362 protein-coding genes and 5 pseudogenes (1 of these 367 running past the window's edge) are annotated in these 411,777 nt (G+C 68.3%); 203 read left to right on the top strand and 164 right to left on the bottom strand.

The window, feature by feature from the left end; all coding sequences use genetic code 11:
* The 4 genes and pseudogenes from AB3347_RS11445 to AB3347_RS11430 form a co-directional block, all read left to right on the top strand.
* A pseudogene (locus AB3347_RS11445) lies at positions 1-357 on the top strand (type VI secretion system ATPase TssH); the annotation flags it as partial.
* Positions 358-371: 14 nt separating this feature from the next.
* On the top strand, positions 372-2,192 hold the full coding sequence (locus AB3347_RS11440) for a long-chain fatty acid--CoA ligase (RefSeq protein WP_369091915.1): 1,821 nt from the start codon (positions 372-374) through the stop codon (positions 2,190-2,192).
* A gap of 60 nt (positions 2,193-2,252) precedes the next feature.
* A complete protein-coding gene (locus tag AB3347_RS11435) occupies positions 2,253-3,356 on the top strand; it encodes a universal stress protein (protein WP_369091929.1) in 1,104 nt (367 codons plus the stop codon).
* Positions 3,357-3,486: 130 nt separating this feature from the next.
* Positions 3,487-3,650, top strand: a pseudogene (locus tag AB3347_RS11430) (hemolysin D); the annotation flags it as partial.
* An 87-nt stretch (positions 3,651-3,737) separates the two neighbouring features.
* Here the strand turns inward: AB3347_RS11430 and AB3347_RS11425 are convergent.
* Positions 3,738-3,905: a hypothetical protein gene (locus AB3347_RS11425; protein WP_369091931.1), complete on the bottom strand. Its 168-nt coding sequence runs from the start codon at positions 3,903-3,905 to the stop codon at positions 3,738-3,740.
* Between the two features lie 201 nt (positions 3,906-4,106).
* Here AB3347_RS11425 and AB3347_RS11420 point away from each other — a divergent pair, with 201 nt between their 5' ends.
* The gene (locus AB3347_RS11420; RefSeq protein WP_369091914.1) at positions 4,107-6,788 is read left to right on the top strand and encodes a GNAT family N-acetyltransferase; all 2,682 of its coding nucleotides are present in this window, start codon (positions 4,107-4,109) and stop codon (positions 6,786-6,788) included.
* 13 nt (positions 6,789-6,801) lie between these two features.
* Here AB3347_RS11420 and AB3347_RS11415 read toward each other — a convergent pair whose 3' ends face one another.
* Both AB3347_RS11415 and AB3347_RS11410 read right to left on the bottom strand, forming a co-directional pair.
* Complete coding sequence (locus tag AB3347_RS11415; RefSeq protein ID WP_369091913.1) at positions 6,802-8,583, bottom strand: PHA/PHB synthase family protein; 1,782 nt, start codon at positions 8,581-8,583, stop codon at positions 6,802-6,804.
* A gap of 3 nt (positions 8,584-8,586) precedes the next feature.
* Positions 8,587-9,438 (bottom strand): universal stress protein, encoded by an 852-nt coding sequence (locus AB3347_RS11410; protein WP_369091912.1) that lies wholly within the window; start codon positions 9,436-9,438, stop codon positions 8,587-8,589.
* A 538-nt stretch (positions 9,439-9,976) separates the two neighbouring features.
* Between AB3347_RS11410 and AB3347_RS11405 the strand changes: the two genes are divergently transcribed.
* Positions 9,977-10,558 carry a hypothetical protein gene (locus tag AB3347_RS11405; RefSeq protein ID WP_369091911.1) on the top strand — a complete coding sequence of 194 codons (582 nt, stop codon included), beginning with the start codon at positions 9,977-9,979 and terminating at the stop codon, positions 10,556-10,558.
* 15 nt (positions 10,559-10,573) lie between these two features.
* Here AB3347_RS11405 and AB3347_RS11400 read toward each other — a convergent pair whose 3' ends face one another.
* Entirely contained in the window at positions 10,574-15,145 is a 4,572-nt protein-coding gene (locus AB3347_RS11400; RefSeq protein WP_369091910.1) for an AAA domain-containing protein, read from the bottom strand.
* Positions 15,146-15,425: 280 nt separating this feature from the next.
* Between AB3347_RS11400 and AB3347_RS11395 the strand changes: the two genes are divergently transcribed.
* From AB3347_RS11395 to ubiG, 3 genes are read left to right on the top strand one after another with little or no spacing between them, the layout of a single operon-like run.
* On the top strand, positions 15,426-15,803 hold the full coding sequence (locus tag AB3347_RS11395) for a thiol-disulfide oxidoreductase DCC family protein (RefSeq protein ID WP_369091909.1): 378 nt from the start codon (positions 15,426-15,428) through the stop codon (positions 15,801-15,803).
* Complete coding sequence (locus AB3347_RS11390; RefSeq protein ID WP_369091908.1) at positions 15,800-16,828, top strand: NAD(P)/FAD-dependent oxidoreductase; 1,029 nt, start codon at positions 15,800-15,802, stop codon at positions 16,826-16,828. Before AB3347_RS11395 ends, AB3347_RS11390 begins: the two co-directional genes overlap by 4 nt.
* Entirely contained in the window at positions 16,825-17,565 is a 741-nt protein-coding gene (gene ubiG / locus AB3347_RS11385) for a bifunctional 2-polyprenyl-6-hydroxyphenol methylase/3-demethylubiquinol 3-O-methyltransferase UbiG (protein WP_369091907.1), read from the top strand. Before AB3347_RS11390 ends, ubiG begins: the two co-directional genes overlap by 4 nt.
* 3 nt (positions 17,566-17,568) lie before the next feature.
* On the opposite strand, the gene ftsZ is transcribed toward ubiG, so the two are convergent.
* The 3 genes from ftsZ to AB3347_RS11370 form a co-directional block, all read right to left on the bottom strand.
* Positions 17,569-18,672, bottom strand: a complete 1,104-nt coding sequence (gene ftsZ / locus AB3347_RS11380) for a cell division protein FtsZ (protein WP_369091906.1) — start codon at positions 18,670-18,672, stop codon at positions 17,569-17,571.
* A gap of 269 nt (positions 18,673-18,941) precedes the next feature.
* Positions 18,942-20,624 carry an AMP-binding protein gene (locus AB3347_RS11375; protein WP_369091905.1) on the bottom strand — a complete coding sequence of 561 codons (1,683 nt, stop codon included), beginning with the start codon at positions 20,622-20,624 and terminating at the stop codon, positions 18,942-18,944.
* Positions 20,625-20,740: 116 nt separating this feature from the next.
* Positions 20,741-21,424 (bottom strand): Crp/Fnr family transcriptional regulator, encoded by a 684-nt coding sequence (locus tag AB3347_RS11370; RefSeq protein WP_369091904.1) that lies wholly within the window; start codon positions 21,422-21,424, stop codon positions 20,741-20,743.
* A 148-nt stretch (positions 21,425-21,572) separates the two neighbouring features.
* Here AB3347_RS11370 and AB3347_RS11365 point away from each other — a divergent pair, with 148 nt between their 5' ends.
* Positions 21,573-22,439, top strand: a complete 867-nt coding sequence (locus tag AB3347_RS11365; protein ID WP_369091903.1) for an ADP-polyphosphate phosphotransferase — start codon at positions 21,573-21,575, stop codon at positions 22,437-22,439.
* Positions 22,440-22,586: 147 nt separating this feature from the next.
* Entirely contained in the window at positions 22,587-23,873 is a 1,287-nt protein-coding gene (locus AB3347_RS11360) for a hemolysin family protein (RefSeq protein WP_369091928.1), read from the top strand.
* Positions 23,874-23,903: 30 nt separating this feature from the next.
* Here the strand turns inward: AB3347_RS11360 and AB3347_RS11355 are convergent, their stop codons facing one another.
* From AB3347_RS11355 to AB3347_RS11320, 8 genes are all read right to left on the bottom strand, one after another.
* Positions 23,904-24,392, bottom strand: coding sequence for a hypothetical protein (locus AB3347_RS11355; protein ID WP_369091902.1), 489 nt, complete (start codon positions 24,390-24,392; stop codon positions 23,904-23,906).
* Positions 24,389-25,537: a hypothetical protein gene (locus tag AB3347_RS11350; RefSeq protein WP_369091901.1), complete on the bottom strand. Its 1,149-nt coding sequence runs from the start codon at positions 25,535-25,537 to the stop codon at positions 24,389-24,391. Before AB3347_RS11350 ends, AB3347_RS11355 begins: the two co-directional genes overlap by 4 nt.
* An 80-nt stretch (positions 25,538-25,617) precedes the next feature.
* On the bottom strand, positions 25,618-26,547 hold the full coding sequence (locus AB3347_RS11345) for an electron transfer flavoprotein subunit alpha/FixB family protein (RefSeq protein ID WP_369091900.1): 930 nt from the start codon (positions 26,545-26,547) through the stop codon (positions 25,618-25,620).
* An 11-nt stretch (positions 26,548-26,558) separates the two neighbouring features.
* Positions 26,559-27,308: an electron transfer flavoprotein subunit beta/FixA family protein gene (locus AB3347_RS11340; RefSeq protein ID WP_369091899.1), complete on the bottom strand. Its 750-nt coding sequence runs from the start codon at positions 27,306-27,308 to the stop codon at positions 26,559-26,561.
* 17 nt (positions 27,309-27,325) lie between these two features.
* On the bottom strand, positions 27,326-27,970 hold the full coding sequence (maiA, locus tag AB3347_RS11335) for a maleylacetoacetate isomerase (RefSeq protein WP_369091898.1): 645 nt from the start codon (positions 27,968-27,970) through the stop codon (positions 27,326-27,328).
* Positions 27,971-27,980: 10 nt separating this feature from the next.
* Complete coding sequence (locus AB3347_RS11330) at positions 27,981-28,691, bottom strand: fumarylacetoacetate hydrolase family protein (RefSeq protein WP_369091896.1); 711 nt, start codon at positions 28,689-28,691, stop codon at positions 27,981-27,983.
* Positions 28,692-28,715: 24 nt separating this feature from the next.
* Complete coding sequence (gtdA, locus tag AB3347_RS11325; RefSeq protein WP_369091895.1) at positions 28,716-29,780, bottom strand: gentisate 1,2-dioxygenase; 1,065 nt, start codon at positions 29,778-29,780, stop codon at positions 28,716-28,718.
* A 30-nt stretch (positions 29,781-29,810) separates the two neighbouring features.
* Complete coding sequence (locus tag AB3347_RS11320; RefSeq protein ID WP_369091894.1) at positions 29,811-31,031, bottom strand: 3-hydroxybenzoate 6-monooxygenase; 1,221 nt, start codon at positions 31,029-31,031, stop codon at positions 29,811-29,813.
* 110 nt (positions 31,032-31,141) lie between these two features.
* Here AB3347_RS11320 and AB3347_RS11315 point away from each other — a divergent pair, with 110 nt between their 5' ends.
* Positions 31,142-32,053 (top strand): LysR family transcriptional regulator, encoded by a 912-nt coding sequence (locus tag AB3347_RS11315; protein WP_369091893.1) that lies wholly within the window; start codon positions 31,142-31,144, stop codon positions 32,051-32,053.
* 101 nt (positions 32,054-32,154) lie between these two features.
* On the opposite strand, the gene AB3347_RS11310 is transcribed toward AB3347_RS11315, so the two are convergent.
* On the bottom strand, positions 32,155-33,048 hold the full coding sequence (locus AB3347_RS11310; protein ID WP_369091892.1) for a LysR family transcriptional regulator: 894 nt from the start codon (positions 33,046-33,048) through the stop codon (positions 32,155-32,157).
* Positions 33,049-33,078: 30 nt separating this feature from the next.
* The gene (locus AB3347_RS11305) at positions 33,079-34,290 is read right to left on the bottom strand and encodes a flavin reductase (RefSeq protein ID WP_369091891.1); all 1,212 of its coding nucleotides are present in this window, start codon (positions 34,288-34,290) and stop codon (positions 33,079-33,081) included.
* Between the two features lie 258 nt (positions 34,291-34,548).
* On the opposite strand from AB3347_RS11305, the gene AB3347_RS11300 reads away from it, so the two are divergent.
* The 15 genes from AB3347_RS11300 (at position 34,549) to AB3347_RS11230 (ending at position 49,626) form a co-directional block, all read left to right on the top strand.
* The gene (locus AB3347_RS11300; RefSeq protein ID WP_369091890.1) at positions 34,549-35,475 is read left to right on the top strand and encodes an SDR family NAD(P)-dependent oxidoreductase; all 927 of its coding nucleotides are present in this window, start codon (positions 34,549-34,551) and stop codon (positions 35,473-35,475) included.
* A 28-nt stretch (positions 35,476-35,503) separates the two neighbouring features.
* On the top strand, positions 35,504-36,694 hold the full coding sequence (locus AB3347_RS11295; RefSeq protein ID WP_369091889.1) for a Rieske 2Fe-2S domain-containing protein: 1,191 nt from the start codon (positions 35,504-35,506) through the stop codon (positions 36,692-36,694).
* A gap of 9 nt (positions 36,695-36,703) precedes the next feature.
* Positions 36,704-37,876 carry an acyl-CoA dehydrogenase family protein gene (locus AB3347_RS11290; RefSeq protein ID WP_369091888.1) on the top strand — a complete coding sequence of 391 codons (1,173 nt, stop codon included), beginning with the start codon at positions 36,704-36,706 and terminating at the stop codon, positions 37,874-37,876.
* Positions 37,877-37,887: 11 nt separating this feature from the next.
* The gene (locus tag AB3347_RS11285; protein WP_369091887.1) at positions 37,888-39,024 is read left to right on the top strand and encodes a CaiB/BaiF CoA transferase family protein; all 1,137 of its coding nucleotides are present in this window, start codon (positions 37,888-37,890) and stop codon (positions 39,022-39,024) included.
* A 41-nt stretch (positions 39,025-39,065) separates the two neighbouring features.
* Positions 39,066-39,866, top strand: a complete 801-nt coding sequence (mhpD, locus tag AB3347_RS11280) for a 2-keto-4-pentenoate hydratase (RefSeq protein WP_369091886.1) — start codon at positions 39,066-39,068, stop codon at positions 39,864-39,866.
* 30 nt (positions 39,867-39,896) lie between these two features.
* Entirely contained in the window at positions 39,897-40,853 is a 957-nt protein-coding gene (locus AB3347_RS11275) for an acetaldehyde dehydrogenase (acetylating) (RefSeq protein ID WP_369091885.1), read from the top strand.
* A gap of 32 nt (positions 40,854-40,885) precedes the next feature.
* On the top strand, positions 40,886-41,926 hold the full coding sequence (dmpG, locus tag AB3347_RS11270; protein ID WP_369091884.1) for a 4-hydroxy-2-oxovalerate aldolase: 1,041 nt from the start codon (positions 40,886-40,888) through the stop codon (positions 41,924-41,926).
* Between the two features lie 332 nt (positions 41,927-42,258).
* On the top strand, positions 42,259-43,401 hold the full coding sequence (locus AB3347_RS11265) for a porin (protein ID WP_369091883.1): 1,143 nt from the start codon (positions 42,259-42,261) through the stop codon (positions 43,399-43,401).
* A gap of 64 nt (positions 43,402-43,465) precedes the next feature.
* Positions 43,466-43,972 (top strand): hypothetical protein, encoded by a 507-nt coding sequence (locus AB3347_RS11260; RefSeq protein WP_369091882.1) that lies wholly within the window; start codon positions 43,466-43,468, stop codon positions 43,970-43,972.
* Positions 43,972-44,157 (top strand): hypothetical protein, encoded by a 186-nt coding sequence (locus AB3347_RS11255; RefSeq protein ID WP_369091881.1) that lies wholly within the window; start codon positions 43,972-43,974, stop codon positions 44,155-44,157. The genes AB3347_RS11260 and AB3347_RS11255 overlap by 1 nt, the downstream gene beginning before the upstream one ends.
* Before the next feature lie 36 nt (positions 44,158-44,193).
* Entirely contained in the window at positions 44,194-45,720 is a 1,527-nt protein-coding gene (locus AB3347_RS11250) for an MmgE/PrpD family protein (protein ID WP_369091880.1), read from the top strand.
* Between the two features lie 117 nt (positions 45,721-45,837).
* The gene (locus AB3347_RS11245; protein WP_369091879.1) at positions 45,838-46,929 is read left to right on the top strand and encodes a DctP family TRAP transporter solute-binding subunit; all 1,092 of its coding nucleotides are present in this window, start codon (positions 45,838-45,840) and stop codon (positions 46,927-46,929) included.
* A gap of 123 nt (positions 46,930-47,052) precedes the next feature.
* Entirely contained in the window at positions 47,053-47,451 is a 399-nt protein-coding gene (locus AB3347_RS11240; RefSeq protein ID WP_369091878.1) for a hypothetical protein, read from the top strand.
* A 130-nt stretch (positions 47,452-47,581) separates the two neighbouring features.
* Entirely contained in the window at positions 47,582-48,142 is a 561-nt protein-coding gene (locus tag AB3347_RS11235; protein WP_369091877.1) for a DoxX family protein, read from the top strand.
* A 77-nt stretch (positions 48,143-48,219) separates the two neighbouring features.
* Positions 48,220-49,626 (top strand): MFS transporter, encoded by a 1,407-nt coding sequence (locus tag AB3347_RS11230; RefSeq protein WP_369091876.1) that lies wholly within the window; start codon positions 48,220-48,222, stop codon positions 49,624-49,626.
* 340 nt (positions 49,627-49,966) lie between these two features.
* Here the strand turns inward: AB3347_RS11230 and AB3347_RS11225 are convergent, their stop codons facing one another.
* From AB3347_RS11225 to AB3347_RS11210, 4 genes are read right to left on the bottom strand one after another with little or no spacing between them, the layout of a single operon-like run.
* The gene (locus AB3347_RS11225; RefSeq protein ID WP_369091875.1) at positions 49,967-50,944 is read right to left on the bottom strand and encodes a 2Fe-2S iron-sulfur cluster-binding protein; all 978 of its coding nucleotides are present in this window, start codon (positions 50,942-50,944) and stop codon (positions 49,967-49,969) included.
* 3 nt (positions 50,945-50,947) lie between these two features.
* A complete protein-coding gene (locus AB3347_RS11220) occupies positions 50,948-51,811 on the bottom strand; it encodes a fumarylacetoacetate hydrolase family protein (RefSeq protein WP_369091874.1) in 864 nt (287 codons plus the stop codon).
* Between the two features lie 24 nt (positions 51,812-51,835).
* Positions 51,836-52,843 (bottom strand): cupin domain-containing protein, encoded by a 1,008-nt coding sequence (locus AB3347_RS11215; protein ID WP_369091873.1) that lies wholly within the window; start codon positions 52,841-52,843, stop codon positions 51,836-51,838.
* Between the two features lie 10 nt (positions 52,844-52,853).
* Positions 52,854-53,840 (bottom strand): ABC transporter substrate-binding protein, encoded by a 987-nt coding sequence (locus AB3347_RS11210; RefSeq protein WP_369091872.1) that lies wholly within the window; start codon positions 53,838-53,840, stop codon positions 52,854-52,856.
* A gap of 242 nt (positions 53,841-54,082) precedes the next feature.
* Here AB3347_RS11210 and AB3347_RS11205 point away from each other — a divergent pair, with 242 nt between their 5' ends.
* The 6 genes from AB3347_RS11205 (at position 54,083) to AB3347_RS11180 (ending at position 60,075) form a co-directional block, all read left to right on the top strand.
* Positions 54,083-54,781, top strand: coding sequence for a TetR/AcrR family transcriptional regulator (locus tag AB3347_RS11205; protein WP_369091871.1), 699 nt, complete (start codon positions 54,083-54,085; stop codon positions 54,779-54,781).
* A 191-nt stretch (positions 54,782-54,972) separates the two neighbouring features.
* Positions 54,973-55,827 (top strand): alpha/beta fold hydrolase, encoded by an 855-nt coding sequence (locus AB3347_RS11200; protein ID WP_369091870.1) that lies wholly within the window; start codon positions 54,973-54,975, stop codon positions 55,825-55,827.
* A gap of 84 nt (positions 55,828-55,911) precedes the next feature.
* Complete coding sequence (locus tag AB3347_RS11195) at positions 55,912-56,805, top strand: VOC family protein (protein ID WP_369091869.1); 894 nt, start codon at positions 55,912-55,914, stop codon at positions 56,803-56,805.
* A 55-nt stretch (positions 56,806-56,860) separates the two neighbouring features.
* Complete coding sequence (locus tag AB3347_RS11190; protein ID WP_369091868.1) at positions 56,861-58,033, top strand: hydroxylase; 1,173 nt, start codon at positions 56,861-56,863, stop codon at positions 58,031-58,033.
* Positions 58,033-58,935: a carboxylating nicotinate-nucleotide diphosphorylase gene (gene nadC, locus AB3347_RS11185; RefSeq protein ID WP_369091867.1), complete on the top strand. Its 903-nt coding sequence runs from the start codon at positions 58,033-58,035 to the stop codon at positions 58,933-58,935. Before AB3347_RS11190 ends, nadC (AB3347_RS11185) begins: the two co-directional genes overlap by 1 nt.
* A gap of 6 nt (positions 58,936-58,941) precedes the next feature.
* Positions 58,942-60,075: an MFS transporter gene (locus AB3347_RS11180; RefSeq protein ID WP_369091866.1), complete on the top strand. Its 1,134-nt coding sequence runs from the start codon at positions 58,942-58,944 to the stop codon at positions 60,073-60,075.
* A 36-nt stretch (positions 60,076-60,111) separates the two neighbouring features.
* Here the strand turns inward: AB3347_RS11180 and AB3347_RS11175 are convergent, their stop codons facing one another.
* Both AB3347_RS11175 and AB3347_RS11170 read right to left on the bottom strand, forming a co-directional pair.
* The gene (locus tag AB3347_RS11175) at positions 60,112-60,312 is read right to left on the bottom strand and encodes a hypothetical protein (protein WP_369091865.1); all 201 of its coding nucleotides are present in this window, start codon (positions 60,310-60,312) and stop codon (positions 60,112-60,114) included.
* Positions 60,313-60,343: 31 nt separating this feature from the next.
* Entirely contained in the window at positions 60,344-60,778 is a 435-nt protein-coding gene (locus AB3347_RS11170) for a hypothetical protein (RefSeq protein ID WP_369091864.1), read from the bottom strand.
* Between the two features lie 150 nt (positions 60,779-60,928).
* Between AB3347_RS11170 and AB3347_RS11165 the strand changes: the two genes are divergently transcribed.
* From AB3347_RS11165 to AB3347_RS11145, 5 genes are all read left to right on the top strand, one after another.
* Positions 60,929-61,951, top strand: coding sequence for a zinc-dependent alcohol dehydrogenase family protein (locus AB3347_RS11165; RefSeq protein ID WP_369091927.1), 1,023 nt, complete (start codon positions 60,929-60,931; stop codon positions 61,949-61,951).
* 188 nt (positions 61,952-62,139) lie between these two features.
* The gene (locus AB3347_RS11160; RefSeq protein ID WP_369091863.1) at positions 62,140-62,577 is read left to right on the top strand and encodes a universal stress protein; all 438 of its coding nucleotides are present in this window, start codon (positions 62,140-62,142) and stop codon (positions 62,575-62,577) included.
* Positions 62,578-62,596: 19 nt separating this feature from the next.
* Positions 62,597-63,091: a universal stress protein gene (locus tag AB3347_RS11155; protein ID WP_369091862.1), complete on the top strand. Its 495-nt coding sequence runs from the start codon at positions 62,597-62,599 to the stop codon at positions 63,089-63,091.
* A gap of 32 nt (positions 63,092-63,123) precedes the next feature.
* On the top strand, positions 63,124-64,365 hold the full coding sequence (locus AB3347_RS11150; RefSeq protein WP_369091861.1) for a GGDEF domain-containing protein: 1,242 nt from the start codon (positions 63,124-63,126) through the stop codon (positions 64,363-64,365).
* Positions 64,362-66,950: a cation-translocating P-type ATPase gene (locus tag AB3347_RS11145; protein ID WP_369091860.1), complete on the top strand. Its 2,589-nt coding sequence runs from the start codon at positions 64,362-64,364 to the stop codon at positions 66,948-66,950. The genes AB3347_RS11150 and AB3347_RS11145 overlap by 4 nt, the downstream gene beginning before the upstream one ends.
* Position 66,951: 1 nt before the next feature.
* Here the strand turns inward: AB3347_RS11145 and AB3347_RS11140 are convergent, their stop codons facing one another.
* Both AB3347_RS11140 and AB3347_RS11135 read right to left on the bottom strand, forming a co-directional pair.
* Positions 66,952-67,542, bottom strand: a complete 591-nt coding sequence (locus AB3347_RS11140) for an NAD(P)H-dependent oxidoreductase (RefSeq protein WP_369091859.1) — start codon at positions 67,540-67,542, stop codon at positions 66,952-66,954.
* Positions 67,539-67,736: a hypothetical protein gene (locus AB3347_RS11135; protein WP_369091858.1), complete on the bottom strand. Its 198-nt coding sequence runs from the start codon at positions 67,734-67,736 to the stop codon at positions 67,539-67,541. The genes AB3347_RS11140 and AB3347_RS11135 overlap by 4 nt, the downstream gene beginning before the upstream one ends.
* Positions 67,737-67,962: 226 nt before the next feature.
* On the opposite strand from AB3347_RS11135, the gene AB3347_RS11130 reads away from it, so the two are divergent.
* The 8 genes and pseudogenes from AB3347_RS11130 to AB3347_RS11095 all read left to right on the top strand — a co-directional run bounded on the left by AB3347_RS11130 (position 67,963) and on the right by AB3347_RS11095 (position 76,053).
* A complete protein-coding gene (locus AB3347_RS11130; RefSeq protein WP_369091857.1) occupies positions 67,963-68,403 on the top strand; it encodes a hypothetical protein in 441 nt (146 codons plus the stop codon).
* Between the two features lie 40 nt (positions 68,404-68,443).
* Complete coding sequence (locus tag AB3347_RS11125; RefSeq protein WP_369091856.1) at positions 68,444-69,280, top strand: universal stress protein; 837 nt, start codon at positions 68,444-68,446, stop codon at positions 69,278-69,280.
* A gap of 56 nt (positions 69,281-69,336) precedes the next feature.
* Positions 69,337-70,392 carry an NAD(P)-dependent alcohol dehydrogenase gene (locus AB3347_RS11120; RefSeq protein WP_369091855.1) on the top strand — a complete coding sequence of 352 codons (1,056 nt, stop codon included), beginning with the start codon at positions 69,337-69,339 and terminating at the stop codon, positions 70,390-70,392.
* Positions 70,393-70,502: 110 nt separating this feature from the next.
* The gene (locus tag AB3347_RS11115; RefSeq protein ID WP_369091854.1) at positions 70,503-71,591 is read left to right on the top strand and encodes an HlyD family secretion protein; all 1,089 of its coding nucleotides are present in this window, start codon (positions 70,503-70,505) and stop codon (positions 71,589-71,591) included.
* The gene (gene rbbA / locus AB3347_RS11110) at positions 71,588-74,323 is read left to right on the top strand and encodes a ribosome-associated ATPase/putative transporter RbbA (protein ID WP_369091853.1); all 2,736 of its coding nucleotides are present in this window, start codon (positions 71,588-71,590) and stop codon (positions 74,321-74,323) included. The genes AB3347_RS11115 and rbbA overlap by 4 nt, the downstream gene beginning before the upstream one ends.
* A gap of 1 nt (position 74,324) precedes the next feature.
* A complete protein-coding gene (locus tag AB3347_RS11105) occupies positions 74,325-75,446 on the top strand; it encodes an ABC transporter permease (protein WP_369091852.1) in 1,122 nt (373 codons plus the stop codon).
* A 75-nt stretch (positions 75,447-75,521) separates the two neighbouring features.
* Positions 75,522-75,812, top strand: a pseudogene (locus tag AB3347_RS11100) (DUF308 domain-containing protein); the annotation flags it as partial.
* A gap of 16 nt (positions 75,813-75,828) precedes the next feature.
* Positions 75,829-76,053, top strand: coding sequence for a hypothetical protein (locus AB3347_RS11095; protein WP_369091930.1), 225 nt, complete (start codon positions 75,829-75,831; stop codon positions 76,051-76,053).
* A 15-nt stretch (positions 76,054-76,068) separates the two neighbouring features.
* Here AB3347_RS11095 and mgtA read toward each other — a convergent pair whose 3' ends face one another.
* A complete protein-coding gene (gene mgtA / locus AB3347_RS11090; protein ID WP_369091851.1) occupies positions 76,069-78,684 on the bottom strand; it encodes a magnesium-translocating P-type ATPase in 2,616 nt (871 codons plus the stop codon).
* A gap of 42 nt (positions 78,685-78,726) precedes the next feature.
* Complete coding sequence (locus tag AB3347_RS11085) at positions 78,727-79,566, bottom strand: universal stress protein (protein ID WP_369091850.1); 840 nt, start codon at positions 79,564-79,566, stop codon at positions 78,727-78,729.
* A 145-nt stretch (positions 79,567-79,711) separates the two neighbouring features.
* Between AB3347_RS11085 and AB3347_RS11080 the strand changes: the two genes are divergently transcribed.
* From AB3347_RS11080 to AB3347_RS11035, 10 genes are all read left to right on the top strand, one after another.
* Entirely contained in the window at positions 79,712-80,665 is a 954-nt protein-coding gene (locus AB3347_RS11080) for a hypothetical protein (RefSeq protein WP_369091849.1), read from the top strand.
* Between the two features lie 50 nt (positions 80,666-80,715).
* On the top strand, positions 80,716-81,366 hold the full coding sequence (locus AB3347_RS11075) for a thermostable hemolysin (RefSeq protein ID WP_369091848.1): 651 nt from the start codon (positions 80,716-80,718) through the stop codon (positions 81,364-81,366).
* Complete coding sequence (locus AB3347_RS11070; protein WP_369091847.1) at positions 81,326-82,783, top strand: AMP-binding protein; 1,458 nt, start codon at positions 81,326-81,328, stop codon at positions 82,781-82,783. The genes AB3347_RS11075 and AB3347_RS11070 overlap by 41 nt, the downstream gene beginning before the upstream one ends.
* Positions 82,780-83,454 (top strand): TenA family transcriptional regulator, encoded by a 675-nt coding sequence (locus AB3347_RS11065; protein ID WP_369091846.1) that lies wholly within the window; start codon positions 82,780-82,782, stop codon positions 83,452-83,454. Before AB3347_RS11070 ends, AB3347_RS11065 begins: the two co-directional genes overlap by 4 nt.
* 1 nt (position 83,455) lies before the next feature.
* Positions 83,456-84,256, top strand: a complete 801-nt coding sequence (locus AB3347_RS11060) for an SDR family oxidoreductase (protein WP_369091845.1) — start codon at positions 83,456-83,458, stop codon at positions 84,254-84,256.
* Between the two features lie 27 nt (positions 84,257-84,283).
* Positions 84,284-84,931, top strand: a complete 648-nt coding sequence (locus AB3347_RS11055; protein ID WP_369091844.1) for a hypothetical protein — start codon at positions 84,284-84,286, stop codon at positions 84,929-84,931.
* Between the two features lie 25 nt (positions 84,932-84,956).
* Positions 84,957-85,622 carry a response regulator gene (locus tag AB3347_RS11050; RefSeq protein ID WP_369091843.1) on the top strand — a complete coding sequence of 222 codons (666 nt, stop codon included), beginning with the start codon at positions 84,957-84,959 and terminating at the stop codon, positions 85,620-85,622.
* On the top strand, positions 85,619-87,025 hold the full coding sequence (locus tag AB3347_RS11045) for an ATP-binding protein (protein ID WP_369091842.1): 1,407 nt from the start codon (positions 85,619-85,621) through the stop codon (positions 87,023-87,025). The genes AB3347_RS11050 and AB3347_RS11045 overlap by 4 nt, the downstream gene beginning before the upstream one ends.
* A gap of 119 nt (positions 87,026-87,144) precedes the next feature.
* Complete coding sequence (locus tag AB3347_RS11040) at positions 87,145-88,680, top strand: family 43 glycosylhydrolase (RefSeq protein ID WP_369091841.1); 1,536 nt, start codon at positions 87,145-87,147, stop codon at positions 88,678-88,680.
* Between the two features lie 34 nt (positions 88,681-88,714).
* The gene (locus tag AB3347_RS11035) at positions 88,715-90,004 is read left to right on the top strand and encodes a glycoside hydrolase family 28 protein (RefSeq protein ID WP_369091840.1); all 1,290 of its coding nucleotides are present in this window, start codon (positions 88,715-88,717) and stop codon (positions 90,002-90,004) included.
* Here AB3347_RS11035 and AB3347_RS11030 read toward each other — a convergent pair.
* The 3 genes from AB3347_RS11030 to AB3347_RS11020 form a co-directional block, all read right to left on the bottom strand.
* On the bottom strand, positions 90,001-90,666 hold the full coding sequence (locus AB3347_RS11030; protein WP_369091839.1) for a hypothetical protein: 666 nt from the start codon (positions 90,664-90,666) through the stop codon (positions 90,001-90,003). The two genes, AB3347_RS11035 and AB3347_RS11030, sit on opposite strands and share 4 nt — an antisense overlap.
* A 74-nt stretch (positions 90,667-90,740) precedes the next feature.
* Positions 90,741-91,253, bottom strand: coding sequence for an alpha/beta fold hydrolase (locus AB3347_RS11025; RefSeq protein WP_369091838.1), 513 nt, complete (start codon positions 91,251-91,253; stop codon positions 90,741-90,743).
* A gap of 12 nt (positions 91,254-91,265) precedes the next feature.
* Entirely contained in the window at positions 91,266-91,466 is a 201-nt protein-coding gene (locus AB3347_RS11020) for a hypothetical protein (protein WP_369091837.1), read from the bottom strand.
* A 169-nt stretch (positions 91,467-91,635) separates the two neighbouring features.
* Here AB3347_RS11020 and AB3347_RS11015 point away from each other — a divergent pair, with 169 nt between their 5' ends.
* The 3 genes from AB3347_RS11015 (at position 91,636) to AB3347_RS11005 (ending at position 93,855) form a co-directional block, all read left to right on the top strand.
* Complete coding sequence (locus AB3347_RS11015) at positions 91,636-92,286, top strand: SGNH/GDSL hydrolase family protein (protein WP_369091836.1); 651 nt, start codon at positions 91,636-91,638, stop codon at positions 92,284-92,286.
* Between the two features lie 94 nt (positions 92,287-92,380).
* Positions 92,381-92,794 (top strand): hypothetical protein, encoded by a 414-nt coding sequence (locus tag AB3347_RS11010; protein ID WP_369091835.1) that lies wholly within the window; start codon positions 92,381-92,383, stop codon positions 92,792-92,794.
* Positions 92,794-93,855, top strand: coding sequence for a helix-turn-helix transcriptional regulator (locus AB3347_RS11005; protein ID WP_369091834.1), 1,062 nt, complete (start codon positions 92,794-92,796; stop codon positions 93,853-93,855). Before AB3347_RS11010 ends, AB3347_RS11005 begins: the two co-directional genes overlap by 1 nt.
* A gap of 39 nt (positions 93,856-93,894) precedes the next feature.
* Here the strand turns inward: AB3347_RS11005 and AB3347_RS11000 are convergent, their stop codons facing one another.
* A complete protein-coding gene (locus AB3347_RS11000) occupies positions 93,895-95,520 on the bottom strand; it encodes an ATP-binding domain-containing protein (RefSeq protein ID WP_369091833.1) in 1,626 nt (541 codons plus the stop codon).
* A gap of 264 nt (positions 95,521-95,784) precedes the next feature.
* On the opposite strand from AB3347_RS11000, the gene AB3347_RS10995 reads away from it, so the two are divergent.
* The 8 genes from AB3347_RS10995 (at position 95,785) to AB3347_RS10960 (ending at position 105,105) form a co-directional block, all read left to right on the top strand.
* Positions 95,785-96,621, top strand: coding sequence for a GTPase (locus AB3347_RS10995; protein WP_369091832.1), 837 nt, complete (start codon positions 95,785-95,787; stop codon positions 96,619-96,621).
* 9 nt (positions 96,622-96,630) lie between these two features.
* A complete protein-coding gene (locus AB3347_RS10990; protein WP_369091831.1) occupies positions 96,631-97,215 on the top strand; it encodes a hypothetical protein in 585 nt (194 codons plus the stop codon).
* Positions 97,212-99,065 carry a dynamin family protein gene (locus AB3347_RS10985; RefSeq protein WP_369091830.1) on the top strand — a complete coding sequence of 618 codons (1,854 nt, stop codon included), beginning with the start codon at positions 97,212-97,214 and terminating at the stop codon, positions 99,063-99,065. Before AB3347_RS10990 ends, AB3347_RS10985 begins: the two co-directional genes overlap by 4 nt.
* A complete protein-coding gene (locus AB3347_RS10980) occupies positions 99,062-100,717 on the top strand; it encodes a GTPase (protein WP_369091829.1) in 1,656 nt (551 codons plus the stop codon). Before AB3347_RS10985 ends, AB3347_RS10980 begins: the two co-directional genes overlap by 4 nt.
* Positions 100,714-100,980 (top strand): YkgJ family cysteine cluster protein, encoded by a 267-nt coding sequence (locus tag AB3347_RS10975; RefSeq protein WP_369091828.1) that lies wholly within the window; start codon positions 100,714-100,716, stop codon positions 100,978-100,980. The genes AB3347_RS10980 and AB3347_RS10975 overlap by 4 nt, the downstream gene beginning before the upstream one ends.
* Before the next feature lie 167 nt (positions 100,981-101,147).
* Positions 101,148-102,443, top strand: a complete 1,296-nt coding sequence (locus AB3347_RS10970) for a benzoate/H(+) symporter BenE family transporter (RefSeq protein ID WP_369091827.1) — start codon at positions 101,148-101,150, stop codon at positions 102,441-102,443.
* Positions 102,444-102,475: 32 nt separating this feature from the next.
* Positions 102,476-103,843 carry an MFS transporter gene (locus AB3347_RS10965; protein WP_369091826.1) on the top strand — a complete coding sequence of 456 codons (1,368 nt, stop codon included), beginning with the start codon at positions 102,476-102,478 and terminating at the stop codon, positions 103,841-103,843.
* Between the two features lie 152 nt (positions 103,844-103,995).
* Positions 103,996-105,105 (top strand): porin, encoded by a 1,110-nt coding sequence (locus AB3347_RS10960; protein ID WP_369091825.1) that lies wholly within the window; start codon positions 103,996-103,998, stop codon positions 105,103-105,105.
* A 6-nt stretch (positions 105,106-105,111) separates the two neighbouring features.
* Here the strand turns inward: AB3347_RS10960 and AB3347_RS10955 are convergent, their stop codons facing one another.
* The 9 genes from AB3347_RS10955 to AB3347_RS10915 all read right to left on the bottom strand — a co-directional run bounded on the left by AB3347_RS10955 (position 105,112) and on the right by AB3347_RS10915 (position 112,775).
* Positions 105,112-105,741: a DUF1294 domain-containing protein gene (locus tag AB3347_RS10955; protein WP_369091824.1), complete on the bottom strand. Its 630-nt coding sequence runs from the start codon at positions 105,739-105,741 to the stop codon at positions 105,112-105,114.
* A gap of 92 nt (positions 105,742-105,833) precedes the next feature.
* Positions 105,834-106,613: a 3-oxoadipate enol-lactonase gene (gene pcaD, locus AB3347_RS10950; protein ID WP_369091823.1), complete on the bottom strand. Its 780-nt coding sequence runs from the start codon at positions 106,611-106,613 to the stop codon at positions 105,834-105,836.
* Between the two features lie 9 nt (positions 106,614-106,622).
* Positions 106,623-107,405, bottom strand: a complete 783-nt coding sequence (locus tag AB3347_RS10945; protein ID WP_369091926.1) for a 1,6-dihydroxycyclohexa-2,4-diene-1-carboxylate dehydrogenase — start codon at positions 107,403-107,405, stop codon at positions 106,623-106,625.
* Positions 107,405-108,442 (bottom strand): benzoate 1,2-dioxygenase electron transfer component BenC, encoded by a 1,038-nt coding sequence (benC, locus tag AB3347_RS10940; protein ID WP_369091822.1) that lies wholly within the window; start codon positions 108,440-108,442, stop codon positions 107,405-107,407. Before benC ends, AB3347_RS10945 begins: the two co-directional genes overlap by 1 nt.
* A 44-nt stretch (positions 108,443-108,486) precedes the next feature.
* On the bottom strand, positions 108,487-108,978 hold the full coding sequence (benB, locus tag AB3347_RS10935) for a benzoate 1,2-dioxygenase small subunit (RefSeq protein WP_369091925.1): 492 nt from the start codon (positions 108,976-108,978) through the stop codon (positions 108,487-108,489).
* Between the two features lie 8 nt (positions 108,979-108,986).
* The gene (gene benA, locus AB3347_RS10930; protein WP_369091821.1) at positions 108,987-110,357 is read right to left on the bottom strand and encodes a benzoate 1,2-dioxygenase large subunit; all 1,371 of its coding nucleotides are present in this window, start codon (positions 110,355-110,357) and stop codon (positions 108,987-108,989) included.
* A 10-nt stretch (positions 110,358-110,367) separates the two neighbouring features.
* Positions 110,368-111,288 carry a catechol 1,2-dioxygenase gene (catA, locus tag AB3347_RS10925; RefSeq protein ID WP_369091820.1) on the bottom strand — a complete coding sequence of 307 codons (921 nt, stop codon included), beginning with the start codon at positions 111,286-111,288 and terminating at the stop codon, positions 110,368-110,370.
* Positions 111,289-111,320: 32 nt separating this feature from the next.
* On the bottom strand, positions 111,321-111,611 hold the full coding sequence (catC, locus tag AB3347_RS10920) for a muconolactone Delta-isomerase (protein ID WP_369091819.1): 291 nt from the start codon (positions 111,609-111,611) through the stop codon (positions 111,321-111,323).
* Between the two features lie 54 nt (positions 111,612-111,665).
* Entirely contained in the window at positions 111,666-112,775 is a 1,110-nt protein-coding gene (locus AB3347_RS10915) for a muconate/chloromuconate family cycloisomerase (protein WP_369091818.1), read from the bottom strand.
* A gap of 102 nt (positions 112,776-112,877) precedes the next feature.
* Here AB3347_RS10915 and AB3347_RS10910 point away from each other — a divergent pair, with 102 nt between their 5' ends.
* Positions 112,878-113,792 carry a LysR family transcriptional regulator gene (locus AB3347_RS10910; RefSeq protein ID WP_369091924.1) on the top strand — a complete coding sequence of 305 codons (915 nt, stop codon included), beginning with the start codon at positions 112,878-112,880 and terminating at the stop codon, positions 113,790-113,792.
* Positions 113,793-113,813: 21 nt separating this feature from the next.
* Here AB3347_RS10910 and AB3347_RS10905 read toward each other — a convergent pair whose 3' ends face one another.
* Entirely contained in the window at positions 113,814-114,638 is an 825-nt protein-coding gene (locus tag AB3347_RS10905; RefSeq protein WP_369091817.1) for an IclR family transcriptional regulator C-terminal domain-containing protein, read from the bottom strand.
* A 182-nt stretch (positions 114,639-114,820) separates the two neighbouring features.
* Here AB3347_RS10905 and AB3347_RS10900 point away from each other — a divergent pair, with 182 nt between their 5' ends.
* From AB3347_RS10900 to AB3347_RS10840, 13 genes and pseudogenes are all read left to right on the top strand, one after another.
* A complete protein-coding gene (locus AB3347_RS10900) occupies positions 114,821-115,486 on the top strand; it encodes a 3-oxoacid CoA-transferase subunit A (RefSeq protein WP_369091816.1) in 666 nt (221 codons plus the stop codon).
* A complete protein-coding gene (locus AB3347_RS10895; protein ID WP_369091815.1) occupies positions 115,483-116,163 on the top strand; it encodes a CoA transferase subunit B in 681 nt (226 codons plus the stop codon). The genes AB3347_RS10900 and AB3347_RS10895 overlap by 4 nt, the downstream gene beginning before the upstream one ends.
* The gene (gene pcaF, locus AB3347_RS10890) at positions 116,160-117,362 is read left to right on the top strand and encodes a 3-oxoadipyl-CoA thiolase (RefSeq protein WP_369091814.1); all 1,203 of its coding nucleotides are present in this window, start codon (positions 116,160-116,162) and stop codon (positions 117,360-117,362) included. Before AB3347_RS10895 ends, pcaF begins: the two co-directional genes overlap by 4 nt.
* A gap of 384 nt (positions 117,363-117,746) precedes the next feature.
* Complete coding sequence (locus tag AB3347_RS10885) at positions 117,747-117,944, top strand: hypothetical protein (protein ID WP_369091813.1); 198 nt, start codon at positions 117,747-117,749, stop codon at positions 117,942-117,944.
* 297 nt (positions 117,945-118,241) lie between these two features.
* On the top strand, positions 118,242-119,798 hold the full coding sequence (locus tag AB3347_RS10880) for a TonB-dependent receptor plug domain-containing protein (RefSeq protein WP_369091812.1): 1,557 nt from the start codon (positions 118,242-118,244) through the stop codon (positions 119,796-119,798).
* A gap of 11 nt (positions 119,799-119,809) precedes the next feature.
* Positions 119,810-120,904 (top strand): aldose epimerase family protein, encoded by a 1,095-nt coding sequence (locus AB3347_RS10875; protein WP_369091811.1) that lies wholly within the window; start codon positions 119,810-119,812, stop codon positions 120,902-120,904.
* A 4-nt stretch (positions 120,905-120,908) separates the two neighbouring features.
* A complete protein-coding gene (locus tag AB3347_RS10870) occupies positions 120,909-121,796 on the top strand; it encodes an SMP-30/gluconolactonase/LRE family protein (protein WP_369091810.1) in 888 nt (295 codons plus the stop codon).
* Positions 121,797-121,949: 153 nt separating this feature from the next.
* Positions 121,950-123,692 (top strand): IlvD/Edd family dehydratase, encoded by a 1,743-nt coding sequence (locus AB3347_RS10865; RefSeq protein WP_369091809.1) that lies wholly within the window; start codon positions 121,950-121,952, stop codon positions 123,690-123,692.
* Positions 123,693-123,838: 146 nt separating this feature from the next.
* Positions 123,839-124,831 (top strand): AraD1 family protein, encoded by a 993-nt coding sequence (gene araD1 / locus AB3347_RS10860; RefSeq protein ID WP_369091808.1) that lies wholly within the window; start codon positions 123,839-123,841, stop codon positions 124,829-124,831.
* Between the two features lie 65 nt (positions 124,832-124,896).
* The gene (locus tag AB3347_RS10855; RefSeq protein ID WP_369091807.1) at positions 124,897-125,664 is read left to right on the top strand and encodes an SDR family NAD(P)-dependent oxidoreductase; all 768 of its coding nucleotides are present in this window, start codon (positions 124,897-124,899) and stop codon (positions 125,662-125,664) included.
* Between the two features lie 165 nt (positions 125,665-125,829).
* Positions 125,830-127,377, top strand: coding sequence for an alpha-N-arabinofuranosidase (locus tag AB3347_RS10850; protein WP_369091806.1), 1,548 nt, complete (start codon positions 125,830-125,832; stop codon positions 127,375-127,377).
* Positions 127,378-127,519: 142 nt separating this feature from the next.
* On the top strand, positions 127,520-128,482 hold the full coding sequence (locus tag AB3347_RS10845; RefSeq protein WP_369091805.1) for an arabinan endo-1,5-alpha-L-arabinosidase: 963 nt from the start codon (positions 127,520-127,522) through the stop codon (positions 128,480-128,482).
* 62 nt (positions 128,483-128,544) lie between these two features.
* Positions 128,545-130,893, top strand: a pseudogene (locus AB3347_RS10840) (beta-L-arabinofuranosidase domain-containing protein); the annotation flags it as partial.
* Positions 130,894-130,918: 25 nt separating this feature from the next.
* Here the strand turns inward: AB3347_RS10840 and AB3347_RS10835 are convergent.
* Both AB3347_RS10835 and AB3347_RS10830 read right to left on the bottom strand, forming a co-directional pair.
* The gene (locus AB3347_RS10835; RefSeq protein ID WP_369091923.1) at positions 130,919-131,005 is read right to left on the bottom strand and encodes a hypothetical protein; all 87 of its coding nucleotides are present in this window, start codon (positions 131,003-131,005) and stop codon (positions 130,919-130,921) included.
* Positions 131,006-131,093: 88 nt separating this feature from the next.
* Entirely contained in the window at positions 131,094-131,324 is a 231-nt protein-coding gene (locus AB3347_RS10830) for a hypothetical protein (RefSeq protein WP_369091804.1), read from the bottom strand.
* Between the two features lie 146 nt (positions 131,325-131,470).
* Here AB3347_RS10830 and AB3347_RS10825 point away from each other — a divergent pair, with 146 nt between their 5' ends.
* The 7 genes from AB3347_RS10825 to AB3347_RS10795 all read left to right on the top strand — a co-directional run bounded on the left by AB3347_RS10825 (position 131,471) and on the right by AB3347_RS10795 (position 138,562).
* Entirely contained in the window at positions 131,471-132,433 is a 963-nt protein-coding gene (locus tag AB3347_RS10825) for an ABC transporter substrate-binding protein (protein ID WP_369091803.1), read from the top strand.
* Between the two features lie 7 nt (positions 132,434-132,440).
* On the top strand, positions 132,441-133,973 hold the full coding sequence (locus AB3347_RS10820; protein WP_369091802.1) for a sugar ABC transporter ATP-binding protein: 1,533 nt from the start codon (positions 132,441-132,443) through the stop codon (positions 133,971-133,973).
* The gene (locus AB3347_RS10815; protein ID WP_369091801.1) at positions 133,970-135,034 is read left to right on the top strand and encodes an ABC transporter permease; all 1,065 of its coding nucleotides are present in this window, start codon (positions 133,970-133,972) and stop codon (positions 135,032-135,034) included. The genes AB3347_RS10820 and AB3347_RS10815 overlap by 4 nt, the downstream gene beginning before the upstream one ends.
* Positions 135,031-136,008 carry a galactofuranose ABC transporter, permease protein YjfF gene (gene yjfF, locus AB3347_RS10810; RefSeq protein ID WP_369091800.1) on the top strand — a complete coding sequence of 326 codons (978 nt, stop codon included), beginning with the start codon at positions 135,031-135,033 and terminating at the stop codon, positions 136,006-136,008. The genes AB3347_RS10815 and yjfF overlap by 4 nt, the downstream gene beginning before the upstream one ends.
* A gap of 29 nt (positions 136,009-136,037) precedes the next feature.
* The gene (locus tag AB3347_RS10805; protein WP_369091799.1) at positions 136,038-136,988 is read left to right on the top strand and encodes a glycoside hydrolase family 43 protein; all 951 of its coding nucleotides are present in this window, start codon (positions 136,038-136,040) and stop codon (positions 136,986-136,988) included.
* Between the two features lie 55 nt (positions 136,989-137,043).
* Entirely contained in the window at positions 137,044-137,985 is a 942-nt protein-coding gene (locus AB3347_RS10800) for a LysR family transcriptional regulator (protein WP_369091798.1), read from the top strand.
* Positions 137,986-138,058: 73 nt separating this feature from the next.
* Entirely contained in the window at positions 138,059-138,562 is a 504-nt protein-coding gene (locus tag AB3347_RS10795; protein WP_369091797.1) for a DUF1003 domain-containing protein, read from the top strand.
* 38 nt (positions 138,563-138,600) lie between these two features.
* Here the strand turns inward: AB3347_RS10795 and AB3347_RS10790 are convergent, their stop codons facing one another.
* Entirely contained in the window at positions 138,601-138,996 is a 396-nt protein-coding gene (locus AB3347_RS10790) for a hypothetical protein (RefSeq protein ID WP_369091796.1), read from the bottom strand.
* Between the two features lie 258 nt (positions 138,997-139,254).
* Between AB3347_RS10790 and AB3347_RS10785 the strand changes: the two genes are divergently transcribed.
* The 3 genes from AB3347_RS10785 to AB3347_RS10775 all read left to right on the top strand — a co-directional run bounded on the left by AB3347_RS10785 (position 139,255) and on the right by AB3347_RS10775 (position 142,251).
* Positions 139,255-140,157: a LysR family transcriptional regulator gene (locus AB3347_RS10785; protein ID WP_369091795.1), complete on the top strand. Its 903-nt coding sequence runs from the start codon at positions 139,255-139,257 to the stop codon at positions 140,155-140,157.
* Positions 140,158-140,274: 117 nt separating this feature from the next.
* Positions 140,275-141,060: a dioxygenase gene (locus AB3347_RS10780; RefSeq protein ID WP_369091794.1), complete on the top strand. Its 786-nt coding sequence runs from the start codon at positions 140,275-140,277 to the stop codon at positions 141,058-141,060.
* A gap of 102 nt (positions 141,061-141,162) precedes the next feature.
* Positions 141,163-142,251 (top strand): FUSC family protein, encoded by a 1,089-nt coding sequence (locus AB3347_RS10775; protein WP_369091793.1) that lies wholly within the window; start codon positions 141,163-141,165, stop codon positions 142,249-142,251.
* Positions 142,252-142,260: 9 nt separating this feature from the next.
* Here AB3347_RS10775 and AB3347_RS10770 read toward each other — a convergent pair whose 3' ends face one another.
* Complete coding sequence (locus tag AB3347_RS10770; protein ID WP_369091792.1) at positions 142,261-143,148, bottom strand: LysR family transcriptional regulator; 888 nt, start codon at positions 143,146-143,148, stop codon at positions 142,261-142,263.
* 123 nt (positions 143,149-143,271) lie between these two features.
* Here AB3347_RS10770 and AB3347_RS10765 point away from each other — a divergent pair, with 123 nt between their 5' ends.
* The 8 genes from AB3347_RS10765 (at position 143,272) to AB3347_RS10730 (ending at position 153,106) form a co-directional block, all read left to right on the top strand.
* Positions 143,272-143,907 (top strand): trimeric intracellular cation channel family protein, encoded by a 636-nt coding sequence (locus tag AB3347_RS10765; protein WP_369091922.1) that lies wholly within the window; start codon positions 143,272-143,274, stop codon positions 143,905-143,907.
* Between the two features lie 2 nt (positions 143,908-143,909).
* Complete coding sequence (locus AB3347_RS10760) at positions 143,910-145,637, top strand: peptidoglycan D,D-transpeptidase FtsI family protein (protein ID WP_369091791.1); 1,728 nt, start codon at positions 143,910-143,912, stop codon at positions 145,635-145,637.
* Positions 145,638-145,685: 48 nt separating this feature from the next.
* Positions 145,686-146,381, top strand: a complete 696-nt coding sequence (locus AB3347_RS10755; protein WP_369091790.1) for a TetR family transcriptional regulator — start codon at positions 145,686-145,688, stop codon at positions 146,379-146,381.
* Positions 146,382-146,446: 65 nt separating this feature from the next.
* On the top strand, positions 146,447-146,650 hold the full coding sequence (locus AB3347_RS10750; protein ID WP_369091789.1) for a hypothetical protein: 204 nt from the start codon (positions 146,447-146,449) through the stop codon (positions 146,648-146,650).
* Positions 146,651-146,692: 42 nt separating this feature from the next.
* Positions 146,693-147,103, top strand: a complete 411-nt coding sequence (rnk, locus tag AB3347_RS10745) for a nucleoside diphosphate kinase regulator (RefSeq protein WP_369091788.1) — start codon at positions 146,693-146,695, stop codon at positions 147,101-147,103.
* 167 nt (positions 147,104-147,270) lie between these two features.
* Positions 147,271-149,475, top strand: coding sequence for an OsmC domain/YcaO domain-containing protein (locus AB3347_RS10740; protein WP_369091787.1), 2,205 nt, complete (start codon positions 147,271-147,273; stop codon positions 149,473-149,475).
* A gap of 72 nt (positions 149,476-149,547) precedes the next feature.
* On the top strand, positions 149,548-150,765 hold the full coding sequence (locus AB3347_RS10735) for a YeeE/YedE family protein (protein WP_369091786.1): 1,218 nt from the start codon (positions 149,548-149,550) through the stop codon (positions 150,763-150,765).
* 103 nt (positions 150,766-150,868) lie between these two features.
* On the top strand, positions 150,869-153,106 hold the full coding sequence (locus AB3347_RS10730; RefSeq protein ID WP_369091785.1) for an NADP-dependent malic enzyme: 2,238 nt from the start codon (positions 150,869-150,871) through the stop codon (positions 153,104-153,106).
* 47 nt (positions 153,107-153,153) lie between these two features.
* On the opposite strand, the gene AB3347_RS10725 is transcribed toward AB3347_RS10730, so the two are convergent.
* Positions 153,154-154,014, bottom strand: a complete 861-nt coding sequence (locus tag AB3347_RS10725) for an alpha/beta fold hydrolase (protein ID WP_369091784.1) — start codon at positions 154,012-154,014, stop codon at positions 153,154-153,156.
* A 137-nt stretch (positions 154,015-154,151) separates the two neighbouring features.
* Between AB3347_RS10725 and AB3347_RS10720 the strand changes: the two genes are divergently transcribed.
* The 4 genes from AB3347_RS10720 to AB3347_RS10705 all read left to right on the top strand — a co-directional run bounded on the left by AB3347_RS10720 (position 154,152) and on the right by AB3347_RS10705 (position 157,970).
* Positions 154,152-154,973: a LysR substrate-binding domain-containing protein gene (locus tag AB3347_RS10720; protein WP_369091921.1), complete on the top strand. Its 822-nt coding sequence runs from the start codon at positions 154,152-154,154 to the stop codon at positions 154,971-154,973.
* Positions 154,974-155,100: 127 nt separating this feature from the next.
* Positions 155,101-155,247 carry a hypothetical protein gene (locus AB3347_RS10715; protein WP_369091783.1) on the top strand — a complete coding sequence of 49 codons (147 nt, stop codon included), beginning with the start codon at positions 155,101-155,103 and terminating at the stop codon, positions 155,245-155,247.
* A gap of 183 nt (positions 155,248-155,430) precedes the next feature.
* Entirely contained in the window at positions 155,431-157,047 is a 1,617-nt protein-coding gene (locus AB3347_RS10710; protein WP_369091782.1) for a phytoene desaturase family protein, read from the top strand.
* 44 nt (positions 157,048-157,091) lie between these two features.
* Positions 157,092-157,970, top strand: coding sequence for an SMP-30/gluconolactonase/LRE family protein (locus AB3347_RS10705; RefSeq protein WP_369091781.1), 879 nt, complete (start codon positions 157,092-157,094; stop codon positions 157,968-157,970).
* A gap of 14 nt (positions 157,971-157,984) precedes the next feature.
* Here AB3347_RS10705 and AB3347_RS10700 read toward each other — a convergent pair whose 3' ends face one another.
* The 4 genes from AB3347_RS10700 to AB3347_RS10685 form a co-directional block, all read right to left on the bottom strand.
* On the bottom strand, positions 157,985-159,187 hold the full coding sequence (locus tag AB3347_RS10700; RefSeq protein ID WP_369091780.1) for a family 1 glycosylhydrolase: 1,203 nt from the start codon (positions 159,185-159,187) through the stop codon (positions 157,985-157,987).
* Between the two features lie 161 nt (positions 159,188-159,348).
* Positions 159,349-160,344, bottom strand: a complete 996-nt coding sequence (locus tag AB3347_RS10695) for an aldo/keto reductase (RefSeq protein ID WP_369091779.1) — start codon at positions 160,342-160,344, stop codon at positions 159,349-159,351.
* The gene (gene galK / locus AB3347_RS10690) at positions 160,341-161,504 is read right to left on the bottom strand and encodes a galactokinase (RefSeq protein WP_369091778.1); all 1,164 of its coding nucleotides are present in this window, start codon (positions 161,502-161,504) and stop codon (positions 160,341-160,343) included. The genes AB3347_RS10695 and galK overlap by 4 nt, the downstream gene beginning before the upstream one ends.
* 7 nt (positions 161,505-161,511) lie before the next feature.
* Entirely contained in the window at positions 161,512-162,585 is a 1,074-nt protein-coding gene (locus tag AB3347_RS10685; RefSeq protein WP_369091777.1) for a UDP-glucose--hexose-1-phosphate uridylyltransferase, read from the bottom strand.
* A 246-nt stretch (positions 162,586-162,831) separates the two neighbouring features.
* Between AB3347_RS10685 and AB3347_RS10680 the strand changes: the two genes are divergently transcribed.
* The 7 genes from AB3347_RS10680 (at position 162,832) to AB3347_RS10650 (ending at position 172,915) form a co-directional block, all read left to right on the top strand.
* Positions 162,832-165,186: a glycoside hydrolase family 2 TIM barrel-domain containing protein gene (locus tag AB3347_RS10680; RefSeq protein WP_369091776.1), complete on the top strand. Its 2,355-nt coding sequence runs from the start codon at positions 162,832-162,834 to the stop codon at positions 165,184-165,186.
* Positions 165,187-165,345: 159 nt separating this feature from the next.
* Entirely contained in the window at positions 165,346-167,580 is a 2,235-nt protein-coding gene (locus AB3347_RS10675; protein ID WP_369091775.1) for a carbohydrate-binding protein, read from the top strand.
* Between the two features lie 43 nt (positions 167,581-167,623).
* Positions 167,624-168,148, top strand: coding sequence for a PEP-CTERM sorting domain-containing protein (locus AB3347_RS10670; RefSeq protein ID WP_369091774.1), 525 nt, complete (start codon positions 167,624-167,626; stop codon positions 168,146-168,148).
* The gene (locus AB3347_RS10665; protein WP_369091773.1) at positions 168,148-169,527 is read left to right on the top strand and encodes an acetylxylan esterase; all 1,380 of its coding nucleotides are present in this window, start codon (positions 168,148-168,150) and stop codon (positions 169,525-169,527) included. Before AB3347_RS10670 ends, AB3347_RS10665 begins: the two co-directional genes overlap by 1 nt.
* Before the next feature lie 27 nt (positions 169,528-169,554).
* The gene (locus tag AB3347_RS10660) at positions 169,555-169,890 is read left to right on the top strand and encodes a hypothetical protein (RefSeq protein ID WP_369091772.1); all 336 of its coding nucleotides are present in this window, start codon (positions 169,555-169,557) and stop codon (positions 169,888-169,890) included.
* 110 nt (positions 169,891-170,000) lie between these two features.
* Positions 170,001-171,446 (top strand): NAD-dependent succinate-semialdehyde dehydrogenase, encoded by a 1,446-nt coding sequence (locus AB3347_RS10655; RefSeq protein WP_369091771.1) that lies wholly within the window; start codon positions 170,001-170,003, stop codon positions 171,444-171,446.
* 140 nt (positions 171,447-171,586) lie between these two features.
* Entirely contained in the window at positions 171,587-172,915 is a 1,329-nt protein-coding gene (locus AB3347_RS10650; RefSeq protein WP_369091770.1) for an MFS transporter, read from the top strand.
* Positions 172,916-172,927: 12 nt separating this feature from the next.
* Here the strand turns inward: AB3347_RS10650 and AB3347_RS10645 are convergent, their stop codons facing one another.
* Both AB3347_RS10645 and AB3347_RS10640 read right to left on the bottom strand, forming a co-directional pair.
* Positions 172,928-173,623: a trimeric intracellular cation channel family protein gene (locus tag AB3347_RS10645; RefSeq protein ID WP_369091769.1), complete on the bottom strand. Its 696-nt coding sequence runs from the start codon at positions 173,621-173,623 to the stop codon at positions 172,928-172,930.
* A gap of 112 nt (positions 173,624-173,735) precedes the next feature.
* Positions 173,736-174,857: an alpha/beta fold hydrolase gene (locus AB3347_RS10640; protein ID WP_369091768.1), complete on the bottom strand. Its 1,122-nt coding sequence runs from the start codon at positions 174,855-174,857 to the stop codon at positions 173,736-173,738.
* 151 nt (positions 174,858-175,008) lie between these two features.
* Between AB3347_RS10640 and AB3347_RS10635 the strand changes: the two are divergent.
* A pseudogene (locus AB3347_RS10635) lies at positions 175,009-175,368 on the top strand (DUF2784 domain-containing protein); the annotation flags it as partial.
* A gap of 51 nt (positions 175,369-175,419) precedes the next feature.
* On the opposite strand, the gene zwf reads toward AB3347_RS10635, so the two are convergent.
* On the bottom strand, positions 175,420-176,886 hold the full coding sequence (gene zwf, locus AB3347_RS10630) for a glucose-6-phosphate dehydrogenase (RefSeq protein WP_369091767.1): 1,467 nt from the start codon (positions 176,884-176,886) through the stop codon (positions 175,420-175,422).
* A gap of 480 nt (positions 176,887-177,366) precedes the next feature.
* Entirely contained in the window at positions 177,367-178,275 is a 909-nt protein-coding gene (locus tag AB3347_RS10625; RefSeq protein WP_369091766.1) for an alpha/beta fold hydrolase, read from the bottom strand.
* 197 nt (positions 178,276-178,472) lie between these two features.
* Here AB3347_RS10625 and AB3347_RS10620 point away from each other — a divergent pair, with 197 nt between their 5' ends.
* Complete coding sequence (locus AB3347_RS10620) at positions 178,473-180,977, top strand: TonB-dependent receptor plug domain-containing protein (RefSeq protein ID WP_369091765.1); 2,505 nt, start codon at positions 178,473-178,475, stop codon at positions 180,975-180,977.
* Between the two features lie 48 nt (positions 180,978-181,025).
* On the opposite strand, the gene AB3347_RS10615 is transcribed toward AB3347_RS10620, so the two are convergent.
* The 3 genes from AB3347_RS10615 to AB3347_RS10605 are packed head-to-tail and all read right to left on the bottom strand — an operon-like array spanning position 181,026 to position 183,718.
* On the bottom strand, positions 181,026-181,838 hold the full coding sequence (locus AB3347_RS10615; protein ID WP_369091764.1) for a hypothetical protein: 813 nt from the start codon (positions 181,836-181,838) through the stop codon (positions 181,026-181,028).
* A gap of 3 nt (positions 181,839-181,841) precedes the next feature.
* On the bottom strand, positions 181,842-182,558 hold the full coding sequence (locus AB3347_RS10610; protein WP_369091763.1) for a hypothetical protein: 717 nt from the start codon (positions 182,556-182,558) through the stop codon (positions 181,842-181,844).
* Complete coding sequence (locus AB3347_RS10605) at positions 182,558-183,718, bottom strand: exo-alpha-sialidase (RefSeq protein WP_369091762.1); 1,161 nt, start codon at positions 183,716-183,718, stop codon at positions 182,558-182,560. The genes AB3347_RS10610 and AB3347_RS10605 overlap by 1 nt, the downstream gene beginning before the upstream one ends.
* Positions 183,719-184,047: 329 nt before the next feature.
* Here AB3347_RS10605 and AB3347_RS10600 point away from each other — a divergent pair, with 329 nt between their 5' ends.
* Positions 184,048-185,151 carry a sensor histidine kinase gene (locus AB3347_RS10600; RefSeq protein WP_369091761.1) on the top strand — a complete coding sequence of 368 codons (1,104 nt, stop codon included), beginning with the start codon at positions 184,048-184,050 and terminating at the stop codon, positions 185,149-185,151.
* The gene (locus AB3347_RS10595; protein ID WP_369091760.1) at positions 185,148-185,945 is read left to right on the top strand and encodes a LytR/AlgR family response regulator transcription factor; all 798 of its coding nucleotides are present in this window, start codon (positions 185,148-185,150) and stop codon (positions 185,943-185,945) included. Before AB3347_RS10600 ends, AB3347_RS10595 begins: the two co-directional genes overlap by 4 nt.
* Before the next feature lie 10 nt (positions 185,946-185,955).
* On the opposite strand, the gene AB3347_RS10590 is transcribed toward AB3347_RS10595, so the two are convergent.
* On the bottom strand, positions 185,956-186,519 hold the full coding sequence (locus AB3347_RS10590) for a hypothetical protein (RefSeq protein WP_369091759.1): 564 nt from the start codon (positions 186,517-186,519) through the stop codon (positions 185,956-185,958).
* 127 nt (positions 186,520-186,646) lie between these two features.
* A complete protein-coding gene (locus tag AB3347_RS10585; protein ID WP_369091758.1) occupies positions 186,647-187,204 on the bottom strand; it encodes a cysteine hydrolase family protein in 558 nt (185 codons plus the stop codon).
* A 102-nt stretch (positions 187,205-187,306) separates the two neighbouring features.
* Here AB3347_RS10585 and AB3347_RS10580 point away from each other — a divergent pair, with 102 nt between their 5' ends.
* From AB3347_RS10580 to AB3347_RS10565, 4 genes are all read left to right on the top strand, one after another.
* Positions 187,307-188,107 carry a ferritin-like domain-containing protein gene (locus AB3347_RS10580; protein WP_369091757.1) on the top strand — a complete coding sequence of 267 codons (801 nt, stop codon included), beginning with the start codon at positions 187,307-187,309 and terminating at the stop codon, positions 188,105-188,107.
* 8 nt (positions 188,108-188,115) lie between these two features.
* Positions 188,116-190,500 carry a DNA polymerase II gene (locus AB3347_RS10575; protein ID WP_369091756.1) on the top strand — a complete coding sequence of 795 codons (2,385 nt, stop codon included), beginning with the start codon at positions 188,116-188,118 and terminating at the stop codon, positions 190,498-190,500.
* Between the two features lie 233 nt (positions 190,501-190,733).
* Positions 190,734-191,330, top strand: a complete 597-nt coding sequence (locus AB3347_RS10570; RefSeq protein WP_369091755.1) for a PEP-CTERM sorting domain-containing protein — start codon at positions 190,734-190,736, stop codon at positions 191,328-191,330.
* Positions 191,331-191,359: 29 nt separating this feature from the next.
* Complete coding sequence (locus AB3347_RS10565) at positions 191,360-194,914, top strand: pectinesterase family protein (RefSeq protein ID WP_369091754.1); 3,555 nt, start codon at positions 191,360-191,362, stop codon at positions 194,912-194,914.
* Between the two features lie 18 nt (positions 194,915-194,932).
* On the opposite strand, the gene AB3347_RS10560 is transcribed toward AB3347_RS10565, so the two are convergent.
* From AB3347_RS10560 to AB3347_RS10545, 4 genes are all read right to left on the bottom strand, one after another.
* Positions 194,933-196,027 (bottom strand): S41 family peptidase, encoded by a 1,095-nt coding sequence (locus AB3347_RS10560; RefSeq protein WP_369091753.1) that lies wholly within the window; start codon positions 196,025-196,027, stop codon positions 194,933-194,935.
* A 340-nt stretch (positions 196,028-196,367) separates the two neighbouring features.
* On the bottom strand, positions 196,368-197,870 hold the full coding sequence (locus AB3347_RS10555; RefSeq protein ID WP_369091752.1) for a tripartite tricarboxylate transporter permease: 1,503 nt from the start codon (positions 197,868-197,870) through the stop codon (positions 196,368-196,370).
* A gap of 3 nt (positions 197,871-197,873) precedes the next feature.
* Positions 197,874-198,350, bottom strand: coding sequence for a tripartite tricarboxylate transporter TctB family protein (locus tag AB3347_RS10550; RefSeq protein WP_369091751.1), 477 nt, complete (start codon positions 198,348-198,350; stop codon positions 197,874-197,876).
* A gap of 90 nt (positions 198,351-198,440) precedes the next feature.
* Positions 198,441-199,418: a tripartite tricarboxylate transporter substrate binding protein BugD gene (locus tag AB3347_RS10545; RefSeq protein ID WP_369091750.1), complete on the bottom strand. Its 978-nt coding sequence runs from the start codon at positions 199,416-199,418 to the stop codon at positions 198,441-198,443.
* Positions 199,419-199,782: 364 nt separating this feature from the next.
* Between AB3347_RS10545 and AB3347_RS10540 the strand changes: the two genes are divergently transcribed.
* Positions 199,783-205,509, top strand: a complete 5,727-nt coding sequence (locus AB3347_RS10540) for an MG2 domain-containing protein (RefSeq protein WP_369091748.1) — start codon at positions 199,783-199,785, stop codon at positions 205,507-205,509.
* Entirely contained in the window at positions 205,509-207,584 is a 2,076-nt protein-coding gene (pbpC, locus tag AB3347_RS10535; protein ID WP_369091747.1) for a penicillin-binding protein 1C, read from the top strand. Before AB3347_RS10540 ends, pbpC begins: the two co-directional genes overlap by 1 nt.
* Here the strand turns inward: pbpC and AB3347_RS10530 are convergent.
* The 6 genes from AB3347_RS10530 to AB3347_RS10505 all read right to left on the bottom strand — a co-directional run bounded on the left by AB3347_RS10530 (position 207,581) and on the right by AB3347_RS10505 (position 214,068).
* Complete coding sequence (locus AB3347_RS10530) at positions 207,581-209,899, bottom strand: xanthine dehydrogenase family protein molybdopterin-binding subunit (protein WP_369091746.1); 2,319 nt, start codon at positions 209,897-209,899, stop codon at positions 207,581-207,583. The two genes, pbpC and AB3347_RS10530, sit on opposite strands and share 4 nt — an antisense overlap.
* Complete coding sequence (locus AB3347_RS10525) at positions 209,896-210,951, bottom strand: xanthine dehydrogenase family protein subunit M (protein ID WP_369091745.1); 1,056 nt, start codon at positions 210,949-210,951, stop codon at positions 209,896-209,898. Before AB3347_RS10525 ends, AB3347_RS10530 begins: the two co-directional genes overlap by 4 nt.
* Complete coding sequence (locus AB3347_RS10520; protein WP_369091744.1) at positions 210,948-211,472, bottom strand: (2Fe-2S)-binding protein; 525 nt, start codon at positions 211,470-211,472, stop codon at positions 210,948-210,950. Before AB3347_RS10520 ends, AB3347_RS10525 begins: the two co-directional genes overlap by 4 nt.
* A gap of 97 nt (positions 211,473-211,569) precedes the next feature.
* Positions 211,570-212,364, bottom strand: coding sequence for a DUF2145 domain-containing protein (locus AB3347_RS10515; RefSeq protein WP_369091743.1), 795 nt, complete (start codon positions 212,362-212,364; stop codon positions 211,570-211,572).
* On the bottom strand, positions 212,361-212,771 hold the full coding sequence (locus AB3347_RS10510; RefSeq protein ID WP_369091742.1) for a hypothetical protein: 411 nt from the start codon (positions 212,769-212,771) through the stop codon (positions 212,361-212,363). The genes AB3347_RS10515 and AB3347_RS10510 overlap by 4 nt, the downstream gene beginning before the upstream one ends.
* Before the next feature lie 124 nt (positions 212,772-212,895).
* A complete protein-coding gene (locus tag AB3347_RS10505; RefSeq protein WP_369091741.1) occupies positions 212,896-214,068 on the bottom strand; it encodes a GGDEF domain-containing protein in 1,173 nt (390 codons plus the stop codon).
* A gap of 180 nt (positions 214,069-214,248) precedes the next feature.
* Between AB3347_RS10505 and AB3347_RS10500 the strand changes: the two genes are divergently transcribed.
* Both AB3347_RS10500 and AB3347_RS10495 read left to right on the top strand, forming a co-directional pair.
* Complete coding sequence (locus tag AB3347_RS10500; RefSeq protein ID WP_369091740.1) at positions 214,249-214,809, top strand: hypothetical protein; 561 nt, start codon at positions 214,249-214,251, stop codon at positions 214,807-214,809.
* Entirely contained in the window at positions 214,806-215,420 is a 615-nt protein-coding gene (locus AB3347_RS10495) for an ATP-binding cassette domain-containing protein (protein WP_369091739.1), read from the top strand. Before AB3347_RS10500 ends, AB3347_RS10495 begins: the two co-directional genes overlap by 4 nt.
* Before the next feature lie 9 nt (positions 215,421-215,429).
* On the opposite strand, the gene purU is transcribed toward AB3347_RS10495, so the two are convergent.
* The 4 genes from purU to AB3347_RS10475 form a co-directional block, all read right to left on the bottom strand.
* Positions 215,430-216,326: a formyltetrahydrofolate deformylase gene (gene purU / locus AB3347_RS10490; protein ID WP_369091738.1), complete on the bottom strand. Its 897-nt coding sequence runs from the start codon at positions 216,324-216,326 to the stop codon at positions 215,430-215,432.
* A 198-nt stretch (positions 216,327-216,524) separates the two neighbouring features.
* Positions 216,525-216,884: a response regulator gene (locus tag AB3347_RS10485; protein ID WP_369091737.1), complete on the bottom strand. Its 360-nt coding sequence runs from the start codon at positions 216,882-216,884 to the stop codon at positions 216,525-216,527.
* 282 nt (positions 216,885-217,166) lie between these two features.
* Positions 217,167-217,919: a LytR/AlgR family response regulator transcription factor gene (locus tag AB3347_RS10480; protein WP_369091736.1), complete on the bottom strand. Its 753-nt coding sequence runs from the start codon at positions 217,917-217,919 to the stop codon at positions 217,167-217,169.
* Positions 217,916-219,130 (bottom strand): sensor histidine kinase, encoded by a 1,215-nt coding sequence (locus tag AB3347_RS10475; protein WP_369091735.1) that lies wholly within the window; start codon positions 219,128-219,130, stop codon positions 217,916-217,918. The genes AB3347_RS10480 and AB3347_RS10475 overlap by 4 nt, the downstream gene beginning before the upstream one ends.
* Positions 219,131-219,287: 157 nt before the next feature.
* Here AB3347_RS10475 and AB3347_RS10470 point away from each other — a divergent pair, with 157 nt between their 5' ends.
* Complete coding sequence (locus tag AB3347_RS10470; RefSeq protein WP_369091734.1) at positions 219,288-219,830, top strand: GNAT family N-acetyltransferase; 543 nt, start codon at positions 219,288-219,290, stop codon at positions 219,828-219,830.
* Here the strand turns inward: AB3347_RS10470 and AB3347_RS10465 are convergent.
* The 3 genes from AB3347_RS10465 to AB3347_RS10455 all read right to left on the bottom strand — a co-directional run bounded on the left by AB3347_RS10465 (position 219,796) and on the right by AB3347_RS10455 (position 222,890).
* A complete protein-coding gene (locus AB3347_RS10465; RefSeq protein WP_369091733.1) occupies positions 219,796-220,263 on the bottom strand; it encodes a hypothetical protein in 468 nt (155 codons plus the stop codon). The genes AB3347_RS10470 and AB3347_RS10465 overlap by 35 nt on opposite strands.
* Positions 220,264-220,329: 66 nt before the next feature.
* Positions 220,330-222,237: a putative bifunctional diguanylate cyclase/phosphodiesterase gene (locus AB3347_RS10460; protein ID WP_369091732.1), complete on the bottom strand. Its 1,908-nt coding sequence runs from the start codon at positions 222,235-222,237 to the stop codon at positions 220,330-220,332.
* Between the two features lie 131 nt (positions 222,238-222,368).
* A complete protein-coding gene (locus AB3347_RS10455; protein WP_369091731.1) occupies positions 222,369-222,890 on the bottom strand; it encodes an ankyrin repeat domain-containing protein in 522 nt (173 codons plus the stop codon).
* A 261-nt stretch (positions 222,891-223,151) separates the two neighbouring features.
* Here AB3347_RS10455 and AB3347_RS10450 point away from each other — a divergent pair, with 261 nt between their 5' ends.
* The 3 genes from AB3347_RS10450 to AB3347_RS10440 all read left to right on the top strand — a co-directional run bounded on the left by AB3347_RS10450 (position 223,152) and on the right by AB3347_RS10440 (position 225,362).
* Positions 223,152-223,853, top strand: a complete 702-nt coding sequence (locus AB3347_RS10450) for a pirin family protein (RefSeq protein WP_369091730.1) — start codon at positions 223,152-223,154, stop codon at positions 223,851-223,853.
* A 66-nt stretch (positions 223,854-223,919) separates the two neighbouring features.
* The gene (locus AB3347_RS10445) at positions 223,920-224,303 is read left to right on the top strand and encodes an OsmC family protein (protein WP_369091729.1); all 384 of its coding nucleotides are present in this window, start codon (positions 223,920-223,922) and stop codon (positions 224,301-224,303) included.
* Positions 224,304-224,411: 108 nt separating this feature from the next.
* Positions 224,412-225,362 carry a class I SAM-dependent methyltransferase gene (locus AB3347_RS10440; protein ID WP_369091728.1) on the top strand — a complete coding sequence of 317 codons (951 nt, stop codon included), beginning with the start codon at positions 224,412-224,414 and terminating at the stop codon, positions 225,360-225,362.
* 8 nt (positions 225,363-225,370) lie between these two features.
* Here AB3347_RS10440 and AB3347_RS10435 read toward each other — a convergent pair whose 3' ends face one another.
* Entirely contained in the window at positions 225,371-226,309 is a 939-nt protein-coding gene (locus tag AB3347_RS10435; protein ID WP_369091727.1) for a LysR substrate-binding domain-containing protein, read from the bottom strand.
* Between the two features lie 179 nt (positions 226,310-226,488).
* Here AB3347_RS10435 and AB3347_RS10430 point away from each other — a divergent pair, with 179 nt between their 5' ends.
* On the top strand, positions 226,489-227,091 hold the full coding sequence (locus tag AB3347_RS10430) for a DedA family protein (protein ID WP_369091726.1): 603 nt from the start codon (positions 226,489-226,491) through the stop codon (positions 227,089-227,091).
* 99 nt (positions 227,092-227,190) lie between these two features.
* Positions 227,191-228,285 carry a hypothetical protein gene (locus tag AB3347_RS10425; RefSeq protein ID WP_369091725.1) on the top strand — a complete coding sequence of 365 codons (1,095 nt, stop codon included), beginning with the start codon at positions 227,191-227,193 and terminating at the stop codon, positions 228,283-228,285.
* A 21-nt stretch (positions 228,286-228,306) separates the two neighbouring features.
* Here the strand turns inward: AB3347_RS10425 and AB3347_RS10420 are convergent, their stop codons facing one another.
* The 5 genes from AB3347_RS10420 to AB3347_RS10400 all read right to left on the bottom strand — a co-directional run bounded on the left by AB3347_RS10420 (position 228,307) and on the right by AB3347_RS10400 (position 239,940).
* Positions 228,307-231,606 (bottom strand): response regulator, encoded by a 3,300-nt coding sequence (locus tag AB3347_RS10420; RefSeq protein ID WP_369091724.1) that lies wholly within the window; start codon positions 231,604-231,606, stop codon positions 228,307-228,309.
* A gap of 90 nt (positions 231,607-231,696) precedes the next feature.
* Positions 231,697-232,644 carry a diguanylate cyclase gene (locus tag AB3347_RS10415; protein ID WP_369091723.1) on the bottom strand — a complete coding sequence of 316 codons (948 nt, stop codon included), beginning with the start codon at positions 232,642-232,644 and terminating at the stop codon, positions 231,697-231,699.
* Positions 232,641-236,201 carry a response regulator gene (locus AB3347_RS10410; RefSeq protein WP_369091722.1) on the bottom strand — a complete coding sequence of 1,187 codons (3,561 nt, stop codon included), beginning with the start codon at positions 236,199-236,201 and terminating at the stop codon, positions 232,641-232,643. The genes AB3347_RS10415 and AB3347_RS10410 overlap by 4 nt, the downstream gene beginning before the upstream one ends.
* A complete protein-coding gene (locus AB3347_RS10405) occupies positions 236,198-237,613 on the bottom strand; it encodes an oxygenase MpaB family protein (protein WP_369091721.1) in 1,416 nt (471 codons plus the stop codon). The genes AB3347_RS10410 and AB3347_RS10405 overlap by 4 nt, the downstream gene beginning before the upstream one ends.
* A 59-nt stretch (positions 237,614-237,672) precedes the next feature.
* Positions 237,673-239,940, bottom strand: a complete 2,268-nt coding sequence (locus AB3347_RS10400) for a TonB-dependent receptor (RefSeq protein ID WP_369091720.1) — start codon at positions 239,938-239,940, stop codon at positions 237,673-237,675.
* 305 nt (positions 239,941-240,245) lie between these two features.
* On the opposite strand from AB3347_RS10400, the gene AB3347_RS10395 reads away from it, so the two are divergent.
* A complete protein-coding gene (locus AB3347_RS10395; protein ID WP_369091719.1) occupies positions 240,246-242,060 on the top strand; it encodes a family 43 glycosylhydrolase in 1,815 nt (604 codons plus the stop codon).
* Here the strand turns inward: AB3347_RS10395 and AB3347_RS10390 are convergent.
* Positions 241,983-243,008: a DMT family transporter gene (locus AB3347_RS10390; protein ID WP_369091718.1), complete on the bottom strand. Its 1,026-nt coding sequence runs from the start codon at positions 243,006-243,008 to the stop codon at positions 241,983-241,985. The genes AB3347_RS10395 and AB3347_RS10390 overlap by 78 nt on opposite strands.
* A gap of 133 nt (positions 243,009-243,141) precedes the next feature.
* Between AB3347_RS10390 and AB3347_RS10385 the strand changes: the two genes are divergently transcribed.
* The 7 genes from AB3347_RS10385 (at position 243,142) to AB3347_RS10355 (ending at position 252,338) form a co-directional block, all read left to right on the top strand.
* Complete coding sequence (locus tag AB3347_RS10385; RefSeq protein WP_369091717.1) at positions 243,142-244,437, top strand: extracellular solute-binding protein; 1,296 nt, start codon at positions 243,142-243,144, stop codon at positions 244,435-244,437.
* A gap of 10 nt (positions 244,438-244,447) precedes the next feature.
* Positions 244,448-245,332, top strand: a complete 885-nt coding sequence (locus AB3347_RS10380) for a carbohydrate ABC transporter permease (protein ID WP_369091716.1) — start codon at positions 244,448-244,450, stop codon at positions 245,330-245,332.
* Positions 245,329-246,174 carry a carbohydrate ABC transporter permease gene (locus AB3347_RS10375; protein ID WP_369091715.1) on the top strand — a complete coding sequence of 282 codons (846 nt, stop codon included), beginning with the start codon at positions 245,329-245,331 and terminating at the stop codon, positions 246,172-246,174. Before AB3347_RS10380 ends, AB3347_RS10375 begins: the two co-directional genes overlap by 4 nt.
* Before the next feature lie 33 nt (positions 246,175-246,207).
* A complete protein-coding gene (locus AB3347_RS10370; RefSeq protein ID WP_369091714.1) occupies positions 246,208-247,311 on the top strand; it encodes an ABC transporter ATP-binding protein in 1,104 nt (367 codons plus the stop codon).
* Between the two features lie 11 nt (positions 247,312-247,322).
* A complete protein-coding gene (locus AB3347_RS10365) occupies positions 247,323-248,363 on the top strand; it encodes a LacI family DNA-binding transcriptional regulator (protein ID WP_369091713.1) in 1,041 nt (346 codons plus the stop codon).
* A gap of 144 nt (positions 248,364-248,507) precedes the next feature.
* The gene (locus tag AB3347_RS10360; protein ID WP_369091712.1) at positions 248,508-251,348 is read left to right on the top strand and encodes a TonB-dependent receptor; all 2,841 of its coding nucleotides are present in this window, start codon (positions 248,508-248,510) and stop codon (positions 251,346-251,348) included.
* Between the two features lie 24 nt (positions 251,349-251,372).
* Positions 251,373-252,338: a glycoside hydrolase family 43 protein gene (locus AB3347_RS10355; protein ID WP_369091711.1), complete on the top strand. Its 966-nt coding sequence runs from the start codon at positions 251,373-251,375 to the stop codon at positions 252,336-252,338.
* A gap of 6 nt (positions 252,339-252,344) precedes the next feature.
* Here AB3347_RS10355 and AB3347_RS10350 read toward each other — a convergent pair whose 3' ends face one another.
* On the bottom strand, positions 252,345-253,295 hold the full coding sequence (locus tag AB3347_RS10350; protein WP_369091710.1) for an NAD(P)-dependent oxidoreductase: 951 nt from the start codon (positions 253,293-253,295) through the stop codon (positions 252,345-252,347).
* Positions 253,296-253,450: 155 nt separating this feature from the next.
* On the opposite strand from AB3347_RS10350, the gene AB3347_RS10345 reads away from it, so the two are divergent.
* Positions 253,451-253,627 (top strand): hypothetical protein, encoded by a 177-nt coding sequence (locus AB3347_RS10345; RefSeq protein WP_369091709.1) that lies wholly within the window; start codon positions 253,451-253,453, stop codon positions 253,625-253,627.
* Positions 253,628-253,630: 3 nt separating this feature from the next.
* Here AB3347_RS10345 and AB3347_RS10340 read toward each other — a convergent pair whose 3' ends face one another.
* The 3 genes from AB3347_RS10340 to AB3347_RS10330 form a co-directional block, all read right to left on the bottom strand.
* A complete protein-coding gene (locus AB3347_RS10340; protein ID WP_369091708.1) occupies positions 253,631-256,069 on the bottom strand; it encodes an EAL domain-containing protein in 2,439 nt (812 codons plus the stop codon).
* A 139-nt stretch (positions 256,070-256,208) separates the two neighbouring features.
* Complete coding sequence (gene kefC, locus AB3347_RS10335) at positions 256,209-258,008, bottom strand: glutathione-regulated potassium-efflux system protein KefC (RefSeq protein ID WP_369091707.1); 1,800 nt, start codon at positions 258,006-258,008, stop codon at positions 256,209-256,211.
* Entirely contained in the window at positions 257,998-258,576 is a 579-nt protein-coding gene (locus tag AB3347_RS10330) for an NAD(P)H-dependent oxidoreductase (protein ID WP_369091706.1), read from the bottom strand. Before AB3347_RS10330 ends, kefC begins: the two co-directional genes overlap by 11 nt.
* Positions 258,577-258,800: 224 nt before the next feature.
* On the opposite strand from AB3347_RS10330, the gene AB3347_RS10325 reads away from it, so the two are divergent.
* The gene (locus AB3347_RS10325) at positions 258,801-261,992 is read left to right on the top strand and encodes a PAS domain S-box protein (RefSeq protein WP_369091705.1); all 3,192 of its coding nucleotides are present in this window, start codon (positions 258,801-258,803) and stop codon (positions 261,990-261,992) included.
* An 88-nt stretch (positions 261,993-262,080) separates the two neighbouring features.
* Here the strand turns inward: AB3347_RS10325 and AB3347_RS10320 are convergent, their stop codons facing one another.
* A complete protein-coding gene (locus AB3347_RS10320) occupies positions 262,081-262,647 on the bottom strand; it encodes a hypothetical protein (RefSeq protein ID WP_369091704.1) in 567 nt (188 codons plus the stop codon).
* A 165-nt stretch (positions 262,648-262,812) separates the two neighbouring features.
* On the opposite strand from AB3347_RS10320, the gene AB3347_RS10315 reads away from it, so the two are divergent.
* Positions 262,813-263,238, top strand: a complete 426-nt coding sequence (locus tag AB3347_RS10315) for a hypothetical protein (protein WP_369091703.1) — start codon at positions 262,813-262,815, stop codon at positions 263,236-263,238.
* Between the two features lie 45 nt (positions 263,239-263,283).
* Here the strand turns inward: AB3347_RS10315 and AB3347_RS10310 are convergent, their stop codons facing one another.
* From AB3347_RS10310 to AB3347_RS10300, 3 genes are read right to left on the bottom strand one after another with little or no spacing between them, the layout of a single operon-like run.
* Positions 263,284-264,252 (bottom strand): alpha/beta fold hydrolase, encoded by a 969-nt coding sequence (locus AB3347_RS10310; RefSeq protein WP_369091702.1) that lies wholly within the window; start codon positions 264,250-264,252, stop codon positions 263,284-263,286.
* Positions 264,249-265,058: an SDR family NAD(P)-dependent oxidoreductase gene (locus AB3347_RS10305; RefSeq protein ID WP_369091701.1), complete on the bottom strand. Its 810-nt coding sequence runs from the start codon at positions 265,056-265,058 to the stop codon at positions 264,249-264,251. The genes AB3347_RS10310 and AB3347_RS10305 overlap by 4 nt, the downstream gene beginning before the upstream one ends.
* Positions 265,055-266,557 carry a flavin-containing monooxygenase gene (locus AB3347_RS10300; protein ID WP_369091700.1) on the bottom strand — a complete coding sequence of 501 codons (1,503 nt, stop codon included), beginning with the start codon at positions 266,555-266,557 and terminating at the stop codon, positions 265,055-265,057. Before AB3347_RS10300 ends, AB3347_RS10305 begins: the two co-directional genes overlap by 4 nt.
* 81 nt (positions 266,558-266,638) lie before the next feature.
* Here AB3347_RS10300 and AB3347_RS10295 point away from each other — a divergent pair, with 81 nt between their 5' ends.
* Positions 266,639-267,274: a TetR/AcrR family transcriptional regulator gene (locus AB3347_RS10295; RefSeq protein WP_369091699.1), complete on the top strand. Its 636-nt coding sequence runs from the start codon at positions 266,639-266,641 to the stop codon at positions 267,272-267,274.
* Between the two features lie 23 nt (positions 267,275-267,297).
* On the opposite strand, the gene AB3347_RS10290 is transcribed toward AB3347_RS10295, so the two are convergent.
* The 7 genes from AB3347_RS10290 to AB3347_RS10260 form a co-directional block, all read right to left on the bottom strand.
* Positions 267,298-268,056, bottom strand: coding sequence for a DUF4214 domain-containing protein (locus AB3347_RS10290; RefSeq protein WP_369091698.1), 759 nt, complete (start codon positions 268,054-268,056; stop codon positions 267,298-267,300).
* Positions 268,057-268,217: 161 nt separating this feature from the next.
* Positions 268,218-268,721: an outer membrane beta-barrel protein gene (locus AB3347_RS10285; protein WP_369091697.1), complete on the bottom strand. Its 504-nt coding sequence runs from the start codon at positions 268,719-268,721 to the stop codon at positions 268,218-268,220.
* Positions 268,722-268,756: 35 nt separating this feature from the next.
* Positions 268,757-269,278, bottom strand: a complete 522-nt coding sequence (locus AB3347_RS10280; protein ID WP_369091696.1) for an outer membrane beta-barrel protein — start codon at positions 269,276-269,278, stop codon at positions 268,757-268,759.
* Between the two features lie 258 nt (positions 269,279-269,536).
* Entirely contained in the window at positions 269,537-270,958 is a 1,422-nt protein-coding gene (gene lpdA, locus AB3347_RS10275) for a dihydrolipoyl dehydrogenase (RefSeq protein WP_369091695.1), read from the bottom strand.
* Positions 270,959-270,971: 13 nt separating this feature from the next.
* Positions 270,972-272,318, bottom strand: a complete 1,347-nt coding sequence (locus tag AB3347_RS10270; RefSeq protein ID WP_369091694.1) for a dihydrolipoamide acetyltransferase family protein — start codon at positions 272,316-272,318, stop codon at positions 270,972-270,974.
* A 1-nt stretch (position 272,319) separates the two neighbouring features.
* Positions 272,320-273,381 (bottom strand): alpha-ketoacid dehydrogenase subunit beta, encoded by a 1,062-nt coding sequence (locus tag AB3347_RS10265; protein WP_369091920.1) that lies wholly within the window; start codon positions 273,379-273,381, stop codon positions 272,320-272,322.
* A 2-nt stretch (positions 273,382-273,383) separates the two neighbouring features.
* Entirely contained in the window at positions 273,384-274,616 is a 1,233-nt protein-coding gene (locus AB3347_RS10260; protein WP_369091693.1) for a 3-methyl-2-oxobutanoate dehydrogenase (2-methylpropanoyl-transferring) subunit alpha, read from the bottom strand.
* A gap of 256 nt (positions 274,617-274,872) precedes the next feature.
* Here AB3347_RS10260 and AB3347_RS10255 point away from each other — a divergent pair, with 256 nt between their 5' ends.
* A complete protein-coding gene (locus AB3347_RS10255; RefSeq protein WP_369091692.1) occupies positions 274,873-276,456 on the top strand; it encodes an EAL domain-containing protein in 1,584 nt (527 codons plus the stop codon).
* Between the two features lie 70 nt (positions 276,457-276,526).
* Here AB3347_RS10255 and AB3347_RS10250 read toward each other — a convergent pair whose 3' ends face one another.
* The 12 genes from AB3347_RS10250 to hmgA all read right to left on the bottom strand — a co-directional run bounded on the left by AB3347_RS10250 (position 276,527) and on the right by hmgA (position 290,670).
* Positions 276,527-278,431, bottom strand: a complete 1,905-nt coding sequence (locus tag AB3347_RS10250; protein WP_369091691.1) for a CocE/NonD family hydrolase — start codon at positions 278,429-278,431, stop codon at positions 276,527-276,529.
* Positions 278,432-278,564: 133 nt separating this feature from the next.
* Complete coding sequence (locus AB3347_RS10245) at positions 278,565-279,953, bottom strand: amino acid permease (protein ID WP_369091690.1); 1,389 nt, start codon at positions 279,951-279,953, stop codon at positions 278,565-278,567.
* Positions 279,954-280,280: 327 nt separating this feature from the next.
* Positions 280,281-280,646: a hypothetical protein gene (locus AB3347_RS10240; RefSeq protein ID WP_369091689.1), complete on the bottom strand. Its 366-nt coding sequence runs from the start codon at positions 280,644-280,646 to the stop codon at positions 280,281-280,283.
* Positions 280,647-280,757: 111 nt separating this feature from the next.
* Positions 280,758-281,912 carry a DUF3616 domain-containing protein gene (locus tag AB3347_RS10235; RefSeq protein ID WP_369091688.1) on the bottom strand — a complete coding sequence of 385 codons (1,155 nt, stop codon included), beginning with the start codon at positions 281,910-281,912 and terminating at the stop codon, positions 280,758-280,760.
* Positions 281,913-281,990: 78 nt separating this feature from the next.
* Positions 281,991-282,980 carry a DMT family transporter gene (locus tag AB3347_RS10230; RefSeq protein ID WP_369091687.1) on the bottom strand — a complete coding sequence of 330 codons (990 nt, stop codon included), beginning with the start codon at positions 282,978-282,980 and terminating at the stop codon, positions 281,991-281,993.
* Between the two features lie 142 nt (positions 282,981-283,122).
* Entirely contained in the window at positions 283,123-283,326 is a 204-nt protein-coding gene (locus tag AB3347_RS10225) for a hypothetical protein (protein ID WP_369091686.1), read from the bottom strand.
* Positions 283,327-283,337: 11 nt separating this feature from the next.
* Positions 283,338-283,748, bottom strand: coding sequence for a secondary thiamine-phosphate synthase enzyme YjbQ (locus AB3347_RS10220; protein ID WP_369091685.1), 411 nt, complete (start codon positions 283,746-283,748; stop codon positions 283,338-283,340).
* Between the two features lie 40 nt (positions 283,749-283,788).
* Positions 283,789-286,086 (bottom strand): putative bifunctional diguanylate cyclase/phosphodiesterase, encoded by a 2,298-nt coding sequence (locus AB3347_RS10215; RefSeq protein ID WP_369091684.1) that lies wholly within the window; start codon positions 286,084-286,086, stop codon positions 283,789-283,791.
* 138 nt (positions 286,087-286,224) lie between these two features.
* Complete coding sequence (locus AB3347_RS10210) at positions 286,225-286,926, bottom strand: MBL fold metallo-hydrolase (protein ID WP_369091683.1); 702 nt, start codon at positions 286,924-286,926, stop codon at positions 286,225-286,227.
* Positions 286,927-287,000: 74 nt separating this feature from the next.
* Positions 287,001-287,807 (bottom strand): redoxin family protein, encoded by an 807-nt coding sequence (locus tag AB3347_RS10205; protein WP_369091682.1) that lies wholly within the window; start codon positions 287,805-287,807, stop codon positions 287,001-287,003.
* A gap of 83 nt (positions 287,808-287,890) precedes the next feature.
* Positions 287,891-289,219 carry a hemolysin family protein gene (locus AB3347_RS10200; protein WP_369091681.1) on the bottom strand — a complete coding sequence of 443 codons (1,329 nt, stop codon included), beginning with the start codon at positions 289,217-289,219 and terminating at the stop codon, positions 287,891-287,893.
* 146 nt (positions 289,220-289,365) lie between these two features.
* Complete coding sequence (hmgA, locus tag AB3347_RS10195) at positions 289,366-290,670, bottom strand: homogentisate 1,2-dioxygenase (RefSeq protein ID WP_369091680.1); 1,305 nt, start codon at positions 290,668-290,670, stop codon at positions 289,366-289,368.
* A 161-nt stretch (positions 290,671-290,831) separates the two neighbouring features.
* Between hmgA and AB3347_RS10190 the strand changes: the two genes are divergently transcribed.
* The 4 genes from AB3347_RS10190 to AB3347_RS10175 all read left to right on the top strand — a co-directional run bounded on the left by AB3347_RS10190 (position 290,832) and on the right by AB3347_RS10175 (position 294,119).
* Entirely contained in the window at positions 290,832-291,737 is a 906-nt protein-coding gene (locus tag AB3347_RS10190; RefSeq protein ID WP_369091679.1) for a LysR family transcriptional regulator, read from the top strand.
* 73 nt (positions 291,738-291,810) lie between these two features.
* Positions 291,811-292,899 carry a 4-hydroxyphenylpyruvate dioxygenase gene (gene hppD, locus AB3347_RS10185; RefSeq protein WP_369091678.1) on the top strand — a complete coding sequence of 363 codons (1,089 nt, stop codon included), beginning with the start codon at positions 291,811-291,813 and terminating at the stop codon, positions 292,897-292,899.
* A gap of 115 nt (positions 292,900-293,014) precedes the next feature.
* Complete coding sequence (locus AB3347_RS10180) at positions 293,015-293,362, top strand: CidA/LrgA family protein (RefSeq protein ID WP_369091677.1); 348 nt, start codon at positions 293,015-293,017, stop codon at positions 293,360-293,362.
* Entirely contained in the window at positions 293,355-294,119 is a 765-nt protein-coding gene (locus tag AB3347_RS10175) for an LrgB family protein (protein WP_369091676.1), read from the top strand. The genes AB3347_RS10180 and AB3347_RS10175 overlap by 8 nt, the downstream gene beginning before the upstream one ends.
* Before the next feature lie 117 nt (positions 294,120-294,236).
* On the opposite strand, the gene AB3347_RS10170 is transcribed toward AB3347_RS10175, so the two are convergent.
* On the bottom strand, positions 294,237-294,833 hold the full coding sequence (locus AB3347_RS10170) for a hemerythrin domain-containing protein (RefSeq protein ID WP_369091675.1): 597 nt from the start codon (positions 294,831-294,833) through the stop codon (positions 294,237-294,239).
* A gap of 349 nt (positions 294,834-295,182) precedes the next feature.
* Here AB3347_RS10170 and AB3347_RS10165 point away from each other — a divergent pair, with 349 nt between their 5' ends.
* Both AB3347_RS10165 and AB3347_RS10160 read left to right on the top strand, forming a co-directional pair.
* Complete coding sequence (locus AB3347_RS10165) at positions 295,183-296,205, top strand: manganese catalase family protein (RefSeq protein ID WP_369091674.1); 1,023 nt, start codon at positions 295,183-295,185, stop codon at positions 296,203-296,205.
* A 66-nt stretch (positions 296,206-296,271) separates the two neighbouring features.
* Positions 296,272-297,195 (top strand): ZIP family metal transporter, encoded by a 924-nt coding sequence (locus AB3347_RS10160; protein WP_369091673.1) that lies wholly within the window; start codon positions 296,272-296,274, stop codon positions 297,193-297,195.
* A 2-nt stretch (positions 297,196-297,197) separates the two neighbouring features.
* Here the strand turns inward: AB3347_RS10160 and AB3347_RS10155 are convergent, their stop codons facing one another.
* Positions 297,198-297,734, bottom strand: a complete 537-nt coding sequence (locus AB3347_RS10155) for a dienelactone hydrolase family protein (protein ID WP_369091672.1) — start codon at positions 297,732-297,734, stop codon at positions 297,198-297,200.
* Between the two features lie 125 nt (positions 297,735-297,859).
* On the opposite strand from AB3347_RS10155, the gene AB3347_RS10150 reads away from it, so the two are divergent.
* Entirely contained in the window at positions 297,860-298,456 is a 597-nt protein-coding gene (locus tag AB3347_RS10150; RefSeq protein ID WP_369091671.1) for a TetR/AcrR family transcriptional regulator, read from the top strand.
* Between the two features lie 187 nt (positions 298,457-298,643).
* On the opposite strand, the gene AB3347_RS10145 is transcribed toward AB3347_RS10150, so the two are convergent.
* The gene (locus AB3347_RS10145; protein WP_369091670.1) at positions 298,644-299,987 is read right to left on the bottom strand and encodes an MFS transporter; all 1,344 of its coding nucleotides are present in this window, start codon (positions 299,985-299,987) and stop codon (positions 298,644-298,646) included.
* A gap of 186 nt (positions 299,988-300,173) precedes the next feature.
* Here AB3347_RS10145 and cyoA point away from each other — a divergent pair, with 186 nt between their 5' ends.
* From cyoA to AB3347_RS10100, 9 genes are read left to right on the top strand one after another with little or no spacing between them, the layout of a single operon-like run.
* Positions 300,174-301,211 (top strand): ubiquinol oxidase subunit II, encoded by a 1,038-nt coding sequence (gene cyoA, locus AB3347_RS10140; RefSeq protein ID WP_369091669.1) that lies wholly within the window; start codon positions 300,174-300,176, stop codon positions 301,209-301,211.
* A 2-nt stretch (positions 301,212-301,213) separates the two neighbouring features.
* Entirely contained in the window at positions 301,214-303,217 is a 2,004-nt protein-coding gene (gene cyoB, locus AB3347_RS10135) for a cytochrome o ubiquinol oxidase subunit I (RefSeq protein ID WP_369091668.1), read from the top strand.
* Positions 303,218-303,223: 6 nt separating this feature from the next.
* Positions 303,224-303,859 (top strand): cytochrome o ubiquinol oxidase subunit III, encoded by a 636-nt coding sequence (cyoC, locus tag AB3347_RS10130; protein WP_369091667.1) that lies wholly within the window; start codon positions 303,224-303,226, stop codon positions 303,857-303,859.
* Positions 303,856-304,257 (top strand): cytochrome o ubiquinol oxidase subunit IV, encoded by a 402-nt coding sequence (cyoD, locus tag AB3347_RS10125; protein WP_369091666.1) that lies wholly within the window; start codon positions 303,856-303,858, stop codon positions 304,255-304,257. Before cyoC ends, cyoD begins: the two co-directional genes overlap by 4 nt.
* A gap of 3 nt (positions 304,258-304,260) precedes the next feature.
* Entirely contained in the window at positions 304,261-305,097 is an 837-nt protein-coding gene (locus tag AB3347_RS10120; RefSeq protein ID WP_369091665.1) for an SURF1 family protein, read from the top strand.
* A gap of 15 nt (positions 305,098-305,112) precedes the next feature.
* Positions 305,113-306,465 (top strand): ATP-binding protein, encoded by a 1,353-nt coding sequence (locus AB3347_RS10115; protein ID WP_369091664.1) that lies wholly within the window; start codon positions 305,113-305,115, stop codon positions 306,463-306,465.
* Positions 306,449-306,991 carry a response regulator transcription factor gene (locus AB3347_RS10110; protein ID WP_369091663.1) on the top strand — a complete coding sequence of 181 codons (543 nt, stop codon included), beginning with the start codon at positions 306,449-306,451 and terminating at the stop codon, positions 306,989-306,991. The genes AB3347_RS10115 and AB3347_RS10110 overlap by 17 nt, the downstream gene beginning before the upstream one ends.
* A 9-nt stretch (positions 306,992-307,000) precedes the next feature.
* Positions 307,001-307,417 carry a cytochrome c family protein gene (locus tag AB3347_RS10105; RefSeq protein ID WP_369091662.1) on the top strand — a complete coding sequence of 139 codons (417 nt, stop codon included), beginning with the start codon at positions 307,001-307,003 and terminating at the stop codon, positions 307,415-307,417.
* Positions 307,414-308,070, top strand: coding sequence for an MOSC domain-containing protein (locus AB3347_RS10100; protein ID WP_369091661.1), 657 nt, complete (start codon positions 307,414-307,416; stop codon positions 308,068-308,070). The genes AB3347_RS10105 and AB3347_RS10100 overlap by 4 nt, the downstream gene beginning before the upstream one ends.
* A 17-nt stretch (positions 308,071-308,087) precedes the next feature.
* Here the strand turns inward: AB3347_RS10100 and AB3347_RS10095 are convergent, their stop codons facing one another.
* Positions 308,088-308,483, bottom strand: coding sequence for a hypothetical protein (locus tag AB3347_RS10095; RefSeq protein WP_369091660.1), 396 nt, complete (start codon positions 308,481-308,483; stop codon positions 308,088-308,090).
* A gap of 108 nt (positions 308,484-308,591) precedes the next feature.
* Positions 308,592-309,353: a ZIP family metal transporter gene (locus AB3347_RS10090; protein ID WP_369091659.1), complete on the bottom strand. Its 762-nt coding sequence runs from the start codon at positions 309,351-309,353 to the stop codon at positions 308,592-308,594.
* 100 nt (positions 309,354-309,453) lie between these two features.
* On the opposite strand from AB3347_RS10090, the gene AB3347_RS10085 reads away from it, so the two are divergent.
* The 4 genes from AB3347_RS10085 (at position 309,454) to AB3347_RS10070 (ending at position 313,731) form a co-directional block, all read left to right on the top strand.
* Complete coding sequence (locus AB3347_RS10085; RefSeq protein WP_369091658.1) at positions 309,454-309,891, top strand: acetyltransferase; 438 nt, start codon at positions 309,454-309,456, stop codon at positions 309,889-309,891.
* Between the two features lie 285 nt (positions 309,892-310,176).
* Complete coding sequence (locus tag AB3347_RS10080; protein WP_369091657.1) at positions 310,177-311,280, top strand: hypothetical protein; 1,104 nt, start codon at positions 310,177-310,179, stop codon at positions 311,278-311,280.
* Complete coding sequence (locus tag AB3347_RS10075; protein ID WP_369091656.1) at positions 311,273-312,523, top strand: cation:proton antiporter; 1,251 nt, start codon at positions 311,273-311,275, stop codon at positions 312,521-312,523. The genes AB3347_RS10080 and AB3347_RS10075 overlap by 8 nt, the downstream gene beginning before the upstream one ends.
* Entirely contained in the window at positions 312,520-313,731 is a 1,212-nt protein-coding gene (locus AB3347_RS10070) for a YbdK family carboxylate-amine ligase (RefSeq protein WP_369091655.1), read from the top strand. Before AB3347_RS10075 ends, AB3347_RS10070 begins: the two co-directional genes overlap by 4 nt.
* 61 nt (positions 313,732-313,792) lie before the next feature.
* On the opposite strand, the gene AB3347_RS10065 is transcribed toward AB3347_RS10070, so the two are convergent.
* On the bottom strand, positions 313,793-314,299 hold the full coding sequence (locus AB3347_RS10065) for a MarR family winged helix-turn-helix transcriptional regulator (protein WP_369091654.1): 507 nt from the start codon (positions 314,297-314,299) through the stop codon (positions 313,793-313,795).
* A gap of 103 nt (positions 314,300-314,402) precedes the next feature.
* Here AB3347_RS10065 and AB3347_RS10060 point away from each other — a divergent pair, with 103 nt between their 5' ends.
* Positions 314,403-317,216 carry an EAL domain-containing protein gene (locus tag AB3347_RS10060; RefSeq protein ID WP_369091653.1) on the top strand — a complete coding sequence of 938 codons (2,814 nt, stop codon included), beginning with the start codon at positions 314,403-314,405 and terminating at the stop codon, positions 317,214-317,216.
* 157 nt (positions 317,217-317,373) lie between these two features.
* Positions 317,374-319,896: a penicillin-binding protein 1A gene (locus AB3347_RS10055; protein ID WP_369091652.1), complete on the top strand. Its 2,523-nt coding sequence runs from the start codon at positions 317,374-317,376 to the stop codon at positions 319,894-319,896.
* On the opposite strand, the gene AB3347_RS10050 is transcribed toward AB3347_RS10055, so the two are convergent.
* The 3 genes from AB3347_RS10050 to AB3347_RS10040 all read right to left on the bottom strand — a co-directional run bounded on the left by AB3347_RS10050 (position 319,889) and on the right by AB3347_RS10040 (position 322,997).
* Positions 319,889-320,455 carry a M23 family metallopeptidase gene (locus AB3347_RS10050; RefSeq protein ID WP_369091651.1) on the bottom strand — a complete coding sequence of 189 codons (567 nt, stop codon included), beginning with the start codon at positions 320,453-320,455 and terminating at the stop codon, positions 319,889-319,891. The two genes, AB3347_RS10055 and AB3347_RS10050, sit on opposite strands and share 8 nt — an antisense overlap.
* 123 nt (positions 320,456-320,578) lie before the next feature.
* A complete protein-coding gene (locus AB3347_RS10045; protein ID WP_369091650.1) occupies positions 320,579-322,444 on the bottom strand; it encodes an ATP-binding protein in 1,866 nt (621 codons plus the stop codon).
* Positions 322,445-322,526: 82 nt separating this feature from the next.
* Positions 322,527-322,997 (bottom strand): hypothetical protein, encoded by a 471-nt coding sequence (locus AB3347_RS10040; RefSeq protein ID WP_369091649.1) that lies wholly within the window; start codon positions 322,995-322,997, stop codon positions 322,527-322,529.
* 134 nt (positions 322,998-323,131) lie between these two features.
* On the opposite strand from AB3347_RS10040, the gene AB3347_RS10035 reads away from it, so the two are divergent.
* Together AB3347_RS10035 and AB3347_RS10030 are read left to right on the top strand one after the other, a co-directional pair.
* Positions 323,132-324,274: a S8 family serine peptidase gene (locus AB3347_RS10035; protein ID WP_369091648.1), complete on the top strand. Its 1,143-nt coding sequence runs from the start codon at positions 323,132-323,134 to the stop codon at positions 324,272-324,274.
* Positions 324,275-324,370: 96 nt separating this feature from the next.
* Positions 324,371-324,922: a hypothetical protein gene (locus AB3347_RS10030; RefSeq protein WP_369091647.1), complete on the top strand. Its 552-nt coding sequence runs from the start codon at positions 324,371-324,373 to the stop codon at positions 324,920-324,922.
* A gap of 7 nt (positions 324,923-324,929) precedes the next feature.
* On the opposite strand, the gene AB3347_RS10025 is transcribed toward AB3347_RS10030, so the two are convergent.
* From AB3347_RS10025 to AB3347_RS10015, 3 genes are all read right to left on the bottom strand, one after another.
* Positions 324,930-325,061 (bottom strand): hypothetical protein, encoded by a 132-nt coding sequence (locus AB3347_RS10025; RefSeq protein ID WP_369091646.1) that lies wholly within the window; start codon positions 325,059-325,061, stop codon positions 324,930-324,932.
* A 23-nt stretch (positions 325,062-325,084) separates the two neighbouring features.
* Entirely contained in the window at positions 325,085-326,245 is a 1,161-nt protein-coding gene (locus AB3347_RS10020) for a mechanosensitive ion channel family protein (RefSeq protein ID WP_369091645.1), read from the bottom strand.
* Positions 326,246-326,524: 279 nt separating this feature from the next.
* The gene (locus tag AB3347_RS10015; protein WP_369091644.1) at positions 326,525-326,704 is read right to left on the bottom strand and encodes a DUF3606 domain-containing protein; all 180 of its coding nucleotides are present in this window, start codon (positions 326,702-326,704) and stop codon (positions 326,525-326,527) included.
* A gap of 183 nt (positions 326,705-326,887) precedes the next feature.
* Here AB3347_RS10015 and AB3347_RS10010 point away from each other — a divergent pair, with 183 nt between their 5' ends.
* From AB3347_RS10010 to AB3347_RS10000, 3 genes are all read left to right on the top strand, one after another.
* Positions 326,888-327,211, top strand: a complete 324-nt coding sequence (locus AB3347_RS10010) for a thioredoxin family protein (protein WP_369091643.1) — start codon at positions 326,888-326,890, stop codon at positions 327,209-327,211.
* Complete coding sequence (locus AB3347_RS10005) at positions 327,208-328,527, top strand: MFS transporter (protein WP_369091642.1); 1,320 nt, start codon at positions 327,208-327,210, stop codon at positions 328,525-328,527. Before AB3347_RS10010 ends, AB3347_RS10005 begins: the two co-directional genes overlap by 4 nt.
* Before the next feature lie 85 nt (positions 328,528-328,612).
* Positions 328,613-329,914 carry an aspartyl/asparaginyl beta-hydroxylase domain-containing protein gene (locus AB3347_RS10000; RefSeq protein WP_369091641.1) on the top strand — a complete coding sequence of 434 codons (1,302 nt, stop codon included), beginning with the start codon at positions 328,613-328,615 and terminating at the stop codon, positions 329,912-329,914.
* Here AB3347_RS10000 and AB3347_RS09995 read toward each other — a convergent pair whose 3' ends face one another.
* Both AB3347_RS09995 and AB3347_RS09990 read right to left on the bottom strand, forming a co-directional pair.
* A complete protein-coding gene (locus AB3347_RS09995) occupies positions 329,915-330,727 on the bottom strand; it encodes a YdiY family protein (RefSeq protein WP_369091640.1) in 813 nt (270 codons plus the stop codon).
* Positions 330,728-330,850: 123 nt separating this feature from the next.
* Positions 330,851-332,143 carry an NCS2 family permease gene (locus tag AB3347_RS09990; protein ID WP_369091639.1) on the bottom strand — a complete coding sequence of 431 codons (1,293 nt, stop codon included), beginning with the start codon at positions 332,141-332,143 and terminating at the stop codon, positions 330,851-330,853.
* A gap of 228 nt (positions 332,144-332,371) precedes the next feature.
* Here AB3347_RS09990 and AB3347_RS09985 point away from each other — a divergent pair, with 228 nt between their 5' ends.
* Positions 332,372-333,601, top strand: coding sequence for a hypothetical protein (locus tag AB3347_RS09985; RefSeq protein WP_369091638.1), 1,230 nt, complete (start codon positions 332,372-332,374; stop codon positions 333,599-333,601).
* A gap of 487 nt (positions 333,602-334,088) precedes the next feature.
* Positions 334,089-335,270, top strand: a complete 1,182-nt coding sequence (locus AB3347_RS09980; protein WP_369091637.1) for a glycosyltransferase — start codon at positions 334,089-334,091, stop codon at positions 335,268-335,270.
* Between the two features lie 375 nt (positions 335,271-335,645).
* On the opposite strand, the gene AB3347_RS09975 is transcribed toward AB3347_RS09980, so the two are convergent.
* Positions 335,646-336,020, bottom strand: a complete 375-nt coding sequence (locus tag AB3347_RS09975) for a KGG domain-containing protein (RefSeq protein WP_369091636.1) — start codon at positions 336,018-336,020, stop codon at positions 335,646-335,648.
* A gap of 437 nt (positions 336,021-336,457) precedes the next feature.
* Between AB3347_RS09975 and AB3347_RS09970 the strand changes: the two genes are divergently transcribed.
* Positions 336,458-336,883: an NUDIX hydrolase gene (locus AB3347_RS09970; RefSeq protein ID WP_369091635.1), complete on the top strand. Its 426-nt coding sequence runs from the start codon at positions 336,458-336,460 to the stop codon at positions 336,881-336,883.
* A 10-nt stretch (positions 336,884-336,893) separates the two neighbouring features.
* Here AB3347_RS09970 and AB3347_RS09965 read toward each other — a convergent pair whose 3' ends face one another.
* A complete protein-coding gene (locus tag AB3347_RS09965; protein WP_369091634.1) occupies positions 336,894-339,215 on the bottom strand; it encodes an ATP-binding protein in 2,322 nt (773 codons plus the stop codon).
* Between the two features lie 198 nt (positions 339,216-339,413).
* Here AB3347_RS09965 and AB3347_RS09960 point away from each other — a divergent pair, with 198 nt between their 5' ends.
* Positions 339,414-340,259, top strand: coding sequence for a phytanoyl-CoA dioxygenase family protein (locus AB3347_RS09960; protein WP_369091633.1), 846 nt, complete (start codon positions 339,414-339,416; stop codon positions 340,257-340,259).
* 60 nt (positions 340,260-340,319) lie between these two features.
* Here the strand turns inward: AB3347_RS09960 and AB3347_RS09955 are convergent, their stop codons facing one another.
* The 4 genes from AB3347_RS09955 to AB3347_RS09940 all read right to left on the bottom strand — a co-directional run bounded on the left by AB3347_RS09955 (position 340,320) and on the right by AB3347_RS09940 (position 341,583).
* The gene (locus AB3347_RS09955; protein WP_369091632.1) at positions 340,320-340,592 is read right to left on the bottom strand and encodes a hypothetical protein; all 273 of its coding nucleotides are present in this window, start codon (positions 340,590-340,592) and stop codon (positions 340,320-340,322) included.
* 66 nt (positions 340,593-340,658) lie between these two features.
* Positions 340,659-340,928, bottom strand: a complete 270-nt coding sequence (locus AB3347_RS09950; protein ID WP_369091631.1) for a DUF5985 family protein — start codon at positions 340,926-340,928, stop codon at positions 340,659-340,661.
* A gap of 4 nt (positions 340,929-340,932) precedes the next feature.
* A complete protein-coding gene (locus AB3347_RS09945; protein WP_369091630.1) occupies positions 340,933-341,190 on the bottom strand; it encodes a DUF5985 family protein in 258 nt (85 codons plus the stop codon).
* Positions 341,191-341,583: a hypothetical protein gene (locus AB3347_RS09940; RefSeq protein ID WP_369091629.1), complete on the bottom strand. Its 393-nt coding sequence runs from the start codon at positions 341,581-341,583 to the stop codon at positions 341,191-341,193.
* A gap of 162 nt (positions 341,584-341,745) precedes the next feature.
* On the opposite strand from AB3347_RS09940, the gene AB3347_RS09935 reads away from it, so the two are divergent.
* The 5 genes from AB3347_RS09935 to AB3347_RS09915 all read left to right on the top strand — a co-directional run bounded on the left by AB3347_RS09935 (position 341,746) and on the right by AB3347_RS09915 (position 345,413).
* Positions 341,746-342,552, top strand: a complete 807-nt coding sequence (locus AB3347_RS09935) for a DNA/RNA non-specific endonuclease (protein ID WP_369091628.1) — start codon at positions 341,746-341,748, stop codon at positions 342,550-342,552.
* 10 nt (positions 342,553-342,562) lie between these two features.
* Positions 342,563-342,820, top strand: coding sequence for a hypothetical protein (locus tag AB3347_RS09930; RefSeq protein WP_369091627.1), 258 nt, complete (start codon positions 342,563-342,565; stop codon positions 342,818-342,820).
* Between the two features lie 149 nt (positions 342,821-342,969).
* The gene (locus tag AB3347_RS09925) at positions 342,970-343,107 is read left to right on the top strand and encodes a hypothetical protein (RefSeq protein ID WP_369091626.1); all 138 of its coding nucleotides are present in this window, start codon (positions 342,970-342,972) and stop codon (positions 343,105-343,107) included.
* Between the two features lie 31 nt (positions 343,108-343,138).
* Entirely contained in the window at positions 343,139-343,534 is a 396-nt protein-coding gene (locus AB3347_RS09920) for a YsnF/AvaK domain-containing protein (protein ID WP_369091919.1), read from the top strand.
* Between the two features lie 259 nt (positions 343,535-343,793).
* The gene (locus AB3347_RS09915) at positions 343,794-345,413 is read left to right on the top strand and encodes a hypothetical protein (protein WP_369091625.1); all 1,620 of its coding nucleotides are present in this window, start codon (positions 343,794-343,796) and stop codon (positions 345,411-345,413) included.
* A gap of 72 nt (positions 345,414-345,485) precedes the next feature.
* On the opposite strand, the gene AB3347_RS09910 is transcribed toward AB3347_RS09915, so the two are convergent.
* From AB3347_RS09910 to AB3347_RS09900, 3 genes are all read right to left on the bottom strand, one after another.
* The gene (locus AB3347_RS09910) at positions 345,486-348,413 is read right to left on the bottom strand and encodes a M16 family metallopeptidase (RefSeq protein ID WP_369091624.1); all 2,928 of its coding nucleotides are present in this window, start codon (positions 348,411-348,413) and stop codon (positions 345,486-345,488) included.
* Between the two features lie 100 nt (positions 348,414-348,513).
* Positions 348,514-349,518 (bottom strand): diguanylate cyclase, encoded by a 1,005-nt coding sequence (locus AB3347_RS09905; protein WP_369091623.1) that lies wholly within the window; start codon positions 349,516-349,518, stop codon positions 348,514-348,516.
* A gap of 170 nt (positions 349,519-349,688) precedes the next feature.
* Complete coding sequence (locus AB3347_RS09900) at positions 349,689-350,636, bottom strand: sensor histidine kinase (protein ID WP_369091622.1); 948 nt, start codon at positions 350,634-350,636, stop codon at positions 349,689-349,691.
* 176 nt (positions 350,637-350,812) lie between these two features.
* On the opposite strand from AB3347_RS09900, the gene queE reads away from it, so the two are divergent.
* The 9 genes from queE (at position 350,813) to AB3347_RS09855 (ending at position 358,578) form a co-directional block, all read left to right on the top strand.
* Entirely contained in the window at positions 350,813-351,448 is a 636-nt protein-coding gene (gene queE / locus AB3347_RS09895; RefSeq protein WP_369091621.1) for a 7-carboxy-7-deazaguanine synthase, read from the top strand.
* A gap of 47 nt (positions 351,449-351,495) precedes the next feature.
* Positions 351,496-351,942: a 6-carboxytetrahydropterin synthase QueD gene (gene queD, locus AB3347_RS09890; protein WP_369091620.1), complete on the top strand. Its 447-nt coding sequence runs from the start codon at positions 351,496-351,498 to the stop codon at positions 351,940-351,942.
* Between the two features lie 5 nt (positions 351,943-351,947).
* Complete coding sequence (gene tadA, locus AB3347_RS09885) at positions 351,948-352,421, top strand: tRNA adenosine(34) deaminase TadA (protein ID WP_369091619.1); 474 nt, start codon at positions 351,948-351,950, stop codon at positions 352,419-352,421.
* 143 nt (positions 352,422-352,564) lie between these two features.
* Positions 352,565-353,491, top strand: a complete 927-nt coding sequence (locus AB3347_RS09880; RefSeq protein WP_369091618.1) for an alpha/beta fold hydrolase — start codon at positions 352,565-352,567, stop codon at positions 353,489-353,491.
* Between the two features lie 10 nt (positions 353,492-353,501).
* Entirely contained in the window at positions 353,502-354,431 is a 930-nt protein-coding gene (gene ldcA / locus AB3347_RS09875) for a muramoyltetrapeptide carboxypeptidase (protein ID WP_369091617.1), read from the top strand.
* A 167-nt stretch (positions 354,432-354,598) separates the two neighbouring features.
* The gene (locus AB3347_RS09870) at positions 354,599-356,200 is read left to right on the top strand and encodes an ABC-F family ATPase (RefSeq protein ID WP_369091616.1); all 1,602 of its coding nucleotides are present in this window, start codon (positions 354,599-354,601) and stop codon (positions 356,198-356,200) included.
* A gap of 16 nt (positions 356,201-356,216) precedes the next feature.
* On the top strand, positions 356,217-357,365 hold the full coding sequence (gene nadA / locus AB3347_RS09865) for a quinolinate synthase NadA (RefSeq protein ID WP_369091615.1): 1,149 nt from the start codon (positions 356,217-356,219) through the stop codon (positions 357,363-357,365).
* Complete coding sequence (gene nadC / locus AB3347_RS09860) at positions 357,362-358,258, top strand: carboxylating nicotinate-nucleotide diphosphorylase (RefSeq protein ID WP_369091614.1); 897 nt, start codon at positions 357,362-357,364, stop codon at positions 358,256-358,258. Before nadA ends, nadC (AB3347_RS09860) begins: the two co-directional genes overlap by 4 nt.
* On the top strand, positions 358,255-358,578 hold the full coding sequence (locus AB3347_RS09855; protein WP_369091613.1) for a hypothetical protein: 324 nt from the start codon (positions 358,255-358,257) through the stop codon (positions 358,576-358,578). The genes nadC (AB3347_RS09860) and AB3347_RS09855 overlap by 4 nt, the downstream gene beginning before the upstream one ends.
* Before the next feature lie 80 nt (positions 358,579-358,658).
* On the opposite strand, the gene AB3347_RS09850 is transcribed toward AB3347_RS09855, so the two are convergent.
* The 4 genes from AB3347_RS09850 to nadB all read right to left on the bottom strand — a co-directional run bounded on the left by AB3347_RS09850 (position 358,659) and on the right by nadB (position 363,275).
* Positions 358,659-359,717 carry an alpha/beta fold hydrolase gene (locus AB3347_RS09850; RefSeq protein WP_369091612.1) on the bottom strand — a complete coding sequence of 353 codons (1,059 nt, stop codon included), beginning with the start codon at positions 359,715-359,717 and terminating at the stop codon, positions 358,659-358,661.
* Entirely contained in the window at positions 359,714-360,607 is an 894-nt protein-coding gene (locus tag AB3347_RS09845) for an NAD-dependent protein deacetylase (RefSeq protein ID WP_369091611.1), read from the bottom strand. Before AB3347_RS09845 ends, AB3347_RS09850 begins: the two co-directional genes overlap by 4 nt.
* Before the next feature lie 96 nt (positions 360,608-360,703).
* Positions 360,704-361,603, bottom strand: coding sequence for a DMT family transporter (locus AB3347_RS09840; protein ID WP_369091610.1), 900 nt, complete (start codon positions 361,601-361,603; stop codon positions 360,704-360,706).
* 43 nt (positions 361,604-361,646) lie between these two features.
* The gene (gene nadB / locus AB3347_RS09835) at positions 361,647-363,275 is read right to left on the bottom strand and encodes an L-aspartate oxidase (RefSeq protein WP_369091609.1); all 1,629 of its coding nucleotides are present in this window, start codon (positions 363,273-363,275) and stop codon (positions 361,647-361,649) included.
* Positions 363,276-363,435: 160 nt separating this feature from the next.
* On the opposite strand from nadB, the gene AB3347_RS09830 reads away from it, so the two are divergent.
* Positions 363,436-363,948 (top strand): pyridoxamine 5'-phosphate oxidase family protein, encoded by a 513-nt coding sequence (locus AB3347_RS09830; protein WP_369091608.1) that lies wholly within the window; start codon positions 363,436-363,438, stop codon positions 363,946-363,948.
* 4 nt (positions 363,949-363,952) lie between these two features.
* Here AB3347_RS09830 and AB3347_RS09825 read toward each other — a convergent pair whose 3' ends face one another.
* Positions 363,953-364,315 (bottom strand): hypothetical protein, encoded by a 363-nt coding sequence (locus tag AB3347_RS09825; RefSeq protein ID WP_369091607.1) that lies wholly within the window; start codon positions 364,313-364,315, stop codon positions 363,953-363,955.
* A 110-nt stretch (positions 364,316-364,425) separates the two neighbouring features.
* On the bottom strand, positions 364,426-364,869 hold the full coding sequence (locus AB3347_RS09820) for a DUF411 domain-containing protein (protein WP_369091606.1): 444 nt from the start codon (positions 364,867-364,869) through the stop codon (positions 364,426-364,428).
* A gap of 122 nt (positions 364,870-364,991) precedes the next feature.
* Here AB3347_RS09820 and AB3347_RS09815 point away from each other — a divergent pair, with 122 nt between their 5' ends.
* Positions 364,992-366,164 (top strand): tyrosine-type recombinase/integrase, encoded by a 1,173-nt coding sequence (locus AB3347_RS09815; RefSeq protein WP_369091605.1) that lies wholly within the window; start codon positions 364,992-364,994, stop codon positions 366,162-366,164.
* 22 nt (positions 366,165-366,186) lie between these two features.
* Here AB3347_RS09815 and AB3347_RS09810 read toward each other — a convergent pair whose 3' ends face one another.
* Both AB3347_RS09810 and AB3347_RS09805 read right to left on the bottom strand, forming a co-directional pair.
* Complete coding sequence (locus tag AB3347_RS09810) at positions 366,187-366,465, bottom strand: hypothetical protein (protein ID WP_369091604.1); 279 nt, start codon at positions 366,463-366,465, stop codon at positions 366,187-366,189.
* 94 nt (positions 366,466-366,559) lie between these two features.
* Positions 366,560-368,098 carry a hypothetical protein gene (locus AB3347_RS09805; RefSeq protein WP_369091603.1) on the bottom strand — a complete coding sequence of 513 codons (1,539 nt, stop codon included), beginning with the start codon at positions 368,096-368,098 and terminating at the stop codon, positions 366,560-366,562.
* A gap of 304 nt (positions 368,099-368,402) precedes the next feature.
* Between AB3347_RS09805 and AB3347_RS09800 the strand changes: the two genes are divergently transcribed.
* From AB3347_RS09800 to AB3347_RS09780, 5 genes are all read left to right on the top strand, one after another.
* Positions 368,403-368,855, top strand: a complete 453-nt coding sequence (locus AB3347_RS09800) for a hypothetical protein (protein ID WP_369091602.1) — start codon at positions 368,403-368,405, stop codon at positions 368,853-368,855.
* Between the two features lie 535 nt (positions 368,856-369,390).
* Entirely contained in the window at positions 369,391-372,102 is a 2,712-nt protein-coding gene (locus AB3347_RS09795) for a TonB-dependent receptor (protein ID WP_369091601.1), read from the top strand.
* A gap of 70 nt (positions 372,103-372,172) precedes the next feature.
* Positions 372,173-372,865: a PepSY domain-containing protein gene (locus AB3347_RS09790; RefSeq protein ID WP_369091600.1), complete on the top strand. Its 693-nt coding sequence runs from the start codon at positions 372,173-372,175 to the stop codon at positions 372,863-372,865.
* Positions 372,862-374,661 (top strand): NADH:ubiquinone reductase (Na(+)-transporting) subunit F, encoded by a 1,800-nt coding sequence (locus tag AB3347_RS09785; protein ID WP_369091599.1) that lies wholly within the window; start codon positions 372,862-372,864, stop codon positions 374,659-374,661. The genes AB3347_RS09790 and AB3347_RS09785 overlap by 4 nt, the downstream gene beginning before the upstream one ends.
* Positions 374,662-374,768: 107 nt before the next feature.
* Positions 374,769-375,119 (top strand): hypothetical protein, encoded by a 351-nt coding sequence (locus AB3347_RS09780; RefSeq protein WP_369091598.1) that lies wholly within the window; start codon positions 374,769-374,771, stop codon positions 375,117-375,119.
* A 109-nt stretch (positions 375,120-375,228) separates the two neighbouring features.
* Here AB3347_RS09780 and AB3347_RS09775 read toward each other — a convergent pair whose 3' ends face one another.
* From AB3347_RS09775 to AB3347_RS09740, 8 genes are all read right to left on the bottom strand, one after another.
* Positions 375,229-375,672: a nuclear transport factor 2 family protein gene (locus AB3347_RS09775; RefSeq protein WP_369091597.1), complete on the bottom strand. Its 444-nt coding sequence runs from the start codon at positions 375,670-375,672 to the stop codon at positions 375,229-375,231.
* 25 nt (positions 375,673-375,697) lie between these two features.
* On the bottom strand, positions 375,698-376,633 hold the full coding sequence (locus tag AB3347_RS09770; protein WP_369091596.1) for a copper resistance D family protein: 936 nt from the start codon (positions 376,631-376,633) through the stop codon (positions 375,698-375,700).
* Positions 376,634-376,999 (bottom strand): copper homeostasis periplasmic binding protein CopC, encoded by a 366-nt coding sequence (copC, locus tag AB3347_RS09765; protein ID WP_369091595.1) that lies wholly within the window; start codon positions 376,997-376,999, stop codon positions 376,634-376,636.
* 84 nt (positions 377,000-377,083) lie between these two features.
* Positions 377,084-377,455 (bottom strand): copper-binding protein, encoded by a 372-nt coding sequence (locus AB3347_RS09760; protein ID WP_369091594.1) that lies wholly within the window; start codon positions 377,453-377,455, stop codon positions 377,084-377,086.
* Positions 377,456-377,539: 84 nt separating this feature from the next.
* Positions 377,540-378,931 (bottom strand): multicopper oxidase family protein, encoded by a 1,392-nt coding sequence (locus tag AB3347_RS09755; protein ID WP_369091593.1) that lies wholly within the window; start codon positions 378,929-378,931, stop codon positions 377,540-377,542.
* 15 nt (positions 378,932-378,946) lie between these two features.
* A complete protein-coding gene (locus AB3347_RS09750; protein WP_369091592.1) occupies positions 378,947-380,362 on the bottom strand; it encodes a TolC family protein in 1,416 nt (471 codons plus the stop codon).
* 14 nt (positions 380,363-380,376) lie between these two features.
* Complete coding sequence (locus AB3347_RS09745; protein WP_369091591.1) at positions 380,377-380,748, bottom strand: hypothetical protein; 372 nt, start codon at positions 380,746-380,748, stop codon at positions 380,377-380,379.
* A gap of 106 nt (positions 380,749-380,854) precedes the next feature.
* The gene (locus AB3347_RS09740) at positions 380,855-381,271 is read right to left on the bottom strand and encodes a hypothetical protein (RefSeq protein WP_369091590.1); all 417 of its coding nucleotides are present in this window, start codon (positions 381,269-381,271) and stop codon (positions 380,855-380,857) included.
* Positions 381,272-381,667: 396 nt separating this feature from the next.
* Between AB3347_RS09740 and fdx the strand changes: the two genes are divergently transcribed.
* Together fdx and AB3347_RS09730 are read left to right on the top strand one after the other, a co-directional pair.
* Positions 381,668-382,006 carry an ISC system 2Fe-2S type ferredoxin gene (gene fdx / locus AB3347_RS09735; RefSeq protein ID WP_369091589.1) on the top strand — a complete coding sequence of 113 codons (339 nt, stop codon included), beginning with the start codon at positions 381,668-381,670 and terminating at the stop codon, positions 382,004-382,006.
* A 63-nt stretch (positions 382,007-382,069) separates the two neighbouring features.
* The gene (locus AB3347_RS09730) at positions 382,070-384,283 is read left to right on the top strand and encodes a copper-translocating P-type ATPase (protein WP_369091588.1); all 2,214 of its coding nucleotides are present in this window, start codon (positions 382,070-382,072) and stop codon (positions 384,281-384,283) included.
* Between the two features lie 32 nt (positions 384,284-384,315).
* On the opposite strand, the gene AB3347_RS09725 is transcribed toward AB3347_RS09730, so the two are convergent.
* On the bottom strand, positions 384,316-385,080 hold the full coding sequence (locus tag AB3347_RS09725) for a ZIP family metal transporter (protein ID WP_369091587.1): 765 nt from the start codon (positions 385,078-385,080) through the stop codon (positions 384,316-384,318).
* Positions 385,081-385,688: 608 nt separating this feature from the next.
* Between AB3347_RS09725 and AB3347_RS09720 the strand changes: the two genes are divergently transcribed.
* Entirely contained in the window at positions 385,689-386,582 is an 894-nt protein-coding gene (locus tag AB3347_RS09720; protein WP_369091586.1) for a hypothetical protein, read from the top strand.
* Positions 386,583-386,989: 407 nt separating this feature from the next.
* On the opposite strand, the gene AB3347_RS09715 is transcribed toward AB3347_RS09720, so the two are convergent.
* The 9 genes from AB3347_RS09715 to AB3347_RS09675 form a co-directional block, all read right to left on the bottom strand.
* Positions 386,990-387,490 (bottom strand): hypothetical protein, encoded by a 501-nt coding sequence (locus AB3347_RS09715; RefSeq protein WP_369091585.1) that lies wholly within the window; start codon positions 387,488-387,490, stop codon positions 386,990-386,992.
* Positions 387,491-387,546: 56 nt separating this feature from the next.
* A complete protein-coding gene (locus AB3347_RS09710) occupies positions 387,547-388,167 on the bottom strand; it encodes a transmembrane anchor protein (protein WP_369091584.1) in 621 nt (206 codons plus the stop codon).
* 13 nt (positions 388,168-388,180) lie between these two features.
* Positions 388,181-388,852, bottom strand: coding sequence for a HupE/UreJ family protein (locus AB3347_RS09705; protein WP_369091918.1), 672 nt, complete (start codon positions 388,850-388,852; stop codon positions 388,181-388,183).
* A 490-nt stretch (positions 388,853-389,342) separates the two neighbouring features.
* Positions 389,343-390,686, bottom strand: a complete 1,344-nt coding sequence (locus AB3347_RS09700) for an MFS transporter (protein ID WP_369091583.1) — start codon at positions 390,684-390,686, stop codon at positions 389,343-389,345.
* 98 nt (positions 390,687-390,784) lie between these two features.
* The gene (locus AB3347_RS09695) at positions 390,785-391,144 is read right to left on the bottom strand and encodes a hypothetical protein (RefSeq protein ID WP_369091582.1); all 360 of its coding nucleotides are present in this window, start codon (positions 391,142-391,144) and stop codon (positions 390,785-390,787) included.
* Positions 391,145-391,229: 85 nt separating this feature from the next.
* Entirely contained in the window at positions 391,230-394,466 is a 3,237-nt protein-coding gene (locus AB3347_RS09690) for a CusA/CzcA family heavy metal efflux RND transporter (protein ID WP_369091581.1), read from the bottom strand.
* On the bottom strand, positions 394,466-395,635 hold the full coding sequence (locus AB3347_RS09685) for an efflux RND transporter periplasmic adaptor subunit (protein WP_369091580.1): 1,170 nt from the start codon (positions 395,633-395,635) through the stop codon (positions 394,466-394,468). The genes AB3347_RS09690 and AB3347_RS09685 overlap by 1 nt, the downstream gene beginning before the upstream one ends.
* Positions 395,632-396,960: a TolC family protein gene (locus AB3347_RS09680; protein ID WP_369091579.1), complete on the bottom strand. Its 1,329-nt coding sequence runs from the start codon at positions 396,958-396,960 to the stop codon at positions 395,632-395,634. The genes AB3347_RS09685 and AB3347_RS09680 overlap by 4 nt, the downstream gene beginning before the upstream one ends.
* 85 nt (positions 396,961-397,045) lie before the next feature.
* Complete coding sequence (locus tag AB3347_RS09675; protein ID WP_369091578.1) at positions 397,046-397,426, bottom strand: hypothetical protein; 381 nt, start codon at positions 397,424-397,426, stop codon at positions 397,046-397,048.
* A gap of 72 nt (positions 397,427-397,498) precedes the next feature.
* Between AB3347_RS09675 and AB3347_RS09670 the strand changes: the two genes are divergently transcribed.
* On the top strand, positions 397,499-397,753 hold the full coding sequence (locus AB3347_RS09670) for a metal-sensing transcriptional repressor (RefSeq protein WP_369091577.1): 255 nt from the start codon (positions 397,499-397,501) through the stop codon (positions 397,751-397,753).
* Positions 397,754-397,822: 69 nt separating this feature from the next.
* Here AB3347_RS09670 and AB3347_RS09665 read toward each other — a convergent pair whose 3' ends face one another.
* Positions 397,823-398,866, bottom strand: a complete 1,044-nt coding sequence (locus AB3347_RS09665; RefSeq protein ID WP_369091576.1) for a DNA-binding protein — start codon at positions 398,864-398,866, stop codon at positions 397,823-397,825.
* A 191-nt stretch (positions 398,867-399,057) separates the two neighbouring features.
* Between AB3347_RS09665 and AB3347_RS09660 the strand changes: the two genes are divergently transcribed.
* A complete protein-coding gene (locus AB3347_RS09660) occupies positions 399,058-400,020 on the top strand; it encodes a DUF4238 domain-containing protein (RefSeq protein WP_369091575.1) in 963 nt (320 codons plus the stop codon).
* Between the two features lie 10 nt (positions 400,021-400,030).
* Positions 400,031-400,951 carry a site-specific integrase gene (locus AB3347_RS09655; protein ID WP_369091574.1) on the top strand — a complete coding sequence of 307 codons (921 nt, stop codon included), beginning with the start codon at positions 400,031-400,033 and terminating at the stop codon, positions 400,949-400,951.
* Positions 400,952-400,970: 19 nt separating this feature from the next.
* Here the strand turns inward: AB3347_RS09655 and AB3347_RS09650 are convergent, their stop codons facing one another.
* From AB3347_RS09650 to AB3347_RS09635, 4 genes are read right to left on the bottom strand one after another with little or no spacing between them, the layout of a single operon-like run.
* A complete protein-coding gene (locus AB3347_RS09650) occupies positions 400,971-402,386 on the bottom strand; it encodes a hypothetical protein (protein WP_369091573.1) in 1,416 nt (471 codons plus the stop codon).
* Between the two features lie 58 nt (positions 402,387-402,444).
* The gene (locus tag AB3347_RS09645; protein ID WP_369091572.1) at positions 402,445-403,440 is read right to left on the bottom strand and encodes an ATP-binding protein; all 996 of its coding nucleotides are present in this window, start codon (positions 403,438-403,440) and stop codon (positions 402,445-402,447) included.
* A 2-nt stretch (positions 403,441-403,442) separates the two neighbouring features.
* Entirely contained in the window at positions 403,443-405,416 is a 1,974-nt protein-coding gene (locus tag AB3347_RS09640) for a hypothetical protein (protein WP_369091571.1), read from the bottom strand.
* A gap of 4 nt (positions 405,417-405,420) precedes the next feature.
* Positions 405,421-405,834 carry a hypothetical protein gene (locus AB3347_RS09635; RefSeq protein WP_369091570.1) on the bottom strand — a complete coding sequence of 138 codons (414 nt, stop codon included), beginning with the start codon at positions 405,832-405,834 and terminating at the stop codon, positions 405,421-405,423.
* A 1,392-nt stretch (positions 405,835-407,226) separates the two neighbouring features.
* Here AB3347_RS09635 and AB3347_RS09630 point away from each other — a divergent pair.
* From AB3347_RS09630 to AB3347_RS09615, 4 genes are all read left to right on the top strand, one after another.
* Positions 407,227-408,219, top strand: coding sequence for a tyrosine-type recombinase/integrase (locus AB3347_RS09630; RefSeq protein WP_369091569.1), 993 nt, complete (start codon positions 407,227-407,229; stop codon positions 408,217-408,219).
* 257 nt (positions 408,220-408,476) lie between these two features.
* Positions 408,477-409,334: a flagellin gene (locus AB3347_RS09625; RefSeq protein ID WP_369091568.1), complete on the top strand. Its 858-nt coding sequence runs from the start codon at positions 408,477-408,479 to the stop codon at positions 409,332-409,334.
* 189 nt (positions 409,335-409,523) lie between these two features.
* The gene (locus AB3347_RS09620; RefSeq protein ID WP_369091567.1) at positions 409,524-411,410 is read left to right on the top strand and encodes an AI-2E family transporter; all 1,887 of its coding nucleotides are present in this window, start codon (positions 409,524-409,526) and stop codon (positions 411,408-411,410) included.
* A gap of 137 nt (positions 411,411-411,547) precedes the next feature.
* Positions 411,548-411,777, top strand: partial view of a chemotaxis protein gene (locus AB3347_RS09615; protein ID WP_369091566.1) — the start only. 730 nt of this gene lie beyond the right edge of the window; the window shows 230 of its 960 coding nt (coding positions 1-230); its start codon is at positions 411,548-411,550; its stop codon lies beyond the right edge, outside the window.

Raw genomic sequence — 411,777 nt, 5'->3', positions numbered from 1 at the left:
CACTTCCGCCCCGAGTTCATCAACCGGATCGACGAGATCGTGGTATTCCATGCGCTCGACGAGAAGAACATCGGCGCGATCGCCAAGATCCAGCTGCACAACCTGGAGCAACGCCTGGCCAAGATGGGCATGACGCTCGATATCGACGACGAAGCGCTGCAGAAGATCGCGGAAGCGGGCTACGACCCGGTGTACGGCGCCCGTCCGCTCAAGCGCGCGATCCAGCAGCAGATCGAAAACCCGCTGTCGAAGGCGATCCTGGCCGGCAAGTTCGGGCCGAAAGACACCATCCCGGTGCGGGTGCGCGGCGACGCCCTTGTCTTCGGGGCGGCCCCGGACGAGGCGCTTTCCACTTGAACAGGAGACCACACTTGACCGCTTTTGACGGTGCAGCGCACGGGCCGGGGGCGCTACAGGATTGCCATACCCTGGATGGACTGTTTTCCTGGCGGGCCGCCCAGAGTCCGGACGCCCCGGCCTATCTTGCCTACGATCCTGCATCCGCCAGCTGGAACTCGTTCAGCTGGCAGGACATGGCGCAGCGGGTCACGCGCGTGGCGGCGGCGCTGGCCTCACTCGACCTGCCGCGTGGAGCGCGTGTCGCCATCCTGCTGCCGAACGGGATCGAGGCAGTCAGCGTCGACCAGGCGGCGCTGGCCCTCGGCTGCGTGCCCGTTCCGATGCATGCGCTCGACAATCCAGCAAGCATCGCCTACATCCTGGCGGATAGCGATGCCGCGGTCTTGGTAACGCAGAACGCAGCCCAATGGGAAGCGATCGCCAGTCTCGGCACGTCGTTTCCCGGCCTGCGCAAGGTGCTCGTCGTCGAGGCGGTGGCAGCGGATGGTCCGGGCCTGGGCCCCTGCGGATTCGCCGGCTGGATTGCGGCGGCGGCGCCGCGCGCGCCGGGCGCGGTGCACGGCGCCGACGACCTTGCCGCCCTGGTGTACACATCGGGCACGACAGGCAGGCCGAAAGGCGTCATGCTCACCCATCGCAACGTATTGGAGAACGTGAAGGCGGTACTGCGGCGGGTGGCGCCCGAGCCGGGCGAGCTGTTCCTGTCCTTCCTGCCGCTGTCGCACACCTTCGAACGCACTGCCGGATACTACTTGCCCATCGCAGCAGGATGCATGGTCGCGTTCGCGCGTTCGCCGGCACTGCTGGCCGAGGACATGGCGCGCCTGCGGCCGACGATCCTGGTGTCGGTCCCGCGCATCTACGAACGGGCGCACCTGGCCATCGCCAACCAGCTGGCCGGCCAGCCCTTGAAGCGCCGGCTTTTCGCACTCGCCCAGGCTACCGGCTGGCGCCGCTTCTGCCGGCGCCAGGGCTTGCCGGTGCCGCCCGGAGCACCCGCTTGGCTGGACACGCTGAGCTGGCCTCTGCTCGAGCGGCTCGTGGCGGGCCCCGTGCGGCAGCGATTCGGCGGACGCCTGCGTGTCGCGGTCAGCGGCGGCGCGGCCCTGCCGGCATCGGTCGCGCAGAGCTTCATTGGCCTTGGACTGCCCATCCTGCAAGGCTATGGGATGACGGAGACCTCGCCGGTCGTCGCCGTCAATGCCCTGGATGACAACGATCCCGCCACCATCGGCCGGGTGCTGGACGGCGTCGAGGTCAGGATCGGCGAGTCGCGCGAACTGCAGGTGCGCGGACCGAACGTGATGCGGGGGTACTGGAAGCGGGATGCCGACACGGCGGCTGCTTTCGTGGACGGCTGGCTGCGCACCGGCGACCAGGCCGAGATCGTCGGCGGGCGGGTGCGTATCCTGGGCCGGATCAAGGAAATCATCGTCACCTCTACCGGCGAAAAGATCGCGCCTGCCGATCTGGAACAGGCAATCGCCGCCGATTCCCTGTTCGAACAGGTCTGGGTATTCGGCGAGAGCCGGCCCTACCTGGGCTGCGTGGTCGTCTTGAATGCGCAACGGCGCGCCGCGCTCGCCCGCGCGCGCGGGCTCGATCCGGACCGCGAGGCGGACGCCGCTTCACCCGCGCTGGTCGAAGCGCTGCTGGCGCGGATCGCGGAGCTGGTGACATCGTTTCCCTACTATGCCAGGCCGCGTGCCCTCATCGTCAGCCCGGCGCCGTGGACGCCGGAGAACACCCTGCTGACCCCAACCCTGAAGCTCAAGCGCCACAATCTCGCGCACCGTTTCGAGGCCGAGATCGCGGCCTTGTATGCGCGCTGAGCCACCGCGGCCGGATCGCCTGCCACCTGCGGGTTTTTTGCAGCAGATGGCGTGTTTTTGATGTGGGTCATACAAATTATTGACCAATCGCTACACACTGGCGTCGAACAAATTTATCCGCAGCAATCCGGCGTGTACCGGCAGGCGCAGCGCGACCACAGCCGGTCGCGGGCGCCGCCGATGCGGGATTGCGCGGCGATGTCATCCGCCGGCAGCGGCCGGCCTTTCAAGGAGAACCACATGTACCAGCGCATCCTGCTCCCGACCGATGGCTCGGAAGCCTCCCTGCACGCGATCCGGGCCGGGGCCGAATTTGCCCGCACCATGGGCGCCGAGGTGGTCGTGATGACGGCGACCCCGGAATTCAGCGCCTTTACTGCGACGAACGAGGCGATCGAGCAAAGCCGCCAGGAATACGAAGCAGCCGCGCGCGCGCGGGCGCAGCGCCTGCTGGACGATGGCGCGGCCGTCGTGCGCGATGCCCACGTGACTTGCCATGCGGTGCAGGCAATGGCGGACAACCCCTACGAAGCCATCATCGCGACGGCGCGCGAACAGAAATGCGACCTGATCGTCATGGCATCGCACGGCCGCAAGGGCATCGCCGGCCTGCTGCTCGGCAGCGAAACGCAGAAGGTGCTGGCCCGCAGCACGATCCCGGTCATGGTGCACCGCGCATTGTCCCGGCAGGAGCCGGGAGCGCCTATCGGCTACAAGCGCATCCTGGTGCCGACCGACGGTTCGGCCATCTCTGCCCAGGTGTTGCCGGCGGCGATCGAATTCGCCCGGGCCTGCCAGGCCGAGATCGTGGCATTGGCGGTCGCCGTTCCGGAACCCATCCTGCCGTCGATCGAAGGCGCCATGGTGGTCGACCCGGGCCGGCAGTTCGAGGCGCTGCAGGAGGAGGCCCGGACTCTGGCTGCCGCGGTCGCGGAAAAAGCGGTCGCGGCCGGGGTTCGGTGCACCCCGCTCGTGCGGCTCGCACAGTATCCGGCCGAGAGCATCGTCGATACCACGCGCGAGCAGGCTTGCGACTTGATCTTCATGGGCTCGCATGGGCGCCGTGGCATCGGCCTGTTGCTGGCGGGGAGCGTGACCCAGGCGGTGCTGGCGGCGGCGCCGGTTCCGGTCATGGTCTTGCGCCCGCGCGCAGCCGCCGCCTGAAGGGCAAGCAAAGGGCAATGCAGACAGCGTGGCCGGCGCAACTGCCCAGTTGGCCATGCGGCGCAGCGACGAAGTGGCGGCCGGGGCCGCGGTCCTGCAGCGCCTGGCCGAGCTGGAGGCGGCCGGGCGGCGCCTGCAGCTGGATGCGGCGCCGGACTTCATCGTTCCGGCGACCGTGAGTGACGTGGCGAGCGTGGCCAAGTTCACCCCAAAATCGGTCGAGACCGCAGCGAACGCCAGAAGCTGATGTTCCGGGTCAAGGCGCGGGTCGACCGCCGGGTGCTCGAACGGTATGCGGCCCATGTCAAGGCGGGCGAGCACGCACCGCCCGGCAGCGCTTGCCCGCATTGCCGAGGCAGGCGAGACCTGCCTGCGCGCTTCTCAGGCCGCGATGCCGCGCCGCGCCGCCAGGCGCCGGACCTGGCATGCAGGCATCGGGCGACGCTGCCGCTGCAGCGCCGACACGGCCAGTACCAGGTCGGCCGACTGCCGGTGCAGCACGGCGCACAGTGCATGGACGTCAGGGCTGGCGAAGCGGCGGCGTATCATCGCGATTCCTTCGAAACATATTGATGGCTATCAGTTTCCGCGCTTGAAGAAAAAATTGGTATGACCTGCATCAAAAACTGCAGAGTCTCGACGGGAAACGCTTTTAGCAGGTTTTTGTTTCGCAGTTTTGATCTCAGTCAAACAAATTGCGCTCTAGTCCGGTACCCTTGGCGGCTCGACAATGTGTCTATGGGAGAGCGCATGAGCGTGCGGCATCTGGAGCATTTTTTCTCGGCACGTTCCGTTGCCGTGATCGGCGCATCGATACGTGCCGGCAGCGTCGGCGCGACCGTGCTGTCGAATCTTGTGAATGCGGGCTTCCACGGGGAGGTCTGGCCAGTCAACCCCAAGTACCAGGTGCTGGCCGGCTTGCCGGTCTATGCCGACGTGGAAGCATTGCCCGCCGGTCCGGAGCTCGCCGTGGTCTGCACGCCGGCGGCGACGGTGCCCGGCATCGTCGCTCGTCTGGGGAAGGCGGGCTGCAGGGCAGTGGTGGTGCTGAGCGCGGGGCTCGACGGAACCGGAGCCGATGGGCGTAGCCTGCGCCAGGCCATGCTCGACGCGGCGCGTCCCTTCCTGTTGCGCATCCTCGGCCCCAACTGCGTCGGACTGCTGGTCCCGGGAATCGGGCTGAACGCCAGCTTCGCGCCGGTCGCGGCACTGCCGGGGCGGCTTGCTTTCGTCGCCCAGTCCGGCGCCCTGGTGACGGCGGTGCTGGACTGGGCGCGGACGCGCCGTATCGGCTTCTCCAGCTTCGTGTCGCTCGGTGACGGCAGCGACGTCGATTTCGGCGATCTGCTCGACTACTTCGCCGGCGATCCGAACACCGACGCCATCCTGCTGTATGCCGAAAGCGTGCGCCAGGCGCGCAAGTTCATGTCCGCGGCGCGCAGTGCAGCACGCGCCAAGCCGACCGTGATCGTCAAGGCGGGGCGCGTGGCGGAGGCGGCCAATGCCGCCTTCAGTCATACCGGTGCGCTGGCGGGCTCCGACCTGGTCTACGATGCTGCGCTGCGGCGTGCCGGCATGCTGCGGGTCGACACCACCGCGGAGCTGTTCGACGCCGTCGCCATCCTGGCCCAGCCCCACCGTCCCGCCGGCGGCCGACTGGCGATTCTTACCAACGGCGGCGGTCCGGGCGTGATGGCGACCGACGCCCTGGTCCGCGGCGGCGGCGTGCTCGCACGGCTGGCCCCGGCCACCATCGACGGCCTGTCGCAAGTGCTGCCTCCTACCTGGTCGCACGGTAATCCGGTCGACATCATCGGCGACGCCCCGGCAGAGCGTTACCGTGTCGCCTTGCAGGCCGTGCTGGACGATCCGGAAGCCGACGCGGTGCTGTTCATCCATGCCCCGACCGCGATCGTCCCCAGTGCCGATATCGCGCGTGCGCTCCTGCCGCTGATGCGCGCCAGCCGGCTGCCGGTGCTGTGCTGCTGGCTGGGCGGAGACAGCGTGGCCCAGGCGCGTTCGCTGTGCCTCGACGCCGGCATGCCGGTGTTCGACACGCCCGAGGAGGCGGTGCGCGGCTTCCAGCAAATGGTCGACCACGGCCGCAACCAGAGGATGCTCGCCCAGGTGCCATCGTCCTGCGCGCCCTTCGCGCCGGAGCGGGACGTGGCGCGAACGCTGGTCGCGGGCTTGCTCGCGCGCGGCGTGACGGCGGTCGGCGAGGCCGACGCCAAGCGCATCCTGTCGGCCTACGGGATCGACGTGGTACGTACCGAAACGGCTGGCGGCGCGGATGAGGCGCTGGCGGCGGCGCGTGCGATCGGCTATCCGGTGGCATTGAAGATCCTGTCGCCCGACATCCCTCACAAGAGCGACGTGGGCGGCGTGGTGCTTGACCTGCCCGACGAGGCGGCGCTCGGGCGCGCGCTGGCCGAGATGGCGGCGCGGGTGGGGGCGCAGCGTCCGCAGGCGCGGCTGGCCGGCTTCACCGTACAGGCGATGGCGCGCCGCCCCCTTGCCCATGAACTGATCGTCGGCGTCGCCACCGATCCGGTCTTCGGCCCGGTGGTGCTGTTCGGCCAGGGCGGTGTTGCGGTCGAGGTCACTGCCGACCAGGCTGTCGCCTTGCCGCCGCTGAACCGGGTACTGGCCGCCGACCTGGTCGGACGTACCCGCGTGGCGCGCCTGCTCGCAGGTTTCCGTGACCGCCCGCGCGCCGACCTCGACGCCCTGTACGACGTCCTGGTGCGCGTGGGCCAGATGATCGTCGATTTGCCGGAGCTGGCCGAGCTCGACATCAACCCCCTGCTGCTCGACGCCGGCGGCGCGATCGCACTCGATGCCCGCATGCGCCTGGCGCCGCTTGCGCCGGGAGCGGATCCGCTCGCAAGGATGGCGATCCTGCCATACCCCGACTGGCTGGAGGTCCAGGTCGACAGCGCGCTCGGGCCCCTGACGCTGCGGCCGGTCCGTCCCGAAGACGCGCCTGCGCACCAGGCCTTCTTCCAGTCGCTCAGTCCCGAGGACATTCATTTCCGCATGTTCGGCATGATGCGCGAGCTGGCGCCGAACCAGCTGGCCCGTTTGACGCAAATCGACTATGCGCGGGAAATGGCCTTGATCGCCACGCGCGGCCAGGGCCGCGGCTCGGAGACCCTCGGTGTGGCGCGCGTGATCGCCGACCCCGACAATATCGAGGGCGAGTTCGCGGTGGTGGTGCGTTCCGACCTCAAGGGACGGGGCCTGGGGCGGATCCTGATGCAAGGGCTGATCGACTATTGCCGGCAGCGGGGGCTGGTGCGCCTGCGCGGCGCGGCATTGGGGGAAAACGCGCGCATGCACGCCCTGGCGCGGGCCTGCGGATTCGGGCTGCAGAGCGGTCCGGATGGCACCGTCGAGATGACGCTCGAACTCGCGCCGGAGCCGCGCTGACGGCCCGCCGAGGTCACGGCGCCAGGACGTAGCTGCCGGGCGCCGGCCCCAGGCCTGCGAGCGGTGCAGGCGGCTCTACCCATGGTCCGGCGTGCGCCGTCAGCCAGGACTCCCATGCGGGCCACCAGCTGCCTTCGCAGGCCGGGGCGCCTTGCTCCCAGCGATCGGGATCGACGTAGGCGGCGTCATGGGCATGGGTGACGATCTGGTAGCTGCGGTGCGCAGTGCCGGGCGGCGAGATGACGCCGGCATTATGCCCGCCGGATGTCAGCAGGAAGCTGACCTCGGTATCGGTCAGTCCGACGATCTTGTACACCGAGCGCCACGGGGCGACATGATCGGTGCGTGTACCGACGGCGAATACCGGCAGCTGGATATCGGTCAGCGATACCGGCCGGCCGTCGACGTGGTAGCGCATGCTGGCCAGGCTGTTGTCGAGGAAGAGCTTGCGCAAGTATTCCGAGTGCATGCGATACGGCATGCGGGTCGCGTCTGCGTTCCAGGAAGCCAGGTCGTTGTCCTTGTCGGGCAAGTCGAGCAGGTAATGGCGCAGGCGCCGCGACCAGATCAGGTCATTCGAGCGCAGCAGCTGGAATGCCCCAGCCATCTGGCGGGTGTCGAGGTAGCCCTGCTGCCACATGGCCGCCTCCAGGAACCTCACCTCGCTGTCGTCGATGAACAGGGATAGTTCGCCGGGCTCGGTAAAGTCGACCTGGGCCGCAAGCAGGGTCATGCTCGCCAGGCGGGTATCGCGATCGCGCGCCATGGCAGCCGCGGCAATTGCCAGCAGGGTGCCCCCGAGGCAGTAGCCGCACGCATTCACCTGCGTTGCCCCGGTCTGGGCCACGATCGCATCGATGGATGCCATGACGCCGAGGCGCCGATAGTCTTCGAGCGACAGGTCGCGGTCGCCGCCATCCGGATTCTTCCAGGAGATCATGTAAACGGTATGGCCGCGTTCCACCAGGTAGCGCACCAGCGAATTGTGCGGCGACAGGTCGAGGATGTAGTACTTCATGATCCAGGCGGGAACGAACAGGATGGGCGCCGCATGCACCGTCGGGGTGACCGGATCGTAGCGCAGCAATTCGACCAGGCGGTTGGCCATCACCACCTTGCCGGACGTGACAGCGACGTCCCGGCCCGGCGCATAGGCCAGCGGGGGCCGGCTTCCGTCCAGCACCTTGCGCACATCCTGCGCGGCCCGTAGCGCACCGTTGACCAGGTTACGCCCGCCGCTGGCGATGGTGGCCTGCTGCACCACCGGGTTGGTGATGACGAAATTCGACGGGGCCACCGCGTCCAGCAGCTGGCGCGCAACGAAAGTGACGACGTCGGTGTGATGAGGCGCAACGCCCGGTACGCCGCAGGTGGCGCGCTGCCACCATTGCTGGGCCAGCAGGAAACCCTGGCTCGTCATGTTCCATGGCCAGGCCTGCCATGCCGGATCGGCAAAGCGCTTGTCCTGGGCCAGTGGCGCAACCGGTTCCTTGCCGCAGCCGCCGACCGCGGCGGCGCCATACTGCAGCCACTGCGCGGTGCCGGCGCCGGCCAGCAGGCTGAGTTCGGCCAGCTTGTCGGGCGACAGCATGAGGTGGCTGGCCCAGTCCTGCCAGGCCAGCGCCAGTGCGGCAGGCGAGACATGGCCGGTCAGCCGGCCGAGCCATGCGTTCAGCACCAGGTCCGCCGCCGCGTAGCCATCGCTCCACGCCGGCGGCGCCCGGCGCCCCCCTTGCCAGGTGCTGCCCTCGCGCCGCAGTTCGCTCGCGGGGATGCCGTGTTCCGCCGTTCCCATGGCTCAGTGCGCGAGCAGGAGCGGAACCGGGGCGCGTTCGAGCAGTTCGCGCGTGACCCCGCCCAGCACCCATTCGCGATAGCGGCTGTGTCCAAAGGCGCCAGTGACGATGAGGCCGGCGCCGCTGTCGGCGGCCAGCGCCATCAGCGCCGCGCCGGCGGTCGACGCGCTGCGCAGGCACACCACCTCGACGCGCACGCCCTGGCGGGCCAGGTAGAGCGCCATGTCGGCGCCTGGTTCTTCGCCATGCAGTTCGGAGAGCTGGTCGGGATTGACCAGCGCCAGCTTGACGTTCCCGGCGCGCTGCAGCAGCGGCAACGCCGCGCCGATGGCGCGCAGGGCCTGCATGCTGCCGTCCCAGCCGACGACGGCCACATCGGGAATGGGGGATTTGTCGTACTGCGCCGGCACCACAAGTACCGGCCTGGCGCCGCGCAGGGCGAGAAATTCGGGCAGGTGGCGCACCCGTGGCGCCAGGCCGTGCTCCGCGGGGCCGTCCCGTTCCTGGCTCAACACCACCAGGTCGGCGTAGCGCGACTGCAGCAGCAGGGCATAGCGCGCTTCGTCGTCCGCCACGCGCGCCTCGATGGATTGCACACCGAGGTTTGCGGCCTCGCTCCGGAACGCATCCAGGCGGGCCCGGGCGGCATCGCGCAGGCGCTGGAAATCGGATTCCGGATCGGGCACCGGCACGCCGGCGGTTCCGGCCAGCAACACAAAGGCCGGCCAACTGATGCCGGTCGGGGCGCTGCCCACGAGATGGGCGCCGAAATCGTTCGACAGGCGTGCTGCGGCATGCAGGCGGCTTGCCTGGTCGGGGCTGCCATCGATATGGACGACGATCGTTCTATACATGTGGAATCCTTTCAGGAAGCACGGATGAGGGACGGCGTACGCTGCGCTTAACTCTAGCGCCGTGCTTGATGGAAGTCCGGATTGAATTTGATCAAGATCAAAAAAGTCGAAACTTTAGGCATTGTCATCGGTGGCTATCGAGGACGCCGATGGCGATGCATAGGAATGGCCGGGTGCGACGGCGCCGCGGTGGAAGGTGCACGAGGACGCAAGGCGTCTTGGCGACAAAAACGTAACTAACCCACTCGAGAGCCTTGCCAACCAAATTCCGCTGGCGCTAACGACTACGACCCGGCCAACTATCGGCACACAAGGCCGGCAGGAGAGAAGCGGAGCGCGTCGCCCGCGAAGACAATGGCGCGGACGATAAGGCGCCGGACCCGGAAGCGCTCGCAGTGATCGGATACGCCGGCGGAGAAAAAGCGGCGATGGGCCGGATGCCAGGGGAATTTGCTAAGATGTCGCGCTCGACGTATCGACAAGCGTCTCACTGACGAGCACGCTTTTTATGGCCCTTTCCTGACGCGCTGCAGCAGCAATGATCCCATTTACCTTCAACGACATCGAAGTAGGCGTGCGCCTGTTCGAGGCCCTGGCGCGCCAGGCAAGTTCCCTGCGCGGCATGCCAATCACCTACGGCGACCTGCTCACGCTGGCGCGTTCCCTGCACCCGAAGGACGAGGTGCTCGGCCGCGCGGTTCCGGTGGGCATCGGTCCCAAGCTGCAATTCGTGGAAGCGTTCTGCACCCAGCATGGCTATCCCAACCTGAGCAGCCTGGCGGTGAACCGGGAGACCCTGCGGCCGCGCCCCGGCTACCAGGGCGACTGGGAAGCCGACAGGCGCGCCGTCGCCGGCGCCGACTGGGGCGCGGCCGAGGCGCAATTGAAGGATTACGTGGCGACGATGCGCGCCAGGGTGCCGGCGCGCTTCAAGCCGCGCAAGGAAAGGCCGGCGGACGTGGCCTGGTACGCGTATTTCTGTTCGCACCGGGCGGCCTGCGACAAGCTCACGCCCGAGGACAAGCAGGAAATCATCAACCAGCTGATGGCCGGACTCGATCCCGAGACGGCGCTCGGGCGCGTGCTGGCCGCGAAGCAGGACTTCGGCAGCCCGTCCTGAGACGGCGCATCGACGTCAGGGCGCTGTCGTATCTGCCGTGTCGGCAGCCACCGCATCCTCCAGCAGGTTGCGCGCCGCCTCGTCCGATCCCGCCGCGGCTTCCCGTCCCCATTCCCGGTACTCGACCAGGGACGGAATGCGCGCCAGCGCCCCGAGCGGCTCGATCCCCATGCTCGCCAGTTGCGCCAGCAGCTCGGCCAGCACGGTCTCGCGCCTGAGCGACCAGGTGGAAGCGAAACAGCGCCAGAACACCCAGCCGGCGCGTTCCAGCACGCGTTGGCGGCCCATGTCTGCCGCCCACCGATCCGGTCCGTGGAATTCGTCGCCATCGAGCTCGATCGCCAGGCGGCGGTCGTCGGCGCCCTCGACCACCATGTCGATGCGGTAGCCCGCGGCCGGCACCTGCGGGATCACGCGGTAGCCGCGCTCGAACAGCGCCGTGTATACCTCGCGTTCGAAACCGGATTCGCACAGGGCGATCAGGCTGCCGGCTTCGTCGTTGGCCTCGACGGGGCGGGCGAAATGCTCCACCAGCGAGCGTCGCAGGTCGAGCGTGGACAGTTCTTCCAGCCGCACCGAGCGCACCAGGTACATGCGGTCGCGCGCGCGCGAGGCGGCAACGTTGAAGCGCTGGTCGTACTGCAGGCCGGACAGCGCATGGTGATTCCGGCTGTCGGCCACCATGCTCAGGAACACGATATCGCGTTCGCTGCCCTGGAAGATGCGGGCGTCGCCGCAGGCGAAATTGCGGCGCGCCAGTTCCGCCGCATCGCAGCGCGAGCGCACCAGCTTGTCGATCCATTGGGCCTGCTCCGGGCCGAGCAGGGACACCACGCCGAGCGTGCGCTCGCGCATGGCCGGATCGGCCAGGATGGCCTCGATTTCAGCCGCGATGAACTCGGCTTCGGGCGGATTCTGCGACTTGGGCGTGCGGTAGCCGTTGGCGACGAAGACGTCGACCAGCGGCGGATCGAGCCGCTCGGAGGCCTTCGGGATGCGCAGCGGCTGGATGAAGTCCTTGTAGAACACCCGGTTGCTGTAGGCGATGATCGGCTGCACGCAGCGGAAGTGCTCGCGCAGCATGACCCTGGATGCCGCGAACACCGAAGAGGCAATGTCGTACAGCGACATGTCGGCGGTGAGCACGGCTTCGAAGGGCTGGCCGGCCAGGAAGCGGCGGCGCAGGTCGACGATCTTGGCGGCCGAGACGAATCCCGCCTCGGGCGAGACCTGCTTGTCGTCGCCCACCACCAGGATCTGCTTGCCGCGCAGGACCGCGGGCAAGGCCCACAGGTCGGACTGGCTGGCCTCGTCGACGATCACCAGGTCGAAGGCGCCCAGGGTCGCCGGCAGGGTTTCGGATACGCGGGCATGGCTCATGATCCAGCACGGCACGGCGCCCTGTGCGTCGACCATCGCGGACTGGGCGTCGCGCCGGTAGCGCGCCGCGTTGACGCCGGTGCCCTTGCCGATCTTGCGCATGGCGATCCGGTAGGTCTCGAGCGCCGACAGGACGTTCTGGCCGGCGTTGCGCCGGGTCGCGAGCCAGGCCGATTTCGAGACCAGGGTTTCGTACAGCCGGGCCAGACCTTGTTCGAGCGCGCGCCGGCGCGCGGCCAGTTCCTGCATCTCGTCGCGGTCGTCGATGCTGTCGAGGTGGGTCTTCAGGCGCGCCCAGGTCCAGGCATCGCGCCAGCGCACCGGGAACACCGCATCGTCGCCGGCATCCGTCATCGGCAGCGAGCGCACGCGCGTGGCCAGCCGGGTCGCACCGCGGCCTGCGATCTGGTCCGCCAGTTGGCGCACGCCGGCGAAGATGGGCGACAAGGCTTCGACGCGGCGGATCTCGGCGACGATCCCGGCATAGTCGGCCGCGATCCGCTCGGCCGGCAACGGCGCCTGGCCAAGCGTCTGTTCGACGAAGGCGCGCAGCCGGTCCGACACCGGGCCGGTGGCGCCGGCCAGCTGTTCGCGCAGTCCGGCCAGTTGCGCGGTGGCCGCCGACAGGTCCGCGCGGGTGAGGTGGCGGCGCAGCTGCTCGCCGACCCCGGCCAGGTCGGCCTGCCGTCCCAGCAGCGCATCGATCGGCACCCTGGCGAAGACCGGTTCGGCCAGGCCGGGTAGCGCGCGGTCATGGCCGGTCGCCAGGGCGTGCGCCCGGCGCGCGGCGAGGGCGATCTGTTCGGTTGCGCGCAGTTGCGCGACGTCCGGCTGCAGCTGGGGCAGCGAGAGCAGGTCGGCGAAGGCATTCCAGCGCACCACGAAAGACAGCAGCCGCGTGTGCAGGGCGGCGTAGCGCTGCACGTGCGCCCAGTCCGCGCTGGAGGCCGGCGCCAGCCCGGCAATGCGGATGGCGCCGACATGCGGCTTGATGTCGCCGACGCCGAAGGCCAGCAGGCCGAAGGGCCTGCCGGTTTCCGCCGCGCGGGCGATGGCTTCGAGCGCCTTCGGATGCTCGAGTGCCTCGCGCGGCGCGCCGACCGGCCTTTGCATGAACTCGGCCCGGGCCTGGAGCAGGGCATCCATTTCCGAGAACAGCGCTTCCAGCGACGCACGTTCGGTGGCGAAGTCGGCGCGCCGGCATTTCTCGCGCAGGCTGAACACCCAGTCATGCCCGAAATCCTCGAGCTCGCGCAGCGCGGAGGACGCCAGGTCGAGCGCCGCCAGCAGCCGGCGCGCATGTCCGAACACCTCCGGCGTCGACGCGCGCAGGGGCAGCAGCGCGCCGGCCGCCTCGTCGCGCTCGATGCCGCGCACCGCCTGCAGCACCCCGTGCAGACGCCCGATCTCGGCAGGCTGCGGCAGGGCGCTGGAAGCCGGGACGGCGGCATCGCAGTAGGCAAGGTCGTCCCCGAGCCGGCGCCGGGCGTCGCGCAACTGCATGGCCGCCTCGTCGCCGAACGGCGGAGCATGGTCGGGCGCCAGCGACAGCTGGTCGTCGAACCAGCCGTACAGTTGCCGGCCGTGGATCACCAGCTCGGCCATCTTCTGGGCCCGCATCGGCACCCCGTCGACATCGACGTCGCTCAGGTGGGCGCGCGCGATGTCGTCGATGCGCGTGTCGATCCGCGCCATCTCCTCGTGCGCGCGGTCGAGCGCCGCGCGGCAGGTGGCGATGGCCTCGTCTTCCAGCTGCGGATTCAGGTGGGTGAGGGTGTGGATGATCGCTTCGATCGAGGCCTGGAACTGGCGCATGCCTTCCTTGTCGCCGGACAGCAGCGCGACGCTCAGCGGCCGGATCGATGCCGGGATTTTCTCCTGCAAGACCTTGAGGGCCGGCTCGCCTTTCGAGGTGACCAGGATCCGTTTGCCCAGCGCCAGGTAGTGGCTGATGATGTTGGCGATCGTATGGGTCTTGCCGGTGCCGGGCGGTCCCTGCACCGCCACGCCGGGCGAGCGCGCCAGTTGCTGGACGATGGTCTCCTGCTCGCGGTTGTAGGGCAGCGGGAAATACAGTTCGCGCGCTTCGCCGCGGCCGCTGGCGCGGCCGGACAGGCCACGGAAGGCAATCGGGTCGTGCTCGATCACGGCTTGGCCAGGGGGCGTGACGATGCCGAGCGGGCCTGCCGGAATGGGGTCGCCGGCGCCGACGCGCTCTTTCAGGCGCGCGATGTCGTCGATCAGGAAGTGGCTGGCGCGCGGACGGGTGAACAGCACCCACTGGTTCGTCACCACCAGCTCGTCCCCTGGCGGCGGCGGACTGGCGGCGGCACGGTCATGGCGCGCCGATGCGGCGAGATTGCCGGCGGCCAGGCGCAGGATCGGTTCCACCGTAGTCGGGTCGAAGGGCGAGACCTCGAGGTCGGGACGCTCGCGCAACAGGCGCCGGGCGGCGCGTTCGACGTCGCCGATGCCGGGGACGGCGCAGGCGGCGAAGGCGTCGAATTCCAGGCGCGGCTCGGCCTGGCGCGGACGCACGCCGATGGCATGGCTGCTGCCGTCGATCTCCAGTTCCACCGCCTGGGTGATCAAGGGGTAGTGGAAGTCGGCGCTCAGCGGCGCACCGTGTTGATCGGCGCCCGCGATGCGCCAGGACGACACGCCCATGCCCCAGACCAGCTCGGTCGGGCGAACCGCCTCTTCGGACTCCAGCCGGGTTTTCAGTGCGAACAGGTCGGCATACAGGCCGATGACCTGGCGGCGCGGCCGCTCGCGCGCGGCCCACTCCGTCCATTGCTGCGTATAGACCTCCAGCAGGCGGCCGACGCGGGCACGCCGTTGCGCATCGCGCCGCTCGGCATCTTCCCCGGCGACGACGCCGGCGTCCTGGTTGCGGGCGCCGGCCAGTGCGGCCTCCTTCAGGGCCGGCGGCCGGCCCGCCGGGTCGTCGCCGATCGTCAGGAAGGGCGCCAGCTCGGGCTCCGGGAGCGCGGGCGCGGACGTCGCCTCCAGGCGATGCACCCGCAGCCAGAGGGGCTCGCCGTCGGTGTCGACGTTGAAGTCGACCCAGGGCAGCGCCTCGAGGTCGGCGTAGGTCTTCTTGAATTCGCCAGCCTTGGACAGGGTGAAAGCTGCAGGGTCGATGTCTTTGGCTTGCTCGACCAGATAGTCGAGCAGCCCGCTCATGAGCTGGGCAGGGGATTGCATGGTGATGTGAGGCTTGGACGTGGGCTAGGGTGGTGGTAAGGCCTTGCGAAGGCATCGTCGGCGCAGCTACGTGCCGGGTAAACCGTGCATCGTCGCATCCGGATACTGCCGAGTATCTGGCGAGTATCGCTATATTAAACGCTCTGCGCATCGGCCGCGGTTTCGCTGTGCCGGTGCGGATGGCGCTCGAATCGTCGATGACCCGCTTATCATGGGTCATGAACCGATAAAATCGTGGGCTTGAACCGCGATAGGGCGCATTCGTTGTATGATGCGGGTCATGCAAGCTAATAATCCACCCCCTGCGACCCTGTACTACGATGGCGGCTGTCCGGTGTGCGCCCGCGAAGTGGCGCTGTACCGGCGCCAGGCCGGGGCCGAGCATCTGGTGTGGGTCGACGTCGCGCGCTGCGCGCCCGAGGCGCTTGGCCCGGGACTGAGCCGCGAGGCGGCGATGGCGCGCCTGCACCTGCGCCGCCCCGACGGCAGCCTGGCGAGCGGCGCGGCCGCCTTCACGCTGCTCTGGCGCGCCTTGCCGCGCTGGGCCTGGCTTGGGCGCCTGCTCGGCTCCCGGCTGGCGCTTCCCCTGCTGGAGGCGGCCTACCGCCTGTTCCTTGCCATCAGGCCGCTCTGGCGTGGGCGGAGCGCAGTGCGATGAGCGGCAACTGCTTGCGGGTGGCGGTGATCGGCGCCGGCATGGCCGGCGCCACGTGCGCGCGCGCCCTGGCCGATGCCGGACACGCGGTCGAGGTGTTCGACAAGTCGCGTGGGGCCGGCGGGCGCATGTCCGCCAGGCGCGTTCCCTGGGGCGCCGGCGAGGAACTGCGCCTGGATCATGGGGCGCCCGGCTTCGGCGCCGAGGGGCCGGATTTTCTGGCATTCCTCGAACAGGCGCGGCAGGCCGGCCTGCTGGCGCGCTGGACGCCGCGCCTGGCCAGCGGCTGCGGAGCCGAGCCGGGCGGCGCCATGTGGGTGCCGACGCCGGACATGCCGGCGCTGTGCCGCTGGCTGCTGTCCGGGCTGCCGCTGCGCACCCTGGCCACGGTCGATCGGGTGCGCCGCAGCAGGGCAGGATGGAGCCTGGAAAGCGCGGGGGCGACGCTTGCCGACGGTTTCGACGCCGTGGCCGTCGCGATCCCGCCGCAACAGGCGGCGGCGCTGCTGCTGCCGCATCGCGCCGACTGGGCGCGGCGGGCCCAGGGGACAGCGATGCTGCCGGCCTGGGTGCTGATGGGAGTGACGGAGCTGCCTGCCGCGCCCTGCGCATGGGATGTGCTGCAGCCGGTGTCCGGTCCCCTGTCGCTGGTGCTGCGCAACGACGCCAGGCCCGGACGCACCCTGCTGCCCGGACTGGCGCAATGGGTGGTGCACGCGGTGGCGAGCTGGAGCCGCGCGCACTTGGAGACGCCGCCGGCCGAGGTGCAGGCGGCCCTGCAGGCGGCGCTGGCCGATTGCGTGGGCGCCGAGCTGGCGTGGCGCCACGCGGCGGTGCATCGCTGGCTCTATGCCGCACCGGCGCTGGCGCCGGCGCTGAACCGGCGCCCCGCAGGCGGCGAGTGCGCCTGGTGGGATGTGCGTACCGGGCTTGGCGTGTGTGGCGACACCCTGGGCGGTGGCGGGGTCGAAGGCGCCTGGCGCTCCGGCACGGCCCTGGCCGGCATGCTGGCGGGAGGCATGGCGTGAGCGTCATCCCCGAGGAGATCGCGCGCTTCGACCGGCTGGGCGCCACCTGGTGGGATCCGCGCGGTCCGATGCGGCCGCTGCACGTGACCAATGCGCTGCGCCTGGACTACCTGCTCGATTGCATTGCGGCGCACTTCGGGCGGGAGCGCGGCGCGCTGGATGGGCTGCGCATCCTCGACGTCGGTTGCGGCGGCGGGCTGCTGTCCGAACCGCTGGCGCGGCGCGGTGCACGGGTGGTGGGAGTCGACGCTTCTGCCGGCAACCTGGCGGCGGCACGTGGGCACGCCGAGGTCGCCGGCGTGGCGCTGGACTACCGCCTGGGAGCGCCGGAGGCCGTGCTGCGGCCCGGCGAATCCTTCGACGTCGTGCTGGCGCTCGAGGTGGCCGAGCATGTCGCCGATCCCGACGCCTTCATCGGCGCGCTGGCGCACCGGGTGGCGGCGGGCGGCCTGTTGCTGGCGTCGACGATCGACCGCAGTTGGAAAAGCTACCTGTTTGCGATCGTGGGCGCGGAATACCTGTTGCGGGTGCTGCCGCGCGGCACCCACCAATGGCGCCGCTTCGTGCGGCCGGCCGAGCTGTCGGCCGCCGCCGCTCGAGCCGGGCTGGCGCTGGCCGACCTGCGCGGCATGCGCTACCTGCCGCTGTGGCACCGGGCGGCATGGTGCCGCGACACCCGCGTGAACTACCTGGCGACCTTCGCCCGCGCGGCCGGCGCATCCATGCTGCGCCGCTGAACCTTAGCCGGCCGATTGGCGCGGCGCCGGCGCCGTGCGCGCTTCCTGCTGCACCGCCGCCGGCCGCACCACCGTCGGAACCCCGCCCTGGCGCAGAACAGGGTGCGTTTGCGCCGCCGCGCGCGTCCCCGGGGTGCGCCGTCCCACCGCGAAGTCGCTGGGCCGGTTCAGGCCCGTGGCCACCACCGTGACCCGCATGGCGTCGCCCAGGCTGTCGTCGAACACCGCGCCGAACTTGATGATGGCCTCGTCGCTGGTCTGCGCGCAGATGGTGTTCATCACCAGCTTGGTTTCGCGCAGCCGCAGGGTTTCCTCGGAGGCGGCGATGTTGACCAGCACGCCGCGCGCGGCGCGCAGGTTGGAGCCGTCGAGCAGCGGGCAGGCGATCGCTTCTTCGGCCGCCTTGACGGCGCGATCCTCGCCGCTGTGCTGGGCCGAGCCCATCATGGCCATGCCGGTCTGGCGCATCACCGTGCGCACGTCCTCGAAATCGACGTTGACCATGCCGGGCACGGTGATGATTTCGGCGATGCCGGTGACCGCCTTGCTCAGCACCTCGTCGGCGGCGGCAAACGCGCTTTTCTGGCTGATGTCGTCGCCCAGGACTTCCTCGAGACGGCTGTTGAGGACGATCACCAGCGAATCCACGCAGCGCGCCAGGGTGGCGATGCCTTCTTCGGCCACGCGCATGCGCCGCGGTCCTTCGAAGTCGAAGGGTTTGGACACCACGCCGACGGTGAGGATGCCGAGCTCGCGCGCCACTTCGGCGACCACCGGGGCGGCGCCGGTGCCGGTGCCGCCGCCCATGCCGGCGGTGAGGAAGACCATGTCGGCGCCCTTGAGCGCCTCGGCGATGACGGCGCGCTCGCGCACCGCGCTTTCGCGGCCGACGATCGGGTCGCTGCCGGCGCCGAGCCCGCCCTCGCCGAGCTGGATGCGTTTTTCGACCCTGGTATTGGACAGCGCCTGGGCGTCGGTATTGGCGCAGATGAATTCGAAGGAGGCCAGGCCGGACGACGCCATGTGGCTGACGGCGTTGCCGCCGGCGCCACCCACGCCGATCACCTTGATGACCGTCTCAGGTTGGGGGAAATTTGATTCGGACAAGAAACACTCCGTATGAAAGGATAAAGCCGGCATGCCGCGCCATGGCTGCGCCATGCGCCGCGGCGGGCGCCGTCGACTGCAGAGCCCATAAGACTACTGGCAAAGGGCGCGCACGCGAAAGTTCGAAAACGTTTCAAACGCAAGCATTTGTAATAACGCGTGCAAGTCGAAAAAAAGCATGGCTGCGTATGCACGTCAGCCATGTATCCAGGAGAAAGAGTAAGTTCCCAGTAGAAATTGAAGTATCCCGGGAGAAGCGGTTTGCGGCCTCAGGCGTCCCGGCCCAGCCCCAGGTCGGTGCTGATCTGCTCGCGCAGCACGAACTTCTGGATCTTGCCGGTCACCGTCATCGGAAAGGCCTCCATGAAGCGCACGTAGCGGGGAATCTTGTAGTGGGCGATCTGGCCGCGGCAGAAGGCCTGGATGTCCTCGGCGCTGGCCTCCTGGCCGGGGCGCAGGATGATGCAGGCGCACAGCTCCTCGCCGTACTTCGGGTCGGGCACGCCGATGCACTGGACGTCCTGGACCTTCGGATGGCGGTACAGGAACTCTTCGATCTCGCGCGGATAGATGTTCTCGCCGCCGCGGATCACCATGTCCTTGCAGCGCCCGACGATCGAGGCGAAGCCCTGCTCGTCGATCACCGCCAGGTCGCCGGTATGCAGCCAGCGGGCGCTATCGATGGTGGCCCGGGTCTTCTCTTCGTCGTCCCAGTAGCCGAGCATGACCGAATAGCCGCGCGTCAGCAATTCGCCCTTCACCCCGCGCGGGACGATCGCGCCGTTGGCGTCCACCACCTTGCACTCGATGTGGGGATGGACGCGGCCGATGGTGGTCACGCGCAGCGTCACCGGGTCGTCCACCGAACTCTGGAACGACACCGGCGAGGTCTCGGTCATGCCGTAGGCGATCGTGATCTCCGCCATGTGCATGGTTTGCATCACCCGGTTCATCACCTCGGCCGGGCAGGGCGAGCCGGCCATGATCCCGGTGCGCAGCGTGGACAGGTCGTAGCGCGCGAAGCCGGGGTGTTCGAGCAGGGCGATGAACATGGTGGGCACGCCGTGCAGGCCGGTGCAGCGCTCGGCCTGCACGGTGTCCAGCACGGCTTCGGGGTCGAAGCCGGCGCTCGGGAACACCATGGTGGCGCCATGCGTCACGCAGGCCATGTTCCCGAGCACCATGCCGAAGCAGTGGTACAGCGGCACCGGAATGCACAGGCGGTCGGCGCTCGTCAGGCGCATCGCCTCGCCCACGAAGAAGCCGTTGTTCAGGATGTTGTGGTGGCTCAGCGTCGCCCCTTTGGGCGCGCCGGTGGTGCCCGAGGTGAACTGGATGTTCACCGGATCGTCGAACTGCACCGCGTCCGCTACCTGCTGCAGGCGCGCCAGCGCCTCGGAGCCGGGCGGCGCCAGCAGCAGGTCGAAGTTCAGCATCCCGGGCGTGGGCTCGGGGCCGAGGCGGATCACGTGGCGCAGGTGGGGCAGGTCCTCGTCGCGCAGCGTCGTGGCGCCGCCGGCCAGTGCGGGCACGACGTCGTGCACCATCGCGAGGTAGTCGCTGGTCTTGAAGCCGGGGGCCAGGATCAGGGCGCTGCACTGGACCTTCTCCAGCGCATAGGCGAGTTCGGAGCGGCGGTAAGCCGGGTTGATGTTGACCATCACCAGCCCGGCGCGCGCGGTGGCGAACTGCACCAGCACCCATTCCGCGCAGTTCGGCGCCCAGATCCCGACCCGCTGGCCCGGCGCCAGTCCCAGCGCCAGCAGGTTGGCGGCCACCCGCGAGACCCGCTCGTCGAATTCGGCGTAGGTCCAGCGGATGTCCTGGAAGGGCACGACCAGCGCCTCGCGCTCGCCGTGGCGGGCTGCGATGTCCGCCAGGTGGGCGCCGATCGATGCGCCGATCAAGGGCGTATTGCTGGGCCCATGAACATAGCTCCATTGCTGCTGCATAGTTGTCTCCTGATTGTAGGTGCTTGCTCGCGCTAGGGTAGCCGCCCTTGCGCGCGCTGACTGTTCACGCAACAACAATTGCCTTAAAGATCGACATTCCAGGCAGACGGCGGGCCTCAGCGGAAGGCGGAGGCGCGCAGGGCGGCCAGGTCGCGGATCTCGATGCTGCCATAGCGCGCTTCGACGATGCCGTCCTGTTCGAGGTGGCGCAGGGCGCGGTTGACGATGCCGCGCGAGACCCCGGCCAGGAAAGCGAGCTCTTCCTGCGAGAGCTGGAGCGTCATGGTGGTGCCGGGATACAGCACCGGATTGAACAGCTCGGCCAGGCACAGGGCCACGTGGCGCTCCGGCGCATACGAGCGCAGGTGCTCGCAGCGGATCACGAACTGCGCCAGCCGGGTATTCAGCTGGCCGATCAGGTAGTGGTTGAACGCGATGCTGTCGGCCAGCAGCCAGTGGAAGGTATCGGCGGGCACCTGGGCCACCCGGCATTCGCGCAGCGCCACCACGTCGTAGGGGCGGCGCTCATGCTTGAACACCGAGCCCTCGCCGAACCAGCCGCCGCGCGGGATGCCGATCAGGGTGGTCGGCTTGCCGTCGGGGCCCACGTTGGAGACCTTGACCAGGCCTTCGACCACGCCGTACCAGTAATTGGAGCGCTGCCCGTTCCTGCAGATGGCTTCGCCGGGGCCGGCGCCCGTCTCGGAGGCGTCCCGGAGCACCCGCTCCAGTTGTTCCGGGGTCAACAGCTGCCCCCAGGCGGACGATGCGATGAAATTCCTGATTGTTTCAGTTGCCATGGCGAGTGCCAGCCTTGCTACACAAAGCAACATTTTATCGTCGTTTGCCGTCCACCGGCGTCGTGCGCGCCAGGCGGCGTCGCCAGGCCGGCGGCTGGGTTATCATCGGCGGAAAGCGCGCAGTCCGGCAGGTTCAGGGAGGAAGCCGATGAACATCGATGCACAGCGATTCTGCGTCAGCGGAGAGCACCGGATCCGCCTGGACGCCATGCCCACCGAAGTGGACCCGGTGTACCGGTCGAAGCAGCACTACCGCGAGATCCTCGCCAGGCACGTTGCCCGGCTCAGCGCCCGGCAGCAGGTCCTGTTTGCGTCGAACAGCCATGCGATACTGCTGATCTTCCAGGCCATGGATGCGGCGGGAAAGGACGGCGCCATCCGGCACGTGATGTCGGGCGTGAATCCGCAGGGCTGCCAGGTGCACAGCTACCAGCATCCGGCCCCGCGCGAACTGCAGCACGATTTCCTCTGGCGCACCACGGTCGACCTGCCCGAGCGCGGGCGCATCGGCATCTTCAACCGCTCCTATTACGAAGAGGTGCTGATCGCCCGCGTGCATCCGGAGATCCTGCGCAGCGAAGGCGTGCCGGCCGTCGCCGATGAGGAGGCCGTCTGGCGCGAGCGCTACCGCTCGATCCGCAACCTGGAGCGGCACCTGGACGCCAACGGCACCCGGATCATCAAGTTTTTCCTGCACATCTCGCCGGAAGAACAACGCAAGCGCCTGCTCAAGCGGATCGACGACCCGAAAAAGAACTGGAAATTCAGCCTGGCCGACGTCCAGGAGCGCGCATTCTGGCCGGCCTACATGGCGGCCTACGAGGAATGCATCAACCGGACCAGCACCGTTGCCGCGCCCTGGCACGTGGTGCCCGCCGACGACAAGAAGAACGCCAGGCTGATCGTTTCCAAGATCGTGCTCGATGCGCTGCGCGAGCTCAAGCTGCGCTATCCGCGCGCCGACGCCGCCCAGCGCGAGGCTTTGCAGGCGATCCGCCGGCGCCTGCGCGGGTGAGGGCGCGCCGGCGCGGGGCCTGCCCGTCCGGCGCTTGGCCCGGCCGCGTTGCCACAAATAATTGTCAAACGTATACTGGGGGCCGTGGCGGCGTTTCGCCGTATTCCAATCGGGTGTCTCGTGAGCTTGTTCCAACATATTGTCTTGATGCTTCTCCTGGTGCTGGCCGCAGGCTTCCTGTCGCTCACGGAGATCGCCTTTGCAGGGGCGCGCAAGATCAAGCTCAAGCTGCTGGCGGAGGCCGGCGACGAGCGCGCCATGCAGGTGATGGCGCTGCAGATGCAATCGGCGGAATTCTTCGCCGCGTCGCAGATCGGCCTGAATGCGATCGCCATCCTCGGCGGTATCCTGGGCGAGGGCGCGCTGCGGCCCTTTTTCATCGGCTGGGTCTCGACCGTGTATGCCGGCCCGGCGCTCGAGAACATCGGCTTCGCCCTGTCCTTCCTGTTCGTGACCTGCCTGTTCATCCTGTTCGCGGACCTGATGCCGAAACGGCTTGCGATGATCGCGCCCGAACGGATCGCCGTCGCGATCATTCGCCCGGTGCTGCTGTACATCCGGATCTGCAAACCCTTTTCATGGGCGCTCAACCTGATCGCCAACCTGCTGTTCCGCATCTTCAAGATCGACACCACGCGCGAGGACAGCATCACCTTCGACGAGATTTCCGCCGCCGTGGAGGCCGGCGCCCAGGCCGGCGTGCTGCAGAAGCAGGAACAGCATTTCATCGAGAACGTGTTCGAACTGGAGTCGCGCTCGGTGGCCTCGGCCATGACCAACCGCGACAACGTGGTGTATTTCACCCTGACCGAGAACGAGGCGAGCATCCGCGAGAAGGTGGCCGGGCATTCGAAGTTTCCGGTCTGCGACGGCAGCATCGACCGGGTGATCGGCTACGTGGATACGCGCGACATCCTGGTGCGGCTCCTGAACAAGCAGTCGGTGCTCCAGCTGAACGAATCGAGCGTGCGCACCGTCCTGATCATTCCCGACACGCTGACCCTGTCCGAACTGCTCGACAAGTTCCGCGCCACCAAGGAGACCTTCGCGGTGGTGATCAACGAATATGCCCTGGTGATGGGCGTGATCACCCTGAGCGACATCATGCTGACCGTCATGGGAAGCTGGGGCAGTCCGCTCGAGCAGGACGAGCAGATCATGCAGCGCGAAGACGGCTCCTGGCTGATCGACGGCAGCACCCCGGTCGGCGACGTCAAGCGCACCGTCGGGCTCGAGAGCCTGCCGGACGAGGAAAACTACGCCACCGCCGCCGGCTTCATGATGTACATGCTGCGCAAGGTGCCCAAGCGGACCGACAGCGTCGAGTACCAGGGCGTCAAGTTCGAGGTGCTCGACGTCGACCACTATCGGATCGACCAGATCCTGGTCCGGATCCTGCCGCCGCCCCATGGCGAGCAGGGGCCGGTCGACTAGGGCGGGCCGGCGGCGTCCCGGCGCAGCGGATCAAGTAGATTCGCGGAGCAGGCGCGGTCCCCACAGGAAGCGCGGCAGCGACAGGCGCAGCTCGTCGTCGGTCTGGTCGGGCACGGCGCGCAGGTCGAGCACCCATTCGCGCAGCACCGCGCCCGCCACGACCTCGAGATACACCTCGTCGTCGCTGAAGCTGCGCGGCGGATAGCCGCTGCGGCGCCGGGGACCGCGGGTGGCGCGCAGCATGCCGCTGAACCAGCTCGCCGCCAGCGGTCCTTGCGGCCGTCCCAACAGCTGCGCAAGCGTGTCCACCTCCGGCGAGCTGAGCCCGGTCAGGTACAGTTGCCGCCCGGCGCCGCAGTCCGCGACCGTCCAGGTGGCGCGGTAGCCGTTCGAGCAGCCCGGCCATCCGCGCAAGCGCAGCCGCGTGGGCAGCGAGGACAGGAAGGCATTCAGGGGAAAGGCGTACAGTGAGTACACAACGCCGTCGAGGTGCAGGTCTTCGGCGAAATCGTAGCTCATGCGGCGCTCGCTGCGGCCGCGTCGAGCACCCGTCCCGCGTCGCGGTCCTGCTCGAGGGCGTAGGCGATGTCCGCGTCGCCCGGGCGCAGCCCCTGACGCAGCAGGAAGGCCAGCATCTCGGCGCGCTGGTCGACCAGGTCGGACTCGTCCGAATACAGTTCGTAGGGGCGCGACACCAGCGCGCTGCGGACGGCGCGGCTGGCCACGGCCTGCAGGTCGGCGCCGGCGGCCAGCAGCATCTCGACGGTGGCCTGGTCGAGCGAGCCGACGGCGGCGACCAAGGCTGCGCCATCGTCGGCATGCACGTCCGCGCCATGCGCCAGCAGCCAGGCCAGCGCCGCGGTCGCCATGCTGCCGGCTGCCGCCGCCAGGGCAGGCGCGCCGTCGGCGCGCAGGTCTGCTTCCTGCGCCAGCAGGAAGTCGAGCATCCCGGTATTGTCGACGGCGGCGGCCGCCGGCAGCGCCGCCGACAGCATCTCGGCGCGCGCCAGGCCGCCGGCCAGCAACTGAAGCAGGATGCCCTGATAATCGGCATTGCTGCGTTCCGGCGTCAGGTGACCGGACTCGGGCAGGAAGTATCCGTGCACGCCGCGCGCAGGCGTCAGGATCGCCGCATGGGCGTCGGCGCACGGATCGGCGCCATGCCCCAGCGCCAGCGCCACGCCCTCCGAGTCGGCGTGACGGCAGGCCATTTCGAGGTAGCGGTTCCAGAACGCGGCGCGCCAGTGCTCGGCGCGGGTGCCGTCGTGCCCGAAGGTTTCGCGCAGGCCCGCCAGGCGGCCGGCGACGAAGGCGCCGAGCCAGGGATCCTGGGTGGCCAGCGGCAGGGCCGGGCCGTTGTCGCTGACGGCGGCGGCGACCGCTTCGGGCCAGGCGACCTCGAGTTCGTCGATTTCTTCCTTCAGCAGGCCGACGGCGAGACGAAAGTCGACATCGAAGGCGGAGCCGCAGGCCAGCACGGCCGCCAGCTTCAGCGCGGGTGCAAGCCGGGCCGCGCCGAGGAAGGACAGCATGGCGTCCTGGTAGCGCGGGGCGTTGTGCCAGGGCGCCATCTGGCTTTGTTCGAGCAATGCGTGCCATTGGCCGCGGATGTCGTCGAGGGTGTCGCAGCGTTCGAGCGGGAGGTACCAGCGCAGGTCGGACATGGTGTTCGGGTGATGAAGGAGGACGGCCTGCATCATACACAGGCGCGGCGACAGGGAGTGTCGCAGCGCCTGCGGCCGGACTAGCCGAGGGCGTCCCTCAGCTGCGGCACGAGCTCGAACAGGTCGCCCACCAGGCCGTAGTCGGCCACCGAGAAGATCGGCGCTTCCGGGTCCTTGTTGATGGCGACGATGGTCTTCGAGTCCTTCATGCCGGCCAGGTGCTGGATCGCGCCCGAGATGCCGACCGCGATGTACAGGGTCGGGGCGACGATCTTGCCGGTCTGGCCGACCTGCCAGTCGTTCGGCACGAAGCCGGCGTCCACCGCTGCGCGCGAAGCGCCCATGGCGGCTTTCAATTTGTCGGCCAGCGGCTCGAGCAGCTTGAAGTTCTCGGCCGAGCCGATGCCGCGGCCACCCGAGACGATGATCCTGGCGGCGGTCAGTTCCGGACGGCTTGAGGTGGCCAGTTCGCGGCCGACGAAGGCCGACTTGCCGAAGTCGCCCACGGCGGCGATCTGCTCGACGCTTGCCGAGCCGCCGGTGGCGGCCGAGTCGAAGGCGGTGCCGCGCACGGTGATGACCTTGACCGGGTCGCTCGACTGCACGGTGGCGATGGCGTTACCGGCGTAGATCGGACGCTCGAAGCTGTCCGGCGAGTCGACCTTGGTGATCTCCGAGATCTGGGCCACGTCCAGCCTGGCGGCCACGCGCGGCAGGATGTTCTTGCCGTAGGCGGTGGCCGGCGCCAGGATGTGCGAGTAGCCGCCGGCGATGGCCAGCACCTGCTCGGCGACGTTCTCCGCCAGGGCATCCAGAAAGTGCGGCGCGTCGGCGACCAGCACCTTGGCGACGCCTGCGATCTGCGCGGCGGCTTCGGCGGCGGCGCCGCAGCCCGATCCTGCGACCAGGATGTGGACCTCGCCACGACACTGGACGGCAGCAGTGACAGTGTGGTGGGTAGCGCCCTTGAGGGAGCCGTTGTCGTGTTCAGCAATGACGAGTGCGACCATGTTGTTCTCCTCTAAATGACCTTGGCCTCGAGGCGCAGCTTCTGCACCAGGGTGGCCACGTCCGGCAGCTTGACGCCGGCCGAGCGCCTGGCCGGCTCGGTGACTTTCAGGGTCTTCAGGCGCGGGCTCACGTCGACGCCCAGGTCTTCCGGCTTGATGGTGGCCAAAGGCTTCTTCTTGGCCTTCATGATGTTCGGCAGCGTCACGTAGCGCGGCTCGTTCAGGCGCAGGTCGGTGGTGACGATGGCCGGCAGGTTCAGGGCCACGGTTTCCAGGCCGCCGTCGACTTCACGGGTCACGGTCACTTTACCGTCTTCCAGCACCACTTTCGAGGCGAAGGTGGCTTGCGGCCAGCCCAGCAGCGCGGCCAGCATCTGGCCGGTCTGGTTCGCATCGTCGTCGATCGCCTGCTTGCCCAGGATGATCAGCTGCGGCTGCTCCTTGTCGGCCAGCGCCTTCATGATCTTGGCCACGGCCAGCGGCTCGGTCTCGACGCTGGTCTCCACCAGGATGCCGCGGTCGGCGCCGTTCGCCATGCCGGTACGCAGGGTTTCCCGGCACTGGGGCACGCCCACCGACACCGCGACCACCTCCAGCACCTTGCCGGCTTCCTTCAATCGCACGGCTTCTTCCAGCGCGATCTCGTCGAACGGGTTCATCGACATCTTGACGTTGGCGACGTCCACGCCGCTGCCATCGGATTTGACGCGGACCTTGACGTTGTAGTCGACCACGCGTTTGACGGGTACCAGGACTTTCATGTGTCTCTCCTCGTGTGTCACTGCGCGTCGGCCTGCGCTTCGGGGCGGGCCCGGGCGAAGGCGTCCAGCGCCTCGCAGCGCGCGGCGATCGCGCCGATGGTGGGGTAGGGCGACAGGTCGCACTCGAAGCGGCGCGCGTTGTAGAGCTGGGGCAGCAGGCAGCAGTCGGCCATGGTCGGCGTGTCGCCGTGGCAGAACAGCCCGGTGTCCGGGCTGCGCGCCAGTTCGCGCTCCAGCGCCGCCAGGCCCAGCGCCACCCAGTGGCGGTACCACGCATTCCTGCGCTCTTCCGGCAGGCCCAGTTCGCCGCCGAGGTATTTCAGCACGCGCAGGTTGTTGAGCGGGTGGATGTCGCAGGCAATGCTCTGCGACAGGGCACGCACCCGTGCGCGGCCTGCCGGGTCGCCCGGCAGCAGGGCTGCTCCCGGACGGGTCTCGTCGAGGTATTCGATGATCGCCAGCGATTGCGCCAGTACCAGGCCATCATCCTCGAGCACCGGCAGCAGGTGCTGGGGATTCAATGCGTCGAAGGCGGGGGCGAACTGCTCGCCGCCGTTCTTCGACAGGTGTACGTGCAGGTGCTCGGCCTCCACGCCTTTCAGGTTCATCGCGATGCGCACCCGGTAGGACGCGGAACTGCGGAAGAAGGTATGCAGCTTCATGGCGCGGGGCTCACACGACGTCGACCGTGATCGGGCTCAGGCCGTCGATGCTGCCGACCATGCGCTGGCCGGGACGCACCGCGCCCACGCCTTCCGGCGTGCCGGTCATGATCAGGTCGCCGGGACGCAGTTCGAACAGGGTCGAGAGCTGGGCGATGGTCTCGCTCACGTTCCAGATCAGCTTGGACAGGTCGCTGCTCTGCACGGTCTTGCCGTCGACCGTGAGGACGATGGCGCCGGCGTCGACCGGGCCGGACTCGGAAAAGCGCGTGATCGGGCCGATCGGCGCCGAGTAGTCGAAGGCCTTGCCGATCTCCCAGGGACGGCCCTGTTCGCGCATGCGCATCTGCAGGTCGCGCCGGGTCATGTCCAGGCCAACGGCATAGCCGAAAATGTGGGCATGCGCATCCTCGACGGCGATGTCGCGGCCGCCCTTGCCGATCGCCACCACCAGCTCGATCTCATAGTGGTAGTTCTCGGTGCGCGGCGGGTAGGGCAGGGCCACCGTGGCGCCGGCCGCCACCGGCACGACCGATTCGGCGTCGTTCGGCTTGCAGAAGAAGAAAGGCGGCTCGCGGTCGGGATCGAAGCCCATCTCGCGCGCATGCGCCGCGTAGTTGCGGCCGACGCAGTAGATGCGGCGCACCGGGAAGGCGGCATCCAGGCTGTTGATGGGCAGGCCGACGATGGCCTGGGCGGGGAAGGTGAAGTTGTCGTTCATGGTATGCGGGTCCGTGTTGGTGGTTTATGCGGGCAGGAATTCTTCGCGCAACTGGCCGATCGCCTCGAGCACCGGGCGGTCCGAGAAGCTGAACAGCACCGTGTCCTCGGGCGCTTCCAGCGCCAGGGTGGCCCAGGACGGCACCACGAAGGTGTCGCGCGGCGCGAAATCGAAGCGGCGCCCGCCGATGACGGCGCTGCCGCGGCCTTCGACCACGCTATAGACGGTGCCGTCGGTGCTGCGGTGGGGCAGGCCGGCAAAGCCCGCCGGCAGCAGCTGCATGCAGGCGCCGATGGTCGGCATCGGGGCGCCGCCGGTGAGCGGGTTCAGGTAGCGCAGCTTGACCCCGACCCAGGCGTCGATCTCCTCCTGGCGCCGCAGGGTCTCGAGCGCCTCGCGCGAGCGTTCGTACGGGTAGTTGAAGATCGGCGAGCTGGCGCCGCTGTGCAGTTGGCGCACCGGCGCCATGTTGTGGCCGTAGGCGGCGAAGCTGCGTCCCTGCGGACGGGCGATCGGCTGGCTGGCGCTGTCGCTGTTCTCGGCAAAGCCGCTATTGAAGAAACGGATGGTCGGGATGTCCAGGCCGTCGAGCCAGACCACCGGCTCGCTGACGCCGTCGATGCCGGGGTTGCCGTGGTCGTGCCAGGCCCAGGCCGGGGTCAGGATGAAGTCGCCCGGCTGCATCATGGTGCGCTCGCCGTCGACGGCGGTGTAGGCGCCCTTGCCGTGGACGATGAAGCGCAGGGCCGACTGGGTGTGGCGGTGGGCCGGGGCGATCTCGCCCGGCAGGATCAGCTGCAGGCCGGCGTACAGCGAGCGGGTGATCGAGGCGCTGCCCTTCAGGGACGGGTTCTCCAGGATCAGCACGCGGCGCACGGCTTCCTCGGCCGAGATCACTTCGCCGGCGCGGGTCAGGTGCGGCAGCACCTCTTCGTAGCGCCACAGTGCGGCCTCGTAGTCGGGCGTGGGCTGGCGCGGCACCAGCGTGTGCAGCGATTCCCACAGCGGGGACAGGTGCAGGGCCTGCATGTCCTGGTAGAGTGCGCGGCGCGCCGCCGTCAGCTCGTGCTGGGCCAGGTCGATGTTCATGTCGTGTTCTCCTCGGTTTGTCGTCAGGCGTCAGGCGTCGGGCGCCAGGCAGTTCTCGGCGTTCCAGTCGTACAGCCAGGCCAGGGCGTCGTAGAAACCGGCGGCGCTGCGGCCTTTCCACAGGTCGTTGCGCACCAGGCGCTCGACGCCGGACGCGTGGTACAGGCGGCCCATCTCGCGCACCGACAGCACCACGCGCGCGCTGCGGGTGATGCGCGAGCGCTGGTAAAGGGCAAAGGCGGCCTCCATGTCGTAGTCGCAGCGGCGCACCGCCGCGGCCAGGGTGACGGCGTCTTCGAGCGCCATGCAGGCGCCCTGGGCCAGGTACTGCATCATCGGATGGGCGGCGTCGCCCAGCAGGGTGATGCGGCCACGGGTCCAGTTGTCGACCGGGTCGCGGTCGGCGGTGCTCCAGCGGCGCCAGCTCGAGGGCAGGTGCAGCAGGCGGCGCGGCAGTTCGGCGACGCCGCCGAAGTAGGACAGCACTTCTTCCTTGCTGCCGTCGCTGACGCCCCAGCTTTCCTGCTCGCGGCTGTGGAAGGTGACCACCAGGTTGTATTGCTCGCCGCCGCGCAGCGGGTAGTGCACCAGGTGGCAATTGGGGCCGGCCCAGACCACCGGGGCGTTCATGCGCAGCTCCTCCGGCATGTCGGCCACCGGCACCACGGCGCGGTACACCACGTGGCCCGAGACCCGCACGCCGTCGCCCACCACCGCTTCGCGCGCGACCGACTTCACGCCGTCGCAGCCGATCAGGTAGCCGGCCTGGAAGCGGCGGCCGTCGGCGGCCAGTACGCTCACGCCCGTGGCGTCCTGCTCGATCGCCTCGATGCGGCAGCTGGTCACCACCTCGATGTTCGGGATGCCGCGCGCCTGCTCGAGGATCGCGGTGTGGATGTCGGCGCGGTGGATCACCGCGTAGGGGTTCCTGAAGCGCGCGCGGAACGCCGGGCCGACGTCGAAGCTGGCGACGGTGCTGCAATCGACCGCGTCCATCATCACCAGGCGCTCGGTGAACACGGCGTGCGCGCGCACCCGCTCGCCGGCGCCGAGCGCATCGAGGGCGGCGAAGGCGTTCGGGCCGAGCTGCAGGCCGGCGCCGATCTCGCCCAGTTCGGCGGCCTGTTCCAGCACCGTGACCCGCAGGCCCAGTTGCGACAGCGCCAGCGCGGCGGCAATGCCGCCGATGCCGGCGCCGGCGACGATGACGGAGGGCAGGCTGGTGGGCGGCTTGGTCCCGCTCTGGTTCATGGTGGTCTCCTGTTGTTGTGTGAACGGCGTCCAGTGTGCCGCCGGATCTCTATTTGGAAAACCGATGAGATGCGATTAACATAATCAGGAATTCAAATAATGGAGACGGAATGGGCTTCGACCTCGAGCTGCTGGCGATCTTCGACGAGATCTACAAGACCGGCAACGTGACCCGCGCGGCCGCCAACCTCGGGCTGCCGCAGTCGACGGTGAGCCTGGGCCTGGGCAAGCTGCGCGGCCACTTCAACGACCGGCTGTTCAGCCGCACTGCGCGCGGCATGGTGCCGACGCCGCGCGCCCAGAACGCGATCGCCGACGTGCGCAGCGCGATGCAGGCGCTGCAGCACGCGCTGGCCGACCAGCCGGCCTTCGACCCGGCCGCCAGCACGCGCGAATTCCGCATCTGCATGACCGACATCAGCGAGGTCGTGCTGCTGCCGCGCCTGCTGAACCACCTGCGCGAGGTCGGCCCGGGCATCCGCCTGCAGATCGCCAAGATTTCGCCCGACAGCCCGGCCGAGCTGGCCGACGGCAGCGTCGACCTGGCGGTCGGCTTCATGCCGCACCTCGAGGCGGGCTTTTACCAGCAGGTGCTGTTCGACCAGCATTTCGTGTGCCTGGCGGCGGCCGCGCACCCGCGCATCAAGGAGGCGCTGAGCCGCGACGCGCTGCGCGAGGAAGCGCACGTGCGGGTGCTCACCTCCGGCACCGGCCACGCGATCGTCGACAAGGTGCTGGCGGAGGAGGGCATCGAACGCAGGATCGCGCTCAAGCTCCCCAGCTTCCTGGGCGTGGCGCGTATCGTCGCCCAGACCGAGCTGCTGGCGATCGTGCCCTTCCGCTACGCCGCCGAGGTGGCGGGCAGCGAAGCGGTGCGCGCGCTGCCGGTGCCGGTGGAGCTGCCGCGCTTCCAGGTCAAGCAGCACTGGCACGAGCGCTACCATGCGGACGTGTCGAACCGTTGGCTGCGCCAGACCATCGCCAGCCTGTTTTCGGACTGGGGCGGGACGACATCGGCGTAGGGTGCACGGCTTTGCCGTGCGCGCGTCCAAGCATGGCATGCATAGCCACGACGCATCCGAAAGTTGAACGCGCGGTCGGCACAGCCGACCACCCTACGGTTTTACTGCGCCAGCAGCCCGGCCAGGCTGCCGCGCACCACCTCGGCCGCCGCGCTCACCAGCGGATTGTTCGGCTGCTGCGCCTGCTGCACCATGCACAGGGTGGTCTCCAGCGCCGGCTGCTCGATCTTCTGCCACGACAGCGCGGGCAGGCCGGCGCCCCGGCCCACCAGGCGCGGCATGATCGAATAGCCCATGCCCTGCGCCACCAGCTCCATCGTCGAATAGCTGGCGTCGACCTGCAGCGCCAGGTTCACGCCCAGCCCCAGGCGCGCGGCGGCCGATTCCACCGCCACCCGCACCGAGTGGTTCCCGTGCGGCAGGATCAGCGGCAGCTCGGCCACGGCCGCCAGGGTCACTTCGCCATGCGTCTCCCCGACCGGCGCCGCGCCGATCAGGTACAGGGGCTCGGCCACGATCGGCGAAATCCTGATGTTGGGGGAGGCCGCCGGGTTGTAGAGCAGGGCGAAGTCGAGCTGCCCGAGCAGCACGGCATCGTAGAGCGCGCCGGACAGGCCCTCGACCACGCTGATCGCCGCGCGCGAATACAGCTCGGCCAGCTGCGGCAGCAGCGTGGGGATGCAGGCGCGCCCGATGCTCGGCGCCATGCCGATCGTGAGCTGGCCCGAGAACGCCGACTCCGAATCGCGCACTGCGATCGCGGCCGCGTCCATCAGGTGCAGCACGCCGCGCGCATACTCGAGGAACTTCTTGCCGGCCTCGGTGAGCAGCACGCCGCGCCCGTGGCGATAGAACAGGCTGGCGCGCAGCTCGACCTCGAGCGCGCGCACCTGCCGGCTCAGGGTCGACTGGCCGATGTCGAGCAGGTCGGCGGCCTTGATGTAGCTGCCGGTTTCTGCGATGCGGACGAAATGGCGGATCTGGGTGATTTCCATGCTGGCTCGCTCATCCTGGTGACGGTGGGGTCAGGCGGCCAGATGCTGGCCGCACTGCTGCCTGCGGGCGGCAATGGCCTGTTCCAGGCGCGCCGCCGATTGCTGCAGGCGCGCCAGCCAAGCCTGCACCTGCGGCAGGCCGGCCGCCGGCGGCAAGGCGCTCAGGCGCAGCACCAGCAGTACCTGGCCGGCCTCGTCGCGCACCGGCACCGACAGGTGGCGCAGGTCGTAGCGGGCGTCCTCCGGCAGCTCGGCCGGCTCGTGCAGGCCGGCGCGCGCCTTGGCCGCCGCCAGCAGACGCCGCTCCTGGCCCGGCGTGCGGTGCCGGTCCGAGTACAGCGCCACCAGTTCTTCCAGGCTGTCGCCGTCGTCCGGCCCCTGCAGGGCGATCGACCAGCCGCGCGCGCGCACCCGCTCGAGCTGGGCCAGCGCGCCGTCCACCGCTTCCTGGTCGGGACGCCCCAGGCGCCGGATCCATTCGCCTTCGCCCGGCGCGCCCGGACTGCCCACGAACAGGGGCCCGAGCGGCGGCGCGCACGGCACCCGCAGGCCAAGGCGGCTGCGCAGGCGGAACTGCGGCGAGCGGTTCTCGGTCGCCACGTAGACCACGTCCCCGCCGACCGCCGCCACCAGGCTGCACTCCGCGTTCAGCTCGGTGGCCACTGCTTCCACCTCGTCGCGGCCGATCTCGGCCAGCTGCACCGCCTCGATGGTCTCGCGTTCGGCCGCCGCCACCAGCGGACCGGGCGAGAAGCGCCCGTAGCCGCGCTGGAAGAACAGCAGCGGGGCGGTGTCGCGCACCAGCGCCATGTCGAGCACGCCGCCCAGCACGATGTAGTGGTCGCCCACCTCGGTCACGCTGGCGTAGTCGCAGTCGATCCAGGCCACCACGCCGTCCAGCACCGGATTGCCGGCCGGGCTGGGATGCCAGGCCAGGCCGGCGAACTTGTCTTCTGCGCTGGAGGCGAAGTGCTGGCAGACGGCTTCCTGGTCGGCCGCCAGGATGTTGACGCAGAAGCTGGCCGAGCCGCGCATGCGCGCGAAGGTGCGCGAGGTCTTCATCGGCAGGTAGCCGATCAGCGGCGGGTCGAGCGACACCGAAGTGAAGGTGCCGATCACCATGCCGGCGGCGGCGCCGCCTTCGTCGATGCAGGTGACGATGGCGACGCCGGTCGGATAGCTGCCGAGCACCTCGCGGAAGCGGGCGCCGTCGATCTGCCGTGCTGGGGTTGGGGCTTGCATAAGTGTCTCGCTGTCTTTGTGGAAGATTCTGCCGGCGCCGCCGATGCCGGGCGGCCGACCGTTTTCCTGATTATAGCGTTCTAGAACGATTATTCAACAACTTAATTGCAGCTTGCGCGCAGCGAGCGGTGAGCGATGCAGATTCTGCATAGTAGCCTTGAGGTGTTTCGACTTGTACCGGTCCGGCGCAGGACTAACAATGGTCGACGTCGGCAGCCGGGAAATGCTGCTCACGCCACCTGGAGACAAGTAGAAACCATGGACAGATTGAAGAACAAGGTCGCCATCGTGTTCGGCGCCGGACCGAACATCGGCGGCACCATCGCCCACTTCCTGGCGCGCGAAGGCGCCCGGGTCTGCGTCACCGACGTCAGGGAAGAAGCGGCCGTCGCCGCCGCCGATTTCATCCGCGAACGCGGCTGGGAAGCCTTCGGCATGGCCGGCGACGCGCGCCGCGACGAGGACGTCGGGCGCATCGTCGCCGCCACCGTCGAGCGCTACGGGCGCCTCGACATCGTGGTCAACATGGCCGGCCGGGTGCACTGGGACGACGTGCTGCACATGCAGCGCGACGACTGGGACGATTCGGTCGCCAGCTTCGCCACCGCCGGCCTGCTGGCCACCCAGCATGGGGCGCGCGCCATGCTGGCCTGCGGCGCCCAGGGCAGCATCATCCACGTGATGTCGACCGCCGCGCACTTCGGCGAAGCCGACGGCGCCTCGTACTGCGCGGCCAAGGCGGGCCTGCTCAACTTTGCCCGCTCCGCCGCGATGGACCTGGCCCACCACGGCATACGCGTCAATACCATCACGCCCTGCTCGATGGAGCACCAGCTCTGGACCACGATGCGCGACGAGATGTTCGACCCCGACTGGGTCCAGCCCGCGCGGCGCGGCTTCTACTCGCGCCAGGAGTACCTGGACCAGCTGCCGCTGCGGCGCTTCCCGCGCGCGGCCGACCTGGCCTGGGCCGCCGTGTTCCTGGCCTCGGACGAATCGTCCTGCATGACCGGGTCCGACATGGCGGTGGACGCCGGCCTGCGTCACAAGTACCCGACCTGGACCCCCGGCAGGCACGACCCGCGCGACATCAAGGATTACGCGCGCGCCACCCGCGTGACGCGCTACGGCGAAGAGCAGGAGCTGCTCACCGAGCTGCTCGGCGAGCCGATCGACCGATCTTAAGAACACCACGAATACCACGGAGACCCACATGGACAAGATCCAGGACCAGCGGCGCGAAGAGCGCGCCCAACAGTTCAAGCAACTTACCGAATGCAGCCGCTGCAAGCCTATGGGCCGCCTGCTGCGCAAGTTCTGGCAGCCGGTCGCGCTGGCCGAGGACGTGGCGCCCGGCGGCGCCATCCCGCTCCTGATCATGGGCGAGGAACTGACCCTGTACCGCGGCGAGAGCGGCGCCCTGCACCTGGTGGGCGGGCGCTGCGCGCACCGCCGCACCCTGCTGCACACCGGCTGGGTGGTGGGCGAGGAAATCCGCTGCATCTACCACGGCTGGCAATTCGACGGCAGCGGCGGCTGCACCAAGCGCCCGGCCGAAGCCAACAACGGCATGCCGCGCACAAAAATCCCGGGCTACCCGGTGCGCGAGTACATGGGCCTGGTGTTCGCCTGGATGGGAGAGGGCGAGGCCCCGGCCTTCGACCTGCCGCGCAAGCTGCGCCTCGAGCGCGAAGGCACCCTGGTCGCCAACGGCCGCGAGCGCTGGGACAACAACTGGTTCCAGCAGGTGGAGAACTCGCTGGACGCGGTGCACGTGAGCTTCGTGCACATGGCGCTCACCGTCGGCCCCTTCGGCAAGGCCGTCACCGGCGCGATCCCGGAACTGTCGTACGAGGAGACCTCGGCCGGCATCCGCCAGACCGCCAGGCGCTCGGAGAGCAATGTGCGGGTCAGCGACTGGACTTTCCCGAACAACAACCACGTGACCGTACCCGGCCTGACCCCGGACGATCCGTGGATCGACGTGTTCGTGTGGATGATCCCGAACGACGAGATGAACACCACCCGCTTCATGATCTACGGCCAGGCGCCGGGCGCCAGCGAGGAGGCGCGCAAGCGCTTCACCGATTACTTCGCCAAGTACGGCAAGTATGACCCGGCCGAGCACCACGACGAACTGTTCGCCTCGCGCGAATGGAACAACCCGGACGACATCTTCGTGGGCCTGACCGCCGCCCAGGACTACCTGTCGATCCGCGGCCAGGCCCGCATCACGGCGCGCGAGGACGAGATCCTGGGCCGTTCGGATCTCGGCATCGTCACCCTGCGCAAGCTGTTCTTCCGCGAACTGGAACTGGTCGAGGCCGGCCAGCCGACCAAGGAGTGGCGTTCGCTGCAGGACGCCGACGCGCTGCCCGTGCAGCCGGGCCAGGAAGCCGCCTGAGGACCGACGATGCTCGATTTGACTCCCCATGATGCGCTCCCCGAAGAGCTGCTCCAGTTCCGCGACTCGATCCGCCGTTTCGTCGAGCGCGAACTGATCCCGCTCGAACACGCCGTCGGCGCCAACGGCATGCTGCCGCCGGAACAGGCCGACAACCTGCGCCAGCGCGCCAGACAGGCCGGCTTCTGGCTGATGGACATACCCGAGGAATTCGGCGGCCAGGGCCTGCCGCTGCTGGCCCTGGCCGTGTTCTGGGAAGAGGTGGGCCGCAGCACCGTCGCTTCCTGGGTGCGCGACCACGGCATCTTCGGCCCGATGGTCGGCCCGATCCTGCTCGGCCTGAACGAAGAACAGCGTGCGCGCTACCTGCAGCCGGTGCTGGAGGGCAGCAAGCGTTCCTGCTTCGCCCAGACCGAGCCGGACGCCGGCTCCGACCCGTCGATGATGCGCACCCGCGCCGTGCGTACCGACCAGGGCTGGCGCCTGAACGGCGTCAAGCGCTACATCACGCGCGCCGCCGTGGCCGATTTCGCCATCGTGATGGCGGTTACCGATCCGGACAAGGGAGCGCGCGGCGGCATCTCCTGCTTCCTGGTCGACCTCGACGCTCCCGGCGTGACCCTGGCCAGCTCGGAAAAGACCCTGATGGGCGATGCGCCCAGCGAGCTCAGTTTCGAGGACGTGCTGGTGCCGTTCGAGAACCTGGTGGGCGAGGAGGGGCGCGGCTTCGCGCTGGCCCAGGGCTACATCAACTATGGGCGGGTGCGCCAGGGTGCGCATGCCTGCGGCGCCGCCGAGCGCTGCCTGGCCCTCACGGCCGAATATGCGCACCAGCGCAAGACCTTCGGCCAGGTGCTGGCCGAGCGCCAGGGCGTGCAGTGGATGATCGCGGACGGCTTCACCGAACTGTATTGCACCCGCCTGCTGGTGTACGACGCGGCGCGCAAGACCGACGCCGGCGCCGAGGCGCGCATGGAGACCTTCATGATCAAGACCTTCGGCGTGGAGGCGGCCTGGCGCATCATCGACGACTGCATGCAGCTGCACGGCGGCATGGGCCTGACCGAGGACACCCCGATCGAACGCTTCTGGCGCGACCTGCGCAGCTACCGCATCACCGAGGGCCCGACCGAGGTGCTGCGCACCACGCTAGCGCGCCAGATCCTGAAACACTACGCCTGAAGGAGGCCCGCATGAATCACCCCCTGGAAGGCATCCTGGTCATCGAACTGGGCACGGTCCTCACCGCCCCGCTGGCCGGCATGATGCTGGCCGACCTCGGCGCCCGCGTCATCAAGGTCGAGCACCCGAACGGCGGCGATCCTTTCCGCCGCCACGCGGGCAAGCTGTACAGCCCGCACTTCGCTTCGTACAACCGTAACAAGGAGAGCATCCAGCTCGACCTGCAGACCGAATCGGGCAAGGCCGACCTGCAGCTGCTGCTGGCGCGCGCCGACGTGCTGCTGGAAAACTACCGGCCCGGCGTGATGGCGCGCCTTGGCCTGACCGAGGCGGCGCTGGAACAGATCAACCCGCGCCTGGTGTGGTGCTCGATCACCGGCTTCGGCGCCGAGGGCCCGTACCGCGACCGCCCCTGCTACGACGCGGTGGCGCTCGGCCTGTCGGGCCTGGCCAGCCTGATGCTGGACCCGGCCGAACCAAGCATGAACGGCCCGACGATCTCCGACAACGTCACCGGCATGTATGCCGCCTACGGCATCCTCGGCGCCCTGATGGGAAGAGCAAGCAGCGGCAAGGGCGCACGCGTCGAGGTCAACATGCTGGAAGCCTCGATCGCGTTTTCGCCCGAGGGTTTTGCCCAGTACACCCGGCTGGGTGCGGCGCCCGGCCCGCAGACCCGGGTCGCGATCTCGCAGTCGCACGCCTTTCCCTGTGCAGACGGACGCCTGGTGACGGTGCACCTGTCCTCGGTCGAGAAGTTCTGGCAGGCCTTCGTGGCCGTCATCGAGCGTCCCGACCTGCTGGAGGACGCGCGCTTCCTGGGTCCGGAACTGCGCACCCGCAACTATGCGGCCCTGAATGGCGAGGTGGCCGCGACCTTCCGCACCCGCAGCCGCGCCGAGTGGTGCGCGCGGCTGCAGGATAGCGACGTGCCCTTTGCGCCGGTGAATACGGTGCCGGAAGTGATGGACGATCCGCAGGTGCGCCAGTCCGGCACCTTCTACCAGAGCACGCATCCGGAACACGGCGCCATGACCGCCATCCACCGCCCCTTGACCATCGACGGCGCGCGCGGACCGACCACCCGCCCGGCGCCGGTGCTCGGCGAGCACGACGCGGCGATCCGCGCCGAATTCGGGCTCGGCTAGACACCGTGGGATGCCGCCCACCCTACAACAGGAGACACAGCATGAACCAGCAACACATTAGCGAGATCGCCGGCCTGCTCCGCACGGCCGAGCAGCAGGGTGTGCCTTGCGCCCCGGTGCGCGAGCGCATCCTGGAAGCGGCCGGCGATACCGACCCGGTGGCCTGCGCCTACGCGATCCAGCAACTCAACGCCCAGCGCCGCGTCACCCAGGGCGCGCGCGTCGTCGGCCGCAAGATCGGCCTGACTTCCGTCGCCGTGCAGCAGCAGCTCGGCGTCGATTCGCCCGACTTCGGCATGCTGTTCGCCGACATGGCCTATGGCGACGGCGAAGAGATTCCCCTTGGGCGCACCCTGCAGCCCAAGGTCGAGGCGGAGATCGCGCTGGTGCTCGAGCGCGACCTGACCCACGAGCGCCACACTTTCGCCGACCTGATTTCGGCAATCGCCTATGCCTTGCCGGCGGTCGAGGTGGTGGGCAGCCGCATCGAGAACTGGAACATCCGCCTGCTCGATACGGTGGCCGACAACGCCTCTTCCAGCCTGTTCGTGCTCGGCTCGCGCCCGGTGAAGCTGGAGCAGTTCGACCTGGCCGGCTGCGCGATGACCATGGAGCGCCGCGGCGAGGTGGTGTCGAGCGGCAGCGGCGCGGCCTGCCTGGCCAATCCGCTCAACGCGGCGGTGTGGCTGGCCGACATGATGGTGCGGGTCGGCACGCCGCTGCGCGCCGGCGAAGTGCTGCTCACGGGCGCGCTCGGCCCGATGGTGGCGGTGGCGCCGGGCGACCGCTTCGTCGCCCAGATCGGCGGCCTCGGCGAGGTGCGCGCGGTGTTCGGCCAATAAGGCCAGCAGTACCAGGACAAGGAGAGCAGCATGACACAAGCGAAGAAAAAAGTGGCCATCATCGGCCCCGGCAACATCGGCACCGACCTGATGATCAAGATCCTGCGCCATGGCCGGCACATCGAGATGGGCGCCATGGTCGGCATCGACCCGGCCTCGGACGGCCTGGCGCGCGCGGCGCGCATGGGCGTGGTCGTCACCCACGACGGCGTGGAAGGCCTGGCGCGCCTGCCGGTATTCGGCGAGATCGACATCGTGTTCGACGCCACCTCGGCCGGCGCCCACGTGAAGAACGACGCCTTCCTGCGCGGCCTGCGTCCGGGACTGCGCATGGTCGACCTGACCCCGGCCGCGATCGGTCCCTACTGCATCCCGGTGGTCAACGCCGACGCATGCCTGGACGCGCCGAACGTCAACATGGTCACCTGCGGCGGCCAGGCCACGATCCCGATGGTGGCCGCGGTGGCGCGGGTGGCTCCTGTGCACTACGCCGAGATCGTCGCCTCGATCGCCAGCAAGTCGGCCGGTCCCGGCACCCGCGCCAACATCGACGAGTTCACCGAGACCACCTCGCGCGCCATCGTCGAGGTGGGCGGCGCGCGCCAGGGCAAGGCGATCATCATCATGAACCCGGCCGAGCCGCCGCTGATCATGCGCGACACCGTGTACTGCCTGGCGGCGCTGGACGCCGACCAGGAAGCGATCCGCGCCTCGGTGCGCCGGATGGCGGACGACGTCGCGCGCTACGTGCCGGGCTACCGCCTCAAGCAGGAAGTGCAGTTCGAGCGCCTGGGCCCGGACCACGCGCCGAACGTCCCCGGCATCGGCCGCCAGGCCGGCCTGAAGGTCTCGATCTTCCTCGAGGTCGAAGGCGCCGCCCACTACCTGCAGGCCTATGCGGGCAACCTCGACATCATGACCAGCGCGGCGATGGCGACCGCCGAGCGCATCGCCGCCGGCATGTCGCAGGCCGCGCTGGCCGCGTAATGGATACACAAGACCAGCCAACCGGAGGCATCATGCTCGACCACGACAAGAAAATCTACGTATCCGACGTCACCCTGCGCGACGGCATGCACGCGGTGCGCCACCAGTATTCGCTTGAGGACGCGGTGCGCATCGCGCGCGCCCTCGACGCCGCCAAGGTCGATTCAATCGAGGTGGCGCACGGCGACGGCCTGCGCGGCTCCAGCTTCAACTACGGCTTCGGCGCCCACAGCGACCTCGAATGGATCGCGGCGGTGGCGGCCAATGTGCGCCACGCCAAGGTGGCGACCCTGCTGTTGCCCGGCATCGGCACCATCCACGACCTGAAGAACGCGTATGACGCCGGCGCGCGCGTGGTGCGCGTGGCCACCCATTGCACCGAGGCCGACATCTCGCGCCAGCACATCGAGTACGCGCGCGAACTGGGCATGGACACGGTGGGCTTCCTGATGATGAGCCACATGAACAGCCCCGAGGGCCTGGCGCAGCAGGCCAGGCTGATGGAAAGCTACGGCGCCCAGTCCGTCTACGTGGTGGACTCGGGCGGCGCGATGAACATGTGGGACATCGCGGCGCGCTTCCAGGCCTTCAAGGCGGTGCTCAAACCCGAAACCCAGACCGGCATGCACGCCCACCACAACCTGAGCCTGGGCGTGGCGAACTCGCTGGTGGCGCTGGAAAACGGCTGCGACCGGATCGACGCCAGCCTGACCGGCATGGGCGCCGGCGCCGGCAACGCGCCGCTGGAGGTATTCATCGCCGCCGCCGACCGCATGGGCTTGCGCCATGGCTGCGACGTCAAGGGCCTGATCGACGCCGCCGAGGACATTGTGCGCCCGCTGCAGGAGCGCCCGGTGCGGGTCGACCGCGAGACCCTGGCGCTCGGCTATGCCGGCGTGTATTCGAGCTTCCTGCGCCATGCCGAAGCGGCCTCCGGCAAATATGGCATTCCCGCCTTCGACATCCTGGTGGAGCTGGGCAAGCGCCGCATGGTGGGCGGCCAGGAAGACATGATCGTCGACGTGGCGCTGGACATGCTCAAGGGCCGTGAAGCGGCGGCGCAGGCGGCCTGAGCTCGCCGGCGGCTGTCCCGCATTCGGCCCGAAAGCGGCCCGAATGCGCCCGGCAGGGCGCGCAAGGGCGAACGATGCAAAAAACGTATAGCAGCGATGCACGGTTTTAACTTGCGCCGTGGCAGCATTGTGTGAAAAACTCTAGAACATATCTTCCAGAGCCGAAATACAGTAAATACCACATCCACCGCAGCCCGTTTCACCGGTGTTTGTTTTACCGATTGGTCGCAAGCGAGCCCACGGCGAGGGGCGCGACAACCCGCAGGGCCGGCGCTCCGGTGGCAAGCTGCCGCCGGGTGCGCAGGGCCCGACACGACAAGAATGGAGACAGCATGAAGAAGTTAGTAGCCGGCATGACCGCCCTGTGCGCGTCGGCCGTATCCCTGGCCCAGCAGCCGGCCGCCCCGCAAACGCAGGCAGCCCCGAGCAGCCTGAAGATCTACGGCGTGGCCGACATTTCGCTGGCGCGCTACCGCACCTCGGGCGAATCGAAGACCGCGATGCATGCCGGCGGCTCCGGCTCGCGCATCGGCTTCCTGGCCAGCGAAAGCCTGGGGCAGGGCTGGACCGTCAATGCCCGCCTCGAAGCCGGCGTCAACCTCGACACCGGCACCCCGAGCTCGACCAACGGCAACCCGAACCGGGTGTTCAGCCGCCAGGCCTACGTCGAGATCGAGAACCGCGCCTTCGGCTCGCTGCGCCTGGGCCGCCAGCAGGGCCCGACCTACGACTTCTTCCCGACCTACGATCCGATGCTGCTGCCGGCCATGGATGCCTGGGGCGTAGTGACCACCCTTGGTTCGCCGGCTCCGGGCGTCGGCTCCGGTACCGGCGCGCCGACCGGCTTCCTGATCAACCCGACCGCACGCACCGAGAACACCATCGGCTACACCTCGCCGCGCCTGTCCGGCGTGCAGGGCCGCCTGTCGTACAGCCCCAACGAGGGTTCGGCCACCCAGGCCCGGCTGCTGGAAGCGGGGCTCGACTATGTGGCCGGACCGCTGCAGGTCGGGCTGCTATATGTAAAGGCCGGCGCGATTGCCGGCGCCGGCAGCCTGGCGGCCTCCGAGTCGAACCAGGAAATCGCCTTCGGCGCCAAGTACCAGGCCGGCCCGGTGCATCCGTACTTCAGCTATATCCGGCGCGACGCCACCGATCCGACCCGGCGCGCCGGCGGCGGGATCATGAACGGCAACAGCGAAACCGTGCGCCTGTTCGGCGTGGCGATCCCGGTCTCGGCGCGCGGCACCGTGCGCATGACCTACGGGCTGTACGCGAGCGGGGCCGCCGACAGCGACGCCAGGAACTACGGCATTGCCTACACCTACGACGTCAGCCGCCGGCTGATGCTGATGGCCGCCGCCACCCACCTGTCGCAGGACGGCGCGGTGCGCTTCCCGGTGTTCCAGAGCCCGCGCCCGCGCGCCGGCGAATCGGTCGACGCCATCACGGCCGGCCTGACCTGGCGCTTCTGAAGCGCGTGCAGGACCGGGCGCGGCCTGCGCCCGGACGTTCGTAGTTCCCAACCGAGGAGTCGACATGTCCAAGCAATCACCCTGGTATTACATCGTCCACTGGCTGCGCCTGTACTTCGGCGCCCACCTGCTGTTCTCCGGCATCCGCTACGCGGCCACCGGCTATGTGCCCGAGATTCCCGGCGTCGGCGGCGAATGGGTGCAGGCCAATGCCAACATCTACCTGTACCAGATGATCAAGTATCTCGAGATCGTCACCGGCGCCCTGATCCTGACCAACCGCTTCACGCTGCTCGGCCTGATCCTGGAGTTCCCGGCCACCGTCAACATCTTCTGGCTGAACACCTTCATCGTCGCCACCCCGCGCCAGCTGTTCACCGGACCGCAGGAGCTGTTCCTGAACGGCGTGCTGCTGCTGGCCTACAGTGGCTGGATGGCCGCCGTGTTGCGCCCGAAACTCGAGCCGCTGTGGCTGTGGACCGGCGCGCGCGCCTATCGTCCGATCGTCGGCGGCCGCGTCGCCGACGAACCGAAGCTCCGTTCGAACCCCATCGCCCAAGAGGTGCATTGATGAACAAGACCCACTGGATTGCCGTCGTCGCCTGCCTGTTCCTGACCGCCGCCGCCTATATCGGCTCGACCGGCCTGTTCTACGCCGAGTTCCGCCCGATCCGCAACTACGACCTGGTCGCCTTCGCGGCGTCATGGGGCGGACTGGCCTGGATGCTGGTGCGTGACCGCAAGCGCGAACACTAAGCGCGCGCTCACGAAAACGACAACAAGGAGACGACGATGCAAACGAGCCGCAGGAAATTTGTCGGGCTGTCGGCCCTGATGGCCTCGGCCCCGGCCTGGGCCTTCCTGGAGGCCGGACAGGCCGCGGGAACGCCTGGCGCCGCTGCCATGCCGATGCCACCCCTGGACGCCATCCACGCCCTGGTGGCGCACTGCCTGGACACCCGCTACGAGGCGCTGCCGCCCGAGGTGGTGGCGGCGACCCGCACCCAGATTCTCGACACTGTGGCGGTGACGCTGCCGGCGCTCGACGCCGACGGCATCCGCCAGCTGCACGCCTGGAGCCGCAACAGCGGCGGCAAGGGCGAAAGCCTGGTGCTGGGCACCCGCACCCGCCTGCCGGCCGAAGCGGCGGCGCGCCTGAATGCGGCCATGGCCGCGGCGCTGGAATTCGACGACACCTACGAGCCCTCGCTGCTGCATGCCTCCTGCGTCACCATCCCGGTGGCGCTGGCGGTGGCCGACCTGGTCGGCGCCGCCGGCCGCAAGGTCGACGGACGCGAGCTGATCGCCGCGGTGGCGGCCGGCACCGACGCCGCCTGCCGCCTGTCGCGCGCCGGCTCGCCCGGGGTCTCGCCCTTCATCGTGGGCTGGGACCCGACCCCGATGTACGGCCACCTGGCCGCCGCGATGGTGGCGGCGCGCCTGTTGGGCCTGACGCGCGCCCAGGCCGTGTCCGCGGTCGGCCTGGCCTACCACCAGTTGTCGGGCAATGCCCAGGCCAGCGTCGACGGCACCCACGCCAAGCGCCTCGGCTCCGGCTTCGCCGCCTACGGCGGCATCCTGTCGGCGCGCCTGGCGCAGCAGGGCGTGATCGGTTCCGACCGGGTGCTGCAGGGCGTCAAGGGCCTGTTCAAGCAGTACCACGGCGGCAAGTACTCGGAAGAGGCGCTGCTGGACGGACTCGGCGCCCGCTTCGCCGGCGTCGACATCGCACCGAAGCCCTATCCGTCCTGCCGCGGCGGGCACGTGGCGATCGACGGCGCGCTCGACCTGGTCCGGACCCACGGCATCCGCCCCGACGACGTGGCGGCGGTCACGATCTACAGCCCGCCGGCCGAGATGATGCTGCTCGGCGCCCCGATCGAGAAGAAGCGCCGGCCGCAGAGCATCGTCGAGGCCCAGTTCAGCAATCCGTGGATGGTGGCGGCGGCGATCCAGGACCGCGACGTCGGCCTGCGCCACTTCAGCGAAGCCGCCCTGCAGCGTGCCGACCTGCTTGCCCTGGCGGCGCGCATGACGACGGTGGAAGACAAGGGCCTGGTGCGTCCCGACGGCGGTCCCGGTTTCGTGCGCCTGGAAATCACGACCCGCGCCGGCCGGACCCACGAGAAGCTGGTCAGGTTCGCCAAGGGCGACCCGAAGAACCCGATGACGGCGGCGGAGTACCGCACGAAGGTGTTCGAGTGTACCGACGCGGCGCGCATGCCGCGCCCGCAGGCCGAGCGCCTGATGGCGCGCTACGGGAAGCTGGAAGCCGAAACCGACGTGGCGGCGTTGAACGCGGCGCTGGCGATCGGCTAGCGCTCCTCGGGTAGCGCCCAGTTATGCGCCGCGCACATAGCAGACATTTCGACTGCAGCATTGTATGCAGAAGGGGTAGGTATGATAATCTCCAGAAGCAATATTAAGGCTGGATTCATGCTGGTGACACTTTTCAGGCGTGCTGCCTCGGCCGCGCGCACGCTCGCGCTGTGCGGCGCCGGCCTGCTGGGAGCAGCTGCCGCCGCCGCTGCCCCGGGTCCTGCGGGTGCGGTACAAGGCGCGCAAGCTTCCGTGCGCGAACTTGCAATCGCCGACTACCGCAGCTACCTGGCCGAGGATCACCCGGTGCGCCAGGGCATGCGCCGCTTCGCCGAGCTGGTGGAGGCGGGCAGCGGCGGGCGCCTGCGCGTCGTGCTACGTGCCGATGCGCTGCCCGGCACGCCGGCGCAGCAGATCGCCGCGCTGCAGGCGGGCGCGCCCGGGGCCCCGGCCCTGATGCTGGTCGCCGCTACCGGCCTGGCGCCGCTCGCACCCGATTTCGCGCTGCTCGACTTGCCCTATCTGGTGCAGGACCACGCCCAGGCCGATGCCTTGCTCGACGGCGTCTTCGGCGATGCCTTGTTGGCGCAACTGGCGCAACTGGGGCAAGCCCGCGGCGCTGGCCTGGTCGGGCTGGCCTGGTGGGAAAACGGCTTCCGCCAGATCACCAGCACGGGCGCGCCGATCCGCAGCGCCGATGCGCTGCGCGGTCTCAGGATGCGGGTGATCGACGCGCCGGTCTTCGTCGACACCGCGCGCGCCATGGGCGCCGAGCCGGTGCCGCTGGCCTTCGCCGACGTGCACGACGCCCTGCGCAGCGGCCGCGTCGCGGCCCAGGACAACTTCATTTCGCAGATCCTGGCAGGCGGCCTGCACGAGCTGCAGGCTTCGCTGAGCATCACCAATCATTCGTATGGCGCGCTGGTGCTGGTGGCGAACCGGGGCGCCTGGCGCGGCCTCGATCCGGCGCACCAGGCCCTCGTGGCGGGGGCGGCGCGCGAGGCCGGCCGCTTCCAGCGCGACGCTGCACGCGCGCAGGCGCGCCAGGCCATGGCCCAACTGGCGCGCAGCGGCATGGACATCCATGAACTCGCCCCCACGGAGCGGGACAAGCTGCGCGCGCGCACGGCGCCGCTGCGCAGCAGCCGCTTAGCCCAGCACAGCCCGGCGCTGTGGAAACTCTACCAGGCGCATCCCAGCGCGCGCTAGCGGGCGCCGGGGCAAGCGTCGACCATTTCACCCACCATAAAAACATTTCAGGACAGGAGACATCCGCGTGAACAAGGAACAGACAACCCAGCAATCGGCGCCCGCCGGCAGGAGGCAAGGCGCATGATCAGCGACAAGAACCTGAACCGGCTCTCGATCGTGGCCGGCCTGCTGCTGAGCGCCTACGTGGCGCAGGACCTGCATACCAACCCGCGCTGGTACGGCGACAACGGCCCCGGCGTGGGCAAGATGCCGCGCGAAGTCGTGGCCGGCTACATCGACACCGCCTACGGCAAAGGGCAGGTGGCCGAAGCGGCCCGCCTGTACTACACCAGGAAGACGGTCGACGTGACGCCGGACGCGCCCTACCGCAGCGACTCGGCGCCGCTCCGGTCGACGGTGCGCCAGGTGGTCGCCGAGGGCCTGAACGTGGTGGTCCACCACTGCGTGGAGGGCGGGGCAGACGCCGGGGCGCGCGAAGTGATCGACATGTTCCGCACCTCGAACGGGCGCATCGCATGACGCAAGACCATCGCCCAGGACGCGGGCAGCGCCTCGTGCGCCGCCAGCACGCTGGCGAAGCAGGTCGACCTCGGGCTCAAGCCGATCCCGGGCTGAGCCGGCTACAACAACCGCAACGGAGACAAGCATCATGGCAGTCACAACCCGTGTCCCTACCGACACCGCTACCCCCAACAAGCTCGACATCTGGTTCGTCGGCAAGCTCGTACTGACCTTCTTCCGCATCATGCTGGGCGCCTGGATGATCGTCAGCGGCGCCAGCCACCTGCTGTCGGTATTCGGCTATCCGCCGATCTTCCCCCAGCCGCTGGGCAACCTGCATCCTTCGAACGTGATGCTCGCCTCGCTGCTCGAAGTCGGCCTGTTCGACATCGTCAAGACGGTCGAGCTGCTGGTCGGCCTGTGCCTGGTGTTCAACGTGTTCGTGCCGCTGGCGCTGGCGGTGGCCCTGCCGGTGTCCTACATGGTGTTCCACAACTCGATCGCGCTGAACATGCGTTATGACCGCATCGTCAGCACCTACATGGCGGTGTGGTGCCTGTACATGAACGTGATCCTGCTGCTGGCCCATATCCGCTACTACCTGCCGATGCTCAGGATGCGTGCGCCGATGGGCAAGCTGTCCGATTTCAAGATGCTGCCCTCGATCTTCGACGCGCCGGAGCAGGACGCCGGCAAGGCCCGCCGTTGACGCCGGACGCGCCCCGCGCACCGGCGATATCGACCAACGCACGATCCATTCACGATCCTATCTGAGGCGGAACATTCATGGCTGACCACACCACCCAGGCCGACATGGCCAAGAGCCGGCGCCGCGCCGTCATCGCGAGCTACCTCGGCACCACGCTCGAGTACTACGACTTCCTGCTGTACGGCGTTGCCGCAGCGCTGGTCTTCCCGCATATCTTCTTTGTGAGCATGGACCCGATGCTGGGCACCATGTCGGCATTCGCCACGCTGGCGGCCGGCTACTTCGCGCGTCCGCTGGGCGCGGTGGTGTTCGGCCACTACGGCGACCGGCTGGGACGCAAGAAGATCCTGATGATCACCCTCATGATGATGGGCGGCGCCAGCGTGCTGATCGGCTTGTTGCCGAGCTACCAGCAAATCGGCGTGATGGCGCCGGTGCTGCTAGTGGTGCTGCGCCTGGTGCAGGGCTTCGCCATCGGCGGCGAGTGGGGCGGCGCGACCCTGATGTCGATGGAGCACGCCAAGCCCAAGGGACGCGGGCTGGCGGTCTCGATCGTCGCCTCGGGCGGTCCCAGCGGCGCGCTGCTGGGCACCATGGTGATGATGGGCTTTTCCAAGCTGCCGAACGAAGACTTCCTGGCCTGGGGCTGGCGCGTGCCCTTCCTGCTCAGCGCGCTGCTGCTGGTGCTGGGCATCGTGATCCGCATGAAGCTCGAGGAGACCCCGGAATTCGAGGAAGCGCGCAAGAAGCGCCTGGCCGCCGGCAAGAAAGTCAGCGTGCTGCCGGTGGTGACGGTGTTCCGCCACAACCGCGCCCAGGTGCTGTCGGGCGTGATCGGCGGCCTGGCGCCGCTGGCCTTCGCCACCTTCGGCGCGGCCTTCCTGCTCAACTACGCGGTCAGCGTGGGTCACAGCCGCACCGATTCGCTGCTGGCCATGACGGTGGCGAACTTCCTGCACATCTTCACCATGCCGTGCTTCGGCGCGCTGTCCGACCGCCTCGGCCGCCGTCCGCTCCTGATCACCGGCGCGATCCTGGGCGCGGTGCTGACCTGGCCGATCTTCCTGCTGGTGAACCAGGGCAGCCTGGGCGCCCTGATCCTGGCCCTGGTGCTGGCCCTGCCGGTGGTGCAGGCGATGCTGGGCGGCCCGGTGAACACCTGGATGGGCGAGAAGTTCGCGGCCGACGTGCGCTACAGTGGCATCGCGGTGACTTTCCAGATCGCCTCGACCCTGGGCTCGGGCCTGGCGCCGATGATCGCCTCCGGCCTGCTGGCCATGCGCGGCGGCACCGATCCGGTGCTGGTGGCGCTGTTCTTCGGCGGCCTGTGCGTCGTGAGCGCGATCGCCTACTTCTTCAGCGCCGAGCGCTTCGACCAGGAGCTGCCGGTGTACACCGCCGGCACGGAAGAGGCGCGCGAAGCCGAACGCGAGGCGCGCGGCGCGCTGCCGGCCGTCGATGCGGGCAAGCTCGGGGTGAACTGAGCGTCCTGAACGAAGCGTCGTGAACGAAGGCCCGCTGCTTGCAGCGGGCCTTTTCTTTTGCCGGATGCATTGCCCGAACGTAGGGTGGTCGGCTCCACCCGATAGTACACATAGCTATTAGCGATGGCGCCGACCGCGCGTTCAGACAGCGGGAGCACGGCCGCTCCGTCTGCGCCCAGGGGAGTTGAACGCGCGGGCGGCATTAGCGCCGCCGTTGGGCAGATCGCCGGGTGGAGCCGCCCACCCTACAACAGCGACCAAGCAAACAAAAAAACGCCGGGCGGACCCGGCGTAAAGGAGGAAGTGCACGTTTCGTGGCCGCGATCGCGGCCGACAGGAGCTACAGGTCGAGCACCAGGCGTTCGGACTTGGCGCGCGAGCAGCACACCATCATCGATGTGTTGGCCGCGCGCTGGGAGGCGGTAAGGACGTCGTCGCGGTGGTCGACTTCGCCTTCGAGTACGGCGACCTCGCAGCAGCCGCAGATGCCGGCCTCGCAGGAGGAATCGACGGCCACGCCGTTTTCCTGCAGCACCTGCAGGATGGTGGCGCCGGCCGGAACGCGCAGCTCGACGCCGCGCCTGGCCAGCTGCACCACGAAGCCGTCGCCGCCGCTTGCCGGAGGCTGGCTGGCGCCGAAGCGCTCCAGGTGCACCGTGCCGGGCGGGCGCGCGGCGGTGGCGGCTTCATAGGCGGCCAGCATCGGCGCCGGGCCGCAGCAATAGAAGTGGCTGCCCGCCGGCGCGGCCGCGACGATGGCGGCCAGGTCGAGCACCGCAGCGGCGTCCTCGTCGGCGTGCAGGTGCACGCGCGTGCCGAAGCGCGCCAGCGCCGGCAGGAAGGCCAGGTCGGCCTGCGCGCGGCCGGCGTACCACAGCTCGAAGGACGCGCCGAGCGCATCCAGCCGCTCGGCCATGCACAGGATCGGGGTGATGCCGATGCCGCCGGCGATCAGGACCGTGTGCGCGGCGTTTTCAAGCAGCGGGAAGTGGTTGCGCGGCCCGGACAGTTCGAGCAGGGCGCCGACGCGCAACTGCTCGTGCATGTAGCGCGAGCCGCCGCGGCTGTTGGGGTCGCGCTTGACGCCGACCAGGTAGCGCTGCGGCGCCGCCTCGGCATGCAGCAGCGAGTAGGAGCGGGTGATGCCGTTGCCGAGGTGGACGTCGACGTGGGCGCCGGGCGTCGCCGGCGGCAGCGTGGCGCCGCTTGGCGACACGAACTCGAACACCTGGATGTCGCGGGTGGCCCAGGCAACCGATTGCAGGCGCACCTGCAGCCGGTTGCGTGCGCCGGCGGATGGGGGCAGGGGAGCGTTCATGGCTCAGCCCTGGGCAGCGCGGACCGTGACCCGCATCGCCCCGATCCCGGCGATCTCGCAGTCCATCACGTCGCCCGGCAGCACCTGACCGACGCCGGCGCAGGTGCCGCTCATGATGATGTCGCCCGGGTGCAGGGTGTAGTAGCTGGAGGCCCAGGCGATCTGCTCGGCGATCCCGATGATCATCTCGGCGGTGTTGGCCTGCTGGCGCAGTTCGCCGTTGACCTGCAGGCGGATGTCGATCTTCTGGGCGTCGGCCACCTCGTCGGCCGTCACCAGCCAGGGGCCCAGCACCGCATAGCTGTCGACCGACTTGCGCAGCGAGCGGTCTTCCGGGCCGCGTACCGTCATGTCGAGCGCGATCGCGTAACCGGCCACGTAGTCCAGCGCCTCCTCGACTGACACATTGGCGGCGGTCTTGCCGATCACGACGCCCAGTTCCATCTCGTGGTGCGACAGGCGCTGCGGGAAGCGCAGGGCCACGCCCTCGCTTGGGCCGACCAGGCTGCTGGCGGCCTTCAGGAACAGGCCCTGCTCGCGCACTTCGCCCTTGTAGCGGTCGGTGAAGGTGGCCTGGTCGGCATTCGCCTCGGCCACGTGGTCGGCGTAGTTGACCGGCACGCCGATGATCTTGCCTGGGTTGGCCACCGGGCTCAGGAAGTGCGCCTTCTCGACGGGAATGGAGGCGGCGGACGGCAGCAGCTGGTTGATGGCGACCCGGACCAGGTCGAGGTTGGCCAGCAGCAGGTCGCCGGGCGCGGCCGGGTAGCGCACCGGCGGCAGGGCCTGCAGGGCCGCGCTCACGTCGTAGACCCGGCCGTCGACGACGGCGCCCAGTTGTGTTTGATTGAACCAGCAGATTTTCATGATGCTCTCTTTCAGTGAAACGGGTCAGGCGGCTGCCTGGATCTCTTCCTTCAGCAGGCCGAGGCGGCGCAGCACGTCGGCATCGGACACGACGAACAGGCGCGCACCGCCCTCGCTGTGGTGCGAGACCCAGTTGTGCTGCGGCAGCGTGAAGGTGTCGCGCGGGCCCCAGGCGATGCACTGCTCGCCGACCCGGGTTTCGCCATGGCCTTCGACCACGGTGCAGACCAGGTTGGCGTTGCTGCGCAGCGGCAGGGTGGGAACGCCGGCGTCCAGTTGCAGCATGGCGGTATCGAGCATCGGCATGGCGCCCTGGCCGTCGAGCGGATTCACGTAGCGCACCCGGCGCGCGCCGTCGGGCGAGCGCGGCGCGTGCTGCAGCGCGCGCACCGCATCCGCGTAGGGGTAGCGGAACACCGGCGAATGGTCGCGCCGCCCAAGGATCTGTTCGGGGACGATGTTGGGCGACGCAAAGGCGGCGTCCGGCATGGTGATCGGCGGCGCGCCGATCGGGCCCGGCTGGAACACCACGGTGCCCAGGTGCTGGTGCAGCGGCACGTCCAGCACGTCGAGCCACACGACCGGTTCGCTGCCGTCGTGGCGGTGCTCGTGCCAGCACATGCCGGGCGTGAGCACCAGGTCGCCGAAGGCCATCGGGCATTCCTTGCCGTCCACCAGGGTCACGGCGCCGGCGCCTTCCAGCAGGAAGCGCAGCGCGTTCATGGTGTGGCGGTGCGGACGCGCGGTTTCTCCCGGCAGCAGGCATTGCAGGGCGGCCAGCACGCTGCCGCAGGTGAACTCGTCGGCCAGCGAGGCGGCGTGCGGGCTGAGCATCTGCAGCACGCGGCGCTGCACCGCGGCCGGCGAGGTTTCCTGGAAGGCCAGGTCGACCAGCGGGCGGGTGTCTGCCCAGCGCCAGATGTGGGCGCCGGCGGGCGGAGGCGGCGGCTTGTGGGCGTTCGGGCTGTCCCACAGCGGCGCCAGGTGGGCGGCGTGCCAGATCGGGTAGGGGTCGCGGACGGATTCGCTCATGGCTGGCTCCTTACAGCTTGAAGGATTCGAAGGTACCCGGATGGAACAGGTCTTCGGGCGTCACGCGGCGCGCCGACAGGCCCTGGCGGTGGTGGTGGTCGAAGAATTTCTCGAGCACGTGGCGGTTTTCCTCGATGCCGTAAGACCAGAAGTCTTCTCCCATCAGCTCACGCGCTTCCTTCAGGCGCTCTTCGGCGAAGGGCAGGGTGATCTTGGTGGCCGAGGTTTCGCCCAGGTGTTCGAGCGCCACGTGCTTGGACTGGTTGAAGGCCTTGAACACGGCGCCCGGCAGCCAGGGATGGCGCTCGGCCAGCGTGCGGCGCACGCCCAGGATGTGCATGATCGGGAAGATCCGGGTGCGGCGGAAGTAATCCTTGGCGGCGGCCACCGGGTCGGGGAACAGCCAGCCGATGTTGGGGGTGCCCGGTTCCACGTCGGGGGCGCGCGGCGCAACGTAGGCGTCGATCTCGCCCTTGGCCAGCAGGCTGGAGATGGTCTCGCCCTCGGGCGCATCGACCAGGCGCACGTCCGGCGGCAGCGCCAGCTTGATCTTCTCCGGCCGGCCCGCGTGCGAAATGCCGCCGCGCACCCAGGTCACGTCGGACGGCGCGATGCCGTAGTCGTCCTGCAGGATCGAGCGCACCCACACGTTGGCGGTGAGCTGGTACTCCGGCAGGCCGATGCGGCAGCCGCGCAGGTCCTCGGGGCGCTTGATGCGGTCGGTGCGCACGTAGATCGCGGTGTGGCGGAAGGCGCGCGACAGGAACACCGGCACCCCGACGTAGGGCAGGGTACCGGCGGCCGCCTTGACCGTGGAACTGGAGAGCGACAGCTCGCAGATGTCGAATTCCTCGGCGCGGAAGGCGCGGAAGAAGATCTCCTCGGGCGACAAGGTCATGAAGACGGGATCGACGCCATCGATCTGGACGGCGCCGTCGATCAGGGGGCGGCATCGGTCGTAGTTGCCGATGGCCACGGAGAGCTGCAGTTTGTTCATGTGTTTCCTTGACAGGTGTATGACGCTATTTTTTGTGATCGCGCACAGGCGAACAACGCGAGAACGGTCATTTCAGCTATGCGTGCGCCGCATAGGCCGCGGAAAACATGCGCAAAGCCGCATAGCTCGTGGCATCCGGGCCGGCGCAGGGTGCGACGGGGTGCTGCCGGCGGTGGTCATTTCGCAATCTCCCGTGTTACCATTTTTTCTTTCCCGTCAGCCGAGTGCCACTGCCTATGTCCATGATCGACCGTCCCCGCCGTTCCGGAGAACACCGCACCAGCGCCGCCTCGCGCGAGCGCATCCTCGACGCCGCGTTCGAGGTGATCCGCGACGAGGGCTACAGCGGCGCGACCATGGCCAAGGTGGCCAAGAAGGCCGAGCTGCCGGTGGGGAGCGTGTACTGGCATTTCGAGAACAAGGACCTGCTGCTGGCGGCCCTGATCGAGACCAGCTATGCGCGCTGGCACAGCCAGGTGGCCAGCACCTTGCAGCCGCTGCCGGGCGAAAGCTTCGGCCAGCACATCGACCGCCTGTTCGGCAACGTCGACGCCGAGCGCCAGTACGACGCCGCCGACTTCTGGCGCCTGGGCGTGATCCTGAGCGTGGAGAAATCGGTGCGCGAGCAGGTGGCGCGCGAGCGCTTCCTGCACATCCGCCAACTCCAGCGCGCGGAGTTCGCGTCCTGGTGGTGCAAGACCCTGCCGCAAGCCCTGCTGGCCCACGATCCCGGCCTGCCCGACCGCCTGAGCGGCTTCACCCTGGCCCTGCAGGATGGGAACGCGATCGCCGGCGCTTCCGGCGAAACCATCCACGCTTTCCGGCCGATGCTGGCGTCCAGCCTGGCGCACCTGGTCGAGCAGGCCGAGGCCCAACTGCCGGCGCAGCAGGGCGCGGCCCGCAAGCGCCGCAAGCCCGAGGCGGCCGCGGCCAAGGCTTGAACGCGGCGCCCGCGCGCTCATCCTGGCGCTACCCAGGCCGGCATCGCCCAGCGATCGCCGGCCATTTTTTTGGTGAAAATAAAATGTTGATTCTAGAACGTGGATTCAGCTAATATGTCTCGACCACTGCGCGGCCGGCATCTGTGCGGCGTGCGGAAGGCAAGCTAACCTGAAGACGAATGGAGGAAGACGTGGCGATCGTGACCGAAGAAAACACCAGCAAGCGCATCAAGACCAGGAACTGGGACATCCACTACCACGAGGCGGGGCAGGGCCATCCGCTGGTGCTGGTGCACGGCGGCGGCCCGGGCGCCTCGGCCTGGAGCAACTACAACCCCAACATCGCGACGCTGGCGCGCAAGTACCGCGTGCTGGCGGTCGACCTGCCCGGCTGGGGCAAGTCGCAGGCCGTCACCTACGACCAGCGCGACAACAGCGGCGCCCTGGCCGAATTCCTGGAAGCGCTGGGCATCGGCCAGGCCGCCTTCGTGGGCAACTCGATGGGCGGTTCGTCCTGCATCCGCCTGGCCTACGAGCGCCCGGAACTGGTCTCGCACCTGGTCACCATGGGTTCCTCGGCCGGCGTGCCGGGCATCTTCGATGCGGCCGGCCTGAGCGAAGGCGTCAAGGCGCTGGAGGCGGCCTACTTCAATCCCTCGATCGAGACCATGCGCAAATTCGTCGAAGGCATGGCCTTCGACACCCGCCACGTGACCGACGAGCTGCTGGCCGAGCGCGTCAAGGCCGCCCTGGCGCGCCCCGACCACATCGCCGGCTGGAAGAGCGGCCACGGCAAGCCGATGGTCAAGCTGGACACGCAGCGCGTGCCCACCATCACCGCCCCGACCCTGCTGATGCACGGCCGCGACGACCGCACCGTGCACTTCAGTTCGGCCCTGGTGCTGGCGCGCATGATCTCGAACTCGCGCATCTACATCGTCAACCGCTGCGGCCACTGGGTCCAGCTCGAGCACACCGACGAATTCAACCGCGTGATCGATTCCTTCATCGAAGGCAATCCGGTGGCGGTGCGCCAGGCCGCCTGAGCACGGAAACAAAGCCGGGGCGGATTGCGCCCGGCTTGAACGAATATTCCAGAACGTGGAATCAATAAAACAAGGAGACAGCGAATGATCAAATCGCTTGCCTATCTGGGCGTGCGGTCCCCCGACTACCAGGAATGGGAACGCTTCGGCCCCGAGGTACTGGGCCTGCAGGTGGCCGGCCACGGTCCGGACGGCGCGGTGCGCCTGCGCCTGGACGAAGTGGCCCAGCGTATCGTCATCCATCCGGGCGAGCGCAATGCCGTCGCCTACATTGGCTGGAGCGTGCAGGACGAAGCCGCCGCCAAGGCGGTGGCCGGGCGCGCGAGCGCCCACGGCATCGAGGCTTGCCGCGCCGGCGCGGACGAATGCGCCGAGCGCAAGGTGGAGGGCTTCTACTGGTTCAAGGACCCTTCCGGCTTCCGCCATGAGCTGAGCTGGGGCCTGCACCATACCGTGGTCGCCTTCCGTCCGGGCCGCGCGGTCTCGGGCTTTCGCACCGCCGACCAGGGCCTGGGCCACGTGGTGCTGGCCGTGAAGGACCTGGACCAGGGCGATCGCTTCTACCGCGACGTGATGGGCTTCCACCCGTCGGATACGGTGCGCGACGGTCCGCTGGTGGCGCACTTCTACCACCTGAACGGCCGCCACCACTCGCTGGCGATCAGCGCGCTGCCGACCCGCGAGGTGGCCTTCCTGCACCTGATGATCGAGGTGAACGCGATCGACGACGTCGGCACCGCCCACGACATGTGCCTGCAGCGCGAGATCCCGATCACCACCACCCTGGGCAAGCACAGCAACGACCAGATGTTCTCGTTCTACATGTACACGCCGTCGGGCTTCCGCCTCGAGTACGGCTGGGGAGGACTGGACGTGAACCCCGACCTGTGGACCCCGCGCACCTACGACAAGCCGAGCAGCTGGGGCCACCGCCGCCAGCACGCGGAACTGACCGCCCTGAAGCTGGACGAGGCCTGACGCCCCGATCCGCCCCCCACACCTTTCGCAAGACCTAGAATTCAAGGAGTGCAACATGCATCCGGTACGAGAAACCATCATTGGCAACATCGACAGCTTCATCCAGGAAGAACTCCCCAGCATCGAACTGGGCCGCGTGACGGACGAAGGCGCGCGCCTGATCCGCGATAGCGGCCTGGTGCGCATGCTGCAGCCGAAGCAGTACGGCGGCTTCGAAGCCGACCCGCGCGAGTTCTACCAGGCCGTCATCGAACTGGCCTCCAAGGCCTCGTCGCTGGGCTGGGTCGGTTCGGTGGTGGGCGTGCACCCGTTCCAGTTCGGCCAGGGCGACCCGCGCATGCAGGAAGAAGTCTGGGGCGACGACCACGACACCTGGACCGCCTCGCCCTATGCCCCGATCGGCCGCGCCCGTCGCGTCGAGGGCGGCTACATCCTGAGCGGCCAGTGGCCGTTCTCCTCGGGCACCGACCATTGCAAGTGGGCGGTGCTGGGCGGCCTGGCGGAAAGCCCCGACGGTCCGGCCGGCGAGTTCACCGTGCTGACCCATTTCGTGCTGCCGCGCGCCGACTACGAGATCCTGCAGGATTCCTGGAACGTGATGGGCCTGCAGGGCACCGGCAGCAAGGACGTGCTGGTGCAGGAAGTCTTCGTGCCGGAATACCGCACCTATAACGTGCAGGCCCTGAACGACTGCGAGTACGCCAGCCGCCACCGTCCGGGCAGCGCGCTGTACCAGATTCCCTTCGACCTGTTCTTCCCGGGTGCGATCTCGGCCGCGACGCTCGGCATCGCCGCCGGCGTGGTGAACCACTTCGCCGAGTACACCGGCAGCCGGGTCTCGCGCATGGGCGTCAAGCAGACCCAGAACCCCTACCACATGGCCTCGCTCGGCGCCGCCCTGTCCGACATCGACGCCTCCTGCCAGCACGTGCTGAACGAGGTCGGCGAGATCTACAAGCTGGTGCAGGCCGGCGGCAAGGTTACCAGGGAGATGAAGTACAAGGCGCGCGTGAACCAGGTGCGGGCGGTGCGCCGCGCCGCCGAGGCGGCCGCCGAGGTGTTCAAGCACGCCGGCGGCAATGCCAGCCGCGTCAGCAATCCGATCCAGCGCACCTGGCGCGACCTGTCGGTGGCCATGGGCCATGCCTGCAACGTCGACGATCCGGTGTACGCGGCCTATGCCGGCTCGCTGTACGGCATTCCGGTCCCGCGCGGCGTGGTGATCTGATGCAGACGGCCCCGGACGCCGGCCTGGACCGCGCATTCCTGCAGCAAGTCGAGGCCGACGTCCGGCGCGCGCTGGCGGAAGACGTCGGCAGCGGCGACCTGACCGCCGCGCTGGTGCCGGAGGGGCAAACGGCGCGCGCCGGCATCGTCTGCCGCGAGGCGGCGGTGATCTGCGGGCAGCCGTGGGTGATGGCGACGCTCGGGCAGGTGGCGCCGTCCGCCGTCGCCACCTGGCACGTGGCCGACGGCGGGCGCTGCACGCCCGGCCAGACCGTCGTCGAATTCACGGGGCCGGCGCGCGGCCTGTTGACGGCCGAGCGCACTTGCCTGAACTTCCTGCAGACGCTGAGCGCGGTGGCGACCAGCACCGCCCTGCACGTCGCGGCGGTGGCCGGCACCGGGGCCGCGATCCTGGACACGCGCAAGACCATTCCCGGCCTGCGCGTGGCCCAGAAGTATGCGGTGCGCTGCGGCGGCGGGCGCAACCACCGCATGGGCCTGTACGACGCCATCCTGATCAAGGAAAACCACATCGCGGCGGCCGGCGGCCTGGGCGCCGCCTTCGCCGCAGCCAGGCGCCACGGCGCACAGGCGCGCTTCATCCAGGTCGAAGTCGAGACCCTGGACCAGCTCGAGGAAGCCCTGCAGGCCGGCGTCGCCATGGTCTTGCTCGACAATATGCCGATCGAGCGGATCCGCAGCGCGGTGCGGATGGCGGCCGGGCGCTGCAGCCTGGAAGTGTCGGGCGGCGTCACCCTGGCGCGCCTGCGCGAGCTGGCCGAGACCGGCGTCGACCGGATCTCGGTGGGCGCCCTGATCAAGGACATTCGGGCGATCGACTTCTCGATGCGCTTCCAGGCCGCGCCGGTCGAACGCACGCGCGGCGCCGCGGCGCCGGCCTGAGGATCCATGAAGCTGCGGGCGCTGGTCGCGCTGATGGTGCTGGCGCACACGGCCTTCGCCGGCGGGCGCGTGGCCCTGACCCTGTCCGCCATCCGGCTCGGTGCGACGTCGCTGCAGGTGGGCCTGGTGGTCAGCCTGCTGGCGCTGGTGCCGATGCTGCTGTCCGTGCATGCGGGGCGCTGGACCGACCGGCGCGGCACGCTGCGGCCGACGCTGCTCGCGCTGCTGTTGCTGGAAGCGGGGTTGCTGCTGGCCCTGCTGCCTTCGCTCGGCATGCTGGGCGCGAGCGCGGTGCTGCTGGGCAGCGGCTTCATGCTGGTGCACGTGGCCCTCCACAATGCGGTGGCGGCAGGCTGCGCGCCCGCCCTGCACCCGCGCGCCTACGCGCTGCTGGCGCTCGGGAATTCCACCTCCACCATCGCCGGCCCGGTCATCGCCGGCTTCCTGCTCGACCTGGCGGGGGCCGCCTGGACCTTCCTCGCCCTGGCCACCTTGCCCTTGCTGGCGCTGTGCGCGCTGGCCCGCGCGGCCGGCGGCATGGCGCAGCCGCACGCGCCAGGGCGGGCGCAGGGCAGGGCGCGCGTCATCGACCTGCTGCGCCACCCGCCGCTGCGCGCGGTGCTGCTCGTCAGCGCGCTGCTGTCGATGGGCTGGGACCTGTTCGCCTTCATGATGCCGGTGCACGGCAACGCCATCGGGCTGCCGGCATCGCGCATCGGCCTGGCGATGGGCGCCTTCGGGGCCGGGACCTTCGTGGTGCGCCTGTTCACGCCCGCGCTGGCGCGCCGGTGGTCGGCGTGGCAGGTGCTGGGCGGCGCGCTTACGGTGGCGGCCGCGGTCTACCTGGGCTTTCCGCTGGTGCGCAGCCTGCCGCTGCTGCTGGCCGCGGCCTTCGTCCTCGGCCTGGCGCTCGGCTGCGCGCTGCCGACCATCATGAGCGCCATCGGGCAGGCCGCGCCGCCCGGCCGCGGCGGCGAGGCGATCGGCATCCGCTCGATGCTGGCCAACGCGAGCCAGACGCTGTTGCCGGTCACGGTTGGAGCGATCGGTTCGGCAGGCGGGACGCAGGTGGTGTTCTGGATCGTGGGCGGCATGCTTGCCGTGGGCGCGCTATGCGCGCAGCTGCAGCCGCCGAAATGAAGCAGGCCGGCCTGCCCGGGCAGGCCGGCGCCTGGTTCAGCCGCCGTTCCGGCGCGCCAGCCTGTCCCTGACCATGAACGCCAGGGTCAGGATGCAGGCGAACACCGGTGGCCCCCAGTCGTAGATCCGCAGCGGGCGCGAGCCCATCGTGGTGGAAAACGCCATGACCACGAGGGTCCAGGCCAGTGCCGTCGCGATGACCGCGACGAAGTCCTTCGTGCTTGCTGTGTTGTTCATGCATGCATCCTTCCAGTATGTACAGGGCGGTCTATCTGGACCAGGGGAAGGCCGGCTGCGCTTTCACGCGCAGCAGCCCGGCGTAGCTCTTGCCGTAGGCGAGAATCAGCAGGCCGCACAGCAGCAGCTCCTGCGTGCCGGTAAACAGCTGGCGCGGATGGGGCGAGACGAACAGGTTCAGGTAGACGATCTGGAAGGCGATGCCGGCCATGACCGCCAACGCCAGCGGCGCCAGGATATTGAACAGCAGCATCGATCCCAGCACGATTTCCAGGTACTTGATGAAGGGGTAGAAACCGATGTTGTTCATCTCGGCGAGGTAGGGGCCGACCGCGCCCGCCTTGCTGAAGTCCGGGATCACGCCGAACACGGCGTAGTTGATGCCGGATTTCAGGAAGTGGATCGCATAATAGAAGCGCAGCCACATCACCAGGTATTTCCATGGGCCTTTTTCGGCGTCGATCACATTGTCTCCTTGTTGTGTGTTTCAAAGTGGAAAAGGCAATGTAGATGGCGGGATTGGGCGGAGCAATCGCCATTCCTGCAATCCTGATATGCAGGTTCCGCTTGTGCGCCGTGGCGCCGGAGGCGTAAGCTGACGCCCATGGATCCCACCATGCCCCTGAGCACGCAGATGAGCGCCATGCTGCTCGACGCACCCGGCCGGCCGCTGCGCCCGGCGACGCTGCCGGTGCCGCAGCCGCAGGGGCGCGACATCCTGATCCAGGTGACGGCCTGCGCCGTATGCCGCACCGACCTGCACATCGTCGACGGCGAGCTGGCGCCGCATCTGCAGCCCCTGATTCCCGGCCATGAAATCGTCGGCCGGGTGGTGGGAGGCGGGCCGCAGGCGGGACGCTTCCGGCCGGGCCAGCGGGTCGGCGTGCCCTGGCTCGGCGGCAGTTGCGGCAGCTGTTCCTACTGCAGGGCGGGACGCGAGAATCTGTGCGAGCGCGCCGTGTTCACCGGTTACGACCGCCATGGCGGCTTCGCCGACTACACGCTGGCCGACGAGCGCTACTGCTTTGCGCTGCCGGACGCCTACGACGATCCGCATGCCGCCCCGCTGCTGTGCGCAGGCCTGATCGGCTACCGCGCCTATGCCATGACCGCCGGCGCGCAGCGGCTCGGGCTGTACGGCTTCGGCGCGGCCGCCCACCTGATCGCCCAGCTGGCGCTGCACCAGGGGCGCGAGGTGCTTGCCTTCACCCGTGCCGGCGACCTGCGCTCGCAGGCGTTCGCGCGGGCGCTCGGCGCCAGCTGGGCCGGTAGCGCCGGCCAGGCGCCGCCGGCCCCGCTGGACGCGGCGATCCTGTTCGCTCCCGCAGGGGAGCTGGTGCCGCAGGCGCTGGCGGCCAGCCGCAAGGGCGGGATCGTGGTCTGCGCCGGCATCCACATGAGCGACATCCCGTCCTTTCCCTATGCGCTGCTGTGGGGCGAGCGCTGCCTGCGTTCGGTGGCGAACCTGACGCGGGCCGACGGCGAGGAGTTCTTGCGCCAAGTCAATCACGGCGAGGTGGCCACCGCGGTGAGCTGCTACCCGCTGGCGGCCGCCAACACGGCCCTGGACGACCTGCGCCACGGACGCATCGACGGCGCGGCGGTGCTGGTGCCCGCGGCGGCGGCCGGCGCACCCTAGGACGCCATGTTGTCGGGCCGATCAGCAGGTTTTTGATCTGGGTCAAAGATTTTGCCGATCCAGGAGAACAGACTGGTTCCGCTTCGCTCGAATCTCGATGAGCCGAAGCAGCGGTCGCGCGCGTGGGGAGCGTGCGTCCATAGCGCGAAGGCATCCCAGCACCTGACCATCACCTTCCGGAGGTCGCCATGTACCAGCGTATCCTGTTGCCCACCGACGGGTCGGAGGCGTCCCGGCGCGCCTTCCTGGCCGGAATCGACTTTGCCAGGAGCGTCGGGGCCGAGGTGGTCGCCATGACCGCCACGCCCGAATTCCATACGTTTACCACCGACAGCGCGCAACTGGAGGAGACCCCGGCGCAGCATGCCGAAGCGGGCAGGGCGCGCGCCGAGCGCCTGCTCGGCGAGGTGCTGGCCGCCGCGCGCGACGCCGGCGTGCCCTGCACCGGCGTGCAGGCGGTGTCCGACGAGCCCTACGAGGCCATCATCGCGACCGCACGCGAACGCATGTGCGATCTGATCGTGATGGCCTCGCACGGCCGCAAGGGCCTCAAGGCGTTGCTGCTGGGCAGCGAAACCCAGAAGGTCCTGGTCCACAGCGCCATCCCGGTGCTGGTGCACCGCTAGCAAGCCAAAGGAGACAAGCATGTACCAACGCATCCTGGTGCCGACCGACGGTTCGCCCGTTTCCGAAGCGGCCGTCGATGCCGCCATCGACTTCGCCCGGGCGCGCGGCAGCGCCATCGTCGCGCTGGGCGTGGCCGTACCCGAGCCCAGCTTCCAGTCGCTCGAGGGCGCGGTGGCCTACGATCCCGGCCTGCAGGTCGAGCTGCTGCTGGAACACGCGAAAAACCATGTCGACGCGATCGCGGCGCGCGCCCGGAAGGCCGGCGTTCCCTGCACCGAGCTCACCAGCAGCGCGCTCGATCCGGCCGAGGCGATCGTCGAGACGGCAAGGGCGCAGCATTGCGACCTGATCGTCATGGGCTCGCACGGGCGGCGCGGCCTGAGCCGCCTGCTGGCCGGCAGCGTGACCCAGGCCGTGCTGGCGAACGCGCCGGTGCCGGTGATGGTGCTGCGGCCGGCCGGCAACGCAGCGGCAACGCAGGCCCGGACAGCGGCCGCTCCCGGCGGCGCCTGAACGGCGGCCGGGTGCGCCGAGGAATCGCGCCAGTGCGGCAGAGCCGGCCAGCAGCCGAAGATTCCGACGGGAAAACGGCATTCACTGATACCAAGGGCGGCAGTGCTGCGTCCACGCCAAGCCCAGCGGACATTCCTGAAGCTGGGGGCTGGCGTCTTCTGCGCAGCCTGTTCGCCGCGGCTACCGCCAGGCTCGACCCCACGGAGGAACGCGAATTCGCTCAGGCGCTCGACCGTAGGCTGGACGCCACGCTGCCCGCCTTCGGCCCCGCATTCGGCATCGGCGTGCTGCTGTTCGGCGCCTGGGATTACTGGATCGCGCCGCAGCTGGCCGCCAGTGCCATGCTCCTGCGCCTGGCGCTGGTCCTGCTCGGCGCCGTCGGCTACCTGCGCTGGCGCGGACGGATCCCGGTTGCCTGGCGCTGCGGCCTGGTCTATGTCACCCATGCCGCGGCAATGATCCTCAGTGCCGGGCTGCTTCCCGACGGTCTGGTGCTGGCGCTGCCGGCGATTACCGGCATCATGTTCCCGCTGGCCCTGGTCGAGCCGCGCCTGGGCCGCCTGGCTGCCATGGCGGTGCCGCCGGCCCTGCTGTTCCTGGTACTCGGCGCGACGGTGCTGCCCGGAAAGGTGTTCGCTAGTAGCGTACTGGTGTATGCCGCGATGCTCGGCCTGGTGGCGGCGGTGGCGTTGTTCCAGGGACATCTGTTGCGCAAGGAATTCCTGGCCGAGCGCGCCCTGACCTATACGGTGCGCCACGACAGCCTGTGCGGCGTGCTGGCGCGCGGCTACCTGCTCGAACTGGCCACCCACGACATCGCGCTCGCCCGGCGCTATGGCCATCCGCTGGCGATCGGCATGGTCGACATCGATTATTTCAAGCGCGTCAACGACACCTGGGGCCACGCGGTCGGCGATGCGCTGCTGCGCGCCGTCAGCGAGGCGTGCTCTGGCGCACTGCGCGCCAGCGACTACTTCGGCCGGATCGGCGGCGAGGAGTTTGTCTGTGTCATGCCCGAGACCGACGAGACCGAGGCCCTGGCCTGCGCCGAGCGCATGCGCCTGGCCGTGGCCGCGCTGCGCCTCGAGACGCCGCAGGCGGTGGTGCGCTGCACGATCAGCATCGGCGTCGTCCAGCTCGACGCAAGCCATGCGGACATTGCGGCGCTGCTCGCCGCCGCCGACACGGCCTTATACTTTGCCAAATCAAAGGGGCGCGACCGCGTCGAGCTGGCACGCTGCGCGCCTGATCCTGTCAGGAGGGAAAGCGGATGAAGATCGAGCCAGGGGCTGTCGGGCCCGAAGGCCTGGACAGCGCCGAGGCGGCGCGCCGCCTGGCGCGCGACGGGCCGAACCTCTTGCCCGACACCGGGCGCCGGCGCTGGCGCCGGATGGCCGCCGAGGCGGCGCGCGAACCGATGTACCTGCTGCTGGTGGGCGCCGCACTCCTCTACCTGATGCTGGGCGATCCGCTCGAGGGCGCGTTCCTTCTCGGCATGGTGGTCCTGATGCTATGCATGACGCTGTACCAGGAAGGGCGCACCGAGCGCGCGCTGCAGGCGCTGCGCGAGCTGGGGTCGCCCACCGCGCTGGTGTGGCGCGACGGCCGCGCCCAGCGCCTCCCGGCCAGCGGACTGGTCGAGGGCGACCTGGTCGAACTGGGCGAAGGCGACCGGGTGCCGGCCGACGGCCTGCTGCTGGCGGCGGCCGGGCTGCAGGTGGACGAGTCGCTGCTGACCGGCGAGTCGGTGCCGGTCAGCAAGCTCGCCGCGCAGCAGGACGGGGCCAGCCCGGCGCGTGCGCAGGCGCCCGGCGGCGCCGACCTGCCGTGGGTCTACTCGGGCACCCTGGTGGTGCAGGGGCATGGCCTGGCGCGAGTCAGCGCCACCGGGCCGCGCAGCGAGATCGGCCGCATCGGCGCCGCGCTCGGCCGCATCGCCCCGCCGCAGGGCCGCCTGCAGCGCGAGACGCGCGCGCTGGCGCGGCGCCTCGCGATCCTGGGCGTGGTCGTCAGCGCCTTGCTGGTGCTGCTGCTGGTATGGCGCGGCGGTGCGCCGCTGCAAGCACTGCTGGCCGGCATCGCACTGTCGATGTCGATGCTGCCGGAAGAATTCCCGGTCATCCTCACCGTGTTTCCCGCCATCGGCGCCTGGCGCCTGGCGCGCAGCCGGGTGCTGACCCGGCGCCTGGCGGCGATCGAGATCCTGGGCTCGACCTCGGTGCTGTGCGTCGACAAGACCGGCACCCTGACCGAGAACCGGATGGCGGTGGCGCAATTGTGGCGCGCCGGTGCGGTCCACCAGGCCGCATCCGGCGCGCCGATGGCGCCGGCGCACCAGGAAGTGCTGGAGTGCGCCCTGCGCGCCAGCCGCGCTCTCGGCACCGATCCGATGGAGGCGGCGTTCTGGCGCCTGGCCGGCGAGGCCTTGCCGGAGGCCGGTGCGCCGCCGCCGGGCTGGACCCTGGCGCACGAGTACGGGCTCAGTGCCCAGCGCCCGGCCCTGGTGCAGGTCTGGGATCGCGGCGGCGCCGGCCTGCTGGTGGCCGCCAAGGGCGCACCCGAGACGGTGGTCGCGATGTGCGGGCCGGACGCGCCCGGCGCCGCAGGGGCGCTGGGGGCCGCGGCGCGGATGGCGGCTGCCGGACTGCGCGTGCTGGCGGTGGCGCGGGCGCGGGCGCCGGGCGGTCCGCAGGCGTGGCCGGCCGATCCCGCCGCGTTCGGCTTCGAGCTGCTCGGCCTGGCCGCACTGGCCGACCCGCTGCGCCCGGACATCCCGGCGGCGGTGGCGGCCTGCCGGGCGGCCGGCCTGCGGGTGGTGATGATCACCGGCGACCATCCCGAGACCGCGCGCGCGATCGCGCGCCAGGCCGGGCTCCAGGCAGGGACGCCGGATGCGGTCCTGACCGGCGCGCAGATCGCCGCGCTCGACGACGCCGCATTGGCGCGCCGGCTGGAGGGGGCCGACGTGTGCGCACGCATCGCGCCCCAGCAGAAGCTGCGCATCGTGCAGGCGCTTCAGCGCGACGGCGCGGTGGTCGCCATGACCGGCGACGGCGTCAACGACGCGCCGGCGCTGCGCGCCGCCAACGTCGGCGTGGCGATGGGCCTGCGCGGCACCGACGTTGCGCGCGAGGCCGCCGAACTCACCCTGCTGGACGACCGCTTCGCCTCGCTGGTCGAAGCCATCGCGTCGGGACGGCGCATCTTCGGCAACATGCGCAAGTCGATGTGCTACGTGATGGCCATGCACGTGCCGATCGCAGGCATGGCGCTGCTGCCGGTGCTGCTGGGCTGGCCGGTGATGCTGTACCCGCTGCACATCGTGTTCCTCGAGCTGGTAATCGACCCCGCCTGTTCGCTGGCCTTCGAGAACGAACCGGCCGAGCCGGACCTGATGCGGCGCCCGCCGCGTGGGCGCGACGAAGCGCTGTTTGGAAAGGCCGCCATTGCCGGCGCGCTGGCGCAGGGCGCCTGGGTACTGGCATTGCTGGTGGCGCTGTACGGCTGGGCGCTGTCCGGGCTGGCCGAACCGGAGGCGCGCGCCGCCGGATTCGCCGGCCTGGTGCTGTGCAGTCTCGCGCTCCTGCTTTCGAACCGCCAGCGCCACGGCTTCGCGAGCACGCTGCAGGTCGCCAACCCGGTGTTCTGGGCCATTGCCGGCACGGCGCTGGTGCTGCTGGCGCTGGCGGTGTGGGTGCCGGCGCTGGCGCACATGCTCGGCCTGGCGCCGCCGCCGCCCTCGGCCGTGGCCGCGGCGGGCGCGGTGGCGGTGCTGGCGCTGGCCGGCCTCGAGCTGCGCAAATGGCTGGCGGCGCGGGTGGCGCGGCCGGCGCCGCCGCAGCCACGGGTGGCAGACTGAATCAGGCCGCCTTGGCGCCCAGGCGGCCGAGCCGCGCGCAGCAGCGCCCCACGCGTTCCGGCGGCATCGACCCCGCCATCCCGACGATCGTCGCCCGCACCGGCTTCAGGCCGGCGAATTGCAGGATGTTGCGGCGCAGGAGCTGGACGCCGTGGGCGCCGAAGAACCAGCGGTAGACGAGCGCCGGCATGCCCATGGTAACGATCACGCGCGCGCTGCGTCCGGCCAGCAGGCCGGAGTGCAGCGGATTGGCCGGCGCGGGCGCGATCGCGAAGCCGGGGCGGAGCACCTGTTCCAGGAAACCCTTCAGCAGCGCCGGCATGTCGCCCAGCCAGAGCGGATAGACCAGCACGATGTGCTCGGCCTGCCGGATTGCCTCTTGCGCCGGCAGCAGCGCCTCCGGCGCCGGGCCGTCCTGCCATTGCGCCGGATCGGACAGCAGGGGAAACGCCAGCTGCGCCGGTTCGATGGTGTCGACGCTGTGGCCGGCGGCGCGGGCGCCGTCGGCATAGGCGTCGGCAAGCAGGTGGCACAGGTGTTCGCGCGAGCGGTCGGGGTGCCCCTGGATGATCAGGATGCGCCTGCCCATCATGGGCTCCGGCACAGGCTGCGGCGCACCCAGACGCTGCCGTCGGCGCCGCTGTCGAGCGTGAAGCCGAGGGTGGCGGCCAGGGCCTGCATGCGCGTATTTTCCGGCAGGGCGATGCCCGCGACCAGCGGCACGCCGCGCGCCGTGCAGTAATCGAGCAGGCAGGACAACAGGTGTTGAAGATTGCGGATGCTCATGGATACTCCCGGCGTTGATCGGCCAGCACCAGTCTAGCGAGGTGAAGCGATATTTCATTTGATCGACATCAAAATGCACCAAAAAGCAATCTGTTATGTCGCTGGTGCAATTGAGCGAGTTGCCGAGGGGGGCGAACCCGGCGAATTTGATTTAAGTCAAAGACAGGGGGGAGGCGAATCCCGGAGACTGCCAGCTCGGCCTTACCATTTTGCACAGGCATGCACCATGAAACCTTCCGCACCGTCGTCGCCAGGCCCGCATACCGTCGTGCGCGCCCTGTCGCACGCACGCAACGCCCTGCTGGTCCAGGTCCACGCCGCGGCAGGCGCACCCGACCTGCGCTTCCCGGAAGCGTTTGCGCACCTGGTCGCCGCCATCGAAGCCGCGTTCCGGCATGAGGAGACGCTCATGGAAGTCGCCGGCTTTCCCGGCGTGCGCGAGCAGCGCCGCGACAATGCGCTGCTATTGAACGCGCTGCACCATGCGGCGCCCCGGGTCGAAGCCGGCGAACTCGGGATCGGGCGCGAAGTGCTCGCAGCCCTGCCGGGCCTGCTGTCGCTGCACCGCTTCTGCGGCCTGCGCCTGCTGGCGCTGCGCCGCAGCCGCGTCCCGGGCCCGCTTGCGCGGCATGCACCCGCGCCGGGCCGGCGGCCGCAATACGCCTAGCGCAACCCATCCGCACTTCACCAACCAGGAGAACCAGGCAATGAGCTACCGAACCATCATCGTGCACGCCGACGCCTCGCGCCATGCGCCGCAACGCATCCAGGTCGCGGCCAGGCTGGCGGCCGAGCACGAGGCCCACCTGGTGGGCGTGGCCGCCGTCGGCGTCTCGCGCGAGGTATTCCCCCATGGCTACCACGCCGCGCCCGGCAAGCTCGAGGCCAGCTATTTCGAACCCCTGCAAGCCACGGCGACCCGGGCGCTCGAGCAGTTTGCGGAGCTGGCCGGCGAGGCCGGCGTCGCGTTCGAGAAACGGCTGGTGTGCGACCTGGCCAGCGAAGCGCTGGCGCGGCTCGGCCGCTTCGCCGACCTGCTGGTGGTTAGCCAGGACGATCCCGACGAAGCCCTGACCGACACCATCGGGCGCATCCCCGAGTACGTGGCCTTCACCTGCGCCCGCCCGGTGCTGGTCGTTCCGCGCGCGCCGGTCGCCCACGGGCCGGGGCGGCATGTACTGGTCGCCTGGAACGGCAGCAAGGAAGCCTCGGCGGCGCTGCTGGCCGCGCTGCCCCTGATGCGGGGCGCTGTGCGGGTCACCGTGGTCGCGTTCCGTCCGCCCGGCGACACCGACCTGGGCGACCCGCAGCACCACGCCGACCTGACCGCCTTCCTGGCCCGCCACGACGTCCAGGCCGAGATCATGGCGGTCGACCGCCAGATCGACGGCGGCGATGCGCTGCTCGGCATCGCGGCGCAGGGGGCCTACGACCTGCTGGTCATGGGTTGCTACGGCCATTCGCAGTTCCGCGAACTCTTCCTTGGGGGCGTCACCCGCAAGGTGCTGCAGGATGCGACGATCTCGGTCCTGATGGCCCACTGAGCGGTGTAACGGTCCCCCGGGGTTTCCTCGTTGACAGTTAGCGGCAGGAGGATCCGATGGACATGATGAAAGCGGCAGTCTTCAGGGGGCCGGGCCGGATCGCGCTTGAGCGCAAGCCGGTGCCCCGGGCCGGGCCCGGCGAGGCGGTCGTCAAGGTCACGCTGACCACGATCTGCGGCACCGACGTCCACATCCTGAAGGGCGAGTATCCGGTCGCGCCCGGCCTGACCATCGGGCACGAGCCGGTCGGCACGATCGCCGAACTCGGGTCCGGGGTCGAAGGCTACGCCCTGGGGCAGCGGGTGGTGGTCGGCGCCATCACCCCTTGCGGCCAGTGCCATCCCTGCCTCGAAGGCCACCAGTCGCAGTGCGGGGGCCACGCGATCGGCGGCTGGCGCTTCGGCAACACCATCGACGGCTGCCAGGCCGAATACGTCCGGGTGCCGTTCGCCATGGCCAACCTGGCGCCGGTGCCCGACGGCCTGAGCGACGAGCAGGTGCTGATGTGCCCGGACATCATGAGCACCGGCTTCGGCGGGGCCGAGAGCGGCGCGATCCGCATCGGCGACACCGTGGCCGTGTTCGCGCAGGGGCCGATCGGGCTGTGCGCCACCGCCGGGGCGCGCCTGCGCGGCGCCAGCCGCATCATCGCGGTCGACACGGTGCCGGCGCGGCTCGAGATGGCGCGCCGGCTCGGCGCCGACCACGTCATCGATTTCAGGCAAACCGATCCGGTCGAGGCGATCCTCGACCTTACCGACGGCCAGGGCGCCGACGTCACGATCGAGGCGCTCGGCAACCAGCAGACCTTCGAGAGCTGCCTGCGTGCCCTGCGTCCCGGCGGCACGCTGTCGAGCCTGGGTGTGTATTCGGGCAAGCTGAGCCTGCCGGTCGACGCCTTTGCGGCCGGGCTGGGCGACCACAAGCTGGTCACCACCTTGTGCCCGGGCGGCAAGCACCGCATGCGGCGCCTGATGGACATCGTCGGATCGGGGCGGGTCGATTTGCGGCCGCTGGTAACGCACCGTTTCCCGCTCGACCGCATCGAGGAAGCCTACGAGCTGTTCGCCAACCAGCGCGACGGCGTCCTGAAGGTGGCGATCGTGCCCTGAACCCAGGCATTCCGGCTTCCCATGGCTAGCGCTTCGAAGCATCACGAATTGGGTGTCGCCCCCGGGCCGGCCCCGGCGGCGACCCGCCGGGCGCGCCGGCGCCGGCTGTCATGAGCGCGCCGCGCGGGTGGCGCCTCGGCGCGGCACTCCTGCTGCTGGCCGCCCTGTTGGGCCTGGGCGCTGCTGCCGGACCGTGGTGGCGCGGGCGCGCGCACGAGGCGCAACCCGGCCCGGGCTTCGTGAGCGGCAACGGCCGCATCGAAGCGACCGAGATCGACATCGCCACCAAGTTGCCCGGGCGGGTGGCCGAGGTGCTGGTGGACGAGGGCGACATGGTCAAGGCAGGCCAGGTGCTGGCGCGCATGGACCCGCACACCCTGCTGGCGCAGCGCGCGGAAGCGGCTGCGCGCGAGCGGCAGGCGCGCGACGCGGTGGCTCAGGCCGAGGCCGGACTGGCGATGCGCCGCGGCGACGAGGCGGCGGCCGCGGCGACCGTGGTCCAGCGCGCGAGCGAACTCGATGCCGCCGAGCGACGCCTGCGCCGTACCACGACCTTGGCGGCGGCCGGGGCGGCGCCGTCCCAGGAGCTCGACGACGACCAGGCCCGGGTGCGCGGCGCCGAAGCCGCGCTGACGGCGGCACGCGCCCAGCGCGCCGCCGCCGCGGCCGCGGCCGACGCGGCGCGCGCCCAGGTGGTCGAGGCGCGCTCGGGCATCGAGGTGGCGCTGGCGGCGACCGCGCGCGTCGACGCCGACCTGCGCGAACTGGACTTGAGCGCGCCGCGCGCCGGGCGGATCCAGTACCGCGTGGCGCAGCCGGGCGAAGTGCTGCCGGGCGGCGGGACCGTGCTGAACCTGATCGACCTGAGCGACGTCTTCATGACCTTCTTCGTTCCGGAAACCGCCGCCGGCCGGGTCGCGCTCGGGGCCGAGGTGCGCCTGCGGCTGGATGCCGCGCCCGGCTTCATCGTGCCGGCCACGGTCACCTATGTCGCCAGCAGCGCCCAGTTCACCCCGAAGTCGGTGGAAACGGCCAGCGAGCGCCAGAAACTGATGTTCCGCGTCAAGGCCCAGGTCGACCGGCAGGTGCTGCAGCGCTATGCCGAGTATGTCAAGGCCGGGGTCCCGGGCGTGGCCTGGGTGCGCCTGGACCCGCGCGCGGCCTGGCCGCCCGAGCTGGCGCTGCGGGGCGGACGATGAATCCGGAGCCGGCCGGGCAGGCGGCAGTGGCACGGGTCGCGGGCCTGCGCCTGCGCTACCGTCGCGTGAGCGCGCTGGACGACGTCAGCCTGGTGCTGCCGGCCGGCGCCATGACCGGACTGATCGGGCCGGACGGCGTCGGCAAGTCGAGCCTGCTCGCGGTGCTGGCGGGGGCGCGCCGCTTCCGCCATGGCCGGGTCGAGGTGCTGGGCGGCGATATCCGGCGCGCCGCCTTCCGCACCCGCATCAGCCCGCGCATCGCTTACATGCCGCAGGGGCTGGGACGCAACCTCTATCCGTCGCTGACGGTGGAGGAAAACCTGCAATTCTTCGGCCGCATGTTCGGGCTCGACGCGGCGGCGGCGCGCGCGCGGATCGACCTGCTGGCGCGCAGCACCGGCCTGCAGCCCTTCCTGGCGCGCCCGGCCGGCCTGCTCTCGGGCGGCATGAAGCAGAAGCTGGGCTTATGCTGCGCCCTTATTCATGAGCCCGACTTATTAATCCTGGACGAGCCCACCACCGGGGTCGACCCGCTGGCCCGGGTGCAGTTCTGGGAACTGATCGCGGCGATCCGGCGCGCGCGGCCGTCCCTGAGCGTGCTGGTGGCCACCGCCTACATGGACGAAGCCGGGCAGATGGACTGGCTGGTGGCGCTCGACGCCGGCCGCGTGCTGGCGGCCGGCAGCCCGCAGGCGCTGCTGGCGCGCACCGGCTGCGCCGACCTGGAACGGGCCTTCGTGGCGCTGCTGCCGCCCGAACGCCGCACCGGGCGGCCGCGCGCCCCGGCTAGCGGGCCGGCTGCGCCAGAGTCGGCCACCAGCGCGGCAGCGGCCGAGCCGGCGGTCGAAGCGCGCGCGCTGTGGCGCCGCTTCGGCGAATTCGTCGCGGTGCGCGACGTCAGTTTCCGGATCGCGCGCGGCGAGATCTTCGGCTTCATCGGCTCCAACGGCTGCGGCAAGAGCACCACCATGAAGATGCTCACCGGCTTGCTGGCGCCCAGCAGCGGCGAGGCCTGGGTGCTGGGTCAGCCGGTGCGCCGCCACGACCTGGCCGGGCGGCGCCGGGTCGGCTACATGTCGCAAGGCTTCTCGCTGTACCGCGAGCTGAGCGTGCGCCAGAACCTGCTGCTGCACGCGCGCCTGTTCGACCTGCCCGAGGACGCCGGACGGCGCCGCTGCGCCGACCTGGCCGGCCGCTTCGGGCTGGAGCCGGTGCTCGACGCCATGCCGGATGCGCTGCCGCTGGGCATGCGCCAGCGCCTGTCGCTGGCGGTGGCGCTGGTGCACGCGCCCGAACTGCTGATCCTGGACGAGCCGACTTCCGGCGTGGATCCGGTGGCGCGCGACGGCTTCTGGTCCGAGATGCTGGCTCTGTCGCGCCAGGACGGCGTGACGATCTTCATCTCGACCCATTTCATGAACGAGGCCGAGCGCTGCGACCGGGTGGCGCTGATGCACGCGGGCCGGGTCCTGGCCTGCGGCGCACCCGCGGCCCTGCGCGCGGCGCGCGGCGCCGCCAATCTGGAGCAGGCCTTCGTGGCCTGGCTGCGCGAAGCCGACCCGCAGGCGTCGGTCGCGGCGCCGGTGCTGCCGCCGCCGCAAGGCCAGGCCGCCGCGCGCGGCGGCTGGCTGCGCCGCGCGGCCGCCTGCAGCCGGCGCGAAGCCCTGGAGCTGTGGCGCGATCCGGTGCGGGCCCTGCTGGCGACGCTCGGCTCGCTGATCCTGATGATCGTGATCGGCTACGGCCTGAACATGGACGTCGAAGACCTGCCGTACGCCGTACTCGACCGCGACGGCACGGCGCTCAGCCGCGACTATGCCCTGAACCTGTCCGGCTCGCGCTACTTCTCGGAACATGCGCCGCTGGCCGACTACGCCGACCTGGACCGCCGCATGCGCTCGGGCGAACTGGCGCTGGCCATCGAGATTCCGCCCGGCTTCGCGCGTGCGCTCCAGCGCGGCCGGCCGGTGCAGGTCGGGGCCTGGATCGACGGCGCCAATCCGCCGCGCGCCGAGACCGCCGAAGCCTATGTGCAGGGCATGCATGCGCACTGGCTCCGTAGCCGGGCAAGCGTGGCCGGGCAGGCCGTCGCCGGCGTCGAGACGCGCTTTCGCTACAACCCGGACGTGCGCAGCCTGCCCGCCATGGTGCCCGCGATCATCGCCTTGCTGCTGCTGAACCTGCCGGCCATGCAGGCGGCGCTGGCGGTGGTGCGCGAAAAGGAAATGGGATCGATCGTCAACCTGTACGTCACCCCGTTGCGGCGCAGCGAGTTCCTGCTCGGCAAGGCGGCCCCTTACGTGCTGCTCGCCATGCTGAACTTCGTGCTGATGACCGTGCTGGCGGTGACGCTGCTCGGCGTGCCGCTCAAGGGCAGCGTGGCGGCGCTGACGGCGGCCGCCTTCCTGTTCTGCATCTGCTCGACCGGGATCGGCCTGCTGGCCTCGGCCTTCACGCGCAGCCAGATCGCGGCGATCTTCCTGACCATGATCGGCACCATGCTGCCCGCCATCCAGTTCGGTGGGCTGATCAATCCGGTGGCGGCGCTGGAGGGGGCCGGCCGGGTAATCGGCGAAACCTACCCGGCTTCGCACATGCTGACCATCAGCCGCGGGGTGTTCTCCAAGGCGCTCGGCTTTGCCGACCTGCAGGCCGAATTCCTGGCCCTGCTGGCGGCGATTCCGGTGATCCTGGGCCTGGCCATCCTGGCCCTGCCGCGACAGGAGCGCTAGCATGACGCTGTCCTGGCACAAGGTGTGGCGCCTGGGCATCAAGGAATGGTGGAGCCTGGCGCGCGACCCGGTCATGCTGGGCCTGATCGTGTACAGCTTCACGGCGGGCGTGTACATCGCCGCCACCGCTCAGCCCGACACCCTGAGCCGGGCCGCGCTCGCCATCGTCGACGAGGACCAGTCGCCCCTGTCGCTGCGCATCCGCCAGGCCTTCCTGCCGCCGCAGTTCATGCCGCCCGAGCAGATCGCACTGGCGCAGCTGGACGCGCGCCTGGACCGCGGCAGCGCGACCTTCGTGCTGGTGATCCCGGCCGGCTTCCAGCGCCGGGTGCTGGCGGGACGCCCGGCCGCGCTGCAGCTGAACGTGGACGCCACCCGCATGAGCCAGGCGTTTTCGGGCAGCGGCTACGTCGAGCAGATCGCCCTGGGCGAGGTGGCGGCCTTCGTGCACGGCGCGCCAGCGCGGGCGCCGCCGGTCGCGCTGACGGTGCGCGCGCGTTTCAATCCGGCGCTCACGCCGTCCTGGTTCGGCGGCTTGATGGAGCTGATCGGCAACGTCACCATGCTGTCGGTGATCCTCAGCGGCGCCGCCCTGATCCGCGAGCGCGAGCACGGCACCGTCGAACACCTGCTGGCAATGCCGGTGCGCGGGGTGGAAATCCTGCTGGCCAAGCTGTGGTCGATGGCGGCGGTGGTGATGCTGGCGACCCTGGTGGCGCTGCTGGTGGTGCTGCGCGGGTTGCTGCAGGTCGGCCTGCAGGGCGCGCTGCCGCTGTTCCTGCTCGGGGTCGCGCTGCACCTGTTCGCCACCACCTCGCTCGGCATCCTGATGGCGGCCACCGCGCGCGGCATGCCGCAATTCGGCCTGCTGGTGATCCTGGTCCTGCTGCCGCTGCAGATGCTGTCCGGCGCCACCACGCCGCGCGAGAGCATCCCCGCCGTGCTGCGCGAGCTGATGCTGCTGGCGCCGACCACCCATTTCGTCGAGCTGAGCCAGGCGATCCTGTTCCGCGGCGCCGGAATCGAGGTGGTCTGGCGCCCCATGCTGGCCCTGCTGGCGATCGGCGCCGTGTTGTTCGCGCTGGGCCTGGCCCGCTTCGGCACGGCGCTGCGGCCGCACTGAAGGGCAGGGCAGGGCGGCGGGAGCCACGCCTTTCCGTGCGAATCAAACCAGGCATGGTCGACCACGGGACCCATCATGGAACATGCGCTTTCCCCCACCTGGTACGTGTTCGCCCTGCGCGGCGCCGCCGGCATCGTGTTCGGCGTGCTGGCGCTGGCCTGGCCCGGCCTGACCCTGGTCGCGCTGGTGGCGCTGTTCGCCGCCTATGCACTGGTGGGCGGCGCGGCCGCCCTGGCGGGCGCGCTGCGCCATCGCGGCGGCGACGAGCGCTGGCCCGGCCTGCTGCTGGGGGCGGTCAGCATCGTGGCCGGCGTGGCCGGCGTGGTCTCTGTGCTGCGTCCCGGCCTGACCGCCCGGGTGCTGGTGCTGCTGATGGGCGCCAATGCGCTGGTCGCCGGTGTGCTCGACCTGCTGGGTCGCCCTGCGCCTGCGCCACACACCGCGCGTCGCATGGCTGCTCGGCCTGGCCGGCGCCTGGGCATGTGCCAGCGGCGCCTTGCTGCTGGCGCTGGCGCTGCGCCTGCGCGCCGCGCGCGGCGCCCGGACCCAGGCGCCAAGGCCGGAACGCCGGGTCCATCCGGACCGACGCGCGGCGCCCGCACCCTGAGGGCGCGCGTCCGGCTCAGGCGCCGTCGACCCGGCGCAGCAGCCAGGTACTGGCGCCCCGCGTCAGCAGCACGTAGCCGGCCAGGATCGCCGCCAGGCCCCACCAGTAGGGGGCCGGCGGCGGAACCAGGCCGAGCAGCGGCGCGAGCGGCGACCAGGGCAGCCAAAGCCCGGTGCCGCAGGCCGCCAGGCTGGCCAGCGCCAGCGCCGCCGACGGCCGCGCGCCGCGCCCGGGCGCGGCGCCGCTGCGGATCACGTACACGATCAGGGTCTGCGACAGCAGCGACTCGATGAACCAGCCGGTCTGGAACAAGGCCGGCGCATGGGCCGCGCCCAGGCCGAACCACAGCAGGCCGAAAGTCGCATAGTCGAACAGGGAACTGATCGGGCCGAAGCACAGGACGTAGCGGCGCAGGGCCCGAATGTCCCAGTGGCGCGGCCGCGCCTGGAAATCCGGGTCGACCCGGTCAGTCACCAGCGCCGTCTGGGCGCAATCGTAGAGCAGGTTGTTGAGCAGCACCTGCACCGGCGCCATCGGCAGGAAGGGCAGCAGGACGCTGGCGCCCAGCACGCTGAGCATGTTACCGAAGTTCGAACTGGCGCTCATGCGGATGTACTTGACGATATTCCCGAACACCCGGCGGCCGGACAGCACGCCGGCGTCGACCGCGAGCAGGCTTTTCTGCAGCAGGATCAGGTCGGCGGACTCGCGGGCCACGTCGGCGCCGGTGTCCACCGAAATGCCGACGTCGGCCGCCTTCAGGGCCGGGCCGTCGTTGACGCCGTCGCCCAGGAAGCCGACCACCCGGCCCTGGGCCTGCAGGCAGCGGATCACGCGCGTCTTCTGCGCCGGCGCCAGCTTGGCGAACACCGTGGTGCGCAGCGCCAGTTGTCCCAGGGCGGCGTCGTCCAGCGCATCGATCCGGCCGCCTTCCAGCACCGTGCCGGGGTCGACACCCACCATCCGGCACACGTGGGCGCACACGGCCGCATTGTCGCCGCTGAGCACCTTGACGGCGACGCCGCGCGCCGCCAGGGCGGCGAGCGCGGCCGCCGCCGAATCCTTGGGCGGGTCGAAGAAGGCGATGTAGCCGACCAGGATCAGACCGCGCTCCAGCGCCGGATCGGCCAGGTCGCGCTCGTCGTCGCGCAGCGCGCGCCAGGCGATCGCGATCACCCGCAGTCCCTCCCGGTTCAGGCCTTGCGCCACCGTGCCCAGGGCATCGGCGTGGCCGGCGCCGAAGGGTGCGGGCCCGCCGGCGCCCTCGGCCGCGTCGCAGACGCTGGTGATTTCCTCGACCGCACCCTTGCACACCAGGATCCGGCTACCGTCCGGCGCCTGCAGCACCACCGACATGCGGCGGCGCACGAAGTCGAAGGGAATCTCGCCCAGCTTGCGCCAGCCGGCATCCGGCTGCAGGTGCGCATGGGTGCGTGCATGGCCGAGCACCGCCTTGTCCAGCAGGTTGTGCAACCCGGTCTGGTGGTAGCTGTTCAGGTAGGCGTAGTCGAGCACGCGCCCGGACTCGCGTCCGGCGATGTCGACGTGGCGCTCCAGCACCACCCGGTCCTGGGTCAGGGTGCCGGTCTTGTCGGTGCACAGCACGTCGATCGCCCCCAGGGTCTGGACCGCGGCCAGGCGCTTGACGATCACCTCGCGCCGGGACAATTCCAGCGCGCCGCGCGCCAGGTTGGCGGTGACGATCACCGGCAGCAGCTCGGGCGCCAGGCCGACCGCCACCGCGGTGGCGAACAGCAGGGCCTGGTGCAGGTCGCCCTTGTCGGCCCAGTTCAGCAGCAGCACCAGCGGGGCCATGACCAGCATGATCCGCAGCAGAAGGGCGATCACGGCGGCGATGCCGCGGTCGAAGTCGCTGCGCTCGCGCGCCTCGACCAGGGCCGCGGCCAGCCGGCCGAATCCGGTCGCCGTCCCGGTGGCGAACACCAGGGCGCGGCCGCTGCCGCTGGTGACGTGGGTGCCCATGAAGCCGATGTTGTCGAGTTCGGGTGCTTGGGCCGCCGCGCCGGGTTCCAGCACCTGCGCGCCGGCCTGCTTGCGCACCGGCAGCGATTCTCCCGTGAGGGAGGACTGGTCGACGAACAGGTCGATCGCCTCGATGAAGCGCACCTCGGCCGGGACCGGGTCGCCGGCGGCCAGCAGCACGATGTCGCCGGGCACCAGTTCCTCGAGCGGGTGCTCGACCTCGGCGCCGTCCGGGTCCGCCGCCGGACGCCGCACCCGGACCATGGTGCGCACCAGCGCCCGCAGGCGCTGGGCGGCGCGGTCGGCGCGGTATTCCTGCACGAAGCCCAGTACCGTCGACAGGATCACGATGGCGGCGATCATGGCGGCCCCGAAGCCCTGGCCGGTGGCCAGGTCGATCCCGGCCAGCACCAGCAACAGCAGCGGAAGCGGCCGGGCGAAGGCTGCCAGCAAGGCCGGCACGGGCGAACGGACGGCCGCGCGCGCGACCGTGTTCGCTCCGTGGCGCGCCAGCCGCAGCCGGGCCTCGGCGGCCGGCAGGCCGTCCGGTCCGGAATCGAGCAGGCGCAGGGCAGCGCCGGCGTCGAGCGCGGCGAGCGCCGCGGCGTCCGGCGCGGCCGGGTGCGGCGGCACCCGCGCCCGCTTCATCGCGCGGGTTCCCCGCTGCCGGTGCAGCGCATGGCGGCCCCGTCAGTGCGCGATCAGGAGCGGCACCGGCGCACGCGCCAGCAGCTCGCGGGTGGCGCCGCCCAGCATCCATTCGTGGAAGCGGCTGTGCCCGTAGGCCCCGCACACCATCAGCCCGGCGCCACAGTCGCGCGCCAGCCCGACCAGGGTCTTGCCCACGGTGGCAGTGGTGCGCTCGACCACCACCTCGACGGCGACGCCGTGGCGCGCCAGGTACTGCGCCATGTCGGCCCCGGGTTCGTCGCCGTGCAGGCCGGCCTGCGGCTCGGGATTGACGACCGCCAGCTTGACGGCGGCGGCGCGGCGCAGCAGGGGCAGGGCGGCGTCCAGGGCGCGCAGCGCCGGCGTCCTGCCGTCCCAGCCGGCCACCACGGTGCCGGGAATCGGCGCCCCGCCGTAGGCCGCGGGCACCACCAGCACCGGCCGCGGGCTGTTCAGCGCCAGCAGTTCGGGCAGGCGCGGCACCTGCACCGGCGCACCGGGGCCATCCTCGCGATCCTGGCTCAGGACCACCAGGTCGGCATAGCGGGCGTGCTGCAGCAGGCCGTAGCCGGGGGCGTCCTCGATCAGGCGGATCTCGCAGGAATCGATGCCCAGGCGGCGCGCCTGGTCCGCGAAGGCGTCGAGGCGCAACAGCGCCGCATCGCGCAGCAAACCGAGGTCGACGGCCGGTACCGGCGCCCCGGCCGCACCGGCCAGCAGGGAGAAGTCCATCCAGGAGATGCCGGTGGCGGCGCTGCCCACCAGGTGGGCCCCGTGCTCGCCGGCCAGCAGGGCGGCGGCCCGCAGCCGGCTGTCCTGCAGGGGGCTGCCGTCGACGTAGGTCAAGATGGTCTTGTACACGATGGCTTCCTTTGCGGAAATGTCGCCAGTCGGCCGACCGGAATTGGACAGGCGGCAGCTTGTTGAGTGTGTGGATCATCGGCTAACTGCCAGCTTACTCCTAAACCTAAATCAGCGAAAATCCTACACGCCACCCCTGAATCCCGTGCCCGAGTCGATCGGCAGCCTGGGCGGCTACACGACCCAGATCCGCGCCCTGAACAACCTGGGCCAGGCGGTGGGCGTCTCCACCACCGCCGCGGGCGAGGCCCATGCCTTCCTGTATTCCCGCGGACGCATGCAGGACCTGACGGCCCGCTACGGCATCCAGGATGCCGGCGCCATCAACGACCGCGGCGAGATTTCGCCCCGCAGCACCGGCTTGCGCGCCGCCGTGCTGCGGGGCGGCGTGTTCGACGAATTCGGTCCCCCGAACAGCGGGGCCGGCGACATCAACGCGCGCGGCGACATGCTGGTCGATTACTTCCCCGAAGGGCTCGGGTATCGCAGCGCGCTGTACAGCAAGGGCACGCTGACCGACCTGCCGCGCGCGGGCGGCATGCAGGTTTTGGGCCAGGCCATCAACGACGCCGGCTGGGTCACCGGCTACCTCACCAGCGCCGACGGCCGCAACCACGCCTTCCTCTGGGACGGACAGACCTATACCAACCTGACGCCGTGGGCCCGCAGCAGCTTCGGCTACGACATCAACAATCTCGGCCAGGTAGTCGGCGTCAGCGACGGCCGCGCTTTCCTGTACGCCGACGGCGAATTGATCGACCTGAACACGCGCATCGACCGCGACGCCGACCGGCTGCTGATCTCGGCCGACGAGATCAACGAGCGCGGCCAGATCCTGGCGCCTTCCTGCGACCGCGCGGGGGTGTTCTGCTACGGTTCCAGTCTCCTGACGCCGGTGCCGGCGGTGCCCGAGCTGCCGCTGGTCGCACTGTTGCCTGCGGGACTGGCGCTGCTCGGCGGCCGGCGCCTCGGCCGCGCCGTGCTGCTGCGCCGCCGCAGCACGTTTTGCACGCGAGTAAATTCGTCCTGCAGCACCCGGCGCGCTACAGGGAAAATCGGCCGCCAATCCTGCGCTGGAGTTCGCTTAATCTGGGTTTAATGTTCCATGCATAGGCTTGCACTGTTGAAATAACAGATGCAAGCCCTACGATGATGAACCTCCCGGAACCGCTTGCGAACGACATCCCGCTCGCAGGCATGGCGCGCCAGCCCCGGCCCCGGCTCGAACGCTTCGAGCCTGGCGATCCCGGACGCGCGCAGCTCGAGGCCTTCATTGCGGCCGCCTTCCTGAAAAACTACGGCGCCCGGATCGCGCACTTCAGCGACACCCTGGTGGGTTGCCGCGACGCCGACGGCAGCTGGACGGCGGCGCTGGGCTACTCGCTGGCCGGCGTCCATCCGCTGTTCCTCGAACACTACCTGGACGGTCCGATCGAAACCGAGATCGGCGCGCGTATCGGGCGCCCGGTCGCGCGCGACGAAATCGTCGAGGTCGGCAACCTGGCCGCCACCCACCCCGGCGCCGCGCGCGCCCTGATCGTCGGCACGACCAGCCTGCTGCACGAGCTGGGCCTGCGCATCGTCGCCTTCACCGCCACCACCAGCCTGCTCAATTCCTTCGGCCGGCTCCAGCTGCGCCCGCAGGTCCTCGCAGGCGCCGACCCGGCGCGCCTGCCCGACGGCGGAGCCCAGTGGGGCAGCTATTACGACACCCACCCACAAGTCATGTTTGGTGATATTCAATATGGTTATACAGAACTTGCTCGACTCGCTAGCCGATTCCACCGTCCTGCTGAGTGACGGCCGCACCGGGCTCGACCGCGCCGCGGTCGCGCAGGGGATCGCCCGGATCCGCGCCGCACTGGCCGCGCGCGCCCGTCCGGAGGCCCCGGTCGGCATCCTGGCCGACAACTCGCCCGAATGGCTGATGGTCGACCTGGCCACCCAGGAACTCGGCCTGACGCTGGTGCCGCTGCCCCTGTTCTTCACGCCGCAGCAGTGGATGCACGTGATCGCCGAGAGCGGCATCGGCGCGCTGTTCTGCGCCGATCCGGCGCAGGGCGCCGCGCTCGGCTTCGACATCGTGCGCGACGCCGGCGGCCCGCTGGCGCTGTGCGAGACCAGCCGCGCGCCGCAGGCCGCCGAGCTGGACGGGGTGCAGAAGCTCACCTTCACCTCGGGCACCACGGCCGCGCCCAAGGGCGTGTGCCTGTCGGCCGCCCAGCAGTGGGAGGTGGCGGCGGCCCTGCGCGAGGGCGTGGCGCCGCTGGGGCTGGAACGCCACCTGTGCCTGCTTCCGTTCGCGGTCTTGCTCGAGAACCTGGCCGGCCCCTACACGGCGCTGCTCAGCGGCGCCACCACGATCTGCCCGCCGCTGCTCGAAACCGGCATGCGCGGCGCCAGCGGCTTCGACCCGGTCGCCTGCCTGGACGCGATCGCGCGCCATGCGCCGCACAGCATCACGCTGGTGCCGCAGATGCTGCAGGCGCTGGTGGCCGCCAGCCGGCCGGACGATCCGCGCATCGCCAGCCTGCGCTTCGTCGCGGTCGGCGGCGGCAAGATGCCGCCCCAGCTGCTGGAGGCCGCCCGTGCGCGCGGCTTCCCGGTGTTCGAGGGCTACGGCCTGTCGGAGTGCGCGTCGGTGGTGGCCCTGAACCTGCCCGGCGCCGCGCGCGACGGCAGCGTCGGCCGCCCGCTGAAGCACCGGCGCGTCGCCATCGCCGCCGACGGCGAGATCCTGGTCGAAGGCTGCGCCGCACGCTACCTCGGGCAGCCGGTGCAGGACGACCCCTGGCTGGCGACCGGCGACCTGGGGCACGTCGATGCGGACGGTTTCCTGTTCGTCGACGGCCGCAAGAAAGACATCCTGATCACCGGCTACGGCCGCAACGTCTCGCCCGAATGGCCGGAGGCGGTGCTGCTCGGCACCGGCCTGTTCGCGCAGGCCATGGTGCTCGGCGAGGCCCAGGCTTACCTGGGCGCGCTGCTGGTGCCGGCGGCCCCCGGCCTGGACCCGGCGCAGCTGCAGGCGGCGGTCGAGCGCGCCAATGCCCAGTTGCCGGACTACGCCCAGGTGCGGCGCTGGCGCCCGGTGCCCCCGTTCACGCCGGCCGCCGGCCTGCTCACCCCCAACGGCCGCCTGCGCCGCGCCGCGATCCGCGCCGCGCATGCGGAGACCATCGCATCCCTGTTCGACCAACCGGAGTCCCTCTCGTGAATTTCTTCGACCAACTGCAATCGGCCACCGAGCCCCAGCGCCAGGAAATGTTTTCGATCCCGATCATCCAGGACGCCCTCCAGGGCCAGGTGGTGACCAGCCAGTACATCGCCTTCCTGTCGCAGGCCTACCACCACGTGAAGCACACGGTGCCGCTCCTGATGGCCTGCGGCAGCCGCCTCGGCGAACGCCATGAATGGCTGCGCGAGGCGATCGCCGAGTACATCGAGGAGGAGGTCGGCCACCAGGAGTGGATCCTGTCGGACATCCGCGCCTGCGGCGGCGACGCCGAAGCGGTGCGGCGCGCCCGTCCCCATGCCAGCACCGAACTGATGGTGGCCTACGCCTACCACCAGGTCGACCGCGGCAACCCGGTCGGCTTCTTCGGCATGGTGCACGTGCTCGAAGGCACCAGCACGGCGCTGGCCACCCATGCGGCCGGCACCATCGCTTCGGCGCTGGCGCTGCCGCCGGAAGCGTTCAGCTACCTCAGCTCGCACGGCAGCCTGGACCTCGAGCACGTGGCCTTCTTCGAGAAGCTGATGAACCGGCTGGACGACGCGGCCGACCGCGAGGCGGTGATCCACATGGCGCGCATGATGTACGGCCTGTACGGCAACGTGTTCCGCAGCCTGCCGCGCGGCGAAACCCTGTTCGGCAAGGAGGCCTGAGATGGCGCAGCGACAAGCAGGTGGGCGTTATCGCGCCGTCCTGACCGGCGCCAGCGGCGGCATCGGCGCGGCCATCGCCGCGCGCCTGGCCCCGCAATGCGCGCTGCTGATCCTGGTCGGACGCCAGCGCCCGGCCCTCGAAGCCCTGGCCCAGCAGCTGCGCGGCTGCGACGTCCAGATCGTCTGCGGCGACCTGTGCGACCCGCACACCCTGGGCGCGGTGGCCGCCACCGCCCGCGCCGGCGGCGGCATCAACCTGTTGATCAACAATGCCGGCGTGAGCAGCTTCCACGCCTTCGAGACCCAGGCTCCCGCCGACATCCGGGCCCAGGTGGAGACCAACCTGCTGGCCCCGATGCTGCTGACCCGCGAGCTGCTGCCCCTGCTGGGCGCGGCGCCGGCGGCCCAGGTGATCAACGTCGGTTCCGTGTTCGGCGCGCTCGGATTCCCCGGCTTTGCCGCCTACGGCGCGGCCAAGGCCGGCCTGGCCGGATTCTCGCAGTCGCTGCGGCGCGAATATGCCGATTCGAACGTCACGGTACGCCATTTCTCGCCGCGCGCCACCCGGACGCCGATCAACAGCGCCGCCGTGAACGAGATGAACCGCGAGCTGCGCACGGCCGAGGACACCCCGGAAGTCGTGGCCGAGGCCTTCATGGCCTTCCTGGCCGGCGATGCCGCAACCCGGACCCTGGGCACGGCGGAGCGCTTCTTCGTGCTGGTGAACAAGCTGCTGCCCGGCATTCCCGACAAGGCGATCCGCAAGCAGCTGGTGCAAATTCGAAAATACTTGCCTCGATAACATAAGCGAAGTACAAAGGAGAAACTGATGAAAAACCTGTACCGATGGATTGCTTCCGTGGCCGCGGCCATGCTGCTGGCGGGGACGGCCTGGGCCGGCCCGGCCGAGGATGTCGCGCGCATGCAGCAGGGCTGGGAACAGATCAAGTACCAGACCCCGCCCGACCGCCAGGAGGCGGAATTCGAGCGCCTGTTGGGGGAAAGCGAACAATTGCTTGTGCGAAATCCCGGCAGTGCGGACGTCCTGATCTGGCATGCCATCGTCGAATCCACCTATGCCGGGGCCAAGGGCGGGATCGGCGCGTTAAAATATGTCAAGAACGCCAAGAAATCGCTCGAGCAGGCGCTGGCGATCAATCCGAATGCGCTGTCCGGCTCCGCTTACACCAGCCTGGGCTCGCTGTACTACCAGGTGCCGGGATGGCCGATCGGCTTCGGCGACAAGGCCAAGGCCGAGGAATTCCTCAGGAAAGGCCTGGCGGTGAACCCGGACGGCATCGATCCGAATTATTTTTACGGCGACTACCTGTACCGCAAGGGCGATCTCGAGAACGCCGAGCGCTACCTGCGCAAGGCCTTGCAGGCGCCGGCCCGTCCGGGACGCAAGCTGGCCGACGAGGGACGGCGCGGCGAGATCAAGCAATTGCTGGCCAAGATCGCGGAAGGAAAGAAGTGACGAGTCCACAACGAGGAATGCCGTCTTGAGGCTGCTGCTGGTCGAAGACGACCCGCTGCTCGCCAGCGGACTGGTGGTCGCGCTGCGGCGCGCCCACTACACGGTCGAGCATGTCCGCGACGGCGCCTCCGCGCTCGCGGCGCTGCGCGACAACGCCTTCGATATCGCGGTGCTCGACCTCGGGCTGCCGGATCTCGACGGCACCCGGGTGCTGGAGCGCGTGCGCGCCGGCGGGGATGGCTTGCCGATCCTGATCCTGTCGGCGCGCGACGCCATGCGCGACCGCGTCCAGGGTCTGGACCTCGGGGCCGACGACTACCTGGTCAAGCCCTTCGAACTCGACGAACTGCTGGCGCGCCTGCGGGTGCTGGCGCGGCGCCATGGCGGGCGTCCGGTCAACCGGATCGAGCGCGGCGCGCTGGTGCTGGAGGCCGACAGCCTGCGCGCATCCTGGCATGGCGAGCCGGTCGAACTGCAACGGCTCGAGTTCATGCTGCTCAAGCAGCTGGCCGAGCACCCCTCGCGCATCTTCAACCGCGCCCAGCTCGAGGAATCCCTGTACGGCTGGGGCGAGGGGGCGGAGAGCAACACCATCGACGTGCACGTGCATCACCTGCGCAAGAAACTGGCGCCCGAGGCCATCAAGACCATTCGCGGCGTCGGCTACCGCCTGGGCGACGTCGGCGCATGAAGGCGCGCACCTATTCGGGCCGGCGGCGCCTGGTAGTGGCCACGCTGCTGTGCATCGTGTTCATCTTCGGCGGCATCGGCGTGGTCGCCCAGCTGGTCGCGCGCCACGAATCCGAGGAATTGTTCAGCGCACGCCTGGCCACCTCGGCGCGGGTGCTGGAGGCGCTGGTGGCGCAGCAACTGTCGACGGCGACGCTGGCGCAGCCGCTGGTCATTCCGCTGCCGCCCGAACTCGAGTCCTCTGGCAGCGAGGAAGCGGACGCCTCCGGACACCGCTACGAAACCAAGATCGCCTTCCAGGTCTGGCGCGAGGACGGCGTGCTGCTGGCCAAGTCGGCCTCGGCGCCGGACGAGGCGCTGGCGCCGCTGACGCCGGGCTTCAGCGCGCACCGGGTCGGCGACACCCTGTGGGAAGTCTTCGCCTTGCGCTCGGGGCGCATCTTCGTCGTGACGGCCGAGAAGGAAGAAGTGCGCGGCGAGCTGGCCGAGTATATCGGCATGTCGATCACCGCGCCGCTGATCGTCGGCGGCTTGCTGTTGCTGGTGGCGGTGAACGTCGTCCTGTTGCGCAGCATGGGTCCGCTCAAGGAACTGGCGGCGCGAATCGGCGCGCGCACCCCCGATTCGCTCGAGCCGGTGCGCCTGTGCGACACCCCGGTCGAGCTGGCGCCGATCATCCAGGAACTGAACAGCCTGCTCGACCGCATCAAGGCCGCCTTCGAGCGCGAGCAGCGTTTCATCGACGCGGCTGCCCACGAGATCCGCACGCCGATCGCGGCGGTCCAGCTGCATATCGAAAACGCAATGCGTTCGCCCGTGGAGGCCGAGCGCGCGGAAGCGCTGGCGCTGGCGCTGACCTCGGCGCGCCGCACCAGCAAGCTGGCCGAACAGCTGCTCACGCTCAGCCGCATCAGCGCCCGCAGCGACGACTACAAGCCGCAGCAGGTATCGCTGCTGGAAGTCTGCCACGAGGTGATCGGCACGCTCGACCCCCTGCTCGAGCGCCGCGGCCAGACCATCAGCCTGGAGGCGGAACGCGACCTGCAGGTATGGGGCGAGCCGAGCCAGCTGCGGCGCATGCTGCAGAACCTGATCGACAATGCCTCGGTCCATGGCGCCCCCGACGGCGAGATCGAGGTGCGCCTGGCTGCGCGCGGCGACCGCGCCCTGCTGTCGGTAGCCAACGACGGCGCGCCGATTCCTGCCGACGAGCTGGGCAAGCTGTTCACGCCGTATTACCGCTCCCCGGGGGCGGCGCCGGGCGGCCACGGCCTGGGCCTGGCGATCGTGAAGGAGATCCTGGGCCAGCACGGCGCTTCGGTCAGCCTGCGCCGCAAGGGCGACGGCCAGGGCAACATCGCCGAGGTCTCGCTGCCGCTGGCCGGCAGCCAGGTTGCCAGCTAGGCGCCCATCCCGCAGGGTTCCGCGCAAGCGCATGATTTTTTCGGCGGCGCGCCCGCTGGCGGGCGGGGCCATGTCTATACTGCCGGCTCGACCTCGCCATCCTGCCCGACAAGCCCGCCATGCGTTTTCCAGGAACCCACCACTCGCCACGCACTCCGTCCGGCGCCATCGTCATGTTGGCCATGCTGGGCATGCAGTCGTGCGCCTGCGCCGCCGAGCCGATCATCCGCAACGGCGTGTTCTGGAAGGACAGCGCCGGCGCCCCGATCCACTCCCAGGGCGGCGGCATACTGAAGGTGGGCGACACCTGGTACTGGTATGGCGCCAGGTATGCCGAAGCGGTCAGCTATGCCGCGGCGCCGCGGCCGACCCCCGCCACCGGCAATCCGCACTTCAGCGCGGTGACGGTCTACTCGTCGGCCGACCTGGTCAACTGGAAGTTCGAAGGCGACGTGCTCGCGGCGGGGGCGTCCGGCAAGCTGTTCGACCGGCCGGGCTGGGTCGGCCGGCTGGGCGTGGTCTACCACCGGCAGACCGGCAAATACGTGCTGCTGACCCAGTACGCGAGCCCGGAACACGGCAGCGGCGTGCTGTTCGCCACCAGCGACACGCCCACCGGCCCCTTCGTCGTCCGGCGCCTGCAGACCCGTCTCGACAAGGTCGCCACCCCCGGTTCCGGCGACCAGACCGTGTTCGTCGACGACGACGGCCAGGCCTACCTGGTGTTCAGCAGCAGCGGCGACCGCCGCAAGCTGTACGTGGCGCCCCTGCGGCCGGCCGACTTCCTCGCCGTCGAAGCGGCGACCCAGGTGCATGCCGCGCCGGCCGGCGGCCGCGAAGGCAACGCCATGTTCAAGCACCGGGGCCTGTACTATTTTTGTTCCTCCGACCTGCACGGCTGGAACGCCTCGCGCAGCTTCTGCATGAGCGCCCGCAGCATCACGGGGCCATACTCGCCCGAAAAGCTGGTGGCCGGCACCGAGGCCGACTTCTCGCACGTCTCGCAAAATGGTTTCTTCATCCAGGTGGCGGGCAGCGAAGGCACCACGGTGCTGTATGCCGGCGACCGCTGGAGCAACTTCGCCGCCAACGGCATCGGCTACAACATCTGGGTGCCGCTCTCCTTCGAGGGCGACGCCCCGGTGTTCAATTCGCTCAGCGAATTCAGGCTCGACGCCGCAAAGGGCACCTGGTCGGCTGGCAAGGGCAACAACTACGTGCTCAATCCTGGTTTCGAAGCCGACCGCGTCGCCCAGACCAGCGTGGCCGGCTGGCGCACCAGCTGGACCAGCCTGAAGGGCGCCGCGCCCATCGTGAACACCCTCGACGGCCACGCCAGCCGCTGGGCGCTGGTGCTGCGGCATGCCGATCCGAGCATGGGCAGCGCGGTCCAGGATGTCAGGCTGCCGAACGGCCGCTACACGCTGCGGGCCTGGGTCAGGAGCAGCGGCGGGCAAGCGGTGGCGCGCCTGTTCGCCAGCGGCCACGGTGGCCCCGAAGTCGCGCAGCAGTTCAGCGGCCCGCTCGCCGAATGGCGCCAGGTAAGCCTGCCGGGCGTCGAGGTGCGCAATGGCAGCGTGCAGGTCGGCGTCTACACCGAAGGCAAGGACGGCCAGTGGCTGATGCTCGACGACCTCAGCCTGGTGCAGGAATGAAGCAGCAAACCAGGATCGCCATCGGGAGACCAGCATGACACATCGTTTTTTCCGCCGCCGCGCCATGACCCTGTCGATGCTGGCGGCGCCCCTGCTGGCGCGCCCGCTGGCGGCGCTGGCCGCGGCGCCGGACAGGGCCGTCATCACGGGATTCGGCGCCGTCGCCGACGGCGCCACGGTGAATACCGCCGCCATCCAGCAGGCCATCGAGCACCTGGCCGCGCGCGGCGGCGGCACCGTGGTGGTCCCGGCCGGCGTGTTCGTCAGCGGCGCGCTGTTCCTGAAGCCGAAGGTGCACCTGCACCTGGAGCAGGGCGCGGTCTTGCGCTGCTCGACCGACCTGGCGCATTTCCCGGCCCGGCGTACCCGCATCGAGGGCCACTTCGCGCCGCATTTCAACCCGGCACTGGTCAATGCGGACGGCTGCGACGGCCTGCGCATCAGCGGCAGCGGCACCCTGGACGGCGCCGGCCGCCCGATCTGGGACCGGTTCTGGCAGCTGCGCAATGCCGCGCCCGACCCGTACAATTTCAAGAACATCGGCATCCCGCGCGCCCGGCTGGCGCTGATCGAGCGCTCGCGCGACATCACGATCGAGGGCGTCACCTTCAAGGATTCGCAGTTCTGGAACCTGCACCTGTACCGCTGCAGCGGGGTCACGGTGCGCACGGCCCGCTTCCAGGTGCCCGACGACTACCACCAGGCCCCCAGCAGCGACGGGATCGACCTGGACAGCTGCCAGCACGTGCTGGTCGAGGACTGCTATTTTTCGGTGACCGACGACTGCATCGCGGCCAAGGGCTCGAAGGGACCGTTCGCGATGGAAGACAGGGACAGCCCGCCGGTGATCGACGTACGGGTGCGCAATTGCGAGTTCCGGCGCGGCCACCACATGCTGGCCCTCGGCAGCGAAGCCACCCTGGTGCGCGACGTGCTCGTCGAGGATTGCCGGGTGACCGGCAAGCTGGACAGCCTGGCCGTGTTCAAGCTGCGGCCGGATACGCCGCAGCACTACGAGAACATCCACTTCCGCAACATCAGCGTCGACGATTCCGGCGGCCAGATCGTGACCATCCAGCCCTGGACCCAGTACGTCGACCTGAAAGGCGCGCCGCCGCCGAAGTCGATCGTGCGCAACATCAGCCTGGTCGGCATCCGCGGACGCCTCAAGGCCTTCGGCACGATCAAGCCGAATCCCGGCCAGACCGCGATCAGCGACGTCCTGCTGAAGGACTTCGACGTGCAGCTCGAGCAGGAGCAGCTCGAGACCGCGGACGTCGCCAACCTGCGGCTGGAGAACGTGGTCGTCAACGGCAGGCGCTAGCCGATCCAGGCCAGGTAGGCCTGCTTCAGGTGCGCTGCGCGCGCCGACACCGGGATCAGCTCGTGCAGCAGGCCGGCGGCATCGTAGCGCATCAATGCCTTGAAAGCCTCCGGCATCGGCTCCTGCCGCGGCGGCGCCGCCGCCAGGCCGGTTTCGGCCAGCGCCGGCAGCCTGCTTCTCAAGGCCGGCTTGTCCAGCGTGCGGATCTCCTTTTTCTTGCACACCAGCGCCCGATAGGTCAGCGGCTCCAGCAGCCCGGCCAGCGGCACGCCGGCCGGCGCCGCGGCCAGTTCCCGCAGCACGACTTCGCAGGGCACCATGTGCTCGTGGGTGAGCTCGGCCGACGGCGCCAGGTGCCCGGCCAGCGATTTCCACTGGTTGCGCACGCGTGCCTGCTCGACGGTGGCGGCGGCCGCGCGGCTGATGAAGTCGACCGTGCGGTAGAAGTCGGTCGATTCGCTGGCCACCCGGATCAGGTGCTTGACCAGTTTGCGCGCCTCCCTCAGGCGGGTCTCGCGCTTGCCCACGGGTTTGGCAAGTTCCTGCCAATCGGCGCCGAGGTGGGCGCGGATGCCCTCGATGGAGGTCGCGCACAGGCCGATCTGGCCGGCCCGTTCGAAGTCGTCGCGGAACTTGAACAGCTTGATGTCGGGTTGGTTCATGAATGGATGTCGAGTGTGAACATGCACGGCATTTTCCAGCCTGGCGCACTGTTGCGCAAGGCGGCGTGGCCGGTTCAGAGGGACGCGGCGCAGCGTGACAGGAAGGCCGCGAACAGTTCGCAAAGCAGCGGGATGCGGCGCGTCAGGCGGTGGTCGCCCGGCACCAGGTGCAGGGTGCAGCCCTGCTGGCGCGCATAGCGGATCGCACGTTCGCAGGGAATGACTTCGTCATCCCAGCCGTGCACGATCTCGGCATGGGTGGCCAGGATCGCCGGGGCCTGGGTCGGGTAGTCCGGCATGGCCACGGCGGGAGCGAGCAGGAACACGCCGTCGGCGTCGAGCCAGGCCGAGGCTTCCGCCGCGACCCAGCCGCCCATGCTGGAACCCACCAGCAGCAAGGGCCGGTCGAGGTCGCGGCAGGCCTCCCGCAGCTGCGCCAGGCGCTGCCCCGGACCGGTGCACTGCGAATAATCCAGGCTGGCGACTTCCCAGCCGTGCTGGCGCGCCACCGCCGCCAGCGCCGCGATCTTGCTGCCACCCGGTCCGCTTTCCTTGCCGTGCACGAAGTGGATCAATCCCTTGCTCATCGCCGCTCCCGTTCAGCGGCCGGCGACCAGCGCGGCCAGCAGGTTGCCGTGGCCGACCGTGTGCAGGCGCGCATCGCGGGTGGTGTCGGTATGCGGGTCGTAGTAGCCGACGATGTGCAGGCGCGCATCCCTGCCGGTCTGGCGGCCGTCGGCGGCGGTGTCGATGTAGCCGATGGTGTGGTAGCGTGCATCGGTCAGTGTCTGTCTTTTCATGCGGGCTCCTTGCCGTTGAACGAGCGGCCAGTCTAGGAGGCCCGGCGACAGGCGCTGTCGCAGCGTGCCTGCGACGGCCCTTGTCGCGTCCGCGGCTAGGGTAGCGCCTGGCCGGCCAAAGCCGGTCACGCAATCATCGCGCTCACCCAATCATCGAAAGGAGGCGCCCATGGCGCACATCGTCTTGCTCGGGGATTCGATCTTCGATAACGCCCCGTATGTCCCGGTCGGGACTGAAGTCCGCGCCCGCCTGCAATCGCTGCCGGGCCGGCCGCACCGGGTATCGCTGCTGGCGCGCGACGGCAGCGTGCTGGCCGACATGGCCGCGCAGGCGGCCGGGTTGCGCGCGCTGCCGGCGCCGGCCGACTGGCTGGTGGCGAGCTGCGGCGGCAACGACGTGCTGGGCCTGGTCGGCGCGATGCACGGGCAGGTCGCTACGGTGCTCGAGGCCGCCGAGCTGCTGGCGGCGTGGCAGGCCGGTTTCCGCCAGGCCTACCGGGACATGCTGGACCTGCTGCTGGCGCACGGGACGCCGCTGGCCGTGGCGACGATCTACGACGCGGTGCCCGGTTTGTCGCCGGGTCTGCGCACCGCGCTGGCGCCTTTCAATGACGTGATCCTGCGCGAGGCGGTGCAGCGCCGCCTGCCGGTGCTCGACCTGCGGGTGGTGTGCCGCGACCCGGACGATTACGCTTCCTGCTCCCCGATCGAGCCCTCGGCCCAGGGCGGGGCCAGGATTGCCGCCGCCATCGGGGAGCTGGTGGATGCGCAGGCCACGGCCGCGCCGCGGACCGTGGTGTATGGCGGCGCGCGGCCCTGAACGATCCGGATCGATATTTCTCATTGGAAATATTTTTGGTAAGATGGGATTTTGAACCGACAAGCATGGCCGCCGACCGGCTGCCAGCCCGCATATGCCTGCACTGATCGAACACATCGACGCGATCGCCCGCAAGAAGGGGCGCGAGGTCCTGTACCTGGAATTCCACCCGCAACCCTTCGCCGAGTGGCGCGCCTACCGCTACGAGGAAGACCTGGTCCGCAGCGCGGTGCTGGCCTGGCTCGACGCGCACGGCGTGCCCTGGACCCGCTGCGGCCCCTACGCCAACCCCGCGCGCATGGCTCCCTACCTGGGCCAGGTTTACCTCGACGTCCCCTACGACGAAGCGCTGCCCGAGTACTGCCGGCTGCGCGACTACCTCGAACATCCGGACGGGACGATGCGCCATCCCGGCGTGCGTTTCTACGCCATGCCGCTCGATTATGCGATGGAGAATGCCGCGCATGACGAACCGGGGTTCTGGCAACGCTGGGCCGAGGACTTCTGATGGCGACCAACCAGCAATCGCTGCTGCGCCAGTGGCACATGCTGCGCATGGTGCCGCGCGCGCCGCAGAAGGTATCGGCCAAGGAACTGTGCGAACGCCTGGGCGCGGCCGGCTTCGAGGTCGCCAAGCGGACCGTGGAGCGCGACCTGAAGGAATTGTCCGAGGTGTTTCCGATCGTGGTCGACAGCCGCGACAAGCCGTATGGCTGGAGCTGGCTGCGCGAGGCGTCGAGTTTCGACCTGCCCGGGCTGACCCTGCCCGAAGCGCTCACGCTCACGCTGGTCGAGCAGCACCTGCAACACCACCTGCCGCCGAATGCGGTCGATGCGCTGCGTCCGCACTTCCAGTCGGCGGCCCGCACGCTGTCGGCCGTCGACGATGCTTCGCCGCCGCGGGCCTGGCTGGACAAGGTGCGCAGCGTGTCGCCGCAGCAGCCCTTGCTGCCGCCGCGCATGGACGACGAATGCCAGCGCCTCGTGTACCTGGCCCTGATGCAGGACCGCCAGCTCAGGCTGCACTACCGCAAGCGCGATGCCGATGCGCCGACGGTGTATGCCGCGGTCCACCCACTGGCGGTGGTCCAGCGCGGCGGCCTGGTCTACCTGGTGTGCACGTTCGGCGCCTACGACGACGTCCGCACGATCGCGCTGCACCGGGTCCAGCAGGCCGAGGTGCTGTATGAAGCGGCGCGCCGCAAGCCCGGCTTCGACATCGACGCCTACATCGCTTCCGGCCAGTTCGGGGTGATCGCCGGCGCGCCCATCACCCTGCGCGCGGTGTTTTCGCGGGCCGCCGGCGAACACCTATTCGAGACGCCGCTCAGCGCCGACCAGGTGCTGAGCGCCGACGCGGCGGGGCGCCTGCACCTGGCGGCCACCGTCCCGCATACGCGCGCACTGGTGTGGTGGCTGCTCGGTTTCGGCGACGGGGTGCTGGTGCAGGAGCCGGCCGCCTTGCGCGAGGAGCTGGCCGGCGTCGCGCGGCGCATGGCGCAAGCCTATGCCGCCCAGGGTGCGCAGGGAAGCGCTGCGCAGTGCGGCGTGGCCGCTTTCGAGTGCTGACCCGGTCGAGCTGAACCTCGGCGCGCCGCTCGCCGCGGGCTAGGCCAGCAGGGCGGCCAGGCAGCGCTCGGCGCGTTCCGACAACACCAGCTCGACCGCCATCCGGGCCCGGGTCAAGGCAACGAACAGGCGCCGCCGCGCGGCCTCGTCGAGCTCCGCGAAGTCCATCTCGGTGATCACCACGGCCGGCGCGCTCTGGCCCTTGAAGCGGTAGACCGATTCCACCAGCAGCTCGCCCGTGCTCCAGCGCGGCTCGCCATTGGGAGCGTACTCGCCGGTGAAGCGGCGCGTGCGGTGGGGGCCGATGCCGACCCGGTTCAGCAGGGCCGACTTGTCGCGGCCGCGGCCGCCGACCACGGCGATGTCGGCCGGGTCGAAGCCGCGCGCCAGCAATGCGGCCACGGCCGCTTCGGTCTGGGCCAGCAGCGCCGCCTCGGAGCCGTAGGTGCGGATGCCGGGGAGCTCGCCGCGGAAGGGATTCAGGGCCCGGATCGGCGGCCGCACCAGCGCCAGCGCATTGATCAGGTCGCAGATCACGCGCGGACTGCGGAAGTTGTCGCTGCACTGGATCGTGACCGCGTCGCCCAGCTCGAAGCCGTCCTGGCGGTACAGGCGCTGGGCCTCGTCCTCCAGCACGTACAGCCGGCCGTCGGGCTTGAGGCGGCTGCACACGCTTTCCACCCAGCCGGCGTCGAAATCCTGGGCCTCGTCGATGATCAGGAGATCCAGGCTTTGGGCGAAGCCCTTGCTGGCTTCGACGTAGTGCGCGGCCATGCGTTCGAAAGCGGACGGCGAGAAGTCCGGATCGCCCCGGCTGCGCCGGTAGTGCTCGACGCACAGTTCGTGGAAATTCACGATCTCCGCCCTGGGAGAGGCCAGCCGGCGGACATGGTCGGCCAGGCTCCGGTTGTAGCAGACATAGCTCGCGTTCAGGCGCTCGTCGGCGGCGGTCTCGAGCAGCTGCAGGGCGAGCTGGGTCTTGCCGGAACCGGCGGTCGCCTGGATCCGGTAGATGCCGGTCGGCGAGCCGGTGCGGGGCACCCAGGTGGCCAGGCCGTCCGCCAGGCGCCGCACGGCGCCGTTCAGCTGGTCGCGCATCGTCTCCAGGCTGGGCGTCACCTCGAACTGGTTCAGCAGCAGCCGGCGCAGGGCGGCGCGGTCGACCGTGCCTGCCGTGGCCGCGAACCACTGGCGCACGGTCGACACCATGTGGTCGTAGCGGCCGGCGTCGATGACCCGTTCGCGCGGGATCGAGATGAGGTGGCTGTCGCCCAGCGCATAGTCCGGCAGCACCAGGCAGCTCATCAATGGCGTTTCCAGGCCCGCCTCCTGCAGCCGCTTCTGCATGGCGACGCGCTGCAGCCGGCCCTGGCGCGCGACGTCGCATTCGCCGTCGCCGTAGAGCTTGAAGATCTCGCCGTTGCGCAGGATCACCGGGCCGGCCTTCACTTCCATCAGCAGCAGGCAGCCGTCCGGCGCCAGGACCGCGACGTCGATCTCGCCGTAGCGGTCGCGGTCGTCGCGCAGCGTGTGCAGCGGGATGTTGTGGAAGACCTCGAAGCCGTCCGGCAGGTAGTCGCGCAGCCGCTCGAGCACCTCGAGTTCGCGGTAACGGCCGGCATCGGTGCGCAGCGGCGGCAGGAGTTGCGGGGACAAGCTGGCCATGAGATGAGGGAAAGAAAATGAACTTGTCTATTATCAACAAGTTCTGCACCCCCGCACAAGCGAAAGCATGCGACGGCATTTGTCGCCAGGCCGGCGATGATGGCACCGAGGCCGCGACTACCCTGCGTGGGTAAAGTGCAGGCAAACGTCAACGGGGCGATAAAAATGTTTCGATAGTGAAACTATGTTCGATAAAATAGAACAATTGAATTAGACAAATAAAAATTCCTGCATAGTAATGACGCGCGGCGCAGTCCGGGCGGCATGGCACAACTTGATACGGTTCGGATGAATTATCAGCACATTCAGAGTGAGGCCGACGCGCTCGCGTCGGAGCAGGCGGCGGCGAAACCCATTATCGTTGCTTATGGCTTGATGAACGCAGGCAAGAGTTTTTTGATGAACATGCTGACCCAGCATGTTGAGCAAGAATTCTTCAAGACAAACGACGTGCGCGAGACCGTGGTCAACGCGCGCTTCCAGGGCGCCGAGTGCGACTTTCTCGACACGCCCGGCCTGGACGCCAACGACGCCGACGACCTGCAGGCGCAGCGCGGCGCCCGCGAAGGCGACATCGTGCTGTTCGTGCACCAGCCGCAGGGCGAACTCGAAGCCATCGAGCTGGCCTGCCTGGGCGCGCTGCGCGCCACGCTCGGCGAGCATGCGTCCAGCAACATCGTCGTCGTGCTCAGCAAGATCGACAAGGAAGCGGTGGAGCAGATCGACCTGATCGAGGCGCGCGTCGCCCAGCAGTGCGAGCAGGTGCTCGGCTTCACACCGCGCATCCACCGCGTCTCCGGCAAACGCTACCAGGACGGCGTGCGCAAGGCGCAGCCGGTGCTGGCGGCGGCCAGCGGCATCGAGGCCTTGGCCGCGCACCTGCGCCAGCTTGCCGGCGACGTGCGCGCCGTGCGTGCGAGCAAGCGCGCCCTGCAGATCGACGCCTTGCTGGCCCAAGCCGCGCAAGGTCGCCAGCGCGCCGAGGAAGGCCGGCAGGAACTGCGGGCTTCGGTCGTGGCGCGCTTCGGCGCCTTCAACGAACAGGTCGCGCAACTGCGCCGCTACCTGGACGCCGCCGCGGCGGCCTACAAGAAAATCTAAGGAATCGACATGGCATTACCCTGGTTAATCGGCGCCGCCGTGGTCGGCCTCGGCGCGGCGCTTGCGAAAGCCGTCAGCGACAGTGATTCGTCCAGCAGTTCCGGCAGCAGTTCCAGCAGCCACGACGTGGCCGAGGAGCGGCGCCGCAGGGAGGCGGCAAGCGCCGAGCAGCTGCGCCGCGAGCGCGAACGGAAGCGTGCCGACGCGCAGGCCCTGTTCGCGGAGGAAGGCGCACGCATGGGCGCCAGCCTGGCCCAGGCGCTCGACGGCCTTGCCGCCGTGGAAGCAGCCCGCACGACCGCGTTCATCGCGCGCCTGGGCGCGGGCGGCTGCACCTTGCCGCCGGCCGTGCCGGTGCGCGCGGCGGCGCTCGGGGAGGCGCTGAAAGCGGCGTTCCCGAAGGACGCCGAGCTTGTCCGGATCGTCGGCAATCTCGATTTCTACACCCGGGCCTACGACGTGTGCCTACAGGGCAGTCCCGAACTGGACGGCCGGCTCGCCGCGGTCGAGGCGCTGGACGCCGAGATCGCGGCATGGGACGCCATCGCGCAGCAACTGTCGGCGCTGAAGGCCGGAGCGGGAGAGGCGGCATGAAGCGCGAAGGATTCTCGGCCACGGGCATGCGTCGTACCGAACTGCTGGCCTCCTTTGCGGAACTCGAGGGCAAGTTCAGCGACAGCCTGGGCTGGGCCAAGGTCCAGGAGCAGGCGTTCGAGGACCTGCGCCAGAGCTTCATGGCCACCATCGAGCAGCAGCTGAAGCGGGCCGCCGGGCAGCTGCCGAAGGCACATCCGGCCCACGGGCAGATCACGGCTTTCATCGAGCTCATGCGTTCCACGAAGGACGAGTGGAACGCCAAGGTGGCCGGGCGCGAGAAGGGCGTCCGCTTCCAGGAGGACTTCGACGACTCGCTGCTGGTGTTCGTCAACGGCAAGGTCAAATCGGGCAAGAGCTCGTTCGGTAACTACATGGCCTGGGGCCATACCGATCCGACGGCGGCGCTGAAGCAGCAGGTCGACAGCGCCTACGTGCCGGAATTCTTCTCGCACGAGAAGACCGGGGTGCAGGGCGGCGACGAGGCCGGCGAAGCGAGGTCCCGGCGCGAGTTCCGCGTCGGCGCGATCGAGGCGACCAGCACGATCCAGGGATTCCGGCTGCCCGGCCTGACCTGGGTCGATTCGCCCGGCCTGCATTCGATGAACGCCGAGAACGGCGAGCTGGCCAAGGCCTATGTGGGACATGCCGACCTGATCCTCTACACGATGAAGTCGGACGCCCCCGGACGCGAAAGCGACATGTCGGAGATCCAGCAGCTGGTCGGCAAGGAAAAGAAGATCGTGCTGTTGCTGACCGGGAGCGACGACGTCGAGGAGGACGTGGCGCCGGACGGCCTGAGCCTGGTCAAGAAAGTCGTGATGAAGGATGCCGCGCGCAGCGGCCGCCAGGTCGACTACGTGCGCAAGGTGCTGGAAGACGCCTGCGGCGCCGAGCTGGCGGCCGGCATCGACATCGTGCCGGTGTCGGCGCGCTATGCGCAACTCCACGCCGGCGACGAGGCCAGGCTGGCAGAAAGCGGCGTCGGCGCGCTGTTCGGCACCCTGCACCGGATCGCCTGCTCCGAGGGCGTGCGCATCAAGCAGCGCACCCCGATCGTGAACCTGCATCACTTCCTGAAGGCCTGCCATGCGGACCTGGCCCCCTACCAGGCCCTGATCGCGGGCTTCCGCCAGCCGCTGCACGACGCGAAGGGGCGCGCCGACAAGCGCCTGAACACGATCGTCCATGCCGCCCAGGGCGAACTGCAGGGCTTCATCGACCAGTATTTCGAGCGGTTCGAGGCCGGGCGCCACGAGGCAGGCCTGGACGCGCAGCTGGCCGCATTCCGGAAGGACCTGAACGCGCAGATGCAGGAGATCGCGAAGACCCACCTGGCCGCGGTCTTCGAAGACATGATGTCCGGCTTCGCCACCGCGATCGCCGACAGCTACCAGGACAGCGGGCTGTTGCGCCTGCCGGACTTCGAAGTGAAGAAGGTCACCGAGCAGATCCCGCGGGTCAAGTCCGGCACCCGCGGCCGTAACAGCGTGATCGGCAGCGCGCTGCTGGGAACGCTCGGCTTCTTCCTCGGCGGCCCGGCCGGCGCCGGCATCGGCGCGAGTATCGGCGGCGCGCTGGGCGGCGCGTCGGGCGACAGCGCCTCGACCAGCTTCAGCGAAATCGAAGTCACCGTCGGCGACAACCTGCAGGAAATCCGCCTGCAGGCCCTGCGCCAGGCCCAGCAGGCGCTCGACACCGGCATCCGCGACGCCGCCGGCGCCCTGTGGCGCTCGGTCGAGCAGGAAGTGGACGGCCTGCTCGACGCGCTGGCCGCCACCATCGGCCAGTTCGACACCCGCCTGCAGGCGCTGGTTGCCGTCATCGAACAGAAACAGGAGACCCTATGAGCATCGATTCCATCCAGCTGCTCGGCGCCTACGAACAGGCCCGCGCCATCGTCGCCGACCATCCCGAGCTGGCCGCTCAGTTCGCGCCGGTCGAGACCATGTTCGAGGACAAGAAGCGCAAGGCCGACGCGGTCGTCATGGTCTACGGCGTCTACAATGCCGGCAAGAGCACCCTGATCAACGCCTTGCTCGGCCGCGAGGCCGCCGCCGCCGACGACATCCCGCTGACCGACACCGTCACCGCCTACCAGTGGGGCAGCTACAGCATCCTCGACACCCCCGGGGTGGACGCGCCGATCGCCCACGAACAGGTCACCCGCGCCCAGATGCTGAAGGCCGACGCGATCATCTTCGTGGTGGACCCGCTCGGCACCATCGAAGAAGCCAAGACCCTGCAGGTGCTGCTCGACATGGTCGAGGAGCGCAAGCAGATCTACCTCGTGTTCAACGAGAAGAAAGAGGTGGCGGAGGAGACCTACGTTCACCTGAAGGACCAGGTGCGCGCCCGCCTGCAGGCGCTGGCGGCGGAGCGCGGGCTGTCGGACGTGCTGAAGGAAATCCCGATTTCCAAGGTCAATGCGCGCCGCGCCCTGCACGGCATCGTCAGGAACCAGCCCCTGATGCTCGAGATGAGCGGCTTTCCGGCATTCGAGCAGCAGCTCAAGGGCTTCCTGCAGGGCATCGGCGCCAACGAGGTGCTTGGCCGCCTGCAGCGCGAGCTGCAGCTGTTCCTGGATGCGGCGGTCGCGTGCTTCGAGTCGCGTTCGACCTCCGCCACCGTCAAGCGCTACGACCGGCTGCTCCAGCGCCTGAACGCCGAACGGGCGCGCTTTTCGCGCGACATGGCGCGGGTGCTGGCGCGCCAGCGCAGCCACGTGTACGAGATGAGCAAGGTGTACCTGCGCACGGCGCCGGAGGAATGCCAGGGCCAGCTCGAACAGCTGGTGCGCAAGGCCGGCGAGCAGGTCAGCCATGCCCTGGAGGGCGAACTGCAGGCGGTGGTGTCGCTGGTGCAGGCCGAGATCGACGAGTTCCAGGTCAGCCTGCCGCACATCGCAAGGCCGGACGTCGCCGGCGCCGTGCCCTCGTCCGCGGGCTTCGGCGACGCCGACGCCCAGGAGGCGGGGACGGCGAGCACGCCGGGCCCGTCCGGCCCCTCGATCCCGATCAAGGACGCCGTCCAGCAGCTCGGCGGCCTGGCCAAGCCGGAACACATCGTCAGCGGACTGAAGCTCGTCAAGAAGACCATGCCCAGCCTGATGAAGGGCATCGGCGCCAAGACCATGGAGAAGTGGGGCGCGGCCGTGGTCGGCAAGTGGATTCCCTACGTCGGCGTGGCGGCGGCGGTCGGCGAAGGCCTGTACACCCTGCTGAAGGGCGATCCCGAAGCGGACCGCCTGCGCAAGCAGCACGAGGAGCAGCAACGCGCCCGCGAGCGCGCCATCCAGCAGATGGACGACTTCGCACACGGGCTGGCCGAGGGCTTCGACAGCGCGATGGCGGCCATCGTCGCCAGGGAAAGCGCGGCGTTCTTCGAACAGGTGAACGAACAGGTCGCAGGCCTGCGCGCCGGCTTCGGCGAAGCGGAGCAGGAAAACAGCCGCCGCATCGAGCAGGTGCTGGCCGTCAAGAGGGCGGCTGCCGGCGCATGAGCGGCAGCGCGGCGCTGACGCCTTTCCCCTGCAACGGCTGCGGCAAGTGCTGCCGCCTGGTGGACCGCAGCCCCGAGACCGCATGGCTGGACCGGGGCGACGGCACCTGCCGCCACTTCGACGAGGCTGCGCAGCGTTGCACGATCTATGCGCAACGGCCGCTGGTATGCCGGGTGCAGGACTACTATACCGTCCACCTGGCCGACCGCATCGCCTGGGACGACTTCGTGCAGGCGAACCTGGCAATCTGCGCGCGCCTGTAGCCGGGGCATGTGCCGGTCCGCCGCACGCGCGCCCGTCTGCAGGACGATACCGCCCAGGTATCGAACGAATACCAAATCGGTCTTGGACGCGCTCGCCTGAGTTATCTACGCTGCAAGAAAAGGGGCGCCTGCCAAGGTGACTCCACCACAAATGCAGCGGAGACACCATGCAGGCTGAAGCGCAAACACGTTCCGGCGACGACCGGGCCACCGATGCCGGCGCAGGCGCCGCGGCGCGACCGGACGACGCACCCGTTCCGGCGCGGCGCGCCGGCATCGCCGGCCTGCTGCCGGCCATCGTCGCCGGCTTCCTGGCGGTGCTGGTATCGTTTTCCGGCCCGCTCGCCATCTTCTACCAGGCCGCCGAGGCGGCAAACGTCTCGAACGCCATGTTCGCCTCCTGGGTCTGGGGCATCTCGATCGGCGCCGGCCTCACCGGCATCTGGCTCAGCTGGCGCCTGAAGGCGCCGATCATCACCGCCTGGTCGGCGCCCGGCACCGCATTGCTGATCACCCTGTTTCCGCAGCTGTCGGTCAACGAAGCCGTCGGCGCCTACCTGAGCGCCGCCGCCATCCTGCTGGCGATCGGCATGTCGGGCTGGATGGAGCGGGTGTCGAGCTGGGTACCGCCCGGCGTCGCCAGCGGCATGATGGCCGGCATCCTGATTCCCTTCGGCCTGAACGCCTTCAAGGGCGTGGCCGCGATGCCGGTGCTGGTGTTCGGCATGATCGCCGCCTACCTCGTGTTCAGGCGCACGTCGCCGCGCTACTGCGTCGCGCTGCTGCTCGCCACCGGCACCTGCATCGCCTGGCTGAGCGGCGCCACCCGCTTCGGCGGCGTCGACCTGCAGCTCGTGGCGCCCGTCTTCATCGCACCGGCCTGGACCTGGTCGGCGACCTTCAGCCTGGCGCTGCCGCTGGTGCTGGTCACGCTCACCGGCCAGTACCTGCCGGGGATGACCGTGCTGAGGAACGCGGGCTACGACACCCCGGTACGGCCGGTGGTGGTCGGCAGCAGCCTGGCCTCGCTGGCGGTCGCGTTCGCGGGCGGCATCACGATCGCCATCGCCGCCATCACCGCCGCCATGTGCACCGGCCGCGAAGCGCACGAGGATCCGCGCCGGCGCTATGTCGCCGGGCTGGCGAACGGCGCCTTCTACCTGGTCGCCGGCCTGTTCGGCGGCTCGATCGTGATGCTGTTCGCCGCCTTACCGAAGGAACTCGTCGCCACGCTGGCCGGACTGGCGCTGCTCGGCCCCATCCTGGCCAACCTGGGCGCCATGCTGGCGGCCGGCGACCATCGGGAAGCATCGCTGATCGCCTTCGTTGCCACCGCCTCGGGCATGAGCTTCCTGGGGCTCGGCTCGGCGTTCTGGGGCGTGGCGATCGGGATCGTGGCCTGCAGGGTGCTGCATGGGCGCGGCGCGGGGAAAACATCGGACCAGACCCGGGCAAAGACCTGAGGGTTCCAGCGATTGACAACAAAGGAGACGACATGCGACACATCGACGTACACAAGATGGCCGACGCGGCCAGGTTCAACCGCTTCCACGCGGGGATCCTGCTGTGGTGCGCCATCATCATCATCTGCGACGGCTACGACCTGGCGGTGGCCGGCATCGCGCTGCCGTCGATCATGCAGGAAATGGGCGTCACCGCCCAGGACGCGGGCTTCATGGTCAGCTCGGCGCTGTTCGGCATGATGTTCGGCGCAATCTTCCTGGGCACCATCGCCGACCGGATCGGGCGCAAGCTGGCCATCGTGATCTGCCTGTCCCTGTTCAGCGTGTTCACCGCGGCGGCGGGCTTCGCCACCGATCCCTACACCTTCAGCATCATGCGCTTCCTGGCAGGGCTGGGCATCGGCGGGGTGATGCCGAACGTGGTGGCGCAGATGACCGAATATTCGCCCAAGCGCATCCGCTCGACCATGGTCACGCTGATGTTCAGCGGCTATGCCGTGGGCGGCATGCTGGCCGCGCTGCTGGGCAAGGGCCTGATCGAGGCGCACGGCTGGCAGTCGGTGTTCCTGGCCGCCGGCGTGCCGGTGATCCTGATTCCCTTCATCCTGAGGAGCATGCCGGAGTCGATGCCCTTCCTGATCCGCCGCAAGCGCCACGCCGAACTGCAGCGCATCCTGGTCGGCATGGACCCGTCCTACCGCGTGCAGCAGGGCGACCATTACACGCTGCCGGCAATCGACCGCGCCGAAGGCGCGCCGATCGGCAAGCTGTTCCAGGACGGGCGCGGTTTTTCCACCGTCATGTTCTGGATCGCCTTCTTCATGTGCCTGTTCATGGTGTATGCGCTGAGCTCGTGGCTCGCCAAGCTCATGGCCAGCGCCGGCTACAGCCTGGGCTCGGCCCTGACCTTCGTGCTGGTGCTGAACTTCGGCGCCGTCATCGGCGCGGTGGGCGGCGGCTGGCTGGCCGACCGCTTCAACATCAAGCACGTGCTGGTCGCGATGTACGCGCTGGCCGCCGTGTCGATCACGCTGCTGGGCTACAAGGTGTCGACCCCGGTGCTGTTCCTGCTGGTCGGCCTGGCCGGAGCGTCCACCATCGGCACCCAGATCGTCACCTACGCCTATGCCGGCCAGTTCTATCCGATGGCGATCCGTTCGACCGGCATCGGCTGGGCCTCGGGCGTGGGCCGCAGCGGCGCCATCCTGGCGCCGATCGTGATCGGCACGCTGGTGGGCATGGCGCTGCCGCTGCAGCACAACTTCCTGGCCATCGCCATCCCGGCCGTCATCGCCGCCATCGCCGTCGCCTGCATCCGCCACGGCCGTTCGGCCTCGGTGGCCGCCGCAGCCACCCCGGCGCTGCGCACAGCGGCGGCGGCCGAGGCTTCCGAAGCCTGAGCCGCCGGCCGGCTTGCGGCCGCTTACCCCCCCCCGGCCGGCCCGCTCCCCGATCCGACGCCTTGCCACGCGCCGTCCTCCCGCAGGAGGCCGGCGTGCCGGCGCGCGTCCGCAACATCGTTCCATCCCTATCGATACCAACAGGAGACAGTATGAAAGCAGTCAAACACAGCCGCATCGGCGCCTTGCTGGCCACGGCACTCGCATCCAGCCTCTGGAGCACCGCGGCAAGCGCCCAGGGCGCGGTCACGGTGTATGGCATCGTCGACACGGCGCTGGCCCATACCAGTAACGCGGACGCCGCCGGCAACTCGGCGACCAGGCTGTCGTCGCTGACGGGCAGCCTGCCGTCGCGCATCGGTTTTCGCGGCAGCGAGGACCTCGGCAATGGCTTGGCGGCCGTGTTCACGCTTGAAAGCGGCTTCAATCCGGACACCGGCGTGTCGGGCCAGGGTGGCCGGCTGTTCGGCCGCCAGGCCTGGGTGGGCCTGAAGGGAAGCTGGGGCACGCTGCAGGTGGGCCGCATCCTGAACATGACGTTCCTGGCCACCGCCAGGAGCGACGTGCTGGGACCGAACCTGTTCTCCATCAACAGCATCGACCTGTACCTGCCGAACGCCCGCAGCGACAACGCGGTGGGCTACCTGGGCAGCTTCCGCGGCGTCAGCGTCGGCGCCACCTACAGCCTCGGGCGCGACGGGGCCGGCGCGGGCGGCCCGTCGGCCACCAACTGCGGCGGCGAGGTGGCGGGCAACGCCAAGGCCTGCCGCCAGTTCACGGCCCTGCTGGGCTACGAGAGCAAGTCCTTCGGCGTGAACACGACCTACGACCAACTGCAAGGCAACGCGGGCGCGGCGGGCGGCTTGAGCACCAGCGAGCGTTTCGACCGCCGCGTGACCGTCAATGGCTGGACCATGCTGGGGGCGACCAAACTCGGCGCCGGCCTCATCGCCCGCAAGACCGATGCGTCGAGCGGCGTCACGGAGTCGCGCCTGGCCTACCTCGGCATCAGCCAGCCGCTGGCGCCGCGCCTGACCCTGGATGCGCAGGTCGCCCGGCGCGACGTCCAGGATTCCAACGACGACACCAACATGTTTGTGGCGCGCCTGACGTATGCGTTCTCGCCGCGCACCGCCGCCTACGGGGCGGTGGGGCGGATGGACAACCATGGCGCGGCGGCGGTGGCGCTGGACGCCGGCGGCACGGTGGCGCCGGGCAGGGCGCAGAATGGCGTGATGGCGGGGCTGCGCCACATGTTCTGAGCGGCCTTACAGCCCCAGCACGGCGCGCAGGGTGCGCGCGCCGGCCGGCGTCAGGACCCAGAACAGGGCGGCGCAATTGAGCGCCACGGTCCAGTGGAAGGCCGCCTGGAAGCTCGGTTTCGCGGATTTGTGGCGCAGCAGTCTTTGCGCCAGCAGGGCGCCCGGCCAGCCGCCCGCCAGCCCGAGCAGGTGCAGGGTTTTTTCGGGCGTCCTCCGTCCGCCGGCACGCGCGGCGGCCTTGTCGATCGCATAGGCGACGAAGGCAAGGGCGCTCATGCCGAGGTAGAGGAAGAGCAGCAGCGGCGGCGCCAGGCCGGCGACGGCCAGCAGGGCGAGCAGGCCGAGCAGGCCGCCGGCCGCCGCCAGGGACCGTCCCGGCGCGCGCGTGCGGGCGCGCCCCGGTGCGCCGCCGCGGGCGAAGGCCACGTTCGCGGCGCGCGGCTGTCCCTTGTCGTTGACCGTCAACTCGTAGGTGACGATGTCGGCTTCGGCGGGGCGGACGCCCTGGCGCGCGAAGGCCTTGATGTGGACGAAGACCGCCGGGCCGCCTCCGTTGGGGCTGATGAAACCGAAACCCTGGTCGTCTTTCCAGGTGCTGATCTTTCCCTGGTACCGTGGAGGTGTGCGTTCACGCATCCTGGCCATCCCGTTCTGAACAAGAAAGCCAGTGTAGTGCGAGTTTTTCAGCAGGGCAACCGTGAGGGGCGGCCTGCGCCGCCCCGGGGACATCACTGCTGCAGGAAGCTGCGCAGTGCGGCGGTGAAGGCCGCGGGGGCCTCGAGGTTGGAGATGTGCGAGGCCTCCAGCACCTCGACGCGCGCGTCCCGGATGCCGGCGCCGAGCTGCCGGGCATCCTCGACGGTGGTGACCGGATCGTGACGCCCTGCGATCACCAGCACCGGGTTGGGAATCGCGCCGATCGATGCGCGCAGGTCGGCCAGGGCCAGGGCGTCGCAGCAGCCCGCGTAGCCTTCGGGCGACTGTTCGCGCAGGCGCGCCGTCATGCGCGCGACGCCGGCCGCGTGGCCGGCCACGAAACCGGGCGTAAACCAGCGGCCGGCCGCGCCCTCGGCGACGCCGGCCATGCCTTCGCGCCTTACCTGGCCGGCGCGCATGTGCCAGCCTTCGGCAGTGCCGATGCGCGCGGCCGTGTTGGCGAGCACGATCCGGTCGAACCTGTGCGGGGCATGGATGCCCAGCCACTGGCCGGTCATGCCGCCCATCGAAATGCCGCAGAAGTGCGCACGCGCGATGTCCAGCCGGTCCAGCAGGGCCAGCACGTCGCGGCCGAGGCGTCCGAGCGTCACCGCCTCGCGTCCGACCGGCGAGCGGCCGTGTCCGCGGGTGTCGTAGCGCAGCACATGGAAATCCTCGGCCAGCGCCGCGGCCTGGGCGTCCCACATGCTCAGGTCGGTCCCGAGCGAATTCGAGAACAGCAGCGCCGGCCTGGCCGGGTCGCCGTCGAGCTGGTAGTACAGGTCGACGTCGTCGATGCGAATGGAAGGCATGCGGTCTCCTCAGCCCTGGTCGCCGCCGCCGACGGGCAGCACGGTACCGGTAATATAGGACGCTTCCTTCGAAGCGAGGAACAGGATCGCCGCCACCTGCTCGTCGATGGTCCCGTAGCGGCGCATCAGGCTGCTGGTGGTGGTCTGCGCGACGATGCCGGCGTACCAGACTTCTTCCTGCGCGCTGAGCGGGGTGGGGTTGCGCGGCACCTTGCGCGGCGGCGCTTCGGTGCCGCCGGTCGCCACGGCATTCACGCGGATGCCGTCGCCGGCATGTTCGAAGGCCAGGCTGGCGGTCAGCGCGTTCACGCCGCCTTTCGCCGCCGAATAGGGAATCCGGTAGATGCCGCGGGTGGCGATCGAGGACACGTTGACGATCGCGCCCGCCTGGCGTTCGATCATGCCCGGCAGCACCGCGCGGCAGCTCCACAGGGTGGGGAACAGCGAGCGCCGGATCTCGGCCTCGATCTGGGCCTCCTCGTACTCCTGGTAGGGCTTGGCCCAGATGGTGCCGCCCACGTTGTTGACCAGGATGTCGACCCGGCCGTAGCCGTCCAGCGCCTGGGCCACCATGGCGCTGGCCCCGGCATAGGTTTCCAGGTCGACTTCGGCCACGACCACCTGGGCGCCGCACTGGGCCGCCTCGTGCGCGACCTCGTGCACCAGCGGCGAACGGTCGGCCAGCACCAGCTGCGCGCCTTCGCAGGCGGCCGCCAGCGCCACGCCGCGCCCGATGCCCTGGGCGGCGCCGGTCACGAGCATGACCTGGTCCTTGAAACGGTCGGGATGCATCATGCCGCACCTCCGCTGCTGGCCGAGAATTTCTCGAAGTAGAAGTTGGCCGGCTTGACCCCGACGCTGTCCAGCCACCCGCGCACGGCCTCCACCATCGGCACCGGTCCGCACAGGTAGACGTCGACGTCGCCGCCGCCCTTGGGCCCGGCGAGCCATGCCGGTTCCACGTGCGCGGTGGCATAGCCCTTGCGCAGGTGGCAGCTGGCGTCCGCGGACACGCAGGTGAGGTATTCGAACTGCGGGTGGGCCGCGGCGATGCGGTCGAGGTGTTCCAGTTCGACCAGGTCGTGGTCGTTGGTGACGGCGTAGACCATCTTCACCGGCTGGGTGAAGCCCTGTTTGGCGAGCACGTCGAGCATCGACAGGAAGGGCGCGATGCCGGTGCCGCCGGCCAGCAGCAGCAGCGGGCGCTGCACGGGGCGCAGGTAGAAGCTGCCGAACGGTCCGGCGAAGCTGATCGCGTCGCCCGGCCTGGCCTGGCCGGCCAGGTAGCTGCTCATCAGGCCGTTCGGCACGTTGCGCACCACGAAGCTGGCCAGGTCCGCGCCCGGCGCGGAGCTGAACGAGTAGGAGCGCGTCTGGTCGGTGCCCGGCACCGTGAGGTTGACGTACTGGCCCGGCAGGAAGTCCAGGCTGTCCGGCGCATCCAGCGCCACCGTGAAGCGGAAGGTCGAGGGCGACAGCGCTTCCACCGCGGCGATCTTGCCGGGGAAGCTGTGCACGCCGGTCTTGCAGGCGCTCGAGGTGGCCGGGATACGCACCACGCAGTCGGAGGTCGGGCGCATCTGGCAGGCCAGCACGTAGCCGGCTTGCGCGTCCTGGGGCTCGAGCGCGTCCTCGATGTAGCTCTCGGGCGGCATCTCGTACTGGCCCGATTCGCACAGCCCGCGGCAGGTGCCGCAGGCGCCGTCGCGGCAGTCCAGGGGGATGTTGACCTTCTGGCGATAGGCGGCATCCGCCAGTTTTTCGTTGTCGTTACAGCTGATGAAACGGGTGACACCGTCCTCGAACTGCAGTGCGATCGTGTGGCTCATCGTCGTCTCCTGCGTGATCTCTTGCTCGTTGCTGGTTGTTGTTGCTAGATGTGATAGATGTCGATGACCTGGCTGATGTAGTCGTTTTTCAGGACCACATACTTGTCGACGATCTTCGGCGTCGGGCCGGCGAACTCGATCACGTAGCGCGACATGCCGAAGTGGCTGTACGTGGTCTTGTAGCGGTGGCTCAGCGTGTGCCAGTTGAAGCGCACGGTCAGGCGGCTGCCCTCGGCCTTTTCCACTTCGACGTTGGCGATGTTGTGGCTGGTGCGGGTGTCCGGCATGGTGGCGCTGGAACGCTCGGTCTTGATGCGGAACACGCGGTCTTCCAGCCCCTGGCGGCTCGGGTAGTAGATCAGCGAGATCTCGCGCTGCGGATCGCTCACCAGCTTGCCGTCGTCGTCCCAGGCCGGCATCCAGAACTGGACCTCGGGGTCGTAGCACTCCAGCCAGGCGTCCCATTGCTCGTCGTCCAGCAGGCGCGCCTCGCGGTACAGGAAAGCGCACAGTTCCTGCATGCCCGGCGAATTCATCTCGGTGCTCATTTCGCAGCTCCTTCGGCGTCGATTGCCCGTTTCATCACATCGAGCCAGTAGCGGTGCTGGACCGTGTACAGGCCTTCGTCCTCGGTGCGCAGGCCGCTCATCACGGGCTTGAGGCCGATTTCCCTGGCCGCGTCGTCCGCACCCTTGATCCAGTGGGTGGCGCCGCGGCACATGTCGTTCCATTGCATGGCGCTGCCGGCATAGCCTTCCTGGCACGCGCGGAACTCCTCGAGGTCGTCCGGCGTGGCCATGCCGCTGACGTTGAAGAAGTCCTCGTACTGGCGGATGCGGCGGGCGCGCGCCTCGTCGGGTTCGCCCTTCGGCGCGATGCAGTAGATCGTGACTTCGGTCTTGTTGACGGACAGCGGGCGTAGCAGGCGGATCTGCGAGCCGAACTGGTCCATCAGGTAGACGTTCGGGTACAGGCACAGGTTGCGCGAGCGCTCGACCATCCAGTCGGCCATCGGCTTGCCGTGCTGCTCGGCATACTCGGCGTGGCGCGGGAAGTTCGGGCGGTCTTCCGGATTGGCCCACTTGGTCCACAACAGCATGTGGCCGTTCTCGAAGCCGTAGAAACCGCCGCCCTGGCGGCCCCACTTGCCGGCGTCCATGGCGCGGATCTTGTCTTCGCGCGCCGCCTGTTCTTCCTTGCGGCGGCTGGTGGTGGCGGCATAGTTCCAGTGCACGGCGCTGACGTGGTAGCCGTCGGCGCCGTTCTCGGCCTGCAGCTTCCAGTTGCCCTCGAAGGTGTAGGTCGAGGAGCCGCGCAGCACTTCCAGGCCGTCCGGCGACTGGTCGACGATCATGTCGATGATGCGGGTGGCCTCGCCCAGGAATTCCTCGAGCGCGGGCACGTCCGGATTCAGGCTGCCGAACAGGAAGCCCTTGTAGTTGCCGAAGCGCGCGAGCTTCTTGAGGTCGTGCGAGCCTTCCTTGTTGAAGCACTCCGGGTAGCCGGCTTCTTCGGGGTCCTTCACTTTCAGCAGCTTGCCGCTGTTGTTGAAGGTCCAGCCGTGGAACGGGCAGGTGTAGGTCGCCTTGTTGCCGCGCTTGTGGCGGCACAGCTGGGCGCCGCGGTGGCTGCAGGCGTTGATGAAGGCATTCAGCTCGCCCTGGCGGTTGCGCGCGATGAACACCGGCTGGCGGCCGATGTGCGTCGTGTAGTAGTCGTTGACGTTGGCGACCTGGCTTTCGTGGGCCAGGTAGACCCAGTTGCCCTCGAAGATGTGCTTCATCTCGAGTTCGAACAGGCCCTCGTCGGTGAAGGCGCTGCGGTGCAGGCGGTAGTCGCCGGTGGCTTCGTCTTCGATCAGGAAGTCGTCGATGCTCTTCGGCTGGAAGCTGCTGACGGGACGGATCGGAATCATGCTGCTCTCCTCAAGCGGCGGCGCGGGCACGCTCCACCAGCGGGCTCGGGGCGGCGGCGGTGTCGCGGTACAGGCGGAAGTCGAAGTCGATCGACGCGAAGGGCGCGTTCACGCGCTTGGCGTCCAGTTCGGCCGGCTCGGCGATGCGGGTGACCGGCGGCACCAGGCCTTCGCGGCTGGCGAAGGCGAAGTCGTCCCACAGGTATTCGTCGCCGTCGATGTTGATCTGGGTGGTCAGCTTGCGGTGGCCCGGCGCCGACACGAAGAAGTGGATGTGCGCCGGGCGCTGGCCGTGGCGGCCGAGCAGGTCGAGCAGCTGCTGGGTGCTGCCGTCCGGCGGGCAGCCGTAGCCCTTCGGCACGATGCTGCGGAAGCCGTAGCGGCCGTTCTCGTCGGTGACGATGGTGCGGCGCAGGTTGAAGTCCGATTGCGTCTGGTCGAAGAACGAGTAGTTGCCCAGCAGGTTGGCGTGCCACACTTCGACCTTGGCGCCGGCCAGCGGCTTGCCTTCCTGGTCGAACACCGTGCCCTGCATGAACAGGACTTCGCCGCGATCGAGTTCGCTGCCGTCGTCGAGGCGGGCGAAGCCGACGCTTTCCGGCGCGCCGGCCACGTACAACGGGCCTTCGATGGTGCGTGGGGTGCCGCCCGCCAGGCCGGCCCTGGCTTCGGCTTCGTCGGCACGGATGTCGAGGAAGCGCTCCAGGCCGAGGCCCGCGGCCAGCAGGCCCAGTTCGTTTGCCGCGCCGGCGGCCGACATGTACGCGATGCCGGACCAGACTTCGCTCGGGCTGAGGTCGAGGTCTTCGATGGCCTTGCACAGGTCGCCCATCAGGCGGGTCACGACCTGCTGCACGCGCGGGTTGGCCGGGCGGTCGGCGGCGTCGACGATCCAGTTCTTGACGAGGGTATCGATGTCTGCGTGGTTCATGCTTGTCTCCTTGTGTTTTGGAAGGGGGGAAATCAGCGGTCGTCGGACCGAATCGAGGAAGGGTGGCGGCACAGCGGCATGACCTCGATCTGCATGTAGGGGAACAGGGGCAGGGAGCTCAGGAGCGTGTGCAGCTCGTCGACGCTGTCGACGTCGAAGATGCTGACGTTGGCGTACTGGCCGGCGATGCGCCACAGGTGGCGCCACTTGCCCTCGTCCTGCAGGCGCTGGGCCAGCGCCTTTTCGTCGGCCTTGAGCCTGGTGGCCTGGTCCGCCGGCATGGTGGCCGGCAGCTTGACGTTCATGCGAACGTGGAACAGCATGGCGTTCTCCTTGTGCTTGTATTCGCTTGGGTGCTTGATTGAGTCTATTTATGCTTATTTGCGCTGCAGGTAGCGCAGCTTGTCGAGGTCGACGGCAACGCCCAGGCCCGGGCCGGTCGGCACCTGCAGCATGAAGTCGCGGTAGACCAGCGGCTCGGTCAGCACTTCCTCGGTGAGCAGCAGGGGGCCGAACAGCTCGGTGTCCCAGGCCAGTTCGGCGAAGGTCGCGCACAGGTGGGCGGTGGCGGCGGTGCCGATGCCGCCTTCGAGCATGGTGCCGCCGTACAGGCCGATGCCGTTCAGGCGCGCCACGGTGGCCACCTCGGCGGCCGGCAGCAGGCCGCCGGACTGGCAGATCTTGACGGCGAAGACGTCGGCGGCGTCCATGCGGGCCAGCCGCATCGCGTCGTCCGGACCGTGCAGCGCTTCGTCGGCCATCACGGCGACGTCGAAGCGGCGGGCCAGCCGCGCCATGGCGGCGGCGTTGTTGGCCTTGACCGGTTGCTCGATCAGGTCGACGCCGCCGGCTTCCAGCGCCGCGATGCCGCGCACGGCCTCGAGTTCGCTCCAGGCCTGGTTGACGTCGACGCGCACGCTGGCGCGGTCGCCCAGTGCGCGCTTGATCGCCAGCACGTGGGCCACGTCCTGTTCGACCGGGCGCAGGCCGATCTTGAGCTTGAAGATGCGGTGGCGGCGCGCTTCCAGCATCTGCTCCGCCTCGGCGATGTCGCGGCTGGTGTCGCCGCTGGCCAGGGTCCAGGCCACCGGCAGCGCGTCGCGCACCCGGCCGCCGAGCAGGTCGGACAGCGGCACGCGCAGGCGGCGCGCCTGGGCGTCGAGCAGGGCGGTCTCGATCGCGCACTTGGCGAAGCGGTTGCCCTGCACGGCCTTGCGGACCTTCGCCATCGCCCTGGCCACCTGGCTGGCGTCCATGCCGAGCAGCAGCGGCGCGATGTAGGTGTCGATGTTGGTCTTGATGCTCTCCGGGCTTTCCTCGCCGTAGGCCAGGCCGCCGATGGTGGTACCTTCGCCCCAGCCTTCGACGCCGTCCTCGCAGCGCACGCGCACCAGCACCAGGGTCTGGGTGTTCATGGTCGCGACCGACAGCTTGTGCGGGCGGATGGTAGGAACTTCTACCAGGAATGTCTCGATCGTGGTTATCATATTCAATGCGTATAGTGCGGGTCGGTAGAAACACGATAATCCCGCTTAATAGCCCCGTCCAACACTATGTTGGTATCGTTTCGATACCTGGGAGGTATGATGATTGAGCTTCGGCACCTGCGTTATTTCGTCGCCGTGGCGGAAGAACGCAACTTCACCCGTGCGGCCGAGCGGCTGCACATTGCGCAGCCGCCGCTGAGCCGGCAGGTGCAGCAACTCGAGGAAATACTCGGCGTGGCGCTGATCGAAAAGGGTTCGCGGCCGCTGCGGCTGACCGAGGCAGGGCAGTTCTTCCTGGCGCACGCCAAGCCGCTGCTGGACCAGGTGCGCGACCTGAAGGCCATGACCCGGCGGGTGGGAAAACTGGAGCGCACCATCAACGCCGGCTTCGTGGCCTCGACCCTGTACGGCCTGCTGCCGGACATCATCCGGCGTTACCGCGAGGCCCATCCCGAGGTCGAAGTGACCCTGCACGAGATGACCACCGTGGAGCAGATGCAGGCCTTGAAGGAAGGGCGGATCGACGTCGGCTTCGGGCGACTCAAGAGCGAGGACCCGAGCATCCGCAGGATCCTGCTACGCCAGGAACCGATGGTGGTGGCCCTGTTCCCGGGCCACCGGCTGGCCGCCGGGGAGGGGCCGGTGCGGCTGGTGGACCTGGTGCACGAGCCGCTGCTGGTCTACCCGCGCACGCCGCGCCCCAGCTTCGCCGACCAGGTGCTGGCCCTGTTCAGCGACGCCAACCTGCGGCCGGACCATGTGGTGGAAGTGCGCGAACTGCAGATCGCGATGGGCCTGGTGGCGGCCGGGCAGGGCATCTCGATCGTGCCGGCGAGCGTGCAGGGCATGCACCACCGGAACGTGGTGTACCGGCCGATCGGCGACAAGCATGCCTTCTCGCCGATCTTCTTCAGCCTGCGCCACCTGGACCGCTCGCCCGAGCTGGAGGACATGCTGGAGGTGATCTACGCGATCTACGACGACTACGGCCTGCCCCACAACAGGGAAAGCCTGTAGGGGCGAGGCCGGCTTGGCGGCTCAGGGCAGCAGCACCGCCAGCTCCTGCGCGCCCTGGCGCAGCACCGGCAGGAACTCCTTGAGCATCTGCTGCGGCTTGACCCGCGCCGCCTGCGCGCCGACGTTGAGGGCCGCCAGCACGCGGCCCGAGGCGCCGCGCACCGGGACCGCGATCGAGCGCAGTCCCAATTCCAGCTCTTCGTTGTTGATGGCGTAGCCGTCGCGGCGCACCTGCGCCAGCAGCGCGCGCAACTGGTCCGGGTCGGTGACCGTGTGCGCGGTGCGGGCCTGCAGCGGCACCCGCGCCAGGTAGGCGTCGAGCTCGTGCTCGGGCAGCTGCGCCAGCAGCACCCGTCCCAGCGAGGTGCAGTAGGCCGGCAGGCGGCTGCCGGCGCTGAGCGACACCGACATCACCCGCGACGTGGCCGAGCGCGCCACGTACAGCACTTCGTCTTCCTCCAGCACCGCCAGCGAACAGGATTCGTTCAGCGCGCGGCTGACCCCGTCCAGGCAGGGCTGGGCCGACACCGTCAGCGGCGTCGACGACAGGTAGGAATACCCGAGCGTGAGGATCTTCGGGCGCAGCGTGAAGTTGTTCAGTTCCGCATCGACGTAGCCGAGCTGCCTGAGCGTGTGCAGGCAGCGCCGCACCGCCGCGCGCGGGATGCCGGTCTGCTGGCTGATCTGGGCGATGGTCTGCGGCTTGCGCGAGTCGGAAAAGGCGCGGATCACGGCCAGTCCGCGCGCCAGCGAGGTCATGAAATCCGGGTCGGTCAGGGCATCGATTTCGTCGGCGATGCTGGGGGCGCCCGCCAGGGCGTCATGGGTCTTGGTGGAAGGTGGCATGGCGCAATTCTAATGCACGGCGCCGGCCGGACGACAGGCGCGGGAACATTTCCGCTTGACCGCCGCAAACGAAGAGGACTATCCTATTTGTGCGGTAATCGTTCAAATGTGCGATTATCGAACACTCGACACTCGGACCGCGAACGGGTTGAAGCCGTGCGCGGTGCACAAAGGGGAACCCCATGATCGACAAGACATGCGACTCGCTCGAACGGGCGGTCGCCGACATTCCGGACGGCGCAACCATCATGATCGGCGGCTTCGGCAACGCCGGCATGCCCGCCGCGCTGATCGACGCGCTGCTGGCCCAGGGCGCGCGCGAACTCACCATCGTCAACAACAACGCCGGCAACGGCGAGACCGGCCTGGCGGCCCTGATCCGCGAAAAGCGGGTGCGCAAGATGGTCTGCTCGTTTCCGCGCCAGGCCGATTCGCACCACTTCGACGCGCTGTACCGCGCGGGCGAGATCGAACTGGAGCTGACCCCGCAGGGCAACCTGGCCGAGCGCATCCGCGCCGCCGGCGCCGGCATCGGCGGCTTCTTCACGCCCACCGGCTACGGCACCCTGCTGGCCGAGGGCAAGGAAACCCGCGTCATCGACGGCCGCCACTACGTGCTGGAAAGCCCGATCCATGCCGATTTCGCGTTGATCAAGGCGCTGCGCGGCGACCGCTGGGGCAACCTCGTGTACCGCAAGACCGCCCGCAACTTCGGGCCGATCATGGCGATGGCGGCCAAGGTCACCATCGCCCAGGTGGCCGAGGTGGTGGAACTCGGGGCCATCGATCCGGAAACCGTGGTCACCCCGGGCATCTTCGTCCAACGTGTCGTCAAGGAGGCAGCATGAGCCAGGCATCGACCAACGCATCGACCAAATACAGCCGTGAGCAGATGGCCGCGCGGGTGGCGCAGGACATCCCCGAAGGCGCCTACGTCAACCTCGGCATCGGCCTGCCGACCAAGGTGGCCAACTTCCTGCCGCCTGAACGCGAAGTCTTCCTGCACAGCGAGAACGGCCTGCTCGGCATGGGCCCGGCCCCCGCGCCAGGCGAGGAAGACGAAGACCTGATCAACGCCGGCAAGCAGCCGGTGACCCTGCTGACCGGCGGCGCCTACTTCCACCATGCCGATTCCTTCGCCATGATGCGCGGCGGCCACCTGGACATCTGCGTGCTGGGGGCCTTCCAGGTGTCGAGCACCGGCGACCTGGCCAACTGGCATACCGGCGCGCCGGACGCGATTCCCGCCGTGGGCGGGGCGATGGATCTCGCGATCGGCGCCAAGCAGGTGTTCGTGATGATGGAGCACCAGACCAAGACCGGCGAATCCAAGATCGTGGAAGGCTGCACCTATCCGCTCACCGGCATCGGCTGCGTCGACCGCATCTACACCGACCTGGCCGTGCTCGACGTGACGGCGCAGGGCCTGCGCGTGCGCGAGATGGCGCCGGGCATGACATTCAAGGACCTGCAGGCAGTCACCGGTGCTGCGCTGCTGCCGCCAACCGAAGGAGAACAAGCATGACCGACGCTTACATTGTCGACGCGATCCGCACCCCGATCGGCCGCTACGGCGGCGCCCTGAAAGACCTGCGCGCCGATGACCTCGGCGCGCTGCCGATCCGCGAGCTGATGCGCCGCAATTCGACCGTCGACTGGAAGGCCGTCGACGAAGTGGTCTACGGCTGCGCCAACCAGGCCGGCGAAGACAACCGCAACGTGGCGCGCATGTCGGCCCTGCTGGCCGGCCTGCCTGAAGAAGTGCCGGGCACCACCGTCAACCGCCTGTGCGGTTCGGGCATGGACGCCGTGGGCGTGGCGGCGCGCGCCATCCGCAGCGGCGAGGCGCGCCTGGTCATTGCCGGCGGCGTCGAGTCGATGAGCCGCGCGCCCTTCGTGATGGGCAAGGCCGAATCGGCGTTCTCGCGCAGCGCGCACATCTACGACACCACGATCGGCTGGCGCTTCCCGAACCCCCTGATGAAGCAGCTGTACGGCACCGACGCCATGCCCGAGACGGCCGAGAACGTCGCCGACGACTACGCGATCAGCCGCGCCGACCAGGACGCCTTCGCCCTGGCCAGCCAGGACAAGGCCGCGCGCGCGCAGAACGCGGGCATCTTCGAGCAGGAGATCGTGCCGGTGCTGGTGCCGCAGAAGAAAGGTGAAGCGCTGCGGGTGGCGCAGGACGAACATCCGCGCGCCACCAGCCTGGAAGCGCTCGCCAAGCTCAAGCCGGTGGTGCGCCCGGATGGCAGCGTGACGGCCGGGAATGCCTCGGGCGTGAACGACGGCGCCTGTGCGCTGCTGCTGGCCAACGCCGACGCGGTGGAGCAGTATGGCTTGACGCCGCGCGCGCGCATCCTCGGCATGGCCACCGCCGGGGTGGCGCCGCGCATCATGGGCATCGGGCCGGCGCCGGCCGTGCAGAAGCTGCTGCGCCAGCTGGACATGCGCCTGGACCAGTTCGACCTGATCGAGCTGAACGAGGCGTTCGCCTCGCAGGGACTGGCGGTGCTGCGCATGCTGGGCCTGGAAGACGACGATCCGCGCGTGAACCCGAACGGCGGCGCGATCGCGCTCGGCCACCCGCTCGGCATGAGCGGGGCGCGCCTGGTCACCACCGCCACCTGGCAGCTGCAGCGCAGCGGCGGCCGCTTCGCGCTGTGCACGATGTGCATTGGCGTGGGGCAGGGTATCGCGATCGCCATCGAGCGCGTTTAAGCGCACCTCACAATTCCCCCAATAGCTGCGTTGCATCGTCTCGCCGTACTAGCGTACTGCCTTCGACGATGCGCCTTGCTCTTGGGGTTTTGTGAGGCACTCGTTAAAGAAAAGCGTCCGGAACCCGGCCCGCTTTTGCCGATCCAATCCCGGGTGGGCATTCCCGGGAGGGGCAATGGCGAGGACAGCGGTGGTAACGGGCGGCACGCGCGGGATCGGCAGGGCCATCGCGCAGGCATTGCGCGACGGCTGCTGCCGGCCGCTCGGTTCGACATGCGCCGCAGCGTTCAGTGCGGCAGGCGCGCACGCGCGGCGCAGGCATTTGCGGCCGTCCCCAGCGAAGAGTATGCTGGACCCATGATAGGCCTGTCAGCGGAGACAATCATGAAATTTCGCCTGGTATCACCGCATGTGTCCGATCGTTTCCACGGTCCCCTGCGTTTCGGCCGCCTCTGGCGCGGCCACGAACTGGCGCTGCGCCTCATCCAGCTGGCAGTATTGGTGGTGGTGGCGGCGGTCGGCGCGCGACTCATCGCCGGCGGCTTCGCGCTGCTCACCCGCACGATCGCCGCGATGATCTGATCCGCGCCGGCCTGGCCGCCGACCGCGAGCCCTGCGCCGCGTGCGCAGGCAGGGTGCGCGCGTCCGTTCTGCATTCGCCCCGCCGCCATTGCCCTTCGATCGCCGTCTTCCGACGCCCGCTCTCCAGCGGGCGTTTTCATTGGCGCTGTCGGCAAGCCGATATGTAAATTGATATCGGAATGGCCAAAAAATTGATTGGAACGATCTCACAGCAGCACCTACCATCCCTGTCGAGCATGTCATGACGGTAAAGCCGCGGCACAGCGGCCACAACGAGAACATCGACACAGGAGACCTATGAAACGCACCGCATCCGGCCGTGCCACGGCCAGTACCTGTCATTCCTTCGCATTGCGGGCAACGGTGGCCGCGCTGGCCGGCGCAGGACTGATCAGCGGCGCCACGGTCGGCGCCCAGGAAATCTCCCCCGCCGCGGCCGCCGACACGCCGGAGCCGGGCGACACCCAGACCGTGGTCGTCACGGGCGTCAAGGCATCGCTGGTCAAGAGCCTGGCGATCAAGCGCATCAGTGACCAGGTGGTGGAATCGGTCGTGGCCGAAGACATCGGCAAGCTGCCCGACAACAATGTGGTCGAGGCGCTGCAGCGCGTGACGGGGATCCAGGTCACCAACCGCGCCGGCGGCGAAGTCGGCGCCTTGTCGATCCGTGGCCTGCCCGACGTCCAGACCACCTGGAACGGCCGGAATATCTTTACCGCCTCGGGTACGCAGGTTGCGCTCCAGGACATTCCCTCGACTCTGGTGCGCCAGATCGACGTGTACACGACGCGCGACGCCAGCCAGCTGGAAACCGGCATTGCAGGCCAGATCGACGTCAAGTCGCTGCGGCCCTTCGATTTCAAGGGGCCGCAAGTGTCGCTGTCGGCGCGCGAGACCTATCTGGATCCTGCCAAAAAGTGGAATCCGCAGATCAGCGCCATGTTCAGCAACCGCTGGGAAACCGGCATCGGCGAGTTCGGCGCCCTGGTCAATCTGGCCGCGACCCGGACGACATACCGCAACGAGAGCGTGACGCCGGGCGCCATGGTGCCGTTCACCAGCCCGAATGCCGCCGAGGTGCCGGCGGGTTACACGCCCTTGCAGCGCATCTTCGACAACGATATCTGGGCGCCCGGTACCCGTACCGGCCTGCCGATGGCAGCGGGTTCGACGCTGAATTTCAAGGGCAAGGCGTATCCGTATTACCTGGCGCGCGACGCCGTCTTCCAGAGCGACGTCCAGGGCGAACGCAAGCGTCCCGCCGCGAATATCGCCTTGCAGTGGAAACCGGACAGCGATGCGGTCTATACCTTCGAATCGATGTACAACGGCTATCGCGACAAGGCCTTCAACCAGCTGCTGTTCAGCTTTGTCGACTGGTGGGGCGATTTGGGCAGCAACCCGGCGGGGACGATCACGACCTTCCCGGGAACCAACGTCATCAAGACGCGCAAGGTCAATAAGGTCTATGGCTTCAACAGCGGCGACTACACCACCTCGAAGACCGACTCCTTCGTGTATGCCCTGAACGGCAAGTGGAATATCGGCGAGCGACTCAAGCTGGACGGCGATCTGTCCTACCAGACGAGCGAGTTCGACACGCAATTTACGGCCACCCGGATCGATCGCGTGGCACCCTCCATCGACGTCGACTTCAATGCCGGCGGCGATACGGCCTTCCGTTTCAATGACAATGCCGACCTGCTTGATCCGAGCAAGTGGAATGTGGCGGAGTTCTACGATAACGCCAACCGCAACAAGGGCAGCGCCGCGACGGCCACGCTGGCGGGCGTATTCGATGCCGACTGGGGTGCGCAGGGCATGCCGGTGTTCGGCCGGCCTTCGATCGACTAAAGGAACGCCAGGTGCCACACCCCATCACGCAAGCGCCCTTCGGCCAGCTGGCGAACGGCGACGCCATCACGCAGTTCACGCTCGCCAACGCGAACGGCCTGGTGGCGAAGATCATCGATTTCGGCGGCATCGTCACCGAACTGCATGCACCGGACCGCGACGGCCGCTTCGCCGACGTGGTGCTGGGCTTCGACACGCTCGCTCCCTACCAGGGCGACAGCCCGTATTTCGGCGCCCTGATCGGCCGCTACGGCAACCGCATCGCCAAGGGCCGCTTCACGCTCGACGGCCGCGAATACGTGTTGGCAACCAACGACGGCGAGCACCACCTGCACGGCGGGGCAGGGGGCTTCCACAAGCGCAAGTGGCAGGCCGGCGTCGAAGGCGACAGCCTGCGCCTGGCCTACCGCAGCCCGGATGGCGAGGAGGGCTATCCCGGCAACCTGGACGTGCTCGCCACCTATCTGCTGAACGACGACAACGAACTGGTGGTGCGCTTGCGCGCCGTGAGCGACCGGCCGACCCCGGTCAACCTGACCCAGCACAGCTACTTCAACCTGGCCGGCGAAGGCGACGTGCTGGACCACCTGCTCAGCATCGACGCCGACAGCTTCCTGCCCATCGATGCCGGCGCGATCCCGCTCGGCATGCTGTCGCCGGTAACCGGCACGCCCTTCGACTTCCGCACGCCGCGCCCGATCGGCGAGCGCGTCGGCCAGCCGGACAAGCAGCTGCGCCACGGCAGCGGCTACGACCACAACTTCGTGCTCAACAAGCCCGACGGCACGGGGCAGGGCCGGGCAATGCGGCGCGCCGCCCACGTGCTCGACCCCGGCTCGGGCAGGGTGCTGGAGCTGTTCACCGAGGAACCTGGCCTGCAGTTCTACAGCGGGAACTTCCTCGACGGTTCGCTCACCGGCAAGGGCCGCAGCTATGGCCTCCGCAGCGGATTCTGCCTGGAGCCCCAGCATTTCCCCGATGCGCCGAACCGGCCGCGCTTCCCGAACGTGATTCTGCGCCCGGGCCAGGTATACGAGACCGAATCGCGCTTCCGCTTTTCGGTCGAGCGCGGCGCCCGCGTGGACGCCGCACGGACACAGGCATGAGCGCATGATGCAAGCCTTCCTCGACAATCGCCACGAACTGGGCGAATGTGTGCTGTGGTGCGAGCGCAGCGGGCGCCTGCTGTGGACCGATATCCCGGCTTGCGCGCTGTGGTCGTATTCACCGTCCACCGGCCGCAGCATGCGCTGGCAGATGCCGGAGCGCCTGTGCTGCTTCGCCCTGACGCCCAGCGACGATTGCCTGCTGCTGGGACTCGCCTCCGGCCTGGCCTCGTTCCGCTTCTCCAGCGGCGAAGTGCGGCGCATCCTCGATGTCGAAGCCGACATCCCGGCCACGCGCCTGAACGACGGCCGCTGCGACCGCCAGGGGCGCTTCGTGTTCGGCATGTTCAACCAGGAAGAGAACCCGAAGCGGGCGCTGGGCAGCTTCTACCGCCTGAATACTGACTTGACGCTCGAGCGCCTGCCGCTGCCGCAGGCGGCGATCGCCAACAGCATCTGCTTCAGTCCGGACGGGCGCCTGATGTTCTACGCCGATTCCGCCACCCGCGCCATCCACTGCTGCGACTACTATCCGCACAGCGGCGCGCTGGGCGCCTCGCGCGTGTTCGTGGCCGCCGACGCGGCGCCGGGCGCGCCGGATGGTTCCTGCATCGATGCCGACGCCCACCTGTGGAGCACGCGCTGGGGCGCCGGGCAGATCATGCGCTTCGCGCCCGACGGCCGGCTCGACCGGGTGCTGGCGCTCGACGCTCCGCAACCGAGCTGCCCGGCCTTCGGCGGCCCCGGCCTGTCCACCCTGTATGCCACCAGCGCTCACCTGGGCATGACGCCACAGGATCGGGCCGCGGCGCCCTTGTCGGGTGCGCTGTTCCGCCAGGCGCTCGCGCTGCGCGGCCTGCCGGAATCGCGCTTTCTCGGGCAATTTGGATAACGATTTCGGTATCGATATTGCGAAATAATTGATTGGAAAGTTATCTGGCGGCCCTCTAGACTTGCCCCATTGCTGAACAAGGCGCGCTGCACGGACCGACCGAGAAGAGGCCCTCAGCCTCCCGCAGCCAGGCTAACGAGACCAGGAGAATGCATGTCCGAGACAAAAAAGAAGACCACGCTGCGCTCGGCGGCGTGGTTCGGGACCCAGGACAAGAACGGCTTCATGTACCGGAGCTGGATGAAGAACCAGGGCATTCCCGACCATGAATTCCAGGGCAAGCCGATCATCGGCATCTGCAATACCTGGTCCGAACTGACCCCCTGCAACGCCCACTTCCGCAAGCTGGCCGAACACGTCAAGCGCGGCATCCTGGAGGCCGGCGGCTTCCCGGTGGAGTTCCCGGTGTTCTCGAACGGCGAATCGAACCTGCGCCCGACCGCCATGCTGACCCGGAACCTGGCCAGCATGGATGTCGAAGAATCCATCCGCGGCAACCCGATGGATGCGGTGGTGCTGCTGGTGGGCTGCGACAAGACCACGCCGGCCCTCCTGATGGGCGCGGCCAGCGTCGACCTGCCGACCATCGTCGTCACCGGCGGCCCCATGCTCAACGGTAAGCTGAACGGCAAGGACATCGGCTCGGGCACCGCCGTCTGGCAGCTGCACGAGCAGGCCAAGGCCGGGCAGATCACGATGCACGATTTCCTGTCCGCCGAAGCCGGCCACTCGCGCTCGGCGGGCACCTGCAACACCATGGGCACGGCGTCGACCATGGCCTGCATGGCCGAGTCGCTGGGTACCTCGCTGCCGCACAACGCGGCGATTCCCGCGGTGGACGCGCGCCGCTACGTGCTGGCCCACATGTCGGGCATCCGCATCGTCGAGATGGTGCACGAAGACCTGCGCCTGTCGAAGATCCTGAAGCGCGAGAATTTCGAGAACGCGATCCGCGTGAATGCGGCCATCGGCGGCTCGACCAATGCCGTGATCCACCTGAAGGCGATCGCCGGCCGCGTCGGCGTGCCGCTGGAACTCGAGGACTGGACCACGATCGGCAAGGGCACCCCGACCATCGTCGACCTGCTCCCCTCCGGTAAATACCTGATGGAGGAGTTCTACTACGCCGGCGGCCTGCCGGGCGTGATCCGGCGCCTGGGCGAGGGCGGGCTCCTGAAGCACAAGGACGCGCTGACCGTCAACGGCAAGACCCTGTGGGAGAACTGCCAGGATGCGCCGATCTACAACGACGAAGTGATCCGCAAGCTCGACACCCCGCTGATCGAGGACGGCGGCATCCGCATCCTGCGCGGCAACCTGGCCCCGCGCGGCGCCGTGCTGAAACCGTCCGCGGCCTCGCCCCACCTGATGCAGCACCGCGGCCGCGCCGTCGTGTTCGAGGATTTTGATCATTACAAGCAGCGCATCAATGATCCGGACCTGGACGTCGATGCGAATTCGATCCTGGTGATGAAGAACTGCGGCCCCAAGGGCTACCCGGGCATGGCCGAAGTGGGCAACATGGGACTGCCGCCCAAGCTGCTGGCCCAGGGCATCACCGATATGGTGCGCATCTCGGACGCGCGCATGAGCGGCACCGCCTACGGCACCGTGGTGCTGCACGTGGCGCCCGAAGCGATGGCGGGCGGCCCGCTCGGGATCGTGCGCGACGGCGACTGGATCCAGCTGGACTGCGCCGGCGGTGGCCTGAATCTCGAACTGTCGGACGAAGAGATCCGCCAGCGCCTGGTCGAGCGCGCCGAGCACGACAATCCGGTGCAGCACAGCGGCTACCAGCGGCTCTACCTGGACCACGTGCTGCAGGCGGACGAAGGCTGCGACTTCGATTTCCTGGTGGGCTGCCGGGGGGCGGCGGTGCCGAAGCATTCTCACTGATCACGCGGGATTTGAACGCGTGGGCGGCAGAGCCGCCCACCCTACGTAAATCGTCTCTGTAGGGTGGGCAGATTTCCTGCCCACGCGTTCAACCAGCGTGCGAACAAACGCACTGCCAAAAGAATATCCATAGCGGAGACTCAACAATGCTGCTCGTACAATTCATCACCGAATCCCAGGAACGCCGCATCGGCATCCTGCACGACAACACCATCCGCGTCGTCAACGGCTACGCCACCACGCTCGCGCTGGCGCGCGCCGCCATCGCCGCCGGCGCCGGGCTGGCCCAGCTGGCCGACGCCGCCGCCGGCAGCGAGCACTATCACTACGACGACCTGGCGGCCAGCGGCCGCATCCTGGCGCCGCTCGACCATCCGGACCCCGCCCACTGCTACGTCACCGGCACCGGCCTGACCCACCTGGGCAGCGCCGACACCCGCGACGCCATGCACAAGAAGATCGGCGGCGACGTCGACTCCCTGAGCGACTCGATGAAGATGTTCCGCATGGGCGTCGAGGGCGGCAAGCCGGCTCCCGGCAGCGCCGGGGTGCAGCCGGAATGGTTCTACAAGGGCGACGGCTCGATCGTGCGCGCCAGCGGCCAGGACATCGAGATGCCGGACTTCGCGCTCGACGGCGGCGAGGAGCCGGAGATCGCCGGCCTGTACCTGATCGGCGATGACGGCCAGCCCTACCGCCTGGGTTACGCCATCGGCAACGAGTTCTCGGACCACGTCACCGAGCGCCAGAACTACCTCTACCTGGCCCACTCCAAGCTGCGCAACTGCGGCCTCGGCCCGGCGCTGCTGGTGGGCGAGCTCCCAAGCCACGTGTCCGGCACCTCGCGCATCCTCGACCGCGAGGGCAGGGTGCGCTGGGAGAAGGCTTTTGTGAGCGGCGAGCAGAACATGTCGCACAGCATCGAGAACCTGGAATACCACCACTTCAAGTACGGCCTGTTCAAGCGCCCGGGCGACGTGCACGTCCACTTCTTCGGCACCGCCACGCTGAGCTTCGCGGACGGCGTCTCGGTGCAGGCCGGCGAAAGCTTCGAAGTGGCGTCGCCGCAGTTCGGCCCCGCCCTGCGCAACCGCCTGGCCGTCGGTGCGACCGGCTTTGCGAAGGTGAAGGCCCTGTGAGGAAGGACGGCGCATTGACCAAAGAGTAAGGCGGCATCACAATAAAAGCACAGATGGAGACAGGCATGAGTAAAACGGCGAACTATCCCAGTTTGCGGGGCAAACGGGTATTCGTGACGGGTGGCGGCACCGGCATCGGCGAAGCGATCGTGCAGGCTTTCGTGGAGCAGGGCGCGCTGGTGGCCTTCGTGGACATAGCACGCGACGCCAGCGAGGCGCTGTGCGCGCGGCTGGCCGAGGCCGGCCACCGCGCGCCGGTGTTCCGCCATTGCGACATCACCGACATTCCCGCGCTGCAGCGCACGATCGCCGAGCTGGCGGAGCAACTCGGCGACTTCGAGGTGCTGGTGAATAACGCAGCCAACGACCAGCGCCACGACATCGCGCAGGTCTCGCTCGATTACTGGGACGAGCGCATCGCCATCAACCAGCGCCCCATGTTCTTCACCGCGCAGGCCGTCCTGCCGGGCATGAAGAAGATGGGCGGCGGCTCCATCATCAACTTCTCTTCCATGTCCTGGCATGCCAAGGGCGCCGGCTATCCGGTCTACGCCACCACCAAGGCGGCCGTGATCGGCCTGACCCGCAGCCTGGCGCGCGACCTCGGCCCGTTCGGGGTGCGCGTGAACACCGTCACGCCGGGCTGGGTCATGACCCGGCGCCAGATCGACCTATGGGTCGACGCGGCCGCCGAAGCCGAGATCAAGCGGGCCCAGTGCCTGCCGGGCAAGCTCATGCCGGACGATATCGCCGCCATGGTGCTGTTCCTGGGCGCGGACGACAGCAGGATGTGCACGGCGCAGGATTTCGTCGTCGACGCCGGCTGGACCTGATCGCGGTCGCGCAGCACGCCGCAAGGTCCTTTCCACCGCAAGCCCACGATCCGTCGTCCCCGCGCAGGCGGGGACCCCATTCGCTCTCAGGCCACCTGCTTTGGGGGAGCGACGGGCGGACCACGCCCGATCAAAAGAAGCGTTTCATCAAACCAGGAGACAGCAGTGAACGTATTCAAGCCATCCGTCCTCGCACTCGGCCTCGCTCTGGCATCGGCATCGGCCTGGGCCCAGGTGAACGTCAGCATCGACGCCACTCGATCGGGCCCGACCATCAACAAGAACGTCTACGGCCAGTTCGCCGAACACCTGGGCACCGGCATCTACGGCGGCCTGTGGGTCGGCCCGGATTCGAAGATCCCGAACACGCGCGGCTGGCGCAATGACGTGGTGGGCGCCCTGAAGGAACTGAAAGTGCCGCTGGTGCGCTGGCCGGGGGGCTGCTTCGCCGACGAATACCACTGGCGCGACGGCATCGGCCCGCGCAACAAGCGCCCGGTGAAGGTCAACACCCACTGGGGCGGCGTGGCCGAGGACAATGCGGTGGGCACCCACGAATTCTTCGACCTGGTCGAGATCCTGGGCACCGAGGCCTACGTCAACGGCAACCTCGGCTCCGGCACCCCGCAGGAGATGGCCGAGTGGCTCGAGTACATGACCTCGGACACCAAATCCACGCTGGCCGAGCAGCGCCGCAAGAACGGCCGCAAGGAACCCTACAAGGTGGCCTACTTCGGCATCGGCAACGAAGCCTGGGGCTGCGGCGGCAACATGAAGCCGGAATACTACGCCCAGCTGTACAATCACTACGCCACCTTCCTGAAGACCCCGCCGGGCGCGCGTCCGAAGATGATCGCCAGCGGCGGCAACGACGACGACACCCGGTGGACCGAAGTACTGAGCAAGGACGCCGCGCGCGGCACCGACGGCATCAGCTTCCACTTCTATACCCTGCCGACCGGCGTCTGGGACAAGAAGGGCGCGGCCACCGGCTTCCCGGAAAGCGAATGGTTCTCCACCATGCAGCAGACCCTGCGCATGGACGGCCACATCCGCCGCAACGTCGCCATCCTCGACAAGAACGACCCCAAGAAGAAGATCGGCTTCTACGTGGACGAGTGGGGCACCTGGTACGACGTCGAGCCGGGCACCAACCCGGGCTTCCTGTTCCAGCGTAACACCCTGCGCGACGCGGTCGTGGCGGCGCTCAACTTCAACATCTTCCACGCGCACGCCGAGCGCGTGCGAATGACCAACATCGCCCAGATGGTCAACGTGCTGCAGGCGATGATCATCACCGACAAGGACAAGATGCTGCTGACGCCGACCTACCACGCCTACAAGATGTACATCCCGTTCCAGGACGCGAGCTCGCTGCCGACCGCGGTCAACAAGGACGTGGCCTATTCGGTGGATAACAAGAGCATCCCGGGCATCAGCGCCTCGAGCGCCCGCGGCAAGGACGGCAAGGTCTACCTGGCCCTGGTCAACACCAACCCGCGCCAGGCCAGCGACGTGACCGTGGACCTGAAAGGGCAGGCGGCCAGCAGCGCGACCGGACAGGTGCTGACTTCCGAGGCGATGGATGCGCACAACACCTTCGAGCAGCCGCAGGCGATCAAGCCGGCGCCGTACAGCGCCAGGGCGGTGAACGGCAAGCTGACCCTCAAGGTGCCGGCCAAGTCGGTGGTGGTCGTCTCCGTCGACGCCTGACCCGTAGGGTGGGCGGGTCTCCCGCCCACGCGTTCAAATCACGGTTGCGGACCCGCGCGTATGTGTCGACCTGTAAATGATCGTTGAACGCGTGGGCGGCAAAGCCGCCCACCCTGCAATGACGACAATTCAGGAGTCAGCAATGTCATTACTCTCCCGTCTCTCTGCCTGCGCGGCCGCCCTGGCGATCGCGCTCCCATCCTTCGCCGCCCAGGTCGAAGTCCACGACCCCGTCATGACCAAGGAGGGCAACAAGTACTACCTCTTCAGCACCGGCCCCGGCATCACCTTCTACAGCTCGACCGACATGCGGTCGTGGAAGCCGGAAGGGCGCATCTTCGCCGGCCAGCCCAGCTGGGCCAAGAAGGCGGCGCCTACCTTCAACGACCACATCTGGGCCCCGGACATCTACCAGCACGGCGGCAAGTACTACCTGTACTACTCGGTCTCCGGCTTCGGCAAGAACACTTCCGGGATCGGCGTGACCACCAACAGCACGCTCGATCCGCGCGCGCCGAACTACAAGTGGGAAGACCAGGGCATGGTGCTGCAGTCGATTCCGGGCCGCGACCTGTGGAACGCGATCGATTCGCACGTGATGGACGACGAGCAGGGCACGCCCTGGATGGCCTTCGGTTCCTTCTGGAGCGGGCTCAAACTGGTCAAGCTCGACGCCAGCCGCAGCAGGCTGGCGGAGCCGCAGGAATGGCACAGCATCGCCCGCCGCGAGCGTCCGGCCTTTACGCCGGACCTGCACGGCGGCGCCGCCCAGATCGAGGCGCCTTTCATCATGCGCAAGAACGGCTGGTACTACCTGTTCGCCTCCTGGGACCTGTGCTGCAAGGGCAAGGACAGCACCTACAAAGTGGTGGTCGGCCGGGCCAGGGCGATTACCGGGCCCTACCTCGACCGCCATGGCGTCGACATGGCCAGGGGCGGCGGCTCGCTGGTGATCCAGGGCGACAGCGAGTGGCAGGCGCTCGGCCACAACAGCGCCTATACCTTCGACGGCAAGGATGTCATGGTGCTGCACGCCTACGAGACCGCCGACCGCTACAAGCAGAAGCTGAAGGTGCTGCCGATGGCCTGGGACGCCGACGGCTAGCCGACGGTCGACCAGCGGGACCTGAACCGCTACCAGAGTGTTCAACTGAGCGTGCAGCTGCCATGAAGCTGCGCCTCGCCGCGCTCGCCCTGTCGGTGCTCAGCGCCTGGAGCCAGGCGGCCGCGCTGTTCCCGCTGGCCGACGTGCGCCTCAAGCCCGGCCCTTTTCTTGACGCCCAGACCACCGACCTGAACTACATGATGGCGATGGAGCCGGACCGGCTGCTGGCGCCCTTCCTGCGCGAAGCCGGCCTCGCGCCGCGCCAGCCCAGCTACGGCAACTGGGAGTCGACCGGGCTGGACGGCCACATGGGCGGCCACTACCTGTCGGCACTCGCCTTGATGTATGCCGCCACTGGCGACGCCGAGGTGCTGCGCCGCCTGAACTACATGGTGGCGGAACTCAAGCGCGCGCAGGCGGCGAACGGCGACGGCTACCTGGGCGGCATTCCCGGCGGGCGCCAGGCCTGGCGCGACATCGCTGCCGGCAAGCTGGCGGCCGACAACTTCTCGGTCAACGGCAAGTGGGTGCCCTGGTACAACCTGCACAAGGTCTACGCCGGCCTGCGCGACGCCTGGCGCTACGCCGGCAACGACGATGCGCGCGCGATGCTGGTCGCGCTGTCCGGCTGGGCGCTGCGCCTGACGGCGCAGCTGAGCGAGGCGCAGATGCAGCAGATGCTGCGCAGCGAGCATGGCGGCATGAACGAGATCTTCGCCGACGTGGCGGAGATGGCGGGCGACCGCACATACCTCGAGCTGGCGCTGCGCTTCTCGCACCAGGCAGTGCTGCAGCCGCTGGCGCAAGGACAGGACCAGCTCACCGGCCTGCACGCGAACACGCAGATCCCGAAGGTGATCGGCTTCAAGCGCATCGCCGAGATGACGGGCCGCCAGGACCTGGACCAGGCCGCGCGCTTCTTCTGGCAGACCGTGGTCGCGCGCCGCTCGGTGGCCATCGGCGGCAACAGCGTCAAGGAGCACTTCCACGACACGGAAGACTTCAGTTCGATGGTCGGCGAGGCCGAGGGGCCGGAGACCTGCAACACCTACAACATGCTCAAGCTCACCGGCATGCTGTTCCAGTCGCGCCAGGAGGGCAGCTACGGCGACTACTACGAGCGCGCGCTGTACAACCACATCCTGTCCTCGCAGCGCCCGGGCGGCGGCTTCGTCTACTTCACACCGATGCGGCCGAACCACTACCGCGTGTATTCGCAGGTGGACCAGGGCATGTGGTGCTGCGTCGGCTCAGGCATCGAGAGCCACGCCAAGTACGGCGAATTCATCTACGCGCACGAGGGCGATGCGCTGTTCGTCAACTTGTTCATCCCCTCGACGCTGGATTGGCGCGCGAAGGGCGTGAAGATCACGCAGACCACGCGCTTCCCGGACCAGGGCAGCACGCGCCTGACGGTGGATGCGCCGGGGACCTTCACCATGAAGATCCGCTATCCGGGCTGGGTCGCTGCCGGCAGGCTGGCGGTGAAGCTGAACGGCCGGGCTGTGAAGCTGAACGGCCGGGCTGTGAAGCTCGACGCCGCGCCGGGCGGCTACGTGAGCATCGCCCGCGATTGGCGCAAAGGCGACCGTGTCGACGTGCAGCTGCCGATGACGACCCGCCTGGAGCAGATGCCGGACAAGTCGAACTACCATGCCGTGCTGCACGGACCGATCGTGCTGGCGGCGAAGACGCGGATGTTCGGCGACGAGCAGCTAAACTTCCTGGCCGATGCGTCGCGCATGGGGCATATCGCGGGCGGGCCGGTGTGTCCGCTGGAATCTGCACCCATGCTGGTGAGCGACTCGACCGACTTCCTGAGGCGCTTCCGTCCCGTCAAGGGCAAGCCGCTGACCTTTACTGCGCCCGGCCTGGTGCACGGCGCCGCGGGCAGCGCGACCGAGTTCATTCCCTTCTTCCGCCTGCACGAGTCGCGCTACACGATGTACTGGCAGCATGCGACGCCGGCCAACTTCGAGCGCATGCGCGCCGAGAACGCGGCGCGCGAAGCGGAGCGCCTGGCGCTGGACGCCCGCACCATCGACCAGGTGGCGCCGGGCGAGCAGCAGCCGGAGGCGGATCACTTCTTCAAGGGGGAGGGGATCGAGGCCGGCGTGAATGGCGGGCGGCACTGGCGGCATGCGACTGGGTGGTTCAGCTATGAGCTGAAGGATCCGAAGGGGGAAGCGAAGCTGCTGCGGCTGAGTTTCGCCAGGGCGGATGCGGGGCGGCGCTTCAATATCGAGGTGAATGGCGTGCTGCTGGCGGAAGTGGTGCTGGCCGGGAATACTGCGCAGGAGTTCTTCACGGTCGACTACCCGCTACCGGCGTCTCTTTTGCAAGCGCGGCCCACTGGTTTGTCGGTGCGCTTCGTGGCGAAGCCGGGATCTGTGGCGGGTGGGCTCTACGGCTTGCGCCTGATGCGTAAATCGGGCATCAAGCGCGCATCGTCAGCGTCGTCTTGCAGCGAGGGTAGTGGACACAGCCCCAGAACGGCCCGCGCTTGCTGTCGCGCGCCGTCATCTTGACGCCGCATGACGCGCAGGTCGGTGTGCGGTAATCGCCCTCGAAGGCAAAGTCGAGCAGCGCCGTTTGCTTTTCCGGTGGAAGGTCAAGGATCTTGTTCAAGAATCCCTTGCCGTCGAGGAGCTGAATGGGATTTGCGTCGCCGAACCGCAAGAACCGCGCTGAACTGCCAGGGCAGGGCGATCAGGTCGCTTGCCAGACCTTTGTTTCTGCGATTTTCCATACTGAGTAAATGTTGTTTTGTGGAAAGAATCTTAGCGGAGTATGCTTGCTGTGTCTTGGGAAAACCTGCTTTTATACCGTTTTGATGCGTCATGCATGTCGACTGTGGCGTACATCCAATCATCTGCGTGAGCAAAGTTCAGTGATACCAAATACGGTATCTAATCGAACACAAATATGATTGGAACAGCATCGCACTTTGTCTTAGCATTGTGAAAGAACAATACCGGAGACAAGGTAATGACCCTCACTCGCAGAACCCTCGTGGGCGCAGCCGCCGCCTTCGCCCTGGCCGCCGCGATCCCCGCCCACGCCCAGAAGCCTCTCACCATCGGCTTCTCGCAAGTCGGCGCCGAAAGCGAGTGGCGCACCGCCAACACCGCCTCGATCAAGGCTGCCGCCAAGGCGGCGGGCGTCAACCTGAAGTTCGCCGACGCCCAGCAGCGCCAGGAAAACCAGGTCAAGGCGATCCGCTCCTTCATCGCCCAGCGCGTCGACGTGATCGCCTTCTCGCCGGTGGTGGAATCCGGCTGGGACACCGTGCTGCGCGAAGCGAAGAACGCCAGGATCCCCGTGATCCTGACCGACCGCGCCGTCAAGGTCAGCGATCCGTCGCTGTACGTGAGCTTCATCGGCTCCGACTTCGTGGAAGAGGGCCGGCGCGCCGCGCGTTGGCTGGTCGAGCACCAGAAGAAGAACCCGAACCGCAGCTACAACATCGTCGAGCTGCAAGGGACCGTGGGTTCGGCGCCGGCGCTGGACCGCAAGGCCGGCTTTGCCGAGATCATCAAGGACAACCCGAAGCTGAAGATCATCCGCTCGCAGACCGGCGACTTCACCCGCGCCAAGGGCAAGGAGGTGATGGAAGCATTCCTGAAGTCCGAGGGCAAGAACATCAACGTGCTGTATGCGCACAACGACGACATGGCGATCGGCGCGATCCAGGCCATCGAGGAAGCGGGCCTCAAGCCGGGCAAGGACATCCTGGTGGTGTCGATCGATGGCGTGCGCGGGGCCTTCGAGGCCATGTTGCAGGGTAAGCTCAACGTCACCGTCGAGTGCAACCCGCTGCTCGGGCCGCAGCTGATCCAGACCGCGCAGATGGTCAAGGCGGGCAAGCCGGTACCGAAGCGCATTACCGTGAACGAGGGTGTGTTCCCCGCTGAAGTCGCGGCCAAGGAATTCCCGAAGCGTCAATACTGAGGCGACCATGCTCGCCTCGACCACCGTGGCCCCGGTCCTGGAAGTGACCGGCATCCACAAGCAGTTCCCGGGCGTGAAAGCGTTGTCGGACGCGGGCCTGCGCCTGTTCCCCGGCGAAGTCCACACGCTGATGGGCCAGAACGGCGCCGGCAAGTCGACCCTGATCAAGGTGCTGACCGGCGTCTACCAGCCCGAGCGCGGCAGCATCGTGCTGGACGGCCGGGCCATCGCGCCGACGTCCACCCAGGACGCCCAGAAGCTGGGCATCAGCACGGTCTACCAGGAAGTGAACCTGTGCCCGAACCTGTCGGTGGCCGAAAACATCTTCATCGGACGTTACCCGCGCCGCTTTGGCATGATCGATTGGCGCGGCATGCGCCGCCAGGCTGCCGACCTGTTAAAACGCCTGCAGATCGAGGTCGACGTCGGCAAGCCCTTGTCGACCTATCCGCTGGCCATCCAGCAAATGGTGGCGATCGCCCGCGCGCTGAACATCTCGGCCAAGGTGCTGATCCTGGACGAACCCACCTCCAGCCTGGACGAGAACGAAGTCCAGCTGCTGTTCTCGGTGCTGCGCGGCCTGCGCGAGCAGGGCATGGCGATCCTGTTCGTCACCCATTTCCTCGACCAGACCTACGCCATCTCCGACCGCATCACGGTGATGCGCAATGGCGAGCGCGAAGGCGAGTACCTGTGCAGCGCGCTGTCGCGCCTGGCCCTGGTGAACAAGATGATCGGCGCGCCGGCCGATGCGGCCGATGCGGCCGAGCAGGGCGGCAGCGCCTGCGCGGAAACCGCAGAGCAGGGCGCGACCTTCCTGCGGACGACAGCACTGGCGCGCAAGGGTGTGCTCGATCCGATCGACCTCCAGATCCGCAAGGGAGAACTGCTCGGCCTGGCCGGCCTGCTCGGCTCCGGCCGCACCGAAACCGCGCGCCTGCTGTTCGGCGCAGACAAGGCCGATGCCGGCGCCATCGAGATCGACGGCAGCAAGCGCAGCTTCGCCACGCCGCGCGACGCCATTCAAGAGGGCATCGGCTTCTGCTCGGAAGACCGCAAGCACGAAGGCGCCATTCTGGCGCTGTCGGTGCGCGAGAACCTGATCCTGGCGCTGCAGGCGCGCCAGGGCCTGCTGCGCGCGATCCCGATGCGGCGCCAGCAGGAGCTCGCACTCCACTACGTGCAGCAGCTGGGGATCAAGACCGCCAGCATCGAGACGCCGATCGGCACGCTCTCGGGCGGCAACCAGCAGAAGGTCTTATTGGCGCGCTGGCTGGCCACCGACCCCAGGCTGATGATTCTCGACGAACCGACGCGCGGCATCGATGTGCGCGCCAAGCAGGAAATCATGGATTACGTTACCACCCTGTGCCGCAAGGGCATGTCGATTCTGTTCATCTCGTCCGAGCTGCCCGAGGTGCTGCGCGTGAGCGACCGCATCGTCGTCATGCGCGACCGTAAAGCCTGCGGCGAATACCGGCGCGGCGAGCTCGACGACAGTTCGGTGCTGCACGTGATCGCCGGGGAGGGCAGCGCATGAACGCCGTCGTCAAGGAAACGCTGCTCGCCCCCGCGCAAGCCGTCAAACCGTCGATCTTCCAGCACCCGCTGTTCCGTCCCGGTGCGGCGCTGCTGCTCCTGCTCCTGATCGACGCCGCCCTGATCCCCGGTTTCTTCCGCCTGGAGATCAAGGACGGCCACCTGTACGGCAGCCTGGTCGACATCGTCAACCGCGCCGCGCCCCTGATGCTGGCGGCGATCGGCATGACCCTGGTGATCGCCACCCGCGGCATCGACATTTCGGTGGGCGCCGTGGTGGCCTTGTCCGGCACGGTGGCGTCGATGCTGGTCGGCGGCGCCATGGTGATCAACAACGGCGTGCCGGAATACGTGGCGCAGACGCCGATGGCGCTGGCCATGGCGGCGGCCATGGGCGCGGCGCTGCTGTGCGGGCTGTGGAACGGCGCCCTGGTGGCGGGCCTGGGCCTGCAGCCGATCGTCGCCACCCTGATCCTGATGGTGGCCGGGCGCGGCCTGGCCCAGTTGCTGACGGACGGCCAGATCGTCACGGTCTACTACCAACCGTACTTCTTCCTGGGCAGCGGCTATCTGTTCGGGCTACCGTTCGCCTTGTTCGTGGTGGTGGCGGTGTTTGCGCTGACCGCCTTCCTGCTGCGGCACACGGCGCTCGGCCTGTTCATCCAGGCGGTCGGGGTGAATCCGGTGGCGGCGCGCCTGGCCGGCATCCGCACCGCGGCGCTGGTGGTGTTCGTCTACGTGTTCAGCGCCGCCTGCGCCGGCATGGCCGGGCTGATGATCAGCTCCAACGTGAAAAGCGCGGACGCCAACAACGCCGGCCTGCTGCTGGAGCTGGACGCCATCCTGGCCGTGACCCTGGGCGGCACCTCGCTCGCGGGCGGCAAGTTCTCGCTGCTGGGCAGCATCATCGGTGCGCTCATCATCCAGACGCTCACCTATACCATCTATTCGCTGGGCGTCCCGCCCGAGGTCAACATGGTCGTCAAGTCGGCGGTGGTCTTTTTGGTCTGCATCTCGCAGTCGGACCGGTTCAAGGGGCTGTGGAAGCGGAGGGCGGCATGAACGCATCGCGTCATCGCGTGACCAGCGCGCCCTGGTTCACCTCGGCGGCTACCGTGGTCCTGCTCTTGGTAATGCTGCTGGCCGGCGGCCAGGCCTACGACGGCTTCCTGTCGCTGCAGGTGATGCTGAACCTCCTGATCGACAACGCTTTTCTCCTGGTGATCGCGATCGGCATGGGCTTCGTGATCCTCTCCGGCGGCATCGACCTGTCGGTGGGGGCGGTGCTGGCCCTTGGCACCATGGTGGCGGCCTGGCTGCTGCAGGTGGCGCACTGGCCGCCGCTGGCGGTGATCGCGGCGGTGCTGCTGGGCGGCGCCTGCTTTGGCGGCGCCATGGGCGCGATCATCCATGTGTTCCGGCTGCAGCCCTTCATCGTGACCCTGGCCGGGATGTTCCTGGCGCGCGGCCTGTGCTACCTGATCAGCATCGAATCGATCACCATCGAGGACCCGCTGTTCGTGGCGCTGTCGCAGACCCAGGTGCCGGTGCTGGGCGGCTTCCTGTCGCCTGGCGCCCTGATCGCGCTCGGCATGCTGGCCGTGGCGGTGTGGGCGGCGCATTACTCGTCCTTCGGGCGCGCGGTGTACGCCATCGGCGGCAACGAAGCCTCGGCCGCGATGATGGGCCTGGCCGTGGGCCGCACCAAGATCCTGGTGTATGCCTTCAGCGGCTTCTGCGCGGCCCTGGCCGGAGTGCTGTTCTCGTTCTACATGCTGTCGGGTTACGGCCTGCATGCGCAGGGCACCGAGCTGGACGCCATCGCGGCGGTGGTCATCGGCGGCACCCTGCTCACCGGCGGCTACGGCTACATCCTTGGCGCGCTCTCGGGCGTGCTGGTGCTGGGCACCATCCAGACCCTGATCGCCTTCGACGGCACCCTCAGCTCCTGGTGGACCAAGATCGTGATCGGCGCGCTGCTGTTCGTGTTCTGCGTGGTGCAGCGCCTGATGGGCTTCCGTCAAAAGCAAAGCTGATAAATACACTCGAATTATAAGGAGACGTGATGATCAAGCGCTGCGTACTCGCGGTGGGCCTGGCCGCATCCACGCTGGCCCAGGCCGGCAACCCGATCGTGAAGGACATCTTTACCGCCGACCCGGCGGCCCTGGTCGACAATGGCCGGGTCTACCTGTATGTCGGCAAGGACGATGCCCCGGCCGGCGGCAAGGACTACGTGATGAACGAGTGGCGCGTGTACTCCAGCTGCGACATGCAGAAGTGGACGGATCATGGTTCGCCGCTGGGCTACGGCGCCTTCAAGTGGGCCAAGGGCTCGGCCTGGGCATCCGACATCGTCAAGCGCGGCGGCAAGTACTACTTCTATGCCACCGTGTCGCACGCAAGCATCCCCGGCAAGGCGATCGGCGTGGCGGTATCGAGCAGCCCGACGGGCCCGTTCGTGGACGCCCGCGGCAGCGCGCTCATTACCAACGACATGACCAGGGAAACCGAGATCGGCTGGGACGACATCGATCCCGCCGTCTTCGTCGACGACGATGGACAGGCCTATCTGTACTGGGGCAACACGGTGCTGAAGTACGCGAAGCTCAAGCCCAACATGACGGAACTGGACGGTCCGATCCACACCGTGGGCCTGGAGGCCTTTACCGAGGCGGCCTACCTGCACAAGCACAAGGGCAGTTACTACCTGTCGTACTCGCGCAAGTTCCCCGAAGAGACCGTGGTCATGCGCGGCCCGACGGCCACCGGCCCCTGGTCTTTTGGGGGCGTGATCATGGAGAAGAACAGCAAGGTCAACACCATCCACCAGGCCATCGTCGACTTCAATGGCAAGTCCTATATCTTCTACCACAACGCCAAGCTGCCGGGCGGCGGCGAGTACCGCCGCTCGGTCGCGGTGGAGGAGCTGCGTTACGGCCCCGACGGGAAGATCCTGCCGGTGGCGCAGACCGCCGAGGGGCCGGCCGCCAATCCCTCGCCGGGCTGCACGTGAGCGCGGCGCGGCAGTTTTTCCATAGAAGTGATATCGCCGATGATATGATTTCTTGATGGATACAACAAACCCGAACTGGTTTTTGAAGGCGCGCCTGAAGACACGCCAGCTGCTGCTCCTGATCGCGCTGGACGACTACCGCAACATCCACCGCGCGGCCGAAGAGCTGCACATGACGCAGCCGGCGGCGTCCAAGCAGATCAAGGACCTGGAAGAGATGCTGGACGTGCGCCTGTTCGAGCGCCTGCCGCGCGGGATGGAGCCGACCATCTACGGCGAGACCATGATCCGCCACGCGCGCATGGCCCTCACCAGCCTGGCGCTGGCGCACGACGACCTGCTGTCGCTGAAGGCCGGACTGTCGGGCCAGGTGGAGGTGGGGGTGATCATGTCGCCCGCGATGGCGCTGCTGCCGCGCGCGATCGCGCGCATCAAGGAGCAGGCGCCGCTGCTGCGCATCGGCGTGCACCTGGAGCCCAGCAACGTGTTGCTCGACAAGCTGCAGCGCGGCACGCTCGACTTCATGATCGGCCGCATCCTCGAGAAGGAAGATTCGTCCGGCCTGGTCTACGAGGAGCTCACCGAGGAACCCGCCTGCGCGGTGGTGCGCCCCGGCCACGCGCTGTTGGAGGCGAAGGACCTGCAGCTGGAGGACATCGCCGGCAAGCCCTGGATCCTGCCGCCGCACGGCAGCATCCTGCGCCACCGCTTCGACATGATGTTCCGCCGCGCCGGCCTGCAGCCGCCCAGCAACGTGGTCGATACCACCGCGCTGCTGCTCATCACCGCGCTGCTGCAGCAGACCGATTCGCTGCACGTGATGCCGCAGGAAGTGGCGCAGTACTACGCCTCGCTGAACGTGATGCGCATCCTGCCGATCGAGCTGCCCTGCACGATGGACGCCTTCGGCATCATCCGCCAGCAGGATCACCTGCTGTCGCCGGGGGCGGAACTGCTGCTCAAGCAGGTGCGGCTGGCGGCTTCGGAGATCTATTGACGCATCATCCTTGCGCTATAGTGGCGCTTCCGGCTTTCCTGGGGCTGTCATGAACCCGTCTGAAACAAGCAATATGGATGCGCACACTAAGCCCGCCGTGGACCACCTGCGCTTTCATCGTCAGCACGAGCATCTGCTGGCCACCTTCGGCAGCGACGTATTCGGGTTGAAGGCGGAAGCCTTCGCCCGCTTCTTCGGTACGCCGGTATTCCTGATCACGCAGACCGTCGTCGTCGTGCTCTGGATCGTGGCCAACGTGCTGAAGTGGACGGACTTCGACGTCTATCCGTTCATCCTCCTGAACCTGGCCTTCAGCCTGCAGGCCGCCTACGCGGCGCCGCTGATCCTGCTGGCGCAGACCCGCCAGGCGGCGCGCGACAAGGCGCATGCCGAGGCCGACGCCAGGCACCGCGAGGCCATCGCCACCGCTTCGGCCACGCAATCCGAGCAGATGTTGCTGTTGCTACGCCAGAATACGGAACTGACGGCGATGACCAAGGCGATGGCGGAACGGATCGAAAGGCTCACCGCCGAAGTGCACCAGCACCTGCTCCGGGATGCCGGGCAAGGACACTGAGGCGCCCGGGCCGCATTGGCCCGGGGCCGCCGGCTTGCTCAGGACTGGGGCACCAGCGGCTCGTCTTCCTTGCCGATTTCGCTCGGGGTGAAGGCGAATTCGGGCGCCTGCACCATGCCGTAGGAGGTGAACGAGGTCTCGTGCCCGAGGGTGCCGCTGAAGGTCACTTCGTCGCCGCGCTTCAGGCTGCTCGCCAGGCGCTTGCCGGCGTCGGTCACCATGACCATCTTGAATTTCACGTCGCCCTGCTGCGCAACCACCAGCGTGCCGAAGGTGTCGCCCACTTCCTTGACGCTTGCCTTCCATCGGACCACGTTCTGGCCGGCCGCATACATGGCCTGCTTGTACTTGTCGGCCACTTCCTTCTCGAGGATGGCGTTGTCCTTGGAATCGGCTTCGCTGTAGTCGTCCTGCATCCGGTCGACCAGTTTCATGAAGTCCTGTTGTGCGGCAGGCAGCTTGGCCGAACATCCGGCAAGCTGCAACACGGCCGTGACTGCAGCGACGAAAAAGATTGTTGATCGCATTACATCCCCTGTGAATGGTGCATCGGCCCGACGCCAACGCTATGAATTTTGTAGCGGTCGCCAGAATAGCATCAGCTGTTGCTTTTAATCAACGATGATTTCAAGGGGCCGGGCCCGGGCCGAAGCGCGTAGAATCGCGGCATCGTGGCCAGGCAGGATGAGCGGATGACGGACCGGTTCCAGGAAATGCGGGTGTTCTCGGCGGTGGTCGAGGCGGGCGGCTTCACGGCGGCGGCGCAGCGTCTCGGGATGTCGAAGGCGGCGGTGTCGCGCCATGTGGCGGAGCTCGAGCAGCGCCTCGGCGTGCGCCTGCTGCACCGGACCACGCGGCGGCTGTCGGCCACCGGCGACGGCGAGATCTTCCATGCGCGCTGCCGCGAACTGCTGGACCGGCTCGACGAGGCCGAAGCCGAAGTCGCCTCCGGCAGCGGGCCGGCCAGCGGCCTGGTGCGGGTCAACGTGCCGCTGAGCTTTGGCGTGCTGCACCTGGCGCCGCTGTGGCCGGTGCTGCTGGCGCGCCATCCGGGGCTGGCGCTCGACGTGACCCTGTCCGACCGGGTCGCCGACCTGGTCGAAGAGGGCTACGACCTGGCGGTGCGGGTCGGCCAGTTGCCCAGTTCCTCGCTGGTGAGCCGGCGCCTGGCCGCCACCCGCCTGGTGCTGTGCGCCGCGCCGGCCTACCTGGCGGCGCGCGGCACGCCGCGCCACCCCGCCGAACTGGCCCGGCACGACGTGATCGCCTACAGCCTGTTCGCGGCCGGCGACCTGTGGACCTTCAGCGGCGCGGCCGGCAGCGAGACCGTGCGGGTGGCGCCGCGCATGCGGGTCAACAACGGCGATACCTGCCGCCTGGCCGCGCTGGCCGGGCAGGGCATCATCCTCCAGCCCAGCTTCATGGTCGGCGCCGACCTGGCCGCGGGCAGGCTGCAGGAACTGCTGCCGGACTGGCGCTCGATCGAGCTGGGCATCCATGCGGTATACCCGTCGCGCAAGTTCCTGGCGCCGAAGGTGAGGGTGCTGGTCGACTTCCTGGTCGAGGCCTTCGCCGACCCGGTCTGGGGCGCATGATTGTTCCAGCGGGTGGAACAGTGTGGCTTCCGCGCGCCTGTTTATCTGTGCGTCGCTTGCCAATATCATGGTGACTGGTGATGCGGCCTTCGCCGCGTCCATGCAGGAGCACACACCATGTCCCGATTACCGACCCTCTTCGTGTCCCACGGCTCGCCCATGCTGGCCTTGCAGGACAGCCCGGCGCGCCGCTTCCTCGACGGCCTGGGCGCTTCGCTGCCGCGGCCGCGGGCGGTGCTGGCCGTGTCGGCGCACTGGGAAACCCTGGGCGCGCCGGCCGTGAGCCTGGCGCCGCGGCCCGCCACCATCCACGATTTCGGCGGCTTTCCGCGCGCCCTGTTCGAGATCCAGTACCCGGCCCCGGGCGCGCCCGAGGTCGCCGAGCGCGCCGCCAGCCTGCTGGAGCAGGCCGGCATGGCGGTGCAGCGCGCGCCGGACCGCGGCCTGGACCACGGTGCCTGGGTGCCGCTGCGCCTGATGTATCCGCAGGCCGACGTGCCGGTGGCCCAGATGTCGATCCTGCACGGCGGCGACCCGGCCGCGCACCTGGCGCTCGGCCAGGCCCTGGCGGCGCTGCGCGAGGAGGGCGTGCTGGTGCTGGCTTCCGGCTCGCTGACCCACAACCTGTACGAGTACCGCGGGCAGGGCGTCGATGCACCGGCGCCCGGCTGGGTGGCGGGCTTCGGCGACTGGATCAAGGCGCGCCTGGATGCTGGCGACAGGGCCGCGCTGCTGGACTACCGCCGCGCCGCGCCCTACGCCGCCCAGAACCACCCCACCGACGAACACCTGCTGCCGCTGTTCGTCGCGCTGGGCGCGGCCGGGCCGCAGGCGCACGCCACCCGCCTGCACGCGAGCGTCGAGCATGGCGTGCTGGCGATGGACGCCTATGCCTTCGATTAGGCCCCAAAGCCCTGCCGCGCATCGCTTTGCGCCCGGTCGATGTAGCATGTGCCGGGCACCCGACGGCCAGACGCGCCGGTAGACACGATGCAGGAAGGCAGCATGCACAAGGATCGATGGCAGCGCGCACGCGCCGTGCTGTCAGAAGAACTGCGGCACCTGAGCACGGTCCAGGCCAGCGACCGGGCCTGGCAGATGCCGTTCGCCGCGGCCCTGTCCTCCGGGCTGCCGCTGCTGGCCGGCGCGGCGCTCGGGCGCCTGGGCGACGCGCTGGTGGCCTCGATCGGCGGCCTGGTGTTCCTCTACCTGCCCGGCACGGCGCTGTCGCGGCGCATGGTGGCGCTGATGGCCTGCGCCTTCGGCATGCTGGCCTGCTACACGCTGGGCGCGGCCAGCGGCCTGTATCGGCCGGCGATCGTGCCCGCCCTGGTGGCCATCACCATCCTGGTGACCATGACCTGCCGCGTGTATGCGCTCGGACCGCCCGGCAGCGTGTTCTTCGTGATGGCGGCGGCGATCGGCGCCTACAGCCCGATCCCGGCGCAGGAGCTGCCGCGCATGGCCGGCCTGTTCGGCTTCGGCTGCCTGCTGGCCTGCGCGGTGGGCTTCTGCTACAGCGTCGCCATGCTCAGGCGCCGTGCGCCCAAGCCGGCGGCGCCGATGCCGGCCTTCAGTTTCGATTACGTGGTGCTGGACGCGGTGGTGATCGGGGTCGCGGTCGGCGTGTCGCTGCTGGTGGCGGATGCCTTGGCGCTGCCCAAGCCCTACTGGGTGCCGGTCAGCTGCCTGGCGGTGATCCAGGGCGTCTCGCTGCGCGCGGTCTGGAACCGCCAGCTGCAGCGCGTGCTCGGCACCTGCGCCGGCGTGGTGCTGTCCTGGGGCCTGCTGTCGCTGCCGCTCACGGCCTGGTCGGTCGCCCTGACCGTGATGCTGCTGACCTTCCTGATCGAGATGCTGGTGGTGCGCCACTACGCGCTGGCCACGACCCTGATCACCCCCTTGACCATCCTGCTGGCCGAAGCGGCCACCCTCGGCCAGGCCTCGGCCGGCGCGCTGGCGCAGGCGCGCCTGCTCGACACGCTGCTGGGGTGCGCGGTCGGCCTGGTGGGCGGATGGTGCCTGCACAATCCGCGCCTGCGCGCCGCCGCCGGCAGGCAGCTGCGCCGCCTGGGTCCGCGCCGCGCGCGCTAGCGGCCGGCTTCACTCGTTCAAACGCGCGCGCGCGAAGCGCCGGAATTCCGCCATCAGCGGGGCCTCGGTGCGGCCCGCCAGGCTCACGCAGGCGAAGCGCGCGCCGGCTTCCAGGGGCGGATCCAGGACCAGCTCGGCCAGGCCGCCGGCGCGCGCGGCCGCCGCCAGGCCCAGAAATATCGCGTCGCTCTGCGCGACCGCCTCGACCAGGCTGGCCATGTCTTCGGACTGCAGGGTGAGCATCCTTTCCGGCATGGCGTCCTGACCATACAGCGTCACCAGCAGGCGCGCCACCTCGCTCGAGAGCGGTGTCGACGCAACCGGCCAGGCCAGCACCTGGGCCAGGGTCACGGACCCGCCTGCCGCCAGCGGATGCGCGGGGCGGCAGGCGAAGCAGGTGCGCAGTTCGCCGATCGGCTCGGCCACCAGGTCGGGGGCCGGCGTGACCCCGCGCGCATCGGCCACCAGGGCGTCGAGCTGGCCGGCGCGCAGCTGCATCAGCTGCAGGTCGAGCGGCCCGCGCGTGATCGCCACCCGCACCTGCGGGTGGCGTTCGCCCATCTGGCGCAGCAGCGGCACGGTGAGCATGGCCGCCGCGCCGGAGCCCAGGCCGATGCGCAGCGCCCCGCCTTCGCCCTGGCGGAAGATGTCGACGCTGCGCTGCAGCTCTTCGACGTCGCGCACCAGGCGGGCGGCGCGCGCCAGCAGTTGCGCGCCCAGCGGCGTGAGTTCGATGCGCTTGCCGATCCGGTCGAACAGGCGCGCGCCCAGGTCTTGTTCGAGCGCCTGGATACTGCGGCTGAGCGCCGATTGGGTGATGAACAGGCGCTCGGCGGCGCGGCTCACCGAGCGGGTGTCTGCCACGGCGAGGAAATGTTCGAGCTGCTTGGTGTTCATGGTCGAGTATTCTGAAAATTCATCGATCGCGCGCAAATAATGCATTGGACGCATCGATGCCCCGATCGTATCATGCTGTCGCCGACTGGGCCGATGAACCACCAAGGCTGGAAGATGAGCTTGCTGCACACGATTTACCTGGTCGCCATTGCGGCCGAGGCTGCCTCCGGCGCCCTGATGGGCATGCGCCGGCGCATGGACCTGTTCGGCCTGTGCGTGGTGGGCACCGTCACTGCGCTGGGCGGCGGCACCATCCGCGACCTGATCCTCGGCCACTACCCGCTGGGCTGGGTGGCCCATCCCGAATACCTCGCCTTCACCGTCGGCGCCGCGATCGTCGCCGCGCTGGCGGCGCGCCGCATGCATCGCCTGAAAACCGTGTTCCTCTGGCTCGACGCCCTGGGGCTGGTGGCGTTCACGGTGATCGGCTGCGACATCGCGGCTTCCACCGGGGCCAAGCTGCCGGTGGTGATCCTGATGGGCATGGCCACCGGCGTGTTCGGCGGCCTGCTGCGCGACATCCTGTGCAACCAGGTGCCGCTGGTGCTGCGGCGCGACCTGTACGCCACCGTCTCGCTGGCCACCGGCATCCTGTACGTCGGCCTGCTGGAAGCCGGCGTGGCGGCGCCGGCGGCCACCGGCGTCGCCATCGGCGCCGGCTTCGCCCTGCGCCTGCTGGCGCTGCGCTACCGGCTGGCGCTGCCGGTGCTGGAAGCCGACACCAGCTCCTTCGACGAAGAAGCGGGCGCGGGCCACTAGCCGTGGGAGCCCCGCCACGCATCGCCGCAGCGCGCGGCCGGCCGTTCTGCGCCAGCCCGGTGCTGGAGCGGCCGCTGCCGGCCTGGCGTTCGCGCCTGGTGCTGGCCGTGCTGTTCGCGGCCTTCGCCGCGCTGGCGCTGCGCGCGGTCTGGCTGCAGCTGCACGCCGACGACTTCCTGCAGGAGCAGGGCGCGATGCGCTACGCCCGCACGCTCGAGCTGCCGGCCTCGCGCGGCCGCATCGTCGCGCGCAACGGCGACGTGCTGGCGCTGTCGCTGCAGGTGCAGGCGGTGGGGGCGGTGCCGGGCGAGGTGCGCCTGGCGGACCCCGGGCGCCTGGATGCGCTGGCGCGGCTGCTCGGCATCGAGCGCGCCGATCTGGACGCCAAGCTCGGCTCGCAGCGCAGCTTCGTCTATCTGAAGCGCCAGGTCGACCAGCGCACCGCCGACACCATCGTGCGGCTCGGCATCCGCGGCATCGAGACGCGCCGCGAGACCCGCCGCCACTACCCGCACGGCAGCCTGGCGGCGCACGTCGTCGGCTTCAACGACGTCCAGGACGCCGGCCAGGAGGGCATGGAGCTGGCGCACCAGGCCAGCCTGGCCGGCAGGGCCGGCAAGCGCCGCGTGATCCGCGACCGCCTGGGACGGGTGGTGGAGGACGCGGGCGCGACCCTGCCGGCGCGCGACGGCAAGGACCTGGTGCTGTCGATCGACCGCCACATCCAGCACATCGCGCGCAGCCACCTGAAGACCGCGCTCGAACTGCACCAGGCCAGCGCCGCCGCCATCGTGGTGCTCGATGTACGGAGCGGCGAGGTGCTGGCGCTGGCCAACCTGCCGGACTACGACCCGAACGCGCGCGCCGGCCTGAGCGGCGCGCAGCTGCGCAACCGGGTCATCACCGACACCTACGAGCCGGGCTCGGTCATCAAGCCCTTCACCATCGCGCTGGCGCTGGAACAGGGCCTGGTCACGCCCGACACCGTCGTCGATACCGCGCCGGGGCGCATCGCGATCGGCCGCGCCGCCATCCGCGACGCCAGCCGGCACGGCGAGCTGACGGTGGCCGAGGTGCTGCAGAAATCCTCGAACGTCGGCACCGTGAAGCTGGCGCTGCAGATGCCGCCGAAGGACTTGTGGTCGCTGCTCACCCAGGTCGGCTTCGGCCAGCCGCCGCAGCTTGGCTTTCCCGGCACGGCCGCCGGCCGCCTGCGCCCGCACGCCGGCTGGAAGCCGATCGAGCACGCCACCATCAGCTTCGGGCACGGCATGTCGACCTCGCTGATGCAGATGGCGCAGTCCTACCTGGTGTTCGCGCGCGACGGCGACATGATCCCGGTGAGCCTGCTCAAGACGCAGGGGCCGCCGGTGTCGCGCCCGGTGCTCTCGCCAGGCACCGCCGGCGCCGTGCGCGCCATGATGGAACGGGCCACCTGGCCCGGCGGCACCGCGCCGCGCGCCCAGGTACCCGGCTACCGGGTGGCGGGCAAGACCAGCACCGCGCACAAGCCCGTGGACGGGCGCTATACCAAGCGCTACATCGCCGGCTTCGTCGGCTTCGCACCGGTGTCGCAGCCGCGCGTGATCGTCGCGGTGATGGTCGACGAGCCGACCGAAGGCGGCTACTTCGGCGGGCGGGTGGCGGCGCCGGTGTTCTCGGCGGTGGTGCGGGACACCCTGCGGATGCTGGACGTCGCGCCGGATGCCGCAGTGGACGAGATCCTGTAGGCGAAAACAGGATACAGTTGAGGCCTGGGCCGATCCCGGGGGCGCAACATGGCACGAAAATCCAAGGAAGACACCGAGAAGACCCGGCTCGCCATCATCGATGCGGCGCGCCGGGTCTTCCTGCGCAGCGGCGTGGCGCGCTCGACCTTCGAGGAGATCGCGGCCGAGGCCGGGGTGACCCGCGGCGCCGTGTATTACCATTTCCAGGACAAGGAAACCCTGTTCTTCGCGATCCGCGAAGACATCCTGGCCTGGCTCGAAGCGCCGGTCGACGACGTGCTGTTTTCGCCCGCCTACGCCGACCCGCTGGACGCGGTCGAAGCCGCGCTGCTGCACTTCTTCCGCCAGCTGCGCGACCACCCGGCGGTGCTGGACACCTTCGACATCATGATGATGCGCTGCGAATACGTGGGCGCCTTCGCCGGGGTGCACGAGGAAGTGTTCCGCCCCGGACGCGAACTGCTCGGCAAGCTCGGGCAGGTGTACGCGCGGGCGGCGCAGGCCGGCACGCTGCGGCCCGGACTGGCGCCGGAGGCCGCGGCCTGGGACACCTGGGCCTTTGCCGACGGCCTGCTGCACCTGATCGTCGGCCAGTCCGAGCCGGGCTTGCTGGACCAGCGGGCGCCGGCCATGGTGCGGGCCCACGTGGCGCTGCGCCGGGCCGCCTTCGCGCCGCCGAACCGGCGCCATCAGGGAAACCCTTACGCCTTGCCCGGATGCTCCGCGGGCGCCCATCGTCCATAATGAAGCTCGTCGGACGCCTGCCTTGTCGAATCGGACACGACGGGCCCGGCCAGAAGGAGATTTGAATGAACCGCCACAGCACACCATCCGCATGGGAGGGCGCCACCCAGGCCGGCGCGCGCAACGGCGGCCGCGGCAAGCGGCGCATCGCCCGCGACCTCGTGGCGCGCGGCCTGCGCCGGCGCCGCGGCCTGACGCGCGCGGTCCTGTCGGGCGGCGCCGCCGCCGCGATCGCCAGCGTCGCCATCCTGTTCGAAGCCGCGCTCTAGCGCCAATGGGGCCAAGGGCGCGCATTTTTCATGGAGGTCAACATGAACAGCCCGATCCATCCCATCGTATCCTCGCACGACCTCGCACGCATCGAGGCGCTGCTCGACGCCATGCCCGCGCGCGTACTGCCGGGCAGGGAGGCCCTGCTCGATGAACTCGACCGCGCCGACGTCCGTCCGCCGCAGGACATGCCGCCGGACGTGGTGACCATGAACTCGACCGTGCGCTTCGCGACCGCCGTGCCGCCCAAGGAATTCTGCCTGAAGCTGGTGTATCCCCAGGATGCCGGCGCCGACGACCGGATCTCGGTGCTGGCGCCGGTCGGCAGCGCGCTGCTGGGCCTGGCGGCTGGCGAGGCCATCGAGTGGCCGCGCCCGCGCGGCGGCACGCTGCGCGTGAACGTCCTCGAAGTCGTCTCGCAACCCGAGCGCGAGGGCGACTTCCTGCGCTGAAGCAGGCCGGGCCACCGCCAGGGCCCGGGCCGTAGTATCATGCGAGCAAACCGATATTCAATACAAAGCCCTGTTCCGACAGGGCTTTGTGTTTTGCATGCCCGTCCCGTTGCCCTCCCGCGCGAATGGCGCTGCCCATCCCATTGTCAGCAGTATTAGGATTCCCCATGGAAATTAAAGTCAACTTCCTCGACAAGCTGCGCCTGGAAGCCAAGTTCGACGACTTCACGGTGATCGCCGACCAGCCGATCCGCTACAAGGGCGACGGCTCGGCGCCCGGCCCCTTCGATTACTTCCTGGCCTCGTCGGCGCTGTGCGCGGCCTATTTCGTGAAGCTGTATTGCGATACCCGCAATATTCCGACCGAGAACATCCGGCTCTCGCAGAACAACATCGTCGATCCGGAAAACCGCTACAAGCAGATCTTCAAGATCCAGGTCGAGCTGCCGCACGATATTTCGGACAAGGACCGCCAGGGCATCCTGCGCTCGATCGAGCGCTGCACCGTCAAGAAGGTCGTGCAGGAAGGGCCGCAATTCGTCATCGAGGAAGTCGAGAACCTGGATGCGGACGCCCAGGCGCTGCTGACCCTGAATCCGGGCGCCGATGCGCTCACCTATATCCCCGGCAAGGACCTGCCGCTGGAGCAGACCATCGCCAACATGTCGGCCATGCTGGCCTCCTGGGGCATCAAGATCGAGATCGCGTCCTGGCGCAACATCGTGCCCAACGTCTGGTCGCTGCACATCCGCGACGCGCATTCGCCGATGTGTTTCACCAACGGCAAGGGCGCGACCAAGGAAAGCGCGCTGGCTTCGGCCCTGGGCGAATACATCGAACGACTGAACAACAACCACTTCTATGCCGGCGTGTTCTGGGGCGAAGATATCGCCAGGGCCGACTTCGTGCATTTCCCGAACGAGCGCTGGTTCCAGCCGGGGCTGGATGATGCGCTGCCCGAAGGCATCCTGGACGCGTACTGCGTGGGCATCTACGATCCGGACGGCGAACTGCGCGGCTCGCACCTGGTCGACACCAATTCGGGCAATGTGGCGCGCGGCATCGTGTCGCTGCCGTTCACGCGCCAGTCGGACGGCGAAACCGTGTACTTCCCCTCGAACCTGGTCGAGAACCTGTATGCCAGCAACGGCATGAGCGCCGGTAACACCCTGGCCGAAGCCCAGGTGCAGTGCCTGTCCGAGATCTTCGAGCGCGCCGTCAAGCGCGAGATCCTGGAAGGCGAACTGGCGCTGCCGGACGTGCCGCAGGAGGTGCTGGCCAAGTACCCCGGCATCCTGGCCGGCATCAAGGGCCTGGAAGAGCAGGGCTTCCCGGTGCTGGTCAAGGACGCCTCGCTGGGCGGCAGCTACCCGGTCATGTGCGTGACCCTGATGAACCCGCGCACCGGCGGCGTGTTCGCCTCCTTCGGCGCGCACCCGAGTTTCGAGGTGGCGCTGGAGCGCAGCCTGACCGAACTGCTGCAGGGGCGCAGCTTCGAGGGCCTGAACGACCTGCCGCAGCCGACCTTCGCCAGCGAAGCTGTGACCGAGCCGTATAACTTCGTCGAGCACTTCATCGATTCCAGCGGCGTGGTCTCGTGGCGCTTCTTCAGCGCCAAGGCGGACTACGATTTCGTCGAGTGGGATTTCTCGGCCCAGGGCAAGGATGCGAACGCCGAGGAAGCCGCGACCCTGCTGGGCATCCTGGCCGACATGGGCAAGGAAGTGTACACCGCGGTGTACGACCAGCTGGGGGCGGTGGCCTGCCGCATCCTGGTGCCGGGTTACTCCGAAATCTATCCGGTCGAAGACCTGGTCTGGGACAATACGAACAAGTCGCTGCTGTTCCGCGAAGACATCCTGAACCTGCACCGCCTGGACGACGCGGCGCTAGAGGCGCTGCTGGAGCGCCTGGAGAACAACGAGCTGGACGAGTATTCCGACATCGCCAGCCTGATCGGCATCGAGTTCGACGAGAACACCGAGTGGGGCCAGCTCACCGTGCTCGAACTGCGCCTGCTGATCAACCTGGCCCTGCAGCGCTTCGAAGACGCCCACGAACTGGTCGGTGCCTTCCTGCAGTACAACGACAACACCGCCGAGCGCCGCCTGTTCTACCAGGCCATGAACGTGGTGCTGGAAGTGGTGCTGGACGACGAGCTGGAGCTCGACGACTACGTCGTCAACTTCCGCCGCATGTACGGCGACGCGCGCATGGACGCGGTGCTGGGGTCGGTGGACGGCAGCGTGCGGTTCCACGGCTTGACGCCGACCAGCATGCGGCTCGAGGGGCTGGAGCGGCACCATCGCCTGATCGACAGCTACCGCAAGCTGCACGCGGCGCGCGCCAGGGCGGCGGCCACGGGCGGCTGAGCCGCTGTTTTCCTGCACAAAGCGCCGAAACGGGCGACAATGGCGGTTTTTCGCTCTTTGCGCTCGTTTCCCATGGCCGATACCGCTTCCATCCCACTGCGCCGTGGCGTCGACATCAATCCGACGCCACTGGCCGTTTCGCTCCTCCTGATCCTGGCCGGCGGCGCCTGGCTGGCGCAGGTCGTCGGCTGGCGCCAGGCCGCGCTGTATGCGGTCGGCGCGCTGCTCGGCATCACGCTCTACCACGCCGCGTTCGGCTTCACCTCGGCCTGGCGCGTGTTCATCGCCGACGGCCGCGGCGCCGGCCTGCGCGCCCAGATGCTGATGCTCGGCGTCGGCGTCCTGCTGTTCTTCCCGGTGCTGTCCAGCGGCACGCTGTTCGGCGCGCCCGTGTCAGGACTGGTGTCGCCGGCCGGCACCTCGGTGATCGTGGGCGCCTTCATCTTCGGCATTGGCATGCAGCTCGGCGGCGGCTGCGCCTCCGGCACCCTGTACACGGTGGGCGGCGGCAGCACGCGCATGCTGGTGACGCTGGCCGCCTTCATCGCCGGCTCGGTGATCGCCACCGCGCACATGCCGTTCTGGAGCGCCCAGCCGCAACTGGCGCCGCTGTCGCTGGTCAAGGCGCTGGGCCTGGCGCCGGCGCTGATCGTGAACCTGGCCGTGTTCGCGCTGATCGCCGCCATCACCGTGGCGGTGGAAAAACGCCGCCACGGCCGCCTGGTGGCCCCGCAGCTGGCGCCGGCCCGCGGCGCGCGCTGGCTGCACGGCCCCTGGCCGCTGGTGGCGGGCGCGCTCGCGCTGGTGCTGCTGAACTTCGCCACCCTGGCGCTGGCCGGCCGTCCCTGGGGCGTGACCTCGGCCTTTGCCCTGTGGGGCGCCAAGACCGCCGCGCTGCTGGGCGTCGACGTGGCCAGCTGGCCCTACTGGTCGACCAAGTCCAACGCCGCCGCGCTCGCCGCGCCCCTGTGGCGCGACGTGACCTCGGTGATGGACATCGGCATCGTGCTGGGCGCGATGCTGGCCGCGGCGCTGGCCGGCCGCTACGCGCCGGTGTGGCGCCTGCCGCTGCGTTCGCTGGTCGCGGCGCTGGTCGGCGGCCTGCTGCTCGGCTACGGCGCGCGCCTGGCCTACGGCTGCAACATCGGCGCCTACTTCAGCGGCATCCTGTCGGGCAGCCTGCACGGCTGGCTGTGGCTGGTCGCCGCCTTTGCCGGCAACGTCTTCGGCACCCGCCTGCGCCCGCTGTTCGGGCTCGAAGTCGAACGGGTGAAGCTCAGTGCGTGCTGAGCGCCTGCCGAGGGGCCGAACGCCGAAACGCTTGAACCGCTGACCGCCAGGGCTTGCGCATCTATCGTATGATGTCCCGATCACGTATGGATGAGGGAGCAGCATGAGCACTGAAAGCAGCCTGGGCGCCGGCAGCGGCGCCGACGACAGCCAACTCCGCGCGGACGCGCTCGACTACCACCGCAGCCCGACGCGCGGCAAGATCGAAGTGGTGGCGACCAAGCCGCTGTCGAACCAGCGCGACCTGTCGCTGGCCTACTCGCCGGGCGTGGCCTATGCCTGCGAGGAGATCGCTCGCGATCCGGCCCTGGCGGCCGAGTACACCTCGCGCGGCAACCTGGTGGCGGTGATCACCAACGGCACCGCCGTGCTAGGCCTGGGCAATATCGGCCCGCTGGCCTCCAAGCCGGTGATGGAAGGCAAGGGCTGCCTGTTCAAGAAATTCGCCGGGGTCGACGTGTTCGACCTGGAACTGGCGGAGAACGATCCGGACAAGCTGGTCGACGCCATCGCCATGCTCGAGCCCACCGTGGGCGGCATCAACCTCGAGGACATCAAGGCGCCCGAATGCTTCTACATCGAGAAGAAGCTGCGCGAGCGCATGAACATCCCGGTCTTCCACGACGACCAGCACGGCACCGCGATCATCTCCAGCGCGGCGCTGCTCAATGCCCTGAAGGTGGTCGGCAAGGACATCGGCGCAATCCGGCTGGCGGCGTCAGGCGCCGGGGCGGCGGCGATCGCCTGCCTCGACATGATGGTGAGCCTGGGCGTGAAGCAGGAAAACATCTTTGTCACCGACTCGAAAGGCGTGATCTGGCAGGGCCGCGACGCCAACATGGAAGCCAACAAGGCCCGCTATGCGCAGGCGACCGATGCGCGCAGCCTGGCCGACATCGTGCGCGGCGCAGACGTGTTCCTGGGCTGCTCGACCGCCGGCGTGCTGAGCGCCGACATGGTCAGGAGCATGGCCGAGCGCCCGGTGATCCTGGCCCTGGCCAACCCGGAACCGGAGATCCGTCCGGAAGTCGCCAAGGCCGCGCGCCCGGACTGCATCGTCGCGACCGGCCGTTCGGATTATCCGAACCAGGTCAACAACGTCCTGTGCTTCCCCTACATCTTCCGCGGCGCGCTGGACTGCGGCGCCACCGGCATCACCGACGAGATGAAACTGGCCTGCGTGGGCGCGATCGCCAGCCTGGCCGAGGCCGAAGCCAACGATGCGGTGGCCGAAGCCTACGCCGGCCAGGACCTGACGTTCGGCCCCGACTACATCATCCCGAAACCCTTCGATCCGCGCCTGATGGCGGCGATCGCCCCGGCCGTGGCCGCGGCGGCGGAACGCTCCGGCGTGGCCACCCGCCCGATCGCCGACATGGACGCCTACCGCGCGCGCCTGGGCGAGATGATCTACCACACCGGCTTCTTCATGAAACCGGTGTTCGCCAAGGCCAGGGCCACGCCGCGCCGCGTGGCCTACGCCGAAGGCGCCGACCAGCGCGTGCTGCGCGCGGTGCAGACCGTGGTCGACGAGGGCCTGGCGAAGCCGGTGCTGGTGGGCAGCGCGGCGGCGGTGGAGGCGGCGGTGAAGCAGTCCGGCCTGCGCCTGCAGCGCGGCGTCGACTACGAACTGGCCGAGGCCGACGGCAGCGGCGACGCGACCCTGCAGGGCGCGCGCCTGCTGCGGTCGGGCGCGGTCGACGCCCTGATCTGCGGCATGGCGGGCAGCTACGACAGCCACCTGGCGCACGTGCGCGACGTGATCGGCACCGCCCCCGGCGCCGGCGCGCTGGCGGCCATGAACGCGCTGGTGCTGGACAAGATGACCCTGTTCATCGCCGACACCTACGTCAACGACGATCCGAGCGCGGAAGAGCTGGCCGCCATCACCCGCCTGGCCGCCACCGAACTGCGCCACTTCGGGCTGGAGCCCAAGGCGGCGCTGCTGTCGCATTCGATCTTCGGTTCGTCCGAACGTCCGTCGGCGCGCAAGATGCGCGCGGCGCGCGAACTGCTGGCGGCCAGCGCGCCGGAACTGGCCCTGATCGGCGAAGTGCACGGCGACGCGGCGCTGTCGGAAGAGATCCGGCGCCTGTACCAGCCGCCTGGCGAGGCAGGTGCGGTGAAGGGCGGCTTTGCCGGCAGCGCCAACCTCCTGGTGATGCCCTCGCTGGACGCCGCGAACATCCTGTTCAACGTCCTCAAGGTGGCGGCCGGCAAGGGCGTCACGGTCGGCCCGATCCTGCTGGGGGCGGCCAAGCCGGTGCACATCCTGAGCCCGAGCGCGACGGTGCGGCGCATCGTCAACATGACGGCGCTGGCGGTGGCGGGAGTGCGCTAGGAAGCAAGGCACGCCGGATCGCTCCGGCGTGCGCGGCGTGCGCTGCGTCAGGCTGCGCGCGCGCCGAGGAAGGCGTGCAGCAGCCGGTTGAAGGCCGCGGCGTGGGTCACGTTCATGCCGTGCGAGGCGCCGGCGATGCTGCGCTTGTCCACGTGGGCGATCCAGCCCGCCAGCCTTTCCACGTTGTCGCGGTACATGCGCGGGCTGCGTGCTCCTTCGATCAGCATGGTCCGGCAGGCGATGGCGGCGGCGCCGGCGCGGGTGTAGCCCGGCAGCGGGTCGTGGAACTGCTTCGGCAGCGTGGACGCGTTGGCGATCGCCATGCCGCGGAAGGATGCAGGGCTCTTGCGCCAGATGCCGGGCATGCTGACCGAATCGACGAAGCGCTCCAGTCCGGCGTCGAGCTCGCCGGCGGCGATCAGCGCCGCCACGTCGGCGCGCAGAGCCTCCTGCGCCGGCGCCAGGGCGGGCGCGGCGGCGTCTTCCGTATGCAGCGGGCCGGCCGGGTCGGCCAGGGTCAGGGTCTTCACCAGGGCGGGATAATCGCGCGCCAGGTGGAAGGCGACGCTGGCGCCGCGCGAGTGACCCACCAGGTGCACCGGCCCCAATTGCATGGCCGCGATGAATTCGGCCAGTTCCGCCACGTGGCTCTCCCAGCTGAAGCGGCCGTGCGGCGCCGGGTCGGCCGCCGGCCAGTAGTGGCTGAGGCTCACCGACACGCAGTGGAAGTGCTGCGACAGCACCTGCGTCTGGCCGTTCCAGTAGCGGTAGTCGCACAGCGAGCCGTGCACGAACAGCAGCGGCTCGCCGGCGCCGGTGGCCACGTAGGGGATGCAGGCGCCGCCGGGGAGGGCGGCAAAGCACAGGTCGGGTTCTGCGAAGAGGCGGGGATCAGCGGCGGCGTTCATGTCTAACTCCTTTGCCGCTACTATGCCCGATGGCGAGGATTAAGAAAATCGCATAATATTGAAGGCATCTATCAACTTTTCTGATGCATCACCTGTATCGGCGCCGCGTGAAAGCACTCGACCTGGATGTCCTGGCCATGATGGTGGCGGTGGCCGATACCGGCAGCATCAGCCGCGCCGCGCAAGTCGTGCACCGTTCGCAGTCGGCGGTGAGCATGCAGATCAAGAGCCTGGAAACCGCGCTCGGCAAGCCGCTGTTCGTGCGCCGCTCGCGCAGCGTGACGCCGACCCAGGACGGCGAGGTGCTGCTGAGCTACGCGCGGCGCATGCTGGCCCTGCGCGACGAGGCCTGGGCCGCCGTGGTGCGCCCGGACGTCACGGGGCGCGTGGTGCTGGGCGTGCCGGACGATTACGCCTCGTCGCTGCTGCCGCCCATCCTCAAGAAGTTTTCCGCCACCTACCCGAAAGTGGAGATCCAGGTGGTCGGCCTGCCCAGCGTGGCGCTGGCGCCGATGGTGAAGGACGGTTCCGTCGACCTGGTGTGCGCCACGCGCGTCAAGGGCCTGGCGGGGGAGTTCGTGCGCTTCGAGCCGATGGTGTGGGCGGCGGCGCCCAGCGCCCACGAGATCTGGGCCGAGCGGCCGCTGCCGATCGCGGTGTTCCTGCCCGGCAGCGTGGCGCGCGAAAACGCGATCCGCAGCCTGGAGCGGGCCGGCATCCCTTACCGCACCTCGTACGAGAGCCCCAGCCTGATGGGCTTGCTCAGCATGGTCGAGGCGGGCCTGGCGCTCGTGCCGCTGGCGCGCTGCGCGGTGCCGGCCCACCTGAGCGTGCTGGGCGCGGCGCAGGGCTTGCCGGACATCGATGCGCTCGAGGTCATCCTGGCGCGCAGCAGCATGTCGCGGCGCCCGCCCTGCGACTTCATGGCCGAGAGCATCATGTCGGAGCTGCGGCGCTAGCGGCGGGCTTGCTCCTTGCAGATATACGTATTTCGTATCACGGTGATGTGAAATGGCAATTGGATTTATTTCTGTGGGGCGGGTAGACTGGTTTCTTGCCAGCCGCACCAACACGAAAGGAACCAGCATGCACACCGCTACCATCGCCGATGTCGTCCGTCCCGAAGCGCCGCAGGCCTTCCGCTTTTTCTCTCCCGCTTTCCGCGCCAGGCTGCGCCGCGCCTTCGAACTGCTGGCGATGCCCTACATGGTGATGGGTTCGCGCTACCTGTAAGAACCTGTCCCGGTAGGGAATGAGTCGCTTCCGGCATCTTCCCGCTTTCTGCCAAGGTCCCCGCGTTCGCCGAACCCGGGGACCTTGTCATTGGGGGGAACGCAGCGCAGGCCCTGATGACTTTGCGAGGTGCGCCGGCCCGTTCCTTGGGACATAATGGGGTGTCATCCAAGGAGAAGCCAAGTGCGCGACGCGATCATCATCGGTGGCGGCCATAACGGCCTGGTATGCGCTTTTTACCTGGCCCGCGCCGGACTGAAGGTGACGGTGCTGGAGCGGCGCGGGGTGGTCGGCGGCGCCGCCGTCACCGAGGAATTCCACCCAGGGTTTCGGAACTCGGTGGCCGCCTACACGGTCTCGCTGCTCAACCCCAGGGTGATCCAGGACATGCAGCTGGCGGCGCACGGCCTGCGCATCGTCGAGCGTCCGCTGTCCAACTTCCTGCCCCTCGACGACGGCCGCTACCTGAAGCTCGGCGCCGGCAAGACCGCGCAGGAAGTCGCCCGGTTCTCGGCGCGCGACGCCGAACGCCTCGATGCCTACCACCGCCACCTGGACGCCGCCGCCGACCTGCTGCGCGAGCTGGTGCTGCAGACCCCGCCCAACCGGGTCGAGGGCAGCTGGCTCGGCGCGCTGCCCGAGCTGATCAAGGCCGGCAAGCTCGGCAACCGCGTGCGCGGCCTGTCGCTGGCCGCCCAGCGCGAACTGCTCGACCTGTTCACCAAGTCGGCCGGCGACTACCTCGACGGCTGGTTCGAGAGCGCGCCGATCAAGGCCGCCTATGGCTTCGACAGTGTGGTGGGCAACTACGCCAGTCCCTACAGCCCCGGCTCGGCCTACGTGCTGCTGCACCACGTGTTCGGCGAGGTCAACGGCAAGAAGGGCGCCTGGGGACACGCCATCGGCGGCATGGGCGCCATCACCCAGGCGATGGCCAGGGCGGCCGCGGCGCTGGGCGTGGAGATCCGCACCGATTGCGAGATCGAAGAGGTGCTGCTGGACCAGGGCCGTGCCTGCGGCGTCGTCACCGCCAGGGGCGAGCGGGTCGACGCCCGCGTGGTGGTCTCGAACCTGAATCCGCGCCTGCTCTACACCCGGCTGGTCGACCCCGGCGCGTTGCCCGAGGATTTCCTGCGCCGCATGCAGGCCTGGCGCTGCGGCTCCGGCACCTTCCGCATGAACGTGGCCCTGTCCGAACTGCCCGATTTCACCTGCCTGCCCGGCAAGCAGGCGGCCGAGCACCACGGCAGCGGCATCATCATCGCCCCCAGCCTGCAGTACATGGAACGCGCCTACCACGATGCGCGCGCCCATGGCTGGTCGCGCGAACCGATCGTCGAGCTCCTGATCCCGTCCACGCTCGATCCGGGCCTGGCCCCGCCCGGCAGGCACGTGGCCAGCCTGTTCTGCCAGCACGTGGCGCCCCAGCTGCCCGACGGCGCGAGCTGGGACACCCACCGCGAGCACGTGGCCGACCTGATGATCGACACCGTCGACCGTTACGCCCCCAACTTCAGGCGCGCCGTGCTCGGGCGCCAGATCATGAGCCCGCTCGACCTGGAGCGCACGTTCGGCCTGGTGGGCGGCGACATCTTCCACGGCGCGCTCGGGCTCGACCAGCTGTTCGCGGCGCGCCCGATGCTGGGCCATGCCGATTACCGCGGCCCGATCGCCGGCCTGTACACCTGCGGATCGGGCGCCCACCCCGGCGGCGGCGTCACCGGCGCGCCGGGCCACAATGCGGCGCGCGAAGTGCTGCGCGACTTCGCGCGCCGATCCAGGCCGCGCCGCGCAGCCTGAGGCAGCCCTTGAATGCGGCCTTGCCATGCCCTACCATGGCGGCCATGAACAATCTCATGCAACCCCAGTGCATCTGGGACGCGGGCGCCCACCTGGGCGAAGGCGCACTCTGGCACGCGGCCGCGCGCGCGGTGTATTTCGTCGACATCAAGGGCCGCCGCATCCACCGCTGCGCGCCGGACGGCGGCGATCGGCGCAGCTGGGAGGCGCCTGGCCAGCCCGGCTTCGTCGTGCCCAGCGCCGACGGCGGCCTGGTCTGCGCACTCGAGGATGGGCTGTACCGGTTCGACGAGGCGAGCGGCGCGTTCACGCCGCTGCACAAGGTCGAGGCCGAGCTGCCGGGCAACCGCTTCAACGACGGCTACGTGGACGCCGGCGGCAACCTGTGGTTCGGCTCGATGGACGATGCGCAGGCGCAGCCCAGCGGCGCGCTGTACCGGCTCGGCCGCGACGGCGAGCTGGCGCGCGCCGACGCCGGCTACGTGATCACCAACGGCCCCGCCATCAGCCCGGACGGCCGCACCCTGTACCACACCGACACGCCGCTGCGGCGCGTGTATGCCTTCGCGCTGCGTCCCGACGGCAGCCTGGCCGGCAAGCGGGTGTTCCTGCAACTGCCCGAAGGCAGCCGGCCGGACGGCATGGCGGTCGACTGCGAAGGCCACCTGTGGATCGCGCTGTTCGGCGCCGGCCGCGTCGAGCGCTACACGGCGGCGGGACGGCTGGTGGACAGCGTCCGCTTCCCGTGCACCAACATCACCAAGCTGGCCTTTGGCGGCGCCGACCTGCGCACCGCCTACGTCACCACGGCCTGGAAGGGCCTGTCGCCGGCACAGCGCGCCGGGCAGCCGCTGGCCGGCGGCCTGTTCGCCTTCCGCGTCGAGACGCCCGGCCTGCCGCCCAATGTCCTTGCGCTCGTCTGAATGCGCTTGGGTTCTTAATGCAGGTAGATGAATTCGTTGCCGACCCGGTGCCGCCAGGTCTGGATCAGCTCGCGATAGGCTTCGCCCACCGGCCGCACCCGCCGCTGCAGGTCGCATAGGCCGTACTGGTTGACGTTGCCGGCATCATTGGTGAGCGCGCTGTCCCAGTCGACCTGGTCGACCAGGCTGTACCAGGTGAAGCCGAGGATCGGCACCCCGTCGGTCTTCAGGCGCACCAGGTTCGACCATTGCTTCTCGAGCCAGGCGCGCCCGTCCTTTTCGCCGTTGCCGCTGTCGCGGTTGTTGGTCTCGGTGTGCATCACCGGGATGCGGTAGCGGTGGTAGTACTGCTGGGTGATCACGTAGTAGCCGAACAGCTCGCAGGCCGAGGTGGAGCCGTCCGGATGGATCAGGTGCTCGTTGGTGGCGTAGTAGTCGTTGCCCATGATGCAGACCGGCTTGACGCTGCGGTTCAGGAAGAAGTGATAGTCCTTGCGCGTCATGCCGTGGTCGAACAGGTATTCGTACATGCGGCCGCTGACGTCGTGCCCGTAGGTGAGGTCGAGCGCCAGGAAGCGCAGTTCGTTCATGTGGCGCGCCGCTTCCATCGCATCGGGACCGCAGGGGTGGAAGTACTCGGACGATTCGCTCTGGATGAACTTGGCGTCCGGCCGCGCCATCATGATCGCCTCGGTGGCCAGGATGTTGGCGCGCGCCAGGTTGCGGATCGCGGTGACGAAGGCGCGCTCGGAGCGCAGGCGCTCGTTCCACATGCCTTCGTGGGCCGAGAACTTGGCGGTGATGTAGATCTCGTTGATCGGCGTGTACAGGTCGACCCAGGGATAGCGCCGCGCGAAGGCATCGGCGTATTCGGTGAAATATGGCACGAAGTCGGGATTCTGGAAGTTGCCCAGCCAGTCGGGCAGGCCGAAATGGCACAGGTCGACGATCGGCTTGATGCCGAGGCGGCGGATCTCCGCGAACACCTCGTCGGTGAAGTCCCAGTCGTAGCGGCCGGGCGCCGCATGGACCCGGTAGTAGGGCGGCCCGTAGCGCAGGGCGTCGATGCCGAGTTCCTTGACCAGGGCCAGGTCTTCCTTCCAGTGCCGGTAGTGGCCGGTCTTTTCCATTTCGTCGACGCGCAGGTCGGCGCCGTCGCGCCCGGAGACGACCGGATAGCTGCCTTCGATACCGGTCGCAAACAAGAAGCTGTGCATGGTGTGCTCCGTTTCGCCGGGCACCGTCAGGGCGCACCGGCAGCTTCATCATCCTGCCAATCCCGGAGCCATGCAAGCCGAAAGCGGCGGCATTTGTATCGAATTGTGTCCTTGAGGCGCCGGCGCAACGCTCGCCGCGCGGCGCTCCCCGGCGGCGCGTTTCAGTCCGCCAACAGCGCCTCGATCTGCGCGCTTTCGGCGTCTTCCATGCCGGGCATCGCCGCCGCCCGCAGCGCTTCCAGTACCTGCCCGGGCTTGCTGGCGCCGATCAGCGCCGAGCTGACCGACGGCTGGCGCAGCACCCAGCGCAGGGCGAGCTGGGCCAGCGATTGGCCGCGCTCGAGGGCAAAGGCGTGCAGGCCTGCCGCGCTGCGCAGGCGCGCCTCGGTCAGGTGTTCGCGGCGCAGGAAACCGACGCCGCCCGCCACCCGCGAATCGCCGGGCAACTGCCCGCCGAGGTAGCGGTCGGTGAGCAGGCCCTGCGCCAGCGGCGAAAAGGCGACGCCGCCGATGCCTTCCTGCGCCAGCACCGGCAGCAAGTCGGACTCCGCCTGGCGCGTGAACATGTTGTAGCGCGACTGGTTCACGATGCAGGGCGTGCCCAGCCGGCGCAGCTCGGCCGCGGCCTGGCGCGTCTGCTCGCCGTTGTAGTTGGAGACGCCGACGTAGAGGGCGCGCCCGCTGCGCACGATGTGGTCGAGCGCGGCCATGGTCTCTTCGATCGGCGTGGCCGGGTCGGGACGGTGGTGGTAGAAGATGTCGACGTAGTCGAGCCCCATGCGCTTCAGGCTCTGGTCGAGGCTGGCGACCAGGTATTTGCGGCTGCCCCAGTCGCCGTAGGGGCCCGGCCACATGGTGTAGCCGGCCTTGGTGCTGACCACGATCTCGTCGCGGTAGGGCCGCAGGTCGAGTTCCAGCAGGCGCCCGAAGCTGCTTTCCGCGGAGCCCGGCGGCGGGCCGTAGTTGTTGGCCAGGTCGAAGTGGGTGATACCGTGGTCGAAGGCGGTGCGGACGATCTCGCGCCGGCGCGCCGGGTCGTCGCCGTCGCCGAAATTGTGCCATAGCCCGAGCGAGACGGCGGGCAGGCGCAGCCCGCTGCGGCCGCAGCGGCGGTAGGGCAGCGTCGCGTAGCGCCCGGCGGCGGCCTGCCAGCTCATGCGTCGACGAGGCCGGCGCCGGCGGCGGCGCGGCACACGTAGACGCTCGCGCGCTGCCCGTTCGGGGCCGTGTAGGCCTGCTGCACGGCGGCGCCGGCGGCCTCCACCAGTTCGCGCGGCACCAGCGCCACCACGCAGCCGCCGAAGCCGCCGCCGGTCATGCGCACCCCGCCGGCCGCGCCGATCGCCGCCTTGACGATCTCCACCAGCTGGTCGATGGCCGGCACGGTGATCTCGAAATCGTCGCGCATCGAGGCGTGCGAGGCTTCCATCAGCTCGCCCATGCGCGCCAGGTCGCCGGCCGCCAGGGCCTGGGCGGCGGCGGCCACGCGGGCGTTCTCGGTGACCACGTGGCGCGCGCGCCGCAGCACGGTCGGGTCGAGTTCCGCGGCGCGCGCTTCCAGTGTCGCCAGGTCGAGGTCGCGCAGGGCCGGCAGGCCGAAGTGGCGCGCCGCCGCTTCGCACTGGGCGCGGCGGGTGTTGTATTCGCTGTCGACCAGGCCGCGCGAGACGTGCGAGTGGAAGATCATGATGGCGGCGCCGGGCGGCATCGGCACCGGCTCGACCGCCAGCGAACGGCAGTCTATCTTCAGGACGTGGTCCTGGACGCCGCAGGCGGAGCTGATCTGGTCCATGTTGCCGCACTTGCAGCCGACGAAGTCGTTCTCGGCGGCCTGGGCGACCAGGGCCATGTCGACCGGGCCCAGGGCCTCGAAACCGGGCAGGGTGGCGAACAGCCGGCACACCGCCACCGACAGCGAGGCCGAGGACGACAGGCCGGCGCCTTGCGGAACGTCGCCCGAGATGGCCAGGTCCATGCCCTGCACCGGCAGGCCGCGCTGCAGCAGCTCGCGCACCACGCCACGCACGTAGTTGGCCCACATCGGCTCGGCCAGGCGTTCGATCGGCGCGTCCAGCGCGTAGTCGTCGATCGCGCCGTCGTAGTCGGCCGCCGCCACCCGCACCCGGCGGTCGGCGCGCGGGCGCGCCACGATCACGGTGCGGTAGTCGATGGCGCAGGGCAGCACCAGGCCGTCGTTGTAGTCGGTGTGTTCGCCGATCAGGTTGACCCGGCCGGGCGCCTGGACCCGGATCGTTGGCGGCTGGCCGAAGGCGGCCTGGAAAACGGCGGCCGCGCGGGCCAGTGGGGTGTCGTTCATCGTGCTCTCAGGTGGACTGGGGTGTGGTAGCGGTATTGGCGGATGCGGCGGCTTTCAGGTAATGGACCTCGGATTGCGCCCGCAGCTGGGCGGCGGCCTGCTCCGCGGTCAGGTCGCGCTGGGCCTCGGCCAGCATCTCGAAGCCGACCATGAACTTGCGCACCGAGGCCGAGCGCAGCAGCGGCGGGTAGAAGTGCGCGTGCAGCTGCCATGGCGTCGCATCGTCGTCGGAATACGGCGCGCCGTGCCAGCCCATCGAGTAGGGGAAGGAGGTCTGGAACAGGTTGTCGTAGCGGGTCGTCAGGCGCTGCAGGGCCAGGGCCAGGTCGCTGCGCTGCGCCTCGTTCAGGTCTTCCAGCCGCTTGACGGCGAAGCGCGGCAGCAGCAGGGTCTCGAAGGGCCAGGCGGCCCAGTAGGGGACCACGGCCAGCCAGTGTTCGGTTTCCACCACCACGCGCTCGCCGGCGGCGGCTTCGCGTTCGACGTAGTCGAGCAGCAGCGGCCGGCCGGTGTCGGCGAAGTACTCGCGCTGGCGGCGGTCTTCGATCGCCGGCAGGTCGGGCAGGAAGCTGGTCGCCCAGATCTGGCCGTGCGGGTGCGGATTGGAGCAGCCCATCACCGCGCCCTTGTTCTCGAAGACCTGCACCCAGCGGTGGCTGGCGCCGAGTTCGGCCGACTGGGCGCACCAGGTGTCGACCACGCCCGTGATCGCGTCCACGCTCAGCAGCGGCAGCGACTTGCTGTGGTCCGGCGAAAAGCAGATGACGCGGCTGGTGCCGCGCGCGCTCATGGTCTGGAACAAGGGGTCGGCACCAGGGACGGCTTCCGGCGTGTCGTCCATCAGGGCGGCGAAATCGTTGGTGAACACATAGGTGCCGGTGTAGTCCGGATTCTTTTCGCCGTTGACGCGCGTATTGCCGGCGCACAGGTAGCAGCTGGGATCGTGCGCGGGCTTGGCTTCGCGGTCGACGGCTTCCTGCTGCCCCTGCCAGGGGCGCTTGGCGCGGTGCGGCGACACCAGTACCCAGTCGCCCATGAGCGGGTTGTAGCGGCGGTGCGGATGGTCGGTGGGATTGAACATCGAAGGCCTCGTCGAATTCAGGAATCAATGGGAAATCGGCACAGCCGATGAAAGGGCGAATAGTAATGGGTTTCGCTTTTCGTGAACGCATGCTTGACGAACTTGTCATGTTTCTGATTGCTTAAGCCTGGACCGGCGAACGGATCAAGACCGTGAGTGTTTGGCGCGGCGCGCCGATATCGCTTGCGGCGGGCGCCGGGCTTTACATAGACTGGCAGCCCGCCCATGTTGCTTATCGAACATCATATGCCTTCTTTCGAACCCGTCGGCGCAGGCCGGCTGCGCCGGGCCGCGGCCTGCTTCCTGCTGCTGTGCGGCGTGCTGCTGGCGCCGGCGCAGGCCGCCGGCGCCAGCATCGACCGCGACTGGCTGTTCCACCGCGACGACAGCCGCCGCATCGCCGACGTCCGGCAGATACCGCCGCATGCCTGGACCCGGGTCGACCTGCCGCATGCGGCGCGCCTCGAACCGCGCGTGCCGAGCGCGCCCTGGCAGGGCACGGCTTTCTACAAGAAGCGGCTGGACCTCAAGCTGCGCCCCGGCGAGCGCGCCATCCTGCGCTTCGAGGGCGTGATGAACGTGGCCGATGTCTGGTTGAACGGGCAGCACCTGGGGCAGCACCTGGGCGGCTATTTGCCCTTTGCCTTCGACATCACCGCGCACCTGAAGCGGGGCGGCGCCAACGAACTCGTGGTACGCGCGAACAACGATGACAATCCGGTCACCGGGCCCAAGCCGCTCAAGGAGCTCGACTACATCCAGCACGGCGGCATCTACCGCGGGGTAAGGCTGCTGGTCAAGCCGGCGGTGCACATCACCGACGAGATGTTGTCGGACACGCCGGGCGGCGGGGGCATCTTCGTCAGCTATCCGCAGGCCGACCAGGCCGCGGCGGTGGTGCAGGTCAAGGCCGAGGTCAGCAACACGTCGGGCAGCACGCAACGGGTGACCCTGCGCCACACCCTGGCCTGGAATGGCAAGCCGGTAGCGCGCGCGGAGCAGCAGCTGCGCCTGGCGGCGGGCGAGCGCCGCCACGTGACGCTGCCGATCCGCCTGGCGCAGCCGAAACTGTGGTCGCCGCGGCAGCCGAACCTGTACCGGCTGGAGTCGGTGGTGGCGGCGGCCGGCCGCGAGGACCGGGTGGCGACCCGCATCGGGGTGCGCCGCCTGGCTTTCGACGGCGGCCGCCTGCTGCTCAATGGCGCGCCGCTGCAGCTGCGCGGGGTCAACCGCCACCAGGAGTACCCGTATGTCGGCTATGCGCTGTCGGCAGGCGCGGACTACCGCGATGCGCTCCTGATCAAGAAGTACGGCTTCGACTACGTGCGCCTGTCGCACTACCCGCAGTCGCCGGCCTTCATGGCCGCGGCCGACGAACTGGGCCTGATGGTCCTGCCGGCGATTCCCGGCTGGCAGTTCTTCAACCCGGACCCGGCCTTCAGCCGGCAGACGATCCGCAGCTGCGCCGACATGATCCGGCGCGACCGCAACCATCCGAGCGTGCTGGCATGGGAGTGCTCGCTGAACGAGACCAGGATGCCGGACCCGCTGATCCAGGCCTTGCACGACACCGTGCACGCCGAATACCCGGGCGACCAGGCCTTCTCGGCCGGCTGGGTGCCGCAGACCTACGACATCTACCTGCATGCGCGCCAGCACCGGATCGGCAGCAAGCACGCGCTGCCCGCCAAGCCGCTGATCGTGTCGGAGTACGGCGACTGGGAATACTACGCGATGAACGCCGGCTTCAACCAGTCGGCCTGGGCCGACCTGCAGCCGGCCGACCGCTCCAGCCGCCAGTCGCTGGCGCAGGGCGAGGCGCGCCTGCTGCAACAGGCGCGCAACGTGGCCGAAGCCCACGACGACAATGCCGCCACGCCCGCTTTCGCGGACGGCTACTGGGTGATGTTCGACTATGCGCGCGGCTACGCCCCCGATCTCGAGGAGTCCGGCGCGATGAGCATCGAACGCCTGCCCAAGTTCGCGGCCGAGTTCTTCCGCTCGCAGCGCAGCGCGGACGACAGCGCGCCGCGCTGGGGCGGCGGGCCGATGGTCTTCATCGCCAGCCACTGGCAGCCCGGTTCCTCGGCGCGCGTGCGCGTGTTCAGCAACGCCGAGGAAGTCGAGCTGCGCCTGAACGGCAAGTCGCTGGGGCGCCGCAAGGCCGGGCCGTCGGCCACGCATCCGCGCCTGGCCCATGCGCCGCTGGAATTCGAGACCGGCGGCTTCGCGCCCGGCGAGCTGGTGGCGCTGGCGTATTCGGGCGGGCGCCGCGTGGCCGAGCACCGCGTGCGTACGCCCGGCCAGGCGGTGCGCCTGGCGCTGGAACTCGACGATCTCGGCGTGCCCATGTCCGCGGGCGACCTGGTGTTCGTGCGCGCCCGCCTGCTCGACGCCCAGGGCACGACGGTGCCGGAGAATGGCCGGGTAGTGGCCTTCTCCGCCGGACCGGGAATGGAGATCGTCGGCAGCGGCAGCGCCGGCACCGAAGCCGGCGTCGCCAGCGTGCTGGTGCGGATAGGTCGCGGTCCGGCCGGCGTGCGGGCGCAGGCCGGGCTGCTGGAAGGGCAGCTCGGGGAGCCGCGCCCGGCACGGCATTAGCCTGCGATCTTCGCGCAAAATTCGCGCCACCACTGCCAACTGCTCATCCGCGTGAGTTGTTTCGGTCGTCTCGTCGCACGCGATGGCGCCTCGCCTATGATTCCCGAGCCATACGCACGCATCACCGAGAACGTCCAATAACACGCTAACGGAGACAATATGAGCTACAAAAAAGCCGGCGCATCGACCTTCCTGCTTGCCCTGCTGGCTGCGGCCGGCAGTGCGAGCGCCGTCATCACCATTCCCGGCAAGCAGGTCGAGAACCTGAACCGCGGCGCGGTCGCGATCAGCGCCGGATCCGGGGTGTTCGTCAGCTGGCGCCAGCTGGCCCAGGACCCGGCCGGCGTCGGCTTCAACGTCTACCGCGGCGCCACCAGGCTGAACGCGGCGCCGCTGAATGCGCTGAACTACACCGACCCGTCCGGCACCGCGGCCGACAGCTATACCGTGCGCGAGGTGGTGAACGGCGTCGAGCAGCCCGGCAGCAGCGCCGGCGCCACCTGGGCCAAGGCCTACAAGTCGATCCCGGTCCAGGCTCCGCCGAGCGGCGTGACGCCGAGCGGCGAGGCCTATACCTATGAGCTGAACGACGGCGCGCCGGCCGACCTGGACGGCGACGGCAGCTACGAGATCGTGGTCAAGTGGCAGCCGACCAACGCCAAGGACAATTCGCAGTCCGGCTACACCGGCAACACCTACCTGGACGCCTACAAGCTGGACGGCACCCGCATGTGGCGCATCGACCTGGGCCGGAACATCCGCGCCGGCGCCCATTACACCACCTTCCTGGCCTACGACTTCGACGGCGACGGCCAGGCCGAAGTGATGGCCAAGACCGCCGACGGCACCGTGGACGGGCAGGGCGCGGTGATCGGATCGGGCAGCGCCGACCATCGCAACAGCAGCGGCTACATCCTCAGCGGTCCGGAATTCCTCACCGTGTTCAACGGCCTGACCGGCGCCGCCATGAAGACCGTGAACTACCTGCCGGCGCGCGGCAGCGTGGCCGCCTGGGGCGACAACTACGGCAACCGGGTCGACCGCTTCCTGGGCGGCGTGGCCAACCTGGACGGCAACCGCCCGAGCGCGATCTTCTCGCGCGGCTACTACACCCGCGCGGTGATCGCCGCCTGGGACTGGCGCGACGGCGCCCTCACCAGCCGCTGGGTGTTCGATACCGATGTCGCCGGCAGTGCGGCGCGGGGGCAGGGCGCGCACTGGTTCGCCACCGGCGACGCCAACGGCGACGGGCGCGACGACATCGTGTTCGGCGCGGCCACCATCGACAGCTACGGCCAGCTGCTGTACACCACCGGGCTGGGTCATGGCGACGCGCTCCACTTCGGCAAGTTCGACCCCGACCGCGCGGGCCAGCAGGTCTACATGGTGCACGAAAGCCCGAGCGCCTATGGCGCCAGCGGCTCCGGCCTGCACGACGCCGCCACCGGCGCCCTGATCTGGGGGGCGAGCGGCTCCAATGCCGACGTGGGCCGCGGCGTGTGCTTCGACGTCGATCCGGCCTACCCGGGCGCGGAATGCTGGGCCTCGCGCGGCGGCCAGCGCACGGTCACCGGGGCCCCGATCAATACCGCGGCGCCCGGCTCGATGAACTTCGGCGTGTGGTGGGACGGCGACCTGCTGCGCGAACCGATGGGCAGCCTGGCGGTCCAGAAATGGAATCCGGCGACCCGGACTTTCTCGACCCTGCTCGACGGCGCGGCCTACGGCGCGGCCACCAACAACGGCACCAAGGCCACCCCGGTGCTGAGCGCCGACCTGTTCGGCGACTGGCGCGAAGAGATCGTCCTGCGCAATACCGGCAACACCGAGCTGATGGTGTTCAGCACCACCATCCCGACCGCCACCCGCATCACCACCCTGATGCACAACCCGCAGTACCGCACCCAGGTGGCCGGCCAGAACGCCGGCTACAACCAGCCGCCGCACACCAGCTTCTACCTGGGCCACGGCGCGACTTCCTTCCCGCAGGAGCCGGTGCACGTGCCCTACGACGGCAGCGGCACGGTGCAGGCCGAGACCGCGATCGTGAGCGGCGGCGCGGCCGTCAAGGCCGACCGCGCCGGCTACCGCCACCTGGGCTTCCTGAACTTCCCGCTGAACGGCGGCGCAGCGCAATTCCAGCGCATCAACGGCGGCGCCGGCGGCGCCAGGACCATCACGATCCGCTATGCCAACGGCAACCCGACGCCGCGCACCGGCGTGCTGCGGGTGAACGGCGTGCCGCAGTCGATCAGCTTCCGGATCACGGGGGGCTGGACCGCCTGGACCACCATGAGCGCGAGCGTGAACCTGGTGCCGGGCCAGAACAACACCCTGCGCTTCGAATCGACCGGCCAGGGCCTGGGCAATATCGACGAGCTGATCGTCCCTTGAGGCCGGCGCCATTTCCTCTTCACGACAAGACAAAGGTACGCACATGAAAAAGCTTCACATCTTGTTCGCCCTGGCGCTGGCCCTGCTGGCGCCCTCCCTGTGGGCCGCCCCGATCGGCTGGTACGACTACCAGGCCAGCTGGCGCGACGGCAGTTTCAAAGGGCAGTTCTACTACGACAGCAGCGCGCCCGAGCGCATCACGGCCGTCAAGGGGACCCTGGTCGACCTGGTCCAGACCACCAGCATCGACAAGATCTCGTCCATGGACTACGACGTCGTCGCGCCCTGGAACTTCCTGAGCAACACCAGCCCGGCCGACATGGGCGGCCATGACGCCGGTTTCTACGTCACGCTGCTGGACCTGGGCGGCACGCTGACCCTGGACCGCGCGGGGCTGAACGGCCTGTACGACTGGAGCAGCGAGGCGCTGTACATCGACGACTCGCCGCTGCTGTCCTTCAGCCTCGCGCCGGCGAACGCGGTGCCGGAGCCGGGCAGCGCCCTGCTGCTGGCGGCGGGGATGGCCGGCCTGCTCGCACGCCGCCGCGCGCGCGCCTTGAACGCGTGATGGTCCGCCTGCGCACGGCTGCCGGGCCGAGGGTCTTGTCGATCGCCGCCGGCGCGCTGCTGGCGGCCCAGCTGGCGTGGGGCGGGCCGGCATGGGCCGCGGGGCCGTCCGAACTGCAGGTGGCGCAGGCCGCCAGCGGCGATGGACCGCTCAGGGTCGGCCTCACGCATCCGGACTGGACCTACCGGGTGGGCGAGCCGGCCGCCTTCCTGGTCAAGATCGACCGGCAGCCCTATCCGGCCGAAGGCATCCGGATCAGCTACCGCATGGGGCCGGACATGCTGGAGGGGCCGCAGCGCAGCGCGGTGGTGCCGGAAGGCGGCCTGCGCCTGCCGGTGCCAAGCCAGCGCCAGCCGGGCTTCGTGCGCTGCATCGTCACGGCCAGCCTGGACGGCAAGCCCCACGAGGCGGTGGCCACGGCGGCCTTCAGTCCGCTCGCGCTGCGCCCGGTCCAGACCGAACCGAAGGATTTCGACGCCTTCTGGGCGGCGCAGAAGCAGGACCTGGCCGCGCTCGATCCGGGGTTCCGGCTGGTGCCGGCGCCGGCGCTCTCCACGCCCGAGGTCGAGGTGTCCTACCTCAGCTTCCAGAACGTCGGCCCTGGCCGGCGCGCGACCCGCATGTACGGCGTGCTCTCGGTGCCGCGTGCGCCGGGGCCGTTCGCGGCGGTGCTGCATGTGCCCGGGGCGGGCGTGCGCGGCTACAAGGGCACGCCGGCCCTGGCCGCCAAGGGCTTCATCACGCTGCAGATCGGCATCCACGGCATCCCGGTCGACCTGCCGGACGAGCTGTACGAACAGCTGAATTACGGCGCGCTGGATGCGTACAACCGCTACAACCTGGACAACCCGAGGGCCTATTACTACCGCCGGGTCTACCTGGGGACCCTGCGCGCGCTCGATTACCTGGCCGGGCACCCGAAATGGAACGGCAGGCACCTGGTGGTGCAGGGCAGCAGCCAGGGCGGCCAGCTGGCGATCATGGCCAGCGCCCTGGATCCGCGCGTGTCGCTCACGCTGGCGTCCTACCCGGCCTACAGCGACGTCACCGGCTACCTGCACGGGCGCGCCGGCGGCTGGCCCGGCCTGTTCCGCCAGGACGAAACCGGACGCCGGCAAGACCAGCCGGTGGCGCCGAAAGCCGCCACCTCGGCCTACTACGACACGGTGAACTTCGCCAGGCGCCTGCGCGCGCCGGTGCTGTACTACGCCGGCTACAACGACACGGTCACCCCGCCCACCTCGACCTTCGCGGTATACAACGTGATCCCGGCGCCGCGCAGCTTCATCGTCGAACCGGCGCAGGTGCACCTGACCTCGCAGGCGCACCGCGACACGATGGACCGCTGGATGATCGAGCACGTGCAGGGACAGCGCTGAGAACCTGTCCCAGTAGGGAATGCGTCGTTGCCGGAGTCTCCTGACAAGCGTGGGCTGCGGGCGGATGGCTTACAGGCGGATGGTGATCTCGATCTTCTCGGAAGCTACGCCAAGGGAGTCGGCCAGCTTGCGCTTGGCTGCGGCAATGGCCTTGGTAAAGCCGCCGGCCCGGGGCTCGGCGGCGCCGGGTGCGGGAAGCACCGGGGTCTCGCCCGGCTCCACCCGCAGACGCGGGGCATCGCTGACCAGGCCCTGCCACCCGGCGAATTGCTGTTACTGCTGGAAAAGAGCCTTTTTGGCGCGGTCGTCCTGATCGCGCTCGTTGCGATCACCGCCGTCGCGTCGATCGCCGCGGTCGCCTGACGGCGTGCGGCCAGGAAATGCGGGCCGGATTGCCTGCCACGGCCTGCAAGCGATCCGCACACCGGTTATGATCATGATTTACGATCCACTCAACCCAGGAACCGAGGCCCATGACGACTTCCAGCTATCCCGATACCCGACTTCTCATCGCCAACGAATGGCAGGACGCGACCGGCGGCAAGACGATCCCGGTGCTGAACCCGGCCACCGGCCAGGCGATCGGCAAGGTGGCCCATGCCAGCATCGCCGACCTGGACCGCGCCCTGGCGGCTGCGCAGAAGGGCTTCGAGGCCTGGCGCTTCGTGCCGGCCGCCGAGCGCGCCGCCGTGATGCGCCGCGCCGCCAACCTGCTGCGCGAGCGCGCCGGCGACATCGCCCGCCTGCTGACCCAGGAGCAGGGCAAGCCGCTGGCCGAAGCCAAGATGGAAGCCATGGCCGGCGCCGAGATCATCGACTGGTTCGCCGCCGAAGGCATGCGCGTGTACGGCCGCATCGTCCCGTCGCGCAATCCGGCGGCCCAGCAGCTGGTGCTGAAGGAGCCGGTCGGCCCGGTCGCCGCCTTCACGCCCTGGAACTTCCCGATCAACCAGGTGGTCCGCAAGCTGGCCGCGGCGCTGGCCACCGGCTGCTCGTTCCTGTGCAAGGCGCCGGAAGAAACCCCGGCCTCGCCGGCCGCGCTGTTCCAGTGCTTCGTCGACGCCGGCGTGCCGCCGGGCGTGGTGGGCCTGGTGTTCGGCGACCCGGCCGAGATTTCCGGCTACCTGATCCCGCACCCGGTGATTCGCAAGGTCACCTTCACCGGCTCGACCCCGGTCGGCAAGCAGCTGGCCGCGTTGGCCGGCGCCCACATGAAGCGCGCCACCATGGAGCTGGGCGGCCACGCGCCGGTGATCGTCGCGGCCGACGCCGACGTCAACCTGGCGGTCAAGGCCGCCGGCGGCGCCAAGTTCCGCAATGCGGGCCAGGTGTGCATCTCGCCGACCCGCTTCCTGGTGCACAACGCCGTCAAGGACGAATTCACCCGCGCCCTGGTCAAGCACGCCGAGAGCCTGAAGGTCGGCGACGGCCTGGCGGAAGGCACCACCCTCGGCCCGCTGGCCAACGCGCGCCGCCTGACCGCGATGTCGCAGGTGGTGGCGGATGCGCGCGCCAAGGGCGCGACCGTCGCCTTCGGTGGCGAGCGCGTGGGCGACGCCGGCAACTTCTTCGCGCCGACCATCCTGGCCGACGTGCCGCTGGAGGCAAGCGTGTTCAACGACGAGCCCTTCGGCCCGGTGGCGGCGATCCGCGGCTTCGACAGTCTGGAAGACGCCATCGCGGAGGCCAACCGCCTGCCATACGGCCTGGCCGGCTATGCCTTCACCAGCTCGATCAAGAACGCCCAGCTGCTGATGAACCGTGTGGAAGTCGGCATGCTCTGGATTAACCAGCCGGCCACTCCGAGCGCCGAGCTGCCGTTCGGCGGCATCAAGGATTCGGGCTACGGCTCGGAAGGCGGCCCGGAGGCGCTGGAGGCCTACCTGAACGTCAAGGCGGTGTCGATGGTCGGCGTATAAGCCGCCAGGCTGCCAAACCGCCAGGAATGCCCGCTTCGGCGGGCATTCTTTTTGCCCGAGTGTTTTCCATTGCACCGTCCGGTAGCCCGCTTTCGGGCACACTTGCGCTTGAGAGCACGTGAAGGGCAAAGGAAACCACGATGGCGACAAGCAGTCCGGCAATCGGCGCGACAGTAGAGCAGGGCATCCAGGCGGCCGGGGTCGGCCGTTTCCAGTACCGGCTGTTCGCGATCTTCGGCCTGGTCTGGATGGCCGACGCCATGCAGGTGCTGTCGATGGGTTTCAGCGCCCCGTCGATCGCGAAGACCTTCGGCGTGACCCTGCCGCAGGCGCTGCAGACCGGCACCTGGTTCTTTGTCGGGATGCTGGTCGGCGCCTTTGCCTTCGGGCGCCTGGCGGACCGCATCGGGCGCCGTCCCGTGCTGCTGGCGGCGGTGGTGCTGGATGCCTGCTTCGGGGTCGCATCCGCCTTCGCTACCGACCTGGGCTGGCTGCTGGTGCTGCGTTTCCTGACCGGCGTCGGGGTGGGCGGCACGCTGCCGGTGGACTACACCATGATGGCCGAATTCCTGCCCAGCGACCGGCGCGGGCGCTGGCTGGTGCTGCTCGAATCCTTCTGGGCGGTCGGCACCATCTTGCTGGCGGTGCTGGCCCTGGTGGCGCTGCGCTGGGGCGAGGATGCCTGGCGCGTGATCTTCTTCGTCACCGGCCTGCCGGCCCTGGTCGGCGTGGTGCTGCGCCTGTTCGTGCCCGAGTCGCCGATGTACCTGAACCGCAGCGGCAAGGGCGAACAGGCGCGCGCGGTGCTGGCGCGCGTCGCCGCCGTCAACGGCCGCCGGGTGGAGATCCCGGCGCTGCAGCCGGACACCGGCGCCAGCCATACGCTGGCCGCGCTGTTCGCCGGCCCGCTGCGCCGCCGCAGCATCGCCCTGTTGGTGGCCTGGATGCTGATCTCGGTGGCCTACTATGGGGTGTTCGTCTACCTGCCGGTCAAGCTCGGAAGCGAGGGCTTCGGCTTCATGCGCGGGCAGGAATTCCTGATCGTCCTGGCCCTGGTGCAGCTGCCGGGTTTCGCGCTGTCGGCCTACGGCGTGGAGCGCTGGGGACGCAAGCCCACCCTGGTCGGCTTCCTGCTGCTGAGCGCCGCCGGCTGCATGGCCTACAGCTTCGGCAACGCCGGCTGGCTGGTGGTCGGCTCGACCCTCCTGATGAGTTTTGCGCTGCTGGGCACCTGGGGCGCGCTGTATGCCTTCACGCCCGAGGTCTATCCGACCGAGCTGCGCGCCAGCGGCATGGGCCTGGCCGGCGCCGTGGCGCGCTTCGGCGGCCTGTTCGCCCCCGCCATCGTGGCGCCGGTGATGGCCACCCACTTCACGCTGGCGCTGGCGATGCTGGCGGCGTTCCTCGTGATCGGGGCGGCGGCGATCCTGTGCGTCGACGTGGAGTCGCGCAACCGGGCCCTCGAGTGAGCGGGCGCCGGCCTAGCGGTATTCGCCGCGTTGCGGATCGCCGGGCTCTTCGTCGGCGTGTTCCGGCGTGCGCGCGGTAGGCAGGTGCCAGCCGAAGCGGATCGCGGCCAGGCGCAGGCCGAAGCACACGGCGGCGCCGGCGCAGGCGGTGGCGGCGGTGGGCAGGCGCAGGGCGTCGCCGAGCACCACGATGCCGGCGCCGGCCAGGGCCGCAACCGCGTAGATGTCCGAACGGAACACCGCCGGGACTTCGTTCAGCAGCACGTCGCGCGCGATGCCGCCGCCGATGCCGGTGAGCATGCCCAGCAGTGCGGCCATCACCGGATCGAGTCCGAACACCAGGGCCTTCTGGGCGCCGGCCACGCAGAACAGGGCCAGGCCGGCGCCGTCGAACAGCAGCACGGCGTTGCGCAGGCGGTTGATGATCGGGTACCAGAAGAAGATGACCATGCCGGCCAGCAGCGACACGGCGAGGTAGCGCCAGTCCTTGATCGCGGCCGGCGGGGTGGCGCCGATCAAGAGGTCGCGCACGATGCCGCCGGAGTTGGCGGCGACGAAGGACAGCACCAGCACGCCGAAGATGTCGAGCCGGCGGCGGGCGCCGGCGGTGGCGCCGCTGAGCGCGAACACGAAGGTGCCGATCAGGTCGAGCGTCAGCACCAGGGTCTTGATGGCGGCTCCCGTGTCGAGAGCGAGTACGGCAAACACGTGTTTCCTTGATTCCAATGTGGGCGGGAGAATGCCCGGCATGGTACATCAGAATCGCCGAGTGCTGCCGTGCTCGACCGGGGACGTCGCGCGCGCCCGGCCGTCCTCCTGCTCAAGCGTCCTGGCCGTCCAGCCAGCGGAAGATGGCCGGCCAGATCCGCGCATGGGCGCTGGTGCCGACCAGTACCCCGACGTGCTGCAGGTTCACGCCGACGTCGCCCTCGTAGTGCAGCAGGCGCTTGCGGGGGCTTGCCGCGGCCTCGTGGAAGGGACGCATGGCCGCTTCCGGGATCAGCTTGCTGCGCAGGTCGAGCACGCTCAGCAGCGGGGCGCGCAGATCCTGCGGGCCGATGCGGCGGCCGCCGATCTGCAGCTCCGCCTGCATGAACTGGTCGTTGCGGTAGAGCTGCTCGACCAGTTCGGTGAATAGCCGGCCCGGCAGCGCGAACTCGTCGTGGGTCCAGCGCTCCACCCGCATGTGGGTGGCCAGCAGGCGCGGATCGGCAAGCGACAGGTAGCGATCCAGCATGCGTTCCCACTGGAAGGCGTACGGCTCGGCGATGGCGCTCATCATGTTCAGGAACACGCCCGGCACCTGGCCGAACTGTTGCGCGACCTGGTGCGCGTGCGGCGTCGCCTCGACCAGCGGGCGGAAGCAGCAGGAGCGCTGCGCGAAGTGCAGGGGCGACTCCAGCAGGATGGTGGCGTCGACCCGGTCCGGGTGCAGGCAGCTGTAGATCGCGGCCAGGATGCCGCCCAGCGAGTGGCCGGCGATGGTGAGCTTGGGCTGGCCGCTGTCGGCTTCGATGGCGCGCCGGCAGGCTGCCAGCAGGCGCTCGCCGTAGTCGTCCAGGCCGAAGTCGTCGCCGTCCGCTTCGTCTCCGGGCAGGGGCGTCCACTCGGCCTGGTAGACGCGGTAGCCCTGTTCCATCCAGCGCCGCACCACGCTGACGTCGGGCGCCAGGTCCCAGATGTAGGAGCGCTTGATGGGCGCCGGCACCAGCAGCACGGGAGGGCCGTCCGCCGTACCGTCGGCGAAGCGGCGCAGCTGGAGGCCCGGTTCGCTGTACAGGACGCTGAAGGGCGTTTCCTGCGGCCCGTAGCCGGCGCGCTCGAGCAGCTTGCCGCGCGCCTGGCGGCTGCGGTCCATGTTCTTGAGGGCCTTGGCAAACGAGGCGGCAAACGAGGGCATGGCGAAAGCAGGGTGGTTCGAAGGAAGATTCGTGGCGTGCATGGCGATCTCGTCGGGTTCGAAGACTCGTCACTGTACGCCGCCGCGGCCCGCGCTTCAATCGTGCGCGGGTCGAATGGCGCAGACGTTTGCGGCGTATTAAACTGACATCGTCGCCGGGGGCGGCTGACGTTTCCAGGAGGATCGAACACGCGTGGCCTATCGGTTCCTTGCCGATGCGGTGCTGTTGCTGCACCTCGGCTTCATCCTGTTCGTCGTATTCGGCGCCTTGCTGGTGCTGCGCTGGCCGCGCTTGCTGCCGCTGCACTTGGCGGCGGCGGCCTGGGGCACCGGGATCGAGCTGCTGGGTGCGATCTGCCCGCTGACCGGGGTCGAGAACCGCATGCGCGCGCTGGCCGGCGAGGCGGGCTACAGCGGCGGCTTCGTCGACCATTACCTGCTGCCGCTGATCTATCCGGGCGAGATGACGCGGGCGCTGCAGCTTGGCCTGGCGGCCGGGGTGCTCGTCATCAATGCCCTACTGTATGCCTGGATCCTGCGGCGCCGCCGCAAGCCGCGCACCCTGCAGTCCCAGGAAGGCCGGCGCGGCCGGCCTTCCCGCGTGTTACTCGACCCAGGCGAAGCCGTCGCGCGCCAGCAGCGCGAAGGATTCGGCCGGGCCCCAGGAGCCGGCCGCGTACGGATGCGGCTTTTCTCCCAGCGTGCTCCAGCCGGCGATGATCGGGTCGGCCCACTCCCAGGCGGCTTCGAGTTCGTCGCGGCGCATGAAGTGGGTCAGGCGGCCGCGCACCACGTCGATCAAGAGGCGCTCGTAAGCCTCGGCGCGACGCTGCTGGAAGGCCGACTGCAGGTCGAGGTTCAGCGCCACCTGCTGCATCTGCATGCCGCTGCCGGGCTGCTTGGCCATGATCTGGAGCTTGATCGCTTCTTCCGGCTGCAGTTCGATGACCAGGCGGTTGGCGACCCCGCCCGGCGTCTCGGGGAACAGCGGGAAGGGCGGGTTGGTGAATTCCACCACGATCTTGGACGAGCGCCGCGCCATGCGCTTGCCGGTCCGCAGGTAGAACGGCACCTTGGACCAGCGCCAGGTGTCGATGTGGGCGCGCAGGGCGACGAAGGTCTCGGTCTTGCTGTCCAGCGGCACGTTCTGTTCTTCGAGGTAGCCCTTGACTTCCTGGTTGCCGCTGACGCCGTGGACGTATTGTCCGCGCACCGTGTCGCGCGCGATGTCGGCCAGGCCGAAGCGGCGCAGCGAACGGATCACCTTCAGCTTCTCGTCGCGCACCGCGTCCGGCGACAGCGAGGTGGGCGGCTCCATGGCGACGATGCACAGCAGCTGCAGCAGGTGGTTCTGCACCATGTCGCGCATGGCGCCGGTGCTGTCGTAGAAGCCGGCGCGGCTGCCCACGCCCACCTCTTCGGCCACGGTGATCTGCACGCTCGAAATGTTCGGCGCGCGCCACAGCGGTTCCAGGATCGAGTTCCCGAAGCGCAGCACCATCAGGTTCTGCACGGTTTCCTTGCCGAGGTAGTGGTCGATGCGGTAGATCTGCGATTCGGCGAAATGCTTGCCGACCGCTTCGTTGATCTCGATGGCCGAACCGAGATCGTTGCCGAGCGGTTTTTCGAGCACCACGCGGGCCTTGGCGTCGACCAGTCCGGCATCGGCCAGCTTGGCGCAGATGGTGGTGAACAGGGCCGGCGCGGTCGACAGGTAGAACACGCGCTGCGCGCCCGGGTGGGCGGCGCGCGCCAGGGCGCCGAAATCGGGCGCGGCCTGGACGTCGAGCCGGACGTATTCGAGCAGCTGCAGGAAGCCGTCCCAGGTTTTTTCGTTGAAGTTGTTGCTGGCGATGAAGGAGCGCGAGTTCGCTTCGACGTGGGCGAGGTAGGCGTCGCGGTCGTATTCCTGGCGCCCGGTCGAGATGATGCGGGTCTGCGCCGGCAGGTTGCCGTGCAGGTAGGCCATGTAGAGCGCCGGGAGCAGCTTGCGCATCGCCAGGTCGCCCATCCCGCCGAAGATGATCATGTCGAGGGGGAGACCGGTGTCAGTGTCTGTCGAAGAGGTCATAAGCTTAGCCAAATAAGAGCCGAATAAGTTAAAGAGGTCGCTGCTGCACCGGCACGGCGCGTTCGCCAGGCGTGTGCCTGCATGGTGCCGGGCTGCGCTGGGGTAGCGCGCAGCCTGCCGGGGCCGGGGTGGTCCGCCGCCCCGCTACGGTAGCAGAATGACAGCGGACGCGCACGAGACGTCCTGCTTGTGGCCAGACGGGAGCGCCCGGGCGGGCGCCGGATGGGGGCAACAAGGGCCGCGGGCGATGCCAGCTCGCGCTGGGCCCCGTAGCTTACATCGTGGGCAACAATAAGGAAATGGCAAACTGTGGATGCCGGCGCGCAGTGCGGCAAGGGGCGGCACCGAAGTGCCGGTGGAGTTGTTGATTATGCAAATAATATGTGCATCCAGGCGCTCTTGTGCAAATGTTGTTTGCATGCCTGACGAGCGTGCAAGGTGGTGCGCATTGACCGCGCGCAGCCTGGCCGGCGCCGGACTTCAGCCTGGCGCCAGGTCCGCGCGCAGGAAGGGCAGGGCGCGCGCCAGCAGCGCTTCCGGCGCCTCTTCCGGAATGTAGTGGCCGCAGGGCAGGGCCTCGCCCTCGACCCGTGCCGCCACCTTGCGCCACTCGGCCAGCGGATCGAAGCAGCGCTGCACCACGCCCTGCGCGCCCCACAGCGCCAGCAGGGGCGTGTCGATGCGGCGGCCGGCGTCGCGGTCGATCCGGTCGTGTTCCAGGTCGATCCCGGCCGCGGCCCGGTAGTCCTCGCAGATGCCGTGGGCGGTGCCGGGCAGGGCCAGGCAGCGCGTGTACTCGGCCAGCGCACGCGCATCGAAAGGCGCCATGCCGGCGCTGCGCCCTCCCATCACGTCGCGCAGGTAAGCGGCCGGGTCGGCCTCGATCAGGCGCTCGGGCAGCGGCGCCCGCTGGATCAGGAAGAACCAGTGCCAGTAGGCGCGCGCAAAGGCTTCGGTAGTCCCTTCGTACATGGCCAGGGTCGGCGCGATGTCGAGCAGCACGGCGCGCTCCACCGCCCGCGGATGGTCCGCCATCAGGCGGTGCGCCACGCGCGCGCCGCGGTCGTGCGCCAGCACCCGGAAGCGCTCGAAGCCGAGCGCGCGCATCACCGCCAGCATGTCGGCCGCCATCGTCCGCTTGCTGTAGTTCGCATGGTCCGGGGCGCCGCGCGGCTTGGACGAGTCGCCGTAGCCGCGCAGGTCGCAGGCTACCAGCGTGAAGTGCTGGAGCAGGCCGGGCGCCAGCTTGTGCCAGATCGCGTGGGTCTGCGGGTGGCCATGCAGGAGCAGCAGCGGCGGCCCGGCGCCGCCGAGGACGCCGGCAATGCCGACGCCTTCCGCGGTATCGATGCGGATCGGCCGGAAGCCGGGAAACAGGACGTCTTGCATGGCGTGGCCCCAATGGTGGCAGGAGTAAAAGTGTAACAGCCTGCCGGCGTCGATTCTTACGCCAGCCTGACGCGTCCGTCACTGTTGTAAATATGCCCAATCGAAACTTTGCGAATTGACATCCTCCGGTGTGCCCAGCAGTATCAAATTGCGCCTCTCCAAACTGGCGCGCCGACAACAACAAGAGGGAATTCACGATGCAGAAATCTGTAAGGCAAAAGACGGTGCTGGCCCTTGCCATCGCCTCGCTGTTCTCGAGCGCACAGGCGCAGGACACCGGCGCCGCAGCGCCCGCCGCGACCGATCCGGCAGCCTCGGCCACCGTGGTGGTCACCGGCACCCGCGTGGCCAACCGCACCGCGCTCGACACCGCCGCGCCGGTCGACATCATTTCGGCCGAGACCCTGAAGAACGCCGGCAGCACCGAGATGACCCAGGCACTGTCGATGGCGCTGCCGTCGCTGAACTTCCCGCGTCCGGCCATTACCGACGGCACCGACACCATCCGTCCCGCCACCTTGCGCGGCATGGCGCCCGACCAGACCCTGGTGCTGGTGAACTCCAAGCGCCGCCACGCTTCCTCGCTGGTCAACGTGAACGGTTCGATCGGGCGCGGCTCGGCCTCGGTCGACATGAACACCATCCCGACTGCGATCGTGAAAAGCGTCGAGGTGCTGCGCGACGGCGCCGCCGCCCAGTACGGCTCCGACGCGATCTCGGGCGTGGTCAACCTGCGCCTGCGCACCGACCGCACTGGGGGCGAGGCCAGCGTCACCTACGGCGCCCGCAAGACCGAATACGATCTGTGGAACGATGCGCCGCCGGCCGGCGGCACCTGGACCGCACCGAGCTCGCGGGAGCGCACCGACGGCCAGACCGCCACCGTCAGCCTGTGGAAGGGGCTGGCCCTGGGCGAGAGCGGCCACCTGACCATCGCCGGCGAATACAAGAAGCAGGAACGCACCGAGCGCAGCGGCTACGACATGCGCCAGCAATACCCGCGCCTGGCGGGCGGTGCCTTCGATCCGCGCGAACTGACCGTCAACCGCTTCAACGCCTGGTATGGCGAGCCGGAGATGGAGCAGGTCACCGTGTTCGCGAACGCCGGCTACGACCTGGGCGGCGGCGTCAAGCTGTACGGCTGGACCAGCGGCCAGAACCGCTTTGCGCGCTCGGGCGGCTTCTTCCGCCCGGCCCAGGATGCCCGCAACATCCCGTCGATCTACCCGAACGGCTTCCTGCCGATCATCGCGCCCACCGTCAACGATTTCTCCGCCACCGGCGGGGTCACCTGGCTGGCCGGCGGCTGGGATATGGACGCCTCGCTCGGCTACGGCCGCAACCGCATGGCCTACGACATCGAGAACACCCTGAACCGCTCGATCGGCCCGAGCAGCAAGACCACCTTCTATGCGGGCGGCTACGCATACGACCAGCTGGTGTTCAACCTGACCGGGGTGCGCTCGCTGGAGGTCAGCGGGCTGGCTTCGCCGCTGAACGTCGCGGTCGGCACCGAGGCGCGCCGCGAGGGCTACCAGCTGTTCGCGGGCGAGCCGGATTCGTGGCGCGCCGGCCCCGAGATCCTGCCGAACGGCACCCCGGCGGCGCCGGGCGCCCAGGTGTTCCCGGGCTTCCGTCCGTCCAACGAAGTCGACGCCCACCGCAGCGCGATTGGCGCCTTCGTCGACCTGGAAGCCAACCTCACGCCGGAATTCCTGGCTTCGGTCGCGGTGCGTGCCGAGCACTACACCGACTTCGGCAACAGCCTGGCCGGCAAGCTCTCTGGCCGCTACGACTTCAGCAAGTCCTTCGCCCTGCGCGGCGCGATCCAGAACGGCTTCCGCGCACCCTCGCCGCAGCAGCAGAACTTCACCGCCACCTCGACCAACTTCATCAACGGCGTGCCTTTCGAGATCACCACCTTCCGCCCGACCGACCGGGTGGCCGTGGCCCTCGGCGCCAAGCCGCTGGAAGCCGAGAAATCGGTGAACGCCTCGCTGGGCGCGGTGATGCGCTTCGACCCCTTCAGCATCACCATCGATGCCTACCGCATCGACATCGAGGACCGCATCATCCTGTCCGAAAACCTGACCCAGGCGAACGTCCGCAATTACATCATCTCGCAGGGCATTACCGGCGTGGGTGGCGGGCGCTTCTTCATCAACGGCGTCGACACCCGCACCCAGGGTGTGGACGTGGTGCTGAGCTGGCCGATGAAGACGGCGGGCGCGGGCAACTTCGACTTCACGCTGGCCGGTAACTTCACCGACACCAAGGTGACCAAGGTGCCGGTGACGGCGCAGCTGGCCGCGCTGAACCCGGCGCCGGTGCTGTTCGATCGCCTCAACGTGCTGTCGCTGGAAAAAGGCCAGCCGGAGAACAAGCTGAGCGCCAACATGAACTGGAAGCTGGGACAGTGGGGCGCGACCTTGCGCGCGACGCGTTACGGCAAGACGCTGCAGCCGGGCACCACGGCGGCGCTGGACTTCTGGATGAGCGCCAAGACCCTGGTGGACATCGAGGCGCGCTACGCGTTCACCCCGAAACTGAGCCTGGCGCTGGGTGCGGACAACCTGTTCGACCAGTATCCGGAGACCCAGCCGCCGGCGCTGAACACCACCGGCAACACGCCGTTCGCGAACTACGCGCCGTTCGGGCGTGCGGGACGCTTCATCTATGCCCGCATGAACTACGGGTTTTAAGTAGATGTCGGGTGGACGGCTGCGCCGTCCACCCAAGCAAGACAGCGGTCAGGCAGCGGGCGGGGCGCCGGCGCCGGCGCCGGCACTCAGCATCCACGCCACCATCAGCAGGAACACCATCCAGCTGGCGAACAGCGCCGACAGGCGGCGGATGTCGGCCGGGTTCTCGAACAGGGTCGGGCGGGTGTAGTTGACGCCCGCGAAATACGCGGCGAACACGGTCGCCAGGTAGTGCACGGCGCCGAACATCTCGCCCAGCTCACCCTTGCGCGGATGCTCGATCAGGGCGTGCGACAGGGCCACCAGCACCAGGTAGATCACCGAGGCCGACAGCGGCGGCAGGTACAGGCCGAGCTTCTCGACCCAGCGCTGCACGCCCGGCTTGAAGCGCGCCACCAGCGGCAGGATCAGGTTGTGGGTGATGCCCACGATGAAGATCAGCTTGAGCAGCACGTTCTTGTGCAGGCTGCCGCTGCCCACCGCCAGATTGTGGATGTTGGTCTCGCCCTGGCGGTTATTCTGCAGGAAGAACTCGGACGACTGCACGTTCAGGACGCGCTGGAACCAACTGATCTCTTCCAGCGCGGCCAGCGCGCACAGCAGGCTCAGGCCGCCCAGGGCCAGCAGTTCCAGCACGCCGCGGTCGGCACGCTTGAGGCGTTCGAAGAAGGCGAAGCCGAGCAGCATCGCGAGCACGGTAAAGCAGAGGAACTGCATCCATTCGACGATGCCGTCTTCGACCAGCAGGCGCCACAGGGCGGCCGTGTCGTCCCTGGCCAGCACGGCGAGCACCAGCACGAAGATGTTGATGAGGATCCCGGTGGCGATGACGGGATGGAGAAACGACTTCTTGTTTGCCACAGACTACTCCTTGATGGGTGAAAACGGTTCGGCGCCGGCGCTGCGCAGGGCCGGCAGTTGCTGCTGTTGCGGCGCCGGCTGCGCCGATTGCGCTGGCGTGCGGCGGCGCAGCAGGGCGCGCAGCGCCGCCGCGCCCAGGGTAAGCAGGGCCCAGCCCCACAGCAGCGGGTCGAGCAGGGCGTCCCACAGGTTCCCGGTCGGCAGGCGCGCGAGCGAGAACAGCAGCAGGGCGCCAAGGGCCGCGCAGGCCTGGGAGCGGCCGCGGCCGCGCACCACGGCCGCCAGGCAGGCCAGCGCCAGCAGCATGGCCAGCAGCGCCGCGAAGGCAGGACCGAAGCCGGCGTAATACAGCCCGCGCGCGAGCAGGCCGAAGGCGTCGAGGTAGAGCACCGTGCCGGTCGCCGCCAGCAGCGCGGCCAGCCCCAGCGGCATGGCGCCGGCAGCGCCGCCCGGCGCGCCGCGCCAGCGCCCATGCAGCCTGACGAGGCACAGCGCGGCCAGCAGGCCGCTCGGGTACTGGAAGGCCAGGCCGAGGTGCCAGGCCGGCGAGGCCGCGCCCGGCAGCGCCATCAGGAGCAGGCAAGCGGCGCCGATGGCGGCCAGCGCCGGGCGCGGCAGGCGCCAGGCCGCCGGCCAGGCGCCCGCCACCAGGGCCGCCAAGATCAGCGCCCAGGCCAGGCGCGCGTAGACGAACTGCCACGACAGCTCAGGCAATGCCATCAGATGCTCTCCCCAATCGTGATCCGGTACCGGTGATGCGCGATCGCCCGACGCTGGAAGGTATAGGTGACATGCAGCTCGCTGCCGACCTGCTGCATGGTTGGATACGAAAACTCGTCGCCGGCGCTGCCGCTGGCCACGTCGGCCACGGTGCGCCACGACCGCCCGTCCTTCGAGAGCGACAGGCGCAGCAGGCTGCGCGCGGAGCCGCCCGCGCGGATGTGGTTGTGCAGCATCAGGAACTCGCCGTTGGCCAGGCGCAGCACCGCCATCGAGGTATCCTCGTTGTTCAGTTCGAGCGGCGGCAGGTCTTCCCAGCTGGCGCCGCCGTCGCGCGTACGCGCATGCTGCACGCGCCGCTCGTCGCTGGCGTCGCGCATCCAGGCGCGCGCCTCGAGCTGCGAGACCGGCACGATCGCCGGCTGCAGCGTGGTGGTGCGTTCGCCGATGCGCGCCACGCCGGTCGGCTCGCCGTCCGGTCCGAAGGCCATCAGCATCGGATACTTGATGCCGAGTTCGAAGTAGACCGGCAGCCACCAGCCGCCGTCGACCAGGCCGACCGCATTGGTGCGCACCAGCACGCTGGTATTGAACAGGGGCGACATCGGCAGCACGCGCTTCATCGCGAAGCTGGCGCCTTCGTCGCTGGAGACCAGATGGGCCACGCGCGAGGCCGCCCATCCGCCCAGGCCGGTGGCGACCACGTACAGGTGGATGCGGCCGTCGCGACTGGTCCAGGCGACCGGGTTGCCGATCCGGCGCACGCCGAAGCCGAGCGCCTTGCCGAGCGATTCGCGGCTGGCGACCTCCCAGGGCTGGCCCCATTTGCCGTTATGCCATTGCGCGGCATAGACCTTGACGTCCGGACCGCTCTCGCGGCTGCCGGCCCACCAGAAGCTCAGCATGCGGTCGCCCGGCAAGGTCGCCATCGCGCTGGCGTGGGCCGAGGGCGTGTTGCGCGGCATGGGGATCAGGGAACGGGATAGCTCCGACAGGGCGACCCGTCCCGGTACGACGGCCTGCACGGCGGAGGGAGCGGCGGCGCGGGCGCCGTGGGCCCAGCGCGCCGCTTCGAGGGCGGCGATGGCCAGTACTGCGGCGATGCAGGCAAGGGTGGTGCGGCTGCGCGCGGCACCGCGCGTTTGCAGGGAAGGCTCCATAGACTCCTGGCGGAATCGGACCGACATCGGCACCGGATCCGCGGCATGCGGTTTGTTATCGATTCGTGTACTGCAGGTATGCGGCGCACGGTATCGATCCGGCTGGGCCCACCAAGCAAGCGAACATCTGATACAACGAGGGCATTATCCTACAGGAAAGAGCCCAAATTTGACACGACAGTTACGTATTGACGCTGCGTTGCGGCCGCATTCCGGTCGAACCGGAACCCGGTTCACGGCCGCAAACCGCGAGTTCATCGCAGCCGGCTTGCCCGGAACGCCATGGCTGGGCAGAATGCGGATCTGCCACCAAACCCAAGCGAGACCGCATGCACAGCCCGAGCCAATCCGCCATCCCCGCAGCACCGCCCGGCCCCCTGGTCTCCACGGTGCTGCGCGACCTGCGCCTGGCCGTGCTGGCGAGCGTGCTCGCCGCCGTCATGATCGTGCTGCTGGTCGCCAAGCCCGAGACCCTGCCCGAGCAGCTGGTCTATTCGCTCTGCATCGGGGTGCCCGGCTTTGCCGTGGTCGACCTGCTGCGCCTGCGGTTCTGGCCAGCGCTGGAAGGCCACCCGAAGCGCTGGCTGGCGCTGGTCGGGGTGATCCTGCTGGTGGCCGCACCGGCCCATTTCGCCGGCATCCACATCGGCGCGCTGCTGGTCGGCCACAAGCCGCCCAGCCTGGCCGAGTATCCGACCCTGGGCCGGATCAGCTACATCCTGTTCACCTTCATCGGCCTGGTGGCGATGACGCTGCTGGTGGTGCAGCGCGAACGGGTGCAGCGCATCAAGCATGCGCACAACGAAGCCCGGCTGCGCGCCGAGACCATCGAGCGCCAGGCCCTGCAGGCCCAGTTGCGCCTGCTGCAGGCCCAGATCGAGCCGCACATGCTGTTCAATACCCTGGCCAACCTGCAGGGCCTGATCACCCTCGACCCGGAGCGCGCCAACCTCATGCTCGACCAGCTGATCCAGTACCTGCGCGCCACGCTCGGCGCCACCCGCTCGGAAAGCACCACGCTGGGCGAGGAATTCTCCGCGATGGACGCCTACCTCGGCCTGATGCGGGTGCGCATGGGCGAGCGCCTGGCCTACCGACTGGAACTCCCGCCGGGCCTGCGCCGGGTGCGCCTGCCGCCGATGCTGCTGCAACCGCTGGTCGAGAACGCGATCGTGCACGGCCTGGAGCCCAAGATCGAGGGCGGCGAAGTGACGATTTCCGCCGCCGCGCGCGACGGCCTGCTGGAGATCCGCGTGCGCGATAACGGCCTGGGTCCGGGCCGGTCCGGCGGCAAGGCCGGCGGCGGCGTCGGCCTGCAGACCACCCGCGAGCGCCTGCGCGTGCTGTACGGCGAACGCGCCGGCGTCGAACTCGTGCCCGGGCAAGCCCAGGGCACCCTTGTCCACCTGAGCTTACCTTTGGAGACCGCATGAGCATCCGCGCCCTGATTGCAGAAGACGAACCGATCCTGGCGGCCACCCTTGCCCGCACCCTGACCCGGCTCTGGCCGGGGCTGGAGATCGTCGGCACGGCGCCGAACGGCATGGCCGCCGTGGAGCAGGCGCTGCAGCTGGCGCCAGACCTGCTGTTCATGGACATCAAGATGCCCGGCCAGACCGGCATCGAGGCGGCCGAGGAACTGGCCGAACGCTGGGAAGGCCCTGCGCCTTTCCCCTACGTGGTGTTCGTGACCGCCTACGACGACTATGCCGTGCAGGCCTTCGAGCAGGATGCGGCCGACTACGTGCTCAAGCCGGTAAACGAAGCCCGCCTGGGCCGCACGGTGGAGCGCCTGCAGGGACTGCTGGCCGGGCGCGCCGGGAAACCGGCGGACAGCGGCGATTCGCTGGCCGAACTGGTCGGCCGCCTGCAGGCGCTGATGCCGGCCGGCCCGGCGCCGGAGCGCCTGCAGTTCGTGCGCGCCGCGGTCGGCACCATGGTCCGCATGATCCCGGTGTCAGAGGTCGTGTTCTTCCAGGCCACCGACAAGTACGTCAACGTGGCCACCAGCGAACACGAAGCCCTGATCCGCACCCCGCTCAAGGAACTGCTGCCGCAGCTCGATCCCGTGCAATTCAGGCAGATCAACCGCAGCACCGTGGTCAACATGGCTTGCGTGGCCAGCGCGGGGCGCGACACCATGGGCAAGGTGATGCTCAACCTGCGCAAGCGCCCCGAGAAACCGCGCGTGAGCCCGGTCTACGCGCACCTGTTCCGCCAGATGTAGGCCGCCCGGCCTAGGGCAGCTCGATGCCGCGCGCGCGGCCGCCGCGGGCGAGGCGCAGCACGCCACCCAGCAGCAGGTGCGCCGCGAACGAGCAGGCGGCAATGGTGGACGCGACCAGCACCGGCAGCACCGCCCCGAAGGTGAAGCTCATGCCCAGGGCGAAGCCGAGCACGTATTCGGCGCGCCAGGCATGGACGAACAGGCTGGCCGCAAAGGCGCCGAAGAAGATCCAGGTGACGGCCGGGTGGCCGGCGCTGAAGGCCAGCGACAGCGCGCCGCCCCACAGGAACGTGACGGCGAAGCGGGTCTGCGCCAGGGTGCGGAAGCGCTCGCGGCTGCCTACCTGCACCAGGGTAGCGGCGCGGCGCTGGATGCGTCCCACCAGGAACCACACGAGCAGCGGGATGACCAGCAGGTCCCACCAGTTGGAGACGGCAGGCAGCTCGGGATTGTTCAGCAGGTGGTGGGCGGGCACGCCGCCGTGGGTGTATTCCCACCCGAGGTGGGCGACTTCCGCGGCGAGGCCGCAGGCGGCGAGGATGAGGCGGGAATGCAGGGCAGGGCGGGCAAACATGGCACGGATCCTTTGCAGTGAACCCGGCCGCGCGAAGTGGAAGCCGGGTCGACCATATTAGCAAGCTTGCCGCTTTGTCCACAATGCGCCGAGGGTAGACTGTGGCGCCGATGACGCAGCGCAGCAACTAGCGCAATAGTTCCAGTGCGCTGGCGGTCGTGGTGACCGTGGCGTACTCGCCATCCAGGTTCGCCAGCGACATCGCGTGCACCTCGTCCGCGCTGCGCGCCACGCCCGCATGGTCCTGGCGGGCGAAGGCGAAGCAGGCATCGGCAGGCACCCATGCCGCGAAGCCCAGGTTGCCGGCGCTGCGCGCGCTGCATTCGACCGAGATGTTGGTGCTGACGCCGGCGAGCACCAGGCGCTCGATGCCGCGCACGCGCAGCCAGCGCTCCAGGGTCGAGTGGAGGAAGGCGTCCGGCACGTTCTTCTCGACCAGGTGTTCGCCTGGACGCGGTTCGAACGCGCTCTGGAAGCGCGCGCCCGGCTGGCCCGGGGCGAAACCCGAGTCCGGAGAGCGCGAGATATGGCGCACGTGGACCACCGGCGCAGCGCGGGCGCGCCAGCTTTCCAGCAGGGCGGCGATGTTGGCTTCGGCTTGCGGGTTGTTGCGTGCGCCGGCGGACGGGCTGGCCATGCATTGCTGCATGTCGATGATGACGAGGGCGGGATGGGCGTTGTGCATGGTGGCTCGTGGCTGGACTGGTCGCCCATGGTAACCCAGGCTGGAAGGCCCGGCATGGGCTTTGGTACACTAGCGCTTTCGCACACCCTGAAGGCCGCTACGATGGCGCAACCGCTGGAGCTTCGCGCACGCGCTCTGCACTCCCTGCTCGACACCGACCCCGCCGTGAAGACCGCCGGGGTGGCGGCGCTGGTCGCGGCGCACCGTGCCGGCGACTGGAGCGTGGCCGCCGAGGCGGTGCTGGCCGCCCCCGACGGCATCCCGGGCCGCCCCGCCAGGCCCGAGTTGGTGCCGCCGCGCCTGGTCGGCCGCCGTTCGATGGCCAGCGTCGAAGGCCGCGCCATGCTGATCCATGCGCTGGCCCACATCGAATTCAACGCGGTCAACCTGGCGCTCGACGCGCTGTGGCGCTTCCCCGGCATGCCGCGCGACTACTACACCGACTGGCTGCGGGTGGCGGGCGAAGAGGCGCTGCATTTCAACATGCTGTGCGCCCACCTGGCCACGCTCGGTCACGCCTACGGCGACTTCCCCGGCCACGACAGCCTGTGGGAGATGGTCGAGAAGACCCGCGGCGACGTGCTGGCGCGCATGGCCCTGGTGCCGCGCACGCTCGAGGCGCGCGGGCTGGATGCGATTCCGCCGCTGCGCGCCAAGCTGGCCCAGGCCGGCGACCAGGAGGCCGCCGCCATCCTCGACGTGCTGCTGGCCGATGAGGTCGGCCACGTCGAGATCGGCAACCGCTGGTACCTCCACCTGTGCGGCCTGCGCGGACTGGAGCCGGTATCGACCTACGCCGAGCTGACGGTGCGTTACGGGGCGCCGGTGCTGAAAGGTCCGTTCAACCTGGAGGCGCGGCGCCAGGCGGGCTTCAGCGAAGCGGAGCTGGCGCGCTTCGGCTAGGCCAGGCCATGGAGACGTCCGCCCTGCAGGGCTTCCTGCTGACCCGGCACTGGCGCGATGGCGAGGCCGGCCTGGAAGTCGAGTTCTGGATCGCCAGCGCAGCGGGCCCGCGCCGGGTGCGCCTGGCGCCCCAGACCGCGGTCGCCTTTTTGCCGCTGGAACAACGCGCCGACGCCGAACTGGTGCTGCGCAGCGAAAAGAACGGCTGGGAGCTGCGCGAACTGGCCCTGTGCGACTTCCGCCACCGCCCCGTGCTGGGCCTGTACTGCCGCCAGTACCGCCAGCTGCTGCGCCTGGAAAAGCGCCTGCGCGAATTCGGCGTCGACGTGTACGAGGCCGACGTGCGCCCGCCCGAGCGCTACCTGATGGAGCGCTTCATCACGGCGCCGGTGCTGGTGAGCGGCACGCCGGACCCGCACGATCCGTCCCTGATCCGCGACGCCCAGTTGAAGCCCGACGGCGACTACCGCCCGCAGCTGCGCCTGGTGTCGCTCGACATCGAGACCAACCAGCACGGGGAGCTGTACTGCATCGGGCTGGAAGGCTGCGGCCAGCGCCAGGTCTACATGCTGGGCGAGCCGAACGGCGCGGAACGCGAACTCGACTTCGCGCTGGACTACTGCGCCAGCCGCGCCGAACTGCTCGACCGCCTGGAAGCATGGATCGCGCAGCACGATCCGGACGCAATCATCGGCTGGAACGTGATCCAGTTCGACCTGCGCATGCTGGTGCAGGCCGCACAGCAGCGCGGGCGCCCGCTGCGTCTGGGGCGCGACGGCAGCGCCGTCGAGACCCGCGAGCATGGCCGCTCGGAGCACTTCTTCGTCTCGATCGCCGGCCGCCTGGTGATCGACGGCATCGAGGCATTGCGCTCGGCCACCTACAGTTTCCCCTCGTTCAGCCTGGAGTCGGTCTCGCAGTCGCTGCTGGGCGAAGGCAAGGCGATCGACAATCCCTACAGCCGGATGGACGAGATCAACCGCATGTTCGCCGAGGACAAGCCGGCGCTGGCCTTCTACAACCTGAAGGACTGCGAACTGGTCACCCGCATCTTCGAGAAGACCGAGTTGATCCGCTTCCTGCTGGAGCGCGCCAGCGTCACGGGGCTGGCGGTGGACCGCAGCGGCGGCTCGGTGGCGGCCTTCGAGCACCGCTACATGCCGCTGATGCACCGCCAGGGCTTCGTGGCGCCCAATATCGGCGACGTGGCCGCCGGCGACAGCCCGGGCGGCTTCGTGATGGACTCGCGTTCCGGCCTGTACGACTCGGTGGTGGTGCTCGACTACAAAAGCCTGTACCCCTCGATCATCCGCACCTTCCTGATCGACCCGGTGGGCCTGGTGGCCGGCCTGGCCGAACCCGAAGAGAGAACGGTGCCGGGCTTCCGGGGCGGGCGCTTCTCGCGCACCCGCCATTGCCTGCCCGGCATCGTGCGCCAGGTATGGGAGGGCCGCGAGGCCGCCAAGCGCGCACGCAACGCGCCGCTGTCGCAGTCGCTCAAGATCATCATGAACGCCTTCTACGGCGTGCTCGGCACCACCGCCTGCCGCTTCTTCGATCCGCGCCTGGCCTCGTCGATCACCATGCGCGGACACGAGATCATGCACCGCACCCGCGCCCTGATCGAGGCGCAGGGCTACCAGGTGATCTACGGCGATACCGACTCGACCTTCGTCTGGCTGGGCAGGGCGCACGCCGAGGCCGAGGCCCGGCGCATCGGCCAGGCGCTGGTGGAACACGTCAACGGCTGGTGGCGCGAACACCTGCAGGCCGAATACGGCCTGGCGTCGAGCCTGGAGCTGGAATTCGACACCCATTACTGGCGCTTCCTGATGCCCACCGTGCGCGGCTCCGACGAAGGCAGCAAGAAGCGCTATGCCGGCCTGGTCACCCACCCGGACGGCAGCGAAGAGATGGTGTACAAGGGCCTGGAGACGGTGCGCACCGACTGGTCGCCGCTGGCGCAGCAGTTCCAGCAGGAGCTCTACCTGCGCGTGTTCAAGGGCGAACCCTACGAAGCCTGGGTGGCCGACTACGTGGCGCGCACCCTGCGCGGCGAACTGGACGAGCTGCTGGTCTACCGCAAGCGCCTGCGCCGCCCGCTCGACGACTACGAACGCAACGTGCCGCCGCACGTGCGCGCCGCGCGCATGGCCGACGACTTCCACACCGCGCAAGGCCGCCCGCCGCAATACCGGCGTGGCGGCTGGATCCGCTACGTGATGACGACCGCGGGGCCGGAGCCGCTCGACTTGCGCGCTGGACGTCGATCGGCGCCGATCGACTACGAGCACTACCTGACGAAACAGCTGGAGCCGATCGCCGATGCGATCCTGCCCTTCCTGGGCGACAGTTTCGCGCGCCTGACCAGCCCGCAAGGGGCGCTGTTCTAGCCAGGCCACATCCAGCTTCGGTCCGACCAAAATTTTGAATGGTTGGACCAAATATCATGTATTCGTGCTAATCTTCCCGCTCCACTGCCGGGTTCGGCAGCTGGCGCCCGTGCGATCCGCATCGTGCGGGATTCCGCTTCACGCAGACGCAGCGCCGCTACCCCGGCACTGGCGCAGGCCATGCCTGGGCCGGGGTCGGTGCAACACATCACTCGACCGATCGGGACCACGCAATGAAAACCAAAAAGATATTGGAGACACTGGTATTGGCGGCAGCGCTCACGGCAAGCCAGGCCGGCGCCGCACCCATTTCCCTGCAAGGCAGCACCATCAGCGGCAGCTACAACGGCGCGAGCGACGGCATGCTCGGGCTGGACCACCTGTTCAGTGCGGAGCCAGGCAGCAACGTCACGGGCATCGATCCCAGTGACCAGGGCGGGGTCGAATTCCTCACCGGCGACTACCTGTTCGGCATCGATTTCAGCACCGGCGGGCGCGTGAGCGTCATCCTCAACGGCCTGGCGCCCGCGTCCGGCGAATATCGCCTGGTGTTCGATTTCGGCAGCAGCCTGGCCCAGCAGATCGGCAGCTTCACGCTGCTGGATATCGACGGCATCGCCGGCCTTCCGGTCCTGTCGGTGCTGGACGGCCACACCATCGCGCTCGACCTGTCCGCCCTTACCTGGAACAGCTCGTTCGCCGGGTTCTCCGCGCAGATCGGCGCCGCGGCCGCGGTACCCGAGCCGGGCAGCATCGGCCTGGTACTTGCCGGCGTGGCCGGCCTGGGCCTGGCGCGGCGCCGCCAGGGTGCGCCGCGTTCGTCCCGCTGAATCCTTCCATCCCGTTGCAGGAGAATCGCATGAAACATCCAGGTTTCAAGGCAGCGGCATGCGCGGCCTTCGTGATGGCCAGCGCCTTCGGGTTGCCGGCGGCTGCCGCCACCGACCCGGCACGTCAGGGCGCGCCCGTGGACGGCTGGGCCAGCCAGGCCGGCGGCACCCTCGGCGGCGCGGCCGCCGGTACCGAACATGTCTACACCGTCACCAGGCGCTCCGAGCTGCTGGCGGCGCTCGCCAACGGCGGCGACAACCCGAAGATCATCAAGCTGGTCGGCACCGTCGACATGAGCGAGGGCAAGCCCTACACCTCTACGGCCGACCAGGCCGCGCGCGGCGCGATCCGCCTGAGAAGCAATACCACGCTGATCGGCGCAGACGGCAATGCCGGCATCCTCAACGGCACCGTGCTCGTGTCGAACGTGGCCCAGGTCATCATCCGCAACCTCAAGATCGTCGCGCCCTGCGACGTCGAGCCGGTCTGGGATCCGCTCGACGGCGCCAGCGGCAACTGGAATTCCGCCTATGACGCGGTGGGCATCTCGGGTTCGCACCACGTCTGGGTCGACCACGTGAGCTTTACCGACGCGCCGATGACCGACGACTTCCTGCCGGTCGAGAACGGCAAGAAGAAGCAATGCCACGACGGCGCGCTCGACATCACCAATGGCTCGGACTACGTGACAGTGTCGTACAACGTGTTCGGCCAGCACGACAAGAACAGCCTGATCGGCGGCAGCGATTCGGCCACCGGCGACGAGGGCAAGCTGCGCGTCAGCTTCAGCAACAACGTCTACCGCGACATCGTCCAGCGCGCACCGCGCGTGCGCTTCGGCCAGGTGCACCTGTTCAACAACTACTACGTCGGCAGCAAGTCGGCCTCGCCGTATGCGCACGGCTACAGCGTCGGCGCCGGCAAGAACGCCAAGATCCTGTCGAACAACAACGTGTTCGAGATCGCGGGCGCGCAGGCTTGCGACCAGGTCGTGAGCAACATGAGCAGCGCGAATCCCGGCGCCTTCAAGGACAGCGGTTCGCTGCTCAACGGCGGCGCGCTGGGCGCCTGTTCGGTCTCGAACGCGGTCGGCTGGACCGTTCCTTATGCCTTCAGCCCGCGGCCGGTCTCGCTGGTAAAGGCCAATGCGCTGGCCCAGGCCGGCGTCGGCAAGATCGGCACGGCGGTCAGCGGCACCGGCAAGGTGAGCGTGGACCAGAGCCCGACCCTGCTGTGCCCGGCCACCGGCCTGTACTTCTGCGACGATTTCCAGGAGGGCAGCAGCGCCAAGTGGGACCTGCTCCCGGTGGCGGGGCCGAACGGCAGCTTCGGCGTCAAATCCGAGCTCGCCGGCGGCGACAACAAGCTGCTGCAGTACACGGCGGCGAGCACCGGTGGCGTGCTGGCGCTGGTCAAGCCGGCGGCCTTCGAGGGCGTACCCTTGGGCGACTACTTCGTCGAAGCGCGCATCCGTCCGATGACCAACGGCACCACCGGCAACAAGCTGCTGTACCTGGTCACGCGCTACGTCAATCCGTCGAACTGGTATGGCGCCGGACTGAACGTGCAGAGCAGCAGCACCAGCACCCAGGTGGAAATCGCGCGGATGCTGAACAACTCGCTGAGCCGGCCGCGCCAGGTGCGCACGCCGATCGAGATGGACGCCGCTTTCTACACGGTGCGTTTCGAGATGATCGGCACCACCCTGACGGTCTACCTCGACGGCAGGAACCTCGGTTCGGTCACCGATACGTCGTTCGCGGCGCGCGGGCTGATCGGCCTGTACACCGCCAACAAGTCCTTCATGATCGACGACATCCGCGTCGGCGACCCGCGCCTCAAGCCGGTCCAGCTGAACATCGATCCGGCCGGCCTTGCCTGGTCGGCCGAAGTCGGCGACGCGCCCTACCGGGCAACGGTGACGGCGGTGGCCGGCGACGGCCAGCCGGACAGCTTCAGCGTGGAATCGAGCAACCCGGCCGTGGTGGCGGTCAGCACCGAAGGCAACATCGTGAGCCTGACGGCGGTGGGCGCCGGCAAGGCCAACGTGGTGCTGCGCAGCGGCTCGGAGCCTGCGATCACCCGGACCATCGCGGCCACCATCGCGCCGCAGTTCGTGCAGCCGACCCAGGTGTACGCGATGCAGGGCGCCAGCCTCCCGGCGCCGCTCGCGGCCGCGGTCCATGTGGACACGTCGCTCAAGCTCGTTTTCGACAAGCCGCCGACGCTTGGCACCAGCGGCAGCATCCGCATCTTCCGCAAGATGGACGATGCGCTGGTCGACGTCATCCGCCTGAGCGGTGAAACCGATGTGCTCGGTTATCCGGGGCAGGCACTGGTGCGCAAGGTGAATACCACGCCGATCAAGATCGTCGGCAACACCGTGACGATCAAACCGCACAGCAACAAGCTGGCCTACGGCACCGAGTACTATGTCGCGATTGCCGATGGGGTGTTCACCAACACCAGCCTGGGCGGCACGCCGTTCGTCGGCCTGGGCAAGGCGGCCGGCTGGAGCTTCCTCACCCGCGACGCGGCGCCCAGCGGCAGCCTGCTGACGGTGGACGACGATGGCGAGGCCGACTTCCGCACCGTGCAGGGCGCGCTCAACCATGCGATGCAGCATGTCGCAAAAGCGGACCCGGTGACGATCGAGGTGCGCAACGGCAGCTACGAGGAATTGCTTTACCTGAACGGCAAGGACAAGGTGAGCATCCAGGGCGAAAGCCGCGACGGCGTGACCATCTCGTACACCAACCATGAAAGCTTCAATCCGGGAACCGGCAGCAGCCAGTCGGCCACGGCCGCCGGCTCGCCCTCCGGCGGACGCGCCGTGATGCTGGTCGAAGCCGCCGACATGCTCAGTCTCGACAAGCTGAGCCTGAAGAACACGACCATCCGCTCGAGCAGCATCTCGGGCCAGGCCGAGACCATCTACTTCAACAGCGAGGGCCGCCTGGTGGCGAAGAACGCGAGCTTCCACAGCGAGCAGGACACCCTCAACCTGAAGGGCTGGGCCTGGTTCTACCGCACGCTGGTGGCGGGTAACGTCGACTTCATCTGGGGCAGCAGCCGCGCCGCCCTGTTCGAAGAGAGCGAGATCCGTTCCGTGGGCGACAGCGCCAACGCGAGCAGCGGCGGCTACGTGCTGCAGGCGCGCGTGCCGACAGCCGGCGACATCGGCTACGTGTTCCTCAACAGCGCGCTGACCCATGGTCCGGGCCCGGGCCCGCTGCGCGGTGACGTTCCGAACGGCGCCACCTACCTGGCCCGGAGCCCGGGCGGCGCCGCCACCTGGGACAACATCGCCTTCATCAACTGCAGGATGGACACGCACGTGGCGGCGGTCGGCTGGGCCGGCGCGGGCGTGAACGGGCAACCGGCGCCGAATCCTGCGGTGGCCCGTGCCGACGCCGGCTGGCGCGAGTACGGCAGCCTCGATATGAGCGGCAATCCGCTCGACCTGGGCGCGCGGGTCGGCGGCTACATCCTGGGCGATGCCGATGTGGCGAACCGCTTCGCCACCCGCGAGAAGGTGTTTGCGGCGTATGGCAACGGGGCCGGGTGGAATCCGCAGCCGTGACCCGAGCGGGATGCAGCGTCAGTTGCGCGGCGTCACCGGCGTGTCGCTTGCGCCGGGAATGCCGGCGACCGGTGCGGAAGGCCGAGCCTGCGCAGCGCTTCCCCCGAGCCGGCGCTGCAGCAGGTCCATGGCCACCGTCAGCGCGTTGTCGGGAGTCGCTGCGATATCCGGAATGACGCCCACGCCCTCCCAGTTGGTACCGGTAATGGGACTGATGGTGCGTCGGCTGGGTATCGTGGCATAAAAATGCTCGCTGAGGCGATAAAGCCGGGCGGCATTGGCGCCACCCCAGGTCCGCTCGCCGATGATCGTAGCGCGTTTCAGCGCCTGCATCGTGTAGGCGAACGATTCGGCGGCGGACTTCGTGTCGGGGCCTGTCAGAACGAGGACCGGCTTCTTGCCGCCATAGCGCTTGCCCTCCAGCTGGTCCTGCGTCCAGTACTGCGTGGTGACGCCGCTCGCTCGCTCCCAGGTATCGTTCAGCCGGGTACGCTCGTCGAAAAAATAGCTGATCAGTAGCGCGACGGAGTCGCCCCCGCCGCCGCCGTTCTTGCGTAGATCGACGATGAGGCCATCCGTGTCGGCCAGCGCATTCATCGCCGCGGCATACTTTTCGGACACGAGGAAAGCCGGCGTGAACGAGGAAATCTGCAGGTAGCCGATATTCGGGCTCAGGCGTTCGACCTTTTCCACGCCGAGGTTCGACGTGCGGACCTTTTCGCGCACCGCAGGCGGCGCCAGTTTTTCCCACGCTTCCCGGGTCTGGGGCGGCGGCGGCATCGCATCCTCGGACGGCACCGGACGGGGGCTGAAACCTACCGACATATGCTTGTCATGCACAAGGCCATCGATGTCGTCCGTCAGCTGTGTGGCCAATTGTTTGCCGTCCGTGATGCCATCGTACTTGCCCTCGCGCTGGCGCTGACGCAGGACCGCCTCGACCTGTTTCGCTTTGTCCGGGAAAACATAGTTGGCATTTAATTTTGCAATCAATGTATCGACGACCTCCAGCTGGGTGGCGCGATCCGCCTGCACGGTCGGCGGGGGGCTGGCGATTGCTCCTGTCATGGTCAGCGTCAGCAAAGACGATATGACGATCGATTTCTTGTTCATTATTTTCCTCTGGGTGCGGCACAGGTTTTTCGTAGTTGACGGGCAAATCAGAACAATCACTTCATCGATGAGGTAACGAAGTGGAACAAGAATAGCACGCGATTTGCTAGGTAATGGCAATTATCATTGCTGCAATACAGCATAAGGCAGGATGTGCGGTGCCGATCCGCGCGAGTGGCTGGCGACGAGCTGGCGCGGGGGCAAGGACAAGAGGTCGAGGGACCACGGAGCCGTGGTCCCCCTGGGCGATGAAGGTGGGGCGCCTGGGGATGGCGTGCCAGGCGCCGGCGCGGCAAAGCCGGATTCGAATAGTGGGCGGAGATTCCGCCCACCGGCGGAATCACTCCTCGTGGAAGGCTTCCTCGCGTTTCTTTCGCAGCGAGGGCAGCAGCACGATCGCCAGCGCGACCGCCGCCATGGCCAGCATGGTGGCGCTGATCGGGCTGCGCAGGAACACCATCGGGTCGCTGTGCGAGAGCAGCAGCGCGCGGCGCAGGTATTCCTCCATCATCGGGCCGATGATGTAACCGAGCAGCATCGGCGCCGGCTCCGCCCCCAGCTTGGCGCAGATGTAGCCGAACAGGCCGAACAGGGCCATGAGCCAGATGTCGAACTCGTTGTTGTTCAGGCTGAACACGCCGATCGCGCAGAACATCAGGATCGCCGGATACAGGCGGTGGTAGGGCACCAGGATCATCTTGACCCACAGGCCGATCATCGGCAGGTTCAGCACCACCAGGAACAGGTTGCCGAACCACATCGAGACGATCAGTCCCCAGAACAGGGCCGGCTGCTCGGTCATCACGGCCGGCCCGGGCTGGATGCCCTGGATGATCATCGCGCCGATCATCAGCGCCATCACCGGGTTCGAGGGGATGCCGAGCGTGAGCATCGGGATGAAGGAGGTCTGGGCGCCGGCGTTGTTGGCCGATTCCGGGGCGGCCACGCCTTCGATCGCGCCTTTGCCGAATTCCTTGGCGTTGGGCGAGATCTTCTTCTCGATCGAGTAGGCCGAGAACGAGGCCAGCATGGCGCCGCCGCCCGGCAGGATGCCGAGGGCCGATCCGAGCAGGGTGCCGCGCAGGACCGGCGCCATGATGCGCCTGAAGTCGTCCTTCGTCAGCATCAGGCCTTTCACCTTCTTCATCAGGATGTTGCGGTCTTCGCCGTGCTCGAGGTTGCGGATGATCTCGCCGATGCCGAACATGCCCATGGCCACGATGACGAAGTTGATGCCGTCCGCCAGTTCCGGCTTGTCGAAGGTGTAGCGCTGGGCGCCGGAGTTGACGTCGGTGCCGATCAGGCCGAGCAGCAGGCCGAGGATCACCATGCCGATCGCATTGAGCAGCGAGCCGCTGGCCAGCACCACCGAGGCCACCAGGCCCAGCACCATCAGCGAGAAGTATTCGGCCGGGCCGAACTTCAGGGCCAGTTCGGCCAGCGGCGGGGCGAACAGGGCCAGCAGGATGGTGGCGACGGTGCCCGCGAAGAAGGAACCGATGGCGGCGGTGGCGAGCGCCTTGCCGGCATTGCCCTGGCGCGCCATCTGGTAACCGTCGAGCGCGGTCACCACCGAGGACGACTCGCCGGGCAGGTTGACCAGGATGGCGGTGGTCGAGCCGCCGTACTGGGCGCCGTAGTAGATACCGGCCAGCATGATGAGGGCCGAGACCGGCGGCAGGCCGAAGGTCGCCGGCAGCAGCATGGCGATGGTGGCGATCGGGCCGAGGCCGGGCAGCACGCCGACGGCGGTGCCGACGAACACCCCCACCAGGCAGTAGAACAGGTTGGTCAGGGTAAAGGCCGTTTCCAGGCCCAGTCCCAGGTTGCTGAAGATATCCATGGCTTATGCGCCTCCCAGCCAGGGGCCGACGATCGGCATCGGCAGGCCGAGCAGCTTCACGAACAGCAGCACCGAGAATATGGCCAGGCCGACGGCCAGCAGCAGCGAGCTGCCCAGCTTGAACTGCTTGCTGGCGAAAGAGCTCAGCAGGACCAGCACGAAGGCCGCCACCGGCAGGCCGGCGCCGCGCATCAGGATCCCGAACAGGATCACCGCGCCCAGGACGATGACGATGTCCCTGAGGTGGAAGGTGCCGATCGCGTCATGCGCCTCGGAGCGGCGCCCGACGAAGGCGCGGATGATGCCGGCCAGGCCGACCAGGGCCAGCAGGCCGCCCAGCACGGTCGGGAAATAGGCCGGACCCATGCGGCCGGCGCTGCCCATCTCGTTGTCCTGGATGAGGACGATGGCGGCGAGGCCGAAAAACAGGAAGATGATGCCGATCCAGAAATTCTTCGGATGGCGGACGATGGAAGCCACTGCGAACCCCTTGTTGCTGGTTGTTGTTTGATAGCGAACAGGCTGCGCGCACCGGATGGCCGCGCAGCCCGCCGCAGCGCGGCGCCTGGATCAGTCGGCGTACTGGCCGGCCTTGGTGATGATCGGGCCCCAGCGGTCGATTTCCGACTTCAGGTGGGCGCGCAGGGCTTCCGGCGTGGCGCGCTTGTCCGCCACCGGTTCGGTGCCCAGGTCGGCGAAGCGCTGCTTGACGGTCGGATCCTTCAGGGCCGTGCGCAGGGCGTTCGACAGGGTGTCGACCACCGGCTTCGGCGTGCCCTTGGGGGCGTACATGCCGTGCCACACCGCCACCTCGAAGCCCGGCAGGCCGGCTTCGCTCATGGTTGGCACGTTCGGCATCGAGGCCAGGCGCTGCTTGGTGGTTACGCCGTAGACCTTGACCTTGCCGCCCTTGATCTGGCTGGTGGTGTTGGTGGTCTGGTCGCACATCAGGTCCACCTGGCCGCCCAGCATGTCGTTCATGGCCGGGCCGGTGCCCTTGTAGGGTACGGTGGTCAGGTCGACGCCGATGGCGGTCTGGAACAGCATGCCGCACAGGTGCGAGGCCGAACCCAGGCCGGCGTTGGCATAGGTGACCTTGTCCTTGTTGGCCTTCACGTAGGCCAGCAGCTCCTTGAAGTCCTTGGCCGGGAAGTCCTTCTTGGCGATCAGGGTCATGGGCACGTCGGTGACCAGGCCGATCGGCTCGAAGCTGTCGATCGCGTTGTAGCTCAGCTTGCGGTACAGGGCCGGCGCGGTGGACTGGCCGATGTGGTGCAGGAAGATCGTGTAGCCGTCCGGGGCCGCCTTGGCCACCCGCGCCGCGCCGATGGTGCCGCCGGCGCCGCCGACGTTCTCGACGATGATCTGCTGCTTGAGGGTGTTGCCCATCGACTGGGCCACCAGGCGCGCCACGGTGTCGGTCGGCCCGCCGGCGGCGAAGGGCACGATCATCGTGATGGTCTTGGTCGGGTAGTTCTGGGCTGCGGCGCCGGCAGCGGCGCAAGCCAGTGCGATGGCTGCGACGGAGCGCAGGAATGTGGTTTTCATGGTGTCTTCCTCTAACCTCGGTTTATCTCGGTTTATCTTTATGGGCGACGCAAGAACAACCACGATGCGGGCTGCCGGCAGGCCAAGGACACCGTCCAGCCATCATGCATGGAGCGCGTGCATACGCTAGACGGGTTGTACCAGCAAATAGATAGATTTGCAACTACGTGACATCCCGTATGGCAGGGCGGAAAAATACTTGAACAATACCGCCCAGGCATGCGCGTGGCATGAGCGCGGCGCATGGTGCGTACCGATGTTGACAAAGGCATACGCGCCCGACACACTCGTCCTTACTGTTGACTATCGCCAAGCGCGCAGCGGCGCGCCGCCTTAGCCTGGCAGTTTGTCCTGCGGAGACGAGATGCCTGTCCTGAACCGATTGCGGGCGCTGCTGGCCCTGTTCCTGTGCGCCGCCGGTGCACTCCCGCATGCCGCGGCCCAGACCACCGTCGACGCCTTCAGCCCCGAAGGGCAGGTCAAGGCGGTGCGCCAGGTGACGGCCCGCTTCTCGGCGCCGATGGCCGCGTTCGGCGATCCGCGCGCGCAGGCGCCGTTCGCGGTCGACTGCGCCGATGCCGGCGCCGCCGCCCAGGGAACCGGGCGCTGGGTCGACGGCAGCACCTGGAGCTACGACTTCGCCCGCGACCTGCCGGGCGCCACCGCCTGCCGCTTCACCCTGCGCGAAGGCCTGCGCGACCTGGCCGGCCAGGCGCTCGGCGGGCAACGCAGCTTCGGCTTCAGTACCGGCGGCCCGTCCGTGGTGCGCATGCAGCCGCACGAGGGCAGCCGCCTGGACGAGAACCAGGTGTTCCTGCTGGCGCTCGACGCCCCGGCCACGCGCGACTCCATCGAGCGCCACGCCTGGTGCCGCGCCGACGGCGTCAACGAAAAGATCGGGGTGCGCGTCCTGCAGGGCGAGGAGCGCGAACGGCTGCTGGCCTTGCGGCGCGATTTCGTCGACCGCTACCTGACCGTGTTTTTTCAGGCGCGCGGGCGCACCTGGGCGGCCGGCACGCCGCTGCGCGCCAGCATCGACAAGGACCTGCCGGTGGCCGTGCTGCAGTGCCGGCGCACGCTGCCGGCCGACACCGAGCTGACCCTGGTCTGGGGCAAGGGCGTCGCGGCGCCGAACGGCATCGCGACCGGCGAAGACCAGGAACTGGTCTTCGTGACCCGGCCCGACTTCCGGGTGACGATGCGCTGCGAACGCAGCAATGCACGCGCCGGCTGCGTGCCGTTCCGGCCGGTGCAGGCGTCCTTCAGCGCCCCGGTGCCGGCCGCCGAGCTGCGCAAGCTGGTGCTCGAGGAAAGCGGCGGCCGGCGTTACGCTCCCGAACTCGGCGACGAGGCGAAGGGCGGTTTTGCTTCCTCCGTCAGCTTCGCCGGCCCCTTCGCCGAACTGGCGACCTTGACGCTGCAGGTTCCCGATTCGCTGCGCGACGATGCCGGGCGCAGCCTGGGCGCGGCGAGCCGGCGGCCCAGCATCAAGGTCGACCGCCAGCCGCCGCTGGTCAAGTTCGCCGCGCCCTTCGGCATCCTGGAAGCGCGCGGCGACCGCCTGTTGCCGCTCACGGTGCGCAACGTCGAGCCGCGCCTGGCCACCGCGGTGCGCAGCGGCGCCAGCCTGCGCGTGGAGCGCGAGCAGGACGTGCTGGCCTGGCTGGCCAAGCTGAATACTTTCGGCCGCAACCCCTGGAGCCAGCCGGAGGGAAGCCTCAAGCTGCAGCTGCTCGGCCCCAGGGCCGAAGGACGGATCGAGCGCTTCGCGCTGCCCAGGCCGGGCGGGCGGCGCGCCTTCGAAGTGATCGGCATCCCGCTGAAGAAGCCGGGCTTTTACGTCGTCGAGATCGCCAGCCCGCTGCTGGGCAAGGCGCTCAACGACAAGGGCGGGACCGCCTACGTGCGCAGCGCCGCGCTGGTCACCAACATGGCCGTCCACCTCAAGCGCGGCGCCGAATCCTCGCTGGTGTGGGTGACCTCGCTCGACAAGGGGCGCCCGGTGCCGGCAGCCCGGGTGGCGGTGCGCGATTGCGCCGGCAAGCAGCTATGGACGGGCAGCACCGATGCCGAGGGCCTGGCCCGCATCCGTGAAGACCTGCCGCGCGCGAAGTGCGGCGACAACCTCCTGGTCGGCGCGCGCAGCGGCGAGGACTTCAGCTTCACGCTGTCGAGCTGGCAGAAGGGCATCGAGCCCTGGCGCTTCCGCCTGCAGCAGGGCAGCCTGGAGGAGGACAGCCGGATCGTCGCCACCGTGTTCGACCGCAGCCTGCTGCGGGCCGGCGAGACGCTGCACATGAAGCACTTCCTGCGGCGCCGGGTGGGGACCGGGCTCGCGCTGGTCACGGCAAAGGACCGCGCACCGCAAGGGGGCTACGCCTGGCTGGGCGAGGACACCGTCGAGCATGCGGCGCTGCCGGCCAAGGCCTGGGTGGTGCACCAGGGCAGCGGCGACAAGATCGCGCTGCCGCTGGCCTGGGATGCGGCCGGCCAGGCGCACGGCGACTGGACGATCCCGTCCGCATCGAAGCTGGGCAACTACCAGGTGGTGATCGGCAACCAGGTGGCGGGCGAATTCCGGGTCGAGCAGTTCCGGGTGCCGACCATGAAGGCGGTGCTGAAAGGTCCGTCCACGCCGGTGGTGGGTGCGCCTTCCCTGGCGATCGACGCCCAGGTGAACTACCTGAACGGCGGTCCGGCCGGCAAGCTGCCGGTGAGCATGCGCAGCGTGGTCGAGGATGTGCAAACCGGGTTCGACGCTTTCGAAGGCTTCAGCTTCGGGGGCGGCGAGGTCAGGGAGGGGATCGAGCAGCTCGGCGATGCCGGCGCTGGCGGCGACTGGGAGGACGGCGGCGAGGACGGTGAGGACGGGCCGCAGGGCGAGGGCCGGCGCCAGGGCGAGGCGGCGCGCACCCAGCGCCTGGCGCTGGACCGTAACGGCGCCGCCCGCGTCGTCGTGCCCGGTCTGCCCCAGGTCGACCGGCCGCGCAGCCTGCTGGCCGAACTCAGCTGGCAGGACGCCAACGGCGAAACCCTCAGCGCGTCCACCCGCGTGCCGCTGTGGCCGGCCGCGGTGGCGGTCGGCATCCGCACCACGGAGTGGATGCACCGCGACCGGCTGAAGTTCCAGGTGGCGGTGGCCGGCACCGACGGCAAGCCGGTCGCCGGCGCCGAGGCCACGGTCGATTTCTTCCGGCGCGAGACCTATTCGCACCGCCGGCGCCTGGTTGGCGGCTTCTATGCCTACGAGTCGACCAGCGAGATCAAGCGCATCGAGGGCAGCTGCAGCGGGCGCACCGATGCGCGCGGACTGCTGCCGTGCGACCTGGCCGCGCCGAGCGAGGGCAATATCATCCTGCGCGCCCGGGCGCGCGACGCCGCAGGCCGCGCCTCGGTGGCGCAGCAGGAAGTCTGGGTCGCCGGCAAGCAGGATAGCTGGTTCGACGTCAGCGACAACGACCGCATCGACCTGCTGCCCTCGCAAGCGCGCTTCGAGCCGGGCGAGCAGGCCGTGTTCCAGGCACGCACACCCTTCCGCGAAGCCACCGTGCTGGTGAGCGTGGAGCGCGAAGGCATCCTCGACACCTTCGTGCGGCGCCTGACGGCGCGCGACCCCACGATCAGGATTCCGATGAAGGCGAGTTACGCCCCGAACGTGTACGTGTCCGCCCTGGTGGTGCGCGGCCGCGTCGCCGGCGTGAAGCCGAGCGCGCTGGTCGATCTCGGCAAGCCTGCCTACAAGCTGGGCATCGCGCCGGTCAAGGTCGGCTGGGGCGCGCACGAGCTCGACGTGCAGGTGCAGCCCGACCGCCAGGTGTACCGGGTGCGCGAGCGCGCCCAGGTCCGCGTCAAGGTGAGGCGGCGCGACGGCAAGGCGCTGCCGGCCGGCGCCGAGCTGGCGCTGGCGGCGGTCGATACCGGCCTGCTGGAGCTCAAGCCGAACGACAGCTGGAAGCTGCTGGATGCGATGATGCGCCCGCGCAGCCAGCAGGTCGAGACGGCGACCGCGCAGATGCAGGTGATCGGCAAGCGCCATTTCGGCCGCAAGTCGGTCGCCCATGGCGGCGGAGGCGGGCGCGGCGCCGGCCGCGAGCTGTTCGACACCCTGCTGCTGTGGAAGGGCAAGGTGGCGCTGGATGCGAACGGCGAGGCCGAGGTCACGGTGCCGCTGAACGACTCGCTGACCGGCTTTCGCATCGTCGCCGTGGCCAGCGCCGGCGCCGGCCTGTTCGGCACCGGATCGAGCGACATTCGCAGCAGCCAGGACCTGATGCTGCTCTCGGGCCTGCCGTCGCTGGTGCGCGAGGGCGACCGCCTGAGCGCCGGCTTCACGGTGCGCAACGCGTCGAATGGACGGCTGGACCTGCGCCTGGTCGCCAGCATGGCCGCCGACGGCGGCGCCGGCGCGCCGCTGCCTGCCCAAAGCCTGTCGCTGGAGCCGGGCGCGGCCCGTGAAGTCGTCTGGGACGTGACCGTGCCGCCGGCGCGCAGCCTGCGCTGGCAGGTGGATGCCGTCGGCGCAGGCGCCCGCGACAGCCTGCGCGTGACGCAGGAGGTGCGCGAGGCGGTCCGGGTACGCACCTACCAGGCCACGCTGCTGCAGCTCGATGCGCCGCGAACCGTGCCGGTGCTACGCCCGCCGGATGCGCTGCCCGGCAAGGGCGGCGTACGCACCACGCTCAGCCCGCAGCTGGCCGGCAGCATGGCCGGGGTGCGCGACTACATGGCCGCCTATCCCTACACCTGCTTCGAGCAGCGCGCCTCGAAAGCGGTGGCGCTGGGCGACCCGAAGCTGTGGGCGCAGGTCATGGCCACGCTGCCGGCCCACCTCGACGGCGACGGCCTGCTGAAGTACTTCGCCACCATGCGCGAGGGCGACGATGCCTTGAGCGCCTACGTGCTGTCGGTCGCCCACGAAGCCGGCTACCCGATCGCGCCCGAGCAGCGCGAGCGCATGGAGGCGGCGCTGGTCGCCTTCGTGGAGGGCCGGATCGTGCGCGGCGGCGCCCTGCGTACCGGCGAACTGGCGGTGCGCAAGATCGCCGCGCTGGAAGCGCTGTCGCGCAGCCGGCCGGTGCGCCAGGAATGGCTGCAATCGTTCCGCATCGAACCGACGCTGTGGCCGACCTCGGCCGTGATCGACTGGTACCTGATCCTGCAGCGCAACCCGGGCCTGGCGCGGCGCGCCGACTTGCTGGCCGAGGCCCAGCACGTGCTGCGCGCGCGCCTGAACCTGCAGGGTACGTCGCTGGGTTTCTCGACCGAGCGCAGCGACGACTGGTGGTGGCTGATGGTGTCGCCCGACGTGAACGCCAACCGGCTGCTGCTGGCCATGCTGGACAACCCCGGCTGGCAGGCCGACATGGGACGCCTCGCCCGCGGCGCCCTGGGGCGCCAGCAGAAGGGGCGCTGGAGCACGACCACCGCCAATGCCTGGGGCGTGCTGGCACTGCGCAGGTTCTCGGAGAAGTTCGAGGCGGCGCCGGTGACCGGCATGAGCAGCGTGGCGCTTGCCGGGCAGCGCTGGCGCGGCGCCGTTCCCGGCAGCGTGCTGCAGGCCTGGCCGGCGCAGGCCGCACCGCTCGCGATTCGCCACGAAGGCGGCGGCAAGCCCTGGGCCACGGTCCAGAGCCTGGCCGCGATTCCGCTCGGGGCGCCCTTGTCGAGCGGATACCGGATCGCACGCACGGTGACCGCGGTCGAACGCCAGGCCGCGGGCGCCTGGACCCGCGGCGACGTCTACCGGGTCCGGCTCGACCTGGAAGCGCAGGCCGATTCGAACTGGGTGGTGGTGGACGACCCGATCCCGGCCGGCGCCGCCATCCTGGGCAGCGGCCTGGGCGGCGATTCGCAGATCGCCACCGGCGGCGAAGTGCGGCGCGGCCCCGTAGAAACGGCATTCGAGGAGCGCAGCGCGAGCGCGTTCCGCGCCTATTACGCCTTCGTCCCGAAAGGCAAGTGGCGCATCGAATACACGGTCCGCCTGAACAACGACGGCCTGTTCAACTTGCCGCCGACCCGGGTCGAGGCCATGTACCAGCCCGAGATGTTCGGCGAGGCGCCGAACGCGCCGGTGCGGGTGGGGCGCTGATGCGGCACTGGATCGCAGCGCTGTTGCTGGCGCCGGCCGTGGTCCTGGCGGGCGTGCCCACCCCGGCCGAGGTGCGCGCGGCCTGGCAGCCGTCGCAGGCGCGCCTGCTGGACCGCCATGGCGTGGCGATCGACTCGGTGCGGGTCGACCTGCGCGCGCGGCGCGCCGACTGGGTGGCGCTGGCGGACATCTCGCCGGCGCTGGGCGCCGCGGTGCTGCAGGCGGAAGACCAGCGCTTCCTGCAGCATGGCGGCGTCGACCTGCGCGCGGCCACCCAGGCCGCCTGGGACAACCTGTTGCGCAGGCGTCCGCGCGGCGCCTCGACCATCACGATGCAGCTGGCCGGCCTGCTCGACGCCGAGCTGCGCGCGCGCCGGGAAGGGCGCAGCTGGCGGCAGAAGTTCGACCAGGCCCTGGCGGCGCGCGAGATCGAGGCCGGCTGGAGCAAGGCGCAGATCCTGGAAGCCTACCTGAACCTGGCGAGCTTCCGCGGCGAGCTGCAGGGCGTGGGCGCGGCCGCGCGCGCCCTGTTCAACAAGGCGCCCTCGGGCCTGGACGGGACCGAGAGCGCGATCCTGGCGGCGCTGCTGCGCGCCCCCTCGGCCGCGCCCAGGGTGGTGGCGCGGCGCGCCTGCCAGTTGGTGGCGGAACTGCGCTGGCCGGGCGCTTGCGCGGCCATCGAATGGCGCACGGCGGTGGCGCTGGCGCGGCCCGCGCCGGCCGCCAGGCCAAGTGCGCCGCCGGCCCTGCGGCGCCTGCTGGACACGGCCGGCACGGGCGCGCGCACCACGCTCGACGCCGGCGTGCAGGCGGCCGCCCTGGAAGCGCTGCGCCGCCACGTGCGCGAACTGGCCGACCGCAACGTCGGCGACGGGGCTGTCGTCGTGATCGACAATGCCGGCGGCGAACTGCTGGCCTACGTGGCGAACACCGGCAACGGCCAAGTGGACGGCGTGGCGGCGTCGCGCCAGGCCGGCTCCACCCTGAAACCCTTCCTGTACCAGCTGGCGCTGGAGCGGCGCCTGCTCACCGCCGCGTCGCTGCTGGACGACAGCCCGGTCGGCATCGCCCAGGGTGGTGGCGCCTACGTGCCGCAGAACTACGACCGCGCGTTCAAGGGCTATGCCAGCGTGCGCACCAGCCTGGCGAGCTCGCTGAACGTGCCGGCGGTGCGCACCCTGCTGCTGGTCGGCGTCGAGCGCTTCCATGCGCGCCTGCGCCAGCTCGGTTTCACCACCCTGACCGAGGACGCGGATTTCTACGGTCCTTCGCTGGCCCTCGGTTCGGCCGAGGTCAACCTGCTCGAACTGAGCAATGCCTACCGCAGCCTGGCCAACGGCGGCCGCCATGGCGCGCCGACGCTGCGCCCGCGCGCCCGGGTTCCGTCCGCGGCCCTGCTGGACCCGGGCGCCAGCTTCGTCATCGGCGACATCCTGGCCGACCGCGGCGCCCGCAGCCCGACCTTCGGCCTGCACAGCGACCTGGCCACCAGCTACTGGAGCGCGGTGAAGACCGGCACCAGCAAGGACATGCGCGACAACTGGTGCGTCGGCTACAGCGACCGCTACACGGTCGGTGTCTGGGTCGGGAATTTCGACGGCCAGCCGATGTGGGACGTGTCGGGCGTCTCGGGCGCGGCGCCGGTGTGGCGCGAGGTGATGGATTACCTGCACCGCGCGCGGCCGGGCCGGCAGGGCGCGGCGCCGCCGTCGCTGCTGCGCAGGACAGTGGCCTGGGAGCCCGCCCACGAGCCGGCACGCGAGGAGTGGTTCCTGCGCGGCACCGAGACCGCCCTGGTCGAGGCCTTGCCCGCCAGCCGGCGCACGCCGAAGATCGTGTATCCGCTGGACGGCGGCATCGTGGCGGTCGACCCGGACATCCCCGACCGGGTCGAACGGATCCTGTTCCGGGCGCAAGGAGCGGGAGAACACCGCTGGCGCCTCGACGGCCAGGACTTCGGCCCGGCCGCCGGTCCTTTGCCCTGGCAGCCGGTGCCCGGCGAGCACCGTCTCGACCTGGTCGATGCCGACGGCAAGACGGTGTCCAGCAGCCGCTTCGAGGTGCGCGGGAATTAAGCCTGTTGCGGTTCCGGCACCGGAATCTCCTGGTCGCCGAGCAGGATCTTGTCCGGCGTGATCGGCGTGCTGCGCAGCCGCCGGCCGGTGGCGTGGAAGATCGCGTTGCTGATCGCCGCCGACACCGACACGATGCCGATCTCGCCCACCCCCTTGGCGCCGAGCTGCTGGCTGACGATGCGGTCTTCCTCGTCGGCGAAGATCACCTCGATGTCGTGCACGTCGGCGTTCACCGCCACGTGGTACTCGGCATAGTTGTGGTTCATGAAGCGCCCGAAGCGGTGGTCGGTGAAGCTCTCTTCGTGCAGTGCCTGGCTGATGCCCCAGACCACGCCGCCGATCACCTGGCTGGCGGCGGTCTTGGCGCTGATGATGCGCCCGGCCGCTACCGCGTTGACCACCCGCGTGACGCGCACGATGCCCAGCTTCTCGTTGACCCGCACCTCGCAGAACACTGCCGAATGCACGGCCCGGGTGTACTTGCGCTGCTTGAGCATCGCGGGCTTCATGAAGAATTTCTCCTCCACCCGGTCGACCCCGGCGGCGGCCAGCACTTCGCCCAGCGGCACGGCGGTCTCCGGCCGGTTGCGCAGGCGCACCGTGCCGTCGGCGAATTCCAGGTCCTGCGTCCTGGCCTTGGCCAGGGCCGACCCCGGCATGCGCTTGACCAGCTTGACCAGGCTTTTCTTCAGCTTGTCGCAGGCGCCGTGCACGCCACCGCCTACCGTGGTCACGTGCGAGGAGCCGCCCTCGACCGGGGCGAAGGGCAGGGTCGAGTCGCCCAGCTGGAAGGTGACCCGCTCGAGCGGCAGGCCCAGGCTTTCCGCGGCGATCATCGACATCACCGTGTAGGTGCCGGTGCCGATGTCCGAGGCGGCGCTGCTCACCACCAGGCGTCCGTCCGCGTGCAGGACGGCGCTGACCCGGGCCAGCATCACCAGCGAATCCCACATGCCGGTGGCCATGCCCCAGCCGACCAGCTCCTCGCCATCGCGCATCGAGCGCGGTTCGACTGGCCGGTCGTTCCAGCCGAAGCGGGCCGCGCCCTTGTCGTAGCACTGGGCCAGCTCCTTGCTGGAATAGGGCTTGTCGTCGAGCGGATTGCGGTCGGCGTAGTTCAGGCGCCTGAATTCCAGCGGGTCCATGCGCAGCTTGTAGGCCAGTTCGTCCATCGCCACTTCGAGCGCGTGCATGCCGTGGGCGGCGCCCGGCGCCCGCATGTCGATCGGGGAGTGGCGGTCGTGCGCCACCAGCTGGTAGCCGAGCTTGATGTTGTCGCAGGCGTACAGCTGGCCAGACCAGTTGACCACCACCTCGACGTAATCCTCCAGGCGCGAGGTTTCCTGGATGGCCTCGTGCACGATGGCCTGCAGCTTGCCGTCTGCGTTGGCGGCCAGCTTCACCTTCTGCCAGGTTTCGGGCCGGTGGCCGAAGCTGAACATCTGCTGGCGCGTCAGCACCACCCGCACCGAGCACTGCAGCTTGAGGGCCGCCATCACGGCCAGGGTCAGCTGGTACTGCGGACGCAGGCCGGAACCGAAGGCGCCGCCGACGTAGGGGTTACGCACCGTGACCTTGTCCTTGGGCAGGCCGAAGGCATGCGACACGTACCAGCGGTTGTTCTGCGAGCTCTGGGTCTTCTCGTAGATGGTCAAGTGGCCGTCCTCGCCGACCACCACCGTGGTGGCGTGCATCTCCATCGGGTTGTGGTGCTCGACCCCATGGTAGAACTGCGACTCGATCTTGACCTCGGCCGCCGCATACGCCTGGTCGGCGTCGCCGGTGGAGCTGGGCGGGGTGAAGCCGGCCTTTAACGGGCGCGGCTTGTAGGCGTGGTCGAGGCTGTTCAGCAGATCGGTCTCGTGCGCTTCCTGTTCGTAGTCGACCCGCACCAGCTGGGCCGCATGGCGCGCGGCCTCGAAGGTATCGGCCACCACCAGCGCGACCGGCTGGCCGCTGTAGAAGATCCGGTCGCTGAACAGGGGCCGGAAGGGCGAACCGGCGGGCGCCGTCATGTCCTTGTAGGCCAGATCCCAGGAACGCAGCTTGGGACGGTTCAGGTGGGTGAGCACCTCCACCACGCCCGGCACGGCCAGCGCCGCGCCGGTCTCGATGGCCTTGATGCGGCCGCGCGCGATGCTGCCGCTCACCACCACGCCGTAGCGCAGGCCGGGCGCCTCGTGTTCGGCCGCATACTTTGCCTGCCCTGTGACCTTGGCGCGCCCGTCGACGCGCGAGACCGGCATGCCGCTGCGCACCCGGCCGGTGCCTTCGGGTGCGGTCGGGGTGTGCAGTTCTGGAATCAGGTCGCTCATTGCTGCTCTCCTCGCTGTTCGTCCCGCTGTTCGCCCCGCTGTTCGACCCGGGCATGGGCAGTGCCGCGCGCGGCGGTGCTCAAGGCCTGCTCGATGGCGTTGCGCGCCAGCGTCAGCTTGAAATCGTTCTGGCCGTGGCCGTGCGCGCCGTGCAGCACGATGTCGGCGGCCGCGCCGAAGGCGTCGTGGCAGGGCGCCTTGCCCACCAGCGCCTGTTCCGCTTCTTCCACGCGCCAGGGCTTGTGGGCCACGCCGCCCAGGGCAATGCGGGCGGATACGATCTTGCCGTCCTTGCCGCCGTCGAGTTCGAGCGCGGCCGCCACCGACACCAGCGCAAAGGCGTAGGACAGGCGCTCGCGCACCTTGATATAGGCCGAGTGGCCGGCGTAGCGGCCGGCCTCGGGCAGCGCGATGTGGGTGATCAGTTCGCCCGGCTGCATGGTGTTGTCCAGCTCCGGGTGGTCGCCGGGCAGGCGGTGGAAGTCGGCAATGGCGATCTCGCGCGCGCCGCCTTGCGAGCGCACGTGCACCACCGCATCCAGGGCGCGCAGGGCCACGCACATGTCGGACGGGTGGGTGGCGATGCAGTGCTCGCTCGTGCCAAGGATCGCATGCAGGCGGTTCAGGCCGTTCCTGGCCGAACAGCCGCTGCCGGGTTCGCGCTTGTTGCAGGGGGTAGCCAGGTCGTAGAAGTAGTAGCAACGGGTGCGCTGCATCAGGTTGCCGCCGTTGCTCGCCATGTTGCGCAACTGGGGCGAGGCGCCGGCCAGGATCGCCGCGCTCAGCAGCGGATAGCGCTCGCGCACCAGCGGGTGGTAGGCGGTGTCGGCGTTGCGCGCCAGGGCGCCGAGGCGCAGGCCGCCGCCGGGCGCTTCCTCGATGGTATCGAGCCCGAGGCCGTTGATGTCGACCAGCTCGTCGGGCTGCATCACACCTTCCTTCATGAGGTCGAGCAGGTTGGTGCCGCCGGCGATCGGACGCACGCCCGGTGTGGCCAGGCGGGCCAGCGCGGCGTCGATGTCGCCGGCCTGGGTAAAGGTGAAGGGATTCATGCGAGCACCGGACCGGTCGTGAATGGTTTTTCGCCCTCGCCGGGGCGGCCCTCGATGCCCATCACCTGCATCACCGCCTGGGTGATTTGCGGATAGGCGCCGCAGCGGCACAGGTTGCCGCTCATGAGTTCGCGCACGTCGTCGACGCTTTTCGCTTCGCCCTCGGCGATCAGGCCGGCGGCCGAGCACAGCTGGCCAGGGGTGCAGTAGCCGCACTGGAAGGCGTCGCAGTCGATGAAGGCCTGCTGCAGCGGGTGCAGCGCGTCGCCGTCGGCCAGGCCCTCGACGGTAGTGAGTTCGCGGCCATTGTGCATCACCGCCAGGCTCAGGCAGGAATTGATGCGCTTGCCATCGAGCAAAACGGTACAGGCGCCGCACTGGCCGTGGTCGCAGCCCTTCTTGGTGCCGGTGAGGCCCGCGCGTTCCCGCAGCAGGTCGAGCAGCGTCACCCAGGCCTCGACCCGAAACTCGCGGTCTTCCCCGTTGATGCGCAGCCGGATCGGATATTCCTGGTGGTCCATGGCCGTCCTTCCTAAAATCCTTGAGCGAAGACGACAGCTTAACCACGCCCGGGATCCTGCTCGGTTAGTTCACACACCTACCATCCAGGCCAGCGTGTCAATCCACGGTCAGGGTTCGGGCCTGCGGGTCGACCATGCGCACCATCCTCAGCACGGCATCGGTGGTGACGGTGTCGATCTGCCCCGCCATGCGGCGCTCGAACGGGTGGTCGTCGAAGGCCACGTTAGCGCGAAACAGGCGCGCGCCGAGGCGCACCGTCGCCGGAATCTCCACCGTGGGCGGCCGGAAACCGATCGAGCGCAGCCATTTCTGCGCTTCCGCGCGGGTCTCGACCTGGCCCTGCGGGGCGGCGGCCGCGGCGAGCGTTTCCAGCACCCACTGGTTGGAATTCTGGTACCTGGTCGAATACACGTAGGACAGCATGTTGTAGCTGGGCTCGTGCAGGCGCACCGGGGTGCGCGTGGCGAGCAACGCCGCCAGCCTGGCCTGGGCCTCGGGTCCCGGGATCACCAGCTGGGCCTCGTGGCGGACCAGGTCGGTGAGGAAGAAGTTGCCCATGCCTTCGTTGTACAGGCCAGAGGCCGCGCTGCCGCAGTCGTTCAGTTCGTGCACCACGGTCCAGCGCCCGGCGGGATGGTCGCGCAGCGCGATCCCCATGTGCGAATAGCGCAGGCCGTAGCGCCCCAGGTCCTGCCCGGCGCGCGCCACCAGCGCTACCCGGGCGCCCCCGGCGTCGAGCGCCTGCACCGTGCGCTGGGCCAGGTCCATCGACAGCACCACTTCGTGCGGCGCCAGCGGGCGCTCGGCGCAGGGCTGGCCGGCCAGGGCTGGCAGGCAGAAGGCCGCCAGCGCGGCCGCGGCGAGCAGGCGGCGCTTGACGTTGCCGCTCATGCTGACCGCCCATGGTGCAGCAGGGCCTTGCCGGCCGCGTTCGGGATGAAGGCCAGCGCCTTGCCCGCCATGACCAGCACGTAGCCGGTCGATGCGCTTACCACCTCGAGCGTGGCGCCGGCCGCCAGCGAGACCGCGCCGGCTGCCTTGCCGGACAGGCGCAGCGTGGCGCGGCTGGCGTCGAGCGTGTTTTCCAGCACGATCTCGAGGCCGTCGCCCACGGTCCTGACGCTGGCCACGACCACGCTGCCGGCGGCGGCCACGGTAAGGATGGAGCCGCCCACGACCACGGCCGACAGGTTGGCGCTGGCGTTCGACAGGGCGGACTGCTCGGACTGGCCATGGCCGGCAGCCTGGGTGGCCGTGCAGGCGAGGGCGAGCAGGGCGGGAAGGAGGATGCGTTTCATGCTGGACTCCTGGTTGGACGGTGTCCGCATCATCCCCGGCACGCCGCGGCGCGGCAAGCAAGGTCGGTGGAGTAGCATCCGCTTGACGCCGCGGTAGCGGCCGGCGATACCCTGCGCCGGGCCGTTAGGCGGCCGCCGCCATCTCCGGTGCGGACAGCGCGAGCGACTCGACCCGGTCGCGGCCGTTGTGCTTGGCGGTGTACATGAGCTTGTCGGCGGCGTCGATCAGCGCGGCCAGCGGTGCGCCGCCTTCCGGCGCGCCGGTCGCGACCCCGAAGCTGGCGGTGGCGAACAGCGCAGGACCGCCGTCGGCGGTGTCCACCGGCGTCGCGGCAAAGCGGGTGCGCAGCCATTCGGCCAGGCGCACGCCCGCTTCCAGGTCGGTATCCGGCAGGACCAGCAGGAACTCCTCGCCGCCGTAGCGCACCACGCTGTCGGCGCCTTCGCGCACCACCGCCTGCAGCAGGGCCGCGAAGCGCTGCAGGATGGCGTCGCCGGCCGTGTGTCCATGACTGTCGTTGACCTGCTTGAAGTTGTCGATGTCGCACAGGATCACGGTCAGCGGCGCCGCCGGCGCGCGCGGCGCTGCGGGGACCATCAGGCGCTCGTGCAGGAAGCGGCGGTTGTAGCAGCCGGTCAGGTGGTCGCGCTCGGCCGCGTGCTGGAGGATGCGCGAGGAGCGGTACTCCTCGCGCGCCATCGCATTGTAGCGGCGCGCCGCGAGTGCCCCGACCGTGTTCACCAGGGACAGCAGCATGCCCAGGGTGAGCAGGTCGGAGAAGCCCATCCCGGCATAGGCCAGCGTCAGCGCCAGGAAGCAGGTGCTGGCCAGGGCCGCGATGCCCAGGGCATAGCCGAGCCGGTTGGGAATGTAGAGGTAGATCACCAGCAGCATGATCGCCAGCGACATGGCATGCCAGTGGAATTCGCCGGGCCGGTGCACGGCGATCAGCATGAAGCAGGACAGCGCGACGACCTCGGAGACGGTCGCCGCCAGCCGGGTCGCGCGGCTGGCCAGCGGCCGGCGCCAGGCAAGCCAGGCGCAGCTGCCCGCCACCACCGCCACCAGCACGCGCGCGCCCAGCAGCAGCAGGGCGTCGGGCGCCAGGCCCAGCGCCGCCAGGTCGGTGGCGAAGAAGCCGAGGAAGTACAGGCTGCACAGCAGCAGGGTGAAGGCCAGCTGGGGCCGGGTACGCGCCAGGTGATGGGCGAGATAGGCCGATTCGGTACTGCGGTCGGCAAACTCGCCGCTGAGCGGGTCGATGGCCAGGTGGGCGGCGTAGGCAGGGCGGGGCACGTTGTTGTTCCAGTGGCAAATGCGCGGCAAGGCAGGGTGCGCAGCGGCATTGTGGCACCCGTGGACGCGAACATGTTCACGAATTGTAACCCACGGGCAACTTTCTCCCGAAAGCACGAAGAGAAGTTGAACGCTGCCCACCGCACGCCTGTCCAACACCATTCACGGGGAGAAGATGCGATGGCGGGTGGCAGGCAGGGGGCGCACAGCGGGGCCGGGGCGGGCGCCATCAGTGCCGAGTTGTGGCAGGTGCTGGGGCGGCACCGCTGGCGGATCGCCGCGGCCGTGGTGCTGCTGCTGGTCGCCAAGCTGGCCACGGTCGCGGTGCCGCTGGTGCTCAAGCGCATCATCGACGCCTTTTCCCAGGCCTCGCTGCCGCAGGTGCTGCCGCTATACCTGCTGGTCGGGTATGCGCTGCTGCGCTTCTCGTCCACCCTGTTCACCCTGCACGTGGGGCAGAGCGCGGTCATCGCACTGGGCGCGGCCGCCATCATGGTGCTGGCCGGCCAGGCGGTGCTTACCCGCAGCATGAGCGTCGGCGACCTGGTCTTGATCAATGCCTATGCGCTGCCGGTCTGCCTGCCGCTGAACGCCCTCGGCTTCGTCTACCGCGAGGCGCGACGCCTGGGGCAACACCGAACGCCTGTTCGAACTGCTGCGCGAGCGTCCCGAGATCCAGGCCCCCGCCCGGCGCCCCGCTACTACGCCCCAGCCGTGGCGAAGTGGTGTTCGAGCACGTGAGCTTTCACTACGAGGCGGCGCCCCCGGTACTGGTCAACGGGCGCATCGTGGTGGACGGCCAGGACATCCGCCAGTGCGCCGTCGCCAGCGTGCGCGAGGCGATCGGCGTGGTGCCCCAGGAGACCGCGCTGTTCAACGACAGCATCGGCAACAATACCGCCTACGGGCGCAGCGGCAGCACGCGCGACGAGGTGGTCGCGGCCTGCCGCGCCGCCCACCTGCACGCGGTGATCGACGCGCTGCCGCTCAAGTACGACACCCCGGTGGGCGAACGCGGCGTGAATTTGTCGGGCGGCGAGAAGCAGCGCATTGCGATCGCCCGCGCGGTACTGAAGAACCCGCCGATCCTGATCTTCGACGAAGCCACCTCGGCCCTCGACGCCGACTCGTACCACGCGATCACCCGCGAGCTCGACCGGCTGTCGCAGGACCGCACCACCCTGGTGATCGCGCACCGCCTGTCGACCATCGTCAACGCCCATTCCATCGTGGTGATGGAGCGCGGCCGGATCATCGAGCAGGGCACGCACGCCGAGCTGCTGCGACGCAAGCGCGCCTATGCGCGGCTGTGGCTGCTGCAGCAGCGCATGGGCAAGGAAGCGGCGCGCTGAAAGCCTGTTTCAAGGGCCGCGGAACACGATGGTCTTGTTTCCATGCAAGAAAACCCGGCGCTCGATGTGGAACTTGACCGCCGCCGCCAGCGCCATGCATTCGTTGTCGCGTCCTATGCGCACCAGCTGCTGCGGCCGGAAATTGTGGTCGACGCGGGTGACCATCTGCTCGATGATCGGTCCCTCGTCCAGGTCCGGGGTCACGTAGTGGGCGGTGGCGCCGATCAGCTTGACGCCGCGGTCGAAGGCCTGGTGGTAGGGCTTGGCGCCCTTGAAGCCGGGCAGGAAGGAGTGGTGGATGTTGATGCAGCGCCCGGCCAGGCGCCGCGCCAGCTCGTCCGACAGGATCTGCATGTAGCGCGCCAGGATCACCAGCTCGGCGCGGGTCTCTTCGACCACCTCCAGCAGCCGGGCCTCCTGCTGGGCCTTGTTCTCCTTGTTCACCGGCAGGAAGATGAAGCGGATGCCTTCGCGCTCGACCATCGGGCGCAGGTCGAGGTGGTTCGAGACCACCGCCGTGATCGACATGTTCAGCTCGCCGTTGCGGCGGCGGTACAGCAGGTCGTCGAGGCAGTGGTCGTCCTTCGAGACCATGATCACGGTCTTCACCGGCTCCAGCGGGTCGTGGATCTTCCAGCTCATCTCGAGGGGCGCGGCGCAGCGCTCGGCGAACTGCGCGCGGATATCCTCGATGCCGGGCGAACCGGCCTGCAGGCGGAACACGGCGCGCATGTAGAAGCGTTCGGTGGAATCGTCGTCGAACTGCTCGAGCGCGCAGATGTAGCAGTCGCGCTCGGCCAGGAAGGTGGCAACGGCGGCCACGATGCCGATGCCGGCGCGGCAGCTGGCGTTGAGGATGTATTCGGTGGGCGCGTGCGGCGCCCTGGCGTTCTCGTTCGGGGTCATGCGGTCGTCCTGTTATGCTCGATGAGGTGTCAGCCTGCGCTGTTGCGGGTTGCGCCCGGGACGCTGCGATGGGTGAACGCAGGCCGATGGCGCCGCCGTGCAAGCCTTGTGGACGAGGCAGACCTTGTTATTCTAGCAGCATGGAGGATGCCGGCGGGGCCGTCAAGGCGCGCACGATACGGAACAGCCGGGCGGGTGTCAGGCCGGCCGGCCCGGCGCCAGGGCCGCGGCCACGGCGTCGACCAGGTCTTGCGGCGGCAAGGGTTTGTTGAGGACGCGGACCTGCGCGGCCGCCGCGTCCACCTCGGCGCCGTAGGCCGTCACGACCAGCGCCGGCAGCGCTGGGTACTGCGCGCGCAATTGCGCGATCAGGTCGGCACCGGTCATGCCGGGCATGCGGAAGTCGGTGACCAGCATGTCGATGCCGCCGCGGCTGCCGGCCGCCAGCGCATCGCCCGGATCGGTGCAGGCGGTAACGCGGTAACCGGCCCGTTCCAGGTAGCGCTTGAATACGTAGGCGATCGCTTCTTCGTCGTCGACCAGCAGGATGTGCTTCATCGGCGCCGCTAGCCTTTGCGGGTGAAGCCGGAAGCCCGGTGCGCTCGTTGTCCGGCCTTCGGCCTCTGGCCGCGAGCGGCCGCCCGGCCATGCGCGGCCCGATCGTGCGGCCGGCACGCCCTCGGGTCCTTGCTGCTGCCTGTTGTCATCGCATCCCCTTTTTACGTAAAGCAGGCCGACGCACGCACGGGCCCGGTCTCCTCATGTGAATTATATAACAGAGGAAATTTTACAAGTCTGAAATTGACGAAATCGCGTGCCGGCTTTGGCTAGCCTTCTGGGTCAATCCCGGAACAGGTGCGTGAACGTGCGGCTCACCGGCAGCTTCTCCGGGCAGCCGCGCAGCAGGACCTGCATCCTTTCGGCGTCGAGCTTTTCCACGGCCGCGATCGCGCGCACGTTGACCAGGGTGCCGCGGTGGATCTGCCAGAAGCGCTCAGGGTCGAGGCCGCCCAGCAGGTCTTTCAGGGGGATGCGCACCAGCGCTTCGGAATCGGGCAGCACCACCCGGGTGTACTTGGTGTCGGACTGGAAGAACAGCACCTCGTCGACGTCGATCAGGCGGATCTGCTTGCCGACCGTGGCCTTGATCCATTTCATTTTTTCGCTGCGGGCGCCGGGCAAGGTGGATTTCAGCTGGCGTAGCAGGTCGCCCAGGTCGGCCGGCGGCTTGCTCACGCTCAGCTTGGCGCGGATGCGCGCCAGCGCGCGCTCCATGCGTTCGGCCTGCACCGGCTTGAGCAGGTAGTCCACCGCGCCGGCGTCGAAGGCGTCGACCGCGTACTGGTCGTAGGCCGTCACGAACACCACATGGGCGCTGTCGCCGATGCGTTCGGCCACCTCGAGCCCGGACAGGCCCGGCATGCGGATGTCGAGGAACACCACCTCCGGCTGGTGTTCCAGGAAGCCGTCCCAGGCGTCGTTGCCGTTCTCGGCCTGCAGCACCAGCTCGGCCTCGGGCCAGCCCGCGGCCAGCAGGCCGGCCAGGCGCTCGCGCATCAGCGGTTCATCCTCGGCGATCATCACCCGGGTCATGCGGATTCCTTTTGCGTGGACGGCAGCATGAGCGGCAGCGTGATCTCGGCGACCAGCCCCGGTTCGGCTTCGCGCAGCGCCAGGCCGGCGGCGTCGCCATAGGCCAGCTGGAGGCGCCGGCGCACGTTGTCCAGGCCGGCGCCGTTGCCCGGCGTGGCGCTCATGCCCACCCCGCTGTCGTGGACGCCGATGCGGAGCAAGCCGTCCTCCGCTTCGGCGCGCACGCGGATCTCGCCCCCGCGCAGCGCAGGCTCGATGCCGTGCTTGATCGCGTTCTCCACCAGGGTCAGGACGATCATGCTCGGCACCTCGACCGGGGCCAGGGCGTCAGGCAGCGACAGCGCGAAGCGCAGGCGGGCGCCCAGGCGGGCCTGCATCACGCGCAGGTAGGATTCGACGGTGGCGAATTCGCTGGCGAGGCTCATCTGGGCACAGCGCATGTCGCTGAAACTGGCGCGCAGGAAGGCGATCAGGTCGGCGGTCAGCGCGGCGGCGCGCGGGGCGCCCTCGAGCGCCAGCTGCTGCACCGCGCCCAAGGTGTTGAACAGGAAGTGCGGCTCGATCTGGGCGCGCAGCATGCGCAACTGCGATTCGCTCAGCTCGCGCGCCAGCCGTTCGCGTTCGGCGTCGCGCTGCAGCTGGTCCAGGAGCGCCGCATGCTGGCGCCGGCGATATGAACCGAGCATCAGCAGCGGCACCGCGCACAGCAGTCCGACCAGGGCCGCCGCCGGCAGCACCCGCATAATCCGTGGCAACTGCTCGGCCAGGGGTGCGGGGTTACCGATGGCGATGCCGACACAGGCGCCCAGTATCCCGGTCAGCAGGCCCAGGACGAACCTGCGCTTGTTCCTGAACACCTCGCCGGAGTTGAACCACACCGCGATGCCGCCCACCAGCAGGCCGAAACCCATCATGTTGAACGCGAGGATCGGCAGGAACCAGCTGCCTTTGTTCATGACCAGTTCGGTCAGAATGCCGGCCGCGGTGAAGGCCGCGGCGAACCAGGCCAGCGTGATCCACAGGCGCCGGCCGCGGTAGTTGAGCGAAAAATCGCGCAGCTGGCGACGCTCGACCGGCGACATCGCGGCGATGTTCTGCGCCATCTTGCGCCGGTAGCCCGGCGCCACCTGCGCGGCGAGCTCCGGGCGCTCCATGACGGCCAGGTGTTCGCGTTCGAGTTCCTCGTACCAAGCGATGATCTTGCGCCACATCGTGTTCTCCTTGTTGTTCAATATAAGGCAATGTGGCAAGTCTAGGAAAGCCGGCCGCCGGCGGGAAGCGCGGCGCGACGAACGACGAAGCGGCGGGAACGAAGTACGAAGGCGCCCGGCTGCGTGCTACCATCGCGGCTTTTGCCGGGCCCGAAGCATGCAACATCCATACCGCCACCGCATCCGCGCCATCTGCGCGGAGGATCTCGACGCTGTCCTCGACGTGCAGGCCGCCTGCTATCCACCGGCGATGCAGGAGGCGGCCGAGGTGGTGCTGGCGCGCCTGCATGCCGCCGCCGGCACCTGCATCGCGGCAGAGGATGAAGCAGGGGTATGCGCCTACCTGTTCGCGTATCCGAGCATGCTGGGCAAGGTGACCCCGCTCGGCGCAGGTTTCGAGGTGGCCGCCGGCGCCGACACGCTCTACCTGCACGACCTGGCGGTGGCGCCGCGTGCGCTCGGCCGCGGCCTGGCGCGGCGGCTGGTCGACCACCTGCTGGCGCAGGCGCCGGCGCGCCGATGGCAGGCGTCGGCCCTGGTGTCGGTGCAGGACACGGCGCGGTTCTGGAGTGCGCTCGGCTACCGGCCCGGCGACCCGGATCACCCGGACGCCGGCGCCGCCCTGGCGAGCTATCCGGGCGGCGCGCAGTACATGGTGCGCAGGCTTACTGCACCCGCCGTACCTTGGCCGAGTTGTTAGTCCCGGCCACCTTCAGGAACAGGGTGCCAAACACGTTGCGTTCGATCGTGACCTTGGGGTCGCGCATCGGCGGCAGCACCGCTTCGCTGCCGTCGATGATGCGCCACACCTGGCCGTTGGCCAGGCGGATCTGCGCACCGGGCCCCCAGCCCTGGAATTCGCCGGGGATGGTGCTGGTGATCGACTGCGGCTGGGCCTCGCGCTGCTGCTTCGCCTCGATGCCGAAGTTGTCCTCCCTGGCGGCTGCGGGCGCGGCCGCGGGCGCCGCCGCGACGGCGGCCGCCGACGGCCTGGCCCCCAGCTGGATCGCGTCGTAGCAGGCCAGGCGGGCGCCGGCATCGGCCAGCGTGCGGCACTTGAGGATGCCGGCATCGTCGGCCAGGGCGGCACCGGACAGCAGGGGGAGGGCGAGGGCGAGGGGCAATGCTTTCATCGTGATCCTTCGGTGTGGTTGCGCTAGCGAAGGATTATATCGGCAAGCCGCCGCTGCCGGGCTGGCTCAGCTGGCGGCCGCGTCCAGCGCCGGCTCGGCCGCGTAGCGCCGGATGAAGGCGGCGCAGTCCTCGGCTGCCAGCGGCTTCGAATAATAGTAGCCCTGGATCTGGTCGCACTCGGCCTTGCGCAGCGCCGCGACCTGGTCGGCGGTCTCGACCCCTTCGGCGATCACGGTCAGCTGCAGGCGGTGCGCCATCGCGACGATCGCCTGCACGATGGCCGAGGATTCGGCGCTGTGCGCCATGTCCTGGACAAAGGACTTGTCGATCTTGAGCTTGTCCAGCGGCAGGCGGCGCAGATAGGCGAAACTGGAGTAACCGGTACCGAAGTCGTCGATGCTGAGCATGACGCCGAGCTCGCCGAGCGCGCGCATCACCACCACGCTGCGTTCCGGGTCGGCCATCGAGACGCTCTCGGTCAGCTCCAGTTCCAGCAGCGCGGGAGCGAGGCCGGACTGTGCCAGCTGTGCGCGGACCATCGCGACCACGTCGCTCTGGAGGAACTGGCGCGCCGACAGGTTGACCGCCACCGGCGCCAGCGGCAGGCCCTCGCTGCGCCAGGCGCTCAGCTGGGCAACCGCGCTGCGCAGCACCCATTCGCCGATCGCCACCACCATGCCGCTCTCTTCCGCGATCGGGATGAATTCGTCGGGCGCGATCACGCCGTATTCCGGATGGCGCCAGCGCACCAGCGCCTCGAAGCCGGCCAGGGTGTCGGCGCGCAGATCGACCTTGGGCTGGTATTCGACGAACAGTTCTTCCTGCGCGATGGCGCGCCGCAGGTGGCTTTCGAGCGTCAGGCGGCGGCCATGCTCGGTGCGCAGGTCCGGCGTGAAGCGGACCATGACGCCGCGCCCCTGCGCCTTGGCGTGGCGCAGCGCGGTGACGGCGTTGTTCAGCAGGGCGTCGGCATCCATCCCGTCCTGCGGCAGCAGGGCGCTGCCGATGCAGCAGGTGAGGGCGATCTCGCCGCCCGGGGTCGGAATGGCGCGGTTGGCCGCCGCCATGATGCGGTCGAGTGCGCGCTCCGGTTCCGGATGCTCGCCGCGCGCATGCAGCAGCACCAGGAATTCGTCGCTGCCGGCGCGCGCCAGCATGTCGCCCTCGCGCAGCAGCGCCTGCAGGCTGGTCGCGATCGCCACCAGGATTTCGTCGCCGGCGCGATGTCCCAGCAGTTCGTTGAAGTGCTTGAAGCGGTCGACGTTGATGCAGGCGACCACCGCCGGCGTGCCGTGTTCGCGCCAGCCGGCGATGCTGTGCTGGAGGGCGCGCAGCATGGCCTGGCGGTTGGGCAGGCCGGTCAGCAGGTCGTGCGCCACCAGCCAGGCCAGATCGCCCGACGGCGCGGCGCGCTCCCTGTCGCGGCAAGCCCCGCCAGCCGGTTCGTCCTGCAGGCTTTCGCTCAGCGCCTGGGCGGCCATGGCGAGCTGCCGGTGGTAGACCAGCTGTTCCACCATGCGGGCCAGGTCGCGCAGCGCGTCCAGGTCGCCCGGCGCGAGCTGGCGCGGCTTGCGGTCGATGACGCACAGGGTGCCGATCTTCTTGCGCTCGACCGAATACAGCTGCACCCCGGCATAGAAGCGCAGGTGCAGCGAACCGGTGACCAGCGGATTGTCGGCGAAGCGCGCGTCCTGGGCCGCGTCCGGCACCACCAGCGGCTCGTCGGCGAGGATCGCGTGGCCGCAGAACGAGATCTCGCGCGGCGTCTCGGCGGCGTCCAGGCCGGTGCGCGACTTGAACCACTGGCGGTCCTTGTCGATCAGCGAGACCAGGGCGATCGGGACGTCGAGCAGGCGCGCGGCCGTGCGCGTAATGCGGTCGAAGGTTTCCTCGGGGGCGCTGCCGAGCAGCCGGGTGGCGTGCAGGGCCGCCAGGCGCTGTGCCTCATCCAGCGGAATGCGGGGTCGTTCCATCCTGGGATCCGTTCAATGTTGTCTCTTCTGAACCAGGTCCAATCTCCGGTGTGTCAAGCCAGAATATTACGCCAGAACCACAGATAGTTTGCAATGTTGCATAAGGCAAACGAATCCTCCGCGTGCACTCCTCAGCCCAGTGCAGCCAGCAAGGCCGCGGTGTCGGCCGCACCCATGCGCTGCGCCGCCGCCAGCGCGGTAACGCCGTCGGCGTCGGGTGCGCGCGGATCGGCGCCGCGCGCCAGCAGCAGCCGGGCGATGTCGCTTCGGTTGAACATGGCAGCGAACATCAGGGCATGTTTGCCGTTCGGGCCGGCCGTGCCGACCCGGGCCCCATAGTCCAGCAGCAGCGTGGCCACGGCCAGGTCGCCCTTGAACGCGGCCCCGGCCAGCGGGGTCTGGCCGGCGTCGTTCATCAGTTCCGGGTCGGCGCCGTGTTCGAGCAGCACGCGCGCGGCGTCGGCATGGCCGTGGTAGCAGGCCAGCATCAGCAGGCTGTCGCCGCGCTCGTTGCGCAGGTTGGGAGGCAGCCCCTGCGCCAGCAGCGTGGCGAGCGCATCGGCATCGCCGCTGCGGGCGTGCTGGAACACCATGCGCACGAAGGCCAGGGTATCGTCGTCGAGTTCGTTCGGGTCGGGGCGGGCAGGATGCATCGGCGGCTCCATGGGCGGGCAATAGCGGGATCGAACAGGAAGATTAGACCACAGCGAGGCCAGTCGGGGAGCACGGCGCGGGACGCCGCAGCGATGTTCGAAAAATTCGATGATTCGGCGGTAAATTACTCGTTTTTCAATTCCCCTTGGGGCGCTCATAATGGTTCCATCGCATCGAAGACAAGAAATCAGGCGCCGCCGAAGCGGCGTGGTGGCAACGATCGAGGCCTTCGATGATCCAACAACGACAAGGAGAGCAGTATGTTGAACGTACGTAAAAGCAATGAACGCGGCGCCGCCAGCTTCGGCTGGCTGACATCCCAGCACAGTTTCTCGTTCGGTCACTACTATGACCAGAAGCACATGGGCTTCGGTCCGCTGCGTGTCATCAACGAGGACCACGTCGCGCCCGGCCGCGGCTTCGATTCGCACGGCCACCGCAACATGGAAATCATCTCCTATGTGCTGGAGGGCGCGCTCGAGCACAAGGACAGCATGGGCAACGGTTCGGTGCTGCGCTACGGCGACGTGCAGCGCATGAGCGCCGGCAGCGGCGTCGTGCACAGCGAGTACAACCACTCGAAAGACGAAGGCGTGCACTTCCTGCAGATCTGGATCGAGCCGAACACCGCCAACGAGGCGCCGGGCTACGAAGAGAAGCATTTCGACGCCGCCTCGAAGCAGGGCCGGCTGCGCCTGATCGCCTCGAACGACGGCCGCGAAGGATCGGTGTCGATGCGCCAGGATGCCGCGATCTACGCCACCATCATGAACGGCGGCGATGCCTTGCGCCACCCGCTGGCGGCCGGACGCCAGGCCTACGTGCACGTGATCCGCGGCCGCGCCACGGTCAACGGCGTGCAGCTGCAGGACGGCGATGCGCTGAAGATCACCGACGAGGACGCGGTGCGCCTGGAACAGGCCGAAGCGGCCGAGATCCTGGTCTTCGACCTCCCGCACTGAGCCTGCCGCTCAGCCGCACGGCATCCGGCGCGGGCCCGGCCCGCGCCAACGAACAGGAGAAAGACCATGGAAGTGCATGCACGCAAGGGCAGCGGCAAGCTGCAGCAGCAAATCACGATCGGCAGCCACCAACTGCTGAGCGACGTCCCCGCGGCCCTGGGCGGCGAGGACAGCGGGCCGGAACCGCACGATCTGCTGGCGGCGGCCCTGGCCGCCTGCACCACGCTGACGGTGACGATGTACGCGCGCCGCAAGGGCATGGCGCTGGACGACGTGCGGGTGCGCATCGCCCATGGTCCGGCCGAGGGCGGCTATGCGCTGCAACGCCACATCGAGTACGTCGGCGCGCTCGGTCCGGAAGAGCGCGCGCGCCTGACCGATATCGCGAACAAATGCCCGGTGCATAAAACCTTGTCGGGCAGCATACGGATCGAGACCCAGGCCGCTTGAGGCACCCTGCGCACGCTTGGCGCCGGGATGGCGCGGCCGCGCCGTTTGGCCTACCATCGCCCCTGTCAGCGGTACCCTTGGCGTTTCCACTGCACGAAGGAGGCCGGCATGCCCGATCCGGAACACCCGCAGGATTCCGTGCTGGTCAAGCGCGAGCATTGCCCCGCTTGCCGGCGTAGGTCCACCAGGACGCTGTACAGCGAGCCGCTCGACAGTCCCGGCATCAGCCGCTACATGCAGGCGCACTACGGGCAGCGGGTCGGGCGCGATTTCGCCGGCTACGACTACGAACTGGCCCAGTGCGGCCATTGCGGCCTGGCCTTCCAGACCCAGGTGCCGGCGCCCGCACTGCTCGAGGAAATCTACGACCGCTGGCTTCCGGCCGCCGAACGCGAGGCGGTGGCGGCGCGCTGGGGCCTGGACGATTACCGCTACCTGGCCGAGCAGGTGGAGTTCGTGCTCGACCACTTCCGCCTGCGCCCCAGCAGCATCAGGGCCCTCGACTTCGGCTTCGGCTGGGCCGAGTGGGCGAAAATGGCGGGCGCCTACGGCATCCAGGTCTGCGGCGCCGAGCTGTCGCAGGTACGCATCGACTACGCCAGGTCGGTCGGCATCCCGGTGGTCGACGCGGCCACGCTGCCGCAGGATGAATTTCACTTCATTAATACCGAGCAGGTCTTCGAACACCTGCTGGAACCCGGCGCCATGCTCGAGTGCCTGGCCGGCGCCCTGCGGCCGGGCGGGCTGGTGAAGATCAGCGTGCCGAATTCCGCCAAATCGATCCGCAAGCTGCTCGGCGCCAAGAACTTCGCGGCGCTCAGCGAAGGCGAGATCATGGCCATCGCGCCCTTCGAGCACATCAACGCCTTCACCTACGACTCGCTGACCGCGCTGGGCCGCGAAGCCGGGCTGGTGCCGCTACGGCCCTCGCTGCGCAAGCTCTACAACTGCAGTTCGGGCTGGATGGAGCCGAAATCCGCACTCAAGACCCTGGCCCGTCCGGTCTACCGGCACCTGTATCCGAAGAGCACCTTCGTGTACTTCGCCCGGCCCCACTGAGCGGTCCGCTACGCCAGTCCCTGGTGCGCCTCGCGGCAGTGGCGCGCGATCATGCGCGCGAAAGGCGCGCCGGCGCGCACCCGGTCCAGCCACCACGACAGGGCCGCGCCTTCCTCGCCGCTGCGCCAGGCCAGGTAGAAGGTCTCGTCCGGCTTGGGCTCGACCACCTCCTTCTCGACCAGCAGCCCGGCCTCGATCGCGGGGCGGGCCCAGGCTTCGGGCAGGAAGCCGAAGCCGATGCCGCGCAGCTGGAAGCTGTACTTGGTCTCCATGTCGGGCACCGCCAGCATGTCCTGGCCGAACAGCAGGCCCACGGTGCGGGGCCCCAGCTGGCGCGCCGAGTCCGATACCGCGACCGCGCGGTAGTCCAGCAGGTCGGCCTTGTCGAGCGGGCGGTCGACCGCGGCCAGCGGATGCCCGGGCGCCACCGCGAACACGAAGCTGCTGCGGCCGATCGGCTCGGCGGTGTAGCCGCCGCCCGAGGGACCTTCGCCAGCGGCGCCCAGCAGCAGGTCGACGCGGCGGTCGAGCAGGGCGTCCCAGGTGCCGGACAGCACTTCGCGCACCAGGCGCAAGCGGGTCTGGTCGGCCACGGCGTAGAAGGCGTCGATCTCGGGCTGCAGGGCAGCCGGGGAGAGCATCGAATCCATGCCGATCGCCAGCTCGGTCTCCCAGCCGGAAGCGACGCGGCGCACGCGCGACTCGAGGTCGCCCGCGGCGCGCAGCAGGTAGCGACCCTCTTTCAGCAATTCCTTGCCGGCCGGCGTCAGGGCCACCTTCGGTCCGAAGCGGTCGAACAGGCGCACGCCGAGGTCGTCCTCGAGCTTGGACACCGTGTACGAGATCGTGGAAGGAACCCGGAACAGTTCCTTGGCGGCGCCCGCGAAGGAGCCCTTGCGGGCAATGGTTTCGACGATTTCGAGTGCGTCCAGGCTGAGCTTCAGCAATTACGGTCCTTTGTCGCTGTTGTTGGCGTTGATGTTGGCGTTGATGTTGGCGTTTCAATACCGGATTGTCGCATGTTCGCGGGGCCCCGGCGCCGGAGCGCGCGTCCGAAGGCAGGCGAGCGCTAGCATTCATGCCAACATGCTAGGGTGAAGCCTGACCTGTCCAACGGCGATCCACCATGTTCGAATTCATTACCGGTTTCCTGGAAAAAAGCGGCTACATCGGCGTGTTCCTGCTGATGGCGCTCGAGAATATCTTTCCGCCGATTCCCTCCGAGCTGATCATGCCCTTTGCCGGTTTCGTCGTCGCCCGCGGCGACCTGAGCCTGGTGGGCGTGCTGGCCGCCGGCACCGCCGGCTCGATTGCCGGCGCCTTGCCCTGGTACTGGGGCGCCCGCAAGTACGGCAAGGAACGCCTCAAGCAATTCGCCGACCGCCATGCGCGCTGGATGACCGTGACCGGCGAAGACATCGACAAGGCGATTGCCGCCTTCGACCGCCACGGGCGCTCGGTGGTGCTGTTCGGGCGCCTGATCCCGGCGATCCGCACCCTGATCTCGGTGCCGGCCGGCCTCGCCTGCATGTCCTGGGGCCAGTTCTTGCTCTATTCGACGATCGGCTCGCTGGCCTGGACCGGGGTCTTGACCGGCGCTGGTTTCTTGCTGGAGAGTAACTACGAACAGGTCGGCAAATACGTCGATCCGGTGTCGAAGGGCATTTTCGGCATCCTGCTGGCCTGGTATGTGTACCGCGTGATCACCCACCGTCCGGCCAAGGCCTGAGCAGGCGGCCGCGGCGCCTGTGGCGTTCCTGCCGCACTGCAGCACGCAGGTTTTCCCGGCTTGGGCTACACTCGGCCTGATCGAAAGCAGGCCCCGCCCATGAAGAACCGATTGTTGGAAGACATCGACGACAGCCAGTCCGGCATGCCGGCCTTGCCGGTCCGTCGAATCCAGACTGTCCCGCCACCGCAGCACGTCGACGTGGCGACGCCGTCGTCCCTTGCCGCGCCCGCCGCAGACCCCGGCCTGCGCCGGCATGCCGGTGTCTGGCGCAATCGGGCGCCGGCGCCCGTGCCGTCGCCGGGTGCAGCGCCGTTGCATCGGCCGATTCCGCCGACCCGGCCGCCAGCATCGCCACCGGGGGCGGCCGCAGCGCAAGCGTCGCCGGTCTTCGCGCCGCCGCGGACCGAGCAGCATATCGACCCGGAACTTGCCTCCTACTCCAGCCGACAGCCCGACTGGAGCATTCCGCTCGAGCAGGATGGGCCGTCCTGGACCGAACGCTGGGGCCGCAAGCTGCTGGGGTGGAGCGTCGGGCTGGGGGCGGCCGCCGCGGTCGTCGCCACCGCTGCCTGGATGTACCGCGACACCCAGGTCGAATCGACCCTGGCGGTGGTGGCCGATCACAGCCCGCCGGCGGCGAGCGCGGCCTTGCCGGCGGCGCCGCCCGAGCCGGCCGCGGAACTGCCGCCGCTCAAATTGTTGCCGCCCGAACAGGTGGGTGCGGCGTCCATGGCCGGCGCGCCGCCGGCGCCGGAAGCGCCACGAGAGGAGGCGCTGCCGGCGTCCCAGCTCGCCGGCGCGGCGACGGCGGCAGCGACCATCGCGGCCGCTAAGCCTGCCGACAAATCGGCCGACAAACTTGCCGCCAAGCCTGCCGACAAGCCGGTCGTACGGCGCAGTCCCGAGCGTGAGCGCCGTGTAGTGGCCGCCGCCGAACCGGTCAAACGCCAGCGCGCGGTGGCGAAGAAGCCGGCGCCTGCGCGCGAACGCGTGGTGGCGCGCGCGAGCCCGACACCGGCGCGCCCGGCGCCGGCCGCGCGTCCGTCTGCGCCGGCGGCAGCGCCGCCACCGGTGGCCGACAGCCCGCTGGAGCAAACCCTGCGCATGTGCCGCGCGGCCGGCTACCACGCCACCGCCTGCCTCAAGCGCGGCTGCGAGGCGACCCGCTTCGGTCTGGTCTGCCGCGGCTGAGCGTCTACGCGTCCGGGCCGCTCAGGCGGCCTTGACGGCGCTTGCGTCCAGGCCGGGGTCCAGCTGGGCGGCCGCCACCCTGGCCAGGCCCGCCAGCACGCTCTCGACGGCCGTCACCAGGGCCGCTACCTGCCCCCCGAGCCGCTCGAACTGGGCGGCTCGCAGGTCCTGCTCCATGCGGTTGGCCGCGGCTGCCAGTTCGACGGCGCCGACGTAGGCCGCTCCCGATTTCAGATTGTGTGCCAGCCACTGCAGGCGCGAATAGTCGCCCGCGGCCAGGGATTCGCGCAGGATCGCGGGAGCGCTCCCGTACTCGCGCACGAAGCTGCCTGCGCGCTTCTGCAGGCGGCTGCGCTTGCCGTCGACGCTGTCGAGGGCCAGGCGCCAGTCGATTCCCGGCAGGTCCGGCAGGCCGGCCAGCGCCGCCTGGTCGGCCGCCGCCGCAGGGGCCGCGTCCGCGTCGGGCGCGGGCGGCAGCGGGCGCCCCTGCAGCCGCGCCGGGTCGATCCACTTGAGCAGGGTGCAGAACAGCAGGTCGGGGTCGATCGGTTTCGTCACATGGTCGTTCATGCCGGCCTGGTGGCTCAGGGCGCGTTCGCTCTCCAGTGCGTGCGCGGTCATGGCGACCACCGGCAGGCTGCGCAGCCGCGGGTCGCTGCGGATCGCGCGCGTGGCCGCGAAGCCGTCCATCTCCGGCATCTGGATGTCCATCAGCACCAGGTCGTAGTCGCCGCTTGACGCCATCCGTACCGCTTCGACGCCGTTCATGGCGACGTCCACCTGCATGCGCGCGGCCGCCATGAAGTCGAGCGCCACTTCCCGGTTGTTGGCGTTGTCCTCGGCCAGCAGGATGCGGGCGCCGTCCAGGCGCGGCAGCGCCGCCGCCGGATCGGTTACCACGTCGGTGCTGCCGGGGACGGCCTGCGGGTGCAGCACCTGCAGCAGGCTGTGGGCCAGCAGGGCCGGTCCCACCGGCTTGTGCAGGAAGGCGTCCACCGGGAGCTTGCCCTGTTGTTCCAGCACCGCCTCGCGGGTGCAGGCCGAGACCATCAGGATCGCCGGCGGCGCCTCGGCGCCGCCGGCGGGCACGCCGTGGCGGATGCGGCGAATCGTCTCCACGCCGTCCAGGCCCGGCATCAGGTAGTCCATCAGGACGAAACGGTAGGGCTGGCCGGAGCGGGCGGCGTTCGCCATCAGGACCAGGGCTTCCTCGCCCGACGCGGCGGTGTCGGCGCGTACGCCGAGGGCGCCGAGCATTTCGGACAGCGCGGCGCGCGCGGTGGCGCTGTCGTCCACCACCAGGGCGGGCAGGTCGAGCAGCAGGGCCTGGCGGGTCGCGGCCGCCTGGCCGCCGGCATCGTCGGCGGGCAGCTCGAGCGGCAGCGTGAAGGTGAAGCAGCTGCCCTGGCCGGGCGTGCTGCGCACCGTGATGTCGCCGCCCATCAGGTCCACCAGGCGGCGCGAGATCGACAGGCCCAGGCCGGTGCCGCCGTACTTGCGGGTGGTCGAGCTGTCGGCCTGGCTGAAGGACTGGAACAGGCGGCCGATCTGTTCGGGCGTCATGCCGATGCCGGTATCGCTCACCGAGAAAGCCAGCGTCAGCCGTCTGCCTTCGCTACGCAGCGCCTCGACCGCGACCACGATCTCGCCGCGCTCGGTGAACTTCACCGCATTGCCGGTCAGGTTGATCAGCACCTGGCCCAGGCGCAGCGGGTCGCCCACCAGGCGCTGCGGCACCCCGGGGGCGACGCGGAAGATCAGTTCGATGCCCTTGGCCCCGGTTTTGACGTCGGTCAGGCTGGCCAGCTGGCCCAGCATGTCGTCGAGGTCGAACGGCACCGATTCGATCGTCAGCTTGCCGGCTTCGATGCGCGAGAAGTCGAGGACGTCGTTGATGATGCCCATCAGGTGCTCGCTGGCGCCGAGGATCTTGTCCAGGTAGTTGCGCAGGGCCGGTGCCGGCTCGCGCATCAGGGCCAGGCGGCTCATGCCGATGATGGCGTTCATCGGGGTGCGGATCTCGTGGCTCATGTTGGCCAGGAATTCCGACTTCATGCGGGTGCTGGCTTCGGCGCGCAGCATGGCGCTCTGCATGGCCTTGGTGCGCAGCCCCAGGATGCGCATGAAGATCAGCATGTCGAAGGTGCTGCCGAACACCAGTGCGTGCATGGTCCAGAAATTCGCCGGCAGCTTGCCGTTGATGAGCTGGGCCGTGACCACCGCGGCGGCGAAGGCCACCGCCCAGCCGACCAGGAAGTAACTGCCCACCGGATCGCCGGCGCGGGCGCGGCGGAAGGCGCCGGGCAGGCCGCACAGCATCGGCAGCACGCCCAGGGTGCCGACGATCAGGACCAGGCGCTCGTGGCTGATCAGGCCGGCGCCGAATCCGAGCGCGGTCACCAGGCACAGGACGGCCAGGGTCTTCATCACGCGGCTGAAGATGCGGTCCTTGCCGGGCCGCGCCAGCGACTGCTCGACGAACAGGTAGGCGCCGCAGGACGACAGGATCGACGCGATGCCGGCCCCATGCTCGAGCAGCCAGGCATTTCCCGGCCACAGGTACTGGCCGGCGGTACCGAACCAGCAGGCCGAATACACCGTGACGCCGCCGGCCAGCAACGCGTACTTGCCGAACAGCGGCTCGCGCAGCGTCAGCCACTGGCCGACGGCGTACAGGAACAGGGTGATGCGCAGCCCCAGCAGCAGTCCCTGCAGGATTTGCTCGCCGAGGGCTTCCGCGAGCACCGCCTGCGGCTGCAGGAAGCTGACCGGCAGGATTTTCGGGCCAACCGAGGCGACCCGCAGCAGCACCGTATATTCCTGGCCGGGCGCGAGGCGCAGCACGGCGGCCGGCACCCGTCCCTCGAGGCTGTCGCCGCTCGGATGCTGCATGCGGCCCAGGCTCGCGACCCGGCGCAGCCCGTCGCGGCCGGCCACGTGCACGTCGACCTCGTCGAGCAGGGCGAAATCGATCTGCAGCACCCAGCCATTGGTGGCGTCGGCCGCCAGCGCGACCGGGATGCGCACCCAGGTGGTGCCGGGCTGCATGCCCAGGGTTGCAGTGGCGGTCTGCGGACGGGCGAACTCGCCGGCGCGCGCCAGGGCGGACGCGGCGTCGAGCCGGCCGGCGGGATCGCGCAGGATCGTCAGCGCCGGCCAGGCGTCGACATGTTCGGCATCCCGGCTCAGGGTCAGGATCGAGGCCGGGGCGGCGGCGCCGGCCTGAAGCGGCGCCAGCCCGGCCAGCAGAAGCAGCGCGACCGCGATCAGCAGGGTGGGCGCGCGCAGGCAGGCGGCGGCCTGGCGCGATGCGCCTTGCATAACGCAGGGCCAGCGGAGAGTCAGGATAGTCGACGACAAGTGCGTGCTTTCAAACGGTGGCGCCGTGCGTGGGCGCGGCAGGGAGCGGTGCTACGGGGCCAGGCTGCGCGCGCACGGGACGGCGGCGCCGGAGTCGCGCCACGAGACCCGGTGGCGGCCGGCCTGCTTGGCGCGGTACAGTTCGGTATCGGCGGCCTCGAACAGCGCGGGCGCCGTTTCCAGGCTGCCCGGTTCGAGCGTGGCCCCGCCGACGCTGACGGTCAGCACCTGCGCCACGCTGGACGCCTCGTGGACGATCATCAGGGCGGCGACGGCGTCGCGCAGCTGCGCCGCCAGGTGGGCGGCCTCCAGCGCGCCGGTCTCGGGGAGCAGCAGCACCAGCTCCTCGCCGCCGTAGCGCGCGGCCAGGTCCCCGGGGCGGCGCGTCGCGCCGGCGGCCAGGCGCGCCACCGCGCGCAGGGCGCGGTCGCCGGCCGGGTGCGCGTAGCGGTCGTTGTACTGCTTGAAGGCGTCGATGTCGAGCAGGGCCAGCGACAGCGGGCGCCCGCTGCGGCGGGCGCGCTGCCATTCGAGCTCGTAGACCTCGTCGAAGCGGCGGCGGTTGGCCAGCTCGGTCAGGCCGTCGATATTGGCCAGCCGCTCCAGCATCCTGCGCTGGCGCACCACCTGCAGGTGCAGGGCCACGCGCGCCATGACCACGGTCTGGTTGAAGGGCTTGGTGATGTAGTCCGAGGCACCCATCTTCAGGCCGCTGGCCTCGTCCTCGGGCCGGTCCAGGCCCGAGATGAAGATCACCGAGATGTGTGCGGTCAGCGGATCGGCGCGCAGGCGGCGCAGCACCTCGTAGCCGTCCATGTCCGGCATCATGACGTCGAGCAGGACCAGGTCGGGCAGGTGGCGCATCGCGCGCTCCAGGGTCTGGGCCCCGTTCCTGGCCAGCAGCACCGTGTATTCGGGCTTGAGCAGCTCGCCCAATACCTCGCGGTTCACCGCATCGTCGTCGGCGACCAGGACCTTTTGCATCTCCACGCCGTTCATGCCGGCTCCTCCATGTTCAGTTCAAGCGCCGCGACCAGCGCCGCGAGCGGGGCCAACGCCGCTTCGTATTCCAGATCCTGGACCGCGCGCTGCAGTTCGGCCAGCGCGGCGCGGTGGGCGCCGCCCGCCAGCACCGCCTCCAGTTCGGCCAGGGCGTCCTCGGCGCGTGCGTCGTCGGCCTGCAGGTAGGCACGCAGGCGTCCCGCTATTCGCGCCAGCCCGGGCAGGTGCGGCGCGTCGGCCGGAGCGGGCTGGGTCGGCTGGGCCGCCTGCGCCAGCTGGGCCAGGGCCGCCAGCACGGTTTCCGCCGCCGTGACCAGCCCCGGCACCTGGGCCGCGAGGCGATCGGCCTGGCCGTTGCGCAGGTCCTGCTCGAGGCGGTGCGCGGCCGCCGACAGTTCGAATGCGCCCACGTAGGCGGCGCTCGACTTCAGGTTGTGCGCCAGCGACTGCAGGCGCGGATGGTCGTCGCCGCCCAGGGCTTCGCGCAGGATGCGCGGGGCGTCGGCATATTCGCGCACGAAGCTGCTGGCGCGCTTTTCCAGGCGGCTGCGCTGGCCGTCCACCTTGTCCAGCGCCTGGCGCCAGTCGAGCCCCGGCACGGCCGGCAGCGCCGCCAGTGCCGTGCCGCCGGCGTCCGCCTTGTCCGCGGGATCGGCCGCTGGACGCTGGCCCGGCGGCGGCGGCTCGCGGCCCACAAGGCGCGCCGGATCGATCCACTTGAGCAGGCTGCAGAACAGCAGGTCGGGATCGATCGGCTTGGTCACGTGGTCGTTCATGCCGGCGTCCAGGCTTTTCCGGCGGTCGCTCGGCAGGGCGTGGGCGGTCATCGCCACGATCGGCAGCGTGCGCAGGCGCGGGTCGGCGCGGATCTCGCGCGCCGCGCCCAGGCCGTCGAGTTCGGGCATCTGGATGTCCATCAGCACCAGGTCGTAGTCGCCCTCCCTGGCCATGCGCACCGCTGCGCGGCCGTCGAAGGCCACGTCCACCTGCATGCGCGCGGCGGCCATGAAGTCGAGCGCCACCTCGCGGTTGTTGGCATTGTCCTCGGCCAGCAGGATGCGTGCGCCGTCCAGGCGCGGCAGCTCGGCGATCGACGGGATCGCGAGCGCCGCCGCATCCGGCAGGCCGGGTTGCGGGTCGAGCACCTGCAGCAGGCTGTGATACAGCAGGGCCGGGCCGACCGGCTTGTGCAGGAAGGCGTCGACCGGCAATTCGCCTTCCTGTTCCAGCACCGAGTCGCGGCTGCATACCGACACCATCAGGATCGCCGGCGGCGCCTCGCTGCGCGTGGTGCGGCGGATGCGGCGGATCGTCTCGACCCCGTCCAGGCCGGGCATCAGGTAGTCCATCAGCACGATGCCGTAGGGCCGGCCGCTCGCATCGGCACGCGCCAATGCCGCCAGGCATTCCTCGCCCGAGGCCGCGGTGTCGGCCTGCACGTCGAGCGAGGCCAGCATCTCGGCCAGGGCGGCGCGCGCGGTGGCGCTGTCGTCCACCACCAGGGCGCGCACCTCGGCGAGCGTGGTCCGGCGCACCGGCGCGGCCGGCTGGCCGTCGGCGCCCTGGGCGTCGATCCCGAGCGGCACGCTGAACACGAAGCGGCTGCCCGCGCCGGGCGCGCTGCTGGCGGCGATGCGGCCGCCCATCAGCTCGACCAGCTGGCGCGAGATCGACAGGCCCAGGCCGGTGCCGCCGTACTTGCGGGTGGTCGAGCTGTCGGCCTGGCTGAAGGACTCGAACAGGCGGCCCATCTGCTCCTCGCTCATGCCGATGCCGGTGTCGGTGACCGAGAATTCAAGCGTGACGTCGCGGTCGGTGCGCGCCACCGCTTCGACCGCGACCACGATCTCGCCCTGCTCGGTGAACTTGACCGCATTGCCGGTCAGGTTGACCAGCACCTGGCCGAGCCGCAGCGGATCGCCCACCAGGCGCTGCGGCACCCCCGGACCGACGCGGAAGATCAGCTCCACGCCCTTGGCGTCGCTCTTGACGGTGGCGACGCTCGCCAGGTGGTCGAGCATCTCGTCGAGCGAGAAGGGCAGCGCTTCGATCGCCAGCTTGCCGGCCTCCATCTTGGCGTGGTCGAGGATGTCGTTGACGATGCCCAGCAGGTGCTCGCCGGCGCCCAGGATCTTGGACAGGTAGTTGCGCAGCTTGGGCGGCGCCTCGCCCATCAGGGCCAGCCGGCTCATGCCGATGATCGCGTTCATCGGGGTGCGGATCTCGTGGCTCATGTTGGCCAGGAACTCCGACTTCATGCGCGCCTCGGCTTCGGCGCGCAGCATCGCGGTTTGCATGGCCTTGGCGCGCAGGCCGAGGATACGCATGAACAGCAGCATGTCGACCGTGACGCCCAGCTGCAGCGAATGCATGGTCCAGAAGTTGGCCGGCAGCTTGCCGCTGGCCAGCAGCGCCTGCACCACGGCGCCGCCGGCGCTGAAGAACCAGCTGAACAGGAAGTACACGCCGATCGCGTCGCCGGCGCGCACGCGGCGCCAGGCGCCCGGCAGGCCAAGGAACATCGGCGCGCTGCCGATCGTCATGGTGAACACGATCAGGATGCGGTGGTCGAGCAGGCCGAGTCCCCACAGCAGGCCGGCCAGCGCGCACAGCAGCGCGCCGCCCTTCATGATGCGGCTGAAGTTGCGGTCCATGCCCGGCCGCGCCAGGATGTGCTCGACGAACAGGTAGGCGCCGGCGGCGGCCAGCATCGAGGACAGGCCCATCACGTGCTTGCTGAACCACTCGCTGCCGCGCCACAGGAACTGCTCGCCCAGGCCGAACCAGACCAGCGCGTACAGGGTCAGGCCGCCGACGTACATGGCGTATTTGCCGTACAGGGGCTCGCGCATGGTGATCCATTGGCCCAGGCTGTAGGCGATCAGGCAGACGGCGATGCCCAGCAGCAGGCCCTGCAGCATCTGCTCGGCGAGCGACACCTGGTGGAAGCTGTCGGCCTGCAGGATGCCGAGCGGAGCGATGCGCGGCCCCTTGGCGAAGACCCGCACCAGCAGCGTATACTCGCGGCCGGGTTCCAGCTTGAGGGCCACCGCCGGGACCCGCCCCTTGAGCGCGCCGTCCTCGGGCAGGCGGCGGCCGCTGCTGGCCAGCTTGCGCACATGGCCGCCTTCGGCGAGGTAGAACTCGACCTGGTCGAGGATGCCGAAATCGATCTGCGCGACCCAGTCGCGCGGCGCGTCCGGCGCCAGCCGCAACGGCACCCGCAGCCAGTGCGGTTCCTGGATCAGCGGGAGCACGCCATGGGCCGTGCCCGGCGCGGCGTAGCGGCCGGCCTGGCCGGCGGCGGCCAGCGCGCCGCGCGCATCCAGCCGCGAACCCTGGTCCACCAGCACGGTCAGCGCCGGCCAGGCATCCAGCTGCCGGGTCTCGCGCCCGAGCTCCAGCGGCGCCGGGCCGGCCGCGTGGACCGGCCGCGCTGCCGCCAGCAGCATCAGCAACAGCAACAGCAACAGCAGCACGGTCGACAGTGCCGTGGACAGGAGGGTGCGCAAGCGCGTGCGCAGGACGTGCCGCGGGCGGAGCATGGCGTTCATCGGTGGTCGGCGTCGTTCCGGCCTGGGCCGGCGGGTGGGGGATGGCCGGCGAGGCGGGCCTCGAGGCGGCTGAGCCAGCGCGGCGCCAGCGGGTCGCGGCGCCAGGCGTGCAGGGTGCCGGCGACCTCGCCGAGCAGCGCCTCGGGCAGGCGCAGGGGCCGGGTCTGGTCCATCAGGAAGCGGGTCACCAGGCGGTAGCCGGCCACCCGGGTGAGCATGCGCGAGATCGAGAAACCGGGCACGAACAGGCGCACCGCGGCATCGAAGGCGCGCACCGCCCCGAAGCCGGCCGCGAACAGCAGGCGCGAGGCCAGCGGCACGCGGCTGTCGAGTCCGAGCGCGGCGGCGGCCCGCGGCCCGCACAGGCGGCGCGTGAGCAGCACCGGGAAGGGTTTCAGGAGGCGCGGCGGGAGCTGGTTCGCCATCTCGCGCATCAGGGCCGCCGCCAGCGCCGGGCGCGGGTCGGGCCGAGGCGCATCGCCCAGGCCGCTGGCCTGGAACGCGGCGAAGCGCGCCTCGGCTTCTTCCATGGTCCAGGCCATCAGCCCACGCTCGATGCCCAGCACGTGGCCCAGCACGTTCCAGGCGTGCAGGTAGGCTTCCTCGTCGGCGCGCGGCAAGCCCAGGCCGAGGCGGCGCAAGCCGCGCAAGAAGACGTAATGGAAGGTCAGCAGGGTGTAGGCCAGCTGTTCCTGGTTGCAGGGCAGGCCGTCGCGCGCGCCGTCCCAGCCGTGCGCGTACAGCACGTGGTACAGGCCGCCGCCTGCCGGGGGCATGGCCTGCAGGAGCGGGGCCGCGCCGGGTACGGGACCGCGCAAAATCAGGTGGCGGATGGTGGCGTGGATCATGCGCACCTTGAGCGCCTGCGCCAAGCCGCCCGCGGCGGGCGCGGTGAGGCCGCCGCGCATCATCACCGGGAAGATCATGGCGGCGGTGGAGCGGATGCGGTAGTCGGTATGCTGTTCCAGCTGGCCGGCGGCGTGCAGCACCGCCGACAGGTCGGGCAGCACGTAGCACTCGGGCAGGCTGGCGCAGAACAGCAGGGTGCAGGACAGCATGCTCATGTCCATGAACAGGGCCTCGGCGCGCGCGATGCTGCCCGGCTCGGCCCAGGCCGGCAGCGCCGCGCAGGCCGCCAGGTAGTCCTTCAGCGCCGCGCCGGTGCGCGGGTCGGTATCCGGCCCCGGCTCCCAGCCGGCCAGGGCGCCGTTGCTGTCCCAGCGCTGGATCTCGCGGTTGATGGCGGCCACGCGCGCCGCCATCTCGTGCGGGCCGGTCGCGCCCGCCAGCATGCGCGCGACCGCCTCGTCCGCGAGCGGGTCGGCCCGCATCGAGGCAAGCGGCGGCGCACCGGCGATGGGACCCGCGGCAAGGGGATTGAGGGCAAGCGGATCGACGACATCGCGTTTCATTCGGCCTCCTGCAGGATCGGGTCGTAGCAAAGAAAAAGCCGGGCTAGGCCCGGCCGGGTTCAGAAACGCAGGTCGAAGCGCAGCTCGGCCGTGCGCGGGGCGGTCGGCGTGGTCATGCCGAAGCTGTCGATGATCGACGGCCGCACCTTGTCCTCGATGTTGCGCACGCGCGCCAGCACGCTCCAGTTGCCGCCAGCCGGCGCCCACGACAGGGTGGCGTCGGTGCTGGTGTGCGAGGGCACCCGGTAGCTCAGCAGCTGGCTCGGGACCGCGATCTGGTATTCGCCGCTGGCGCGCGCGAACACGCCGGCGCCCAGCTGGCCGCCGGCGACTGCCAAACGCTGCTGGTAGCCGAGCGTGAATACATGGCTCGGCGCGCGGTCCAGCCTGTGGCCGGCCCAGGATACCGCCGGGGTGGCCATGTAGGTCACGTAGCGCGCGTCCAGCAGGGTCGCGCCATAGGTGAGGCGGCCGCCGCTGCCGACGCGCAGTTCGCCGTCGAGCTCGATGCCGCGGCTGCGCGCCGCGCCGGCATTGCGGGTGAGCAGGCGCGGCGCGCCGGCCACGATCGCGTTGCCGGTCAGCTGCAGGTTGGTGTAGTCGTAGTCGAAGGCGGCGGCGTTCACCGTCAGGCGCCCGCCCAGCAGGCGCGATTTCAGGCCGGCTTCCCAGGCGCGCAGCGCTTCCGGCTGGTAGTACAGGAATTCCGGCGTGACTGCGGCCGCGGCCGGGCAGGGGATGCCGAGCGCGCTGGTGCCGGCCACGCAACCGTCGTTGAAGGCGCCGGCCTTGTAGCCGGTGGCCCGGCTGAGGTAGACCAGGGTGCCCGGCGCCAGGTCGAACTCGGCGCCCAGGCGCCAGGTCGTGCGGGAGGTGGCCAGGTCGGCCGCGTTCAGCAGGCGGCGGTCGGTGGCCGGGTTGAACACCGGGCCTTGCTGGAAGTCGGTGGAGCCGACCCGCCACTTGTGGTCGAGGGTGCGGCGTGCGCCGGCGCTCAGGCGCAGGTCGTCGCGCAGGCGCCAGCCCAGCTGGCCGAACACGGCGCGGCTCTTCGCTTCGGTGCGCAGCGGGAAGGCGTAATACGGCGGCAGGCCGACCGCGCGCAAGCCCTGGAAGGCATAGGCCGTGTCGGATTCCTCGGTGAAGTAGTACAGGCCGCCCTGGGCGCTGAGCGCTGCGCTGCCGTTGGTGGCGATGCGCAGTTCGTGCGAGTCCTGGGCGTTGGCGCCGGCATGGTTGTTGATGACGCCAAGCGCGATCGCCGGCGAGATCCGGTAATAGTAGTTATTGACCATCCGCTGGTCGAGTTCGCGGTGCGCGCCCAGGTAGTAGACGGTGGCCGGGCCCAGGTTCCAGCTCAGGTCGGCCGACAGGCCGCGCGCGCGGCGCTCCTGCATGCCCTGCACCGGCGCGATGTTGGCCGGGCGGAAGCGGTTGGTCAGGCGTTCGTCGGTACTGCCGTCGCGCCATGCCGGCGCGCCGCTGGCGACGCCGGTATAGAAATTGGTGTCGGGGACGAAGCGATCGTTGTTGTCGCTGACTTCGCTGTGGTCGTAGCGCAGCAGCAGCGTGGCGTCGCCGCCGAGCGCCAGCTTCGCGCTCAGGCGCGCGTCGCGGTCGTCGCGGTCCATGCCCGGACGCAGCCCGGTGCCCTGGCCGTTCTTCAGGAACGGGTCCTGCTTGCGGGTGCTGACGGCGGCGCGCAGGGCCAGCGCATCGTTGACCGGCACGTTGACCACGCCTTCGAGCTTGCGGTTCCCGTAGGTGCCGGCTTCCAGCGCGACGCGGCCTTCCAGCCTGTTGGTGGGCGCGTTCGAGATCACGTTGACCAGGCCCGCGGTGGTGTTGCGCCCGTACAGGGTGCCTTGCGGGCCGCGCAGCACTTCGATGCGGTCGACGTCGAGGAAGTTGGCGGTCTGCCCGGCCGGGCGCGCGATGTACACGCCGTCCAGCATGAAGGCGGCCGACGGGTCGCCCTTGTCGGTGGTATCGTTGTTGCTGATGCCGCGGATGGTCACGCGCAGGCCCGAGAACGCCTGGTCGATGTGCACGTTCGGCAGGCGGGCGCCGAGCGATGCCGGATTGTCGGCGCCGATCTGGCGCAGCTGCTCGCCGCTCACCACGCTCATCGCCACCGGGGTGCGCGACGCGGTCGACACGGTGCGCTGGGCGGTGACCACCACTTCCGGTACGGCGTTGTTCTGTTCCGGTGCTGCCTGTGGTTCCTGTGCTGCCTGCGCCGGCGCCGCGAAGGCCATGCCCCATGCAATACCCGATACTGCGACGGCCAGCAGCTTCTGTGCCGGACGGACCTGCTTTGCTTTCATGAACGACTTTCCTGGTTGTTTCTGCTCGGCGCGGTGTGGCCCTGCATCCGTTTTTATTCGTGCAATTTATTGTTGTTGGAGCAATCCTGGAAGTCTAGCAGGTAGTGATAACGGGCAATAGTCCTACAAACGTTTCTGGACGAAAATAGCACTTCGTTACAACGGTCGCTTCCGGAGTATGGTCAATACGACAAGCCGGCAACGGGTCGATTCGGACCGATGCGTGCGCCGCCCCGCCCCGTTTTGGCTTATTTTTGGGCAACAACAAGCCCGTGGACGCCACGAGAACACCGCGAGGAGACCGAATGAGCCGAGCCCTGCAGTCCTGGCTGGCCGCTCTGCTGCTGCCCTGCGCCACTGCTGCGATGGCCTGGGAGGGAAGCGCCGCCACCTATACCAACCCGCTGCCGCTGCGCCTGGCTGACAATAGCCTCGCCGAAAGCTGCGCCGATCCCGCGCTGCTGCGCGACCGCAGCGCGGCGGCGCCGGTCTGGTACCTGTACTGCACCATGGACCCGGTCAGCCACAGGGAGCGCGATGGCAACGGCTGGAAGTTCCGCATGATGCCGGTGTACCGCTCGGTGGACCTAGTCAACTGGTATTTCGTGCGCGACGCCTTCGACACCCGGCCGGCCGGCCTGGCGGGGCCGAAGGCCGGATTGTGGGCGCCCGAACCGGTGTACCAGAACGGCAGCTACTACCTGTACTTCACGGTGACCGATGTCGCCGACCGCCACAGCCCGGAGCAGGGCTGCGAGTCCGACAGCGCGATCGCGGTGGCCACCAGCGCCTCGCCGGCCGGACCGTGGACGCCGGCCGAGCGCCTGGTGGTGCCGCCCCGGCGCGCCGGGGCCGGCTGCAACTTCCACTGGACCTTCGACCCCGACGTGGTCGAGGACGCGCAGGGCGACCGCTACCTGTACTACGGCAGCTACGGCGGCGGCATCTTCGTCCAGCGCCTGTCGCAGGACGGACTGCAGGTGGAGGGCGATCCGGTGCGGGTGGGCGCCGCCAATCGCTACGAAGGGGCGGAAGTGGTCCGGCAAGGCGGCTACTGGTACCTGTTCGCGTCGAGTACCGACTGCTGCCGCGGCCCGCTGACCGGCTACGCGCTCTACGTCGGGCGCGCCAGGGCGCCGGAGGGCCCGTTCCTCGACCGCCACGGAAACGACATGGCGGCCGCCCGGGTCGGCGGCACCCCGCTGCTGCAGCAGAACGGCAACCGCTGGATCGGCGCCGGCCACAACGCGGTGTTCCAGGACCCGGCCGGCCAGTGGTGGACCTTCTACCATGCGGTCGACCGCCGCCAGGGCTATTTCAGCGTCGAGGACAAGCTGACCCGCCGGCCGCTGCTGCTCGACCGGATCGACTGGGTCGACGGCTGGCCGGTGGTCGCCGGCGACGGCGGCCCGACCGACACGCCGCAGCCGGCGCCGGCGCTGCGCAAGGGGCCCCAGCCCGGGCGCGTCCCGGCCGGCCAGGCGGCAGTCGCCGCCGCGCCGCTCTGGTCCGAGCGCTTCGAGGGCAAGGCGCTGGATCCGCGCTGGCAATGGATCCGGCCGGCGGCGGCCGGCAGCTGGGCGCTGGCCCAGCCGCGCTTGCGCCTGGCGACGCAGGCGACCGACCTGCACGTGGACACGAATACGGCCGCGGTGCTGGCGACTGCGCTGCCGGAGGGCGACCTGCGCATCGAGGCGCGCATCCGGCTCGACGCGCCACTGGCGTGCTGCGCCGCGCCGGTCCAGGCCGGACTGGTCGTGATGCGCGACGACGACAACTACGTCAAGCTGGTGGAACTGGCGCACGACGGGCTGCGCCAGGTGGAATTCGGCAAGGAGCTGGCGCCGGTGGGCAAGGGCTATCCGCGCTACGGCAATACCGTGGTCGGCACGCCGGGCGAATGGACCTGGCTCAGGCTCGACCTGCGCCGGCCCGCGGCCGGCGGCGACGGCGAGGAACGGTACACCGCCTGGTCGAGCCAGGACGGCAAGGCGTGGGTGCGCGGCGGCACCTGGACCCACCGCCTGGGGAGCGGCGCCCGGCTAGGCCTGGTGGCGATGGGCGGCGCCGGCCACGGCGCGCGCTTCGCCGAGGTCAAGGTCTCCCGGCTCGGCCGCTGAGGGCGCCGGACGGCCGGCGTGGGCGCGTACCGACCAGGTCACGCCCGCCACCAGCAGCGCGATCGCCGCCAGTTCCAGCGGGCGCGGTCCATGGCCGCGGTAGACGAAGCCGTACAGCAGCGCGAACAGGGTCTCGAACAGGATCAGTTGCCCGGTCAGCGTGACCGGCACGCGCCGGCTGGCCACGTTCCACAGGCCGTTGCCGATGGTGGAGGCGCCCAGGGCCAGCAAGGCATTGCAGGTCCAGAACAGCGCCCAGTCGCGCGGCGCCGCCGCTGCCGTCGGGTCCGCGGCAGCCGCGCCGAAGGCGGCGCCGCCGACCCAGGCGGCCGCGCCCATGCCCAGCGCGACGATGCCGGTCGCCAGGCCATAGAGCGCCGACCACTGGGTGCTGGAGAACTGCGGATTGCGCTTCAGGTAGCGCGCATTGTCGAGCGCATACCAGCTCCAGCACAGCAGGGCGCCGCTGGCACAGGCCACGCCGAGCACGATGTCGCCGGTGGCGCTGCCCGGTGCGGCGTGCAGGAAGGTATCGGCATTGATGCAGGCGATGCCGGCGGCCACCAGCAGCAGCGGCAGCGCCAGGCGGCGCAGCGGGACCGCGTCATGGTCCTTGCGGCCCAGCAGGGTGACCACCACCGGCACCATGCCGACGATCAGGGAAGTCGGCGCGACGCCCGCGTATTTCACCCCCATCGCCAGCAGGATGTAGTAGACGATGTTCCCGGCCAGCGCATGGCGCAGCAGCGCCGCGTGGTCGGCGGGCGCGAGGTCGGCGAGCAGGGTTTTCAGGCGCGGCAGCAGCAAGCCCAGGGCCAGCGCGCCGTAGGCGAGGTAGCGGCCGACCGCCAGTTCGAGCGGCGAAAACGCCGCCAGCAGCGCCGGCGCGATGAACACCAGGCCCCACAATGCCCCGGCCAGCAGGCCGCACAATACGCCGATCCACATCTCGATTCGCCACGCAAAGCACGATTTTACCTTGGACGCACGCTTGCCTGCAGGACAGCCCTCATTCATCATTATTTGTTAATATTTATAAACAAACACCGGTATCCCGCTAGAACGACCCCAGGAGACAGGTTTGACCCCATTCACGGCGCGCCTCGCCGGCGCGGTATCGGCCGCCTTGCTGTGCCCGCCCACCTGTGCGTTCGCGCAGGTCGAGGTGCGCATGTGGACGCTGCTGAGCGGCGGCGACGGCGCGCGCATGGCGGACCTGGTCCAGCGCTTCAACGCCAGCCAGCGCGAGGTGAGGGTGGTCAGCACCACCCTCAAGTGGGGCGAACCCTTCTACACCAAGCTGATCACGTCGTCGGTGGTGGGCGCGGGTCCGGACATCGCCACCGTGCACCTGTCGCGCATGACCAACCTGGCCGGCGGCGGCGTGCTGCGCCCGATCGCGCCGGGCGAACTGCGCGAGGCCGGGCTGGACCCGGCCGACTTCTATCCGCGCCAGTGGCGCAAGTCCCAGCATGCCGGCAAGACCTATGCGGTGCCGCTCGACCTGCACCCGCTGGTCCTGTACTACAACAAGACCCTGGTCGGCAAGGCCGGCCTGCTCGACGACAGCGGCAGCCTGAAGCCGATCCAGGGCATCGACGCGCTCACCGACGCCTTCCGCGCGGTGCGCCAGGCCACCGGCCGCCCGGGCATGACCATGGAAAGCAGCCAGAGTTCGTACGCGATCTGGCGCCTGTGGATCTCGATGCTGGCGCAGCGCAACGTGCCCCTGATCCAGGACGGCCGCTTCGCCTATGGCGCGGCGGGCGTGGATTCGCTGGCGCGCATCAGCAGCTGGTTCAAGCAGGGAGTTGCGCAGCCGGGACTCGACTATCCGGCTTCCACCAGCCAGTTCATGGGCGGCAATGCCGGCTTCATGATCAACGGCGTATGGGAGGTGCCGGAAATGGTGCGCGCGACCGAGCGCGGCACCCTTGGCTTCGAGTACGGCATTGCGCCGCTGCCGCGTTTGTACGGCAACGACAGCGTCTGGGCCGATTCCCACGCCTTCGCCATGCCCGCCAACGACGGAGGGCCGCTGCCGCCCCAGAAAGTGCGCGCGGTGATGCGCTTCATCGCTTTTGTGAGCAAGAACTCCTTCGGCTGGGCCCAGGGCGGCCACATCCCCGCGTACCGGCCGGTGGCCGAATCGGCCGCGGTACTGGCCCTGATGCCGAACCGCCTGTATGCGGACGTGCCGCGCAGCGTGATCTACGATCCGGACGCCTGGTACATGGGCGCGGCCGGCCCGCTCGAGGCGATGGCCTCGAAATACCTGCCGGCTGCGCTGTCCTCGCAGCTGACGCCCGCGCAGGCCCTGCGCATGTTCGAGACCGAGGCGGCGCGCATGATCAGGAAGCGCGCCCCGCGCTACTAGGGAAGCACGCATGGCATCCACCCGTTCGACTGCACCCCGGCGCGGCGACGCGCTGCCGGCGGCGCTGCTGCTGGCGCCCTTCGCGCTCGCCTTCCTGCTGTTCTTCCTGCTGCCGGCGCTCGACACCTTCTACATGAGCCTTACCGAGAGCAGCCTGACGCGCACCAATGCCTTCGTCGGCATCGCCAACTACGCGACCCTGGTGCAGGATCCGTCGTTCTGGGCGGCGGTCGGCAACACCTTCTATTTCGCGCTGCTGACCGTGGTCCCGCTGACCGCGCTGGGCCTGTCGATGGCCCTGCTGGTGAACCGCTTCACCGGCGCCTCCGGCTGGCTGCAGGGGGCTTTCTTCCTGCCCTACGTGCTGCCGATCTCGGTGATGACCCTGATCGCCGACTGGATGCTGCAGCCCTCGTCGGGCGTGGTCAACTACGTGCTGGGCATGCAGCGCGCCTGGTTCGCCGACCTCGACTGGGCCATGCCGATGGTGGCGATCGGCACCATCTGGTGGACCGTCGGCTTCAACATGCTGATGTTCCTGGCCGGCCTGCGCAACATCCCGGCCGAGCTGTACGAGGCGGCGGCGCTGGACGGCGCGCGCGGCTTCACGCTGTTCCGCACCATCACCTGGCCGGCCCTGCGCCCGGTGGCGGGCATGGCGCTGGTGCTGCAGCTGATCGCCTCGATGAAGATCTTCGGCCAGACCTACATCATGACCACCGGCGGCCCTTTCAACACCACCCGCGTGACCCTGCACTACATGTACGAGACCGCCTTCACCCAGAGCGATGCCGGTTACGCCGCCGCCATCGCGGTGGCTTTCGTTGCGATCGTGATCGCACTGTCGCTGGGCCAGGCCGGCCTGGTGCGCTGGCTGGCGCGGAGGGACGCATGAGCATGCACGCGCACACTCGCGGCAACACATTCTGGACCGCAGTCGGCGCCCTCGCGGCGGTGGCGCTGGCCGCGATGTGGGTGGCGCCGCTGCTGTGGGCGCTGAGCACCGCGCTGCGGCCCGAGCACGAGACCGTGTCCGCGGTGTTCCACTGGCTGCCGCAGGACTGGACCCTGGAAGCCTTCGCCAAGGTGCTGGCCGCCGGCAATGTCGGCCGCTGGCTGTTCAACAGCGCCCTGGTGGCGCTGCTGGTGACGCTGGTGACGATGGCGCTTTCGCTGATGGCCGCGTATGCGTTCTCGCAGCTGCGTTTCCGCGGCCGCGGCCTGGTATTCGCGATTGCCATGCTGGCCTTCCTGGTGCCCTTCGAAGCGCTGCTGGTGCCGCTGTTCCGGATGATGAACCAGCTCGGCCTGATCAACAGCTATGCCGGCATCGTGCTGCCGCAGGTGGTGGCGCCGGTGGTGATCTACGTGTTCAAGCAGTTCTTCGACGCGATTCCCGCCGACTTCCGCGAAGCCGCCGTGATGGACGGCGCCGGGCCGCTGCGCATCCTGTGGAGCGTCTACCTGCCGGTGTCCGGCAACATCGTGTGGGCGATGGCGATCGTCACCTTCATCGGCGCCTGGAACAACTTCCTGTGGCCTTTCATCATCGTCACCTCGAACGACATGATGACCATCCCGCTGGGGCTGACGCAGACCTACGACGCCTTCGGGGTGCGCTACGCCCAGCTGATGGCGGCGGCGCTGGTCGGCGCGCTGCCGGTGGCGCTGGCCTATGTGCTGTTCCAGCGGCGCGTCACGCAGGGCTTCCTGGCCGCCACCGGCCTCAAGGGCTAAACCAGTTCACCAGTTCAGATTCGCGGAGACTTCATGGCATCTGTGCGCCTGCAGGGCATCACCAAGCAGTACGAGGACAACCTGGTCATCAAGGGGATCGACCTCGACATCGCGGACGGCGAGTTCGTGGTGCTGGTCGGTCCCTCGGGCTGCGGCAAGTCGACCCTGCTGCGCATCGTCGCCGGGCTGGAACAGGTCGGTGAGGGTACGGTGGAAATCGGCGGGCGCGTGTGCAACGACGTCGATCCGGCCCGGCGCGGCATCGCCATGGTGTTCCAGAGTTACGCGCTGTACCCGCACATGACGGTGGCCGAGAACATGGGCTTCGCGCTGAAGCTGGCCAAGGTCCCGCGCCCCGAAATCGCCGAGCGGGTGGCGCGCGCCGCCGAGATCCTGCAGATCGGCCACCTGCTCGAGCGGCGCCCCAGGGCGCTGTCGGGCGGCCAGCGCCAGCGGGTGGCGATCGGGCGCGCCATCGTGCGCAAGCCCGAGGTCTTCCTGTTCGACGAGCCGCTGTCGAACCTGGACGCGGCCCTGCGCGGCCAGACCCGGGTCGAACTGGCGCGCCTGCACCGCGAACTCGGCGCGACCATGATCTACGTGACCCACGACCAGGTCGAGGCCATGACCCTGGGGCAGAAGATCGTGGTGTTCAACGGCGGACGCATCGAGCAGGCCGGCACCCCGCTGGAACTGTACGAACGGCCGGCCAACCGCTTCGTGGCCGGATTCCTCGGTTCGCCGCGCATGAACTTCCTGCCCGGGACGCTGGCGGGCGAGGAGGGCGCCGCCGTGCACGTGCGCCTGCCCGGCGGCCACGTGGTCCAGGTGGCCGCCGACGCCGCACGGGCGGCGCCCGGCGCGGCGGTGACGCTGGGCGTGCGCCCGGAACACCTGCGCTTGGGGCCGCCGGACGGCCCCGGGATCCCGGCGGTGGTGGCCCTGGTCGAATACCTGGGCGACGCGGCCATCGTCCATGCCCAGGTGGACGGCGTGCCGGAGATGCTGGCGCTCAAATGCCGTCCCGAGGCGCCCTGCCCGCAAGCGGGCGCGCGCATCGCGCTGGCCTTCGATCCGGGCCATGGGCATCTGTTCGACGCCGACGACGCCGCGCTGCCGCGCGTGCCGGTCGCCTGAGGAAGCCTGCCATGCGCAAGCCGGAGCGCCCGCGGCGGCCCACCATGACCGACATCGCCAAGCTGGCCGGGGTGTCGCAGTCCACCGTGTCGCTGGTGATCAACCACATGAGCGGGGCCAAGGTGTCGAGCGCGACCCGCAACAATGTGCTGCGCATCGCGCGCGAGCTGGGCTACCCGGTCGATCGGCCCGGCCATCCGGCGCCGCCCGCGGCGCGCAGCCTGATCGTCTACCTGACCGACGAGCTGTCCACCAGCCCGCACGCCATGCAGACCATTGACGGCGCGCGCGACGCCGCCTGGGAACACGACTGCCTGCTGTCGGTCTACGCCACCCGCAACGACCCCGCGTACGAACAGGCGATCGTGGCGCGCATGCTGGCCGACCCCGCGCTGCTGGGGGTGGTCTATGCGACCATCTTCACGCGCGCGGTGACGGTGCCGCCGCCGCTGGCCGGGGTGCCGACCGTCCTGCTCAATTGCCATACCCGCGACCGCCTGTATTCGTCGGTGGTGCCGAGCGAAGTGCTGGGCGGCTTTGCCGCCACCATGCACCTGCTCGACGCCGGCCACCGCCGCATCGGTTTCATCAACGGCGAAGCCTGGATCGAGGCGGCCGCCGAACGGCTGAAAGGCTACCGCCAGGCCCTGTCGACGCGCGACATCCCCTTCGACCCGCTGCTGGTGCGCGAAGGCGACTGGCAGGTCAGCGCAGGCCACGCGCACGCGCAGGCGCTGCTGGCCTTGCCGGACGCCCCGACGGCGCTGTTCTGCGCCAACGACCTGATGGCGATCGGCGCCCTCGAGGCGGCGCGCGAACGGCGCCTGCAGGTGCCCGGCCAGTTGTCGGTGGTCGGCTACGACGACCAGGACATCGCGCGCTATACCCAGCCGCCGCTCACCACAGTGTTGTTGCCAAACTACGAAATGGGCCGCTGGGCGACGGAAAACCTGATTGCTCAAGTGAACGGAGGCAGCCCGCGCCGCACCTGCATGAAGATGGATTGCCCTCTGGTGGAGCGCGATTCGGTGGCCGCGCGCAGCCTGATCTGAGCATCTCTTGAGTGCGCCACGAGGCGGGGAATTCGGATAGCTTTTGTCATATTGGTCATAAATTATGACTAATAACGATTCCAATATCGGCGCGCCCGTGCGCTTGCCTGGACGACGGCGCCGCCACCGACTCAGGAGACCTCGATGAGCATCTTGAAAGTCCGGCCAGTCTGCGCGGCCGTCTTGCTGTTGTGCGCCCATGCCGGCCATGCCGCCGCCCAGAACGCCCCGCAGACGACGCCGGCGCAATCCGGCCAGGCCGGCCAGCCCACCGCCGAGGGCAGCGCGCGCGAGTCGGTGCAGGAGAGCGCGCCGGAGGCGACGGCGACCCCGGCGCCGGCCGGCGGCGGCATCGCGACGGTGACCGTGAGCGGCATCCGCAGCAGCATCCGTTCGGCCGAACAGATCAAGCGCGACAGCGAGCAGGTGGTGGATTCGATCAATGCCGACGACATCGGCAAGTTCCCCGACCGCGCAGCCGGCGACGCCCTGCAGCGCATCGCCGGCGTGCAGGTGGGCCGCGACCGCGGCGAGACCAGCACCGTGATCATCCGCGGCCTGCCGGACGTCGCCACCACCATCGAGGGCAACGAGATTTTCACCGGCACCGGGCGCCGCCTGTCCTACCAGGACCTGCCGGTGCAGTCGATCGCCGGGCTGGACGTGTATAAATCGGCCACCGCCAACCAGTTCGAAGGCGGTATCGCCGGCGCGGTCAACATCCGCCTGCGCGCGCCCTTCGACTTCAAGGGCTACACCGTCACCGGCTTCCTGGAAAACCGCCGCACCTACGTCGAGGGCAGCGAAGCGACCAAGGAAAAGAACAATCCGGGCGGCGGGCTGTTGCTGAGCAACCGCTGGAATACCCGACACGGCGAGATCGGCGTGCTGGTGGACGTGGCCTACAACAAGGACCACTGGGCCTATCCGGTGCAGTGGGTCGACCGGCCCGAGGGCGTGTATTCGGTCAGCCCGGACGGCACCGCCACCCGCCTGTACGGCGCGCTCGAACCGGCGCGCCCGGGCGACCGCCTGGGCGAACTGCCCAACATCGGCGGCATCTACAATGCCGGCGACCGCGAACGGGGCAGCGTGCACGCGGCCGTGCAGTGGAAGATCAATCCGGCCCTGGAAGCCAGCGCCCAATACCTGGGCACCGGCTACCGCGGGCGCAGCGAGGTCGACTACATCCTGAACATCGCCACCTGGGGCCCGCGCCTGACCAACGTCGTCATGGCGCCGCCGGGCGCCTATTGCAACACGCCGAACGGCGCGATCTGCCCGATCCAGTCGGCCAGCGTGGCCGCCAACCGCTTCGACGGCCCCTACGACTGGGATCCGTACACCGCGACCAGCACCTGGGGCGTCAAGGAGCGCACCGACACCCACTTTCTGAACTTCGGCCTGAAGTACCGCCAGGGCCCGCTCTCGCTAGACAGCAACCTGGCTTTCACCCGTTCGGACTTTATCAACGACACCGTGATCGTCGACCAGCAGATCCCGGGCGCCAGCTCGGCCGTCTACACCTACGGGCGCGACGGCCATGGGGGCTACAACGCCATCACCACGCCGACCAGCGGCAATCCGCTGCGCGACCCGCGCCAGTTCGTCCTGCGCGGCATGGTGCAGAACTGGGGCGAGTCGCGCGGCGAGCAGACCCAATTCCGCACCGACGCCGTGTACCGCCTTGGCGGCGACGGCTTCATCACGGCGCTGACCGGCGGCATCCGCCTGTCTTCGCGCGAAGTCGGTTTCCATGGCGGCGAGCGCGCCAACGACCTGCCGGATACGCGCGTGCGGCCGTCGCCGGTGGCGGCCTTCGGCCCGTCCTTCCAGACCCTGGTTCCCGGCCTGGACCGCCTGGGGGGACCGTGGATGACCCCATCGCGCGACTTCCTGATCTACAAGGCCGATACCGTGCGCGCTTTCTACGGCCAGCCGGCCGGACGCGTGGCGGACGACCCGATGCGCCTGTTCGAGCAGCGCGAGCGCACCGCCACGCTGCACCTGGGCGCGCGCTGGAAGGCCGCGCTGGGCGGCATCGGCGTGACCGGCAACGTCGGCGGCCGCCTGGTCAAGGTCGACCGCAAGCTGGAAGGCAATCGCCGCATCGGCGACGTCGTCACCCCGATCAGCGAGGACAGCGACGAGACCAACTTCCTGCCGAACGTGTCGGCGGTGGTCAACTGGAGCAATCGCCTGCAGTCGCACCTGAGCATCGGCAAGACCATCACCCGTCCCGAGTTCGCGCAGCTGAATCCGGCCCTGTCGCTGATTCCGCCGACCGTCAACGCACCGGGCACCGGCGCGGCCGGCAACCCGGAACTGGCGCCGACCAAGTCGGTGAACAGCGACGCCACGCTGGAGTATTATTTCCCCGACAATGGCTTTGCCCAGATCGCGCTGTTCCACCGCGACATCGACGGCTACCTGCAGAACTTCGAGCAGACCGAAACCATCAACGGCGTGAACTACCGCGTGACCCGCCCGCAGAACTCCGGCAAGGGCAAGCTCAAGGGCGCGGAATTCGGCATCCAGAAGTTCTTCGACTTCCTGCCCGGCGCCTGGAGCGGCCTGGGCGCGCAATTCAACTACACCTGGATCGACGGCGAGAACCAGACCAGGACCAGCCTGAACAGCGGCAGCTATACCACCACCCCGATGGTCGGCGTGGCGCGCCAGAGCTACAATTTCGCGCTGCTGTACGAGCGCGGCGGCTGGACCGGGCGCCTGGCGGCCACCCGGCGCGGCAAGTTCGTCGAGCAGATCGCCGAGCCGCGCTTCGGCCAGGACCGCATCGTCAAGGCCTCGACCTACGTCGACCTGAGCATCGGCTACGCGCTGACGCCGAACCTGACATTGAACTTCGACGCGATCAACCTGACAAAGGAACGCTACGAGAGCTACCTGGGCGACCCGATCCGTCCGCGCGACATCCGTTACACGCCGACCACCTATGGGCTGAGCCTGCGTTATCAAAAGTAGATGCGCCGATGTAAGGACACGAGCATGCTGAAGACCTACTGCAATCCGGTCTATCCGGAGATCATGGCCGATCCCTTCGTGCTCAAGCACGAAGGGCGCTATTACGCCTACGGCACCGCGCCGGCGGGGCCGGGCGGCGGGCGCTTTCCGGTGCTGGTGTCGAACGACCTGGTCGATTGGCACCGCGCCGGCTACGCCATCTCCGCCCCGGGCGACGAGCACTTCTGGGCCCCGGAGGTCGCCCACAGCGAAGGCAAGTTCTGGATGTACTACTCGCGCGGCGACGAAGAGGGCAAGCACCAGAAGCTGCGGGTGGCGGTGGCCGACAACCCGGTCGGCCCCTTCGTCGAGCAGGGCCTGCTCCTGGTACCCGGCCTGCAGTTCTCGATCGACGCCCACCCGTTCCGCGACCGCGACGGCCAGTGGTACCTGTACTACTGCGTCGATTTCCTCGAGCTGGAAGACGAGCACCGGATCGGCACCGGGATCGTGGTCGACCGCCTGGTGGCGATGGACCGGCTGGCGGGCGAGCCGCGCACGGTGGCGCGCCCGCACGCCGACTGGCAGCTGTTCAAGCGCCAGCGCGCGATGTACGACGCGGTGTACGATTGGCACACGGTGGAAGGCGCCTCGGTGCTGGTGCATGGCGGGAAGTACTACTGCTTCTACAGCGGCGGCGCCTGGGAAAAGGAAAACTATGGCGTCAGCTACGTGGTGGCCGAGCACCCGCTGGGGCCTTTCACCCGCCCCGAGGGCAGCGACGAAGCGCTCCTGATGCGTTCGCGCCCCGGCAATGTGATCGGCCCCGGCCACAATTCGTTCACCACTTCGCCGGACGGCAGCCAGGACTGGATCGTCTACCACGCCTGGGACACCGCCATGACCGGGCGCCGCATGTGCATCGACCGCCTGGTCTGGGACGGCGGCCGGCCAACGACGGCCGGACCGAGCTTCACGCGCCAGCCGGCGCCGGCCGGACTGGTGCTGTAGCGCTCGCTAGGGCAGGACCGGCGTCAGGGCCGGCCGCCCCCCGAAGTGCGCGAGCAGGTTGTCGATCGCCAGCGCGCGCATGGCCTGGCGTGCTTCGTGGGTGAAGCTGCCGACGTGCGGCGTGAGCACCACGTTGTCGAGCGCCGCCAGGGCCGGCGGCAGGTTCGGCTCGTCCTCGAAGACGTCGAGCGCCGCCGCGCCCAGCCGCCCCGCGGCCAGGGCGTCGACCAGTGCCGCCTGGTCCACCACCGAGCCGCGCGCGATGTTGACCAGGCTGCCGTCCGGGCCGAGGGCGTCCAGCACCGCCGCATCGACCGCGTGCCGGGTGGCGGCGCCGCCCGGCGTGCACACCAGCAGGTAGTCGCTCTCGGCGGCCAGTGCCTGCAGCGAGGCAGTGCGCAGCGCCGGTTCCGGGCCCGCGCTGCGCTGGAAGTAGCGGATCGCCATGCCGAAGGCGCGCAGGCGCGTGGCGACCGCCTGGCCGATGCGGCCGTAGCCGTAGATGCCGGCCACCTTGCCGCGCAGGCTGCGTGCCGGAAGAAGGGGGCGCTTTGCGGCCCAGTGGCCGGCGCGGACGTAGCGGTCCAGTTGCGGCAGGCGGCGCGCGGCGGCCAGCAGCAGGGCGACGGCGAGGTCGGCCACGTCCTCGGTCAGGACGTCGGGGGTATTGGTCACGACGATGCCGCGCGCGTGCAGGGCCTGGATGTCGACGGCGTCCAGGCCGACGCCATGCACCGACACGATCTCGAGCAGCGGGAAGCGCGCCGCCAGCGCGGCGTCGATGCCGACCGTGCCGGTGGTGAGCACCCCGCGCACCTGCGCCGCCGCCGTCTCGAAGAAGGCCGCCGTTTCGGCCGGCGTCATGCGCGCCATCACGTGGCAGGCGAAGCGGGTCTCGAGGGCGGCCAGTAGCTCGTCGGGCCAGACGCTTCCGTAGACCGCAATCGGCGCTTTCATCGCGCTCCCTCCTTGTAGTTCCGATGGCGCATCGTACAGGTTTTTGCGGGGCAGACTGGCCGCGCGGCCGCTTGTACTCCATGCGCAACGCATTGCCTTTTCCGGCCGCCGCCACCAGACTCCAGGTCTTTCCGTTTCGAAACTGGAATACCGGCGTGCTGTGGTTCCAGCCCCTGTTCGTCCAGCTGTTCGGCGCCAGCGTGATGGCCCAGCCGGGTGCGCCGTGGCTGGTCAGCGTCTCGATCCCGCTTGGGGCGATCGTGTTCCTGGTGCGCGCCTCGAAGCGCGAGGCCGGGCTCGATGCCGCAGCCGGGCGCGCATCGGGCTCCTGAGTTTCAGGAGGCCACGGCCGCGGCCACGATGCCGCGCAGTTGCTCCAGCGGCATCGGCCGCGCCAGGTAATAGCCCTGGGCCTGGTCGCAGTGCGCCGCGCGCAGGAAGTCCAGCACCTCGCCGGTCTCGACCCCTTCGGCCACCACCGCCATGTTCAGCGCATGCGCCATGTCGACGAAGGCCTTCACGAAGGCGAAGGTGCTGACGTTTTCGTCCTGCTGCAGCACGAAGGAGCGGTCCAGCTTGAGCACGTCGATCGGGAAGCGGCGCAGGTAGGCCAGGCTGGAATAGCCGGTGCCGAAATCGTCCACCGCCAGGTGGATGCCGAGGCGCTTCAGTTCGCGCAGGGTCGAGGCGGTGTGCTCGATGTCCTCGATCAGCGCGCTCTCGGTCAGCTCCAGCTCCAGGCAGTCGGCCGGCAGGCCGGTGCCGGCCAGGGTCGCGCGCACCTCGGCGGCGAAGCCGGCCTGGGCCAGCTGGCGCGCCGACACGTTGACCGAGACCACCACCTTGCGTCCATGTTCGTCCATCAGCGCGCGGGTGCGGGTACAGGCTTCCTGCAGCACCCAGCGTCCGATCGCGACGATCAGGCCGGTTTCCTCGGCGATGCCGATGAACTGCTGCGGCGGGACCTGGCCGCGTTCCGGGTGGTTCCAGCGGATCAGGGCTTCCATGCCGTACAGCGTGGGGGCCGTGCCGTCGGCGCCCAGCGCGTAGCGCGGCTGGTAGTGCAGCTCGAACTCGCCGCGCGCCAGCGCCGGCCGCAGCGAAACCTCGAGCGCCATCCGGGCCCGGGTCGCCACCGCCATCTCGGGCTCGAAGAAACGGTAGCGGTTGCGCCCTGCGTCCTTGGCGCGGTACATCGCGGTGTCGGCCGTCTGGAACAGCAGTTCCCGGGTCGCGGCGTCCTGCGGGTACAGGCTGATGCCGATCGAAGCGCCGACGATCACGTCGCTGCCGCCCACCGTCACCGGGGCGGTGAGCACGTCGAGCAGCTTGTCGGCGATGCGCGCCGCCGCCGGCTGTCCGCTGGCGCAGTGGGCGGCCACCACGAATTCGTCGCCGCCGAGGCGGGCGATGATGTCGGTCGGGCGGATCACCCTGCGCAGGCGCGCCGCGACCTCGCACAGCAGCACGTCGCCCATCTCGTGGCCGAAGGAGTCGTTGACTTCCTTGAAGCGGTCGAGGTCGAGGAACATCACCGCCACCGAGGCGCCGTAGGGACAGGCATCCAGCATGTGCTGGATGCGCTCGCCCAGCAGGGCGCGGTTGGGCAGGCCGGTGAGGGTGTCGTGGGTGGCCAGCTCGCGCAGGCGGCTCTCGGCGGCCTTGCGCCCGGTGATGTCGGCCATCAGGCCGGTGAGCGAGAGCGCCCGGCCCTGCGCATCGCGCGTGGTGCTGCCGTTGAACAGCAGGTGGATATGGTGGCCGTGGCGGTGCCGCAGGACCGCTTCCACTCCCTGCACCGCGGCGGGCCCGTCGGCCGCGGTCTCGAGCCAGCCCCAGGGGAAGGACACGAACAGGTCCTCCAGGCGCAGCGCCAGCAGCATCTCGCGCGGGTAGCCCGACAGCGCGCACAGGGCCGGATTCACGTCCTGCAGCAGGCCCTCGCGGCCGGCCACCAGGTAGCCGGCCGGGGTCATCTCGATGACTTCGCGGAAGCGCTGCTCGCTCTCGCGCAGCGCATGCTGGGCTTCGCGCCTGGCGGTGATCTCGTGGAAGTACACCGAGATGCCGTCGTTGTGCGGGTAGACGCGCACCTCGACCCAGACCTGGCGCGGCTCCCAGAACTCCTCGAACGTATCCTGCTGGCGGCTTTCCATGGCGCGCTGGTAGCGTTGCAGGGATGGCGACTGCAGCAGGTCGGGAGCGATCTCCAGCAGCGGATGCCCGATCGCCCCGGCGGCGTCGACGCCGACGAAGTCGCCGGCCTTCTGGTTGGCGTAAGTCAGGCGCCAGGCGCCATCGATGGCGAAGAACGCGTCGCCGATACTCTCCAGCATGCTGTTGAGCGCCGCTTCGGAGCGCAGCAGGGCCTCGCGCGCCTGCTGCTGCCCGCTCACGTCGCGCGCGGTGACGAACATGCGCCCGTGCTGCGCCGACCAGCGCGCGGCGATCGACATCAGGAGCACGCTGCCGTCCTTGCGGCGCAGGCGCAGCTGCACGTCGGTGCGTTCCGGGTGTTCGGTCTGCAGGCTGGCGTCGATGGCGCCGGCCTTGTCGTAGTCGCCGGGATGGACCAGCACCGCGTAGTGCCGGCCGACCAGCTCGGCGGCCTCGTAGCCGAGCAGGGCGCCTGCCGCCGCGTTGACGCGGACGATCCTGCCGCCGCCGTCGTGCACCAGCATCAGGTCGAGTGCGTTCTCGATGAGGGCCGAGTTCTCTTCGGCGAGCAGGGCGAGCCTGTCGGCCGAAGCAGTGGAAATGTCGAAGCTGGTCACGGGTGTGGCGGCGGCGCCGCTGCTGGTAGGGGACGGGACTGTGGGGCGGGCCCCAGTATAACTATGTCCGTACAGCAATATCACCTGCCGAGGCGAAATAGCCACGCTCGTATAGACAACTTTATGCGCGGCCCGCGCTTCAATCGCCGGCGTCGTCGCGCTCGCGCTTCAGGGCCACGAAGTCGCGCTCGAACATCGCATGCAGTTCCTCGCGGGCGCGGCGCGCCATCGACACGTACTGGGCCCGGTCCTGGTAGTAGGGATAGACCTCGTGCACGCTCTTGAGGTTGTGCTCGCGGAAGCGCATGGCGGCCTGGCGCGCGAAGTAGGCGCCGAAACCGAGTTCCTCCATCGCCCGCCGGCCCAGCATCAGGGCCGATTCGAAGGTCTCGCGCTCGATCACCGTCACGCCCAGGTCCATCAGCTGGTAGTAATGGGTGACGTTGCGGGCGCGCGCCAGGATGGTCAGCTCGGGGAATTCGGCGCGCACCGCCGCCGCCAGCTTCAGGCTGTCGTCGATGCCGTCCACCGACAGCACCAGCGCGCGCGCATGGGCGGCGCCGGCCGCATGCAGCAGGTCGGTGCGGGTGGCGTCGCCATAGAAGACCTTGAAGCCGAACTCGCGCAGGGTGTCGATCTGGTCGGGGTCATGGTCGAGCATCGTCAGCGGCACCTGGTTGGCGTGCAGCAGGCGGCCGACGATCTGCCCGAAGCGGCCGAAGCCGGCGATGATGACGTGGTCGCGATTGCTCTCGATGTGGTCGGCAGCGCGCTGGTGGCGGCGCTGCCAGCGCGGCTCCAGCACCCGGTCGTACAGGATCAGGAGCAGGGGCGTGGCGATCATCGACAGCGCTACCACCACCACCAGGACCGACGCGGTCTCGGGGGCGAACACGCGCGCCGCGGCCGCCGCGCCGAACACCACGAAGGCAAATTCGCCGCCCTGGGACAGCAGGAAGGCGAACAGCACCCGCTGGCGTCCGCGCATGCCGAAGGGGCGCGCCAGCAGCCACAAGGCGGCCAGCTTGATGGCCTGGAAGGCGGCGGCGATCGCCAGTATGCGCCAGGGCTGGGCCAGGAACACGCCGAAGTCCACCGACATGCCGACCGCGATGAAGAACAGCCCGAGCAGCAGGCCCTTGAAGGGTTCCAGGTCGGTCTCGAGCGCGTGGCGGTATTCGGAATCGGCCAGCAGCACGCCGGCGATGAAGGCGCCCAGGGCCATCGACATGCCCACCCACTGCATCAGGAGCGAGATCGAGATCACCAGCAGCAGGGCAAAGGCGGTAAAGATCTCGCGCAGGCCGGTGCGGGCGATGAAGCGCAGCACCGGGCGCACCAGGAAGCGTCCGGCCAGCACCAGGCCGCCGATCACGGCCACGGTCTTGAGCGCGTCGCCCCAGCCGGCGGCGGGATGGGCCGCGGCCGCGCCCAGCACCGGGACCAGCGCGATCATCGGAATCGCCGCGATGTCCTGGAACAGCAGGATCGAAAACCCGGCCTGGCCGGCCGGGGTCGGGATCAGGTTGCGCTCCTGCATGGTCGTGAGCGCGATGGCGGTGGACGACAGCGACAGCCCGAGCCCCGCGATCAGCGCGATCTTCCAGTCGATGCCGGCCAGCAGCGCGGCGCCGGCCAGCAGGGCGCTCACGCCGCCCACCTGGGCCGCGCCCCAGCCGAAGATCGAGCGGCGCAGCGACCACAGGCGGCGCGGCTCGAGCTCCAGGCCGATCACGAACAGCAGCAGCACCACGCCAAATTCGGAGAAATGCAGGATGGTCTCGACCTCGCGGATCAGTCCGAGCCCCCAGGGCCCGATGGCAATCCCGGCCAGCAGGTAGCCGAGCACCGCGCCCAGCCCGAGGCGCTTGGCGACCGGCACCGCGATCACCGCGGCGGCCAGGTAGACCAGGGCGTTCAGCAGCAGGTCATGTTCCATGCGCGTCTCCGTTCTCCAGGGGGATGCCGGCGCGGCGCGCCAGCAGGGCGCGCAGCCGCGCGGCGTGCTGCGCGGCCGCCTCGGCGTCGGCGGGGCCCGCGCGCTCGGCGCCGTAGTACACGTGCGGCGCCAGCCAGTCCATGCCGCAGGCGCGGGCGGTCTGTTCGAGCGGCGCCAGGTAGTCCTCGATGGGGCGCGCATGGCGGCCGCCCGGCCGGTAGTCGTCGGGCGCGCCGGCGCAGGCCACGGCGGCAAACGCGGCCTTGCCGTGCAGGCGGCCGGGCGCTTGCGCCGCCCATTCGGGCTTGAACACCACGTCGAACCATTCCTTGAGCAGCGCCGGCATCGCATACCAGCCCAGCTGGAACACGAACACCACCAGCGGCGCCGCCTTGAGCAGCGCGCGTTCATGGCGTACGTCGATATAGAAGTCGGGATAGCGCTGGTACAGGTCGTGCACCTGGACGGCGGGCAGGCCGGCGACCGCCTCGACGACGCGGCGGCTGATGCGCGAGCGGTGCAGCGACGGGTCGGCGAAGACGACCAGGGCGCGAAGGTCGGTAGTCATGGCGATGCGCGCAGCGGGGCGCCGTGGATGGAAATAGAGAGATTGTACATTGCAAGAATGAAATGGTTGTGTCGTCGCTGCGTAAGTACATGACACAATGATGTTTCATCCTTGGCTTCGAGATATTACAATTGCTCGTCTACAAACCAACACCTTTCAGCATGGCGCATCCGGCAGCAGCAAGTACCCGGCCCTTCGCTCACGGCGCAGGCAATATCGGCAAGATGATCGACGACTTCGACTGGAGCGCCACCAGTCTCGGGCCCATCGCGGGCTGGCCCCCGCTCGTCCGCAACACGGTCGCGCTGATCCTGCGCTCGCCGGTCCCCATGGTCACCATGTGGGGCCAGGACGGCGTGATGATCTACAACGAGGGCTATGCGCGCATCGCCGCCGAGCGCCACCCGCAGCAGCTGGGTGTGCCGGTGCGCGACAGCTGGCCCGAGGAAGCCGCCTTCAACGACAATGTGATGCGGGTCTGCCTGGCTGGCGGCACGCTGTCCTACCAGGATGCCGAGCTGCTGCTGCGGCGCCACGGCCCGCCCGAGCAGGTCTGGTTGAGCCTCGACTATTCGCCCATCGTGGCCGAGGACGGCAGGGTGGCCGGCGTGCTGGCCCTGGTGGTGGAGACCACCGAGAAAGTGCGGGCCCAGCGCTACCTGGCCGGCGAGCAGGAGCGGCTGCGTGCGATGTTCGCCCAGGCGCCCGGCTTCATGGCCATGCTGGTCGGCCCGGAACACCGTTACGAACAGGTGAACCAGGCCTACCTCGGGCTGGTCGAGCGCGCCGACGTGGTCGGCCGCACGGTGCGCGAGGTGCTGCCGGAGGTCGCCGCGCAGGGCTTCCTGGCCCTGCTGGACCGGGTCTACGCGAGCGGCCAGTCGCATGCCGGGGACGAGACCGAGATCTGGCTGACCGGCGCCGACGGCGCCAGCCGCCGCCACTACCTCGACTTCGTGTTCCAGCCGGTGCGCGACGAGCAGGGCAAGGTGTTCGGCATCTTCGTCCAGGGCAACGACGTGAGCGAGCGGGTGCGCGCCGAGCGCGCCCTGCGCGACAGCGAAGCGCGCTTCCGCACCTTTGCCCAGGCGATGCCGAACCAGGTCTGGGCCGCCGACGCCAACGGGCAGCTGAACTGGTTCAACGATACCATCGTCGCCTACGCCGGCCTGCGCCACGAAGAACTGCTGGCCGACGGCTGGGGGCGCATGGTGCATCCGGGCGACCTGCACACGGTGCGCAGCCGCTGGACCGAATCGGTGGCCACCGGGATCGTGTTCGAGGCCGAGGTGCGGCTGCGCCGCCACGACGGCAGCTACCGCTGGCACCTGAACCGGGCGGTGCCGCTGCGCGGCGAGGAAGGGCAGGGCAAGGACCGCCAGCGCGGCCGGATCATCGGCTGGGTCGGCACCAATACCGACATCGAGGAGCAAAAGACCACGGCGCAGCGCTACGCCGCCCTGAACGACGACCTGCAGGGCCAGGTGGCCCTGCGCACGGCCGAACGCGACCGCATGTGGCGCCTGTCCAAGGACATTCTGCTGGTGTGCGGTTTCGACGGCAAGGTGGAGGCGGTCAGCCCGGCCTTCGGCGCCCTGCTGGGCTGGGGCGAGGCCGAGATCGTGGGCAAGAATTTCCTCGAGCTGGTGCACCAGGACGACCGCTCCGCCACCGTCGCCCAGATGGCGGCGCTGGGCCGCGGCGCCTACGTCAACAAGTTCGAGAACCGCTACCGGCGCAAGGACGGCGGCTGGTGCCTGCTGTCCTGGACCGCGGCCCCGGACGAGCGCTACGTGCATGCGATCGGGCGCGACATCACCGCCGACCGCGAGCAGCTCGAAACCATCCGCCGCACCGAGCTGGCGCTGCAGCAATCGCAGAAGATGGAGACCATCGGCAAGCTGACCGGCGGCGTGGCGCACGACTTCAACAACCTGCTGCAGATCATCTCGGGCAACCTGCAGCTGCTGCAGATGTCGGAGCTGGTGCGCGCCGGCGCCCATGCCGACTGCGCCCGCTGGATCGAGAACGCGCGCTCGGCGGTCGACAAGGGCGCCAAGCTGGCCAGCTACCTGCTGGCCTTCGGGCGCCGCCAGCCGCTCGAGCCGAAGGTGATCAAGATCAGCCGCCTGGTCGCCAACATGGAAGACCTGCTGCGCCGTTCGCTGGGCGAAGAGATCGAGACCGAGATGGTGATCTCGGGCGGCTTGTGGAATACCGCGGTGGACGTGACCCAGGTCGAGAACGCGCTGCTGAACCTGGCCATCAATGCGCGCGACGCCATGCGCGGCTGCGAGGGCGGCAGCGGGCGCCTGACCATCGAGGCCACCAATGCCGTGCTCGACGACCTGTACTGCCGCGCCCACGGCGACGTGATCCCGGGCCAGTACGTGATGCTGGCGGTGAGCGACACCGGCTGCGGCATGCCGCCGGAAGTGGCCGGCCGCGCCTTCGAACCCTTCTTCTCGACCAAGGAAGAAGGCAAGGGCACCGGCCTGGGCCTGTCGATGGTGTACGGCTTCGTGAAGCAGTCGGGCGGCCACGTCAAGATCTACAGCGAGGTCGGGCAGGGCACCACCGTCAAGCTTTATTTGCCGCGTTCTTCGGCCCAGGAGGAACCGATCGGGCCGGTGGAGCCGCAGCAGGCCGTGGGCGGCAGCGAGACCATCCTGGTGGCCGAGGACGACGAAGCGGTGCGCGCCACCGTGGTCGAGATGCTGAGCGGCCTGGGCTACCGGGTGCTGAAGGCATCGGACGCGGCCAGCGCGCTGGCCGTGATCGACAGCGGGGTGCCGGTCGACCTGCTGTTCACCGACGTGGTGATGCCGGGCAGCCTGCGCAGCCCCGAGCTGGCGCGCATGGCGCGCGAACGCCTGCCCAACCTGGCGGTGCTGTTCACCTCCGGCTATACCGAGAATTCGATCGTGCACGGCGGCCGGCTCGATCCGGGCGTCGAGCTGCTCGGCAAGCCGTACACGCGCGAGCGCCTGGCGCGCCGCATCCGCAAGGTGCTGGCCGGCCAGAAGCGGCAGGCCGAGGCGCCGGCGGCGCCGCCGTCAATCCCGCCGGCCGGCGGCCTGGCGATCGTGCTGGTCGAGGACGAGGAAAACATCCGCCTGAATACCGCGGCCCTGCTCGAGCACCTGGGCCACCGGGTGCAGTCGGCGCCGGACGCCGAAACGGCGCTGCCGCTGATCACGCCCGAGACCGACGTCCTGATCACCGACGTGCAGCTGCCCGGCATGTGGGGCGACGCCCTGGCCGCCCAGGCGCGCAGCAATGCGCCCGGCGTGCGCATCGTGTTCGCGACCGGCAACGGCGAGGTGGCCAACTGGCCGGACGCGCTGGTGCTGCGCAAGCCCTACGACCTGCAGAGCCTGATCCGGGTGCTGGGGCCGCAGGCGGCGGTGGCTTGAGCTCCCCGCTGGCCGCGCGCCCGGCGAGCAGGCTGTCGCGCGCGACCCGGGGGCACAGGAGGCCGGGCGGCGTCGACGCGCGCGGCTGTTACGTCCGGCGATCGACCAGCTTGATCATGCCCTTGGCGAGATAGAGAACGATCAGGATCCCGAGGACATCGCCGGTGAGCATGGCCGTGGCGGCAGTCCAGTCCACGATCCCGGAATGCATCCAGATGAACACCTGGTGCAACGCCGGGCTCATCACGCCACACAGTAAACCTGTGATCAAGAGCCGGTGCGCGGTGAGGTTCCCCAGCCGCGGACCCAGGTCGAACCATTGTTTCGCGAACAGATAAGCGAGGTAGGGCCCGGCTGCGCCCGCAACAGCACCCCACAGCGCGCGTGCCTGGTCCTGGAAAAGGAAATGTTCGAAGTTCAGGTAGATGCCGGCCGCCAGCAGGCCGACGAAGCCGGGAAAACCGAACAGGAGCGTCGCCAGGAGCCGCACGCCGGCTGGCAGGAAGACCCAGTTGATCCCGTTGCTTTGTTCAAACTGAATAAAAAGCAGCTCGTTGACCCAGTTCAGCCCGATAAATGAAACTGCCGTGATGCTTGCCGTACTCAGGTCTTGCACGGTGCTGTGTTTCTGGGAAAGCATTGTCGCTAAGCTCATGTTGTTGCATTCAGGTATTTTAGCCCTTCCGTCCGCTCGTTCGACCGGCGCTTGCCTGCCTCTGCGGGACAGCGCGGTCCTACACCGGGAACCGGCACGGGCCTATTCGTGCGCGGTCGCCCCGGTACTATCATCAGGACCTGATTCCATGACCAGGAGGCCAGCATGTCGATGCAAAGCGAAGGCAAGGACGCCAAGGGGCGCAACTATCACCAGAGCACCAAGGACGGCACCGGCAGCGCCGCCAGCGTCGGGACCGGCGGCACTGGGGACATCGGCGCCATGGGCAGCGACAGCCCGGGTAGCCAGCAGTCGGCCAGCCGGACCGACGACCTGCTGGCCGGCAACACTACCGACCAGGAAGCCGACCAGGTCTTCAGCGGGGGCAGCGATCGCGGGCAGATCCAGACCGGGATGGAAGGCATCGCCGACAAGGGCGGCAACCGGCAATCCGGCCAGCAGCCCGGCCAGCAGCCCGGTCAGCAGTTGAGTCGGCAGTCGGGTCGACCATCCAGCCAGCAGAAGGCCATGCCGAGCGGCCAGACCGATGGGGACCAGTACGACCAGGGGACCGCGCCGCGCGAGCCCTGAACGATCCGCTGTGTGCGGCAGGCATGGCCGGGCGCCGGTGCGTTCTCAGCCCGTGCGCGCCAGGCGCGTCGCCGCCACGTCCTCGATGAAACGGGCCGTGCGTTCCGGCTGGGTCACCGGCAGCATGTGGCCGCCCTCGACCAGTTCCAGGCGCGCACCGGCGACCTTGTCGGCCAGCGCCTGGCCGTTGGCGCGCCAGTCGAGGATGCGGTCGTCGCGACCGAACAGGATGTGCAGCGGAATCCGCAGCGCGGCCAGGTCGGCGTAGCGCCGCTCCAGTCCCGGCATGTGGCCGGCCAGGGCTTGCAGGTCGGCCGAGCTGGCCAGGAACTGGCCGGGGCGCAGGCCGAGCAGGCCGCCGCCGCGGGTCGCGAAGTCGGCCGGCGCCTGCTCCGGGCCGAACACTTCTTTCAACACGCCCTTGCTGGCCACGATGCCGAGCGGGAGCGCGAGCGTCGCCGCGAACAGGCGCTGCAGCCAGGCGGTTTCGATGGTCAGCGCGCGGAAGGCCGGCGGCACCTGTTGCGGCGCATGGGTCAGCGGCGCCACCAGGGCGAGCGCGCCGACCCGGCCTGGATGCTCGAGCGCCAGCGTGAGCGCGGTGGCGCCGCCCAGCGAATGGCCGACCACGGTCGGGTGCTCCAGCCCGAGTTCGGCGATGAGGGCGGCGAGGGCGCGCGCCTGGGTCGACAGGTCGGCCGGCACGCCGTCCGGGCGGGTCGAATAGCCGGAGCCGGGACGGTCCACGGTGACCACGCGGTAGCGCTTGCTCAGCGCGCGCAGCGCGTCGTAGTGGAAGTGCCCCATCTGGCCGCCCAGGCCGTGGATCATCAGGAGCGCCGGGCCGCGCCCTTCGTCGCGCACGTGCAGGCGCACGCCCTCGACCTTCACGAAGCTGCCGCCAGGCGGCAGGACGGCTTCGATGCGGCGCGCCGTGCGGCGGCTGAACACGGCCAGCAGGAGCAGCAGCAACGCGATGCCGCCGAGGAGGTACAGCAGCAGTTCCAGGCTCATGTGCCGGTCGCTTTCTTCAGGATTTTCCAGTAGTGGACGGGGCTCAGGCGTTCGAGCAGGGCCACGAACCTGGCGTCGTTGCCGACCAGGATGCGGGCCTGGCGGCGCTCGATGCCGCGCACGATGATCTCGCCGGCCTGCTCGGGCGGCATGCGCAGCAGGCGCTGGGCGATCGCGCGGCCGCGCTCGGCCTCGCCCTGCGGCGTCCCGGCGGGGACCCGTGCGTTGCTGGCGATCGCGGTGGCCACGCCGCCCGGATGCACCACGCTGACGGCCACGCTGCTGCCCTCGAGTTCGTGGCGCAGGGCGTTGCTGAAGCCGCGCACCGCGAACTTGCTGGCCGCGTAGGCGCTCTGGCCGGGCGGCGCGACGATGCCATAGATGCTCGAGACGTTGACGATGCGGGCGTCGTCGCTGGCGCGCAGTTGCGGCAGGAAGGCGCGGATCATGCGCACCACGCCGTGGAAGTTGATCTCCATGAGCCAGTCGAAATCGTCTTCGCCGACCTGCTCGAAAGTCCCGCCGAGCGCGACCCCGGCGTTGTTGAGCAGCAGGTCGACCCGGCCGTGCGCCTGCATGACCTGTGGCGGCAGGGCGCGCACGGCCGCGCGGTCGGCCACGTCCAGCGCGTGGCTGGAGGCGCGCACGCCGAGTTGGCGCGCCGCCTGCGCGCAGCGCGCCGCGGCGGCGGCGTCGATGTCGGCCAGCGCCAGGTGGCAGCCGCGCCGCGCCAGGGCCAGGGCGGTGGCGCGGCCGATCCCGCCGCCGGCGCCGGTGACCACCGCGACACGATTCGCGAGCTTCATGGCAGCGCTCCCGGCGCACCGAAGCGCAAGACCCCGTCGTCGATGCGCCCGAGGCGGATGGTCAACAGGTCGCGCAGGTAGTTCTGGTAGACCCGCCAGGGCTTGCGCGCGCCCTGCTTGGGCAGCAGCTGGCTGGCGCGCTCCACATAGCCCGAGCTGAAGTCGAGGAAGGGCGCCTCCGGCACCGAGGGGTCGCGCGGCGCCACCGCGATCGCCTGGCCGTGGGCGTCCATGTAGCGCAGCAGGCGGCACACCCAGCCCGCCGTGAGGTCGGCCTTCAGGGTCCAGGAAGCATTGGTGTAGCCGAAGGCCAGTGCGCAATTGGGCACGCCGCTCAGCATCATGCCCTTGTAGGTCATGGCCTGGCTCGGATCGAGTACCTTGCCGTCCACGACCAGGGTAGCGCCGCCGAACAGCTTCAGGGTCAGGCCGGTGGCCATTACCACGACGTCGGCGGCCAGCTCGCGGCCCGACTGCAGCCGGATGCCGCCCGGGGTGAAGCAGGCGATGCGGTCGGTCACCACTTCGGCGCGGCCGGCGCGGATCGCCGCGAACAGGTCGCCGTCCGGCGCCACGCAGACGCGCTGGTCCCAGGGTTTGTAGCCGGGCGCGAAGTGGGCGGCGGCGGCTTCGCGCGAGCCGAGCTGCTGTCCGGCCATCTCGACGATCTTGCGCTTGACCAGTTCCGGCCGGCTGCGCGCGAGCCAGTACAGGAACATGCTCTCGCCGATCAGGCGCCAGCGCGTCAGGGCGTAGGCCAGGCGCTCCGGGAACAGGGCGCGCATGCGCTGCGCGAAGCCGTAGCGCGCGGGGCGCGCGACCACGTAGGTGGGCGAGCGCTGCAGCATGGTGACGTGGGCGGCGCGCTCGGCCATGGCCGGCACCACGGTCACCGCGGTGGCGCCGCTGCCGATGACCACCACCTTCTTGCCGGTGTAGTCGAGGTCCTGCGGCCAGAACTGCGGCTGCACGATCCGGCCGGCGAAACCGTCTTCGCCCTCGAAGCGCGGGCGGTAGGCCTCGTCGTAGCTGTAATAGCCGCTGCACAGGTACAGGAAGCGCGCCCGCAGGCTGCGCAGCTCGCCGCCCGCGAGCCGGGCCTGCACGGTCCACAGCGCTTCTTGCGAGCACCAGCTCGCGCCCACCACCTTGTGGCCGAAGCGGATGTGCGGCCCGATGCCGTGCTCGCGGGCGGTCGCGCGCACATAGTCGAGGATGGCCGGGCCGTCGGCGATCGCCTTGGCCTCCAGCCAGGGACGGAAGGAATAACCGAGGGTGTACATGTCGGAATCGGAGCGGATGCCGGGATAGCGGAACAGGTCCCAGGTGCCGCCGATGGCCTCGCGCGCCTCGAGGATGGCGTAGCGCTTGCCGGGGCAGCTGCGCTGCAGCGCGGCGGCCGCGCCGATGCCCGACAGTCCGGCGCCGACGATCAGGATGTCCAGCGGCGCATCCGGGGCCGGCTCGGTGGATGCGCAGGGTGCTGCGGGTCGATGCATGATGTCTCGTATGTTTTCTGCTTATACTGACACTCTACATTGTCAAAATTCGCGTGACAAGTTTCTGTGTAGAATGTCGGCATGAAAGCAGAGCTCACCACCTCCCGATCCTACCGCGGGATGTCGCAGGAAGCCCGGCGCGCCGAGCGCCGCGCGCGCCTGATCGCGGCCGCCATCGCCGTCTATGGCGAGCGCGGCTACCACCAGGCCACCGTGAAGGCGGTCTGCGAGGCGGCCGGGCTGACCGAGCGCTACTTCTACGAATCCTTCGCCAACAGCGAAGCGCTCTTGATCGATTCCTTCAATACCGTCACCTATTCGGTGCTGGGCGAGATCACCCAGGCCGCGCGCGCAGCCGGCCGCGGGCGCATCGCGCGCTCGCGCGCCATGCTGCACGCCTACTTCTCGGCGCTGCAGCGCGAGCCGCAGTCGGCGCGCGTGTTCCTGGTCGAGATCCGCGGCGTCAGCCGGGCGGTGGACCTGGCCTTCGACGCGGCCTTGCGCGCGATCGGGCGCGAGGTGGCGCGCATCGTCGCGCCGCCGGACGCACCGGACGACCAGCTGCTGCAGGCCGGCGTGGTCGGCGGCGTGATCCACATCGCGCTGCGCTGGATCGACGACGGCTACCTGCCATCCATCGAGCGCGTGGTCGATACCGCGCTGCGGCTGGGCACGGTGCTGTCGGCTGCGCCGCGGCCGCGGCAGCGGGCAGCCTAGAGCGGGTGGCCCAGAGCGGCGGCCTAGAATGGGCTGCGGCTGATTTCCTCGATGGTCGCCCGGACCACGGCTTCGAAGGCCGCCAGGTCGGTCTTCGCATCCACCTGGGCCAGCATGCGGCGCGCCAGTTCGTTGTTGCGCGCGCCCGTGTAGGCGAGGATCCAGGCTTCGCGTTCGCACAGGATCCTGTAAAAGACGGCCGACACTGCGACCTTGTTGCGCACGACCAGTGCATCCTCTCCCTGCGCGCCCACCATGATCGCCAGCGCCGCTTCCTCGCGCGTGATGATGCCCCTGTCGATCGCATCGGTCCACCAGGCGTGGCCCCCGACGTCGGGGCTGCGGTTGAACAGGGTGCGGTAGACGCCTTCGACGAATTGCGCGTTGCCCCCGGGGTAGAGTTCCTGCGATTCCGTGCTGACCGAGAAGCTGTGGAGCACGTAGCGCACGCCGCCGTTGGCGCGGTATTGGCGCCACAGCTCGGCGGTGTCGGTGGCCGCCCTCGCCACCTCGAACTGGCGGTTCCAGAACGCCAGGCCGGGCGGTTCGGCGGGGCGGCCGAAGTAGGCGATGTAGATATGGTGGATGGCGGTGGCGTACTGGTCTTCGGCGACCGTCATCGCCGGCGCCGATGCGACCAAGGCCGCGGTGCGGCTCGTGGCGGCGGCGGGAGCCGGGTCGTCGCTGCCGCACCCGGTCAAGGCGAGTGACAGGGTGAGGGGTAGGGCGAGGGCGGAGCGCGCCCGAAGGCCGCGCGCGGTCGGCGTGCTGTGCTTGTGCATGGCGTCATGGCGGAGAGTGGTGGTGCGAGAAAGTATACCGCCGGGTCCGCCGCGCCGCGCCTTACCGATGGCCTAGGCGGGCGGGAGTATGCGTCGCGCATGGACGCCTTCGTCCAAATGAAAAACCCGGCCGAGGCCGGGTTGGGAAGGGGCTGCGCTGCTTAGAACTGGAAGGCCACGCCCGCGCTCAGGTTCGTCGCGTCGCTGGCCGGTTTCTGCACTTCGACGCGGGCCGCGACGGCCGGGGTGATCGCGTAGCTCATGCCGATGCCGTACAGGGCCTTGGTGTCGGAGTCCTTGGCGGTGTAGACGTTCGAGCTGACCCGTCCTTCCAGGCGGTTGACGCCGAGGCGGCCGTAGACACTGAGGTTCTCGGCCACCGGCAGGCTGCCGACCAGCGACAGGGCGGCCTGGTTGACGCGCACATTGGTGTCGTAGGCGCCGAAGCCGTAGTCGGTCTCGGCCAGGCGGCGGTAGCCGGCTTCGATGGCGACGTTCTGGTGGAAGTTGTAGCCGACGAAGGCGCCGACGCTGGTGTCATGGCCCGAAATGTCGTCGATCTTGGTGCGGCCGACGTCGGCGCCGGCGTAGAAGCTGCCCGGTTGCGCGGCGAAGGCTGCCGAGGAGACGATGACGAGGGCTGCTGCTGCGATGTGCTTGATCATGGTGATGCTTCTTTCTGTGGTTATCGCTGGTATGCTCAGAACTGGAAGGCGACGCCGGCGCTTACATTGGTGCCGTCGCTGGCAGGCTTCTGCACTTCGAGGCGGGCCGACACGGCCGGGGTGAAGGCGTAGCTCAGGCCGACCCCGTACAGGGCCTTGGTAGTCGATTCCTTGCTGTCGTAGGCGGGCGAGCTGAGCTTGGCTTCCAGGCGGTTGACGCCGAGACGGCCGTACAGGCTGAAGCTTTCACCGATCGGCATGCTGCCGACCAGCGACAGGTGCGCCTGGTCGACCTTGACGCTGCCGTTGTCGATCGCGCCGCCATAGCTCATCACGCCGATGTCGTAGTCGCCCAGGCGACGGTAGCCGCCTTCGACCGCGAAGTTCTGGCTCAGGTTGTAGCCGACGAAGGCGCCGACGCTGGTGTCGCGCTTGGAGAAGTCGTCGACCTTGGTCTTGCCGACGTCGGCGCCGGCGTAGAAGGTATTCGGTTGGGCGGCAAAGGCTGCCGAGGACGCGAGGACCAGGGCGGTCGCGGCTGCGATTTTCTTGAACATGTTATGTGCCTTTATGCTGGTAGTGCGCTGGGGCTCATTCCCGAGCGCGGAGCGATTATTGCACCTGGGATACGTTTATCGCAATTCATCGCTGGGCACAAATGTGCAAATATTGTTTGCAGATGTAACAATATATGCATATCCTGTTCGCCTGTGGGCCGGCTTTGGCAAAGATTCGGTGGCGCACATGCGTAAAAAAACCGCCCTTGCGGGCGGTTTCAGGAGCGGCCTGGCGGCAGGCTCGCGCTCGACAGCGGCTCAGATGTGCAGCGCGTGGCCCAGCGCGCGCAGGGCGGCTTCCTGCACGGCTTCGCCCAGGGTCGGGTGGGCGTGGATGGTGCCGGCAATGTCCTCGAGCTGGGCGCCGAGTTCGATCGACTGGGTGAAGCCCGCCGCCAGTTCCGAGACGGCGCCGCCCACGGCCTGCCAGCCGATGATGCGGTGGTCGCTCTTCCTGGCCACGACGCGCACGAAGCCGTCCGTGCTCTCGATGGTCATGGCGCGGCCGTTGGCGCTGAACGGGAAGTTCGCGGTGACGATCCCGATGCCGGCCTTGTCGGCATCCAGCGGCGACATCCCGACCACGACGATCTCGGGGTCGGTGAAGCACACCGCCGGAATCGCCGCCGGGGCGAAGTGGCGGCGCTTGCCGGACACGATCTCGGCCACCATCTCACCCTGCGCCATCGCGCGGTGCGCCAGCATCGGTTCGCCGGCCAGGTCGCCGATCGCCCACACGTTGCGCATCGAGGTGCGGCACTGGTCGTCGACCTTGATGGCGCGCCCGTCCATGTCGAGCATCAGGTTTTCGAGGCCCCAGCCGACCGTGGCCGGCTTGCGGCCAACCGCCACCAGCACGCGGTCTGCTTCCAGCAGCGCTTCCACGCCGGAAGCGTCGCGCACGCGCACCCGTGGCAGGCCGTCCCCGCCACTCTCCGTGTCCAGGCCGAGCACCGAGGTGCCCAGGCGCAGCTCGACGCCCAGGCGCGCCAGGCTCGCCGCCACCGGCTTGACCAGGTCGGGGTCGTAGGCGGGCAGGATGCGGTCCGCCGCTTCGACCACCGTCACCTGCGCGCCCAGCTTGCGGTAGGCGGTGCCCAGCTCCAGGCCGATGTAGCCGGCGCCGACCACCACCAGGCGCTGCGGCACTTCGCCCGGCGACAGCGCTTCGGTGCTCGAGACCACCGGTCCGCCGAAGGGCATGAAGGGCAGCTCGACCGGCACCGAACCGGCCGCCAGCAGCAGGTGCTCGCAGCGGATGCGCACGGTGGCTTCGCTCGCGCCTTCCGGACGCACCTCGACGGTCTTGCCGTCCAGGACCGTGGCCCAGCCGCTCACCAGCTTGACGCCGTTCTTCTTGAGCAGGGCGCCGACGCCGCCGGTGAGCTTCTTGACGATGCCGTCCTTCCAGGCCACCGTGCGTTCCAGGTCGATGCGCGGCTCCGCGCTGGTGATCCCCAGCGGCGAGGTCTCGGCGGCATAGCTGCGCGCCTTGCAGAATTCGTCGGCCGCGTGGATCAGGGCCTTCGAGGGGATGCAGCCGATGTTCAGGCAGGTGCCGCCCGGCGAGGCGCCTTCGACCACGATGGTCGGCACGCCCAGCTGGCCGGCGCGGATGCCGGCCACGTAGCCGCCGGGGCCGCCGCCGATGATGAGCAGTGTCGTATGCAGTGTTTCCATGCTCTTTGCCTTTCTACTCGACGAAGATGGTCGCCGGGGTCTCGAGGTAGCCGCGGATGGTCTGCACGAACTTGGCCGCCACCTGGCCGTCGATGACGCGGTGGTCGAACGAGGACGACAGGTTCATCATCTTGCGCGCCACCATGGCGCCGTCCTTGATGACCGGGCGGTCGACGATGCGGTTGGGGCCGATGATCGCGACCTCGGGACGGTTCAGCACCGGCGTGGTGACGATGCCGCCCAGCGGGCCAAGGCTGGTGATGGTGATGGTGGACCCGCTCAGCTCGTCGCGCGTGGCCTTGCCGGCGCGCGCCGCATCGGCCAGGCGCGCCACCTCGGCGGCCGCGGCCCACGGGTCGAGCGTCTCGGCGTGGTGCACCACCGGCACCATCAGGCCGGCCTCGGTCTGGGCGGCGATGCCCAGGTGGACCGGGTCGTACTGGGTCAGCATGTTGTTGGCGTCGTCGTAGCGCGCGTTCATCATCGGATACTGGCGGATCGCCAGCACCACCGCGCGCATCAGCAGCGGCAGGAAGGTCAGCTTGCCGCGCTCGGCGCCGTAGCGGGCGTTGAGCTGGGCGCGCAGGGCTTCCAGTTCGGTGACGTCGACTTCTTCCACATAGGTGAAGTGCGGGATGTTGCGCTTGGCTTCCTGCATGCGCTCGGCGATCTTGCGGCGCAGGCCGATCACCGGCGTCGCGCGCTCGCCGTCGCGCTTGGCATAGCGGTCGTCGCGGCCGCCCCCTTGCGGCGCGCCGCGGCGGCCCGCCACGTGGGCGTCGAGGTCGGCATGCAGGATGCGACCCGCCGGGCCGCTGCCGTGCACGAACTGCAGCTCGATGCCGAGATCCCAGGCGCGCTGGCGCACCGCCGGCGCGGCCAGCGGTTTCTCGCCTTCGGCGCGCATCGGCGCCGGACCGTTCTGGTAACTGCGCGGCGCCTGCGGCTTCGACGGCGGCGGCGCGACCGGCGCGCCGGCACGCGCCTGCGCCGCCGCAGGGGCCTCGGCCTGCGCCACCGCTTCCAGCTGCGGCTCGGCGACTTCTTCGGCCGGCGCCGTGGCCGCGGCCGACTTCACCGGCTCCTGCTTCGCCTTCTCGCCAGAGAAGTTGCCGGCGCCTGCGACTTCCAGGCGGATCAGCTCCGCGCCCACCGCCAGCGACTGGCCGACGGCGCCGCCCAGGCTGGTGATGGTGCCCGCGACCGGCGAGGGGATCTCGACGGTGGCCTTGTCGGTCATGACGTCGGCCAGCACCTGGTCTTCCTTGACCGTATCGCCCGGCTGCACGTGCCAGGCCACCACCTCGACCTCGGCGATGCCTTCGCCCAGGTCCGGCATCTTGATGACGTGGATACCCATGTTAACGTCCCTCCATCGCACGTTTCAGGGCCGCCGCTACGCGGTCCGGCCCCGGGAAGTAAGCCCATTCCTGCGCATGCGGGTAAGGGGTGTCCCAGCCGGTCACGCGCTCGATCGGCGCCTCCAGCTGGTAGAAGCAGTGTTCCTGCACCAGCGCCGCCAGTTCGGCGCCGAAGCCGCTGGTGCGGGTGGCCTCGTGCACGATCACGCAGCGGCCGGTCTTCTTGACCGAATTCACGATGGTGTCGAGGTCGAGCGGCCAGATGCTGCGCAGGTCGATCACCTCGGCGTCGACGCCGCTCTCGCGCGCCGCCGCTTCCGAGACCCAGACCATGGTGCCGTAGGCCAGCACGGTCACGTCGTTGCCGGGGCGGACCACGTTCGCCTTGTCCAGCTCCACCGTGTAGTGCCCGGTCGGCACGTTGCCGAGCGCATGGCCGGACCAGGGCACCACCGGACGGTCGTGGTGGCCGTCGAACGGGCCGTTATACAAACGCTTGGGCTCCAGGAAGATCACCGGGTCGTCGTTCTCGATCGAGGCGATCAGCAGGCCTTTCGCATCGTAGGGATTGGACGGCATCACGGTGCGCAGGCCGCACACGTGGGTGAAGAAGGCTTCCGGGCTCTGGCTGTGGGTCTGGCCGCCGTAGATGCCGCCGCCGCAAGGCATGCGGATCACCATCGAGGAGGTGAATTCGCCGGCCGAACGGTAGCGCAGGCGCGCCGCTTCCGACACGATCTGGTCGGTCGCCGGATAGAAATAATCGGCGAACTGGATCTCGATGACGGGGCGCAGGCCGTAGGCCGCCATGCCCACCGCGGTGCCGACGATGCCGCCTTCCGAGATCGGCGCGTCGAACACGCGCGACTTGCCGTATTTCGCCTGCAGGCCGTCGGTGACGCGGAACACGCCGCCGAAGAAGCCGACGTCCTGGCCGTACACGACCACGTTCGGGTCGCGTTCCATCATCACGTCCATGGCCGAGCGCAGCGCCTGGATCATGGTCATCGGCATGGTGGCCTGCTTGTCTGCCGATTCCTTGGTTTGGTCGTCACGCGCCATGCTCATACTCCCAGTTCCTGACGCTGGCGGCGCAGGTGCGCCGGCATGTCCTTGTAAACATCCTCGAACATCGTGGCGGCGCTCGGAGCGCGCTCGTCGCCCAGGATGCCGTAGGATTCGGCCTCTTTCTGGGCCGCGAGGATTTCCGCCTCGAGTTCGGCCTGCACCTGCTCGTGCTCCTCGTCCGACCACCAGCCCTGCCTGGTGAGGTACTGGCGCAGGCGCGCGATCGGGTCGCCCAGCGGGAAGTGCGAGAAGTCGTCGGCCGGGCGGTAGCGCGACGGGTCGTCCGAGGTCGAGTGCGGGCCGGCGCGGTAGGTGACCCATTCGATCAGGGTCGGGCCGAGGTTGCTGCGGGCGCGTTCGGCGGCCCAGCGCGAGGCCGACAGCACGGCCAGGAAGTCGTTGCCGTCCACGCGCAGCGAGGCGATCCCGCTGCCGATGCCGCGGGTGGCGAAGGTGACGCTCTCGCCGCCGGCGATGGCCTGGAAGGTCGAGATCGCCCACTGGTTGTTGACCACGTTGAGGATGACCGGCGCGCGGTACACGTGGGCAAAGGTGAGGGCGGTCGAGAAATCGGATTCGGCGGTGGCGCCGTCGCCGATCCAGGCCGAGGCGATCTTGGTGTCGCCCTTGATGGCGGAGGCCATGGCCCAGCCCACGGCTTGCGGGTACTGGGTGGCCAGGTTGCCGGAAATGGTGAAGAAGCCGGCGCGGCGCACCGAATACATCACCGGCAGCTGGCGGCCCTTGAGCGGATCGCGCTCGTTGGACAGCAGCTGGCAGATCATCTCGACCAGCGGCACCTGCTTGGCGAACAGCAGGCTCTGCTGGCGGTAGGTCGGGAAATGCATGTCGCCATCTTCGAGGGCCAGCGCCTGCGCCGTGCCGATGGCTTCCTCGCCGAGCGAGAGCATATAGAAAGACATTTTCTTCTGGCGTTGCGCGATGACCATGCGCGCATCGAAGATGCGGGTCTTCATCATGGTGCGCAGCCCGAAGCGCAGCAGCTCGGGATCGACCTCGGGCGCCCACGGACCCACGGCGTCGCCGTGCTCGTCCAGGACGCGGATCAGGCCGGTCGCGATGTCGCTCGTATCGAGCGGCGCCACGTCGACGGGCGGACGCCGGACGGAACCGGCGGGACTCAATTGCAGGTACGAAAAATCGGTCTTGCAGCCCGGACGGCCGGTAGGCTCCGGTACATGCAGCGACAGAGGCTTACTCTGACTCATAAACGCTTCCCCTTTGTAAGGTGACTTGCGGCAAGCATGATACGGCGAACGGCCGCGCACACGAAGCCCTTGGCGAACTATTTTTATATTGCTATGCAGCATGGCGGGCGGTGCCGGGTGGCTGCCGGCGCTGCCGCGTGCTTATCGGAGGCGGTACAAGGGCGTGTCACGCGCCCGCCGAAGATTGCGGCGCGCGCGCGGCATCTGTAGTATGGAACTGCCGCAGCATGCCCTTCATGCCCGTGCGCAGGGATCCATGAAAAAAACCGCCGTCGTCCTGTTAACGCTCCTGCTGGCGATGGCCGGGATCGGTGGGCCCATCCTGCTCGCCATCGGAGAATCGCAACGGCAGGCTTTCAAGGCCGAAAGCGCGCATGCGCTCGGCTATGCGCGCGACGTCGTGATGCGCGGCGACGAGACCGCCACGCAGGTTGCCGCGGCGGTCAGGCGGCTGGCCCCGCATGAAGGCGCGCCCTGCGCGCCGGCCAGCATCGACCTGATGCGCGAGATCGACCTCGGCTCGACCTATATCCAGGCGGTCGGCTACGTCGCGGGCAACCGGATGCCATGCTCGTCGATCGTCGGCAGCGCGCGCGTCCTCGACCTGGGCCCGCCCACCTATCGCAGCAGGTCGGGCGCCGTGGTACGCATCGATGTGCGCTTTCCCTTCGCCCCCGAGTATGCTTTCCTGGTGGTGCAGTACGGGAACTTCGCCGCCATTTTGCACGCGCAATTGCCGATCGACACCGCCAAGAGCGAGCCCGACGTGTCGCTGGCGGTGGTGCCGCTCGATTTCTCCGCGCCGATCAGTGCCCGCGGCCATATCGACCCGGCCTGGTCGAAGCGCCTCGGGAACGCGCGCGAGGTGGTGTTCGAGGAGGATGGCCACGTGGTGGCCGTGGTGCGCTCGTCCAGCTTCGGGACGGTCGGTATCGCCGCCGTGCCGCTGCACTACCTGCAGGACCGCTCCCTGGACCTGGCGGCGCGGCTGGTGCCGGTGGGCCTGCTGGCCGGCCTGGCGCTGGCCTGCGCGATCCTGTACCTGGCGCGCCAGCAGATGGCCTTGCCCTATGCGGTGCGCGCCGCGCTGCGGCGCAGGGAATTCTTCCTCGAATACCAGCCGGTGGTCGAGCTGCGCAGCGGGCGCTGGATCGGCGTCGAGGCCCTGGTGCGCTGGCGCCGGCCCACTGGCGAGATCGTCATGCCCGAGCTGTTCATTCCCATCGCCGAGCAGGACGAGACCATCGCCAGGCTCACGCACCAGGTGCTGGAGCTGGTCTGCCGCGATACCGGCTTCTATCTCGAGGCCCATCCTGGCTTTCATATCGGCATCAACGTGGCGCCGGCCGACTTCCACTCGCCGGACTTCCTCGACAAGCTCCAGGCCACGCTAGAGCAGATGGGCGCGCACCCTTCCAGCATCATCCTCGAGGTGACCGAGCGCGGCATGCTCGACCCCATGGTCGCGCGCGAGACCTCGGGCGCGCTGCGGCGGCACGGCTTCGCGATCGCCATCGACGACTTCGGCACCGGCTATTCGAGCCTGTCCTACCTGGAAACCCTGGAGCTCGACTTCCTCAAGATCGACCGCAGCTTCATCGAGGCGATCGGCACCGGGGCCCCGACCAGCCAGGTAGTCGGGCACATCATCTCGATGGCGCGCGACCTGGGCCTGCGCATGATCGCGGAAGGGGTGGAGAGCCAGGCCCAGGCGGACTTCCTGCTCCGGCACGGGGTGCAGTACGCCCAGGGCTGGCTGTTCGGGCAGCCGATGCCCTTTGCCGAGGTGGTGCGCCGGATGGAAGAGGCACAGGAACTGGCGGCGCGCGCGGCCGGCTAGGTGTGCGCCGGTGCAGGGCAGGCGGCAGGGCGGCAGCGTGACCGCCTGCCGCCCTGATCGAAGCGCCGCTTCAGTGCACGACCGGCAGCTCGATGTAGCTCTGGTTGGCGGCGTCGTGGTGCACCGCATTGTCGGCGACTACACCGGTCTTCTCGCTTTCGTTCGCTCCGCCCGTGTTGAGGTTGCGCACGAACTTCGGGAAGTTCGACGAAGTGACCTCGACCCGGATGCGGTGCCCGGCGCCGAACTGGATCGCGGTGGCGATCGGGGTCGGGCGGATCGTCACCACTTCACCCGGCGTGAGCGGCGCCGGCTGGTCGAAACCGTTGCGGTAGCGCGCGCGGAAGATGGTGTCGCCGATGATCCAGGCGGTGCCGTCCGGGGCCACGTCGACCAGTTTCACCGCGAAGTCGGTGTCTTTTGCATTCGACGAGACCTTCAGCACCGCATCCACGAAGCCGGCCACGCTCACCGGCTTGGGCAGCGGATCGCTGGTGTAGACCAGCACGTCGCTGCGCACTTCGACCGGACGCTGGTCGAACGCGCCCGGCACCACGATGCCGCCGTTGCAGCAGTCGCCGCCGCCGATGGTCTGCACCGGATTCATCGGATCGTAGCGGTAGCGGTCGGCGGCTTCGCCGGCGCCCGGCGCCTCGGTGCTCAGGCGGCCGTCGCCGTACAGCGAATTGGCCTTGCCGGCCGAGCGCAGGTACAGGCGCATCGGCTTGGCCTTCTCCGGCGGCCAGGTGCCGGCGTTCTGCCAGCGGTTGGCGCCCATCTCGAAGTAGCGCACGTGCGGGGTAGAGGCCGGGAATGCCTTGGCGTCGCCCTTCAGCCAGCGGTCGAACCAGCCGTAGATGGCGCCGTCGACGTCGAAGCTGGCGTCGCCCATGGCGCGCTCGCCCACGGTCATGTTCGGACCCAGCCGGGAGAAGGCGCAGTGCACGTTCGGCGCCACCACGGCGTACTGGTTGGCGCTGGCTCCCTTGTCGGTGCCGGCCGCGCGCGCATGGTTGAACAGTTCCAGGTTGGGGCCGATCGACACGTCGTACCAGCTGTTGAACCACAGCGCGGGAACGCCCCAGCCCATGCCTTCGTGGTACAGGCCGCCCTGGCGCCAGGCCGGGTCGGCCGGCGTGCGCTTGATGAGCTGCTCGAAGGTGCCGGCCGGCTCGCCCAGCGAGGACAGCAGCTGGTCGACCGGCAGCTGCTTGATCTGCTTGTTCCAGTCGACCTTCGGCTTGGCCGGGTCGAGGTCGTTGTAGGCTTCGACGCGGGCGCGCAGCTTGTCGTCGGCGATCGCCGGCAGCTGGGCGCGCAGCGGATTGTCGACCCCGTACAGCCACACGAAGAACAGGTTGCGCGGCACGCCGCCGGTGTACCAGTTGCCCTGTTCCTGGAAGCGGCCGACCTTGCCGATGCCGGCGCCGGACGCCATCGGCACCATCGCCGCGTGCGCCGGGTGGTTCAGCCCGGCCAGGGCCAGCTGCCATTCGGCCGAGGACGAGCAGCCCAGGGTGCCGACCTTGCCGTTCGACCAGGCTTGCTCGGCGATCCAGCTCAGGGTGTCGTAGCCGTCGGTCTGCGGATTACCCAGGATTTCCCATTTGCCTTCGGAAAAATAGCGCCCGCGCTCGTTCTGGACGATGAAGACGTAGCCGCGCTTGACCGATTCGAGCGCGTAGCGCTGGGTCGATCCCTTGAGCTTGCCCTCGTTGTACGGGGTCTTCCAGAGGATGACCGGCAGCTTGCCGCTCGCGTTCTTCGGCATGTAGATGTCGGTCGACAGCTTGACGCCGTCGCGCATCGGCACCATCACGCTCAGCCGCGACGTGGCGATCTGGCCGAGTTCCTTGTCCAGGGCTTCCTGGCTGTACTTGGCATAGTCCTGGGCCGCGACGACGCGCGCGGCATCGACGGCGAACATGGAAACGGCGACGGAAACTGCGGTGAGGCTGGCGACAATCTTTTTCAAGCTGGCTCCTTGGGCTTCATGGTGGACGGCGGCTGTGTGCGTTGGAGTAATACTTTATCAACAGCGGGACTGTTGAGCTAGCGCAAGACGCTAATTTGCGGCAGCGGGCATGAAACGGACTGCCGCTGTCGCTTTATGGCGTCTTTACGGCCGGCGGCACGGCAGGCGCGGCCTCGTCCACATGGCGCTGGCGCAGCCAGTAGCCGAACGCCAGCAGGGCCAGCCAGGCCGGAATCAGCCATACCGACAGGCGCAGCCCCGGGGTCAGGTACATGACCACCACGATGCCGAGCAGGAAGGCCAGGCACAGGTAATTGGTGAAGGGGTGCAAGGGGCTCGGGAACGCGGTCGCCTGGCAGGCCGCCTGTTTGGCGCGGCGGAAGCGCAGGTGGCTCCAGCACACCATGCCCCAATTGATCACCAGCGCCGCCACGGCCAGGCCCATCAGCATGCCGAAGGCTTTCTCGGGCAGGAAGTAGTTGATGCAGATGCAGATCGCGGTGGCGATCGCCGAGACGCCCAGGGCCGCCAGCGGCACGCCGCGCTTGCTCAGGGCGAGCAGGGCGCGCGGGGCGTTGCCCTGTTCGGCCAGGCCGAACAGCATGCGGCTGTTGGCGTAGACGCAGCCGTTGTACACCGACAGCGCGGCGGTCAGCACCACCAGGTTCAGCACATTGGCCACGACATTGCTGTCGAGGGCCGCGAAGATCAGCACGAAGGGACTGCCGCCGAGGACCACTTTCTGCCATGGATACAGCATCAGGAGCACCGCCAGCGCGCCGACGTAGAAGATGGCGATGCGCCAGATGGCCTGGTTGATGGCGCGCGGGATGGTGCGGCCCGGGTTGTCGGCTTCGGCGGCGGTGATGCCGATCATCTCCAGGCCGCCGAAGGAAAACATGATCACGGCCATCGACAGCGCCAGGCCGGCGAAGCCGTTCGGGAAGAAGCCGCCGTGCCGCCACAGGTTGGCGACCCCGGCCTGCGGCCCGGCGGTGTCGCTCAGCAGCAGGTAGCAGCCGAACACGATCATGCCGACCACCGCCGCCACCTTGATGATCGCGAACCAGAATTCGAGCTCGCCGAACGCCTTCACGTTGAGCAGGCTGAGCAGGTTGACGAGGACGAAGAAGCCGAGCGCCGAGACCCAGGTCGGGATCTCCGGGAACCAGTACTGGACGTACAGGCCAAGCGCCGAGAGCTCGGCCATGCTGACGAGGATGTACATCACCCAGTAGTTCCAGCCAGAGATGAAGCCGGTCATCGGGCCGCAGTATTTGCTGGCGAAATAGCCGAAGGAACCAGCGACCGGTTCGTCGACGATCATCTCGCCGAGCTGGCGCATGATCAGGAAGGCGACCAGGCCGGCGATCGCGTAGCCAAGCAGGGCGGACGGGCCGGCCTGCTGGATGGTCTGGGCCACGCCCAGGAACAGGCCGGTGCCGATGGCGCCACCGAGGGCGATCAGTTGGATGTGGCGGTTCTTTAAGCCACGTTTGAGTTCATGCTTCGCGTCGTCCATCGTCGGCCTTAAGGAGGATTGCTAGAGTTGCCTTAAAGCCAGCGATTCTACTGCAAGCAAGCCCACCGTGGGCGGCCGGCAGGGGAAAGCCTGCCGGCCGCCGCCGGTGCGCCGCCGCAATGCTTCAGAAACGGCGGTAAGTGCGGCGGCCGAGCGGGTAGCGCTGGGCCGTCTTGCCGCCGAATTTCTTCCAGAGCAGGCCTGCAATGGCCATCATGATCATCTTGCGCATGCTGTCCTCCATTCGCGAGTAGGGTGGGGCTGGCCGCGCGGCGCGCAGCCTCATGGCTACCATAGCAAAAACCCGGCCGCAGGGGCGCAGCGGTGTCAGCCGGGCATCACCAGGTAGGCCAGCGCACCGACCACGGAGGCGCCCAGCATCTTCAACAGGAAGCCCGCCATGCGCGCCAGCGCCTCCAGCCGGGCGCCCTGTCGGCGGCTGCGCAGAAGGTAGAACGGAATCGCGAACGGCGCCATGCCGACCACGGCCGTATTCATCCAGCGCGTGCGGCGGTATGCGCGCGCCTCGCTGTCGAGCCGGTACCAGTAATAGGGCAGGAAGTTCATCAGGAAGCCTGACAGCAGCGCCCACCAGGCCGGCATGCGTACGTGGGCGGCGGCATACAGGGCCTGGCTCAGGCCGCAGGCGAACATGAGCGCCAGCAGCGCCCACAGGATATTCTTGGGTGTCATGGGGGTGGAACCTGGAACGAGGCGGCGAGGATACCATCGGGCCGGGGCGCGAAAATTCAACAAATCTCACCATCGCGCCGAAATATGCATATGTTCCGGGGCGGCCCCGGGTCAGGACGCTTCGCCCTTGCGCCGCCCGCGCCTCGGCAGCGTGAACACGTCCGCCACCAGGGTGCTGTCGCCGATCTGGCGGCTGGGCGAGGCGGAATCGTGCACCACCAGCAGCGATGCGGCGCCGTCCTTGCCGGTGGCGAACAATGCGATGCCCTCCGGATGGTCGACCCCGCGGCCGAAGGGCAGCTCCAGCACCCGTTCGAGGGCGCCGGCCGCCAGCACCGTGTCCTTGCCCGGCTGGGCCGCGCCGCGCCAGCGCAGCAGTTGCACCGGCCCGTCCAGGTCCATGGTCGGGCCGGCCAGCACCAGCACGTCCTTGCCCTGCACGCACAGGTCGCGGATGCCGAGCCCCCGCAGGTCGAGGAAGTGCTTGCGGTACAGGCGCCCGTCCTGGTCCAGCGGCGCCAGGCGCAGCCGGCCCGGCGCGTCGTCGTCGACCAGGGCGATTTCGACCACCACCGCCCAGCCGCGCAGGACCGGGCCGCGCAGGCCGAGCAGCAGGTGCTTGCCGGCCACCGCCAGGCCCTCGATGTCGAAACCGTTGTCCTTGCCGGGGATGGCCAGGAAGGGCCCCAGGTGCTCGTCCTGGCGCAGCAGCGCCGTCAGTTCGTTGCCGTGGCAGTCGCCGCGCAGCATGGCGGCCGTGCGCCGCTTGTCCTTGACGACCGCTTCCTTCTCCAGGGTGTAGCCGTCGCCATCCGGCACCACCGGGATGCGGCCCAGCAGGTAGCGGTTGCCGTCGGCGCTGACGCTGGCCAGGCGCTTGTGCGCCTTCTTGATCCCGTCGCCGTCCTTCGGCTGCTTGCGGCGCAGGCTGTGCGAACCGGCCAGCCACAGGTACTTGCCGTCGCAGGCCAGGCCCTCGATGTCGGCTTCGTTGATGTCGTCGGGCGATTCGCCGTGCGGCGGCAGCGGCAGGTCGAAGTAGTCGTGCAGGGCGTACTGGCGGTGCCCGCGGGTGAAGCTGCTTTTTCCGGTACTGTCCTCGTCGCACACGGTCAGGCGCTCGATGCTCACCGATTCGTCGTTGGCGAGCCAGAGCGAGCTGCCCATGCGCAGCGCCACCGACAGGCCGTCACGCAATTCCTTGCCGTAGCAAAGCTCGTCGCGCTCGGGGTGGAATTCGAGGAGGACGATGTTGGACGGATGCATGCGGGGTTCCCGGCGGCGCGCGATATTGCCGGGAAAAGATAGCATGGGCCCGCCAAGGCCGGCGCTCGGCAGTGGGGTTCAGCCCGGCGCCGGCTTGCACCGCGGCGCTGCCGCCGGGCGCGCGCCGCGCGTCACCAGCACGACCCCGCCGCACACCAGCACCAGCGCCGCCAGGTTGTTCCAGCGCAGGATGTCCTCGTCCAGCCAGAGGGCCGACAGGATGGCGCCGAACAGGGGCACCAGGAAGGCGAACATGCTGACCAGGCCGACCGGGTTGTGCTTGAGGAGCAGGCTCCACAGCGTGAAGGCGACCGCCGACAACAGGGCCAGGTAGGCCAGCAGCAGGCTTGAGGCCAGCTCGAGCCGGCCCAGGCTGCCGCCGGCGCCGTGGCCCGCCGCGAGCAGCACCAGTCCGCCGATGGCCAGCTGCCAGGCCGTCATCGCCATCGCGTCCATCTGTTGCGAAACCCGCTTGCCGTAGATCGCCGCGGCCGACAGCACGAATGCCGCGAGCACGATGAAGCCTTCGCCCTGCAGGCTGGCGCCGGCGCCCAGCAATCCGGCGTCGGCGTTCACGGCCAGCACCCCGGCCAGTCCGAGCAGGCAAGCGAACCCCTTGCGCGCCGACAGGCGGTCGTCGCGGTAGAGGAAGTGCGCCAGCAGGACACTGAAGAAGGTGGTCGTGGCGTTCAGGATCGAGGCGCGCACGCCGGTGGTATGCGCCAGGCCGATGTAGAAGAACACGTATTGCAGGCTGGTCTGGAACAGGCCGAGCAGCATCACCTGGCGCAACTGGGCCGCCGGCGGGACGGTGAGCCGGCGTTGCAGCAGCCATGCGGCGGCGGCCACCGCGAGTCCGGCAAGCAGGAAGCGGTAGCCGGCGTACACCAGCTTGGAGGGAATGTCTTGCTGGGTAATGCCCAGCAAGGCGTAGCCGGTCTTGATCGCCGGGTAGGAGCTGCCCCAGAGCAGGCAGCACAGCGTGGCCAGTGCGACCACCACCATGGGCTGGGAAAAGAATGCGGTCTCGTGCCCAGCAGGGCGGCCCTTCGGTGCTGCGGAAATCATGCGGTAATCTTCCTGTGAATGTCTTGAGCCGAAAAGGAGGCGGTCGCCAACTCATCAGACATCCTACAACACAAGCGCAGTTCTTGCCGGGGATGCAGCCGGGAGCGCGGGCGCGACGCCGGCCTCCTCCGGGTAAGGCGGACTAATCCAGGTACGGTGCGACATTGGCGGCGATGCGCCGCAGCTCCGCTTCCGTCAGGGGCAGGGCCCGGAAAGCGGCCCGGGCCGCGCGCGGCTGCATGTTGCCGGGCGTGGCCGCGTCGGAGCCGTACAGGATCCTGTCGACGCCGACCATGCGGATGCGCTCGACCATCTCGCGCGCCGCGGCCTGCGCGTCTGCCCCCACGGCTGGGGGAATCAGAGGACGGTGACCACGATGCGGCGGCGGTGCGGGGCGCTGCGGTGCTCGTACAGGTAGATGCCCTGCCAGGTGCCGAGCAGCAGGCGGCCGCCGCCGACCGGCACGCCCAGGCCGGAGCCGGTGAGCATGTTGCGCACGTGGGCCGCCATGTCGTCCGGTCCCTCGGCGTCGTGGCGGTAGGCCGGGTCGGCGTCCGGCGCCAGCCGGCGCAGCACGGTTTCGAGGTCGCGCCGCACGTCCGGATCGGCATTCTCGGTGATCAGGAGCGAGCAGCTGGTGTGCTGCACGAACACGTGCGCCAGGCCGCACTGCAGTCCGGATGCGCGCACCACCTCGGCCACCGCGTCGGTGATGTCGCGGGTGCCGCGGCCGGATGTGGCGATGTCGAGGATGGCCTGGTGCGCCATGGGTGCTCCTGTCGGTGGGCTTGCGGAAAGCTTGGCAGAATCAGGCGGCAGGGCTGTCCGTGCCGGACAGGGTGGCGAGGATGTCCTCGAGCGGCGCCGGGCGCGAGAACAGGAAGCCCTGCATGCAGGGGCCGCCCGGGGCGCTGAGGTACTTCGCCTGTTCGATGGTTTCGATGCCTTCGGCCACCACGCGGATACCGAGATGCTCGGCCATCGCCAGGATCGACTGTACGATCGCGGTGCCGTTGACGTCGTTCGGGGTATCGCGGATGAAGCTCTTGTCGATCTTCAGCTCGTACAGCGGCATCTTGCGCAGGTAGGCCAGGTTCGAGTAGCCGGTGCCGAAGTCGTCCACCGAGAAGCGGATGCCGAGCTGCGTGAGTTCGTGCATGCGGGCGATGGTCTGGTCCAGGTCCTCCATCAGCAAGCCTTCGGTGACTTCGAAGATCAGCTGCGCGCCGGGGACGCCGCTGTCGCGCAGCACGGCGCGCACCTGGTCGACGAAGTCGGGCTGGCGGAACTGCACCGGGCTGACGTTGACCGACAGCGGCAGCGCATGGCCGGCCTGCTGCAGTCGCAGCCAGGCCTCGCAGGCCTGGCGCAGCGCCCAGTTCCCGAGCGGCACGATGAGGCCGGTCGATTCGGCGATCGGGATGAAGACTTCGGGCGGCACCAGGATGCCGTCGGAGCGCCGCCAGCGCATCAGGAGCTCGGCGCCGATCGGGCGCTGGTCCTGGCCGACCTGCAGCTGCAGGTGCATGGCCAGCTCGCGATTGTCGAGGGCGACGGCGAGGTCGCGCTCGAGCGTGAGCTTCTGCTCGGCCTCGGCCAGCATGGTGCACTCGAACAGGGCCACGCCGTTGCGGCCGGCCGCCTTGGCCTGGTACATCGCCACGTCGGCCTCGCGCAGCAGGTCGTGGCCGCTCAGGCCCGGGCGCAGCGGCAGGGCCACGCCGATGCTGCCGGTCGAGCGGTACAGCTGGTCGTCGATCACGACCTCTGCGCCGAGGGTGGCGAGCACCTTGTGCGCGACCTTGACGGCGGCGTCGGTGGCGGCCGGGACGTCGTCGCCGAGGTCCTGCAGCAGGATCACGAACTCGTCGCCGCCCAGGCGCGCCACGGTGTCGCGCGCGCGCACCACCGACACCAGGCGCTCGCCGACGCTGCGCAGCAGCGCGTCGCCGGTGGCGTGGCCGCGCGCGTCGTTGACGGTCTTGAAGTTGTCGAGGTCGATGAACAGCACGGCGCCCAGCGGGCCGCCCGCGTTGCGCGCGGCCACCAGGGTGTCCAGGCGCTCGGTGAGCAGGCGCCGGTTGGGCAGGCCGGTGAGCACGTCGTAGAAGGCCAGGTGATGGATCGCCCGCGCCGAGTTGCGGCGCTCGGTGATGTCGCGGCCCACCACCACCCAGTGGGTGTGGCGCCCGCCCTCGCTGGCGAAGGGCACCATTTCCATTTCGACCCAGTAGGGATCGCCGCCCTTGGTGTAGTTCAGCAGTTCGGACTTGACCGGCTCGTTGCGCGCGACCGCCCACAGGATGCGCGCCACTTCGTCGGGATCGGTCTCGGGCCCGTGCAGCACGCGCATGCTTTGCCCGATGATCTCGTCGCGCCGGTAGCCGGTGCGGCGCTCGAAGGCCTCGTTGGCGAAGATGATCGGCTGGTGCGCGCCGGGCGCGTCCACCGCGCGCGCGATCAGCACCATGTCGTTCAGGCGCGCGACCGCGGCCGAGGTCAGGCGCAGCTCGGCGTTCAGCTCGTGCAGCCGGGCCTGCTTGTGCTCGAGGGATGCGGCAAAGCCCTGCATCTCGCCCAGGGTCTGCGACAGTCCCTTGACCAGGGTGCCGCAGGTGATGGTGATGGCGGCGCCCACGCACAGGTAGTTGAGCGTCACCACCAGCGAGGACAGCACCCCGTGGTCGAGGCCCTCGACGAACAGCTGGGTATAGCCGCCGAGCCCGAGGGCCAGGATGGTGGCGCCGCTCAGCAGCAGGGCGGCGATCGCCTGGCGGGTGCCGAGGAACACCACCGCCAGCACCGGCGGGGCCATCAGGTAGATCTGGCTGACCGCGCCGACGCCGAGCATCAGGCCGACGCCCACGAGGTACAGCACCGCCAGGAAGTTCAGCACCCGCACCGCGTAGGGCAGGCGCTTGAGGCGCCAGATCGCGAAGATCCAGGCCAGCGCCAGCACGTCCATCGCGGCGATCGGCCACATGCCGTCGGCCAGCGCCATCAGGGTACTGGGAATCGCGGCGACCACCCCGGCCAGCAGGACAATCGACATCAGCTTTGAAAAGATCCGGGCGCGCCACCGCGCGAGGTCGTAGAACTGTTTCATGCAGCGCGCTCGGTGCGCTTAACAAACTTATTAAAACGCACTAAAAATTGTAAAGGAGCAAAATTGTACCGGAATGTAGCGGGGGCGTCATGCGGGCGATTCGACGCCGGACACTAATCGCACCCGGGCCGCCGGCGCTCACACGCCATGCGCCAGACCGAGCTTGCGGTTGGCCGGTACGGCGATGTCCATCAGCTTGGGTCGCGGCAGGTCGAGGGCCGCCATCAGGGCCACGAAGTCGGCGCGCGAGCGGCCGGCCAAGCGCGCGTTGTGGCGCTTTTCCCAGCCGATGGTGGAAACCGACTGGCCCTTGTAGTCGTGGCCCGGCCAGACCCGGGTGGCCTCGTCCAGCGCGAACAGCTTGCGGGTGACGCTGTCGTACAGTGCGGAGGCAGAGCCGCCCTGGAAGTCGGTGCGGCCGCAGCCGTCCACCAGCAGGGTGTCGCCGCTGAACAGGTTGCCGCGCCACAGGTAGCACATGCTGCCGGCGGTGTGGCCGGGGGTGTGGATGACGGCGATGTGCTCGCGCAGGCCGAAGGCGATCACGTCGCCGTCCTGCAGCTGCACTTCGGCTGGCGGGATGCCGCAGCCGCTGGGCACGCAGGCGCGCGCGCCGGTGAGGGCGCGCAGCTTGCCGGCCGAGGTGACGTGGTCGGCGTGGGCGTGGGTTTCCAGCACGTGGGTGAGGGTCAATCCGAGGCGTTCGATGTGGGCCAGGTCGCGCTGCCAGTGGCGATCGACCGGATCGATGATCACGGCGTCGCGGCTGTCCGGCGCGGACAGGATGTAGGTGTAGGTCGAGGATTCGGCGTCGAACAGCTGGATCGGGTTGACTTGCATGGGCTCTCCTGTGTGCGGCGCATGTTGTACCACAGCTTGGGCGCGGGTGGAAGCACGGGCAAGCGCGGCCACCCTCAGGGCGCCAGCGCCGCCAGCTTTTCGCGCAGCGTCGCTTCCGACAGCTCGCCCACGTGGCGCGAGCGCAGCACCCCGCGGGCATCGTAGAACAGCGTGGTCGGGAAGCCAGGCGAACCCGTGCGCGCGCCCAGCTGCCCGGCCGCGTCGAGCACCACGTTGTCCATGCGCAGGCCCTGGGACGCCAGGAAGGACGCGACCTGCGCCGCCGACTCGCCCTGGTTCACGAACACGAAGCCCAGGTCGGGCCGGCTGGCCTGTACCGCCGCCAGGGCCGGCATCTCGCGCCGGCAGGGCGGGCACCAGGTGGCCCACAGGTTGACCACCAGCGGCTTGCCCTGGAAGGCGCGCAGCGGCACCTCGCGGCCGTCCAGCTGACGTACCTGGAGGTCGGGCAGGGGCGCCTGGGGCGGGGCGAAGACCTGCAGCGCCAGGGTGCCGCCCAGCCAGATGGCGATGCCGGCCAGGCTGGCGGCCAGCAGCGGGCGGCGCAGGGCGGCGTGGCGGCGGGTCAGCTCGGCGCCGATCACGCAGGCCACCAGCAGGCCGGCGCCGGCGTCGAAGCCGCCGTCGCGGAAGTCGAGGGCGCTCCAGGGACGTTGGGAGAACAGGTCGTGGTGGCGCAGCACGAATACCGCGCGCGCGGCCACGAAGCCGGCCAGGATCATCTTCCACAGCACCTTACTGGCGTCGGCGCCGCGCCGGCGCCGGAACCAGTCGGCCAGCATGCTGGCGGCCAGCACGGCGCCGAGCACCAGCAGCACCCGGGTGGGCAGGATCAGTGGACCGAGTGAGACGACATCCATCGCGCGTTTCCCCTTGTTGAGATGGGGCGACGATACCTCAACAGAGTTAACAGAAGATTAATGCGGCGCTTCCGTGCGGCCCCTCAGTCGCGCTCGGGTTCCGGCTCGACCGGCTGGTAGCGCGAGACCAGGATGCGGTCGATGCGGTTGCCGTCCATGTCCATGACTTCGAAGCGGAAGCCTTCCCATTCGACGGTGTCGGAGGGCTTGGGAATGAAGCCCAGCTGGTACAGCAGGAAGCCGGCCAGCGTGTGGTAGGCGCCTTCGTCCTCGCCGGGGAAGTCGAGGACGCTCTCGAGCAGGTCGCGGAAGCGGTCGAGCGAGACGCCGCCGTCCAGCAGCCAGCTGCCGTCGGCGCGCTGCACGGCGTCGGCGTCGTGCTCCTCGCCGGCCACGGTGACGTCGCCCACCAGCGCGCTCATCACGTCGCTCAGCGTGACCAGGCCCTGGATGTCGCCATACTCGTCGACGATCAGGGCCAGTTCGGCGCGGTTCTTCTTGAACATCTCGAGCAGGGCCATGGCGCTCACGGTCTCGGGGACGTACAGCAGTTCCTGCACCGCGCTGTCGAGGTCGATGGCCTCGACGGAGCCGATCCGCACGGCCTGGGCGAACAGGTCGCGCGCCATCACGTAGCCCAGGATGTGCGAGCGGTCGCCGCGGCACACCGGATAGCGGCTGTAGGGATTGGCCGCGATGGTCTCCAGGTTGCGGGCGCGGTCTTCCTCGAGGTCGAGGATGACCAGGTCGACGCGCGGCGTCATGAGCGACTTGAGGTGCTGGTCGTCCAGCCGCAGCGCGCGCTGCACGATGTCGTATTCGGTCTTCTCGAAGACGCCGGTGTCGGCGCCTTCCTTGATCATGCCGGCGATGTCTTCCTCGGTGGGCGCTTCTTCCTTGGCCGCGCGGATGCCGATCACGCGCACGATCGCGTTGGTGGCCAGCGAGAGGAGCTTGACGAAGGGCGCCATGATCACCGACAGCAGCCGCAGCGGCTGCGAGATCAGGGTGGCCACCGCTTCCGGGAAGGCCATGGCGATGCGCTTGGGCACCAGCTCGCCGAAGATGATCGAGGCGATGGTGATCGAGATGACGACCACGCCGAGCGCGACCTCGCGCGCATACGGCCCGATGATCGCCCGGTTTTCGAGTTCGGGCGTGAGCTGGCTGACCAGCGAGGCTTCGCCGAACGCACCATTGAAAATGCCGATCAGGGTGATCCCGACCTGCACGGTCGACAGGAAGTGGCTGGGGTCGTCGGCCAGCCGGAGCGCGGCGCGCGCCCCGCGGCTGCCTTCTTCCGCACGCCGCTCCAGGCGCATGCGCTTGGCCGAGACCAGTGCCAACTCGCTCATGGCGAACACTCCGTTCATCAGGATGAGGAAGGAGATGATCAATATGTCGGTCAACACTGGCGCGGGGCCTCCGTCGGACGAACCGGGCCGCGACCGGGCGCGCCTGGAATAGCGCACGCGCCATCATCGCATGCCGGGATGAGTTTGCGCCACACGAATTGTCAACTTGGCATGTTCAGCCCCGGCCCGGGACAGCCGGGCGCTCAGGGCGCCGGGCGGAAATGCTTGCCGATCCCGGCCCAGCACTGCTGGTAGTCGGCCTGCAGCCGGGGCGAGGCCAGTGCCTGCGCGGTCGGGACCAGCACGTTGCGGGTTTCGAACATGAAAGCCATGGTGTCGGCCACCTTGTGCGGCTGGGCGGTGTCGGCGCTGCTGGCCTTGTCGAAGGTGGCGGCGTCCGGGCCGTGTCCGCTCATGCAGTTGTGCAGGCTGGCGCCGCCCGGCACGAAGCCTTCGGCCTTGGCGTCGTAGGCGCCATGGATCAGGCCCATGAATTCGCTGGCCACGTTGCGGTGGAACCAGGGCGGGCGGAAGGTGTCTTCGCCCACCAGCCAGCGCGGCGGGAAGATCACGAAGTCCAGGGTATCCACGCCCGGGGTGTCGCTGGGCGCCTGCAGCACCAGGAAGATCGACGGGTCCGGATGGTCGTAGCTGATCGAGCCGATGGTATTGAAGTGGCGCAGGTCGTATTTGCAGGGGGCGTAGTTGCCGTGCCAGGCCACCACGTCGAGCGGCGAATGCCCGATGTCGGCGCGCCACATCCCGCCGCAGAACTTGGTCACCAGTTCGAACTTGCCTTCCAGGTCCTCATAGCGCGCGGCGGGAGTGAGGAAGTCGCGCGGATTGGCCAGGCCGTTGGAGCCGATCGGGCCCATGTCGGGCAGGCGCAGCAGGGCGCCGTAGTTCTCGCAGATGTAGCCGCGCGCCGCGCCGTCCGGCAGGCTGACCTGGAAGCGCACGCCGCGCGGAATCACCGCGATTTCCTGCGGTTCGAGCTCGATCAGGCCCATTTCGGTGGCGATCGCCAGCCGGCCCTGTTGCGGCACCAGCAGCAGTTCGCCGTCCGCATTGTAGAAGTAGCGGCCGTCCATGTCCTTGTTGGCGGCGTACAGGTGGATCGCGCAGCCGTTCATCGCATCCGGCGAGCCGTTGCCGGCCATGGTCACCCAGCCGTCGATGAAATCGGTCGGCGCGTCGGGGATCGGCAGCGGACTCCAGCGCAGCTGGTCGGGCGGGGCCGGGGTATCGAAGCGCGACACGATGCGGCCGGCGTCGAGCCGGGTGAAGCTGCCGTGCACCGCGGCCGGACGGATGCGGTACAGCCAGGAGCGGCGGTTGTGGCTGCGCGGCGCGGTGAAGGCGGTGCCGGAAATCTGCTCGGCATACAGGCCGTAGGCCACGCGCTGCGGCGAATTGCGGTGCACGGGCAGGGCGCCGGGCAGGGCTTCGGTGGCGAACTCGTTGCCGAAGCCGCTCATGTAGGCGCTGCTGCCGGGGTTCTGGCTCATGGGATTCTCCTGGGTGGTCGGATGCGAATGGAATCGCCGCCACTGTAGAAGAAAACATCATGTTTTACGAGATGAATAGAAAAATGTAGACTATTCACCATCTAAATATTACTGGCCGTGTGCGGACGCCGCGCCCACAATGCGGCCCAGGCAGAACGCCCATGATCGAACCGCACGCCATCGACCTGAATTTGCTGTCGGTGTTCCAGGAAGTCTACCGGGAACGCCAGATTTCCTCGGCCGCCAAGCGGCTGGGCCTGAGCCAGTCGGCGGTGAGCAACGCGCTGGCGCGTTTGCGCCGCGCCTTCGGCGACGAGCTGTTCGTGCGCACCGCCGCCGGCATGCAGCCGACGCCGCTGGCGACGCAGATGGCCGAGCCGATCGGCGTGGCGATGGCCCAGGTGGCGCTGGCGCTGAACCAGCGCAGCCGCTTCGACCCGGCCACCAGCAGCAGGCGCTTCGTGCTGGCGATGACGGACGTGGGCGAGATTTATTTCATGCCGGCGCTGATCGAGCGCTGCCGGGTGCTGGCGCCGCTGGTCGAGATCAGCTCGGTGCGCGCCGGCGCGCTGGCCCTGAAAGAGGAGATGGAAGGCGGGCGGGTCGACCTGGCGGTGGGGCCCTTCGAGGACATCTCGGAAGCGCTGTACCAGCGCCAGTTGTTCCGCCAGCCCTACGTGACGATGATGCGCAAGGGGCACCCGCTGGCCAAGGGCGAGCCCAGCCTGGAGCGCTTCGTGAAGGCCGAGCACCTGCTGGTCGATGCGAGCGAAAGCCCGTACGACCGCATCAACGCGCTGCTGGCGCGTGCCGGCGTCGGGCCTTCGGTGCGCTTCCGGGTGCCGCACTTCACGGCGGTGCCGTACATGGTGGCGAGCTCCGACCTGGTGGTGACGGTGCCGCAGAAACTGGCCGAGCGGGCGGCGCTGCCCTTCGGCCTGGAATGGATCGTGCCGCCGTTGGAACTGCCGGCGCTGCAGACCAACGTGTTCTGGCACCGGCGCTACAACCAGGATCCGGGCAACCAGTGGCTGCGCGGGCTGCTGGCGGAAGTATTTGCGGAATAGTTTGCAGAATAAGCCGAGATTGAACGACCGTGGAGACGGTCGCTGACCAACGAGATCTGGAAGGAAGTGAAAAATGGCAGACCTGTTTGAGAATCCCATGGGCCTGATGGGCTTCGAGTTCGTCGAGTTCGCGTCGCCGACGCCGGGCGTGCTGGAGCCGGTGTTCGAAGCGCTCGGCTTCACCAAGGTGGCGGTGCACCGCTCCAAGCAGGTGAGCCTGTACCGCCAGGGCGGCATCAACTTCATCATCAACAACGAGCCGAAGAGCTACGCCGCCTATTTCGCCGCCGAGCACGGCCCGTCGGCCTGCGGCATGGCCTTCCGCGTGAAAGATGCGCACAAGGCCTATGCACGCGCGCTGGAACTGGGCGCGCAGGCGGTCGAGATCCCGACCGGCCCGATGGAACTGCGCCTGCCGGCCATCAAGGGCATCGGCGGCGCGCCGCTGTACCTGATCGACCGCTTCGAAGACGGCAAGTCGATCTATGACATCGACTTCGAATTCATCGAGGGCGTGGCGCGCCACCCTGCCGGCCACGGCCTGTCGATCATCGACCACCTGACCCACAACGTCTACCGCGGCCGCATGAGCTTCTGGGCCAATTTCTACGAGAAGCTGTTCAACTTCCGCGAGATCCGCTACTTCGACATCAAGGGCGAGTACACCGGCCTGACCTCGAAGGCCTTGACGGCCCCGGACGGCATGATCCGCATTCCGCTGAACGAAGAAGGCAAGCAGGGCGGCGGCCAGATCGAGGAATTCCTGATGCAGTTCAACGGCGAAGGCATCCAGCACATCGCGCTGCTGACCGACGACCTGATCAAGACCGTGGACGCCCTGCGTGCCGCCGGCGTGCCCTTGATGACGGCGCCGCCCGCGACCTATTACGAGATGCTGGACGAGCGCGTGCCCGGCCACGGCGAGAACGTCGACGAGCTGAAGAAGCGCGGCCTGCTGCTGGACGGCGCCGTGGTCGATGGCCGCCCGCGCCTGCTGCTGCAGATCTTCTCGGAAACCCAGCTGGGACCGGTGTTCTTCGAATTCATCCAGCGCAAGGGCGACGACGGCTTCGGCGAAGGCAACTTCAAGGCCCTGTTCGAGTCGATCGAGCGCGACCAGCTGCGCCGCGGGGCGATTGCCGGGGTGACCGCGGAGGCGTAAGCCGGCGCCTGATCGCGTCAGACCTCGCACTGGATCCCGGCGCAGGCCGGGACCCAGCTTATCTGCATGCCGCCCGCCGTTTTGCTATCCTGAGCGCTTTACCCTCAAGCGCCTCATGCTCGCCGCCTTCACCATCCTGCTGCTGTTCCAATGCCTCGGCGAAGGCATCGTCTTCCTGCTCAAGCTCCCCATTCCCGGCCCGGTTGCCGGCATGCTGCTCCTGATGGCCGCCTTGCTGGCCTGGCCGCGCCTGCAGCAGCTGGTCGAGGAGGCCGCCAACACCCTCCTGTCGCATTTGTCGCTGCTGTTCGTGCCGGCCGGGGTCGGCATCGTTGCCACCGCCGCCAGCGGCAGCGGCCACTGGCTGGCGATCCTGGCCGCGCTGGTCGCCAGCACCGTGCTGGCGCTGGCCGTGACGGGGCTGCTGCTGCGCGGCCTGGGCAGGAAGGACGGCGATGCCTGATTTCAGTCAAATCGGCCACCTCGGCCAACTCGGCAGCTTCGGCCAGTTCTGGGTCTACCTGTCCGCCTCGCCGCTGCTGGGCCTGACGATGACCCTGTGCGCCTACCTGCTGGCCCAGCGCATCACGCGCCTGTTCAAGGGCGCGCCGCTGGCCAATCCGGTGGCGATCGCGATCGCCCTGGTCGCACTGCTGCTGTGGGTTTCGGGCATGTCCTACCAGCGTTACTTTGCCGGCGCCCAGTTCGTCCATTTCCTGCTCGGCCCCGCCACGGTGGCGCTGGCGCTGCCGCTGGTGCGCCAGTTGCCGCGCCTGCGCCGCGCCTTCGTGCCGCTGGCCTTCGCCCTGGTGCTCGGCTCGGTGACGGCGATCGTCTCCAGCGTCGGCGTCGCGCTGCTGCTGGGCGCCTCGCCGGAACTGGCCGCCACCCTGGGTCCGAAATCGGCGACCTCGCCGATCGCCATGGCGGTGTCGGAGCGCCTGGGCGGGATTCCGGCCCTGACCGCCGCCCTGGTGATCGGCACCGGCATCTTCGGCGCCGTGGTCGGCCCCTGGCTGTTCGACCGCCTGCGCATCGCCTCGCCGGCGGCGCGCGGCTTTGCCCTCGGCCTGGCCGCGCACGGGATCGGCACCGCACGCGCCTTCCAGTCGGGCGCGGAAATGGGCGCCTTCGCCGGGCTGGCGATGGGCCTGAACGGCGCGCTCACGGCGCTGCTCGCGCCCTGGCTGGTGCCGGTCGTGATGGGCTGGCTCCGCTGAAAAGGCATTCCCGCGGGGACGGTCGCGGGACGCTCGATCCCGCCCACCCCTTGTTTCGCCGCTAAGGGCGGCAGGACGCCGGCCGCAGGGCTGCGGCCGGCCGGATCCGAACCGGACTCAGGCCGGATTCGACTTCCAGGTCTTCTTCGGACCGAAGGCCTTGACGGCGAACAGTGCACTGGCCAGGCCGACCACCAGGGCAGCGCCGCTGCCGCCGAAGCCGACGGCGTGTTCCTTGGCCAGCTTGCCGACTTTCGGACCCACCAGTTCCATGCGCCGGCGCGTCATCCGGGCGCCCAGTTCCGACAGCATTTCACGGCTCAGCTTGGATTCTGCGTGCGGCAGCAGGGTGGTTTCCTCGTCCGCCACGTGGTGCATCACGTCGCGCATCAGTTCCATCACCAGCTTGTCGTGGCGCGGGTCGGAACCGCTGGTGCGGCGCAGCTCGGCGATCAGGCGGCGCATTTCCATGTGCTCCGGCTCGGCCTTGTGCATGAAGGGCTCGCCCGCATCGCGCTCGCGCATCACCGGATAGAAGATTTCTTCCTCGAGCGTGGCGTGGATCTCGAGCGCGTCGCAGATGGTGTCGGCCAGCGCCTTCTTGACGCGCGGCGGCTTGTCCTTCTCGTACTGGTGGAAGGTCACCATCACGTGCGAGTGGTCGAAGCGGATCATGTTGGTAATCGTCGGGCTCAGCTTATTCAGGTTAAACATCGTTACCCCCTTTGTGGTCATCTATTCAATATGGTAGTGCGGCGCCGCTCGTCTTTACTGTAGGAGTACGCGCCGCGCCCTTGTCGGTACCGGCCGCAGGCCGGGGCGCGTCCAGGCCCGCAAGCTGTGTCGGCCCGACAAAGAGGCGCAAAAAATACTCTTATTTATCAATTCCAACATTTCCATCAAGTTCATGTGTGTCGCCCTAGTCCTACAAGCTTATGCGCGAACACCTGATCCCCACTGCCGGGCCGCGCTGCCAACATGGGATATACGCGTTGCCGGCCGTGGTCGGCAGCACTGGGCGGCGCCGCCGCGGCGCGCCATCACTCATCATCGGAGGACGTTCATGTTTGCACATAACAAACGCCTGCAATATACGGTCCGTGTCAGCGAGCCGAACCCGGCCCTTGCCAACCTCATGCTGGAACAGTTCGGCGGCCCGCAGGGCGAGCTGGCCGCAGCGATGCGCTACTTCACCCAGGCCGTATCGGAAGACGATCCGGGCCGCAAGGACATGCTGTTCGACATCGCGACCGAGGAGCTGAGCCACCTCGAGGTGATCGGACACATCGTCGCGATGCTGAACAAGGGCGCCAAGGGCCGCCTGGCCGAGGCCGTCGATAGCGAAGCCGACATGTTCAAGGCCATCACCGGCCCGGGCAACGACAGCCACATCACCCAGGTCCTGTACGGCGGCGGCACCCCACTGGTCAATTCGGCCGGCGTGCCCTGGACCGCGGCGTATATCGATTCGATCACCGAGCCGACCGCCGACCTGCGCTCCAACATTGCCGCCGAGGCGCGCGCCAAGATCGTCTACGAGCGCCTGATCGCGCTGACCGACGACCCGGGCGTGAAAGAGGCGCTCGGCTTCCTCATGACGCGCGAAGTGGCGCACCAGAAGTCTTTCGAGAAGGCGCTGTACGCCATCGAGCCGAACTTCCCTCCGGGCAAAACGCCAGCCGATCCGCGCTTCGCCAGCGTCTACTACAATATGTCGCAAGGTCCGGGCGAGATGCGCGGCCCCTGGAACCAGGGCGCCGACTGGGACTTCGTCACCGACCGCGAGAAGCAGATGGCGGTGGACGGCGGGTCGGGCGAGGCCGAGGTGGCGCTGCCGAGCGGCGACATCGACGTGCTCAAGCAGATGGCGATGCGCACCATGTCCGACCCGATGTCCTCGCCGCGCACCGGCGCCGAACTCGGGATGAGCATGCAGTCGGCCGGCGGCGGCACCATGGCCGGGCAAACCGGCAGCGCCATGGGTAGCGCCGAACTGGGCTCGAAAGGCGGGCAGCTCGACGACACCGGCATGAGCAAGCCGCGGGACAAGGGCACTGCCAAGGGCATGAAGGCAATGAAGAAATAAGCACGCCGCTATGGACGCGGCCGGCTCCGGCCGGGCGCGTCCATGCGGCATCCATTCGGGCATTGCATGGACACACATTCCGACAAAACGCATGTCAACCGGCTGCTCGCGGTCCGGGCCCTGCTGCGCGCGCTGACTTTCCGCCACGTGGTCGGCATCCTCATCTGCAGTGTCGGCTGCATCCTCCTGCTGGGCAGCCTGGCCGAGCAGGTCATGAACGCGGATCCCAAGATGCATCGCGCGCTGCTGGGCGGCGCCACCGCCGCGGCCGCGACCGCGCTGGGCACCTTGCCGGTCCTGTTCGCACAGAATTTTTCTAAGCGTACCTACGACTGCTTCCTCGGATTCGGCGCCGGCGTGATGCTCGGCGCCACCGCTTTTTCGCTCGTGATCCCGGCGATTGCCGCGGCCCAGGCGGCCGGCTCGGGCAACTGGGAAGCCAGCCTGATGGCCGGCGCGGGCATCATGGCGGGGGCGGGCGCCATCCTGCTGCTGGGCCGCGCGGTCCGGTCCGAACAGATCCTGGCCGAGGGCGACGCCGGCATTTCGCTGCGGCGCGCCTGGCTGTTCGTGTGGGCGGTGGCCCTGCACAACCTGCCCGAAGGGATGGCGATCGGGGTTGGGTACGCCGGCATCGACATCGACAAGGCGAATGCGCTGGCCACCGGGATCTCGATCCAGGACGTGCCGGAAGGCCTGGTGGTGGCGCTGGCGCTGCGCACGGTCGGCTATGGCCGCCTGACCGCGGTCGGGCTGGGCATCGCATCCGGCCTGATCGAGCCGGTGGCAGCGGCCTTCGGCGTCGCCCTGATCGGGATCGCGGCGGGCCTGCTGCCGTTCGCGCTGGCCGCGGCCGGCGGGGCGATGCTGTTCGTGATCGCCAACGACGTCATACCGGAGTCGCGCCAGAACGGCAACGGCACCTTCGCCAGCATCGCCCTGGTGTTCGGCTTCATCCTGATGACGGTGCTCGATACCGCACTGGCCTAGCATCAGCCGTAGCGGGCGGGGAGGAGGCGGGCCTGGCGGTTCAGGTCGACGACGACGCCATCGTCGCCGCCCACGATCAGGAGGGTGGGCGCCACCACTGCCGCCAGTGCATCGAGCCCGGCCAGGTCGGGGCGGACGCCGCGCGAGACCAGCGCGGCAATGCCGGAGCCGTCGCGCGCTACCAGCTGCAGCGCGGCCGCGGCACCGGTGCTGGCGCCGAACAGGCCGAGGGCCAGGGGCGCGGTCAGCGGTCCGGTGCCCAGCCAGGAGGCGGCCATGGCCAGCCTGTCGGTGAGCAGGCCGATGTCGAAGCGTCGTGCCGCGCTACGGTCTTCGTCCGGGCCGAGCAGGTCGAGCAAGAGGGTGGCGATGCCGGCCTCGCGCAGGCGCGCCGCCACCGCATTGTTGCGCGGACTGTGCCGGCTGCTGCCGCTGCCGTGGGCGAACAGCACCACGCCGAGCGGGCTCGCGGGCAATTCGAGCATGCCCTCCAGGACCGCTGCGCCGGCATCGATCTTCACCAGGTCCCTGCGTGTCATGACTACTCCTTGAATCAATGTCTCTTGGACTCCGGAGACCCAGGAAGATTCAGCGAGCAAGGCGAGCTTGACAGTAAAAATATGATGGACGTAATATGACTGTCATCATATTTCTTGGAGTCAGCATGAGCACCTCGGCCAAGTCCAGCAAGCGCGAGCAATCCCATCACCGGATCGTCGAGGTCGCCAGTCGCGCCGTGCGGCGCCATGGCTATGCCGGCGTCGGGGTGGCCGAGGTGATGAAGGAGGCGGGGTTGACGCACGGCGGCTTCTACGCCCACTTTGCGTCGCGCGACGCGCTGCTGGTCGAGGCCATCGAGCATGCCGGCGCGATCAGCAGTGCGGTGCTGGACCAGCGGATCGCCGAGCGCACCCGCGATACCGGCAATGCGCTGCAGGCCTTGATCGAGCTGTACCTGTCAGACGAACACCTGGTCGACCTCGAGGCGGGTTGCGTGGTCGGCGCACTCGCCGGCGAGATGCCGCGCCAGGAAGAAGCGGTGCGCGCCGCCTCGGCCCAGCGCGTCGACCGCCTGGTGCGCCGGGTTGCCTCCAGCCTGCCCGAGGGCGCCGATCCGGCCTGGGCTGGAGTGATCGCCGGCGCGCTGGTGGGTAACCTGCAGATGGCGCGCATCCATGGCGACAATGCGTTAGGCCGGGCGGCGCTGGCCGCCGCCCGGCAAACCCTGGTCTCCTTGTTCGCCGCGCCGCGCGCTACCTGATAAATGGCTCGTGCATTTCCGGGCGGTCCGCCTGAGCATATGATCGTCATCATATGATGAGGATCATATGATGACGATCATATGGCATCATTCGGAATTGACGGCCGGCCGGGCAAAAAAACACCCCGGGCGCTGGGCGCTGCGGGGTGTTGTCGAGGCGCGGCGGGCCGCGCACTGCCTGGATGGATCAGTCGCGGATCTCCAGCGCCCGGTTCAGGCTCAGCGCCGCCAGCGAGCCGACCGCGCCCGACAGCAGGTAGAGGCTGACGTAGCCAAGGCCGAAGTGCGCCGACAGGCCGAGTGCGACCAGCGGAGCAAAGGCTGCGCCCACCAGCCAGGCCAGGTCCGAGGTCAGGGCCGCGCCGGTGTAGCGGTACTGCTGCTTGAAGTTGGCGGTCACGGCGCCGGCGGCCTGGCCGTACGACAGCCCCAGCAGGGTGAAGCCGACCAGGATGAAGGTGTTCTGGCCGGTTTCGCCGCCATCCATCAGGCTCGGCACCGCTAGCGAGAACAGGCCGATCAGCACCGCCAGGGTGCCCAGGGTGGTGCGGCGGCCGACTTTGTCGGCGATCAGGCCCGAGGCCAGGATGCCCAGCGCGGCCAGGCCGGCGCCCCACATCTGGATGCCCAGGAATTCGCCCACCGGACGGGTATCGTAGAGCTGGATCCAGGACAGCGGGAACACGGTCACCAGGTGGAACAGGGCGTAGCTGGCCAGGGCGGCGAGGGCGCCGATGGCGATGTTGCTGCCCTGCGATTTCACCAGCTCGCCGACCGGGGCCGGATCGAGTTCATGGGCGTCCAGCAGGCGCGAGTACTCGCTGGTCGAGACCAGGCGCAGGCGGGCGAACAGGGCCACGACGTTGATGGTGAAGGCGCAGAAGAACGGATAGCGCCAGCCCCACACCAGGAAATCATCCTGGCTTAGGTTGTTCATCAGGAAGGCGAACAGGCCGGCCGCGATCAGGAAGCCGAGCGGCGCCGCGAGCTGGCCCAGCATGGCATACCAGCCGCGCTTGTTCTCGGGCGCACTCAGGGCCAGCAGCGAGGGCAGGCCGTCCCAGGAACCGCCCTGGGCAATGCCCTGGCCGATGCGCATCAGCGACAGGATGATGATCGAGGCCATGCCGATCCGCCCATAGGTGGGCAGGAAGGAAATCACGACCGTGCAGGTGCCCATCAGGAGCAGCGCGATGGTGAGCTTGAATTCGCGGCTGAACCGGGTTTGTATCCACATGAAGATCACCGTGCCGAGCGGGCGCGCGATGAATGCGAACGAAAAGATCGTAAATGAGTATAGTGTCGCTTCAAGCCGGTCGGCCCACGGGAAAAAGACCGCAGGGAACACCAGTACCGAAGCGATTGCGTAGACGAAGAATTCGAAATATTCCGAAGCGCGGCCAATGACCACGCCGACGGCTATTTCTCCCGGGTGGATTTCGCCGTCCCGGGCGTTGATGTTGCGAGCCCCGCTGGTCGGGTGGGTGATGGGAGCGGCACCTGCGCCGCCGTACGTCGTCGTGCTTTGCATATCTTCGTCTCCTTGGGGGTCAGCCCGGCCTGCGACAGCCCGAACGTATCACCCTGTTTTCATTGTTATTGCAGCATTGCCGCAGTTTCAATATAGCAAGGGTGGGACAAAGTGTCCAATGGTTGCCGTAGGCCGTTGGCGTTACAGTAGCATGTTCTTATTCCCATGTAACGTTAGATACCTAGCATGATTCCTAAAATTGTCCGCCGCGGACTCCCATTACTCCCGCTTGCGCTGCTTTCCGGCTGCAATACGGTCGTGATGAATCCCACCGGCGATATTGCAAAACAGCAGGCAGACCTGATCACCATCTCGGTCCTGCTCATGTTGATCATCATCGTCCCGGTGATGATCCTGACGGTCCTGTTCGCGTGGCGCTATCGCAAGAACGCCAACGCGAAGTACGAACCCGATTGGGACCACTCGACCAAGCTCGAGCTCGTGATCTGGGGCGCGCCGCTCCTGATCATCATCGTGCTTGGCCTGATCACCTGGGTCTCGACCCACAAGCTGGATCCTTACCGCCCGCTCGACCGCATCGATGCGCAGCGCCCGATCCCGGCCTCGACCAAGCCGCTCGAGGTGCAGGTCGTGGCCCTCGACTGGAAGTGGCTGTTCATCTATCCGGAGCAGGGCATCGCGTCGGTGAACGAACTGGTCACCCCGGTGGACGTACCGATCCGCTTCAAGATCACGTCGTCGACCGTGATGAACACTTTCTACATCCCGACGCTGGCCGGCATGATCTACGCGATGCCGGGCATGGAGACGACCCTGAACGCCGTGCTGAACAAGCCGGGCGACTACAAGGGCCTGTCCGCCAACTTCAGCGGCGAAGGCTTCTCGCACATGCATTTCGCCTACAAGGGCGTGAGCACCGGCGAATTCGATGCCTGGGTCCAGAAGATGAAGACCAATCCGGGCGTGCTGAACCGCGCCGACTACCTGAGCCTGGAAAAGCCGTCCGTGCGTGAACCGGTGCGCTACTACGGCCAGGTCGAGCCGGCCCTGTTCAACCGTGTCCTGAACCGTTGCGTGGCCGAAGGCGCCGTCTGCATGAACCAGCAGATGGCCGACGACCACAAGCGCAACCAGGTCGCCGCCGCGATCCGCCAGCTGCCGAAGGGCGCGAACGTGGCGCAGGTGGCCAACGCGGAGGTGTGCGAGACCCCGGAAGCGCAGGCTGCGGCTGGCGCAACCAATAACATTCCTGTGAAGAAGTAATCATGCAAGACTCTCTCGACTTGACGAAGCTTATCTTCGGTCGGCTCAGCTGGGACGCGATTCCGTTCCACGAGCCGATCCTGCTAGCGACCTTCGCCGGCGTGATCGTGGGTGGCCTGGCCCTGATGGCCTTGATCACCTACTTCCGCCAGTGGGGCAACTTGTGGAACAACTGGTTCACCAGTATCGACCACAAGAAAATCGGCATCATGTACATGATCCTCGGCCTGATCATGTTCCTGCGCGGCTTCGCCGACGCCCTCATGATGCGTGCGCAACAGGCGTTCGCCTTCGGCTCCAACCATGGCTTCCTGCCGCCGGACCACTACGACCAGATCTTCACCGCTCACGGCGTGATCATGATCTTCTTCGTGGCGATGCCGTTCGTGACGGGCCTGATGAACTACGTCGTGCCGCTGCAGATCGGCGCACGCGACGTGGCCTTCCCGTTCCTGAACAACTTCTCGTTCTGGATGACCACGATGGGCGCCGTGCTGGTCATGGCCTCGCTGTTCGTGGGTGAATTCGCACGTACCGGCTGGCTTGCCTATCCGCCGCTGTCGGGCATCCTGGCAAGTCCGGGCGTCGGCGTCGACTACTACATCTGGTCGCTGCAGATCGCGGGCGTCGGCACCTTGCTGTCCGGCGTCAACCTGATCGTCACCATCGTCAAGATGCGCGCGCCGGGCATGGGCCTGATGAAGATGCCTGTCTTCGTCTGGACCTCGCTGTGCACCAACATCCTGATCGTGATCACCTTCCCGATCCTGACCGCCGTGCTGGCCATGCTGGGCATGGACCGCCTGTTCGACACCGCGTTCTTCACCAACGACCGTGGCGGCAACGCGATGATGTACGTGAACCTGATCTGGATCTGGGGCCACCCGGAGGTGTACATCCTGATCCTGCCGGCCTTCGGCATCTTCTCGGAAGTCGTCTCGACCTTCTGCGGCAAGCGCCTGTTCGGCTACACCTCGATGGTGTACGCGACCTGCGTCATCATGGTCCTGTCCTACCTGGTCTGGCTGCACCACTTCTTCACCATGGGCAGCGGCGCGAGCGTCAACTCGTTCTTCGGCATCACCACGATGATCATCTCGATCCCGACCGGGGCGAAGATCTTCAACTGGCTGTTCACCATGTACCGCGGCCGGATCCGCTTCGAACTGCCGATGATGTGGACCGTGTCCTTCATGCTGACCTTCGTCATCGGCGGCATGACCGGCGTGATGCTGGCCATCCCGGCGGCCGACTTCGTGCTGCACAACTCGCTGTTCCTGATCGCGCACTTCCACAACGTTATCATCGGCGGCGTGGTGTTCGGCCTGTTCGCCGGCTTCAACTACTGGGCGCCGAAGATGTTCGGCGTGAAGCTGAACCAGTTCTGGGGCAAGGTTTCGTTCTGGCTGTGGTCGATCGGCTTCTGGGTCGCCTTCACCCCGCCGTACATCCTGGGCTTCATGGGCTATACCCGCCGCATGAGCCACTTCGAAGATCATTCGGTGCAATGGCTGTTCCAGATCTCGCTGGTCGGCACCCTGATGATCGCCGGCGGTATCGCCGCCCTGGTGCTGCAGATCTTCTTCACCTGGAAAGACCGCGCCAAGCTGCGCGACGTCACCGGCGACCCGTGGGACGGCCGTACGCTGGAGTGGGCGACCTCGTCGCCGCCGCCTGACTATAACTTCGCCTTCACCCCGGTGGTGCACGACAACGACACCTTCGCCGACATGAAGAAGAACGGTTACCAGCGTCCGCTGAAGGACTTCGTGGCGATCCACATGCCCAAGAACACCTGGGCCGGCTTCGGTATCTCGGCACTGTCGGCCGTGGTGGGCTTCGGCATCATCTGGCACATGTGGCTGCTGGTTGGCCTGGGCTTCGTCGCCATGATGGCCGCGATCATCGTCCACACGTTTAACTACAAGCGCGATTTCTACATCCCGGCGGAAGAAGTGGCCCGCACCGAAGAAGCGCATACCCGTCTGCTGAAGAGCTACGTCTGAAACAATATGGCAAATAATGCAACCATTCCCGGCGGCCTGACCGCCGACGAGGTGACCGCGCGCTACCTGGTGCGCGAACACCACCCGGAGCACGGCACCTTGCTCGGCTTCTGGATCTACCTGATGAGCGACTGCCTCATCTTCGCGTCCCTGTTCGCCACCTATGCGGTGCTGGGCCGTAACTACGCCGGCGGTCCGACCGGCGCCGAGCTGTTCGACCTGACGCTGATCGCCATTAACACCGGCTTCCTGCTGCTGTCGTCGATCACCTTCGGCTTCGCGATGATCGCCGCCCAGGCCAAGAAGCTGGGCGCGACCCTGCTGTGGATGGGCGTCACCGGCCTGCTGGGCGCGGCCTTCCTGTCGCTGGAACTGTACGAGTTCTACCACCTGATCCATGAAGGTGCGGGCCCGCAGCGCAGCGGCTTCCTGACCGCGTTCTTCGCGCTGGTCGGTACCCACGGCCTGCACGTGTTCTTCGGCGCGATCTGGCTGGTGACCCTGATGGTGCAGCTGAAGAAGCACGGCTTGACCATGGAGAACTTCCGTCGCCTGCAGTGCCTGTCGCTGTTCTGGCACTTCCTGGACGTCGTCTGGATCGGCGTGTTTACCTTTGTCTACCTGATGGGAGTGCTGCCATGAGCGACCACATCCACCACCACGAGCACGACCACGACGGTCATACCAGCTTCGTCACGCACTACGCGATGAAGGATTACGCGATCGGCTTCGTGCTGTCGCTGATCCTGACCGCGATCCCGTTCTGGCTGGTCATGGGCCACGTGCTGCCGCCGGAGACGACCAAGTACGTGATCATGGGCTTCGCCGCCGTCCAGTTCGTCGTGCAGATGATGTACTTCCTGCACATGAACTCGAAGTCGGAAGGCGGCTGGAACATGATGGCGCTGATCCTGACCGTGGTCCTCCTGGTCATCGTGCTGGCCGGTTCGATCTGGGTCATGACGCACATGAACGCCAACATGATGCCTTCCATGGGTGGCGCAAGCGACACCACCCATGGCATGCACGACATGCAGTAAGTAATGCAGGACGGCCGCGACCAGCACCCGGGACCCGTCTCCCATCCGCCCCGCAGCGCCCTGGCGCGCCGGGTGGTGGGGGTGGCGGCCCTGCTGCTGGCCGTGCTGTTCCTGGGTCTGGGCACCTGGCAGGTGGTTCGCCTGCAGTGGAAGCTGGACCTGATCGCACGCGTCGACGCACGCGTGCACGCTGCCCCGGTCGCGCCGCCTCCCGCGGCGCGCTGGGCGCAGGTGAGCAAAGAATCCGACGAATACCGGCGCGTACGCCTTGCCGGGCACTACCTCTACGAATTCACCACCCCGGTCCAGGCGGTTTCCGAACTGGGCGCGGGCTTCTGGCTGCTGACGCCGCTGTGCACGGCCGACGGCCATATCGTCTTCATCAACCGCGGCTTCGTTCCGGCCGCCGACAACAAACCCGGTACCTACCCGGGCCGCCGTGCCGGCGCGCAGCCGTGCGCGGGGCAGGGCGAGCAGGTGGAGCAGGTGACGGTTAGCGGCCTGCTGCGCATCAGCGAGCCGGGCGGCGGCTTCCTGCGCGAAAACGACCCGGCCACCAACCGCTGGTACTCGCGCGACGTGGCGGCGCTGGCCGCCGCCCGCGGCCTGGCCGGCACCGCGCCGGACGGCGCGCCCGTCGTGGCGCCGTTCTTCGTCGATGCCGGTAAAGACCAGGACCCGCAGGGCGCCCCCGAGCGCCCCGTCGGCGGCCTGACCGTGGTTTCCTTCGTCAACAATCACCTCGTCTATGCCCTGACCTGGTATGCGCTGGCCCTGATGGTCGGCGCTGCCTGGTGGTGGATCAGCCGTCACGGCGCTACAATGCGCGACGATGACTGATATTACCGCCCGGGCATGATCCAGAACCCCCTCGATTTCTTCGCCAAGGCGGGCCGCAGCTCGCCCCAGGCGGCCGCCGCGAGCGTCGAATTCGCCGCCGGCCACAAGAACATGCTGCAGCTGATCGAGCTGCGCTGGATCGCCGTGATCGGCCAGGTCACCACCATCGCCTCGGCCATCCTGATCTTCGGCATCGAGCTGCCGCTGCTGCCGATGCTGCAGGTCCTGGCCTGCCTGATCGCCTTCAACGTCGCCAGCCACCTGCGCTGGCACGAGCGGCGCCCGGTGTCCAACACCGAAATGTTCATGGCCCTGCTGGTGGACGTCGCCAGCCTGACCGTGCTGCTCTACCTGTCGGGCGGCATCACCAATCCCTTCTCCTTCCTGTACCTGCTGCAGGTGATCCTGTCGGCGGTGCTGCTCGAGGCGCTCTGGACCTGGACCATCGTCCTGATCACCATCGGCTGCATGGCCGGCCTGGCGATGTACGCCCAGCCGCTGGCGCTGCCTTTCGACCATGCGCGCGGCATCGCCAGCCTCTACATCCAGGGCCTGCTGGTGTGCTTCGCCCTGAACGCGGCGCTACTGGTGATGTTCATCTCGCGTATTTCCGATACCCTGCGCGACAAGGCGGCCCAGCTGGCCTCGCTGCGCCAGCATGCGGCCGAGGAAGAGCACATCGTCCGCATGGGCCTGCTGGCCTCGGGCGCCGCCCACGAACTGGGCACGCCGCTGGCCACCGTCTCGGTGATCCTGGGCGACTGGAAGCGCATGCCCCAGTTCCGCAACGATCCCGGCCTGCTGGAAGAACTCACCGAGATGCAGACCCAGCTCCAGCGCTGCAAGTCGATCGTCAGCGGCATCCTGCTGTCGGCCGGCGAGGCGCGCGGCGAGTCGGCCGTGCGCACCACGGTGCGCAACTTCCTCGACGGCGTGGTCGAGGGCTGGCGTGGCAGCCGGCAAGTGCCCGCCTTCCAGTACAATAACCGTATCCTGGAAGACCGCCCGGTTGCATCGGACTCGGCGCTCAAGCAGACCATCGACAACCTGCTCGACAATGCGCTCGAGGCCTCGCCGGAATGGGTCGGACTGGAAGCCTGGATCGCCGACGGGACGCTGTACGTGGCGGTCCTGGATCGCGGCCCCGGCTTCGCGCCGAGCATGCTCGGCCAGATCGGCAAGCCCTACCAGTCCACCAAGGCCAAGCCGGGGCGCGGCCTGGGCCTGTTCCTGGCCGTGAACGTGGTGCGCAAGCTGGGCGGTTCGGTGAACGCGGTGAACCGGGAAGACGGTGGAGCGCAGGTGAGCCTGAGCCTGCCGCTGTCGAGCATCGAACTGGAAGAGGAAGGCATTGACGGAAAACACTGAGCGCTTGCTGCTCATCATCGAAGACGACGAGGCCTTTGCGCGCACCCTGAGCCGCTCGTTCGAGCGCCGCGGCTACCGCGTGCTGGTCGCGCCGGGTCACGAGGAAGCGGCCGCGCTGCTGCCCGCACACTCGCCGGGCTATGCGGTGGTCGACCTGAAACTCAAGGGCAACAGCTCGGGGCTGGCCTGCGTGCAGCTGCTGCACGAACACGACCCGGACATGCTGATCGTCGTGCTGACCGGCTTCGCCAGCATCGCCACCGCGGTGGAGGCGATCAAGCTGGGCGCGGTCCAGTACCTGGCCAAGCCCTCGAACACCGACGACATCGAGGCCGCCTTCGGACACGTGGCCGGCAACGCCGAGGTCGAGGTCACCAACCGCTCGACCTCGATCAAGACGCTCGAGTGGGAGCGCATCCATGCCGTGCTGGCCGAGACCGACTTTAACATCTCGGAAGCGGCGCGCCGCCTCGGGCTGCACCGGCGCACGCTGGCGCGCAAGCTCGAGAAGCAGCGGGTGAAGTAGGGGAGCGGCATGCGCATCCTGTCGTCCAGCCTGATCCTCCTGTTCCTGGCCGGGGCCCAGATGGCCCAGGCTGCCCGGGCCGCCGAGCCGGCCGACCAGCTGGCGGCCGGGCGCAAGGCCTTCCAGCGCTGCGCCAACTGCCACCAGGTCGGTCCCGGCGCGCGCAGCAACTTCGGCCCCCAGCTCAACGGCATCGTCGGCCGCCGCGCCGGATCGGCGCCCGATTTCGATTATTCTCCCGCCATGCGCAAGGCCGGCTTCGTCTGGGACGAGCGGCGCCTGGCCGCCTTCGTGCGCGATCCCGATGCGGTCGTGCCCGGAACCAGGATGCGCTTCTGGGGCTTCATGAGCGAGCGCCAGGTGCGCGACCTGATCCTGTATCTGCGTTCGGCGCCGGCCGCAACGCCGCCCGCGCGGCAACGATGATCGGCAGGGTCGTCGCGCTGGCGCTGCGCGCCCCGGACAGCGCGGCGCCCTCGCGCGTGGAGGCGCTCACCGCTCTGGTCGGCCTGGGCCTCGAGGGCGACCGCCATCGCGACCGTCATTCGCCGCGCCAGGTGCTGCTGGCGAGCAGCGCCGCCTACGATGCGCTCGGGCTTCCGCCCCTGGTCCTGCGCGAAAACCTGCTGCTCGACCTCGATACCGCTGCTTTCGACTCCGGCACGCTGCTGCGGGTCGGGCGCGAGGTCGTCTTGCGGCTGAGCTTCCAGTGCGAAGCCTGCGGCGCGCTCGACCTGCAGCGGCCCGGACTTGCGCGCGCCATTGGCAGCCGGCGCGGCATGCTGGCCCGGGTCCAGGCCGGCGGCATGATCCGCGCGGGCGATCCGGTCAGATTGCTGGACGAGCGCATGCCGGCCCTTGCCGCCGATTGGCGCGAGCGCGTCGAACAGGTACTGGCGGCGCTGCCGCCGGGGATGGTGGTGGAATACGGCCAGCTTGCGCGCCTTGCCGGCATCCAGTCGAGCTACTGCCGCGCGTTCCCGCGCCTGCTGGCGGCGCGCGGCCTGGGCGGCAAGGCCGTCCCGGCGCGCTCGGCGTGCCAGTCGCCGCGCTGGAGCGGAGACGGACTCTATGCTTGAGCGGCCGCGCCGCCCGGCTAGCCCGGCTGCGTGTCGGTTTTTTGCTCCAGCCACAGGATGGCCTGCGCCATGTCGCTATAGAAGACCCGGTACGTGCCTTCGCCAAACTGTCCGAACGCGATGCGCGCTAGGTAGGCGATGCGCGTATTCGGCACCAGGATGGCGCGGCGTAGCGGGATCGGGCCGATCTGCTCCCACGCGTCCTGGTCCATCCTGTCTTGCAGCAGGGCCATGTCGACCGTCGGGTCTTCCAGTTCGAGCGCGTCGTACAAGACCTTGACCTGACGCGTTTCCTTGACCAGTTCGAACACGCGCTGCTGGCATTCCTTCAAAACCCGCTCGTCGCATCGTCCACGCAGGCGCGCCAGGACGATTTCGCCGACCGGCTCCACCCAAAGTTGCTGCTGATTCATCTGGAATTTCCACTATCCTGTCTGGAGTCCGATAGCTTAGCAGAGGCGCATCCTCAGCGTGATCGGAACAAACGGGCGTGAACCTGCGCCGCCCGGGACGAAGGGCGTTCAGGCGCCCAGCTTGCTGAGCGCAAAGGCCGCCAGGAAGCCCGACACCGTGATCAAGCCCGCGAAGTCGTGGGTTTGTTCGAAAGCCTCGGGGATCATGGTATCGACGATCATGGCCAGCACCGCTCCGGCCGCGACGGCGGTGGTGGCGGCGACGATTTGCGGCGGAAAGTGGCGGAACACCGCGTAGCCGAGCAGGGCGGCGATGCCCGAAACCAGCGCGATGCCGCCCCAGATTCCGAAGATGGCGGCGCGCGAGCGCCCGGCGCGCTTCATGCCGGCGGCGCTGGACAGGCCTTCCGGGAAGTTCGACAGGAAGATCGCGGCAACCGCCACCATGCCGACGCCGCGGCCGCCGAGCAGGGACAGGCCGATCACGATCGACTCCGGGATGCCGTCGAGCAGGGCGCCGAGGGCGATCGCCGTGCCGCTGCCGTCGCCCTGCTTGACGGCAGGCTGGCAGCCGGAGCGCTTACGGTGGCGTGCGCCGCGCTGCGACAGCCAGCGGTTGGCAAAGGTGTAGACCCCGGCGCCGCTCAGGAAGCCGATGGCGGTCGAGGCAAAGCCGCCGGTGTGGAAGGCATGCTCCATCAGCTCGAAGGAGAGGGCCGAGATCAGCACGCCGCTGCCGAAGGCCATGATGGCGGCGATCATGCGTTGCGGCACCCTGAGCCAGTAGCCGGCCGCCGCGCCAAGCAGCAGTGCGCTGCCCGCCACCAGTCCCCAGAATCCCGCCTGCAGCCACACCGGTATGCCCGCCATCGACGCCTCCTCCTTTTGGCTGCCTCGATCATAAGCACAAGCCTGCTTCCATGAGGCACAATTGCGTTACATCCAAGCCAGGATCAGAAAAGCACGCCGCATGGACAGTATCCGCCTCTCGACCGCATCCGACACCGCCGCGCTGGCGGCGATCTGGCGCGCCAGCGTGCGCGCGACCCACGATTTTCTTTCGGAACCGCACTTCCGCGAGCTCGACTTCCTGGTGTCCGAGCGTTACCTGCCGGCCGCCGGCGTGTGGGTCGCGTTCGACGCCGACGGCAGCCCTTGCGGCTTCATGGGCCTGAGCGGGGCCCACGTCGATGCGCTGTTCATCGACCCGGCCAGGCGCGGCCAGGGCGTGGGGCGGCGCCTGCTGGCCCATGCGGCGGCCCTTGCCGGCGTCCTGAGCGTCGACGTCAACGAACAGAACCGGCAGGCGGTGGACTTCTATCGCCACATGGGCTTTAATGTGACCGGCCGTTCGCCGCGCGACGACGCCGGCCGGCCGTACCCGCTGCTGCATATGCGCCAGGCATGAAGATGGCGGCTGCCCCAAGCCTTGTATGCATAAGTACATTTGAACAAATTGGGTTGCCTTCGGAATATTTTTAGTCCATCATAGCTGTGTGGCTCCTGCCTGCAGCGGCGGGCGCCCGATCAGCGATGAGGCGGTTGAGTCCGTTTCTTTTCGTCCCCCGCATCGTGCCGGGGGACTTTTTTCGGTGCCGCGGCCCTGCCTGCCGCGGCTGGCGCGACAGCGCGCCTGCCGGCCCACCGCCAGGCTGAAGCCCCGTTTCCGCTTGCGCGACCCACCGGAGGAAACTTGAACGAACTGTTCCCACCGGCGATTCCGCCTTCACGAATCGTCAATCCGTGCCCGCCATCCGGCGCTGTTGTTCGCGCCGCCGCCGGCGTGCTCGCCGTGTGCGCCACCCTGGCTGCGCCGGTCCAGGCCGCGCCCGGCAAATCCGGCAAGACCGGTGTCCCGGCCGCCGCCGATTTCGCATCGCTGAGCGGCGCGCGTGCCGGCAGCTGCAGCACGCCGCTCGACGGCATCCTCGGCGCCATGGGCGCGCCGACCCTGCGCCATTGCGCCTGGAGCCAGCACGTCGAGATGCTGTACTGGGACACCGTCCCGCAAACGCCGAACACCTGCCTGCCGACGCCCGCCATCGCCTGGCACCGCCTGGGCGCCGGCGCACGCACGGTGCTACGCCCATGGAGCAGCAGCTGGAGCGGTCAATCGCTGCAGGCCCAGCACAACGGCGTGGAACAGGCCGGCATGGTCTGGCGCCAGCCCGATGGCCGCTGGTCGGCCGTACTGTGGCGCTGGCGCCCGTCCGACCGCATCCCCACCCGCGCCTGGCAGGCCGGCCACTGGCAGGACGTGCTCAAGGCGGTTCACGCCGTCGATGCCGCCAATCCGGCGCCGCGGCGCACACCGCTGGTGGCGGCCTGGCTGGACGCCACCAACGGCAAGCCGCGTTCGCTGGACGGCGACAACTCGGTCTGGGTCAGCGAAGGAAGCTGCCTGGGCATGCGCAGCGCCGGACTGGGCCAGGCCCAGCTGCACCTGCAATATTCGCGCGACGATGCCCGCCTGGAGCAGCGCAGCGCGATGCAGGTGATGCTGGCGCGCCGTTTCCCGGCCGCCGAGTGGCTGCGCACCTTCACCCTGGTCGAACCCGCCATCTCGGGCGACCGCACCGGCGCCAAGTTCCTGGCCGTCTGGAAGGAGGGCAGTGTGGTGCAGGGACAGCTGTGGATCCCGCTGCGCGACCAGGGCGGCATCGTGCGCGCCCGTGTGAGCAGCGAACTGCCGCCCGCCGAGGGCGCGCACGCGCAGGAGCTCGCCAGAACACGCGCCGGCCTGATCGAACGCGAGCTCACCAGGCTCGCCCACGCCTGGGAGGCCCGCCATGAATGAGGAATTGATGACGCCCTTGTGGCTGTTCTCGCCCCTGGCCGTGCTCGGCGCCGGGCTGATGCTGGCACTGGTGCTGGGCATGCTGCTGCAGCGCTGGCGCGTGCCCAAGCTGTACGGGGCGGTGATCGCCGGCCTGCTGCTGGGCGCGACCGGCGGCAACCTGATCGATCGGCCGCTGCTGGCCCAGTTCCAGGAACTGCTGAACGCCGCCTCGGCCCTGGTGCTGTTCGAGGTCGGCCGCAAGATGGACCTGGCCTGGCTGCTGCGCAGCGGCCGCCAGGGCGGCAGCCTGCTGCTGGCGACGCTGGCGCGCCTGCTGGCGGTGGCGGTCACCTTGGGCCTGCTCGGCCTGCCCTGGGGCGCCGCGATCTTCATCGCCTCGATCCTGATCGCGGTGAACCCGGTGATCGTGAATTCCATGGTGGCCGACGAAAACGCCAGCGGCACCAGCACCTTCGCCACCGCCAACATGGTCGGCCTGAGCAGCCTGGTGGCGCTCCTGATGCTGGCCGTGACCATGGCCTGGACCCGCAGCCAGGGACTGGACGCCACCGGCAGCTTCGGCCAGGAACTGCTGCGCCAGGGCGGCAAGCTGGTGCTGGGCGCGGCGATCGCGCTGCTGTCCTATGGCCTGTACGCCGCGGCCACCCGGCTGTGCAAGGTGCCGGCCACGATGCGGCCAGGCATGCTGCTGGCCGCGCTGCTGATCGACCTGGGCCTGTGCTCGGTGACGGCGTCGAGCGCGCTGCTGTCGCTGCTGCTGATGGGCCTTCTGCTGCGCAACGCGGAGCGGCGCGACAACGTGTTCCAGGCCCAGCTCAAGACCGCCCAGGACATCGGCTACGTGCTGCTGTTCCTGATGTCGGCGGCACTGGTCGACCTGGGACAACTGGCCCAGGGCTGGACCGTGCTGGGGGCGCTGGCGGTGTTCGCGGTGCGCATCGTCGCCACCCGCGTGGCCCTGATGCCGGGCACGGCCTGGGACCGCAACAAGAAGCACGCCATGGCCTTGTCGATGTGCTCGCTGGTCAGCTACGGCGGACTGGTGGTCGACACCACGCTCAACGCCTACACCGGCCTGGACGCGACGTCCACCGAATTGATGGGCGCGCTGCTGGCCCTGAACGTGCTGCTGGCGCCCGGCCTGACCTGGCTCGGCCTGCGCATGGCGGGCGAGACCTATCGCCAGGGAGCGTCCCATGAAGAACGCAGCCTGAACAACAAAGAGGAGGTGAACGCATGAGCGCAGCCCAGAACGACGCGGAAGCGGCCCGCCTGGCCGACGCCCAGGCCCAGGCGCAGGCCCTGGCTAGCTCCGGCAAGGGCCCGGCCTTCCTGCCCGACTTCAAGTCCTCGACCGTCGGCACCATGGGCATCGAGCTGGAACTGATGGTGCTGGACCGCCTCACCTACGACCTGTTCCCGGCCGCGCCCGACATCCTGCGCGTGCTCGACAAGCACGACAAGCCCTGGGTGCACACGCCCGAGATCACCACCTCGATGCTGGAAGTCGCCACCTCGATCCTGTCTTCCTTCGGCGAGGCCAAGGAGCAGCTCGAGCATATCCGCAGCACTGTCCAGCGCGCCGCCTTCGAGGTCGGGGCTTCGGTCTCGGGCGGCGGCGCCCATCCGTTCCAGCGCTGGAACGAGCAGCGCATTTTCCCGAAGGCGCGCTACTTCGAGTCCGAGCGCAGGTACGGCTACCTGGCGAAGCTGTTCACGGTGTTCGGCATGCACGTGCACATCGGCGCCGGCAGCGCCGACGAAGCGGTGCGCCTGTGCGCCTGGCTGACCCAGCGCGCGCCGCTGTTCATCGCGCTGTCGAGCAATTCGGTGTGCTGGCAGGGCGAGGTCTCGGGCTTTTGCAGCTCGCGCAGCAACGTGGTCGGCGCCTTCCCGATGAGTGGGATCCAGCCGCACGAGTTCCGCAGCTGGCAGGACTTCCGCGACTATTTCGACCGCCTGGCCGGTTTCGGCATCGTCAACAGCATCAAGGATTTCTACTGGGACGTGCGGCCCAAGCCGGAGTACGGCACCATCGAACTGCGGGTGCTGGATACGCCCCTGAAACCGGTATATGCGGCCGCGCTGGCCTGCTATGCGCGCGAGCTGTGCCTGGAATTCGCCGACCAGCCGGGGGCCTGGCCGTCCAACGGCAGCCGCGAGCTCTACACCTGGAACCGCTTCAACGCCGCCCGCGACGGCGTCGAGGCCAGCTGGATCGACCCGGAAACCGGGGGCGCGCGGCCGGTGGCCGAGGTCATCCGCGCCGACCTGGAGCGCCTGGCCCGGCGCTCGCTCGACCCCGGTTTCGGCCAGGCCTGTGCGGTGATCGAAGACTTGATGAAGGAGGGCGGCCAGGCCGGCCTGCTGCGCCGCCACCTGGCGGCGGGCGGCGGCATGAACGACCTGGCCCGCTTCGCCAGCGAGATCTTCGAGGCCGGCGCCTAGTTGCGCGCGCCCGTCTGTCCGGGCTGCGCAGCAACATGGGGCGACAGGGGCGACAGGGGGATCAGGCCTGCTGCGCCTGCAACTGCTGGGACAGCGGCAGTTGCCCCGCCTCTTCGTCCACGTCCAGCCGGGCGATCAGGCGTCCGAGATTGTCTTCGAGCTGCGCCAGGGTGGCGGGATCGAGGCTGGCCAGTGCATCCGGCAGCACGCCGGCGAAGGGCATCGGCGCCCGTTCCAGTATGGCAAGCCCGGCCGGCTGCACCTGCAGCGCGACGGTGCGCCGATCCGCGCCCTCGCGGCTGCCGGTGACGTAGCCGCGCTCGACCAGGCCGCGCACCAGGTTGCTGGCGGTGGACTGGTGGATGTCGAGTTCGCGCGCCAGTCCGGTGGCGCCGATTCCCGGGTTGCGCTCGATGACCGACAGTGCCCATAGCTGGGCGCCGCCGACCCCGGCTTCGCGCTCGACCTGGCGGAAGTGGGACTTGACGGCGTTGAAGACGATACGGAACTGCCGCAGCACGCGCATTGGCTGCTCGTTCTCGGGGATCTGGGCTGGATTTTCTGGCATGGCGCGATCATAGCGGAAATTCGCCTTGTCAGTACTGGCGATGCGCTGCTTGCGCCGCCGAAACATGGTGCGGCATCGGATGGCATGCGCTAGGATAGGCGGCATGAATCGGCTGTTCGCCCATCCGCTGTTCCGGCGGCGGCGCATGCTGTCGCGTGCCGCCGTGGCGACCTTCCTGGCCGGGCTGGCGCTGACGGCGGTATTGTTCGGCGTCGCGCGCTCGCTGGAGGCGGACAGCGCGCGCGCCGATTTCGAGCAGCGCGTGGCCGTGCGCGCGGCCGCGGTTACCCGCGCCTTTGCCGACGCCCTGCACGACCTGCATGCGCTGAACCTGCTGTTCAAGGCCGGCGGCGGCGAGGTCTCGCGCGACGCCTTCGATGCCTTCGCCCAGCCGCTCGCCAGCGGCAACGGCTACCTCGCAGGGCTCGAGTACCATCGCTTCGTCGCCGCTGCCGAGCGCCCGGCCTTCGAAGCCGCACGACGGCGCTTCTGGCCCGACTTCGCCATCCGTGAGCGCGGCCCCGCGGGCGAGCTGGTGCCCGCCGCGGCGCGCCCGCGCTACCTGGTCATCGACTACGTGGTGCCGATCGCGAGCAACGCCGGCGTATTCGGCTTCGACGCCTGGTCACGGCCGGAGCAGCGCGGCTTCACCCAGCGTGCCGTCGACTCCGGCGAGCCGACCGCCAGCCCGGTCCTGCGCCTGGTCCAGGGCGACGGCGCGCTGCGTGGCATGCTGGTGGCGATGCCGGTCTACCGCGCCGGCGCCGATCTCTCGAGCGTGGCTGCGCGGCGCGCGGCGGCGCTGGGCAGCACGGTGCTGGTGATCGACACCGGCCTGCTGGTGGGCGGCAGGCTGCACGCGGCGCACCTGCTGAGCGACGGCGACTATGCGCTGACGCTGTACGGCCATACCGGGTCGGGCCGGCGCGTGGCCGTGTTCGCGCATCCCGGCGCCCCCGCACCGCAGGCGCTCTGGGAGCGCTGGCTGGGCGGCGACCCGGCCGCCATCACGCGCGCCTTCGACGTCGCCGGCACACATTGGGAAATGCGGGCGGTGCGGCTGACGCGCCGGCTCGAGGGCCAGGCCGGCTCGCTCTCGATCCTGGGCTACGGCTGCGTGCTGACGCTGGCCGTGGCCGCCCTGGTGCAGCAGCGCAGCGCGCGGACCCGCCGCATCGAAGCCCTGGTCGAGCGCCGCACCGCCGACCTGGCCATGACCGCCGGCGCGCTGCGCCTGCACCAGCGCGCCATCGAATCGGCCGCCAACCCGATCCTGCTGGTCAGCGCGACCCGGCACGGCTACCCGATCGAATACGCGAATCCGGCCTGCGAACGCACGCTCGGCTATGCCGCCGGCGAACTGGCGGGAGTCCCGCTGGACGGCCTGGCGCGCGCCGGCGACGACGAGCCCGGCCTGGAAGAGCTGCGCCAGGCCTTGCACGAACGCCGCAAGGGCCATGCGCTGGTGCGCCAGGCCACCCGCGACGGCCGCGAGCTGGTCAGCGAAATCTACATTGCCCCGGTCAACAACGCGCGCGGCGAGACCGAGCATTTCGTGGTCACCACCTACGACGTTACCGTGGCCAAGCGCTACGAGGCCGAACTGGCGCACCGGGCGCGCTACGACACGCTCACCGGGTTGGCCAACGCCGCGCTGCTGGCCGACCGCATCGAGCGCGCCATTGCCGGCGCCGGCTCGGCGCCGGTGTGGACGGTCGCGCTCGACATCGACCACTTCAAGCTGGTCAACGACACGCTCGGGCGCCGGCGCGGGGACGAAGCCCTGCGCGCGATCGCGAACCGCATCGCCGGAGCCGTGCGCCAGGCCGACACCGCGGCGCGCACCGGCGGCGACAACTTCGTGCTGGTGCTGCTCGGCTGTGCCGACGAACGCCAGGCCGCGGCCCAGGTGCAGGCGGTGCGCGATGCGATCGCCGAACCGCTGCGCATCGACGAGCACACGCTGGTGTTCGGTTCCAGCGCCGGCGTGGCCGGCTATCCGGTCGACGGTCGCGACCCGGAAACCCTGGTCAAGCACGCCGAGGTGGCGATGTACCGTACCAAGCAGACCGGTCGCAACGCGGTCCAGTTCTATGCGCCGCACATGAATGCGCATGCCAGCGACCGGCTAGCCCTGGAAGGCGCGCTGCGCTGCGCCCTGCGCGACGACCAGTTCGAGCTGTACTTCCAGCCGCAGGTGGAGCTGGTTAGCGGCCGGGTGGTCGGCACCGAGGCCCTGATCCGCTGGCGCCATCCGCAGTTCGGCACCGTCCTGCCGGAACGCTTTATCGCGCTGGCCGAGGAAACCGGCCTGATCGTGCCGATCGGCGCCTGGGTCCTGCGCGCGGCCTGCCGCCAGAACCGCCGCTGGCAGCACGCCGGCCTGGGGCCGCTGCGCATCGGCGTCAACCTGTCGGCGCGCCAGTTTTCCGAACCCGACCTGGTGCAGACCGTGCGCCGGGTGCTCGACGAGACCGGCCTGGCCGCCGATTCGCTCGAGATCGAGCTCACCGAGAGCATGATGATGGCCGACGTCGAGTCGGCGATCGAGACCATGCGCCTCCTGAAGGCGATGGGGGTGAAGCTGTCGATCGACGACTTCGGCACCGGTTATTCCAGCCTGGCCTACCTGAAGCGCTTCCCGGTGGACGTGCTCAAGATCGACCGTTCCTTCGTGCGCGACATCGAGGCCAGCCCGGACGGCGCCGCCATGGTGGACGCCATCATTTCGCTGGCGCACGGCCTGCGCATGCAAGTGATCGCGGAAGGCGTCGAGACCATCGAGCAGCTCGACTACCTGCGCGGCTGCGGCTGCGACGAGGTGCAGGGGCATATCTACGCCCGCCCGGAACCGGTGCACGAGGTCGAGGCCTTGCTGCGCAGGGGCAGGGTGGAGCCGAGCCGGCTGCACGCCTGAAGCGCCGCGTCCGGCGCGCCTGCCCGACGAGCCGGACCGGGGTTGCGGCGCCGGTCGGCTATACTTGTAACACGCCCGAGGCGTGCCCGGCGGCGCGGCGCGCCGGCATTCGCAGCAAGGACCGTGCAGCAAGGACTCCGCAGTAAGGAACAATAGAGTGGACCAGGAAGAAAAGATCGAACCCCAATCCGGATCGGACGACAAGCCGGCAAGCGGTGCGCGCCGCGCCGCTTTCGCGCAACAAGGCCGGCGCCTGTTCGAGGGCGCGCGCGGGCGCGCCGCGGCAGGCTATTCGATGGCGCAGGCGCGCCTGCGCGACCGTCCGCGCATCGAACAGGTCCTGCTCATCGGCCTGTGGACGGCGGCCGCCGGCCTGATGGCCTTCTTCCTCTACCTGGTGATCCTGATCCCGCTCACTCCCGGCATCGACGACCTGCGCCAGGCCAGCACCGCGCGCCCGAGCGTGATCCTGTCCGCCGACGGCAAGGAACTCGGCACCTTCGAAAAGGGCCTGCAGGAACGGGTCAAGCTGTCGCAGATCTCGCCGCACGTGATCAAGGCCCTGATCTCGACCGAAGACCACCGCTTCTACGACCACCATGGCGTCGACTTCCGGCGCGTGGCCGGTGCCCTGGTCGCGACCCTGAAAGGCGACGCCCAGGGCGGCTCGACCATTACCCAGCAGCTGGCGCGCAACATGTTCCCCGAAGAGATCGGCCGGGCGCGCAGCCTGAACCGCAAGATGAAGGAACTGATCACCGCGATCAAGATCGAGAACACCTACAGCAAGACCGAGATCCTCGAGGCCTACCTGAACACGGTGCCCTTCCTGTACAACGCCTACGGCATCGAGATGGCGGCGCGCACCTATTTCGGCAAGCCGGCCGCCAGGCTGGACGTGCTGGAAGCGGCCACCCTGGTGGGCATGCTCAAGGGCACCCATTACTACAACCCGGTGGCCAACCCGGAACGCTCGAAGACGCGCCGCAACGTGGTGCTGTCGCAGATGGCCAAGCACGGCGCATTCAGCGAGGAGCGCTACCGCGCCCTGGCCAAGCGGCCCCTGCGGGTGCGCTTCGCGCGCCTGAACGACCGCAGCGGCAAGGACGACCACTTCACCGCCTACGTGCGCAAGTGGCTGCTCGACTGGGCCGAAGAAAACGACTACGACCTGCAGCTCGACGGCCTGGTGGTGCACACCACCCTCGACCAGGAGCTGCAGGCGGCGGCCGTACGGGCGGTGGAGCGCCAGGCCAACACGCTGCAGGCCATCGCCGACGTCGAATGGGCCTACCAGGGCATGCCGCGCTCGACCTCGAGCGGCATGTACACCTCGATGCGCGACGAGGTCAATCCCTTCGCCTACTATTGGGCATCGCACCCGCGCGAACTGGACGCCTTCGTGCGCGAGAGCGGCGAGTACCGCCGTGCGGTGGAAGACGGCGAAGCCCCGGCCGAGGCCCTGAAGCGCCTGAAGGGCGACCGCGCATTCATGCGCGAGCTGAAGGGCGCCAAGTCGCGCCTGGAAGCAGGCTTCGTCGCCATGGATCCGCACACCGGCGAAGTGCGCGCCTGGGTCGGCAGCCGCAGCTTCGAGCGCGACCAGTACGACCACGTGGTCCAGGCCGCACGCCAGCCCGGTTCGACCTTCAAGCCGATCGTCTATGCGGCGGCGCTCGAGAGCGGCATTCCGCCCGACCAGACCTACCGTGATGTGGTGCAGGACATCCGCGTCGGCGGCACGGTCTGGCGCCCGACCGACATGTCGGGGTCAAGCGGCGGCATGATGACGATGCGCGACGGCCTGGTGTACTCGAAGAACACGATTACCGCCCAGGTGATGCAGCAGGTCGGCCTGAATCCGATCGTACGCCTGGCCCAGGGCATGGGCATCCGCCAGAGCAAGCTGTCGGCCGTGCCCTCGCTGGCCCTGGGCACCAGCCCGGTGACCCTGCTCGAAATGGTCAGCACCTACAGCACCATCGCGGCCCAGGGCGACTACCGCAAGCCGGTGTTCGTGCGCCGCATCACCGACCGCGAGGGCAGGACGGTCGCCGACTTCGCGCCGGACGCGCCCGAACGCGCGCTGTCGCAGGAGGCGGCCGTGACCCTGATCGACATGCTGCGCGGGGTGGTCAACCGCGGCACCGGCGGCGGCGTACGCTACCGCTTCGGCGTCTACGGCGACGTGGCCGGCAAGACCGGCACCACCCAGAACAACACCGACGGCTGGTTCATCCTGATGCACCCGAACCTGGTGGCGGGTGCCTGGGTAGGCTTCAACGACAATCGCGTGAGCATGCGCAGCAGCTACTGGGGACAGGGCGGTCACAACGCCCTGCTGCTGGTAGGCGATTTCATGCGCACCGCGCTGGAGAGCGGCAAGCTGGACCCGAATGCGCTGCTGCCGGGCGGCCGCGCGCAGGCGCCGCGCCGTACCGAAGAGCCGGAATACGTCGAGGAAGGCCCGGGCGAACTCGAGCTCGAAGGCGAGATGCCGGCCGAAGAATCCGAAGTGCCCGACCCGGCGCCGATCGAGGACCAGGCCGAGCCCGCCGCGCCGCCGCAACCCTTCCAGCCGGCCCCGGTCCAGACCGCGCCGCCGCCGGCCCAGTTGCCGGACGTGCCGCCACCGCCGCCGCCGCCACCGCCGAGCTCGGGCGAAGAGCAAATCATCTAGCTTTCCCCCTCTGGTCTGGCCAGGCCGGCGCCCGGCTCGCCCCCGGATTTTTCAGCAAGGGGTAGGGATTGAGCGGTCCGCCAAGGCCATACACGCCGTAGTGCAGGTGCGGCGGGGTGCCCTTCGCATTGCCGGTGTTGCCGACGTAGCCCAGTACCCGGCCTGGTTCGACCCGCATGCCCGGCGCCACATCCGAATAGCTGTCGAGGTGGGCATAGTAATGCCGCTGGCCGCCCGGCCCCAGCACCCACACCACCTGGCCGCCCAAGCGGTTGGTCCCTACCCGCAGCACGATGCCTTCGGTGGCCGAGCGCACGGCAGTGCCGCGTTTGGCGAAGATGTCGATGCCTTCGTGCCTGCGTCCTTCGCTGCGGGCCGCATGCCAGGTGTCGCGCAGGGCTGCCGGGCGCACCCCGGCCACCGGCATGGCGAGCGTGGGCGGGGCCGGCATCGCGCTCAGGCGCATCGCATAGACGGCATCGCGCAGCCAGGGGCCGAGCAGCCCCCAGATCGCCAGGACCAGCACCGCCAGCAGCAGGCTGCGCAGGAAAGTTCGCATGGCAGGGCTCCATGTCGTGTCCGATACCGGACAGGTAGGGGCGAAGCCGCCGATTCATAGAGCGCAACCCAGGCAGGGACCGGCCCAGGTAGAGATCGGCCCAAGCAGGGCTCAGCCCGAGGTTCAGGCCGGATCGAGGCTGGCGCGCGGTGCGGATGCGGCCGCCCCCGCTTCCTCGTCGGGCGCCTGCCGGCGCAGCGGGAGCGCCAGGGTGAAGGTGCAGCCCTGGCCGACACCCTCGCTGTGCACCGAGATCGTGCCCCCATGCAAAGCGGTCAGCTCCTTCACCAGTGCCAGGCCCAGGCCGAGGCCGCCCTGGGCGCGGTCGATGCTGGTCGGCCCCTGCACCAGCACGTCGAAGATCACCGGCAGCAGCTCGGGCGCCAGGCCGACGCCGCTGTCGCACACCTCGACCACCACCTGCCCGGCGCCGGCCTGCTCGACCAGCCTGCAGCGCACCGCGATGCTGCCGCCGGCCGGCGTGTACTTGATGGCGTTGTGCAAGAGGTTGTCGACGATCTGTTCCAGGCGGGTGCGGTCGCCGTCGACCCAGGCCGGCGCGAGCGCGACGTCCCACACGTGGTTGCCGGCGTCCACCAGGCGCTTGGCCTCGACGCAGGAACGCAGCACGTCGCCCAGGTTCACGGGGGCGCGCTGCAGCACGATCTTGCCCGACAGGATGCGTTGCACGTCCAGCAGGTCGTCCACGATCCGGGTCAGGTGGCGCATCTGGCGGCGGCTGATCGCGCGCGCATTCGCCGCCTGTTCCGGCTTCACGTTCGGCATGTCGAGCACGCTCATGGCGCCCGAGATCGCGGCCAGCGGGTTGCGCAGTTCGTGGCCGAGCATGGCCAGGAAGCCGTCCTTGGCCTGGCTCTGCGCTTCGGTCACCCGGCGCGCGCGCTGCTCGCTCAACAGGAGCTGCTCGCGTTCGTGCTGCAGCGCCTGGCGCGCCGCGCTTTCGCGCGACAGGGCTTCGCTGGTGTAGTGCAGGCCGTCGAGCAGGGCGTCGACTTCGTCCACCTTGGTCGGGCGCGGCTTGGCGATGGCGCCGCGCGCCAGCGAGTTGGCGACGCTGCCGGCCTGCTGCAAGGCGTTGGACAGCTTGTTGCCGAAGAATACGGCGATCAGCACCGCGATGCCCATCAAGACCAGCAGGGCCAGGGCGGCGTACAGGGCGGCGGTGCGCGCGGCCGACTCGATGTCGGCTACCGGCACGCCGACCACGACCGTCCAACCGCTGGCGGCGGAACGCGTATACACGCCGTAGACTTCCGTGCCCTCGTGCGTCACATGGCGCAGCACGCCGCTGCCGGCGTGCTGCGCCGCGATCCGCATGTCCGGGTGCATCGGCTTGCCGGCCGAGCTGGCGCCGCGATAGTTGCGGGCGATGGTGACGCCGTTCGCGTCGAAAATCCCCACCAGCCAGGACGGGGCGAGGCCGCCGTTGGCGAATACCCGCTCGAAATAGCGGGCGTCGAAGACCTGGCTCACCACGTAGCGTCCGTGCGGGCCGGGCGGCGAGGGCACGTCGATCGCCACCACGCCACGCTTGGAGGTGGGGCCGACAAAATAGCCGGACACGCGCGTCTTGCCACTGCCGAGGACCTGGGCGGCGTAGGGTCGCGGCGTTCCGCGCAAGGGGCTGCCGTAGGGCTTCAGGGTGTTGAAGAGCGGGCGGGTATCGGCGTCCACCAGCAGGGTCCAGGACATCCGGTCGTCCCCGTTCAGGCGGGTGGCCAGACGGTACAGGCGCGGATAGTTTTGTTCGGCCAGGCTTTCCGAGTGCGCAATGGTGCGCAGCAGCGCTTCCTTGACGGCGATCTCGCGGTCCACCAGCAGGGCGGTCGCACGCGCGGTCTCCTGGACCCGGTGGATGCGCGACTCGCGTTCCCAGTCGAGCAACATCGACACCCCGAACCAGAACGCCAGGGCAACCGGGATCAGGATGGCGGCTGCCATCAGGAAGAGGTAGGTGCGGGTTTTCATCCGTGTCGGGTGGCAGCGTGCTGTTCTAAATTGTGTCCTTGCAAATGTTAGAAGCTTAACAGAGTTGCGCCTGAACCGGCTCTTACTGCTGAGCAGGCGCGCGCAGCGGCGCGCCGCCCTTCCAGCCGCGATCGCGTGCGGCGCGTTCCGCGGCGGCGTCCAGCGTGGCGCCGGCGATACGGGCGTCCACGGCGTCGAGCACGGCCAGCGGCAGCGCGCTTCCAGCCTGGCGGTAGCCGCTGGCCTCGACCGGGGTATCCGCCAGCACCGGGATGCGCCAGGCGTCGTCTTCGCGGCAGGCCAGGCCGCTCGATGCGCCCAGCTGGAAGCTGCGGCAATAGCTGCCCTCGCGCGACAGGAAGCTCAGGCCGACCCGCACGTCGCCGGCGGCGCCTTCCTGCGCCAGTTGGCGGTCGAGAGCCCGGGCCAGGCGGCCGCCGGCCGTGAGGGCGCGGTCGCCGGCGCGCGCCAGTTCGCTGTCCGCGCCCGCGCCGCCGAACCAGCCGGCCCCGAGTGCGCCGGCGAGCACGCCGACCGCCAGCGAGGCGGCCATGCCCCCCCCACTGGGGCCATGGCAGGCGCCGCCGTGCCGCTTCCTGTGCCGCTTCCTGAGCCGCTTCTTTTGCGGTCTCCCGCGCCGTTCCCTTTGCACTGCGGACCGCCGCCAGGTCGTGCAACCGGGCGCCCTTGCCGGACCTGGGTCGCCTGCGGCTGGAGCAGCTGTCCGGCCTGCTGGCGCGCCATCCCGACCGCCTCGAGGCCGATCCCTTCGGGAACCCCGCCGTGCGCGGCGAGATCCTGGCCTGGTCCCCGAGCGCGGCCGGGATGCAGGCGGCCGCCGCGGCCGGCCTGGGCATCGATCGCGAACAGGAACAGCCGGAACTCGGCCAGCGGCTGGTGGTGTTCCGGGTGCCTGCCGGCAGGGCGGTGGCCGGCCTGCTGCAGGCCCTGCGCGAAGCCGACCCGGACGGGATCTACGACTTCAACCACATCTACATGGGCAGCGGCAGCGGCGGTGCTGCCGCAGGTCCGCCGGCGAGCGCGCGCGACGCGGCGCCCGCCGGCGCGCAGGCGCTGCGGGTCGGCCTGGTGGACAGCGGGGTCGACCGGTCGCACGCGGTGTTCGAGGACGTCGATATCCGCCAGTGGGGCTGTGGCGGCACGGCCCGGCCGGCGCCGCACGGCACTAGCGTGCCGGCCGTGATGGTCGGCCGCTCCGCGCACTTCAGCGGCGCCGTGCCGGGCGCGGGCCTGTATGCGGCCGACGTCTATTGCGACGACCCGGCCGGCGGCGCGGTCGACAAGATTGCCGCAGCGCTGGCCTGGCTGGCGCGCGAGCAGGTCGGCGTGGTGAACATCAGCCTGGTCGGCCCGCGCAACGCAGCCCTCGGGCGCGCGGTGGAAGCGATGCTGGCGCGCGGCCACCTGCTGGTGGCGGCGGTCGGCAACGACGGACCGGCGGCCCCGCCGCTGTATCCGGCCAGCTATCCGGGCGTGGTCGGCGTGAGCGGCGTCGACCGCCGCGGCCAGCCCTTGCCGGAAGCCGCGCGCGGTCCCCAGGTGATGTTCGCGGCGCCGGGCAGCCAGATGGTGAGCGCGGTGCCCGGCAGCCCGCCTTACCGCCAGGTGCGCGGCACCTCGTATGCGGCACCGATCGTGGCGGCGCTGCTGGCCCGGCACCTGGGCCGGCCGGACCGCGATGCGGCGCGGCGCGCGCTGGCCGCGCTGGTGCGCGACGCCAACACGGCCGAGCCGGGCAAGATCAGCAATGCGACCGGTCACGGCGTGGTTGGTAGCGATGTGCGGATCGACCCTGCGCGCCTGCGCTGAAAAAAATTTTTGCGCTAGTAGAATAAATCTCCGTCGGGCATCGTTTTCCATGTATAGGCAGCGAAACAGGTTCGCGCCACTGACAAGGAGAACACCATGAAAACCAACAAGATCGTTCAACAGATTGCCATCGCGCTGACCCTGGGCGCCAGCGCTTGCGCCCACGCCCAGTTGCTGGGAGGCGGCGGGCTCGGCGGGTCGGTCGGCGGCATGATGCGCAGCGGCGGCCGACTGGATGCGGAGTTCGCGCGCTCGGCGTCGGGCATGGCGGGCCGCGGCGTGGAGCGCGTGCGCGAGGCGCGCCCTGATGCCGACACGCGCGCCGCCGGGCGTGGTCTCACGGTGGCGAGCGCCGGCCTGCCCGGCGCCGCGTCCAGCGCAATGTCGGCCGCAGCGTCGGCCGGGCGGGGCAGTGCCGGTGCGGGCGGCAAGGCAGGCAGATCGCTGCGCTCGGGCGCGGGATTGGCGCGCAGCGGCGCGGCGTCCGTGAGGCAGGGCGCCTCGCGCAGCGGTAGCGCCTCGGCATCAGCCTCGGGTTCCGCGTCCGGCTCGGACGGGGCGCAGAAATCGGCCACGGCACACGGCAGCGCCTCCGCCTCGCTGTCGCTGGGCGGCGGCGCATCGGCCGGCGCAGGCGGCGCCGACTGAATCCGCGTCAGAGAGTCGGGGTGCCGCCCGTCACAGCGATGCGCGCCCCCGAGATGTAGCTGGACTCGCCGTGATCGGCCTGCGGGCTGAGTGCGGACTCGTGTCCCGGAACTTCCTGTTGCTGTTTCGGCTGGTTCATCGCATGCTCCAATCGCTGTCTGCTCAGTGTTGTACATGGCGCGCCAGGGCGCCGGGCTGGCCTTCGTTGGCCGCCGGTTCGTCCGCGCTGCGCAGCGCACGCCCCTCCGGCGCTGCTTGCAGCAGCATCTGCTGGGGACGCGGCGCCGCCGAGATGCCCTGGTCGGCGAACATCTGGAGGATCTCGAGGTTGATGGCCTGCTGGGTGTCCATGAACAGGTCGTAGCTGGCGTCGAGCATGGTGTAGACAATCTCGTACTCGATCCAGTTCTGGTCGACGGTCTTCAGATGCGCGCGGTCAAAGCGCAGCTTTTCCTGCCTGCCCATGATGTCGCGCAGCAGGCCGGGCACCTTGGCCGCCAGCGCAGGCGGGGTGTCCGGGCTGGCGCGCAGGGCGAACACGATCCGTCGCGTGCTCATGCGCTTGTAGTTATAGACCGTCTGGCGCAGCAGCTCGGCGTTGGCGATGACGATCTGTTCGCCGCTCAGGGCGCGCAGGCGCGTGGTCTTCAGGCCGACGTGTTCGACGGTGCCCGAGAATTTGTCGACCGCGACGAAGTCGCCCACCTCGAAAGGCTTGTCCACCGCGATCGACATCGAGGCGAACAGGTCGCCCAGGATGTTCTGGACCGCCAGCGCGACGGCCACGCCGCCAATACCGAGGCTGGCGACGAAGGTCGTGACGTTGATCCCGAGGTTCGACAGCATGGCCAGCATGAACACCACCCAGACCGCGGTCTGGAGCAGCCAGATCACGACCGTATGGGCCACCGTGACCTGGTCGTCGACCGCGGCACGGCCATGGCTCCGGAAATAGCGGCGCGAACCGATCTGGACGGCGCGGTGCAGGAACATCGCGATCTGGATCCCGAGCGTGAAGAACCACAGGTGGCCGAGCCGGGTATTCCAGGGTTCGGGCAGGTCGAGCACCGACAGGCCGATCAGGATCGCGGTGGCCAGGATGGCCAGGGTGCCGGTGCGCGCCAGGGTCTTGCTGAGCACCTGGGCGATGGTGCCGTGCTGGCGGTCTGTGCTGAGCTGGCCGAGGCGGCGGCGGAACAGGATCAGGGCGCCGTGCATCAGCAGGTAGCTGGCGACCGCGGCGCCGACGGCAAACAGGGCGTTCGCCAGGGTGATGTCGAGGGACGAGAAGAAATTGTGAACCTGGGCGTAGAAATTATTCAAACCGGACTCCTTTCAGGCGAGCCGGCGCCGGGCGCGCGTGCCGCAGGAGACGGGTGGGGCAGGCAGCGGTGGCGCTCGGGCGCGTCACCCATGGGGGGCGGCGCCGCAAGCCTGGCGGTATTGCGTGGATGCGTGCGGCGGCGGCCGCCGGACGCGGGGATATTACGGCGTGGCGGCGGTAGCGGAGCGTGCAGCGCGTCGGAACGCCGGCAGCCCGCGCGCGGCTGGCGCCGGGCCGGCGCTGCGAGCGGGCTGCTGGCGCGGCGCCCGCGGCGTGGATCAGTGACGCTTCAGGTGTTCGCGCACGGCTTGCGCGCTCGGCCCGACCTGTTTTACCGCACGCTCGAGCTCTTCCTTGCTCACGCCCAGCGCCTCGGTCCAGTGACGCACTTCCCATTCCTCGTGCACGTTGATGCGGGCGCGGTCCTGTGCGCCGCTATTTTGCAGATTGTCCGCCATGATTTCCTCCTTGGTCACTTTGCTTGCTGCCAGAGTGCCAGCCACAGCCGGGGCGTTCCGTTCGCTGCTTCACCTAAGCAGACGATATCGAACCGGAATCGCCCCGGGGACCGTGCCACTGGCAACTTTTTCAGGTACGCTTGCAATATCAACAGCAATCCTGCACCAGAAGAGGAGACCCGCATGTCCGCACCCTATGAAACCGCCCAGCCCGAGCGCAGCGCCGTCGACGCGATGCCGGGCACCGTGATGCTCGATTTCGGCGCCAACTGGTGCGGCTACTGCCGCGCCGCCGAGCCCCTGATCGACGAAGCACTGGCCGGTAGCCCGTCGGTGCGCCACGTGAAGGTCGAGGATGGGCCGGGACGGCCGCTGGGCCGCTCGTTCCGCATCAAGCTGTGGCCGACCGTGGTGGTGCTCAAGGATGGCCAGGAAGTGGCGCGCGTGGTGCGTCCGGTCGCGAGCGACGAAGTGCGCGTGGCGCTGGCCCAGGCCGGTGCCGCATGAGCGCAGCGGAAGCAAGCGCATCAGCGCCGGCAGCGCCCGCCAACAAGCCGCGCACGGTCTTGTTCGCAAGCCTGATCGGCACCACCATCGAGTTCTACGACTTCTACATCTACGCCACCGCCGCGGTGCTGGTGTTCCCGCGGCTGTTCTTTCCGGCCGCCGACCCGGCCGCCGCCACCCTGCAGTCGCTGGCGACCTTCGCCATCGCCTTCTTCGCGCGGCCGGTCGGCTCGGCCGTGTTCGGCCACTTCGGCGACCGCATCGGGCGCAAGGCCACGTTGGTGGCCGCCTTGCTCACCATGGGCGTTTCCACCGTGCTGATCGGCCTGCTGCCGACCTATGCCAGCATCGGCACGCTGGCGCCGCTGTTGCTGGCCCTGTGCCGCTTCGGCCAGGGACTCGGGCTGGGTGGGGAGTGGGGCGGAGCGGTGCTGCTGGCCACCGAGAACGCGCCGCCGGGCAAGCGCGCCTGGTACGGCATGTTCCCGCAATTGGGCGCGCCGATCGGCTTCTTCCTGTCGGGCGGGACCTTCCTGCTGCTCGACCGGTTCATGTCCGACGCCGATTTCTTCGCCTATGGCTGGCGTATCCCTTTTCTCGCCAGCGCGCTGCTGGTGCTGGTCGGGCTGTACGTGCGCCTCAAGATCACCGAGACGCCGGACTTCCAGAAAGTGCTGGACCGTAACGAACGGGTGAAGGTGCCGGCGCTGGCGGTGCTGAAGGACCATACCCGCGCGCTGGTGCTCGGCACCATTGTCGCGCTGGCGACCTTCGTGGTGTTCTACCTGATGACGGTGTTCGCGCTGAGCTGGGGTACCAGCAAGCTGGGCTTCTCGCGCCAGCAGTTCCTGACCCTGCAGCTGGTGGCCGTGGTGTTCTTCGGCCTGACCATCCCGCCCTCGGCCCTGCTGGCCGACCGCCACGGACGCCGCATGGCGATGATCCTGGTGAGCGCGGCGATCGCCCTGTTCGGACTGCTGTTCGGCCCGCTGTTCGGCGCCGGGACGCTGGCGGCGGTGGGCGGCTTCATGGTGCTCGGCATGTGCCTGGTCGGCTTCACCTACGGACCGCTCGGGACCTTGCTGGCCGAGCTGTTCCCGCCCGAGGTGCGCTATACCGGCGCCTCGCTGACCTTCAACTTCGCCGGCATCCTGGGGGCCTCGCTGGCGCCGTATGTCGCGACCTGGCTGGCCACCAACTACGGCCTGGCCTGGGTCGGCTACTATCTGAGCGCCGCGGCGCTGCTGAGCCTGCTCGCCTTGCTGATGGTGGGCGGGGCGCGGCCACAGGCGCCGCTCCCGGCGGCCTCGCGCTGAAGGCGTGCTGCTTGATGTAAATACTGCTTGCAAATATGCATACGCTTGACCCAGAATGCATGTGTAAATATGCATTGAGGAAACCATGCAGCAGGCACATATCGAGCAGATCGCAGCCCTCGAACGCGAGGCGCTGCAAGCCGGCAGCCGCGGCGACGGACGCCGCGCGGCCCAGCTATGGGAAAGCATCCTGGCGCGTGCGCCCGGCCATGCGCGCGCCCTGCGCGCGCTGTCGCACCAGGCCTTCCAGGCCGGCGACCTGGCACGTGCGCGCGCCCTGTTCGAGCGCCTGGTCGCGGCGGACGGGCGCGAGCTCCAGCCATGGCTGAACCTGGCCGTGGTCTGCCTGGCGATGGGCGACGAGGCCGCCGAAGAGGCGGCCATCCGCGGCGCGCTCACCGTCGATCCCTACGACTTGGTGGCCCTGGTGCTGCGCAGCCGCCTGTGCATCCGCCAGGGCCGGCGCCAGGAAGCCGCCAGCGCCTGCGCCGCGGTGGCGGCGGTCAGCCCTCCGCTGGACAGCCTGGCGCCGGACCTGCAGCCGGCGGTGCGCGAGGCGCTGGCCTGGCACCAGGAGCACCTGCACAGTTTCGGCGGCTTCCTCGACGACTTCCTCGCACCTTGCCTGCGCGAGCTCGGCGGAGAGGAAGGCAAGCGGGAGCTGCAGCGCTTCCGCGATTCGCTCGACGTGATGCTCGGCCGTAAGCGCCGCTACGACCCGCAGCCGCAATTCTTCCATTATCAGGGGCTGGCGCCGGTGACCTTCTTCGAACGCGAAGATTTTCCCTGGCTCGACGCGTTCGAAGCCTCGACCGAGGTGGTCCGCGCCGAGTTCCTCGCCGTGCTGGCGCAGGAGCAGGGCTTCACGCCCTATATCGATTATTCGGAAGACCAGCCGCTGGCGCAGTGGGCGGAACTCAACAAGTCGCTGAACTGGAGCGCCTTCCGCCTGATCGACAACGGCGCGCCGGTGGAAGCGAACGCGGCGCGCTGCCCGCGCACCATGGACTTGCTGGCAGGGGCGCCCCAGCCGGACCAGCCCGGCCGCACGCCGAGCGCGATGTTCTCGGTCCTGAAGCCGCACACGCGGATCCCGCCGCACACCGGGGTGAGCAACGTGCGCCTGGTGACGCACCTGCCGCTGATCGTGCCGCCCGGCTGCGGCTTCCGGGTCGGGAACGATACCCGCGCCTGGGAAGTGGGCAAGGCCTGGGTGTTCGACGACACCATCGAGCACGAGGCCTGGAACGACAGCGAGGCCTTGCGCGTGGTGCTGATCTTCGACATCTGGCACCCACAGCTGTCGCGCGCCGAACGCGCCCTGATCACGGCCATGAGCGCCGGGATGAACGCCTTCAGCCAGGGCGCCGACGGCTACGGTCTCTGATCAGAACGAATAGACCATCGTCAGCGAGGTCTGGGTGTCGGTGTTCTTCTTCCCGGTCGGCACGCTGCTGTCGTTGCGGGCGCTGAAGCCGGCCTTCATCTGCATGGTGGAATTGATCTTGGTGCTGAGCGAGGTCTCGGCCACCGAGTGGGTGTTCGAGGTGCCTTTCTCGACGCTGACCGTCTGGGCGAAATAGGCCGACGGGCTGACGCGCCAGCGGAACTGGGCCGCGCCGCGCACGGTCACGCCGCTTTCGTCCTCGCCGGTGGCGCGTTCGCCCGCGAAGTAGCCCGGACCGACTTCCACGTCGAGCGTCTTGTCTTCGGTATTCAGCCAGCGCGAGCCGTGGCCGACCGCGATCGAGGAATAGCGGGTATACGCGCCGAAGCGGTCGTTGACGTGCGAGCCGAGGATGAAGGCGCGCTTGCCCTCTCCCAGCAGCTTGAGCGAGGCCTTGGCCGAGGCGGCGAAGCGCTCGGCCGACTTGCTGCGCTCGACCTTGCCGTCGTCGTCCTCGTACTCGTCTTCCTTGAAGAAGCCGCTGAGCATGAATTCATGGCGCCAGTTGGCGGTTTCGTGACGGGCGTCGATCTTGCCCGTCACCGAGGTGCCGGTGGTGTTGCCGGAGGTCGTGATGGCGCCGAGTTCGGCCGACGTGAACCAGCCGCCTTCCGGCAGCTCGGCCGGCATCGCCACCGCGATCGGGGCGTGCACGTTGCCGACAGCCGGAAGATCGAGATCGGCCCGTGCTGCCCCATGAACGGCGCCCAAGCCGAGCGCCAACGCAACTGCAGGGAATTTGAAGTGTTTCATAAGCACCGTATTGCCAGCAAGATGCGCGACATTGTAACGCAAAGAAGGCTGAAACCGATGCTTTGAGACACTTTTAAGGCATTTCAATCGTGCGGCGGCCCCGGCCGCCGTCAAGTTCCTGCATCAGGTGCCAATCACCACGATCTTGAAGGTGAACAGGGCGGCAATGACCCAGACCACCGGCGCCACTTCGCGCGCGCGGCCGGTCAGCAGCTTGAGCACGGCGTAGCTGATGAAGCCGAAGGCGATGCCTTCCGCGATCGAGAAGGTGAAGGGCATGGCCAGCGCCGTCACCGCCGCCGGAATGCTTTCGGTGGAATCGCCCCATTCGACCTCGCCCAGGTCGGACAGCATCAGGCAGGCCACGAACAGCAGGGCCGGCGCGGTCGCGTAGGCTGGCACCACGCCGGCCAGCGGCGCGATGAACAGGCAGGCCAGGAACAGCACTGCGACGGTGAGGGCGGTCAGGCCGGTACGGCCTCCGGCCTGCACGCCGGAGGCGCTTTCGAGGTAGGCGGTGGTGCTCGAAGTGCCCAGCACGCTGCCCGCGAGGATGGCGCCGCTGTCGGCCAGCAGGGCCTTGTTCAGGCGGTCAAGCTTGCCTTCGACCAGCAGGCCGGCGCGGCGCGCCACGCCCATCAGGGTGCCGGTGGCGTCGAACAGCTCGACCAGGAAGAACACCAGCACGATGTTCAGGATGCCGGCCGACAGCGCGCCCGGGATGTCGAGCTGGAACAGGGTCGGCGAGATCGAGGGCGGCGCCGAGAAGATGCCGCGGTAGGTGTTCCCGCCGAAGAAGAAGGACAGCACCGTGACCAGCACGATACCGATCAGGATCGCCCCTTTCACGCGCAGGCGGTCGAGCGCCACGATGGCGAAGAAGCCGACGACGGCCATGATCGCTTCCGGCTTGTGCAGGTCGCCGGCCTTGACCAGGGTCGGCTCGCTGGCGACCACGATGCCCGCGTTCTTCAGCGCGATCAGCGCCAGGAACATGCCCAGGCCGACGGTGATGGCGACGCGCATCGATTTCGGAATGCCGTTGACGATCATGCCGCGCAGGCCCAGCAGCGATACCAGGATGAACAGGCAGCCCGAGATGAACACCGCGCCGAGCGCCGCCGGCCAGGCCACGCCCATGCCGAGCACCACGGCGTAGGCGAAATAGGCATTCAGGCCCATCCCGGGGGCCATCGCGATCGGATAGTTCGCATACAGGCCCATCACCGCGGTGCCGAGCGCCGCCACCAGGCAGGTGGCGACGAACACCGATTCCTTGGGCATGCCGGCGTCGCCAAGGATCGAGGGGTTGACGAAGATAATGTAGACCATCGTCAGGAAGGTGGTCAGGCCGGCGACGAGTTCGGTGCGGACGTCGGTGCCGCTTTGGGTGAGCTTGAAGAATCGTTCGAGCATTGCTGCGCTCCATGGTTATTTTGGCTGAAGCATAACACTCCCGGGCCCTCGGGTGGCCCCAAAGGAGGGGACCTAGCCCCTGATTTACCCAAAAATCGCCCCAAAATCACCCTGATTCCCCTTATTTCCCCCTGATTCGCCCTGGTTCGCCCCCGGGCCGCCCGAAAGCGCCCACCCGGGGCCTGCCAATGCGCTAACATGGCGTCTCCATCATCAGCTCACCATGTCATGCCGAAGAATAAGCGCCCGCTGCCCCGTACCTCCAACAATCCGCGCGAGCCGGACAATGCGTCGCTGGCCCAGGAGCTGGCCGACCTGGCCCTTGCCATCGCCGAGCGCGAGGAAGCGCCCGGTTTCGGCGCTGCCTCCGAGCGCGAAGAGGAACTGCTGGCGACGGTGCGAAAGCTGCTGCGCAAGAAGCGCGACGAGGCGCTGTACGAGGCCATCGAAGTGGCGCGCTATACCGACCCGGAAGCCTGCCGCCTGCTGCGCGGCCGCATCGAGGAGGAAGCCGCCACCCTGCGCCTGCGCCGCGAGGATGGCAATCGCGGCAAGGGTGGCGCCGTCGAATACGAGATCGACGCCTTCCTGATCCCGCTCTTCGTGCGCACCCAGGGCGGGCTGCGGGCGGCCGACACCTTCCAGGATGCGCAAGCCTTCGAGACGCTGGCCAACAGCTTCCATCCGGCCGGCCTGGAGAGCGCGGCCGGCAAGATGGTGCTGGTCCAGCACGCCTATGACCTGGCCGAGATCGACCACGTCAGCTACTCGACCCTGCAGGAAATGCTGCGCGAAGCCGCCGCGTCGCTGCTGGAAAAGAGGCTGCAACCGGCGCCGACCATCGAAGCCAGCATCCGCGGCTGGACCGGCGAGCGCTTCGCGCCGGACGAGTCGGCGCTCGAGCTGCGCTTCCTGCTCGGCTTCTCGCTCAAGCGCACCGACGATCCCTTCTATGCGGTGCCGGCCGACGAGGAGGGCGCCGATGCCTGGTACGCCGCGCGCGAGGAGCGCTACCGGGCCTGGACCTTCCAGGTCGCGCCCCTGGTACGGCGCCTGCTGGCCCGCGACCCCGATGCCGTGCACGTCGATTTCCTGTACCAGGACCTGTTCTACGGCGCCAAGGAGCAGGGCGTGAGCGAACTGAGCACCCTCGGCGTGCTGTCCGAAGTGGCGCGCACGCTGGCGGCCAAGGACCTGGAACCGGACCGCGTGCACGCGGCGGTGGCGCCGCTCGACGCCGGCGAGCACATCGTGCTGCGCGTCAACCTGTACGCGCTGGACGGCGGCAGGCCCTGGGGCAGCGTCGAGACCCCGGTCGACCTGGCGGCCGACCTCGGCAGCGAGATGGACAATCTGTGCGATGCACTGCTGTCGCTCGGCCTGGAGGGGGTTTCGGTGGCCGAGGGCTTCAGCGAGGACGGCCACCCCGAGGGCGCCGAGCCCTACCAGCCGGGCTGACACGGCCCGAACCGCGGTCCCGTCCGCCAGCCGGGCGGCGGGCGACCTCCTTTCCTCCCACCTCGGCGGCCGCTTGCGCAGCTGCCCGACGCCGTTCCCGGCAGCTCTTCCCGAACGAAACACGGGCTGTCGCGGGTGCGGCAGGGCTTCCGCACGCCCGTGCACGGTAAAAACCGGGACGACTTTTCGTAGTGGATTTTCTTGTATGGATGTAGGAACTGCCCTACATGAGTACGCTCATCAGTGGGGGCTCTCCTATGGAGGCAGATTGTAACTTTCAGTTTTCCTATTTCCTGTTATAAATATTGCAATGTATAAATGAAAATATTGGAAATTTTGCATGTTACGATAACGGAGTCCGGTGCATGATCGGATCGCCAGTGCGCGCAAAACGCGCCGCGATCGACGCAGCCGGGGACTGGCACAGAGAGAAGAACTGCCAGGCTTGACCAACAAAATAGCGCCACAAAGGCGAAAGGAATTGAATATGCCGACCTTGATCGTGTTTTGCCACCTGCGCTGGGACTTCGTTTTCCAGCGTCCACAGCACCTGATGACCCGTCTGGCGGAACACTACGATATCCTGTTTGTCGAGGAACCGGTGTATAGCGAAGGGCAGGCATACCTGAAGAAGACGGCGGTTGCGCCGAACATCACGGTGTGCCAGCCGCATACCGCAATCCATGCACCAGGCTTCCACGACGACCAGCTCCCGACCCTGCAGACCTTGCTGTGCGACCTCGTGCCGGAAGGCGAGCAGCCGGTGGTCTGGTTCTACACCCCGATGGCGCTGCCCCTGCTGCAGGGCCTGAACCCGTCCAAGATCGTTTACGACTGCATGGACGAACTGGCCATGTTCAAGCATGCGCCGAAACAGCTGCTGCAGCGCGAGAGCGCACTGCTGAACATGGCCGACGTCGTCTTCACCGGCGGCCCCAGCCTGTACCAGTCCAAGCGCGACCGCCACGCCAATGCCCACTGCTTCTCGAGCAGCGTCGACGCCAAGCATTTCCGCCAGGCCCAGGACCGCGCCATCTCGCACCCGGACCAGTCCCACATCCCGCACGCGCGCCTCGGCTTCTACGGCGTGATCGACGAGCGTCTCGACGTCGACCTGGTCTCGGCGCTGGCCGATGCCCATCCGGAATGGCAGATCGTGATGGTCGGCCCGGTGGTCAAGATCGACCCGGCGACCCTGCCGAAGCAAGCGAACGTCCACTACATGGGCCAGCGCACCTACGACCAGCTGCCGCAGTTCCTGGCCGGCTGGGACCTCTGCCTGCTGCCGTTCGCGATGAACGACTCGACCAAGTTCATCTCGCCGACCAAGGTGCTCGAGTACATGGCGGCCGAGCTGCCGGCGGTCTCGACTCCGATCACCGACGTCAAGGTACCCTACGGCGACGTGGTCGCCATCGCGGCCACCCCGGAGGAATTCATCGCCGCCTGCGAGCGCCAGCTGGCCCTGGGCGAGAGCGAGCGCCAGGCCATGGCCAAGCGCATGCGTGAAGTGGTGGCCAACACCTCGTGGGACCTGACCGCGTCGCGCATGCACGAACTGATCGAGAGCGCCGTCCCGGGCCGCCATGCACGCCTGCCGGCCACCCCGGAGGCCGTCAAGGCGATGCCGGTGAAGGCCACCCAGCTGCCGGTCGCGAAGAGCGCCTGACAGGGTAAGCGGCCAGCGCACCGGGAAGCCGGCGGCGCTGGCTGGCGACGGCACGGCGGCGGACCCTTCGGGGTACCGCCGCCGTGTTTTTTTGGGCGCTGTCATCGTTAACTATGGATGACGCCGATGGCGATGCGCAGCAATTGCGCGGCGGACGTAATCCGGTTGCCGTCAGGCCCGATAGGCGGCGCGACCGTCGCTGCACCGAGGTGCACGCATGCGCTTTTCCGGTGATGGAGACCAGCGTTCGACCACGAAACAGCTCGGCAGTTCACACCTCATCCATAGTAAAAGATGACAGCGCCAAAAAAACCGACGGGACGTCCTGGAACGTCCCGCCGGGTGTCGAGAGCTTGTGAGGATCAGGGCATCCGCTTAGCGGTTGCCGCCGCGTCCGCCGCCGTTTCCGCTGTTACCGCTGTTACCGCTCTGCTGGTTGCCGTCGTTCTTGTGGCTCATGCGGCCGGCCTCGCGTGCTTCTTCCGAGGTGAACTCGTGGGCATTGCCCGAAGCGTGAGCGGCACGGCCGCCCTGCGAGGCGATTTCGCGCTGGCGTTGCGGATCCATCGAGGCGAAGCCACGGTTGCCGCTATTGCCGCCGCTCTGGCTGTTGCCGCCGTTGCCGCTTTGCGCGTTACCGCGATTGCCGCCACCCGAAGCGCGTCCGCCTTGCGAGGCGATTTCACGCTGCTTCTGCTGGTCCATGGATGCGAAGCCGCGCTTGCTGTTTCCCTGGTTGTTCGATGCCATGATGATCTCCTTTATCGATGACAGGGTTGGTCGAAGTCCCTCCCGGGCCGGTCCTCCGCGTCCTGCGGGCGACGTGTTCCGGAAGAGGTGAGTCCATCATAGGACGGCGGCCTCGGCGGCGGAATAGGACTGCCCGGCCCATCGGTGTAGGACCGGTCCGGCGCATACCGCCGGGCCCGCCAAAACGCCTTGCTAGTAAGGTCGTCGCGCCGAGAAACACGCCGATCGCCATGCTCCAGTTTTCGAGATCGTTATTTTCCAGCAGATATTCCATCCAGGCACTCCATCGCACAGCGAGAACAAGACGCGACAGTGTGGGGGGCGACCGGCATGCGGCGTGCACAATTGACAGTGGCCTTATCCGGCCAATACATTGGACCAAGGGCAGAACTCCAGCGGCCACGCGAGCGGCGCGCTGTCACCGGACGGACAAGCACGTGGCGAAATACACGGTCTCCTGCGGCACCCTGGTCGTCAATCCGCGGCGCGAGCTGCTGCTGTGCCATGTCACCCACACGCCGAAATGGGATATCCCGAAAGGCATGCGCGACCCTGGCGAGACCGAGCTGGAAGCCGCGATGCGCGAACTGCACGAAGAAACCGGGCTGGCGTTCGCGCCGGCCGCGTTCCGCGAGCTCGGTCCCTTCGCCTACCGGCGCGACAAGCGCCTGCACCTGTTCATGGTGGCGTCCGGAGCGCAACTGGACAGCCTGGCGCAGCTGCGTTGCAGCACCACCTTCCCGCACCGCGTGAGCGGCGTACCGACGCCTGAAATGGACGGCTACCGCTGGGCTGCGCGCACCGAGGTCGGCGGCCTGTGCTGGCCGCGCATGGGCGAGGTGCTGCTGTCGATCGACTGGTGAGTGCGCTGAGCTAGGTCTGTGCCAGCGCCTCTTCGATGGCGGCCGTGGTGGCCGGCTTGGTCAGGTGGCGGTCGAAGCCGGCGCGCGCGGTGCGTTCGCGGTCGGCCTCGCCGCCCCAGCCGGTCAGGGCCACCAGATGCACGCCGGCGTAGCGCGGCTCGCGCCGGATCGCCTCGGCCACTTCATAGCCCGACATGCCCGGCATGCCCAGGTCCAGGAACACCACCTGGGGCTGGAAGCCCGCCATCATGCGCAGCGCCTGGTGACCGTCGTTCGCCACCAGGGCCTCGTGGCCGAGCTGGCCCAGCACGGCCGACAGGGTTTCGGCGGCGTCGCGGTTGTCGTCCACCACCAGCACCCGCCGGGCCTGGGACGGCGCCGCATCGGCGCTGTCCCGGCCGGGGGGCGCCGCCGACGCTTCCTGCGGCGCGGCCAGCGGCAGGCGCACCGTGAACACGCTGCCGGCATTGGCGCCGGCGCTGGCCGCCTGCACGCTGCCGCCGTGCAGCTCGACCAGGCTGCGCACCAGCGACAGTCCGATGCCGAGCCCGCCGGCGGCGTGACGGCGGCCTTCGCCGATCTGGGTGAACATCTTGAACACGTCGTCCAGCCGGTCCGGATCGATGCCGATGCCGTTGTCGGAGACGGCAATGACCGCTTCGCCGCCGTCGCGTTCCGCAGCCAGCACGATGCTGCCCCCGCGCGGGGTATAGCGCGCCGCGTTGTTCAGCAGGTTCGACACCACCTGGGTCAGGCGGGTGGCGTCGGCCTCCAGCATCAGCGTTTCCTGCGGCAGGCGCAGGTCGAGGCGGTGGCGCGCCGCCTCGATCAGCGGCATGCTGGTCTCGGCCGCGGCCGACAGCACGTCGGCCAGGTCGATGCGCTCGCGCTGCAGTGCCACCTGGCCGCGCGTGATGCGCGCCACGTCCAGCAGGTCGTCCACCAGGTGCACCAGGTGGCCCAACTGGCGCTCCATGATCTCGTGGATGCGCGCCACCGCTTGCGGGTCGGCGCCGCCGCGCCGGATGAACTGCAGGCCGCTGCGCAGGGGGGCGAGCGGGTTGCGCAGCTCGTGGGCGAGGGTAGCCAGGAATTCGGTCTTGACCCGGTTCGCTTCCTCCAGGTCGGCCGCCATCCGGCGCAGCGCCTCCTCGCTGCTGCGGCGCTCGGTGACGTCGTTGAACACCACCGCCACGCGATGCTGCTCGGGCGGGCCGATGCGCGCGGCATACACGTCGTACCAGCGGCCCAGTTCGCGCGCCTCCTTGATGGCGCGCACCGGTTCGCCGGTGGCGGCCACCCGCCCGTAGAGCTCGAACCAGTGGCGCTCGATGCCGGGAACGAGCTCGCGCATGCTGCGGCCGACCGCGTTCCCCAGGCCGGTGTGCTTGGCAAAGGCGGGATTGGTTTCCAGGTAGCGGTAGTCGCAGGGCTGTCCGGCCTGGTCGTACAGCACCTCGATCACGCACACGCCTTCGTCGATCGAATCGAACAGGGTGCGGTAACGTTCCTCGCTCAGGCGCAGCTGTTGCTCGGCCTCGAACTGGCGCGAAGCGTCGATGATCACGCCGCGCATGTGCAGCGCCTCGCCGTTCTCCGCGCGCACCACGTTGCCGCGGCCGATGACCCAGCGCCAGCCGCCGCCGCTGCGCCGCACGCGGAAGGTGGCGTCGTAGGGCACGCCGCGCGCCACGGCATCGTCGAGCAGCGCCCGCACCGCGCTCAGGTCGTCGGCGTGGATGGCCTCGAAATAGCGTGCCGCGAGGGCGCCGGCGCGTTCGGCATCCGCCAGGCCGAACAGCGCGCCCATGCGGGCGTCGCAGGTCACCCGGTCGGCCCCGATGTCCCAGGTCCAGACGCCCAGTTCGGCCGCCGAGATGATCGACTCGAGCCGGGCCCGGGCGTCGAACAGGGCCGCTTCGGCACGGCGCCGCTCGGCCGCCGCGCCGAAGGCGTCGATGTAGAAGCGCAGCTTGGTGCGCAGGATAACGGGCGATAGCGGCTCGGTCAGGACGGCGACGGCGCCGGCTTCGTACAACGGCTCGACCGCGAAGGACGCCTGTTCCGGCACGCCGATCGCAAGCACCGGCGTGTGCACCGAGCGTTGCGTGGCCCGGGCCTGGCGAATCGTGGCCGCCAGTCCGGCGGCGTCGCCGGCATAGCCGACCAGCACCACGGCGAAGTCGTGTTCGCGGGCCTGCTCCAGTCCGGCCGCGGCGGTGCGGGCATGCACCACCGCTTCGCCCAGTTCCGCGGCGACGCGCCCCAGCACCGGATCGGGCACCGGACGCTCGCAGATGAACAGCACGCTCGCGTGCCGCGCCGCCGTCAAGGTCTGCTCCCCAGGGGCGCTTGTGGTGTCATGCTTCGATCCTGTTGTGGTATCGGGCACAATCTACGGTTTGGGTGCCTTCCTGTCAATATTTCCAAGTACGCCTCCGGCGTGCTCGCGCCGTGCCTTGGCAATTGCCATTAGTATTTATGTTCGTGTGGCCCCAGGGCCTTGGCAAGGCTAGATAAGGAGTGGAGCATGGACAGCGGAGCAAGCAGCGCGCAATCTGCGGGATACGAGGTCGCCGACATCATGCGCGGCATCTATGGCGACGGCATCATCGGCTGCCGCGGCGCCTTCAGCCGCGAGCTGATCGGGGAACTGCGCGCCGATATCGACATGCTGTTCGACGAGGCGATGGCGCGCGAGGGCGGCGCCCTCAACCGCGGGCCGAACCGCTATTACGTGGAAGTGCACCCGGAGCGCCTGCGCTCCTTCGTCACCATCGCCAGCCATCCCTGGGTGACGGCGGTGTGCAGCGCCGTGCTGGGACCGGAATGGCGCATCGTCGAAGTCGGCTTCGACGTGCCGGGACCGGGCGCGATGCACCAGCCCTGGCACCGCGATTTCGCCTCGCCGCCGGAGACGGTGCAGGGCCGGCGCCTGAGTTCGCTGGCCTTCAACATCACGACCGTCGACGTGACCGAGGACATGGGCCCCTTCGAGATCGCACCGGGGACCCAGTGGGACCTGTTCGAGGGCGACCCGATGTTCCCGGACCAGGCCCTGTATCCGCGCTACGAGGCGCTGGCCCAGCGCAAGCTGCCCAAGGTGGGCGACATCTCGGCGCGCTCGGCCCTGACCATCCACCGCGGCACCGCCAACCGCTCGAACCTGTCGCGCCCGGTACTGGTGGTGGGCGCCGATGCGCCGGACGCGACCAACGCGATCAAGCACGACCTGCAGCTGTCGCGCGCGTTCTACGACAGCCTGCCGGAGGTCGTGCGCCGGCACCTGAATTGCCGTGTGGTCGAGGAGCTCGTGCCGATCCGCCAGGCGCACACGATCGAGGGCCTGAAGATGGGCGTGACGATGGGCGGCTGAAAGAGAACCCGGGAAGCGCTGGCAAGGTGAGGCAGGCCGCCCGCGGCGGCCTGGGTGGCCTTACTCCTTGTCGGGGACGCGCTGCGAGGGAACCGGCGTCCTGAGGGCGTCGGGCACCGCGTCGGCAATGCCGTTCTCGGGCATCTGGCCGACCCGCCGGGCTTCGTCGGAATGCTGGTCGAGGCTGACTTCCTCAGCCACGTCGAAGCGGCCGTCCTCGGCGCCTTCTTCGCCGGGGAGCAGGTTGTCCGAACGCTGGTCCTGGCCGCCGCCGGCGATCGGCTTGTCGGTGGGTTTTGCCGGCTCGTTGTGCGCCTGGGTGTGGGGGGCCATGCTGTCCTCCTGTTGACGGTTTTTCATGGTCCCATTATCGCGCCGCGCGTGCCCGCCGGGCGCACGCTAGTCGCCGCGGTCCTTGCGCGGCAGGTTCTTCTCCACGATCGCCCAGACGATCAGGCCGTAGGCCAGCACCCGGATCAGGTAGTGCAGCGCCGAATCCTCGCCGGCCTCGTTCAGCACCGCCGAATACACGCGGTGCAGGCCCTCGATGAAAAAGGAGAGCGCGAAATACAGGAAGAAGCGGTCGCCGGTATTGCGCCAGAAGCGCAGGAAGAACAGGGCGATCGTGAGCGAGGCCATGGAGATCGCGCCGTACATCATCTGGATCATCGCCTCACTCCTTCTCGTAGATCAGGCCATACAGCAGCAGCAGGCAGGCCACCAGGGCACTGAGTACCCGCAGCGGCATGAAGTCGACATTCGGGAACACGATCTTGTCGAAAATCAGGAACAGGTTATTAAAGGTCATCACCGCAAAGCACAGCCCGCTCCAGAAAAGGAGACGGTAGCGCGTGCGCCGGTAGCTGGCCAGCAGCAGCCAGGTACAGGCCAGTGAGGTCAGCATGCACAGGGTATAGATGAGTTCGCCCATTTACGGATCCTTTCGCAGGCGGAAGGCGTCGGCGAACTGCTGCGCCTTGCGGTCGAGTGTGGAATGGATGAGGTTGGTGACGTCGACCAGGTTGCGGGCGTAGAGCTCGGCCAGGCCGTCGATGCGCTCGCGCAGGGCCTCCGAGGCCGGGGCGTAGCAGTAATTGTGTGCGTCGGGTGCGGGGCAGGGCTCGGCCATGCCGGAACGGCACAGGTCGTCGAGCAGTCCGTGCGCGGTGCGCTCGCTCGTATACAGCCGGCCAGCCAGCATCTCTCCCGACCATTGCTGTCCGGGATTGGCGCGCAGCAGCAGCAACGCTTCCAGGAAGGGCACGGAGGGGATGCTCGTCAGGACAAAACGGCGCAAGTCCTCGGGGATCGGCGATCGGTTCATTCGCTTCGGGTTAGTTCCCAAAAGGAATTTTTTGTTAAGAAAGGCGCAAGTCTATCGCATTCTTGAGGGAAATGGACTTTTCAATCGTGCGCGTCTTGACGCTCTGTTGTTTGACTCTGCTCAAGGGGGACCGGCTACAATGCGGGTTGACGATTCACCCATATGCCGTACATCACCATGTTCCATTGTTCCCTGGCCCGCATCAAGCGTGCCTCCTTTTTTGTCCTGCTGCTGGCCAGCGGCGCCGTCCAGGCGGCCGGGGCGGCCTGTCCCGACCACTATCTCGACGGCCGCCCGCCCGAAATCCGCAATCCCAAGCTCGGCGCCGCCGCGCGCGAGCTGTGCTACAGCGAGTTCGGCGTGATGCATTCGGGCGTGACCCGCACCGCGCTGTGGTCGGCCGAACACCTGGCGCCCGACCAGCTCGAGGCGGCTCAGGGGCTGGACCGCGACAATGCCTTCCACCCCGAGTCGCGCCTGCCGCGCGGGCAGCGCGCCGAACTGTCCGACTATGCACGCAGCGGCTTCGACCGCGGCCACCTGGCGCCCAACGGCGACATGCCGGACCGCCGCGCCCAGCGCGAAAGCTTTTCGCTGGCCAACATGGTGCCCCAGGACCGCGACCACAACCGCCACATCTGGGCGCCGATCGAAGGCGCGGTACGCAAGATGGCGAAGAAGGAGGGGTCGCTGTACGTCATCACCGGTCCCGCTTTCCTGGGCAGCAACCTGCGCAAGGTCGGCAACGTGATCGTGCCGAGCCACCTGTACAAGGTGGTGTACAGTCCCCGCCAGAAGGCGGCCGCCGCCTGGTTCGTCGAGAACCGGGCCGACGCGCCGATCCAGGTGATCCCCGTGGCCGAACTCGAGCGCATCATCGGCATCGAGCTGCTGCCTTCCTTGAGCCGCCAGCAGAAGGAACGCATGCTGGCGCTGCCCAAGATCCGTCAAAGAAAGAGCCGGAACTAATGGAGAGCCCATGAGCCGCAAGAAGAATTTCACTCCCTTCGCCAACGAAGCCGACGTGCTCGAGATCGGCGACCTGATGCTGGAAAACCGCCTCGACCGCATCACCATCTCGGGCGACCTCGACCTGACCGCCGACAAGGCCGGGCTGGAGGCCGCGCGCCGCCTGCACGCACAACTCGGCGCCGTCGTCGCCGCGCTCGAGGCGCGCGAACTGCCGGACCGTCTGCCGCCGCCCGACGTCCAGCAGGTCGACAACCCCTTCGTCTGAACCCTCCGGTCCGCTTCCCGGCGGACCCACCCGGCGCACCGCCGCAGCGCCGGCGCACTCATCATTCCGGTAGTCAGGGGTGCGCATGCCCCGACTCGAAGGGAGTACGCTCGTTAGCTCTGAAACCAGCGCAACGAGGAGCCCACCCGATGTCGAGCAATATCTCCGAGAACAGCCAACAGGAAGGCCTGCGCATTCCCGTGATCGAGGAGCAGCTGGCCGTCGGCACCCGGCTCGTCGAAACCGGGCGCGGCGTCCGCATTCACAAGACGGATCAGCCCGGCTGACGCCACGGCCTTCAAGGAGCGGACCATCGTGATGCGCGAGACCGCCGAGGAAGCCGTCGTGCAGAAGTCGGCGCGTGTCGTCGAAGAAGTGACCGTCGGCAAGCAAGTGAACCAGCGCCAGGAACAGATCAAGGACACCGTGCGCCATACCGAAGTCAAAGTCGAACGTCTGGGCGGCGCCGACGACGGCAGTTACTACCGCAACCACTACCAGTCGAACCTGGCGTCGATGGGCGGTTCCTACGACGACTATGCGCCGGCATATACCTACGGCTCGCAGATGCGCAGCCAGTACAAGGGCCGCCAGTGGGACGACGTCGAAAGCGACCTGCGTAGCAACTGGGAGTCGCGCAATACCGGCGGCGCCTCGACCTGGGAAACGATGAAGGCCGCGGTGCGTCATGGCTGGGACCGAATGACCGACTGAACCCGGTCCGACGCTTGGAGAAACGGCGCTGCGGCGCCGTTTTTTCATGCGCATCCACGCTCGGCCTCGGTTCGCGAGATCGCCCGAACAAGCGGGTCGCACCGGCCCGGCAGGCGCGCGCGCGCCCATCGGGGATTGATGTAATCTCAACTCACTAGCCTGACTGCCATGAGGCTTATGACTTCACCATCTCGGAGGAACCACCATGCAACATACTCTTGTAGCCGTGTTCGATAACCGGACCGATGCGCAGAATGCAATGAATGAACTCCTGTCGTCGAACTTCTCCCGGCAGGACGTGCGCCTGTCGAATGCCGACCCAACCGGGATGACCGATAGCCAGACCGGTGTCAGCAGTGTGAATACCGACGCCGACGACGACGGCCGCGGCATCGGCGCCAGCATCAAGAACTTCTTCACCGACCTGTTCGGCGCGGACAACAGCGAACACGCGAGCCGCTACGAAGGCGCGGTTACCCGCGGGCACCATGTGCTGACGGTCAGCGCCGATTCCCTGCCGGAAGTCGAGCGCGCGGCCGACATCGTCGAGCGCTACGGCCCGACCGACATCGACGAGCAGGCATCGGGCGCCGGGGCCATGGCCGGCGGCATGTCCGCAGGCCTGTCGGATTCGATGCGCGCCAGCGGCGCCGGCGGCATGCAGCAGACCAGCGGCATGGCGATGCAGTCGGGCGCCGGCGTCAACCAGCAGCTCGACAACCCGGGCGACCGCAAGCTGTTCGCCCAGCAATCGCTCAACCAGGCTGAACCGATGGGCCAGACCTACCAGGAGCCGATGGGCAAGAGCGGCCTGAGCGCCACCGGCGGCACCTCGCTGCAAGGCGCGACCCTGCAGGAGAATGCGCTCCAGTCGTCTTCCCTGGACGGAACGGCAGACGATGACGCGGCCCGCTCGGCGGGCCTGCAGGGCGCCAACGCTGGAAGCATGCAGCGCGATACGGCCATTGGTAACATGCATGCGACGTCGAGCGCAATGCATGCCGTCCAGATTCAGCGTGGCAGGTCACGCATCTATTCGCGTGACGGCGTGGTGGCAGGATCGAGCAGGAGTGGTGGCTTGGATATCGGCAGCAATTTCTTCGGTGACGACGATGATTATTATCGTAATCACTTTCTTGCCAACTACAGCGACGATGATTACGAGCGCGTCAAACCGGCCTATGCCTATGGCGCCGAGATGGCGCGCAGCGGCAAGTACAGCGGCCGCCAGTGGGACCAGGTCGAAAGCGACCTGCGCAGCGGCTGGGACACCCGCAGCAGCGGCGGTCCATCGACCTGGGAAAAAATGAAGGCCGCGGTGCGCCATGGCTGGGAACGCATGACCTCGGACGACGACGACAGCTACTACCGCAGCCACTACGACAGCAATCTCAGCAGCTCGGGCCTGGACTACGGCAGCGTCAAGCCGGCGTATTCGTACGGCACCGAGATGCGCAAGAGCGAGCTGTACCGTAACCGCCCGTGGGACGACATCGAGGGCGACATGCGCAAGGGCTGGGATTCGCGCATCAGCACGGCAACGCACGGCGACACCTCGGCCGGGGCCTGGGAACGCATGAAGTCCGCCGTGCGCCATGGCTGGGACCGGGTGACCGACGACGACGACCGCGAATACCGCTCGCACTGGAACGCCACCTACAGCACCGTGTCGGACGCCGGCAGCTACGACGACTACAAGCCGGCCTATGCCTACGGCTCGTCGATGGCGCAAGATCCGAAGTACCGCGGCCGCCAGTGGGGCGAGGTCGAGAACGACCTGCGCACCGACTGGGATACCCGCTACGGCAGCGGCGGACAGTCGACCTGGGAGAAAATGAAGTCGGCCGTGCGCCACGGCTGGAATCGCATGACCTCCTGATCCGCCAGCGCAAAAAGAATCGGCGCCCCGCGGGGCGCCGATTTCATTGGTGCTGCAAGCGACGCTACGGCATCACTCGGCGAACGCCTGCGCCGCAGGCGTGATCTTCACCGCCTCCGGACGGATGCCCAGCTTCATCGACCCGATCTGCTGGTCTTCGTCCAGCAGCGCCTGCGGTTTTTTCGCGTCGTACGCAATCGGCGAGAACGCATCCGCGACCAGCTTTTCCTTCAGTCCGGCCGCATCCTTGGTGATGATCACCACCGACAGGTTTTTGCTCGAGAGGTGCTTGCGCATCGCCGCATTGACGTCCGCCGCCGTCAGCTTCGACAGGCCGTCGCGCATCATGCCGGTGAATTCCGGGGTACGGTACCACTGGGCGTCGAGCGCATAGCCGAGCTGCTGGTCCTGGGTGGCCGTCATCACGAACACGTTCTTCATCAGGTAGTCGCGGGTGGTGGCGAAGTCTTCTTCCGACAGGCCGCCGGCGATCATCTTGTCCAGTTCGAACAATGCGGCGCGCAGCGCGAAGTGGCCGTTCTGCGGCGCCACCGGACGGATCCAGACCTCGAACAGCTGCGCCTTGCGGCCCAGGTTCGGGTTCGGGAAAAACTGGAACATCCCGCGCGGGAAGGCTTCGATGTAGGCGTAGTCGCCGTAGTTCATGCCGCGCTCTTCGCGGATGCGCTGGTACAGGCGCGCGCTCGAAGCCCGGTGTTCGCCGAGCCAGGTCTTGGCCAGCCACAGGGCCGGGAAGTCCGGATGCGCGCGCGTGACTTCGATCGGCAGGCCGAACGAGATCGCGGTTGCACGCGTGTTCTTCTCGACGATCTCCACTTCCAGGCCATTCGGCATGCGGCCGCGGATGCCTGGGGTGGCGGCCAGGCCGCTGCCGCCGGGCAAGCGCGCCAGCTGGGCCTTGAGCGAGGCGATCATGTGGTCCGAGACGTCGCCCGAGATGCCGACGCGCAGCGCACCCTGGGTGTAGGCCTTGCGGTAGAAGTCCTTGACGTCGTCCAGGGTGATCGACTCGATCCCTTTCACGGTGCCCAGCACCGGGTGGCCGTAGGGCGTGCCGGCGAACACGTTTGCCTGCAGCCTTTCCTTGCCGAATTCCTCCTCGTTGTTGTCCTTCAGGTCGAGGTTCAAGGCGTTCTTCTGGGCGTCCTTCAGGCGCCGGAAGTCATCCTCGCGGAAGCCCGGGTCGACCAGCAGGGGCAGGGCGATCCCCAGGTACTGGTCCCAGTTATCCTTGTGGGTCGAGCCGGTAAAGGTGGTCATTTCCTTGTCGGTCTGCTCGCCGAAGCTGCCGGCCAGCGGGAACAGGGCCTTGGTCACCTCGTCGATCCTGCGTTCGCGCGAGCCGCTCGCGGCCACCATGGCCGCAGTCAGCGCCGCCAGGCCTTCCTTGCCCTTGGGGTCGTGTGCCGAGCCGGCCGCGAACAGCAGCTTGAAGCGGATCTGCGGCAGGGCGGATTTCTGGACCAGCACGTCGACCCTGCCCGCCGGCGCTGCAGCGGCCGGCGCCGCAACAGCCGTAGCAAGCGCGGCCAGCTTCGGCAGGCTTGCCAACTGCGCCGGCAGCGGCTCGTGCGACAGGGTGGTGACCACCATCGCATCGTCGACCAGGTACTTGCGGGCGGCAGCCTGCAGGTCGGCCGGGCTCAGGCTGTCCACCACGCGATAGTAGCGGTTCAGGGTGTCGTAGGAACGGTCGAAGTGCACGTACGAGGCCAGGGTCGAGGCGATCGCCTCGGTATTGTCGAGCGAGCGGATCAGGCCGTACTTGTTGGCCGACTTCGCGTCCGCCAGGGCGGCGGCGCTCACCGGTTCGTCGCGCAGCCTGGCGACCGTCTGCAGGATGGCGTCGCGCACGTACAGCGCATCCTGCGGCTTCTTGACGCGCGCGCCGATCGTGGCCAGGGTCGGGTCGACCCGGTTCGGCACGAAGTCGAACAGCTGGTCGACCTTCTGCTCGTCCTGCACCAGGCGCTTGTACAGCGGCGAGGTGCGGCCGAACGAGAGCGAGAGCAGCATCGACAGCGCCGCCTGGTCCTTCCGGGTATCCGAGAAGGCCGGCGCCCGGAAGGCCACCGTCACCAGCGGCAGGGTCGGGGTCTGCCACGCCACGTGGCGGTAATGGGCGCCCTGCGGCGCCGGCTCGGCCGGGACGTTCGACTTGAAGCTGCCGCGCTTCCACGCGCCCCAGTACTTCTCGACCATGGCCACCGCCTTCGACGGCTCGACGTCGCCGGCGATGATCACCGTGGTGCGCTCGGGACGGTACCAGCGGTCGAAGAAGACCTTCGAGTATTCGTACTGGTTGGGCATGTCCTCGATGTCCTTCAGGAAGCCCATCGTGGTGTGGCGGTAGGTGTGGGTCGAGAACGCAGCTTCGCGCTGCACCTCGAACAGCTTCTGCATCGGGTTGGCGCTGTTCTTGTTGTACTCGCCCAGTACCGCGCGCGACTCGGTCTTGAAGGCCTCGACCGGATAGGACAGGTGCTGGAAGCGGTCGGCCTCGACCTTCAGCACCGTCTCCAGGTCTTCCTTGGCGAAGGTGGTGTAGTAATTGGTCAGGTCGTCGCTGGTGTAGGCATTCTGCCGCGCGCCGGCCCGGGTAATGATCTCCTGGTACTTTTCCGGGGGATAGCTCGGCGTCCCGCGGAACATCATGTGCTCGAAGAAGTGGGCGAAACCCGACTTGCCGGCTTCGACTTCGTTGCGCGAGCCGGTCTGCACCGGGATCTGCACCGAGACCAGGTTCGGGAAGCCGGTCGGCACCACGATCACCTTCAGGCCGTTGGCCAAGGTTTTCTCGGTGGCCTTGAAGGGCAGGACCTCGCCGGTGGTCTTGGCCGGGGCGGCCTTGGCGGCCTTGGCGGCGGGAGCGGCGGCCGCGGCAGGCGCGAAGGCCAGCAGTGCCGCCGGCAACAGGCCTGCCACTGAGGTCGCTACTGCGCGCGCCAGCGCGCCGCGCGGCGGGATGGGTTTCGACACGTTCTCTCCTCTTCGGAAAATTGCTATCCGCGAAGGATAGAATATTCGACAAGGAAAGAACAGCGCGATCAGGCATGCATACGCATCCGGCAGGCGCGCTTCAGGCCGCCTCGGTCAAGGGCAGGCTGATACGGTTGCGGCCAAGGTGTTTGGCGCGGTAGAGGGCGGCATCGGCGGTAGCCACCAGCTGGCTGGCGTTGTTGTCGGGCCCGGCGACGGCGGTGGCGGCGCCGATCGACACCGTCACGTGCCGCGTGGGGGCCGTGGAGGGCAACTGCAGCTGCTCCACACGGCAGCGGATGCGCTCGGCCACGATGGCGGCCCCCTTGAGCGACTGGTTCGGCAGGATCACCGCGAATTCCTCGCCACCGTAGCGGGCCACCAGGTCGTTGGCGCGCATCTCGCTGGCCACCGCCCGCGCGATCCGCTTCAGGCATTCGTCGCCGCCGAGGTGCCCGTTGGCGTCGTTGTAGGCCTTGAAGTTGTCGACATCGACCATCAGCAGCGACAAGGGCTGCTGCTGGCGCAGCGCGCGCGCCCATTCCGCGTGCAAGGTGTCGTCGAAGCAGCGGCGGTTGGCAAGGCCGGTCAGTCCGTCGCGGGTGGCCAGTTGCTCGAGCGCCACCTGGGCCATTTTCTCGTCCGTGAGGTCACGCAGGGTCTCCACTACCGCCGCCAGCGTGCCGTCGGCCCCGAAGATCGGGCTGGCGTCGGCCGCCAGGTAACGGCGGCGGCCGGCGCGCGGCATGTCGAACCAGCTTTCGAGGCACAGGCTGGCCGGCGCCCCCTCGGTCGCGCAGCCCGGCAGGACGCGGCGCACGTCCGCGACCCGGTTCTGCAGGACGAGGTCGGCCAGGGTGGGACGCCGGTGGTCATAGAAACTGCGCCAGTGATCGCAGCTGCCCAGCACCTCGTGGGCCGCCACACCGGTCAGTTGTTCGCAGGCGCGGTTCCAGATCATGACCTTGCCTTCGGTGTCGAGCACGAACACCGGGATCGACAGGGACGCCACCAGTTGCCTGGCGAAGGCCCCGTCCTGCACGAGTGCTGTCGGGACAAATGTGCTTGCGCTGGTGCTTGCGCCATTGAAGGGTGCGCTGATCATGGTCGTCCTCTGCGGTTCCAGTCCGGCAATCGAATGACTGCCAACAGGAAACGATTCTCCTACCGCACAGGGTCGAACTTATTGATGTTCAGCAAGACAAATTCTCGAGTGAGCAAGCTGACAAGTCCCGCCCGGGGCCGAATCCGGGCTTGCACTGGATCGCATCGGGCTCACATCGGACTGACGGCGGGCGCCGGATGGGGCAGGGGAAGGCTGGCGCACACGACCGTCCCGCCACGCCGGCCGGGCGCCAGGCTGAGGGTGCCGCCGAAGGCCTCGGTGCGCTCGCGCATGCCGTCGATCCCGCGGCCTCGCATGCCGGCGCGCTCAGGGGGCGGCAGGCCGATGCCGTCATCCTCGACCCGCAGCACCGACTCGCCGGCCGATTCGACCAGGGTGACGCCCACCATGGTGGCCTGGGCATGGCGGGCCACGTTCGACAGCGACTCCTGTAGTACGCGGAACAGCACCGCGTCGCGCTCCGGATCGCGCCGGCTTTCGTCGAGGCCGCTGCCATCGAAACGGTAGTCCATGCCGTGCAGACGGGCGAACTCGGCCAGGTGACGCTCGGCGGCCTGGCGCAGGGTCTGGCCGGGACCAATCGGACGCAGGCCCGCGACGATGGTGCGCATCGAGCGGATGACGGCGTCCAGGTTGGCAATCGCCACGGCCAGCTTGTCATGGGCCGCGGGAGAGGTGGCGCGCATGGCGGCCTGCTGCAGGGCCAGTTCCACCCGCAGCGACAACAGGCGGTGGCCCAGTTCGTCGTGCAGATCGCAGGCGATGCGGGCGCGCTCGGCCTCGCGCACGCTCTCCTGCTGCCGTACCAGCCGGCACAGCACCTCATGGCTGCCGGCCAGGGCGTTTTCGACGTCGGCGTGGGCGCCGCGCTCGGCCTGCAACTGGCTTTCCAGGGTGCTGCTGCGTTCCTGGGCAGCCAGGAAGCGGCGCTGCAGGAGGAGTGCCACGGCCACGGCGGCCAGCGCCAGCATCGCGGCGGCCAGCAGCTCGGGCGCGGCGTCGTGCAGGGGCAGCGGCATGGCCGCGCTGGCCGGTGCGCTGACGGCGACTAGCGCCGACGCCGACAGGTAGCTTAGGAATGAGGCTGGTTTTTTCATGGCATCCCTCTGACGTGCATTCGGAAGATTCCGTATGAAGGTACACCGCATTCCGACGAGAAATATTGCTCATCCTCAATGCATGAAAGGGGACGCCGGGCGTCCGGCCCTGCGGCGGCCGGCCCCCACGGCCGGCCTGGCGCGCGGTATAATGGAAGGTTGACGAGAGGCTTACCGTGACTTACAGCATCAAAGAGATCTTCTATACCTTGCAGGGCGAAGGCGCGCATGCGGGGCGACCGGCCGTGTTCTGCCGCTTTTCCGGCTGCAACCTGTGGACCGGCCGCGAGGCCGACCGCGCCACCGCCGTCTGCACCTTCTGCGACACCGATTTCGTCGGCACCGACGGCGAGCGCGGCGGCAAGTTCCGCGACCCCGACGCCCTGGCCGCCGAGATCGACGGCCTGTGGCCGGCCACGCACGCGGCCAGCAAGTACGTGGTGTTCACCGGCGGCGAGCCGCTGCTGCAGCTGGACCGTCCGCTGATCGATGCGATGCACGCGCGCGGCTTCACCATCGCGATCGAGACCAACGGCAGCCTGCCGGTGCCGGAAGGCGTGGACTGGGTGTGCGTCAGTCCCAAGATGGGCGCGCCGCTGGTGGTCGGGAAGGGCAACGAGATCAAGGTCGTGATCCCGCAGGCGGGCCAGGACCTGGCCGCCTACGAGCAGCTCGATTTCGAGAACTTCTACGTGCAGCCGATGGACGGCCCGCTGGCCGCCCAGAATACCCGCCTGGCGATCGAGACCTGCCGCCGCAATCCCAAGTGGAAGCTGAGCATCCAGACCCACAAGCTGCTGCAGATTCCCTGAGCGCTTCACCACAGAACCCTACGTTCCCAGAATTCACCGAACACCCCATGCTGACCATTACCCGCAAGCTGGAATTCGATGCCGGCCATCGCATTCCCGACCACAAGAGCCAGTGCCGCAACCTGCACGGCCACCGCTACACCCTCGAGATCACGCTGACCGGCGATGTCATCGACCTAGAAGGAAATTCCGACAACGGCATGATCATGGATTTTTCCGACGTCAAGACCCTGGCCAAGCAGCACCTGGTCGACGTCTGGGACCATGCCTTCCTGGTCTACGAAAGAGACGACAAGGTGCGCGAGTTCCTCGCCTCGCTGCCCGACCACAAGACCGTGGTGATCGACTGCATCCCGACCGTGGAAAACCTGGCGCGGGTCGCCTTCAACATTCTCAAGACCGTCTTTACCGACCGCTACGGCACCGGCTTGCGCCTGCACAAGCTGGTGCTGCACGAGACCCCGAACTGCTGGGCGGAAGTCACCGATCACTGAGCGCCATGCCTGAACGCTATATGCAACTGGCCCTGGAACAGGCCAGGCTGGCCTGGGCCGAGGGCGAGGTGCCGGTGGGCGCGGTGGTGGTCAAGGACGGCGAAGTCATCGCCGTCGGCTACAACCAGCCGATCGGCCGCCACGATCCCACCGCGCACGCCGAGATCGTCGCCTTGCGCGCGGCCGCCGAAAAGCTCGGCAACTATCGCCTGCCGGGCTGCGAGCTGTACGTCACCCTGGAACCGTGCATCATGTGCTCGGGCGCGATGATGCATGCGCGCCTGGCGCGGGTGGTCTATGCGGCGGTCGACCCCAAGACCGGCGCCTGCGGCTCGGTGCTCAACCTGTTCGAGCAAGACCGGCTCAATCACCATACCGAAGTCGCCGGCGGCGTCATGGCCGACGAGGCCAGCGGCCTGCTCAAGGCCTTCTTCGCCGAGCGCCGGGCAGCCGCCCGCAAGCTCCCAGCGGCGGACTGAAGCAGGCCAGCCGGCGCCGGGAATTCCCCGCCGGGCGCCGGACCAAGCGCCGGCCCTTGCGAGCGCACCGGCGCTGTCGAAAGTGGTATGCTGGCCGCATGCCTCAATGAGCCCCTGCCGCCCTGCGCGGCCGACACGTTGCCATGCCCACGCTGAACGCCAACGGAATCCGCATCGCCTTCGACACCGCAGGCGACCCCAAGGCCCCACCACTGCTGCTGGTGCATGGGCTGGGGATGCAGCTGACCGCCTGGCCCGACGATTTCGTCGAAGGGCTGGTCGAGCTGGGCTTCTACGTGATCCGCTTCGACCACCGCGACTGCGGGCTGTCCAGCAAGTTCGAGCAGGCCGGCGTGCCCCACCTGGGATTGGCCTGGATCAAATCGAAACTCGGCTGGCCGCTGCGCGCCGCCTACCGCCTCGAGGACATGGCCGAGGACGCGATCGGCGTCCTGTCGGCGCTGGGCGTGGCGCGCGCCCATGTGGTCGGGGTCTCGATGGGCGGCATGATCGCCCAGATCCTGGCGGCACGTTACCCGCAGCGCATCCTCAGCCTGACCTCGATCATGTCGAGCAGTTGCCGACGCGGGCTGCCCGGGCCGGCCAAAAAAATCGCCAGGCTGCTGGCGCGCCGTCCGGCCGACCCGGCCGATGTCGAGAGCATCATCGACCACGGCGTCGACTTGCTGCGCGCCATCGGCAGTCCGGCCTATCCGACCCCGGAAAAAGTCCTGCGCAAGCGCGTCGCCCGTTCGGTCCGGCGCAGCTATTGCCCGGGCGGGGTGGCGCGCCAGACGATGGCAATCGCCGCCTCGGGCGACCGCTGTGCGCAGCTGGGCACCATCACCACGCCCGCGCTGGTGATCCACGGCGCCGCCGACCCGCTGGTGCCGCTCGCCTGCGGCGAAGACACGGCCAGCCGCATCCCGGGCGCCCGCCTGGAAGTCATCGAGGGCATGGGCCACGACCTGCCGCCGCAGCTGGTCGAGCGGCTCCTTGCCTTGATCGACGCCCACGCCAGGGGTAAGATGTTGCCAGACTCAACACCCCGCTTATTTGTAAAACAATAATCCTCAATCAGTGATCACCCAACAAATCGGCATCGCCATCGTGGCCCCGGCCGGCCAGGCGCTCGACCCGTCCGCGGTCGAGCGCGGCATCGCCCGTCTCGAGCAGCACGGCTGTCTCGTCCATAACTACTACGACCACGCCAGCATCCACGAGCGCTTCGGCGGCACCGACGCCGGCCGCATCGGGCAGCTGCGCGCCGCCGTCGACGACCCCGACGTGCAGATCATCATGGCCCTGCGCGGCGGCTACGGCACGACGCGCCTGCTGCCGCACATCGATTTCGAGGCCATCGCCGCCAGCGGCAAGCTGGTAGTCGGCTTTTCCGACGTCACCGCCATCCACATGGGCCTGATGGCGCGCACGGGCGCGCTCAGCTATGCCGGCCCGATGATCGCCGGCGATTTCGGCGCCAGGGAGCCGGTGCAGTTCACGCTGGACGACTTCTGGCGCTGCCTCGCGGGCCCGAGCCACACCATTCACGAGTGCGCCACCGGCAACCCCTGCATCCAGGAGGAGGGCAGGGTCTGGGGCGGCAACCTGGCGATGATCGTGTCGCTGCTGGGTACGCCGTACTTCCCGCGTATCGACGGCGGCATCCTGTACCTGGAAGACATTGCCGAGCATCCCTACCGGGTCGAGCGCATGCTGCTGCAGCTGCACCAGGCCGGCGTGCTCGAAGGCCAGCGCGCCGTCGTGCTGGGCGATTTCTCGGGCTACAAGCTGGCGCCGAACGACAACGGCTACGATTTCGACACCATGCTGGCCCACCTGCGCGCCACGCTGCCGGTGCCGGTGCTCACGGGACTGAGCTTCGGCCATATCCCGCGCCGGGTGACGATCCCCTTCGGGGCGCAGGGCCGGCTGACGTCGCACGCCGACGGCTTCAGCCTGGCGCTGTCGGATTATCCGACGCTGCGCCTGGCCGGCCACTGCGGCTGAGCCCAGGCGCGCAGCCGCCCACACGGCGCACGCGCGTGCGCCGTCGGGCCTTGCCCGGGGGCCCCGACTCGCCCCGGCGGGGCGGGGTCTCGCCCCGCCGCCCTCGCGATGGTAGAATCGCGGGTTATTCGGCAACACCGTTGCTAACTCGCTTTTAAAGGTTTCCAGTGCTATCCACAGCCAATATCACGATGCAATTCGGCGCCAAGCCGCTGTTCGAGAACATCTCGGTCAAGTTTGGTGAAGGCAACCGTTACGGCCTGATCGGCGCGAACGGCTGCGGCAAATCGACGTTCATGAAAATCCTCGGCGGCGACCTCGAGCCGTCGGCGGGCAACGTCAGCCTCGACCCGGGCGAGCGCCTGGGCAAGCTGCGCCAGGACCAGTTCGCCTACGAAGACGTGCGCGTGCTCGACGTCGTCATGATGGGCCATACCGAACTCTGGAACGCCATCTCGGAACGCGACGCCATCTACGCGAACCCGGAAGCCACCGACGAAGACTACATGAAAGCCGCCGAGCTCGAAGGAAAGGTCGCCGAGTACGACGGCTATTCGGCCGAAGCGCGCGCCGGCGAACTGCTGCTCGGCCTGGACATCGCCAGCGAGCTGCACCAGGGTCCGATGAGCGCCGTGGCGCCGGGCTGGAAGCTGCGCGTGCTGCTGGCCCAGGCCCTGTTCTCGAATCCGGACATCCTGCTGCTCGACGAGCCGACCAACAACCTGGACATCAACACGATCCGCTGGCTGGAAGACATCCTCAACCAGCGCAACTCGACGATGATCATCATCTCGCACGATCGCCACTTCCTGAACCAGGTCTGCACCCACGTGGCCGACATGGACTACGGCACCCTGAAGATCTATCCGGGCAACTACGACGACTACATGCTGGCCTCGACCCAGGCCCGTAACCAGCAGCTGGCGAATAATGCCAAGGCCAAGGAAAAGGTCGCCGAACTGCAGGACTTCGTGCGCCGCTTCTCGGCCAACAAGTCCAAGGCGCGCCAGGCGACCTCGCGTGCCAAGATGATCGACAAGATCAAGATCGAGGAATTCAAGCCATCCTCGCGCGCCTATCCGTTCGTGCGCTTCGAGGGCGAGAAGAAGCTGCACCGCCTTGCGGTGGAGACCGAGGGCCTGTCGAAAGCCTACGACCGCCAGCTGTTCAAGAATTTCTCGATCATGGTCGAGGCGGGCGAGCGCATCGCCATCATCGGCGCCAACGGCGCCGGCAAGACCACGCTGCTGCGCTGCATCGGCGGCCAGGAGATCACGGGTCTCTCCGGCGACCAGGGCCGCGTGAAGTGGGCCGAGAACGCCAACGTCGGCTACATGCCGCAGGATCCGACCGAAGAGTTCGCGACCGACCTGAACCTGACCGACTGGATGGGCCAGTGGACCCAGGAAGGAGACGACGACCAGGCGGTGCGCTCGATCCTGGGCCGCCTGCTGTTCGGCGGCGACGAGGTCAAGAAATCGGTCAAGGTGCTGTCCGGCGGCGAGAAGGGCCGCATGATGTACGGCAAGCTGATGCTCGGCCGCCACAACGTGCTGCTGCTCGACGAACCGACCAACCACATGGACATGGAGTCGATCGAGTCGCTCAACATCGCGCTCGACAAATACGCCGGCACCATGATCTTCGTTTCGCACGACCGCGAGTTCGTGTCCTCGCTGGCGACCCGCGTCCTCGAGATCCGCGAGAACGAGGTCATCGACTTCCGCGGCAACTACGAAGAGTACCTGACCAGCCAGGGCATCGCCTGATAGGAGACCCGACCGCATGATCATCGCACCGATCAAGACCTACGAATACGACCGCCCGCAGGTCGGCGCGGCCTGTACCATCAACCCGGCGACCGCCGAGGCCTGGGCGCGCGTGCCGGCAACGCCGAGCGCCGCCGAGAAGGCCGAGCTGAAGGAGCGCATCAAGCGCCTGCTCAAGGAGCGCAATGCCGTACTGGTGGCCCACTACTACGTGGATGCCGAGCTGCAGGACTTGGCCGAAGAGACCGGCGGCTGCGTGTCGGATTCGCTGGAAATGGCCCGTTTCGGCCGTGACCACCCGGCCCGGACCCTGGTCGTGGCCGGCGTGCGCTTCATGGGCGAATCGGCCAAGATCCTGAGCCCCGAGAAGACCATCCTGATGCCGGACCTGGACGCCACCTGTTCGCTCGACCTGGGCTGCCCGGCCGACGAATTCGCGGCCTTCTGCGACCAGCATCCGGACCGCACCGTGGTGGTCTACGCCAACACCAGCGCCGCCGTGAAGGCGCGCGCCGACTGGATGGTGACCTCGTCGATCGGCCTGGACATCGTCAAGCACCTGCACGAGCAGGGCAAGAAGATCCTGTGGGCGCCGGACCGCCACCTGGGTTCCTATATCCAGCAACAGACCGGCGCCGACATGCTGCTGTGGCAGGGTTCCTGCCTGGTGCACGACGAATTCAAGGGCGTCGAACTCGACCTGCTCAAGGCCGAACACCCGGACGCGAAGGTGCTGGTGCACCCGGAATCGCCTGCCTCGGTGGTGGCCCAGGCCGACGTGGTCGGCTCGACCACCCAGCTGATCAACGCCGCGGTGAACCTGCCGGCGACCACCTTCATCGTCGCCACCGACAACGGCATCCTGCACAAGATGCGCGCCGCGGCGCCGGGCAAGCGCTTCATCGAAGCGCCGACCGCCGGCAACAGCGCCACCTGCAAGAGCTGCGCGCACTGCCCGTGGATGGCCATGAACGGCCTCAAGAACCTGGCGGACGCATTGGAAACGGGCGCCAACGAAGTGCACGTCGACCCGGAGATCGGCCGCCAGGCCAAGCGCGCGATCGACCGCATGCTCGATTTTGCCGCCGCCAAGAAGGCCGCGGTACTGCCGAGCGGTGCGCTCGAGCAGAACACCACGCTGTTCAACGGAGTAGGCCCGGCATGACGACCCTGCGCAATCCCTTTATTCAAGAAGACAAGCTCGACGAAAAACTGCAGGCCGCGTTCGAAGCCAACATCCTGGCCGCGCTGCTGGAAGACGTCGGTACCGGCGACCTGACCGGCATGCTGGTCCCGGTCGAGCCGCGCGTGCAGGCGCGCGTCATCGTGCGCGAGCAGGCGGTGCTGTGCGGCGCACCGTGGTTCGAAGGCGTCATGCTGGCGGTCGACCAGGACATCGCCATCGACTGGAACTATGCCGAGGGCGACCTGATGCAAGCCGATACGGTGGTCTGCACCATCGAGGCTTGCCCGCGTTCGCTGCTCACGGCCGAGCGCGCGGCGCTGAACTTCATGCAGTTGCTGTCGGGCGTGGCAAGCGCCACCCGCAGGTATGTCGAGGTCATTGCCGGCACGAAGGCGGCGATCCTCGACACCCGCAAGACCATCCCCGGCCTGCGCCTGGCGCAGAAATACGCGGTGCGCGTGGGCGGCGGCAAGAACCAGCGCATGGCGCTGTACGACGGCATCCTGATCAAGGAAAACCATATCGCCGCCGCCGGCGGCGTGACCCGTGCCCTGCAGGCGGCCGAGGCGCTCGATTCCGGCGCGCCGGTGCAGATCGAGGTCGAGACCATTGCCCAGCTGGAAGAGGCACTGGCGGCCGGCGTCAAGTCGGTCCTGCTCGACAACTTCAATCTCGACATGATGCGGGAAGCGGTGCGGGTGAATGCCGGCCGTGCGCTGCTGGAAGCCTCGGGCGGCATCAATATGGAGACGGTGCGCGCGATCGCCGAGACCGGCGTGGACCGGATCTCGATCGGCAGCCTGACCAAGGACGTGCGCGCGACCGATTATTCGCTGCGCATCGTGGGTGCGGCCGGCGGGGTGGCGGCATGATGGACTGGAGCCGACTGCGCATCTCGACCGGCGCCCGGTTCCTGTGGCTGGCCTTCGGCCTGCTGCTGGGCCTTCCGACGCTGGCGAACGGCGTCAACACCCACAACACGGCCGACCTGTGCTTCGGCATCGGCATGGTGCTGGTGGGCGTGCGCGGCTTCCTGCGCCCGGTGATGTTCGGCAAGGCCGTGCGCATGGAAATGGACCCGCGCACCTCGCAGGTGTCGATCGGCTCCCCGATGCTGCACGGCGGGCTGTCGCTTGTGATCTTCGCGGCCCTGACCGCCGGCATCGTCATCAAGTACGTGCTCAAGGGCTAAGCCGGCCGGTTCGGACCGAAGCGCAAAAAGCGTCATCGCGGCCCTGCGCCCCGATGACGCTTTTTTTCAATCCGACGACATCAAACGCCGCTCTCGCTGGCCCTGGCCAGCGCCTCCGCCTCCGGCGTGCGCATGTGCACCGGCTCGCCGACGTGGGCCGCGATCTCGTCGATCGCCGCCATCACCTTTTCCGGATGCGCGTAATGCGTCATGTGACCCACGCCGGGCGTCAGCTGCAGCTGGCTGTCCGGCAGGCGCTCGTACAGGCGCTCCGAATTGTGGCCGGGGTCGACGATCTTGTCGCGGGTGCCGGCCACGATGATGGCCGGCACCGTCAGCTCCGCATAGCGCTTCGACAGCGAGAGCGCCGCCGGGACCATCAATGCCGTCTCCGCCGCGCTGGCGCGCAGTTGCTTCGGCCGCAAGGCCATCCAGATCGGGAAGGCGTCGAAACGCTGCGAGACCGGCATCGGGGCGAAGGTGCGCCTGGTGAGGGCCGGCCACATCAGGCGCGTGAGCAGCGGCGACACCGTGTAGCGCATCAGGTCGCCGACCACGGGAATCGCCGGCGGCGACAGCGCCGCCACCTCGAGCCGCATGCTCGGGTAGTAGTAGCCCGACAGCAGCACCAGGCCGCGCACGAAGTCCGGCTGTTGCAGCCCCATCGCCAGCGCGACCATCGTGCCCCAGGAATGGCCCAGCACGATCGCCGATTCCACGCCGATCTGCGCGAGCGCCTGGTGCAGCAGCGCGGCCTGTTTTTCGGGCGTCCATACGGTGCTGCGCGGCCGCTCGCTGTAGCCGAAACCGGGCCGGTCGAAGGCGATCACCCGATAATGCTCGGCCGCCTGCTGCAGCAGGCCGCTCGTTTCGAAATCCTTCGAATAGACGCCGTTCCCGTGCAGGAGCACGAGCGTCGGGCCGGCGCCGCGTTCCAGGTAGTGCAGGCGGACGCCGTCGACCTCGACGAACTTGCCCTGCGGCGGGTTGTCGCGTTCGGCCTGCTTCGTCTTGCCGCGCACGTAGAAGAACGCAGCGGCCAGGCCGATGCCGGCAAACAGGCCGCCAAGGGCGGCTCCCGTGCGCAGTCCGTGCGAGCCGGTGCTGCCTGTCGATGTCGTGCGGTAGTTGCTGGTCACAAAATCCCCCTGTGGTCGATGATTGGATGGGACTCCTCCGGTTCCTCCGCGTGGAGCAGGCCGGCGACGCGCGGCAGCAGCCGTTCGGCCGACTCTTCTATTTTGAGTGCGATCAGGTGGTCGGCGCGCGTGCGCCCGAGGTTGACGGCGGCGATCGGCTTTCCGGTCTCGTTCGCCATGCGGCAGAAGCGGAAACCCGAATACACCATCAGCGAGGACCCGACCACCAGCAGCGCGTCGGCATCTTCCATCTGGGCCAGCGCGCGGGCGGTGCGCGCCGGCGGAATGCCGTCGCCAAAGAATACGACATCCGGCGCAAGCGGGCCGCCGCAATGGACGCAGGACGGCAGCCGGAAGTCGGTCAGCGCATCCGGTTCGATGGCTGCGTCGCCGTCGGGCAGGGGTTTGGCCAGCACATTGGCCAGCTCGGGGTTGGCTTCCTCGAGCTGGGTCTGCACGAACGCGCGCGCAAAGCCTGCCTTGCACTGCATGCAGGCGACGCTGTGGACGTTGCCGTGCAGTTCGAGCACGGCATGGCTGCCCGCCTGCTGGTGCAGGCCGTCGACGTTCTGGGTCAGCAGGTAGGCGAACTTGGCGCACTTCTCCAGCCGGGCCAGGGCGCGATGTCCGTCATTCGGCCTGGCCCGCGACATGATCGGCCAGCCGACCATGCTGCGCGCCCAATAGCGCCGTTGGATGTCGGCCGAGCGCCGGAATTCCGGGCCTTGGATCGGCTGGCGGCCGCGGCGGGTGCCGTCGCGGTCGCGGTAATCGGGAATGCCCGAGGCGGTGGACAGGCCGGCGCCGGTCAGCACCAGCGCGCGCGGGTACCGTTCCAGGAATGCCGCCAGCGCCTCGGCCTGGTCTTGAACGGTAAGAACTGCTGCCATCTTGCTTGATCCTCCATTGGATGGGATCCTAGCATCCGCCCTGCGCGGACGGAAACACGATTCCCCAGCAAAATATGCGGACCGCCGGGCCCGCGCTCAGCGGGCCGACACGGCGATGCCGCCGACGATCAGGCCGAAGGCCAGCGCGTGGTACAGGTGGGGCGCCTCGCCCAGGAAGGCGGACGACAGCAGCGCCGTGAACAGGGGCGTGAGGTTGATGAAGAAGGCGCCGATGCTGGGGCCGGCGCGCTGCACCCCGGCGCCCCAGCAGCGCATGGCCAGGATGGCCGGCCCGATCGCCACGTACAGCAGCGCAGCCGCCAGGGGCCAACTCCACGCGACGTGCAGCTCGCCGAGCGCCCATTCGCCGCCGGCCAGGGCCGCCGACCACAGCACCCCGTAGCCGACCTGCGCCAGCAGGAACGCGGCCCAGTCGCCGCGCAGGCCGGGCACGTCCTTCTGCTGCATCAGCATCCAGCTGTAGAAGGACCAGGCGATGGTCGCCAGGATCATGTACAGGTCGCCCGCCACCAGGCGCAGCTGCAGCAGGCCGTGGAGGTCGCCGCGGCACAGCACCACCAGCACCCCGGCGATCGACAGGATCGCCCCCAGCACCTGCTTGCGTTTCACCCGCACCCCGTAGAACAGCCGGCCGACCAGCAGCATCCAGACCGGCACCCCGGAGGCGACCAGGGTCACGTTGATCGGCGTGGAACTCTGCAGGGCGAGGTACTGGAGCGAGTTGTACAGGCCGACGCCGAACAGGCCCAGCATCGCATAGCGGCGCCAGTTGGCCAGCACGCCGCTGCCCGCCCGGAAGGCCGCGCGTCCGAGCGGCAGCAGCACCAGCAGCGCGATCGACCAGCGGATCAGGTTGAGCGTCATCGGCGGCACCGCGTCGCGCACCAGGCGGCCGACGATCGCATTGCCGGCCCACAGGATCGGCGGCACGCTCAGGAGGAAGATGGTGGATGGTGTCAGGGCCGGGCGGTTCATGGCGCGGCATCCGGCCCACGCAGGTGGGCCGGCAGGGGAGAGATCAGCGGCGTACCGGCGTCAGCACGCTCGGCAGCGCCTTGGGCAGCGTGTCCGGGAAATCGCGCGAATAGTGCAGGCCGCGGCTTTCGTGGCGCGACAGTGCGCTGTTGACGATCAGGCTGGCCACCTCGACCAGGTTGCGCAGTTCCAGCAGGTCGTGGGTGATGCGGAAGTTGCGGTAGTACTCGTCGATCTCTTCCTTGAGCAGGGAGATGCGGTGCTGGGCCCGCTCGAGGCGCTTGGTGGTGCGCACGATGCCGACGTAGTTCCACATGAAGCGGCGCAGCTCGTCCCAGTTGTGGGCGATGACCACTTCTTCGTCCGCATTCGTCACCCGCGATTCGTCCCAGGACGGCAGCGCCGGGTTCTCGATGGCGGGCGCCGCCGCGATCTGGTGCGCGCAGGCGCGTCCGACCACCACGCACTCCAGCAGCGAGTTGCTGGCCAGGCGGTTGGCGCCGTGCAGGCCGGTGCAGGCGGTCTCGCCGACCGCGTACAGGCCGGGGATGTCGGTGCGGCCGGCCAGGTCGGTGACGATGCCGCCGCAGGTGAAGTGCACCGCCGGCACCACCGGGATCGGTTCCCTGGTGATGTCGATGCCGAGCTCCAGGCAGCGCGCGTAGATGGTCGGGAAGTGCTCTTTCAGGAATTCCGGGTCCTGGTGGCTGATGTCGAGGTGGACGTAGTCCAGGCCGCGCTTCTTCATCTCGAAGTCGATGGCGCGCGCCACCACGTCGCGCGGCGCCAGTTCGCCGCGCTCGTCGTGCGCCGGCATGAAGCGGGTACCGGCCGCGGCGCCGGCTTCGGGCGGCAGCTTGAGCAGGCCGCCTTCGCCCCGGATCGCCTCGGTGATCAGGAAGGATTTGGCGTACGGGTGGTACAGGCAGGTGGGGTGGAACTGGATGAATTCCATGTTCGACACGCGACAGCCGGCGCGCCAGGCCATCGCGATGCCGTCGCCGGTGGCGGTGTCGGGATTGGTGGTGTACAGGTAGACCTTGCCGGCGCCGCCGGTGGCCAGCACGGTATGCTCGGCTTCGAAAGTCAGCACCTTGCCGCTCTCTTCGTCCTGCACGTACAGGCCGTAGCAGCGCGGCTGGCCCACCAGGTGCGGTGCGCCGCCGGCCACGCCCTTGCCGGTCAGCTTGTCCGAGGTGATGACGTCGATCGCGCAGTGGTGCTCGAACAGCGAGATGTTCGGGTGCGCGCGCACCTTCTGTTCCAGCGTCACCTGCACCGCGTGGCCGGTGGCGTCGGCGGCGTGGATGATGCGGCGCTGGCTGTGGCCGCCCTCGCGGGTCAGGTGGAAGCCCAGTTCGGCCGAGGCGTCGCGGGTGAAGGGCACGCCCTGTTCGATCAGCCATTCGATGGCGGCGCGGCCGTTCTCGACGATGTAGCGGGTAGCCGCTTCCTCGCACAGGCCGGCGCCGGCCACCAGGGTATCGGCGATGTGCTGGTCGTGGCTGTCGCCCGAATCGAGCACCGCGGCGATGCCGCCCTGGGCCCAGTTGCTGGCGCCGTCGAGCAGCGCGCGTTTGGAGATGATCGCAACCTTGCGCGTCTGCGCCAGGTGGAGGGCCACCGACAGGCCGGCCAGACCGCTGCCGACAATAGCGACGTCAAATTTCATGGCAATGTGAGGTTTGTACAGAAGCATCACTATAGACGATTTGGACATTCTTCGTCAGGACCACGGCCGGGGGACAAGGCCGGGTCAGCGTTCGGCGACGCACGGAACGGCACGCAGCGACGCGCTAGCATCGGCCTTCCACCCATTTGCGAGGAATGCCATGTCAGCACATGACGCAACAAGCAGGGCCCAGGCGCATGCGGCCGCCTTGTCCGACAAGATCGGCTCGATGCGCTTCGCCATGTTCACCACACGCGATGCCAGCGGCCACCTGATCAGCCAGCCCATGACCAATCAGCAGGTCGACGCCGAAGGGGGCCTGTGGTTCTATACCCGCAGCACCACCGAGTTGTGGGACAACATCGCCCACGAGCCGGAAGTCAACGTCAGCTTCGCCGATCCGGACAACAGCACCTGGGTGTCGGTGAGCGGCACGGCCGCACGGGTGGTCGACCGCGCGCAGATCGAGGCGCTGTGGAATCCGATGGTGCAGGCCTGGTTCCCGAGCGGCCCGCAAGACGAGCACGTGGTGCTGGTGCGGGTGATGCCGCACGCGGCCGAATACTGGGATGCCAACGACAGCAAGATGGTGCGGATGTTCGCCATGGCCAAGGCGGCCGTGACCGGTTCGACCCCGGACCTGGACGCCGACCACGGCACCATCCGCATGTAAGGCGCTAGCGCCCGGGCGGCAGGTCGGCGGCGTCCTGGTTGCCGCCGGTTTCCGGCGTGCCGAGCCCGGTGCCGGTCGGGCTGGCCTGGTGCGGGCGGGTATCCTGCGGACCGCGCGCGGTGTTGGTCATCGCACTGCCTTCCGCTTCGGCATGCGGGCGCTCCGGCGCGGCGCCGCCGGGGGCGTTCGTGGTTTCGCCCGATTGGTTGCGGCTCAAGCCGTCGCCGCCGCTGCCGCCGGTCTCCTGCTGGGTTTCATGGCTGGGCGTCGCGCCCTGCTGGCCGCTGGTGGCGCCGCCGACCCCGAGCGTGGTCGACGAATCCTGTTGTGATTCCTGCTGCTGGCCTGGACTGGCTGGATGATTCATGCTGGGCTCCTCCTTGTGGGCTCGTCATTGCTGGCAGCCCATTATGCCCACCACGCCGCGCATCCGGCGCAGGCCTGGCGACGCGCGACGCGGCCTACGAATGACGCTTGTTACGGATAGCGCTTGTACACGCTGGCCTTGCCGCCGTCCTTCACCAGCAGGACCTCGTAGGGGTCCTGGCGCGGGCCTTCCATGCCCGGGGAACCCATCGGCATGGCCGGCACCGCGAGACCGCGCGCCTTCGGTTTTTCCTTGAGCAGGCGCTTGATGTCGCTGGCCGGCACATGGCCTTCGATGGCGTAGCCGCCCACCCGGCCGGTATGGCAGGATCCGTATTCGCTCGGGATCCCGAATTTCTCGCGGTAGTCGGACGGGTTGGCGACGTTCTGCGCCTTGACCTGGAAGCCGTTCGCCTCCAGATGCTTGACCCACTCCTTGCAGCAGCCGCACATCTCGGTCTTGTACACCTCGATCACCGGCTGGGCGGCCGCGGCAAGCAGCGGCAGGGAGAGCAGGGCCGCGCAACCGGCGCGGCGCAGGGTAGGCAGGAACATGTGGACTCCGATATCGGTAAAGGCGAAAGCGGCATTATGCAGCAGGCACGCCGCGCGTGCGCGCTTGGTAGCTCAGCCGTGGGATGTTATACTGTATAAAAACACAGTATTGATTCTCCGACATGCCCACTTTCCTTCCGATCGACCTCGATCCGCTCCCCGAAGATTCGCCGCAGCGGCTGGCGGCCAGCGCGCGCGGTGCGGTCTTTCGCGGCGTAGCGGACGAACCGGTCACCGACGCCAGCAGCGACGCCGAACTGGCGCGCGAGTACATCGGCCAGGGAGAACTGAGCCCGAAATCCATCGCCAACACCCAGAAGGAGCTGTACCGCTTCCTTACCTGGTGCCGCGAAGAGGCGCGCAAGACCTTCCGCCAGCTGACCGTGGCCGACCTGAACGCCTACAAGGAATTCATCCGCAATCCGCCGCCGGAATGGGTCTCCACCACCAAGTGGCCGCGCAACGATGCGCGCTACCGTCCGTTCTCGGGACCGCTGTCCGACGCCAGCCGGCGCCAGGCCATGATCGCCGTGAAGGGCTTGCTCGGCTATGCCGAGCAGACCGGCTACCTGCGGCGCAATCCGGCGCGCCTGGTGCGCAACGTGCGCGCCAGCCATGCCGGCCGAGTCACACGCTACCTGTCGCCGCAGGCGATCGCCTATGCGCTCGACGCCGTCGCGGCGCGCGCGGCCGACACGCCGGCGGCGCTCCGCCAGCGCGAGCGCGACCGCTTCCTGCTGGTGGCCTTCGCCCAGACCGGCGCGCGCCTCAACGAGATCGTCGGCGCGCACATGGGCGCCGTCTACAGCGAGGGCGACGGGCGCTGGTGGCTGGACGTGATGGGCAAGGGCGCCAAGCCGCGCCGCCTGCCGGTGCCGCCGGCCATGCTGGCGGCCTACCGCGATTATCGCCAGGCCTTCGGGCTGCTGCCCCAGGCCAGCCGCGCCGACCGCACGCCGCTGGTGCTGTCCAGCCGCAGCAAGGAAGCGGTGCGGATCACCGACGAAGCCGCATCCGAGGCGCTCAAGGCGGTGTTCGGCGCGGCCGCCGAGCGCGCGCACGCGCAGGGCGACTTCGACAGCGCGGCCGCGCTGCGCCAGGCCTCGACCCACTGGCTGCGCCACAGCATGCTGACCAACCACGCCAACAGCGGGGTGCAGCTCAAGACCCTGCAGGACACCGCCGGCCACGCCAACATCGCGACCACGGCCGCCTACCTGCACAAGCGCGACCACGAACGCCACGACGAGATCGTGGGCTCGAACGCCAATCTCCCTCCCGACCGGCTGGCCTGAGGCGCGAGCGGTCGGCAAGGCCTCAGATCGGCAGCTCGGAGGTACCGCCGTCGGAGCTGCCGAAATTCTGCAGGTCGTCCAGCGACAGGCGCCGCTCGTTCAGGGCGGCGACGATCGATTGGAGCTGATCCGGATCCGGCTGCAGGTAGACGATGCGCTGCTCGAGTTCGTTGTCCCAGTACTTCGTGTACGGCACGTCGGTCTCCGCCATCACCCTGGCGTCGAAGCTCCCGTCCATCATTTCGCCAACCAGGGTGACCTTGGCCGTATCCGGCGTCGTGTTCTTCACGGTGATGCCCATGCTCTTCCTTTCGAGTGATCAGTTCGCATATGCATTCTGACCTACGGGGGCGCAAGGACGCAAACGGCGCACCGTCAGCCGTGCGCACCCCTTGTCAAGGCGGCGCGCCGAACTGCGGGCGGCCGCGGGCGCAGCGTGGCGCGCCGTCGAGGTAGGTCCAGCCGCCGGGCCAGTGGCCGCTGGCCCCGTCGAGCGCCACCTCGCCGTCGGGCCCGCACAGCGCGGCATGCGCCGCCCGGCTCTGCGCGCTGAACAGCAGCTTGACCGGCGCCGCCGCCGACGGATAGGCCGCGACCACATCGCCGTGCACGGCGCCGTCTTCGTGCAGCGTGCGCTCGATGAAGATCTCGGGCTCGGGTTCGTACAGCGCGGGAACGACGGACAACACGAGGCGCGCCGCCGGGCTGAACTCGACGTGGGAATAGCTGCGCGCGAACTTCACCATGCCCGCTTGCGCCAGCAGGATCGCTGCCGCCAGCGCCAGCGGCCAGCGCGGCAGGCGCTGCAGGTAGACCAGGGCCAGATAGAAGAGCGGCATGCCGCCCCACAGCGCGTAGCGCATCATGCCGGAGGCGCCCGAGTTCCAGTTGACGGTGGACAGCGAAGGAATCGCCATCGCGACGCTGAACAGCACCGCGGCAAGCGTATGCGGCAGCCAGCGCAGCGGGTTCGTGGACGCCAGCTGCGCCAGCACCAGCAGCATGGCCACCGGCAGGCCGACGACCGCACCCTGGTTCAGGTCGAAGAAGAAGGACAGCAGGCGTGCCGGCGTGATCAGGACCGGGTTGGTCGCCAGCACGGCGATCACGCTCGGTACGCCGAACTTAGCCAGGTTGAACAGCACCGGCAGCGCCGCCAGCGCGGCCTGCAGGAAGGATGCCAGCACAGTGTGGCGATCGACCACCTTGCGCAGCGCGGCGCCGAAGCCGATTCCTTCCTGCGCATGGACATGACAGATGCGTATCAGCGGCGCGAACACCGAGAAGAACACCAGCGGCGGGTTCTGCATGGCCGCAAGCCCGGCCAGCAGCGCGCCCAGGTAAGGGCGGCCGAGCAGCACGAACAGCAGGCCGGAAAGGAGGGCGCAGGCGGTGAAGAACTCGGGGCTGATCCAGTTCGAATACAGCAGCCCGCCCGACAGCAGGAAGAACACCGTGCCGAACATGGCGCGCGGCGCCGAGCCGGTGAATCGGAACAGGGCGACTGTCAGGATGGCCAGCGCGCCGAGGTTCATCACCTGGAAGGCCTTGAAGGGCTGGCCCCCGACGGCGTCGACCAGCTTGAAGGGCAGTGCGGCCAGGGCCGGATAGGCGAAGAAATGGATCGCATAATAGCGGCCGTCCTTGCCATGCACAAAGCCGGGGAAGGGATAATCGGCGCCGTGCAGCATGCCGGCGCGCAGCTGCTGGTGGACCGCCACCAGGCCGACCTCCGGCGAAAGCCGGGCCGAGATCTCGACGTCGGCAAGGCGGATATCGGGCGTCCCATGGCTGGCGAGGGCGATCGTCATCAGCGCATACTCCTGGAAGTCGCCGCTTTTCGAGGGACGGGTCAGGAGCAGGGCTGCCAGCGACAGGATGGCGATGAACAGGGCGATACGGCCGGCGGGCCGGGCAGGGATGAAGCGCTGCATTGGAACGTGCGAGGCATGGACTGGCGCGCCTCAAATCCTTCGTGACAGTAAGGGAACGGTCGAGATTCTAGCTTGCAATCCCTGCAGTAGGAATGCCGGGGAGATACGGGCGGATGCATTACCCGTTCCGCATGGCGTCATCGGGCCCGCACGCCCGGTGTTCGGAGCCGGCCTGCTTGCGCGGCGCGCAGTGGGTTGCGTCGGTCGGGCAATAACTTTATGTTGTGATTGCAACAAAGTTGTGTCGAGCCCGGGCTTGTCATGCTACATTGGCCCTATGCGAAATAGGTTACGCTTATTTTTCTTGTCCCTGCTCATCGTCTCCCTGCCCATGCAAGGCATCGCGGGAGTGACGAGGCTCGAATGCGGCATGAGCCATCATCCCGCGGAAGACGGCAACATCCTGGCGGACGATATGCTGGTGCCGGTGCCGGGCACGGTGCACGAAACCACGCACGAAGCATCGCATGAAACCTCGCATGAAACCTCGCATGAAACCTCGCATGAAGCGGCATCCCATGAGCACGATGCCACGACCATGCACGACGCCGGCCAGCCCGACCCGGACTGCGACAGCGACCACCAGCGCTCCGCTTGCGGAAGCTGCGCGGCTTGCAGCCTTGGCGCCGCCGCGCCTCCGCCCGTCCTTGCCGGCACCGCCGTCGAAGAAGCGGTGAGCAGCCTCCAGCAGTTCTCGCTTTCTTCCTTCCCCGGGCATATTCCGTCCCGCATAGAACGTCCCCCTCGAGCATCTTGATCGGCGTGCGCCGACGGGCGCGTGGCGCCGATCCCGCCCCTGATCCTGTTGCTGACGCGTGCGCTGCGCCTGAGGGCGCGCGCGGCTTGACCGTGCACGCCTGAGGAGCAGGGCTCGCCGGCTCAGCCCCGGCTCCGGCGGCCGAAGCCACACCACCTGCATGCCCTGCGCTGCGTCGATGCGTGGCGCTGGTCTGCCGCACGCCGGGATGCCGGGCTGACAAGGCGATATGGATCGTTCGCCCCTTACAAGGAGATGCGTGAGCGCTTGCGCCACGCACAAGGGAGAGGCTTTGCCTGTTGAACCGGACCGCCAATCCTTCGAACAAGCATCGGTATAATCCGCTTTCACGCTCTTTTGTATGGCAAGAAAACGGATTTCTAACTTTTTGTTGCGTCCAGCCGGTTTTGCGAATAAATTAAAAAGCACGCCAATCTGTATAGACAAGTTGCCTCAAGCGTTGTTTCGTCGAATGCCGTGCGCCTTGTGCAACGGCTGATCCTGAGTTTTCACAAAAACAAAATCCGGAGGGTAAATGGCTTACAAGTACATCCCAGCAACCACCGCCGCGCTCGCACTGATGATGGTGCAGCAGGGCGCGCACGCACAGCAACCTGCCACCAGCGGCGAACCTGCCTCGGGTCCCGGGATGGAACGTGTCCAGATCACGGGCAGCCGGATCAACCTGCGCCAGGAGCAGATTTCGGGCGTCGGCCCGGTGACGGTGATCGACGCCGAGACGATCCAGCGTTCCGGGGCGATCTCGGTCGAGACCCTGCTGCAGCGCCTGCCGTCGTCGGCCGGCACCGCGGGCAACCAATCGAGCGCGTACTGGACCAGCAACGGCTACGGCACCACCCAGGTCAACCTGCGCGGCCTGGGCATCGACCGTACCCTGGTCTTGCTCAACGGACGGCGCGTGGTCTCCGGCGGGACCGGCGCCAACAGCTCGGTCGACCTGAACATGATCCCGGTCGCGATGATCGAACGCATCGAAGTGCTCAAGGACGGCGCTTCGGCGATCTACGGGGCCGATGCCGTCGCGGGCGTGGTGAACATCATCACCAAGAAGGCGTTCGACGGCGTGGACGCGGCGGTCCGCTACGGCAAGACCGATCGCGGCGACGGCGCCGAGAAGTCCGTGGACCTGGTATGGGGCCTGCGCGGCGAGCGTGGATCGCTCGTCTCTTCCCTGAACTATTCCGAAAGCGGGCCGGTCAACCTGGCCTCGCGTGCGCCATGTTCGCTGTTCGAAGAGGACGGCAAGCTGGTCTGCTCGGGCAGCTCGTCGACCATCGGCGGCCGCGCCCGCCTGGCCGATGGCCGCCGGGTCAATTTCAACCAGGACCCCAACGGTAATCCGCGCGGCTTCGAAACCTACAGCGCAGCCAAACACGCCTACAATAGCAACCCCTTTCTCAATGCGGTCAACCCGATCAAGCGGATCGGCGTCAGCGCCTTCGGCAACCTGCGCCTGAACGAACAGGTCGACCTGTTCACCGAGCTGATGTTCACGAACCGCAAGTCCGAACAGCTGGCAACGCCCGGCGCCATCGGCGTCTACCGCCCGATCAGGATCGCAGCGAGCCACCCGACCAATCCCACCGGGCAGGACCTGACGCTGGAACGGCGCCGTGTGGCGGAAGTCGGACCGCGCCACTTCTTCCAGGAGACCAACACCTTCCGCATCGTCGCCGGACTCAAGGGCAGGCTGGGCGATTCCTGGGACTGGTCGGCATCGCTGAACTGGGGCCGCAACACCGGCATCGACGGGATGACCAACATCATCAACCTCGACCGCGTCGACGCGACGCTGGATGCCGCCACCTGCGGCAAGAGCCCGATGGCTGCGCCTTGCGGTAACTACCTCGGCTATGGAAACCTCAGCCCGGCGGTCCTCGACTACATCCATTTCACCACGCGCGACCATGGCGGCAACGACCAGAAGAGCTTCAATGCCGGCATCAGCGGCGAGCTGTTTGCGCTGCCTGCCGGTCCGGTCGGATTCGCCTCGGGCTTCGAATACCGGCGCGAGCAGGGCTGGCGCGATCCGGACAGCCTGATCGTGTCGGGGGCGGCCAACACCAACGCCATGGATCCGATCGCCGGGGAATACAGCGCACGCGAAATCTTCGCCGAGCTGTCGGTGCCGCTGCTGGCCAAGCTGCCTTTGGTGCAGTCGCTGAACCTGAACGCCGCCGCGCGCTACTCCGACTACAGCCTGTTCGGCTCCCAGGGCACCTACAAGCTCGGCCTCGACTGGCAGGTCATCCCGTCGCTGAAGCTGCGCGCAAACCGCTCCACCGCCTTCCGTGTTCCCAACGTTCCCGAGCTGTTCGGCGGTGTCTCGGAAGGCAACCTCACCACCACCGACCCATGCAACAACTGGAATACCATGGACCCGAATTCGGCGGTCTACCAGAACTGCCGGGCATCCGGCGTGCCGGTGGGCTTCCGCCAGTTCGGTCCATCGATCCTGACCACCGGCGGCGGCAATCCGAAGCTGGAGCCGGAAGAAGCGGACACCTTCACGGTCGGCGCGGTCTGGACGCCGGCCAAGTCGCTGACCCTGACGCTGGACTACTTCAACATCGAGATCGACAATGCGATCGAAACCGTACCGGGGTCGACCAAGCTGTCGGTGTGCTACAACTCGCCTGGACTGAGCCACATCTTCTGCAGCCCGTCCAGCTTCACGCGCGATCCCCGTACCGGCGAGATCAACTTCCTGTCGTCGCAACCGGCCAACGCGGCCCGGCAGCGGGTCTCGGGCATCGACGTCGGCGCGCTGCTCGACTTCTCGCTGCTTGGCTGGACCTCGTCGCTGCAGGCTGACGTCTCGCGCCTGAACCGTTTCGATGTCGCGCCTTTCCCCGGCGGCGAGGTGATCGAATACGCCGGCAAGATCACCGGCGGCCGCGGCAGCTACGCGAAATGGCGCTCGACTGCCTCGCTGACCATGGCCAGGGGGCCGTGGTCGGGATCGTATACGGTCCAGCATATCGGCAAGGCCGAGGACATCAATGCCGCGCCGGAAGATATCGGTGCGCGCGCGCCGAGCGTCCTCTATCACAATGCCAGCCTCAAGTACGCATTCGGCAAGGCGACGACGCTCTCGTTCGGCGTCGACAACCTGTTCGACAAGCGCCCGCCGTACATCCAGAGCTGGACCGACGGGAATACCGACACCATGACCTACGACCTGCTCGGACGCCGCTGGCACATCCGCCTGGGCTACAGGTTCTGACCGGCGCGACGCACATCCGTTGGCCCCGGCCCGCCGCCCGGGCCGGGTCATTCACTTCACTGTCAATACTATGCAATCATCGTTCTGGGTGCGCCGCGCCCACAAATGGATCGGCCTGGTCATCGGGATACAGGCCCTGCTATGGATGATCAGCGGCCTGTACATGGTCGTCGTGCCGCTCGAAGTCGTGCATGGTGACCACCTGGCCCACGTGCCGACCGAACAGCTCGATCCGTCCAGCCGCCGGATTGCGCAGGTGCAGCTGCACGCCGCCCACCCCGGCATTACCTCGCTTCGCCTGAAGCGCCTGCTCGGCGCCGAGGTCTACGAACTCAAGCAGGGAAACAAGACCAGCCTGGTCGACGCGGCGAGCGGCAAGACCATCAGTCCGCTCGGCCGGGACGCCATCGTCGCGCTCGCGGAGGCGGCCTACGTCGGCGAGGGCAGCATCCGCGGCATCGAGTGGATCACCCGGGCGCCGCAGGAGGTCGGCGCGCGGCCGGTGCCGCTGTGGGCGGTGCATTACGACGAGCCCGGCAAGAGCACATTGTATTTCTCGCCGTATTCGGGTGAGCTGGTCGCGCGGCGACATGAACTGTGGCGCTGGTTCGATTTCCTCTGGATGTTCCACATCATGGACTACGAAGAGCGCGCCGACGTCAACAACACCCTGCTGCGGGTCGCGTCGCTCAGCGGCCTGGCGTTCGCGTTGAGCGGCATCTGGCTGCTCTTTTACAGCTTTCAGCGGAGGAAGCGGGCATGAGCCACTGGATGAGAAAGCTGCACAAGTGGGTGGGACTGGTCATCGGCATCCAGTTCCTGCTGTGGATGTCGGGTGGCGTCATGATGAGCCTGCTCGACGCGGACAAGGTGCAGGGGCGCGAGTTCCGCATCAAGCCGCCGGCCCCGGCGGCCTGGCCGACGGGCGTGCTGGCGCCGGAGGCGGTGCTGGCGGCGAGCGCCGACAAGGTCATGGCGATCAGCTCCGCCTGGCTGCTCGACCGGCCGGTCTACCAGCTCCAGAACGACAAGCGCAGCTGGCTGGTCAATGCCACCGACGGCCGCGTCGTGGCGGTCGACGCCGCGCTGGCACAGGCGATCGCCAGCGCGTCGTACTCCGGCAGCGGCAGGCCGGCAAGGCCGCGTCTGCTGAACTATTCGCTGGAGACGCGCGCGCACAAGGAACCAGTGTGGCGCGTGGATTTCGACGATGCCGACGACACCACGGTGTACGTCTCCAGCGTTTCCGGCAACGTACTCGAGCACCGCAACAGCACCTGGCGGCTGTTCGATATCTTCTGGATGCTGCACATCATGGACTACAGCGAGCGCACCAACTTCAATAATCCGCTGCTCGTGTCGAGCGCGATCGGCGGCCTGTGGATGGCCTTGACCGGGGTGTGGCTCCTGTTCACCAGCGTTCGCCTGGCCGAATTCGTGCCGGCACGGTGGCGCCGCCAGCGCCGCGTGCACCTGCTTAGCGGCGCCGCGCAGCCGGTGCGCTCGATCGAGGCGGCCGACGGCGATACCGTGTTCCGCGCACTGGCGCGCGCCGGCCTGCAGCTGCCCTCGAATTGCGGCGGCGGGCAAAGCTGCGGCCTGTGCGAGGTGCGCTGCGTGGGCCAGGCGCCCGCACCCACGGCGGCCGACCGGGCCTTGCTGTCGCCGCAGAAGCTTGCAGCCGGATACCGGCTGGCATGCAACCTGCCGGTGAAGGGCAGGCTCGACATCGAGGTGGGAAATACCGCCGCGCTGCAGGCGGAGCATGGCGCCACCGTCACCGGGGTCAAGGCGCTGACGCCCTTCCTGCGCGAGATCACACTGAAGCCGCTGCACCCGATCGCCTGCCGCCCCGGCGCCTACGTGCAGGTACACGTGCCGGCCTATGCGCGCGAGGCCAGCCAGATCGACGTTCCCGAACATCACCGCGAGGACTGGCGCGCGCTGGGCAGCCTGGCTCCCCTGACGAACGATGCGCCGGTGCGCCGCTGCTACTCGATCTCGGTCCCGGTCGAGCAGATCGATGGCCAGCTGAGCTTCCTGGTCCGTTTCATGCCGGGAGAACGGCCGGGCCGGGGATGCGGCTACATGTACACGCTCAGGGAGGGCGACCAGGTCCGCTTCAGCGGGCCCTTCGGCGACTTCGCGCTCAAGCCGGGCGGCCGCGAGAAGGTGTTCATCGGCGGCGGCGCCGGGATGGCGCCGCTACGCGCCATGATCCATGAACTCCTGGTCAAGGGCGCCGGCGAGCCCCTGCATTTCTGGTACGGTGCGCGCAGCCTGCGCGATGCACCCTATGTCGCGGAAATGGAAGCCTTCGCCCGGCAGCATCCCAACTTTAACTGGCAGCTGGTGCTGTCGGAGGAGGCGGGCGATGGGCAGGCGACGGGCCTGGTACACGAAGCCGCCAGGGACGGCTTGTTGCGCGCCCATCGCGATCTTGCTTCGCTCGAATTCTACGTGTGCGGTCCGCCGGCAATGCTGGCCGCCACGCGCAGCATGCTCCAGGAGATGGGCGTGGACGCGTCGCGGGTGGCGTTCGACGATTTCAAGGTCTGACAGCGACGCGTGCCGCGCGGACAGCCGGGCGGCCGTCCGCCGCTTGACATCGTGGCGGCGCCCAGTACAGTGTAGTTACCCGACGTGTGCAAAAAAGGAGGGCCAACATGCCAGTCAACAAGACCGTAGGGAAGCGCATCCTTGCCCCGCTGCTTGCAGCGGGCTTCGTCGTGGGCTGCGCAGTTCCGGCAGACAGCCGGCATGCCGGGCATCACGCCGGCGCGCAGGGTGGCATGGCCGGCACGGCGACGACCCGGAGCGCGCCTTGCTGCGCAATGATGGGCGGCCAAGGCGGAATGCGGCCGCAAGACAGGGAGGCAATGTGCGCAATGTACCGCGGCATGCGCGACGCCCCGGACGAGCAGGCACGCCAGGCGATGATGGAGCGGCATATGCAGGCCATGACACCCGAGATGCGCCAACGCCACATGGAGATGATGCGGCAGCAGTGTCAGTGAGGGCGCGGAGACGTGGCGCCGGCCCTCCCGGTCCGGCAGGCGCCGCGCCTCGCTTCGCCTCACTTTGCCTTACTTTCCCTTATTTTCCCTTATTTTCCCTTATTTTCCCTTACTTTGCCTTGCGCGACGACCAGTGCACGTGCACGATCGCCCAGCCGTCGCCTTTTTTCTCCAGCACCATCGTCCCGGTGCCGAAGACGTGCACCGGCTTGCTCCGGGACATGCCGGTGGTCTCGGTTTCTTCCCACACGATCGCGGTATTGCCGTCGACGCGCTCGGTCTGCTTGAGGAGCTTGCGGGCCGAGGTCTTGGCAAATTCCATGTCGCCGGCGAGGTGGTGGCTGGCGTACTCGTCGCGCGAGCGCTCGACGTAGCCGGCTTCGTAGATCGCCACCTCGGGCGACAGCAGCGCCAGCGCCTTGGCCCTGTCGCCGCTGCCGAGCGCTTCGTGGAAGGCGGCCACCGTCTCCTTGGGCGAGGCGGCGAAGGCGCCGGCGTGCACGCCGGAGAGTGCGGTGGCGACGAGGGATGCTGCCAGACCGTGTTTGAACATGTGTGCTCCTGGGTTGTCATGCTTGTTATTGAATCGTTCCGTCCGCCATGGGCGGCGGGGTCGAGGTGAGGAAGGCGGCCGCGATGAGCACGCCCAGCAGCATCGCCGCTTCGAGCTGCAGGATGCGCGCGAACCGGCGGCTGGCCGTGCGTTGCGGCTGGCCCGCGCCCTGCAGCGCCGCAAGCAGCGCAGGCATCACCAGGAAGCGGTTGGCGCCCCCTAGTGCGGCGGCGCACAGGACCAGTGCGAGCTTGACCAGCAGGGTGCCCCCATACGGATTTCCGACGAGGCCGGCTGGGCTGTCCAGCACGCGCCAGGCGCTGATCGCACCGGTCACGACGATGCCGGCCAGGGCCACGGTCGCGCTGCGCGACAGCGCTGCGACGTAGTGCGCACAGTCGGACCTGCTTGCGGCATCATCGTCGGGCAGGGGGCGCATGGCGAGCAGGCCCGCCACGATCACCTCGCCCACCCAGATGCTGGTCAGGACCAGGTGGACCCAGTCGACCGCGATGGCCCAGCCGAAGTCGCCGGCGGCGCCGGCGTGGCTGACCATGCTGCGGCTGTACAGCAGCACGCCGAGGGAGGCGATGCGGATCGCCGGCGCGTGCAGGCCGGCGGCGCAGCTTGCCGCCGTCACGGCCAGCGCGGCGGCGCCGATCATCCATGCCAGGCCATAGCGGGTTGCCGACAGCACCGACCCGACCGCAGGCAGGGCCTCGGCCAGTGGCACTTCCGCCATCGAGGCCGCCTCGACCCACAGGATCGCCACATCGGCCAGCAGCGCCGCGCCGGATGCGGCCAGCAGCGCGCGGCGCAGGCGCGGCAGCAGTGCGGCCGCCCACGGCGACTGCGCGGCGCGCAGCCACAACGAGGCCGCGCTGCCGCCGACCAGCACGGCAAACGACAGGTTCAGGATGACGGTGACGGCGCGCTGCAGCAACCCGAGTTCAGCCTCCACTCACTTTACCCGGAAATTGAACTCGCCCTTGACCTTGTGCCCGTCGCGGGTGACGGTGCTCCATTGGACCCGGTAGGCGCCCGCATGCAGCGCGGGCATGGTGGCGACCAGCACCCTGGCGTTCGCCGGGTCCGCCCCGATCTTCGCGGGGGCGAACACGGCGCCTTGCTCGTCGACGAGTTTGATCTTGCTGAACGGCAGTTCGAGCGGTTCGCTGAACTGCAGCCTTAGCTGCGCCGGCGCCGGGCTGACCACGCTGTTCGCCTGCGGCGACGAGGCCTCGAGCTTGGCATGGGCGAGGGCGGCAGGGGCCGCGGCAAGGGCCGCGGAAGCGAGCGCAGCGTTGATGAGTTTCTTGATGTGCATTCGGTTCTCCCGGTTCCCCACGCCGGTCGGGGCGCGGGGAACCGCTGTCTTGATGGGGCGTGGCTGGGGCGTGGCGAGGCCGGCTTACTGGGCCGGCTGCATCTGCATGATCGTCACCGCACCGTTCACGCGGTCGGCGGCGAAGCGGATCTTGTCGCCCACCTTGAGCTGGTCGAGCATCGCGGCGTCCTTGACCCGCAGGACCATGGTCATCGCGGCCATGCCGAGGTTCTTGATTTCGCCGTGGCGCAAGGTGATCTTGCCGGCGTCCTTGTCGATCTTCTTCACTTCGCCCTCGGTCAGCTCGGCCGCCGCGGCCGGCGCAGGGGCCGCATAGGCAGCTTGCTGGCCAAGCGCGCCATGACCGGCATGGGAGTCCTGGGCGAATGCGGCGGTGCTTGCGGTGCTGGCGGCGGCCAGGACGATGGCCAGGGCCAGTGTCGGGAATGCGTTCATGATGTCTCCTTCGATTATGTCGGTTGAGTTGTAGCTGCTGCTTGAATCGGTCGATGGCGCATGCGCTGCGGCTCCGCGATCTTGTCAGTGATGGCCCTGGTGGCCCTTGGGCTTGCGCACCGTCACTTCGACTTCGGGCGTCTTTGCCGCAGGCATCGAATGGCCGCCGGCATCCTGGTGGCGCACCGCCGCCGGCGGCTCGCCCTTCCATTCGTAGGCAACGCTGCCGGCCGGGTGCTTGTACCAGCCCGGGTCCGTGTAGTCGCCGGCTTTCTGGTCCTTGCGCACCTTTAGGACGGTAAACATGCCGCCCATCTCGACGCCGCCGAACGGCCCCTGGCCAGTCATCATCGGCAGGGTGTTGTCGGGCAGGGGCATTTCCATGTCGCCCATCGAACCGCCTTTCTCGCCCATGACCATGTAGTCCGGCACCAGCTTGGCGATCTTCTCGGCGACGCCGCGGTGGTCGACGCCGATCAGGGTCGGCACGTCGTGGCCCATGGCGTTCATGGTGTGATGCGACTTGTGGCAGTGGAAGGCCCAGTCGCCCGGCTCGTCGGCGATGAATTCGATCGCGCGCATCTGGCCCACCGCGACGTCGGTCGTGACTTCCGGCCAGCGCGATTCCGGCCGCGTCCAGCCGCCGTCGGTACCGGTCACCTCGAACTCGTGCCCGTGCAGGTGGATCGGGTGGTTGGTCATGGTCAGGTTGCCGCAGCGAATACGCACACGGTCGCCCTGGCGCACGTTCATGGTGTCGATGCCCGGGAAGGCGCGGCTGTTGAAGGTCCAGAGGTTAAAGTCCAGCATCTCGTTCACGCGCGGCGTATAGCTGCCCGGCTCGATGTCGTAGGCATTGAGCAGGAACACGAAGTCGCGGTCGACCCGGTGCTGGGCCGGATTCTTCGGGTGCGTGACCCAGAAGCCCATCATGCCCATCGCCATCTGGACCATCTCATCCGCGTGCGGGTGGTACATGAAGGTGCCGGGACGGCGGGCGACGAACTCGTACACGAAGGTCTTGCCCGGCTGGATGCCGGGCTGGGTCAGGCCGGTGACCCCGTCCATGCCGTTCGGCAGGCGCTGGCCGTGCCAGTGGATGCTGGTGTGCTCCGGCAGCTTGTTGGTGACAAAAATGCGCACCCGGTCGCCTTCGACCACCTCGATGGTCGGCCCCGGGCTCTGGCCGTTGTAGCCCCACAGGTTGGCCTTCATCCCGGGCGCGATCTCGCGCACCACGGGCTCGGCGACCAGGTGGAACTCCTTGACGCCGTTGTTCATGCGCCATGGAAGCGACCAGCCGTTCAGGGTGACGACGGGGTTGTAGGGGCGGCCGTTCGGCGGCGCCTTGGGCGGCTGCGTCGCGGCCGTCGTCATGATGGGTGCTTCGGGCAGGGTGGCCGCGCCCGCGCGGCTGACCAGGCCGGCGCCAACCAGTGCTGCTGCGCCAGTGAAGAAATCTCGACGAGAACTCATTGCTTGTTTCCTTGTTTAATGTGCCGGGGCCGCTTCGGCGCTGGCGCCGCCGGCCATGCCGAGCGTGGCGCCGCCGCTGCCGCTGATCGCAGCCTGCAGGTCGGTGTCGGCGATCCAGTAGTCGCGCTGGGCCTCGATGGCCGCATTCACGCCATTGATCTGCGCGCGCGCGTCCGCCAGCAGTTCGAAGACGCTCATCAGCATGCCGTTGTAGCGCAGCAGGGTCTCTTCCGAAATCTTCTTGCGCAGCGGGACGATCTCGTCGCGGTAGTGCCGGGCCACGTCGTAACTGGTCCGGTAGGCCGAATAGGCTTCGCGCACCTGCGACCTCGCCGTAATGGCGGTATCGGCGGTGCGATGCAGCGATTGCATGTAGAGCGCCTCGGCTTTCGCAGTGCGGGCGCCGCCCCAGTCGAACAGGGGCAAGGCGAGCTCGATTTCATAGCCGTTCTCGCGCGGCGAGTCGGACTTGCTGGTGTTCTTATAGCCGGCCTCGAGTACGTTGACGAAGCGGGTCGCCTTCGACAGGCCCAATGCCCGCGCGGTCGCTTCGGTGCCCAGCTTCGCCAGCCGGACGTCGAGGCGCTGCTGCATCGCGAGTGCTTCGATATTCCCGGCCTCGCGCGGCGCGGCCGGCAGATCGGGTAGCCGGTCGGGCAGCTGGAAGGCCAGGTCCGCACCCCATACCCCCATCAGCCTGGCCAGCTGCTCGCGCGCCGCCGTGGCCCGGTGCCGTGCGCGCGCCAGTTGCGCGACGGCTTCGGCCGAAAAAGCCTGCTCGCGGGCCTGGTCGAGGGCGCTCAGGTTGCCGACCTTGGCCATGCGCGCCGCCAGTTCGGCACTGGCCTGCGCCGCCTCGCGCACCTGTTCGGCGTAGCGGGCCGATTGCGCGGCCGCAACCGCGTTGAACCAGGCCTTGCGGGTGTCCGCGGCAGTGCGCACCGCGTCGGTCGCGGCAACCAGCTTGGCGCCCTCGAAGCGGCGCGCTTCGATGTCGCGGCGCAGCGGGATCGTCAACAGTCCGACCAGATCGAACATGACGCTGCGTTCGATCTCGGTTTCGCCGCCGCCCGACATGCGGCCGAAGCTGAAGGATGGGTTGGCCATCCGGCCGGCCTGCACCAGGTCGGCTTCGGCGACGCCCAGTTCGGCCAGCGAAGCGCGCAGGCCGCGGTTGTTGAGCAGGGCGACGCGCACGGACTTGTCGGCGCTCAAGGGCTGTTTCAGCAGCGCGGACAGTTCCGCCTGCGCTTCGGTGTGCGCCTGCGTGCCGCGCGCCAGGCGGATGTCCTGGCCGATGCGCTCGCTGCTCATGGACGACACGGCGTCGAGCCCTCCGTCCCTGGAGAAGCTGGCGCAACCGCCGAGCGTGAGGGCGATGGCGCCGAGCGCGATCGCCCGCAGGGCTGGGTGTTGTTGTTTTGTTCGCATGGATCGGCCTCGGCTCAGTGATGCTTGTGGTGGTCTGCGGGAGGCGCAACCGGCGCCGCCTGGCGCGGTGCCGCCTGGGCCGGCTGGGCCGGCGCGGGAGCGGGGGAATGGTGGCCAGCATGGCCAGCGTGGCCAGAATGGCCAGAATGGCCTGTCTGGCTGGCAAGCGCAGCATTGGCGGCGCGCCAGGCCTGGTCCGGCGTCTGCGCCGGCGTCTGGCTGCCGTTTGCCGGCGCCACAGGCGCGGCCAGCACCGATGCATACACGGTCGCAGGCACGGCAACGGATGGATCGGCCGGGTCTGGCGTCGGCGTGGACTGCTGGGCTTGGGCGCCAAGCGCAGCAGCGGAAAGGGCGGCAAAGGCAGCCCACAGCTTGCGTTTCATTGTTCAATCCTCGAAATCGGTCATCGGGTGCGCGGGGGCACCGAACTCCAAGACGCTTCGCAGCCGCAGTCAATGGGCGGCGCAAAGGCTTGGTCGATCAGGCGGATTACTGCCTTGGGGGGCGTTGCGGGCCGTCGGGAATGAAACCGGCGACCAGGTCGGCGGAGGCGGCAAGGACCGCGTCCGAGCCGTCGAAGCTGGGAAGGGACAGTGAGGAAGAGGGGGGAGCAAGGGCGCCGATACAGAAAGCCGAGCATGCGCTGCACGAGGAGTGCGACAGCTTGCCGGTCTTGGCATCGGAAGAACCGTGGTCTGCTGCGGCGTCGGCCGCATCCATGGCCTGCATGTCATGGTGAGCATGCGCGTCGCCGGCAGGGTCGTGGGACCTGTGGCCGGTCATCGCTGCCGCGCCAGCATCCTGCTGGAGCGGCGCGCACGACATTCTGGCGGACGCAGCCACCGCGTGCAGCGGGAGCGCGGCCATCAGGAGCCATACCAGCAATGTCGTGAGTAGACGGTTCATTATTGCGGCGAGTATAGCACGACAGTTTTCACGATGTGACGGCTTCCAGGCCGAACGGGATGCACTTTTGCGCGCTGGTTCGCGGCTGGCCCACAGTGTGCCGAGGATGGCGGGATCACGCCTTGTGCCAACGCATCGGCCGGGGCTTGACCTTTCCATTATTGGAAGGTTTATAGTGGATGTATTCACACTTCGCGAGGTACGTCATGCACTACCCCATCAGCGCATCGCCAGGTACTGCCCAGGCAGATCCGGACATGCCAAGCTATGCAAGTCATGCAGCGCCTGCGCAGGCTTCGCCCCCCCGCGCGCCCGCCGGCCCAGCGCGTGCGCCAGCCCGGTCCTGCCTGTTCTGCCGCTACCGCAAGGGGCAGGCACGGAACAGGGAGCGCGATCATGCCTAAGATCCTGGTTCTCCCGCATCCCGACTGTGCGCCGCACGGCGCGGAACTCGAGGTCGCCCCGGGTACGAGCATTTGCGATGCCCTGCTCGACAAGCATGTCGAGATCGAACATGCCTGCGGAAAAGTAGGCGCTTGCACGACCTGCCATGTGATCGTCCGGCAGGGCGGCGACTCTCTTGCGCCGCCGAGCGACGCCGAAGAAGACATGCTCGACCGGGCCTGGGGCGTCGAGCGGCAGTCGCGGCTCTCCTGCCAGGCGATCGTGGCCGAGGCCGATCTCGTCGTCGAGATTCCCAAATACTCGCTGAACCACGCAAAGGAAAATGGCTAGCCATACCCGGCGCCGATGTCGGCGCCGGCCTAACAGAACAACAATCTTTCGCCTGGGGGTTGCATGAAACACGAGGTACACGCGCATTCACATGAGCATTCGGGCCGCGAGCCCGGCAACGGACATTGCCATCACGGTCATGCCGCTCCCCAGGCGACCGCGCCGGACGCCCCGGCCGGCACCATCTATACCTGCCCGATGCACCCCGAGATCCGCCAGCCCGCTCCGGGAAACTGTCCGATATGCGGGATGTCGCTGGAGCCGGTGATGCCTGCGCTGGAAGACGACGAGAATCCGGAGCTGGCCGACTTCCGGCGCAGGTTCCGGTGGACCCTGCCGCTGACGGTGGCGGTCGCGGTCCTGGCGATGGCGGGGCACCGGCTGTTCGACGGCGGGCTGGCTTCGCAGAGCTGGATCGAACTGGCGCTGAGCACGCCGGTCGTGCTGTGGGCCGGCTGGCCCTTCCTGGTGCGCGCGATCGCGTCCTTGCGCCAGCGCAGTCCGAACATGTGGACCCTGATCGGCACCGGCGTGTCCGCGGCCTATGGCTACAGCGTGCTGGCCACCGTCGCGCCCGGCCTGTTCCCCGCGACCTTCGAGATGCACGGACGGATCGGCGTCTATTATGAAGCGGCGGCCGTGATCGTCTCGTTGACGCTGCTGGGCCAGATCCTGGAACTGCGTGCGCGCTCGCAGACCTCGGCCGCGATCAAGTCTCTGCTGGGCCTGGCCCCCAGGACCGCCCGCAGGGTGCGCGCCGACGGCAGCGAGGAAGACGTGGAATTGTCGCACGTGCACGTCGGCGACCAGCTGCGCGTGCGGCCCGGCGAGAAGGTTCCGGTCGACGGCGTCGTCATCGAAGGCGAAAGCGCAATCGACGAGAGCATGCTCACCGGCGAGCCCTTGCCGGTGACCAAGCGGGCAGGGGACAAGGTGATCGGCGCGACCATCAACACCAGCGGCAGCCTGATGATCAGGTCGGAGCGAGTGGGCGCCCAGACGATGCTGTCCCAGATCGTGCAGATGGTCGCCAGCGCCCAGCGCTCGCGCGCACCGATGCAGCGCCTGGCGGACGTGGTGGCCGGCTACTTCGTGTCGGCGGTGGTGCTGGTGGCCATGGTCACGCTGTTCGGCTGGGGACTGTTCGGCCCCGAACCGAGCTGGGTGTACGGCTTCGTCAACGCGGTGGCGGTGCTGATCATCGCCTGCCCCTGTGCGCTCGGCCTGGCCACGCCGATGTCGATCATGGCCGCGACCGGGCGCGCCGCCACCCAGGGCGTCCTGTTCCGCGACGCGGCGGCGATCGAGGCGATGCGGAAGGTTGACACCCTGATCGTCGACAAGACCGGCACCCTTACCGAAGGCAAGCCGGCCTTCGACCGGGTCGCCGCGGCGACCGGGTTCGAGGAACAGGAGGTGCTGCGCATCGCGGCCAGCCTCGACCAGGGCAGCGAGCATCCGCTGGCGCACGCGATCGTGGCCGAGGCCAGGAAGCGCGCGCTCGGGCTCGACAAGCCGGACGCCTTCGAGTCCGCGAGCGGGATCGGGGTACGCGGCAGCGTGCAGGGTCGCCCGATCGCGCTGGGAAATACGGCGCTCATGGAAAGCGAGGGAATCGACTGGACGCCGCTGCAGCACACAGCCGAGGAGTTGCGCCAGGAGGGCGCCAGCGTGATGTACCTGGCGCAAGCAGGACGCCTGATGGGACTGGTCGCGGTGTCGGACCCGATCAAGGCGACCACGCCGGAGGCGCTGGCGACGCTGCGCGAGGCCGGCATCCGGGTCGTGATGGCGACCGGCGACGGCGAAACCACCGCCAGGGCGGTGGCGGCGCGGCTCGGCATCGAGGAAGTCCACGGCGAGGTCAAGCCGCAGGACAAGCTGGCGCTGGTCGAGCGCCTGCAGCACGAGGGCCGGGTCGTGGCGATGGCCGGCGACGGCATCAACGACGCGCCGGCGCTGGCCAAGGCCGACGTCGGCATCGCCATGGGAACCGGCACCGACGTCGCCATCAATTCGGCGCACCTGACCCTGATCAAGGGTGACTTGCGCGCCATCGCCCGCTCGCGGCTGCTGTCGCTCCAGACGGTGCGCAACATGCGGCAGAACCTCGGCTTTGCCTTCGTCTACAACGCCCTGGGCATTCCGCTCGCGGCCGGGGCGCTGTACCCCTTGACCGGCCAGCTGCTGTCGCCGATGATCGCCGCCCTCGCCATGAGCCTGAGTTCGGTGTCCGTGATCGCGAATGCGCTGCGCTTGCGGGGCGCAAGGGCGTAGGGCATGTGCGGTGTGTGCCGTGGGATCGGCGCTCAAACGCCCATCTTGCTGAGGACGAAAGCGGCCAGGAACCCGGCCACCGTGATCAGGCCGGCGAAATCGTGGGTCTGCTCGAAGGCTTCCGGGATCATGGTATCGACCAGCATCGACAGGATCGCGCCTGCGGCGATTGCCGTCGTTGCCGCGACGATACCGGCGGAGAACCCCCGGAACACCGTGTAGCCGACCAGGGATGCGATGCCGGAGGCCGCCGCGATGGCGCCCCACACGCCGAAGATGTAGGCGGCCGAGCGGCCCGCCTTCTTCATTCCGGCCGCGCTGGACAGTCCTTCGGGGATATTCGACAGGAAGATCGCAATGACCGCCACGGTGCTGACGGTCCCGCCCTTGAGCATGGACAGGCCGATCACGATCGACTCTGGAATGCCGTCCAGCGGGGCGCCGACGGCGATCGCGGCGCCGCTGCCGCTGTCTTCCTGTTCGGACGGTTGTTTTCCGTCAGAGCGCTTGCGGTGCTTGGCGCCGTAGCGGGCCAGCAGCCAGTTGGCCAGGGTATAGACCGCAGCCCCCGAGAGAAAGCCGATGGCGGTCGCGCCGAAACCGCCTTTCTGGTATGCCTCGTCCATGAGTTCGAAGGACAGGGCCGAGATCAGCACGCCGCTGCCGAAAGCCATCACCGCCGCGATCAGGCGCTGAGGCACCTGCGTGAAATAGGCAACCGCGGCGCCGATCAGGACGGCGGCGCCGGCCACGAATCCCCAGAAACCGGCCTGTGCCCACAGCGGAATGCTTCCCATCGGCGCCGCTTGTTTGCGAGACGGCGGCGTGCGGCCTCACGGCCTGCCGTATGCTCGCCGCAACAGGCGTGCTTGTTGCCGCCGTCCCGTGGTAAAAAGAGCTTAGCACTCGCCGCAAGAGAGGGCGGTTCCTTAGGTCTGCACAAGTGTTCATCGGCGAGAGGGCGCTTTCCAACAAACGCCTCGAGAAGTGGCGAGGGTAGTTCACCTGCTCACCACGGCAGAGAAGGGCAAGCAGGGACGCTCGATGCTCGCGACTCCCGCGGGCGCACGATCCTGCAGCGGCCATCCCGCTGCCTTCGAGCGTTCTGGACAGAGGCCGTCGGCGACGGAACCAGCCACCGTCGGAGCAGCGCGGTCCGCCCGGGACACCGAACGGCAGGCGAAGGCACGTTCTGGGCACGTCAGGCATCAAAAAAATAGCGCAGCTAGCCACTTTAATTAATAGCACGCGCATGCCAAGCACGACGTTTATCAAGAATAGTTCTACTCATATTCAACTCGACATTAGCATATATAATGTCGAGTTCACTTTGCGCCGTACACTTGGGTATGATTACCCCTGTCCAAGAGGCCGGCAATGCCGTCTCCGACGTCTGGAAGAATGCATGCAGATCGAACTTGTTTCATCGGGCGCCACCGCGCAGCACAACGAGGATTGGGCCGGTAACTTCGGCACGCCGTCCGCGCCCGAGCTCGTGATCATCGATGGCGCCACCTCGGTGGCCGAGCGCGATTACATCGATCCCGCACAGGGGGACGTCGTCTGGTTCGTGAGCCGCTTCGCGGCCGCGCTGGCAGCCTGCATCGATGCCGGATTTGAACAGCACGCCGCCGTGCACGCGGCCGTCGATGCGACGTGCCGGGAATTCCTTGAACGTGGCACAGGCCAGGACATTCCTGTCCACGCATGGCCGATCGCCGCCATGAGCTGGGTGCGCGCGCGGGCAACAGGCGCGGGTTTCCGCCTGGATTTGTATTGCCTGGGCGACTGCAAGGTTCTGCTGCGTTTGCCCGACGGCGAAGTGCGCGATCTCGATCCCTTCGTCAACCCGCAGGAAGCCATCCTGCGGGCCGAAATCGCCAGGCTCCAGGCCGAAGGCATTGAGGACGCCGGCGAGCGCAAGCGGCGTCTGCTGCCGCTGCTGCGGGCGCGCCGCGTCTTCCAGAACACGGCGGCCGGCACCAACTCCCTGTGCCTGCGTCCAAACGGCGCCTTCGGTGCACGTACCGTCAGCGCCGACGCGCCGGCCGGTTCCAGCTTGCTGTGCATGACCGACGGCTTCTACCGCCTGGTCGACAGCTACGGATTGCATACGCCCGAGAGCCTGTTCGCGCTGTGCATCGCGCAGGGACTGCAGGCCGCGCTCGACGAACTGCGCGGTCACGAAGCGGCGGTGACGACCGCGGGATCGATGTCGGTGAAGCAGGCGGACGATGCGTCGGCGATTCTGTGGCATGCAGGAACGCCGGCTGGCCGGGACGGCCGTTGCGGAGCTTGAGGATCGCTTAATCCATAGAGATCCGGTGCTGTGCTTGGATTCTTGCGAGAATCAGAATTTGGCCTTGTGGCACGATCGGGGGCGAAAGAGCGGTTGATCCCTGTACGGGCAGTGGATTGCGGTGCTGTTCAGATGGCGCATTTGACATAATATAGATTATGCGAACATGAGCGCCTGTGGATCCGGACTGCCGTCGCTACGATGTTGGCAGCTCTCGGAAGTAATGTTGTCAGATTTTCGGAAGTAATTTTGGCAGATGGTGCAAAACCATCTTCCTGCCAAAATTACTTCCTACTTTAGACCTTATTCAGTGTAGCCATCCAAACATTATGGTCGCCCTTGCTTCGAGCCGCGCCCGCGTGCCCTCCGGCCGAACAAGTGGCGCGGCCGGGAACGTGTGCCCGTGGTTACTTCTGCTGGATGGCTTGGTACTGGCCGCTGACCTTCAAGGTGATCGTGACCGCGCGATCGTTCCTGTTGCGCCAGAACCAGCCGTGCTCGCCATCGAAGACCGCAACCAAGCTGCCGCTGTCACTCGGCACCTGGACCGCTTTGCCATAGCGGTGCGCCTTGCCACCGCCCGGTGGTTCGCCATGCGTGTCGTGGTTCACCGGGCCTCCTTCAGATTGCCAGGAATAGTCAACCTTTTGACCTTTGTTCATGACCAGCTTGACCTCAGTGCCCTGGTTGGGCGCAAGGTTAACGCGCATCTCGTCGCTCCGCGCGGATGCTTCGTTCGTCGCGCCCTCGCCCTCAGCGGGCGCCGGGGCGGCAACTGCGGCGGGAGCGGCGGGAGCGGCGGCCCCATCGTCATGGCTGTGGCCGTGGCTGCCGTCCTTCTCGCAAGCGCTCAATGCACCTGCGAAAATGAGGATGGCGGCGATAGTAAAGCGTGGATGGTGTTTCATCGTATTTCCTCGTAAATGATGGGTATGGATGCTGCGGCGGATGGCAACGCTGCGGCTCAAGTCTTCTGCTTGAGGTTTTTGAACTCGCCGCTGACCTTGACGGTAATGGTCACCGGCTCGCTGCCGCGATTACGCCAGTACCAGCCGTGCGAACCGGCGAACTGGGCTGTGAGCTCGCCGCTGCGAGCAGTGACGTCGTTTTCCTTCAGGTAGCGATGAAAGGCGTTGGCAGGCCCGTTCAGCGGTTCGCCATGCGTGTCGTGATTAACCTTGCCGCCATTCGTCTGCCACGCGTAGCTGACCTTGGCGCCGCCGTCCATTTCCATCTTGACCTCGGTGCCGGCCCCTGGCGCTAGCGTCACGCTCACTTCCCCCTTGTTCGCCGCGGGCGACGCCGCGTCCGCGGCAGGTTGAACGTTGGCGACCGCAGCTGGCGCAGCGGCGAGCGCATCGGCCTGGGCATCGGCAAGCGCTTCGGCCGCAAGCTGGGTCTTGATCTCGCCCATCTTCTTCAGTCCGAGCGCCTGGCCAATCCCGGTCGGATCGATGCCGTATTCCGACGGCAGCACGACGGCGACCAGGACAGCAGCCGCAGTCACGAGCGCCAGGATGGTGGAACGGATCAGTTTGGCGGTACTCGGCAGGTCCGCGCGAGATGGCATATCAGTGTTGTACATGAAAATTCCTACGTTAAGCAGTGAAATAACCGGTGAGCTGATAGCCCACCAGCATGAATCCGGCCGACATCATGGCGATGTTGGCGGTATAGGCGTGTCGGAAGAAACTGGCCGTGCGCCGCCAGTAGCCCATGCCGATGAGAATGGTGGCCAGGGCCAGCAACTGGCCGATCTCGACGCCGACGTTAAAGCCGATCATGTTCGCGAACAGACCGTCGGGAGAGATCTCATACTCCTGGATCTTGGTCGCCAGGCCGAAACCGTGGAACAGGCCGAACACCAGCGTTGCTACCTTGGTATTCGGTTGCACACCGAACCAGCGCTGGAAGGCACCGACGTTGTCGAGCGCCTTGTAGACGACCGACAGCCCGATGATGGCGTCGATCAGGTAGCCGTTGATGGTTACTCCGGTAAAGACGCCGAGCAACATCGTGCTCGAGTGTCCAATGGCGAACAGGCTCACGTACAAGCCGATGTCCTTGATCTTGTACAGGAAGAAAATCACCCCGAACAGGAATAGGATGTGATCGTATCCGGTGAACATATGCTTGGCGCCAAGGTACATGAAGGCAATAAAGTGCACGCCCGTGATCTCCGATATATAGCCCTTGTCGCCCTCGGCGATACCGTGCGCATGCGCGGTTGCCGTCAGCAGCAAGTAGAGCAGCACGGAACAGGCCGCCATTACCGTCCAGCGGACAGATGAGGCCGTAGATGCGCGTCCCGCGGTTGGCCGTTCAGTTAACAACATAATTTCTCCAAAATAATAAAAATAGACGGCTGAAGCCGCCGAGACCTCATGCATGCCGCCGGTGCCGCGGTGGCGGCACCGGCGGCGCAATCTCGATGGACAGCATGGCGGCTGCGCTCGCGGCCAACCATCCGCGATCAGGCGGCGTCCCGTCCCGCATGCCTGCCGGCCGCAGCGGCACGTCGTGCGAATGGTCGCCGCTCTGGTGATGGCGGTGCGAACCGTCGCCCTCCCCCACGTCGATGCCATGGCCGGGTTCGGCGGCAGCGTGCGCATGCGCCGGTGCTGCGTGCGAGGTCGATTGGGAGTGCCACCCAATCAGTCCCAACAGCGACACCAGCAGCAGTGCAGCAAGCATGCGCACCGTGCGCTCGCCTAGCAGCACCGGTTTATTCCGCATAACACCGGGTGAGGCTTGCACGGCTCATTCCGGCCACCTCGTATGCTGGTCGTCGATCTGGAAAGCGTGCCGATGGCGACGCGGCTCCGTCTGCTCGCCCTCGGTCAGGTGTGGATTACGGGCTTCAGTGTCCGAACCCGGCCCATGCTCGTGCTCGAGGACATCGGCATCGTCGCGCGGCCAGCATATTGCCGCCGCCGCGAGGCCGGCAGCGCCGATGACGGCCAGGATCACGAAAGTGGCGGTCATGCCCAATGCCGCGCCCACAGTCCCGGCGATCGGGTAGGTAATCAGCCAGCACACGTGTGAGAGCGAAAACTGGGCGGCGAACACCGCCGGACGGTCGTCGGGATTGGCGGAGCGCCGCAGCAACCTGCCGCTGGGAGTCAGGGTGGTGGAGTAGCCGAGGCCGATCACGAACCAGGTCAGAAGGAAGAATGGCCACTCGTACGGACCGCCGACGGCCGCCACCGCAGCGCCGCCCGCCAGGCCCGCGGTCATGAGCGCGGCGCCGAGCAGCATCAGCGGCCGGTCGGCGCGCTTCTCCAGCAGCTTCGGCAAGGTAAGTGCCATCAGCATCGACCCGAAGCCGAAGGCCGCGAGGCCGAAAGGCACGTCGGAAGCGGGACGTCCCAGCCGCGCCTGGACGTAGACGACGGTGTTCACGATCACCATCGAGCTCGCCGCAGCAGCCGCCAGGTTCAGGCCCAGCAGGCCGCGCAGTCGCGGCGTGCGCAGGTAGATCGAAATCCCGCGGAAGGTCTTGGCGAATATGCCGCCCGTCGGGGTTTTGCCGGCGGGCCGCGGTAGCCGGACGGATATCACCAGCAAGGCCGAGGCAATGAAACCGACGACCGTGCCGCCGAACAGCCAGTGAAACGAAATCACGGTCAACAGCGCGGCCGTGAGCATCGGGCTGACCAGGCTTTCCATGTCGTAGGCAAGGCGCGACAGCGACAGTGCCTGGGTGTAGTCGTTTTCCTCGGGCAGCACATCGGGGATCGTCGCCTGGAAGGTCGGCGTGAAGGCGGCCGAGGCCGACTGCAGCAGGAAAATCAGGATATAGATCTGCCAGACCTGGGTCACGAAGGGCAAGGAGACGGCCACGCCGGCCCGTACCAGGTCCATGGTCACCAGGAAGGCGCGGCGAGGCAGGCGGTTGGCATACGCGCCCACCACAGGTGCAATGAGCACGTAGGCGACCATCTTGATCGCCAGCGCGGTGCCGAGCACACTACCGGCGTTGGCTCCGGCCAACTGGTAGGCGAGCAAACCCAGCGCGACCGTCAGCATGCCGGTACCCAGCAATGCGACGACTTGCGCGAGGAAAAGGTGCCGGTAAGTCCGGTTCGATAATACCTTCCACATGATTCGTCCGCCTTTCGTTTGTTTTGCTGTGCCCGCGGCGCAAAGCCGGCGGAGCGCGCTCCGATGCCTCGGCACCGGAGCGCAACACAGCCAGTGGATCAGTTCACCGTCACGTCGATGATCGACATGGTTGTTTCGTCGAACACGATGGTGGCTTGTGCCTTGGTGCCGGGCGCAATCTTGGCAGTGCCGGTGGTCACCATGGTATTACCGCCGGCGGGGGTCAAAACGATGGACTTTTGTCCGGCGCCGGCCAGGGTCAGGCTGCCGGTCGCCCCCGCTGTCGAGACGGTCTTGCCGTTCTCGGTCACCTGAATCGACGCACCCGAGGCGGTCGCCTTGGCGCTCAACTCGACCGCCCGCATCCTCATCGGCGCGGCGTCGTGGTCGGGATGCGCGGCGGCCAGGTTGGCAGCCAGCAGGCCGGCCAGGCCGAGGCTTGCAATCAGTTTTTTCATTGTGTATCTCCTTATATGCGGCGGTGTTGCCGGCCCCGCCGCGGATGCCGTTCGGGCGTTGCCCTGATTGTTGAACCTGGTCGCCTCAAGCCGGGCTGGTCGTGGCCGGCTCGGCCGGGACGGGCCTGGGCTTGCGCCGCTTGAGCACCATGCCGGTGATTGCCGGCAGCACGAACAGGGTCAGGATGGTTGACGTGATTAGCCCGCCAATGACGACGGTCGCCAGCGGCTTCTGTACCTCGGCGCCGGTCCCGGTGGCAATCGCCATCGGGACGAAGCCCAGCGACGCCACCAGGGCCGTCATCAGGACCGGGCGCAGGCGTTCCATCGCGCCGTCGATGACCGCGCGATCCGGCGCGAAGCCGTCCTGCAGACGCTTATTAATCGCAGAAATCAGGACCAGACCGTTGAGCACCGCCACGCCGGACACCGCAATGAAGCCGACCGCTGCCGAGATCGAGAACGGAATCCCGCGCAGGACCAGAGCGAACACGCCGCCCGCCAGGGCCAGCGGCACCGCCGTCAGCACCGTTGCCGTCAGCATGGCATTGCCGATCGCCATGTACAGGGCCGCGGAAATCAGGATGAAGCAGGCCGGCACGATAATGGCCAGCCGCTCGGTCGCGGCGCGCAGGTTCTGGAACTGCCCACCCCACTCGATCCACGAGCCGGCCGGCAGCTTGACTTCCTGTGTCAGCCTGCCCTGCGCCTCGTCCACGTAGCTGCCCAGGTCGCGGCCGACAACATTGGCCTCGACGTAGATACGGCGCTTGCCGTTGTCGCGGCTGACTTCGTTCAGCCCCTGCGTGAAGCGGAACTGCACGAGTTCGCGCAGCGGTACAGAACCGCGCAGCTGGCCGTCCGTTACCGGCAGCATCACCGGAAGTGCGCCCAGCGCGTCGAGGTCGTTGCGCAGCTCGCCCGGCAGGCGTACCACGATGTCGAAACGGCGGTCGCCTTCGAAGATCTGGCCGGCGGCGCGCCCGCCCAGGGCGGTAGAGACGGTATCGGCCACTTCCTTAACGGTCAGACCGTAGCGCGCGATGGCCGCGCGGTCGAAGGCGATGTCGAAGGTCGGGAAACCCTCGGTCTGGGCCACCCGCACGTCGGCCGCGCCGGGCACCTTGCGCAACACCGCCGCGACACGCTTGGCGGTGTCGGCCAGCTGGTCCAGGTCTTCGCCGTATATCTTCACGGCCACGTCGCTGCGCACGCCGCCGATCAGTTCGTTAAAACGCATTTCGATCGGCTGCGTCACGTCGTAGTTATTGCCGACTAGGAATGCGGTTTTTTCGCGTATGCGTTCGACGACCTGTTCCTTAGTAGTGACGCCCGCCGGCCATTCACTCTTCGGCTTGAGGATGATGTAGTTGTCCGAGGCGTTGGGCGGCATCGGGTCGGCGGCCAGGCTGGCTGTACCGGCTTTCGAATACACGGTCAGCACCTCGGGCAGTTCCAGCACCGCGCGCTCGAGCGGCAAGTCAAGCGCGGCCGACTGCTCGATCGTCATCGACGGGATGCGCACCGATGACAGGTTCAGGTTCTGTTCGTCGAGCGTGGGCATGAATTCCCGGCCGACGAAGTTGAACGCGACCCCGGCCAGGACCAGCACCGCCACGCCGGCGCCGATGAAAGGCGCGGGACGGGCGACGGCGCGCCGCAGCAGCGGCTCGTAACGGGTCTTGGTCACGGCGATCGCCTTGACCTCCTTCTCCGAAACCGGACCCTTCATCATGACCGCAATCAGGGCCGGCACGAAGGTCAGCGACAGCACGAAGGCCGAGGCCAGCGCGAGCATCAGAGTGATGACCATCGGCGAGAACATCTTGCCCTCCACTCCCTGGAAAGTCAGGCAAGGCAAGAACACGAGGAAGATGACCAGCTGGCCATAAATCGTGGGGCGCAGCATCTCGCGCGAGGACGCCACCACCTCTTCCAGCCGCTCGCTCAGGACCAGGGTGCGGCCCTCGTGGTGCTGGCGCTCGGCCAGGCGGCGCAGGGTGTTCTCGACGATGATGACGGCGCCATCGATGATCAGGCCGAAGTCCAGCGCGCCCAGGCTCATCAGGTTGCCGGAAATGCCGAGCGAGTTCATGCCGATCGCGCTCATCAGGAGCGACAGCGGAATCACCAGCGCGGCAATGACGGCGGCGCGCCAGTTGCCCAGCAACGCGAACAGGATGACGACGACCAGCAGCGCGCCTTCGGCCAGGTTCTTCGCGACCGTGGAAATGGTGGCCACGACCAGCTGCGAGCGGTCCAGGGTCGGCACCAGGGTGACGCCCTCGGGCAAGGTCGCCTTGATCTCCTGGAGCTTGACGCCGACGGCATGGGCGACCGTACGGCTGTTTTCCCCCACCAGCATCAGGGCGCTGCCGACCACGCTTTCATAGCCGTTGCGGCTGGCCGCGCCGCGGCGCAGCTCGCCGCCGATCGTGACCTTGGCGACCTGGCCGACCGTGACCGGCACGCCGTCGCGGGTGGTGACGACGGCGCGCGCGATTTCGTCCTGGTTGCGGATGCGGCCGTCGGCCCGCACCAGGTAGGCTTCGCCCGAGCGGCGGATGTAGTTCGCGCCGACGGAGACGTTGGCCGCTTCCACGGTTTCGGTCAGCTGGGCGATCGAAATGCCCAGGGCGGCAAGCTTCGCCGAATCCGGTTCGATCACGTATTCCTTGACGTAGCCGCCGAGCGAATCGACGTCGGCCACGCCGGGAGTGGTGCGCAGCTGCGGGCGCACGATCCAGTCCTGGACGGTACGCAGGTAGGCCAGCTTGGCCACCTCCTCGGTCAGGCGTTCGCCCTGGTCGGTTAGGAAGCTGCCGTCCTTTTGCCAACCGGGTTTACCCTCGCGTACGGGCGCGCCCTTGCCGTTGGGATGGGTGTACTCGACGCTGTAGTGGAACACTTCGCCGAGGCCGGTCGAGACCGGCCCCATCTGCGGCTCGGCGCCCTCCGGCAGGTCCGGGCGCGCCCGGGCCAGCCGCTCCGACACCTGCTGGCGCATGAAGTAGAGGTCGGCGTCTTCCTTGAAGATGGCGGTGACCTGGCTGAACCCGTTGCGCGAGAACGAGCGCACGTTTTCGACGCCGTTCAGGCCGGACAAGGCCGTCTCGATCGGGAAGGTGACGCGCTTCTCGATCTCGACCGGGCTCAGGGTCGGCACCACGGTATTGATCTGGACCTGCTTGTTGGTGATGTCGGGGGTGACGTCGATCGGCAGCAGGTTGAGCTGCCAGCCGCCGATCACCGCGACCACCATGGTGATAAACAGTATCACCCAGCGCGAGCGGACCGAGGTGGTAAGGATAGCGTCTATCATCATTCTTCCTCGGCAGCCTTGATCATGTCGGCCTTGACCAGGAAGGCATTGCGAGTCGCAACCAAATCGCCGGCCTGAACGCCCGACACGATCTGGGCCATTCCGCGGCTGCGATTGCCAACCAGTACCGGTTGCGGACGGAAACCATCCTTGGTGCGGACGAACAGCACGTCGCGGCCTTCGATATTCTGCACCGCGTCTTCCGGCACGGTCATGCCGGCGCCGCCGTCCTTGACGTGCAGGCGCACCTGCACGCCCTCGCCCACCACCAGCTGCCCGCCCTGAGTCGGGGTCAGCAGGACGGTGGCGGCGCGCGTGGAGCCGCTGACGGTCGGCGTCACCGAGCGCACGGTGGCCTCGACCGGTGTCCCAGAGCTGCGCACCACCGCTGCCTTGTCACCGACCGAAATCCGGCCGATGTCGGCGGCCGGCACGGAAGCCTCGATCAGCGGCGGCGCCGAACCCGAGACGCGGAACAACTCGGTTTCGGGCTGGACGAAGCCGCCGAGCGTCGCCATTTGCGCCGTGACCTTGCCCGCGATCGGGCTGACGACAGCAACCGTGCCGCCGTCGGTGGACAGGTTGGCGGCCCGGGCCACGGACTGGGCACGTTTCGCTTCCGCTTCGGCGACGGCCAGCGCGGCCTGCGCCGCTTCCATGTCCTGGCGCGGCGTGACGCCCTGTTCGAACAGGCGAGACTCGCGGACATAGGCCTTGCGCGCCAGATCGGCACGGGCACGCGTTACATTACGCTCGGCCGCCATGGTCGACGCTTCCAGGCTCTCGACCCGGGCCAGTACGTCGCCGGCCTTGACCGTGTCGCCGATCTGGCGTTCAATCCGGGTAACGTTGCCGGGCGCGCGGGCCAGCAGCACCGCTTCGCTGTTCGGCGCCGCCGTGACGGCGCCGGCGGTCAGGATTTCGGCTTCGAGCCCTCCGCTCGCGACCGGCTCGACCGCGATACCGGCGACCTTCAGGTAGTCGGCTGGAATCTTGATCTCGTCGGCTGGCTTCGCCGATCCGGCCGACGTGCTCGCGACAGGCTGCGACGCTGGCTGGACTTGCGCTTTTGGTTGCAGCTGGTGCGCGGCGCCGAATGCGAGCGCGCCGGTGATGGCCACGAGGATGGCCGTAAGTTGCCAGGTGGGCCGGCGGGATTGTTCGGTCATTGTGCTTCTCCAAATGCGATGCGGCCTTCAGCCGTTGAAAGGGTGGCGATGGCACGGATACGTTCGAGCCGGGCATCGAGGGTGCGTTGTTGCGCCTCTGCCAGCGCGCGGCGAATGGCCAGCAGTTCCAGCAGCGAGGCCTTGCCGGCGTCATAGCCGAGGCGGCCCAAGCGGTAGGCCTCGGTTGCGGCGTGCTCGCCCTGCTCCGCGGCGCTCACGCGCAACTCTGAAGCGCGGACCTGCGCGAGCGCCGCGCGGTGCGTGGCGACCGCGTCCAGGCGCGCAGCCTCGACCCTCTGTGCCGCGCCGCCGGCGCGCTCGCGCGCGGCGTCGATGCCGGCCTTGTTGCGGTCGAACAACGGAATCGTCGCGCTGATCCCGACAGTGGCCGCCTTGTCGTCGGTCCAGCCGTACTTGCGCATGCCGACCGATACGCCGACGTCAGGCAGCCAGCGCTTTTGCTCGACGCGCACCTGCGCCGCCAGCGCGTCGCGCTCGGCGACGGCAGTGGCAAGCGCCGGCGAGGCGGTGGGATCCCAGGTCGGCGTGGGCATGGGCGCCGCGGCGTCGAGCAGCGGATGAACGATGCGCGTCAGGGGTTCGGTCGCGCCGACCAGCGCGGTCAGGCGTTCCAGTGCCGCGCTGGCGGCGGCCGCCGCCGCCTGCACTTCGGCCTGCGCCGCGGCCAGGCTGGCCTGGGCCTGCGAGAGCCGCAACTGGGCCTCGCGTCCGGCCTGAACCAGGGCCTGCGCAGCGCGCAAGTCGTCCTGCGCCCGCCGCACCTCGGCCTCAGCGACCTCGCTGCGTCCTTGCATGGCTTCGGCCGTGGCGTAGGCGACCGCCAGTTCGGCGGCGTACACGACCCGGGTTTGCCGTTCGCGTGCCACGGCACTTGCCGCCCTGCCGCGCTCGGCGGCAATGCGGGCTCCCCGCTTACCCCCGATTTCGAACGACTGGGTTAGCGTATAAGTATCCTGCCGCTGGCTGACGCCGCCCTGCCTGGGCGCACCGAGATCTTCGGCAGTCGCGCTGAGCGTCGGGTTCAGCCAGGCCTGTGACTGCCTTACGTCGGCCGCGGCTGCCCGTACGTTGGCGGCCTGTTCCAGCAGCAGTGGGGCATTGGACTGAGCCTGCCGGAGCAAGGCGCCAAATGAAGGACTGTCGGCTGCCGATGCCATGGAAAAGGCAGACGCCAGCGAAATCGAAATGAACAGGCGCAGGTAGCGAGCGCCCTGGTCGGTGCCGAAACACCTCGTGCGCTGGACGGATAGGTCCAGCGAACGGCCACACGACGAGGCGTGTGGACGCTGAATAGATTTGTGCATGAAAGCCCCGCAAATGATCTGAAATCAGAAATAGCGGGGCACGGCGGCACGGACGACGGCCGTGACGCTTCAGCTACCCCGCGGGTCAGACCAAGGGGCGAGGAGGACGCAAAGGGGGAAGCGTGGTGCGGGTGAAGAACGAATCCGGGCGCAATACCGGTGCGACACGCACTTGGGGAAGCCATGCGATAGCAGGCGGTGCGGGCAACAGCACGTTGATGCTAAAGCCGTGATCGATATCTGCCAGATGCCGCAAGGATTTTCCAGTGTCGTCCTGGTGCGAGCCGCCGTTATCGTCATCATCGTCGTGATGATGCAGGACCTGATCAACGTGCTCGGTGTAGTGCTGAATGAAATAGACCGTGCCTTGACCACCGCCAATCACGTGCGCGTAATTACGCTCCGCAGCAGTAATAGCCTGCCACGGAAGTAAAAACAGTAACAAGATGAGAAGCTTGTTCTTCATCAGCGCATAGAAAGGTTGTCGGGACGAATCTTAATTTCGGGTAGTATATCCCCCTAGGAGGATAGAATCAACATGTCACAGCATCATTCTCATGAAGCGATTGTAAAACGCCTGAAACGCGCGAATGGCCATCTTACAAGCATCATCGACATGCTGGTAGATGAACGTAGCTGCGTCGACATTGCACAACAGCTTCAAGCTGTGGAGGCTGCAATTCGTTCGGCCAAGAAGACTCTGATCCATGACCATATCACTCATTGCCTGGTTGAGCATGACGACGCGACGCATGCCGTCGAGGAGTTTCGCGTCATCGCCAAATTTTTATAAGTACTGATCGGTTGCGAAGAAGCGTTCTGCTTCGTACGGTCCTCAGGCTTTGTGAGCGTAGCGTGGGCGTCAATTGTTTGGATGGATCGCTGCTGGCGGTGTGATCAAAATATTGTCGATGTATCGGCGCAGCTGCTCTCCGATTTGTTCTTGGGCCTGAACCCTGGCGTTAGCGTCGGCGAGTTGCAGTTCTAGCTCGTGCACCCTCGCCTTCGCCGACGCCATCTGCGATTCCACGCCGCTGAGCTGCTCAGTCATCACCTCCAGCTCGGCGGTTTTGCTGACAAGTTGTCGCTCCATGTCGACCGCCTGCTGTTGAAGAGTTCGCAACTGCTCGATCGTCTGCTCCATTTTGCGCCCCTGTGACTGCTGCTCGTATAGTGACTGCTTCGTGTGCGACAACTCCGCGACAAGCCGGGCGCCCTCCTGGTTCAGACGAGTGACTTCTTCATGTTTCCCAGACACCACCATCTGCAACTGACGAAGTTCAGCTTGGACTTGATGCATCTGCTGTTCATGGCGTCGTTGATCTTGATCGCGTTGATCCTTGATCGACTGGCGGTAATGCTCTAAAGCTTCGCGTGCGTGCGCGTGCTTTTCTTCAAGCGACCGCCGATGCTGCTCATTCTCCCCCAATCTTTCATTCAGGCCGATTACCTGCTGTTCAGCCGTGTGTCTCGCAACGATCTCTGCCTGGAGCGCTGCGCGGGTCTCGGCGTGGCTTTCGGCCTCCCGGTCTAGTTGTGCCTCGAGTGATTGAAGAGCCTCGCGCGCGGCAGACAAGTCGTCTTGCAGGAGCCGATTGGCATGAACGTACTCCTGCTCCCTGCGGTCCAGCACGTTTTTCGCCTTTGCCACACTCTCTTCAGCTTCATCATAGAGACGAGACGAAAGGCGTTCAACCAGATCTTGCAATGCCGAACTAATCGAAACCTTCCGCGGGCCAGCGCCCTCTTCATCTTCAAGTTCTTTCAGGTACTTATGGATAGTGGTCTTGGAACCTGTATTGCCAAGTGCCGTCCGTACAGCGTCAATGGAAGGATAGATCGACTGCGAGATCAAGCTGTCACGAGCCCTTTGTACGTCTGATTTGTAAAGCCCTGCGCGCGCCATGGTATCCTCCGGTCAAATTTCGTACGATTGTACGTACTATGTAATTATGTACTATTTTAGTCGCAGTCGCATCGTATTTTATGACGATTAATCACCTTGGATAATCTCAAATTATCCAGTGTGAACCCAGTTGAGGCGCTAAAATGGCTCGTCAACACTACAGATCGAGGCCAGCCGGCTACACCGATAATATGACGTCCAACATCTCGCGAAATCAGCATTGGGTTCCACAGTGCTACCTCAAGGGCTTCACGAAAGGCCGAAGCAAGAAGTCAACTCTGCATGTCACTGATTTCGAGACGGGGCGCCAGTTCTCGACAGTTCCCCGCAACGTAGCAGCAGGACGCGATTTCAACCGGGTGGATATCGACGGAATTTCACCTGACTATGTTGAGTCTGGCATCGCGGTGTTTGAAGCTAAGCTCGACAAGGCACTTGAACGCATTTGCCGCGAGCGGGAAATCAAGAACCCGGAGGATCGGAACCTAGTGCTCAACTTGATTGCACTGCTGGCAGTACGAAATCCTGGAATGCGCGAGAACGTTCGGCGAAGCCTCGAGCAAGTCATGAAGCGGGTGATGGACTTAACGCTTGCAACGAAAGAGCGATACGAATCGAGCTTTGCCCAGGCCGCCCGTGCCGGCGCCCTGCAGGCCGAGGACATCCTGCCCTATGAAAGAATGCGGGATTTTATCGACAGAGACGAATATTCGATCTCCGTGTCGACCACCCACCATGTTGGCCAGGAGTTGAAGCTTGTGGATTCGGTGCTGCCCCTGCTTGGGCAACGACGGTGGCTTCTCGCACGCGCTCTGCCCGGTTCTGGCGGTTTCATCACCTCGGATCACCCAGTGATTCTGCAGTGGGCGGATCGACCAATGACCGACGGTCTTGGCGGCCCCGGCTATGCACTTCGCGGAACCGAAGTTCTGTTCACCCTCTCTCACGACCTGGCATTGATCGGAACCTTCGAGGGACCAGACGGGGTTGTCGATGCCGACGAGGCCCAAGTAGCCTTGATGAATGGCGTCATTCTGGGCAACTGGCAGCGGCAGATTTACGCTCGCGACGACCGTTTCCGCTATCGGATGCGAGACGGTGAAATCCGCCGCGGAGCCGATGCGCTTCGCCACCTGGGCACGTGGCAACTCTAGTAAATACCCTATGAGCACGATCGACACCTACGTCAACGCGGCGTCGCGCGAAAACACTCAGCGAAGTTATCGCTCGGCGGTCGAGCACTTCGAAGTCCAGTGGGGAGGCCTCCTCCCGGCAAGTGGAGACACGATAGCGCGCTATCTCGCAGAGCATGCGAGCACGCTGTCGATCAGCACCCTGAACCAGCGCTTGGCTGCCCTGGCTTCATGGCACCACGATCACGGGTTTGCGGACCCTACTAAAGCCCCGATAGTACGAAAAGTGCTCAAGGGTATTCGATCTTTACACCCCGCGCAGCAGAAGCAGGCGCGGCCAGTTCAGCTGGAGGAGATCAACCAAATCGTGGTTTGGCTCGACGAAATGATTGGACTGGCAACGAGTCATGGCCGCCGTCCCGATGCGCTAAGACACACGAGAGACCGTGCGCTCCTGTTACTAGGTTTTTGGCGTGGATTTCGAGGTGATGAGCTAACCCGCCTCCTTGCCGAGCATACCAAGGCCGTTCCCGGGAAAGGAATGACGTGTTTTCTGCCTTCTTCCAAAGGCGATCGGAATGCTCAAGGGCTAACTTTCACTACTCCGGCACTGAAAAAGCTTTGTCCAGTTGACGCCTATGTAGCCTGGACGACGCTCTCAGGAATCAAAGAAGGACCAGTGTTCCGTGGCATCGACCGCTGGGGCAACATCAGCTGTCAAGGACTGCACATCAATAGTTTGGTACCTCTACTGCGATCTTTGTTCCTTGCTGCGGGCGTCGAATCGGCTGATCAGTACAGTGGCCATTCTTTACGTCGGGGCTTCGCTACGTGGGCGACATCGAACGGTTGGGACTTGAAGACGTTGATGGAATACGTTGGATGGCGCGACGTTCAATCTGCAGTTCGCTATCTTGAACCTGGAGAGCGCTTCGGCGATCTGCGCAGATGATGCCGGGCTAGCTTATAGCCTAGGTCCACAGCTGGTGCAACTTTTGCACGGCATCCGGGCTGGTCTCCAAGTAGATCTCGAACAATGATTTCTCCGTCGGCCGTAATGTGTTCAGCCACTCCCAAGTTCGCTGGACGCACTGCTGCTCGTTTGAAATCAGGGTCCAAGGTTTTTTGCATGGACGTCCGGCACGGAACGCCAGACTAGTTGGATCGGGGTAGAGGCAGTGCAAAGTTCGCAGGGGGGAGTCAAAGCGACGCGATTTGTCCTGCGCGAACACGACCTGCGGCGTCGCTACGGTCTCTTGCATGGTCACCTTGAGACCTCCCCTCCCCAGGCAATCGATCATTGCCGCCCACAAGCCAAAGAACTGCATGTAGGAAAAGCTGAGCCGGGTTGGGTCATCTGACGGGCTGTGAGACCACGGCTCGGACATCCGTAGCGAGTAATTGCTTCTCCGAGGAAGGTACAGTCCCTTCATGATCATGAGGCTTTCGGTAGTCATCCTCCACACGACGTATGCCAGACAGGTTACACATACGCTACTTCGCGCCAGAGACAATCGATCGTCTTGGTCTAGCTTTGAGAGCGCAGACAAACATTTTCGATGTCGACGCACATAACTGCGAAATATGTGTCGGCGAATGGCGCGGTAACATTTGCCGGTGTCGTCCCGGATCGTTGTCTCATCTTCTGTGACGTTAGGCTTTCTTCCAGCGTCGGTTACTTTCAAGTACCGGCATGTCAACGAAGACGTGTCCTTGAGAATCCAGGTTCCGTAGCAAAGTGGAGCCTGCGCCTGGGCGAAGCCAGCTTGCCATCTCAACTCTAGGCTACTTTGCACGGTGAGCTCGGAGGTGCTGACAAGACGATGCAGGAGCACATCCGCAACCGGCACCTTCACCTGCACAGCACGCCACCAATCAAGATACTCTACGACATGGCCAATCACCCGATGCCGCTCTTCAGGCTGCATTGGCACGATTGACAATAGCGTATCAAGCGAGAGCTGGTCCAGGTCACTTCGAAGAACTTCAGCGGGCCTGGCTGGCCTTCCCAGTGTGTTCGGACGGCAGACTTCGCAGCCATGCCACGGACAGCTCTTTATCCATGCTAGGTCAAAGAACAGGCAGTGGTATTGGTGCAAATGCCAGCAGTTGCCACAGAGTCGTGACGTACTCCTTTCACCACCCGCGACCTTGATGCCTAGCTGATCCCAAAACCCGTTCTTGAGCTCCCTAACCGGTACTTCGAGCAACTCACTGAAACGGTTGAAATCGATCCAGCTGCTATCGGCACAGTCTCGTATGCGCGATTTCGTTCTTGGCATGTTCGGGCGCGAGATCAAATCGCCCAGCTCGAGCTCATCCAGGTTATTGAGTGTCATAACCTTACGGAAGAGTGACCAACCAGATTCAAAAGGAAACTGCAGCATTGGGTCCCAAGTAAGCCTTAGTGCCCCAGTACGCTTGCGCATATGACACCTCGCTGGTTTAGTTCAGCACGTCACTAAATGAACGCAACCTCGATGCCGATACTGCGGCGTCGATGTCCTCGCCGTCGATACGAAAGCCAGGGTGATCCTGCCGTCGAAGAGACAGCAACAGATCCTCAATCGTTAGGCAGATGTGTTCCATTGGAACGCCTTGATCTGCAATGCTTCCGGCCGCCCGGTGCAGGATGTCCCACAGTGCTGTACGGTATGTCTCGAGGCGGAACCCGGCGCGAAACGCTACTGGGAAGAAGAACTGCGTGTAGGTTATCCCGGAACCTTCCGGGTATTCCGACGCCAAGTCGTAACACCGTAGAAGATCGCCAAAATCCCCCTCACTACAGCACCCGTCAAACTGAAGCGTATCGCTCAGGAAGCGGCCGATTATCTGCCTGGCGTTGTTCGCGAGAAGGCTGGTTCGCCGATGCAGGATTTCAGGCTGTGCAAAGGATATCGCAGTCATCTTCAGGTGCTGCATTTCCAGCTCGTTGTGAAAGCAAACCAGCTGCTGCAGGTCGGCGTCATTCAGAAGTTGCATCTCGTCGATGAGCAACACGTACTGCTTTGCCCCGATCCGGCCAGCCTTCACGCGGATATCGGCTACCGCATTTCCAAAAAGTAGGTTGGGATCGGGACGCTTTGAAAGAACGTGAGATTCCGCTTCCAGAATCAGACGCAGCATGTGAGAGGTATTTGGACGCCCGCTCGGGCGTGTACTGAGCAAGGTCACGTAAATATTGGGAAACTCTGCTCGCAACAAATCACGGATCGCACGGGCGCAGCGAGTTTTGCCCATTCGTGGAGACGAATAAAATACCGTACCAGTTCGGCGTGCCCATACAAGTTCGCGGACAAGTGCATATGTGCGCTGCATCATTGGCGTGGGAAGAGTGTATTCCCCTTCCCTTATCGGGTGGCCAGCGAGTAAGCGCTCCCGCATGTCTGCGTCAAACGCGGAGCCACTAAGACGAATGTTGTCACGTTTGTCGGCTGGCATGGCTACCTCCGGTTCTTAACCTTGGAGAAGAAGTCAAACGTCGGCTCGTCCAGAAGTCGGCCGCGTGTCTCGTCGCGAATGCGACGGGTTGCGCCGGAATTACCGGGCGCTGGGGAAGGCGCGCGTATAACTGTCGTATCCAACCCTGCGTCTTTGCTCACGCGGACCATCTCCGTGACCTGCTTCGGTTTTGGGGCCGATGTCGAGCGTCCGCCTTTTTTGCTTGCCAGATGACGCATGTACACCTGTAATGGATCATCAAACGTCGTTACCGTGATCAGCCTCTTCGTGATGAGGCTATTGATCGCTTTCCGAGTCCGCCGATTGTGCTTTGTGACACCCCATTTACCGTGGGCCTTTAATACGCCGAGCTCGCCACCATTCGAAAGGAATGCTTTGACCTGACGCATATCGTCCTCGTCCACTTCCAACAACAATCGCTCTCCGATCAGATGACCAGAGCTGGCCAGGACTTCATTGGTGTAGTGCACGCGGTCGACTTGAACATAGGGTCGTCGACCGGTGCTGCGATTGCCCCGAACGACCGCCGCCTCATACTGGCCAAACCCTGCTTCTGCGGCCATGCTGGAAGGTCGCTTGCGGCACTCGAAACGTTCTGGCCGCTCAAGAAAGTACCGAATTGCCTGAAGTGGCGTCAGGTTTGATATCCCTTCGGAAGGAGTAGCATTGTGCTGTGCAAAAGTCACGTCAAGCAGCTGCTCTACGTCTGCCGCTCTAATGCGATGCTCAACCGCCTTACGCTCGGCCTCATCCGCACGGCCGCTTTTTGGATGCGAGCCGGTAGTCGACGGGAGTCGCTTGAACAGTGTTCTGCCGATCTGGTTGAATGTTCTCTCAACATTCGGTCTGCGTTCGAAATGTGCGACCGGGCCCCAATTGATCACGAATCCCAGCGCAGCACGCGCACGTGCATGAACAGCCGAAGACAAGTGTGCCAGGGCACCATCGAACATCGTCGCGCTCCAGAGGGCTCCTTGCGTACCATCGATGACTCCACTTGGAAGACCTGCCCCTTCGGGGTAGGCCAAACCTGGTATGGTCAGGTCCATTGGACTCCAGACTCCGCACGCTGCACTACGAATGACTTTTAGGATGTCGTCAGCGCTGATCTCAGGTCGATACACAACTGTATAGGCCAGTACAGCGCTGCTAAACCGGTCAACGACAGCAATCAGGTTCAATCGATCCAACCTAAGGTCGGTCTCAAGCCCCTCCGGCGTCTGGAAGGCGACAGTCAGATGCGCCTCGATTTTGTAGGTATCGATTTCGACCGCATCATATGGTTCGTCGAAGCTGAGTAGTGGTGCAACTCCCCGACCTACATTCAGGTGAGCGCGTGCCGCGCTATCGCCCCGAATTGCAGCGCTTCGCGCGAAATGCCTGTCCAGTGTCTTCTTCATATATCCCTGAATCGAGCGTAGCCCCCTGTACCTTGTTGTGAATGGCCATTCGCTGGACTGCACACCTTTGTCGCTCAGGAAGCGCAGAAAGATTCGGTGAAGATCGCATGGCCTGAGCTTGTACTCTGGAACAGCCAGATGCTTCGCTTCGTTCTTGATGTACAGAACCAGCTGCTCTTCGATATCGGGAAATCGTCGGAGCACCATGCCCAAAGCCCCGGCCATTCCAGATGGAATCCCGGGTGGGTTGTGCGGCAGTTTGCTGACCCTGCAATAATCTTTCGTGCGAGAGAACGGGATGCATGCTCGGAATCCCTGGATTCGCCCGTCACCTGCGATTTCAAGGCACCGTTTGGCGAGTTTGGGTAACCACGTTTGATGTACACCGGTTCGCGCTTCGATCTGGGCGACGGGAACCCAGGAGAAGTACAGACGCATTGCCTCTACCTGGGCTTGGAACTGTTCCCGCTGCTCATGTTCGAACTCCACGTCCAGCACACAGGGCCACAACTCGAGTGGTACAGCGTCCTTAATGACCGACTGCCTTGTGCCCATCGCACTACTCTCCCCGCGACATTCGATTTGTCCAGTGGCTTGCTCCGCACAATCCGTTCGAAGAAAGGTCAAGGTCTAGACGTCCGTGAATTGCAGCTCTCACGACAGCGCCAAATACGGTAGCACGATCATGACCAGCCAGATCTTCCACAAGGTCTTCGAGTGTCCCAGAGTGCCGGTGCAGGAGCGCTAAAGCCAGCTGGTTCATAAGGGGATTGACGTTCTTGTACCGCAACATGCCGGCGTAGTTGATTGCCTTGAGCCAGTGAATGGCAAGGCGCGAACGTGCTCGTAGTTCGTCGTAACTGATTTCGCGTACCGTCGCAAGTCCGGAATCAGTCTGGATTGTCTCGATTTTCCGCGCGGCCGCGGCGACGATATGCACCTCGAGTTGATGCTTAGACTTGTCAACGACCATTGCACACTCGGGACCTACTTCGAGTGCGCCACTCAAATCTTGGGAAATTGGGTAAAACCCAACGACTGATGGGTCACTTTCGAGGAAAGCTAGCCAGTGGACAAAACTACGATCGGAGTGGAAGAGTAGATCCTGGTTCCGCTTGACGCTATACCCGAGCCAGAGGTTGCTGTTTTGACGGCCACGTCCGCGATAGACGTCAAGTACCCGCGCCCTCTGTGTTGAACGCGGAGTCTTAGCTGCGACCATGGCCCCTCCGGATAGTCTGATCTGACACTGTTCTGAACAATTTAGTACACGTGTCAGCGAAGTGCTAGTTTTACTTCCAAAAAGAGGAAGTAAAACTCTCAGACGGAGGCCTGCCTGAAAACCGCCCTACTATGAACCACTACAATACAAAACTGCCAAAGTTACTTCCGAGAGCTTTGGCGCCGATTATTCGGCGCCTTGGCGAGCGCCCCTCCTTGTTCATTCGACGAGGCCGATCGTCGACGCAAGTCAGGCCAACCCGGTTTGCGCAGCCGCCGGCCCGCCCGATGATGCCGCCCGAAACCAGCGGCGCGGCGCACGCCAGGCTTGCTCGCGTTCCACGCTGCGAGCTGCCGCGATCATCTGCGCTGCCCGCCAGCCTGTTCACGAACTGCGTCTGTTTGAGATGATCGCCGCATTGCACGACGATGTGATGGACCGTGCTCCCTTCGTTATCGGCCTGGACGGCTTCTAGGCCGACGAAGGCGCTCCGCGGTGGCTGGAAGCGAATAAAGGCTTCGCAGCCGCCGCTCCCGCCGGCAAATGGATGTGGAAGCCGGCGTCTGCACTGTACCCGCCAGCCCGCTCGCCGCCAGCCGATTATCGGCAGCGGCCTTGGAGCGCGTTTTGGGTGTCACGCAGACCAGGTCGTCAGCACACGCCGCCCGCCAGAGGTATCGCTGGCGGACGGTCACCGGTCCTTAGCGGCCTCCTTCGGGCTCTCGACGCGCGCTGGCCCGGCCGCAGACGTTGTCGCCGGGGAACGCGTCACGCCATACGTAAGCCATGACACAAGTATCCGGGCCGTAAGCAAGCTGCGCATGGGGTCTGCATTAATAAAATGAGCACGGCAAGGGTCTTCATCAGCACACATAAGTTCCCGGCCTTCGCGCTTCGTGCGTTTTGCTTGTGCTTCGGGCGTCAAGTACGGCACGTGGCGAACGGCAAGTTAGCTTGGGCAGTCGTTGCCGCGCCAAGCTCCCTTCCCGCTTGTATGCCATTCGCAGGGTCCTGTCCGCTCTTTCATCGAGACCTGCTGGCTATCCGCCGCCCTGGTGGCGGTTTTCTGTATTGATGTTCAAAACACGTTGGTTAGTTACTTTTTTGTGCTACAGTGAGCGTCACCTCCTTAACGATTTCATCATGGCCAAGCCATCACTGTGGGACGACAACCCGATCAAGGCCTTCGACGCCTTTGTTGTCACGCTCGACTTTGCCGAAACCGCGAAGCGCCTTCCGGCCGACGGCAAGGTCAAGACCGTCTCGGCGCAGTCGGTCGCGATCTACAAATACATGTTCCGGAATTTCTGCAACTGGATGGCGGAACAGGGAAAGACCTTCTCCACCATCGACCAGGGCGATCTCAAGCGCTTCATCACCCGCAGCAACGAACACGGCCGCGTCATCAACAGCAAGATCGCCTACCGTTACCTGCGCCTGCTCGAGCGCTGCTACCAGCATCTGGCGGCTGCGCCGAATCCGGCACGGGAGGCGATCCTGGCCACCGAGCGCAGCGAGTTCATGAGCGACGACCCCAGTCGGGCACTCTCCGAGGACCAGTTGCGCCGCTTCTTCGACGCCCTGCCCTTGGCGCCGGCGCGCCTGCGGCGCAGGACGCCCTTCGATGGCTGGAAACGCCGGCGCGACCGTGCCATGCAGCTGGTGATGGCGCTGGCCGGACTGCGCGTATCCGAGGCGATCGGCCTGCTGCTCGACGAGGTCGGGCAACAGACCGATATCGACGGCGCCATCGAACTGACCATCACGCCGAGCGAGAAACACGACACCAGCCACGAACACGTCGCGCTGCTGGCGCGCGAAGGCGCCGTCGAGCTGCGGGCCTGGCTGAAGGAACGCGCCGAGATGGGCATCCCCGGAGATTTCGTGTTCCCTGCGAACGTCGACGGCCGCAAGATGATCAAGAAGACCGTGTACATGCAGGTCCGGGCCACCTTCGAGCGTGCCGGCATCGACCAGTCCCGGGCCGGCGGGCGCACCTTGCGCAATACCTTCGCCAAGCAAAAACTGGCCGAGGGCGCCCCACCGGACGAGCTCAAGGACACGCTCGGCCTGGCGCTCGAGCGGTCGGCCGCCGACTACAAGTTTGCACGCGTCAAGCCAGACCCCGAGGAATGACGCTGATGGCTGCCTGCGTCCGGGCTGTGGCTTGGACTTGTATCAATGGCCACGAATAATGGCGGTGCAGTCAACGACTGGTTGGTTCGACAAGGCGTGCGCGCCCGGCTCCATGACATTTTTGACATCAACAACAATATCGTAAAAAATTTCCGTACGGCACTTAATGCTTTCCGAAAATTGGTCGCCCTGTACTTGTGAGCGCGGATGAAGCATCCGTCCACAAACAGAACCACCCTTAAACGGAAACCGACACCATGCTGAGCCTCCATACCAACAACGCCGCACTGTCCGCACAAAACTCGATCAGCCGCACCCAGAGCTCGCTGTCGACCTCGATGACCCGCCTGTCGACCGGCTACCGCATCAACTCGGCCATGGACGACGCCGCCGGCCTGCAGATCGCCTCGCGCCTGAAAGCCCAGACCTCGGGCATGGCTGTCGCCATGCGCAACACCCAGAACTCGACCTCGATGCTGCAGACCGCCGAAGGCGCGCTGGACGAAGTCAGCAACATGCTGGTGCGCATGAAGGACCTGGCCACCCAGGCTGCCGACGCCTCGTCGACCGACAAGGACAAGAGCGCCATGCAGTCGGAATACGATGCCCTGGGCCTGGAACTGTCGAACGTCCTGAAGAACACCACCTTCGGCGGCACCAAGCTGCTGGTCGGCGGCACCACCGCTTCGGCAATGACCTTCCAGATCGGCGCCTCGTCGAGCGAGACCATGAGCGTCAACCTGGGCACGGACATGGCTTCGGTGGTCACCGACGTCAGCGCCGCAACCGCGAACTACAGCAGCGCCACCACCGGCACCGAACTGACCGCCGCCGGCGGCGCGAACGGCTCGATCGGCAAGCTGGAAACCGCCCTGGCATCGGTCAACAAGGTCCGTTCGGGCCTGGGCGCCGCGGCCAACCGCCTCGAGCACGTGTACAACAACCTGTCGAACATCAGCACCAACAGCAAGGCCGCAGCCGGCCTGATCATGGACGTGGACTTCGCGACCGAGAGCGCGAACATGACCTCGAACCAGATGCTGCTGCAAGCCGGCACCGCCATGCTGAAGCAGTCGAACAGCATGTCGTCGATGGTCATGTCGCTGCTGCAGTAATCCGCTTCGGCCCGGACGGGCCGGACAGCGCCAGAGCCAGCCCGGGCCAGCCCGTGGCTGGCTTTTTTGCGTCCGGATGCGCGTGATTGCACTGGACACTTGGCGAACGCATCATTTTGCTTTATACATAGCCGGTTATTCATCCGACCGCCGGTACCCAAGCCGCTTTCCACTCCGCCCTTCGCCTGCATGAATGTCCCGCCACCCTCTCTGCGCCTGACCGCGAGCACCGTCGTCAGCGCCACCTGCGTCGTCGCCCTGCTGTATTTCGGACGTGAAGTGCTCGAGCCGCTGGCGCTCGCGCTGATCCTGAGCCTGGTACTGGCGCCGCTGGTGCGCAGCATGACCCGGATCGGCCTGGCCCGCATGCCGGCGGTGCTGCTGTCGGTGGCCCTGGTGGCCACCTGCGTCGGAGGCGTCGGCGCGGTGCTGTTCGACCAGCTGGTGACGATCACGCGCGACCTGCCACAGTACCGCAAGGCGATCAAGACCAAGGTGGCGAATGTGCGCGAGCTGATCGAGCGCCCGATCAGCCGGCTCGAAGCCGAGCTCAGCGCGGTGGCCCCGGTCCCGGCGGCGGAAGCGGCGCGGATCCGGCGCGGCAACCTGGTCGTCACACCCAACCAGCCGCTGCCGGTCGAGGTGCGCACCCCGCGCACCATGAAGGACACGCTGACCCGCGTCATCAACCTGGTCTGGGGGCCGATCGGCGAGGCCGGCGTGGTGCTGATCCTGCTGGTCTTCATCCTGCTGGAACAGGGCTCGCTGCGCGACCGCCTGGTGCGGCTGGCCGGCCAGGCCGAGGTCAGCCGCACCATCCGCACGCTGGGCGACGCGGCCCAGGGCGTGTCGCGCTTCTTCTTTTCGCAGTTCGTCGTCAATGCCACCTTCGGCGTGGTGATCGGCCTGTCGCTGTGGCTTGCCGGTATCCCGCACGCCATCCTGTGGGGCGTGCTGAGCGGCGTGCTGCGCTTCGTGCCCTACCTGGGAGTGCTGCTGGCCGGCGCGATCATCGCCGTGTTCGTGGCGGCGATCGATCCCGGCTGGTCGCTGGCGGTGACCTGCATGGCGATCTTCCTGGCCTTCGAGCTGGTGCTGGCCAACTTCATCGAGCCGAAGGTCTACGGCCACAGTTCCGGCCTGTCACCGCTCGCGGTGATCGTGTCGGCCCTGTTCTGGGGCGCGCTGTGGGGGCCGGTCGGCTTGCTGCTGTCCACCCCGCTGACCCTGTGCCTGGTGGTGGCAGGCCGCCACGTGCGCGCGCTGGCCCCGATCACCATCCTGCTGGGCGATGCGCCCAACATGTCGGATGCCGAGCGTTTCCACCAGCGCGTGCTGGCCGGCGAGGCCGACGAGCTCACCAAGGACGCACGCGCCTACGTGCGGCGCTACAGCTTCGCGCGTTATTGCGACCACGTGCTGCTGCCGGGACTGCGCATGGCGGTCTCCGACCTCGGCACCGGCGCCATCGACAAGGCGCAGGAGGCGCGCATGCGGCTGGTGATCGCGAACATCGCCGACACCGTGGCCTCGGCCTCCGACGGCAGCGCGCGCGGACGCCGCAAGCCGGTGCCGCTGCTGGATGCGAACATCGGCGCGCACCTGCGCCAGATGCGCGAAGCGCGCTTCGGACGCTGGCAGGGTTCGCTCGACGTGCCGCACGGTTCGATCGTGCTGTGCGCCGGCCTGCCCTCGGAACGCGACGAATTCCTGACCGAACTGCTGACGCGCGCGCTGCGCGAGGGCGACGTCGACGCGCGCAGCCTGGTGGTCGGCACGCCGCTGGAGCGTCCGGAAGGCGGCACGCCGGAGCTGGTCTCGACCGTGTTCATCACCTATCCGCGCCAGGACAATTTCGAGGCCTGGTGCGCGGCCGTTGCCGGGCTGCGCGCCGACCTGCCGGAGGCCTTGATGGTCACCGTGCTGCTGCCCTACGACGAACAGCTGCCCAAGCGGGCCATGGTCGAGGCCTATGTCGACATGATCCTGCGTTCCTTCGAGGAAGGCCTGGCCTTCGTGGCCCCCGACCGCAGCGCCCCGGCCAAGGCCGGCGGGGTTCCGGAGCTGGCGCGTTGAGCCTTGCCGCCCGGCGACTGTTGTTTTCCCGCCCTGCGCCGGGGAAAGACAAGCAGGAACTTGCGCAGTCTTTACGCTCGACCATATTTCGCACGTAAAATGCTTGCCTATCGGCATTACTTTTATCATGGCGGAATATGAAATCGGTTCAACAGGAAGTCGACGAGCGTAGCAACCTGACGGGCAGCAATAAATTCGAGCTGCTTCTATTCCGCCTCGGCGGCGACGAGAACGGCGAGCACAGCGAGCTGTTCGGCATCAACGTGTTCAAGATCCGCGAGATCGTCGCGATGCCGGAGATTACCGCCGTAGCGGGCTCGATGCCGCACGTGCTGGGCGTGGTCAACCTGCGCGGCCAGATCATCCA

It is taken from the genome of Massilia sp. X63 (assembly GCF_041023745.1).
In the GTDB taxonomy this organism is placed as follows: domain Bacteria; phylum Pseudomonadota; class Gammaproteobacteria; order Burkholderiales; family Burkholderiaceae_D; genus Telluria.
Note: the sequence above shows the minus strand (reverse complement) of the source record. Positions and strands in the feature narration are given on the sequence as shown.

What these genes read in the sequence shown, in the direction of transcription:
- yjfF (WP_369091800.1), top strand. Translation starts at nt 135,031, where the DNA reads ATGAACGCATCGCGTCATCGCGTGACCAGCGCGCCCTGGTTCACCTCG.
- mhpD (WP_369091886.1), top strand. Translation starts at nt 39,066, where the DNA reads ATGAACCAGCAACACATTAGCGAGATCGCCGGCCTGCTCCGCACGGCC.
- AB3347_RS10815 (WP_369091801.1), top strand. Translation starts at nt 133,970, where the DNA reads ATGAACGCCGTCGTCAAGGAAACGCTGCTCGCCCCCGCGCAAGCCGTC.
- AB3347_RS10105 (WP_369091662.1), top strand. Translation starts at nt 307,001, where the DNA reads ATGCGCATCCTGTCGTCCAGCCTGATCCTCCTGTTCCTGGCCGGGGCC.
- AB3347_RS10235 (WP_369091688.1), bottom strand. Translation starts at nt 281,912, where the DNA reads ATGCATCCGTCCAACATCGTCCTCCTCGAATTCCACCCCGAGCGCGAC.
- AB3347_RS09830 (WP_369091608.1), top strand. Translation starts at nt 363,436, where the DNA reads ATGTCAGCACATGACGCAACAAGCAGGGCCCAGGCGCATGCGGCCGCC.
- AB3347_RS11290 (WP_369091888.1), top strand. Translation starts at nt 36,704, where the DNA reads ATGCTCGATTTGACTCCCCATGATGCGCTCCCCGAAGAGCTGCTCCAG.
- AB3347_RS10210 (WP_369091683.1), bottom strand. Translation starts at nt 286,926, where the DNA reads ATGCAAGTCAACCCGATCCAGCTGTTCGACGCCGAATCCTCGACCTAC.
- cyoA (WP_369091669.1), top strand. Translation starts at nt 300,174, where the DNA reads ATGATTCCTAAAATTGTCCGCCGCGGACTCCCATTACTCCCGCTTGCG.
- AB3347_RS10905 (WP_369091817.1), bottom strand. Translation starts at nt 114,638, where the DNA reads ATGCCACCTTCCACCAAGACCCATGACGCCCTGGCGGGCGCCCCCAGC.
- AB3347_RS10845 (WP_369091805.1), top strand. Translation starts at nt 127,520, where the DNA reads ATGTCATTACTCTCCCGTCTCTCTGCCTGCGCGGCCGCCCTGGCGATC.
- AB3347_RS10150 (WP_369091671.1), top strand. Translation starts at nt 297,860, where the DNA reads ATGAGCACCTCGGCCAAGTCCAGCAAGCGCGAGCAATCCCATCACCGG.
- AB3347_RS10145 (WP_369091670.1), bottom strand. Translation starts at nt 299,987, where the DNA reads ATGCAAAGCACGACGACGTACGGCGGCGCAGGTGCCGCTCCCATCACC.
- AB3347_RS09700 (WP_369091583.1), bottom strand. Translation starts at nt 390,686, where the DNA reads ATGTGGAAGGTATTATCGAACCGGACTTACCGGCACCTTTTCCTCGCG.
- nadB (WP_369091609.1), bottom strand. Translation starts at nt 363,275, where the DNA reads ATGAAATTTGACGTCGCTATTGTCGGCAGCGGTCTGGCCGGCCTGTCG.
- AB3347_RS11235 (WP_369091877.1), top strand. Translation starts at nt 47,582, where the DNA reads ATGGCAGTCACAACCCGTGTCCCTACCGACACCGCTACCCCCAACAAG.
- AB3347_RS10475 (WP_369091735.1), bottom strand. Translation starts at nt 219,130, where the DNA reads ATGTGGCGCAAGATCATCGCTTGGTACGAGGAACTCGAACGCGAACAC.
- AB3347_RS10525 (WP_369091745.1), bottom strand. Translation starts at nt 210,951, where the DNA reads ATGAATCCCTTCACCTTTACCCAGGCCGGCGACATCGACGCCGCGCTG.
- AB3347_RS10170 (WP_369091675.1), bottom strand. Translation starts at nt 294,833, where the DNA reads ATGTTTAACCTGAATAAGCTGAGCCCGACGATTACCAACATGATCCGC.
- tadA (WP_369091619.1), top strand. Translation starts at nt 351,948, where the DNA reads ATGCCTGAACGCTATATGCAACTGGCCCTGGAACAGGCCAGGCTGGCC.
- AB3347_RS10855 (WP_369091807.1), top strand. Translation starts at nt 124,897, where the DNA reads ATGAGTAAAACGGCGAACTATCCCAGTTTGCGGGGCAAACGGGTATTC.
- pbpC (WP_369091747.1), top strand. Translation starts at nt 205,509, where the DNA reads ATGCGGCACTGGATCGCAGCGCTGTTGCTGGCGCCGGCCGTGGTCCTG.
- AB3347_RS10510 (WP_369091742.1), bottom strand. Translation starts at nt 212,771, where the DNA reads ATGAAACGCATCCTCCTTCCCGCCCTGCTCGCCCTCGCCTGCACGGCC.
- zwf (WP_369091767.1), bottom strand. Translation starts at nt 176,886, where the DNA reads ATGACCTCTTCGACAGACACTGACACCGGTCTCCCCCTCGACATGATC.
- AB3347_RS10915 (WP_369091818.1), bottom strand. Translation starts at nt 112,775, where the DNA reads ATGATAACCACGATCGAGACATTCCTGGTAGAAGTTCCTACCATCCGC.
- AB3347_RS11395 (WP_369091909.1), top strand. Translation starts at nt 15,426, where the DNA reads ATGCAAGCTAATAATCCACCCCCTGCGACCCTGTACTACGATGGCGGC.
- AB3347_RS10300 (WP_369091700.1), bottom strand. Translation starts at nt 266,557, where the DNA reads ATGCATCGACCCGCAGCACCCTGCGCATCCACCGAGCCGGCCCCGGAT.
- AB3347_RS10900 (WP_369091816.1), top strand. Translation starts at nt 114,821, where the DNA reads ATGATCGACAAGACATGCGACTCGCTCGAACGGGCGGTCGCCGACATT.
- AB3347_RS09950 (WP_369091631.1), bottom strand. Translation starts at nt 340,928, where the DNA reads ATGATCCAGATGATGTACGGCGCGATCTCCATGGCCTCGCTCACGATC.
- AB3347_RS10480 (WP_369091736.1), bottom strand. Translation starts at nt 217,919, where the DNA reads ATGACCCGGGTGATGATCGCCGAGGATGAACCGCTGATGCGCGAGCGC.
- AB3347_RS10065 (WP_369091654.1), bottom strand. Translation starts at nt 314,299, where the DNA reads ATGCCAGAAAATCCAGCCCAGATCCCCGAGAACGAGCAGCCAATGCGC.
- AB3347_RS10220 (WP_369091685.1), bottom strand. Translation starts at nt 283,748, where the DNA reads ATGGCGCACCAGGCCATCCTCGACATCGCCACATCCGGCCGCGGCACC.
- AB3347_RS10190 (WP_369091679.1), top strand. Translation starts at nt 290,832, where the DNA reads ATGATCGAACCGCACGCCATCGACCTGAATTTGCTGTCGGTGTTCCAG.
- AB3347_RS11350 (WP_369091901.1), bottom strand. Translation starts at nt 25,537, where the DNA reads ATGTCCGACCTGCGCTGGTACCTCCCGCTCGAACGCTGCGACACCCTC.
- AB3347_RS11265 (WP_369091883.1), top strand. Translation starts at nt 42,259, where the DNA reads ATGAAGAAGTTAGTAGCCGGCATGACCGCCCTGTGCGCGTCGGCCGTA.
- AB3347_RS11305 (WP_369091891.1), bottom strand. Translation starts at nt 34,290, where the DNA reads ATGCAAGCCCCAACCCCAGCACGGCAGATCGACGGCGCCCGCTTCCGC.
- AB3347_RS10465 (WP_369091733.1), bottom strand. Translation starts at nt 220,263, where the DNA reads ATGAAAGCATTGCCCCTCGCCCTCGCCCTCCCCCTGCTGTCCGGTGCC.
- AB3347_RS10415 (WP_369091723.1), bottom strand. Translation starts at nt 232,644, where the DNA reads ATGAACGGCGTGGAGATGCAAAAGGTCCTGGTCGCCGACGACGATGCG.
- AB3347_RS11120 (WP_369091855.1), top strand. Translation starts at nt 69,337, where the DNA reads ATGGACATGATGAAAGCGGCAGTCTTCAGGGGGCCGGGCCGGATCGCG.
- AB3347_RS10100 (WP_369091661.1), top strand. Translation starts at nt 307,414, where the DNA reads ATGATCGGCAGGGTCGTCGCGCTGGCGCTGCGCGCCCCGGACAGCGCG.
- AB3347_RS11075 (WP_369091848.1), top strand. Translation starts at nt 80,716, where the DNA reads ATGATGAACCTCCCGGAACCGCTTGCGAACGACATCCCGCTCGCAGGC.
- AB3347_RS09650 (WP_369091573.1), bottom strand. Translation starts at nt 402,386, where the DNA reads ATGCTGCAGTTTCCTTTTGAATCTGGTTGGTCACTCTTCCGTAAGGTT.
- AB3347_RS09990 (WP_369091639.1), bottom strand. Translation starts at nt 332,143, where the DNA reads ATGCTCGAACGATTCTTCAAGCTCACCCAAAGCGGCACCGACGTCCGC.
- AB3347_RS09725 (WP_369091587.1), bottom strand. Translation starts at nt 385,080, where the DNA reads ATGGGAAGCATTCCGCTGTGGGCACAGGCCGGTTTCTGGGGATTCGTG.
- AB3347_RS11015 (WP_369091836.1), top strand. Translation starts at nt 91,636, where the DNA reads ATGGCGCACATCGTCTTGCTCGGGGATTCGATCTTCGATAACGCCCCG.
- AB3347_RS10005 (WP_369091642.1), top strand. Translation starts at nt 327,208, where the DNA reads ATGAGCGCAGCGGAAGCAAGCGCATCAGCGCCGGCAGCGCCCGCCAAC.
- AB3347_RS10310 (WP_369091702.1), bottom strand. Translation starts at nt 264,252, where the DNA reads ATGAGCCTGGAACTGCTGCTGTACCTCCTCGGCGGCATCGCGTTGCTG.
- AB3347_RS10500 (WP_369091740.1), top strand. Translation starts at nt 214,249, where the DNA reads ATGGCGGGTGGCAGGCAGGGGGCGCACAGCGGGGCCGGGGCGGGCGCC.
- AB3347_RS10015 (WP_369091644.1), bottom strand. Translation starts at nt 326,704, where the DNA reads ATGGCGGACAATCTGCAAAATAGCGGCGCACAGGACCGCGCCCGCATC.
- AB3347_RS11435 (WP_369091929.1), top strand. Translation starts at nt 2,253, where the DNA reads ATGTGGGTCATACAAATTATTGACCAATCGCTACACACTGGCGTCGAA.
- AB3347_RS09695 (WP_369091582.1), bottom strand. Translation starts at nt 391,144, where the DNA reads ATGAAAAAACTGATTGCAAGCCTCGGCCTGGCCGGCCTGCTGGCTGCC.
- AB3347_RS11180 (WP_369091866.1), top strand. Translation starts at nt 58,942, where the DNA reads ATGAAGCTGCGGGCGCTGGTCGCGCTGATGGTGCTGGCGCACACGGCC.
- AB3347_RS09920 (WP_369091919.1), top strand. Translation starts at nt 343,139, where the DNA reads ATGCGCGAGACCGCCGAGGAAGCCGTCGTGCAGAAGTCGGCGCGTGTC.
- AB3347_RS10560 (WP_369091753.1), bottom strand. Translation starts at nt 196,027, where the DNA reads ATGAACAAGAAATCGATCGTCATATCGTCTTTGCTGACGCTGACCATG.
- AB3347_RS10640 (WP_369091768.1), bottom strand. Translation starts at nt 174,857, where the DNA reads ATGCACGCCACGAATCTTCCTTCGAACCACCCTGCTTTCGCCATGCCC.
- AB3347_RS10285 (WP_369091697.1), bottom strand. Translation starts at nt 268,721, where the DNA reads ATGATCAAGCACATCGCAGCAGCAGCCCTCGTCATCGTCTCCTCGGCA.
- AB3347_RS10455 (WP_369091731.1), bottom strand. Translation starts at nt 222,890, where the DNA reads ATGCATCCTGCCCGCCCCGACCCGAACGAACTCGACGACGATACCCTG.
- AB3347_RS09750 (WP_369091592.1), bottom strand. Translation starts at nt 380,362, where the DNA reads ATGCGAACAAAACAACAACACCCAGCCCTGCGGGCGATCGCGCTCGGC.
- AB3347_RS10565 (WP_369091754.1), top strand. Translation starts at nt 191,360, where the DNA reads ATGAAACATCCAGGTTTCAAGGCAGCGGCATGCGCGGCCTTCGTGATG.
- nadC (WP_369091614.1), top strand. Translation starts at nt 357,362, where the DNA reads ATGACGACCCTGCGCAATCCCTTTATTCAAGAAGACAAGCTCGACGAA.
- AB3347_RS09715 (WP_369091585.1), bottom strand. Translation starts at nt 387,490, where the DNA reads ATGAAACACCATCCACGCTTTACTATCGCCGCCATCCTCATTTTCGCA.
- AB3347_RS11295 (WP_369091889.1), top strand. Translation starts at nt 35,504, where the DNA reads ATGGACAAGATCCAGGACCAGCGGCGCGAAGAGCGCGCCCAACAGTTC.
- AB3347_RS11390 (WP_369091908.1), top strand. Translation starts at nt 15,800, where the DNA reads ATGAGCGGCAACTGCTTGCGGGTGGCGGTGATCGGCGCCGGCATGGCC.
- AB3347_RS09745 (WP_369091591.1), bottom strand. Translation starts at nt 380,748, where the DNA reads ATGAAACGCAAGCTGTGGGCTGCCTTTGCCGCCCTTTCCGCTGCTGCG.
- AB3347_RS10280 (WP_369091696.1), bottom strand. Translation starts at nt 269,278, where the DNA reads ATGTTCAAGAAAATCGCAGCCGCGACCGCCCTGGTCCTCGCGTCCTCG.
- AB3347_RS11175 (WP_369091865.1), bottom strand. Translation starts at nt 60,312, where the DNA reads ATGAACAACACAGCAAGCACGAAGGACTTCGTCGCGGTCATCGCGACG.
- AB3347_RS10805 (WP_369091799.1), top strand. Translation starts at nt 136,038, where the DNA reads ATGATCAAGCGCTGCGTACTCGCGGTGGGCCTGGCCGCATCCACGCTG.
- mgtA (WP_369091851.1), bottom strand. Translation starts at nt 78,684, where the DNA reads ATGAAGCGGGCGCGGGTGCCGCCGCACCCGGCCGCGCCGGACGCCGCG.
- AB3347_RS11095 (WP_369091930.1), top strand. Translation starts at nt 75,829, where the DNA reads ATGCGCTGGTCGCCGGTGTGCTCGACCTGCTGGGTCGCCCTGCGCCTG.
- AB3347_RS10775 (WP_369091793.1), top strand. Translation starts at nt 141,163, where the DNA reads ATGCACAAGGATCGATGGCAGCGCGCACGCGCCGTGCTGTCAGAAGAA.
- AB3347_RS10025 (WP_369091646.1), bottom strand. Translation starts at nt 325,061, where the DNA reads ATGAACCAGCCGAAACAGCAACAGGAAGTTCCGGGACACGAGTCCGCA.
- AB3347_RS11000 (WP_369091833.1), bottom strand. Translation starts at nt 95,520, where the DNA reads ATGGCCAGCTTGTCCCCGCAACTCCTGCCGCCGCTGCGCACCGATGCC.
- AB3347_RS09815 (WP_369091605.1), top strand. Translation starts at nt 364,992, where the DNA reads ATGCCCACTTTCCTTCCGATCGACCTCGATCCGCTCCCCGAAGATTCG.
- AB3347_RS10050 (WP_369091651.1), bottom strand. Translation starts at nt 320,455, where the DNA reads ATGCGAACTTTCCTGCGCAGCCTGCTGCTGGCGGTGCTGGTCCTGGCG.
- cyoD (WP_369091666.1), top strand. Translation starts at nt 303,856, where the DNA reads ATGAGCGACCACATCCACCACCACGAGCACGACCACGACGGTCATACC.
- AB3347_RS10365 (WP_369091713.1), top strand. Translation starts at nt 247,323, where the DNA reads ATGCGCAAGCCGGAGCGCCCGCGGCGGCCCACCATGACCGACATCGCC.
- AB3347_RS10075 (WP_369091656.1), top strand. Translation starts at nt 311,273, where the DNA reads ATGAATGAGGAATTGATGACGCCCTTGTGGCTGTTCTCGCCCCTGGCC.
- gtdA (WP_369091895.1), bottom strand. Translation starts at nt 29,780, where the DNA reads ATGAACATCGACCTGGCCCAGCACGAGCTGACGGCGGCGCGCCGCGCA.
- AB3347_RS10240 (WP_369091689.1), bottom strand. Translation starts at nt 280,646, where the DNA reads ATGACACCCAAGAATATCCTGTGGGCGCTGCTGGCGCTCATGTTCGCC.
- AB3347_RS11250 (WP_369091880.1), top strand. Translation starts at nt 44,194, where the DNA reads ATGCAAACGAGCCGCAGGAAATTTGTCGGGCTGTCGGCCCTGATGGCC.
- cyoC (WP_369091667.1), top strand. Translation starts at nt 303,224, where the DNA reads ATGGCAAATAATGCAACCATTCCCGGCGGCCTGACCGCCGACGAGGTG.
- AB3347_RS10725 (WP_369091784.1), bottom strand. Translation starts at nt 154,014, where the DNA reads ATGAACGCCGCCGCTGATCCCCGCCTCTTCGCAGAACCCGACCTGTGC.
- AB3347_RS10255 (WP_369091692.1), top strand. Translation starts at nt 274,873, where the DNA reads ATGAAAAAAACCGCCGTCGTCCTGTTAACGCTCCTGCTGGCGATGGCC.
- AB3347_RS10445 (WP_369091729.1), top strand. Translation starts at nt 223,920, where the DNA reads ATGGAAGTGCATGCACGCAAGGGCAGCGGCAAGCTGCAGCAGCAAATC.
- AB3347_RS10975 (WP_369091828.1), top strand. Translation starts at nt 100,714, where the DNA reads ATGAGCGGCAGCGCGGCGCTGACGCCTTTCCCCTGCAACGGCTGCGGC.
- AB3347_RS09905 (WP_369091623.1), bottom strand. Translation starts at nt 349,518, where the DNA reads ATGATCAGCGCACCCTTCAATGGCGCAAGCACCAGCGCAAGCACATTT.
- AB3347_RS10400 (WP_369091720.1), bottom strand. Translation starts at nt 239,940, where the DNA reads ATGAAAGCAAAGCAGGTCCGTCCGGCACAGAAGCTGCTGGCCGTCGCA.
- AB3347_RS09780 (WP_369091598.1), top strand. Translation starts at nt 374,769, where the DNA reads ATGCCAGTCAACAAGACCGTAGGGAAGCGCATCCTTGCCCCGCTGCTT.
- AB3347_RS11345 (WP_369091900.1), bottom strand. Translation starts at nt 26,547, where the DNA reads ATGGTCGCACTCGTCATTGCTGAACACGACAACGGCTCCCTCAAGGGC.
- AB3347_RS10800 (WP_369091798.1), top strand. Translation starts at nt 137,044, where the DNA reads ATGGATACAACAAACCCGAACTGGTTTTTGAAGGCGCGCCTGAAGACA.
- AB3347_RS10160 (WP_369091673.1), top strand. Translation starts at nt 296,272, where the DNA reads ATGGACACACATTCCGACAAAACGCATGTCAACCGGCTGCTCGCGGTC.
- AB3347_RS10590 (WP_369091759.1), bottom strand. Translation starts at nt 186,519, where the DNA reads ATGTTTGCCCGCCCTGCCCTGCATTCCCGCCTCATCCTCGCCGCCTGC.
- AB3347_RS10790 (WP_369091796.1), bottom strand. Translation starts at nt 138,996, where the DNA reads ATGAAACTGGTCGACCGGATGCAGGACGACTACAGCGAAGCCGATTCC.
- benC (WP_369091822.1), bottom strand. Translation starts at nt 108,442, where the DNA reads ATGAGCCACACGATCGCACTGCAGTTCGAGGACGGTGTCACCCGTTTC.
- AB3347_RS09840 (WP_369091610.1), bottom strand. Translation starts at nt 361,603, where the DNA reads ATGAACCGCCCGGCCCTGACACCATCCACCATCTTCCTCCTGAGCGTG.
- AB3347_RS11415 (WP_369091913.1), bottom strand. Translation starts at nt 8,583, where the DNA reads ATGGGAACGGCGGAACACGGCATCCCCGCGAGCGAACTGCGGCGCGAG.
- AB3347_RS10375 (WP_369091715.1), top strand. Translation starts at nt 245,329, where the DNA reads ATGAGCATGCACGCGCACACTCGCGGCAACACATTCTGGACCGCAGTC.
- AB3347_RS10820 (WP_369091802.1), top strand. Translation starts at nt 132,441, where the DNA reads ATGCTCGCCTCGACCACCGTGGCCCCGGTCCTGGAAGTGACCGGCATC.
- AB3347_RS10970 (WP_369091827.1), top strand. Translation starts at nt 101,148, where the DNA reads ATGCAGGCTGAAGCGCAAACACGTTCCGGCGACGACCGGGCCACCGAT.
- AB3347_RS10175 (WP_369091676.1), top strand. Translation starts at nt 293,355, where the DNA reads ATGCCTGATTTCAGTCAAATCGGCCACCTCGGCCAACTCGGCAGCTTC.
- AB3347_RS10700 (WP_369091780.1), bottom strand. Translation starts at nt 159,187, where the DNA reads ATGCACAGCTTCTTGTTTGCGACCGGTATCGAAGGCAGCTATCCGGTC.
- AB3347_RS09635 (WP_369091570.1), bottom strand. Translation starts at nt 405,834, where the DNA reads ATGGTCGTTGACAAGTCTAAGCATCAACTCGAGGTGCATATCGTCGCC.
- AB3347_RS10945 (WP_369091926.1), bottom strand. Translation starts at nt 107,405, where the DNA reads ATGCATCCCGACCGTTTCAAGGACCAGGTCATGCTCGTGACCGGCGCC.
- AB3347_RS10620 (WP_369091765.1), top strand. Translation starts at nt 178,473, where the DNA reads ATGCAGAAATCTGTAAGGCAAAAGACGGTGCTGGCCCTTGCCATCGCC.
- AB3347_RS11310 (WP_369091892.1), bottom strand. Translation starts at nt 33,048, where the DNA reads ATGGAAATCACCCAGATCCGCCATTTCGTCCGCATCGCAGAAACCGGC.
- AB3347_RS09640 (WP_369091571.1), bottom strand. Translation starts at nt 405,416, where the DNA reads ATGGGCACAAGGCAGTCGGTCATTAAGGACGCTGTACCACTCGAGTTG.
- AB3347_RS10655 (WP_369091771.1), top strand. Translation starts at nt 170,001, where the DNA reads ATGACGACTTCCAGCTATCCCGATACCCGACTTCTCATCGCCAACGAA.
- AB3347_RS10440 (WP_369091728.1), top strand. Translation starts at nt 224,412, where the DNA reads ATGCCCGATCCGGAACACCCGCAGGATTCCGTGCTGGTCAAGCGCGAG.
- AB3347_RS11030 (WP_369091839.1), bottom strand. Translation starts at nt 90,666, where the DNA reads ATGAACCAACCCGACATCAAGCTGTTCAAGTTCCGCGACGACTTCGAA.
- AB3347_RS10545 (WP_369091750.1), bottom strand. Translation starts at nt 199,418, where the DNA reads ATGAAAACCACATTCCTGCGCTCCGTCGCAGCCATCGCACTGGCTTGC.
- AB3347_RS10010 (WP_369091643.1), top strand. Translation starts at nt 326,888, where the DNA reads ATGTCCGCACCCTATGAAACCGCCCAGCCCGAGCGCAGCGCCGTCGAC.
- AB3347_RS10320 (WP_369091704.1), bottom strand. Translation starts at nt 262,647, where the DNA reads ATGAGCTTAGCGACAATGCTTTCCCAGAAACACAGCACCGTGCAAGAC.
- AB3347_RS09655 (WP_369091574.1), top strand. Translation starts at nt 400,031, where the DNA reads ATGAGCACGATCGACACCTACGTCAACGCGGCGTCGCGCGAAAACACT.
- AB3347_RS10295 (WP_369091699.1), top strand. Translation starts at nt 266,639, where the DNA reads ATGAAAGCAGAGCTCACCACCTCCCGATCCTACCGCGGGATGTCGCAG.
- AB3347_RS10715 (WP_369091783.1), top strand. Translation starts at nt 155,101, where the DNA reads ATGCACACCGCTACCATCGCCGATGTCGTCCGTCCCGAAGCGCCGCAG.
- AB3347_RS10205 (WP_369091682.1), bottom strand. Translation starts at nt 287,807, where the DNA reads ATGGATGTCGTCTCACTCGGTCCACTGATCCTGCCCACCCGGGTGCTG.
- AB3347_RS10580 (WP_369091757.1), top strand. Translation starts at nt 187,307, where the DNA reads ATGGCGCAACCGCTGGAGCTTCGCGCACGCGCTCTGCACTCCCTGCTC.
- AB3347_RS10825 (WP_369091803.1), top strand. Translation starts at nt 131,471, where the DNA reads ATGACCCTCACTCGCAGAACCCTCGTGGGCGCAGCCGCCGCCTTCGCC.
- AB3347_RS09940 (WP_369091629.1), bottom strand. Translation starts at nt 341,583, where the DNA reads ATGAACCGATCGCCGATCCCCGAGGACTTGCGCCGTTTTGTCCTGACG.
- AB3347_RS09915 (WP_369091625.1), top strand. Translation starts at nt 343,794, where the DNA reads ATGAATGAACTCCTGTCGTCGAACTTCTCCCGGCAGGACGTGCGCCTG.
- AB3347_RS11405 (WP_369091911.1), top strand. Translation starts at nt 9,977, where the DNA reads ATGATCCCATTTACCTTCAACGACATCGAAGTAGGCGTGCGCCTGTTC.
- AB3347_RS10750 (WP_369091789.1), top strand. Translation starts at nt 146,447, where the DNA reads ATGAACCGCCACAGCACACCATCCGCATGGGAGGGCGCCACCCAGGCC.
- AB3347_RS11040 (WP_369091841.1), top strand. Translation starts at nt 87,145, where the DNA reads ATGCGTTTTCCAGGAACCCACCACTCGCCACGCACTCCGTCCGGCGCC.
- AB3347_RS11275 (WP_369091885.1), top strand. Translation starts at nt 39,897, where the DNA reads ATGACACAAGCGAAGAAAAAAGTGGCCATCATCGGCCCCGGCAACATC.
- AB3347_RS09740 (WP_369091590.1), bottom strand. Translation starts at nt 381,271, where the DNA reads ATGAACCGTCTACTCACGACATTGCTGGTATGGCTCCTGATGGCCGCG.
- AB3347_RS09900 (WP_369091622.1), bottom strand. Translation starts at nt 350,636, where the DNA reads ATGAAAAAACCAGCCTCATTCCTAAGCTACCTGTCGGCGTCGGCGCTA.
- AB3347_RS10265 (WP_369091920.1), bottom strand. Translation starts at nt 273,381, where the DNA reads ATGGCGCGTGACGACCAAACCAAGGAATCGGCAGACAAGCAGGCCACC.
- AB3347_RS09645 (WP_369091572.1), bottom strand. Translation starts at nt 403,440, where the DNA reads ATGCCAGCCGACAAACGTGACAACATTCGTCTTAGTGGCTCCGCGTTT.
- AB3347_RS11255 (WP_369091881.1), top strand. Translation starts at nt 43,972, where the DNA reads ATGAACAAGACCCACTGGATTGCCGTCGTCGCCTGCCTGTTCCTGACC.
- AB3347_RS09680 (WP_369091579.1), bottom strand. Translation starts at nt 396,960, where the DNA reads ATGCACAAATCTATTCAGCGTCCACACGCCTCGTCGTGTGGCCGTTCG.
- AB3347_RS11360 (WP_369091928.1), top strand. Translation starts at nt 22,587, where the DNA reads ATGCTTCTCCTGGTGCTGGCCGCAGGCTTCCTGTCGCTCACGGAGATC.
- AB3347_RS11155 (WP_369091862.1), top strand. Translation starts at nt 62,597, where the DNA reads ATGTACCAACGCATCCTGGTGCCGACCGACGGTTCGCCCGTTTCCGAA.
- pcaF (WP_369091814.1), top strand. Translation starts at nt 116,160, where the DNA reads ATGACCGACGCTTACATTGTCGACGCGATCCGCACCCCGATCGGCCGC.
- AB3347_RS11005 (WP_369091834.1), top strand. Translation starts at nt 92,794, where the DNA reads ATGGCGACCAACCAGCAATCGCTGCTGCGCCAGTGGCACATGCTGCGC.
- AB3347_RS10555 (WP_369091752.1), bottom strand. Translation starts at nt 197,870, where the DNA reads ATGGATATCTTCAGCAACCTGGGACTGGGCCTGGAAACGGCCTTTACC.
- AB3347_RS10315 (WP_369091703.1), top strand. Translation starts at nt 262,813, where the DNA reads ATGTCGATGCAAAGCGAAGGCAAGGACGCCAAGGGGCGCAACTATCAC.
- AB3347_RS11060 (WP_369091845.1), top strand. Translation starts at nt 83,456, where the DNA reads ATGGCGCAGCGACAAGCAGGTGGGCGTTATCGCGCCGTCCTGACCGGC.
- AB3347_RS10995 (WP_369091832.1), top strand. Translation starts at nt 95,785, where the DNA reads ATGGCACAACTTGATACGGTTCGGATGAATTATCAGCACATTCAGAGT.
- AB3347_RS11240 (WP_369091878.1), top strand. Translation starts at nt 47,053, where the DNA reads ATGATCAGCGACAAGAACCTGAACCGGCTCTCGATCGTGGCCGGCCTG.
- AB3347_RS09685 (WP_369091580.1), bottom strand. Translation starts at nt 395,635, where the DNA reads ATGACCGAACAATCCCGCCGGCCCACCTGGCAACTTACGGCCATCCTC.
- AB3347_RS10785 (WP_369091795.1), top strand. Translation starts at nt 139,255, where the DNA reads ATGACGGACCGGTTCCAGGAAATGCGGGTGTTCTCGGCGGTGGTCGAG.
- AB3347_RS10000 (WP_369091641.1), top strand. Translation starts at nt 328,613, where the DNA reads ATGCAGCAGGCACATATCGAGCAGATCGCAGCCCTCGAACGCGAGGCG.
- AB3347_RS11300 (WP_369091890.1), top strand. Translation starts at nt 34,549, where the DNA reads ATGGACAGATTGAAGAACAAGGTCGCCATCGTGTTCGGCGCCGGACCG.
- AB3347_RS10795 (WP_369091797.1), top strand. Translation starts at nt 138,059, where the DNA reads ATGGATGCGCACACTAAGCCCGCCGTGGACCACCTGCGCTTTCATCGT.
- AB3347_RS10380 (WP_369091716.1), top strand. Translation starts at nt 244,448, where the DNA reads ATGGCATCCACCCGTTCGACTGCACCCCGGCGCGGCGACGCGCTGCCG.
- AB3347_RS10985 (WP_369091830.1), top strand. Translation starts at nt 97,212, where the DNA reads ATGAAGCGCGAAGGATTCTCGGCCACGGGCATGCGTCGTACCGAACTG.
- AB3347_RS09790 (WP_369091600.1), top strand. Translation starts at nt 372,173, where the DNA reads ATGCAATCATCGTTCTGGGTGCGCCGCGCCCACAAATGGATCGGCCTG.
- AB3347_RS09760 (WP_369091594.1), bottom strand. Translation starts at nt 377,455, where the DNA reads ATGAACGCATTCCCGACACTGGCCCTGGCCATCGTCCTGGCCGCCGCC.
- AB3347_RS10675 (WP_369091775.1), top strand. Translation starts at nt 165,346, where the DNA reads ATGAGCTACAAAAAAGCCGGCGCATCGACCTTCCTGCTTGCCCTGCTG.
- AB3347_RS10755 (WP_369091790.1), top strand. Translation starts at nt 145,686, where the DNA reads ATGGCACGAAAATCCAAGGAAGACACCGAGAAGACCCGGCTCGCCATC.
- AB3347_RS10575 (WP_369091756.1), top strand. Translation starts at nt 188,116, where the DNA reads ATGGAGACGTCCGCCCTGCAGGGCTTCCTGCTGACCCGGCACTGGCGC.
- AB3347_RS11025 (WP_369091838.1), bottom strand. Translation starts at nt 91,253, where the DNA reads ATGAGCAAGGGATTGATCCACTTCGTGCACGGCAAGGAAAGCGGACCG.
- AB3347_RS09690 (WP_369091581.1), bottom strand. Translation starts at nt 394,466, where the DNA reads ATGATAGACGCTATCCTTACCACCTCGGTCCGCTCGCGCTGGGTGATA.
- AB3347_RS10605 (WP_369091762.1), bottom strand. Translation starts at nt 183,718, where the DNA reads ATGGAGCCTTCCCTGCAAACGCGCGGTGCCGCGCGCAGCCGCACCACC.
- AB3347_RS10980 (WP_369091829.1), top strand. Translation starts at nt 99,062, where the DNA reads ATGAGCATCGATTCCATCCAGCTGCTCGGCGCCTACGAACAGGCCCGC.
- AB3347_RS10355 (WP_369091711.1), top strand. Translation starts at nt 251,373, where the DNA reads ATGCTGAAGACCTACTGCAATCCGGTCTATCCGGAGATCATGGCCGAT.
- AB3347_RS10625 (WP_369091766.1), bottom strand. Translation starts at nt 178,275, where the DNA reads ATGCAAGACGTCCTGTTTCCCGGCTTCCGGCCGATCCGCATCGATACC.
- catC (WP_369091819.1), bottom strand. Translation starts at nt 111,611, where the DNA reads ATGCTGTTCCACGTTCGCATGAACGTCAAGCTGCCGGCCACCATGCCG.
- AB3347_RS10965 (WP_369091826.1), top strand. Translation starts at nt 102,476, where the DNA reads ATGCGACACATCGACGTACACAAGATGGCCGACGCGGCCAGGTTCAAC.
- AB3347_RS09675 (WP_369091578.1), bottom strand. Translation starts at nt 397,426, where the DNA reads ATGAAGAACAAGCTTCTCATCTTGTTACTGTTTTTACTTCCGTGGCAG.
- AB3347_RS09630 (WP_369091569.1), top strand. Translation starts at nt 407,227, where the DNA reads ATGGCCAAGCCATCACTGTGGGACGACAACCCGATCAAGGCCTTCGAC.
- AB3347_RS10735 (WP_369091786.1), top strand. Translation starts at nt 149,548, where the DNA reads ATGGCCGATACCGCTTCCATCCCACTGCGCCGTGGCGTCGACATCAAT.
- copC (WP_369091595.1), bottom strand. Translation starts at nt 376,999, where the DNA reads ATGCACATCAAGAAACTCATCAACGCTGCGCTCGCTTCCGCGGCCCTT.
- AB3347_RS10730 (WP_369091785.1), top strand. Translation starts at nt 150,869, where the DNA reads ATGAGCACTGAAAGCAGCCTGGGCGCCGGCAGCGGCGCCGACGACAGC.
- queD (WP_369091620.1), top strand. Translation starts at nt 351,496, where the DNA reads ATGCTGACCATTACCCGCAAGCTGGAATTCGATGCCGGCCATCGCATT.
- AB3347_RS09995 (WP_369091640.1), bottom strand. Translation starts at nt 330,727, where the DNA reads ATGAAACACTTCAAATTCCCTGCAGTTGCGTTGGCGCTCGGCTTGGGC.
- AB3347_RS11010 (WP_369091835.1), top strand. Translation starts at nt 92,381, where the DNA reads ATGCCTGCACTGATCGAACACATCGACGCGATCGCCCGCAAGAAGGGG.
- AB3347_RS10425 (WP_369091725.1), top strand. Translation starts at nt 227,191, where the DNA reads ATGAAGAACCGATTGTTGGAAGACATCGACGACAGCCAGTCCGGCATG.
- AB3347_RS09960 (WP_369091633.1), top strand. Translation starts at nt 339,414, where the DNA reads ATGGACAGCGGAGCAAGCAGCGCGCAATCTGCGGGATACGAGGTCGCC.
- AB3347_RS10115 (WP_369091664.1), top strand. Translation starts at nt 305,113, where the DNA reads ATGATCCAGAACCCCCTCGATTTCTTCGCCAAGGCGGGCCGCAGCTCG.
- AB3347_RS09795 (WP_369091601.1), top strand. Translation starts at nt 369,391, where the DNA reads ATGGCTTACAAGTACATCCCAGCAACCACCGCCGCGCTCGCACTGATG.
- AB3347_RS09820 (WP_369091606.1), bottom strand. Translation starts at nt 364,869, where the DNA reads ATGTTCCTGCCTACCCTGCGCCGCGCCGGTTGCGCGGCCCTGCTCTCC.
- AB3347_RS09730 (WP_369091588.1), top strand. Translation starts at nt 382,070, where the DNA reads ATGAAACACGAGGTACACGCGCATTCACATGAGCATTCGGGCCGCGAG.
- AB3347_RS10410 (WP_369091722.1), bottom strand. Translation starts at nt 236,201, where the DNA reads ATGAACGCCATGCTCCGCCCGCGGCACGTCCTGCGCACGCGCTTGCGC.
- AB3347_RS10720 (WP_369091921.1), top strand. Translation starts at nt 154,152, where the DNA reads ATGATGGTGGCGGTGGCCGATACCGGCAGCATCAGCCGCGCCGCGCAA.
- AB3347_RS10960 (WP_369091825.1), top strand. Translation starts at nt 103,996, where the DNA reads ATGAAAGCAGTCAAACACAGCCGCATCGGCGCCTTGCTGGCCACGGCA.
- AB3347_RS10740 (WP_369091787.1), top strand. Translation starts at nt 147,271, where the DNA reads ATGGAAATTAAAGTCAACTTCCTCGACAAGCTGCGCCTGGAAGCCAAG.
- catA (WP_369091820.1), bottom strand. Translation starts at nt 111,288, where the DNA reads ATGAACCACGCAGACATCGATACCCTCGTCAAGAACTGGATCGTCGAC.
- AB3347_RS09670 (WP_369091577.1), top strand. Translation starts at nt 397,499, where the DNA reads ATGTCACAGCATCATTCTCATGAAGCGATTGTAAAACGCCTGAAACGC.
- AB3347_RS11020 (WP_369091837.1), bottom strand. Translation starts at nt 91,466, where the DNA reads ATGAAAAGACAGACACTGACCGATGCACGCTACCACACCATCGGCTAC.
- AB3347_RS10370 (WP_369091714.1), top strand. Translation starts at nt 246,208, where the DNA reads ATGGCATCTGTGCGCCTGCAGGGCATCACCAAGCAGTACGAGGACAAC.
- AB3347_RS09880 (WP_369091618.1), top strand. Translation starts at nt 352,565, where the DNA reads ATGCCCACGCTGAACGCCAACGGAATCCGCATCGCCTTCGACACCGCA.
- AB3347_RS10665 (WP_369091773.1), top strand. Translation starts at nt 168,148, where the DNA reads ATGGTCCGCCTGCGCACGGCTGCCGGGCCGAGGGTCTTGTCGATCGCC.
- AB3347_RS11320 (WP_369091894.1), bottom strand. Translation starts at nt 31,031, where the DNA reads ATGAACCAGAGCGGGACCAAGCCGCCCACCAGCCTGCCCTCCGTCATC.
- AB3347_RS09825 (WP_369091607.1), bottom strand. Translation starts at nt 364,315, where the DNA reads ATGAATCATCCAGCCAGTCCAGGCCAGCAGCAGGAATCACAACAGGAT.
- AB3347_RS11355 (WP_369091902.1), bottom strand. Translation starts at nt 24,392, where the DNA reads ATGAGCTACGATTTCGCCGAAGACCTGCACCTCGACGGCGTTGTGTAC.
- rbbA (WP_369091853.1), top strand. Translation starts at nt 71,588, where the DNA reads ATGAATCCGGAGCCGGCCGGGCAGGCGGCAGTGGCACGGGTCGCGGGC.
- AB3347_RS10705 (WP_369091781.1), top strand. Translation starts at nt 157,092, where the DNA reads ATGAACAATCTCATGCAACCCCAGTGCATCTGGGACGCGGGCGCCCAC.
- AB3347_RS09775 (WP_369091597.1), bottom strand. Translation starts at nt 375,672, where the DNA reads ATGTTCAAACACGGTCTGGCAGCATCCCTCGTCGCCACCGCACTCTCC.
- AB3347_RS11195 (WP_369091869.1), top strand. Translation starts at nt 55,912, where the DNA reads ATGATCAAATCGCTTGCCTATCTGGGCGTGCGGTCCCCCGACTACCAG.
- AB3347_RS11285 (WP_369091887.1), top strand. Translation starts at nt 37,888, where the DNA reads ATGAATCACCCCCTGGAAGGCATCCTGGTCATCGAACTGGGCACGGTC.
- AB3347_RS10670 (WP_369091774.1), top strand. Translation starts at nt 167,624, where the DNA reads ATGAAAAAGCTTCACATCTTGTTCGCCCTGGCGCTGGCCCTGCTGGCG.
- AB3347_RS09925 (WP_369091626.1), top strand. Translation starts at nt 342,970, where the DNA reads ATGTCGAGCAATATCTCCGAGAACAGCCAACAGGAAGGCCTGCGCATT.
- AB3347_RS10685 (WP_369091777.1), bottom strand. Translation starts at nt 162,585, where the DNA reads ATGTTCAATCCCACCGACCATCCGCACCGCCGCTACAACCCGCTCATG.
- AB3347_RS09985 (WP_369091638.1), top strand. Translation starts at nt 332,372, where the DNA reads ATGCCGAAGAATAAGCGCCCGCTGCCCCGTACCTCCAACAATCCGCGC.
- AB3347_RS09980 (WP_369091637.1), top strand. Translation starts at nt 334,089, where the DNA reads ATGCCGACCTTGATCGTGTTTTGCCACCTGCGCTGGGACTTCGTTTTC.
- benA (WP_369091821.1), bottom strand. Translation starts at nt 110,357, where the DNA reads ATGATTCCGATCCGTCCCGTCAGCAGCTTCCAGCCGAAGAGCATCGAC.
- AB3347_RS10470 (WP_369091734.1), top strand. Translation starts at nt 219,288, where the DNA reads ATGCAACATCCATACCGCCACCGCATCCGCGCCATCTGCGCGGAGGAT.
- AB3347_RS10885 (WP_369091813.1), top strand. Translation starts at nt 117,747, where the DNA reads ATGAAATTTCGCCTGGTATCACCGCATGTGTCCGATCGTTTCCACGGT.
- AB3347_RS10085 (WP_369091658.1), top strand. Translation starts at nt 309,454, where the DNA reads ATGGACAGTATCCGCCTCTCGACCGCATCCGACACCGCCGCGCTGGCG.
- AB3347_RS09720 (WP_369091586.1), top strand. Translation starts at nt 385,689, where the DNA reads ATGCAGATCGAACTTGTTTCATCGGGCGCCACCGCGCAGCACAACGAG.
- AB3347_RS10325 (WP_369091705.1), top strand. Translation starts at nt 258,801, where the DNA reads ATGATCGACGACTTCGACTGGAGCGCCACCAGTCTCGGGCCCATCGCG.
- AB3347_RS10095 (WP_369091660.1), bottom strand. Translation starts at nt 308,483, where the DNA reads ATGAATCAGCAGCAACTTTGGGTGGAGCCGGTCGGCGAAATCGTCCTG.
- AB3347_RS11135 (WP_369091858.1), bottom strand. Translation starts at nt 67,736, where the DNA reads ATGAGCATCCGCAATCTTCAACACCTGTTGTCCTGCCTGCTCGATTAC.
- AB3347_RS10570 (WP_369091755.1), top strand. Translation starts at nt 190,734, where the DNA reads ATGAAAACCAAAAAGATATTGGAGACACTGGTATTGGCGGCAGCGCTC.
- AB3347_RS10430 (WP_369091726.1), top strand. Translation starts at nt 226,489, where the DNA reads ATGTTCGAATTCATTACCGGTTTCCTGGAAAAAAGCGGCTACATCGGC.
- AB3347_RS10390 (WP_369091718.1), bottom strand. Translation starts at nt 243,008, where the DNA reads ATGTGGATCGGCGTATTGTGCGGCCTGCTGGCCGGGGCATTGTGGGGC.
- AB3347_RS10515 (WP_369091743.1), bottom strand. Translation starts at nt 212,364, where the DNA reads ATGAGCGGCAACGTCAAGCGCCGCCTGCTCGCCGCGGCCGCGCTGGCG.
- AB3347_RS10865 (WP_369091809.1), top strand. Translation starts at nt 121,950, where the DNA reads ATGTCCGAGACAAAAAAGAAGACCACGCTGCGCTCGGCGGCGTGGTTC.
- AB3347_RS09620 (WP_369091567.1), top strand. Translation starts at nt 409,524, where the DNA reads ATGAATGTCCCGCCACCCTCTCTGCGCCTGACCGCGAGCACCGTCGTC.
- AB3347_RS11420 (WP_369091914.1), top strand. Translation starts at nt 4,107, where the DNA reads ATGAGCGTGCGGCATCTGGAGCATTTTTTCTCGGCACGTTCCGTTGCC.
- maiA (WP_369091898.1), bottom strand. Translation starts at nt 27,970, where the DNA reads ATGAAGCTGCATACCTTCTTCCGCAGTTCCGCGTCCTACCGGGTGCGC.
- AB3347_RS10245 (WP_369091690.1), bottom strand. Translation starts at nt 279,953, where the DNA reads ATGGACGACGCGAAGCATGAACTCAAACGTGGCTTAAAGAACCGCCAC.
- AB3347_RS10585 (WP_369091758.1), bottom strand. Translation starts at nt 187,204, where the DNA reads ATGCACAACGCCCATCCCGCCCTCGTCATCATCGACATGCAGCAATGC.
- AB3347_RS10460 (WP_369091732.1), bottom strand. Translation starts at nt 222,237, where the DNA reads ATGGAACGACCCCGCATTCCGCTGGATGAGGCACAGCGCCTGGCGGCC.
- AB3347_RS11330 (WP_369091896.1), bottom strand. Translation starts at nt 28,691, where the DNA reads ATGAACGACAACTTCACCTTCCCCGCCCAGGCCATCGTCGGCCTGCCC.
- AB3347_RS11260 (WP_369091882.1), top strand. Translation starts at nt 43,466, where the DNA reads ATGTCCAAGCAATCACCCTGGTATTACATCGTCCACTGGCTGCGCCTG.
- AB3347_RS11375 (WP_369091905.1), bottom strand. Translation starts at nt 20,624, where the DNA reads ATGCAGCAGCAATGGAGCTATGTTCATGGGCCCAGCAATACGCCCTTG.
- AB3347_RS10610 (WP_369091763.1), bottom strand. Translation starts at nt 182,558, where the DNA reads ATGGCATTGCCTGAGCTGTCGTGGCAGTTCGTCTACGCGCGCCTGGCC.
- AB3347_RS10485 (WP_369091737.1), bottom strand. Translation starts at nt 216,884, where the DNA reads ATGAAGCACATCCTGCTGGTCGACGACGAAGAAGCGATCGCCTACGTA.
- AB3347_RS09855 (WP_369091613.1), top strand. Translation starts at nt 358,255, where the DNA reads ATGATGGACTGGAGCCGACTGCGCATCTCGACCGGCGCCCGGTTCCTG.
- AB3347_RS11105 (WP_369091852.1), top strand. Translation starts at nt 74,325, where the DNA reads ATGACGCTGTCCTGGCACAAGGTGTGGCGCCTGGGCATCAAGGAATGG.
- AB3347_RS11190 (WP_369091868.1), top strand. Translation starts at nt 56,861, where the DNA reads ATGCATCCGGTACGAGAAACCATCATTGGCAACATCGACAGCTTCATC.
- AB3347_RS09945 (WP_369091630.1), bottom strand. Translation starts at nt 341,190, where the DNA reads ATGGGCGAACTCATCTATACCCTGTGCATGCTGACCTCACTGGCCTGT.
- AB3347_RS10090 (WP_369091659.1), bottom strand. Translation starts at nt 309,353, where the DNA reads ATGGCGGGCATACCGGTGTGGCTGCAGGCGGGATTCTGGGGACTGGTG.
- purU (WP_369091738.1), bottom strand. Translation starts at nt 216,326, where the DNA reads ATGACCCCGAACGAGAACGCCAGGGCGCCGCACGCGCCCACCGAATAC.
- AB3347_RS11315 (WP_369091893.1), top strand. Translation starts at nt 31,142, where the DNA reads ATGGGCTTCGACCTCGAGCTGCTGGCGATCTTCGACGAGATCTACAAG.
- AB3347_RS10395 (WP_369091719.1), top strand. Translation starts at nt 240,246, where the DNA reads ATGAGCCGAGCCCTGCAGTCCTGGCTGGCCGCTCTGCTGCTGCCCTGC.
- AB3347_RS11225 (WP_369091875.1), bottom strand. Translation starts at nt 50,944, where the DNA reads ATGAACGCTCCCCTGCCCCCATCCGCCGGCGCACGCAACCGGCTGCAG.
- AB3347_RS11425 (WP_369091931.1), bottom strand. Translation starts at nt 3,905, where the DNA reads ATGATACGCCGCCGCTTCGCCAGCCCTGACGTCCATGCACTGTGCGCC.
- dmpG (WP_369091884.1), top strand. Translation starts at nt 40,886, where the DNA reads ATGCTCGACCACGACAAGAAAATCTACGTATCCGACGTCACCCTGCGC.
- AB3347_RS10230 (WP_369091687.1), bottom strand. Translation starts at nt 282,980, where the DNA reads ATGATTTCCGCAGCACCGAAGGGCCGCCCTGCTGGGCACGAGACCGCA.
- kefC (WP_369091707.1), bottom strand. Translation starts at nt 258,008, where the DNA reads ATGGAACATGACCTGCTGCTGAACGCCCTGGTCTACCTGGCCGCCGCG.
- AB3347_RS11130 (WP_369091857.1), top strand. Translation starts at nt 67,963, where the DNA reads ATGAAACCTTCCGCACCGTCGTCGCCAGGCCCGCATACCGTCGTGCGC.
- AB3347_RS10260 (WP_369091693.1), bottom strand. Translation starts at nt 274,616, where the DNA reads ATGAGTCAGAGTAAGCCTCTGTCGCTGCATGTACCGGAGCCTACCGGC.
- AB3347_RS10360 (WP_369091712.1), top strand. Translation starts at nt 248,508, where the DNA reads ATGAGCATCTTGAAAGTCCGGCCAGTCTGCGCGGCCGTCTTGCTGTTG.
- pcaD (WP_369091823.1), bottom strand. Translation starts at nt 106,613, where the DNA reads ATGCCTTCCATTCGCATCGACGACGTCGACCTGTACTACCAGCTCGAC.
- AB3347_RS10990 (WP_369091831.1), top strand. Translation starts at nt 96,631, where the DNA reads ATGGCATTACCCTGGTTAATCGGCGCCGCCGTGGTCGGCCTCGGCGCG.
- AB3347_RS10600 (WP_369091761.1), top strand. Translation starts at nt 184,048, where the DNA reads ATGCACAGCCCGAGCCAATCCGCCATCCCCGCAGCACCGCCCGGCCCC.
- AB3347_RS09710 (WP_369091584.1), bottom strand. Translation starts at nt 388,167, where the DNA reads ATGTACAACACTGATATGCCATCTCGCGCGGACCTGCCGAGTACCGCC.
- AB3347_RS11035 (WP_369091840.1), top strand. Translation starts at nt 88,715, where the DNA reads ATGACACATCGTTTTTTCCGCCGCCGCGCCATGACCCTGTCGATGCTG.
- AB3347_RS10520 (WP_369091744.1), bottom strand. Translation starts at nt 211,472, where the DNA reads ATGGACCACCAGGAATATCCGATCCGGCTGCGCATCAACGGGGAAGAC.
- AB3347_RS10530 (WP_369091746.1), bottom strand. Translation starts at nt 209,899, where the DNA reads ATGAGCGACCTGATTCCAGAACTGCACACCCCGACCGCACCCGAAGGC.
- AB3347_RS11370 (WP_369091904.1), bottom strand. Translation starts at nt 21,424, where the DNA reads ATGGCAACTGAAACAATCAGGAATTTCATCGCATCGTCCGCCTGGGGG.
- AB3347_RS10060 (WP_369091653.1), top strand. Translation starts at nt 314,403, where the DNA reads ATGAATCGGCTGTTCGCCCATCCGCTGTTCCGGCGGCGGCGCATGCTG.
- AB3347_RS09705 (WP_369091918.1), bottom strand. Translation starts at nt 388,852, where the DNA reads ATGGCGGCCTGTTCCGTGCTGCTCTACTTGCTGCTGACGGCAACCGCG.
- AB3347_RS09845 (WP_369091611.1), bottom strand. Translation starts at nt 360,607, where the DNA reads ATGGCAGCAGTTCTTACCGTTCAAGACCAGGCCGAGGCGCTGGCGGCA.
- AB3347_RS11210 (WP_369091872.1), bottom strand. Translation starts at nt 53,840, where the DNA reads ATGAACAAACTGCAGCTCTCCGTGGCCATCGGCAACTACGACCGATGC.
- AB3347_RS10955 (WP_369091824.1), bottom strand. Translation starts at nt 105,741, where the DNA reads ATGCGTGAACGCACACCTCCACGGTACCAGGGAAAGATCAGCACCTGG.
- AB3347_RS10895 (WP_369091815.1), top strand. Translation starts at nt 115,483, where the DNA reads ATGAGCCAGGCATCGACCAACGCATCGACCAAATACAGCCGTGAGCAG.
- AB3347_RS10780 (WP_369091794.1), top strand. Translation starts at nt 140,275, where the DNA reads ATGTCCCGATTACCGACCCTCTTCGTGTCCCACGGCTCGCCCATGCTG.
- AB3347_RS09755 (WP_369091593.1), bottom strand. Translation starts at nt 378,931, where the DNA reads ATGAGTTCTCGTCGAGATTTCTTCACTGGCGCAGCAGCACTGGTTGGC.
- AB3347_RS11160 (WP_369091863.1), top strand. Translation starts at nt 62,140, where the DNA reads ATGTACCAGCGTATCCTGTTGCCCACCGACGGGTCGGAGGCGTCCCGG.
- AB3347_RS10420 (WP_369091724.1), bottom strand. Translation starts at nt 231,606, where the DNA reads ATGCAAGGCGCATCGCGCCAGGCCGCCGCCTGCCTGCGCGCGCCCACC.
- AB3347_RS10680 (WP_369091776.1), top strand. Translation starts at nt 162,832, where the DNA reads ATGCCTTCTTTCGAACCCGTCGGCGCAGGCCGGCTGCGCCGGGCCGCG.
- AB3347_RS11230 (WP_369091876.1), top strand. Translation starts at nt 48,220, where the DNA reads ATGGCTGACCACACCACCCAGGCCGACATGGCCAAGAGCCGGCGCCGC.
- AB3347_RS10695 (WP_369091779.1), bottom strand. Translation starts at nt 160,344, where the DNA reads ATGAGCTGGCAGGCCGCCGCCGGGCGCTACGCGACGCTGCCCTACCGC.
- AB3347_RS11125 (WP_369091856.1), top strand. Translation starts at nt 68,444, where the DNA reads ATGAGCTACCGAACCATCATCGTGCACGCCGACGCCTCGCGCCATGCG.
- galK (WP_369091778.1), bottom strand. Translation starts at nt 161,504, where the DNA reads ATGAACGACACCCCACTGGCCCGCGCGGCCGCCGTTTTCCAGGCCGCC.
- AB3347_RS10405 (WP_369091721.1), bottom strand. Translation starts at nt 237,613, where the DNA reads ATGAAACGCGATGTCGTCGATCCGCTTGCCCTCAATCCCCTTGCCGCG.
- AB3347_RS11410 (WP_369091912.1), bottom strand. Translation starts at nt 9,438, where the DNA reads ATGTATAGAACGATCGTCGTCCATATCGATGGCAGCCCCGACCAGGCA.
- AB3347_RS11220 (WP_369091874.1), bottom strand. Translation starts at nt 51,811, where the DNA reads ATGAAAATCTGCTGGTTCAATCAAACACAACTGGGCGCCGTCGTCGAC.
- AB3347_RS10030 (WP_369091647.1), top strand. Translation starts at nt 324,371, where the DNA reads ATGAAAACCAACAAGATCGTTCAACAGATTGCCATCGCGCTGACCCTG.
- AB3347_RS11165 (WP_369091927.1), top strand. Translation starts at nt 60,929, where the DNA reads ATGCCCCTGAGCACGCAGATGAGCGCCATGCTGCTCGACGCACCCGGC.
- rnk (WP_369091788.1), top strand. Translation starts at nt 146,693, where the DNA reads ATGAACAGCCCGATCCATCCCATCGTATCCTCGCACGACCTCGCACGC.
- nadA (WP_369091615.1), top strand. Translation starts at nt 356,217, where the DNA reads ATGATCATCGCACCGATCAAGACCTACGAATACGACCGCCCGCAGGTC.
- AB3347_RS11140 (WP_369091859.1), bottom strand. Translation starts at nt 67,542, where the DNA reads ATGATGGGCAGGCGCATCCTGATCATCCAGGGGCACCCCGACCGCTCG.
- AB3347_RS10155 (WP_369091672.1), bottom strand. Translation starts at nt 297,734, where the DNA reads ATGACACGCAGGGACCTGGTGAAGATCGATGCCGGCGCAGCGGTCCTG.
- AB3347_RS10070 (WP_369091655.1), top strand. Translation starts at nt 312,520, where the DNA reads ATGAGCGCAGCCCAGAACGACGCGGAAGCGGCCCGCCTGGCCGACGCC.
- AB3347_RS09955 (WP_369091632.1), bottom strand. Translation starts at nt 340,592, where the DNA reads ATGGCCCCCCACACCCAGGCGCACAACGAGCCGGCAAAACCCACCGAC.
- AB3347_RS11245 (WP_369091879.1), top strand. Translation starts at nt 45,838, where the DNA reads ATGCTGGTGACACTTTTCAGGCGTGCTGCCTCGGCCGCGCGCACGCTC.
- AB3347_RS10305 (WP_369091701.1), bottom strand. Translation starts at nt 265,058, where the DNA reads ATGAAGCTCGCGAATCGTGTCGCGGTGGTCACCGGCGCCGGCGGCGGG.
- AB3347_RS10835 (WP_369091923.1), bottom strand. Translation starts at nt 131,005, where the DNA reads ATGACGGCGCGCGACAGCAAGCGCGGGCCGTTCTGGGGCTGTGTCCAC.
- araD1 (WP_369091808.1), top strand. Translation starts at nt 123,839, where the DNA reads ATGCTGCTCGTACAATTCATCACCGAATCCCAGGAACGCCGCATCGGC.
- AB3347_RS11045 (WP_369091842.1), top strand. Translation starts at nt 85,619, where the DNA reads ATGAAGGCGCGCACCTATTCGGGCCGGCGGCGCCTGGTAGTGGCCACG.
- AB3347_RS10180 (WP_369091677.1), top strand. Translation starts at nt 293,015, where the DNA reads ATGCTCGCCGCCTTCACCATCCTGCTGCTGTTCCAATGCCTCGGCGAA.
- AB3347_RS10270 (WP_369091694.1), bottom strand. Translation starts at nt 272,318, where the DNA reads ATGGGTATCCACGTCATCAAGATGCCGGACCTGGGCGAAGGCATCGCC.
- AB3347_RS09935 (WP_369091628.1), top strand. Translation starts at nt 341,746, where the DNA reads ATGCCGTACATCACCATGTTCCATTGTTCCCTGGCCCGCATCAAGCGT.
- AB3347_RS11145 (WP_369091860.1), top strand. Translation starts at nt 64,362, where the DNA reads ATGAAGATCGAGCCAGGGGCTGTCGGGCCCGAAGGCCTGGACAGCGCC.
- AB3347_RS09975 (WP_369091636.1), bottom strand. Translation starts at nt 336,020, where the DNA reads ATGGCATCGAACAACCAGGGAAACAGCAAGCGCGGCTTCGCATCCATG.
- AB3347_RS10045 (WP_369091650.1), bottom strand. Translation starts at nt 322,444, where the DNA reads ATGAAAACCCGCACCTACCTCTTCCTGATGGCAGCCGCCATCCTGATC.
- AB3347_RS09930 (WP_369091627.1), top strand. Translation starts at nt 342,563, where the DNA reads ATGAGCCGCAAGAAGAATTTCACTCCCTTCGCCAACGAAGCCGACGTG.
- fdx (WP_369091589.1), top strand. Translation starts at nt 381,668, where the DNA reads ATGCCTAAGATCCTGGTTCTCCCGCATCCCGACTGTGCGCCGCACGGC.
- AB3347_RS10350 (WP_369091710.1), bottom strand. Translation starts at nt 253,295, where the DNA reads ATGAAAGCGCCGATTGCGGTCTACGGAAGCGTCTGGCCCGACGAGCTA.
- AB3347_RS11115 (WP_369091854.1), top strand. Translation starts at nt 70,503, where the DNA reads ATGAGCGCGCCGCGCGGGTGGCGCCTCGGCGCGGCACTCCTGCTGCTG.
- AB3347_RS11340 (WP_369091899.1), bottom strand. Translation starts at nt 27,308, where the DNA reads ATGAAAGTCCTGGTACCCGTCAAACGCGTGGTCGACTACAACGTCAAG.
- AB3347_RS10650 (WP_369091770.1), top strand. Translation starts at nt 171,587, where the DNA reads ATGGCGACAAGCAGTCCGGCAATCGGCGCGACAGTAGAGCAGGGCATC.
- benB (WP_369091925.1), bottom strand. Translation starts at nt 108,978, where the DNA reads ATGAATTCGCCGGGCATGCAGGAACTGTGCGCTTTCCTGTACCGCGAG.
- lpdA (WP_369091695.1), bottom strand. Translation starts at nt 270,958, where the DNA reads ATGGAAACACTGCATACGACACTGCTCATCATCGGCGGCGGCCCCGGC.
- AB3347_RS11215 (WP_369091873.1), bottom strand. Translation starts at nt 52,843, where the DNA reads ATGAGCGAATCCGTCCGCGACCCCTACCCGATCTGGCACGCCGCCCAC.
- AB3347_RS10870 (WP_369091810.1), top strand. Translation starts at nt 120,909, where the DNA reads ATGATGCAAGCCTTCCTCGACAATCGCCACGAACTGGGCGAATGTGTG.
- AB3347_RS11365 (WP_369091903.1), top strand. Translation starts at nt 21,573, where the DNA reads ATGAACATCGATGCACAGCGATTCTGCGTCAGCGGAGAGCACCGGATC.
- AB3347_RS09660 (WP_369091575.1), top strand. Translation starts at nt 399,058, where the DNA reads ATGACGTCCAACATCTCGCGAAATCAGCATTGGGTTCCACAGTGCTAC.
- AB3347_RS10290 (WP_369091698.1), bottom strand. Translation starts at nt 268,056, where the DNA reads ATGCACAAGCACAGCACGCCGACCGCGCGCGGCCTTCGGGCGCGCTCC.
- AB3347_RS11400 (WP_369091910.1), bottom strand. Translation starts at nt 15,145, where the DNA reads ATGCAATCCCCTGCCCAGCTCATGAGCGGGCTGCTCGACTATCTGGTC.
- AB3347_RS09810 (WP_369091604.1), bottom strand. Translation starts at nt 366,465, where the DNA reads ATGGGCATCACCGTGAAGAACACGACGCCGGATACGGCCAAGGTCACC.
- AB3347_RS11205 (WP_369091871.1), top strand. Translation starts at nt 54,083, where the DNA reads ATGATCGACCGTCCCCGCCGTTCCGGAGAACACCGCACCAGCGCCGCC.
- AB3347_RS11055 (WP_369091844.1), top strand. Translation starts at nt 84,284, where the DNA reads ATGAAAAACCTGTACCGATGGATTGCTTCCGTGGCCGCGGCCATGCTG.
- AB3347_RS09785 (WP_369091599.1), top strand. Translation starts at nt 372,862, where the DNA reads ATGAGCCACTGGATGAGAAAGCTGCACAAGTGGGTGGGACTGGTCATC.
- AB3347_RS09665 (WP_369091576.1), bottom strand. Translation starts at nt 398,866, where the DNA reads ATGGCGCGCGCAGGGCTTTACAAATCAGACGTACAAAGGGCTCGTGAC.
- AB3347_RS10595 (WP_369091760.1), top strand. Translation starts at nt 185,148, where the DNA reads ATGAGCATCCGCGCCCTGATTGCAGAAGACGAACCGATCCTGGCGGCC.
- AB3347_RS09805 (WP_369091603.1), bottom strand. Translation starts at nt 368,098, where the DNA reads ATGCAGCGCTTCATCCCTGCCCGGCCCGCCGGCCGTATCGCCCTGTTC.
- AB3347_RS10770 (WP_369091792.1), bottom strand. Translation starts at nt 143,148, where the DNA reads ATGAACACCAAGCAGCTCGAACATTTCCTCGCCGTGGCAGACACCCGC.
- AB3347_RS10830 (WP_369091804.1), bottom strand. Translation starts at nt 131,324, where the DNA reads ATGACGCATCAAAACGGTATAAAAGCAGGTTTTCCCAAGACACAGCAA.
- hmgA (WP_369091680.1), bottom strand. Translation starts at nt 290,670, where the DNA reads ATGAGCCAGAACCCCGGCAGCAGCGCCTACATGAGCGGCTTCGGCAAC.
- AB3347_RS10165 (WP_369091674.1), top strand. Translation starts at nt 295,183, where the DNA reads ATGTTTGCACATAACAAACGCCTGCAATATACGGTCCGTGTCAGCGAG.
- AB3347_RS10040 (WP_369091649.1), bottom strand. Translation starts at nt 322,997, where the DNA reads ATGGCCGCCTCGCTGGCGGTCGGCGTGCTCGCCGGCGCACTCGGGGCC.
- AB3347_RS10215 (WP_369091684.1), bottom strand. Translation starts at nt 286,086, where the DNA reads ATGAAACAGTTCTACGACCTCGCGCGGTGGCGCGCCCGGATCTTTTCA.
- AB3347_RS10330 (WP_369091706.1), bottom strand. Translation starts at nt 258,576, where the DNA reads ATGACTACCGACCTTCGCGCCCTGGTCGTCTTCGCCGACCCGTCGCTG.
- AB3347_RS10450 (WP_369091730.1), top strand. Translation starts at nt 223,152, where the DNA reads ATGTTGAACGTACGTAAAAGCAATGAACGCGGCGCCGCCAGCTTCGGC.
- nadC (WP_369091867.1), top strand. Translation starts at nt 58,033, where the DNA reads ATGCAGACGGCCCCGGACGCCGGCCTGGACCGCGCATTCCTGCAGCAA.
- AB3347_RS09625 (WP_369091568.1), top strand. Translation starts at nt 408,477, where the DNA reads ATGCTGAGCCTCCATACCAACAACGCCGCACTGTCCGCACAAAACTCG.
- AB3347_RS10880 (WP_369091812.1), top strand. Translation starts at nt 118,242, where the DNA reads ATGAAACGCACCGCATCCGGCCGTGCCACGGCCAGTACCTGTCATTCC.
- hppD (WP_369091678.1), top strand. Translation starts at nt 291,811, where the DNA reads ATGGCAGACCTGTTTGAGAATCCCATGGGCCTGATGGGCTTCGAGTTC.
- cyoB (WP_369091668.1), top strand. Translation starts at nt 301,214, where the DNA reads ATGCAAGACTCTCTCGACTTGACGAAGCTTATCTTCGGTCGGCTCAGC.
- AB3347_RS10540 (WP_369091748.1), top strand. Translation starts at nt 199,783, where the DNA reads ATGCCTGTCCTGAACCGATTGCGGGCGCTGCTGGCCCTGTTCCTGTGC.
- AB3347_RS10120 (WP_369091665.1), top strand. Translation starts at nt 304,261, where the DNA reads ATGCAGGACGGCCGCGACCAGCACCCGGGACCCGTCTCCCATCCGCCC.